Source organism: Arthrobacter sp. G.S.26 (assembly GCF_050847375.1).
In the GTDB taxonomy this organism is placed as follows: Bacteria; Actinomycetota; Actinomycetes; order Actinomycetales; family Micrococcaceae; genus Arthrobacter.
This window is the reverse complement of the sequence record NZ_CP193752.1, coordinates 2,840,130-3,295,882: the sequence shown is the minus strand read 5'-3', so window position 1 is coordinate 3,295,882 and position 455,753 is coordinate 2,840,130. Positions and strand designations below refer to the sequence as shown.

The 455,753-nt window shown below is 65.8% G+C and carries 430 protein-coding genes, 5 tRNA genes, 1 pseudogene and 1 riboswitch (2 of these 437 cut by a window edge); of the genes and pseudogenes, 251 read left to right on the top strand and 185 right to left on the bottom strand.

The window, feature by feature from the left end; translation table 11 throughout:
* Positions 1-641 carry the 3' portion of a carboxylate-amine ligase gene (locus ACRB8A_RS15145; RefSeq protein ID WP_432245021.1) on the top strand. It extends 493 nt beyond the left edge of the window, so 641 of the gene's 1,134 nt are visible here — the last part of the coding sequence; its start codon lies off the left edge, out of view; the stop codon is at positions 639-641.
* A gap of 82 nt (positions 642-723) precedes the next feature.
* Here the strand turns inward: ACRB8A_RS15145 and ACRB8A_RS15140 are convergent, their stop codons facing one another.
* From ACRB8A_RS15140 to ACRB8A_RS15120, 5 genes are all read right to left on the bottom strand, one after another.
* Complete coding sequence (locus tag ACRB8A_RS15140) at positions 724-1,680, bottom strand: hypothetical protein (RefSeq protein WP_432245020.1); 957 nt, start codon at positions 1,678-1,680, stop codon at positions 724-726.
* 175 nt (positions 1,681-1,855) lie between these two features.
* Positions 1,856-4,081 (bottom strand): catalase, encoded by a 2,226-nt coding sequence (locus ACRB8A_RS15135; protein WP_432245019.1) that lies wholly within the window; start codon positions 4,079-4,081, stop codon positions 1,856-1,858.
* 147 nt (positions 4,082-4,228) lie between these two features.
* Positions 4,229-4,642 (bottom strand): DUF1003 domain-containing protein, encoded by a 414-nt coding sequence (locus ACRB8A_RS15130; protein ID WP_285240448.1) that lies wholly within the window; start codon positions 4,640-4,642, stop codon positions 4,229-4,231.
* Between the two features lie 8 nt (positions 4,643-4,650).
* Positions 4,651-6,993, bottom strand: coding sequence for a cation-translocating P-type ATPase (locus ACRB8A_RS15125; RefSeq protein ID WP_432245018.1), 2,343 nt, complete (start codon positions 6,991-6,993; stop codon positions 4,651-4,653).
* Between the two features lie 114 nt (positions 6,994-7,107).
* On the bottom strand, positions 7,108-8,163 hold the full coding sequence (locus ACRB8A_RS15120; RefSeq protein ID WP_432246053.1) for a zinc-dependent alcohol dehydrogenase family protein: 1,056 nt from the start codon (positions 8,161-8,163) through the stop codon (positions 7,108-7,110).
* Positions 8,164-8,410: 247 nt separating this feature from the next.
* Between ACRB8A_RS15120 and ACRB8A_RS15115 the strand changes: the two genes are divergently transcribed.
* The 3 genes from ACRB8A_RS15115 to ACRB8A_RS15105 all read left to right on the top strand — a co-directional run bounded on the left by ACRB8A_RS15115 (position 8,411) and on the right by ACRB8A_RS15105 (position 10,120).
* Positions 8,411-9,043: a hypothetical protein gene (locus ACRB8A_RS15115; protein WP_432245017.1), complete on the top strand. Its 633-nt coding sequence runs from the start codon at positions 8,411-8,413 to the stop codon at positions 9,041-9,043.
* 57 nt (positions 9,044-9,100) lie between these two features.
* Positions 9,101-9,562, top strand: coding sequence for a pyridoxamine 5'-phosphate oxidase family protein (locus tag ACRB8A_RS15110; RefSeq protein ID WP_432245016.1), 462 nt, complete (start codon positions 9,101-9,103; stop codon positions 9,560-9,562).
* A 75-nt stretch (positions 9,563-9,637) separates the two neighbouring features.
* On the top strand, positions 9,638-10,120 hold the full coding sequence (locus tag ACRB8A_RS15105; protein WP_432245015.1) for a pyridoxamine 5'-phosphate oxidase family protein: 483 nt from the start codon (positions 9,638-9,640) through the stop codon (positions 10,118-10,120).
* Between the two features lie 16 nt (positions 10,121-10,136).
* On the opposite strand, the gene ACRB8A_RS15100 is transcribed toward ACRB8A_RS15105, so the two are convergent.
* Entirely contained in the window at positions 10,137-10,601 is a 465-nt protein-coding gene (locus tag ACRB8A_RS15100; RefSeq protein ID WP_432245014.1) for a pyridoxamine 5'-phosphate oxidase family protein, read from the bottom strand.
* A gap of 142 nt (positions 10,602-10,743) precedes the next feature.
* Between ACRB8A_RS15100 and paaA the strand changes: the two genes are divergently transcribed.
* The 7 genes from paaA to galU (ACRB8A_RS15065) are packed head-to-tail and all read left to right on the top strand — an operon-like array spanning position 10,744 to position 16,575.
* Positions 10,744-11,763: a 1,2-phenylacetyl-CoA epoxidase subunit PaaA gene (gene paaA / locus ACRB8A_RS15095; protein ID WP_056596647.1), complete on the top strand. Its 1,020-nt coding sequence runs from the start codon at positions 10,744-10,746 to the stop codon at positions 11,761-11,763.
* Positions 11,760-12,164 carry a 1,2-phenylacetyl-CoA epoxidase subunit PaaB gene (gene paaB / locus ACRB8A_RS15090; RefSeq protein WP_056596652.1) on the top strand — a complete coding sequence of 135 codons (405 nt, stop codon included), beginning with the start codon at positions 11,760-11,762 and terminating at the stop codon, positions 12,162-12,164. The genes paaA and paaB overlap by 4 nt, the downstream gene beginning before the upstream one ends.
* Positions 12,161-13,090 carry a 1,2-phenylacetyl-CoA epoxidase subunit PaaC gene (paaC, locus tag ACRB8A_RS15085; RefSeq protein ID WP_432245013.1) on the top strand — a complete coding sequence of 310 codons (930 nt, stop codon included), beginning with the start codon at positions 12,161-12,163 and terminating at the stop codon, positions 13,088-13,090. Before paaB ends, paaC begins: the two co-directional genes overlap by 4 nt.
* A gap of 11 nt (positions 13,091-13,101) precedes the next feature.
* Positions 13,102-13,602: a 1,2-phenylacetyl-CoA epoxidase subunit PaaD gene (gene paaD, locus ACRB8A_RS15080; protein ID WP_285240489.1), complete on the top strand. Its 501-nt coding sequence runs from the start codon at positions 13,102-13,104 to the stop codon at positions 13,600-13,602.
* Positions 13,603-13,614: 12 nt separating this feature from the next.
* On the top strand, positions 13,615-14,835 hold the full coding sequence (paaE, locus tag ACRB8A_RS15075) for a 1,2-phenylacetyl-CoA epoxidase subunit PaaE (protein ID WP_285240456.1): 1,221 nt from the start codon (positions 13,615-13,617) through the stop codon (positions 14,833-14,835).
* Positions 14,836-14,865: 30 nt separating this feature from the next.
* Positions 14,866-15,675: an enoyl-CoA hydratase/isomerase family protein gene (locus tag ACRB8A_RS15070; protein WP_432245012.1), complete on the top strand. Its 810-nt coding sequence runs from the start codon at positions 14,866-14,868 to the stop codon at positions 15,673-15,675.
* A gap of 9 nt (positions 15,676-15,684) precedes the next feature.
* Positions 15,685-16,575: a UTP--glucose-1-phosphate uridylyltransferase GalU gene (gene galU / locus ACRB8A_RS15065; protein WP_285240458.1), complete on the top strand. Its 891-nt coding sequence runs from the start codon at positions 15,685-15,687 to the stop codon at positions 16,573-16,575.
* 16 nt (positions 16,576-16,591) lie between these two features.
* Here galU (ACRB8A_RS15065) and ACRB8A_RS15060 read toward each other — a convergent pair whose 3' ends face one another.
* The 16 genes from ACRB8A_RS15060 to ACRB8A_RS14985 form a co-directional block, all read right to left on the bottom strand.
* Positions 16,592-17,038: a VanZ family protein gene (locus tag ACRB8A_RS15060; RefSeq protein WP_050683471.1), complete on the bottom strand. Its 447-nt coding sequence runs from the start codon at positions 17,036-17,038 to the stop codon at positions 16,592-16,594.
* Positions 17,039-17,237: 199 nt separating this feature from the next.
* Complete coding sequence (locus tag ACRB8A_RS15055; RefSeq protein ID WP_432245011.1) at positions 17,238-17,846, bottom strand: LPXTG cell wall anchor domain-containing protein; 609 nt, start codon at positions 17,844-17,846, stop codon at positions 17,238-17,240.
* Between the two features lie 180 nt (positions 17,847-18,026).
* Positions 18,027-19,886 (bottom strand): DUF4012 domain-containing protein, encoded by a 1,860-nt coding sequence (locus ACRB8A_RS15050; RefSeq protein WP_432245010.1) that lies wholly within the window; start codon positions 19,884-19,886, stop codon positions 18,027-18,029.
* A 112-nt stretch (positions 19,887-19,998) separates the two neighbouring features.
* Positions 19,999-21,462, bottom strand: a complete 1,464-nt coding sequence (locus ACRB8A_RS15045) for a sugar transferase (protein WP_432246052.1) — start codon at positions 21,460-21,462, stop codon at positions 19,999-20,001.
* 148 nt (positions 21,463-21,610) lie between these two features.
* Positions 21,611-23,047 carry a polysaccharide biosynthesis tyrosine autokinase gene (locus ACRB8A_RS15040; RefSeq protein ID WP_432245009.1) on the bottom strand — a complete coding sequence of 479 codons (1,437 nt, stop codon included), beginning with the start codon at positions 23,045-23,047 and terminating at the stop codon, positions 21,611-21,613.
* A 174-nt stretch (positions 23,048-23,221) separates the two neighbouring features.
* Positions 23,222-24,187 carry a glycosyltransferase gene (locus ACRB8A_RS15035; RefSeq protein WP_432245008.1) on the bottom strand — a complete coding sequence of 322 codons (966 nt, stop codon included), beginning with the start codon at positions 24,185-24,187 and terminating at the stop codon, positions 23,222-23,224.
* A 45-nt stretch (positions 24,188-24,232) separates the two neighbouring features.
* Positions 24,233-25,516, bottom strand: coding sequence for an oligosaccharide flippase family protein (locus ACRB8A_RS15030; RefSeq protein WP_432245007.1), 1,284 nt, complete (start codon positions 25,514-25,516; stop codon positions 24,233-24,235).
* Complete coding sequence (locus ACRB8A_RS15025; protein ID WP_432245006.1) at positions 25,513-25,944, bottom strand: hypothetical protein; 432 nt, start codon at positions 25,942-25,944, stop codon at positions 25,513-25,515. Before ACRB8A_RS15025 ends, ACRB8A_RS15030 begins: the two co-directional genes overlap by 4 nt.
* Positions 25,945-26,144: 200 nt before the next feature.
* A complete protein-coding gene (locus tag ACRB8A_RS15020; RefSeq protein ID WP_432246051.1) occupies positions 26,145-27,587 on the bottom strand; it encodes an O-antigen ligase family protein in 1,443 nt (480 codons plus the stop codon).
* A gap of 83 nt (positions 27,588-27,670) precedes the next feature.
* Complete coding sequence (locus ACRB8A_RS15015; RefSeq protein WP_432246050.1) at positions 27,671-28,711, bottom strand: Coenzyme F420 hydrogenase/dehydrogenase, beta subunit C-terminal domain; 1,041 nt, start codon at positions 28,709-28,711, stop codon at positions 27,671-27,673.
* A 185-nt stretch (positions 28,712-28,896) separates the two neighbouring features.
* The gene (locus tag ACRB8A_RS15010) at positions 28,897-30,000 is read right to left on the bottom strand and encodes a polysaccharide pyruvyl transferase family protein (RefSeq protein WP_432245005.1); all 1,104 of its coding nucleotides are present in this window, start codon (positions 29,998-30,000) and stop codon (positions 28,897-28,899) included.
* 26 nt (positions 30,001-30,026) lie between these two features.
* A complete protein-coding gene (locus ACRB8A_RS15005) occupies positions 30,027-30,914 on the bottom strand; it encodes a glycosyltransferase family 2 protein (RefSeq protein WP_432245004.1) in 888 nt (295 codons plus the stop codon).
* 35 nt (positions 30,915-30,949) lie between these two features.
* Positions 30,950-32,089, bottom strand: a complete 1,140-nt coding sequence (locus ACRB8A_RS15000; protein WP_432245003.1) for an acyltransferase family protein — start codon at positions 32,087-32,089, stop codon at positions 30,950-30,952.
* Entirely contained in the window at positions 32,086-33,330 is a 1,245-nt protein-coding gene (locus tag ACRB8A_RS14995; RefSeq protein ID WP_432245002.1) for a glycosyltransferase family 4 protein, read from the bottom strand. Before ACRB8A_RS14995 ends, ACRB8A_RS15000 begins: the two co-directional genes overlap by 4 nt.
* Positions 33,327-34,670 carry a nucleotide sugar dehydrogenase gene (locus tag ACRB8A_RS14990; protein WP_432245001.1) on the bottom strand — a complete coding sequence of 448 codons (1,344 nt, stop codon included), beginning with the start codon at positions 34,668-34,670 and terminating at the stop codon, positions 33,327-33,329. The genes ACRB8A_RS14995 and ACRB8A_RS14990 overlap by 4 nt, the downstream gene beginning before the upstream one ends.
* A 1,094-nt stretch (positions 34,671-35,764) precedes the next feature.
* Positions 35,765-37,567 (bottom strand): hypothetical protein, encoded by a 1,803-nt coding sequence (locus ACRB8A_RS14985; RefSeq protein ID WP_432245000.1) that lies wholly within the window; start codon positions 37,565-37,567, stop codon positions 35,765-35,767.
* A 1,024-nt stretch (positions 37,568-38,591) separates the two neighbouring features.
* Between ACRB8A_RS14985 and ACRB8A_RS14980 the strand changes: the two genes are divergently transcribed.
* Positions 38,592-38,933 (top strand): DUF6221 family protein, encoded by a 342-nt coding sequence (locus ACRB8A_RS14980; protein WP_432244999.1) that lies wholly within the window; start codon positions 38,592-38,594, stop codon positions 38,931-38,933.
* 302 nt (positions 38,934-39,235) lie between these two features.
* Here ACRB8A_RS14980 and ACRB8A_RS14975 read toward each other — a convergent pair whose 3' ends face one another.
* Positions 39,236-39,700 carry an Lrp/AsnC family transcriptional regulator gene (locus ACRB8A_RS14975; RefSeq protein ID WP_432246049.1) on the bottom strand — a complete coding sequence of 155 codons (465 nt, stop codon included), beginning with the start codon at positions 39,698-39,700 and terminating at the stop codon, positions 39,236-39,238.
* A gap of 161 nt (positions 39,701-39,861) precedes the next feature.
* Between ACRB8A_RS14975 and pdhA the strand changes: the two genes are divergently transcribed.
* From pdhA to ACRB8A_RS14960, 3 genes are read left to right on the top strand one after another with little or no spacing between them, the layout of a single operon-like run.
* Entirely contained in the window at positions 39,862-41,094 is a 1,233-nt protein-coding gene (pdhA, locus tag ACRB8A_RS14970; RefSeq protein WP_432244998.1) for a pyruvate dehydrogenase (acetyl-transferring) E1 component subunit alpha, read from the top strand.
* Positions 41,091-42,203: an alpha-ketoacid dehydrogenase subunit beta gene (locus ACRB8A_RS14965; RefSeq protein ID WP_432244997.1), complete on the top strand. Its 1,113-nt coding sequence runs from the start codon at positions 41,091-41,093 to the stop codon at positions 42,201-42,203. The genes pdhA and ACRB8A_RS14965 overlap by 4 nt, the downstream gene beginning before the upstream one ends.
* Positions 42,204-42,205: 2 nt before the next feature.
* A complete protein-coding gene (locus tag ACRB8A_RS14960; protein WP_432244996.1) occupies positions 42,206-43,681 on the top strand; it encodes a dihydrolipoamide acetyltransferase family protein in 1,476 nt (491 codons plus the stop codon).
* A gap of 297 nt (positions 43,682-43,978) precedes the next feature.
* Here the strand turns inward: ACRB8A_RS14960 and ACRB8A_RS14955 are convergent, their stop codons facing one another.
* Entirely contained in the window at positions 43,979-44,689 is a 711-nt protein-coding gene (locus ACRB8A_RS14955; protein WP_432244995.1) for a hypothetical protein, read from the bottom strand.
* 176 nt (positions 44,690-44,865) lie between these two features.
* Here ACRB8A_RS14955 and ACRB8A_RS14950 point away from each other — a divergent pair, with 176 nt between their 5' ends.
* The 3 genes from ACRB8A_RS14950 to ACRB8A_RS14940 all read left to right on the top strand — a co-directional run bounded on the left by ACRB8A_RS14950 (position 44,866) and on the right by ACRB8A_RS14940 (position 48,573).
* A complete protein-coding gene (locus ACRB8A_RS14950; RefSeq protein WP_432244994.1) occupies positions 44,866-45,681 on the top strand; it encodes an MBL fold metallo-hydrolase in 816 nt (271 codons plus the stop codon).
* 606 nt (positions 45,682-46,287) lie between these two features.
* Positions 46,288-47,484, top strand: a complete 1,197-nt coding sequence (locus ACRB8A_RS14945) for a MinD/ParA family ATP-binding protein (RefSeq protein ID WP_432244993.1) — start codon at positions 46,288-46,290, stop codon at positions 47,482-47,484.
* A 105-nt stretch (positions 47,485-47,589) separates the two neighbouring features.
* Complete coding sequence (locus tag ACRB8A_RS14940) at positions 47,590-48,573, top strand: SGNH hydrolase domain-containing protein (RefSeq protein ID WP_432244992.1); 984 nt, start codon at positions 47,590-47,592, stop codon at positions 48,571-48,573.
* A 24-nt stretch (positions 48,574-48,597) separates the two neighbouring features.
* Here ACRB8A_RS14940 and ACRB8A_RS14935 read toward each other — a convergent pair whose 3' ends face one another.
* The gene (locus ACRB8A_RS14935; protein ID WP_432244991.1) at positions 48,598-48,852 is read right to left on the bottom strand and encodes a hypothetical protein; all 255 of its coding nucleotides are present in this window, start codon (positions 48,850-48,852) and stop codon (positions 48,598-48,600) included.
* A gap of 2,068 nt (positions 48,853-50,920) precedes the next feature.
* Between ACRB8A_RS14935 and ACRB8A_RS14930 the strand changes: the two genes are divergently transcribed.
* The 4 genes from ACRB8A_RS14930 to ACRB8A_RS14915 are packed head-to-tail and all read left to right on the top strand — an operon-like array spanning position 50,921 to position 56,940.
* Positions 50,921-52,942, top strand: a complete 2,022-nt coding sequence (locus tag ACRB8A_RS14930; RefSeq protein WP_432244990.1) for a hypothetical protein — start codon at positions 50,921-50,923, stop codon at positions 52,940-52,942.
* The gene (locus tag ACRB8A_RS14925) at positions 52,932-54,620 is read left to right on the top strand and encodes an ArnT family glycosyltransferase (RefSeq protein WP_432244989.1); all 1,689 of its coding nucleotides are present in this window, start codon (positions 52,932-52,934) and stop codon (positions 54,618-54,620) included. The genes ACRB8A_RS14930 and ACRB8A_RS14925 overlap by 11 nt, the downstream gene beginning before the upstream one ends.
* A complete protein-coding gene (locus ACRB8A_RS14920; RefSeq protein ID WP_432244988.1) occupies positions 54,620-56,602 on the top strand; it encodes a glycosyltransferase family 2 protein in 1,983 nt (660 codons plus the stop codon). Before ACRB8A_RS14925 ends, ACRB8A_RS14920 begins: the two co-directional genes overlap by 1 nt.
* The gene (locus tag ACRB8A_RS14915) at positions 56,599-56,940 is read left to right on the top strand and encodes an Hpt domain-containing protein (protein ID WP_432244987.1); all 342 of its coding nucleotides are present in this window, start codon (positions 56,599-56,601) and stop codon (positions 56,938-56,940) included. The genes ACRB8A_RS14920 and ACRB8A_RS14915 overlap by 4 nt, the downstream gene beginning before the upstream one ends.
* Before the next feature lie 80 nt (positions 56,941-57,020).
* Here the strand turns inward: ACRB8A_RS14915 and ACRB8A_RS14910 are convergent, their stop codons facing one another.
* Positions 57,021-57,758, bottom strand: coding sequence for an ANTAR domain-containing protein (locus ACRB8A_RS14910; RefSeq protein WP_432244986.1), 738 nt, complete (start codon positions 57,756-57,758; stop codon positions 57,021-57,023).
* Between the two features lie 211 nt (positions 57,759-57,969).
* Here ACRB8A_RS14910 and ACRB8A_RS14905 point away from each other — a divergent pair, with 211 nt between their 5' ends.
* From ACRB8A_RS14905 to ACRB8A_RS14895, 3 genes are all read left to right on the top strand, one after another.
* A complete protein-coding gene (locus ACRB8A_RS14905) occupies positions 57,970-59,226 on the top strand; it encodes a glycoside hydrolase family 26 protein (RefSeq protein ID WP_432244985.1) in 1,257 nt (418 codons plus the stop codon).
* Between the two features lie 73 nt (positions 59,227-59,299).
* Positions 59,300-59,704 (top strand): DUF6855 family protein, encoded by a 405-nt coding sequence (locus ACRB8A_RS14900; protein WP_432244984.1) that lies wholly within the window; start codon positions 59,300-59,302, stop codon positions 59,702-59,704.
* A gap of 137 nt (positions 59,705-59,841) precedes the next feature.
* A complete protein-coding gene (locus tag ACRB8A_RS14895) occupies positions 59,842-60,645 on the top strand; it encodes a hypothetical protein (protein WP_285240481.1) in 804 nt (267 codons plus the stop codon).
* 60 nt (positions 60,646-60,705) lie between these two features.
* Here the strand turns inward: ACRB8A_RS14895 and ACRB8A_RS14890 are convergent, their stop codons facing one another.
* The gene (locus ACRB8A_RS14890) at positions 60,706-61,140 is read right to left on the bottom strand and encodes a hypothetical protein (RefSeq protein WP_285240482.1); all 435 of its coding nucleotides are present in this window, start codon (positions 61,138-61,140) and stop codon (positions 60,706-60,708) included.
* Positions 61,141-61,293: 153 nt separating this feature from the next.
* Here ACRB8A_RS14890 and ACRB8A_RS14885 point away from each other — a divergent pair, with 153 nt between their 5' ends.
* Positions 61,294-62,067 (top strand): response regulator transcription factor, encoded by a 774-nt coding sequence (locus ACRB8A_RS14885; RefSeq protein WP_432244983.1) that lies wholly within the window; start codon positions 61,294-61,296, stop codon positions 62,065-62,067.
* Positions 62,068-62,133: 66 nt separating this feature from the next.
* Here ACRB8A_RS14885 and ACRB8A_RS14880 read toward each other — a convergent pair whose 3' ends face one another.
* The 10 genes from ACRB8A_RS14880 to ACRB8A_RS14835 form a co-directional block, all read right to left on the bottom strand.
* Positions 62,134-62,751, bottom strand: a complete 618-nt coding sequence (locus ACRB8A_RS14880; protein WP_432244982.1) for a TasA family protein — start codon at positions 62,749-62,751, stop codon at positions 62,134-62,136.
* A gap of 324 nt (positions 62,752-63,075) precedes the next feature.
* Entirely contained in the window at positions 63,076-63,468 is a 393-nt protein-coding gene (locus ACRB8A_RS14875) for an Hpt domain-containing protein (RefSeq protein WP_285241981.1), read from the bottom strand.
* On the bottom strand, positions 63,465-64,106 hold the full coding sequence (locus tag ACRB8A_RS14870) for a signal peptidase I (protein ID WP_285241980.1): 642 nt from the start codon (positions 64,104-64,106) through the stop codon (positions 63,465-63,467). Before ACRB8A_RS14870 ends, ACRB8A_RS14875 begins: the two co-directional genes overlap by 4 nt.
* A gap of 85 nt (positions 64,107-64,191) precedes the next feature.
* Entirely contained in the window at positions 64,192-64,809 is a 618-nt protein-coding gene (locus tag ACRB8A_RS14865) for a TasA family protein (protein WP_432244982.1), read from the bottom strand.
* Positions 64,810-65,017: 208 nt separating this feature from the next.
* Positions 65,018-66,004, bottom strand: coding sequence for a sensor histidine kinase (locus tag ACRB8A_RS14860; RefSeq protein WP_432244981.1), 987 nt, complete (start codon positions 66,002-66,004; stop codon positions 65,018-65,020).
* Complete coding sequence (locus ACRB8A_RS14855; RefSeq protein ID WP_432244980.1) at positions 65,997-66,674, bottom strand: response regulator transcription factor; 678 nt, start codon at positions 66,672-66,674, stop codon at positions 65,997-65,999. The genes ACRB8A_RS14860 and ACRB8A_RS14855 overlap by 8 nt, the downstream gene beginning before the upstream one ends.
* A 4-nt stretch (positions 66,675-66,678) precedes the next feature.
* Positions 66,679-67,347 carry a DedA family protein gene (locus ACRB8A_RS14850; RefSeq protein ID WP_432244979.1) on the bottom strand — a complete coding sequence of 223 codons (669 nt, stop codon included), beginning with the start codon at positions 67,345-67,347 and terminating at the stop codon, positions 66,679-66,681.
* 11 nt (positions 67,348-67,358) lie between these two features.
* Positions 67,359-68,072, bottom strand: coding sequence for a phosphatase PAP2 family protein (locus ACRB8A_RS14845; RefSeq protein WP_432244978.1), 714 nt, complete (start codon positions 68,070-68,072; stop codon positions 67,359-67,361).
* Positions 68,073-68,257: 185 nt separating this feature from the next.
* Positions 68,258-70,672, bottom strand: coding sequence for an Ig-like domain-containing protein (locus tag ACRB8A_RS14840; protein ID WP_432244977.1), 2,415 nt, complete (start codon positions 70,670-70,672; stop codon positions 68,258-68,260).
* A gap of 96 nt (positions 70,673-70,768) precedes the next feature.
* Positions 70,769-71,395 carry a hypothetical protein gene (locus ACRB8A_RS14835; RefSeq protein ID WP_050683495.1) on the bottom strand — a complete coding sequence of 209 codons (627 nt, stop codon included), beginning with the start codon at positions 71,393-71,395 and terminating at the stop codon, positions 70,769-70,771.
* Between the two features lie 246 nt (positions 71,396-71,641).
* Between ACRB8A_RS14835 and ACRB8A_RS14830 the strand changes: the two genes are divergently transcribed.
* Both ACRB8A_RS14830 and ACRB8A_RS14825 read left to right on the top strand, forming a co-directional pair.
* Positions 71,642-72,028 (top strand): PadR family transcriptional regulator, encoded by a 387-nt coding sequence (locus tag ACRB8A_RS14830; RefSeq protein ID WP_432244976.1) that lies wholly within the window; start codon positions 71,642-71,644, stop codon positions 72,026-72,028.
* On the top strand, positions 72,025-72,741 hold the full coding sequence (locus ACRB8A_RS14825) for a hypothetical protein (RefSeq protein WP_432244975.1): 717 nt from the start codon (positions 72,025-72,027) through the stop codon (positions 72,739-72,741). Before ACRB8A_RS14830 ends, ACRB8A_RS14825 begins: the two co-directional genes overlap by 4 nt.
* Before the next feature lie 29 nt (positions 72,742-72,770).
* Here ACRB8A_RS14825 and aztA read toward each other — a convergent pair whose 3' ends face one another.
* Positions 72,771-73,475, bottom strand: a complete 705-nt coding sequence (aztA, locus tag ACRB8A_RS14820) for a zinc ABC transporter ATP-binding protein AztA (protein ID WP_432244974.1) — start codon at positions 73,473-73,475, stop codon at positions 72,771-72,773.
* Positions 73,476-73,532: 57 nt separating this feature from the next.
* On the opposite strand from aztA, the gene aztB reads away from it, so the two are divergent.
* From aztB to ACRB8A_RS14770, 10 genes are all read left to right on the top strand, one after another.
* A complete protein-coding gene (gene aztB, locus ACRB8A_RS14815; RefSeq protein WP_432244973.1) occupies positions 73,533-74,420 on the top strand; it encodes a zinc ABC transporter permease AztB in 888 nt (295 codons plus the stop codon).
* Positions 74,413-75,618 carry a hypothetical protein gene (locus tag ACRB8A_RS14810; protein WP_432244972.1) on the top strand — a complete coding sequence of 402 codons (1,206 nt, stop codon included), beginning with the start codon at positions 74,413-74,415 and terminating at the stop codon, positions 75,616-75,618. Before aztB ends, ACRB8A_RS14810 begins: the two co-directional genes overlap by 8 nt.
* A gap of 5 nt (positions 75,619-75,623) precedes the next feature.
* Positions 75,624-76,520: a zinc ABC transporter substrate-binding protein AztC gene (gene aztC / locus ACRB8A_RS14805; RefSeq protein ID WP_432246048.1), complete on the top strand. Its 897-nt coding sequence runs from the start codon at positions 75,624-75,626 to the stop codon at positions 76,518-76,520.
* Positions 76,521-76,563: 43 nt separating this feature from the next.
* Positions 76,564-77,796, top strand: coding sequence for a zinc metallochaperone AztD (aztD, locus tag ACRB8A_RS14800; RefSeq protein WP_432244971.1), 1,233 nt, complete (start codon positions 76,564-76,566; stop codon positions 77,794-77,796).
* Between the two features lie 75 nt (positions 77,797-77,871).
* Positions 77,872-78,513 (top strand): hypothetical protein, encoded by a 642-nt coding sequence (locus tag ACRB8A_RS14795; protein WP_432244970.1) that lies wholly within the window; start codon positions 77,872-77,874, stop codon positions 78,511-78,513.
* 128 nt (positions 78,514-78,641) lie between these two features.
* Positions 78,642-79,028, top strand: a complete 387-nt coding sequence (locus tag ACRB8A_RS14790; protein ID WP_432244969.1) for a hypothetical protein — start codon at positions 78,642-78,644, stop codon at positions 79,026-79,028.
* A 196-nt stretch (positions 79,029-79,224) separates the two neighbouring features.
* A complete protein-coding gene (locus tag ACRB8A_RS14785; RefSeq protein ID WP_432244968.1) occupies positions 79,225-80,202 on the top strand; it encodes a patatin-like phospholipase family protein in 978 nt (325 codons plus the stop codon).
* A 135-nt stretch (positions 80,203-80,337) separates the two neighbouring features.
* Positions 80,338-80,679 (top strand): YciI family protein, encoded by a 342-nt coding sequence (locus tag ACRB8A_RS14780; RefSeq protein WP_432244967.1) that lies wholly within the window; start codon positions 80,338-80,340, stop codon positions 80,677-80,679.
* Positions 80,680-81,169: 490 nt separating this feature from the next.
* Positions 81,170-83,215, top strand: a complete 2,046-nt coding sequence (locus ACRB8A_RS14775) for a DEAD/DEAH box helicase (RefSeq protein ID WP_432246047.1) — start codon at positions 81,170-81,172, stop codon at positions 83,213-83,215.
* 100 nt (positions 83,216-83,315) lie between these two features.
* Positions 83,316-83,549, top strand: coding sequence for a hypothetical protein (locus ACRB8A_RS14770; RefSeq protein WP_432244966.1), 234 nt, complete (start codon positions 83,316-83,318; stop codon positions 83,547-83,549).
* A gap of 1 nt (position 83,550) precedes the next feature.
* Here the strand turns inward: ACRB8A_RS14770 and ACRB8A_RS14765 are convergent, their stop codons facing one another.
* Positions 83,551-84,372, bottom strand: coding sequence for a hypothetical protein (locus ACRB8A_RS14765; RefSeq protein WP_432244965.1), 822 nt, complete (start codon positions 84,370-84,372; stop codon positions 83,551-83,553).
* Positions 84,373-84,453: 81 nt separating this feature from the next.
* On the opposite strand from ACRB8A_RS14765, the gene ACRB8A_RS14760 reads away from it, so the two are divergent.
* A complete protein-coding gene (locus ACRB8A_RS14760; protein WP_432244964.1) occupies positions 84,454-84,987 on the top strand; it encodes a GNAT family N-acetyltransferase in 534 nt (177 codons plus the stop codon).
* Here the strand turns inward: ACRB8A_RS14760 and ACRB8A_RS14755 are convergent.
* From ACRB8A_RS14755 to arsB, 3 genes are read right to left on the bottom strand one after another with little or no spacing between them, the layout of a single operon-like run.
* Entirely contained in the window at positions 84,962-86,329 is a 1,368-nt protein-coding gene (locus tag ACRB8A_RS14755; protein ID WP_432244963.1) for an NAD(P)-binding domain-containing protein, read from the bottom strand. The genes ACRB8A_RS14760 and ACRB8A_RS14755 overlap by 26 nt on opposite strands.
* Before the next feature lie 15 nt (positions 86,330-86,344).
* Positions 86,345-86,767, bottom strand: coding sequence for an arsenate reductase ArsC (locus ACRB8A_RS14750; protein WP_432244962.1), 423 nt, complete (start codon positions 86,765-86,767; stop codon positions 86,345-86,347).
* A gap of 27 nt (positions 86,768-86,794) precedes the next feature.
* Positions 86,795-87,892: an ACR3 family arsenite efflux transporter gene (gene arsB, locus ACRB8A_RS14745; RefSeq protein WP_432244961.1), complete on the bottom strand. Its 1,098-nt coding sequence runs from the start codon at positions 87,890-87,892 to the stop codon at positions 86,795-86,797.
* 97 nt (positions 87,893-87,989) lie between these two features.
* Here arsB and ACRB8A_RS14740 point away from each other — a divergent pair, with 97 nt between their 5' ends.
* Positions 87,990-88,340: an ArsR/SmtB family transcription factor gene (locus ACRB8A_RS14740; protein ID WP_432244960.1), complete on the top strand. Its 351-nt coding sequence runs from the start codon at positions 87,990-87,992 to the stop codon at positions 88,338-88,340.
* Between the two features lie 485 nt (positions 88,341-88,825).
* Here ACRB8A_RS14740 and ACRB8A_RS14735 read toward each other — a convergent pair whose 3' ends face one another.
* Positions 88,826-89,143, bottom strand: coding sequence for a hypothetical protein (locus tag ACRB8A_RS14735; protein ID WP_432244959.1), 318 nt, complete (start codon positions 89,141-89,143; stop codon positions 88,826-88,828).
* A 209-nt stretch (positions 89,144-89,352) separates the two neighbouring features.
* Between ACRB8A_RS14735 and ACRB8A_RS14730 the strand changes: the two genes are divergently transcribed.
* Positions 89,353-90,591, top strand: coding sequence for an integrase catalytic domain-containing protein (locus ACRB8A_RS14730; protein WP_285241673.1), 1,239 nt, complete (start codon positions 89,353-89,355; stop codon positions 90,589-90,591).
* A 63-nt stretch (positions 90,592-90,654) separates the two neighbouring features.
* Here the strand turns inward: ACRB8A_RS14730 and ACRB8A_RS14725 are convergent, their stop codons facing one another.
* Entirely contained in the window at positions 90,655-90,996 is a 342-nt protein-coding gene (locus ACRB8A_RS14725; RefSeq protein ID WP_432244958.1) for a hypothetical protein, read from the bottom strand.
* Between the two features lie 199 nt (positions 90,997-91,195).
* Here ACRB8A_RS14725 and ACRB8A_RS14720 point away from each other — a divergent pair, with 199 nt between their 5' ends.
* From ACRB8A_RS14720 to ACRB8A_RS14685, 8 genes are all read left to right on the top strand, one after another.
* Positions 91,196-92,269 (top strand): Ig-like domain-containing protein, encoded by a 1,074-nt coding sequence (locus ACRB8A_RS14720; RefSeq protein ID WP_432244957.1) that lies wholly within the window; start codon positions 91,196-91,198, stop codon positions 92,267-92,269.
* Positions 92,270-92,283: 14 nt separating this feature from the next.
* On the top strand, positions 92,284-93,426 hold the full coding sequence (locus ACRB8A_RS14715) for a serine hydrolase domain-containing protein (protein WP_432244956.1): 1,143 nt from the start codon (positions 92,284-92,286) through the stop codon (positions 93,424-93,426).
* Between the two features lie 80 nt (positions 93,427-93,506).
* Positions 93,507-94,724: an MFS transporter gene (locus tag ACRB8A_RS14710; protein WP_432244955.1), complete on the top strand. Its 1,218-nt coding sequence runs from the start codon at positions 93,507-93,509 to the stop codon at positions 94,722-94,724.
* 54 nt (positions 94,725-94,778) lie between these two features.
* Positions 94,779-95,501 carry an esterase/lipase family protein gene (locus ACRB8A_RS14705; protein WP_432244954.1) on the top strand — a complete coding sequence of 241 codons (723 nt, stop codon included), beginning with the start codon at positions 94,779-94,781 and terminating at the stop codon, positions 95,499-95,501.
* A gap of 184 nt (positions 95,502-95,685) precedes the next feature.
* Positions 95,686-96,234 (top strand): alternate-type signal peptide domain-containing protein, encoded by a 549-nt coding sequence (locus ACRB8A_RS14700; protein WP_432244953.1) that lies wholly within the window; start codon positions 95,686-95,688, stop codon positions 96,232-96,234.
* A 70-nt stretch (positions 96,235-96,304) separates the two neighbouring features.
* Positions 96,305-96,910: a hypothetical protein gene (locus tag ACRB8A_RS14695; protein ID WP_432244952.1), complete on the top strand. Its 606-nt coding sequence runs from the start codon at positions 96,305-96,307 to the stop codon at positions 96,908-96,910.
* Positions 96,900-97,526, top strand: a complete 627-nt coding sequence (locus ACRB8A_RS14690; protein WP_432244951.1) for a signal peptidase I — start codon at positions 96,900-96,902, stop codon at positions 97,524-97,526. The genes ACRB8A_RS14695 and ACRB8A_RS14690 overlap by 11 nt, the downstream gene beginning before the upstream one ends.
* Positions 97,523-98,014, top strand: a complete 492-nt coding sequence (locus ACRB8A_RS14685; protein WP_432244950.1) for a hypothetical protein — start codon at positions 97,523-97,525, stop codon at positions 98,012-98,014. Before ACRB8A_RS14690 ends, ACRB8A_RS14685 begins: the two co-directional genes overlap by 4 nt.
* 560 nt (positions 98,015-98,574) lie before the next feature.
* Here ACRB8A_RS14685 and ACRB8A_RS14680 read toward each other — a convergent pair.
* Positions 98,575-99,486: a phosphatase PAP2 family protein gene (locus ACRB8A_RS14680; protein ID WP_050683523.1), complete on the bottom strand. Its 912-nt coding sequence runs from the start codon at positions 99,484-99,486 to the stop codon at positions 98,575-98,577.
* A gap of 120 nt (positions 99,487-99,606) precedes the next feature.
* Between ACRB8A_RS14680 and ACRB8A_RS14675 the strand changes: the two genes are divergently transcribed.
* The 3 genes from ACRB8A_RS14675 to menD all read left to right on the top strand — a co-directional run bounded on the left by ACRB8A_RS14675 (position 99,607) and on the right by menD (position 104,743).
* On the top strand, positions 99,607-100,650 hold the full coding sequence (locus ACRB8A_RS14675) for an o-succinylbenzoate synthase (protein WP_056596799.1): 1,044 nt from the start codon (positions 99,607-99,609) through the stop codon (positions 100,648-100,650).
* An 86-nt stretch (positions 100,651-100,736) separates the two neighbouring features.
* The gene (locus ACRB8A_RS14670) at positions 100,737-102,806 is read left to right on the top strand and encodes a PhoX family protein (RefSeq protein ID WP_285241681.1); all 2,070 of its coding nucleotides are present in this window, start codon (positions 100,737-100,739) and stop codon (positions 102,804-102,806) included.
* 194 nt (positions 102,807-103,000) lie between these two features.
* Positions 103,001-104,743, top strand: coding sequence for a 2-succinyl-5-enolpyruvyl-6-hydroxy-3-cyclohexene-1-carboxylic-acid synthase (gene menD, locus ACRB8A_RS14665; protein WP_432244949.1), 1,743 nt, complete (start codon positions 103,001-103,003; stop codon positions 104,741-104,743).
* Between the two features lie 98 nt (positions 104,744-104,841).
* On the opposite strand, the gene ACRB8A_RS14660 is transcribed toward menD, so the two are convergent.
* The 4 genes from ACRB8A_RS14660 to ACRB8A_RS14645 all read right to left on the bottom strand — a co-directional run bounded on the left by ACRB8A_RS14660 (position 104,842) and on the right by ACRB8A_RS14645 (position 108,952).
* Entirely contained in the window at positions 104,842-105,645 is an 804-nt protein-coding gene (locus ACRB8A_RS14660; protein ID WP_050683527.1) for an amino acid ABC transporter ATP-binding protein, read from the bottom strand.
* 12 nt (positions 105,646-105,657) lie between these two features.
* The gene (locus ACRB8A_RS14655) at positions 105,658-106,449 is read right to left on the bottom strand and encodes an amino acid ABC transporter permease (protein ID WP_050683528.1); all 792 of its coding nucleotides are present in this window, start codon (positions 106,447-106,449) and stop codon (positions 105,658-105,660) included.
* Positions 106,450-106,557: 108 nt separating this feature from the next.
* Complete coding sequence (locus ACRB8A_RS14650) at positions 106,558-107,358, bottom strand: ABC transporter substrate-binding protein (protein WP_056596807.1); 801 nt, start codon at positions 107,356-107,358, stop codon at positions 106,558-106,560.
* A gap of 199 nt (positions 107,359-107,557) precedes the next feature.
* A complete protein-coding gene (locus ACRB8A_RS14645; RefSeq protein ID WP_050683530.1) occupies positions 107,558-108,952 on the bottom strand; it encodes an isochorismate synthase in 1,395 nt (464 codons plus the stop codon).
* A gap of 101 nt (positions 108,953-109,053) precedes the next feature.
* On the opposite strand from ACRB8A_RS14645, the gene ACRB8A_RS14640 reads away from it, so the two are divergent.
* From ACRB8A_RS14640 to ACRB8A_RS14630, 3 genes are read left to right on the top strand one after another with little or no spacing between them, the layout of a single operon-like run.
* Positions 109,054-109,830, top strand: coding sequence for a demethylmenaquinone methyltransferase (locus tag ACRB8A_RS14640; protein WP_082484014.1), 777 nt, complete (start codon positions 109,054-109,056; stop codon positions 109,828-109,830).
* Between the two features lie 4 nt (positions 109,831-109,834).
* The gene (locus ACRB8A_RS14635; protein WP_432244948.1) at positions 109,835-111,166 is read left to right on the top strand and encodes a geranylgeranyl reductase family protein; all 1,332 of its coding nucleotides are present in this window, start codon (positions 109,835-109,837) and stop codon (positions 111,164-111,166) included.
* Entirely contained in the window at positions 111,163-112,263 is a 1,101-nt protein-coding gene (locus ACRB8A_RS14630; RefSeq protein WP_056596820.1) for a polyprenyl synthetase family protein, read from the top strand. The genes ACRB8A_RS14635 and ACRB8A_RS14630 overlap by 4 nt, the downstream gene beginning before the upstream one ends.
* A gap of 279 nt (positions 112,264-112,542) precedes the next feature.
* Here the strand turns inward: ACRB8A_RS14630 and ACRB8A_RS14625 are convergent, their stop codons facing one another.
* The gene (locus tag ACRB8A_RS14625) at positions 112,543-112,968 is read right to left on the bottom strand and encodes a hypothetical protein (protein ID WP_050683534.1); all 426 of its coding nucleotides are present in this window, start codon (positions 112,966-112,968) and stop codon (positions 112,543-112,545) included.
* Between the two features lie 13 nt (positions 112,969-112,981).
* Positions 112,982-113,650, bottom strand: coding sequence for a trimeric intracellular cation channel family protein (locus ACRB8A_RS14620; RefSeq protein ID WP_050683535.1), 669 nt, complete (start codon positions 113,648-113,650; stop codon positions 112,982-112,984).
* Positions 113,651-113,711: 61 nt separating this feature from the next.
* On the opposite strand from ACRB8A_RS14620, the gene ACRB8A_RS14615 reads away from it, so the two are divergent.
* The 11 genes from ACRB8A_RS14615 (at position 113,712) to ACRB8A_RS14565 (ending at position 125,958) form a co-directional block, all read left to right on the top strand.
* Entirely contained in the window at positions 113,712-114,617 is a 906-nt protein-coding gene (locus ACRB8A_RS14615) for a sirohydrochlorin chelatase (protein WP_432244947.1), read from the top strand.
* A 55-nt stretch (positions 114,618-114,672) separates the two neighbouring features.
* On the top strand, positions 114,673-116,418 hold the full coding sequence (locus tag ACRB8A_RS14610) for a nitrite/sulfite reductase (protein ID WP_056596827.1): 1,746 nt from the start codon (positions 114,673-114,675) through the stop codon (positions 116,416-116,418).
* Positions 116,382-117,140, top strand: coding sequence for a phosphoadenylyl-sulfate reductase (locus ACRB8A_RS14605; protein ID WP_432244946.1), 759 nt, complete (start codon positions 116,382-116,384; stop codon positions 117,138-117,140). Before ACRB8A_RS14610 ends, ACRB8A_RS14605 begins: the two co-directional genes overlap by 37 nt.
* Positions 117,137-118,087, top strand: coding sequence for a sulfate adenylyltransferase subunit CysD (cysD, locus tag ACRB8A_RS14600; RefSeq protein WP_056596828.1), 951 nt, complete (start codon positions 117,137-117,139; stop codon positions 118,085-118,087). Before ACRB8A_RS14605 ends, cysD begins: the two co-directional genes overlap by 4 nt.
* Positions 118,088-119,497 carry a sulfate adenylyltransferase subunit 1 gene (locus tag ACRB8A_RS14595; RefSeq protein WP_050683540.1) on the top strand — a complete coding sequence of 470 codons (1,410 nt, stop codon included), beginning with the start codon at positions 118,088-118,090 and terminating at the stop codon, positions 119,495-119,497.
* A 187-nt stretch (positions 119,498-119,684) separates the two neighbouring features.
* The gene (locus ACRB8A_RS14590) at positions 119,685-120,815 is read left to right on the top strand and encodes an ABC transporter substrate-binding protein (RefSeq protein ID WP_050683838.1); all 1,131 of its coding nucleotides are present in this window, start codon (positions 119,685-119,687) and stop codon (positions 120,813-120,815) included.
* A 27-nt stretch (positions 120,816-120,842) separates the two neighbouring features.
* Entirely contained in the window at positions 120,843-121,568 is a 726-nt protein-coding gene (locus tag ACRB8A_RS14585) for an ABC transporter ATP-binding protein (protein ID WP_050683839.1), read from the top strand.
* Entirely contained in the window at positions 121,558-122,511 is a 954-nt protein-coding gene (locus ACRB8A_RS14580; RefSeq protein ID WP_432244945.1) for an ABC transporter permease, read from the top strand. The genes ACRB8A_RS14585 and ACRB8A_RS14580 overlap by 11 nt, the downstream gene beginning before the upstream one ends.
* 80 nt (positions 122,512-122,591) lie before the next feature.
* Positions 122,592-123,038, top strand: coding sequence for an SRPBCC family protein (locus ACRB8A_RS14575; protein ID WP_050683841.1), 447 nt, complete (start codon positions 122,592-122,594; stop codon positions 123,036-123,038).
* Between the two features lie 91 nt (positions 123,039-123,129).
* Entirely contained in the window at positions 123,130-124,392 is a 1,263-nt protein-coding gene (cobA, locus tag ACRB8A_RS14570) for a uroporphyrinogen-III C-methyltransferase (RefSeq protein WP_050683842.1), read from the top strand.
* Between the two features lie 99 nt (positions 124,393-124,491).
* Positions 124,492-125,958, top strand: a complete 1,467-nt coding sequence (locus tag ACRB8A_RS14565; protein ID WP_056596834.1) for an FAD-dependent oxidoreductase — start codon at positions 124,492-124,494, stop codon at positions 125,956-125,958.
* Between the two features lie 78 nt (positions 125,959-126,036).
* On the opposite strand, the gene ACRB8A_RS14560 is transcribed toward ACRB8A_RS14565, so the two are convergent.
* Genes ACRB8A_RS14560 through ACRB8A_RS14550 form a run of 3 tightly spaced genes read right to left on the bottom strand, consistent with a single transcriptional unit; the run spans position 126,037 to position 127,657 of the window.
* Entirely contained in the window at positions 126,037-126,477 is a 441-nt protein-coding gene (locus tag ACRB8A_RS14560; RefSeq protein ID WP_432244944.1) for an SRPBCC family protein, read from the bottom strand.
* 58 nt (positions 126,478-126,535) lie between these two features.
* On the bottom strand, positions 126,536-127,363 hold the full coding sequence (locus ACRB8A_RS14555; RefSeq protein WP_432244943.1) for a DUF1206 domain-containing protein: 828 nt from the start codon (positions 127,361-127,363) through the stop codon (positions 126,536-126,538).
* Positions 127,364-127,366: 3 nt separating this feature from the next.
* Positions 127,367-127,657, bottom strand: a complete 291-nt coding sequence (locus ACRB8A_RS14550; RefSeq protein WP_432244942.1) for a hypothetical protein — start codon at positions 127,655-127,657, stop codon at positions 127,367-127,369.
* A 149-nt stretch (positions 127,658-127,806) separates the two neighbouring features.
* Between ACRB8A_RS14550 and ACRB8A_RS14545 the strand changes: the two genes are divergently transcribed.
* Positions 127,807-128,343, top strand: coding sequence for a hypothetical protein (locus ACRB8A_RS14545; protein WP_050683847.1), 537 nt, complete (start codon positions 127,807-127,809; stop codon positions 128,341-128,343).
* A 98-nt stretch (positions 128,344-128,441) separates the two neighbouring features.
* Here the strand turns inward: ACRB8A_RS14545 and ACRB8A_RS14540 are convergent, their stop codons facing one another.
* The 3 genes from ACRB8A_RS14540 to ACRB8A_RS14530 all read right to left on the bottom strand — a co-directional run bounded on the left by ACRB8A_RS14540 (position 128,442) and on the right by ACRB8A_RS14530 (position 131,683).
* Positions 128,442-129,608 (bottom strand): AI-2E family transporter, encoded by a 1,167-nt coding sequence (locus ACRB8A_RS14540; protein ID WP_285241690.1) that lies wholly within the window; start codon positions 129,606-129,608, stop codon positions 128,442-128,444.
* Positions 129,609-129,718: 110 nt separating this feature from the next.
* Positions 129,719-130,399: a FadR/GntR family transcriptional regulator gene (locus ACRB8A_RS14535; protein WP_432244941.1), complete on the bottom strand. Its 681-nt coding sequence runs from the start codon at positions 130,397-130,399 to the stop codon at positions 129,719-129,721.
* 3 nt (positions 130,400-130,402) lie between these two features.
* Entirely contained in the window at positions 130,403-131,683 is a 1,281-nt protein-coding gene (locus tag ACRB8A_RS14530) for an MFS transporter (protein WP_432244940.1), read from the bottom strand.
* A gap of 142 nt (positions 131,684-131,825) precedes the next feature.
* Between ACRB8A_RS14530 and ACRB8A_RS14525 the strand changes: the two genes are divergently transcribed.
* Positions 131,826-133,397: a CHAD domain-containing protein gene (locus ACRB8A_RS14525; RefSeq protein ID WP_432244939.1), complete on the top strand. Its 1,572-nt coding sequence runs from the start codon at positions 131,826-131,828 to the stop codon at positions 133,395-133,397.
* Between the two features lie 9 nt (positions 133,398-133,406).
* Here ACRB8A_RS14525 and ACRB8A_RS14520 read toward each other — a convergent pair whose 3' ends face one another.
* From ACRB8A_RS14520 to ACRB8A_RS14490, 7 genes are all read right to left on the bottom strand, one after another.
* The gene (locus ACRB8A_RS14520; protein ID WP_432244938.1) at positions 133,407-134,156 is read right to left on the bottom strand and encodes a 4'-phosphopantetheinyl transferase family protein; all 750 of its coding nucleotides are present in this window, start codon (positions 134,154-134,156) and stop codon (positions 133,407-133,409) included.
* Positions 134,153-134,953: an ABC transporter permease gene (locus ACRB8A_RS14515; protein ID WP_056596847.1), complete on the bottom strand. Its 801-nt coding sequence runs from the start codon at positions 134,951-134,953 to the stop codon at positions 134,153-134,155. The genes ACRB8A_RS14520 and ACRB8A_RS14515 overlap by 4 nt, the downstream gene beginning before the upstream one ends.
* Positions 134,950-135,918, bottom strand: a complete 969-nt coding sequence (locus tag ACRB8A_RS14510) for an ATP-binding cassette domain-containing protein (protein WP_432244937.1) — start codon at positions 135,916-135,918, stop codon at positions 134,950-134,952. Before ACRB8A_RS14510 ends, ACRB8A_RS14515 begins: the two co-directional genes overlap by 4 nt.
* On the bottom strand, positions 135,915-136,127 hold the full coding sequence (locus ACRB8A_RS14505) for an MbtH family protein (protein ID WP_050685238.1): 213 nt from the start codon (positions 136,125-136,127) through the stop codon (positions 135,915-135,917). Before ACRB8A_RS14505 ends, ACRB8A_RS14510 begins: the two co-directional genes overlap by 4 nt.
* A gap of 65 nt (positions 136,128-136,192) precedes the next feature.
* The gene (locus ACRB8A_RS14500) at positions 136,193-146,716 is read right to left on the bottom strand and encodes an amino acid adenylation domain-containing protein (protein WP_432244936.1); all 10,524 of its coding nucleotides are present in this window, start codon (positions 146,714-146,716) and stop codon (positions 136,193-136,195) included.
* Between the two features lie 154 nt (positions 146,717-146,870).
* Entirely contained in the window at positions 146,871-147,158 is a 288-nt protein-coding gene (locus ACRB8A_RS14495) for a hypothetical protein (protein WP_056596850.1), read from the bottom strand.
* An 89-nt stretch (positions 147,159-147,247) separates the two neighbouring features.
* Positions 147,248-148,684 (bottom strand): PucR family transcriptional regulator, encoded by a 1,437-nt coding sequence (locus ACRB8A_RS14490; RefSeq protein ID WP_050685241.1) that lies wholly within the window; start codon positions 148,682-148,684, stop codon positions 147,248-147,250.
* Positions 148,685-148,840: 156 nt separating this feature from the next.
* Here ACRB8A_RS14490 and ACRB8A_RS14485 point away from each other — a divergent pair, with 156 nt between their 5' ends.
* Both ACRB8A_RS14485 and gabT read left to right on the top strand, forming a co-directional pair.
* Complete coding sequence (locus ACRB8A_RS14485; protein ID WP_050685253.1) at positions 148,841-150,271, top strand: aminobutyraldehyde dehydrogenase; 1,431 nt, start codon at positions 148,841-148,843, stop codon at positions 150,269-150,271.
* Between the two features lie 45 nt (positions 150,272-150,316).
* Positions 150,317-151,687 (top strand): 4-aminobutyrate--2-oxoglutarate transaminase, encoded by a 1,371-nt coding sequence (gene gabT / locus ACRB8A_RS14480; RefSeq protein WP_056596855.1) that lies wholly within the window; start codon positions 150,317-150,319, stop codon positions 151,685-151,687.
* Between the two features lie 102 nt (positions 151,688-151,789).
* Here the strand turns inward: gabT and rarD are convergent, their stop codons facing one another.
* Positions 151,790-152,797 (bottom strand): EamA family transporter RarD, encoded by a 1,008-nt coding sequence (gene rarD, locus ACRB8A_RS14475; protein WP_082484016.1) that lies wholly within the window; start codon positions 152,795-152,797, stop codon positions 151,790-151,792.
* 113 nt (positions 152,798-152,910) lie between these two features.
* Here rarD and ACRB8A_RS14470 point away from each other — a divergent pair, with 113 nt between their 5' ends.
* The 7 genes from ACRB8A_RS14470 (at position 152,911) to ACRB8A_RS14440 (ending at position 161,280) form a co-directional block, all read left to right on the top strand.
* Entirely contained in the window at positions 152,911-153,909 is a 999-nt protein-coding gene (locus tag ACRB8A_RS14470; RefSeq protein WP_432244935.1) for a DNA topoisomerase IB, read from the top strand.
* Positions 153,910-153,969: 60 nt separating this feature from the next.
* Positions 153,970-155,397: an FAD-dependent oxidoreductase gene (locus ACRB8A_RS14465; protein WP_056596862.1), complete on the top strand. Its 1,428-nt coding sequence runs from the start codon at positions 153,970-153,972 to the stop codon at positions 155,395-155,397.
* Positions 155,398-155,476: 79 nt separating this feature from the next.
* Positions 155,477-156,832 carry a GAF domain-containing protein gene (locus tag ACRB8A_RS14460; protein WP_432244934.1) on the top strand — a complete coding sequence of 452 codons (1,356 nt, stop codon included), beginning with the start codon at positions 155,477-155,479 and terminating at the stop codon, positions 156,830-156,832.
* A gap of 110 nt (positions 156,833-156,942) precedes the next feature.
* A complete protein-coding gene (exaC, locus tag ACRB8A_RS14455) occupies positions 156,943-158,466 on the top strand; it encodes an acetaldehyde dehydrogenase ExaC (protein ID WP_432244933.1) in 1,524 nt (507 codons plus the stop codon).
* A gap of 4 nt (positions 158,467-158,470) precedes the next feature.
* The gene (locus tag ACRB8A_RS14450; RefSeq protein WP_432244932.1) at positions 158,471-158,878 is read left to right on the top strand and encodes a DUF779 domain-containing protein; all 408 of its coding nucleotides are present in this window, start codon (positions 158,471-158,473) and stop codon (positions 158,876-158,878) included.
* 161 nt (positions 158,879-159,039) lie between these two features.
* The gene (locus ACRB8A_RS14445; RefSeq protein ID WP_432244931.1) at positions 159,040-160,590 is read left to right on the top strand and encodes an amino acid permease; all 1,551 of its coding nucleotides are present in this window, start codon (positions 159,040-159,042) and stop codon (positions 160,588-160,590) included.
* A gap of 69 nt (positions 160,591-160,659) precedes the next feature.
* Positions 160,660-161,280, top strand: coding sequence for a TetR/AcrR family transcriptional regulator (locus tag ACRB8A_RS14440; protein ID WP_432244930.1), 621 nt, complete (start codon positions 160,660-160,662; stop codon positions 161,278-161,280).
* A 12-nt stretch (positions 161,281-161,292) separates the two neighbouring features.
* Here ACRB8A_RS14440 and ACRB8A_RS14435 read toward each other — a convergent pair whose 3' ends face one another.
* The 4 genes from ACRB8A_RS14435 to ACRB8A_RS14420 all read right to left on the bottom strand — a co-directional run bounded on the left by ACRB8A_RS14435 (position 161,293) and on the right by ACRB8A_RS14420 (position 166,243).
* Positions 161,293-161,928, bottom strand: coding sequence for a DUF2461 domain-containing protein (locus ACRB8A_RS14435; protein WP_285241701.1), 636 nt, complete (start codon positions 161,926-161,928; stop codon positions 161,293-161,295).
* A 192-nt stretch (positions 161,929-162,120) separates the two neighbouring features.
* The gene (locus ACRB8A_RS14430) at positions 162,121-163,752 is read right to left on the bottom strand and encodes a hypothetical protein (protein ID WP_432244929.1); all 1,632 of its coding nucleotides are present in this window, start codon (positions 163,750-163,752) and stop codon (positions 162,121-162,123) included.
* 516 nt (positions 163,753-164,268) lie between these two features.
* Positions 164,269-165,750, bottom strand: a complete 1,482-nt coding sequence (locus ACRB8A_RS14425) for a catalase (protein ID WP_432244928.1) — start codon at positions 165,748-165,750, stop codon at positions 164,269-164,271.
* A 7-nt stretch (positions 165,751-165,757) separates the two neighbouring features.
* A complete protein-coding gene (locus ACRB8A_RS14420; RefSeq protein WP_050683652.1) occupies positions 165,758-166,243 on the bottom strand; it encodes a Fur family transcriptional regulator in 486 nt (161 codons plus the stop codon).
* Positions 166,244-166,344: 101 nt separating this feature from the next.
* On the opposite strand from ACRB8A_RS14420, the gene ACRB8A_RS14415 reads away from it, so the two are divergent.
* Positions 166,345-167,616, top strand: a complete 1,272-nt coding sequence (locus tag ACRB8A_RS14415) for an MFS transporter (RefSeq protein ID WP_432244927.1) — start codon at positions 166,345-166,347, stop codon at positions 167,614-167,616.
* Positions 167,617-167,635: 19 nt separating this feature from the next.
* On the top strand, positions 167,636-168,502 hold the full coding sequence (htpX, locus tag ACRB8A_RS14410) for a zinc metalloprotease HtpX (RefSeq protein WP_050683650.1): 867 nt from the start codon (positions 167,636-167,638) through the stop codon (positions 168,500-168,502).
* 27 nt (positions 168,503-168,529) lie between these two features.
* On the opposite strand, the gene efeB is transcribed toward htpX, so the two are convergent.
* From efeB to ACRB8A_RS14390, 4 genes are all read right to left on the bottom strand, one after another.
* Positions 168,530-169,870, bottom strand: coding sequence for an iron uptake transporter deferrochelatase/peroxidase subunit (gene efeB / locus ACRB8A_RS14405; RefSeq protein ID WP_432244926.1), 1,341 nt, complete (start codon positions 169,868-169,870; stop codon positions 168,530-168,532).
* Positions 169,867-171,054, bottom strand: coding sequence for an iron uptake system protein EfeO (gene efeO, locus ACRB8A_RS14400; protein ID WP_432244925.1), 1,188 nt, complete (start codon positions 171,052-171,054; stop codon positions 169,867-169,869). The genes efeB and efeO overlap by 4 nt, the downstream gene beginning before the upstream one ends.
* Positions 171,055-171,086: 32 nt before the next feature.
* Positions 171,087-171,950 carry an iron uptake transporter permease EfeU gene (gene efeU, locus ACRB8A_RS14395; RefSeq protein ID WP_050683647.1) on the bottom strand — a complete coding sequence of 288 codons (864 nt, stop codon included), beginning with the start codon at positions 171,948-171,950 and terminating at the stop codon, positions 171,087-171,089.
* A gap of 528 nt (positions 171,951-172,478) precedes the next feature.
* Entirely contained in the window at positions 172,479-172,703 is a 225-nt protein-coding gene (locus ACRB8A_RS14390; protein WP_432244924.1) for a hypothetical protein, read from the bottom strand.
* A gap of 591 nt (positions 172,704-173,294) precedes the next feature.
* Between ACRB8A_RS14390 and ACRB8A_RS14385 the strand changes: the two genes are divergently transcribed.
* The gene (locus tag ACRB8A_RS14385; protein WP_432244923.1) at positions 173,295-173,651 is read left to right on the top strand and encodes a DUF6953 family protein; all 357 of its coding nucleotides are present in this window, start codon (positions 173,295-173,297) and stop codon (positions 173,649-173,651) included.
* A gap of 56 nt (positions 173,652-173,707) precedes the next feature.
* On the opposite strand, the gene ACRB8A_RS14380 is transcribed toward ACRB8A_RS14385, so the two are convergent.
* The gene (locus ACRB8A_RS14380) at positions 173,708-173,875 is read right to left on the bottom strand and encodes a hypothetical protein (protein WP_432244922.1); all 168 of its coding nucleotides are present in this window, start codon (positions 173,873-173,875) and stop codon (positions 173,708-173,710) included.
* A 315-nt stretch (positions 173,876-174,190) separates the two neighbouring features.
* On the opposite strand from ACRB8A_RS14380, the gene ACRB8A_RS14375 reads away from it, so the two are divergent.
* On the top strand, positions 174,191-174,634 hold the full coding sequence (locus ACRB8A_RS14375; RefSeq protein WP_432244921.1) for a hypothetical protein: 444 nt from the start codon (positions 174,191-174,193) through the stop codon (positions 174,632-174,634).
* A 32-nt stretch (positions 174,635-174,666) separates the two neighbouring features.
* Here ACRB8A_RS14375 and ACRB8A_RS14370 read toward each other — a convergent pair whose 3' ends face one another.
* The 10 genes from ACRB8A_RS14370 to ACRB8A_RS14325 all read right to left on the bottom strand — a co-directional run bounded on the left by ACRB8A_RS14370 (position 174,667) and on the right by ACRB8A_RS14325 (position 180,247).
* Positions 174,667-174,849, bottom strand: a complete 183-nt coding sequence (locus tag ACRB8A_RS14370; RefSeq protein ID WP_432244920.1) for a hypothetical protein — start codon at positions 174,847-174,849, stop codon at positions 174,667-174,669.
* 277 nt (positions 174,850-175,126) lie between these two features.
* Positions 175,127-175,471: a terminase gene (locus tag ACRB8A_RS14365; protein ID WP_432244800.1), complete on the bottom strand. Its 345-nt coding sequence runs from the start codon at positions 175,469-175,471 to the stop codon at positions 175,127-175,129.
* Between the two features lie 193 nt (positions 175,472-175,664).
* Positions 175,665-176,423 carry a hypothetical protein gene (locus ACRB8A_RS14360; RefSeq protein WP_432244919.1) on the bottom strand — a complete coding sequence of 253 codons (759 nt, stop codon included), beginning with the start codon at positions 176,421-176,423 and terminating at the stop codon, positions 175,665-175,667.
* Between the two features lie 22 nt (positions 176,424-176,445).
* Positions 176,446-176,670 carry a hypothetical protein gene (locus ACRB8A_RS14355; protein ID WP_432244918.1) on the bottom strand — a complete coding sequence of 75 codons (225 nt, stop codon included), beginning with the start codon at positions 176,668-176,670 and terminating at the stop codon, positions 176,446-176,448.
* A gap of 67 nt (positions 176,671-176,737) precedes the next feature.
* A complete protein-coding gene (locus ACRB8A_RS14350) occupies positions 176,738-177,496 on the bottom strand; it encodes a hypothetical protein (protein WP_432244917.1) in 759 nt (252 codons plus the stop codon).
* Positions 177,497-177,498: 2 nt separating this feature from the next.
* The gene (locus ACRB8A_RS14345) at positions 177,499-177,990 is read right to left on the bottom strand and encodes a hypothetical protein (RefSeq protein ID WP_432244916.1); all 492 of its coding nucleotides are present in this window, start codon (positions 177,988-177,990) and stop codon (positions 177,499-177,501) included.
* 101 nt (positions 177,991-178,091) lie between these two features.
* Positions 178,092-179,087: a hypothetical protein gene (locus ACRB8A_RS14340; RefSeq protein WP_432244915.1), complete on the bottom strand. Its 996-nt coding sequence runs from the start codon at positions 179,085-179,087 to the stop codon at positions 178,092-178,094.
* A 279-nt stretch (positions 179,088-179,366) separates the two neighbouring features.
* Positions 179,367-179,846 (bottom strand): hypothetical protein, encoded by a 480-nt coding sequence (locus tag ACRB8A_RS14335; protein WP_432244914.1) that lies wholly within the window; start codon positions 179,844-179,846, stop codon positions 179,367-179,369.
* Positions 179,847-179,858: 12 nt separating this feature from the next.
* Positions 179,859-180,017 (bottom strand): DUF6011 domain-containing protein, encoded by a 159-nt coding sequence (locus ACRB8A_RS14330; RefSeq protein WP_432246046.1) that lies wholly within the window; start codon positions 180,015-180,017, stop codon positions 179,859-179,861.
* Between the two features lie 29 nt (positions 180,018-180,046).
* Complete coding sequence (locus tag ACRB8A_RS14325; protein WP_432244913.1) at positions 180,047-180,247, bottom strand: helix-turn-helix transcriptional regulator; 201 nt, start codon at positions 180,245-180,247, stop codon at positions 180,047-180,049.
* A gap of 89 nt (positions 180,248-180,336) precedes the next feature.
* Between ACRB8A_RS14325 and ACRB8A_RS14320 the strand changes: the two genes are divergently transcribed.
* Both ACRB8A_RS14320 and ACRB8A_RS14315 read left to right on the top strand, forming a co-directional pair.
* The gene (locus ACRB8A_RS14320) at positions 180,337-181,032 is read left to right on the top strand and encodes a hypothetical protein (protein ID WP_432244912.1); all 696 of its coding nucleotides are present in this window, start codon (positions 180,337-180,339) and stop codon (positions 181,030-181,032) included.
* An 11-nt stretch (positions 181,033-181,043) separates the two neighbouring features.
* Positions 181,044-182,153 carry a tyrosine-type recombinase/integrase gene (locus ACRB8A_RS14315; RefSeq protein WP_432244911.1) on the top strand — a complete coding sequence of 370 codons (1,110 nt, stop codon included), beginning with the start codon at positions 181,044-181,046 and terminating at the stop codon, positions 182,151-182,153.
* Between the two features lie 19 nt (positions 182,154-182,172).
* On the opposite strand, the gene ACRB8A_RS14310 is transcribed toward ACRB8A_RS14315, so the two are convergent.
* Positions 182,173-182,664 (bottom strand): YajQ family cyclic di-GMP-binding protein, encoded by a 492-nt coding sequence (locus ACRB8A_RS14310; RefSeq protein ID WP_050683646.1) that lies wholly within the window; start codon positions 182,662-182,664, stop codon positions 182,173-182,175.
* A gap of 185 nt (positions 182,665-182,849) precedes the next feature.
* Here ACRB8A_RS14310 and ACRB8A_RS14305 point away from each other — a divergent pair, with 185 nt between their 5' ends.
* Together ACRB8A_RS14305 and ACRB8A_RS14300 are read left to right on the top strand one after the other, a co-directional pair.
* Positions 182,850-183,095 carry a hypothetical protein gene (locus ACRB8A_RS14305; protein WP_050683645.1) on the top strand — a complete coding sequence of 82 codons (246 nt, stop codon included), beginning with the start codon at positions 182,850-182,852 and terminating at the stop codon, positions 183,093-183,095.
* Between the two features lie 197 nt (positions 183,096-183,292).
* Positions 183,293-183,374, top strand: a tRNA-Tyr gene (locus tag ACRB8A_RS14300).
* 168 nt (positions 183,375-183,542) lie between these two features.
* Here the strand turns inward: ACRB8A_RS14300 and ACRB8A_RS14295 are convergent.
* Both ACRB8A_RS14295 and ACRB8A_RS14290 read right to left on the bottom strand, forming a co-directional pair.
* Positions 183,543-184,583, bottom strand: coding sequence for a LysM peptidoglycan-binding domain-containing protein (locus ACRB8A_RS14295; protein WP_432244910.1), 1,041 nt, complete (start codon positions 184,581-184,583; stop codon positions 183,543-183,545).
* 342 nt (positions 184,584-184,925) lie between these two features.
* Entirely contained in the window at positions 184,926-185,660 is a 735-nt protein-coding gene (locus ACRB8A_RS14290) for a potassium channel family protein (protein WP_056596878.1), read from the bottom strand.
* Between the two features lie 68 nt (positions 185,661-185,728).
* On the opposite strand from ACRB8A_RS14290, the gene ACRB8A_RS14285 reads away from it, so the two are divergent.
* Positions 185,729-186,283 (top strand): thioesterase family protein, encoded by a 555-nt coding sequence (locus tag ACRB8A_RS14285; RefSeq protein WP_432244909.1) that lies wholly within the window; start codon positions 185,729-185,731, stop codon positions 186,281-186,283.
* Here the strand turns inward: ACRB8A_RS14285 and ACRB8A_RS14280 are convergent.
* Together ACRB8A_RS14280 and ACRB8A_RS14275 are read right to left on the bottom strand one after the other, a co-directional pair.
* Positions 186,280-187,077 (bottom strand): ABC transporter permease subunit, encoded by a 798-nt coding sequence (locus ACRB8A_RS14280; protein ID WP_050685361.1) that lies wholly within the window; start codon positions 187,075-187,077, stop codon positions 186,280-186,282. The genes ACRB8A_RS14285 and ACRB8A_RS14280 overlap by 4 nt on opposite strands.
* Positions 187,074-188,006: an ABC transporter ATP-binding protein gene (locus tag ACRB8A_RS14275; RefSeq protein WP_432244908.1), complete on the bottom strand. Its 933-nt coding sequence runs from the start codon at positions 188,004-188,006 to the stop codon at positions 187,074-187,076. The genes ACRB8A_RS14280 and ACRB8A_RS14275 overlap by 4 nt, the downstream gene beginning before the upstream one ends.
* Before the next feature lie 159 nt (positions 188,007-188,165).
* Between ACRB8A_RS14275 and ACRB8A_RS14270 the strand changes: the two genes are divergently transcribed.
* Positions 188,166-188,600: a thioredoxin family protein gene (locus ACRB8A_RS14270; protein ID WP_050685359.1), complete on the top strand. Its 435-nt coding sequence runs from the start codon at positions 188,166-188,168 to the stop codon at positions 188,598-188,600.
* A 189-nt stretch (positions 188,601-188,789) separates the two neighbouring features.
* Positions 188,790-189,757: pseudogene (locus ACRB8A_RS14265) on the top strand (IS481 family transposase).
* Here ACRB8A_RS14265 and ACRB8A_RS14260 read toward each other — a convergent pair.
* Positions 189,754-190,032, bottom strand: a complete 279-nt coding sequence (locus tag ACRB8A_RS14260; protein ID WP_050685367.1) for a putative quinol monooxygenase — start codon at positions 190,030-190,032, stop codon at positions 189,754-189,756. The pseudogene ACRB8A_RS14265 and the gene ACRB8A_RS14260 overlap by 4 nt on opposite strands.
* A gap of 112 nt (positions 190,033-190,144) precedes the next feature.
* On the opposite strand from ACRB8A_RS14260, the gene ACRB8A_RS14255 reads away from it, so the two are divergent.
* Complete coding sequence (locus tag ACRB8A_RS14255) at positions 190,145-191,821, top strand: AMP-binding protein (RefSeq protein ID WP_432244907.1); 1,677 nt, start codon at positions 190,145-190,147, stop codon at positions 191,819-191,821.
* A gap of 30 nt (positions 191,822-191,851) precedes the next feature.
* Here the strand turns inward: ACRB8A_RS14255 and ACRB8A_RS14250 are convergent, their stop codons facing one another.
* Together ACRB8A_RS14250 and ACRB8A_RS14245 are read right to left on the bottom strand one after the other, a co-directional pair.
* Entirely contained in the window at positions 191,852-192,835 is a 984-nt protein-coding gene (locus ACRB8A_RS14250; protein WP_432244906.1) for a DNA-3-methyladenine glycosylase family protein, read from the bottom strand.
* A 128-nt stretch (positions 192,836-192,963) separates the two neighbouring features.
* Positions 192,964-193,734, bottom strand: a complete 771-nt coding sequence (locus tag ACRB8A_RS14245) for a helix-turn-helix transcriptional regulator (RefSeq protein WP_285240615.1) — start codon at positions 193,732-193,734, stop codon at positions 192,964-192,966.
* A 176-nt stretch (positions 193,735-193,910) separates the two neighbouring features.
* Here ACRB8A_RS14245 and ACRB8A_RS14240 point away from each other — a divergent pair, with 176 nt between their 5' ends.
* Positions 193,911-194,561, top strand: coding sequence for a hypothetical protein (locus ACRB8A_RS14240; RefSeq protein WP_285240616.1), 651 nt, complete (start codon positions 193,911-193,913; stop codon positions 194,559-194,561).
* A gap of 79 nt (positions 194,562-194,640) precedes the next feature.
* On the opposite strand, the gene ACRB8A_RS14235 is transcribed toward ACRB8A_RS14240, so the two are convergent.
* On the bottom strand, positions 194,641-195,282 hold the full coding sequence (locus ACRB8A_RS14235; RefSeq protein WP_285240617.1) for a CG0192-related protein: 642 nt from the start codon (positions 195,280-195,282) through the stop codon (positions 194,641-194,643).
* A gap of 112 nt (positions 195,283-195,394) precedes the next feature.
* Here ACRB8A_RS14235 and ACRB8A_RS14230 point away from each other — a divergent pair, with 112 nt between their 5' ends.
* The 5 genes from ACRB8A_RS14230 (at position 195,395) to ACRB8A_RS14210 (ending at position 200,300) form a co-directional block, all read left to right on the top strand.
* Entirely contained in the window at positions 195,395-195,802 is a 408-nt protein-coding gene (locus tag ACRB8A_RS14230) for a VOC family protein (RefSeq protein WP_285240618.1), read from the top strand.
* 29 nt (positions 195,803-195,831) lie between these two features.
* The gene (locus ACRB8A_RS14225; RefSeq protein WP_056596894.1) at positions 195,832-197,217 is read left to right on the top strand and encodes a cystathionine beta-synthase; all 1,386 of its coding nucleotides are present in this window, start codon (positions 195,832-195,834) and stop codon (positions 197,215-197,217) included.
* Between the two features lie 22 nt (positions 197,218-197,239).
* Positions 197,240-198,403, top strand: a complete 1,164-nt coding sequence (locus tag ACRB8A_RS14220) for a cystathionine gamma-synthase (RefSeq protein WP_050685351.1) — start codon at positions 197,240-197,242, stop codon at positions 198,401-198,403.
* A gap of 71 nt (positions 198,404-198,474) precedes the next feature.
* Positions 198,475-198,978: a winged helix-turn-helix transcriptional regulator gene (locus ACRB8A_RS14215; RefSeq protein WP_056596897.1), complete on the top strand. Its 504-nt coding sequence runs from the start codon at positions 198,475-198,477 to the stop codon at positions 198,976-198,978.
* On the top strand, positions 198,975-200,300 hold the full coding sequence (locus tag ACRB8A_RS14210; RefSeq protein WP_050685349.1) for an MFS transporter: 1,326 nt from the start codon (positions 198,975-198,977) through the stop codon (positions 200,298-200,300). Before ACRB8A_RS14215 ends, ACRB8A_RS14210 begins: the two co-directional genes overlap by 4 nt.
* A 75-nt stretch (positions 200,301-200,375) precedes the next feature.
* Here the strand turns inward: ACRB8A_RS14210 and ACRB8A_RS14205 are convergent, their stop codons facing one another.
* From ACRB8A_RS14205 to ACRB8A_RS14195, 3 genes are read right to left on the bottom strand one after another with little or no spacing between them, the layout of a single operon-like run.
* Entirely contained in the window at positions 200,376-201,281 is a 906-nt protein-coding gene (locus ACRB8A_RS14205; protein ID WP_056596902.1) for a carbohydrate ABC transporter permease, read from the bottom strand.
* The gene (locus ACRB8A_RS14200; RefSeq protein ID WP_050685347.1) at positions 201,278-202,240 is read right to left on the bottom strand and encodes a carbohydrate ABC transporter permease; all 963 of its coding nucleotides are present in this window, start codon (positions 202,238-202,240) and stop codon (positions 201,278-201,280) included. Before ACRB8A_RS14200 ends, ACRB8A_RS14205 begins: the two co-directional genes overlap by 4 nt.
* On the bottom strand, positions 202,237-203,520 hold the full coding sequence (locus tag ACRB8A_RS14195) for an ABC transporter substrate-binding protein (protein ID WP_235504648.1): 1,284 nt from the start codon (positions 203,518-203,520) through the stop codon (positions 202,237-202,239). The genes ACRB8A_RS14200 and ACRB8A_RS14195 overlap by 4 nt, the downstream gene beginning before the upstream one ends.
* Before the next feature lie 207 nt (positions 203,521-203,727).
* Between ACRB8A_RS14195 and ACRB8A_RS14190 the strand changes: the two genes are divergently transcribed.
* Together ACRB8A_RS14190 and ACRB8A_RS14185 are read left to right on the top strand one after the other, a co-directional pair.
* Entirely contained in the window at positions 203,728-204,339 is a 612-nt protein-coding gene (locus tag ACRB8A_RS14190) for a TetR/AcrR family transcriptional regulator (RefSeq protein ID WP_050685345.1), read from the top strand.
* Between the two features lie 46 nt (positions 204,340-204,385).
* Positions 204,386-205,156 carry an SDR family oxidoreductase gene (locus ACRB8A_RS14185; RefSeq protein WP_056596904.1) on the top strand — a complete coding sequence of 257 codons (771 nt, stop codon included), beginning with the start codon at positions 204,386-204,388 and terminating at the stop codon, positions 205,154-205,156.
* A 60-nt stretch (positions 205,157-205,216) separates the two neighbouring features.
* Here the strand turns inward: ACRB8A_RS14185 and ACRB8A_RS14180 are convergent, their stop codons facing one another.
* The 3 genes from ACRB8A_RS14180 to ACRB8A_RS14170 are packed head-to-tail and all read right to left on the bottom strand — an operon-like array spanning position 205,217 to position 208,514.
* Positions 205,217-206,719, bottom strand: coding sequence for an APC family permease (locus tag ACRB8A_RS14180; RefSeq protein WP_432244905.1), 1,503 nt, complete (start codon positions 206,717-206,719; stop codon positions 205,217-205,219).
* Positions 206,716-207,927, bottom strand: a complete 1,212-nt coding sequence (locus ACRB8A_RS14175) for a glutathionylspermidine synthase family protein (RefSeq protein WP_432244904.1) — start codon at positions 207,925-207,927, stop codon at positions 206,716-206,718. The genes ACRB8A_RS14180 and ACRB8A_RS14175 overlap by 4 nt, the downstream gene beginning before the upstream one ends.
* Before the next feature lie 2 nt (positions 207,928-207,929).
* Positions 207,930-208,514, bottom strand: coding sequence for a hypothetical protein (locus tag ACRB8A_RS14170; protein WP_050685341.1), 585 nt, complete (start codon positions 208,512-208,514; stop codon positions 207,930-207,932).
* A gap of 146 nt (positions 208,515-208,660) precedes the next feature.
* On the opposite strand from ACRB8A_RS14170, the gene ACRB8A_RS14165 reads away from it, so the two are divergent.
* The 8 genes from ACRB8A_RS14165 (at position 208,661) to ACRB8A_RS14130 (ending at position 216,451) form a co-directional block, all read left to right on the top strand.
* Positions 208,661-209,317, top strand: coding sequence for an MOSC domain-containing protein (locus tag ACRB8A_RS14165; RefSeq protein ID WP_050685340.1), 657 nt, complete (start codon positions 208,661-208,663; stop codon positions 209,315-209,317).
* 500 nt (positions 209,318-209,817) lie between these two features.
* Entirely contained in the window at positions 209,818-212,073 is a 2,256-nt protein-coding gene (locus ACRB8A_RS14160; RefSeq protein ID WP_432244903.1) for a DEAD/DEAH box helicase, read from the top strand.
* 353 nt (positions 212,074-212,426) lie between these two features.
* Positions 212,427-212,498, top strand: a tRNA-Thr gene (locus ACRB8A_RS14155).
* Between the two features lie 61 nt (positions 212,499-212,559).
* Positions 212,560-212,633 (top strand) — tRNA-Met (locus ACRB8A_RS14150).
* Positions 212,634-212,755: 122 nt separating this feature from the next.
* A complete protein-coding gene (gene yidC / locus ACRB8A_RS14145; RefSeq protein WP_432244902.1) occupies positions 212,756-213,541 on the top strand; it encodes a membrane protein insertase YidC in 786 nt (261 codons plus the stop codon).
* An 18-nt stretch (positions 213,542-213,559) separates the two neighbouring features.
* On the top strand, positions 213,560-214,117 hold the full coding sequence (locus tag ACRB8A_RS14140) for a dihydrofolate reductase family protein (protein ID WP_285240623.1): 558 nt from the start codon (positions 213,560-213,562) through the stop codon (positions 214,115-214,117).
* 15 nt (positions 214,118-214,132) lie between these two features.
* Positions 214,133-214,789 (top strand): SDR family oxidoreductase, encoded by a 657-nt coding sequence (locus ACRB8A_RS14135; protein WP_050685337.1) that lies wholly within the window; start codon positions 214,133-214,135, stop codon positions 214,787-214,789.
* A gap of 90 nt (positions 214,790-214,879) precedes the next feature.
* Positions 214,880-216,451, top strand: a complete 1,572-nt coding sequence (locus ACRB8A_RS14130; RefSeq protein WP_056596919.1) for a Na+/H+ antiporter — start codon at positions 214,880-214,882, stop codon at positions 216,449-216,451.
* Between the two features lie 28 nt (positions 216,452-216,479).
* Here ACRB8A_RS14130 and ACRB8A_RS14125 read toward each other — a convergent pair whose 3' ends face one another.
* The gene (locus ACRB8A_RS14125) at positions 216,480-217,676 is read right to left on the bottom strand and encodes an ROK family transcriptional regulator (RefSeq protein ID WP_285240624.1); all 1,197 of its coding nucleotides are present in this window, start codon (positions 217,674-217,676) and stop codon (positions 216,480-216,482) included.
* A gap of 218 nt (positions 217,677-217,894) precedes the next feature.
* Between ACRB8A_RS14125 and ACRB8A_RS14120 the strand changes: the two genes are divergently transcribed.
* The 9 genes from ACRB8A_RS14120 to ACRB8A_RS14080 all read left to right on the top strand — a co-directional run bounded on the left by ACRB8A_RS14120 (position 217,895) and on the right by ACRB8A_RS14080 (position 226,132).
* On the top strand, positions 217,895-219,607 hold the full coding sequence (locus ACRB8A_RS14120; protein WP_285240625.1) for a glycoside hydrolase family 13 protein: 1,713 nt from the start codon (positions 217,895-217,897) through the stop codon (positions 219,605-219,607).
* A gap of 31 nt (positions 219,608-219,638) precedes the next feature.
* On the top strand, positions 219,639-220,580 hold the full coding sequence (locus ACRB8A_RS14115; protein WP_056596924.1) for an aldo/keto reductase: 942 nt from the start codon (positions 219,639-219,641) through the stop codon (positions 220,578-220,580).
* 166 nt (positions 220,581-220,746) lie between these two features.
* Positions 220,747-221,610 (top strand): HpcH/HpaI aldolase/citrate lyase family protein, encoded by an 864-nt coding sequence (locus tag ACRB8A_RS14110; protein WP_050685332.1) that lies wholly within the window; start codon positions 220,747-220,749, stop codon positions 221,608-221,610.
* Positions 221,610-222,575 carry a DUF2797 domain-containing protein gene (locus ACRB8A_RS14105; RefSeq protein ID WP_432244901.1) on the top strand — a complete coding sequence of 322 codons (966 nt, stop codon included), beginning with the start codon at positions 221,610-221,612 and terminating at the stop codon, positions 222,573-222,575. The genes ACRB8A_RS14110 and ACRB8A_RS14105 overlap by 1 nt, the downstream gene beginning before the upstream one ends.
* Positions 222,576-222,597: 22 nt before the next feature.
* Positions 222,598-222,822 carry a DUF3188 domain-containing protein gene (locus ACRB8A_RS14100; RefSeq protein ID WP_432244900.1) on the top strand — a complete coding sequence of 75 codons (225 nt, stop codon included), beginning with the start codon at positions 222,598-222,600 and terminating at the stop codon, positions 222,820-222,822.
* A gap of 36 nt (positions 222,823-222,858) precedes the next feature.
* On the top strand, positions 222,859-223,320 hold the full coding sequence (locus ACRB8A_RS14095) for an FAS1-like dehydratase domain-containing protein (protein ID WP_432244899.1): 462 nt from the start codon (positions 222,859-222,861) through the stop codon (positions 223,318-223,320).
* 2 nt (positions 223,321-223,322) lie between these two features.
* Positions 223,323-223,760 carry a MaoC family dehydratase gene (locus tag ACRB8A_RS14090; RefSeq protein WP_050685329.1) on the top strand — a complete coding sequence of 146 codons (438 nt, stop codon included), beginning with the start codon at positions 223,323-223,325 and terminating at the stop codon, positions 223,758-223,760.
* 10 nt (positions 223,761-223,770) lie between these two features.
* Positions 223,771-225,042 carry an MFS transporter gene (locus ACRB8A_RS14085; RefSeq protein WP_056596927.1) on the top strand — a complete coding sequence of 424 codons (1,272 nt, stop codon included), beginning with the start codon at positions 223,771-223,773 and terminating at the stop codon, positions 225,040-225,042.
* Between the two features lie 22 nt (positions 225,043-225,064).
* Positions 225,065-226,132, top strand: a complete 1,068-nt coding sequence (locus tag ACRB8A_RS14080; RefSeq protein WP_432244898.1) for a UDP-N-acetylmuramate dehydrogenase — start codon at positions 225,065-225,067, stop codon at positions 226,130-226,132.
* On the opposite strand, the gene ACRB8A_RS14075 is transcribed toward ACRB8A_RS14080, so the two are convergent.
* Positions 226,113-226,604 carry a hypothetical protein gene (locus ACRB8A_RS14075; RefSeq protein WP_432244897.1) on the bottom strand — a complete coding sequence of 164 codons (492 nt, stop codon included), beginning with the start codon at positions 226,602-226,604 and terminating at the stop codon, positions 226,113-226,115. The genes ACRB8A_RS14080 and ACRB8A_RS14075 overlap by 20 nt on opposite strands.
* 69 nt (positions 226,605-226,673) lie before the next feature.
* Here ACRB8A_RS14075 and ACRB8A_RS14070 point away from each other — a divergent pair, with 69 nt between their 5' ends.
* On the top strand, positions 226,674-227,810 hold the full coding sequence (locus ACRB8A_RS14070; protein WP_432244896.1) for a winged helix DNA-binding domain-containing protein: 1,137 nt from the start codon (positions 226,674-226,676) through the stop codon (positions 227,808-227,810).
* 78 nt (positions 227,811-227,888) lie between these two features.
* On the opposite strand, the gene asd is transcribed toward ACRB8A_RS14070, so the two are convergent.
* The 13 genes from asd to ACRB8A_RS14005 all read right to left on the bottom strand — a co-directional run bounded on the left by asd (position 227,889) and on the right by ACRB8A_RS14005 (position 240,171).
* Positions 227,889-229,019 carry an aspartate-semialdehyde dehydrogenase gene (gene asd, locus ACRB8A_RS14065; protein WP_432244895.1) on the bottom strand — a complete coding sequence of 377 codons (1,131 nt, stop codon included), beginning with the start codon at positions 229,017-229,019 and terminating at the stop codon, positions 227,889-227,891.
* Between the two features lie 122 nt (positions 229,020-229,141).
* The gene (locus tag ACRB8A_RS14060; protein WP_056596942.1) at positions 229,142-229,555 is read right to left on the bottom strand and encodes a hypothetical protein; all 414 of its coding nucleotides are present in this window, start codon (positions 229,553-229,555) and stop codon (positions 229,142-229,144) included.
* Between the two features lies 1 nt (position 229,556).
* A complete protein-coding gene (locus ACRB8A_RS14055) occupies positions 229,557-230,219 on the bottom strand; it encodes a hypothetical protein (RefSeq protein ID WP_050685322.1) in 663 nt (220 codons plus the stop codon).
* 18 nt (positions 230,220-230,237) lie between these two features.
* Positions 230,238-231,197, bottom strand: a complete 960-nt coding sequence (locus ACRB8A_RS14050) for a WXG100 family type VII secretion target (RefSeq protein ID WP_432244894.1) — start codon at positions 231,195-231,197, stop codon at positions 230,238-230,240.
* Positions 231,198-231,322: 125 nt separating this feature from the next.
* Positions 231,323-231,541 (bottom strand): NF038396 family protein, encoded by a 219-nt coding sequence (locus ACRB8A_RS14045; RefSeq protein ID WP_050685320.1) that lies wholly within the window; start codon positions 231,539-231,541, stop codon positions 231,323-231,325.
* Positions 231,542-231,543: 2 nt separating this feature from the next.
* Positions 231,544-232,116, bottom strand: a complete 573-nt coding sequence (locus ACRB8A_RS14040) for a dihydrofolate reductase (protein WP_056596951.1) — start codon at positions 232,114-232,116, stop codon at positions 231,544-231,546.
* Positions 232,113-232,916 carry a thymidylate synthase gene (locus tag ACRB8A_RS14035; protein ID WP_432244893.1) on the bottom strand — a complete coding sequence of 268 codons (804 nt, stop codon included), beginning with the start codon at positions 232,914-232,916 and terminating at the stop codon, positions 232,113-232,115. The genes ACRB8A_RS14040 and ACRB8A_RS14035 overlap by 4 nt, the downstream gene beginning before the upstream one ends.
* A gap of 52 nt (positions 232,917-232,968) precedes the next feature.
* The gene (locus ACRB8A_RS14030) at positions 232,969-233,394 is read right to left on the bottom strand and encodes a GntR family transcriptional regulator (protein WP_285240631.1); all 426 of its coding nucleotides are present in this window, start codon (positions 233,392-233,394) and stop codon (positions 232,969-232,971) included.
* Positions 233,391-235,025: a hypothetical protein gene (locus ACRB8A_RS14025; RefSeq protein ID WP_432244892.1), complete on the bottom strand. Its 1,635-nt coding sequence runs from the start codon at positions 235,023-235,025 to the stop codon at positions 233,391-233,393. The genes ACRB8A_RS14030 and ACRB8A_RS14025 overlap by 4 nt, the downstream gene beginning before the upstream one ends.
* Before the next feature lie 82 nt (positions 235,026-235,107).
* Positions 235,108-236,076 carry an NUDIX hydrolase gene (locus ACRB8A_RS14020; protein WP_050685316.1) on the bottom strand — a complete coding sequence of 323 codons (969 nt, stop codon included), beginning with the start codon at positions 236,074-236,076 and terminating at the stop codon, positions 235,108-235,110.
* 11 nt (positions 236,077-236,087) lie between these two features.
* Positions 236,088-238,337, bottom strand: coding sequence for an RNA degradosome polyphosphate kinase (locus ACRB8A_RS14015; RefSeq protein WP_050685315.1), 2,250 nt, complete (start codon positions 238,335-238,337; stop codon positions 236,088-236,090).
* 130 nt (positions 238,338-238,467) lie between these two features.
* Complete coding sequence (gene mshD, locus ACRB8A_RS14010) at positions 238,468-239,439, bottom strand: mycothiol synthase (protein WP_050685314.1); 972 nt, start codon at positions 239,437-239,439, stop codon at positions 238,468-238,470.
* 33 nt (positions 239,440-239,472) lie between these two features.
* Complete coding sequence (locus ACRB8A_RS14005) at positions 239,473-240,171, bottom strand: winged helix-turn-helix transcriptional regulator (RefSeq protein ID WP_050685313.1); 699 nt, start codon at positions 240,169-240,171, stop codon at positions 239,473-239,475.
* A gap of 343 nt (positions 240,172-240,514) precedes the next feature.
* Here ACRB8A_RS14005 and ACRB8A_RS14000 point away from each other — a divergent pair, with 343 nt between their 5' ends.
* The 6 genes from ACRB8A_RS14000 (at position 240,515) to ACRB8A_RS13975 (ending at position 245,901) form a co-directional block, all read left to right on the top strand.
* Positions 240,515-241,282 carry a hypothetical protein gene (locus ACRB8A_RS14000; protein ID WP_050685312.1) on the top strand — a complete coding sequence of 256 codons (768 nt, stop codon included), beginning with the start codon at positions 240,515-240,517 and terminating at the stop codon, positions 241,280-241,282.
* A gap of 167 nt (positions 241,283-241,449) precedes the next feature.
* Positions 241,450-242,058, top strand: coding sequence for an FABP family protein (locus ACRB8A_RS13995; protein ID WP_432244891.1), 609 nt, complete (start codon positions 241,450-241,452; stop codon positions 242,056-242,058).
* 16 nt (positions 242,059-242,074) lie between these two features.
* The gene (locus tag ACRB8A_RS13990; protein ID WP_050685310.1) at positions 242,075-242,797 is read left to right on the top strand and encodes a flavodoxin family protein; all 723 of its coding nucleotides are present in this window, start codon (positions 242,075-242,077) and stop codon (positions 242,795-242,797) included.
* Positions 242,798-242,819: 22 nt separating this feature from the next.
* Entirely contained in the window at positions 242,820-243,905 is a 1,086-nt protein-coding gene (locus ACRB8A_RS13985; protein ID WP_050685309.1) for a YgfZ/GcvT domain-containing protein, read from the top strand.
* A complete protein-coding gene (locus tag ACRB8A_RS13980; protein ID WP_050685308.1) occupies positions 243,902-244,330 on the top strand; it encodes an ankyrin repeat domain-containing protein in 429 nt (142 codons plus the stop codon). Before ACRB8A_RS13985 ends, ACRB8A_RS13980 begins: the two co-directional genes overlap by 4 nt.
* A gap of 47 nt (positions 244,331-244,377) precedes the next feature.
* A complete protein-coding gene (locus ACRB8A_RS13975) occupies positions 244,378-245,901 on the top strand; it encodes a DHA2 family efflux MFS transporter permease subunit (protein WP_285240635.1) in 1,524 nt (507 codons plus the stop codon).
* Here the strand turns inward: ACRB8A_RS13975 and ACRB8A_RS13970 are convergent.
* From ACRB8A_RS13970 to ACRB8A_RS13930, 9 genes are all read right to left on the bottom strand, one after another.
* Entirely contained in the window at positions 245,863-246,579 is a 717-nt protein-coding gene (locus tag ACRB8A_RS13970; RefSeq protein ID WP_432244890.1) for a GNAT family N-acetyltransferase, read from the bottom strand. The genes ACRB8A_RS13975 and ACRB8A_RS13970 overlap by 39 nt on opposite strands.
* Positions 246,580-246,606: 27 nt before the next feature.
* The gene (locus ACRB8A_RS13965) at positions 246,607-247,632 is read right to left on the bottom strand and encodes an ATP-dependent 6-phosphofructokinase (RefSeq protein WP_050685305.1); all 1,026 of its coding nucleotides are present in this window, start codon (positions 247,630-247,632) and stop codon (positions 246,607-246,609) included.
* A gap of 97 nt (positions 247,633-247,729) precedes the next feature.
* Entirely contained in the window at positions 247,730-248,362 is a 633-nt protein-coding gene (locus ACRB8A_RS13960) for a response regulator (RefSeq protein ID WP_050685304.1), read from the bottom strand.
* Positions 248,359-249,627, bottom strand: a complete 1,269-nt coding sequence (locus ACRB8A_RS13955; RefSeq protein ID WP_432244889.1) for a sensor histidine kinase — start codon at positions 249,625-249,627, stop codon at positions 248,359-248,361. The genes ACRB8A_RS13960 and ACRB8A_RS13955 overlap by 4 nt, the downstream gene beginning before the upstream one ends.
* A 16-nt stretch (positions 249,628-249,643) precedes the next feature.
* Positions 249,644-250,489: an ABC transporter permease gene (locus tag ACRB8A_RS13950; RefSeq protein WP_432244888.1), complete on the bottom strand. Its 846-nt coding sequence runs from the start codon at positions 250,487-250,489 to the stop codon at positions 249,644-249,646.
* Complete coding sequence (locus ACRB8A_RS13945) at positions 250,486-251,397, bottom strand: ABC transporter ATP-binding protein (protein WP_432244887.1); 912 nt, start codon at positions 251,395-251,397, stop codon at positions 250,486-250,488. Before ACRB8A_RS13945 ends, ACRB8A_RS13950 begins: the two co-directional genes overlap by 4 nt.
* Before the next feature lie 124 nt (positions 251,398-251,521).
* The gene (locus tag ACRB8A_RS13940) at positions 251,522-251,779 is read right to left on the bottom strand and encodes a PspC domain-containing protein (protein WP_050684416.1); all 258 of its coding nucleotides are present in this window, start codon (positions 251,777-251,779) and stop codon (positions 251,522-251,524) included.
* Between the two features lie 3 nt (positions 251,780-251,782).
* On the bottom strand, positions 251,783-252,076 hold the full coding sequence (locus tag ACRB8A_RS13935; protein WP_432244886.1) for a hypothetical protein: 294 nt from the start codon (positions 252,074-252,076) through the stop codon (positions 251,783-251,785).
* Between the two features lies 1 nt (position 252,077).
* On the bottom strand, positions 252,078-253,610 hold the full coding sequence (locus tag ACRB8A_RS13930; protein WP_432244885.1) for a PspC domain-containing protein: 1,533 nt from the start codon (positions 253,608-253,610) through the stop codon (positions 252,078-252,080).
* A gap of 124 nt (positions 253,611-253,734) precedes the next feature.
* Here ACRB8A_RS13930 and ACRB8A_RS13925 point away from each other — a divergent pair, with 124 nt between their 5' ends.
* Positions 253,735-255,186: an ATP-binding protein gene (locus ACRB8A_RS13925; RefSeq protein ID WP_432244884.1), complete on the top strand. Its 1,452-nt coding sequence runs from the start codon at positions 253,735-253,737 to the stop codon at positions 255,184-255,186.
* Entirely contained in the window at positions 255,183-255,863 is a 681-nt protein-coding gene (locus tag ACRB8A_RS13920; RefSeq protein WP_050684412.1) for a LuxR C-terminal-related transcriptional regulator, read from the top strand. The genes ACRB8A_RS13925 and ACRB8A_RS13920 overlap by 4 nt, the downstream gene beginning before the upstream one ends.
* An 89-nt stretch (positions 255,864-255,952) precedes the next feature.
* On the opposite strand, the gene ACRB8A_RS13915 is transcribed toward ACRB8A_RS13920, so the two are convergent.
* The gene (locus ACRB8A_RS13915) at positions 255,953-257,170 is read right to left on the bottom strand and encodes a pyridoxal phosphate-dependent aminotransferase (RefSeq protein ID WP_056596972.1); all 1,218 of its coding nucleotides are present in this window, start codon (positions 257,168-257,170) and stop codon (positions 255,953-255,955) included.
* Positions 257,171-257,444: 274 nt separating this feature from the next.
* Here ACRB8A_RS13915 and ACRB8A_RS13910 point away from each other — a divergent pair.
* From ACRB8A_RS13910 to rplL, 9 genes are all read left to right on the top strand, one after another.
* A tRNA-Trp gene (locus tag ACRB8A_RS13910) sits at positions 257,445-257,517 on the top strand.
* 82 nt (positions 257,518-257,599) lie between these two features.
* Positions 257,600-257,884 carry a preprotein translocase subunit SecE gene (gene secE / locus ACRB8A_RS13905; RefSeq protein ID WP_050684410.1) on the top strand — a complete coding sequence of 95 codons (285 nt, stop codon included), beginning with the start codon at positions 257,600-257,602 and terminating at the stop codon, positions 257,882-257,884.
* A 115-nt stretch (positions 257,885-257,999) separates the two neighbouring features.
* Positions 258,000-258,851, top strand: a complete 852-nt coding sequence (gene nusG / locus ACRB8A_RS13900; RefSeq protein ID WP_050684409.1) for a transcription termination/antitermination protein NusG — start codon at positions 258,000-258,002, stop codon at positions 258,849-258,851.
* A 129-nt stretch (positions 258,852-258,980) separates the two neighbouring features.
* A complete protein-coding gene (gene rplK / locus ACRB8A_RS13895) occupies positions 258,981-259,412 on the top strand; it encodes a 50S ribosomal protein L11 (protein ID WP_018773647.1) in 432 nt (143 codons plus the stop codon).
* A gap of 129 nt (positions 259,413-259,541) precedes the next feature.
* Entirely contained in the window at positions 259,542-260,249 is a 708-nt protein-coding gene (gene rplA / locus ACRB8A_RS13890; RefSeq protein WP_050684408.1) for a 50S ribosomal protein L1, read from the top strand.
* 103 nt (positions 260,250-260,352) lie between these two features.
* A complete protein-coding gene (locus ACRB8A_RS13885) occupies positions 260,353-261,504 on the top strand; it encodes an N-acetyltransferase family protein (RefSeq protein WP_432244883.1) in 1,152 nt (383 codons plus the stop codon).
* Between the two features lie 7 nt (positions 261,505-261,511).
* Positions 261,512-262,630 (top strand): GNAT family N-acetyltransferase, encoded by a 1,119-nt coding sequence (locus ACRB8A_RS13880; protein ID WP_056596979.1) that lies wholly within the window; start codon positions 261,512-261,514, stop codon positions 262,628-262,630.
* A gap of 298 nt (positions 262,631-262,928) precedes the next feature.
* The gene (gene rplJ, locus ACRB8A_RS13875; RefSeq protein ID WP_050684405.1) at positions 262,929-263,510 is read left to right on the top strand and encodes a 50S ribosomal protein L10; all 582 of its coding nucleotides are present in this window, start codon (positions 262,929-262,931) and stop codon (positions 263,508-263,510) included.
* Positions 263,511-263,585: 75 nt separating this feature from the next.
* On the top strand, positions 263,586-263,957 hold the full coding sequence (rplL, locus tag ACRB8A_RS13870) for a 50S ribosomal protein L7/L12 (RefSeq protein ID WP_050684404.1): 372 nt from the start codon (positions 263,586-263,588) through the stop codon (positions 263,955-263,957).
* A 113-nt stretch (positions 263,958-264,070) separates the two neighbouring features.
* Here rplL and ACRB8A_RS13865 read toward each other — a convergent pair whose 3' ends face one another.
* Together ACRB8A_RS13865 and ACRB8A_RS13860 are read right to left on the bottom strand one after the other, a co-directional pair.
* Positions 264,071-264,553 (bottom strand): aminoacyl-tRNA deacylase, encoded by a 483-nt coding sequence (locus tag ACRB8A_RS13865; RefSeq protein WP_432244882.1) that lies wholly within the window; start codon positions 264,551-264,553, stop codon positions 264,071-264,073.
* Positions 264,553-265,752, bottom strand: coding sequence for an acetyl-CoA C-acetyltransferase (locus ACRB8A_RS13860; RefSeq protein WP_432244881.1), 1,200 nt, complete (start codon positions 265,750-265,752; stop codon positions 264,553-264,555). Before ACRB8A_RS13860 ends, ACRB8A_RS13865 begins: the two co-directional genes overlap by 1 nt.
* Before the next feature lie 219 nt (positions 265,753-265,971).
* On the opposite strand from ACRB8A_RS13860, the gene ACRB8A_RS13855 reads away from it, so the two are divergent.
* From ACRB8A_RS13855 to ACRB8A_RS13815, 9 genes are all read left to right on the top strand, one after another.
* The gene (locus ACRB8A_RS13855; RefSeq protein WP_432244880.1) at positions 265,972-266,451 is read left to right on the top strand and encodes a hypothetical protein; all 480 of its coding nucleotides are present in this window, start codon (positions 265,972-265,974) and stop codon (positions 266,449-266,451) included.
* 301 nt (positions 266,452-266,752) lie between these two features.
* Positions 266,753-270,262, top strand: a complete 3,510-nt coding sequence (rpoB, locus tag ACRB8A_RS13850; RefSeq protein WP_050684401.1) for a DNA-directed RNA polymerase subunit beta — start codon at positions 266,753-266,755, stop codon at positions 270,260-270,262.
* 105 nt (positions 270,263-270,367) lie between these two features.
* A complete protein-coding gene (locus ACRB8A_RS13845) occupies positions 270,368-274,267 on the top strand; it encodes a DNA-directed RNA polymerase subunit beta' (RefSeq protein WP_050684400.1) in 3,900 nt (1,299 codons plus the stop codon).
* A gap of 339 nt (positions 274,268-274,606) precedes the next feature.
* Entirely contained in the window at positions 274,607-274,981 is a 375-nt protein-coding gene (gene rpsL, locus ACRB8A_RS13840) for a 30S ribosomal protein S12 (RefSeq protein WP_011692814.1), read from the top strand.
* Between the two features lies 1 nt (position 274,982).
* A complete protein-coding gene (rpsG, locus tag ACRB8A_RS13835) occupies positions 274,983-275,453 on the top strand; it encodes a 30S ribosomal protein S7 (RefSeq protein ID WP_026531948.1) in 471 nt (156 codons plus the stop codon).
* Between the two features lie 69 nt (positions 275,454-275,522).
* On the top strand, positions 275,523-277,637 hold the full coding sequence (fusA, locus tag ACRB8A_RS13830) for an elongation factor G (RefSeq protein ID WP_050684399.1): 2,115 nt from the start codon (positions 275,523-275,525) through the stop codon (positions 277,635-277,637).
* 247 nt (positions 277,638-277,884) lie between these two features.
* Positions 277,885-279,075: an elongation factor Tu gene (gene tuf, locus ACRB8A_RS13825; RefSeq protein ID WP_050684398.1), complete on the top strand. Its 1,191-nt coding sequence runs from the start codon at positions 277,885-277,887 to the stop codon at positions 279,073-279,075.
* A gap of 148 nt (positions 279,076-279,223) precedes the next feature.
* Positions 279,224-283,336 (top strand): hypothetical protein, encoded by a 4,113-nt coding sequence (locus ACRB8A_RS13820; RefSeq protein ID WP_432244879.1) that lies wholly within the window; start codon positions 279,224-279,226, stop codon positions 283,334-283,336.
* A gap of 29 nt (positions 283,337-283,365) precedes the next feature.
* The gene (locus ACRB8A_RS13815; RefSeq protein ID WP_268760258.1) at positions 283,366-283,491 is read left to right on the top strand and encodes a hypothetical protein; all 126 of its coding nucleotides are present in this window, start codon (positions 283,366-283,368) and stop codon (positions 283,489-283,491) included.
* Between the two features lie 21 nt (positions 283,492-283,512).
* Here the strand turns inward: ACRB8A_RS13815 and ACRB8A_RS13810 are convergent, their stop codons facing one another.
* Positions 283,513-284,937: a GH1 family beta-glucosidase gene (locus ACRB8A_RS13810; protein WP_050684397.1), complete on the bottom strand. Its 1,425-nt coding sequence runs from the start codon at positions 284,935-284,937 to the stop codon at positions 283,513-283,515.
* A gap of 397 nt (positions 284,938-285,334) precedes the next feature.
* On the opposite strand from ACRB8A_RS13810, the gene rpsJ reads away from it, so the two are divergent.
* From rpsJ to map, 23 genes are all read left to right on the top strand, one after another.
* Positions 285,335-285,643 carry a 30S ribosomal protein S10 gene (gene rpsJ, locus ACRB8A_RS13805; protein WP_003803825.1) on the top strand — a complete coding sequence of 103 codons (309 nt, stop codon included), beginning with the start codon at positions 285,335-285,337 and terminating at the stop codon, positions 285,641-285,643.
* 17 nt (positions 285,644-285,660) lie between these two features.
* The gene (rplC, locus tag ACRB8A_RS13800; protein ID WP_050684396.1) at positions 285,661-286,311 is read left to right on the top strand and encodes a 50S ribosomal protein L3; all 651 of its coding nucleotides are present in this window, start codon (positions 285,661-285,663) and stop codon (positions 286,309-286,311) included.
* A 4-nt stretch (positions 286,312-286,315) separates the two neighbouring features.
* Complete coding sequence (rplD, locus tag ACRB8A_RS13795) at positions 286,316-286,939, top strand: 50S ribosomal protein L4 (RefSeq protein ID WP_285240649.1); 624 nt, start codon at positions 286,316-286,318, stop codon at positions 286,937-286,939.
* Positions 286,936-287,241, top strand: coding sequence for a 50S ribosomal protein L23 (gene rplW / locus ACRB8A_RS13790; protein ID WP_018773664.1), 306 nt, complete (start codon positions 286,936-286,938; stop codon positions 287,239-287,241). Before rplD ends, rplW begins: the two co-directional genes overlap by 4 nt.
* 29 nt (positions 287,242-287,270) lie before the next feature.
* Positions 287,271-288,110 (top strand): 50S ribosomal protein L2, encoded by an 840-nt coding sequence (rplB, locus tag ACRB8A_RS13785; RefSeq protein WP_050684394.1) that lies wholly within the window; start codon positions 287,271-287,273, stop codon positions 288,108-288,110.
* 12 nt (positions 288,111-288,122) lie between these two features.
* A complete protein-coding gene (rpsS, locus tag ACRB8A_RS13780) occupies positions 288,123-288,404 on the top strand; it encodes a 30S ribosomal protein S19 (RefSeq protein ID WP_003803803.1) in 282 nt (93 codons plus the stop codon).
* Positions 288,405-288,442: 38 nt separating this feature from the next.
* Positions 288,443-288,808 carry a 50S ribosomal protein L22 gene (gene rplV, locus ACRB8A_RS13775; protein ID WP_009358304.1) on the top strand — a complete coding sequence of 122 codons (366 nt, stop codon included), beginning with the start codon at positions 288,443-288,445 and terminating at the stop codon, positions 288,806-288,808.
* Entirely contained in the window at positions 288,809-289,639 is an 831-nt protein-coding gene (gene rpsC / locus ACRB8A_RS13770; RefSeq protein ID WP_050684393.1) for a 30S ribosomal protein S3, read from the top strand.
* Positions 289,640-290,056 carry a 50S ribosomal protein L16 gene (gene rplP / locus ACRB8A_RS13765; protein WP_013601829.1) on the top strand — a complete coding sequence of 139 codons (417 nt, stop codon included), beginning with the start codon at positions 289,640-289,642 and terminating at the stop codon, positions 290,054-290,056.
* 2 nt (positions 290,057-290,058) lie between these two features.
* Positions 290,059-290,388 carry a 50S ribosomal protein L29 gene (rpmC, locus tag ACRB8A_RS13760; RefSeq protein ID WP_050684392.1) on the top strand — a complete coding sequence of 110 codons (330 nt, stop codon included), beginning with the start codon at positions 290,059-290,061 and terminating at the stop codon, positions 290,386-290,388.
* On the top strand, positions 290,385-290,690 hold the full coding sequence (gene rpsQ, locus ACRB8A_RS13755) for a 30S ribosomal protein S17 (RefSeq protein ID WP_050684391.1): 306 nt from the start codon (positions 290,385-290,387) through the stop codon (positions 290,688-290,690). The genes rpmC and rpsQ overlap by 4 nt, the downstream gene beginning before the upstream one ends.
* A gap of 437 nt (positions 290,691-291,127) precedes the next feature.
* Positions 291,128-291,496 carry a 50S ribosomal protein L14 gene (rplN, locus tag ACRB8A_RS13750; protein ID WP_024366126.1) on the top strand — a complete coding sequence of 123 codons (369 nt, stop codon included), beginning with the start codon at positions 291,128-291,130 and terminating at the stop codon, positions 291,494-291,496.
* A gap of 3 nt (positions 291,497-291,499) precedes the next feature.
* Positions 291,500-291,862 carry a 50S ribosomal protein L24 gene (gene rplX, locus ACRB8A_RS13745; RefSeq protein ID WP_050684390.1) on the top strand — a complete coding sequence of 121 codons (363 nt, stop codon included), beginning with the start codon at positions 291,500-291,502 and terminating at the stop codon, positions 291,860-291,862.
* Complete coding sequence (rplE, locus tag ACRB8A_RS13740; protein ID WP_050684389.1) at positions 291,862-292,443, top strand: 50S ribosomal protein L5; 582 nt, start codon at positions 291,862-291,864, stop codon at positions 292,441-292,443. The genes rplX and rplE overlap by 1 nt, the downstream gene beginning before the upstream one ends.
* 91 nt (positions 292,444-292,534) lie before the next feature.
* A complete protein-coding gene (gene rpsH, locus ACRB8A_RS13735) occupies positions 292,535-292,933 on the top strand; it encodes a 30S ribosomal protein S8 (RefSeq protein WP_050684388.1) in 399 nt (132 codons plus the stop codon).
* An 18-nt stretch (positions 292,934-292,951) separates the two neighbouring features.
* Entirely contained in the window at positions 292,952-293,488 is a 537-nt protein-coding gene (gene rplF / locus ACRB8A_RS13730) for a 50S ribosomal protein L6 (protein ID WP_050684387.1), read from the top strand.
* Positions 293,489-293,490: 2 nt separating this feature from the next.
* On the top strand, positions 293,491-293,874 hold the full coding sequence (gene rplR / locus ACRB8A_RS13725; protein ID WP_011692796.1) for a 50S ribosomal protein L18: 384 nt from the start codon (positions 293,491-293,493) through the stop codon (positions 293,872-293,874).
* Positions 293,871-294,599, top strand: a complete 729-nt coding sequence (gene rpsE / locus ACRB8A_RS13720) for a 30S ribosomal protein S5 (RefSeq protein WP_050684386.1) — start codon at positions 293,871-293,873, stop codon at positions 294,597-294,599. Before rplR ends, rpsE begins: the two co-directional genes overlap by 4 nt.
* A 3-nt stretch (positions 294,600-294,602) precedes the next feature.
* Positions 294,603-294,809 (top strand): 50S ribosomal protein L30, encoded by a 207-nt coding sequence (gene rpmD, locus ACRB8A_RS13715; RefSeq protein ID WP_050684385.1) that lies wholly within the window; start codon positions 294,603-294,605, stop codon positions 294,807-294,809.
* Entirely contained in the window at positions 294,810-295,298 is a 489-nt protein-coding gene (rplO, locus tag ACRB8A_RS13710; RefSeq protein WP_050684384.1) for a 50S ribosomal protein L15, read from the top strand.
* Positions 295,299-295,516: 218 nt separating this feature from the next.
* On the top strand, positions 295,517-296,827 hold the full coding sequence (gene secY / locus ACRB8A_RS13705; protein WP_050684383.1) for a preprotein translocase subunit SecY: 1,311 nt from the start codon (positions 295,517-295,519) through the stop codon (positions 296,825-296,827).
* 5 nt (positions 296,828-296,832) lie between these two features.
* Positions 296,833-297,402: an adenylate kinase gene (locus tag ACRB8A_RS13700; protein WP_197273515.1), complete on the top strand. Its 570-nt coding sequence runs from the start codon at positions 296,833-296,835 to the stop codon at positions 297,400-297,402.
* Between the two features lie 69 nt (positions 297,403-297,471).
* Complete coding sequence (map, locus tag ACRB8A_RS13695) at positions 297,472-298,299, top strand: type I methionyl aminopeptidase (protein WP_432244878.1); 828 nt, start codon at positions 297,472-297,474, stop codon at positions 298,297-298,299.
* A gap of 55 nt (positions 298,300-298,354) precedes the next feature.
* Here the strand turns inward: map and ACRB8A_RS13690 are convergent, their stop codons facing one another.
* The 5 genes from ACRB8A_RS13690 to ACRB8A_RS13670 form a co-directional block, all read right to left on the bottom strand.
* The gene (locus ACRB8A_RS13690; RefSeq protein ID WP_050684380.1) at positions 298,355-298,576 is read right to left on the bottom strand and encodes a helix-turn-helix domain-containing protein; all 222 of its coding nucleotides are present in this window, start codon (positions 298,574-298,576) and stop codon (positions 298,355-298,357) included.
* Positions 298,576-299,067: a DUF2975 domain-containing protein gene (locus ACRB8A_RS13685; protein WP_432244877.1), complete on the bottom strand. Its 492-nt coding sequence runs from the start codon at positions 299,065-299,067 to the stop codon at positions 298,576-298,578. The genes ACRB8A_RS13690 and ACRB8A_RS13685 overlap by 1 nt, the downstream gene beginning before the upstream one ends.
* A gap of 122 nt (positions 299,068-299,189) precedes the next feature.
* Positions 299,190-300,533 (bottom strand): ABC transporter substrate-binding protein, encoded by a 1,344-nt coding sequence (locus ACRB8A_RS13680; protein ID WP_432246045.1) that lies wholly within the window; start codon positions 300,531-300,533, stop codon positions 299,190-299,192.
* A gap of 133 nt (positions 300,534-300,666) precedes the next feature.
* A complete protein-coding gene (locus ACRB8A_RS13675; protein ID WP_285240652.1) occupies positions 300,667-301,581 on the bottom strand; it encodes a carbohydrate ABC transporter permease in 915 nt (304 codons plus the stop codon).
* On the bottom strand, positions 301,578-302,540 hold the full coding sequence (locus tag ACRB8A_RS13670; RefSeq protein ID WP_050684377.1) for a carbohydrate ABC transporter permease: 963 nt from the start codon (positions 302,538-302,540) through the stop codon (positions 301,578-301,580). Before ACRB8A_RS13670 ends, ACRB8A_RS13675 begins: the two co-directional genes overlap by 4 nt.
* 299 nt (positions 302,541-302,839) lie before the next feature.
* Here ACRB8A_RS13670 and ACRB8A_RS13665 point away from each other — a divergent pair, with 299 nt between their 5' ends.
* The 8 genes from ACRB8A_RS13665 to ACRB8A_RS13630 all read left to right on the top strand — a co-directional run bounded on the left by ACRB8A_RS13665 (position 302,840) and on the right by ACRB8A_RS13630 (position 308,108).
* The gene (locus tag ACRB8A_RS13665; protein ID WP_285240653.1) at positions 302,840-303,769 is read left to right on the top strand and encodes a P1 family peptidase; all 930 of its coding nucleotides are present in this window, start codon (positions 302,840-302,842) and stop codon (positions 303,767-303,769) included.
* A gap of 172 nt (positions 303,770-303,941) precedes the next feature.
* Positions 303,942-304,163 (top strand): translation initiation factor IF-1, encoded by a 222-nt coding sequence (gene infA, locus ACRB8A_RS13660; RefSeq protein WP_009358723.1) that lies wholly within the window; start codon positions 303,942-303,944, stop codon positions 304,161-304,163.
* 69 nt (positions 304,164-304,232) lie between these two features.
* Positions 304,233-304,346, top strand: a complete 114-nt coding sequence (rpmJ, locus tag ACRB8A_RS13655) for a 50S ribosomal protein L36 (protein WP_009358722.1) — start codon at positions 304,233-304,235, stop codon at positions 304,344-304,346.
* Positions 304,347-304,524: 178 nt separating this feature from the next.
* Positions 304,525-304,899 (top strand): 30S ribosomal protein S13, encoded by a 375-nt coding sequence (rpsM, locus tag ACRB8A_RS13650; RefSeq protein WP_050684375.1) that lies wholly within the window; start codon positions 304,525-304,527, stop codon positions 304,897-304,899.
* Positions 304,900-305,000: 101 nt separating this feature from the next.
* Positions 305,001-305,402 (top strand): 30S ribosomal protein S11, encoded by a 402-nt coding sequence (gene rpsK / locus ACRB8A_RS13645; RefSeq protein WP_018769149.1) that lies wholly within the window; start codon positions 305,001-305,003, stop codon positions 305,400-305,402.
* 131 nt (positions 305,403-305,533) lie between these two features.
* A complete protein-coding gene (locus ACRB8A_RS13640) occupies positions 305,534-306,544 on the top strand; it encodes a DNA-directed RNA polymerase subunit alpha (protein ID WP_050684374.1) in 1,011 nt (336 codons plus the stop codon).
* Positions 306,545-306,621: 77 nt separating this feature from the next.
* Positions 306,622-307,185: a 50S ribosomal protein L17 gene (gene rplQ / locus ACRB8A_RS13635; protein ID WP_050684373.1), complete on the top strand. Its 564-nt coding sequence runs from the start codon at positions 306,622-306,624 to the stop codon at positions 307,183-307,185.
* 32 nt (positions 307,186-307,217) lie between these two features.
* On the top strand, positions 307,218-308,108 hold the full coding sequence (locus ACRB8A_RS13630; RefSeq protein WP_432244876.1) for a tRNA pseudouridine synthase A: 891 nt from the start codon (positions 307,218-307,220) through the stop codon (positions 308,106-308,108).
* A gap of 84 nt (positions 308,109-308,192) precedes the next feature.
* On the opposite strand, the gene ACRB8A_RS13625 is transcribed toward ACRB8A_RS13630, so the two are convergent.
* From ACRB8A_RS13625 to ACRB8A_RS13585, 9 genes are all read right to left on the bottom strand, one after another.
* The gene (locus ACRB8A_RS13625) at positions 308,193-309,071 is read right to left on the bottom strand and encodes a type II secretion system F family protein (RefSeq protein ID WP_056596997.1); all 879 of its coding nucleotides are present in this window, start codon (positions 309,069-309,071) and stop codon (positions 308,193-308,195) included.
* A gap of 10 nt (positions 309,072-309,081) precedes the next feature.
* A complete protein-coding gene (locus ACRB8A_RS13620) occupies positions 309,082-310,035 on the bottom strand; it encodes a type II secretion system F family protein (RefSeq protein ID WP_432244875.1) in 954 nt (317 codons plus the stop codon).
* Positions 310,032-311,438: a CpaF family protein gene (locus ACRB8A_RS13615; RefSeq protein ID WP_050684370.1), complete on the bottom strand. Its 1,407-nt coding sequence runs from the start codon at positions 311,436-311,438 to the stop codon at positions 310,032-310,034. The genes ACRB8A_RS13620 and ACRB8A_RS13615 overlap by 4 nt, the downstream gene beginning before the upstream one ends.
* Positions 311,435-312,634 carry an AAA family ATPase gene (locus ACRB8A_RS13610; RefSeq protein ID WP_056597002.1) on the bottom strand — a complete coding sequence of 400 codons (1,200 nt, stop codon included), beginning with the start codon at positions 312,632-312,634 and terminating at the stop codon, positions 311,435-311,437. The genes ACRB8A_RS13615 and ACRB8A_RS13610 overlap by 4 nt, the downstream gene beginning before the upstream one ends.
* Positions 312,631-313,398, bottom strand: coding sequence for a Flp pilus assembly protein CpaB (gene cpaB / locus ACRB8A_RS13605; protein ID WP_432244874.1), 768 nt, complete (start codon positions 313,396-313,398; stop codon positions 312,631-312,633). The genes ACRB8A_RS13610 and cpaB (ACRB8A_RS13605) overlap by 4 nt, the downstream gene beginning before the upstream one ends.
* An 18-nt stretch (positions 313,399-313,416) precedes the next feature.
* Positions 313,417-314,445 carry a pilus assembly protein TadG-related protein gene (locus ACRB8A_RS13600; protein ID WP_432244873.1) on the bottom strand — a complete coding sequence of 343 codons (1,029 nt, stop codon included), beginning with the start codon at positions 314,443-314,445 and terminating at the stop codon, positions 313,417-313,419.
* Positions 314,433-314,825 (bottom strand): TadE/TadG family type IV pilus assembly protein, encoded by a 393-nt coding sequence (locus ACRB8A_RS13595; RefSeq protein ID WP_050684366.1) that lies wholly within the window; start codon positions 314,823-314,825, stop codon positions 314,433-314,435. The genes ACRB8A_RS13600 and ACRB8A_RS13595 overlap by 13 nt, the downstream gene beginning before the upstream one ends.
* 75 nt (positions 314,826-314,900) lie before the next feature.
* Positions 314,901-315,098 (bottom strand): Flp family type IVb pilin, encoded by a 198-nt coding sequence (locus ACRB8A_RS13590; protein WP_050684365.1) that lies wholly within the window; start codon positions 315,096-315,098, stop codon positions 314,901-314,903.
* 278 nt (positions 315,099-315,376) lie between these two features.
* Positions 315,377-316,042: a prepilin peptidase gene (locus ACRB8A_RS13585; RefSeq protein ID WP_432244872.1), complete on the bottom strand. Its 666-nt coding sequence runs from the start codon at positions 316,040-316,042 to the stop codon at positions 315,377-315,379.
* Positions 316,043-316,339: 297 nt separating this feature from the next.
* Between ACRB8A_RS13585 and rplM the strand changes: the two genes are divergently transcribed.
* Entirely contained in the window at positions 316,340-316,783 is a 444-nt protein-coding gene (gene rplM / locus ACRB8A_RS13580) for a 50S ribosomal protein L13 (protein ID WP_050684363.1), read from the top strand.
* Between the two features lie 39 nt (positions 316,784-316,822).
* The gene (gene rpsI / locus ACRB8A_RS13575; RefSeq protein ID WP_050684362.1) at positions 316,823-317,329 is read left to right on the top strand and encodes a 30S ribosomal protein S9; all 507 of its coding nucleotides are present in this window, start codon (positions 316,823-316,825) and stop codon (positions 317,327-317,329) included.
* A 54-nt stretch (positions 317,330-317,383) separates the two neighbouring features.
* Here the strand turns inward: rpsI and ACRB8A_RS13570 are convergent, their stop codons facing one another.
* Together ACRB8A_RS13570 and ACRB8A_RS13565 are read right to left on the bottom strand one after the other, a co-directional pair.
* A complete protein-coding gene (locus ACRB8A_RS13570) occupies positions 317,384-319,237 on the bottom strand; it encodes a glycosyltransferase family 39 protein (RefSeq protein ID WP_432244871.1) in 1,854 nt (617 codons plus the stop codon).
* Between the two features lie 71 nt (positions 319,238-319,308).
* The gene (locus tag ACRB8A_RS13565) at positions 319,309-320,547 is read right to left on the bottom strand and encodes a bifunctional glycosyltransferase family 2/GtrA family protein (RefSeq protein ID WP_050685956.1); all 1,239 of its coding nucleotides are present in this window, start codon (positions 320,545-320,547) and stop codon (positions 319,309-319,311) included.
* A 193-nt stretch (positions 320,548-320,740) separates the two neighbouring features.
* On the opposite strand from ACRB8A_RS13565, the gene glmM reads away from it, so the two are divergent.
* A complete protein-coding gene (gene glmM / locus ACRB8A_RS13560; protein ID WP_050685742.1) occupies positions 320,741-322,102 on the top strand; it encodes a phosphoglucosamine mutase in 1,362 nt (453 codons plus the stop codon).
* Positions 322,103-322,182: 80 nt separating this feature from the next.
* Here the strand turns inward: glmM and mscL are convergent, their stop codons facing one another.
* From mscL to coaA, 3 genes are all read right to left on the bottom strand, one after another.
* Positions 322,183-322,572: a large conductance mechanosensitive channel protein MscL gene (gene mscL, locus ACRB8A_RS13555; protein ID WP_050685743.1), complete on the bottom strand. Its 390-nt coding sequence runs from the start codon at positions 322,570-322,572 to the stop codon at positions 322,183-322,185.
* Between the two features lie 91 nt (positions 322,573-322,663).
* A complete protein-coding gene (locus tag ACRB8A_RS13550) occupies positions 322,664-323,500 on the bottom strand; it encodes a M15 family metallopeptidase (protein WP_432244870.1) in 837 nt (278 codons plus the stop codon).
* A 5-nt stretch (positions 323,501-323,505) separates the two neighbouring features.
* Positions 323,506-324,501, bottom strand: coding sequence for a type I pantothenate kinase (gene coaA, locus ACRB8A_RS13545; protein WP_197273570.1), 996 nt, complete (start codon positions 324,499-324,501; stop codon positions 323,506-323,508).
* A 106-nt stretch (positions 324,502-324,607) separates the two neighbouring features.
* Here coaA and glmS point away from each other — a divergent pair, with 106 nt between their 5' ends.
* The 8 genes from glmS (at position 324,608) to ACRB8A_RS13505 (ending at position 337,240) form a co-directional block, all read left to right on the top strand.
* Positions 324,608-326,500 (top strand): glutamine--fructose-6-phosphate transaminase (isomerizing), encoded by a 1,893-nt coding sequence (glmS, locus tag ACRB8A_RS13540; RefSeq protein ID WP_050685746.1) that lies wholly within the window; start codon positions 324,608-324,610, stop codon positions 326,498-326,500.
* A gap of 5 nt (positions 326,501-326,505) precedes the next feature.
* Positions 326,506-326,853, top strand: coding sequence for a holo-ACP synthase (locus ACRB8A_RS13535; protein ID WP_050685747.1), 348 nt, complete (start codon positions 326,506-326,508; stop codon positions 326,851-326,853).
* A 13-nt stretch (positions 326,854-326,866) separates the two neighbouring features.
* Positions 326,867-328,462: an NAD(P)H-hydrate epimerase gene (locus ACRB8A_RS13530; protein ID WP_432246044.1), complete on the top strand. Its 1,596-nt coding sequence runs from the start codon at positions 326,867-326,869 to the stop codon at positions 328,460-328,462.
* A gap of 64 nt (positions 328,463-328,526) precedes the next feature.
* Positions 328,527-330,782 (top strand): glycogen debranching protein GlgX, encoded by a 2,256-nt coding sequence (glgX, locus tag ACRB8A_RS13525; RefSeq protein ID WP_050685749.1) that lies wholly within the window; start codon positions 328,527-328,529, stop codon positions 330,780-330,782.
* Entirely contained in the window at positions 330,779-333,100 is a 2,322-nt protein-coding gene (treY, locus tag ACRB8A_RS13520) for a malto-oligosyltrehalose synthase (RefSeq protein WP_432244869.1), read from the top strand. Before glgX ends, treY begins: the two co-directional genes overlap by 4 nt.
* A complete protein-coding gene (gene treZ / locus ACRB8A_RS13515) occupies positions 333,097-334,866 on the top strand; it encodes a malto-oligosyltrehalose trehalohydrolase (RefSeq protein WP_432244868.1) in 1,770 nt (589 codons plus the stop codon). The genes treY and treZ overlap by 4 nt, the downstream gene beginning before the upstream one ends.
* A gap of 93 nt (positions 334,867-334,959) precedes the next feature.
* Positions 334,960-336,000, top strand: a complete 1,041-nt coding sequence (gene mgrA, locus ACRB8A_RS13510; RefSeq protein ID WP_432244867.1) for an L-glyceraldehyde 3-phosphate reductase — start codon at positions 334,960-334,962, stop codon at positions 335,998-336,000.
* 154 nt (positions 336,001-336,154) lie between these two features.
* Positions 336,155-337,240: an inositol-3-phosphate synthase gene (locus ACRB8A_RS13505; protein WP_056597015.1), complete on the top strand. Its 1,086-nt coding sequence runs from the start codon at positions 336,155-336,157 to the stop codon at positions 337,238-337,240.
* A gap of 83 nt (positions 337,241-337,323) precedes the next feature.
* Here ACRB8A_RS13505 and ACRB8A_RS13500 read toward each other — a convergent pair whose 3' ends face one another.
* The 4 genes from ACRB8A_RS13500 to ACRB8A_RS13485 all read right to left on the bottom strand — a co-directional run bounded on the left by ACRB8A_RS13500 (position 337,324) and on the right by ACRB8A_RS13485 (position 342,908).
* Entirely contained in the window at positions 337,324-338,241 is a 918-nt protein-coding gene (locus ACRB8A_RS13500; protein WP_432244866.1) for an endonuclease domain-containing protein, read from the bottom strand.
* A gap of 137 nt (positions 338,242-338,378) precedes the next feature.
* Positions 338,379-340,055 (bottom strand): formate--tetrahydrofolate ligase, encoded by a 1,677-nt coding sequence (locus ACRB8A_RS13495; RefSeq protein ID WP_432244865.1) that lies wholly within the window; start codon positions 340,053-340,055, stop codon positions 338,379-338,381.
* Positions 340,056-340,109: 54 nt separating this feature from the next.
* Complete coding sequence (gene mshA / locus ACRB8A_RS13490; RefSeq protein ID WP_050685758.1) at positions 340,110-341,375, bottom strand: D-inositol-3-phosphate glycosyltransferase; 1,266 nt, start codon at positions 341,373-341,375, stop codon at positions 340,110-340,112.
* 75 nt (positions 341,376-341,450) lie between these two features.
* Entirely contained in the window at positions 341,451-342,908 is a 1,458-nt protein-coding gene (locus tag ACRB8A_RS13485) for a 6-phospho-beta-glucosidase (protein ID WP_432244864.1), read from the bottom strand.
* Positions 342,909-342,978: 70 nt separating this feature from the next.
* Between ACRB8A_RS13485 and ACRB8A_RS13480 the strand changes: the two genes are divergently transcribed.
* Genes ACRB8A_RS13480 through tsaD form a run of 6 tightly spaced genes read left to right on the top strand, consistent with a single transcriptional unit; the run spans position 342,979 to position 348,213 of the window.
* Positions 342,979-344,070, top strand: a complete 1,092-nt coding sequence (locus ACRB8A_RS13480) for a PfkB family carbohydrate kinase (RefSeq protein ID WP_056597023.1) — start codon at positions 342,979-342,981, stop codon at positions 344,068-344,070.
* A gap of 56 nt (positions 344,071-344,126) precedes the next feature.
* The gene (alr, locus tag ACRB8A_RS13475) at positions 344,127-345,335 is read left to right on the top strand and encodes an alanine racemase (protein ID WP_050685766.1); all 1,209 of its coding nucleotides are present in this window, start codon (positions 344,127-344,129) and stop codon (positions 345,333-345,335) included.
* Positions 345,332-345,970 (top strand): tRNA (adenosine(37)-N6)-threonylcarbamoyltransferase complex ATPase subunit type 1 TsaE, encoded by a 639-nt coding sequence (gene tsaE, locus ACRB8A_RS13470; protein WP_432244863.1) that lies wholly within the window; start codon positions 345,332-345,334, stop codon positions 345,968-345,970. Before alr ends, tsaE begins: the two co-directional genes overlap by 4 nt.
* Positions 345,951-346,622, top strand: a complete 672-nt coding sequence (gene tsaB / locus ACRB8A_RS13465; RefSeq protein WP_050685770.1) for a tRNA (adenosine(37)-N6)-threonylcarbamoyltransferase complex dimerization subunit type 1 TsaB — start codon at positions 345,951-345,953, stop codon at positions 346,620-346,622. Before tsaE ends, tsaB begins: the two co-directional genes overlap by 20 nt.
* A 44-nt stretch (positions 346,623-346,666) precedes the next feature.
* Positions 346,667-347,125 carry a ribosomal protein S18-alanine N-acetyltransferase gene (gene rimI / locus ACRB8A_RS13460; protein ID WP_432246043.1) on the top strand — a complete coding sequence of 153 codons (459 nt, stop codon included), beginning with the start codon at positions 346,667-346,669 and terminating at the stop codon, positions 347,123-347,125.
* Positions 347,122-348,213: a tRNA (adenosine(37)-N6)-threonylcarbamoyltransferase complex transferase subunit TsaD gene (gene tsaD, locus ACRB8A_RS13455; RefSeq protein ID WP_432244862.1), complete on the top strand. Its 1,092-nt coding sequence runs from the start codon at positions 347,122-347,124 to the stop codon at positions 348,211-348,213. Before rimI ends, tsaD begins: the two co-directional genes overlap by 4 nt.
* 153 nt (positions 348,214-348,366) lie before the next feature.
* Here tsaD and ACRB8A_RS13450 read toward each other — a convergent pair whose 3' ends face one another.
* The gene (locus tag ACRB8A_RS13450; RefSeq protein WP_050685774.1) at positions 348,367-349,518 is read right to left on the bottom strand and encodes a glutamate--cysteine ligase; all 1,152 of its coding nucleotides are present in this window, start codon (positions 349,516-349,518) and stop codon (positions 348,367-348,369) included.
* A 377-nt stretch (positions 349,519-349,895) separates the two neighbouring features.
* Between ACRB8A_RS13450 and ACRB8A_RS13445 the strand changes: the two genes are divergently transcribed.
* Together ACRB8A_RS13445 and ACRB8A_RS13440 are read left to right on the top strand one after the other, a co-directional pair.
* Positions 349,896-351,332 (top strand): glycoside hydrolase family 3 N-terminal domain-containing protein, encoded by a 1,437-nt coding sequence (locus ACRB8A_RS13445; protein WP_432246042.1) that lies wholly within the window; start codon positions 349,896-349,898, stop codon positions 351,330-351,332.
* 35 nt (positions 351,333-351,367) lie between these two features.
* Positions 351,368-352,186 (top strand): shikimate 5-dehydrogenase, encoded by an 819-nt coding sequence (locus tag ACRB8A_RS13440; protein WP_268760262.1) that lies wholly within the window; start codon positions 351,368-351,370, stop codon positions 352,184-352,186.
* Between the two features lie 18 nt (positions 352,187-352,204).
* On the opposite strand, the gene ACRB8A_RS13435 is transcribed toward ACRB8A_RS13440, so the two are convergent.
* Positions 352,205-353,437 carry a THUMP-like domain-containing protein gene (locus ACRB8A_RS13435; protein ID WP_432244861.1) on the bottom strand — a complete coding sequence of 411 codons (1,233 nt, stop codon included), beginning with the start codon at positions 353,435-353,437 and terminating at the stop codon, positions 352,205-352,207.
* Between the two features lie 10 nt (positions 353,438-353,447).
* A complete protein-coding gene (locus ACRB8A_RS13430; RefSeq protein ID WP_432244860.1) occupies positions 353,448-354,284 on the bottom strand; it encodes an AraC family transcriptional regulator in 837 nt (278 codons plus the stop codon).
* A gap of 104 nt (positions 354,285-354,388) precedes the next feature.
* Between ACRB8A_RS13430 and ACRB8A_RS13425 the strand changes: the two genes are divergently transcribed.
* Both ACRB8A_RS13425 and ACRB8A_RS13420 read left to right on the top strand, forming a co-directional pair.
* Positions 354,389-355,210: a phytanoyl-CoA dioxygenase family protein gene (locus ACRB8A_RS13425; RefSeq protein ID WP_432244859.1), complete on the top strand. Its 822-nt coding sequence runs from the start codon at positions 354,389-354,391 to the stop codon at positions 355,208-355,210.
* Between the two features lie 27 nt (positions 355,211-355,237).
* Positions 355,238-355,615, top strand: coding sequence for a glycosyltransferase 87 family protein (locus ACRB8A_RS13420; protein WP_157370894.1), 378 nt, complete (start codon positions 355,238-355,240; stop codon positions 355,613-355,615).
* On the opposite strand, the gene ACRB8A_RS13415 is transcribed toward ACRB8A_RS13420, so the two are convergent.
* Positions 355,540-356,472 carry a DMT family transporter gene (locus tag ACRB8A_RS13415; RefSeq protein ID WP_285240671.1) on the bottom strand — a complete coding sequence of 311 codons (933 nt, stop codon included), beginning with the start codon at positions 356,470-356,472 and terminating at the stop codon, positions 355,540-355,542. The two genes, ACRB8A_RS13420 and ACRB8A_RS13415, sit on opposite strands and share 76 nt — an antisense overlap.
* 224 nt (positions 356,473-356,696) lie before the next feature.
* On the opposite strand from ACRB8A_RS13415, the gene groES reads away from it, so the two are divergent.
* The 6 genes from groES (at position 356,697) to ACRB8A_RS13385 (ending at position 366,645) form a co-directional block, all read left to right on the top strand.
* Positions 356,697-356,990: a co-chaperone GroES gene (groES, locus tag ACRB8A_RS13410; RefSeq protein ID WP_003805290.1), complete on the top strand. Its 294-nt coding sequence runs from the start codon at positions 356,697-356,699 to the stop codon at positions 356,988-356,990.
* A 79-nt stretch (positions 356,991-357,069) separates the two neighbouring features.
* Positions 357,070-358,680 carry a chaperonin GroEL gene (groL, locus tag ACRB8A_RS13405; protein WP_050685790.1) on the top strand — a complete coding sequence of 537 codons (1,611 nt, stop codon included), beginning with the start codon at positions 357,070-357,072 and terminating at the stop codon, positions 358,678-358,680.
* A 101-nt stretch (positions 358,681-358,781) separates the two neighbouring features.
* Positions 358,782-360,830 (top strand): acyltransferase family protein, encoded by a 2,049-nt coding sequence (locus ACRB8A_RS13400; protein WP_432244858.1) that lies wholly within the window; start codon positions 358,782-358,784, stop codon positions 360,828-360,830.
* Positions 360,830-362,911 carry an acyltransferase family protein gene (locus ACRB8A_RS13395; RefSeq protein WP_432244857.1) on the top strand — a complete coding sequence of 694 codons (2,082 nt, stop codon included), beginning with the start codon at positions 360,830-360,832 and terminating at the stop codon, positions 362,909-362,911. Before ACRB8A_RS13400 ends, ACRB8A_RS13395 begins: the two co-directional genes overlap by 1 nt.
* Before the next feature lie 211 nt (positions 362,912-363,122).
* Complete coding sequence (gene guaB / locus ACRB8A_RS13390) at positions 363,123-364,634, top strand: IMP dehydrogenase (RefSeq protein WP_050685796.1); 1,512 nt, start codon at positions 363,123-363,125, stop codon at positions 364,632-364,634.
* Between the two features lie 82 nt (positions 364,635-364,716).
* Entirely contained in the window at positions 364,717-366,645 is a 1,929-nt protein-coding gene (locus ACRB8A_RS13385; RefSeq protein WP_432244856.1) for an ABC transporter ATP-binding protein, read from the top strand.
* On the opposite strand, the gene ACRB8A_RS13380 is transcribed toward ACRB8A_RS13385, so the two are convergent.
* Positions 366,605-367,246, bottom strand: a complete 642-nt coding sequence (locus ACRB8A_RS13380; RefSeq protein WP_050685800.1) for a hypothetical protein — start codon at positions 367,244-367,246, stop codon at positions 366,605-366,607. The two genes, ACRB8A_RS13385 and ACRB8A_RS13380, sit on opposite strands and share 41 nt — an antisense overlap.
* A 95-nt stretch (positions 367,247-367,341) precedes the next feature.
* On the opposite strand from ACRB8A_RS13380, the gene ACRB8A_RS13375 reads away from it, so the two are divergent.
* The 7 genes from ACRB8A_RS13375 to ACRB8A_RS13345 all read left to right on the top strand — a co-directional run bounded on the left by ACRB8A_RS13375 (position 367,342) and on the right by ACRB8A_RS13345 (position 378,408).
* Positions 367,342-368,478, top strand: a complete 1,137-nt coding sequence (locus ACRB8A_RS13375) for a GuaB3 family IMP dehydrogenase-related protein (RefSeq protein ID WP_050685802.1) — start codon at positions 367,342-367,344, stop codon at positions 368,476-368,478.
* A gap of 135 nt (positions 368,479-368,613) precedes the next feature.
* Positions 368,614-370,353, top strand: a complete 1,740-nt coding sequence (locus tag ACRB8A_RS13370; RefSeq protein ID WP_050685804.1) for a glycerol-3-phosphate dehydrogenase/oxidase — start codon at positions 368,614-368,616, stop codon at positions 370,351-370,353.
* Positions 370,354-370,395: 42 nt separating this feature from the next.
* A complete protein-coding gene (locus ACRB8A_RS13365) occupies positions 370,396-370,884 on the top strand; it encodes a PTS sugar transporter subunit IIA (RefSeq protein WP_050685806.1) in 489 nt (162 codons plus the stop codon).
* Positions 370,885-370,964: 80 nt separating this feature from the next.
* Positions 370,965-371,789 carry an SURF1 family protein gene (locus ACRB8A_RS13360; RefSeq protein WP_432244855.1) on the top strand — a complete coding sequence of 275 codons (825 nt, stop codon included), beginning with the start codon at positions 370,965-370,967 and terminating at the stop codon, positions 371,787-371,789.
* The gene (locus ACRB8A_RS13355) at positions 371,786-372,292 is read left to right on the top strand and encodes a DUF3817 domain-containing protein (protein ID WP_285240675.1); all 507 of its coding nucleotides are present in this window, start codon (positions 371,786-371,788) and stop codon (positions 372,290-372,292) included. The genes ACRB8A_RS13360 and ACRB8A_RS13355 overlap by 4 nt, the downstream gene beginning before the upstream one ends.
* Positions 372,293-372,397: 105 nt before the next feature.
* Positions 372,398-373,987: a glutamine-hydrolyzing GMP synthase gene (gene guaA / locus ACRB8A_RS13350; RefSeq protein ID WP_050685962.1), complete on the top strand. Its 1,590-nt coding sequence runs from the start codon at positions 372,398-372,400 to the stop codon at positions 373,985-373,987.
* A gap of 128 nt (positions 373,988-374,115) precedes the next feature.
* A complete protein-coding gene (locus tag ACRB8A_RS13345; RefSeq protein ID WP_432244854.1) occupies positions 374,116-378,408 on the top strand; it encodes an AAA family ATPase in 4,293 nt (1,430 codons plus the stop codon).
* Between the two features lie 27 nt (positions 378,409-378,435).
* On the opposite strand, the gene cpaB (ACRB8A_RS13340) is transcribed toward ACRB8A_RS13345, so the two are convergent.
* From cpaB (ACRB8A_RS13340) to ACRB8A_RS13330, 3 genes are all read right to left on the bottom strand, one after another.
* Positions 378,436-379,173 carry a Flp pilus assembly protein CpaB gene (cpaB, locus tag ACRB8A_RS13340; protein ID WP_082178304.1) on the bottom strand — a complete coding sequence of 246 codons (738 nt, stop codon included), beginning with the start codon at positions 379,171-379,173 and terminating at the stop codon, positions 378,436-378,438.
* A 144-nt stretch (positions 379,174-379,317) separates the two neighbouring features.
* Complete coding sequence (locus ACRB8A_RS13335) at positions 379,318-379,587, bottom strand: FmdB family zinc ribbon protein (RefSeq protein ID WP_432244853.1); 270 nt, start codon at positions 379,585-379,587, stop codon at positions 379,318-379,320.
* 116 nt (positions 379,588-379,703) lie between these two features.
* Positions 379,704-380,324, bottom strand: a complete 621-nt coding sequence (locus ACRB8A_RS13330) for a 5-formyltetrahydrofolate cyclo-ligase (protein ID WP_432244852.1) — start codon at positions 380,322-380,324, stop codon at positions 379,704-379,706.
* Positions 380,325-380,434: 110 nt separating this feature from the next.
* On the opposite strand from ACRB8A_RS13330, the gene galU (ACRB8A_RS13325) reads away from it, so the two are divergent.
* The 6 genes from galU (ACRB8A_RS13325) (at position 380,435) to ACRB8A_RS13300 (ending at position 387,540) form a co-directional block, all read left to right on the top strand.
* Positions 380,435-381,340, top strand: a complete 906-nt coding sequence (gene galU / locus ACRB8A_RS13325) for a UTP--glucose-1-phosphate uridylyltransferase GalU (RefSeq protein WP_050685816.1) — start codon at positions 380,435-380,437, stop codon at positions 381,338-381,340.
* 5 nt (positions 381,341-381,345) lie between these two features.
* Positions 381,346-381,966 carry a GNAT family N-acetyltransferase gene (locus tag ACRB8A_RS13320; protein WP_432244851.1) on the top strand — a complete coding sequence of 207 codons (621 nt, stop codon included), beginning with the start codon at positions 381,346-381,348 and terminating at the stop codon, positions 381,964-381,966.
* An 81-nt stretch (positions 381,967-382,047) separates the two neighbouring features.
* Complete coding sequence (locus tag ACRB8A_RS13315; protein WP_432244850.1) at positions 382,048-382,959, top strand: hypothetical protein; 912 nt, start codon at positions 382,048-382,050, stop codon at positions 382,957-382,959.
* A 121-nt stretch (positions 382,960-383,080) separates the two neighbouring features.
* A tRNA-Ala gene (locus tag ACRB8A_RS13310) sits at positions 383,081-383,153 on the top strand.
* Positions 383,154-383,491: 338 nt separating this feature from the next.
* Positions 383,492-386,218, top strand: a complete 2,727-nt coding sequence (locus ACRB8A_RS13305; protein WP_432244849.1) for a hypothetical protein — start codon at positions 383,492-383,494, stop codon at positions 386,216-386,218.
* A gap of 17 nt (positions 386,219-386,235) precedes the next feature.
* The gene (locus ACRB8A_RS13300; RefSeq protein WP_432244848.1) at positions 386,236-387,540 is read left to right on the top strand and encodes a hypothetical protein; all 1,305 of its coding nucleotides are present in this window, start codon (positions 386,236-386,238) and stop codon (positions 387,538-387,540) included.
* Positions 387,541-387,595: 55 nt separating this feature from the next.
* Here the strand turns inward: ACRB8A_RS13300 and corA are convergent, their stop codons facing one another.
* Both corA and ACRB8A_RS13290 read right to left on the bottom strand, forming a co-directional pair.
* A complete protein-coding gene (corA, locus tag ACRB8A_RS13295; protein ID WP_050685824.1) occupies positions 387,596-388,591 on the bottom strand; it encodes a magnesium/cobalt transporter CorA in 996 nt (331 codons plus the stop codon).
* 120 nt (positions 388,592-388,711) lie between these two features.
* Positions 388,712-389,191, bottom strand: coding sequence for an Lrp/AsnC family transcriptional regulator (locus ACRB8A_RS13290; protein ID WP_235504654.1), 480 nt, complete (start codon positions 389,189-389,191; stop codon positions 388,712-388,714).
* Between the two features lie 166 nt (positions 389,192-389,357).
* On the opposite strand from ACRB8A_RS13290, the gene ACRB8A_RS13285 reads away from it, so the two are divergent.
* Positions 389,358-390,599 (top strand): MFS transporter, encoded by a 1,242-nt coding sequence (locus ACRB8A_RS13285; RefSeq protein ID WP_432244847.1) that lies wholly within the window; start codon positions 389,358-389,360, stop codon positions 390,597-390,599.
* Between the two features lie 8 nt (positions 390,600-390,607).
* Here ACRB8A_RS13285 and ACRB8A_RS13280 read toward each other — a convergent pair whose 3' ends face one another.
* Positions 390,608-391,111 carry an Lrp/AsnC family transcriptional regulator gene (locus ACRB8A_RS13280; protein ID WP_056597055.1) on the bottom strand — a complete coding sequence of 168 codons (504 nt, stop codon included), beginning with the start codon at positions 391,109-391,111 and terminating at the stop codon, positions 390,608-390,610.
* 114 nt (positions 391,112-391,225) lie between these two features.
* On the bottom strand, positions 391,226-392,473 hold the full coding sequence (locus ACRB8A_RS13275) for an MFS transporter (protein WP_432244846.1): 1,248 nt from the start codon (positions 392,471-392,473) through the stop codon (positions 391,226-391,228).
* A gap of 120 nt (positions 392,474-392,593) precedes the next feature.
* Between ACRB8A_RS13275 and ACRB8A_RS13270 the strand changes: the two genes are divergently transcribed.
* Positions 392,594-393,586, top strand: coding sequence for a LysR substrate-binding domain-containing protein (locus tag ACRB8A_RS13270; RefSeq protein ID WP_050685833.1), 993 nt, complete (start codon positions 392,594-392,596; stop codon positions 393,584-393,586).
* Between the two features lie 54 nt (positions 393,587-393,640).
* The gene (locus ACRB8A_RS13265) at positions 393,641-394,591 is read left to right on the top strand and encodes an N-acetylglucosamine kinase (protein WP_432244845.1); all 951 of its coding nucleotides are present in this window, start codon (positions 393,641-393,643) and stop codon (positions 394,589-394,591) included.
* A gap of 9 nt (positions 394,592-394,600) precedes the next feature.
* Here the strand turns inward: ACRB8A_RS13265 and ACRB8A_RS13260 are convergent, their stop codons facing one another.
* Positions 394,601-395,623 (bottom strand): pirin family protein, encoded by a 1,023-nt coding sequence (locus tag ACRB8A_RS13260; RefSeq protein ID WP_432244844.1) that lies wholly within the window; start codon positions 395,621-395,623, stop codon positions 394,601-394,603.
* A 246-nt stretch (positions 395,624-395,869) separates the two neighbouring features.
* On the opposite strand from ACRB8A_RS13260, the gene ACRB8A_RS13255 reads away from it, so the two are divergent.
* The 6 genes from ACRB8A_RS13255 (at position 395,870) to ACRB8A_RS13230 (ending at position 401,710) form a co-directional block, all read left to right on the top strand.
* Complete coding sequence (locus ACRB8A_RS13255; RefSeq protein WP_050685837.1) at positions 395,870-396,970, top strand: ABC transporter ATP-binding protein; 1,101 nt, start codon at positions 395,870-395,872, stop codon at positions 396,968-396,970.
* Complete coding sequence (locus ACRB8A_RS13250; RefSeq protein WP_285240687.1) at positions 396,970-397,740, top strand: ABC transporter permease; 771 nt, start codon at positions 396,970-396,972, stop codon at positions 397,738-397,740. The genes ACRB8A_RS13255 and ACRB8A_RS13250 overlap by 1 nt, the downstream gene beginning before the upstream one ends.
* Positions 397,737-398,483 (top strand): ABC transporter permease, encoded by a 747-nt coding sequence (locus tag ACRB8A_RS13245; RefSeq protein WP_050685840.1) that lies wholly within the window; start codon positions 397,737-397,739, stop codon positions 398,481-398,483. The genes ACRB8A_RS13250 and ACRB8A_RS13245 overlap by 4 nt, the downstream gene beginning before the upstream one ends.
* On the top strand, positions 398,480-399,433 hold the full coding sequence (locus tag ACRB8A_RS13240; RefSeq protein ID WP_050685842.1) for an ABC transporter substrate-binding protein: 954 nt from the start codon (positions 398,480-398,482) through the stop codon (positions 399,431-399,433). Before ACRB8A_RS13245 ends, ACRB8A_RS13240 begins: the two co-directional genes overlap by 4 nt.
* Before the next feature lie 150 nt (positions 399,434-399,583).
* The gene (locus ACRB8A_RS13235; protein ID WP_050685843.1) at positions 399,584-400,804 is read left to right on the top strand and encodes a pyridoxal phosphate-dependent aminotransferase; all 1,221 of its coding nucleotides are present in this window, start codon (positions 399,584-399,586) and stop codon (positions 400,802-400,804) included.
* 51 nt (positions 400,805-400,855) lie between these two features.
* Positions 400,856-401,710: a polyphosphate kinase 2 family protein gene (locus ACRB8A_RS13230; protein WP_056597063.1), complete on the top strand. Its 855-nt coding sequence runs from the start codon at positions 400,856-400,858 to the stop codon at positions 401,708-401,710.
* A gap of 18 nt (positions 401,711-401,728) precedes the next feature.
* Here ACRB8A_RS13230 and ACRB8A_RS13225 read toward each other — a convergent pair whose 3' ends face one another.
* Positions 401,729-401,950, bottom strand: coding sequence for an exodeoxyribonuclease VII small subunit (locus ACRB8A_RS13225; protein WP_050685847.1), 222 nt, complete (start codon positions 401,948-401,950; stop codon positions 401,729-401,731).
* Entirely contained in the window at positions 401,943-403,283 is a 1,341-nt protein-coding gene (gene xseA / locus ACRB8A_RS13220) for an exodeoxyribonuclease VII large subunit (protein WP_432244843.1), read from the bottom strand. The genes ACRB8A_RS13225 and xseA overlap by 8 nt, the downstream gene beginning before the upstream one ends.
* Positions 403,284-403,446: 163 nt before the next feature.
* On the opposite strand from xseA, the gene ACRB8A_RS13215 reads away from it, so the two are divergent.
* Positions 403,447-404,289, top strand: coding sequence for a hypothetical protein (locus ACRB8A_RS13215; protein WP_432244842.1), 843 nt, complete (start codon positions 403,447-403,449; stop codon positions 404,287-404,289).
* A 9-nt stretch (positions 404,290-404,298) separates the two neighbouring features.
* The gene (locus ACRB8A_RS13210) at positions 404,299-405,378 is read left to right on the top strand and encodes a 4-hydroxy-3-methylbut-2-enyl diphosphate reductase (RefSeq protein WP_432244841.1); all 1,080 of its coding nucleotides are present in this window, start codon (positions 404,299-404,301) and stop codon (positions 405,376-405,378) included.
* A gap of 21 nt (positions 405,379-405,399) precedes the next feature.
* Here the strand turns inward: ACRB8A_RS13210 and ACRB8A_RS13205 are convergent, their stop codons facing one another.
* On the bottom strand, positions 405,400-406,620 hold the full coding sequence (locus tag ACRB8A_RS13205) for a DNA recombination protein RmuC (RefSeq protein ID WP_050685855.1): 1,221 nt from the start codon (positions 406,618-406,620) through the stop codon (positions 405,400-405,402).
* A 54-nt stretch (positions 406,621-406,674) separates the two neighbouring features.
* On the opposite strand from ACRB8A_RS13205, the gene ychF reads away from it, so the two are divergent.
* The 5 genes from ychF (at position 406,675) to ACRB8A_RS13180 (ending at position 411,101) form a co-directional block, all read left to right on the top strand.
* A complete protein-coding gene (gene ychF / locus ACRB8A_RS13200; protein WP_050685970.1) occupies positions 406,675-407,760 on the top strand; it encodes a redox-regulated ATPase YchF in 1,086 nt (361 codons plus the stop codon).
* A 237-nt stretch (positions 407,761-407,997) separates the two neighbouring features.
* Positions 407,998-408,309, top strand: coding sequence for a hypothetical protein (locus tag ACRB8A_RS13195; protein WP_432244840.1), 312 nt, complete (start codon positions 407,998-408,000; stop codon positions 408,307-408,309).
* 121 nt (positions 408,310-408,430) lie between these two features.
* Positions 408,431-408,847, top strand: a complete 417-nt coding sequence (locus ACRB8A_RS13190) for a hypothetical protein (RefSeq protein WP_432244839.1) — start codon at positions 408,431-408,433, stop codon at positions 408,845-408,847.
* 726 nt (positions 408,848-409,573) lie between these two features.
* The gene (locus ACRB8A_RS13185; RefSeq protein ID WP_432244838.1) at positions 409,574-410,365 is read left to right on the top strand and encodes a hypothetical protein; all 792 of its coding nucleotides are present in this window, start codon (positions 409,574-409,576) and stop codon (positions 410,363-410,365) included.
* Positions 410,366-410,441: 76 nt separating this feature from the next.
* A complete protein-coding gene (locus tag ACRB8A_RS13180; RefSeq protein ID WP_050685863.1) occupies positions 410,442-411,101 on the top strand; it encodes an SDR family NAD(P)-dependent oxidoreductase in 660 nt (219 codons plus the stop codon).
* A gap of 20 nt (positions 411,102-411,121) precedes the next feature.
* Here ACRB8A_RS13180 and ACRB8A_RS13175 read toward each other — a convergent pair whose 3' ends face one another.
* Positions 411,122-412,159, bottom strand: coding sequence for an LLM class flavin-dependent oxidoreductase (locus ACRB8A_RS13175; RefSeq protein ID WP_050685971.1), 1,038 nt, complete (start codon positions 412,157-412,159; stop codon positions 411,122-411,124).
* Between the two features lie 82 nt (positions 412,160-412,241).
* Between ACRB8A_RS13175 and ACRB8A_RS13170 the strand changes: the two genes are divergently transcribed.
* From ACRB8A_RS13170 to ACRB8A_RS13145, 6 genes are all read left to right on the top strand, one after another.
* Positions 412,242-413,858, top strand: coding sequence for a cryptochrome/photolyase family protein (locus tag ACRB8A_RS13170; protein ID WP_432244837.1), 1,617 nt, complete (start codon positions 412,242-412,244; stop codon positions 413,856-413,858).
* Positions 413,859-413,943: 85 nt separating this feature from the next.
* Positions 413,944-415,704, top strand: a complete 1,761-nt coding sequence (locus ACRB8A_RS13165; protein ID WP_432244836.1) for an ABC transporter family substrate-binding protein — start codon at positions 413,944-413,946, stop codon at positions 415,702-415,704.
* Positions 415,705-416,002: 298 nt separating this feature from the next.
* A complete protein-coding gene (locus tag ACRB8A_RS13160; RefSeq protein WP_056597074.1) occupies positions 416,003-417,640 on the top strand; it encodes a peptide ABC transporter substrate-binding protein in 1,638 nt (545 codons plus the stop codon).
* A 211-nt stretch (positions 417,641-417,851) separates the two neighbouring features.
* Positions 417,852-418,781 carry an ABC transporter permease gene (locus ACRB8A_RS13155; protein ID WP_056597076.1) on the top strand — a complete coding sequence of 310 codons (930 nt, stop codon included), beginning with the start codon at positions 417,852-417,854 and terminating at the stop codon, positions 418,779-418,781.
* Positions 418,771-419,763, top strand: a complete 993-nt coding sequence (locus ACRB8A_RS13150) for an ABC transporter permease (RefSeq protein WP_056597077.1) — start codon at positions 418,771-418,773, stop codon at positions 419,761-419,763. Before ACRB8A_RS13155 ends, ACRB8A_RS13150 begins: the two co-directional genes overlap by 11 nt.
* An 11-nt stretch (positions 419,764-419,774) precedes the next feature.
* Entirely contained in the window at positions 419,775-421,487 is a 1,713-nt protein-coding gene (locus tag ACRB8A_RS13145; protein WP_432244835.1) for an ABC transporter ATP-binding protein, read from the top strand.
* Between the two features lie 86 nt (positions 421,488-421,573).
* Here the strand turns inward: ACRB8A_RS13145 and ACRB8A_RS13140 are convergent, their stop codons facing one another.
* Positions 421,574-422,476: an SGNH/GDSL hydrolase family protein gene (locus ACRB8A_RS13140; RefSeq protein ID WP_056597079.1), complete on the bottom strand. Its 903-nt coding sequence runs from the start codon at positions 422,474-422,476 to the stop codon at positions 421,574-421,576.
* 285 nt (positions 422,477-422,761) lie between these two features.
* On the opposite strand from ACRB8A_RS13140, the gene typA reads away from it, so the two are divergent.
* The gene (gene typA, locus ACRB8A_RS13135) at positions 422,762-424,690 is read left to right on the top strand and encodes a translational GTPase TypA (RefSeq protein WP_056597081.1); all 1,929 of its coding nucleotides are present in this window, start codon (positions 422,762-422,764) and stop codon (positions 424,688-424,690) included.
* Positions 424,691-424,815: 125 nt separating this feature from the next.
* On the opposite strand, the gene ACRB8A_RS13130 is transcribed toward typA, so the two are convergent.
* Positions 424,816-425,055, bottom strand: coding sequence for a hypothetical protein (locus tag ACRB8A_RS13130; RefSeq protein ID WP_050685872.1), 240 nt, complete (start codon positions 425,053-425,055; stop codon positions 424,816-424,818).
* A 150-nt stretch (positions 425,056-425,205) separates the two neighbouring features.
* Here ACRB8A_RS13130 and fdxA point away from each other — a divergent pair, with 150 nt between their 5' ends.
* The 3 genes from fdxA to ACRB8A_RS13115 all read left to right on the top strand — a co-directional run bounded on the left by fdxA (position 425,206) and on the right by ACRB8A_RS13115 (position 428,220).
* A complete protein-coding gene (gene fdxA, locus ACRB8A_RS13125; RefSeq protein WP_050685972.1) occupies positions 425,206-425,532 on the top strand; it encodes a ferredoxin in 327 nt (108 codons plus the stop codon).
* 13 nt (positions 425,533-425,545) lie between these two features.
* Complete coding sequence (gene dapC, locus ACRB8A_RS13120) at positions 425,546-426,688, top strand: succinyldiaminopimelate transaminase (RefSeq protein ID WP_285240700.1); 1,143 nt, start codon at positions 425,546-425,548, stop codon at positions 426,686-426,688.
* A gap of 245 nt (positions 426,689-426,933) precedes the next feature.
* Positions 426,934-428,220, top strand: a complete 1,287-nt coding sequence (locus ACRB8A_RS13115; protein ID WP_050685874.1) for a citrate synthase — start codon at positions 426,934-426,936, stop codon at positions 428,218-428,220.
* Positions 428,221-428,279: 59 nt separating this feature from the next.
* On the opposite strand, the gene galE is transcribed toward ACRB8A_RS13115, so the two are convergent.
* Entirely contained in the window at positions 428,280-429,299 is a 1,020-nt protein-coding gene (galE, locus tag ACRB8A_RS13110; protein ID WP_432244834.1) for a UDP-glucose 4-epimerase GalE, read from the bottom strand.
* 107 nt (positions 429,300-429,406) lie between these two features.
* On the opposite strand from galE, the gene ACRB8A_RS13105 reads away from it, so the two are divergent.
* Together ACRB8A_RS13105 and ACRB8A_RS13100 are read left to right on the top strand one after the other, a co-directional pair.
* Positions 429,407-430,015: a TetR/AcrR family transcriptional regulator gene (locus ACRB8A_RS13105; protein WP_050685878.1), complete on the top strand. Its 609-nt coding sequence runs from the start codon at positions 429,407-429,409 to the stop codon at positions 430,013-430,015.
* A gap of 99 nt (positions 430,016-430,114) precedes the next feature.
* A complete protein-coding gene (locus ACRB8A_RS13100; RefSeq protein ID WP_050685880.1) occupies positions 430,115-430,726 on the top strand; it encodes a hypothetical protein in 612 nt (203 codons plus the stop codon).
* A 19-nt stretch (positions 430,727-430,745) separates the two neighbouring features.
* Here the strand turns inward: ACRB8A_RS13100 and ACRB8A_RS13095 are convergent, their stop codons facing one another.
* Both ACRB8A_RS13095 and dapD read right to left on the bottom strand, forming a co-directional pair.
* Positions 430,746-431,594 (bottom strand): hypothetical protein, encoded by an 849-nt coding sequence (locus ACRB8A_RS13095; RefSeq protein WP_050685882.1) that lies wholly within the window; start codon positions 431,592-431,594, stop codon positions 430,746-430,748.
* Between the two features lie 7 nt (positions 431,595-431,601).
* Positions 431,602-432,630, bottom strand: a complete 1,029-nt coding sequence (dapD, locus tag ACRB8A_RS13090) for a 2,3,4,5-tetrahydropyridine-2,6-dicarboxylate N-succinyltransferase (protein WP_050685884.1) — start codon at positions 432,628-432,630, stop codon at positions 431,602-431,604.
* A 95-nt stretch (positions 432,631-432,725) separates the two neighbouring features.
* Between dapD and dapE the strand changes: the two genes are divergently transcribed.
* Positions 432,726-433,856 carry a succinyl-diaminopimelate desuccinylase gene (gene dapE, locus ACRB8A_RS13085; RefSeq protein ID WP_056597467.1) on the top strand — a complete coding sequence of 377 codons (1,131 nt, stop codon included), beginning with the start codon at positions 432,726-432,728 and terminating at the stop codon, positions 433,854-433,856.
* 56 nt (positions 433,857-433,912) lie between these two features.
* On the opposite strand, the gene ACRB8A_RS13080 is transcribed toward dapE, so the two are convergent.
* The 4 genes from ACRB8A_RS13080 to ACRB8A_RS13065 form a co-directional block, all read right to left on the bottom strand.
* Positions 433,913-434,752, bottom strand: a complete 840-nt coding sequence (locus ACRB8A_RS13080; protein WP_050685885.1) for an amino acid ABC transporter permease — start codon at positions 434,750-434,752, stop codon at positions 433,913-433,915.
* Positions 434,749-435,399 (bottom strand): amino acid ABC transporter permease, encoded by a 651-nt coding sequence (locus ACRB8A_RS13075; RefSeq protein ID WP_050685887.1) that lies wholly within the window; start codon positions 435,397-435,399, stop codon positions 434,749-434,751. The genes ACRB8A_RS13080 and ACRB8A_RS13075 overlap by 4 nt, the downstream gene beginning before the upstream one ends.
* A gap of 85 nt (positions 435,400-435,484) precedes the next feature.
* Positions 435,485-436,372 (bottom strand): glutamate ABC transporter substrate-binding protein, encoded by an 888-nt coding sequence (locus ACRB8A_RS13070; protein ID WP_050685889.1) that lies wholly within the window; start codon positions 436,370-436,372, stop codon positions 435,485-435,487.
* Between the two features lie 67 nt (positions 436,373-436,439).
* Positions 436,440-437,195, bottom strand: a complete 756-nt coding sequence (locus ACRB8A_RS13065; protein ID WP_056597084.1) for an amino acid ABC transporter ATP-binding protein — start codon at positions 437,193-437,195, stop codon at positions 436,440-436,442.
* Between the two features lie 104 nt (positions 437,196-437,299).
* Between ACRB8A_RS13065 and ACRB8A_RS13060 the strand changes: the two genes are divergently transcribed.
* The 4 genes from ACRB8A_RS13060 (at position 437,300) to ACRB8A_RS13045 (ending at position 440,161) form a co-directional block, all read left to right on the top strand.
* Positions 437,300-438,082 (top strand): TIGR00730 family Rossman fold protein, encoded by a 783-nt coding sequence (locus ACRB8A_RS13060; RefSeq protein WP_050685891.1) that lies wholly within the window; start codon positions 437,300-437,302, stop codon positions 438,080-438,082.
* Between the two features lie 30 nt (positions 438,083-438,112).
* Positions 438,113-438,505 carry a DivIVA domain-containing protein gene (locus ACRB8A_RS13055; protein ID WP_056597086.1) on the top strand — a complete coding sequence of 131 codons (393 nt, stop codon included), beginning with the start codon at positions 438,113-438,115 and terminating at the stop codon, positions 438,503-438,505.
* A complete protein-coding gene (locus ACRB8A_RS13050; RefSeq protein WP_432244833.1) occupies positions 438,502-439,761 on the top strand; it encodes a hypothetical protein in 1,260 nt (419 codons plus the stop codon). The genes ACRB8A_RS13055 and ACRB8A_RS13050 overlap by 4 nt, the downstream gene beginning before the upstream one ends.
* Positions 439,762-439,993: 232 nt before the next feature.
* Positions 439,994-440,161, top strand: coding sequence for a DUF3117 domain-containing protein (locus ACRB8A_RS13045; protein ID WP_009357720.1), 168 nt, complete (start codon positions 439,994-439,996; stop codon positions 440,159-440,161).
* A gap of 48 nt (positions 440,162-440,209) precedes the next feature.
* Here ACRB8A_RS13045 and ACRB8A_RS13040 read toward each other — a convergent pair whose 3' ends face one another.
* Positions 440,210-440,842: an O-methyltransferase gene (locus ACRB8A_RS13040; protein WP_285240701.1), complete on the bottom strand. Its 633-nt coding sequence runs from the start codon at positions 440,840-440,842 to the stop codon at positions 440,210-440,212.
* A gap of 228 nt (positions 440,843-441,070) precedes the next feature.
* Between ACRB8A_RS13040 and sigE the strand changes: the two genes are divergently transcribed.
* From sigE to ACRB8A_RS13025, 3 genes are all read left to right on the top strand, one after another.
* Complete coding sequence (gene sigE, locus ACRB8A_RS13035) at positions 441,071-441,685, top strand: RNA polymerase sigma factor SigE (RefSeq protein WP_050685895.1); 615 nt, start codon at positions 441,071-441,073, stop codon at positions 441,683-441,685.
* 7 nt (positions 441,686-441,692) lie between these two features.
* On the top strand, positions 441,693-442,529 hold the full coding sequence (locus tag ACRB8A_RS13030; RefSeq protein WP_285240703.1) for an anti-sigma factor: 837 nt from the start codon (positions 441,693-441,695) through the stop codon (positions 442,527-442,529).
* Positions 442,530-442,598: 69 nt separating this feature from the next.
* Positions 442,599-442,994 (top strand): preprotein translocase subunit TatA, encoded by a 396-nt coding sequence (locus ACRB8A_RS13025; RefSeq protein ID WP_050685897.1) that lies wholly within the window; start codon positions 442,599-442,601, stop codon positions 442,992-442,994.
* A gap of 18 nt (positions 442,995-443,012) precedes the next feature.
* Here ACRB8A_RS13025 and ACRB8A_RS13020 read toward each other — a convergent pair whose 3' ends face one another.
* From ACRB8A_RS13020 to ACRB8A_RS13010, 3 genes are read right to left on the bottom strand one after another with little or no spacing between them, the layout of a single operon-like run.
* The gene (locus tag ACRB8A_RS13020; protein WP_285240704.1) at positions 443,013-444,158 is read right to left on the bottom strand and encodes an Mrp/NBP35 family ATP-binding protein; all 1,146 of its coding nucleotides are present in this window, start codon (positions 444,156-444,158) and stop codon (positions 443,013-443,015) included.
* A gap of 3 nt (positions 444,159-444,161) precedes the next feature.
* A complete protein-coding gene (locus tag ACRB8A_RS13015; RefSeq protein WP_050685901.1) occupies positions 444,162-444,860 on the bottom strand; it encodes a DUF1003 domain-containing protein in 699 nt (232 codons plus the stop codon).
* Entirely contained in the window at positions 444,844-446,127 is a 1,284-nt protein-coding gene (locus tag ACRB8A_RS13010) for a magnesium transporter MgtE N-terminal domain-containing protein (protein ID WP_050685903.1), read from the bottom strand. The genes ACRB8A_RS13015 and ACRB8A_RS13010 overlap by 17 nt, the downstream gene beginning before the upstream one ends.
* A 77-nt stretch (positions 446,128-446,204) precedes the next feature.
* Here ACRB8A_RS13010 and ACRB8A_RS13005 point away from each other — a divergent pair, with 77 nt between their 5' ends.
* Positions 446,205-447,245: a general stress protein gene (locus ACRB8A_RS13005; RefSeq protein ID WP_050685905.1), complete on the top strand. Its 1,041-nt coding sequence runs from the start codon at positions 446,205-446,207 to the stop codon at positions 447,243-447,245.
* A 94-nt stretch (positions 447,246-447,339) separates the two neighbouring features.
* Here ACRB8A_RS13005 and ACRB8A_RS13000 read toward each other — a convergent pair whose 3' ends face one another.
* Positions 447,340-448,920: an aminopeptidase P family protein gene (locus ACRB8A_RS13000; protein WP_432244832.1), complete on the bottom strand. Its 1,581-nt coding sequence runs from the start codon at positions 448,918-448,920 to the stop codon at positions 447,340-447,342.
* A gap of 91 nt (positions 448,921-449,011) precedes the next feature.
* Here ACRB8A_RS13000 and ACRB8A_RS12995 point away from each other — a divergent pair, with 91 nt between their 5' ends.
* Entirely contained in the window at positions 449,012-449,860 is an 849-nt protein-coding gene (locus ACRB8A_RS12995; RefSeq protein ID WP_050685909.1) for a PHP domain-containing protein, read from the top strand.
* Between the two features lie 71 nt (positions 449,861-449,931).
* Here ACRB8A_RS12995 and ACRB8A_RS12990 read toward each other — a convergent pair whose 3' ends face one another.
* From ACRB8A_RS12990 to thiE, 4 genes are all read right to left on the bottom strand, one after another.
* Positions 449,932-450,804 (bottom strand): DNA-methyltransferase, encoded by an 873-nt coding sequence (locus ACRB8A_RS12990; RefSeq protein ID WP_056597097.1) that lies wholly within the window; start codon positions 450,802-450,804, stop codon positions 449,932-449,934.
* Positions 450,805-450,812: 8 nt separating this feature from the next.
* A complete protein-coding gene (locus ACRB8A_RS12985) occupies positions 450,813-452,711 on the bottom strand; it encodes a DEAD/DEAH box helicase (RefSeq protein ID WP_432244831.1) in 1,899 nt (632 codons plus the stop codon).
* Between the two features lie 286 nt (positions 452,712-452,997).
* Complete coding sequence (locus ACRB8A_RS12980) at positions 452,998-454,482, bottom strand: RNB domain-containing ribonuclease (protein ID WP_432244830.1); 1,485 nt, start codon at positions 454,480-454,482, stop codon at positions 452,998-453,000.
* Between the two features lie 48 nt (positions 454,483-454,530).
* Positions 454,531-455,238 (bottom strand): thiamine phosphate synthase, encoded by a 708-nt coding sequence (thiE, locus tag ACRB8A_RS12975; protein ID WP_285240708.1) that lies wholly within the window; start codon positions 455,236-455,238, stop codon positions 454,531-454,533.
* Between the two features lie 27 nt (positions 455,239-455,265).
* Positions 455,266-455,384, top strand: a riboswitch (TPP riboswitch).
* Between thiE and thiO the strand changes: the two genes are divergently transcribed.
* A protein-coding gene (thiO, locus tag ACRB8A_RS12970; RefSeq protein WP_285240709.1) for a glycine oxidase ThiO crosses the window boundary here: on the top strand, positions 455,377-455,753 show its start. It continues 883 nt past the right edge of the window; 377 of the gene's 1,260 nt are visible here — the first part of the coding sequence; its start codon is at positions 455,377-455,379; its stop codon lies off the right edge, out of view. Its footprint overlaps the riboswitch before it by 8 nt.

Below are 455,753 nucleotides of genomic sequence, written 5' to 3'. Positions count from 1 at the left end.
TCGTGGCACTCAGCGCCAACTCGCCTTTCTGGCACGGTGAGGACTCCAGCTACGCCAGTTACCGGTCGCAGGTGATGAGCCGGTGGCCCACCGGCGGACCCCTCGAAATCCTGGGTGCACCCGAGGCATATCACCAGCTGGTCCACGACATGGTGAGCACCGGCGTGGCCATGGACGAAGGCATGATCTATTTTGATGCCCGCATGTCCCGGCACTATCCCACCGTGGAGATCCGGGTAGCGGATGTGTGCTTACTGCCCGAAAACACCGTGCTGCTGGCAGGCATCGCCCGGGCCCTGGTGGATACCGCCGCCCGGGAATGGCGGCAGGACACCCCGCCGATGGCTGTGCCGGCTGCGCTGGTCCGGTTGGCCAACTGGAAGGCCGGCCGGTGGGGACTGCGTGGCGAACTCCTGGATCCCGAGACGTTCCATCCTGCCCCGGCGCTCGCCGTCGTCAATTCCCTGCTGAACCATGTCCGCGGCGCGTTGGCGGACAACGGCGACCTGCGCCGGGTGGAGCAGCTGACCGACGCCTTGCTGGCGGACGGTACGGGGGCGATCCGGCAGCTGGAGGTGTATCACCGGACCGGCGACCTGCGCGCGGTGGTGGCGGACGCGGTGGAGTGCACGGCGCCTTGAGGTTTTCGACGCGCACATTCCCCAGCGACCCGCATAAAACGGGTGCGCCCGGGAATATGCGCGTCGTGGACGGAATTGCGCGTCATGAACCGGCAGAACGCGTCCGACGGCGGGGCCCCCCTGCCGCGGCCAGCTTCCGTTCCAGCGCTCCAGGTCGCCTTAGCTCCGCCCAGTCCCAGCGGACCACGTCGAACCCCAGCGCCCGGATCCGGTTTTCCCGGTTCTTCTCCGCCACAACCACCTGGGACACAGTTTTCCCTCGCAGGTACTCCGGCTTGACGTACTTCGTCTCGCCATCGAATTCACCCACAACCCGGGACCACTTCCAGCAGAAGTCCACGTAACCCACCAGGCCACCGGCGTCTGAGAACCGTTGCTGGAGGATCGGCGCCTCAAACCCGGCCAGATGGATCACTGCCCGGCTCAGCGACTCGCCGACGGATTCCGACAGTGGATCCGCAAAGCCGAGGACAGCCCGGATGCGCCGCGATGCTGCAGCCGAGTAGGTTGCGCCAACAGCGTCTTCCAGCTCAGCCTTGGTCAGGGCAGGCAGCGAATGGGCCGGGTCCGGGCGCAGCACGTGATCCATTGCGGGCACAGCCTCGGCGAACGGGAGGAAGGCCGCCAGGTCCAGCACCGTGCGGAGACGGCTGGTCACCAGGAGGCCCTCCCGCTGGACCACCTGAAGCCCCGCGCCGCCAGCGAAGTGGCGCTGGACCCCGCAACGTGAGCGGCCGCCGTCGTTCTTCATGGTGAGCGCCGCCACCGGGTGCGAGTACCCAACGAAAGGAATTCCCCAAACACTGGCCGCCGAGCGCCGGGCGAACACCGTCGGCGTCTGGAACGTCTCCGCGGCGGCCTGGACCCTGAGCCGGTACTGCTCCCACGGGGCAAGCGTCCGCCAGCGCGGTCCCTCGGTGTAGACGCCATGCCGGAGCCGGACCAGCGCCCCGGCCTTGACACGTTTGGCGAGTTCGTTCGGGGTCAGGTCGTGGGACAGGCGGTCACGGCTGAGCAGAAGCGGCGGAAGATCAGGCATGGACCGACCATGCCGGAAGGCCGGGACGCTCCGATAGGGCCGGCAGCGGCTATGTGGAGAACGGGCGCCGACACGCAGCTTCATTCCCGACACGCAGATTCCCTGTCGCACCCGGTATTTGGGGCGCGGCAGGGAATATGCGCGTCGAGGTCAAGAAGGGCCAGCGGGGGAGTGACTACTTGCCGGCCGCACCCGTCGCCGGGAAGCGGTCCCAGGCCCGGTGGGCGGCCAGCAGGTCAAGGACAGCGGGGATGACAGCATCCGGGCCCTCCCCAACAGCGATCCCGGGCCCGTCCGCACTCACGCCGGCAGCAGCCAGCGCCTCAGTTCCGGAGCCCCAGGCCGCGATCGCCTTGGCATGGCGGAAGGCTTCCGAGAGCAGCAGGGCCACCCGGGGATCGACGGCGACGGCCGGCTCGCCGGCTTTGGCGTCGCGTCCCTGGGTCGCATCAGGGGCGGGTTTCCCGGCACCTGCCACGATGACGGCGTCGAACTCCGTGGACCGGGCCGTCAGGTACGTCCGCTGCACCGGGACGCCGGCGCCGTCGTCGCCCGCCAGAACACCGCCCGTCGGCGCGATGACGAGCGGGACGATCCCTTCGGCGTTCAACGCCTCACGGGCGGCTGAAACCTGCGCGACGTCGCTGGAGGCGTCGGCGAGGATCCCCACCACCCTGCCGGCCACCGGCCATGAGCCGCCAACCTGCGACACGGCTGGGCTCGGCTCCGCATCGGCAACCTGGACCGTGGCTCCCGGAGCGGGCATCCCCAGCCCGGCGGCCACGGCGGCGCAGAGGCCGGCGTCGATGTTGGCCAGGGCCATCAGCTGCCGCTCGCGGATGTTCGCTTCGTAGCATTTGCCGAGCTCAAAGGTGTACGCCTGGATGACGTGGTCCTGCTCCACCGGGGTGAGGCTGCGGAAGAACAACCGGGCCTGGCTGAAATGGTCGTCGAAGGACGCGGGATTGCGCCGTTCCTTGATGCCCGCCGCAATTTCCTCGGGGACATCGACGAACGCCCCCACGTCCTGGCCCGCCAGGAACGGGCAGCCGCCGTCCAGGGAGTTCGGGTGGTACGGGGCTGTTCCGCCATGGACCGCTGTCTGGTGCATCCCGTCGCGGAGCATGTCGTTGACCGGGGCGTGCGGCCGGTTGATCGGGAGCTGGGCGAAGTTGGGCCCGCCCAGCCGGGAGATCTGGGTGTCAAGGTAGGAGAACAGGCGGACCTGAAGCAACGGATCGTTGGTCACGTCGATGCCCGGGACCAGGTGTCCCGGATGGAAGGCCACCTGCTCGGTTTCGGCAAAGTAGTTTGTGGGATTGGCGTTGAGCGTCATGAGCCCGATGGGCTGAACGGGCGCGAGCTCCTCCGGCACAAACTTGGTGGGGTCAAGCAGGTCGATCCCTTCGAACATCTGGTCCTCGGTGTCCGGGAATGTTTGGATCCCGAGCTCCCATTCCGGGTAGGCGCCCGCTTCGATGGCGTCGGCGAGGTCACGGCGGTGGAAATCCGGGTCCATGCCGTTGATGATCTGGGCTTCCTCCCACACCAGCGAGTGGACGCCCTGCTTGGGCTTCCAGTGAAACTTCACCAGGGTGGTCTTGCCTGCCGCGTCGACCAGCCGGAACGTGTGGACGCCGAACCCTTCCATGGTCCGGTAGGAGCGGGGCAGTCCCCGGTCCGACATGTTCCACATCGTGTGGGCCTGCGCCTCGGTGTGCAGGGAGACGAAGTCCCAGAATGTGTCGTGGGCGCTTTGGGCCTGGGGGATTTCCCGGTCGGGGTGAGGCTTGCCGGCGTGGATGATGTCCGGGAACTTGATGCCGTCCTGGATGAAGAACACCGGGATATTGTTGCCTACGAGGTCGTAGGTGCCCTCGTCGGTGTAGAACTTCGTGGAGAATCCGCGGGTGTCCCGGACCGCGTCTGCGGAGCCCCGGGATCCCAGGACGGTGGAAAACCGAACGAACACGGGCGTCTCAACATCCGCTGCCAGGAACCCTGCCCTGGTGATCCTGGCGGCCGTCCCGTAGGAGCGGAAGATGCCGTGCGCGCCCGCGCCCCGGGCATGGACCACGCGTTCCGGGATGCGTTCGTGGTCGAAGTGCGTGATCTTCTCCCGCAGGTGGTGGTCCTGCAGCAGGATGGGGCCGCGCGGCCCGGCTTTGAGTGAATGGTCTGTGTCACCCAGGCGCAGCCCCTGGGCGGTGGTCAGGTACTGGCCGGACTGGGCGCGCGAGGTGGCCGGCGCCCCGGTGGGGCTTCCCGTGGGGGACACGGCCTCCGGCCCTTGCTGGTCAGGCTTGGGCGGCAACGGCTCGCGCGGAGCGGTGGGTTCTTCGACGGCGGGAGGCTCGGTGGACGGAGCGCCCGGAATGACGATGTTGTCTTCAACTGGCACGATACTGTCTCCTCGGAGTTGGCTGCCTTAGCCCGGACATCACCTAAAGCTAAGCTTGCTTAGTATCTTAGGGTGATTGGAACTGCCTGACAACGTCCGCGGTGTCCGGGGCCGCCGGCGCCCCCCGCTGACGTCCGTCCGCATCGGTCAGGAGACTAAGTCCGTTCGTGCCTTTTTGAGCTCCTTCAGGATTTCGAGCTGTTCGCGGTTGATGGTGATCAGGAGTTCGATTTCTTCCTTTGCCCTGGTGTTGGTGTCGAAGTCGTGCTGGGCCATTGCTGCTGCGATGGCGTCCTGCCGCTTGGCCGCGATGAGGAGAATAGCGCCCTGGAGTCCGGCCAACATTGAGAGCAGGAGGTTCAGCAGGATGTACGGATACGGGTCCCAGGCCTTCGAAGCCAGCGCCCAGGTGTTGATGGCGGCCCAGATGAGCATAAAGCCGATGAAACTTCCCACAAAGGGCCAGCTGCCCATTCCGTTCCGCATGATGTCGGCGGCGCGTTGTCCGCTGGTAAGGGAGGCTTTGTGTTTGTCATGCCAGGTGTTCTGCTGATGGCTCATGACTCAGACTAGACCTGCCTGGATGACGGAAGCGGGGGTGTCGTTGAGTGCCGCCGGTGGGCCCGATGCAGAAGCTCGACGGCGGCGCAGCCCAGGAGGGAGATCGAGACGGATACTGTCAAATGTTCCTGCCCCAGAAGGGTGAACTGGAAGAAATCCTGGAGCGGCGGGGCTGTCAGCAAAAGGACAAGGGCGGCGTACATGGCACCGATGATGAGTGCCCGCCAGCGGTTCATGGGCCGCGAGAGAACCACCAGCACCCATAAGGCGATCAGGGTCAGGACAAGGGCGGAACTTGTCCTGGTGGCGGAACCCGTGCCGTGGCCGGCCATCAGTGAATAGGTGTTGATGCCAAGGACGGCCAGGGCAATGATGAGCCCGGCGGGAGCGGCGAAGGACAACGATCGTTTGAGGAATCCTGCCCGGTAGCGGCGCGGGTTCGGCATGAGCGCCAGGAAGAATGCAGGAATGCCGATGGTGATGCCGTCCGTGGCCGAGAGCTGGCGGGGGAGGAACGGAAATCCCCAGAGCAGGGCACCGAACAGGACGGAAAGAACCACCGCGTAGGCGGTCTTCGCCAGGAACAGCATGGAGACCCGCTCGATGTTGGCAATGACCCGCCGGCCTTCCGCAACTACTCCAGGGAGCCTGTCGAACCGACCGTCCAGGAGAACCAGTCTTGAGACCGCTTTGGTAGCGGCCGCTGCTGAGTCCATCGCAATGCCGATATCGGCCTCCTTCAAGGCCAGCGCATCGTTGACACCATCGCCGGTCATTGCCACCACATGCCCCCGCCTCTGCAGGGCACGGACCATGTCTTTCTTCTGCGCCGGAGTGACCCGTCCGAATACAGTGTGGAGCTCCATCACAGCAGCCAACTCTTCCGGATCGGTAGGCAGCTGACGGGCGTCGAAACCGCCACCAGTGTCCAGGCCCACGTCCCGGGCAACCGCTGCGACGGTCCGGGGGTCGTCCCCGGAAATGATCTTCAGCCCGACGCCCTGCTCCCTGAAGTAGGACAGCGTCCGGGCCGCGTCAGGCCGGACTTTTTCACGAAACGTCAGCAGTACCGCAGGAACCGGCGTGGCCGGCAGCGCCGCCTCACCCGTTCTTCCGGCAGCGGTTGTCCCTGCCGAGTGGGCCAGGACCAGCGTCCTGAGGCCGGTTGAGGCGAGGTGGGCCGCCGTCCGGCGGGCACTATCGGCGTCAGCTGTCCCCGGTTCAAGGACGATCTCCGGGGCACCCAGCAGCCACGTTCCCGCCATGGACGAGCCTGCGGTGAAGCTGACGGCACTCCACTTCCGGCTGGACGAAAAAGGAACTGAGGAAATCGGACGGAGTGTGGCGTCGGCCGGGAAGGCCTCGGCAAGGCACCGGGCGGTGGCGTTCGCATTGGGGTCTGTCCCGAACCAGCCAAGGGCCTGTTTCCACCCGTCGGGTGGTTTGGTGCCGGAGTCATGGACGGCGTCGAAAACGATCCTCCCAACAGTGAGCGTTCCCGTTTTGTCCAGGCACAGCATGTCCACGCGGGCGAGGCCTTCCACTGCAGCGAGTTCCTGGATGAGTACCTTCTGGCGCGCCAACCGGACGGCGCCCACGGCGAAAGCGACACTCGTCATAAGAACCAGACCCAACGGAACCATCGCGATAACGCTGGCGACGGCCCCCACTGAAGCGGTTTTCCAGCTTCCGGTTGCGATTGCGTGGTGCCACCCGCCCTGGCCCTGCATCTGGCCGTTGATGACGATGGCCATGATCGGAAGCAGGGCCACGGTGATCCACCGCAGGATCCGGTTGAGCCCATGGCGGATCTCTGACTGGACAAGGGAGAACCGTTTGGCCTCGGCCGTCAGTCGGCTGGCAAAGGACTCCGGCCCCACTTTGGTCACCGATCCCAGGCCGTGACCGGTGACGACGCTGGAGCCGGACAGGACTTCGGCGCCGATGCCCTTTTGTACGGGGTCCGATTCGCCGGTGAGCAGGGACTCATCGACTTCCAGGCCAGCTGAGTCCAGCATCAACGCGTCCGCAGGGATCTGGTCCCCGGCGCGGAGGACCAGAATGTCGTCCATCACAACGTCCTGGACGTCGATGTCTTGAATATCGCCGTCCCGGAGTACCCGTGCCTGCGGCGAGTTGAGAACGGCCAGCCGGTCCAGGGACCTTTTCGCCACGTATTCCTGCACCACGCCTATCAGGGCGTTGCTCACGGCGGCGAATCCGAACAACGCATCCCGCCACTGGCCCAGCAGCAGGAGCAGCAGGAAGCTGCCGGCAACTATTGCATTAAAAAGAGTCAGCACGTTGGCCCTGAAAATGTCCCACAGGCTCCTGCTGGACCGATCGGACATGACGTTGGTCAAACCGGCGCCAACGCGCACGGCGACCTCGTCGGTGGAAAGCCCTACCCTTGGGGGCCCGGGCAACGGACGGAGTGCTGCGTGCTCTCGCGGTGTCATGGCCACTCAGGCGTTGAGGATTACCTTGAGGGCCTTGGTTTCGGCGGCCCGGGAAAAGGAATCGTACGCCTTTTCGATGTCCTTGAGATCGAACGTGTGGCTTACGAACTGGTCCACCCGCAATTTTCCCTGTGCGACGAGTTTGAGCAGCGTTCCGGTTGTATTGGTGTTCACCAGGCCCGTGGTGATGGTGATATTGGAGATCCAGAGTTTATCCAGCGGCAGTTCCACGCCTTGACCGTGCACGCCCACGTTGGCAACGTGGCCGGCCGGCCGGACAATATCCAGGACCATCGCAAAGGTTTGCGGGACGCCAACGGCTTCAATGGCAACATCGACGCCGAGGCCATCCGTGAGGGCGAAAACCTGGTCCCGCCAGTCGGCGTCGGTTGATACCACGCCGTCCGTGGCTCCGAAGGCTGCTGCCAGCTCCACCCGGTTCGGGTCGACGTCGACAGCGATGATCCGTGACGGCCCGTAAAGGCCGGCGGTGGTGATGGCCGCGAGCCCCACAGGACCTGCGCCGACGACGGCCACAACGTCCCCGGGCTTGACGGCTCCGTACTGCACGCCGATTTCGTGGCCAGTGGGGAGGATATCCGACAGCAACGTTCCGGCCTGGGGGCTGACGCCGTCGGGCACTTTGTAAACGGAAGTCTCGGCGTACGGGACGCGCACCAACTCTGCCTGCGTCCCGTCGATGAGGTGTCCGAGGATCCAGCCGATTCCCGGCGCACCTTCCTCGCCCAGGCAGTGGGAAAAGACGCCCTGCTTGCAATAGTCGCAATGCCCGCAGGCGGAAATGCACGAGATGATCACCCGGTCACCGATCATGAGGCTCGTGACGGCGGATCCGGTTTCAGTAATCGTGCCGACCCCTTCATGCCCGAGGATGCGGCCGGGACGGACTGCTGGAACGTCACCTTTGAGGATGTGCAGGTCGGTACCGCAAATGGTTGTCGTCTCGATTCGTACGATGACGTCGGTGGGCTTCTGGATCCTCGGATCCGCCACGTCTTCCCATGCCTTCTGACCCGGACCCTTATAAACAAGTGCTTTCATCATCAGTCTTTCGATCGACCAAGGCGCCCTCGATTGAGGGTTGCGTTCGGCGGCATCGCGGTGTTCAGACCAGCCCAGCGTATAGGTCCTCTTGGCATCACGGTCAGAATTCATCTGACTTGTGCGCACTTTCGCCGCGAATAGGCACACACTGGAATCCGGAGGTCCTTTAGGAGCCGATGCACGTGAAATACCTGTCCGCGCTTTTCCTCGATTCCATTGAGTACAACGTGCCCGAAGCGCTCCCATGACGGGCCCGCTCCGGCGCCGGTGGGTGATTGCCGTAACGGCCGGCGAGGCAGCCGGGTTCATGATCCCGGCCGCCGCAGGCGGTGTGATGGCTGTGGCCGCCACGCCAACGTTCATCGTCTACCCGGTGATGATCGCTGCTGGAGCCTGCGAAGGGGCTTTGCTTGGGGTTGGGCAGTCGATCGGTTTTGGTCCTGCGCTGGTTCGGCGTCCAGCCTGGGTTGCCGTGACAGCGCTGGGCGCCGCCGTGGCGTGGTCCATTGGCATGCTGCCCAGTACCATCGCCGGCTTCGATCCGGGCTCGCCGGCGTCTGTGCCGTGGATGATCGCCGGGGCGCTCCTGCTGCTGGCATCGATTCCTGCCCTGCAGTGGCTCGTCCTGCGCAGAGTGATGCAGCGCGCCTTTTGGTGGGTACCGGCCAATGCCGGTGCCTGGGCAGCGGGCATCCTGTGGACCCTGGCGCCCTCTCCATTCATCGACGAAACAACCTCCTTCCCCGTGCTCCTGGGGGCCTACTTGGTGGCCGGCCTGCTGATGGCCGCCACCGTGGCACTTCTGACCAGCTTCGCTGCCGTGCGTGTGCAAAAATCCGTCCACCAGGCCGGCGTGGCACGAATCCAGCCGGAGTGAAGCAAAACCAAACCATTTGTCCAGCTCCACGCCCGCACCAAACACCGGAGGTATTACATGGCTGCATCACCGAACGACTCCCACCTCAGCTTCGACCAGTGCTGGGAGCTGTTGGCTGCATCAATTGTGGGCAGGCTTGCCCTTGTGGTGGACGGCCATCCGGAGATCTTTCCGGTGAATTTTGTCCTCGAACGCCGAACCATCGTTTTCCGGACAGCCGCCGGGACAAAGCTGTGGGCATCGGCGAAGCAGCAGCCCACGGCCTTTGAAATCGACGGCTACGACCCCCAGGCCGCCGAGGCGTGGAGCGTCGTCGTCAGGGGCACCACGACGTTGATTGAGGACCCGGATGAACTGTCAGCGGTGGATGTCCTGAACCTGGAACCGTGGGAGCCCGGCACAAAACGCCACTACGTCAGGCTCTCGCCCCTGACCCTGACCGGGCGGCGGTTCAGGGTCGCCGCTCCGGACGTATGGAATACCCGGTTGCATGATGAGCGCCGCGCGTCCTTCGAGTAGCTCCTGGTGGAATCGGCAATCGCACCCCGTCCGGCGCTCTGGTGCGGTTGACCGTGCGGGCGTAGGGTCTGCTTCATGACCAACCAGTCCAATGCACCCGAGACGCCGGCGTCCGTGGAAAACCTTGACTCCCAACAATGCTGGGAACTCCTGCGGCAGGTATCGGTTGGACGGCTGGCGGTGTGGGTTGATGACCACCCCGACATCTTTCCGCTCAACTACGCAGTGGACCATGGCAGCGTTGTCTTCCGGACCGGCGGGGGAACCAAACTTGGCGGCGCCTTGGGTGGGACTCCGGTTGCGCTGGAGGCCGACGGCGTCGACGCGGCTTCGGGGATGGCCTGGAGCGTGGTGGTTAAGGGCAAAGCCGCTGCTCTGACAGGAACCGAGGAGATCCTCGATTCAATGTCTCTTTTCCTTTTCCCGTGGCAGGGCGGCCAAAAGGACCATTTCGTCCGGATCACACCGGACGCCATCACCGGCAGGCGCTTTCGGGTCACCCCGCCGCTGACGTGGTGGACCCAGTTCAGCACTGCACCGCAGGCGTCCCCGGAGTAGGCGGGGCGCCACGGCCCTATTCCCAGTCGGCCGAGAAATCCAACGGCGGCCACCACCGAGACCGCGAGTGGACGGGGAACCGCCTGCCGCTGACCTCTGTCGGCGCGATCTGCACAAAATGGTCCTTGAGCCCGGGCGCCCACGGTTGGCGGTCCGGGTCGGCTTCCGCCAGGCTGGTCAGGTCGCCCTCAAACGGTGCTGGTATTCCTTTGACCACAACACTCCAGACCTCGGTGCCGTAGGCGTTGAGGCCGTCTGTTTCCAACGCCACGGCCGCGCCGGTAGCGAGTGCCCGCAGCTTGGTTCCGGGCGCAGTGCGAAAGACCAGCGTCTGGTTGACGGCCAGGTAGTTCACCGGAAAGATTTCGGGGCTGGTGCCGTTGATGACGGCCAGCCGCCCGATGTAGGAGGACTGAAGGTAGTCCCAGCACTCTGCCGGGGAAAGGGTTTCCGTTTGGGGTCCTGGCTGGATAGTGGTCATGACGCCGATCCTAGACCTCGTCCGGCCCATGCCCGCCGCCCCGCCCCCGCGCTTGACGCCCCGCAGCCCCTCCGCATATCCTGAACGAACGGTCGGTAAATAAATCTGCGGCCGTCCAGAAGGACATTGCATAGGAGCAACCATGGCAGCGCAGAACCTGCAGTCAGTGCCCGCAGAGCCCCAGGCGGAAGCAGCCCAGGAACAGGCCCGGCAGCACCAGGCGGACGGCCAGGCCTACTTTGACCGCGTCATGGCGGAGGATTCCCGGATCGAGCCCCGGGACTGGATGCCCCCGGCCTACCGGAAGACGCTGTTGCGCCAGATCTCCCAGCATGCGCACTCGGAAATCATCGGCATGCAGCCCGAAGCCAACTGGATTTCCCGGGCGCCCAGCCTCAAGCGCAAGGCCATCCTGATGGCCAAGGTCCAGGACGAGGCCGGCCACGGGCTGTACCTCTACTCCGCCGCGGAGACGCTCGGCCAGTCGAGGGACCAGATGATGGCGGACCTGATCGCCGGCAAGGCCCGCTACTCAAGCATCTTCAACTACCCGGCCCGGACCTGGGCGGACATGGGCGCCATCGGCTGGCTGGTGGACGGTGCCGCCATCTGCAACCAGGTTCCGCTGTGCCGTGCCTCCTACGGACCGTACGGCCGGGCGATGGTCCGCGTCTGCAAGGAGGAGTCATTCCACCAGCGCCAGGGCTTCGAGATCCTCCTGGAACTCGCCAACGGCACCCCGGAACAAAAGCAGATGGCGCAGGACGCCGTGGACCGCTGGTACGCCCCGGCCCTGATGATGTTTGGCCCGCCGGACGACGATTCGCCAAACTCCAAGCAGTCCATGGCCTGGAACATCAAGCGCTTCAGCAATGACGAGCTCCGCAGCCGGTTTGTGGGAATGATGGTGGAGCAGGTCCGGGTCCTGGGCCTCACGCTCCCCGATGATCAGGTCCGCTTCAACGAGGACACCAAAAAGTGGGAGCACGGCCCCCTGGACTGGAACGAGTTCCAGGAGGTCCTGGCCGGCCGCGGTCCCTGCAACGCCCAGCGCCTGGAACGTCGCCGGGAAGCGCACGACGACGGCGCCTGGGTCCGCGAGGCCGCGGCCGCCTACGCAGCAAAACAGCAGGCCAAAGAGACAAAGGAATTCGCAGCATGACGCCACCACACGGAAACCCCGATGCCCCCGTCAGCGCCGCCAGGGAAGTAGCCGAAGAAGCCGCAAAGGTTCCGGCTGGAACCCCCAGCCCGGAGGCAGCAGCGAAGGAAGCGGGAGTCCGGAACGGCTGGGGCCTCTGGGAGGTCTTTGTCCGCTCCAGCCGCGGCCTGAGCCACGTGCACGCCGGCTCCCTGCACGCGCCGGACGCCGCCATGGCCCTCCGCAACGCCCGGGACCTCTACACGCGCCGCAACGAGGGCGTCTCCATCTGGGTGGTCCCGGCGGACGCCATCGCCGCCAGCGACCCGGACGCCAAGGGATCGTTCTTCGAGTCCCCGCAGGGCAAGGATTACCGGCACGCCACGTATTACACCAAAAGCGAAGGGGTGAAGCACCTGTGACCCCCACCGGAACCAACACGGCACAGGAAACCGGCCACGGCGACATCTCCACCGGTGTGGCCGGCAGCGGCGACAGCAACGCCAGCGCCACCCGCATCACCCCCGGCAACGCCCTCCGCCCCGAGGACATCGCCCTGGAGGTCCGCACCGGCCAGGTCAAGCCCACCGCAGACATCGCCGAGTACGCGCTCCGGCTGGGCGACGACGCCCTGATCCTGTCCCAGCGCCTGGGCCACTGGATTTCACGGGCCCCGGAGCTGGAGGAGGATGTGGCACTGGGCAACATCGCCCTGGACCAGCTGGGCCACGCCCGGTCCTTCCTCACCTACGCGGCCGGCGGGATGGACAACCCGGACGGCACGGCCAGGACCGAGGATGACCTGGCCTACTTCCGCCGCGAACACCAGTTCCGCTCCGCGCAGCTGTTCGAACAGCCCAACGGCGACTTCGCCGTGACCATCGCCCGGCAGTTTATGGTCAGCTACTACCAGTTCGAGCTGTACCGCCGGCTCACCGAATCCAGCGACGCCACCCTGGCCGCCATCGCCGCCAAAGCCGTCAAGGAAGTGGATTACCACCGGGACCACAGCGCCCAGTGGATCCTGCGCCTGGCCGGCGGCACCGAGGAATCCCGCCGCCGGATGATCCACGGGCTGCGCCTGATGTGGCCCTACGTCAACGAACTGTTCCAGGACGATGACCTCACGGAGCGGCTGGCCCAGGCCGGTGCGGCAGTGCTGCCGTCCAGCCTGCGGGAGGACTTTGACCGGCTGGCCGGCGAGCTCCTGGCGGCGGCGGAACTCGAGGTGCCGGAGGTCCCGGCAGCGCCCGGCGGCGGCCGCACCGGCAAGCACTCCGAACACCTGGGCTACCTCCTCGCGGAGATGCAGGTCCTGGCCCGCGAGCATCCCGGAGCCAAGTGGTGACCGCCGTGGCAATGGAACGTACGACGGCGGCCCAACAGGTTTGGGACATCGCCGCCACCGTGTGCGATCCGGAGATCCCCGTCCTCACCATCGCGGACCTGGGGATCCTCCGCGACGTGCAGGTGGCGGGGGAGCGCGTCACGGTCACCATCACGCCCACCTATTCGGGCTGCCCCGCCATGGACGCCATCCGTGACGACCTCCAGGCCGCCTACGCCAAAGAGGGTTACGCGGACGTGCACGTGGACCTGGTGCTCGCCCCGGCCTGGACCACCGACTGGATGACGGACGCCGGAAAGCAGAAGCTGCAGGAGTACGGCATCGCACCGCCTACCGGGCTGGCGGGCGCGGCCCGGCACGCAGGTCCCATCCGGCTGCAGATGGCCGTGAAGTGCCCGCAGTGCGCCAGCCTGCACACCAAGGAACTCACCCGCTTCGGTTCCACGTCCTGCAAGGCGCTCTACGTCTGCCAGGACTGCAGCGAACCGTTCGACTACTTCAAAGTCCTGTAAAGGAAGCACCCCATGACTGTTGTCCGCCAGAGCGCCGCCGAAACGGCGGAGGCCACCGGCCGCCGTCGTCCGTCCTTCCACACCCTCACCGTGGCGGAGGTGCGCCGGCTGACCGACGATGCCATCGAGGTCACCTTCGGGGTGCCCCAGGACCTGGCCGGGAAATTCGACTACCTCCCAGGCCAGTACGTTGCCCTGCGCACCACGCTGCCGGATGCTGACGGCGAACTCCATGAGGTGCGGCGCAGCTACTCCATCTGCGCCGAGCCGCGCAGCTTCGCGGACGGGACCAGTGAGATCCGGGTGGCCGTGAAGCAGGACCTGGGCGGGCTGTTCTCCACGTGGGCCAACGCCGAGCTGAAGGCGGGGGACACCCTGGAGGTGATGAGCCCCATGGGCGCGTTTGTGTCCAAGCACGGCCGGGACGGCTCGGTGGAGCAAAACGTTATGAACTCCATGAACCACCCGGAGGACCTGGCGGGGGAGGCGGGCAGCTTCGTGGCCATCGCGGCGGGGTCCGGCATCACCCCGGTGATTGCCATTGCCCGGACGCTGCTGGCCAACCCGGACACCCGGTTCGACCTGATCTACGCCAACAAGGCCGCCATGGACGTGATGTTCCTGGAGGAACTTGCGGATCTGAAGGACCGGTACCCGCAGCGTCTGGCCATCCACCACGTGCTGTCCCGGGAGCAGCGGATCGCACCGCTGCTGAGCGGCCGGATTGATGCGGAGAAGCTGCAGCAGCTCCTGGGCACCGCCATCCACGCTGACGATGTGGACGAATGGTTCCTGTGCGGGCCGTTTGAGCTGGTGCAGCTGTGCCGGGACACCCTGGCGGAGCGCGGCGTGAAGCCGGAGAACGTCCGGTTCGAGCTGTTCACCTCCGGCAAGCCGGACCGTCCGGAGGGCCAGGCCGGCCGTCCCGTGGTGGTGGACGAGTCCCAGGATACCTACAAGATCACGTTCAAGCTGGACGGCCTGCAGGGGGAGGTGGCCACGCCCACGCATGCCCGCGAGTCCATCCTGAATGCAGCCCTGCGGGTCCGCCCCGATGTGCCGTTCGCGTGCGCCGGGGGAGTATGCGGGACCTGCCGCGCCAAGGTGGTCAGCGGCAGCGTCACCATGGACGAAAATTACGCGCTGGAGCAGGATGAGCTGGACAAGGGCTACGTGCTCACCTGCCAGTCGCACCCCACCAGCAAAGACGTCACGCTGGACTTTGACGTCTAAGCCCCTTCGCCGGAATCCAAGGAGCAAGCCATGATTTCCCTTTCCATCAGCAACAACGTGGCCGAGGTGGTGCTGGACGCGCCGCACAAGCTGAATTCGCTGGATGAGCAGGCCCTCAAGGATTTAACACAGGCGTACGACGACGCCGCTGCCGCCGCCTCCCGCGGGAAGGTCCGGGCCCTGCTCCTTCGGGGAGAGGGCCGGGCCTTCTGCGCGGGCCGCGACATTTCCGGGGTCACGCCGGAGAATGACGACGCCGCCGCTTACTTGGGTGGGTTGGTGGAGCCGCTGCTGCAGAAGATGGCAGCGTTCCCGGCGCCCACCTTCGCTGCCGCGCACGGTGCCTGCCTGGGGGTGGGGCTGGGCCTGCTGCTGGCCACGGACGTGGTGTACGTGGCGGAGAACGCCAAGTTCGGGTCGCCGTTCGCCAAGCTGGGGGCCACGCTGGATTCCGGCGGGCACTGGTACTTCACCGAGCGCCTGGGCATGCACCGCACGCTGGACTTGATTTACACAGCGGAACTGATCAGTGGCGCGGAGGCTGTGGCGCAGGGAATGTTCAGCCGGGCCATGCCGGCCGATGAACTTCTGGGGTCAACGCGGCAGATTGTGGCGCGTGTGGCGGCAGGTGCAACAGAGGCGTTCACGGCCAGCAAGGACCTGGTGGCACACATCCGGGACCAGCGCCTAGGCCTGTGGAAGGCCATGCAGGAGGAGAACGCGGAGCAGGCCCGCCTGTGCTCAACGGACGATTATGCCGAAGGGTTCCGGGCCTTCCAGGAAAAACGGGCACCGCAATTTACCGGCGGCAAATTGCCATCCGCCATGCTTGATTTGTAAGGTTCAGCTATGACTATGGGGAGAGCTATAACCAAAGCCGTCATTCCTGCTGCCGGATTGGGGACTCGCTTCCTGCCCGCCACCAAGGCAATGCCGAAGGAAATGCTGCCGGTTGTTGACCGGCCGGCCATCCAGTACGTGGTGGAGGAGGCCGTGAATTCGGGCCTGACTGACCTGCTGATGATTACGGGACGGAACAAGCGTGCCCTGGAGGACCACTTTGACCGGGAACCCGGCCTGGAAGGTGCCTTGGAGCGGAAGGGTGACACGGACAAGCTTGCTGCCGTGGAGCACGCCTCCAACCTGGGCCCCATCCACTACGTGCGCCAGGGTGAGGCCAAGGGCCTGGGCCATGCGGTGCTGTGCGCCAGCCAGCACGTGGGCAACGAGCCGTTCGCGGTGCTCCTGGGGGATGACCTCATCGATGAGGCCGAGTCCCTGCTGAGCACCATGATGGAGGTCCAGCAGAAGACCGGCGGGTCGGTGATCGCCCTGATCGAGGTTGACCCCTCGCAGATCAGCGCTTACGGCTGCGCCGACATTTCCGTGGTGGCGGGCGAGGACTACGTCCGCGTGAACTCCCTGGTGGAAAAGCCTGCTGTGGGTGAGGCGCCGTCCAACCTGGCCGTGATCGGCCGGTACGTGCTGCACCCGGCCGTGTTCGGTGTCCTGGAGAACACCCCTCCCGGCCGCGGCAACGAGATCCAGCTGACGGACGCGCTGCAGACCCTTGCCGCGGGCGAGGGCAACGGCTCCGGGGTGTACGGGGTGGTCTTCAAGGGCCGCCGGTATGACACCGGCGACAAGCTCAGCTACCTCAAGGCCGTCATCACCCTGGCCTCCGAGCGCGTGGAATTCGGCGAAGACCTCAAAAGCTGGATGAAAGCCTTCGTCAACTAGCTTTAATCAACGCTTTTCACAGGTCCGCTGCCGCAAGGCGGCGGGCCTGTTTTATTTTGATGGCAGCGGTGGCAATGAGCGCGCCTATGACTGCGCCTGACGTGTTTGTCATGAGGTCAATGGGGCTGGCAAAACGGTCCTGGAGAAACAGCAGCTGGCCCAGTTCAATGCAGCAGGAAAGCAACAGCCCCACCAGCCCGCCTTGCCACCAGCGTTTCCGGAAAAAGGCAAGGGCGGCCACAAATCCGAGCGGCACAAAAAGGGCCACGTTGGCGGACATTTCCACAAAACGGTAATTGACCCAGCGGGGGATTCCGTGCCGGTGGAGCCGGCGCAGGAAGTCCTGCAACTCATTGCCCACGGGCGCATCCACCGGCGTGGGCCAGAAGGCCACAAAAGCCAGGGGGACCATCATGGCCAGCAGGACCGCCTGCCAGAGCCGGTGGTTGTCCAGGAGCCTCACCGGGCCGCCTGGAGCCCGCGGAGGCAGGCCAGAGGCAGGCAGGTGTGTGGTGTGCTGCGCCATGGTCTCCCCATAGGTCCAATCAGTACCACAGGCGGAGCAGTCCACCGCAGGGGTTTCGGGGTTAAATGTGGAAAGTGGGCGGCTTTCCGGTTTCCCGGGGCCGCCCACTTTCCGTGGTGCTTGGTGAGGCTGCTAGTTAGGCAGCAACCTCGGACTTGGCCTTGCGGCGGACAACCACAACAGAGGTTGCACCGGCAGCCAGCGCGCCCGCGCCAACCAGGGTCCAGAGGATCAGGCCGGAATCGGCACCGGTGTTGGCCAGGCCGGAGCCCGTGTTGGCCAGCGGAGCGCCGCCGCCGGCGTTGCCGGATGCGTTGCCGCCGGTGTTGGCCAGCGAAGCCGCAACCTTCACCACAACGGGACCAACGGTGATGCCGGAGGTCACGCCACGGGCGGTGATGCTGTAAGTGCCTGCTTCGTTCAGGGCGAGCGGGATGGAGAAGGCGCCCTGGCCGTCGGTGGTGGTGCCGAAGGTCTGCGGTGCCGTGAACACGCTGATCACGGAGGCGACGGACGTGGTACCCGCGCCCTGTGCAGACTCATCCAACGGCGTCACGGTGACAACAACTTCCTCGTTCGGGAACAGGCCCGATCCGGTGAAGATGAACGTCTGGCCCGGTGCCGGCGTACCGGTGGTGACAGCAGCGGCCGGCGGAGTCACCGGGTACTGGGCGGCCATGGCGGGAGCCGAGCCGATGAGTGCAATGGAGCCCGCAAGCGCGATAGTAGCGAGTGTTTTTTTCATGTGTGTCCCCCCGGAGACTTTAAGTTTTGTTGGTACCCGATTAGGAGTTTTCCCCCTCCGCACTAAGACCAGGTGCAGAACTACGGATATTTATCCCACTGCAGACGTTACCAGCAGTCATTCCGTGTGAGCAACGTCAATCCATACGGTTTACATAGTGTTAACGCGATGGTCTTATTTTCAGCCACATACAGACTCAAGATTTGGCAGGATTACGTCTTTGACGGGCTGCACTGTTGGTGTGACAACCAGTGAAGGTTCCGTATGCTGCACGATCTTTCCGAACGTGAAGTCCACTGTTTTGCTTTCACCGGGTGCCAGGCGGATGGCGTATACACCAACAGGCCTGTCGCCATGGAGATATGGAGCGAACCCCACTTGCTTGCTGCCGTCGGTAACTGTCTCCACATTTGCCTGCACGGGGCCGTAAGCTACGAGGTTGGTTTGCACGGATCCTGGGGGCACGCCATATATTCCGTCACCGGTCACATACGACGGAAGGGATGTTGCGGCGTCTAGGGGGGCCGTATTGGTGCTGGTCACTCGGACCGTGGTCTGCTCGTACCCATCCATGGGGCAAGCCTTCACAAGCTGAACGGTGCGCTTTACATAGTAGTCCATCTTGGCACCGGTTCCATCGTTAAAATAGACGCCGAACTGGGCCGGTGCAACACTCACACCGGCTGTAGAGCCGCTTAGTGCGTACTTGGCGATGACCGCCTGTTCCACGGGAAGCCCGGACCACAAAAGAACTCGGCCCTCTTCTGTTCCGCGTGCGAGGCCCTTTAGTAACCCCTTCGAATCGCCCTTACCGTCGGAAAGGGCACCAAAAATTTCTTCTGCGACGCCGGCAAAGTATACGTCTTGAAGTTTAGGTTCCTGGATTTGGGAGTAGACCTTGGATAGCAAAGTCGGAACGACGTTCTTGCCGTCCAGTTCAGTAGGCAAGTTTGCGCCTGCCAGAGCCACTAATGACGGATTGTCGATCTTAACTGGGCCCATCGCGTCAAGGATATAACCAAGAACTATCGGATCTATGGAGATAATTCCATCGACTTTTTGGCCTAGTCTTCTTTCCCACATAGCCTGAGCAGTACTTGCTGCGGTCGGGAAATCGGGAGTCAGATTAACGTCCTGCATGAACTTTCCGATGCGCGTGGAGTAGATCTGCTGCTGTTCACCGTTCACTGGCAACGGTGGACTCATGACGCCGATCTCGCCGGCACTGCTTTGAGTACCGAGGCTCATCCTTCCATTGTCTAATGTAAGGACTGCCAACGCACCAGGAATACCGCCGGAGGCGCGCGTTTCAGCATTGTTTTGAATCATTAGTAAGTAATTCCGCTGCTTCTCGGCACCAAGCATTTCGGGGAGGAGAAAAGCTGCGTCAGCGGAAGCATCCAGCGCGCCAGTTACAGAACGCAGTTGCTCCCGTACCTCCAACAATGGCTCGGCTATTTGCGGTAGAAGGGGACTTGTATCGATGGCCTCGAGCCGTTCCGTCGAAGCCTTGACGGCGTATGCGGCATTGGAAACTTGGGGACCTGCACTTTTTAGCGGACCCAAATCTGCGCCGGTGGCATTGGGGAGAATGGAGTCAAAGTCCAACGTATGAAAAACATTCACGATCGGTTCTAACCCGAGACGGATCACATCGTCCGAGGTGCGCGCCACCTCCGCAGTCGCACTGAGGTTGGGCCCGAGCCACGGAATACTTGAGGCCAGCGTCCACAACGGGTCGGAGGCGGCCGCTCGGGCTGCGGTGGTGCCTTGTCGCATCTTGGCGGCAGTGACTGCCGCCTCGTCGGCCTGGTTGGCGGATAAATTGGCTTTGAGTGTGGGGACCAAGGCTGCTACACCTTGAAGTTCGTCCTTAACTAAAAGTGCTTTCGTGCCTATCCACGCACTACAACCAACGACGGCGACAGCGGCAATACTTAGGCAAACTACTGTTAGATATTTTTTCTTTGGACGTTGATGCGTTCCGGATTGTCCCTTCTTCTTTCTCGGTGAGTTACGGAAATCTGAGTTAGCCGTCATAGAAGACCACCAATAGGGTTAATTGGCAAGCGCAGCGCAGCGTGATCAACTGACGTAGTTTTGAAGTTGCAATTCATGTTGCCTTTCATGGACAAACGGACCGAGGATGCGCTTAGTATGCACCGGTACTTTGAAATACTGCCCTGAAGGTCCTTAGTAAGATAAGGAGATCCCCCGCTAAAGACCAATTTTCGACATAGTAAAGGTCCAGTCGCACGGAATCCTGCCAAGAAAGATTGGATCGTCCGCTTACTTGCCATAGCCCTGTAAGGCCTGGCTTGACCAGAAGTCGACGGCGAACATCGTGTTCATATACTTTGACCTCACTTGGCAGTGGCGGTCTGGGTCCAACCAGACTCATTGAGCCAGCGAAGACATTCAGTAGTTGAGGGAGTTCATCAAGGCTGAATCTTCGCAGAAGGCGACCGGATCGTGTTATGCGAGGGTCATTCTTCATTTTGAAAAGAACGCCATTTCCTTCATTCTTTGTCGAGAGTGCCAACAACCTAGCCTCAGCATCCTCTACCATTGAACGGAACTTTAGCATTCGAAATGGACGTCCTTCAATACCAACTCTTTCCTGCTTGAAAAGGATTGGACCGGGGCTATCCATCCTTACGACAACTGCAAGTAGCAGCATGACTGGAAAAAGTACAGCAATAAGTGCCCCAGAAACGATTAGATCAAACAGCCGTTTTGCAACCTTTTGCCCGCCTTCTAAGGTTGGCGTTGTTACGTGAATAAGCGGCAGGCCTGCTACTTGTTGGGTGTGAATCCGAGGGCCAGCAATGTCCGTCAGGGCGGGTGCCATTATTAGGCTGATATTTCGGGAAGCGAGTTCCCAACCGAGCTGGCGGAGAGTGTGTGGATGTAACTGAACTCCGGCGGATACCGCTACGGCGTCTGCTTCGCACAGGTCGATCGCGTGCAAAATTGACGAAGCATCTCTTTCGTGTCCGAGGATCTTGAGGCCAGATTGGGGCTCGTGGAGGATGTTCTCGGGTGCTCCCGGCGTGTATGCGGCTATGGGGAGATAGCCTGCGTGCTTTGCGCCGGAGAGCGACGCAGCCAGGTGAGCGATGGCACCAGGGCCACCGACCAGCAACAGCCGAGCCATACTTTTACCCTTCTGGCGTTCCACGCTGAGGTGTTGGCGCAACAGCCAGCGCGCCAATAGCAGTCCGCCAAGCCCAACTGGCAATGCAATTCCGACGTAACCGCGTGCGGTTTCAATTCGAAACACATAAGAGAAAATTGCCAGCAGGCCGAACAACCATAGCGATGCAGCCGTAACACGCTTGTATTCGTCCGGGCCGGCGCCAAGTATTCGACTTTGCCGGCTACTCCATGCACCGAGCATCCACCACCAAGCAGCTCCCAAAGCAATGGAGAGCCACATGTAGTTGAGTTCTTGTCCGACTACGACGAATCCTGGTTCAATGCCGAATCGCACGATATATGCTCCAAGGACAGCCCAACAGATCACTAGGGCGTCAACCACCCCCAGGCGTCGGGACGTACGCCCGCGCCAGTCGTCATTCCCTTGCAAAACGCCCCCAAATTCCGTTCGAACCATTTTTATTTTTGCAATCAATCCCTTAGCCGTTGTGACTTCTCCTCAAACATGGCACGGGAGATCTTGGAAAGGAAATGTCGTCAGCCGTCTAGTGCGCCGCTTGAAAACAACAGCTCAATTGCTTTGGCATCGAGACTGCTCCGGGCCACTAGCTCCGAATCTGCGCTGGGAAGTGCGAAACACCACGCTGCACTGCTGAATCGGGAGAAAAAGGAACCGATGCTTTGCTGCCTTCCCCGTTGTAAGCGTTGTAGGTGTACGCGTATGCATCTGGTCCCTTCAACGGCAGCAAATTCATAACGATGCCGAGGACGTCAGCGTCAACCATATCCAGAGCCGCAATTGACTTCTGAAGGTCATTTATTTTGACGCGCGATGAGCCGACGACAAGGACTACTCCTCCGACCTGCTGGGCAAGGACGGCTGCATCCGTGACCGGTAGTAGCGGTGGCGCATCGATTATTACAGCGTCGAAGGTGCTTTCGAGAGACTTAATGAGTTCCTTCATAGGTGCGGAGCCGAGAAGTTCGCTTGGGTTGGGGGGAATTTGACCCGAAGTGAGCACGAAAAGTTCATCCTCGCCCCAGCGTTGAACGAGTTCTTCCAACGGAGCAGCACCGATAAGGGCAGTGGTCAGGCCAGCGTTGCGATCCAATCCTAGATAGTCGTCAACCCGGGGACGGCGTAGGTCAGCGTCTACCAAGACAACTGACTGGCCCGCCTGAGCCAAAGCTATTGCCAGGTTGGTCGCCGTAGTTGTCTTACCTTCCCCAGGGAGTGACGATGTTACGAGGACGGCTTTTGATTCATGGCTGACATGTGCGAACTGCAAGTTCGTACGTATTTGCCGGAAGGATTCTGCGCGGGGACTCTGAGGTAACACCTGAGTGAGGAGCGGTTTTCTAGTGGCGTCATTATCGAAGGAAATGCCGCCAAGAATCGGAGCTTGGGTCATTCGCCTTATGTCGGCCTCGCCGCGGACTCGGGTGTCCAATACTGTACGGAGGACCGTAGCCGCCAGTCCCAGAGATAGCCCTACGATCATTCCCATAGCAATGTTCATCCGGGTATTTGGCGCTGACGGAGCTGGTGGAGCGGTAGCCGGCGTTACTACAGAAAGCTTTACCGGCGAGGGGGTACCTTCTGATGCACCCTCCAGCGTGTTGATTACGTCGACAAGACTGTTTGCAGTTGCCTGCGCTATCGCTGCCGCCTGAACTGGGGACGAGTCGGAGGCCGTGATGGAGATCAATACTGTCTTTAGATCCGCGGACGCCGTGATGCTCTTGCTTAGCTCGGCAGGAGATGCCGCAAGGCCCAAACTATCGATGACGGGCTGGAGCACAATCGGGGTGCCGACAGTTTCTACATAAGACTGGACTCGAGATTGACTAAAATTGTTGCCCTGCTGTAGGTCAGCGGCTGTCCCAGTGCTCTGAATAGCGACGAACAATCGCGTTTGGGCCGAGTAAGTGGGCTTGATGGCCAGGGATGCCGCAGCTGCAACAAAAAGTCCCATAACCGTGCAGGCAACCAGTATCATCCAGTTGCGACGCAGTATGCGAAGGTAGTCGCTTAACTCCAAAGTTGATGCCTTTCTGGGGGCGTGCCGAGATTTGCACGTCGAAGCGGTCTAATTCTATCGTTGGCAGCAACGATGGGCTCATTGTCCTGCGTGCCATCAACGACGTGGGGATTTCGTGCAGTTGATTTCATGCCGACATGGGGCTTGTTGGTAGCCCAGGTGCCGGCTTCGAGATCATGTGGAGATCCACTGTTTAACGAGGAGGATCGCATCGTCTTGCTCTGCAATACGCTTTTCTCGGAGGGCGGCCATGCGATTTGCCAGTGGTGAGCGATTCTCAAAAGCGAAGGAGACCTGTTCAGCAATTGAGCTGGCCTTCCCAGTTGCATAGAGTGCGGCATCCCCAAAATAATCTGTCAGCACCTTGGTTGGCGACGTGACTAGTGGTGAACCTGCTGCTAATGCCTCGTAGCCCGCCGATTGCATCGTGTCCTCCGCTGTAGTGGCGGCAACGACAACACTCGCAGATGCGCGCAGGCCGCTGTACTCTTCTTTCGAAACGTAGCCCGTCAGAATCACATTCCTAGGCGCGGACGTCACCACAGATTTTGGCGCCTTGCCCGTAAGCACCCATGTCAGCTGCGGGGTACGCCTTGCTGCTTCAAGAATCTCATCAATGGGTTCGTCGTAGGCAAACGCGAGCGGGACTAGGACGAAAGAAGTGTCGGGTGCGACAGCCTTCGGAACGACTGAATGGGCTTTATGATCAAACGAGGTCAAGTAGCCGTGACTGACGACAACGGGCACTCCTGCGTCGCGGCACAGTTTAGCCAGACTTTCGTTTGGAACTACCGCGAAGCCACGTCTCTTCAGTACTGCTAGGACTATTGGCGCAGACCACTTCCAGCGCGGATCCCGGAATGTTCCCGTGTGAAGATCGCCAATTAAGGTGGTGCCTCGTCGGGTGTGCAGGTAAGCGCATGCGAGGGACAGAACCGGCGGCTGCATGACGAGCACAGCCTTGGGGCGTGAGGCGAGGACCCTGCGAGTCCGGATCCATTGCCGAAGATATCGGATGGGAAGCAAGCGTGAGTCGCTCCGGATGAAGTGAGGAATGACGCCCAGCGCCCCCGCAAGCTCGGCGCTCCGGCGGTGGTGATCGACCCAACTGATCGAGACGAGCTCTTCTTTAGTGTTCATTATCTATCCTCGAATTTTCTAAAACTGACGACCCGAATATTTGTCTCATTTACCCTTCAATAATTTATGAATAGAGTTATGAAAATCACCTAGCATTGGAATGCATCGCCTTAGGGGAACTCGAAGAGCGGATATAAGAACAAAAAGAAGAAGGAAATAGCTTATTGTCGAAGCCACGGCCGCGCCAGCTGCTCCAAATGCCGGACCGAGGAGAAAGAGTAGGCCAACGCCTACGGCGAGTGAGATTACTTGGGCAACCGACATAATGCCCCCACGCCCTTCTGCCGCCAGGGCCATGGAACACACGTATGCGGTCATCATTCCGGCTGTTCCTACGAGGCTAATAAGAGCAATGGACACTGAGTCCTCAAAGCTCTCACCAAATAGCATGGGTAACCCAAAATAGATTGCTATTGCCAATACCGGGCAGCTGAGAATAGCTAGAGCTGCCGCAGAGCGAACGGCCTCTGTTTGTAGATTCCGTCTGTCGGCCCCCTCCGCCCGCGCCATCGGAGTGAAATACGAAGCACCGAGTGCCTGCCCAAAAGATAGAGGAATTGCTGCGACGGTCACCGCGACGGAGTAGATCCCTGCTTGAAATGATCCAATCAGAGGAAGAACTAAGACTTGGTCTAGTCGGCTTGACGCAGCTTCGGCAATTGAACTCCCCGCAAACCTGATCGCATTCTTGGTGAGGACCAGAAATGGAAAGTATGAACCCGTAATTGATGTCTTCGTCAGGCACATACCGACGATAAACGTCGTAGTGGTCCCGCAAAGACTGGCAATTAGAACCGTGGCTGGAGAAGCTGACTGGAAGATTGCCAAGGCCGCAACTATCAGAACGTAAATTCCTGGTTGCGCAATTTGCATGACCATCACGCCCCTGTATCTTCCTTGCGCAACCAGGACGCTGACATCACAACTCCAGCTCATCATCATCGGACACAGAGCGACACCCACCATGGCGACCCATCGTGTGGACTCGTCGAATTGTGTGAAGAGGGTATGGCCGAGCACTACAGAAATTGCTGCGCTGACGGGTAGCGCCAGCAGGCAAAATAACCTGGCGGATCGAAGTGCGCTTTGCGCATCCGAGGTGGCCGAAAGGCGCCGAACCTCTAACGGAATGCCGAGTGCCAGAAGAATCGGCGCTATATAGAAAAGTGCAATCGCTGCGGCTGTGTCGCCTCTTCCGTCCGGTCCTATGGCCCGAGCAACGATGGGGGCGCTGATGAGTGCAAGCGCAGATGCTCCTAGCCGACCAAAAACCAGGAGCGACGGCGAGTCACGCCGGAGAAACTCTACGAATTTTCGGATCCATTTCACTCTTGATCGATTCTTATGCTTTTCAAAATTTCCGAAGCTGATTCCGGGTCCTTTGACCATGGGTCAAGTTCACGGAGTTGGACCTGCTCATGCTCGGTTAGTCTCGTAGAGATCTGTCGAGCGGGGCTTCCTACCATTACTGCAAAATCCGGGACATCCTTGGTGACTATTGCACCGGCCCCAATCGCCGCGCCGGTTCCAATTCGTGTGCAACCGGGCAGGATCACGGAGTTCGCTCCGATCCAGACGTCGTCGCCGATAATGCAGGATTTTCGTGGCACGTCAAACGCCTTGGGCACGAGCCCCAACTTCGGGTTATACCAGAAGGGGTGCATAGCGAGATCCTGCAAAGGATGAGCGGCGCCGAATCGACGAACATTGGGGCCTATCGAAACGTAGTTCCCGATGATGGTGTGTTTGTCAGCCATGCCTGGAGTAAGGAGCGAACCGTAGGAGTAGTTACCTACTTGGACTCCATGGTGCCGATGCAGTACAGCTCGCAAGGTGAGCGAATAGAGTTGCCCGCCCTCAAGCCGTGTCAAAAGTTTGAGAAAACCGTTCTTGAAAGGTACGTGCGGAGAATACTTCGCAAATATTTTGCCAAGTAGGGTTTGCCGCATTTTCACGATTAGTGGTCACCCTGCCTCGTGGTGTGTGCATGCAACGGCAATCTTTTGTTCCGCCATTCAACATCTACTTCGAGAGTCGGAGAAATCATTTCAGGAGCTCGCGTAGATACACCTGGGGCTGCTGCCGCGCAGATCCCAGCCAGCACACCCAATAAAACCGAGGTTGGCGACCCCAAAGGCATGGGTGCTACAAACGAGCAGGCCAGCAAGCCTACTGCGGCGGCCCCTGTCGCTAGAGACTGGGCGCCTAGATGACGCTGAGCGTGAAAGAGTGGCAGGACTAGTGCGAAAACAAAGATCGCGAGACCTATGATGCCAGTCTTGACTAAAAGCCAAAGATAGAAATTATGAGCGTAGTATTGAAAATCATCGCTGGCCACTATTCTTCCTGTGAAAAGTGGTTTGTATGCGTAGCCAAATCCATGTCCAATTAGAGGTGAATCCCATATCTTGGGTAGTAGATAGAAGTCCTCTTGCTCAAATCTAAACTGAGCCGAACCATCGGTGGCAAGTCCGTCTGTGGTGAGCCCTCCAAGGACACGGCCCTGAAAAGCTTCTATCTGCTGGACTAGCCAACTTCCACCGGATGTCGCGCGCAAGAGGGGTTCGGCGATGACTACTGCTATGGCGGCGGTCAAAATTCCGCTAGCAATTGACAATGCTCTTGTCATCGCCCGCGTTTTTCGGGCTGCTATTATAGCATATATAGCAGCCACGCCAATACCGAGAATGCTGTTTCTTGAGAAACTCACCACAACGATAAATAGGGCCGGGGCGCCGAAGGATATCGTTGACCAAAGGCTGGCCCGCCCGGCGATCGCTAATGCAATGACTGAGCATAAAACTGCTAATGAAGGATAAGTCGCTGCTGAAAGAAGGCGAATGGCCTCATCACCAGTACCCTGCAAGTTAAGTGTCGAGTCTGCTTCGCGCCCGTTGATTGGAAGACCGGTAGTGGAACTGAGAAGTGTGATTCCGGCGGAAAACCATAGGGAAATACGAAATGTAGATAGTACTCTATGAGACAGGTCGGTTCCAGCGATCCTTAATCCTATGGCATACGCAATCGCCATATAGATCGGAAGCCTAACGTCGGCCACTATCTTCAAGGGAGGATTTCCAAAGGAAAGGCCAAGGATTGACCACGCCAAAAAAAGGAATACGAGAAAACATACTTTGATGTTTGCTGACCTAGAGCTCTTATATCGGACAAGAACATAAATTGCTGATACAACGAGGAATGGTTCGTAGGCGCGGAAGCTGAATCCGGCCAATCGAAAAGTCGTCGGAACAACTTCAGGCAATGTTGTAGCGGCAAGTAGGATTGTCAAGTAGACCGCGGCGGTAGGTCTCAGTGACAGGCCAATGACAACCAATGTGCCAAAAATCATGGCGACTGTTGCTGACGGAGAATGAACAACGCCGACTCCACTGGCGATCACCAATATGAATGATAATGCTACGACGACCGCGCTGGTAACACTACGCGAGTGTTTAGCCGGCACGTATTTGGTTAGACTAGACGTCATCGATTAGGTCCCATTCGGCTGACTGTCCTTCGGTATGTCCCCGCAATTGACTTTAGGGAATTAAATGGATCAATCATCCCAAGGCGGAATAAGAAATACCCACGATATTTCGGTACAGATTTTCCGGCCAGTCGGCGCCCGATGAGCCGGCCAAGCAAGGTGTTCTTCCGGGTCACCTGTAAGGGTTGCACCGCAGCGACTTTAGCGAGATCCAAAGGACGTAGCCTCACGACACCCGCGGCTGCAGCCTCCTGTAGTAGTCTCTCACCGCGAACTGTACGAGCTATTACTGCAGATGTGCCTTCAGCGTCGGAAAAGACGGGAAAGCCATTCGCATCGGCGTGCCAGTAGTCGCCGACCGCGATGTCGGCGTGGCCCCCAGTTCCATCAACGCATAACTTGCATCGCCACTGCAGGTTCCGCCCGAGGTGTCCGCCCCAGGATTCGTGATAAGACATCGAACGATTGGTCCCATCGTTAAGTCCAATCCTGAATTCGCCGGGCCAACCGTCTCCCCGGTAGTCCAGCGTGCTCACTTGTTCCACTTCGACGCCCAATTTGCGCACAAGATCTTCGGTGGCAGCTTGGCTGGGTGTGCCTGCACAGAAAAAAGATAAGAGCACGGGCCTGGACTCGTCTGGCACTTCATTCGCGTCGAAGAGTTGCTTTGCAGCAGATGCCTCGCAGGGTTTTCCGACGAATGCGTTCTCAGCCGCATCCGACTGCAGAAGCGGCAGGTTGGATACGGGCGCATAGCGTGAGCCGGCTGACCTGAGCGCTTCCTCGCGCGACATAATTATCACAGGCACGGTTCGGCTGGGTTTCACTTGATCCCGAGCGCTCCCGATGACTCGACCTGTTTGTTTCGTGTCGATCAGCCATCCCGACATCGCCGTCAGCACTCCAGCGCTACTGCCAGATCTGCGGACAACTTCGTCGGTGGCCCAGCCCTCCCACGCTGAGACGAACTTCCCGAAAGTAGGATGGTGGGAAAGCGTCGGATCAGGTCGTTCAGATACAGACAGACCAGGGCACATCCTCCGGAAAATCTTCGTAGTGCCTGGACCATTATCGTGGTCATCACTTTGGTTAAACTTTGGTCGCATGAACCCGGCAGAATCAATTACCATCTGGATGTCCGAGGAAAGCAGCGCACAACCACCGCATCCCGTGCAGTTGCCATTTTGAACGACTTTCCCGACAGCCTGGCGGAGACTTTTGCTCATACTGCTACGGGTGAATCTGCTTTAAGAGCTTCAACAGCAATATCTAAGCGTCCTGCTGCTTGGGTCAGAACTGTCTGTACGTTCGCCTGCCACTGGCAGTCTGTCGTCGTATTGATCAAGTTCATAGTCGTGCTGGCCGGATCGGCTGTTTTCTTGAGGTCCACGGACACGTCCCAGCCAATGTCCGAGAGCAGCGGAGCGAATTTACGTGAATAAGCCCAAGGTATGGCAGGTGTTCCACTTGAAAGGGCGTTCAGGCAGGCGTGCATTCTAGAGCCTATGACAAGCTGAGCGGAGCCTACGTACTCACGGACGTGCGCAAGAGATTCGGGGATCAGCACCTCGTTTGTCAGGGCATCAGCAGCCACGAATTCACGAATCGCTGCCGCATCGTCAACTACGCTGGGACGGTTGACTACATGGGCCAAGAAAGAAACTACGCGTCCATCAGCTTCAAGGAGTGCGACCAGCTTCCGAATGGATGCCCTGTAGCTTTCAAAGCCGACGTGTTCGTTGCCAAACCAGAGTAAGCCGGAAACATTGAGAACAACGTCCCGCGTCGTTTCCGTCTCAACCAAGGGCAATGCGAAGACTACATCCGTCGCTAGTGCATCCACCGGGCGTCCTAGCGATGCGGAATAGGACGCGCTCTCCGTATCGCGAGTAATCACCACTCTTGACTCCCTGAGCATCCGTCGTGCCGCAAGCCGTCCTACTGCCGAGGTGAACGGTCCAATTGTCTGCGGTCCCATAACTATGGGAATCTGCATTCGGCGCGCGACGAAGTGGGTGTAGACCATGAATGAGAGCCGTTTAAGACCGTAGATATCAGCAAAACTATCACCGGCTCCAGTGTGTAGGATGACGTCGTAATTGCGGAGCCGATTCTTGATCGGCCCGTTCCGACGCCCTATGTCACGAAGGATGGACCGGGTTCCGAAGGAGACGCCGGACTCGCCGGGCCCGTAGTCTTGGTAATCAATGATGGTTGAATTGCCCCACGCGCGGCGCGCAAGTTCGGCCATTCCCTGTGCGAGAACGCGCACACCTAAATTGGCCGAATGATTGTCGGCCCAAAGTACCAAGACCCGTTTTGTCACAATATTCCTTAAATCCGTTTGAGCAGTTAAGAGGTGAGTATTGAGGAGTCGAGGGTGGCCGGTTCTCCAGGCTGCGCGAGCCAACGCTTGATCGCCCACAATCTTGCGGAGAATGCCGCACCCCCGGCAACTGGTGACTTAATTGCAGCTTCGGCTAGCAAATCGACGCACATTGCGAGAACACCCAGTTTCCCGTACTTCCGGTTGGCGATCCTCAGCGCGCTATCAGCTTTGGCGCGCATGACAAGCTCGGCAGCAGAACTGCCGCTGACGCCCCCGACGTGGATGACTCGAACGTCTCGCCGAAGCTTCAAGGCGATACCTCGGTTCCTTGCCCTCCTGCTCAAGTCTCGATCTTCGCCATACAAGAAGAAGTCAGTGTCGAATGGGCCTTCAAGTTCGAGGGCAATGCTGCGCTCAAGAACGATGAATGCGCCGCATATTTTCGTGAACGGAACTAAATCAGTCTTTTCGGAGTGCAACAGGAACTGCTTGCAAACCCGGGCCGCCGCGCGGCGGCCGATGGTAAATACCCAGTCTTCGTAAGTCTCGTACTCGATTCTACCGGCCGTATCTACAAGAACCGGTGCTGAGATGGCACGACCACGTACCATTCCAGCGAACATTCGCGTGAACTGAACCAAGTCCGGTTCGATATCTGGATTGATTATGGCAATAAAGTCGGACGAGGCGGCATCGACGCCCATGCGAACACCCCGGGCGAAGCCAACGTTGCCGTGACCCTGAATAACTTCATGTTCGGACAGTTCGTCTGTGCAGCTAGCATCATTGATCACTAATATGGCATCGGTCTCATAGCCGGCAGACTTGCCTGCTTTGACGAGCGTGGCAGCCAATTGAGAAACTTGATACATGTCATTGCGGAATACCACTATCACGGCTGTAAGAGTCATTATCGGCAAACGCTGTCCCGTTTTTGGCATTGAAATTATTGAGTCATTGCTTTTGGAGATGGAAATAGCCTTTTCTTGAGTCGTTCGGCGGGCTTTTCTATTATCCACCAGATTAAGCAGCCGGCGAGTACACCGAGAACGCTGTTCACAGCGACGAGCAGCGGGCCCATGTTATCTGGCAACAAAGTTTCGGTCAGGGTGGTTATCTGAAGATGAACAAGGTAGATGCTGTAACTAGCCAAGCCGATAATCTGTACCAGTCGAAGATTAGCAAGCAAATAGAATGACTTACTGAGTACAGTTACGCGCTGAGGACGCAGCAAGCCATAGAGAATTACCAAAGCCGCTGCCACCGCTTGCATAGAGTATCTAAGTGTTTCTCGAAATACCTCATCCCTGACGACTAGAGATCCGAAGTACAAGGAAAGAGCAATAATTAGTGTTGCATCTCGTCCTAGAGATGATTTAATCTTCACTGAGAGAGTCCCCTTGTCAAGGGGATTGCCAAATTTATAGTAGACAATGGCCGCGAGGATCCCAATAGCAATTGCATCTAATCGCGTGTCAGTTCCGTAATAAATGCGAGCATGAGAAAAATCGACAAAAGATATAAAGATTCGAATTAATAATGGCAGAATGGAACCGAGAATCGCAAGTCCAGTGAGAATCTGTATGTAGTACTTAGATTGAATAGTTGCAATCCAGACTAGTGCAAAACCGATATAGAACTGTTCTTCGATTGATAGGCTCCATACAACGCCAGATCCTGGAAGAAGGCCGGCATCTCCGTTCGTCATGTATATCCAATTGAAGTAAAAAAAAGCTTGGGAGGCAAAGAAATCCCAACGAACTTCCTGGAAGAATGCAAATATGGCGGTCGGTATTGCAACGACGACTAAGAAAGGCGGGAAAATCTTGAGGAGCCTTCTTGTGTAAAAACCCTTTAGGTCAAAACCGCCTGACTTAGCTTTCTCCTTCAACAGCAGAGTCGTGATGATGAAACCTGAAATGGCGAAGAATATCGTGACACCGCTTCCGCCAGGGATGAGGTCCCCAAGACCAGCGTGGGCCAAGACAACCAAAAGCACCGCGAAGGCGCGCATTGCGTCGACATGCGCGAAGCGATGCCCACTAGTCAAGGAGTGAGTCTTTTCCTTCACTGTTGAGTGGCTCATTTGGATGCACTCTTAGATTCGTTCGCCCCCAGCGTGATCCTGTCCTGTGGCCGAGGGAGGCCCGCGACACGCTCGAATACGGCGAGGTATTGCTGTGCTTGGAATTTCCAGTCCAGCACTTTAGTCGCTCGCTCTCGACCAGCGGCTCCGAGCCGACTGCGCAAATCCGCGTCATCCAATATGCGGAGAAGTTCATCGCCATAGGCTTCGGGCGTCGGATTCTCCACGTAGACGGCTGACTCTTGAGCGCTGAAGCGTGTTTCTTTCAAGTTGAAAGCCAGGACTGGCATGCCAAAGGCCATATATTCCATGGTCTTATTCATCGTGCTGACGTTGTTCAGTGGACCCGGAGGGTCAGCGCTTAGACCGACGTCCGCTGTACTCAGGTATTCGAAGAGTTCGCTGTCAGTGACTCGCCCGGGCATATAGACGAAGTCTTCAAGTTTCATCTCTTTGACTTTAGAGCTGAGTCTCTCCCACTCGTCTCCTTTACCTAGCACGGAAAAGGAAACGTCAGTCCTATTTCGCACAGTCGTTACATAATGAATTGTATCGATGACGAGATCGACGCCGTCTTGCGGTCCCATTACACCGTGGAAGTGCGCGAGGTAGGGCCGTCCTCGTTTCAAGTTCTGATTGGGCGGCTGCGGTGTAAGTACGTTGGTGTCCGGACCGGTTCTTACAACTGTGACTTTGTGCGCGGCAACACCGCCGCGCGAGCGAGCTATTTCTGCGTATGACTCATTGGTGACGATTGTCTCGACTGCTGTCGAATAGGTAAGCTTTTCTAGAATACCAAGGGCCCAATGGAAGAATCCGCGCTTTCCGAATCGGGACTCGTACACCTCAGGGTTAAGATCATGCTGATCAAATATAAACTTGACGCCGAAAGGTTTGAGCAATAATCCAATTAAGAAGAATGTGTCAGGTGGGTTGCAGGACTGAATAACGGCCGGTTTTCCATGTTTCTTCCATACTTTGAGGGTGATTAGGAATGTTTGTATCCAGCAGTAGATAAACTCCCAAATGAAACTCCACAAGCCTGAGGTTGCACCTGGTGGCGCATATTTGTGCAGGTGTACGCCTTGATACTCCTCGTAGGCCGGGTCGCCAGCTGCGGCAGGAGTGATCGCGGCTACTCGATAGCCCTTGTCTCGAAGGGATTTGCATTCCAGCCAGACACGACGATCTCCTGGGAGTGGAAGGTTCTGGACCAGTACCAAGACAAGAGGTGAAGTCACCAGGCTGCTCCAATGTAGGAGCTGATCAGTGCCGAAGACGTTTCACGCATCCGCAGTGAATCCTCGACTCGTTTTGGTAGCGATCCTGAAAGGTCAACAACGGGCACGGCGGGGCCGGAAAGTACGGTTTCGCAGACGTCAGCTGCATTCGTACCTAAGAGCACCAAATCCGCGCCAACCAGCGCATCTTCGAGATTTTCCACCAGCATGGACTCAAGGTCGGGAAGAACGGATTGTACGAAGTGCTGATTCGCGCCCATCAATTTTTCCACGTCGATGATCGGGTCGTAGGCGCGGACTTCGATACCCATTTCTACCAACTTGGCCGCAACTTTCACAAAGGGACTCTCACGCATATCGTCAGTAGCCGGCTTAAAAGTGAGGCCAACTTGTGCAACTGTTTTTGCCCCGGATGCTTTTACCATGCCAACGACACGCTGGATGTGTACCTCATTTGAGACCGTAAGGCTGTCGATCATCGGAAGATTCAGACCGCGGCTCTTAGAGTAGTGCTGCAATGCCTTAACATCTTTGGGGAGGCAGGAACCGCCAAAAGCAAACCCCGGGCGCAGGTATCGGTGGGAGATATTAAGTTCTCTGTCCTGCACAAACAATTGCATTACCGCACGGGCATCAACATCCGAGACCGTGCAGGCGCGGGCGATCTCGTTGGCAAAAACCACTTTCACTGCGTGGAATGCATTCGATGCGTACTTGAGTGCTTCGGCTACGCCCGAAGTCACCACCTCGGCCGGCGTTGCGAGGAAGCTCAGAAGCTCAGTGGGTTTCTCGGCCGCTATTGGCGACTCAACACCGATGACAGTGAAGGGCGGATTGTAAAAGTCCGAGATGGCCGTTGACTCCCGCAGAAACTCGGGGCAGAAGGCTACGAAGAAGTCGCGGCCTTCTGTAAGCCCGGAGGATTTTTCAATCCAGGGTATAAAACTAAGAGCCGTCGTGCCTGGCAAAACAGTGCTCCGCAGCATGATGGTGAGAGGAGTGTCTCGATCTCCGAGGTCTCGGCCGATCTCTGCTGCAACCGTTTCGACATACTTCAAATCCAACTCGCCGGTTTCGGCCGACGGGGTGCCCACGCACACAATGGCAACATCAACGTCCTTGACCACAGAAACGTCTGTGCTTGCAGTGATGCGTTTATTGGCGTGTGCGTTAGCCAGAAGTTCCGCGAGACCAGGTTCGACGATTGGTGTCTTTCCGTTATTGATCGCGGCTACTTTGGAGGGGGCAGGATCCACACCAATAACGGTGTTTCCCGCTTCTGCGAGACATGCTGCGGTGACGCAGCCCACGTAACCAAGGCCAAGTACTGCTATTTTCAATTTTCCCCCGTGTTACTGGAATGAGACCAAAATATAGTGCGCGTTAACGCGCGGACGATGCTGAGTCCCCGTGACTGCGACTAGTATACGGTGGCGATCGCCGGCATATGTGCTTGTTACAACCTGCGTCCTGCGCGCTCGACTGCTGACCGCAACGCCTCATCGGACGGAGTGAAGGTAACCCAGGATGCGAAGTTATGTGCTTCACTGACAAGATTCTTCTGGTCTGGTTTCAATGCCCTCCCGTCTAGTAAAGAAAGGCCACGCGCAAGTCACCAAGGGCGCCGGGGCAGTGTCAGGTGCGGTCTTTCCAAATCTTTGTTCAGCGTGATGTCGATATCGCGTCTCTTGTACCGCGTGTGACGCTAATCGAATCATAGAGCTGCTTCGTTTCGTTTAGGTTAACTCAAGCCGTATATCACTCGGTGCCCAAACATGGACGGGTGCCGACGAGAGGTCATCTGTAGGTGGCTCTTTCTGTTCTTTGGAGAAACAGGAATCGCGCTTTGTCAGCTCTAATTGGGGCTTCGAATACGTGTTGCCACTATTATCCAACTTGCGTTCAGGAACTTGATGTGCTCGAACTCCTGCACGAACATCGGTGCCCCGTCGAAGTGCCTAGGGCGTAGCGTAGTTCGTAGTTCTGCTAGGTGCTGGTGCGGAGTGCGCCTGGCGTCGCGCCGCTGGCGACACCCCTGCCGGAGCGGATGCGAGGTACTCTCTCAGTCGGGTTAAAGGATGTCCCCGTGCCGATATCGGAGGCTGCGGAAGGTCCTCGCTGCGAGTAAGGTCCGACCCTCGCTTAGGACGCCATCGTGCTTATCCTCGCTCGTTCCTGAGCCAGGACTCGGTCGTTTCGTTCGCCGCTCTGGGCCAGGCATACGCACCGCTCGGCTGCTTGAGGCTTACCGCACTTCAGCAAAACCTTGGTTCTCTTGACGCTCAGGGGGGATGACGTGAAGTCCTCCCCTCCGATTTCCCGTCGATATGTAGGCGAATCGTCGTGCCGATCATGGCTAAGCGTCTGGGCTTGAGGCCGTTTAACTTCTCTCATATTTGACGAGATTCGGTCAAGCATCGACAATCAAGAATATTTAGATCTTAGTGGCAGTTAGGGCTCCACCATTTGCGACTGTAATTCGGTAGCGTGTACCGTTTGGCGATTTTAGTACGATCCCGCCGGCGGCATCCGTGACCTCAACTCTGCCTGTTGTCAGCACGCCGCCATTGAGATTCAGGGGGGTAGAACCCCCAGGTGGGAGACCGAGCAGTCCCACCATTACGTCCTTAACATCTGTTGTGGCCGTGATCGCGATAGCGCGCTTTCCCAGGAGGCCGAACGTTCCTGGCCTGCTGAAGTTATACCCGGGGACATACGAGGAACCGCGAATCTCCACTTGACCCGTCCCCGAAACAGTAGGTACTGGGTTGGGCGGCGCCGGGATGTAGACGTCCTTAAGGACACCTGTCGAAGACGCTGCTCTAATAACGGATACTGCTGTGGCGGGTGTATTGATGAAGTTTGTTCCGTCAATGAGCGTTCCTTTGGCTTCGGTAGAGATATTTGCCCCATAAGAAGTTGCGCCGGACACGACCCCGCCCCTGAATACCGTGAATTGGGCGCGGTCTTGGATACCGATACGGCAACCGTCCACGTTGGGTTCTAGGACATTGCCCCAACCCTGTGCGTGAGTATCGAGGCCGGCGTCCTTGCCTTCAGTAACAAGGAAGTTCGAGGAGACGTGATTTCGGAAGGGATCGCCAACGCTGTATACGACTGCGGGTCCTGCTCCATTCCCTGTAGTAAATCCGTGGCGGACCCTCCGTGCTGTCCCAGAGATGACGCGAAAGTAACGAGTAGTGCCGCCCAGATTCACGCCGTATCCGAAGTGGCCGTTATCAGGGTCGTTGTTTAGGTCGGCTAGATTGCCGGAAAATGAACCACCGTCGACGTGGGAAGCCAGAAGGCACGGACCACCTAGATTGTGGGCATCGATTCCAGTGATGGTGGGGCCTAGTGAGAGTGTGAAGGTGAACAGCGCAGATTTATAGCCGGTGACCCCGATGGGGCTGGTATGCGTGAACTCCCCGCCGTCTATCGACACTCGCGGGGCGAGTGTCACAGGAACGGCCTGTGGGTTGCTGGGCATGTCACGATATACCACTGTGTCGAGGGTCAGTACATTGCCGGCTTTAGCGGTTATCCGAGCGAGCATGCCGCGGTACGAAATGTTGGCGGCGCCCGGATGCGTGTCGGCGGACTTGAGTACTATGTGAGCGCCGAGGGCAAAGGGAGAGGCCTCAGCCACCGTAATCGTTGGAGAACCGGCTGTGGAGCCCGCGGTAATGGCGACTGGAAGCCCAGCGGTCCCTTGGTGGGCCAGTGCAACTACATCGGCCCCGATGATCAGGCCGGCGCCGGCCCGGAAGACTATGTTCGTAGGTAACGCTGTGGATGGGCAGAGGGACTTTGTGAGCCGGTGCATTTGTGTGATCACAAGAGTCTTGCCTGCAGACGCGGCAAGAGCAGCACGGAGCGGGACTGTGTCATCTGTTTTTCCATCCCCGACTGTCCCGAAGCTTGCCGCAAACACTTCTGCGGCTGACGCTCTGCCGTAGGTTGCTGAAAGGTCGGGAAGGAGAGCGCGAGGGACTCTCGACTTCTCGTCTAGGGTTGCTACGCCCTTTGGTGCCCCCTTTTCCGTCACTGGAACGTATGCAGTTGGTGGGATTGTATCTTCAACCGCGTGGGCGCTGATGGTCGAAATGGCGGATGCTCCGGTGAGCGCAGTCAGTGCTGCCCCAAATCTTAGAATACGTCGACGCTTGAGAGCCGCACTAGGTTGAGATGTTGAGGTACTGACGGCTTCGATTTCGCGATTAATCTCACCATTCATGGTTCAGCTCACTTCGTCGGAAGGTAAGAGGGCCTTGTTGCCGGCCTGGGCAGCTGAGGTATCGCATCGCCAGACGTTGTTGTGTGTTCGCAGGGGAGACATTCGAGCCTTTCAAACGCAGAAAATCGTTGTCTCCAGAAGTTAGCTGCAGAAAATTTGCTAAACCACGGTGGTGGATACGCGCTTCATATGAGCCACGCCACCTAGAACAACTGATCCATACTCAGTTATTTGCGGCTAATATTTTCCGGTGACGCAGAAGAAGTTCTTGACGAGTGATCCCACCGTGGGATTCCACCTTGTTGGGCAGGCGGAAACATGCGAGGGCTGTTCTCGGTCGTTCACAAGGGCATAATGCTGAACGGACAGATTGAACTTGCATATAGTTCCGCGAGCACGATTTGGAGTTTCTGGCAGCGCCCGTCGGCACCGCAAGACTAGATATGGCATAAGAAAATAGACGCACCATAGCGGTCGTCGCGGCCTTATTGCGATAGAAATACGGAAAACCAGCTCAGTCGGAGACGGACACTTTTTACCCTTGCGCGACAGAAGTTCCATCATTCGTCGGCAGCCGCCGGGGTCTCGTTCCCGCCAGCCACGAGATACTGTCCGGCACGTTAAGATTTCACGCAACAGCCCAACGGCCAAGGCTGGATACGTAGCCAGGCGGCAGGCCGAATGGCCGGCGCAGGATTTATCTCATGGCGCGGAATCCGGTTGGAATGCAAGCAACGTAAATACCGCCAATATTCGCAGAAGCATGCACTTATCGGAGCCCGGGAGCGGCGAGCAGAGCCCTACGGCTACTTTTCGATTGATCCACCCAACTCTTAGTGCATCGTATTGATGGTTCTTGTAGGTGTTCTAAGTAGCAGGGGAGGGAGCCGGGAATTCAAATCGAGTACCGACTACTCGTGTGCCGGACGGAGATATCCGATGTACTCATGGGAGCTTGCGGCGTCAGAGTCTTGTGAGAGCGTGACTCTGCCCCAGAGGCGCAAACCACGACGACGGAGGCAGCATGACAATCTCAGAGTTCCTAGAAGCGCGCATCGCTGAGGATGAGGCGAGGGCCAACTTGACCGCTGATACGAGCCCCGCTCAAAGCCCCACAGCGCGATGGGCGGTTGCAAGAGTACTTGCCGAGTGCGTAGCGAAACGAAAAATTCTTGCGCTGCATTCTGCTCTTACCTACTCGGATGAGGACCCAAGATTTCCCATTGAGCCTGCGACCTGTCTCTGCAAGGGCGCCCCGTGTCCAACGTTGACGGCTCTCGCTGCCAGCTACTCCGACCACCCTGCCTTCCTGCGCGAATGGGTCCGCGGTCATGATTTGGCGGCAAAATATGCGGTGGTGCGGTAGGCAGATTCTCTTGGCCAACCTCTGTTGACGGGCACCGTGGTGTCCTTCTGTGCTGCGACCCGATATGACTGATCCACCTGCCCGCCCTCGCCGCTCCGCTGGCGGAACCCATGCAAGTGCCGAGACCCGGTGCGGCAAAGGAATATTCTTGGCGATCGTGGATGCGTCGGCGAAACGGTGCTGGCACCTCTCCCTCACCCGCGTGGAAAGTGAACGCGATGTTCGTCTATCGCGCCCGTTACCCAGTTCGTAAGCTCAGGCCGTTTCTGACGAACCGAATCCCGGTTGCGCAGTATTCGAAGTTACCGGGTATCAACGTCCTCGAACACCAGGAACGTCTGCGTGTCCAGCACCCCCGGCATGGATTGCAGTTGGTCGAAAATCACCCGGCGCAAGTCGATATTGTCCACGGCGCGGACCAGAAGGATCACATCGAAGTCGCCGCCCACGAGGGCTACGTGGTGCACCTCCGGGATGGCTGCCAGCAGGTCCCGGAGTTCCCGCCACGAATCCTGCTTCAACTTCAGCGTCACGTAGGCAGACGACCGCAGCCCGGCTTTGATTGGGTCCACGAGTGCCGTGAACCTGGAGAGCACCCCCTCGGACGTGAGCCGGCCGATCCGCGTGTACGCATGAGCACGGGAAATGTGGACGTTCTCCGCCACTTGGGTCACGGACATCCGGCCGTCCCGGGTCAGTTCCGAAATTATCTTCTGGTCGATCTCATCCAGGGGAACGGGTTCCGTCCCCTCGTCCTTCGCTGCCAATTTGTCCACGCACCCCGTCAGTAACCTGGCTCACAATTGCAATACGTCTTTCATCCTAGGCAGATTCGTGCGGCTTCTCCAGGGTTTCCCAAGATGCTGGATACGAAACCTCCCCAAGGTCAATACTGGGAAGGAATAGTGGCAACAGAAGGACGGAACCGATGACGATCTCCGCGAACTACACGGCACAGGACCAGGACCGGACTGCAGCGGTCGAGGATGCCCTCACAGAGGCAGTTACGAAGTTCGGCATCACCGCCGAGGACTACATGCTTCCGGCACGGCACCAGATCGAGATGGTGGACCCGGACGGCAGGCTCAAGTCCCGGGCGGAACAGGGTGCCGAACCCGGGCATGAGTACCCTGTTCCCGGCGATGACGAACTGTTGGCTGCGTACGAGCATCTCGTCGTCGGACGCCGGGTCAACGACCAGAACTCTGCCCTTGTCCGGCAGGGCCGGATGGCCGTCTACCCGTCCAGCCACGGCCAGGAGGCCTGCCAGGTGGCGGCTGCCCTGTGTCTCTCCAAGAGTGACTGGATGTTCCCGACTTACCGCGACGCCGTCGCCGTGATGACCCGTGGCGTGGATCCCGTTCAGGTGATGACCATCTTCCGGGGTGACTGGCACAGTGGGTACGATCCGCTCCAGCACAACGTGGGCATCCAGTGCACGCCACTGACCACGCAGCTCCTGCACGGGGTGGGCGTGGCGCATGCCGCAAAACTGCGGGGCGAGGACACCGTGGTGCTGGCCATGTGCGGCGACGGCGCCACCAGTGAAGGCGACTTCCATGAGGCGCTTAACTTCGCCGCAGTCTTCCACCTGCCCGTCATTTTCTTTGTCCAGAACAATAAGTACGCCATCTCCGTGCCGCTGGCCCACCAGTCTGTGGCGCCGTCTCTTGCGCACAAGGCCGTTGGCTACGGTATGGCCGGCGAACGCGTGGACGGAAACGATGTGGTTGCACTCCTAGCCGTCCTTGACCGCGCCGTGAAGCTCGCCCGTGAAGGCTCCGGCCCACTGCTGGTGGAAGCCAACACCTATCGGATGCAGGCCCACACCAACGCCGACGACGACACCCGCTACCGCGAAAGCAGCGAGGTTGCCGAGTGGCGGGCCAAGGACCCGGTGAACCGGATGCGCGCTTACCTCACAGACCGCGGCCTGCTGGACGACGACGGCGAGGCCCGGATCCGCGAACACGCGGAGGCTGTTGCCTCGCAACTGCGGGAAGGCCTCAGCGAGGACGTGCCCGTGGACCCGCAGGAACTCTTCCGCCACGTGTTCGCCCGGCAAACCCAGCAGCTGAAGGAGCAGTCGGCTATGCTCGCGGACGAACTCGCCCGGGACGCTGCAGCCCTGAACTCCGCAGACCAGGAGGCAGGCAAGTGAGCCCCACCATAACCACATCATCCGAGGCCAATGGCAACGTCAGCGTCGCAACGGCCCGGGCAGCTGCGTCCGCTGCTGCCTCTGCAGAAGCCGCCGGTCCGCAGCCCGTCACCATGGCCAAGGCCCTCAACACCGCGCTGTCCGATGCCATGCATGCAGAGGCCTCTGTTCTGGTTTTTGGCGAGGACGTGGGAATGCTGGGCGGCGTCTTCCGCATCACGGATGGGCTCACCGCCACGTTCGGCGAGCAGCGGTGCTTCGATACTCCGCTTGCCGAATCAGGCATCGTTGGCATGGCCGTGGGTATGGCGATCAACGGGATGCGCCCGGTGATCGAGATGCAGTTTGACGCGTTTGCCTACCCGGCGTTTGAGCAGATCATCAGCCACGTGGCCAAGATGCACAACCGTACGAAGGGTGCGGTGAAGCTGCCTTTGGTGATCCGCATCCCGTACGGCGGAGGCATCGGGGGAGTGGAGCACCACTGTGACTCCTCCGAGGCGTACTACGCCCACACCGCCGGCTTGAAGGTTTACACCCCGGCCACGGTTGCGGACGGCTACACGATGCTTCGCGAAGCCATCGACTCGGATGACCCCGTCATCTTCATGGAACCCAAGAAGATGTACTGGACCAAGGACACCGTTGACCTGGCCGACCTCCGCTCCCAGCACAAGGCCAACACGGCCGCCGGCACCTCATCGGAGGGGCGTGCCGCCGTCGCCCGCCCAGGCACAGACGCGACATTGATCGCCTACGGCCCCTCGGTCCCAACCGCTCTTGCCGCCGCCGAAGCTGCTGCACTGGAAGGGAGGTCCCTCGAGGTCATCGACGTCCGCTCGATTGTCCCGTTCGACGACGAGACCGTCAGCGCGTCCGTCCGCAAAACCGGCCGTGCCGTGGTGATTGCCGAAGCCCACGGTTTCGCCTCCGTGTCCTCCGAAATTGTGGCGCGGGTCCAGGAACGCTGTTTCCACCACCTGGCCGCGCCCATCCGACGGGTAACCGGATTCGACGTTCCTTACCCCGCTCCGAAGCTGGAGCACTATTACCTGCCCGGCGTGGACCGCATCCTCGACGCCGTTGATGACCTCCAGTGGGAGAACTGACCATGAGCGAAACCAAAGTCTTCCTGCTCCCCGACCTCGGTGAAGGCCTCACCGAAGCCGAACTGGTGAACTGGCTCGTTGCGGTGGGGGATGAGATCCGTGTGGACCAGCCCATCGCCGAGGTGGAGACCGCCAAGTCCATGGTCGAGGTGCCATCGCCTTACGCCGGCACGGTGGCAGTGCTCCACGGGAAGCCGGGGGAGACCCTGGATGTGGGCAAGCCGCTGATTTCCGTGACGCCCATCGGAGTTCCGCAAGTTCCGGCCGTAAAACCGGAAGAAACCGAGTTGGGCGATGCTGCGGTTGAGCCTTCCGGGACAACCGCCGAGGCGGAGGCAGAGGTTTACCGGGAAGAAGAAAAGGCCGGGTCAGGCAACGTCCTGATCGGCTACGGCACTCCCGGCGGCAGCGGAACGGCCCGCCGCACCCGGCCGCGGAAGCTGTCCCTCGTTGAACCCGAGGCCGCCGAGTCTGGTGCCACAGACACTGCGCAGGACGATTCCCGCGCGTTGGCGGAAAAGGCCGTGGATGACTTGCTGCTGCTCCGCAGCCGCGTGCCGGGCAAGCTTGGCGCGGTGATTTCGCCGCTGGTCCGGCGCATGGCGAAAGAACATGGCGTGGACCTCGGCGCCGTGCAGGGGACCGGCGACAGCGGCATCATCATGCGGAAGGATGTTGAAGCGGTCATCACCAAGCCCCCGGTAGCTGTCGAAGCGCCGTCTGAACCGGAGCCCGCGCAACGCCGAGGCGCTTACGCCGACAGCCGGACCGGGCTCGGAATTGTGTCCCGAACGCCGATGCGGGGCGTGCGGAAAGCCGTCGCGGCCAACATGGCGCGCAGCCGGTCCGAGATCCCGGAAGCCACCGTCTGGGTTGATGTGGACGCCACCGCCCTGGTGGAACTCCGCGCCGGATTGAAAAAAGGCGGCGAGCACGCGCCCGGCCTTCTGGCATTCATTGCCCGGTTTGTGGTGGCCGGGTTGAAAAAGTACCCGGAGCTCAACACCCGCATTGAAACAACCGGTGACGGCGCCCAGGAGATCGTTGCCTTTGAGGGAATCAACCTAGGGTTCGCTGCTCAGACGGATCGCGGGCTGGTGGTTCCCTCGGTCCGTGCCGCAGAAAAACTGACGGCCCGCGAGCTGGATACGGAAATCCGGCGGCTCACCGACGTCGCCCGGCAAGGCAAAGCAACACCCTCCGAGCTGGGCAGTGGGACCTTCACGCTCAACAACTACGGCGTGTTCGGCGTGGACGGGTCCGCGGCCATCATCAACCATCCCGAGGTGGCGATCCTTGGCGTGGGCCGCATCATCGACAAGCCATGGGTGGTTGACGGTGAGCTAGCAGTACGTAAAGTGACAGAGCTGACCCTGACCTTTGACCACCGTGTATGCGACGGCGGAACGGCCGGCGGTTTCCTGCGCTTTGTCGCCGACGCCATCGAGAACCCTGGATCAGTGTTGGCAGACATCTGACGCTGTACTGGTGGCCCAGTTGGTTCGGCCATCCGGGCTGCTGGTATCAGCGACGACGGGAGCTGCTCCCCATTAACTCCGGAGGGGCCTCTCCGCGTGCTCAAAGCACTGGACGCTGGCAACCAAGGTGCCGCCGGCGTCGGACTTCTGGTAGCGGGTCACGTGGTTCGTGATCTTCGCGCAAAAGGCGCAGAAGCTCTGATGTTGTTTTGTCCCCATAGGCAGATAGTACCTCCCGGAAAGTTTCCGGACGGTAAACATTTCCGTTCGCATCCAGTACCCGGTCCTCTTGAGCCGTCACCGGATGGTGAGCCTGGCAGATCCCTCCGCGCGCAGGTTGAGAGACGTCAGGATGGCCGCGAGCTGGTATTCACCCGCTGGCAGGCCGGTGAGTTCGGGATTGTTACGGCAGGCAGGTAGTTCAACCCGCTGACCGGGACCAAGCTCCGGAATCGGAGGAGCCATTCCGTGGACAAACGAGCCGTCTCCGATGCGCTGGCCATACAGGTCAAGCACTAGGCCCTGGACGTGGGAATCGTCCTCTTCCACGGGTTCCCGGTGGATGTCGGATTCATTCACCAGGACAACCGTAATGTCAGGAGAGCCGCCGCAGGCCATGGAGAACTCCGGCCTTGACCACCCGAGCCGCAGACCCTGCCGGCGTACCTCCTGGACAGGAAGAGGACGGAAAACAGCCGGCGACGTGATTTGGTTCCCTGTCTCATGCCGGGACAGCTGCACCAGGACCCAGCGGCCCGGTTCCTCGGTGGAGGGAGCGCCGAGGATATTTACTTCTTCAGACCAGTCGGACCTCGACGTGTCCAGGACGCGCCAGCCCTTCAGCGGAAGGTGTTCCCGGCTTCGCGGGGGCAGGCTGCCGGTGGGGAACCAGTCAGCTATTGCGTCCTGCCAGGAGACGCCTGGCTTTTCGAGGAGGGAAGTTGTGACGTCCCAGTTGCCTAGTTGGACGTACTGACTCTGCGACGCTGTAGCCTCTTGTTTCCCCATGCTCCTCATTCTGCCGCAGGGCCGGGGATATGTGTGTCCCGCCACTGGGTCGAGGTTTCCGGCGGCGGCCGCGTTCCGCCGTCGTACCCGCTCCGCCTCCCGGAAACTCCAAGGCTCCATGGTTAGAATCGACGCCAGACGAACGCAACCTGATTTGCCGGAGGTACGGAGTAACAATGTCGGAATGGCTCGAAGTCGGCGCGGACAACTATGTGCTGGTCACCGAAGGATCCCTGCTGAACACCGGACTGATTGTGGGATCCGAGCGGGCCATGGTGATCGACACCGGCTGCGGGCCTCGGCAGGGGCGGGAGATCCTCGACGCGGTGCGGGAGAAAACCCAACTGCCGCTCGTCGTCGTCAACACCCACGCCCATTACGACCATTTCTTCGGCAATTCGGTATTTGCGGCAGAGGGCGTGACCGAATTCTGGGCGCACGAAAACTGCGCCAAGGAGATCGACGAACGCGGGGACCTGCAGCGCCGTTACGTGGGTACCCTGGAACCGGAAATGTCCACTGGCGATGGCGCCAACGTGGAACTCGTGGTGCCCAACGCCATTGTGCGCGACCAGCCGGTGCTGGTGGACCTCGGCGGGACCACGGCCACCCTCTTCTACTTGGGCCGTGGCCACACCGACGGCGACCTCCTGGTCGGCACGTCCACCACCCTCTACGTCGGCGACCTCGTGGAGCAGGGCGCGCACCCGTCCTTCGAGGACGCCTTTCCGGAGGAATGGGCCGATTCCCTCCGCCACATCTCTGCGCTGCGGTTGCGCTACGAATTCCTGATTCCCGGCCACGGCCAGCCCTGCAGCGACCAGTTCGTGAAAACCATGGCCAACACCATGACCACGGCCGTGCGCCAGGCCACCCAGTCCATCCGAGATACCCCGTCCGACGCCACCAAGGCCATCCCCGTGCTGCCTTACGGCCCGGAACAGTCCCGCTGGTTCATCAAACGATTGCAGGAAATCCGCCGCGAGTCCTGAAGGCTGGGGTCCATCCCTTGGTACGGGTGCCCGTGACCTACCCAGCCATTTCCTTGACACGATTTGTCAATCCTCAGGGTGCATGGTTAAGTCGCAACAGAGAAAGCACCCTTACTAGTGGAGATTCACGTGGCTTTATCAGACTACGCCTTGGCCCTGTTCGCTCTGCTCGGGACGCTACTGGTGCCGTTCGTTATCCTTCATCAGATGCTGCGGCTCAAGCGCCGTGCCGTCCGCGTCTCCGCTCCACTCGACTACAGAGGTAACCGCCGTTAGTCATGCCGTACGTTGACATTAATCCGCATAAACGCCGCCCACGCTGGGTGTCGTACACGACCTTGGCCGTCCTGCTTGTCCTTACTGCAGCAGTCGTAGCGGCAGCCCTTTTCCGTCCCTAAAGTTCCTGCCGCCCCAAACCACTTAGACTTACTCACTGAACCAAGTGCTGCAGTAATTCTTGCCGAACGTTTTGGGGGACCAGACATGCCCGATCCGGCGGATCAGAACGCACGCGCCCATGTAGAACATGCAGGGCAGCCGTCGCCGCGCCGTCGCCGAGACCTCCGTCGCGGCGACAGCAAGCCAACGGATGCCCGGACAGGAACCATGCCAGCCGCCACACCGGACCCCGCAAGCCAAGCCAACTCCAAGCCGCAAAGCAGGCGGACCTCATGGGCGGAAGCGGCAGCAGCAGCCGACGCGGCCAAACCGTCCACCACTGTGCCGGCGCCAACCCGCCGACCAGCGTCTGCTGGGTTTGTTGAACCGACCATCACCACTGCAATTACCGGTGAAGCCGGCGAGGCCCTACCCGAAACCCCCTCGTTCCGCCGTGCCCGGCCCACCGTGGCTGAGACCATTGCCGGCAGCCCGATGCCCGACTTCATCAGCTCGCCGGGCCTCTTCGTCAAAGAGCAGAAGCCCCGGCCCGTGGGTGGAGTGCGGGGCGCCATCTATGCGATGACGGGTGGATCCTGGAACCTGGGTCCCGGATCAAAACAGCGCCAGGAAGATGAGCTGGCAAAGCGGATCTCCCGCCAGCTGCAGGGCAGCTACAACACGGCTGTCCTCAGCCTCAAGGGCGGCATTGGCAAAACGTCCACCACAGTTGGGGTCGGGCTGACACTGGCGGAATACCGGGGCGACGCGCCCTGTGCCATCGACGCCAATCCCGATTCCGGCGACCTGGTGGAGCGCGCCCTGGGCGAGGGTCTCTACCAGCAGTCCAGCCCCCGGACCATCTCTGATCTGCTGGAGAACATCGATTCAGTGGATTCGCTGACGTCGTTGGCCCGATATATGCATCACGCTGGCAGGCTACACCTGATTGCCGGGGAACAGGATCCGGAGGTCTCGGACTCCCTTACCGCGGAGGAGTACCTGCGCATCAGGAAACTCATTTCCAATTACTACTCGGTTGCGCTGACCGACTGCGGGACGGGCGTTACCCACAACGCTATGAGCGGCATCCTGCAGTCCGCCGACAACCTAGTGATCGCTGCGGGGTACGCTGTCAGCGGTGCCAAGCGCGCCCGCAGCACCCTCCACTGGTTGGCCAGCCACGGCTACGCGGAACTCGCCAGGAACGCCATTGTGGTCATCACCGATAAGGACGAAGTCTCTTCCCGTGTGGACAAGGACGCCATCGAGGAGCACCTCTCAGGAATCTGCCGCGAACTTATCGCTGTACCGCATGACCGCGGGGTGGCGGATGGTGACCTGGTCACGCTGGACGTTCTGAAGCCCGAAACGAAGCGTGCGTACAAGGAGATTGCAGCGGCGATTGTGGACGGCTACCGATAGATTTCCCGAGTTTTAAGTTGAGCACGAGGGTGCATACCCGGTGTCGTTGGCCCCTGCCGAGCCGGGTATCATGAAGCTAATTTCTGGCTCATTCATGGGAGAACTTTGCGCGCGCTGAAATCACTGGCCTTCTGGAAGTTCGCCGGGCTCGGCATTCTCGCTGTAGCAACTGTGCTGGTGATCATTATGGCCTTGCGTCCGGTGAAGGCGGAGCCTATTAGCCAGGAGCAGGTCGCCCGGATCGAGGCCGCGCAGGAGAAGGTCGCGGAGCGCGTAGCGGCAGAGAAGGCTATGAATGAGCTAATGGCTCGCTGTCTCGGCGCCCCCGCCCGTGACGCGGCGACGGGATGCACCAGCGAGAACATCGGCAATGCCGTTTACCCGCAGGCCCCTGCGAAGGACGCGAAAGCGTACTGCTGGACGAACGCCGGCGATCAGCCCCTCGACTCCTGCGCCTATGGAAGCAAGCTGAAAGGCGCCGTGCGTGTGGCAGTGGTTGGGGATAGCCATGCACGCCATCTAATGCCAGGCTTGGAATCCGTCGCTGACGCCGAAAAATGGGCCATCGATTCATACTTTGGCAACGGCTGCACCTTGACGATAGCGCCCGCCGAGGCCTGTGCAACCGCCGGCGCTGCCCTGCTCCCGGCGCTGACGCAGGGTAAGCCCTATGACATCGTTGTTGTTTCCGTATCGCGCAGGAAGGCTGTCGACACTGGAGCAGTGAGGACAGCCGTCCACCAAGTGCAGAAAACAGGAGCGAAAGTCGTGATCATGGAGGACGTCCCGACCACGACTCCGGAAGCGATCGCATGCTCAACGGCTGCCAACTTCGACGTCAAGGCGACCCGATGCGGCGTCCCCACAGTGGGGATGAAAGCGGATCTTATGGCCGAACTGGGCAGGAACATCGGAGGAGTAGGAATCGGTGTCATTAGCCCTTATTTTTGCGACGCTGACTGGTGCCCGTCTGTCATTGGCAACGCTCACGTCTACGCAGATGAGGGCGCACACATGACCGCGACGTACTCGCGGACGGTCGGACCGTATGTGGCTGCCGCCATCAAGGCAGCCGCGCAGACGAAGTAACCGAGGTGCACGCATCGTTCCCGACTAACGCGTACGCCTCGCTTTCTCGAGCGCCAAGAGTGCGGCGTTCTGTGTCTGGAGTGCGGCCAGCACAGCATCCATCTCAGAATCGCTCAGATTATTCGCGAAGCAGATGTCCGCGACCTGGATGCGGATGTATGCTGTCGTTCGACGGCCTTGCTCAACCGCGCCCAGCTGATCCGTGGTAGCCGCACCGGCTGAGACGTTCAGCTGGGTGCCGTCCTGTTCGGTGCGTGCGTCACCGGTTGTGTTCCTCATGATGAGGACGCGAACTCTCCGGGTGCCAGTGCTTGCACCGGTGGCGTTGCGGGTTCTGTGTAGTGCGAAGCGACCCTTCCAGTCGAGGTCAGCCAAAGCAGGCCGACGTGTGTGGCGTCTGTACCCCCAGATGAACCTGAGGAAATGAGCCCGTGATTTGTAGTGGGTGCATCCGCCATGACCCGGTAGACGACAGCGCGGGAGCGGTACGCGGGGACGGCGATGTTATAGAGGGGGTCATCAACGCCGTCAGACTTCACGGCGCAATTGCCTGCCAGTGCGCGGACAACTGGTCGGTTTCCTGCGGTCGGGTGCCCAAGCGCGTACCTGGGTTCCCGTCCGACCATGAGGAGACTGCCGTGGCGTCAGGTAGAACGAGCTCGTTGGCCTCCCAACGGAGAGCGGACGGCGCCCCGACGCTTGCCCGAACATTTTAGGTCACCAGTTGGATGCGCCGCAGTTGCCACCGCGTCCTTGAGGACGGGGAGGTCCGAGAACTCCACATGAACGACGGTGGCCCCGATCCAGCCAAGGTATATGCGAAGCTGCACACGCGCAGCCTCTACCGCCGAGCGGAACGTTGTCAGCAAAATTTCCCCGGACACCCGCATCGGCATCGGGCTGGCGTTACTCGTAGTCGGCTGCGTCACCTCCCACTCGCTAGATGCCGGGTAGAGCGATTATGCCTTTTTAGTACGGTCCCGCAGCGTCGAGCTGCTGCACTGGCAACACCGGTGCGCCGGAGGTGGACCCGCCCTGTAAACATCAGCCACGACCCCTTGATTCTCGCAGATGCTTTCACGATGTCACCGGCGGAAACAAAAACCCTCCCCGTACTTCACACCCGGGTTATCCCCAAGATCGCGGTCAGTGACGTGTTGCCTGCGATGCCGATTTCGGCGTTATTTCCGTTGCCGCGGTCAGCAGGGGGTAGGTAATTGTCGCACCACCCGATGCCGACGCCCACCCAGCCCCTGCGCTGAGAAATGCAGGGTTGTCGATGCAGCGGCGGGCATCTTTCGAGAACGACGTGAGCGGGCAACGTGACACTGCGATTACCGGCGCAATTGCGTCAGCGTTGGCCTCCCTGATGGCCGACCCGGCTATCAAATAGCGGATGCCGTCGAGGGTTGCTCCGTAGATGGGCCAGCCTGTTGCGGGGTCGAGAAGTGGCGTCCACGTGTCAATGCCAACCACGACAGGGCGGTAGATGCCAGGTCCCCGTTCCACCTGTTGACCTCGTCCACGATGGCTCGCCTGGCGGTTGTGGCGACGGTGGAGCGGGGCGGATCATTTGAACTGCCACGCGGGCACCGATTCACAGGGGAAGGGCCAGCGTAGATTCTCCGTCAGCAACGATATGCGCGACCATCCGGCCAGCACCGATGTCGTTAGTGGGCCAATGATGATGAGGTTGGCGCGTACGCCACGACGTCCGGTGTGAAGCGAGCGAGCAGCTGGTCCCACCGCTGACCGCCAACGCCAGAGTTCGCAGAAGTTTCAGACCCTTGCTCTGCGCACCTGAGAAGCCGTTCATCCAGTGGAACCAGCCGCGGGCACGGAGCGCTCCGCTCCCTAACGGGTCGAGCGTGTCCGGGCTCTGCCCATTCTGTTCCTACAAAGACAACTGTGGGGGCACGAACGCTGACTTCATCGACAGAGCTTCGGGGCCGTACGTAGCCGAAGGTTCCGTACTGCCGTGGCCTTCAAAACCCGGTACCCCCACTGATCTTGACCCAATTCGGCACCCTTCCTCCGCAAAACCCTGAGCTTCGCCCCATAGCTTGACGTCATCACCAATCGGACGGAGCAGGGCATGGACATCACCGAATACGCAATGGCACTGGGCGGCATGCTGGGTTCCCTCGGAGTGATGGCCCTAGTGGCCGTCGGCATAATCCGCGCCAAGTCCCGCCACTGACGGCCCGGACCGCATCAGCGCCAGCGGACCGCGACGCCGCACAAGATAGCGCGTCAACCGGCCAACCCCGGGATGTTGAGCGGATCTTGACGCAACCTTGAGTGCAGCTGCAGCACTACCTTGAAGTTGCCCCGGCAGGCTGGACGGATGCTCTCACATATCCGGGCCGGAGGCCTGACCCTTTCCTGCGCCGCGCTCCTTGTTGCCGGCACTGTCTTCTCCTCCACAGCAGCCAGCGCGGCGCAGCCCGCGCCTGCCCCGGCAACCGGTGGCAGCGCCGCGCAGCAGGCCGCCACCCGGGCCGCCGGAAACCTCGGCTCTGTCTCCTCCTTCCCCGGCCAGGCCGCGCAGCTGCTCACCATCCCGGTTCTCGCCGGCCTGCAGCCCACCCGCGTCACCGGCACCATCGAAGCTCCCAGCCAGACCGCCGGGACCATCCGCGTCACCGCCCGGGGCCGGGTTCTGCTCGAAGCCCCCGCCGCTGCAGCCCTCGCCCTGGACGCACCGCTCACCCCGGCAGACGTCTCCGGAAACGAGGTGGTCCTGGGCCTGGAATATCTGCCCGCCGTCCGTGACGTCTGCACCGCCGCCGGCTCCGGCGCCACCCTCAGCAACGTGGCCCTCGCCACCGCAGGGACCGAAACGCTCCCCACCACGGTGGCCGGCTTCCTGGCCCCGTCCGTTCCCGCCGTGTTCATCCCGGTGCCGGCCGATCCGGCGTCGGACGTCTCCGCCGCGATCCTTTCCGCCTCCGCCGCCATGACCCACCGCTACCCCAACGCCGCCGTCACCGTGCTCCCCGCCGCAGACCTCGCAGCCGCCGCCGCCGACGCGCCCAGCGGATCCCGCATCATCACCATCAGCGCCGGAACCGGTGCCGCCGGAACCACCCTGACCACCGAAGCCGGCCGCCCCGCCCTGGCCATCAGCGGCTCCGGCGAGGAACTCCGCACCGCAGCTCAGGCGCTGGCCAGCCCCCAGGCAGCCCTGGCCGACTCCGGCACCGTCACCGGCATGACCGCGGCCGCACCCGCCGCCGCCGGACCCGAACAGACCCTGGCCGATCTTGGCGCCACCGGCATCCGGCTGGCCGGTTACGGAACGCAGGAAGCCTACCTGGGGATCAGCCAGTCCCAGTTCGGCGGCCCCGTCTCCGCGTGGACCGCGCAGATCCGCGGCACCCACACCGCCATCCCCACCGGCGGCCAGGCCAGCCTTTCCGTGTACTGGAACGACTACCTGCTCAGCTCCCAGACCCTGGACGGCGACACCTTCGACATCACCGCCGCCGTGCCTGCCGGCCAGATCCAGGCCCGCAACGGCCTGCGCCTGCGCCTCACCGCGCTGCCCGCCGGCGGCGACTGCTCCGGCCCCGCCGGCCTGCTCCCCATGGAACTGACCGTGGACACCACGGGCAGCAAACTCACCGGCGAGCGGGGCCACTCCGTCAAGCCCGGCTTCGCCCGCTTCCCCCAGGTGCTGGGCGGCAGCCTTCCCGTAGCGTTCGACGACGGCGCCTCACCTCAGGAGAACACCGTCAACGCCGCTGCACTCACCGCAGCCCTGCAGCGCGACTCCGCCACGCTCCTGGACATCAGCCTCACCGACCCCACCGCGCTCCTCGACTCCAGCAACTCCGGGCTCCTGGTGGGCGCCACCGCCGCAACCGCGGAGAAGGCCGCCGCCCCGCTCCGCCTCGCCGAATTCCGCAGCGTGGCCGCCCGGGACATCGAATTCGGCGTCGGCACCAGCGCCCCCTACGGCGTGCTGGAGGCCTTCGAGCACAACGGCCGCAACCTGCTGCTGCTGGGCGGCTGGGCCCCCGGCGCCGCCCAGTCCGGCACACCCACCGGCACCCTACAGGCCGGCCTGGCATCCTTTGTCCAGCAACAGGACGGCGGCTGGAGCGCCCTCTCCCGGAACCTGCTGGTCACCCAGACCACTGGCGCCCCGGTGCTGCTCGAGACCAACGCCGTCACGCCCCAAGCCGAAGTGACGGACGGGTACCGGCCACTGGCGCTGTGGATTGCCGCCGCCGCGGGCATCCTGGCGCTGACTTTCCTGGGCCGCATCCTGCTCCGCCGCCGGCACCGCCGGCAGGCAGCCGCGTTCGCCGATGCCAAGGCGGCCCAGGCCGTCGAGGCGGCAGAGCCCACCCATGGCAGCTGACCTTCTGGCGGCTGACCGTCAGGCGGAACCTGCCATCGCGGGGGAGCGGGCAGCGCGCCACCTCAGGTGGTGGGCCGCACTCGGCGAACCGGTCCGCGGCCGCCACGTCCCCGGCACCGCCGTCATCGCTGTGACCGCCGCGGCCATTGGCTTCCTGGCCTGCCTGTACACCACCGGCAACGGCAGCAACCTGGACTACTCGGACGGGCAAAGCCACCTCACCATCGCCCGCCGCGTCTTCGACAGCAAATCCCCGGGCTTCGAGCAGCTTGGCACCGTCTGGCTGCCCGTGCCGCACCTGCTGCTGATGCCCTTTGTGGTGAACCTGTGGATGTTCAGCAGCGGCTGGGGTGCCGGCCTGCTGGGCATCCTGGCTCTTGCCGCCACTGCCTCGGGCCTGTACCGAATCGCGGCGCGCCTGGGCTACGGCCGGTCCGGCCGCCTTGCTGCGGTCCTGGTGCTCCTGGCCAACCCGGCCATCCTGTACACCTACACCACCGCCCTGACCGAGCCCGTGCTGCTGATGTGCCTGGTGGCCGGCATGGCCGGGCTGGCGCACTGGGCCACCAGCCGGCGCCGGATGAGCGCCGGCGAACTGGCTGTTTTCGCCGGCATCCCCTCCGGCGCCGCGGTCCTGTCCCGCTACGAAGGCTGGGCCCTGGTCCTCACCGGCACCATTTTTGTCCTGGTGGCGGAAATGCGCCGCTCCGGGCAATGGCGGGAGGCCATCACCATGGCCGCCGGCTACGCCATGGTGCCTGCCGCTGCCGTGCTCTGGTGGCTCTCCTACAACTGGGCCATCTACGGCAGCCCGCTGGAGTTTATGTTTGGCCAGTACTCCGCCTACGCCCAGCAGAAAAACATCACCGACGGCGGCCTGCTGCCCACCAAGGGCAACCTGGGCCTGACCCTGTGGACCTTCCACTGGTCCCTGCTGGAAACGATGGGGATCGCGGTCCTCGCCGCAGCTGCCTGCGGCGCCGTGGTGGTGGTGTTCCGCCGGGGCCTGGCCACCAGCACCCTGCTCATCGCCGTGACCGGAAGTGCCTACGCGTTCGCCCTGGTGAGCCTGTTCCTGGGGCAAACCGCCATCAACAACGACCATTCCCTCCCCAGCACCTGGTGGAACAACCGCTTCGCCCTCACCGCGCTTCCGTTGGTGGCGGTCCTGGTGGCGGCCTTTGTGCATCAGGTGACCCGCCGGCGTCAGACGCGTCCCTGGCTTGCCGGCGCGCTCCTCCTGGCCCTCGCCCTGCAAAACGTGTGGTGGCTGCAGGACCCCACCGGCCGGCTGGCCATCCTGGCGGAAGGGAACATGTCCCACGTGTCCAACACCCACTCGTTCGCCGCCGCCCGCTGGCTGAAGGCGCATTACACCGGTGGCGGGATCCTGATGGATGAGAGCGCCCGCGGCAACGCCGTGCTGCCCACCATGGGCATCCCGCTGCACAACATCTACAACCGGGCCTCCGGGGACCACTTTGCCCCGGCCCTGGCGGACCCTGCCCGCTACGCGGAATGGGTGTTCGTCAATGTGGAAGCCGGCGCGGGGCCGCAGGATTCCGGCTTCACGGACCTGGCCTACGAGGCCATCAGCGCCGACCCCACCTTCAATTCCCGGTACTCCGTGGTGTTTTCCAGCCCCACCCACCGGATCTACGAAAGGTCCACGGACTGATGCCCCGCCACGCAGCACCTTCAGTTGACCGGCCCACCGACCTATCCGGCATGGGCCCCCAGTCCCTGGCACTGGGCCAGACCCTGCTCGAGGCGGGGCTGATCACCACGGCCCAGCTGGACCGCGCGCTCCTCCGTGCCCGCACGGAGGGCGGCCTCCTGGGCCGGCACATCATCCTGGAAACGGGCCTGAACCGGCGGCACGTGTACCAGGTCCTGGCCGAGCAGTGGGACGCGCCGCTGGTGGACCTGGTGGCGCACCCGTCCGACGACGCCCTGCTGGAACAGCTGCACTTCGATGAGGTCTCCGAACCCGGCTGGCTGCCGTGGCACCTGGCGGACGGCGTCCTGACCGTGGCCACCGCCGTCAAACCCACCGAGGACATCCGGCAGGCTGCCCTGCGCATCACCGGCGCGGAGGCCGTGGAGTTCCGGACCACCACGGACTGGGACATCAACCACTCCATCCAGCGGGCCTTCCGCAACCACCTGCTCTACGAATCCGCCGAGCGGCTGGCTGAGGAACAGCCCAACGACTCCGCCCGGACCGCCCTGAACCGCTGGCAGCGCTGGCTCCCGGCGGTGCTGCTGTCAGTTTTCCTGACCGGGCTGGTGCTGGCGCCGCAGCTGACGGCCATTGTGCTGCTCACGGCCGTCAACGTGGTGTTCCTGGTGAGCATCGGCTTCAAAAGCGTAGCCAGCCTCCGCCAGCCGTTCGACTACCTGCACGACCGCGCGGCAGCCAAGGCCCAGGCCCGGGAACTCCTGCAGCGGGGGCTGCCCCCGGCGGAAGCCGAGCGGATAGCCGACGGCGACCTGCCCGTGTACACCATCCTGATCCCGGTGTTCCGCGAGGCCAACATCATCGACAAGCTCCTCACCAACCTGGGGCAGCTGGACTACCCGCGCTCCAAACTGGACGTCCTGGTGCTGCTGGAGGAGGACGACACCGAGACCATCGAGGCCGCGAAACGGTCCCGGCCGCCCGAATACGTCCGGATCCTGGTGGTGCCCCGCGGCGACCCGCAGACCAAGCCGCGGGCCTGCAATTACGGGCTCACCTTCGCTCGGGGCGAGTACGTGGTGATTTACGACGCCGAGGACCGCCCCGACCCGGGGCAGCTGCGGGCCGCGATTGCCGCCTTCCGCCAGGACGCCTTCGAGCGGCGCTACCTGGAAACCTCCAAGAAGCCGCTGATCTGCGTGCAGGCCGCGCTGAACTACTTCAACGCGGACCAGAACGTCCTCACCCGGCTGTTCACCATCGAGTACACCCACTGGTTTGATTCCATGCTGCCCGGCCTTGACCGGTCCGGGATTCCGCTGCCGCTGGGCGGGACATCCAACCACTTCGACACCCGGCTGCTGAAGCTCGTAGGGGCCTGGGACCCGTGGAACGTCACCGAGGACGCCGACCTGGGGCTCCGCGCCGCCGTGGAAGGCTACCGGGTGGGCGTCATCAACTCCACCACCTGGGAGGAAGCCTGCTCCCAGGTTCCGGCCTGGATCAAACAACGCACCCGCTGGATCAAGGGCTACATGATCACCGCCGCCGTCAACACCCGCAACTCCATCCGCTACGTCCGGCGCACCGGGGTGCCCGGCGCCGTTGGCTTCCTGGGCCTGATCCTGGGCACACCCCTGGCTTTCCTGGCCTACCCGCTGGTCCTCGGGTTCACCATCGTCACGTACGTGGGCTACAACTTTGTGGGCCTGGTGCTGCCGCAGTGGCTGCTGTGGGGAGGAGTGGTGTCCATGCTGTTCGGCAACCTGCTGATGATCCTGGTGTCCGGCATCGCCACCTGGCGCCGGCACGGCTGGCGCATCGCCATCTTCGCCCTGCTCAACCCCGCGTACTGGGTGCTGCACGCGGTGGCCGCCTGGCGCGCCGCCTGGCAGATGCTCACCAGCCCGCACAAGTGGGAGAAGACCCCGCACGGGCTTGAAGCCGAGTATCACGACGACGGCCGGTGGGCCGCATGAGCGCCTGCCTGCCGGTCCTGGACCCGGCCTGCCTGCGCGAACTGGGTGAGGAGCTGGGCGACCCCGCCGGGGCTGCGGCCTTCCTGGATGGGTACCGCGAGCTGCTGCCGGTCCGCATGGACAGCATCAGCCACGCCGTCGCGGCGCAGGACTTCGAGGCGGCCATGGACAGGGTTCTGAGCCTGAAAGTCACCTCCACCATGGTGGGTGCCCGGCAGCTGGCCGGCCTGTCCACCGAGCTGGAACACCTGGTGCGGGCGGAGAGCTGGGCCGCGGCCGGCGTGGCCATGCACGGCCTGGCCCTTGCGGTGGCGGCGCTGACCCCGGTGCTGACATAGGGGAAGCCTGCCCTGTTAGTGGTGCCGCGGGCGCAGGAAACGGGCGGTGGGTCAGAGGGGCAAACCGGATCGCTACAGGACTAACGTCCCGGATTGCCCCTCTGGGTGGCGGGGAGGTCCTTGAGGACCCCTTCCGCCACGCTGCGGACGTGCAGGTTGCGATGGCGGGAGGCGCTGGCAAGCTTGCTGAAGGCGTCCGGGTAGGAACACCGCGTCTGGGCCATGATCACCCCGCACGCCACATCGATGGATTTCCGGGCTTCCAGGACTGCCTTGAGGTTGTCCCCGGCAGCCCGGATCCCATGGACTTCGATGGCAAGTTTGAGGCTCTGCGACGCAACGGCGGCGAACCGGTGGGCTTCCGTCACCACTTCCGGGGAGAACTGGAATCCTGCAGGGCCCAGGAGTGTCAGGGCGCAGGATGAGGTTTCGTCCAGCCGGACGGGGACGGCCAGGGATCCGCCGTACGTTCCCACCACCACGGACCCGGCAGAACCAAGCGCGTCCGCCATGGGCCCGCCGTCTTCCAACGCCGCGAGAGTTGCGGCCCGTCGGTTGTTGGCTGAGATCATGGCGGGGCGCCGGTCCCGGTTCAGTGTGGCGGCGCAGTCGATCTCGACGCCGGCCAGTCCGCTGATGGCGTGCGCCGCAGCTTGGGTGAGTTTCCGCAGGGAGTCCTGGACGGTCTCGGTGCCGGTCAGCAGGTCCAGCAGGTACGCGGCATGGGCCGCAGGCATGGTGAGGATCTCCGCCTGGGGTTCGGCATCAGCCACTACCCGCAGGGCCCGCTCTTTGACAATTGCCGGCCGAACTCCCATTTTCCTGCCCCCGATTTCACGATTTTTCAAACCACGGATGCGGCTAAACCCTCCAGCAAAACTTAGCTGCGGGCCCGGAGCCCCCACACGAGTAGTGAGTACTCGAGTTTTCTGCGGGACGCCACGGCAAGTACCCGGGCCACTACCCGGATCCTGCGGCCCGGCCACGTAAAGTGAGGTAAACCCGCAGGTCAGGAAGGTCCACCGTCGTATGTCACCTGATACACCCGACATCTCAACTCCAGGCTCAGCACCGGAGCGCCGCAGCCTGCGCGGCTTTGTCCTTCCGGCTGTCGCGTTTGTGGTGGCCGCAGGGATCGGGACGGCCAGCATTGTCTCCGGGATCAACGCCCGGGACGAGGCCGAAAAGGCTGCCGGGCCCACCCTGCCCGCGTGTGTGGCGCCGGACCGCGCAGGCCTGGTGCCGGCGTCGGGCGCTTTATTCGGGGTGAACCTGGACCTGCACAACAAACCCCTGGCCCAGTACGCCGCGGACCTGGGCCACAAGCCGGCCGTCAGCGTCTCCTTCGCCGGCTTCCCTTACACCGCCCAGGAGAAGACGGACCTGGCCCACGCCGCGGACCAGATCCGCGCGGACGGGCAGATGATGCTGCTGACCCTGGAGCCCATGAACGGCCTGGGCGCCGTCACGGATGAGGCGGTAGCGGCGCTCGCCGATGACCTGGCCGCCTTCAACGCGGACGGTGTGCCGGTTATTGTCCGCTTCGCGCACGAGATGAACGGTTCCTGGTACCCCTGGGCGCAGCAGCCCCTGGCCTACAAGGCGGCGTTCACCAGGATGGCGGACGCCGTCCATAAGGTGGCGCCGGCCTCCGCCATGATGTGGGCGCCCAACTATGCCGGCGGCTACCCGTTTGCCGGCGGCACGTTCGAGGCCAAGCCCGGGACCCCGGAATTCGACGCCCTGGATACGGACGACGACGGCGCCCTCACCATGGCGGACGATTCCTACGCCCCGTATTACCCCGGCGACGCCGCGGTGGACTGGGTGGGCATGTCCCTGTACCACTGGGGCGCCACCTACCCGTGGGGCGAAAACGAACTGCCCGAGCCCAACAAGTTCACGGACCAGCTCAGCGGCTCCTACGTGGGGGCCAACGGCGACGACAGCCTGCTCCCGGACTTCTACGCTGTGTACGGGACGGAGCACGGCAAGCCCGTGGCCATCCCGGAAACTGCTGCCCTGTACGCGCCGGCCGCCGGCGGGGCCGCAGAAATGGACATCAAAAAAGCGTGGTGGGAACAGCTGTTCAACCCCGCCCTGGCCACCGCGTACCCGCAGTTGAAGATGATCAACTGGTTCGAATGGGACAAGACCGAGGTGGAGGTCAACGGCAGGGTGGACTGGACGGTGACCAACACCCCGGCCGTCCGCGAGGCGTTCACCGCAGCGCTCCCGGATTGGCTCAGCTACGGGCCGGCCGGGTCCTGCCGCCCGGCGGACTGAGCCTGGCCTTTTCCCCTACACGGACCGGCACTACGCTGGCGCCATAGCCCGCACTCACTGGAACAGGATCATCATGGCCGACGGAACCAAAACTGACCCCTGGACCCTGGCGACAGCCCCCGGGTCCTCGACGTACACGATGTACCGCGATCCTGACTCCGACCCGCCGGCACTGGTGTGCCAGGTGGGATCCACCACCCTGAAGTACCAGCTCCGGGCCGTGGAGGACCTGCATGCCTGGCTGATCGAGCAGGGCGACTGGGTGCATCTGGGGGCCGCAGACGAAAACAAGCCGGCAGCCGACGGCACCGTGGAGGCCTGGGGCCGCGACCCCGCCAACCCGGTGGGTGGCTGGTACGGGCTCCGCAAGGGCTACCGGGGACGCTTCGGTATGTACCTGCCGCCGCTCCTTGAAGCGCTGGGCCTGGCCGAACTGACGCACGACAAGCGGAACAACAGCGTCCGCGGCGTCGGCTGACGCGGCCCCTCCCGGCTAGCCGCCCCTTCCGGGCAGCGGCTGCCTGAGGTCCGTCTTGAAAAGTTCCCTTACGGCCCCACATGACGGACCGCGGAACCACAAAATAGCCGCAATTTGCTTCTTCTTTCCTGGGATTCATGGGTGAATCGATCATGGAACAGAAAGCTGGCGCTTCCGCGGGTGCTACACCGCCCCCTGGAGTATGGGTTGCTGTCTCAGCTGCATTGGCAGTTGTCGTCTCGATCTTCGCGGGGCTGGGTATCGAGCAGGATCTTTTACGCAGGATGGTCCGCAACGATCCTGACGGCGTCGCCTGGGCGGTAGGGCTTGTCATTGTGGGTGCCGCCCTCCCGGTGATTCTTCTCCTGGTGAAGCTATCCGGCCGCCGGGCCTGGGCAACCACGCTGACAAGCGTGGTCACCGTGTTCTCTGCGCTCCTGGTCGTCGTGGGGATGATCAACGTGCTCCGCACCGGCACGGAGAGTCTTCACTCGCGGGACATGCCCAGCTTGTCCCTGTCGGCTGTGAAATCCCCCTCAGGGGCGGTAACCGTCACCTCGGAGGCAAAAGCGCCGGCTTTGCGAAGCACCGAAAAAATGCTGCTTCGTATCTACGGCATTGGGCCGTCGGCTTCCGAAGACCTGAACGTTGATTCGCTGTGCCGCGACAGTAGGTGGCCAGACATCAGGGGATCCGCGTCCGGTTCCGGTGTCCTGCAATGGGGTGAGTCGGGTCCCGACAAAACAGGAACCGCGTCGGTTCAGGAAAGCCTTGTGGTTAACAGCAACGACTACCGCTTTGTCTGCGCTTATGCAGTTCTTTTCAACGCACCCAACGAACGGCCCTACGCTGCGTGGTCGGTCATTGATTTGAGAAGCCTCCAAGGCTCAACGCCGGCGGCAGCGGCCCCGTCATCCGAGCCAACGGCGCCGGCGCCATAAAGTCACCAACCGTGCTGCCTTGCAGCCGCGGTCTGCGGGTGGAGCCTTGGTCAGCCTTGGTCAGCAGGTGTAGGTGCCGGTGTACGGATCGCCGATCCAGGTTCCCACCATGGCGACAAGGGCATACGTGTAGGTGCCGTTACGGAGGGTAGAGCTTTTGGTCAGGGAAAGGGTGTTTCCCTGGATGTTTTGGGACGAGGAGCTGCCGTCCGGTGCTGTGACGGTGAGCTTATAGCCCGTTGCCCGGGCCACTTTGCCGTAAGCGGTGATATTGATGGTGGAACCGTAGGGCCTGGTGGTGTCGCAGGAATAGGTGCCGGAGATCGTGGCCGGAGCGGGAATGGAGTAGGTTCCGGTGGACAGCGCGGCTGATGCTGTCGAGTTGAAGGCGGCCTGGGCCACGGCGGGGGTGGCGGCCAGGAACAGGGCCACGACGACTGCCGCGAGAAGGCGCCGCAGGCGCAGTGCAGCGCGTGGGGGTCTGCTCGTCTTCATGATGATGATGCCCTTCGTTGTTTTCGTCTAAGTCCATTCTTGTTGCCTGGTTTCAACCTCCGCCGTGCAGGAGTTCAAGGTTTCCTCAATTCGAAGACGCCCGCCGGGGCGGTGCAGCGAAAAACCCGGCGGATTTTCTGGCAGGGTAAGGGCATGGGAAGTGAACTGATAAACCGTAAAGCCGTGGTGGTCGAGGACGACATGGACATCCGGTTGCTACTGGTCCGGACGCTGACCATGCAGGGTTTCGACGTGGTGGCCGCAGCCGACGGCGCCGAAGGCCTGGCCCTGATCCGCGAACACGAGCCGGACCTGGTCACCCTTGACCTGAACCTCCCCGACCTTGACGGGACGGAGGTGTGCCGGCGGCTGCGGGTCTTCTCCGACGCCTACGTGGTGATGATCACCGCCCGCGCCGATGAGATCGACGAGCTTCTGGGGCTGCAGATCGGTGCTGATGACTTTGTCACCAAGCCCTTCAGCCCGCGTTCCCTGGCGGCCCGGATAACGGCGATGTTCCGCAGGCCGCGCCCCAGCAGGATCGGTTCAGATCCCGAGCCGGCCGGCGAACCCCCTGCGGCGGAACCTGCGGATCCGCGTGCAGTCCCGGACGGCGCGGCCGTTCACGGTGTGGTCCGTCTTGATACCGAATCCCGGACAGCACAGGTGGCGGGGACGGAACTGGTGCTGACCCGCACCGAATTCGACCTGCTGGCCGCGTTCCTGGGCGCTCCCCGCCGGGTCTGGACCAAAGAGTCCCTGCTGCGGCTGGTGTGGGGCGACGAGTGGGCCACCGACGAGCACCTGGTGGAAGTCCATATCGGCAACCTCCGCCGGAAGATCCGTGACGGCGGGGCCGCAACGCAGATCATCCGAACAGTGCGCGGTGTGGGCTACGGCCTGGTGCCTGCGTCCGTTTTGTCCTAACGCGGGACGGGCCCAACCCCACCGGACTTGGTTGCCCGGGGGCATCCGCGCCGCTGTGCGGACCTGTTACTTGTTGGTGGCGGTGCGCTGGGTGCCGGTGAAGCTGAAGCCGATGGTGTCGGAGAGGCCCTGGAAGGTGTTGTCCGCGGCGGCGGGGAGGTTCACGGTGACGCGCAGGTTGTCGGCGGCGGCGGAAGTCAGGGAGTTCAGGCCGGCCAAGGCCATGTTCGCGCCGGCGACGGGGCGGGGGGCGAGCACTGAGGTGACGGTGCCGGCGCAGGTGTAGGTCAGGGCGGTGGTGCCGGCCTCGGTCCACGGGACGGAGCAGGCGTCGATGGCCAGCTGGAGGCCGTTGACGGTGTCCGTGTCGAGTTTGGTGGAGGGCGAAGCGACGGTGGTCAGGGTCACGGCGGAGAGGTTCTGGTTGCCGGTGTTGGACAGGGTCACTGCGCGCTGGACGCTGTCGCCGGCGACCAGGCCGGTTGCTGCGACGTTGAGGCGGTTGGCGGCCGTGCCGGTGGCGCCGACGGCGACGTTCACGGTGCCGGAGGCGACGGTTTCGCTGGCGCTGGTGGTGGAGGTGAAGGCGCCGTAGGTGCCCAGGCCGGCGACGGATGCTGCGGCGGCGATCAGGGCGGTGGAGGCGAGGACTTTGCCGGTGGTGGACTTGAGGTTGAGACCCATGATGGTGATCCGTTCGTGGTGGCCGGCCGTGCGGCCTGCAGAGTGTGGGGGCCAGCCCCATCGGCTGACAACAACAACTTTGCCGTCCCAGTTTCAAGGCCAGCACCCATCCCTGAACAAGAAAAGTTCAAGACTCCTTCAAGACCTCAACCCACCATCAACATCCCCGCCAGGACGAGGAAAATCCCGCACAAACCGGCGCTGCCGGGTTACCGCATGGCGGCCGCCACTGCAGTGAAGGCCGGGCCTGCGGTTACTCCGAACGATGCACCCGAACTGGCGCAACTGATCGACACCATCCTCGCTCACGGCTGATAAACAGTCCTAGTCGCCGGCCAGCAGGTGCTCGATCTCGGTGGTGAGGGATTTGGCGTCCGCGGCGAGCCGTTCCGCGGCGTCGCGGGCCGCTTGAAGCGAGCCGTTTTTGAGGTGTTGGTTGATGAGCGTGGCATCGCGGCCAAGTTGTTCCGCGCCGATCATGGCTGCTGAGGAGCTGAGCGAGAGGGCTGCGGTCCGGGCTGCCTGGATGCTGGTGGCGGCGAGGGGTTCCTCTATGGCGCGCACCCGTCCGGGGAGCATGGCCAGGAAGCTGGTGGCGAATTCGGTGGCGCCGGCTTCGGAGGAGAGTTGTTCCACGAGGTCAAAGAAGAGGGATCTGTCCAGCACAACGTCGGCCTTCCGGTCCGGGGATTCGGTTCCGCTGGATTCCCGGTTCATGGGGTGAGGGCCACCGGAGCAGCTGTGGCCGTTGCCTCCGTGACGGGTTCCTGGGGCTTTGACCAGATGCTGGCCAGGAGCATGATGACCAGCAGGGTGGGAGCGCCATAGAGCAGGACCTGGCCAACCACGGGGGAGCGGAGGGCGCGGATCGCGTCGCCGAGGTGCGGGATGACGGCCACGGTGGTGAACGCGTGGTCTTCGGCCAGGGTGGCGGTCCAGGGGTCGGCGCCGTTGTTCGCGTCGCCCTTGGTCTGGATGGTGGTGGTCTCCCCGGACCGGGTGACGTCGGTGATGCGGTGCGTCTCGATCCGCTGGTCCTCAACGGGGATGTGGTAGGTGATGATGTCCCCGGTGTTGAGGTTGGCGACGGCGGTGGGAACGCTGACCACGACGTCCCCCGGATTGATCAGGGGGGACATGGAACCGGTGAGCATGGTGGAGGTCTGGTAACCGAAGACCCGGGGCCCGATGGCGAGGAAGAGGAACGCGGCCACGGCGACAACCATGATGCCCACCATAACGGACCTGGCCAGCAGCTTCGCTGCCCGGACCGGCAACGGCTTTCCGGCCCGGACAGCTGCCTGGGCGGGGGTTGCGGCGCGTCGTCCGGTCTGGGGGAGGGTCTGGGTGCTCATGGTGGCCTCGGGCTCTGGGGTGGGTTGGGGGGTGGTACTGTGCGGCGCGGATGCCCGGGGGCATCCGCGCCGCTGTGCGGACCTGTTACTTGTTGGTGGCGGTGCGCTGGGTGCCGGTGAAGCTGAAGCCGATGGTGTCGGAGAGGCCCTGGAAGGTGTTGTCCGCGGCGGCGGGGAGGTTCACGGTGACGCGCAGGTTGTCGGCGGCGGCGGAAGTCAGGGAGTTCAGGCCGGCCAAGGCCATGTTCGCGCCGGCGACGGGGCGGGGGGCGAGCACTGAGGTGACGGTGCCGGCGCAGGTGTAGGTCAGGGCGGTGGTGCCGGCCTCGGTCCACGGGACGGAGCAGGCGTCGATGGCCAGCTGGAGGCCGTTGACGGTGTCCGTGTCGAGTTTGGTGGAGGGCGAAGCGACGGTGGTCAGGGTCACGGCGGAGAGGTTCTGGTTGCCGGTGTTGGACAGGGTCACTGCGCGCTGGACGCTGTCGCCGGCGACCAGGCCGGTTGCTGCGACGTTGAGGCGGTTGGCGGCCGTGCCGGTGGCGCCGACGGCGACGTTCACGGTGCCGGAGGCGACGGTTTCGCTGGCGCTGGTGGTGGAGGTGAAGGCGCCGTAGGTGCCCAGGCCGGCGACGGATGCTGCGGCGGCGATCAGGGCGGTGGAGGCGAGGACTTTGCCGGTGGTGGACTTGAGGTTGAGACCCATGATGGTGATCCGTTCGTGGTGGCCGGCCGTGCGGCCTGCAGAGTGTGGGGGCCAGCCCCATCGGCTGACAACAACAACTTTGCCGTCCCAGTTTCAAGGCCAGCACCCATCCCTGAACAAGAAAAGTTCAAGACTCCTTCAAGACCTCAACCCACCATCAACATCCCCGCCAGAAAGCGGCCGGGGGGAGCTCGTCACCGGCCGGCGGTCAGCTTGTTGCCAGGGGGAGGTCGATTCTCATGCCGGTGCCCTCCGGACCGGTGTGCAACACTTCGGCGGTACCGCCTGCAGCGGCCGCGATGTCGCGGACCAGGGACAGCCCGATGCCGAAGCTGCGGGGTTCCTGGCCGTCACGCTGGTGCGTGGTTCGCGCGAACCGGTCAAAGATCCGGTCGCGGTCAATGCCGGTGATGCCGGTTCCCGAGTCGGTGACGGTAATGGTTGCCCGGTTGCCCGTAGTGCTGGCAGCGATGGTGATATGTCCCCCGGGTGGTGTGTGGGCGAGTGCGTTTTCGGCCAGGCCCAGGATGGCGCGGTGCAGTCGTTGGGGCGGAATGTTAGCCCGCGGTTGCCCGCTGCCGGAGTACTCCAGGGTGATGCCCCGCTTTGCTGCCAGTGGCCGGATGTTGTCCATCACGTCTTTGGCGACGCCGGCAACGTCGGCAGGGGATCCGTTCGGTTGGTGTGGTGTCCCGGTGGCGGATTCGAGGAGTTCGTTGACGATTAATGTGAGGGAGGCGGTGTCGGCCCGGATCCGGGCCAGTGCCTGGCCGGTGGGTGTGTCCGGTGTGGTGGTGCGTTGGGCGAGCTGGATCCTGGCGTCAAGGATGGCCAGCGGGGTGCGCATTTCGTGGCTGGCGTCCTGGATGAAGCGTCGCTGCAGGGCCAGCGCTTCGCCGAGGGGACGGATGGCACTGCGTGCGCTGAGCCAGCCGATGCCGCCGGCGAGCAGCGTTCCGGCTACGCCGGCGATGATCATGGCTTCGACCAGGTCGTTGGTGTCCAGGTAGGCGTAGACGGCACCGGTTTCGATCGGTTCCGGGTGGCCGGCCTGGTTGAGCAGGTACAGGGTGGCTGCGGCCAGGAGGCAGAGCACCAGGAGGGCGCAGACAGCACTGATCCGCAGGGCAATTTTCAGGGCGGCTTTCCGCAGGACCTGCTGGTCCTGGTCTGTGGGGTCGGTGCTCCTAATCACGGGCTTCGCCGATCTGGTACCCGAGTCCGTGGACCGTCCGGATGATTGATTTGGAGATTTTCCGGCGGAGGTGGTGGACGTAGGTGTCAATCGCGCCTGAGAGTTCACCTTGGCTGTTCGTGGCGATGAGGAGTTCCTCCCGGGTGAAGACCCTGCCCGGTTCGGCGGCCAGGGCCGCCAGCAGCTCGGACTCCGTGGCGGTCAGGGAGGCATTGAAGCCGTGGATGGACCGGATGGACCTCGTGGCACGGTCCAGTTCCCAGTCACCAATCCCGGTGATCCTCGGCGCCCGTGTGTAGCTGCGGGTGAGTGCACGCAGCCGGGCCCCCAACTCCGTGGCGTCGAAGGGTTTGGTCATGTAGTCGTTCGCGCCCGCATCGAGCCCGCGGACCTTCTCATCGATGGCGCCCAGGGCTGTGAGGATCAGGATGGGTGTGGCAACCCCTTGGGAACGCAGCGAGGCGATCAACGCGATACCGTCCATGCCCGGCAGGCCCCTGTCGATGACCATAACGTCCCACGCCCGGACCCGTGCCTGCTGCAGGCCCCCGGGACCGTCGACGGCAAGATGGACCTGGAAATCGGGCCCGAGGAGCTCGGCGATCAAGGGCCCGAGGGCGGGGTCGTCTTCAACCAGAAGAAGCGACGGTTTGAGGTCAGCGGCGGTCACGGGTCTATTCTTGCGCGCTGTCCGCCCCCGACGTGCGGGCGCGCCTGTGTTTGAGGAACTCGATGCCCCACGGCAGCACGGAGACCAGGACCATAACAACGGCGATCACGTCGATGTTGTTTGCCACGAAATCGTAGTGCCCCAGCCAGGAACCAAGCAGGGTCACGGAAACTGCCCAGAGGACCGCTCCGGTGATGTTCCAGAGCAGAAAGGACTTGTAGTGGTAGCGGGCGATGCCGGCGCTCAGGGGCGCGAAGGTCCGGACCACCGGGACAAAACGGGCCAGGACCAGTGCAGGACCGCCGCGGCGCCGGAAGAACTCCTCGGCCTGCGCCAGGTGCGCGGTTTTCAGGATCCGGGCATCATCGGAGAACCAGCGGCGTCCGAACCGGCGGCCCAGGAAGTAGCCCACCTGGTCGCCCGCGATCGCGGCAACACTGACCACCGTGATCAGCACGGGCAGTGTCAGGTTCAGTTGCTGGTGCAGGAGCCCGGCGGTGAAGAGCAGCGAGTCCCCTGGCAGGAACGGAAACAGGACACCGGACTCGATGAAGACCATCAGGGCCACGACGCCGAGGGTTGCCGGCCCCAGCCCCTGCAACAGGCTGGCAGGGTCCAGGATGGGCAGGAGTGATGCCTGGTTCAGCGCCGGTGCGAGGGCAAGGGATTGCATAAGGGCTTCTTTCACTGGGGAGGGGTTGCGGGCCGGGACCGGAGGGCGGCCCCGAGGGCAGGCACGTGCCGGTTCCAGATCCCGGCCATGATGAGGACAGCGGCAACCGTTGCCGGGAATGAGGCAACAACGTCCAACGGGTAATGGGCCCCGATGTAGACCCGGGACCAAGCGACCACCACCGCTGTCAATGCCCCTGCGATCAGGACCGGTTTGGCCCACCGGGTTCCACGGACCAGGAGGAACAAAGCCAAGGTCAGGGCCACGGCCAGCGACGTGTGTCCGCTGGGAAAGCTGTTGGACACCGGTTCCGGTACGAGCGGATCGAACAGAAGCGCGGGATCGGGCCGGATCCTGCCGATGACGACTTTGAACAGCTGGCAGGTCAGCCACCCGCTGGCCACGGTGGCGGCAAACAGGGCAGCGCCCGGCCGGGCGTGCTTGATCAGCAGGAGATACAAGGTGGTGGCAGTGACCATCAGCCCGCCGGAGACCGGCCCGAAAAGCACATTCAGGACCAGGGCCACCCCGGTCAGCATAGGGCTGTGGTTACGGCTGAAATCCTCCACAGCCGCCAGCTCAGCTGTCGTCACCTCCGGGACAAACCGGATCACCAGCCCCGCAGCGATCACCGCTGCCGCGAGCACCAGCCCTATGGACAGGGCGTGTTTGGGCGCAGGGATGGGTTGAACCCGGGCAGGGTGGCGTGTGGACGGCGGAAACATGGGACCCTTCGGCAGGATGTATCGTCCCCTTGATTTTGTGCCGCGGCTTTTAAGAACTCGTTAAGAACCACCTTGTGCGGCGGCCAGGCAGGCTCAAAGGGCATAAAACCAGGCTGGCGGGCGTGGGTATGCCGCATCTTTGGGCAGGCTGTGCAGTTTCTGTGAAGCGAAGGGAAGCCGGACCTTTAGAAGTCGCGGTCCAGCGTTCCCGTCTCCGTGGCGGGCGCCAGGGAAGAGGCGACGCCGGCCGCGTTGGTGACGGCCGCCGTCGGCGTCCACACCATGTTCACCGGGGTGGTGTAGCTGCGCAGGCTGCCGGCGCCGCTTGCCACGGTGCCCACTGTCACGGTGACCACCGTGCGCGGAACCCCGTTGACCGTGACCGTGGCCGCCGTCATGGTGCCGTTCAGGGTGACGGTCTTGCGGTTCTTGACGTAGTTGCCCTTGGTGTTGACGGCCCCCAAGTTCACGGTGCTGCCGGTCCGCTGGATGTCCAGGGTGTCAACAGCGTTGCCCTGGCCCAGCAGGTTGCCGTCCCGCAGCCGGACCGTCACAGGCAGTGCGGCTCCGTTCCAGCCGGGCGTCACGGTGGCCAGGTTGACCTGCTGGCTGTAGCTGAAGCTGATGGTGTCCCCGGCGTCCACCCGGCCCAGCACCCCGCCGTTGGTGGCCTGGATGTCCGCCGCGCGCAGCGGGCTGTTGTCCACCCTGCGGCCGGACACTGTGGCGGAAATGGTTTCCTTGCCGGTGCTTTCAAGCAGGATGGCGCGGACGTCGTAGAGCCCGTCGGCCACGGCGGTGGTGTTCCAGGTGCAGGAGTACGGTGCGGTGCCCACTGTGCAGCGGGTGGTCCAGGTGGTGGTTCCGGCCGGGGCCGTCTGGAGGCGCACGTTGGTGATGCCCGCCGTCGAGTTTGCCGCGGCCTGCAGGGCGACGGTTCCGGTGAGGTACGCTCCCGGATCCTCCATGGAGACCGAGCCCACCGTGTTGTCCACGGTCCGAAGAGAGGTGGCGGAGGTGGTGGCGGTGTTGCCGGCGTCGTCTGTGGCGATGGCCCGGAAGCTGTACTGGCCGTTGGCCAGCTTGGTGGTGTCGAACCGGCATGTGTACGGTGACTCCTCCACGGCGCACATGGTCACCCAGGTGCTGGTGCCTGAGCGGAGGTACTGGACTTGCACCTGGGCGACGCCGGACACCGCGTCTGCCGCCGTCGCCGTGAAGTTGGCGGTACCGCGGATGGTGGCGCCCGGGTCCGTCAGGGCCACCGTGGGGGCCTGGCTGTCCACCAGGATGTCCGGCAGGACCGGGGAGTAGGTGGTGGTGCCGCCGGAGACCGCCACCGCGCGGAGGTCATAGGATTCGTTGCTGTACGTGGCCGTTGCCCAGGTGCAGGGGGCCGGCGCCACCTGGTTCGGGCATAGCGTTTTCCAGTTGGTGGTACCGGCCGCGGCGTACTCCACCCGCACCGTGTATGTGCCCGGGCCTGCGTTGCTGAGGACGGGGCTTAGGTTGACGTTGCCGCGGACCACTTCGCCGGGGTCGGGCAGGGACACCGCAAACGAGTTGGCCACGGAGGTGCTGATGGGTTCCGTGGTGGTGGTGAGGCCGGATTTATCCGTTGCGGTGGCGCGCAGCAGGTAGGCGCCGTCGGGCACGGCAGCGGTGTTCCAGCCGCATGAATACGGTGCGGACACGGCGGTGCACAGGGTCACGTACACACCAGTGGCGGCGGGGGCGTACTGGATCGCCACATTGCGGATGCCGCTCTCGGCGTCCGAGGCTTCGGCGGTCAGCGCCACGGTCCCCTTCACCGTGGGGCCGGGATTGACCAGGACGGCCGACGGCGGCATCCAGTCCAGTGCCGTGCCGAACGAATTCGCGGCGTTGGCCGTCGTGGCCGTGAACGCGGCCGAGGAGAACACGCTGGCGCCCATCACCACCACGGTGACCAGGACGGCGACGATGCCCATGGCGGTGCCGGCTTTCTGCAGCGGCGAGGGTTCGTCGTCGTCCGTTCCGCCGTCGTCATCCCCACCGCCATCGGGTCCGGAGTCGTCGCCCTCGTCATCAGGGCTGCCGCCGTCATCGCCGTCACCGGGGCGGCTGCGGCCGGTAACGCCGAAAACTGCGGCCACCACGGCCACCAGGGTAATGACTGACCACAGGGCCAGGGCGGAAAGGTTGCCGCTGCCCAGCCACAGCCCGGGCAGGCCCACGGCGGGGATAAGCAGGCGTGCCTGGCCCTTAATCTGGTCGCGGACAATGGGGGTGCTGTCCACGGTGGTGTTGGCATCGCCGGCTGTGACAAACGTGCCATCCGTGTTCGCAGCGACGATGCGGTGCAGGCGGGTTTTTGCCACGCCGCCGGGCTCGGCCTCCGCTGGGCTGTGGTACTCCACCACGCCGCCCACGGGCACCGGGTGTTCCGGGTTCAACGCCGCGGCGAGCACCACGTCGCCGGGGGAGATGTGCGGCTCCATGGACCCGCTCTGCACCACGGTGCCGTGCCAGCCGAACAGCGCCGGGAGCACCGCGAACAGGGCAAGGCTCAGCAGCACACCCAGATAAAGCCGCGACGCGATGGATGCGATGAAACGCACCCAGCCGTCAGCGGAGAACAGTCCTGCTCCCCGGGAAAGACCCGGTGCAGACCCGGGCCTTTCCCGGTTCACAGCGCTGTGGTTGCCAGGCCGGAGTTACGGGGTGGTGGGAGCGTTGTCGGACTGGAGTTCCCACACGAGGTCGATGCTCACGCGGGCACCCTGCAGGGCGTTGACCTCGTCCTGGCTCAGGTTGGTGGTGTCGAAGCGCCAGGTGCCGCGGTAGCTCTGGGTCTCGCCGGGTGTGCCGGTGGTGTCCCACGGAGCCCCGCCGGTGGCGAAGTCGCGGTTGACGGTGGCCAGGGTGGAGAGCGGCAGTTCAGGGACCGTGTTGGCCGTGGGCGTGAACCCGGTGCAGTCGTTGAACGATCCACCCGTGCCCTGCTCAAGGTCGAAGAAGATCCGGTTTTCCAGGCCCTTTGAGGTGACCAGGTTCTGGGTGTAGGCCCGGACTTCGCCGGCCACATTGGACTGGGACGTAACAACGATGCACTTCTGGCCCGTCTGGCCCGGGACGATGTTTTCCACGTGGAACGCCGCAGCGCCGAGGTCATCGTCCGTAAGCACCACGTTGCCGGTGCTCCAGGAGTTGCCGGCGTTGCGGGTGGAGGCCGTAAAGGCAGCCTGCGAACCCTGCCAGACCATGCCGCCGGCAATCAGGAGGGCGACGGGAGCGGAAGCGAACATGGCGATTTTGCGTGTGCGTGATGAGGGTGTGTGCATTTCTGAGACCTTGCCTTGACCGATAGGAGAGACGTTTCCTGCTCGGTCGGCCCGCAAAGCACCCCAGGTGTCCGCGGCCCCCAAGCACTGACACGGTCAGGATACGGGAGTCCGCAAACCAAAACCAGACAACGTGACAGATGTGTCATTGGGTTGTCATTTTCTTTAACCGGGCCTTGCGCGCCTTCTTGATGCGGCGGGTTCCATGGGCTTTACAGGCTAACTACTTAGAGTGACAATATAGCTATGGATGTTTCCACTTCACCGCCACAGCCGCCCGACGGCGCCGAGTGGCCCAGCGACTGGCTCCGGGCCACGCTCGGCTTTTTTGCCCTCCGTGCGCTGCAGGCCGGGCCCTCCTACGGTTACGCGATCATCAGTGAACTCGGGCAGCACGGGTTCGGCGTCATCAAGGGCGGCACCCTGTACCCGCTCCTCACCCGTTACGAGACGGCCGGCCTGGTCTCCACCGAGTGGAAGGCAGGCGTCAACGGGCCAGGGCGTAAATACTTCGCCCTGACCCCCCTGGGCCGGACCGAACTGTCCCGCCTCAGCGCGGACTGGCTGCGCTTCACCCACCTGAGCACCCACTACCTCGACCCCGAGCGCCAAACAAAGGAGTCCACCACATGATGCAGGAAACCGCCGATAGAAAATGGTTTGACGACCTCGTCCTGGAGCTGCGTTTGCGCCAGGTGCACGGCAGCGCCATCGGCGACGCGGTGGCAAGTGCACGCGAACTCCTGGGTGACACCGGCCAGCGGGCAGAGGACGCCTTTGGGCCGGCGCGCGACTATGCTGCCGCCCTGGACCTGCCCGCTGCGCCGGCGCACCACTGGGTGCGCACGGCACTCTGGCCCGCGCTCCTGGGCCTGCTGGCTTTCCTTCTCTTCAATCAGGCCATAATGGCCTGGGTCAGGTCCGAAACGATGCTGGTCTCGCCCGCGCAGCTGGCCCTCCTGGCCCTGCCCGTGGTGCTTATCGCATTCCTGCCGCTCTACCTCACGGCGGCCATCCGGCGCATGTGGGTGCTGGCCTGCCTCGCCGCGGTGTGCGCAGCGGCCGGGCTGCTTTCCGCCATCGTGGCGCCGACAGAACAGGCGGACGCGTGGCTGGCCATCGAGCCGCTGCCGTGGGTTGTGGGCACCGCCGTGGTGATGGTGGCCCTGTCGGTCAGGAACACCGTCATCTCCCGCCGTCCCGGTCAGGATGACAACATCGCGGATCCGCTGACCGCTGCCGAGGCAACCGGCGGTGTAGGCGCCAAAGTGGGTGCGGTGATTGCCAACTGGCTGTTCCCGCTCTTCGCCCTGGCCATGCTGGGGCTCGCCCGGACACTCAGCTGAGCCGCTGAGCCAGGCGGCGGTGGAGCCGGCTATGCCGGTGAAACCGCCGCCTGAGGGCTGCCGGGCGCTCCCTGCCGGCCCCGAACCGCGCCCGCGTTCGCCTTGCCAGCCGTCGCCTTGCCGCCCGCCAGCGTAATGACGCGGTGCGCCAGGGCGATGTCGCCGTCGTCGTGGGTTGCCTCCAGTACCGTCACCCCGCGCGCCAACTCCGCAGCAATGGCTTCCCTGATCAGTGTCCTGGCGTGGCTGTCCAGCCCGGCGGTGGGCTCGTCCAGGATCAGGATGCCGGCCTGCTGCGCCAGGCCCTGGGCAATCAAGGCCCGCTGCCGCTGCCCGCCGGACAATTCGGTCAACTGCCGGCCGGCCAGGTCCGAGATCCCCATCCTCGCCAGGGCCTCCGCCACCACGCGCCGGTCCGACGGGCGCAGCGGGAGCCAGCCCCTGCGGTGCGGCCAGCGGCCCATCTCCACGGCTTGCCGGACTGTGCACGGCATCACCTCCGGGGTGTGCGTGTGCTGGATGACAAACACCGGCCGCTGCCCTGCGGGAAGCGTGACGGTCCCGGCTGACGGTTTCAGGATGCCGGCCGCCAGACCCAGGAGGGTGGACTTGCCGGACCCGTTGGTCCCGGTCAGCGCCGTGTGGGAGCCGGGCATGATGGCCAGCGAGATGCTGTCCAGCACCGGCCGGTCAGGGTAGGCGAACCCGGCCCCGTCAAAAATGATCCTGGACAATTGCGCTCCGTTGATGTGTTGCGAATGATTCTCATTATTAATGTATCGTGAACGGCGATGGAATGGTTACTTGATCCCCTGAACGCGTCCTTTTTCCAGCGTGCCCTCCTGGGCGGCGCCCTGGTGTCGGTCTTCTGCGCCGTTGTTGGCACCTGGGTGGTGGTGCGCGGCATGGCCTTCCTGGGCGATGCCATGTCCCACGGACTATTGCCGGGTATCGCCGTTGCCTCGCTGCTGGGCGGCAACCTCATCCTTGGTGCTGCCATCAGCGCCGCGGCCACGGCTGCCGGGGTCTCGGCCATCACCCGGAACCGCCGCGTCTCGCAGGACACCGCCATCGGGCTGCTGTTTGTCGTGATGCTCTCACTCGGCGTGATCATCGTGTCCGCATCCGGCGGTTTCGCCGTGGACCTGACCGGCACGCTCTTCGGGGACGTCCTGGCCGTCCGGACGGAGCACCTGCTGGTGCTGGCCGCCGTCGGCCTCGTTGTCCTCACCACCGCCGCGGTGTTCCACCGGTCCTTTATGGCGGCCGCATTCAATCCGCACAAAGCCGCCAGCCTGGGGCTGCGTCCCCGACTGGCCCACTTTGTGCTGCTGTTCCTGATCACCCTGGCCGTGGCCGCGTCCTTCCAGGTGGTGGGCACCCTCCTGGTGTTCGGCCTGCTGATCGCGCCGCCTGCCGCCGCGCTGGTGTGGGCCCGGTCCGTCCGCGGCGTGATGGTCCTGGGCTCGCTGGTGGGCATTGCCAGCGTGGCGGCCGGCCTCTGGATCTCCTGGTTCGCCGGCACAGCCGCCGGTGCCACCATCGCCCTGACCGCGGCCCTGTCCTACTTCGCCTCGGCTGCAGTCCGGTTCCTGGTCCGCCTGAACCGGCCCGCACCCCGCCCCACCGCACCCTCCACAGAAACGGAACCTTTCTCCAGTGCACCGCACCATGCCTAAGCCCGCGCTCCTCCTCGCCGCCCTGCCCCTGCTGCTTTCAGCCTGCGCCGCTCCCACTGCTGCTGAACCGTCCCAGCCGGCCGCCACACCCCACGGCTACGTGGCCGGCGCCCAGGAAAACCCGGAGCCGCAAACCGGCCTGCTCACTGTCGACAGCGCCACGGGGGAGGCCCGGCTGTTGTCGCTGCTCACTGGGGACACGTCCGACGCCGGCCGGTTCGGCAAAGTGGACGCGCTCCACCAGGACGGCCGCTACGCCCTGGTCACCACGCCGGAGCACGTGGAGGTCTTCGACACCGGCGCCTGGACCGTGGACCACGGCGACCACGCCCACTACTACAGCTCCGAACCACGGACCGTGGGGACCATTGAGGTCCCGGACCCGGGCAGCATCGCCGGGGACGGCAAAGACCTTGCCGTCTTCTCGGACACCGGCGGCTACGCAGCCGTTTTCCGGCACAAGGACCTTGATGCGGGCAGCATCGACGAAGCTTTCCGGATCACCACCTCCGCGCACCGCGGGATGGTGGTTCCGTACGAAGGCCACTTCATTGCCAGCGTGGCGGCTGAGGGTTCAGCCGTGGCTTCCGGCGTGGAAGTGCGCGACGACGCCAATGCCACCGTCCTTGCCCGGCAGGACTGCCAGGATCCCGCTGCCTCCGCCACCACCCGGGTGGGTGTGGTGCTGGCCTGTGCCGACGCCGCCCTGCTGATCACGGAGGAGGACGGCACGTTCGCCGCCGAGCGGATACCGTACCCGGCGGCCAACGCGGGTGTACCGGCAGCCACCTCCCTGGAACACCGGGCGGGGTCCAACGAACTGGCCGGCCCTGCCGGTGACGCCGGCGTCTGGCACCTCGACGTGTCCGCGCGGGCGTGGACGTTGCTGCCCACGCCCGCCCGGACCGTGGCCGCATCCGCCGTGGGCGACACGCGCAGGGTGCTGGCCCTCGGCGTCGACGGCGTCCTGCGCACCCTGGACCCGCGGACTGGTGCAGTGACGGCGGAAGCTCCGCTGCTGGCGCCGCTCACGGGTTCCGAACCTGCGGTCCCCGCCCTTCGGGTTGATGCCTCCCGTGCCTACCTCAGCGATCCCGCCGGCTCCAGGGTCCTGGAACTCGACTACGCCGATGGGCTGCGCGCGGCCCGCACGTTCGACGTCCCCGCCGCGGACCTGGTCCTGGAGACCGGACTGTGAGGCGCCTGGTGGCCGGCACCCTGGCAGCCGCGTTGGCGGTGCTGGCGCTGGCAGGCTGTTCGCCGGCGGCTGCCGCGAAGCCCACCGTGGTGGTGACCACCAACATCCTGGGCGACATCACCCGGAACGTTGTGGGGGACCAGGCGGAGGTGCTGGTGCTGATGGAGGCCAACGCGGACCCGCATTCCTTCGGCATTTCGGCGCAGCAGGCAGCGCGGATCGAAGCCGCGGACCTGATCATCCACAACGGCGGCGGGCTGGAAGAGGGCGTCCTCAACCACGTCGAAGCTGCCGCCGCGGCGGGTGTGCCGACGCTCGCGGCGATGGACGCCGTCGAGCCCCTTGCGTTCAGCCACGGGTCCGGCGCCCAGGACCCGCACTTCTGGACCGACCCCGCCCGCGTCAGCCAGGCCGTGGCGGCCATTGCGGACAGCTTGGAAGGGCACGTGGCCGGGGTGGACGCCGGGGTGATCCAGGCCCAGGCAGACGGCTACACCGCAGAGCTGACGGAGCTGGAAGCAGCCATGGAAGCAGGCTTCGCCGGCATTCCCGCCGCGCACCGCAAGCTCATCACCAACCACCACGTGTTCGGCTACCTGGCCCAGCGTTTCGGGTTCGACGTGATCGGCGCCGTGATCCCCAGCGGCACCACGCTGGCCTCGCCCAGCTCTGCGGACCTGAACGGGCTGACCGGCGCCATCCGCGACGCCGGCGTGGTGGCGATCTTCGCGGACTCCTCGCAGCCCGAGCGGCTGGCGCAGGTCCTGGCCGCCGAAGCCGGGATGGACATCGCCGTGGTCCCGCTGTTCACCGAATCCTTGGGCGCGGACGGCTCCGGCGCCCAGACCTACCTGGACATGATGCGGTCCAACACCCAGCGCATCACCGACGCACTGACCTGATTCTTTATTTTTTGCCATCACCCACCCAGAAAAGGAAGCACCCATGCACCACCGCACTTCACTTGTCCGATCCTCGCCCATCCGGCTGCTCTCGGCGCTCGCCGTCACGGGCCTGCTGCTGACCGGCTGCGGCGGAACCGCCGGCCCGGCCACCGGAACCTCAACTTCGGCGTCTGCCGCCGCGACGGTTCCGGAAGCGGCGCCGCGCATCGTCACCACGTACGACGGCGGCATCCAGGTCCTGGACGGCGCCTCCTTCAAGGTGCTGGGGGACTACCCCCTGGCCGGCTTCAACCGCGTCAACCCGGCAGGGGACGGGCGGCACGTCATCATCTCCACCACGGAGGGCTTCAAGGTGCTGGATACCGGTGTGTGGACCGACGGCTCCACCCACCATGCGCAGGACCCGGCCATGACGGACATCGTGTTCCCCACGTCCAAGCCCGGCCACGTGGTGCGGCATGACGGGAAGACCATCCTGTTCAGCGACGGGACCGGCGAGATCAGCATCTTCAACTCGGCAGACCTGGCCAAGGGCCAGCCTGAGGTTCAGACCCACCAAGCCGAGGAAGCACACCACGGCGTGGCCGTGGAACTGGCCAACGGCGAACTGGTCCTCACCCTGGGCAACGAAGACAGCCGGCCCGGCATTGTGGTGCTGGACAAGGACGGCAAGGAGATTGCCCGGAACGAGGACTGCCCGGGTGTGCACGGCGAAGCCACTGCAGAGGGTGAGGCCGTGGTGATCGGCTGCCAGACCGGCGTCCTGATCTACTCCGCCGGGACCATCACCAAGGTGGCCAGCCCCACGGAGTACGGCCGGATCGGGAACCAGGCCGGGTCCGATGAGTCCGCCGTGACGCTGGGGGACTACAAGAAGGACAAGGACGCCGAGCTGGAACGCCCGGAGCAGATTTCCCTGATCAACACCAAAACCAAGGAGCTTGCTTTGGTAGACCTGGGGACCAGCTACAGCTTCCGGTCGCTGGCCCGCGGACCGCATGGTGAGGCCCTGGTGCTGGGCACGGACGGTTCCCTGCACGTAATCGACCCGGATACGGCCAAGGTCACCAGCAGCATCCCCGTGGTGGGCGCCTGGGAGGAGCCGCTGCAGTGGCAGCAGCCGCGGCCCACAGTGTTCGTCAACGACCACACCGCCTTTGTGACCGACCCCGCCACCAACACCATCCACGCGGTGGACATCGAGGCCGGCACGGTGACCGGAAGCGGCACCCTGGACCAGACCCCGAACGAGCTCACCGGGGTGACGGGCTAGGTTCCGGTCCTCAGCTTGTCCGCAGATCCGGGCCTTGAAGGTTAGGATCTGCGGACAAGGGATCGGGGATCTGGGATGAACTGGGACAATGACGACCCGGCCGTCCGGTGGGCGAAGACGGAGCGGGCCGTCATCGGGGTCACGGACGAAGGCACCGGTCAGGCCGTGTGGAAGTTCTACAGGATTTACCTGCCTGTGGGGGTGGCGGTCCTTCTTGCTGCCGGTTTTGTGGTTGGCTTGTGGATCTACGGGAACGACCCCGACGAGCGGGTGGCCCAGTTGGGCGTTGGCCTCTCCTTCGCGGCTTTGGGCGCGTTGGTGGGTTCCATGGTTTATTCGGCCAAACGGGTCACGCCGCTGGTCCGGCCCAAGCACGCTGGCGGGCTCATCTGGCTGGAGAAACCGGAGCGTAAAGCCTTGATGGACCAGATCGAGGGTAAAAAGCCGACCATCCCCGGGCAAGTACCCATGCTGAGGGGCGCCGCTGCGCTGGTGCGTAAAGGCCTGGCCCCCACCCTGCTGATGTTCCCGGGGTTCATGCTCCTTTACGTGTCCCAGTTGCTGACCACTTTCAGCGATGGATGGACCTGGTTCCAGTGGCTGTGGTGCGCGCTGATTCCTTTTATGGCCGCCTTGTTTGTGGTGACGCTCAGGCAGTTCCGGCGGGCCGGTGATTTCCTGGCACGAACCGGGACAGCGCAGGAGGACAGCCTCTGACTCCATGGGGCCGGGCCCAATTGGCAACCGATCCTCAAGATGGCCCAAAGGTGGCTCAGTGTGTGTCCGATCCATGAGTTACTTGGTCTGTATCCGCTGCGATGCTGCAGCCCCGGATGGATTGGAACATGATGCAACTCTGGCGTGCTGTGAGGAAACTGCCGCAACCGGTGAAGGGCTTGTTTGTCCTCTATATGGTCGTGTTCGCGGTGGCCTTCCTTTCGGTGCCGCTGGCGGCCTTCACCGGCCAGGCGCAATCGGCTGAGGTGGTGCCCTGGACGTTCGGCGCTGTAGGCGTTGCCGCGGTGCTGCTGGGGCTGGCCCTCGTCTTCGACGTGCGCGGATCCGCGCAGGCGTACGCCGGCATGGTCAAGGACTTCAAGCCCATGGGCGTTGACTACTCCAACTCGTTTTTCGCCAGGCCGGCCTACATCCGGGCCTTCGGTGGCCTGTTCGCTGTCATCGGGATCATGTTCATTGTGGCAGCCACGGTTTACGCCGGCCGGAACGGGTAGGCATGGGCGCACTTCAGTGATTGTGCTGCTTTGTGCGAGGTGCTAGTTTCAAAACAATCGTGAACAACCGGCAGGAGGTGGGACCCGTGAACGCAGTACCAGCACCGGGTGCTCCCCTGGAGTCCACGGACGCGCGGTTGTCCTAGCCGCCACCGGGAGCGCCTTCCATTAGGCATTACGCGAAAAGGCGACTCCCATGAACACAACACATTCTCCAATCCTGCATTCCGCCCCGGGAGCTGGCGCGCCGACGGCCGGCAAACGGGCCCTGGTCCTGGGCGGCGGCGGATCAACCGGCAACGCCTGGCTGATCGGCGTCATCGCCGGTCTTCAGGACGCCGGCGTGAACGCAGCGGCGGCCGACCTCATTGTGGGGACCTCGGCCGGATCAACGGCTGCGGCGCAAATCACCGGCGCGGACCCGGCTGACCTGCTGGCCGCCATCCTCGACGCCGGTGCCCCGCCGCCACGGCATGCGGCCGCCGGTCCCGTCGGTGGCGCGCAAGCCGCGGCGCCGGTGCTCACCCAGATGGAACGGACGGCCGCCGTGATCGCCGCTGCGGCGGATGCTGCCGACATGCGCCGCAGGATGGGCGCGTCCGCGCTCGAGGCCGTGCCGGCATCGTCCGCTTCAACGCAAGCGCGATGGCGCGCCACCGTCGCCTCCCGGTTGCCCAGCCTGGAGTGGCCGGAAAGGCGGCTGCTCATCACTGCCGTAGATGCGCGCACCGGGGACCCGGTGGTGTTCGACCGCCACAGCGGGGTTGACCTGGTGGACGCTGTTGCCGCGAGCTGTTCCAGCGGCGCCCCGTACAGCATCGGCGATGGCCGCTACATCGACGGCGGCTACCGGACCAACGCGGACAATGCCGACCTGGCGGCCGGCTACGCGCAAGTACTGGTGCTGTCACCGTTCAGTGGCAGGTCGCGGACGCCGGTGGACTGGGGGCTGCACCTGGCAACGCAAGTGGATCAGCTGCGGGACGGCGGCAGCCGCGTGGAAACGGTGTTCCCGGACAGCGGATCCGCGCACCTTTTCGGGCCCAGTGCCATGGACCTGTCATTGCGCCTGCCCGCTGCCCGGGCCGGATTCAACCAGGGCCGTGCCCTCGCGGGCAGGCTTGCCAGGCCATTTACTTCAGGGCAGGCCTACCCCACGCAGGCCGCTGGGTGAGAAGGACCAGCCCCAAGACAATCGCCCATGATTCCACCGTCAAGATAACAGGCACCGGGATGCCTGGATCCTTGCGTGCCGCGCCGCCGTCGGCGAAGATGAACGCACCCAAGCTGCGAAGAAGGAGCCGACGCGATGGGAAAATACTTGATCTCGTTTCCGAGTGCCGCCATGGTGGTGCCGGAAGAGGACATGCCGGCTGTTGTTGATGCATCCCACGCTGTGGTCCAGGAAGCCAAGGACGCCGGAGTCTGGGTCTTCGGCGGCGGTATTGATGAGGGCATCCCACCAGTAATGGTCGACGGCGATGGGTCGGTGCACGAGGGAACCTACCCGCAGACCAGCCAGCTCGAAGGCGGCTATTCGGTGCTGGATTTGCCTTCCCATGATGCGGCTTTGCAGTGGGCAGCAAAGATCGCTGCGGCGTGCAGGTGCGCGCAGGAAGTGCGTGCTTTCCACTACGACCCCGCAAGCTGAACCCGGCGGCGGTCCCCGGCCGAACGAAGCAAGGCTAAGTTCCCGCCGTCGAAAATGCAGGAAGTCACGCATCAGCGGTGTGGACGGTACGATGGGGGGAGTACCGGCCCCTGCGCCGTTCCGCCCTTCTCGCCCTGGCTTCAGTCCGGTGCATGGCGGTCACGGCTCCCGGGGTTTTCCGGTCCCATCGCGGGGGCAGCACATCCGCTGCCGCCCCGGTCCCTCTGGGACCGATGGGTCCGGGCCGCGTCACCAAGGTCCTGCAAGGGGCCGATGGCATGCGCCTGATAGTCCCGGCCGTCCACGCCGGGTCCGCCCGTCCGCTCATTGCGGTCCAACGGAGGAGAAGTTTTTGGCTCGAGGCCAACGCCAACCCGGCGCCACCCGCAAGGGTGCCGCTACCGGCGGTGCCGCCCGCACCGGCGGCCAGCGCCGCGGCAGTGCGCAGCAGCGCGCACCCCGACGTGTCCGCGATCTTGACAACGAGGGGATGATCCCGGTCCTGGCCCGGGCCGTCCGGGAAGTCGAGTCCGCCGCGCAGAACGGCAAGGTCCGGCCCTCCGGCCGCACCACCTTCCAGGTGGTGGCCTTGCTGGTCCGCGAGGAGCGGGCCCGCATCAAGGCCGACGCCGACAGCACCGAGGCGCAGCGCAACGAGCAGCTTAAACGCCTGGACGGGGTGGCCACCATCCTGGCCAAGACCGCTGCGAGGGACACCTCTTTGCTGATCCTCCTGCCCGAGGACGCACCTGTCTCCGACGCTGCAGCCAGCCTGAAGCGTGACATGCAGCGTGCCGCAGGCGTGGAAATCACCGCCGCGCCGGAACCCGCACCCGAACCGGATGCAGCCCCGCTGGTTCCGGAACGCAGCGTGGTGCCGCAGTCGGTGGTGTCCCGGCAGCTGTCCAACCCCTTCCTGGCCCCCGATTTTTCGGCAGTGGACCACAAACGTCCCACCGGCCGGCTCAGCAGCTGGGAACTCCTGGGCCCACTGTTCAGGTCCTTCGAATACGGCGGCGCCTCCTCCTGCATGGACCTGCCCAACGACTCCCGTATCAGCGCCCCGGCCGGGCTGGAGCTTATGAAGCACCAGGCGCAGCTCGTGGCCGCCGCCAAGGATGGGCACCGGACATTCCTGCTGGCGGACGAGCCCGGCCTGGGTAAGACCGCACAAGCGCTGCTCGCCGCCGAAGCTGCTGACGCATTCCCGCTGCTGGTGGTGGTGCCCAACGTGGTCAAGACCAACTGGGCCCGCGAAGCCGCGCTGTGGGCGCCGCGACGGACCGCCACCGTGGTCAACGGCAACGGCGACACCATCGACGGGTTCGCCGACATTGTGGTGGTCAACTATGAGGTGCTGGACCGTCACGTGGGATGGCTGGGCAGCTTCGGGTTCCGCGGCATGGTGGTGGACGAGGCCCACTTCATCAAGAACAAAACCTCCCAGCGTTCCCAGCATGTCCTGCAGCTTTCCGAGCAGATCCGGGAGCGAACGGTCCGCCCGCTGCTGATGGCCCTGACCGGAACGCCGCTGATCAATGACATCGAGGATTTCCGGGCCATCTGGCAGTTCCTCGGCTGGATTGACGACAAAAAGCCCCTGGCCAGGCTCATGAGCGCGCTGGAGGATAACGGCCTCACCCCTGCCGACTCCGGTTTTTACACCGCGGCACGGGGCAGCGTGGTGGACCTGGGGATCGTCCGACGGCGGAAAGTGGACGTGGCTGCCGACATCCCGGCCCGGCGGATCGCCGACCTCCCGGTCGAGTTGGACGACGAAGCCGGCCGCTCCATCCGCGCAGCCGAACGCGAGCTGGCCCGCCGGTTGGTGCAGCGCTACGACTCGGCGATCGAAAACCGGAAGTCCAATGTGCCGGTGGTGGGAATCGACGAGGAGCTTGTGCGCCGCGTGGCCCGCTGGGAACGGGAAGACACCAAGGCTGCCAGCTCCGAAGAGAACGTCTTTGGGGTCATGCGCCGGATCGGCCAGGCCAAGGCCGGGCTCGCGGCGGACTACGCTGCGCAGCTGGCCCGCAACGTGGGCAAGGTGGTGTTCTTCGCCAAGCACATCGACGTGATGGACGTGGCAGAAGAGACGTTCGCCAAGCGCGGCCTGCGCTATTCCTCCATCCGGGGCGACCAGACCGCCAAGCAGCGCCAGGAAAACATCGACGCGTTCATCAACGATCCGGACGTGGCAGTGGTGGTGTGCTCACTCAGCGCCGCCGGCGTGGGCCTGAACCTGCAGGTTGCCTCCAACGTGGTCCTGGCCGAGCTGTCCTGGACCGACGCGGAGCAGACGCAGGCCATTGACCGCGTGCACCGCATCGGCCAGGAAGAGCCGGTGACCGCCTGGCGCATCATCGCTGCGCAGACCATCGACTCCAAGGTGGCGCAGCTGATCGATTCCAAGGCCGGCCTTGCGGCCCGTGCCCTGGATGGATCGGATGAGGATGTTTCCTCCTCCGAGGACATCCAGCTCGGTGCCCTGATTGCGCTGCTCACCGATGCGCTGGAGGCCCGCGTCGCGGTTTGACCTGCGAAGCCATTCCGGCCGGGCGCCCAGCGGTGCCTGGCCGGGAGTTGGCTGACAAGCAGCTGTGTACCCGATGCCGCATCGGTGGGATGCTGTGTTGATGGATATCCGTGTGTGGTGGCCGCTGCTCGACGCAGAAACCCGCGACTGGCTGATTGAACACAACGGCGAGCCGTTGCCGCCGACAGTGGTTGATGGCATCAAAGCCGCTGCGGGCGGCACCACTGATTCCCACAGCTGGGCCAACGAATCACCACACGGCCTCCAGCTTTCTGACGGGGCTGTTGATTGGATCGAAACTGTGGCTAACGGCGAGGATCCGTCTGCCAGCTGAGTTACTGCGGCAGCACCAGCAGGTAGCCTGCCGGAAGCTCGCTGCTCCAGCGCCGCGGCTCGCGGACCACAAACTGGGCGGCCAACTCATCGGGGGTCAGCAGGCTGTTCGGGGCGGGCGACGGGCCCCACTGTCCACTGCCGTAGGGATACAGCGGGTCCACCACGCGGATGCCGGTCACCGGGAAATCTGCGAACTGTTGCGGATCGCCAACGGATTCGAACCCGCTCATCACCCAGGCGTGCCGGCCGCTCCACATCACCAGTCCCACTGGCCTGCCGGTCCCGGCGATGGCCCGCGCGGCCGTCCGCAGCGTCTCGCCATAGTCAGCGATGCTGACCACGGTGTACGGCCCCATGCCGCTTTCGGTGAGCACCTGGGCCCAGCCGAACGGGTTGGCGCCGTTGTAGGCATTGGTTGACTTTGCCCGGGCCTGCTCCCACAACGCGCTTTGCTGGGCACGGTCGTTCCACGTGCCGCCGCCGGTGTCGTCAATCAGGTTGTGCGCCATCTGGATGCTCGCGGCCACGCACCAATCGAAGGTGTACTGCGGCACAAAGTCGCCTTCCTGGTACAGGTTGAGGGCAAATGGCTGGGGGACCGGCGGCGGGGGAGCCGGCGTTGTGCCTGGCAGCGGCTCCGGGGCGGCCGTAGGCGCGGGGGTAGGGACGACGGCGGTTTCCCCCGCGGCTGCAGCGGCGGCGGATGGTGACGGAGCCTGGGCGGTGCTGGGCGCTGTGGTGCCGGTCGCGGGCGTGCAGGCCGCGAGCAGGGTTGCCAAGGCAAAAAGCCCAGCGAAAAGACGGGAACGGGCGCCGGTCATGATGGCCCCATTCTATAGCGGGCCGGCCGCATCGGGGCGGGTGGAAGCCTTGATGCTCCCGGATCGGGCACCATGGAGACCATGACCGTCGAACTGCGCCCGTGGACCACCGATGACGCACCGGCCCTGGTGACTGCCGTTGCCGGCAGTCCGGAACTGGCGGTCCAGTTGGGCGGCGCCGGTCCCGCCACCGTGGGACAGGCCCGGGACATCATCTTGGCCCAGCTTCCGTTCAACGATTCCCGTCGCAACTGGGCCATCACCGTCCACAACACCGTGGTGGGAAACGTGGGCCTCTCAGCGATCGAACGCCGCCACGGCACCGCCTGGGCATATTACTGGCTGGCCGGTCCGGCCCGCGGTCACGGGTACGCGGCACGGGCGTTGGCCACGATGGCAGGCTGGGCGTTCGACGACGGCCTGTTCCGGCTGGAACTGGGCCACCGCACCAACAACCCGGCGTCCTGCCGGGTGGCTGCCCGCGCCGGGTTCCTCGCCGAGGGTATCGAACGCGGCAAACTGCTGTACGGATCCGAACGATACGACGTGGAAACCCACGCCCGGCTGCGCACCGACCCGGAACCGGATATTAAGCCGATATCGATGGCTTCCTGACCTGCCGGAAGCTCGGCCTGGCCGGTTCCGGCGCGGCGCAGCAGCCCGGTTCGGGCTCCTGCGATCCTGTGGCGACTGCGGGGGGAACGTCGCAGCTGGTGCCGGCGTCTGCGGAGCATACCCCGGTTTCGGGCAGTTCAAGGTGGACGGTGTCCGCCGATTCCTGGTCACCGGCGAGGGCTGCGGCGACGGAGCGGACCTGCTCGTAGCCGGTAGCGAGCAGGAAGGTCGGTGCCCGGCCGTAGGACTTCATCCCGACAATGTAGAAGTCCTTTTCGGGGTGGGCCAGAACCTTCGCGCCGTGTGCTGGGACGGTGCCGCAGGAGTGGAGTTCAGGGTCGATCAGCGGGCCGAGTTCGGTAGGGGCTTCAACAGCGGGGTCCAGGTCCAGGCGCAGTTCGCGCAGGATCTCCAAATCGGGGCGGAAGCCGGTGCAGGGGACGATGACGTCGGCTTCGATGGTGCGACCGTCCACGGCTTCGACCTCCACGTGTGAGTCGAGGTTCTTCAGGGCCGCGATGCCGAATCCAGTGTGCAGTTCGATGATGCCGGCTTCGACGAGGCGGCGGAGGCGGGAGCCGAGTTGGCCACGTGCTGGCAGCCCGTCTGCCTCGCCGCCGCCGTAGACCTTTTCGGCCGACGCGCCACGGACGGCCCAGAGGATGCGGGTGCCGGCTTCGTCTTTTGCGAGGGCGGTAAGGTTGATCAGGGTGTTTGCTGCCGAGTGGCCGGACCCGACGACCACAACGCGGCGGCCGGCGAAGGCCGAGCGGTCGCGGTCAACAACGTCGGGCAGGGGAGATGAGATCCGGTTCCCTGCGGTGGTCTCGCCGATGGCCGGCAGGCCGGAGGTGCCGACAGGGTTGCGGGTGGACCAGGTGCCGGAGGCGTCGATGACGGCAGCCACGGTGTGGTCCCGTGTTTCGCCGCCGTGGTGTTCGACCCGGACAACGAAGGCCGTGGTGTCGCGGTCCCGGACATGGGTTTTGGCCATACCCTGCCGGGTCACCGCGATGACCCGGGCGCCGGTCTGAAGCCGGGAAGCGATCTGCGGGGTGGCGGCAAACGGGATGAGGTAGTTATCGATGAGTTCCCCGCCGTTGGGCAGGGCGGTGAGGCGGGGAGACTCCCAGCCAGTGGCTTTTAGGACCCGGACGGCTGCGTCGTCCAGGTTGAACCGCCAGGGGGAGAACAGGCGGATGTGTCGCCATTGCTCAATGGCTGCGCCCGCCGTACGGCCAGCTTCGAAGATGACCGGTTCGAGTCCCCGTTCGAGCAGATGGGCGGCAGCAGCCAGACCAATGGGTCCGGCGCCGATGACCGCGATGGGAAAGGTCTTCACTGGATCGTGGGTGGTTTACTTGGCGGCCGGGACGAGCGAGGCGATCAGGCCCTCGATGCGGGTCCTGATCTCATCACGGATGGGGCGGACGGCGGCCACGCCCTGACCGGCAGGGTCCTCAAGGACCCAGTCCTCGTAGCGTTTGCCGGGGAAGTAGGGGCATTCGTCCCCGCAGCCCATGGTGATCACAACGTCGGATTCCTTGACGGCCTCGGTGGTGAGGATCTTGGGGATTTCAGCGGACATGTCGATGCCGAGCTCGGCCATGGCTTCCACGGCGGCCGGGTTGACCTTCTCGGCGGGCTGGGAGCCGGCTGAGCGGACTTCGATCTCACCCTTGCCAAGAGTGGTCAGGAACGCGGCGGCCATTTGGGAACGTCCGGCGTTGTGGACACAGACGAACAGGACGAAAGGCTTCTTGATGGGTTCGGTGCTCATGGCGTTCTCCAAGTGACGTCGCGGGGGCTAGAGGGCAGCGGGTTCGGCGGGGAAGAAGCGTTTGCGGGCCCACAGGGCCGCGTAGACGAGGGCGACCAGGACGGGCACCTCGATCAGGGGACCGACAACCCCGGCGAGAGCCTGGCCGGAAGTGACCCCAAAGGTGCCGATGGCCACGGCGATGGCCAGTTCGAAGTTGTTGCCCGCTGCGGTGAATGCCAGGGTTGTGGTCTTGGCGTACCCGAGGTTGAGCACCCGGCCCAGGACCATTCCCGCGCCGAAGACAACCAGGAAGTAGACCAGCAGGGGCACGGCGATGCGGACCACGTCCAGGGGGCGGGACGTGATGGTGCCGCCCTGCAGGGCGAACAGGAGCGTGATGGTGAAGAGCAGCCCGTAGAGTGCCCAGGGTCCGAGCTTGGGCAGGAACCTGTTCTCGTACCAGTCTCTGCCTTTGGCCTTTTCGCCGACGGTGCGGGTCAGGAAGCCGGCCAGCAGCGGGATCCCCAGGAAGATCAGCACCGATGCTGTGATGGCCCAGAAGGAGAAGTCGGCGCTGGTGGTCGGCAGACCCAGCAGCGCCGGGAGCCACTGGAGGTAAAACCAGCCCAGGGCACCAAAGGCGACAACCTGGAAGACAGAGTTGATGAACACCAGAACGGCCGCGGATTCGCGGTCACCGCAGGCCAGGTCGTTCCAGATCATCACCATGGCGATGCAACGGGCCAGGCCCACGATGATGAGTCCCGTGCGGTACTCGGGCAGGTCCGGGATGAAGATCCACGCCAGGGCGAACATAAACGCCGGGGCCAGGAGCCAGTTGATGACCAGGGACGTGATCATCAGCTTCCGGTCAGCCAAAACGCGGTGCGCCTGGTCGTAGCGGACCTTCGCCAGCACCGGATACATCATCACCAGCAGCCCCACGGCGATAGGCAGGGACACCTCGCCGACCTTCACTGCCTCCAACGCCGTATTCAAGCCGGGGACCAAGTTGCCCAGCAGCAAGCCAAGGGCCATCGCGGCGATGATCCACACCGGCAGGAAACGGTCCAGAGCGGACAGTTTGCCAACGACGGCGGCCTCGTCATGGCGGGGTGGCAGTGTATTGGTCCGGATACTCACGGGTCTCCTGTGCAGTTCAGCAATAAATTGATGAAGATCAATACAGGAGTATCACCATCTATATCGATGATTGTCAATCACATGCATAATGGGACACATGAACTCCCTGCAAGCTCTTGAGCCCGCCGTCGACGCCTCATGCTGTGTCCCCTCCGAAAGGCCGGCACTGAACGCTGAAGAAGCGCAGCAGAAAGCTCTCGTCTTCAAGGCCCTGGCCGACCCGAACAGGCTGCGGCTGCTCTCCATTGTCAAAGCAGGCGAGTCAGGTGGGTCCTGCGTCTGCGACCTCACCGAACCGCTCGACCTTGGCCAACCGACCGTTTCCCACCATTTGAAGATCCTGGTCGAGGCCGGTCTGTTGCATCGCGAAAAGCGCGGCACCTGGGCCTATTACTCACTGATCCCAGGGGCGTTGGACGACGTCGCCGGCATACTGGCCACTCTGTGACTGTGGTGAGCGTTCGCTGCATGACGCGGGCTGACTGGCCGGCCGTCCAGCGGATTTAACAGCTGCTAACACCCGGGGCCTCGGCGTCGGCAAGATCCTCCCGCACGCCCTCATCGGCTCCACCGAGAGCACCGGAATTTGGACCATCCAAGCCAGCGTATTCCCCGAAAACCACACCAGCCTCCGTCTGCACGAAACAGCGGGGTTCACAATCGTCGGACGCAGAAGCCGCATCGCACTGATGCCACCCGGCCCACACGCGGGACTATGGCGCGACACAGTACTCATCGAACGCCGCTCCTTGGCGATCTGACCACAGCCGGATTCGGTCATCGGTCCGGGCAAAGAGGGTTTCCATGACCCCGGTGCGGCTACCCGTGTATTCAGGTACGGCCGCACTCGCGGGTGATGGAAGCTTTGAAAAATGAAGGTGGTGTGGATCCCTGGGGCCCGAAGGGCGGGCGCTGGGGGATTCCTTGCCCTGGCTACGCGGCCAGGGCGCCCGGATGGTACTGGTGCATCGGGACCAGGACGCTGATGGTGCAGTCGGACTGCTGCGGATCCACCCGGACGGGCAGATGGTGCTGCTGCGACGATGCCTGCAGCATCTCCAGGGCTTCCCGGTCCACACTTGCGTGGGAAACGTCGAGTTCCAGCTGGAGGTTCTGCTTCAGTGCGTTGGCCCGCTTGGCCACCACGTAGATTGCGTTGACGCTGTGGACGGTGACATGGCCTTTGGCGATCACCTGGGCACGGGCGCGGTCCAGATCCACCCGCACCACAATGTTGAGCTTCGAATTCAAAAAAACGGCCTTCCCCTGCCAAAGCTGCGACGCTGCAGCTTTGTGCTTTGGCCTCCTGCATAAGCCTCTACAAGGTTAGGTGGGAAATGTGATCTGCGCAACACCGCGCATTGACTCATAGGAAAGGTCCGTGGAGCGGGATACGTTGCCTCACCTGAAAAGGTCCGGGAATGCCGTGGTGCGGACATCCTTGAGGGATGGGTTTGACGATGAGCCAGCGCAAGGCGGTCACGTTAGTCAAGGCGCGGGCTTATGTCCGGGCGAACCGTGCCGGGAAGGTGCGGATCCTGGATGAGTTGGTGGAGCTGACGGGCTGGAACCGTGATTATGCGCGGAGGGCGTTGCGGCAGGCGCTGGAACTGCGGCCGGTCCGTGCCCGTCCGCCCCGTGCCCCGGTGTACGGGCCGAAAGTTATCGACGCGCTCGTGGTGTGCTGGGCGGTGCTCAGGGCGCCGGCGGGCAAGCGGCTGGCGCCGATGTTGCCGGTGCTGGTGCCGTTGCTGCGGCGGGACGGGGAGTTGGCCTTGACGGATGAGGATGCGGGGCTGCTGATGCGGATGAGTGCGGCCACGATCGACCGGCGGCTGGTGCCGGAGCGGGCGAAGCTGGTGCTGCGGGGACGGTCCCATACCAAGCCTGGGTCGTTGTTGAAGTCCCAGATCCCGGTCCGGACCTGGGCGGACTGGGATGATGCGGTGCCCGGGTTCGTGGAAATCGATCTGGTCGGCCACGAAGGAGGCGTCGCGTCCGGGGAGTTCTGTTTCACCCTGACAGTTACTGATATCGCCACGGGGTGGACGGTCAACAGGTCGGTGCCGAACAAGGCCCAGAAGTGGGTGCTTATGGCGCTGGAGTACGCGCTGGCCCGGTTTCCGTTCCCGGTCGTGGGGATTGATTCGGATAACGGATCCGAGTTCATCAATGACCATCTGCTCGCTTACTGCCACGCCCACCAGATCACGTTCACCCGGTCCCGGCCGGGGAACAAGAACGACGGGGCCCACGTAGAACAGAAGAACTGGGCCAGAGTCCGTGAACTTGTCGGCTACTACCGGTATGACACGACTGCGGAACTGGAGAAACTCAACGCCATCTGGGAACTGGATGCGCTCTTCACGAACTATCTGCTGCCACAGCAGAAGCTCATCTCAAAGGAACGCCACGGCGCAAGGGTGGTCAAGAAGCACGACGCCGCACTCACCCCGCATCAGCGCGCAGGCAGGGACCCGGGCATCCGTAAACGTCCCGTGATTGCCATGAACGCCCAGTTCAAACGCCTCAAACCCGCAACCTTGTCGCGGCAGATCCTGGCCCTGACCGGTCAGCTCGAGACCCTGACCCAAGCCAAAGCCGCACCCCGGGACTACAAGATCAACACCTGGTTCAACCCCTCACTGAACCGGACCATTTCACATGAGGCAACGACTCACCGTTCCCGGACCTATTGACATGAGGCAACAGGCACCGGATTTCCGGCCAACTTTCCGGGGCTGCCCGGTGCCGGGACCGGATCAGATGGTTTGCGGCAACCGGCCGGTTAAGGCAGCCACGGGAACGGCGGACCAGCGCCCGCTCTCCGGCTCGTAGGCAATCACCGTGGCCGACCCCGCACCCCGCGCCTCGTCGATGGCCAGAAGCAGGGCATCCTCAAGGTGCCGCGCGTATTCCAGCCGCCGGTCCGGGGAACCCGGCAGGTCGCCGTCGTCAATCACCACGTGACCCTTCCCGTCCACGACGACCTTCAAGGAGTAGCCCCGGTCCTCGTGCAGCGAGCCGCGGGTGGACGAGATTTCGGTGACCCGGTCCGCCCGGACCAGTCCGTTTCCCAGCGTACGGATCCACACGTCACCCATGAATTTCCTCCTTCGGCGGTGGGCGCGGAGCAGCGCCCCATATGCCGAACGCTACTCCTCCGGGAGTCTTTTGTGACCCCTCCCGCAGCCCCCTTATGTTCGTCCGCCGGAACAGGTAAAGTTCCCGGCAGGCCGCCCAAAAGGGCCGCCGCCGGGGTTTTGGGGGGCTTCCAGCAACATCCTTGTTGGGGAGTCGGGCATGCACGCTACACAGCAATCCACTACGGCCACTAAAGTACGCCGGCGGCTGGCCGGTTTGGCGGCTGCGCTCGCCGCCCTAATGACCCTGGGACTGATCGTTGCGGCTCCCTCGGGCGCCCTCACGGCCGCTGATTCACGGGCACCGGTGACCATCAACGCCTTCCTGGACGAGCCCAGCTGGGCCTATCTGGACCGGCCCTCGCTGGTGCAGATATCCCTGGTGGTGCCCGCCGGCACGCCCCGGATGCCCACCGGCACGCTCAAAGTCACTGCCCACGAACCGGGAGCCGTCCCATCAGTGGTAACGGTGACGGGAGATGAGGGGAACTTCTACATTTCCATCCAACCCACCCAAATTGGCACCCGGTACTACACCGTTTCCTATTCCGGCGATGCGTTCTTCAAGCCGACTGCCCTGCGCGCCTCCTACGTTGCCCTGACCGGCCCCGAAATCCGCACGGCCCTGCAGTCCGCCACGGCCGGCCCCGTATTGGTCAGCCAGCCGGTCAAACTCACCGCAACCGTGCGGGCTGCCAACTGGACCCGGATGAACGGCACCCCTGACGGTCCCATCATGTTTTACGCCGACGGCGTTGCGGTGGGGGAGGGGATTGCCGTGGCGGGTTCCAGCGGCTGGAGCGCCACCCTGTCCCTGGACTCTCTGGCGGTGGGCCGGCACAGGATCACTGCCAACCTTGAATCGGTGATCCACTACTTCGGGCCCGCGTCCGCCCCCGTCTACATTGAGGTCAAAGCTCCCGCTGCAGGCCTGCCCATCACCGGCAGGCATACCGTCATGCAGGACGGACCGGGTGGCTCCTGGGCACACTCGGCCGTGACGGTGCGCGCAGCCCGGACTGGGGAGCCTGCCCCCGCCGGTTATGTGCAGTTCTACGTGGACGGGAGCGCACCCGGACTGCCCGTGAAGCTGGTTGCCGGTAAGGCGGCCTGCGACTATGTGCCGCTCGGAGCCGGCACCCACCGGATCCGGGCCGTGTACTTGGGTGACACCCGCCACCGCCCGGCCGAGCTGCCCGTCCGCACCGTAACGGTCACGGGGCCGGCGAGCTGAGGCGGGGGCGCTCCATGCGGCCGGAACCCCGGCAGTCCAAGTATCTGCGCATCGTTGCCGCTGCCGTTCTCCTGGTTGGACTGGCGGGTTGCACCGGTGCCCCCGATCCGCCGGACCAGCGGACTCCCACGGCCCCGGCCTTCGTTGGAATCCTGCAGCGATACAGCGCTGACCTTCTCACGACGGGAGCCACCGCCGTCATTATCGACATGAAGTCCCGCGTGGGGCACTGGTCCTCTGCTGCCGGTGTCCAGGACCTTGACACCATGGACCCCGCCCAGCTGACCGATCAGTCACAGGTGGGTGACATCACCACGGCCATGGTGGCGGTGTCTGTGCTGAAGCTGGTGGAAGAGGGAAAGATCCAGCTGGATGATCCCGTCCAGCAGTACCTGCCCGGGCTGGAAGGCATCGTCAAGCCGCCGGGTCCCATCACCATCCGCAGCCTGCTCAGCCACCGGTCCGGAATGCCCGACTACTGGGTGTCGCCCGTTCACATAGGCATGGGTCCGTTCACCCACGAGGAACGGGTGGGTTTTGTCGCCGGCATGCCATGGACCGGCGGGTCCGGGAGCCTGTACAGCTACTCCGCCACCAACTATTCGGTGTTGGCGCTCCTGGTGGAGAAGCTGCGGGGCCGGAGCATTGGTGTTGTCATCCGGGAAGACAGCGTGGCGCCGCTGAACCTGCAGCACACGCTTATGACCGGGGATGCGCCCGGACCCCAGCGGATGCTCCACGGCTATACCCGGACGGCGGCCGGGGACTTGGAAGACAATGCGTTGGCTCCGTTCCACCTGGGCTCGCCGGATACCGGGATGATCTCCACGGTGGGCGACCTCAACACCTACTTCGCAGCGCTGCAGGACGGATCGCTGCTGGCGCCCGGAAGTGTGGCTGAGATGCATCATCCCAAGTACCAGGAGTTTGGCCTTGGCCTGGTCCGGAAGTACGACGCCTGTTCCAAAAACGACTACTTTGGCCACGTCGGAGTTGTCCGCGGCTATGCAGCGCTGGCGCTGATCAGCGCTGACGGGTCACGCCAGCTGGCCATGATCGTGGCCCGGGCCCCGCGGCAGGACCCCGTGGGATTCGATGATCCTGAGTCCCTGGAGATGGCGGAGGCGGCGCTGGCGGCGCTCAATTCGGCCTGCTGACGGGGCCGCGAAGGAGGGCCCAGGACAGGTCGCTGTCGCCCGGTCACGGACGCCGCCCGGGCCGCCATAGGATCATTCTGATGACAGCTCTGGAAAACCCCCAACCGTTCAGCCTGCGCGGCATTGCCGTGGCGGCCTTTGGTCCCACGCTGCTCTACGGAATAGGCACCGGCGCCATCCTTCCCGTGGTGGCCCTCACGGCCCGCGACCTGGGCGCCTCCGTCGCGGTGGCGGCGCTGATCGTCACCGTAATCGGCCTGGGATCATGGTTCTTCAACCTCCCGGCCTCGCTGGTAACCCTCAAATACGGTGAACGCTGGTCCATTGTGGGCGCCTCGGTGGCCTCCGCGCTGGCGCTGGCGGCAGCGGGGCTGACTCCCGTGGTCCAGAACGGGCTGTGGCTGCTGGCAGCGGCGATGGCCGTCGTCGGCATGTCCGGCAGCGTGTTTGGGCTGGCCCGCCAGAAGTACCTTACCGAGGCCGTGCCGGTGGAATTCCGGGCCAGGGCCCTGTCAACGCTTGGCGGCGTGAACCGGATCGGCGTTTTCATTGGCCCTTTCCTGGGCGCCCTCGCCATGCAGTTCGGCGGGATGAGCGCTGCCTACTGGGTGGGCGTGGTGGCGCTGGTGGCCGCAGCGCTGCTGTCCCTCACTATTCCGGACCTCGCCGCCGTGGAAAGCACCAAAGGCGCAGACGCCGGCCCGCAGCCCACACTCCGCAGTGTGGCCGTCTCCCACGCGGGCGTGCTGCTGAGCCTGGGCGTGGGCATCCTGCTGCTGAGCGCCCTCCGCTCCTCCCGGCAGGTGGTGATCCCGCTGTGGGCGGACCACCTGGGCATGGACGCCACATCCGCCTCCCTGATCTACGGGCTGTCCGGGGCCATTGACATGCTGGTGTTTTACCCAGCCGGCAAGCTGATGGACCGGAAAGGCCGGCAATGGGTGGCCATTCCCTCCACCCTGATCATGGGTATTGCCTTGCTCCTGATCCCGCTCACCGGATCATTTGTGGGGCTGCTGCTGGCGGCGCTGCTGATCGGCTTCGGCAACGGCATCAGCTCCGGGCTGGTGATGACCCTGGGCGCTGACTTCTCGCCTGACCGGGGCCGGGGCCAGTTCCTGGGGCTGTGGCGTTTTATGGCGGATGCCGGCAGCACCGGCGGCCCGGTCCTGCTCTCCGGGGTGACGGCGCTGGCTTCCCTGGGCGCGGGGATCTCAGCCACCGGCGTCCTGGGCTTTGCTGCGGCGGCCGTGTTCGCCGTCGTGATTCCCCGGCTGCGGCACCGGCGCAATTACTGACGGTTTGGGCGCGCGTTTGGTGGGTAGCCCGGCCCGCGGCGCTATCCTCGACAGATGAGGACACCGGGCCCCGGCCGCCGTATCAGCCCGCTGCACAAAGCCGCGTGGTGGCTGCAGGACTACGCCTACGCCGCCAGCTGGCAAGTGCGCGGTTTTTTGTCGCGCGTCCAGCCGGGCTCGTTCCATCAGGGACACCGCAACCCCGTGGTCATCATTCCCGGGGTCTACGAAAACTGGCAGTTTATGCTGCCGCTGATCCAAGCCATCCACGACGCCGGCCATCCCGTCCACGTGGTCACTGTCCTGCAGCGCAACCAGCTTGAAGTACCGGAGGCCGCCCGGCTGGTGGCGCAGCACCTCGAGGAGGCAGGACTGCGCGACGCCGCGCTGGTGGCCCACAGCAAGGGCGGGCTGATCGGCAAATACGCCATGCTGTCGCTGGACCCCGAGCACCGCATCCAGCGCATGGTGGCCGTGTGCACACCGTTTTCCGGTTCAAGCTATGCCCGGTACATGCTGCTGCCCAGCCTGCGGATCTTCTCGCCCCGCAACGCCGTGACGCTGCAGCTGGCCCGCGAGGAAGCCATCAACAGCCGGATCACCTCCCTGTACGGGCCGTTCGACCCCCACATTCCAGAAGGCAGCGTGCTTCCCGGCGCCACCAACATCGAGCTGCCGGTGGCCGGGCATTTCCGGATCCTGGGGGATCCCGGGACGGCGCGGATCATCGTTGAACAGCTGGATCTGCCTGCCGGGCCGGCGGCCACCGGGGCATAGCCGGCCCCGCAGGATTGCGGCTTGAATCCTTTCATTCCTTGCTGACCTGCAGCTTTGATCTTTCGCAAATCTTGAGAAACCCTTTCAGCAACCCTGACGGTATCCCCTCCCTGTTCCTGATTTTCCTTGTGCAAAGTAGTCATCAGCAAGACAACAACCACACAAAAACTTTCAAGGGGTCATCATGAAGAACAGCACGCTGATCAAGGGAACCGCAGCCATCGCCGTAGGCGCCGCACTGTTGCTGGGCGGCGGCGGCACCCTGGCCGCTTGGAACGCGGAAGCCACCGCAGCGCCGGGCACCATCGTTGCCGGCGATCTGAACGTGGTCAAGACCGCTGCCGGTGTCTGGAAGGACCGCGCCGGAACCACCATCAACAACATCGGCTCCTACAAGGCGGTTCCCGGTGACAAGCTCACCTTCACGCAGGAAGTTGATGTCACCCTCACCGGCGACAAGATGGCTGCCAGCATCGTGGCCGAGGGCGTGGGCGCTTCCAACGGCTTCAACCCGGCCAGCGTTTCCGTCTCAGCCCCGGCCCTCTCCGTGGGCGGCGTGGCCGTGACCAACAACCTGGGCCCCAACGCCGCCGTCCAGAAGGTCACCGCCACCATCACCTTCGAATTCCTCTCCACCACCACCGGCCGCACCGATGTGACCAAGTCCTACGACTTCGGCAACGTAAAGTTCACCCTGCAGCAGGTTGTTGCAGGCCAGGCCGGCCTGCTCTAGCCAGGCGCGGCGGGCGGACCATCCGCCGCCCGCCACCTGCCCGGACTGAGGATCAGCAACAGGAGGACGCATGCGCATCAGGCGCACACTGCAGGCGGCAGCCCTCATCGCCGCAGCGGTCTTCCTGGGCCTCCTCACCGTCCAGGGCACCTACGCCCTCTGGAACGCCAGCGCACTCACCGCACCGGGCACCGTATCCGCAGCATCCTTCGACGTGGCCATGACCTCCACCCTGGCAGGGCAGGCCACCAGCACCATGACGGTGGCAGATAAACCGGCCAACCTGAACCTGGGCCCGACGGCGGCACTCCAGCCGGGCGACAGCGTCCAGGCCGGTGTGGTGGTCACCAACAACTCCAATGCGTCCGGGGCCTTCAGCACCGCATTCACCGTGGGCCAGCCCATTGTGGCCAATGTTTCCGGTGGGAGCCTGGCCCAGTACCTCACGGTCACGGCAAAAACCACGGCCACGGCCGCGCAGTGCAACGACACCAGCGGCTACGGCACCATCGCACCGGCCGGCCTCACTTCGCCTGTTGTTTCCAAGGGTGGGGCCACCGTTTTTTGCTTCCGTGTCAGCCTCAGCTCCTCAGCCTTGTCATCCGTGAAAGGAAACGCTGTGAACATCACGCTTCCCGTGACCGCCCGCCAGTGCGGGGTGTCCGGTGTCTGCTGACCTGACCGCGGCGACACCCACCGCTGACGAAACCGCCGCTGGCCCGGCCAAAGTGGAAGGTGACGCCAAAAGCGGCGGCGCCTGGGCCGCCGTCGGCCGGATCCTGAGCATGGCCGCCATGCTGGTGGCGATGTTCGCCGCCACCGTACTGATCATTTTGCCCTTCGCTACCGGGTCGCAGACGTACACGGTGCTGACCAAGTCGATGGCACCCAAGTTCCCGCCCGGCACGTTTATGGTGATGAAGCCGGTGGCGTTCGATGCGCTGCAGTACGGCGACGTTGTCACGTTCCAGCTGTATTCCGGCCGGCCCGATGTGGAAACGCACCGGATCGTCGGGTTTGGCGCCACGCAGGAAGGCGAAAAGACGCTCATCACACGGGGCGACAACAACGGGGCCAACGATCCCGAGCCGGTCCGCGCCATCCAGGTGAAGGGCAAGCTGTTCTACGCCGTTCCCTATGTCGGCTTCGCTGCCAACGCCCTGGGCAACGCCGACCGCGACACCTGGACCACTGTGGCAGCTGCCGGCCTGATCGGCTACGGCTCCATCCTGGTGTTCAAGTCTGTCCGGAAGTCCCGCAAGTCCCGGTCCGACGTGGCGGCTGGGTCATGAGCATGAAGCGGCTGCGCAGCCTGCCCGGAGCGGCACTGGCCGTTGGGGCGTTTGTCCTCACAGTGTTGCTGGGGGCGGGCGGCGCTCCGGCGTTGGCGTGGTGGGACCAAAATGGCTCGGTCAGCATGACCGTTACCGCCTCGAATACCTGGCCCGGGCCAACCGTGACGCTCGGCTGCGCCGCGGACGGGAACGGCGATAAGGCCGTCAAGGTGAGCTATACGCTTTCCGGTGCGGCTCAGTCGCTGCAGATCGTTGCGGTGAAGGCCGACGGGACCAATGGCCCCTCCTACCTGGGCCCGGTCACTCCCGGTGCATCCGGCAGTGTCTCGATCAGCGGCGGCGCTGCATTTGTTGCGACAAACCGGGTGGGCAATGTGCTGACACTTCGCGTGATTGCCACCTTCGCGAATCAGCCCCAGGTTACGGCTGACATTGTGCTGACCGTTGAACCGGGCAACAGCAGTGGAAAGATCCACTGCCCTTAGCCCGCTTACCACCGCCTGACTGCTTCACTGTTCCGCCGCCAGCCCGGCGGCAGCAGGCGCCGCTGTGCCCCCACACAGCGGCGCCGGCTGCTGCCGGGCTTGCGGCGTTTTAGGTGCATTGGTGAAACGTTGCTGCCGGGTGTCGCCAGCCAGGCCGCACCTGCAAAGGGCCCGCCTGTCCCAGGGCATAAAAAAAGCCGGCGGGATGCGCCGGCTTGAGCTGTGGTGGGGTCAGTGCGGCACTATGTTGGGAGCCGCCGTCGTGCGTCCTGAATTCCCAAAATTAGAAGTCCCGGCGCCGCCATATGGGGGGCAAAGGCGGCGCCGGGACGCTGGGGTAAGGCTGCAGGACCAGCCTCTGCCAAGCCGATTTTGGTTATCCCGGCGGCCCCCACTTCTGGAGGCCGCCAGGGTCCTGATGGCTGCACCATCTGTATCGGCCTGACAGGTATAACTATCCTCCGGGTGGCTCAAAATGCCTGCCGGAAATGAGTCAAGTTTCCCTCAAGCTTGCTGGCCCGGCCCCGGGTGCCAGGCTTCCGCCACGGGCGGGCAGGGAGCTAACGCGCCGGTACCGGCGCGGTCCGGCGCCGTGCGGCGAAGGCGAACAGGGAGGTCATGGCTACGGTCGCGAGGTAGCCGGCAATAACAATCAGGGCGATGCCGGCCCAGAAATAGTGTGTGGTGCTGACTTGCTGCCACGGACCGGGGGCGATCCGGACCAGCGAGTACACGGCCACCGCCGCCCAGGCCAGCCCGATCAGCACCGGCAGGGTCAACCAGATCCTGGCCGAGCCGAGGTGCCCGCCAAACCCGTCCCACGAATTCCACGAGCCGCGGCGAATGATCAGCCAGCCGGCGGGGATCATAAACGCGCCCACCAGGAGGAACGCGGCCACCACGTCCGCAGGCCGGTGCCACTGGTTGATCAGCGTTGACGCCCCGGACGCGATGGCAAACGTACCGCCCACAAAACCGGCCAGGGGCCGCCATTTGGGGGAGGACATCAGGAACAGCGCCGCTGCGGCGGAAGCGGCCAGGGTGGTGTGCCCCGACGGCAGCGAATTCAGTTCGAGCGTGACCACGCCCTTGTCCGGGCGGACCGGCAGGAATTCCTTCAGGATCTGGGTGGCCGCGTTCGCGCCGATGCAGGCCGCCACCGCAATGCCCGCCTCGGTCCAGCGCCGCCGGATCACCGTGACAAACAGGACCACCACAGCCGAGGCCACCAGGGAGATGGCAGGCAGCAGGTCCAGGAACCGGGTGCTGGCCTGGCCGGCCTGGCCGCTGATGTCCGCGGCTTCCACCAGGGCGGACTCGTCGATGAACTGTCCGGTGGTGGTGCGGACAAAGAAGTAGTAGGTGGCGATCAGGCCGGCGATGCACCCGAGGGTCGCCAGGACGAAGAGCAGGCCCGATCCCGGAGCGGGTCGGGCTGCAGTCCTGGAACGTGCGGGGTGTGAGACGGCCATGGCTTAAGGGTGGCACAGAAATCTGGGAGGCGGCTCTACTGTGCCGGCCAGGGCCGCCGCCGGCTTGGGGCGCCAAGGCTGCAGTCTTGTGGGCCGTTGCCGCGCCGGTACAGTGAACGCATGCCTGCTGACGCCGCCCAGCCGTTATTGCCGCCTCTGGAGGAGCTCCTGGCCGGGGCGAAGGTGGTGAGCCTGCCCATGCGCGTCCGGTTCCGCGGGATCATGGAGCGTGAGACCCTTCTGGTGCAGGGGCCCGCCGGCTGGGGGGAGTTCTGCCCGTTCCCGGAGTACGGCGATGCGGAGGCTTCCCGCTGGCTCGCAGCAACCATTGAGGCCGCCTGGCACGGCTTTCCGGCACCCCTGCGCGGACGGATCCCCGTCAACGCCACGGTGCCGGCCGTTTCCGCTGACCGGGTGCCGGAGGTGCTGGCACGGTTCGGCCGCGTGGACGCGGTAAAGGTCAAGGTGGCTGAGAAAGGCCAGACCCTGGCCGACGACGCCGCGCGCCTGGACGCCGTCCGCGCTGCCCTGCCGGACGCCGCGATCCGGGTGGACGCGAACGGGGGCTGGGACGTGCCTGCCGCGGTGGCGGCACTCACCCGGCTCGCCGCCGTCGGACTTGAATACGCCGAGCAGCCCGTGCCCACCATCGAGGGGCTGGCCGAGGTCCGGACCCGGTTGTCCGCTGCGGGCACCCCGGTCCTGGTGGCCGCCGATGAGAGCGTACGGAAGGAAGAGGACCCGCTGAAGGTGGCCCGGGCCGGCGCCGCCGACCTGATTGTGGTCAAGGTGGCGCCGCTGGGCGGGGTCCGCAGGGCCCTGGACCTGGTGGCGCAGGCCGGACTGCCGGCAGTGGTCAGCTCCGCCCTGGACACCTCGGTGGGCATCCGGGCCGGCCTGGCCCTCGCCGCTGCGCTCCCGGACCTTCCCTACGCCTGCGGGCTGGGGACGGTGTCATTGTTCGAATCCGACATCACCCTTGACCCACTGGTGGCCGACGACGGCGCCATCACCCTCCGCGACGCCACCGCGGACGCCGGGCTGCTGGAGCGGTATGCGGCAGCGCCCCACCGCACCGAATGGTGGCTGGCCCGCCTGCGCCGGGTCCACGCAGTCCTGGCCGGCCAGGACACCGCCCGGCGCCTGCACGCCACGGGCGGTTAACCTCGACTTCACCTGCCCGACGGATGTCCGTAGGAACCGGCTGGCAGGGTGGGCCCGTCCCCATGACGACCTTTTGGAAGGCCCCCATGTCTGAAACGACCGCCCGCAAGTTCCCCCTGCTGCCCATGCTGGGGCACACCAAAGGCAAGCGCAGCGCCGTTACCTGCGCGCTGAAGTGCGACAACGCCTGCGCCAGCGAGGTCTGCAACACGAGCGAGAACGGCTACTTCCGCGACATCGCCTCCGCGACCCTCTCCCGCCGTGCCGCCCTGGGCTTCGGCGCCGCCGGTGCGCTCGCCGTCGTCCTCGGTTCAGCCGTGACCTCTGCGGAATCCGCCAGCGCCGCCGGACTGTCCCCGGCCGCCAAGGAGGGCTTCGCCAAGTCCAAGCTCCAGTTCACGCCCATCGCCGCCGTTGACGCCAGCGTGGATGCCGTGACGGTCCCCGACGGCTTCACCTGGCAGCCGGTGATCAGGTGGGGCGACCCGATCTTCGCCGACGCGCCCGCGTTCGACATCGCCAACCAGACGGCCGCCGCGCAGGAAAAGCAGTTCGGCTACAACAACGACTACACGGACATCCTGGAGATCCCGGGCAGCAAGGGCCGCCGCGCGGTGCTGTTTGCCAACCACGAATACACCAACGAAACCATCATGTTTCCGGCCACCATGCCGGCCGGCCAGGTGCGCGCTGTGGGGGCTGCCGCGCACGGGCTGTCGGTGGTGGAGCTGGAGCGCAAAAACAAAAACAAGCCGTGGAGCTACGTCAAGGGCGCCGGCCTGAACCGCCGCTTCCTGAACAGCACCGCCTACGAACTCACGGGTCCGGTGGCGGGCTCGCCGCTGGTCCGCACCGTCCAGGATCCCGCCGGCCGCACCATCAAAGGCACGCTGGGTAACTGCTCGGGCGGCACCACCCCCTGGGGCACCATCCTTTCCGGCGAGGAGAACTTCAACGGCTACTTCGTGGCGAAGGGCACCTCGGCCGCGGACAAGCGCTACGGCCTGGGCGCCAACCCGACGGTACGCCAGTGGGAGCTCGATGACCCGCGCTGGGATACCCGCAACCCCGGCTACGAAAACGAGGCCAACCGGTTCGGCTGGATCGTGGAGGTTGACCCGTTCGACCCCACCTCCACCCCGAAGAAGCACTCCTCCCTAGGCCGCTTTAAGCACGAGGGCGCCAACGTCATCGTGGCGAAGTCCGGGCACGTGGTGGCTTACTCCGGTGACGACGAGCGCTTCGACTACCTGTACAAGTTCGTCTCCGCCGGGAAGTACATCGAGGGCGACCGCAAGCACAACATGACGCTGCTCTCCGAGGGCAACCTTTACGTGGCCAAGTTCACCGGCAACTCGCCTGCCGCCGAGATCACCGGGGTTGGCAACGTGCCGGCCGACGGTGCCTTCGACGGCATCGGCCAGTGGCTGCCGCTGGTGGTGGACGGTGCGTCCGCGGTGCCGGGCATGTCCGTCGAGGAAGTCCTGGTCTACACGCGCCTGGCCGCCGACAAGGTGGGCCCCACCAAGATGGACCGCTGCGAGGACGTGGAGCCGAGCCTGCTGACCGGCAAGGTCTACGTGGCCTGCACCAACAACTCCAACCGCGGCGTCGGCGCCAACGAGGCCGCCACGGAAATGAACCCGCGCAACCAGAACCGCGACGGGCACATCGTGGAGATCACCGAAACCGGCGACCAGACCTCCACCACGTTCAGCTGGAACCTGCTGATGGTCTGCGGCGATCCCGCGCAGGGCGACGTCACCTACTTCTCCGGCTTCCCGGTGGACAAGGTCTCGCCCATATCCTGCCCGGACAACCTCGCCTTCGACTCCGTGGGCAACCTCTGGATCTCCACCGACGGCGCCCCCTCCGGCATCGGCAAAGCGGACGGGCTGTTCAAAGTCACCGTGGCCGGCAAAGACCGCGGCAAGGTGGAACAGTTCCTCGCGGTCCCGCGGGACGGCGAAACCTGCGGGCCCATCATCCACGACGACGAGCGCACCGTCTTCGTCTCGGTCCAGCACCCGGGGGAGGACGGTTCCTTCGGCGCGCAGGTCTCGTTCTTCCCCGACTACGTTGCAGAGGGTACGACGCCGGCACCCGGCGCGGTGCGGGCGCCCCGTCCCGCAGTGATCCAGGTTTTCCGCGGCTAACCCGGTCCCTGCCCCGGCCCTTGCCCCTGCCCCTGCCCCGCTCCCTCCTCCCGTTGCGCTATCACCTATGGTCGTCATTTGGGGGTTTTGACGACCATAGGTGATAGGGCAACGCGGGGGGAAGGGCATGGCGCGTCTGGTTGGTCGGGCAACGCGGGGGACGGGCGGGCCGTGCCGGGTGGCAGACTGGGTTGGTGACTTCGCACAACGAACCGGCTCCCCACCCCACCCCTGATCCGACCGGCCTGAGCGCCCTCGAGGCGGCGCGCGCCGCCGTCGAAACCCTGCTCGACGGCGGCGTGCGGCACGTGGTGGTGGCGCCCGGCTCCCGGTCCGCGCCCATGGCCTACGCCCTGGCCGAAGCGTCCGCCGCCGGCCTGGTGGACCTGCTGGTGCGCATTGACGAACGGGCCGCAGGGTTCACGGCCCTGGGCCTGGCACTGTCCACCGGCTCACCGGCCGCCGTGCTCACCACGTCCGGGACCGCTGTGGGAAACCTGCTGCCTGCAGTGATGGAAGCCAACCACGCCGCGGTGCCCCTGATCGTCCTGTCCGCGGACCGGCCGGACGAACTGCGCGGCACCGGCGCCAACCAGACCACCATCCAGCCGGACCTGTTCGGGGAGCATGTCCGGTTTGCTGCTGACATTGCGGCGGGCAGCAACCCGAAACGGGCCATCCGGGCCGGCCTCTCCGCGGCCACCGGCGCCTTCCCGGACATCCCGCCCGGGCCCGTCCAGCTCAACCTGGCCTTCCGGGACCCCCTGGTGCCGGCGGCCGGGGACCGGCTGCCTGCCGCGGTGGACCGGAAGCGGTTCCGGATCGGCACGGACCCCTTGGTGATGAACCTTCCGCCCGCCGCAGGCCATCTGCCGGAGCGGCGCACGGTGGTGCTGGCCGGGCACGATGCCGGCCCGGTGGCCGAGGCGTTCGCCCGCGCGCACAACCTGCCGCTGCTCGCCGAACCGTCCTCCAACGCCCGGTTCGGGCCCAACGCCGTGGGACCCTACCGGCTGCTGCTGGAGCACTTCGGAGCCGGATCAGCCATGCCCATCGAGCGCGTTGTGCTGTTTGGCCGGCCCACGCTCTCCCGCCCGGTGGCGGCGCTGCTGGCCCGCGCCGACGTGCCCTCGGCTTTCTACCAGCCCGTTCCGGTGGCCTGGTTCGAACCCGGCCGGCGCACTGAGCTGCCGCTGGACAGCCTGGCGGACCTCGCCGATTTCGCCGGCCGGGGACCCGCCCCGTGGCTGGACAGCTGGCTCCTGGCCGGCTCAGCAGCGCAGCATGCCCTGGACGGCATCCTTGCCGGCGTCCCTGCCGCGACGGGCCCGTCCACGGCGGCGCTGGTCTGGAAGCATGCCCGCGGCCAGCTCCTGCTGGGATCCTCGAACGGGATCCGCGACGCCGACCTGGCCGGCCTGCCCGCACCGGATCCTGCGGCTACCGTCTACGCCAACCGGGGCCTCGCCGGGATCGACGGCACCATCTCCACCGGCACGGGCATCGCCCTGGGCGGCGACCAGGAAACCACCATCCTGCTGGGCGACGTCACGTTCCTGCACGACGCCGGCGGCCTGCTGCTGGGCGCGGGGGAGGAACAGCCGGCGCTGCGGATTGTTGTCCTGAACGACGCCGGCGGGGCCATCTTCGACCTTTTGGAGCACGGGGAAGTGGCGGCCGGCGGAAACTACGGAGACGCCGTCGAGCGCCTCTTCGGTACCCCGCACGCCGTGGACATCTCGGCACTTGCGGCGGCGTACGGCGTCGGCCATTCCCTGGTGAGTACGACGGCGGGACTCGCCGAGGCATTGTCCCGGCCGGTGGCGGGGCGCAGCATTGTGGAGGTGCGCACCGAACGGGCGGGCCTGCGGGCGCTGCATGAGCGGATCAAGGCTGCCGTGGCTGCCGCTGCCGGGGGAGTCCTGGCCGGGCGCTGAGGGCCTTCAGGACGCGCAAATCTAACCCCGACGCGCAAATTCCCTGGCGCCCCCGGAATATATGGGGCGACAGGGAATTTGCGGGTCGAAAAGGCGGCCTACTCCTGGATGTCGATATGCGTGGGATCCAGGACCCGGCGCAGGAACTCCTGGGTGCGCGGCTGTGTGGGAGCGCTGATGACCTGCTCGGCCACGCCTTCCTCCACCACCACGCCGCCGTCCATGAACACCACACGGTCCGCCACTTCGCGGGCAAAGCCCATCTCGTGGGTGACCACCAGCATGGTCATGCCTTCCTTGGCCAGGTTCCGCATGACCGAGAGGACATCGCCCACGGTTTCCGGGTCCAGCGCGGACGTGGGCTCATCAAACAGCATCAGCTCGGGGTCCATGCTCAGCGCCCGGGCGATGGCCACGCGCTGCTGCTGCCCGCCGGACAGCTGATCCGGGAAGCGGTCGGCGAGGTGGCCCAGGCCCACCCGCTCCAGGTTGTGCAGCGAGACCTTGTCCGCCTCCGCCTGCGACCGCTTGAGCACCTTGGTCTGCGCGATCGAGCAGTTGCGCTTGGCGTCCAGGTGCGGGAACAGGTTGAACTGCTGGAACACCATGCCCACTTTGCGGCGCATTTTGTCGATGTCCACATCGGGGTGGGTCGCCTCGAAGCCGCCCACCTGGATGCTGCCCTGGTTGGGCTGCTCCAGAAGGTTGACGCAGCGCAGGAGCGTTGACTTGCCGGAGCCGGAGGGCCCGATCAGGCACACCACCTCTCCCGGTTTCACCTCGAGGCTGATCCCCTTGAGGACCTCGTTGGAGCCGTAGGACTTGCGCAGGTCCTTGATGGCGACCCCTGCTGCGTGGACTTTTGCGGCTCCCCCGCGGGGGCCGTTTACGACGTCGTTCATTGTCTTCCCTGCCTATCGCTTGGTCCGCGCGGAGCGGCTTTCGAACTTCCGGGCCAGGAGGCTCAGCGGGATGGTGATAACGAGGTAGAAGGCGCCGGCCACCAGCAGCGGCGTGAGGCCCGCACCCAGGCTGGAGATGCCGTCACGGCCGAACTTGGTGAGCTCGAACTGCGAGGCGGTCAGGCCCAGGACGTAGATCAGCGAGGAGTCCTTGGTCAGCAGGATGACCTCGTTGGTCAGCGGCGGGAGGACGATCTTGAAGGCCTGCGGAATCACGATGGACACCATGGCCCGCCACTGCGGCATACCCAGCGACCGGGCCGCTTCCAACTGTCCCTTGGGGACGGCCTGCAGACCGGCGCGGAGGGTCTCGGCGATATATGCCGAAGCCACCATACCGAGGGAAATCATCACGATGATGGTCACGTTCCACTGGACGCCGAACGCCAGCGGGACGCCGTAGCCGAAGGCGATGAACACCAGCAGCGCGGGGATGCCCCGGAAAAACTCGATGTAGCCGGTGGCGATCCAGCGGTACAGCGGGAAGCTGGAGAGCTTCATCAGGGCCAGGAGCAGGCCGCCGCTGAGGCCCACCACAAAGCCCAGGAACGTGTAGATCAGGGTGTTTTTCAGGCCAACCAGGAAGATGTCCGGGAACATGGGCCCGATCTTGCCGAAGTTGAAGACGCTGTTGGCCATGGTCTTCCAGTCCGTCGCCAGGATCAGCGCGGCGATAGCCACCACGAATATTCCGGCCTGGACATACAGGCTTACTTTGGCTCGCTGACGTGCGGTCAATGCCATGGGGTGCTCAATTCGTTGTGCGTGGCGAAGGCCCCGGACGGACGTTCATCCGTCCGGGGCCCCATTACCTGTATCTGCTGACCGGGGCCGCGTGGGCTCCGGTGCTCCTTACTTGGCGGTTTCGCCGAACCAGGCGGTCTGGAACTTGGCCAGGCTGCCATCATCGGTGAGGCGCTTGAGCGTGGTGTTAACCTGCTCCAGCATGGCGGTGTTGCCCTTCTTCACGGCAATGCCCAGCTTCTCGCCCGTGGTGTAGTCCTCAACGCGGGTGAACTCGGTGTTGTCCTTGATGGCGTAGCCCAGGACCGACTGGTTGCCCAGTGCCGCGTCGATGGTGCCGGCTTCGAGGGCCTGGACCAGGAGGCCGGAATCCTCGAACTGCTGCGCTTCGATGCCCTTTTCCTGCGCGTACTTGGCGCCGGTGGTGGCCTGCTGCACGCCAACCTTCTTGCCCTTGGCTGAGTCGACGTTCTCTACGCCGGAGCCTTCCTTCGCCACGAGGGTCAGGTCGTCATCCATGTAGGGGTCGGAGAAGTCCATGACGTTTTTGCGGACATCCGTGATGGAGACGGAGGAGATGGACACGTCGCAGCCGGTCAGTGCGGTGCCGGTCTCGATGGCCTCGAAGGAGCTGTCAACAATGTTGAGCTCGGCCTTCAGGTCCTTGGCGAGCTCGGTGGCGATGTCGATATCGAAGCCCACCGTCTTGCCGTCCTTCTGGAATTCGAAGGGCTCGTAAGGCACATCGGAGCAGATGGTCAGCTTGCCGGAGTTGATCAGCGAGATGCCGCCTTCGGAAGCTGCCGGGGTTGAACTGCCGCCGCACGCGGTGAGGGTGAGGGCACCCACGGCGAGGACTGCTGCTGCCTTGGCGGTCAATTTGGCCGTGGCCAGGGACTTGAGCTGCATGTTTCTTACCTTTTGTTGCAGGAGTATGCGGTACTAAATCGGTTCATAGTGTAGCGCCGATTATGAGATGTGCATCACAGGAAACTTAGTTTCACTATTGGATAACTAAAGCACAGTCGAAATCAAGGCCCCAGCCCGCGGGAGTGTCTGACATCCCGGACGTAGGTCCACCCACAGCTCTAAGGGACGGCGGCGTGGGTCAGGAGCTGATGCCCAGGGACTCCAGCATGGGGCGGAACTTGGCCCACGTCTCGGCCAGTTCGGCCTCCGGCTGGGAGCCTTCGACGATGCCGCAGCCGGCATACAGCCTGATGGTGTCCGGGGCTTCGATCACAGCGCCGCGCAGCGCGATGCCCCATTCGCCGTTCCCGGCCGCGTCCAGCCAGCCGACGGGTCCCGCGTAGGGCCCGCGGTCCATGTGTTCGAGCTTGCGGATCAGGGCGCCGGCCACCAGCGTGGGGGTGCCGCAGACCGCAGCGGTGGGATGCAGTGCGTTGATCAGGGCCAGGCAGGTGGGAACGTGCCCCTCCACCTCGGCCAATTCCGCCTTAACGTCTGACGCCAGGTGCCACACATTGGGCAGTTCCAGGATGAACGGCTCGTCGTGGGCGTTCATGGCCTCGGAAAACGGTGCCAGCTGCGTGGTGAGCGACTGGATGGCGATCTCGTGTTCGTGCCGCTGCTTCTCCGAGCCCGCCAGTACCCGCTCGGCAAATTCCAGCGGCGAGCCGGCCATGCCCTCGGCGTCACGCCGGTCCAGGGTTCCGGCCAGGACGCGGGCCTGCGCGGTCCGGCCTTCCACCTGGATCAGCATCTCGGGGGTGGACCCCACCAGCCCGTCCACGCCGTAGGTCCAGCATTCGCGGTACCGGACCGCCAGCTGCTGCAGGATCGCCGCCGCGTTGACACCCTCCGGAATGGTGGCAACAACGTCACGGGCCAGGACCAGCTTTTCCAGTTTCCCGGCGCGGATCTCTTCGACGCCGGCCGTCACGGCTGCCATCCAGTCGTGCTCGCTGAGGGAACCGGATTCGAGTTTAGGCGCGACGGCGGCAGCAGGTTCCGCCGGCAGCGCGGCGCCGGGACGGCCGGCGTCGCCATGGCCGGCAGCAGGGGCAGCGGCAGGGGAGCCGGAGCCGGCGGACTCGGCAGCAGCAGGGGCGTCGGACTCCAGCCACCCCGCAAGCGCGGCGCGGGCGCCCGCTTCGGTGAGTGGGCCGCCGTCGAACGCCATCTGGGTGAGCCAGGCGCGGCCGTCCCGGACGCCCACCACAATCTCCGGCACAATCAGCCGGGAGCGGTGGCTGGAGACCTTGGAGAATGCGAAGGAACCGAACGCCACGGGACCGGTGCCGGGCAGCTCAACGGAGTCCGTGATCTCAGCCTCGAGGACCAGGTGCCGCCACCATATGTCAGCTTCGAGGAAGCGGTCGGGCCCGCTGGCGGTGAAGCGGGTTATCTCGCCAAAACCCACCAGGCCGGCCTCGCGGCGGGTCCAGCAAAGGACGTCGTCCCGGACCAGAAACGAGGGCAGCCCCCCGGGGAAAGTGGTTCCATCCAGGGGGACTGTCAGGGTGCGGAACGTGCTCGTCATGATGAGACAACAGTACTCCCGCGTACCCCGCCCCCGGTCAGTGCCTGAATTGGGCGCCGAAGGTGGTCCGCAGCCTGCTGAACATTTGAGACAATGGACTGGTGAACCGAGCATCCTTGGATAAGCGTCCGGACGAAGTAGCCACGATGTTTGACGACGTCGCACCGAAATACGACGTCGTCAACGATGTCCTGTCCATGGGACAGACGCGCCGCTGGCGCAAGGTTGTGGTGGACGCGATGGAAGTCTCCAAGGGCCATCGGGTCCTGGACCTCGCCGCCGGCACCGGCACCTCCAGCGAGCCATATGCGGATGCGGGCATAGACGTGGTGGCCTGCGACTTCTCCCTGGGCATGCTCAAGGTGGGCAAGCGCCGCCGCCCGGACATCAACTTCATCGCCGGTGACGCCACCAACCTGCCGTTCGCGGACAACACCTTTGACGCGAGCACCATTTCCTTTGGCCTGCGCAACGTCAACGAGCCGCGCAAGGCCCTGGCCGAGATGCTCCGCGTCACCAAGCCCGGCGGACGCCTGGTCATCGCCGAGTTCTCCTCGCCCGTGGTGCCGCTGTGGCGCACCATGTACACCGAATACCTGATGCGCGCGCTGCCCGCCATCGCCGTCAAGGTGGCCTCCAACCCGGACGCCTACGTCTACCTCGCCGAGTCCATCCGGGCCTGGCCGGACCAGGACCACCTGGCCGCGTGGCTGCAGGAAGAGGGCTGGGAAAACGTGACCTACCGCAACCTGACCGGCGGCATCGTGGCCGTCCACCGCGCCTTCAAGCCCGCAGATTCGGCTCCGGACAGCGCGGCCGCCGCCATCGCCGCGCACAAGGGCCCGGTGGCAAAGCTGCGCCGCAACATCGTCCGCTAAGACTGTGAAGGTACTGATAGTCGGCGCAGGCCCGGCCGGATCCACCGCCGCGTACTACCTGGCCAAGGCCGGCCTGGACGTCACGGTCCTGGAAAAGACCAGCTTCCCCCGCGAGAAGGTCTGCGGCGACGGGCTTACCCCCCGCGCCGTCCGTGAAATCCAGAAGCTTGGCCTGCCGCACCCCGAAGGCGAAGGCTGGCGCCGCAACAAGGGCCTGCGCCTGATCGCCGGCGGCCGCACCATCGAACTCCCGTGGCCCGAGGTCTCGGACTTCCCGCAGTACGGCCTGATCCGCACCCGCCTGGGCTTCGACGAGGAGCTGGCCCGGCACGCCCAGGCTGCCGGCGCCGAAATCCTGGAACGGCACAGTGTCACCGAAGCCCTCCGCGACGACAGCGGCCGCGTCACCGGCGCCCGCGCCGCGATCCTGGACGGGAACGGACGCAAGACGGGGCAGACGCGCGACTTCAGTGCCGACGTCGTCCTCGCCGCGGACGGCAACTCCACCCGCACCGCCGTCTCCCTGGGCATGCACAAACGCGACGACCGGCCCCTCGGCGTGGCCGTCCGCACCTACTTCACCAGCCCCCGCACCGACGACGACTGGATGGAAGGCTGGCTGGAACTTCCCGGCCGCGACGGCAAGCTCCTTCCCGGTTACGGCTGGGTGTTCGGCGTGGGCGACGGCACCTCCAACGTGGGCCTGGGCATCCTGAACTCCTCCAAGGACTTCGGCAAGCTGGACTACAAGCAGGTGCTCCGCGAATGGACCGCCGGCATGCCCGCCGAGTGGGGCTTCACGCCCGAGAACCAGGTGGGCGAAATCCGCGGCGCCGCGCTGCCCATGGGCTTCAACCGCACCCCGCACTACTCGCCGGGCCTGCTCCTGCTGGGTGACGCCGGCGGCATGGTTTCCCCGTTCAACGGCGAAGGCATCTCCTACGCCATGGAATCCGCGCGGTTCGCCGCCGAGTTCATCATCGACGCCTCCTCGCGCACCGCCTCCTCCGGTGGAACGTACGACGCCGATGCGCACCTTTCGCGGTACGCGGACTACGTGCGGGACCAGTGGGGATCCCACTTCACCCTGGGCCGGGCCTTCGCCGCGCTGATCGGCAAACCCGCCATCATGAAACTCGCGCTGCGCACCGGCATGCCCATTCCGGTGCTGATGAAGTTCGTGGTGCGCCTGCTGGCCAACCTCACGGATCCGTCAGCCAAGGGCTTCGAGGACCGGGCCATCCGGCTCCTGGAATCGCTGGTTCCCGCCACATCCAACACCCCGTCTGCTTCGAACCAGCGGTATCCGCAACAAAAAGTTAGGGTTAACCCGTGACCAACGCCGCAGACCACAGCTGGACCCATGCCGGACACGGCAGCACCGACGCTGAGCCGTCCCTGAATACCAGCGCCATCGCCACCGGGCTCCAGCTGCCCGCAGGGTTCGCAGCCATCGCCGAAGATGCCGACCTGGGCCCCGCCATCACCACCAACCTGGCCAAGGTGGAGAAGAAGCTGCGCGAGGCAATCGCCAACTCCGACCCCCTGGCCGACGCCACGTCCCGGCATTTGGTGGAAGCCGGCGGCAAGCGCATCCGGCCGCTGCTGACCCTGCTCTGCGCACACCTCGGTGACGCTTCGCTGCCCGCCGTGGTGCAGGCCGCCGTGGTGGTGGAACTGACCCACCTGGCCACGCTGTACCACGACGACGTGATGGACTCCGCCCCGTTCCGCCGCGGTGCTCCCACCGCCCATGAGGTGTGGGGCAACTCCGTGGCCGTCCTGACCGGGGACCTTATTTTCGCCCGTGCCTCCATCCTGGTGTCCGAGCTCGGTTCCCGGGCGCTGGGCATCCAGGCCCGCACGTTTGAGCGGCTGTGCCTCGGCCAGCTGCACGAGACCGTGGGGCCGCGGCCGGACGAGGACCCGGTGGAGCACTACCTGTCAGTCATTGCGGATAAGACCGGTTCGCTGGTTGCCGCTTCCGGGCAGCTGGGTGCCATCTTTGCCGGCGCCGACGAAGCCTATGAATCCCTGCTGGTGGAGTACGGCGAGAAGGTAGGTGTTGCCTTCCAGCTCGCCGACGACGTCATCGACGTCACCGGGGTCAAGGTCAAGTCCGGGAAATCCCCCGGAACCGACCTCCGCGAAGGTGTCCCCACGCTACCCGTCCTGTTCCTCCGGCGCGATGCGGCTGCCGGCGACGAGTCCGCCGTCGAACTCCTGAAGCTCATTGACGGCGACCTGACCTCGGACGAGGCCCTGGCTGCCGCCGTGGCGGGCCTGCGCGGGCACGCCGTGACAGCTGAATCATGGGTGGTGGCACGCCGCTGGGCCGATGAGGCCATCGCCGCGCTGGCGCCGTTGCCCGAAGGTGTGGTCAAGTCCTCGCTGTCCAACTTTGCGCTGGCAGTCGTGGACCGGGCCAGCTGACATTTTGTGTGGAGCCCGGCGCCCCTACGGGTGCCGGGCTCTTTTTGTCTGTTCGTTAGGCGGGGCCTGCGCTAAGGGGCCTGTTAAACGGGACAGCCCCGGTTCGCAGCAAGGGATACGAGCTATCCGTTGCGTAGAACCGAGGCTATCTCTCCGTTCGCATCAGATCCGCCGGAGGCGTTTAGCGGATCCATGAAGAGTCTATGACAGTTTTGTCATATTGCGCAAGAGGCTTGTTATTGGAATTGTCACGAAGAGGTGTGTGCTGAAAGCCCGAGGCTAGGACTCGTCGTCCTCGAAGGCCCACTCGAACATGTCAAAGACGAACTCAGAGAAGGTTCCCTCTTCCGACTTCCACTGCGCGCGGGCATTGTTGCGCCGGTAGACGATCGGATCCGGGACGCCGAGGTCGCCGATCCGGAAGCCCCAGGTGAACTGTTCTTCCTCGTCCTCAAGGAACATCAGGAAGCCTTCGTCATCAACTTCGAGCTCTTCAGGGTCCCAGAAGTAGTGGTAGGCCTCCATGAGGTCCTCGCAGCCGCCGATGGCCAGGTAGAACTCGCGCAGCACCAGGGGAATCTCGAACTGGTGGTCGGCCAGGGCGGTGTCCAGCTCCTCGGCGGTGAGGCCGTCAGCTTCCTGCCATTCATCCTCGAGATACTTCGGAACCAGCGCGCGGAATTTCTCGAGGAACATGTCAGTCATGCTCATATCCTAGCTAATTCCGGGTGCCCGGTTTGCCGCCGCCGGACTGCCGCCGGTGCCGTCCATGGACCGCCATCGGCATGGTCCACGCACGGCGCCAGGCCACAACGCGGAATGCAAAAACCAGGGCGGCGACGCCGAAGGCCGTCAGGCCGTTGAACAACCCGCCCAGCCAGAGCAGGGTGGTCAGGGCGGCGCCGGTGAAAGCCGGGACTGCATAGAGGTCACCGTTGTTGAAAAGCTGGGGCACCTCGTTGGCCGTGACGTCGCGCAACAGACCGCCGCCCACGGCCGTGGTGACACCCAGCAGGATGGCCGAGTACGGGTTCATGCCCAGCGAAAGTGCCTTGAGCGTGCCGGTGATGCAGAACAGTGCCAGCCCGCCGGCATCAAAGAGGACCAGCAGCGAGGTGAAACGCTGGACGCTGGAATACAGCGAGTAGACCAGGAACGTGGCCAGCAGCGGCGGCAGCAGGTACGCCGGATTGGTGAACGCGGCCGGAACCGTGTTGAGGATGATGTCACGGATCACCCCGCCGCCCAGCGACACCAGGGACGCCAGGAGCAGGGAGCCCACTAGATCGAACTGTTTCCGGGCGGCCAGCAGCGACCCGGAGACGGCAAAGAAAAAGACGCCGGCCAGGTCCAGCCAGACCAGGGCGATGTCAAAAGGGAATGTCATTGGAACGTCCCGGTCATTCTCGGAGGGCGGACAAGGCGGCTCCAACGTTACGCTAGCCCGTATGAACAGCCCGATCATGATCGCCTGCGCCCACGGAACGTCCAGCGACATAGGGGGTGCCGAAGTCAACGGCCTCCGCGCCGGAATCTCCGCCCTGCGGCCCGGCCTGGACGTCCGCGAGTCCTACGTGGACGTGCAGGACCCGGACCTGGTGGACGTGATGGCCGGCCTGCCTGAAGGGGAGGCCGCAGTGGTGGTCCCGCTCCTGCTGAGCGTGGGGTATCACACAAAAGTCGATATCGCCCGGGCCGTGGGCAGCCGCGCCAACAGCCTGGCCTCAGCGCCGCTGGGGCCGGACCCGCGGCTGGCGGAGGTCCTGGACCAGCGTTTGCGGGAAGCGGGAATCACCGCGGACGACGCCGTGGTGCTGGCCGCCGCCGGATCTTCCAACCCAGACGCTGCAGTCAGCGTCCAGGAGGTGGCAGCGCACCTGCGGAAACTGCGCGGCAACAGGATTGTGCCGGCGTACGGTGCAGCCGAGAAACCTTCCGTGCCGGACGCCGTGGCCGCGCTCCGGGCCGAATATCCCGGGGGAGAGGGCAAGGGGCGGGTCATCATCGCTTCCTACCTGTTGGCCCACGGGTTCTTCCACGACCAGCTGGCCAAAGCCGGGGCCGACGTGGTGGCCGAGCCGCTGCTGCCCTCCGACGTGCTGGCCCAGGTTGCCTTGGACCGCTACGACCACGCCGTCGCCGGCCACACAGCGCCCCAGGCCGGAGCACCTTCAGACACAGCACCCCAGCCCGAAGCACCCCCGGAAACGGCGCCCCGAGCTGCAGCGCCGGCGGCAGCACCGGCGTCGGCCGCGGCGGAAACCGAGGCAGCGGAGGCACCTGCCGGTCCTGCACAGAAGCGGAGCCTGCCGGGCATCGTGAAGCGTTTCGTGACGAAATATTTCCCTAGGTGACTTAGCGTTTCCCGAACCTTTGTGACGCCATTCGGGCGGGACCTACAGTCGATGCATGACTGATACAGCTCTAGCCGGAGCGTCTGCGGATTCCGCTGGCGCCAAGCGCCCTGCCCGCTCGTCCCGTCCCGCCGCAAAGCCGCACGGGCAGTGGAAAGTGGACGGCAAAACGCCGCTGAACGCCAACGAAACCTGGAAGCAGGAAGACGATGGCCTGAACGTGCGCGAGCGTATCGAGTCCGTCTACTCCAAAGAGGGTTTCGACTCCATCCCCGGCCAGGACCTGCACGGCCGGTTCCGCTGGTGGGGCCTCTACACGCAGCGCAAACCCGGGATCGACGGCGGCAAGACCGCAACGCTCGAGCCGCACGAGCTCGAAGACAAGTATTTTATGCTCCGCGTCAGGATCGATGGCGGTGCGCTGACCACCGAGCAGCTGCGCGTCATCGGGCAGATCTCCGTTGATTTCGCCCGGGACTCGGCCGACCTCACCGACCGGCAGAACATCCAGCTGCACTGGATCCGGGTGGAAGACATCCCCGAGATCTGGACCCGGCTCGAAAGTGTTGGCCTGTCCACCACCGAAGCCTGCGGCGACGTGCCCCGCGTCATCCTGGGCTCGCCCGTGGCCGGCATCGCCAAGGACGAAATCATCGACCCCACGCCGCTTATCGCGGAGCTGGGCGAGCGTTTCATCGGCAACCCGCTGCTGTCCAACCTGCCCCGCAAATACAAAACGGCCATCACCGGGCACCCCAGCCAGGACGTGGTCCACGAGATCAACGACTTCGCACTGGTGGGCGTCAAGCACCCCGAGTTGGGCATCGGCTACGACCTCTGGGCCGGCGGCGCCTTGTCCACCAACCCCATGCTGGGCAAGCGGCTGGGCGCGTTCGTGAAGCCGGAAGAGGCCGCCGAAGTATGGCTCGGCGTCACCAGCATCTTCCGCGACTACGGCTACCGGCGCATGCGCACCAAGGCCCGCCTGAAGTTCCTGATGGCCGACTGGGGCCCGGAGAAGTTCCGCCAGATCCTCGAAGACGAATACCTGGGCTACAAACTGGCGGACGGCCCGGCCGCGCCCAAGCCCACCACCCCCGGCGACCACATCGGTGTGCACGAACAGAAGGATGGCAAGTTCTTTATTGGCGCCACCCCGATGGCCGGCCGGCTGTCAGGTGCCGCGCTGGTCAAGCTCGCGGACACCCTCGAGGCCCGCGGCTCCTACCGCCTGCGCACCACCCCGCACCAGAAGCTTGTGGTGCTGGACGTTGCCAAGGACCAGGTGGAACCGCTGGTTGCCGAGCTCGACGCGCTGGGCCTCTCCGCCCGCCCGTCCGTGTTCCGCCGCGGCACCATTGCCTGCACCGGCATCGAATACTGCAAGCTCGCCATCGTGGAGACCAAGCTGACGGCGGCAACCGCCGTGGCCGAGCTGGAACGCCGCCTGGCGGACCTCGCCGGCTCCGGTGAACTGCCGCAGGCACTCTCTTTGCACATCAACGGCTGCCCCAACTCCTGCGCCCGCATCCAGACCGCGGACATCGGACTCAAGGGCATGATGCTGCCAACGCCCGACGGCGATCCCACCCCCGGCTTCCAGGTCCACCTGGGCGGCGGGCTGGCTTCCAACGAGCGCGAGGAAGCAGGCCTGGGACGCACCGTCCGCGGCCTCAAGGTGTACGTCAACGACCTGCCCGACTACGTTGAGCGCGTTGTCCGCACCTTCGTGGCCCAGCGTGCCGAAGGCCAGACCTTCGCCGAATGGGCCCACGCAGCAGACGAGGAGGCACTCCAGTGAGCACACACGTGGCACCTGCCAAACTCCGCTCCCACGATGAGCTGAAGGCCCTCGCCGAAGCCGGCGCCGCCGAGCTGGGCTGGGACGCCCCCGCCCGGGACGTCATCGCCTGGGTGGAGCGGAACTTCGAACTGCCCGCCGTGGCCGTGGCCTGCTCCATGGCCGACGCCGTCCTGCCGGCCCTCGTGGCCGACCAGCTTCCCGGCGTCGACGTCCTGTTCCTGGAGACCGGCTACCACTTCCCGGAAACCTACGCCACGCGGGACGAGGTGGCCGCGAACCTCCGCGTCAACGTGGTGGACGTGCTGCCCGAGACCACTGTGGAGCAGCAGGACCGGCTGCTGGGCAAGGACCTGTTTGCCCGGGACGCCGCCCAGTGCTGCGCGCTGCGCAAGGTGGGCCCGCTGCGCCGCACCCTGTCCGGCTACGAACTCTGGTTCACCGGAGTCCGCCGCGACGAGGCCCCCACCCGCACCAACACCCCGCTGGTGACCTGGGACGAGGCCAACGGCCTGGTCAAGGTCAACCCGGTGGCCGCCTGGACCTTCGACCAACTGGTCCAGTACTCCGATGACAACCTCCTTCCCGTCAACCCGCTGCTGTCGCAGGGCTACCCGTCCATTGGCTGCCAGCCCTGCACCCGGAAGGTGGCGCCGGGCGACGACCCCCGCGCCGGCCGCTGGGCAGGAACCGACAAGACAGAATGCGGACTTCACACATGAGCACACCCATCACAGCTGACGCCTACGCAGCAGATGCCGCCCCTTTGCAGTCGACCCGGCTGAGCAGCCTGGACACCCTCGAGTCCGAGGCCATCCACATCATCCGTGAAGTGGTGGCAGAGTTCGAGAAGCCCGCGCTGCTGTTCTCCGGCGGCAAGGACTCCGTGGTGATGCTGCATCTGGCCACCAAGGCGTTCTGGCCCGGCAAGGTACCGTTCCCCGTGCTGCACGTGGACACCGGCCACAACTTCCCTGAGGTCCTGGACTTCCGGGACCGCACCGTGGAGCGCCTGGGCCTGAAACTGGTGGTGGGCTCCGTGCAGGAATTCATCGACAGCGGCGAGCTCGCAGAGCGCGCCGACGGCACCCGCAACCCGCTGCAGACGGTCCCGCTGCTGGACGCGATCCAGCGGAACAAGTTCGACGCGGTCTTCGGCGGCGGCCGCCGCGACGAGGACAAGGCCCGCGCCAAGGAACGGATCCTGAGCCTCCGCGACGAATTTGGCCAGTGGGACCCGCGCAACCAGCGCCCCGAACTGTGGAACCTGTACAACGGCCGCCACACCGTGGGCCAGCACGTCCGCGCGTTCCCCATCAGCAACTGGACCGAGCTGGACATCTGGCGGTACATCGAGCGCGAGAACATCGAGCTGCCCGGCCTGTACTACGCCCACGAGCGTGAGGTTTTTGCCCGCGACGGCATGTGGCGTGCGGTGGGCGAGGTCAGCCAGCCGCTGCCCACCGAAAACGTCATCACCAAAACGGTCCGCTACCGCACCGTGGGCGACATGTCCTGCACAGGCGCCGTGGAATCCGACGCCTACACGGTGGCCGACGTGGTGGTGGAGGTTGCAGCCTCCACCCTGACCGAACGTGGCGCCACCCGCGCAGATGACCGCATCTCCGAGGCAGCCATGGAAGACCGCAAGAAGGACGGGTATTTCTAAATGAGCACCGAAACTTCACTCCTGGCCGCCGAGCTGGAGACAGCCCTGCCCACCACTTTGTTCCGGTTCGCCACCGCAGGATCGGTCGACGACGGCAAGTCCACTTTGGTGGGCCGGCTCCTGCACGACTCCAAGGCGATCCTTGCCGACACGCTCGACGCCGTGGCCCGCACCTCCGCGGACCGTGGCTTCGGCGGCGCCGCCGGCGGCATCGACCTGGCACTGCTCACCGACGGCCTGCGCGCCGAACGTGAGCAGGGCATCACCATCGACGTGGCCTACCGCTACTTCGCCACCGACCAGCGCAGCTTCATCCTGGCCGACTGCCCCGGGCACGTCCAGTACACCAAAAACACGGTGACGGGCGCGTCCACGGCGGATGCCGTCGTCGTCCTCATCGACGCCCGCAAGGGTGTGCTGGAGCAGACCCGCCGGCACCTTTCGGTGCTGCAGCTGCTGCGGGTGGCCCACGTGATTGTGGCCGTGAACAAGATTGACCTGGTGGACTTCAGCGAGTCCGTGTTCCGTGACATCGAAGCCGACGTGCAGAAGGTGGGCCGCGAGCTGGGCCTGGGCTCGGACGGGATCACCGACCTGCTGGTGGTTCCCGTGTCGGCCCTGGACGGCGACAACGTGGTGGAACGCTCGGCGCGGACCCCCTGGTACACCGGACCCGCCCTGCTGGAGGTCCTCGAAACCCTGCCGGCTGCCGACGAACTCGAAAGCCACCTGGAAAGCTTCCGCTTCCCGGTCCAGCTGGTGGTCCGGCCGCAGGGTGCGCTGGCTCCCGACGCCGTGGCCGCCGGGCTGGACGTGGAGGCCTACCGTGACTACCGCGCGTACGCCGGGCAGATCACCGAAGGCTCCGTCAAGGTGGGCGACCAGGTCTCCGTGCTCACGCCCGGCCAGGCCCCCCGCACCACCACGGTAGCGGGCATCGACTTTGCCGGCGCTGAACTGACCGAAGCCGCAGCGCCGCAGTCGGTGGCCATCCGCCTGGCGGATGAGTTCGACGTGGCCCGCGGTGACACCATCGCCGCCGCAGGGACCGTCCGCGAAGCTTCCGCCGACCTCTACGCAGCGCTGTGCTGGCTCTCGCCCAAGCCGCTCCGCGAGGGCGCCAAGGTGCTGGTTAAGCACGGTACCCGTACCGTGCAGGCGCTGGTCCGGAACGTCAGCGGCAAGCTGGACCTGGCATCGTTCCAGCTCGAGGCCGCCTCAACGCTGGAGCTCAACGACATTGGCCACGCGCAGCTCCGGCTCGCAGCGCCGCTGCCGCTGGAGAACTACCTGCACCACCGCCGGACCGGCGCGTTCCTGGTGATCGACCCCCTGGATGGCAACACCCTCGCCGCCGGCCTGGTCAAGGACCACCCGGGCGACCATGAGGACGAGCGCTACTCCATCTAAGCCGGCCGAAATCGCCGGAGCGCTGCGAAATCGCCGGAAATTTCCGGCGACCCCGCAGCGCTCCGGCGATTTCGCGTTTCCGGCGGAATGTGACGCCAGATGAACCCCCGTGACCCCCCGTTTCCGCGTCGTTGAACGGGTTTGGGTCACTCCCTATGGTGAAACAATGACTAGTTCCAAGCCCGGGATGACCCGCATCGTGGCAGGCGAAAGCGCTGCACCCCAGCGCAAGCGCGCGCTCGAAGCCGCCCTGGCCATCGGCCTGGTCCTGCTGATCGTGGTGGGGGCCGTGGTGTCGTCCACCGTCTCCCGCAACGCCAGCGCGGAAGCCGCCGAGCCCACACCCGCCGCCGAACTCAAACTCGGCTACTTCGGCAACGTCACGCACGCGCCGGCGCTGGTGGGCATCAAGCAGGGTTTCCTCGCCGAAGCCCTGGGCAACACCACGCTCAGCACCGAAACCTTCAACGCCGGGCCCGCCGCCATCGAGGCGCTGAACGCCGGTGCGATCGACGCCGCGTACATCGGCCCCAACCCCGCCATCAACTCCTTTGTGAAGAGCCAGGGCCAGTCCGTCAAGGTCATCGCCGGGGCAGCAGCGGGCGGCGCGCAGCTGGTGGTCAAACCGGAAATCAAAACCCCTGCCGACCTCAAGGGCAAAACCCTGGCCTCCCCGCAGTTGGGCGGCACGCAGGACGTGGCGCTCCGCGCCTGGCTGGCAGGCAACGGCTACAAAACCAACGTGGACGGCAGCGGCGACGTGGCCATCAACCCCACCGAAAACTCCCAGTCGCTGAAGCTTTTCCAGGACGGAAAGCTCGACGGCGCGTGGTTGCCGGAGCCGTGGGCCTCCCGCCTGGTGCTGACCGCCGGCGCCCAGGTTTTGGTGGATGAGAAGGATCTCTGGGACGGGGCGGAGACCGGCAAGCCCGGCGAATTCCCCACCACCATCCTGATCGTCAACCAGAAGTTCGCCGCCGACCACCCGGACACCGTGTCGGCCCTCCTCCGCGGCCATGCCAGGTCCGTGGACTGGCTCAACACCGCCCCCACCGCCGACAAAGCCGCCGTCATCAACGCAGCCCTGCAGGAATCGGCCGGCGCGGCACTGCCTGAGGACGTCCTGGCCCGGTCCCTGGCCAACATCACCTTCACCCTGGACCCGCTGGCCGGCAGCTACCCCCGGCTGCTGGCGGACGGCGTCACGGCGGGCACCACCAAGCAGGCCGACATCACCGGCCTGTTCGACCTCCGCGCCCTCAACGGCGTCACGGAGTCCGCAGCGAAGATTTCCGCGGCCGGCCTCGGCCAGGACTGACCACACCCCCTACCTAAGGACGGCACCATGCCAGTCGTACTGGAACATCTGGGCAAACGCTTCGGCGACGGCGCCCCGGTGCTGGACGACGTCAACGCCACCATCGGCAAAGGCGAGTTTGTCGCCCTCCTCGGTGCGTCCGGCTGCGGCAAATCCACCCTGCTGAACATCATCGCGGGACTGGAAGCGCCGTCGTCGGGCGCCTTGGAAGTACCCAGCGACGGCGCCGCGTTTATGTTCCAGGACGCCGCCCTGTTCCCCTGGCTGACCGCCCGGGAAAACATCGAGCTGGCGCTGAAGCTGCGCGGCGTGGGCAAATCCGAGCGCCGCATCAAGGCGCAGGAGCTCCTGGAACTGGTCCACCTGGGCACAGCCGGCGACAAGCGCCCGCACGAACTCTCCGGCGGCATGCGGCAGCGTGTGTCGCTGGCGCGTTCGCTCGCCCAGGACCGGCAGCTGCTGCTGATGGACGAGCCGTTCGCCGCCCTGGACGCCATCACGCGCGACCTGCTGCACGACGAGCTGGAGCGGATCTGGAAGGAAACCGGGCGCACCATCGTCTTTGTTACGCACAACGTCCGCGAGGCTGTACGGCTGGGCCAGCGGGTCCTGCTGCTGTCCTCACGCCCCGGCCGGGTGGTCCAGGAATGGGCCGTCACCGAGGAACACCACACCGATGCCGGACTCGCCGGCCAGCTGACCGGGGCCATCACGTCCCGGCTGCGGGAGGAGATCCGCCGCCATGCCAAGTAACCCCACCCCTCTCGCCGAGGTGCACCCGGACGCCCCCGATGAGGGCCACCGCTCCGTCCACGCCGCCCTGACCCGTTCGTCGTCCGGCCGGGAGGACCTGCGCGAGCTCGAAGCCGGCCTCGACTCCCTCCAGTCCGACGCCGACCGGAAGCACCGGATTGAGTGGAGCCGCATCCTGCTGCCCGTCGCCGCCCTGGTGGTGCTGGTGCTGATCTGGCAGTTTTACGTGTCCCTGGGCCTCAAGCGCCGCGACCTGGTGCCCGGCCCGCTGGACGTCCTGGGCCAGATCGGAGTCCTTTGGGGCGAGGGCAAACTGCAGGAGGCCGTGTGGACCTCGCTGCAGCGTGGCCTGGTGGGCTTCCTGATTTCGGTTGCCATCGCCACGCCCATCGGCCTGTTGCTCGCCCAGGTGGCGCCCCTGCGCCGGGCGTTCGGCCCGCTGATTTCCGGTCTGCAGGTGCTGCCGTCCGTGGCCTGGGTGCCGGCCGCGATCATCTGGTTCGGGCTGACCGACGCCACCGTGTACTTCGTGGTGTTTATGGGCGCCATCCCCTCCATCATTAACGGGCTCATCTCCGGCGTGGACCAGATCCCGCCGCAGTACCGCCGGGTGGGAACGGTGCTGGGCGCCTCGCGGCTGCAGATGGCGCTGCAGGTCATCCTGCCCGCCGCGCTGCCGGGTTACCTGGGCGGCCTGAAGCAGGGCTGGGCCTTCTCCTGGCGGTCCTTGATGGCTGCGGAAATCATTGCTGTGGGCGGCACCATTGGTTTCGGACTCGGCTCGTTGCTCGATCAGGGCCGCGTCCTGTCGGACATGACCATCGTGATGTCGGCCATCCTGCTGATCCTGGCCGTGGGCATCCTGATCGAACTGCTGGTGTTCGGGCCCATTGAGAAGCGGCTCCTGCGCAGCCGCGGTCTCCTGGCCGGCAGCACCCGCTAGCCCCCATCCAACCCCTGCAAAGCCCGACGGCCGGACACCAGCCGCCGGGCTTTGCCGTTTAAGCGTGTAAGACTGGCCTGGTGACCGTCAGCTTCGTGTGCCGTACCGAATCCACCCTGCCGCCGGAGCGGCTGTTCGACCTGGCGCGGAGCATCGACCTGCACGTCGAATCGCAGCGCGGCTCAGCGGAGCGGGCCGTGGCCGGGGTGACGTCCGGGCTGATTGGCCTGGGCCAGCAGGTGACCTGGCGGGCATGGCACTTCGGGATCCCGCTCACCATGACCAGCCGTGTCACCCGGCTGGACTTCCCGGAAAGCTTCACAGACGAACAGGTCCGGGGCCCCTTTGCGTCCTTCCGGCACGTCCACGGTTTCGAGGCCACACCCACGGGCAGCGTGATGACCGACTCGGTGGAATTCACCGCACCCCTCGGTGTGCTGGGCCGGCTGGCCGAAAAACTGGTGCTGGCCAGGTACCTGGAGCGGCTCATCGTGCGCCGCGGACGATACCTCGCCGGCCTCTCCTGACCCGCGTCCCTATGTGACGCAGCGTTACCTTAAGTGAACTGGTGTTGCCCGGCCTTTGTAGGCGAATGTGACGCGGCCCTACCGTTGAGCCATGGCAATTCAGGACATTTACCCCACGGCGCTGCGGCTTCTGGGCCGCCCCGTGCTGGTGGTGGGCGGCGGACCCGTCGCTGCCCGGCGTGCCAAGGGGCTGCTGGATGCAGGCGCCCGCGTCACCGTTGTGGCCCCCGCTGCCTGCGCCGCCCTGCAGGAACTGGCCGACGCCGGCCTCCTGGCCTGGGTGCCGCGCCCCTACCTTTCCGCCGACGTGGACGGCGCCTGGTTCGTCCAGACCGCCACGGGCAACGCCGCCGTGGACGCGCAGGTTTCTGCCGACGCCGAAGCGCAGCGCATCTGGTGCGTGAACGCTTCCAACCATGAAACTTCCGCCGCGTGGACCCCAGCCGTCGCCGAGGTGGATGACGTCAAGATCGCCGTCAACGCCGGGGGAGACCCGCGCCGCGCCATGGCAGTCCGTGACGCCGTGGCCACCGCACTGGAAACCGGCGACCTGCCGCTGCGCCGCCGCCGCGCCCACCGGGGTTCCGTGGCGCTGGTTGGCGGCGGTCCCGGAGATGCCGGCCTGATCACCGTCCGTGGCCGCCGGCTGCTGGGCCAGGCCGACGTTGTGGTTGCCGACCGGCTGGGCCCCCGCGGCTTGCTGAAGGAACTGGCACCCGATGTCCGCATCATCGAAGTGGGTAAGACCCCCGGCCACCACCCGGTGCCGCAGGCGGAGATCAACCGGATCCTTGCCGACGAAGCCCTGCAGGGTCACCGCGTGGTCCGGCTCAAAGGCGGGGACCCATATGTGCTGGGCCGCGGCGGCGAAGAAGCCGAGTACTGCCGTCAGCGCGGCGTCGAGGTGGAGGTGGTGTCCGGGGTGACCTCGGCCATCTCCGTCCCCGCCGCAGCAGGCATTCCCGTAACCCACCGCGGCCTGGCCAAAGGCTTCAGCGTGGTCACCGGCCATGAGGAACTTTCGGAAGTCCCCGCCCGCGCCGACCACACCATTGTGCTGCTGATGGGCGTGGCCCAGCTCCGCGAATCCGCGTCCGCCCTCCGCGGAGCAGGCCTGCCGGGGGACACCCCGGTTGGTATTGTTGAAAACGGCTACCTGCCGGACCAGCGCGTCACGATTGGCACCCTCGGTTCCATCGCCGACCAAGCGGAAGCGGCCGGCGTCGCCAATCCAGCAGTGATCGTCATCGGTGACGTGGTGCGCGTGAGCCCCTTCGCCCCGGCGCACTTCCGGACCGCTGACTACAGCACCACCACCCCGAACCGTCCCCGTACCGCCCGAGTCACCACCTAGCCCCCCACCCAACTGACTCGCAGTTGTTGTCGTTTTGAACGCTCAAAACGACAATAACTGCGAGTCAGTTGGGAAGGAACGAACAAAAGGAACACAGCCGTGTCATCAAGCACTTCCGTAGGTTCTGCCGAGCGTCCCCTGCGCGTCGCCGTTGTGGGTTCCGGCCCGGCCGGTGTCTACGCAGCGGACATCCTCACCAAGAGCGAGGCCGTCAAAAGCGGCGAACTGACCGTCAGCATCGACCTGTTCGACCGCTACCCGGCTCCCTATGGCCTGATCCGCTACGGCGTGGCCCCGGACCACCCGCGCATCAAGGGCATCGTCAACGCCCTGCACAAGGTCCTGGACCGCGGCGACATCCGCTTCTTCGGCAACGTGGACTACGGCACCGACATCACCATCGAGGACCTCCGCACGCACTACGACGCGGTCATCTTTGCCACGGGTGCCATCAAGGACGCGGACCTGAACATCCCCGGCATCGAGCTGGACGGCTCCTACGGCGGCGCGGACTTTGTCTCCTGGTACGACGGCCACCCGGACGTGTCCCGCGAATGGCCGCTGGAGGCCACGGAAATCGCCGTGATCGGCAACGGCAACGTGGCCCTGGATGTGGCCCGCGTCCTCTCCAAGCACGCCGATGACCTGCTGGTCTCCGAGATCCCGGAGAACGTCTACGCCGGCCTCAAGGCCTCGCCCGTTACCGACGTGCACGTCTTTGGCCGCCGCGGCCCGGCCCAGGTCAAGTTCACCCCGCTGGAGCTGCGCGAGCTGAGCCACTCCAAGGACGTGGACATCATCCTGTACCCGGAGGACTTTGAGTTCGACGAGGAATCGGACCGCCTGATCCAGAGCAACAACCAGGTCAAAACCATGGTTGGCACGCTCACCAACTGGATCGCCGAGCAGCCGGAGGACCTCTCCGAGCTCACCGCCTCCCGACGCCTGCACCTGCACTTCCTGCACAGCCCGGTGGAAATCGTCGACTCCCCGGAAACCCCGGGCAAGGTGGCCGGCATGCGCTTCGAGCGCACCGAACTGGACGGCACCGGGAACGCCCGCGGCACCGGCGAGTTTGTGGACTACCCGGTCCAGGCCGTGTACCGCGCGATCGGCTACTTCGGTTCGGCCCTGCCGGAGATCGAGTTCGACCACAAGAAGGGCGTGGTGCCGAACGACGGCGGCCGCGTCCTGGACGCCGCAGGCACCCACGTGCCGGGCATCTACGCCACGGGCTGGATCAAGCGCGGACCCGTGGGCCTGATCGGCCACACCAAGGGCGACGCCCTGGAGACCGTCACGTACCTGCTGGAAGACCGCGGGAACCTGCCGGTAGCCGCAGTGCCCGAGGCGGACGCTGTGGTTGAACTCCTGGACACCCGCGGCGTGAAGTTCACGTCCTGGGAAGGCTGGCTGGCCCTGGACGCCCATGAGCTGGCGCTCGGCGCTGCCGCCACCGAAGCCGGCGGCTCGCACGGTGTGGAGGTCAAGCGGGAACGCATCAAGGTGGTGCCCCGCGGGGACATGGTGGCCATCTCCCGCGACGGCGTCGCCGCCCAGGTCTAAGGGTTTTCGGAAAGCATAAGAACGCGGGGCCGCCCGCACCTGTTCAAGTGCCGGTGGCCCCGCGTGGCGTTTAACCCCTCAACGCCCTGCCCCGCCTGCTGCCATCAGCTCCAACCGGCGCAGCGTTTCGCGGTTCCGCACGTCGATGGCGGGGTCCCGCAGGAACTTGGGCACCACGGTGCCGGGCCCCTTGATGGCGTCCTCGGAAATCGTCACCAGGCAGCTGGCGCCCCGGTCTTCCAAGCTGATCACCACCTTGGCCTCACCCATGGGCCAGCCGCGGGCCACCATTTCCAGCGAGCGGCCCGGGGTTACTGCCCTTACCCGGGTGCTGTCGTTGATCACCAGCGGCCACGCGCCCACTGAGTGGTGCAGCTGCGTGCCAGCAAGCGGCCAGTCCGGGTCCACGGCGCGGATCCGGGACGCACCCACCACCCAGCCGGAGTACAGCCAACCGTCAGCGATCACCCGCCACACGTCCTCGGCTGAGGAATTGAAGAGTTGGGACACAGTGGACATGGGACTCCTTCTGCTCTGGTGAAACGCCGTATTCCTTACGTACCCACTCCGGCCCGGCCTACATCCTGCCGAACCGGGCCCGGACCAGCGCGAAGATTCCGTAAGCGATGAAGCCCACCCCGATGGCCACCAGCAGGGCGGGCCCGAAGGGATGGTCCCGGAGGGCCTTGAGGCTGCCGTCCAGCCCTGTGGATTCCTCCGGGCGGTGCTTGGCGGCCGCGATGACAAACAGCAGGCCGGCCAGGTTCAGGGCGATGCCCTTGGCGATGTGTCCCACGACGCCCAGGACATCGATCAGCCCGCCGCGGCGGGTGCCGCGGAACCGGAACAGCTCGGCGCGGAAGCCCTGCCGCAGGCCCTTGACCACAAAGTAGACGCCCACCCCCATGGTGGTGAGCCCCACGGCCACCAGGAGCCACAGGCCCGCGGGATGGGCCATCAGGGCGGCGCTGAAGTCGCGGGTAGTGTCGCCTGAATCGCCGCGCAGGCCCACGGCGAAGCCGGCAAAGCTGAGCCCCACGCTCCCGTACGCCACGGCCAGGAACCCGGACGAGATGAGCTTGCCCAGGCGCTCCCTGCCCGGCAGGCTCCGGGCCCGGACGGTGGCCTCGCTGGCCTGCCACAGCGCGAGTCCGGTGCAGGCGGCCACCCCGGCCCACATCAGGACCGGGCCCCAGGGGTTGGCCACGAGCTGGCTGAGGGCGCCGGTGATGTCCGCGTCGCCGGGCTGCCCGAAAGCCACGGCAATGGCCATCCCGCCCACCATGATGTGCAGCAGCGCCATCACGGCGAAGCCGGCCCGGGCCAGCACGTCGAGCGCCGGGGCGTTGGACGCGTCCTCGACGGCGTCGGCGGCCTGGCCGATTGCGGAATCCCCGTTGGACACCGGTCAGCCGTTCATGGGTCCTTCGGCGTGCAGCTTCTCCGCGCCGGGCCCCTCAACGTGCACGGTGCACCGGACCACAAGTTTCCCGGGTGCGTTGTCCAGCTCCACCAGGGAGTCGTCGCCGGAGAGCACCGTGAACACCTCGGAACCGGGGACCACCGCCACGCCCTTGGCCTTGGCCGTTTGCCTCGCGTTGGCCAGGGCCTCGCCCTGGAGTCCGCCCACGTAGGCGTTGTCGCTGTGGCGGCCGGAGTCGCCGAACGCCCAGCCGAATAAAGTTCCTGTGGTTTCCATGGCGTCGATTTTACGTCCTCGCGGCGCAAATTCCGGTCTTTGGACTTGGTAGTAAGTGTGCTTACTATGAGGGTGCACGTCCTGAAGGAAAATGCCCGGCCTGGCGCCGGCGTAGCTCCCCTCCCCGCTCAACGTTAGGAATGCACACCATGGCAGGAAACCTTATTGCCCGCTCCGTCCACGATCTCACGGCGGCAGCCTGGTTCGGCGGCTCCCTGATGGGCGCCATCGGCCTGAACGGCGCAGCGGCGGAAGCCCGGGACCCGGCGGAACGGACCCGGCTCTCCAGCGCAGGCTGGATGAAGTGGGCGCCGGTCCAGACGGCCGCGTTTGCCACCCACCTGGCCGCCGACGTGGCCATCGCCTGGGAAAACAAGGGCCGGATCGCCAAGCAGGACGGCGTTGCCCGCGACACGGCCATCAAAACGGCAGTCACCGTGCTTGGCGCCGCCGCTACGCTGTACTCCGGACTGCTGGGCAGGAAGGTCCAGCAGCTCGCCGGTGAAGGCGCAGAAGGCGCCACCGAGCCGAAGCCGGGCGCCTCGGATGAGCTGAAGGCCGCGCAGCAGCAGCTCAAGGTGCTGCAGTGGACCATTCCGGCCTTCGCGGCGGCCGTCATAGTCCTCGGCGCAAAGCACGGCGAAATGCAGCGGCCCAAAAACATCCTGGCGGGCCTGCACCGCTGACCGCAGCCTGCAATTCAGCGCAACCAACGCTGACGCACGACGACGGCCCCGCACCTTTTTCCGAAAAGGTGCGGGGCCGTCGTCGTGCGTCAGCAGGGCTACTTGGCCGCGGTACCTGCGGCCCGGCGGTCGGGTGTGTTCCGGTGTGCTGTTCCGTCGTCCGAGGTCCACACCTTGATGATGGACCACGCGACGGCGGTGATGGGGACGGCCAGGACCGCGCCCACGATGCCGGCCAGGAGGGTGCCGGCGGTCAGGGCCAGCAGGATGACCAGTGCGTGCAGCTGGAGGGACTTGCCCATTACCACCGGCTGCAGGAGGTTGCCTTCGAGTTGGTTCACGGCCACCACCACTGCCACCACAATCAGCGCCACCACGGGTCCGTTGGCCACCAGCGCCACGAGGGCTGCGAGGATGCCCGCCATGGTGGCGCCCACGATGGGGATGAACGCACCGATGAAGACCACCATGGCCAGGGGCAGTGCCAGCGGAACCTGCAGGACCAGCAGCGCCGCGCCAATGCCCAAAGTGTCCACCAGGGCCACGATCGCCGTCCCGCGGACATAGCCGCCCAGGACTTCCTGGCTCCTGGTACCCACCCGGCGCAGGCGGCTGGCCCGTTCGCCCTTGAACGGGCTGATCAGGAAGGCCCAGATCCGCTCGCCGTCCTTGAGGAAGAAAAACAGGATCACCACCAGGAGCACGGCGCCGGTCAGGAACTCCGTCACCACGGACAGCCCGGTGATGGCGCCGGACCTGGCCTGGCTGCTGGTGGCGAAGTCCACAATCGCATCCCGGGCCGAGTCGATTTGCGCCGCGTCGATGGGCAGTGGACCGTTGAGGAGGAACTCCTGCAGCTGGTCCACACCCTCGCTTGCCTGCTGGACCAGGTCATCCCACTGGCTCCGGACGGAGAAGTAGATGACGGTGAACACCCCGCCCAGGACGGCCAGGAGGGCAATAAAAGCGATGACGGTGGCGAGGGCATCGTTGATGCCGCGGCGCTTGAGGATGTTGACGAACGGGCTGATCGCGGCCGCCAGGATCAGCGCGATCAGCATCGGGATCACCAGCAGCTTGACCTGCAGGAGCGCAAACACGGCCACCACTGAGACCGCGAGGATCAGCAGGGTCTGTGCGGCCCGGATGCCCACCCGGCCGTAGCCGTCGCCCCATAGCTGCTGCGGGGTTTTGCTGCCGGGCTCGGGGACTGCGGCGTCGTGGGCGGGGCACGTGCCGCGGTGATGGCGGGAGAACAGGGCCATGGAGTGGCTCCTCTGGGGTTAAAGGACACCGCTGGAACGCGGCGGAAGTACGGATCTTGCTCAGCCAGTAAGCCTACTGACCTCCGGGGCTGCGGCGAAACGGGGTCGGCTCAGCCGGCCAGCCACTCCGCGCACGTGTTCAGGTTGCGGTTCACGGTGGCCACGGCGGCGTCCGCGTCTCCGCGTTCAATGGCGGCCAGCAGCACCCCGTGCCCTTCCTGCGGCAGCCCCGCGAACCCCGGCCGCCGCTGCTGGCTCAGGAGGTCCTGGTGGAACACGGTGCCAAAGCTGGCGTAAAGCTCGAACAGCAGCGGGTTGCCGGAGGCCAGCGCCACCCGCTCGTGGAAGCCCCAGTCGGCCAGCGCCCACGCCTCAACGTCACCGGACTGCCAGGCCCGGTCCCGGTCGGCGAGCAAACCGTGCAGGGCTGTGACGTCGTCGGCCGTGGCATTGCGGGCGGCCAGGCGCGCGGCCTGCGTGTCCAGCCCTACCCGGACCTCCAGGATGTGCTGTTCGGTGTGGTCCTGGTACATGCGGCGGGCGGCGCCGGGCATCTCGCTGGTGGCCCGGACGTAGGTGCCGTCGCCGCGGCGCACTTCGAGGATGCCGCTGTGGGCCAGCGCCTTGACCGCTTCCCGGAGGGTGCCGCGGGAAATGCCCAGCCCGGCCATCAGCTCGGGCTCGGCCGGGATGCGGTGGTGCAGCGGCCATTCGCCGGAATGAACCATGGCGCGGAGCTTGTCGGTGGCCTCGGCGGCGAGCGGCCGGCGCGGCGAGGGGGTCAGTGCCATGGCCTACTTCTTCCCGCCGGTGATCAGGTGCCCCACCACAACCTGGACCACGGCCAGGCCCAGGAGGATGGCCAGCGGAAGGCCCCAGCCGCCGGTGGCGCTGTGCAGCAGGCCCATGCCGAACGGTCCGGCTGTGGCCAGCAGGTAGCCCGTGGACTGGGCCAGGGTGGACAGTGCCGTGGTTTCGGAGGTGGTGGAGCCGCTGCGGCTGATCATCACCATCACCAGGGGGAAGATGCCCAGGCCGAAGCCCAGCAGGACCGCCGGGATGAAGGCCAGGTCCACGGGGAGGGCCATCAGCGTCACCAGGCCTGCCACCATGGTGAGGCTGACCAGGTAGAAGGCCGGCCGCAGCATCCGGGGGCGGGAGCCGATGGCGATCAGGATCATGCCTGCCGGGACGGAGACCAGCTGCATCAGCCCGAACATCAGGCCGCTGTCTGAGGCGCTCATGCCTTGGGTGGTGAGCAGGTAGGGGAACCAGCTCAGCAGGGCGTAGGCCAGCAGCGCCTGCAGCGAGAAGATGGCGGTGAGGAGCTGGCCTTTCCGGGTGCGCAGCAGCGGCCACGGCGAAACGCGCACTGAGGCGGCGCGGGTGCTGTTGCGGTGCGCGTGCAGGGCCACGGGGATAAAGCCGAGGAATGCGGCGACGGCGGTAAACCCGATGGCGCCGACGGCGGCGGACGGCGAACCGAGCGCCTGCGCCAGGGGCACCACGGCCACCGCCGTTACGGTGGCGCCGGTGGTCATGGTCACCGTATAAACGGCCGTCATCAGGGAGGTCCGGTCCGCGAAGTGCTCCCGGATGAACGCCGGCATGGCCACGTTGCACACGGCCAGCCCGGACATGCCCAGCACGCTTCCGGCCACCAGCATGCCCGTGGCCGGGATGCCGCGGAGCAGGAGCCCGCCGGCCAGCATGGCCAGGGCCAGCAGGATGGCCTTCTCCACGCCCAGTTTGCCCGTCAACCACGACGTTGCGGCACCCGCCACCGCGAAGCACAGGGTGGGGATGGACGGAATAACGGCAGCCACCAGGGCGCCGTAGCCCAGGACCGCCTGCAGGTCGTGCAGCAGCGCCGACGCACCGGTGATGCCCGCACGGAGGTTCAGGCCGATCAGGACCAGCGCGATCACGCCAAAAACGACGGCGGACACCGGCTTCGGGGCGGGCGTGCCGGCTGCTGAATCTTCGGCTCCTGTCACGGCAAGGGGTGCCGGGGCGGGCGCCAGGGTGGGTTCCAGGGCAGGATCCAGGGCAGGGGGAGGTGATGAGGCGGGCATGCCTCCAGCCTAAAGGTTGGACGTTTGATGTTTGGCGTTCTGTGGCCAAGCTCTCCAACCAGCCCCTGCCAAGGGCCATAGACTGCAAAAGGACCGCCGGCCACGCCCGGCGCACGCGCTGCATCACCACGGAAGGATGGCTGTGAAGGCTTCCCAGGGACTTGAAGTCGAGAAGAAGTACGACGTCGGCGAGGAGGCCGGGGTGCCGGACCTCTCCGGACTTCCCGGGGTGGCGCGGGTGGGGGACCCGCACGAGGCGCTGCTGGAGGCGGTGTACTTCGACACCGCAGACCATGCATTGGCGGCACGGCGGATTACACTCCGCCGCCGGACCGGCGGGGCCGATGCGGGTTGGCACCTGAAACTGCCCCCGGCAATCGCCGACGCGGCAGCGGTTGCCGCTGCGCCCGGTGACGCGCCCCAGGTGCGGCAGGAACTGCACGCCCCGCTGGGCCAGCCGGACGTGGTTCCGGACAGCCTGCTGGCATACCTGCAGGTGCACCTGCGGGGAGCGGAGGTGGCCCCTGTGGCCCGGCTGGCAACCCGCCGGATCACCCATATCCTCTACGCAGCGGACGGCCTGCACCTGGCGGACCTGGCGGACGACAGGGTCACCGCAGGGAAACTCCCCGGGGACGGCGCCGACCAGCAGTGGCGGGAATGGGAATTCGAACTGGTCCATGGAAGTGCTGACCTGTTCGGCCCGGCAGGGGAACTGCTGGCCGCAGCCGGTGCGGCCCCGTCGGGGCACGCCTCCAAGCTGGTCCGCGCCCTGGGTGGGAAAAAGCTGAAGAGCCGCCACCTGGACAGCACCCCGGTCCTGCTGGCCGGCAAGAAAGCCCCGGCTGCCGCCGTCGTGACCGTATACGTGGCAACACAACTGGGACAGCTTGTGGCGCTGGACCCGGCCGTCCGGCTCGAGGAACCAGACGCGGTGCATGACATGCGGACCGCCACCCGGCGGCTGCGCTCGGTGCTGGCGGCCTACCGGAAGCTGTATTCGGCGGTCCAGGTGCGCAGGCTGCAAAGCGAACTCAAGTGGCTTGCCGCTCAACTGGGGGCTCCCCGCGACGCGGAGGTCATGGCCGCCCTGCTGCAGGAGCCGCTGGCCGCGCTGCCGGCAGGCAACGGCGCGGACACGGTCCGGCAGCGGATCAGCCAGCACACCGGGACCAGTTTTGACGCCGGCTACCGCACGCTGCTCGGAGCCCTGGGATCTGCCCGGTACTTCCGGCTCCTGGACGACCTGGAGGCCTTCCGCGACAACCCGCCGGTCCGGACCGGCCCGGTGGCGGCCGGAAAGAAAGTGACGGCGAAGGCGGTGGACAAGTCCGCTGCCAGGCTGCGAAGGGCCCACAAGGCGGCCGCCCACGCGCGCCGCGGAACCGACCACCACCGGGCCCTGCACCAGATCCGCAAGGACGCGAAGCGGCTCCGGCACGTGGCTGAATCGGCCGTTCCGGTGCACGGCAAGCGGGCCGGAAAAGTGGCCCGGGCGGCGCACAGCCAGCAGAAGTTCCTGAGCGCGTTCAACGATGCAGTCCTGGCCCGGGAACTGCTGGCCTCCCTGGTGCAGGCCGCCGACCAGCCGGACACCGCTGCGGCGCTCGCGGCTTTGATCAGTGGCCAGGAGGAGCAGATGGCGGCGTCCGTGGCCGGCTACCGGAAGGCGCGGAAGAAGTCGAAGGACCTGCTGAACCGCGGCGTGATCTAGGGGACGGGGTCAGGCTGCCCGCGCCAGGAGCAGGTCCGCGAGCGGCAGCGTGGCCGCAGGCAGGTCCGACGCTGCGGACACCGCCGCAGCGTAGCCATCCGGGGCTGCGACGGCAGCCGCCGTCAGGCCATGGACCTGCGGGGTGCCGGGGCAGTCGGCGCGGAGCAGGGTGCGCTCCGGCGTTCCGGCGTCGACTGTTACCAGGTGGACGGCCGCGGGCGTCACCGACAGGCCCAGCCCGGCGGCCTTGAGGACCGCTTCCTTAGCCACCCACAACCGCAGCCGTGCCGGAACGTCCTGCGGCGCCAGGCCGAGGCGTTCATCCGTTGAGGCCACGTAGTCGTCAAAACCCTTGAACAGGTTTCCGGGCACCAGCTCGATGTCTGCCCCCACCGGGGTGCCGGCCGGGCCGGCGGCGGCCATCACTGCGCCGTGGCTGCGGGAGAGGCTCAGGCTCAGGCCCGCCACTTCGGGTTTTCCGTGGGCTGTGCTGCCGCAGCCGGCGCAGCTGCGGGTGACCTGAAGGTGCCGGGCAGCCAGCGGCTGCCGGCCCAGCTGCCGCGCCGCCAGGAGCCGGAACAGGGCATGCGAAGCGGCGTAGTCCAGCCGGTCCCCGGCCCGGGTGTACTTCCTGGCTGACTCCGCTTCGGCGGGGGACAGGTACGCGGCCAGGCCACCGGTGGGGGCGCAGGCCAGCTCAAGGTCCCGGGACAGGGCGCTGAGGAAAACAGTGCCCTGTCCCGGCCCGGCAGTGGTCATCGCTTGCTGATCCGCCGGTACTGGGCGATGGCCAGCGGCGCGAACACGGCGATGATGGCCACGCTGCAGAGAATCGAGTACAGCACGGCGTTATCTGCAGGCCAGCCGCCAGGAACGCCGAACCCTGCCGGGGCGGCATTGCCGAACAACTCGCGGGCTGAGGTGGCAACGGCGGTCACGGGGTTCCATTCCGCGATGGTCCGCAGCGGTCCGGGCAGCGTATCCACAGAGACAAACGCGCCGGAAATGAACGTCACAGGGAACAGCCAGACGAGGCCCAGGCTCTGGGCCACCTCCACGCTCCTGGCGGTCAGCGCGATGACGGCACCGATCCAGGACACGGCGAAGGCGAACAGCAGCAGCAGGCCCAGGGCGGCCAGCGCCTGTCCGGGGCCGCCGGTGATGCGCCAGCCGATGGCCAGGCCGCACACCATGGTGGCAGCGACCGATAGCACGCTGGTGGCCAGGTCTGAGGTGGTGCGGCCCAGGATCACGGCAACCCGGGACATGGGCAGCGACCGGAACCGGTCAATGAGCCCCAGCTGCAGGTCCTTGGCCAGGTACACGGCCGTGAAGGACGCGTTAAAGGTCAGGGTCTGGGCCAGGATTCCGCCGATGAGGAAGCTGCGGTACTGGTCCCCGCCCAGGGTTCCGCCAAAGACAAACCCCAGCAGGAGCACAAACATAATGGGCTGGACGAGGCCGGTGACCATGGCGCCGGGGGTGCGCAGGACGTTGAGCAGGTTGCGCCGGGCGATGACGGAGCTGTCGCGGGCGGCGGCGGTGAGGGCGCTCATGCTGCCACCTCCTCTTTCTGCCGGGCCTGGTCCGCGGCGTGGCCGGTGAGCTGCAGGAAAACGTCGTCAAGGGTGGGCCGGCGGAGCGAGGCTTCCTCCACCGGGATGCCAACGGCGTCCAGGTCGGAAAGGATGCGCACCAGCGTCCGGTGGCCCTGCGGGGCGGCAATGGACACGCCCAGGTTTTGCGGGTCGATGTCGGGGCTGACGCCGGAGCCGGTTGCGGCGTCCAGCGCCGCGGCGGCGGCGGCAAGGTCGGAGGCGTGCCGCAGCACAACGCTGATGCGTTCCGTGCCGGCGCTTTGCTTCAGTTCGGTGGCGGTGCCCTCGGCGATGACCCTGCCGTGGTTAATGACGGCGATATTGTCGGCCAACCGGTCGGCTTCTTCGAGGTATTGCGTGGTCAGCAGCACGGTGGTGCCATCCGACACCAGCCGCGAAACAACATCCCAGGTGTCCAGCCGGCCGCGGGGGTCCAGGCCGGTGGTGGGCTCATCGAGCACCACCACCTTGGGCCGCGCCACGATGGCGCCGGCCAGGTCCAGGCGCCGCCGCATGCCGCCGGAGAATGTTCCGGACCGTTTATTGGCGACGTCCGTGAGGCGGAAGCCTTCCAGCAGTTCATGTGCCCGGGCCGACGCGGTGCGGCGGTTCATGCCGTACAGCCGGCCCACCATGTGCAGGTTTTCGAAGGCGGTGAGTTTTTCGTCCACGGCCGCGTACTGGCCGGAGAGTCCAAGGTTGCGGCGGACCAGGGCCGGCGCTGCCAGCACCGAGTGGCCGGCCACCCGGGCGTCACCGCTGTCCGGTGCCAGCAGGGTGGTGAGGATTTTGACGGTGGTGGTCTTGCCGGAGCCGTTGGGTCCCAGCAATCCCAGGACTGTCCCTTCCCCTGCGTGCAGGGACAGTCCGTCCAGGGCCTTAAAACTGCCGAACGACTTGCTGACGTTCTCGATCCGGATCACTGCGAAGCGGCGAGTTCGGCAACTTTGCGCGGCGCCATGTCGGTCCACGTCCGGGCGACGTAGTCCAGGCAGGCCTCGCGGTTGTCGGGGCCGAACATGGTGACCCAGCCCTGCGGCACTGCTGCGAACTCCGGCCAGAGGGAGTGCTGCTGGAAGTCATTGACCAGTACGGAGAACGTTGCGGATTTGTCGTCGAAGGGGTTCGTCATGGTGACCTTTCCTGTCGGTTCTGTCGTCGTAAGGGGCGTCCCGTGTGCAACAGGAGCATCATCTGTTATTCGGCTCCGGCGCCCAGGTGGATGGCCAGCGCCGGCATGATTGTGCTGAGAGCCCGGTCACTTAGGAGCTGGGAGTGCCGGTCCGGGACGGGGATGTCGGTGATGGTTCCGGTGACGTAGGGGGTCCAGGACGTGGCGTCCGGGGTGCCGGCCGGTACCTGTTCGGTGGCACTGAAGAAGAGCAGGTCGCCGGCGAACACCTGCGGGCGTTCGTCCCTGATCAGCCGCGCCAACGCGGGGAAGTTCCCGGCCATGGCTTCTACGGAGTCGGTGGGAACGGTGCCCAGCGGGTTGTGGTTTTCGCGCAGGATTTCCTGGGCCCGGTGGACATCCACCGCCGCCAGGTCCTCGCCGGCCAGGTCATAGCCCTGTGCCTCGAGGTAGCTGGCCCAGAGGCCTGCCCCGCTGCCCGCTTCCGCGTTGGACTCCTGGTTGTCCGGGAAGGCATCCAGGATGGCCAGGAACGCCACCTCATGGCCCAGGTCCTGCAGCCTCGTGGCCAGCCGGTGGGCCAGGTAGCCGCCGAAGGACCAGCCCAGCAGGTGGTACGGGCCTTCCGGCTGCACGGAACGGATCTGCGCGATGTAGTCATCGGCCAGGGCCGTCAGCGTTGCGGCGTCCACCGGGTGCGTGTTGCCAGGTTCCAGGCCAGGCATCTGCAGCCCGATCAGCGGCCGCTCCGGGTCCAGCCGGCCCAGCATGGCGGCGAAGCCCCAGCCGATCCCGGACGCCGGGTGCACGGCAAACAGCGGCGCCTTGCTCCCGGCGGTGCGCAGCGGCAGCAGCTGCCGCAGGCTGTCCGCGGCGCTTTCCGCCCCGCCCTTGGCAGCCTCGGCGAGCAGGCCTTCGACAGTGGGTGCCCGGAACAGGGACTGGACCTGCAGGTCAGTGCCCAGCGCGGCATTGATCTTGGCGATCAGCGGCCTGGCCAGGAATGAGTGCCCGCCCAGTTCGAAGAAGGACTCGTCCACGCCGGCGCGGTCCAGGGACAGCACCTCGGCGAAAATGCCGGCCACCGTCTTTTCCTGCGGCGTCCGCGGGGTGAGTCCCGCAGCCCGGGTGGCGGTGCCGGGATCGGGCAGCGCGGCCGTGTCCACCTTGCCGTGCGGCGTCAGCGGCACCGCCGGGATGACCAGGACTGCTGCCGGGACCATGTAGTCCGGCAGGAGCGCCCGGACATGGCTGCGGGCGGCGTCGGGCAGGCCTGCTGCAGGCCCGCCGTCGGACGGAACCACGTACCCCACCAGGCGCGCCGCGGCCCCGCTGCCAAAGGAGCGGACGACGGCGGCACGCACCCCGGGTGCGCCGCGCAGGGCGTTTTCAACTTCCCCGGTTTCCACGCGGAAGCCGCGGATTTTCAGCTGGCCGTCGTTGCGGCCGGCAAACACGAGGCGGCCGTCGGCGTGCCGGAACACCACGTCGCCGGTGCGGTACATCCGCTCGCCGCCGCCGTGGAAGGGGTCTGCCACAAAGCGCTCCGCGGTGAGGTCCGGCCGGCCGCGGTAGCCGCGGGCCAGCTGGGTCCCGGCGATGTACAGTTCTCCGGCGGCGCCGGGCAGCGTGTGCTGCAGCCTGTCATCCAGGACGTACAGCCGGGTGCCCGGGGTGGGCCGGCCCAGCTCCGGGGTGTCGCTGCCAGCCACCGCAGCCACCACGGTGTCCACCGTGGCCTCGGTGGGGCCGTAGAGGTTCCAGGCCCGCACACCGGGAAGTGCCGCGACGGAGGTCCAGAGGCCGGCGTCGAACGCTTCCCCGCCCAGGGCGAGGCTGAACGCGTCGGCGCCACCGGCATGGCTGGCCAGGAGCCCGGCGAAGTCCGGTTCGGCCAGGAGCTGGCGGAGGTAACCCGGCGTGGATTCCCATGCGCTGATGCCCTGCGCGGCGAAGTAGGCGGCGAGCCCGGCCGGGTCCCGGCGGAGGTCGTCGGAGACCACGTGCAGCTCGTGCCCGGCCACCAGCCAGAGGATCGGATCCCAGGAGGCGTCGAAGCCCACGCCGGTGGTGTGGGCCACCTTGCGCCGGGTGATCCCGGCGAGCAGGGTTTCCCGGTGCGCTGCCAGCAGGGCAGCCAACGCGCCGTGGCTGACTTCCACACCCTTGGGCCGGCCCGTGGACCCGGAGGTGAACATCACGGACGCCAGGTCCCGCGGCGCGGGGGCGTAGGGGACGGCGTCCCCGGCGGCCTCCGTGCCGATGAGCTCCTCAAGCAGGAGTACCCGCGGTTGGGTGGCCAGGCCGGCGATGATGCCGTCCAGCCGGCCAGACACGCCAGCCGTGGTCAGCACCACCGGCGGGGCTGCGTCCTCAAGGATGGCGGCCACGCGGTGGTCCGGGTATTCGGTGTCGATCGGGTTGTAGGCAGCCCCGGCGGCCAGCACCCCGAGGAGGCCCTGGACCGTTCCAGCGGAGCGGGGCAGCAGCACGGACACCGTGCCGCCGCCTGCCCCGGCCGTGGTGAGTCCGGCGGCGATGCGTCCCACGGAAGCCGCCAGGTCCGCAAACGTGGTGGCGGCGCCGTCGGCCACCAGCGCCACGGCGTCCGGGGTAGCGCTGACGGTCGCGGCAAACGCCGACAGGAGATCCGCATCCACGGCGTGATCTGCCGACTGGGAGCGGGACCCTGCGGTGGCTGCCATGAGACGGCCGGCCTCGGGCCCGGCCAGCAGCGGCAGGGCCGAAAGCGGCGTATCGGGAGCTGCCGAGGCGAGGTCAAGCAGGCGCAGGAAACCGTCCACCAGGCGTTGCGCCGTACCCGGCTCGAACATGGCGGCGTTGTAGTCCAGCGTGCCCGCCAGGGTGCCGTCGTCGCCGGGCCGGAAGGTGAAGGAGAGGTCGAACTTGGCCTCGCCGGACCCGGTTTCGGGCTCGGCGCTCACCGTAACGCCGGGCAGCTGGGGGACTGCCGGTGCGTCGCTGTCCACCGTGAGCATGGTCTGGAAGAGCGGATGCCGGCCCAGCTCACGCTCCGGCGCCACGGCTTCGACGAGCCGTTCGAACGGCACGTCGTCATTCTCGAACGCGTCCAGGATGCCGGCCCGGGACCGGCCCAGCAGCGTGCGCAGGTCCGGATCGCCGCCGGCGCTGACGCGCAGGGGCAGGGTGTTCACAAAGAAACCCACCAGCGGGGCAAGCAGCGGATCCGGACGGCCCGCGGTGGGGGAGCCAATCACCAGGTCATCGCCCGCGCCGGCCCGGTACAGGAACGCGGCAAGGCCGGCGTGAAGTGCCATAAACAGGCTGGCGTTCGACGACGACGCCAGGCTGTTCAGCGCCTTAACGCTTGCGGAATCCACCTGGAAGCCCAGCTGGCCGCCGGGTTGGCGCGGCTCGCGGGGCCGGCGGTGGTCAGCCGGGAGCATCAGTTCGGCGGGGATGCCGGCCAGTGCCTGCTGCCAGTGCGTCACCTTGGCCTCGAGCGCCGGGCCGGCCAGCTGCCGGCGCTGCCAGGTGCTGAAGTCGGCATACTGCAGCGGCAGCGGGTGCTGCTGTGCTGCGGTGTAGGCCAGGGACAGGTCCTGGGCCAACGGCGCCAGGGAGGCGCCGTCGCTGGCGATGTGATGCATCACCAGGTGCAGCACCCACTGGTCCTGTCCGCCGTCGGCCGGGAGCCGGATCAGCCGGGCGCGCAGCGGGATGTCGGACCGGACGTCGAAGCCTTGGCCGGCGTCGAGCCGCAGCAGGTCCTGGACGTCAGCCTGGGAACCGGCGGTGCTGACGGCCAGGGCCATGGCGGTGCCGGACGAAGCGGTTGTGCCGGTTGAACCCGGATCGCCTGGTCCTGGATCGCCTGAACCAGCGGCATCAGGTGCGGGCAGGATCAGCTGTTCCGGGACGCCGGACGTTTCCGGGTACACGGTCCGGAGGATTTCGTGCCGCCGGAACAGGGCGGCCACGGCCTGGGCCATTGCCCGCTCGTCCAGGTTGCCGGCCAGGCGGACGGCCAGGGAAATGTTGTAATCCGCGGCGCCGGGATCCAGCTGGTTCAGGAACCACATCCGGGACTGGGCGTAGGAGAGCTCCAGGCGGTCCGGACGGGCCGAATCCGGGCCGGCCAGCCACTCGGCCAGGGGCTCGGGCAGGGCCAGGGGCAGGTCGGCAGGGCCGGCGGGAGTTGTCCCCGTGGCACTGAGCGGCGCGTCCGGGCCGGCCCCGGAGTCCCCGGCGGGCGGCAGCACCGCTGCCAGCAGTGCGGCGGGCGTGGGCGCATCGAACAGGGTGCGCAGCGGCACATCGCGGCCGAACGCCTCCCTGATCTTGCCCATCATGGCGATGGCCAGCAGCGAATGGCCGCCCAGGGTGAAGAAATCATCGTCCATGGACACGGTGTCCACTGCCAGGACGGCGCCGAAGATCCCGGCCATGGTGTGCTCATCGGCGGTCTGCGGTGCGGTGCCGTGGCCGGCCCCGGCTGCCACCGGTGCGGGGAGCGCCCTGCGGTCCAGCTTGCCGTGCGGGGTCAGCGGAATCCCGGGAATGGCCATGATGATGGCCGGCACCATGTACTCCGGCAGCCGCTCCGCCGCCACCGCGCGGACGTCCTCCGGGCTGGCCGTGCCGGTGTAGTAGGCCACAACGCGCTGGGCCGGATCGCCGTCGGGAAGGGCCACGGCCCGGTCCACGCCGGGAGCCAGGGCCAGGGCCGCTTCGATCTCGCCCAGTTCGATCCGGAAGCCCCGGACCTTCACCTGCTCGTCATTGCGGGCAATGAACTCCAAGGACCCGTCGGCGCGCCGGCGCACCAGGTCGCCGGTGCGGTACATCCGGCTGCCGTCCAGGGCAAAGGGGTTGGCCACAAAACGGGAAGCGGTCTCGCCTGGGCGCCCGTCATAACCCTGCGCCATTCCCGCTCCCGCCAGGTACAGTTCGCCCGGAATCCCGGCGGGCACCAGGGCCAGGTGCTGGTCCAGGACCAGGGTGTCGGTGCCTGCGACGCCGCGGCCGATGCCGGGTACCGCGCCATCGATCCTGGCCGTCACGGAATCAACCGTGAACTCCGTGGGGCCGTAGAAGTTGTAGGCCTCCACTTCCGGGGTGGCGGCCAGCTTAGCCCACAGGTCGGCGGATACCGCTTCGCCACCCAGGACCAGCAGCAGCGGCAAGTCCGCCGGGGCGCCGGTGGATGCTGCCGGCGTGGCCAGGCCCAGCTGCAGGAGCTGGGTGGCGTAGGACGGCGTGGTTTCCAGGACCCCGATGCGGTGCTCCCGGCAGTAACCCACCAGTGCTTCGGCATCGGAGCGCACGGCGTCCGCCACCAGGTGCAGTTCCGCGCCCGCAACCAGCCACAGCATGGGGTCCCAGGCAGCGTCGAAACCCAGGCCGGCGATGTGGGCCACCGCAACGGTGGCGGACCCTGCGGCAGCAAACCGCGGTGCGAACAGGGTGCGGTGGTGGTGCGAGTAGAGGTTGGCCAGCGCGCCATGGGACACGGCAACGCCTTTGGGCCGGCCGGTGGAGCCGGACGTGTACAGCACGTAGGCCAGGTCATCGGCGGCGGGCCGGCATGCGGCAAGGTCGGCGGCCGGAACGTCCGCGCCGCGGGCCAGCAAAGCCTCCACGGTGACGGTCCGGAGCCCGGTGGCGCGGCTGCTTGCGGGACCGGCAACGCCGGGCGTGCCGATCACCAAGGCCGGGGCGCCGTCGTCGAGAATCATGCCGATCCGCTCCGCGGGGTAGGTGAGGTCCACGGGAATGTAGACGCCACCCGCTGCCAGGACAGCCAGCGCTGCCGTCACCACGTCGGCGTTCCGGGGCAGGGCGACGGCTACCCTGTCGCCGGGCTCCACACCGAGGGCAATCAGCCCCCGGGCTGCCGCGTCGACGCGCTGCCGCAGCTGGTCGAAGCTGAGACCGTGGCCGCGGCCGGCTGCGTCCACCACCGCGGGGGAGGCCGGGATCCGGGCGGCGGTGGCGAGGAAGGCGTCCACCACGGTGCCCTCGGGACCGTCGTTGTGGTTGCCGAGGCTGTGGCCCAGCACCCGGGCGTGCTGCTCGGGCGTCTGGATGCGGAGGCGGTCCAGGGTGATGGCGGGGTCCGCCGCGAACTGTTCCACCACGGCCAGGTACCCCGCCGCGAGCTGCTCCGCGGTGCCTGGCGTGAAGAGCCCCGGGTTGAAGGCCAGGCTGCCGGTGATCCCGCCGGTGCCCTCCGCCAGGTCCAGGAGCAGGTCGAACTTGGCGCCGCCGGGCTCCTGTCCGTGGTCGGCGCTGGCATCGAGTCCGTCCATGGCGAGCTCTGCGGGGACGGTGTTCTGCAGGGTCAGCATCACCTGTAAGAGCGGATGCCGGTGCTGGGAGCGGGCCGGGTTCAGTTCCTCCACCACCCGCTCGAAGGGTGCGTCCTGGTTGGCGTATGCGTGCAGGTTGGTGTACCTGACGCTCTCCACCAGCTCGCCGGCGGTGGGGTTGCCGGACGTGTTGGTGCGCAGCACCAGGGTGTTGACGAAGAACCCCACCAGACTGTCCAGTTGGGTGTCCGTTCGGCCGGCCACGGGTGTGCCCAGGGGAATGTCATCGCCGGCGCCGGACTTGGTGAGCAGCGCGGCCAGCGCCGCCTGCAGCACCATAAAGAGGCTGGCGCTGTGGTTCCGGGCCAGCGCGTTGAGCCGCTCCGCCGTTTCGGGGCTGATGGTCAGCGGGACGGACGACGCCGGTCCGCCGGCCGGGTGCGCGGCCTCGTCGCGGGTGCCGCGGGCGTAGTCGAACGGCAGCAACAGCTCTTCGGGGGCGCCGCGGAGTTCGCGGGTCCAGAAGTCGAGCTGCCGGGAGATGGGGCTTTCGGGATCCGCTTCGCTGCCCAGTTCGGCGCGCTGCCACAGGGTGTAGTCGGCGTACTGCACGGGCAGCGGCGCCAGCCCGGCCTCCCCGCCGGAGACGAGGCTGTTGTAGGCGGCGGACAGGTCCCGGGCCAGCGGCGCCAGGGACCAGCCATCGGCGGCAATATGGTGCAGGGTGATGGCCAGGACATGGTGGTCCGGGGCCAGCTGGAAAAGGACGGCGCGCAGCGGCAGGTCGCGGCCCAGGTCGAACCCGCGGCCCGTTTCCGCTGCCAGCGCTGACGGCAGGTTCTGTTCGGTGCACTCCACGGCCAGCAGGGCCGGCCGGCCCTCCTCCGGGGACAGCACCCGCTGCGCCGGTTCGCCATCCACCAGCGGGAAGAGGGTCCGCAGGGTCTCGTGGCGGACGGCCAGCTGGCCGATGGCCTCCGCCAGCGCCGCCACGTCCAGTTTGCCCGGCAGGTTCAGGACCACGGGGATGTTGTAGGCACCGGATTCGGGAGCGAACCGGTTCAGGAACCACAGCCGGCGCTGGGCGAAGGACAGCGGCAGGACCTCGGGGCGTTCCGCCCTGACCAGCGGCCGCGCGGTGGCGGTGCCCAGTTCCAGGGTTTCCGCGAGCTCGGCCACGGTGGTCTTTTCAAACACCGTGCGCAGCGCCGGGGCCGTTCCGGTGCGGTCCCGCAGCAGGGCCACCAGGCGGGTGGCCAGCAGGGAGTGCCCGCCGAGGTCGAAGAAATCGTCCTCAAGCCCAACGTCGGAAAGCCCCAGGACCTCCTTGAAGGCGTCGGCGACGATCCGTTCCCGTTCGTTTCGCGGGGCGGAGGCGGCGCGTTCCTGGTCCGGGACGGGCAGGGCGCGGGTGTCCAGCTTGCCGTTGGGCGTCAGCGGCAGCACAGGGATCTGGGTGATGGTGGCGGGCACCATGTAGTCGGGCAGGTGGCGCCGGGCCAGCCGGCGGAGTTCGGCGGTGTCCAGCGCGGTTAGGGCAACACCTGCGGGGGTCACATAGCCCAGGAGCTGGTCATACCCCGCCCGGTTCCGGCCCACTGTGACGGCCGCGTGTTCCACGCCGTCCAAGGCGCGCAGCACCTGCTCGATTTCGGCCAGTTCGATCCGGAAGCCCCGGATTTTGACCTGCGCGTCCAGGCGGCCCCGGAACTCCAGCGTCCCGTCCCCCTGCCGGCGCACAATGTCCCCGGTCCGGTACATCCGCGACCCGTCCACCGCGAAGGGGTCCGCCACGAAGCGCTCGGCGCTCAGGCCCGGCTGGTCGAGGTAGCCCCGGGCCAGGTTGATGCCGGCGACGTAGAGCTCACCCACGGCGTTGTCCGGGACCGGGTTGAGGCCGGAGTCCAGGATGTAGTGCCGGGTGTTGGCCACGGAGCCGCCCAGGGTGGGTTCGGTGCCCGGTTCCATCACCGCGGTCAGGGAATCCACGGTGGTTTCGGTGGGGCCGTAGAAGTTGTAGGCCACCACGCCGTCCCGGCCGGCGAGGTCGTTCCAGAGCGGGGCGTCCACGGCTTCGCCGCCCAGGGCCACCACTGACGGGTGCCGGTCCTGGTCGAACAGGCCGCCGGCCACCAGCACCTTGGCGAAGGAAGGGGTGGTTTCGATCGAGTCGATGCCGGTCCCTGACAGGTAGGCGCTGAGGGCCTCCGGGTCCCGGCGGGTCAGGTTGTCCACCAGGTGCAGTTCGTGCCCGCCGATAAGCCACAGGATGGGGTCCCAGGACGCATCGAAGGACAGCCCGGCCGTGTGGGCCACCCGCAGTTTCCGGTCCAGCCGGGCCTCGGCGGGGCGGAAAATGGTGTCCCGGTGGGAGGTGTACAGGTTGAGCAGCGGCAGGTGTTCCACGCCGACGCCCTTGGGCCGGCCGGTGGAGCCGGAGGTGAAGATGACGTAAGCGAGGTCCTGCTGGCCTGCGGTGGGCAGCGGAGCGGCCGGGTCCTTGCCGGCCAGGCACGCCGCCATCAAGGCAGCGTCCAGCACGGTGACGGGGACGTCCGTCGCCAGTTCGTCGTGGCCAGGCCCGGAGTCGGAGCCTGCGGCGGTGAACGCGGTGGACGTCAGGAGCCGGATGGGGGCGGCGTCCTCGATCATGCCTTCCACGCGGCCGGCGGGGTAGTCGGGGTCCAGCGGAAGGTAGGCGGCTCCGCTTTTGAGCACAGCCAACAGGGCGATGGGGAGCAGCAGGCTCCGGTCCAGGCGGACGGCCACCGTTGTGCCCGGTCCGGCGCCGTGGTTTGCCAGGTAGCGGGCCAGCTGGTTGGAACGGGCCTCCAGTTCGGCGAAGGTGAGGGTGCCGTCCCCGGCAACCACCGCTGTCCGGTCGGGGCCGGCGGCGGCGTTGAGCTGGAATTCCTCCACGATGGTGTGGCCGGGCAGGGCCTGGTCCCCGGCATCGCCGGCCGCCAGCAGGTCCAGCTCCTCGGCCTGCGTGGTGACCGTCAGGTCCGCCAGGGTGGCGCCGGGCTGCGTGGCAACGCGTTCCAGGAGGCGGACAAACCGGTCCACGTGCTGAACCAGGGCGGCCTGGCCGTAGAGGGCTGCGTTGGCTTCGAACTGCACTGTTGGGCTGCCGGCGCCCAGGCCGTGGACCACAATCGAGAGGTCGTCGACGGGGCCGGTGGACAGAATGTTTACGGTGCCCTGCGCCGGACCGAAAGCGATGCCGTCCAGCACGGGCAGGATGTTCACGGACGGACCCAGGTAACCGCCCTGGGTGGGGAGGTCCTCGTAGCGGAAGCGCTGATGGACCAGGGCATTGCGGAGGTTGCGGCCCACGGCGGCTGCCGTCTCCTGGACGGTGGCTCCCGGGTCCACCGCCAGCCGGACCGGAACAATATTGGAGAGCATGGAAGGAGTGGACTTGGCCAGGTTGCCGCGGCGCGCCGTCACCGGCAGGGCAACGGAGACCTCACGCTCGCCGGTGATCCTGTGCAGGTACAGCGACGCGGCGGTCAGGACCAGGGCAGGTGCGGTGGCGGCGGCGGACTCCAGGGCAGCGGCGGCGGGTGCGGGCAGCACCCGGGCGGCGCGCACCAGCGATCCCGCGGCGGCATCCGGCCGGCCGGCGAGGCCGGTGGCGGGCGCGGCGTCGGCCAGTTCGGCGTCCCAGAAGGCTTTGTCTGCGGTGGCTGCTGCGGAGCCGGCATACCCGGCCTCAGCGGCCAGGAGGTCCTTGAGCGGGGCGAAAGCGGGGACTGCGCCGGAACCCGGCGATCCGGCGTCGTCCGCCAGCAGGTCGTTGTAGAGGCCGGCGACGCGGCGCAGGACCAGCACGGCGGAGTAGCCGTCGAGCAGGAGGTGGTGCACCCGCTGGTAGAAGAAGTGGCGGTCCGGCGCCAGCCGGATGAGCTCGGTGTGCAGGAGCTGGTCCGTGGCGGCGTCCCGGGGCAGGCCCAGGTCGGCGTCCATCAGGGCACGGGCCTGCGCTTCCGGGTCCGGCGCGGCGGCCAGGTCGGTGACCTCCATGGTGGCGGCACCGGGGCGGGGGTACTGGAACGGCCCGTCGGTGTCCTCGGCGAAGCCCAGGTTCAGGGCGTCCGTGCCGGCCACGGCCCGTTCCAGCGCGCTGGCCAGGACGGCCTCATCCAGGGGACCGGTGATTTCGATGAACTGCCCGATCTGGAACATCGGGTTCTCCGGTGCCAGTTTCTGCGCGTACCAGATGCCGCGCTGGGCGGGCGTCAGGTCCAGCCGGGTGGCGTCGGGGACAGCGGGGTTCAGGGAATCGTGGGACATGGTCCTTCTCTGGTTGAGGGGCGCCAGGCCCGGAGGCCTCGGGGCACTGCAAAAGGGCCGCAGGCCATGGCAAAAGGGCCCGGGCCTGCGGCGGCAGCCCGGGAACGTTGTTCCGGCGCCGGCTCAAAGCCGGCGCCGCGGAATCAGCCGGGTGTTACTGGAACTGGCCGAACTGGAACGGGCCCACGTTGCCAATGCCCACTAGGGGGCCATCCACTACGGGGCCCTCCACCAGCGGACCGTTGATCAGGCCGCCGTTGAGGAACCCGCCGCTGAAGAGGCCGCTGAGGATAGTGGCGTCCTTGGCTGCGGCCACCTGCCCAACCTTTGTCCCGGCGTCGGACGTGGCTGCCTGGGCCGGAAGCGAGGTGGCGGCGAAGGCCGTCAGGGCCAGCAGGGAGGCGGCGGCGGTGCGGGTCAGGGTCTTGGCAGTCTTGTTCACAGTCATCTCCAGTCAGGTAGCAAATGTTTCCACACACCCGAAGGTGTCATAGGAGCATTCGGACCTGCTGGAATTCCGGATGGGAATTCCTACTTCCCCTGCCGTGCCGAGAGCCGCGCCACAGCCAACGCCAGCCAGAGCTGGACCCTGTCGGTGGTGACGGCGGGGTCGTACCCCGTCAGCTCAGTGATCTGTGCCAGCCGGTACCTGACGGTGTTGCGGTGCAGCGTGAGTTCCTCGGCCACGGCCGCCACGGAGCCGTTGTTGTTCAGGTAGCTTTCCAGCGTGGCCATCAGCTCCGCGCCGTGCGCCGCATCGAAGGTCCGCAGCGGATTCAAGGACTCGTGCGCCATGTCGGCGAGGGGCACGTCTTCGCTGGCCAGCAGCAGCGAGGTCAGGCTGAGGCGCTCCGGTTCGTTGACCGGCAGGCCGTGGCTGGCAGCGTCCCGGGCCTCGAAGTAGCTCCACCGCAGGCCGTTGGGTTTGGTGTAGGCGCCGCCGATGCCGATGGTGGCGTGGATGCCGGCCTCCGCGAGGTGGTCGCTGAGCTGGCGGGCCAGCGCCGGCGCCGTACCGCCGTCGTCATTGATCACCAGGACAAGGTCCTTGCCCACGACGGCGGCCACGGCGTTTTCGAGGCCGCGCGGCACCGAGGTGCTCCCCAGGGCCTTGTTATGGGCGGCGGAAACGGCCAGGAGCACCACGTTCTTCCGGGTGCTGTTCACGCCCACCCCGGCCAGCCGGCGCTGCGCCTCGCTGGTTTCCAGCGCCCCGTGGATCACGTCCTCCAGCACCTGCCCGCACAGGGCACGTTGGGCCTGCCGCTGCTTGACCATGTTGTTCAACTCCACGCTGATCAGGTTCTGGGCGTAGCCAATGATCCCGGAGTCCTCAAAAGGCTGCCGGACCCAGAGCGTGCAGGCGTCCCGGCGGCCGGTGGGGATGGGGTAGGAGGACCACGTATCGGCGGCGGGGGATTCGCTGGTGCTGTTGTACAGCTGGGCCGTGAACTGGCTCAACGCGATGTCCGTCCGCAGCATGCTGCCCAGGTGCTTGAGGAGCTCCGCCAGGCCGCCGCCGGTCAGCAGCGCCCGGGCGAGGACCTGGTGCCCAGCGATGAGCCGCTCCAGCTTGGCGTAGTGGTCAGCGGACTGGGCGTCCGCCACGAGTTTGCCGATCGCGATGAACGGGGTCTCGTACGGGACCTCCACCACGGGCAGGCCCCAGCGGTTGGCTTCCGCCAGCAGCGCCGGCGGCACTGCGTCATGCGTCAGGCCCACACCGAAGCCGATCCCCACAGCCCCGGCCCGCTGGACCTGGCGGACAAACCGGCGCTGCTCCGGAGCGGACCGGAGGCGCAGCCCGGTGGTCAGCACCAGCTCGCCGCCGTTGATGAAGCGCTGCGGATCCTCAAGTTCCGTCACGGCCACCCAGTTGATGTCCTGGTTCCAGGTGGTTTCGGCGACTCCCACGTTGGACAGCTTCAGGGAGCCCACACCAAGGAGGGCAGCAAGGGAAATGGCCATGCCACAAGGATAAACGGACGCTGGGCAACCGCACTAACCCCAGCGGCTAAAGGTGTGCAGGTGGCTATTCACGGCGGCAGGGTGCTGGCATAGGCTCAAGGCAGTTCCATCCATCCGCCCTGGCGCCGATGGCCCCTATGAAAGAGGTTGCACACCGTGGTCCAGACCTTGCAGAACTTCATCAACGGACAGTTCGTCACCCCGGCCGGCACCGACCTGCTGGACATCGTGAACCCCACCAACGGTGAGGTGGTGGCCCACTCGCCCGTCTCCGTGGCAGCAGACGTTGATGCAGCCATGGCGGCCGCCAAGGACGCGTTCCGCACGTGGAAGCACGTCACCCCCGGGCAGCGGCAGCTGATGCTGCTCAAGCTCGCGGACGCCGTTGAGGCGAACAGTGCTGAACTGGTCGAGGCCCAGCACCGCAACACCGGCCAGGTGCGTTCGCTGATCGCTTCGGAGGAAGTAGCCGCCGGCGCCGACCAGCTCCGCTTCTTCGCCGGCGCCGCCCGCATCCTGGAAGGCAAGTCCGCCGGCGAATACTTCGAGGGCCACACCTCCTACGTCCGCCGCGAACCCATCGGTGTGGTGGCGCAGGTGGCCCCCTGGAACTACCCGTTCCTGATGGCCATCTGGAAGATCGGCCCCGCGCTCGCCGCCGGCAACACCGTGGTCCTCAAACCCTCGGACACCACCCCCGAATCCACCCTGGTGCTGGCCCGGCTCGCAGGGGAGATCCTGCCCGCCGGTGTCCTGAACGTCGTCCTGGGCACCGGCGAGACCGGTTCGCTGATGGTGGAGCACAAGGTCCCCGGCCTGGTGTCCATCACCGGTTCGGTCCGGGCCGGCATCGCTGTGGCTTCCGGCGCCGCGAAGGGCCTCAAGCGCGCCCACCTGGAGCTGGGCGGCAAGGCACCCGCCATCGTGTTCAAGGACGCAGACCTCAAAAAGAGCGCAGCGGCCATCGCGGAGTTCGCCTTCTTCAACGCCGGCCAGGACTGCACGGCCATCACCCGGGTGCTGGTCCAGGACGAGGTGCACGACGACGTTGTGGCCGCCATGGTGGAGCACACCAAAACGCTGCACACCGGTTCGCAGGACGACGAAGAGAACTACTTCGGGCCGCTGAACAACGTCAACCACTTCAAGCAGGTCACCTCCGTGGTGGAAAACCTGCCCGCAAACTGCCGGATCGAAACCGGCGGCCACCGCGCAGGCGACAAGGGCTTCTTCTTCGAACCCACCATCATCACGGGCGCCAGGCAGACGGACGATGTGGTCCAGCAGGAAACGTTCGGCCCGGTCATCACCGTGCAGCGGTTCAGCACCGAAGCCGAAGCCGTGGAGCTGGCCAACGACGTGGACTACGCCCTGGCCTCCAGCATCTGGACCACCGACCACGGCACGGCCATGCGCCTGAGCCGCGACCTGGACTTCGGTGCAGTCTGGATCAACACCCACATCCTCCTCACCGCCGAAATGCCGCACGGCGGCTTCAAGCAGTCCGGTTACGGCAAGGACCTCTCCATGTACGGCGTGGAGGACTACACCCGCATCAAGCACGTGATGAGCGCGCTGGACTCCTGACCCCCATCCTCGCTCTGCAACCCCGGTTTCCCTGAAAGGCCTGACATGACCACCACAGCACCCGACATCACCTACCGCCTGGAGCAGAAGCGCCGCGTCCAGGCCGACTTCCCGGGCCCCAAGTCCGTGGCACTGACCGAACGCCGCAAGGCTGTGGTAGCTGCCGGCGTCGCCTCCAGCGTCCCCGTCTTTGTTGCCGACGCCGACGGCGGCATCATCCACGACGTCGACGGCAACTCCTTCATCGACCTCGGCTCAGGCATCGCGGTGACCAGCGTGGGCGCCTCCGATCCCGCCGTCGTGGGCGCCGTGAAGGAAGCCGTGGAGCACTTCACCCACACCTGCTTTATGGTCACCCCGTACGAAAGCTACGTGGCGGTTGCCGAACAGCTGAACCGGCTCACCCCGGGTGACCACGAAAAGCGCACCGTGCTCTTCAACTCCGGTGCCGAAGCCGTGGAAAACGCCGTCAAGGTGGCCCGCCTGGCCACCGGACGCGACGCCGTTGTGGCCTTCGACCACGCCTACCACGGCCGCACAAACCTGACCATGGCGCTGACCGCCAAGGCCATGCCGTACAAAACCAACTTCGGCCCGTTCGCGCCCGAGGTCTACCGCATGCCCATGAGCTACCCGTACCGCGAGGAAAACCCCTCGATCACGGGCGCCGAGGCCGCCAAGCGCGCCATCACCATGATCGAAAAGCAGATCGGCGGGGACCAGGTCGCCGCGATCATCATCGAGCCCATCCAGGGCGAGGGCGGCTTTATTGTCCCTGCCGAAGGCTTCCTGCCGGCCCTGGCCGACTGGGCCAAGGAAAAAGGCATCGTCTTCATCGCTGACGAGGTCCAGTCGGGCTTCTGCCGCACTGGTGAATGGTTCGCCGTCAACCACGAAGGCGTCATCCCGGACATCCTGACCATGGCCAAGGGCATCGCCGGCGGCATGCCGCTGTCCGCCATTACCGGCCGGGCAGACCTGCTCGACGCCGTCCACCCCGGCGGCCTCGGCGGCACCTACGGCGGCAACCCGGTGGCCTGCGCCGCCGCGCTGGCGTCCATCGGCTCCATGGAGCAGTACGACCTCGCCGGCCGTGCCCGCCACATCGAGGACGTGGCCACCACCCGGCTCCGCGCGCTGCAGTCAGAGCTCTCCGCCGCCGGGACCGGCGTGATCGGCGATGTCCGCGGCCGCGGCGCCATGCTGGCCATCGAGCTGGTCCAGGCCGGTTCCAAGGAGCCCAACACCGACCTGACCAAGGCCGTCGCCGCAGCCTGCCTCAAGGAGGGCGTCATCATCCTCACCTGCGGCACCTACGGCAACGTGATCCGCCTGCTCCCGCCGCTGGTCATCTCTGACGAGCTCCTGAACGACGGCCTGGACGTCCTGGCCGCCGCCATCAAGGCGCACGCCTAGGAACCTCACCCTGCACAAAGGCGGGCCAGTTTCGGCTGGCCCGCCTTTGGCGTCTCCGCGGGCGCTCCAGTAGCCGCGGGCGCTCCCGGTCCGCCGCTCCGGTCAGGCTGCTGCGGCGCGCAGGGCCCGTTTCCGGTCCACGGCGTGCCGCCGTGCGGTGGCCAGCATGTCGACGGTGAGCAGCAGCAGTGCCAGCCACACAACGCCGAAGCCGATCCACCGCTCCGCCGGCATGGCCTCCCGGAACACCAGCAGGGCAACAATGAACTGCAGGATCGGGGCCAGGTACTGCAGCAGGCCGATGGTGGTCATGGGAAGGCGGCGGGCCGAGGCGCCGAAAAACAGCAGCGGAATAGCTGTGATGATTCCCGATGCTGCCAGGATCCAGAAGTGCGCCGGCCCGTTGGTGGCCAGGGTGGCCGTGCCGTTGACTGCCAGGACGATCATGGTGATCCCGGCCAGCGGCGCCAGCACGGCGGTCTCCACGCTCAGGCTGGTCAGGGCGTCAACCCTGGCACCCACCCGTTTTTTCACAAAGCCGTAGAAGCCGAAGCTGAACGCCAGGGTGAGTGCGATCCACGGTAGCTTTCCGTAGGAATAGGTCAGGACGCCGACCGCCACAAACCCGGTTCCGACGGCGGCCCACTGCAGCGGGCGCAGCCGTTCCTTCAGGACGATCACGCCCAGCAGCACGGAGACCAGGGGGTTGATGAAGTAGCCCAGGGCTGCCTCCACGGCCTGGCCCGAGGTCACGCCGTAGGTATAGGTGAGCCAGTTGATGGCGATCAGCAGGGCAGCCAGCGCCAACGGAGCAAAGACCTTCCGGTCCCGCACCGCCGCGGCGATGGCCGGCCAGGAGCGGGTGACCGTGAGCAGGAGAGCGCAGAAAAGCAGCGACCACACAATCCGGTTGGCCACGATCTCAACCGCGCCGGCGGGCACCAGGACAATGAAGTAGAGCGGCAGCAGCCCCCACAGCCCGTATGCGCCGATCCCGAACAGGACCCCCGCCGTCGTCTCTTTATCCACGGCTTTGGGCCCGGCTCCCTGGACGGGAGGCGCGGTGGCCGGGTTGAGGCTGGCAGGGGCGGTTTGTTCGGGTGAGGGCACGCAACCATAACAGCAGGCTTCCGGCAGGTATTCCACGCGTGCCGGGCGGCAATCCCGGCATTGGTCAGTAGGCTTGCTTTTATGACATCAGCGGAACTGCCGGCCACCGCCCCATGAGGCTCCGGCGCAGCAACGCCTCAGGGCGTGGATACCGGCGCATCCCTGCCGGAAAAGGGTTCAGCTACCGGGACCTGGACGGCTCCACCGTGCCGGCCGGAGACGTCCGGGACCGCCTGGACAGCATCGGGATCCCGCCGGCGTGGACGGACGTGTGGATTGCCCCGTTCGAAAATGGCCACATCCAGGCCACCGGGGTGGACGCCGTGGGGCGGCGGCAGTACATCTACCATCCGGAATGGCGGCAACGGAAGGACCGGCTGAAGTTCGTCAGGTCCCTGCAGCTGGCCGAATCCCTGCCATCGGCCCGGCGGATGGTCACCGTGGACCTGCGCAGCGAAGGCTTCTCCCGCGAACGGGTGCTGGCCGGGGCGTTCCGGATGCTGGACAGCGGATCACTGCGGGTGGGCTCCGAACGGTACACCAACGAAAACGGCAGCCGCGGGCTGGCCACCCTGCTGTGCGCGCACGCCCAGGTCCGCCAGGACAGGATCCTGCTGGCGTTTCCCGCCAAGAGCGGCAAGGACTGGGAATCGGAAATCCGCGACGCCGACCTCGCCGCCCTGGTGCGCCAGCTCAAGAAGCGCGGCGGCAAGGCCCGGCTGCTCGCCTACAAGGAGGGCAGGAACTGGCGCCCGGTCACCAGCTCCGACATCAACGCCTACGTCAAGGAACGCACCGGCTCCGACTTCACCGCCAAGGATTTCCGCACCCTGCGCGGCACCATTGCTGCCGCCGGCAGCCTGGCCCGGACCGGTCCGCGGCCCACCGTTGCCAAAAGGAAGCGGGCCGTCAGCGCCGCCATGCAGGCTGCCGCCGAGGTGCTGGGCAACACCCCGTCCATCGCCCGGAAAAGCTACGTGGACCCGCGCGTGCTGGACCACTACAACAATGGCGAGACCATCGACCCCAAACGGCCGGACTCCGCCGAGTCCGAACTGCGGGCGCTGCTTTACCGGGAAGGCGCGGTGGTTCCGCTGGCCAAAAACGGCTAAGGCCTAGAATTGGGAACTGTGCGCCGGTGCGGCGCACCCGCATCGTCAGAAGGGCCCCCGGTGACCAACCACAGCGCCTCCGCCGCCACCCGTCCCCTCCGCGTCGCCATCGTGGGGGCTGGGCCCGCGGGTGTGTACGCCGCCGATATCCTCACCAAATCCAGCGGCGTCAAGGACGGCGACTTCGAGGTCAGCATCGACCTCTTCGAGGCCTATCCCGCACCCTACGGCCTGATCCGCTACGGCGTGGCCCCTGACCATCCCCGGATCAAGGGGATCGTCAACGCATTGCACAAGGTCCTGGACCGCGGCGACATCCGCTTCCTGGGGAACGTGGCCTACGGCAGGGACCTCACCCTGCACGACTTCCGGGCCTTCTACGACGCCGTGATCTTCTCCACCGGCGCCATCCGGGACGCCGACCTGGACATTCCCGGCATCGGCATGGCCGGCTCCTACGGCGGCGCGGACTTCGTATCCTGGTATGACGGCCACCCGGACGTCCCCCGGGAGTGGCCGCTGGAGGCCCGGGAAATCGCCGTGATCGGCAACGGCAACGTGGCCCTTGACGTGGCGCGCATGCTGGTCAAGCACCCGGAGGAACTGCTCAGCACCGAAATCCCGGACAACGTCTACCAGGGCCTGAAATCCTCACCTGTCACCGATGTGCACGTCTTTGGCCGGCGCGGCCCCGCCCAGGTCAAGTTCACGCCGCTGGAGCTGCGCGAGCTCAGCCACATGAACGACGTGGACATTGTGCTGTACCCGGAGGACTTCGAGTTCGACGAGGCCTCCGATGAGGCCATCCGCAGCAACAACCAGATCAAAACCATGGTGAACACGCTGACCAACTGGCTTGTCGAAGAGCACGCCGAAGCCGAGGAACCCTCCTCCCGCCGGCTGCACCTGCACTTCCTGCACAGCCCGGTGGAAATCCAGGACGGCGGCACAGGCTCGGTCTCGGGGATCAAGTTCGAGCGGATGCAGCTGGACGGCACCGGCAACGCCAAAGGCACGGGGGAGTTCGTTGAATACCCGGTCCAGGCCGTCTACCGGGCCATCGGTTACCACGGCTCGCCGCTGGCGGAACTGGAATACGACGCCAAGCGCGGTGTCATTCCCAATGAGGGCGGCCGGGTCCTCGACGCTGCCGGGGCCGCTGTCCCCGGTATCTACGCCACAGGCTGGATCAAGCGCGGACCGGTGGGCCTGATCGGCCACACCAAGGGCGACGCCCTGGAAACCATCGGCTTCCTGCTGGAGGACAGGCTCACGCTGCCGCCGGCGCAGAACCCCGACCCGCAGGCCATCATCGACCTCCTTGAGGAGCGCGGCGTCGAATACACCACGTGGGAGGGCTGGAACCGGCTCGACGCCCACGAAGCCGCCCTGGGCGCCGCCTGGACCGCGGACGGGTCCAGCGGGGTGGCCCGCGAACGGATCAAGGTGGTTCCCCGGGAGGACATGGTCCGGATTTCCCGCGACTGAGGATCCCGCCCGGGGACTTCCGGGCGGGGTTAGAATGGCCGGGCCGGCAGCCTGATGCCGCCCATCACCTGGGAGTTCAATGCCGAACGTGAGCCAGCCGCCGGGTGCGGCCACCACCCAGCGTGCCGCCATGGCCGGCCACGAGTTCCTGGACCACGGAATGCCCGGCGGAACACCTGAGATCCCGGGCCTGCGCCGGCTGATCCGGGAGTCCTGGCAACGGTCCGCGCGCCTGCAGGCCAACCCGGATAACCCCGCCGCCCCGCTGGCCCTGGACCGGGACGAGCTGGAGGACTACCGGCGCCGCCACCCGCTAGCCGCGATCATGCCTGTGATCAACCGGCTCCTGGTCCAGCCCAGCCACGACAGCGGCCTGCTGGTGGCCGTGGGTGACGAGGTGGGCCGGCTGCTGTGGGTGGACGGCGACCCGGACCTGCAGCGCCGGGCCGAAGGCATGATGTTTGTCCCCGGCGCGGACTGGTCCGAAGCCACCGTGGGCACCAGCGCCCCCGGAACCGCGCTGGCCCTGGGCCGGGGCATCCAGATCGCCGGGGCCGAGCACTACCAGCGCGCGGTGCACTCCTGGAGCTGCACGGCCGTGCCGTTCCACGACCCCGACTCCGGCGCCGTCCTGGGCGTTGTGGACATCACCGGCAAAGCCTCCGCCGTGGCGCCGCACACCCTTTCCCTGGTGGAGGCCACGGTGGCCGCGGCGCAGGCCCAGCTGCGGGTGGAACGGCTCCAGCTCGCCGCGTCCCTTGCCGGCAGGCCCGCCAGGCGGCGGTCCGCGGCGCCGCCGCCGGCAGTCCGGGAAGGCAGCCTCTACCGGAACAGCCTCCAACTGCTGGGCCGGGACCAGGCGCTGCTGAGCCTGCAGGGCCGGACCGTTGCGTTGTCCGCCCGTCACAGCGAGATCCTGGCCCTGCTCAGCACCCACCCGGACGGGCTCAACGCGGAGGAGCTCAGCGGGTTGCTGTACCCGGGGGACGGCTCCACCATCACCTTGCGCGCCGAGATGGTCCGGCTCCGCAAGATCCTGCAGCAGCTTCATCCGGACGCCGTCCCCACCTCCCGGCCGTACCGGCTGCCCGTTGACGTGGTCCCCGATTCGGGGCAGGTCCTCAGCTGCCTGCAGCGGGGGGCCCACCGGATGGCCCTGAAAATCTACGGTGGGGCGGTGCTGCCGCACTCCGAGGCGCCGGGAATCATCACCTTGCGGGGCAGGGTCTCGGCCCTGCTCCGCGACGCGATCCTCACCGACGGCAGCGCCGAGTCACTGCTCCGGTACGCCGAACTTCCCGAGGCAAGGAACGACGTCGGCGTCCGGCGCGCCGCGCTCCGCCTCCTCCCTGCCCGCTCACCCAAGCGGGCGGCAGTTGTGGACGAACTGGAACGGATCGACGACGAACTCCGGGCATCCCCGGCAACCCCCTGACATTCCTCCTCCGGGTTGCAACCTTGCTGCAACCTGCACCCTCCTAGGCTGGCTGCAACGGCGGGCGCCCGCACCAGGCCGCCGCCTCATGCACAGCAAAGGAGCTCGCAATGACTGTTTACGCACAGCCCGGCACCGACGGATCGAAGGTCACCTTCAAGGACCGCTACGAGAACTGGATCGGCGGCGAGTGGGTGGCCCCCGTCAAAGGCCAGTACTTCGAAAACATCACCCCCGTAACGGGCAAGCCCTTCTGCGAAGTGGCCCGGGGAACCGCCGAAGACATCGAACTGGCACTGGACGCGGCCCACAAGGTGGCGCCGTCCTGGGGCAAGACCTCCGTGGCCGAGCGCGCCGCCATCCTGAACAAGATCGCCGACCGCATCGACGAAAACCTGGAAATACTCGCCGTCGCCGAGTCCTGGGACAACGGCAAACCCGTCCGCGAGACCCTCAACGCCGACATGCCCCTCGCCGCGGACCACTTCCGCTACTTCGCCTCCGCCGTGCGCGCCCAGGAAGGCAGGCTGTCGCAGCTGGACGAAGACACCACTGCCTACCACTTCCACGAGCCCCTGGGCGTGGTGGGCCAGATCATCCCGTGGAACTTCCCCATCCTTATGGCCGTCTGGAAGCTCGCGCCGGCCCTCGCTGCCGGCAACGCGGTGGTCCTGAAACCGGCCGAACAGACGCCCACTTCCATCCTGGTGCTGATGGAGCTGATCGGTGATCTGCTCCCGGCCGGGGTCATCAATGTGGTCAACGGATTCGGTGTTGAGGCTGGCAAACCGCTCGCCTCCAGCTCCCGGATCCGGAAGATCGCCTTCACCGGCGAAACCACCACCGGGCGCCTGATCAGCCAGTACGCCAGCCAGAACCTCATTCCGGTCACCCTTGAACTGGGCGGCAAGAGCCCCAACATCTTCTTCAACGACGTGGCCCAGGAAAACGACGCGTTCTACGACAAGGCCCAGGAGGGCTTCGCCCTGTTCGCGTTCAACCAGGGCGAGGTGTGCACCTGCCCGTCCCGCGCCCTGGTCCAGGACGGGATCTACGATTCCTTTATGGCCGACGCCATCGCCCGGGTGGGCAAGATGGTGCAGGGCAACCCGCTGGACACCGACACCCAGGTGGGCGCACAGGCATCCAACGACCAGCTCGAAAAGATCCTCTCCTACCTGGACATCGGCAGGCAGGAAGGCGCCAAGGTCCTCATCGGCGGTGCCCGGGCAGAACTGTCCGGCGACCTGGCCGGCGGCTACTACGTCCAGCCCACGGTGTTCGAAGGCCACAACCGGATGCGGATCTTCCAGGAGGAAATCTTCGGCCCGGTGGTATCGGTCACCCGGTTCAGCGACTACAACGACGCCATGGGCCTCGCCAACGACACCCTGTACGGCCTGGGCGCCGGCGTTTGGTCCCGGAACGGCAACGTCGCCTACCGTGCCGGCCGGGAAATCCAGGCGGGCCGTGTGTGGGTCAACAACTACCACGCCTACCCGGCCGGTGCCGCGTTCGGCGGCTACAAGTCCTCGGGCATCGGCCGTGAGAACCACGCGATGATGCTGGACCACTACCAGCAGACCAAGAACCTCCTGGTCAGCTACGACGAGAACAAGCTCGGCTTCTTCTAAGCCGATGACTGCAGAACCGATCAACGCCGCCGTGACGCTGCCCGGGGAAGACTTTTCCCGGGTGGCGCTCACGCCCGCTGCGGTGGAACTGCTGGCCAAGCTGTGGGAGCAGCACGGCCCGCTGATGTTCCACCAGTCCGGCGGGTGCTGCGACGGGTCTTCACCCATGTGCTACCCGGCCGGCGAATTCATCACCGGCGACTCCGACGTGTTGCTGGGCCGCTTCGACGTCTTCGGCGGCACCGACCCCCAGCCCCTTGAGTTCTGGATGTCGCGGGAGCAGTTCAATTACTGGAGCCACACCCATCTCACCGTCGATGTGGTGCAGGGCCGCGGGAGCGGGTTCTCGGTTGAGGCACCGGAAGGCAAACGCTTCCTCATCAGGTCAACGCTGATGGATTGGCCCGCCTGAAAAGGCGTACCGATCGGCGTTGGCACCGGGCCGGTGCCCGGCCGTGTGCTGCGGCCGGGCACCTCATCCGTCTCAAAATTTGAGACGAATATAGCCGTCCAGTGGATGGACACTATCGTTGATAGGTCTGTTTCCAGCCAAAACCAGGATTGTGATCCCCAATGAACCTTCGCCGGACAAAATCCATTGAGCAGTCGATTGCCGACGCCGATGAACCCGGGCGCAAGCTCAAACGCTCACTGAGTACCTGGGACCTGATGATCATGGGCGTCGCCGTTGCCGTGGGGGCCGGAATCTTCTCCGTGGGCGCCAAGGCTGCCGCCAACTTCTCAGGCCCCGCTGTGACGCTGTCCTTCGCCATCGCCGCCATTACCTGTGCGCTGGCCATCATGTGCTACGCCGAATTCGCCACCGCGATCCCCGTGGCCGGCTCCGCGTATGTTTTCACGTACGCCACCATGGGCGAGCTGCTCGCCTGGATCATCGGCTGGAACCTGATCCTGGAACTCTTCACAGCGGCCGCGGTGATCGCCAAGTACTGGGGCATTTACCTCAGCAACGTGTTCGCGCTGATGGGTGCCGACGTTCCGCCGGCCATCTCCCTGGGTGGCGTTGACCTCTACTGGGGCGCCTTCCTGATCGTTGCCATCTTCACCGTGCTCCTGGTGCTGGGCACCAAGCTGTCCGCCCGTGTGGGCAACGTCTTTACCCTGATCAAGATCGCCGTGGTCCTGTTTGTGATCGTGGTGGGCTTCACCTACGTGAAGTTTGAAAACTACGCCCCGTTCATTCCTGCGGCCGAGCCCACCGCCGGCACCGGCGCTGCCGACGTCCTTAAGCAGTCGTTCTTCGGGTTCCTCACCGGGGCGGCCCCCGCGCAGTACGGCACGCTGGGCGTCTTCGCCGGTGCTGCGCTCGTGTTCTTCGCCTTCATCGGCTTCGACGTGGTGGCAACCTCAGCCGAGGAAGTGAAGAACCCGCAGAAGACTCTCCCGCGCGGCATCTTCGGTGGCCTTGCCCTCGTGACCATCCTTTACATCCTGGTTTCCCTGGCGCTGACCGGGATGGTGTCCTATACACAGCTGGCAGAGGCGGAGAACCCCACCCTGACCACCGCCTTCGAAGCGGTGGGGGACACCACCGCTGCCAAGGTCATTGCGTTCGGTTCCCTGGTGGGCCTGACCACGGTGATCATGGTGCTGCTGATGGGCCTGTCCCGCGTGGTCCTGGCCATGAGCCGCGACGGCCTGCTGCCGCGCTCCCTGTCCAAAACCAGCGACAAACGCTCCACCCCGGTGCGCCTCCAGATCATCTGTGGCGCCGCAGTTGCCGTGGTGGCCGGTTTGACCAACGTGGACCTGCTCGAGGAAATGATCAACATCGGCACCCTCTCCGCCTTTGTGGTGGTGAGCTTGGGCATCCTGGTGCTGCGCCGGAAGCGCCCGGACCTCAAGCCCGCCTTCCGGGTACCCTTCGGGAAGGTCCTGCCGGTGGTCTCCGCAATCCTGTGCCTCTACCTGATGACCAACCTGGCCGTGGAAACCTGGATCTTCTTTGTGATCTGGCTCCTGATCGGGCTGGCCATCTACTTCGCGTACGGGCAGCGGCACTCACGCCTCAACGAGCGCTTCAGCACGGCCAGCACGGCGGTGAACGGGACTGCCGCCCCGGAGTCCCAGCCCGACGACCGTGACGAGTACACCCGCGCCTGACCATCCGTATCTGCCCGCCCGGGTCCTCCCGGGCGGGCAGAGCCATGCCCGGCTCCTAGGATTGATCCCATGGCACGCCTGACCCGCCCCGAACGTAAAGCCGAGCTCCTGGGCGCCATCCTGGACTACCTGATGGATAAAACCCTTGCCGAGGTCACCTTCCGCAGCCTCGCGGAAGGCCTCGGTGTGAGCTCCTACGTGCTGGTGTACCACTTCGGCAGCCGCGAGCAACTGATCACCGACATTGTGGTGTCCATCGAATCCCGCCTGGACAGGATGCGGAACACCGACGTACGGGACATCGACAGGGACGCCTGGCGGGACTTCCTGCTCGAATCCTGGCAGTGGACCATGGCCCAGCGGAACCGGCACCTGACCCGCCTGGAATTCGAAGCCACCGCCCAGGACATCGTTGCCGCCGAACCCCGCGGCACATCCCAACAGCACTTCCGGCTGCTGCACCACAAAACCCGGGACTGGCTGCAGGTTCAGGGCATCGCCGAAGAGTTTGCGGACACCGACGCTCGGCTCTTCACTGCAACCTTTTACGGCCTGCAGTTCGACTTTGTGGTGATGAATGAGCCGGAAGCCGCCACCAACGCCTTCCGGCTTATGCTGGCGGTCTTCTTCACCAACCTGGACACCCGTCTCCTGGCAGCAGCGCAGCCGGTCCCGGAAACCCCCGCCTAGCCCTACTTCCAGTCAGGGCGCAGCATGCCGGCCCATCCACTCAACCAGCGGACGCAATGCATCCCACAGTTGCGCGGTTTCCTGTGCCGCTGCGGGCGTAGCAAGCCAGTCCGGCCGGCCAAGGTCCTTGCCGGCTGCCAGGGTCCTGTACCGGAGGAGATCCGCCCGCGGGTGGTTCGAGGGAAAACCGCGCGGCACGTTCCGTAGCGTTTCGCCCTCCACATCGAAACCTGTCGCTTCCAGTGCTTCGACGATGCGCCGGAGCGCCTCACCGGTCCCGGCCGCATCCACCGAGTTCCGGTACCTGGCAAGCTGCGCCGGCGAAACGGTGTGGCAGCCAGCCCCCACTGCCAGGCCGTCCGCTCCGATGTGCAGGTAATACCCGAGGCCTTCCTGCACCGCGGCGAAGGCGCCCTGCGCCGTTTTGTAGGGCGGGCCGTTCTGGAAAAACCGCATGTCCCGCTGGGGGCGGAACACCTTTCCCGGGCCGAACCGCGGTTCGAGCCCGGCCAGGAGCGCCAGCAGCGGTTCCCGCACCAGCGACCGGTAGCGGGGGCTGTTCTCCAGCCACCACTCCCGGTTGTTGTTTTCCTGGAGCTCCGCGTAGAACCCGAAAGCACCTGAGGGAATGCCCTGGAACGTTGTCATACGCCGATCCTAGGCAGGCCCGGGAAAAGCCGATACGGAGCACTGAGCCTATGTGGATAACGCGGGCCGGGACTCATACAGGGGAAGCGAATTCCAGCTGGACTGCTCCCCAGGAGCCGGCCGGAGAAATCCGGTTCCGCCTCGTGGGGAGCAGCGCCAGGAAGCCAGGGGCTCTGCCGCGAAGGACTCCCGTTAAAGGACGGCGGGGGTTGCGGCGGAGGTTTTCGCGGTGGTGTTGTAGCCGGTTTTGGTTCCGGTGACGGTTACGGTGAGGGTTTTGCCGGTATCGGTTGCGACGGGTTTGTAGGTGGCCGCGGTGGCGCCGGTGATGCTCACGCCGTTGGCTTTCCACTGGTACGCCAGCGTCACTGGTGCGGGTCCCCAGGTGCCCGGAACTGCGGTCAGCGTGGAACCGACCCGGGCGGTGCCGGTGATGGTCGGAACCGGTGCCGCCAGGGTGCCTTTCGCGACCACGGCTGTGGCTGCGGAGGTCCTGGATACTGCGGGGTACCCGGCCTTGTTTCCGGTGACCTTCACAGTGATGGTCTTGCCGTAGTCGGCGCCAACCGGCGTGTAGGTTTTCCCTACCGCGCCGGTGATGGCGGTCCCGGAACGGAACCACTGATAGCTCATCGCATCCGGTGTAGGTGACCAGGTTCCTGGGACTGCCGTCAGGGCCCGGCCCACCTGTGGGGTCCCGCTGATGGAGGGTACCGGAGTTGAGGACCAGATCCATCCCGCATTTAGGGTGTACGTCTTGCCCCAGCTTGCGTTGCCGCTGTAGCCGTAGATTTTGATGTAGGCCCGGCCCACCGGAAGGTTTATCTGTTGGCTGGCGAGCCAGGTGCCGTCGGCGTTGTTGCCGGTGAGGTCGAAGTTGTAGAGGGTGGTGCCGTTGGCGTTGAGGATGCTGAGTGTGTAGGCGGATCCGGCTCCGAGTCCGGTGGGGAATTTGAAGTTCAGCCCTGCCCTGCCTGCTTTGGGCAGGTCGACGGCGTAGTAGTCGGTGTCGGAGGAGTTTGCGCTGAGGGTTGACCCGGAGATTGTGGTTGCCAACGGAACCACGGTGGCGGTGGAGGTGCTGGTGTTGGGTTCAAGTTCAACGGTTCCGGCGGCCAGTGTGGTGTTCAGGGTGTAGGTTTTCCCCCAGCTTGCGTTGCCGCTGTAGCCGTAGATTTTGATGTAGGCCCGGCCTGCGGGCAGGAACGTGCCTTGGCTGGCGAGCCAGGTGCCGTCGGCGTTGTTGCCGGTGAGGTCGAAGTTGTAGAGGGTGGTGCCGTTGGCGTTGAGGATGCTGAGTGTGTAGGCGGATCCGGCTCCGAGTCCGGTGGGGAATTTGAAGTTCAGCCCTGCCCTGCCTGCTTTGGGCAGGTCGACGGCGTAGTAGTCGGTGTCGGAGGAGTTTGCGCTGAGGGTTGACCCGGAGATTGTGGTTGCCAACGGAACCACGGTGGCGGTGGAGGTGCTGGTGTTGGGTTCAAGTTCAACGGTCCCGGCGGCCAGTGTGGTGTTCAGGGTGTAGGTTTTCCCCCAGCTTGCGTTGCCGCTGTAGCCGTAGATTTTGATGTAGGCCCGGCCTGCGGGCAGGAACGTGCCTTGGCTGGCGAGCCAGGTGCCGTCGGCGTTGTTGCCGGTGAGGTCGAAGTTGTAGAGGGTGGTGCCGTTGGCGTTGAGGATGCTGAGTGTGTAGGCGGATCCGGCTCCGAGTCCGGTGGGGAATTTGAAGTTCAGCCCTGCCCTGCCTGCTTTGGGCAGGTCGGCGGCGTAGTAGTCGGTGTCGGAGGAGTTTGCGCTGAGGGTTGACCCGGAGATTGTGGTTGCCAAGGGAACCACCGTGGCAGTCGACATGCTGCTGTTGGGCTCAGTCTCCGTCGTCGCAGCCAGAGCCGGTGCAGGCACAAGAAGTGAGAAAAGCACCACAATGAGTGCTGTGAACGCTATGCGGGCCGGACTGAAAACGCGGTCCAAAGCGATGCCCCTATTTGATGCCAATTTATCCCCTGGAATTGTGTGTACACCATATGCAGTCGCCAAAGTATATGGAGCGCTTCCCCGCAGGAAAACGAAGTTCCCGAACTGTCATGAATGCTTTGTCTTAATGACGTTGATAGTCACGTCAAAACAAAGTCCGTCATGAATATTCGCCCGCAATATCGAGCGGGAACGGACCAGCCGGAATCAGTCGAGGAATTCCTTTGGGATCTCACCCTCCCGCCAGGCATTAAACGCAGCGAACCCCGTCCCTGAAGGGACGGGGTTCGCTGTGAAGAACCGGATCACTGCCGTGCTGAAGTAAATTCAGCGGGCAGGTGCCGGTCCAACGCACCTGGTGGTGGTGGGTTAGACCTTGTTGGCTGCTTCGGCGTCGGATTCGACCTGGCCGGCGCCGAGGTTGGCGCGGAGTTTGGCGCCGAGTTCGGTGTCGACGTTGGTCCAGTACTGGATGGCGCGTTCCTTGATGCCGGGGGTTTTCACGCCGCTGACTGCTCCGGTGATGGTTTCGAGGAGGCGTGCCTTGGCGCCGTCGTCGTAGACCTCGCGGTAGAGCGCGCCGGCCTGGACGAAGTCGCTGTCCTCGGTGTGGAGGGTGTGCGCGGCGAGGGTCAGTTCGCCGTCGTTCTCCCAGCCACCTGCGGGGGAGGCGGGCTCAACTGCTGCCGGGCCACCCACGGAGTTGGGGGCGTAGACCGGGACGGTCGGGGCGTTGAAGTGGTACCGGCCTGCCCCGTCCTGGCTGTAGTTGTTGACCTGGTTTTTGGGCAGGTTCACCGGGATCTGGGCGTGGTTGGTGCCTACCCGGTAGCGGTGCGCGTCGGCGTAGGAGAAGATGCGGGCCTGGAGCATCTTGTCCGGGGACGCGGCGATGCCGGGCACGAAGTTCGAGGGCGCGAAGGTGGCCTGTTCGATCTGCGCGAAGTAGTTCTCCGGGTTTTTGTTCAGCTCCATGGTGCCGACGTGGATCAGCGGGTAATCGCCGTGCGGCCAGACCTTCGTGAGGTCGAACGGGTTGAACCGGTAGGTTTTGGCGTCCTCGTAGGGCATGACCTGGACGTGCAGTTCCCAGGACGGGAAGTTCCCGGCGCCGATGTTTTCCTGCAGGTCGCGGATGTAGAAGTCCGCGTCGGAACCGGCGAGCTGTTCGGCCTGGTCCCCGGACATGGACTGCACGCCCTGGTTGGACTTGAAGTGGTACTTGACCCAGAACCGTTCGCCTTCGGCGTTGATCCACTGGTAGGTGTGTGAGCCGTAGCCCTGCATTTCGCGCCAGGAGGCGGGCAGGCCGCGGTCGCCCATGAGCCAGGTGACCTGGTGGGCGGACTCGGGGGACAGGGTCCAGAAGTCCCACTGCATGTCCGCGTCACGCAGGTGCGTGCCCGGCAGGCGCTTCTGGGAGTGGATGAAGTCGGGGAACTTGATCCCGTCGCGGATGAAGAAGACCGGGGTGTTGTTGCCCACGAGGTCGTAGTTGCCCTCGGAGGTGTAGAACTTCACGGCGAACCCGCGCGGGTCCCGCCAGGTGTCCGGGGAGCCGCTCTCGCCGGCGACCGAGGAGAACCGGATCAGCATCTCGGTCTCAACACCGGGCTGCAGGAACGCGGCCTTGGTGTACTTGGAGATATCCGAGGTGGTCTTGAACGTACCGAACGCGCCGCCGCCCTTGGCATGCACTACACGCTCCGGCACGCGCTCACGGTTGAACTGGGCCAGCTTCTCGATCAGGTAGTGATCGGTCAGGATGATGGCACCATCGGCACCAACTGACTGGGAATGCGCGTCGGACGTAACCGGTGCACCTGACTGGGTGGTCGAAATGGCAGTCATTGTTCTCCTATTTCTTTATTTCTGGTGAGGGACGTTCAGAAGGAAGTTGTTGGGACTGCTGGCAGTCCTGGCAGATGCCTTGGTACATCACATCGGCGATCTGGATGGTCATCGGCTTGGCGCCGTCGTTCCAGTGCGGGGTGAGGCAGGGGGCATGTCCGACGGCGCAATCGACGTCCTCCACGCGGCCGCAGCTGATGCAGATGGCATGGTGGTGGTTGTCGCCAACGCGGGTTTCGTACAGCGCCGGGGAGTGGGGCGGCTCGAACCGACGGAGCATGTGCAGGTCCGTCAAGTCGCCCAGCACCACATAAACGGACTGTGCCGTCAGTTCAGGCAGCTCGGCACGCGCAGCCGCGAGGATGCTTTCGGCCGGCGAGTGGGGATGGTTCTCCACGGCTGACAGCACCGCAAGGCGCTGTTTGGTCACGCGGCGGCCATGCGCGCGCAGGGACGCTGCCCATGCGTTGTGGCCATCCAGGTGCTCCGTCATGGCTCCATTGAACCACTTATTATGAACATCTCACAATAAGGCTCCACTTACCTTGCACCCCGCCGGGTTGAGGGGGCGGGAAGCCCCATTAGGGTTGCAAGGTGGGGAAAATACTGGCAGACATCACTCCGTTGCGGGAAAGCCCTGCCTTCCGTCGGCTGTGGCTGGGGTCAGCCGTGTCCGCTGTCGGCAGCCAGCTCACACTCGTCGCCGTCAGCCTGGAGGTCTACCGGCTGACCCAGGACAGCTTCTACGTCGGCCTGCTGGGGATTTTTGCCCTCGTGCCCCTGGTGGTGGGCGGGCTGCTGGGCGGTTCCATCGCTGACTCCCACGACCGCCGCAGGGTTGCCCTGCTGGCCAGCTCCGTCCTGTGGCTGACCACGGGACTGATCGCCCTGCAGTCCTGGTTCCAGCTGGGCAACGTGTGGGTCCTCTACCTGCTGGTGGCGTTGCAGAGCGGCGCCCAGGCCATCAACCAGCCCGCCCGCAGCGCCATTATTCCCATGCTGATCCGCAAGGAACTCCTCCCCGCCGCCAACGCCCTGAGCATGATGTCGTTCGGCCTGGCCATGACCGCCGGGCCGCTGCTGGCGGGCGTGCTGGTGGCCTGGGTGGGGTTTGGCTGGACGTACACCATCGACTTTGCGTCCTTCGCGTTTGTGGTGTGGGCCGTGTACCGGCTCCCGCCCATGCGCCCCGCCGGTGGCAGTGGGAAAGCGGGCCTCCGGTCCGTCGTTGAGGGCTTCAGGTTCCTGAGCACCCGCCCCAACCTGCGCATGACCTTTGTGATCGACCTGGTTGCCATGATCCTGGCCCAGCCCCGAGCCCTTCTGCCGGCAATCGGCGCCATCATGATCGGCGGCGGCGAATCCACCGTGGGCATCCTGCTGGCGGCCACCGCCGTCGGAGCGTTCCTGGCCGGGCTGTTCTCCGGCCCGCTGGGTGGCGTCCGCAGGCAGGGCAGCGCCGTGGTCTTTTCGATCATGGGCTGGGGCGCCTCCATCGCCGCGTTCGGGCTGGTGGTGCTGCTGGCCGGCCCCTCCCCGGACGGCGGCGTGACATTGTGGCTGGTGCCCGCCGTGCTGTGCTGCATCCTGGCAGGCATCACCGACTCCGTCAGCAGCGTTTTCCGCAACACCATCCTCCAGGCCGCCACCCCGGACCACCTGCGCGGCCGGCTGCAGGGCGTGTTCATCGTGGTGGTGGCGGGCGGACCCAGGGTGGGCGACCTCCTGGCCGGTGGCGGCACTAAGCTTTTGAGTGAGGGCTGGGTCCTGCTGCTGGGCGGCGTGCTGTGCATCGCGGGAGCCTGGCTGGCGTCCGCACTGCAGCCGGGGTTCCGGAAGTACGACTCCCACCACCCGGTCCCGTAGGCCACGAAGGGAAGCGACCATGCACAAACACCATAACGGGATGAAAACGGCGGCTCTTTTTGGTGTGCTCTGGGCCGTACTCCTGGTGCTCGGCGCGCTGATCGGCGCAGGAACCCGCAGCACGGCGCCCATCTGGATCATGGCGCTGGTCGGGGTGGCCACCACCGCCTACGGTTACTGGAACTCGGACAAGATCGCCATCCGCTCCATGCAGGCTTTCCCGGTCACGGAGTCCCAGGCGCCACAACTGCACCAGATTGTCCGGGAGCTGTCCACCCGCGCCAACCAGCCCATGCCGCGCATCTACGTCTCGCCCACCATGAATCCCAATGCCTTCGCCACCGGCCGCAACCCGAAAAACGCCGCCGTGTGCTGCACCGAGGGGATCCTGCAGCTGCTGGATGCCCGCGAGCTCCGCGGTGTGCTGGGCCACGAACTGATGCACGTGTACAACCGGGACATCCTGACCTCCTCCGTGGCAGCTGCCGTGGCCGGTGTAATCACCTCCGTGGGCCAGATGCTGCTGTTTTTCGGCGGCGACCGGCGCAACTCCAACCCGCTGGCCATGATCGCCATGGCCCTGCTGGCCCCGTTTGCGGCCTCCCTGATCCAGATGGCCATCTCCCGGACCAGGGAGTACGACGCCGACGAGGACGGTTCGGAGCTGACGGGAGATCCGCTGGCCCTAGCCTCAGCCCTGCGCAAGATCGAGCAGGGCGTCACCATGGTTCCGCTGCCGCCGGACCAGAACCTGGTCAACGCCTCGCACCTGATGATCGCCAACCCGTTCCGCGGCGGGGCCATGAACAAGCTGTTCGCCACGCATCCGCCCATGCGCGACCGGATTGCCCGGCTGGAACGGATGGCCGGCCGGCCCCTGCAGTAACCCTTCCGGGCGGGTGCAGCCGGGTGGTTAGCTGAACAGGCCGGAGCCCAGGTAGCCGCCCGGCTGGACCCCGCCGGGAACAGCGAACAGGCCCGAGCCGGTGTGCTCCAGGTACTCCACGGCCAGGGTGTCTGTTTTGGCCATGGCCATCTGCATGGGGACGTAGTGGGTGCGGGGGTCGTTGACAAAAGCGATGAAGAACAGCCCGGCGTCCAGGTGGCCCAGCCCGTCGGAACCGTCCGTGTAGTTGTAGCCCCGGCGCAGCATCCTGACCCCGCCGTTTTGTGCCGGATGGGCAATGCGCACATGGGCGTCCAAAGGAATCAGCGGCTTGTCCGCACGCCCCGTCAGGGCAAAGTCCGGGTCGGTGAACTCCCCGCCGCCGGACAGCGGCGCCCCGGTGCCCTTGGTGCGGCCGATCAGGCCTTCCTGCTCGCCCAGGGACGTCCGGTCCCAGATTTCGATGTGCATCCGGATCCGCCGGGCCACCAGGTAGCTGCCGCCGGCCAGCCACGCATCCTGCGGCCGGGTGGAGTCCGCCCACACGTGCTCGTCCAGCAGCTGTGCGTCCTCGACCTTGAGGTTGTTGGTGCCGTCCTTGAAACCAAACAGGTTCCGGGGCGTTTGCTGGGCCCGTGACGTGGAGGATGTCCGGCCGAAGCCCAGCTGCGACCAGCGGACACGGGCCCTGCCGAACCCGATCCGGGCCAGGTTGCGGATGGCATGGACCGCCACCTGCGGGTCGTCCGCGCAGGCCTGGACCACCAGGTCACCGCCGCTGCGGGCCGGGTCCAGGTCGTCGCCGGGGAAATGGGGCAGGTCGATCAGGGCCTCCGGCCGCCGGCCGTCCAGGCCAAAGCGGGCCACGCCGTCCTTTTCGAAGAGGCTGGCGCCGAACCCGAAGGTCAGGGTCAGCCGGCCTGCGTTGAGGTCCAGCGCCTCGCCGGTGTCCTCGGGCGGGGCGCCGTAGGGTCCGTCGACGGCGCCGGTGGCGCCGGCCGGCAGGCCCTTGGTGAGGGCCTCAGCCGCTTCGGTCCAGTCCTTCAGCAGCGCGATGAGGTCTTCGCGCTTGGTGGTGGTCACGTCGAAGGCCGCCATGTGCAGCCGGTCCTGGGCCGCGGTGGTGATGCCGGCCTGGTGGTCGCCGTGGAACGGCACCACTGAATCGTCCGCGGGCGCGGGGGTGGTGTCAGCGGCCATGGCTGCCACGGTGTCGTGCCCGAAGAAGCCGGCGGCCAGACCTGCTGCTGCGCCGCCCACGCCTGCCAGGCTCAGGAGGTTCCGCCGGCTCAGGCGCGAGGCGGGCAGTTCAGCAGGGGCTGAGTCAGGCCCGGTGGGCGGGTGCCCGCCCATGGGGCAGCCGCTCACAGGACCACGGCCGCGGTGAGTTTGGACAGCGGCTCGCCCAGGGCATCCACCAGCCCGGCGAGGCGCTGGATCTGGTCTTCGCTGAGCTGGTCGTAGTAGGTGAAGCCGTCGCCCTGGGCGTGCGTGGCCAGCTCGGCCTGGAGCGCGGCGAACTGTTCGTCGAGGCTTCCGGCGAGGGCAGCGTCTTTTTGGAGCAACGCGGGCTTGAGGTTCTCGAAGGCGATCCGGGCGCCGTCCACGTTGGCCTGGAAGTCCCAGAGGTCGGTGTGGGACCAGATTTCCTCTTCGCCGGTGACCTTGCCGGTGGCCACCTCGTCCAGCAGTTCCTTGGCGCCGTTGCCCAGTTTGTCGGCAGTGAACTCCAGGGTCCGGGTACGTTCCAGCAGGTCCTTGGTGTCAGCCACCATGCGGTCGGCGATGGTGGTCCGCTCGGCGGCGGTCAAGGCGGTGTACTCCGCCGGCGGGTACAGGTCCTTCTCCGCGCGGTGCCAGCCGGTCCACTCCTGGCCGGGCTCAAGGTCCGCCTCGCGGGCGTCCAGCTGTGGGTCCAGGTCGCCGAAGGATTCTGCGACCGGTTCGATGCGTTCCCAGTGCAGCCGCGTGGCGGCGTACAGCGAGCGGGCCTTGTCCGCGTCCCCGGCGGCGAAGGCAGCCGCGAATTCCTCCGTGCCGGCCAGGAGCTGCTCGGTCTGGTCCTTGACGTACGCGGAGTACTGCGCCGTGGCGGTGTCCAGGAGCTGCTGGAAGTCCGTATCCGCTGTGGGTTCGTTGCCGGACTGAGTCACTTCCAGGCCTGCCCGGATCCCGTCGCCCTGCATGCCCGGCTTGCAGGCGGTGGTGTAGGACCCTGCCGGTGCGGTGACCACCAGGTTGCGGGTCAGTCCCGGACCGATGTTCTCCACTTCGCCCAGGATGCGGAGCCCGTCGGACGCCAGCAGGTAGAACTCGGTGACCTGGTCGCCGTCGTTCTTTACGGCGAAGTTCAGGTTTCCGCTGGGCACGCTGCCAACCGAGACCCTGCACTCTGTGCTGGAGCTGACCACCTGGATCACGCCGGAGGCGTCGTCCGCGGCTTTGGTGTTATCGGTGCAGCCGGCCAGCAGCAGCGGGACAGTTACGGCTGCGGCCAGCAGGCCCAGGGGAGTGGAGCGGCGTGCGGATTTAGGCAGGGGGAAGCCGGACATGGTGTTCCTGTTCGTGAAAGGGCAGTGGGGGTTCAGAAAGCCGTGGTGGCTGGGGTGGGGATGGTGCGGGGCGCCGCGGGCGCCGCGGGCGCTGCCGGTCTGCGGTTGACGCGCAGGTAGAGGACCAGCACCGGCACCACGTAGAGCAGCCAGGCGGCAGCTTCCAGCCAGGTGGTGGCAGGGGAAAAGTTCAGGGTGCCCTTCAGGAGGGTGCCGTACCAGGACGACGGCGGGATGGCGCCGCTGACATCGAAAGCCAGCGAGTTCAGCCCCGGCAGGATCCCGGCCTCCTGGAGGTCGTGGATGCCGTAGGCCAGGACGCCGCCGGCGATAACGACCAGGGTGGCGCCGGTCCAGGTGAAGAACCTGGCGAGATTGACTTTGAGGACCCCGCGGTGGAGGAGGTAGCCCAGGACCGCTGCGGTGGCCAGGCCCAGCAACGCGCCAACAAGGGGCTGCGTGGTTTGGCCGGTGGCCTGTGCTGCGGCCCAGAGGAACAGCGCGGTTTCGAGGCCTTCCCGGCCCACTGCCACCGCGGCCACAACCACCAAACCCCAGCCTGCACCGCCGCTGAATTTGTCGACTTTGGACTTCAGGTCGGTGCCCAGGGTGCGGGCAGTGCGCGCCATCCAGAAAATCATCCAGGTCACCAGGCCGACGGCGACAATCGACAAGGAACCGCCGATCGCCTCCTGCGCCTCAAAGGTCAGCCCGCGCGGGCCAAACGTCAGGAGGGCGCCAAACCCGATGGAGACGGCCACTGCCGCGGCGACGCCGGCCCAGAGGCGGGGGATGAGGTGCCGGCGGTCAGTTTTGACCAGGTACGCCATCAGGAGGACCACCACCAGGGTGGCTTCGAGGCCCTCGCGCAGGCCGATCAGATAGTTGGCTGTCATGGATTTCTTTCGCTTAGGGCGCTGTATGTTAGGCAGGCCTAAGGAAGAGGGTACCGCGGGCAGGCAATTACGCAAACCAAATATGCGCTAATGCGTGCAGGTTACGCCATGACGGCCCGGGGGTCCCGGGGCCGTCATGGGCGCAGAATCAGCTGCGGAAGTTCACAAACTGACAACCCCCTGTTGGGCGGTGATGGGTTGTGCTGGCATCCGCTAGATTCCGGGCTTGCCAGCGTTGCGGGGCACGGACGGCTACTGCCCGTTTGCGGACCTGTTGCGGACTTTTCGCGGACTAAACGGTTTTACCGGAAGGGGTCTCGTTGCTTTTCTTCGGTAGTGAGAGCGTTACGCTCACGGACCCAGGCGACGAGTCGTTCTACATCGTCTTGGTGAAGCATGATGCTGTTGCGGCTGAGGCGGGTACAGATCCCGGATTCCCGGACGTACCTGCGAAGTTCTGTGGGTTTCATCCCGAGTTCCGGGGCTACCTGCTCCGGGGTTCGGAAGACCGGGACGGTACTGTGGCCGTCAGCCATTGCGGCGCCGCTCTGGGGCCTCTACGGGCAGCCTCTCAAGCCACTCTGACATGTCCTTGTGAGTAATGATGCCCTTGGTGTTGGCATAGCGCGCCAGGAGGTATCCATCGGCTACCTGCTGCTTCAGCGTCCGCACGCTGTAGCCGCACTGGGCCGCGGCTTCCTCGAAGGTGTACGCGAGTTTCTGACTTGTTCCTGCAAGGGACTGATCATTCATGCCGGCGAGTCTAGGCCGGAACTGAACTGTGAACTGGAATTGCAACAAATCCGGTGAGGAAATTGCCATATGGGAAAGCCGGACTCCATATGGGGTATTCGACTGATCCTGAATTTTTTACCTGCTATCGTGCCGAGATGAGCAAGTACTTTTTGGGGGAGAGATAACAGTGGTCACTTACAAGCTGGCCGTCGAATTTCACATCGACTTGGATCCAATAACGTTGAGGGAAGCGGCCTTGGGAGTGCCCACAGTCCCGTCAGAGGGGAGGCCCGGCCTACCTCCGGAGATCATCATGCAACTCAGTGATGACCCTCGCATGGCCCTTGGACTGGTCTTGTCCAGGTCGCTTAGTGACCATATCGAATCGGCTTTGCCCGGATCGACGGCCGAGGTCACCGGGCTTGTAGCGGAGGCCGTGTGATGTCTCAGCAGTAGCGGGGGCGTGGACCTCATACCCAAGGGGTCACCACTAGTGACCCCTTCATTTGGCATGGCGGCGGCCCATTCTAAATGCGACCGTAGCCGGCTAATGGTATCGGTAGCACTGATGTCACCGATCCAGTGCTTTGGACAAGTTAGGATGCACAAATGACTGAGACATCGGGGACAGCAACTGTTGATGCTGCCGCAATTGCTAGGTGGCTTATACGGCAGATTGAAGATGCCGCTCCGGGCCACGCTCACCAGGGGCAGCTTGTCGCCAAGATCCGGAAAGAGTTCGGTGCGGAGTGGTCGTACAGAAATCCCAACGGTAACTGGGCTATTAGCAAGGAAGTGCTGAAAGAGTTCGCCGAGATGAAGTATCCCACCTTGCAATGGCACAGGGGATCTCAGTCCTGGCAGGTGGTCAGTGCTGACCAACTGGAGCGCATTCTTGCCAGGCAAGAGCAGAGCCGCACTCGTCAGAGGGCGCGGGCTGAGGCGAAGGCGGCGCGGCTCCAATAACGACGAAAAGGCCCCGGACCAGTTCAACGTCATGTCCGAGGCCTTTTCCTACGAAATCAGTCGAAGGGCTGGTCGTCTTTCAAGCGCAGGGCATTTAGCTCCTGACCGATGGCCATGAGGGCCTTGATTTCAACGATTTTGAGCTTCTGGTCAACGGTGAGGCTGTCTGCAGAGCCTCGCTGAATCTCTCCAAGCCCGTCTAGAGCCTCGTACCAAAGATTCATGATTACCCCCTGCTGTGGATGGATTGATGCACCTCAGCCTAACTGTCGTCCCGACCCGCGGGCGGGACGTGCCCGGCAAACTTCCAGCAACGAGAGATACCCTCACGCCATGGCTAATAAAACTCGCTTCGATAATATCTACTGCCCCGCATGCAAGAAGACCACTCTGCACAAGATTGAATATTCGGAGATCGTGCAAGCAGACGGGACCAAAGTGTCTTTTGACACGAGTACTGTCTGTCAGGCGCACTGAAACAGAGCCCCGGACCTCTTGTGAGGTCCGGGGTCGTCGGTGGGCCGCCCTATACTGTCCGGGTGGCCAAGACCCAGGACAAGAACTTTCAGTACAAAGCAGTATCTGCCGGCATCGCCCTCGGGTTGTGCATGATAGGCCGCTACCATGTGCCGAGCGCCAAGCTGCCCCTCGAATTTGCCTTCCAGCACGCTTGGCAACAGTGGAAGCACAAGGAACGTTTTCCTGCGGTCGGTAAGCTGTTCGCCCTCGGTGTGCCCACCGTGGATCCTTACATCGCTCTCGTAAGCGCCGATGAGCGCGTGAGGACGCCTTACGTGCCCTTTTACTGGGACGACGGAGAGCAGGGCGGCTACCAGGTTTACGGGAGGGAAGGTTCAGACTGGGATCCGGATCTGCCTGAAGACCTTCAGCTAGTAGCCGGCGGACTCGCGTCGGATCCAACCATTCCCGCCGCTGCTTGGGAGTCACTGGCACGGGACCTACTTGCAGAGCTTGACGCCTGAAAGTAGGTCCCGGCCGCACTTCCTCCTACCGGCTACTCGGTCAGTTTGCCCTTGCGCGGACCTACCGGGGCAATAGCGGCAAATGCCCGAGCGAGACTTTCGAGTCCCTCAACGCCGCGCCCGTTGGCGCTAGGAGCCGCCTTAGCGATTGCTTCCAGGAGTGCCGCCTTGGCATTAGTGGTCAGGTCTTCGATGGTCTTTGCTTCATCGGCCATAGTGGCTCCTTCGATAGTTACGGTCAGGGGCCTTTCCCCCGAGCCTAGATTAGGTGACGCACTTCGCTCCAAGGCTGGTCTGGGATGAGTTCGGCATGGCTCTGCAGGTCATTCGCGCCGCCCGGCATGTTCGTTGTGGCCCATGCCCTGCGAGCTTTGTCCCAGGCCTCCCAGCGCTGATAGTCGGATGTACCGGGCCATGCTGCGGGGTCGAAGTCATCAAGCCAGGGTGGACCGTCTCGGCCGTCCGCCGCCCGCGCTTCCCGCGGCCGGCGCCTCACTGAACCGCCGACAAGCCGCGGACACCTGAGCGCCGCTGTGGCGTCCGGGCAGCCTCCTGCTCTTCCTCCAATGGAATCCGTAGGGACGCCACAAGCTTGGCCAGCGTCACGCGCTGCTGACGCGCCTCCACAAGCGCAGGGTGAGCCCTGACGCCCTGCGGCGATACATTGGTCACGCCCTCATCCCTAACAATGGCCTGCAGCGCGTCCAAAGCGTCCACAGTCCGGGCAGCCTCCAGCAGGATGCTCAGCTCATGCTCGCCCAATTCGAAGTCATCAGTGACGGAACGCCACAGTTTCCTGCCTCCAGCCTTCAGCCCCGATGGGGTTTTATGCTCCATTTCAGTCCTTTCAACGTGGGACATTAGGGCCGGATTGCACTGATTCCAAGGGATCCGGCCCTACAGGTCGATTTATTCAGCTCCCCGGGGAGAGAAATCGCCTACACCCAGAGGGGCTACAGCGGGGTGCTTGGGGGGTCCTCCCCCTGGGGGTTAGCCGGACGATTGTGGCCGGCTAACCCCTTGGTTTGTCCTAGCCGCGGAAGGCCTTGAGCAGTGCCGCGCCATTCTTGCTGTGATGGGCTTCCCGCAGCGAATCGAAGGCAGCTTGTTCGTTGCGGATCATGGCTTGGAAGCGTTCGCTGACATGTTCGGGGCTGTCGGCCAGGGTCAGTGGCTCGCCCATGTGAACCGCTTCCCAGATAGTGGGGTTCAACCGTAGTTGGTCCCACATCTCGGCGTTGGGGTTCATGAAGGCGAATGGCTTTCCTCGTTCGACGCCGTAGCTGGCCTTCCCGAGCGCGAGCCAGAGGTCTGCCCACGCTTTGAGGATCGCTTCAAGCTTCCTGATTCCGTGGATAACGTTTCCGGCGGCGAGCGAAGCTTCCCGGCTGCTACTTCGAGGATCGATGGCGGCGGGGTCGTCTACCTGCTTGATCGGTGCGGCATCTTCCACGAGCTGTTCTGCAGTCTCTTTGAATGCCTTTTGCAGACGCCCGAGGATGAGATCTTTGTTGGAATTGAGCTCTGCGGCGCGGCGTGCAAGTTCAATCTGCACGTGTCCCTGCTCCAGTGTTCCGAGTGATTGGACGTAGTGCTTGGAAGCGATGGCAATAACAGCGGGGTCTTGATAGGGATCATCGTGCTTGCTCGCGATCACAGCCTCGATAAGTTCTTCGGCGCTGACCTTGGTCGGCCTGGGAAACGGCCGGGTCGGGGTGAGTTCTGGCGGCGTGACGCCGGCTGCTTTGAGTGAGGCGATGACAAGGTTGGTGAGTTGTGCATTAATCATGGTTCTGTCCTTCGTGATTCGGTTAGTTGTGGGTGGCGGCGCGGTGGGCGGCTATCGCGTCGGCTATCTCGTTAGCCAGGCGGAGCGCGTCGGCAAGGGGTAGGACGCTTTGGATCTGACGGGCCTTGAAGACAACTACGGCCGCGGTGTGCTCGCCGTTGTCCGTGGTCATGAGCGCGGGTTTTGCATTGATGGTGACGCCCTGCTTGATGTTGATTCCGTAGTGTTCGGCTTTGGACGTGAACATCAGTGGTTCTCCTTGGATGGGATGTTGGGGCGCGGCGCGGGTGGGCGGGGATCTTGGTGACTGCGGCTCATGCGGTGCTCCTGGAGACGTTGCCGCTGCTGTCGATGTGGAGGTTGGCTGGTTGGGTCGTAGTTGGCAGGCCGGTTATCTGGAGGCCTCCCTGTACCGTCACAGCGCCAACCAATTTGATGGCCGCGGCCTGAATACCCGCGAGGGCGTTGCGAACGTAGACGAAGGCGTTACCAGCCGGGCCAGTGAGCTGCGGGCCGTCCGTGGTGCCTGACAGGTAGCCGCCGTTTGTGAACTGGACACTGCCGCCCAACAGGCCGGGGTCCACGGTCATGCCGCCGGCCTTGATTTTTCCGTTGCCGGTCACGTTCAGGTCGCCGGCCAGGGTTGAGGTTCCCTTGATGTTGAGTGGACCGTTTACGGTGAGGTCTCCTGTGGCGGTGGTGTTGCCGTCCAGAGTGGTTGGGCCGTTGACGTCGAGTTTTCCGTTGGTGGTCAGGTCGCCGTTGACAGTGGTATTTCCGCCTACCGTCGTGGGACCGTTTAGCTTGGTCGTTCCAGTGACGGTGAGGGGGCCGCTGACGCCGATGATGCCGGTCAGGTTCACTGTCCCGTCAGCGTTCAAGATGCCGGTAATGGTGGCGGATCCGGTGACGTTTAGCCCACCGTTTTCGATGGTGATCATGCCGCCGGAGTGGACGCTGAGCCCGCCGCGGCCGATAGCCATGTGGTTCTGATTCGTTGCGAACTCCAACGCCCGAAGACGCCGGAGAATATCGGGGAACTCGGACTCCGTGAGGTTGTGTATCTGACCCATGCTTAGGCTCCTTCCAAGGCCGTCATGGCCGTAATCCTGCTGAACGGGCTCAGGCTGAGGTAGACGGCGCGGATCAGGGCCACGGCATCTTTTTCGCGGAGTGTGTAAACGAATCCGACACCTTCAGGCGCCTTCATGTGAGGTGTCAGTATGTAGACCGATTCATCTGCGGGGTTCGCGCCGGCTGCGATCATCACGGCTACGTTCGGGCCGAATCCCACTGCGTAACGTTCCTTCGACAGACGAAGGTCTTGGATGGGGTCTGAGTTCTCGGTCATTTTTTGCTCGCTTCCGTGTGGATGGCCTGTGGGTGTTGTCTCGTATGCGGCTTTGAAGACTTTGATGGTGGCCTCGGCCAGGAGTGCCCGGTTCATCCATGCGCGCGAGTCTTGGTGGGCTTCCTGGGCCTTGTCGCGGAATTTGTCGCACAGTTCGATGTACTGGGCTTTGGAGAGCTTCATAGCTGCCACTGAGGGCTGCTGTTGGGTTGTCAATGAGTGCCGCCTTGTCGTGAGTGTGTCCGACCGTGCCCCGACCGTGTCCGGGGAACGGTGAGTGTGTGTGCCCCCGTTCCGTTCTTTAGACGGGGGCACACTCACACTGCTTTCAGGGCAGTGAGTGTGTCCCCAGCCGAGTAGGGGTGGATTAGGTGATGAAGGTGAGCGTTCCTGGATCCCTGCTCGACCCTGATATGTCCCAGGTGAACCAGTTCCTTGATCGCCTTCTCGATGGTTTCCCGCTTGCCCCTGACGCAGGCGTTGATGCTTCGAAATGAGAGAGCCTTTCCTGATTCTTGGAGAGCTTTGGAAATCTGTTCCATGAGCTCCGTTGGCTGCCAGTTATCCGTACTTCCTTCGGCCGAGCCCCGGGGCGCTTCGAGGCGATAGAGGATCTTGTCCGGCACTGTGGAATCGAACACTGCGACTGCGATTTCCTGGGTCCGGTCTGACTTCCGCCAATTGCCTGCGTTGGGCCTGACCTGTCCCGGGCGATCCTTACCGACGCGCAGGGCGATACGTCCGATCATTCCGACGCCGCCGGGCTCCACCACCTCAAGGCCATAGGCTGCGCCCGTAAGGTACGAGAGCTTGGCTTGTGCCCCGATGGCGAACCGTCCGCGGCCTTCCTCGCTCTTGGTGACGTGATCGATGAGGAAAACGCAGGCCCCGGTGTGGTCGGCTATCCGCCTGGGGATTTCCCGCCCCCACCGGGTTACTTCGTCGTTGTCGATACTCTTGACGCCGAATATCGCGAACGCTTCCGTGACGCCGTCGATGATGGCGAGCCCGTAAGTGCGCTGCAGCAGGCCGTGGAAGGCGATGCGTTCCTGCTCCGTGCCGGCCGGGTGCAACTGTGGCCGGACGTAGTGGAAGTAATCCTTTATCTGCTCCGGGCGGGCCCCGAGCATCATCATCCTGTTGATGACTGCGCCCTGGTCTGATTCGCAGTCGATGTACAGGACATCGATGCCTTCGTTGACGCACCTTGCCGACTCGGCCTGCGCAACCATTGATTTCATTGATTCCGATTCGCCGTTGAGTGCGTGCACGAGTGCGGGGTACCCGAGGCAGACGCCGTCCTCGCGCTCCATGTACGTCGGCTGTGGAGCCCTGTGGGTTCCGTCCAAAACGCTGGTCAGATCAATGGGCGCCCAAGTTGCACGGTCCCGGCTTACTGCGGGTTCCGGTTCGCCGCCGGCGGCCCTTTCCTTCCAATACGCTTCGGGTGGTTGTGCGTAGTCCTCAGTCACTTGCTGCCTCCAGTTCGCGCAGGTAGGCCGGATCATGGACTGAGAGGTACGCCCAGATTTCGGAATGCTGATATTGGGCCACGCTTATGAATTGCCCGCCCCAACATGGGCACCGTTTAGTCATGCGGGGGCTTGCGTGCCTTCCAGTGCGGCTGTCGCACTCGCATGGCTGTCTCTCATGTGGGCTATGTACGAGCCCATGGAGATTAGTCCGTAGGCATATTCGCTGACTTCTTCCGCCGTCATGGGGTCGTCGTCCTTGGTCCAGAACGCCACGGAAAAGTCCCCCGTGTGAGCCGTGTACTCCGCGATGATGGTCCACCGGGTGGACTCGATGCGCTTGCCCTCGTAAAGGTCGTCGTGCCCATCGAGTGGGGTGAATCCGTGTGGGACCAATGCGGGCCGGGCAGGCACCTGGGTAGTGGGTGGCGCGGCGGGTTCTTCTGTCCTCAGAATGAAGTCGTTATGTTCTTCGTTCCACCAGTTCTCCCCGAGCGCATCTCCGAGAAGGTCCATGACCTCGGGCAGATCCATGTCGAGTTTTCCGGCAACGTCTTCGAGTTCTCGTACCGTCGTGGGAGGGGTGATAGTGTGCTGCATGGAAGCTCCTACTTAGTGGTTGGTGTTTTCCTGGACCGTGACGATCTCGCCAAAGACTCCGTCGCGGTCTTTCTTTTTCTGCTGACCTCTGCATTTTGGGCCGATCCCTGTTGCCAAGGACTCTTTGCTGAACATCGGTGCCCCGCATATCCGGCACCGGGCAACCAGCATGAGTTCTGCGCTCACTGGCACCGGCGCCGTCATTTGATGGCTTCGGCTTCAAAAGCAGCATTGACCCAGTCGATAACGTCTTGCTCGCGCCACAAGAGACGCCCGGCCAGCCGGGCGGCCTGAGGCCCAGTTTTCTGATGCCGCATCCACCTAACTTGCGCTGGCGATTTGCGAAGCATCTCGGCGACCTCATCTAGGGTCAGCAACCTCATGGCTTTGACGGATGTCATTGTTTCTCCTCTTCGTGATGCGTTATTTAACGTCGCACAAGGAGCCTAACTGATTGGTGAGGTGTTTGCAAGTGTCGTGCGGTGTATCGATGGATGATACTGTGGGCGGCATGCCTCGACACGATATTCAGCTCCCCGAACCATGGCTTCACGTCGAATTTGTTGGTAACGATGAGTTTGAAAATTTGGAGCGCCTCGCGGGAGCCAAGATCGAGGACAAGGAACTGGACAACGACGCCGATAGGCACCGGGATGAACATGGGTCCCGACCGAAGTCGCGCCGGGCGTGGCTATATAGCGGCGCGAAGTGGGCCAGAATTCGAAACACCACGAGCGGGCGGGAAGTCCTTCTGAGACTGCAAACCCTTGGGGAGAACGAGCCCATGAACGTCAGTGCGGTGATCATGCCGTTTACGGCACGCAGCATTGAACTCAGTGGTGCCGACCTGCGGTCGCTCCCGCTCGCCGCGATTGCAGGGGCGTATACCTTCAGTGAGCAATCCGGTTCCGCGAATCTGCGCACTTTTCTCGAGGTGTCAGGTGAGGCATCTGACGGAGTAAACCCCTTGGTTGCGCTGCCGCCGGCTTCCAAGAGTGATCACTTCTCAGCGTTGGTGGCGCGACAATATCAGTACCTCATGAGAGAGGATCCACAGGCTTATGTCGCAGGGGCAATGAGTGAGATCAACGGAAAGCCTCTGGCTACCGTCCAGCGGTGGATAACGCAGGCACGCAAGGCAGGATTTCTACCACCGGTTAGGACCGGCAGGCGACTAAAAGGCTAGGGGGCTACACCGTGGCAAGTATTCAGAAGAGGCCTGACGGCCGCTGGCGGGCCCGTTACCGGGATGGCGTAGGCAAGGAGCACGCTAGGCACTTCGCCCGGAAGATCGACGCGCAGCAGTGGATCAACGAGGTAACGGCTTCGGTCGTAACTGGCAGGTACGTGGATCCCAAGGCTGGGAAAATCACGTTCGCTCAGTGGTTCGAGCAATGGGCAGCTGTCCAGGTTTGGGCAACTGGAACGAAACTCAAAGCCGAACAGGCTCTAGCGGCTGCTACGTTCAAGGAGTTTCAGATTCGGGCAATTCTGCCGTCTCACATTCAGGCGTGGGTGAAGGGGTTGTCTGCCCGGTTGGCGCCGGCCACCGTGAAGGTTTACTACAACCTGGTTAGTTCTGCCTTCCGCGCCGCCGTCACCGACAAGGTGATCGCAGAGAACCCTTGTGCGGGTGCGAAGCTGCCCCGGGAAAGGCGCCGCGAGGCCGCTATGACCGTACCTGCGCCCGAACAGGTCAAATCCGCTCTGCAGGTCGCCCCGGAATGGTTCGCTCCTTACATCGCCGTCTGCGCCTTTGCTGGGCTGCGCCTCGGTGAGGCGGCCGGCCTGCAATTGGCAGACGTGGACTTCCTTCGCCGCACGATCAATGTCTCCAGACAGATCCAGGGCAACACGAAAGCCGCGGCCGAAGTCGTCCCGCCGAAGCATGGCTCGGAGAGGGTTGTTTACGTCGCTGAAGAGCTCGTGCAAATCCTTGCCCGTCATGTCGAAACTGTAGGCGTCTTCGGCAAAGAGCAATGGCTGTTCGGCACTGGTGGAACGTACTTCAACCGCAACTCTGCCGCTGATCGTTGGCGCCAGGTCCGTGAAGCAGCCGACATTGGCGAATTCACGTTGCACGACCTCCGGCACTTTTTCGTGTCAGGGCTCATTGCTGACGGGTGCGATGTGGTGACCGTCCAGCGGGCGGTTGGTCACGCAACACCCTCGATCACGTTGAACACCTACAGCCACCTGTGGCCGACCGCCGAAGACAAAACGAGGACCGCAGGATCAAGGCTGATCGCTACGGTCCTCGCGGATTCTGCGGACTCTGTGCGGACTAAGGAAGCAACTTCCCTGTAATCACACGGCCAGATCGGGCCTAGCTGCGGAAGTTCACAAACTGCAGGTCGGCCTCGTCGAAGTCCTTCAGCAACGCCATAACGGCCTGGAGGTCGTCGCGGGATTTGGAGGAAACGCGGAGCTCGTCGCCCTGGATCTGGGACTTGACGCCCTTGGGGCCTTCGTCGCGGATCTTTTTGTTGATTTTTTTGGCCAGGTCCTGCTCGATGCCTTCCTTGATGGAGGCTTCCAGACGGAATTCCTTTCCGGAGGGGAATGGCTCTCCGGTGTCCAGGGACTTCAGTGAGATGCCGCGGCGGATGAGCTTGGACTGCAGGACATCCAGGACTGCCAGGACGCGTTCCTCGGAGTTGGCCTTCATCAGGATCTTCTCACCGCTGAAATCCACCTCCGCGCCGACGCCCTTGAAGTCGTAGCGCTGCACCAGTTCCTTCTGCGCCTGGTTCAGCGCGTTGGCCACTTCCTGCTTGTCCACTTTGCTTACGACGTCGAACGTTGACTCGCCTGCCATGACTCTCCTTTTGATGGTTGTCACCCTGCGCACAGGGCACGGAACTCTGCCAGCAAGCCTAGTACGGATGGTCCTGCCGAGGGGGGGTGGGCTTTTCACAGTTCCCTCACAGCGGACGCAGGGCGGGAACGAAGCCGGCGCGGACAGAGTTGGACTCATTGGGAAGTTTGCTCGAAGGGAACACCATGCACCGCAAGGCCGTCGCCTATGTCACCCGCACCACTTCGGCTGCCGTAGGCGCAGCCGCAACCTCAGTGGCTGCCGCCGCTATTGCCGCGTCCGTCATTTTCACCCCGGTGGCGGATGCCTCCGCCCGCATGAGCGGTGTGAGCGATGACCTGCTGCGGGCCGTCCAGTTGAACCAGATCACCGAGGAACAGGCCGTCAAGTTCGAGGCCCGGCTCGCCGGCCGGATCCTGGGCGGAGCCTGACCCGCGCTACCCTGGGTCGCCGGGCGGTGGATCGCTTGCCGTTTTTCCCGCCGTTCCGCGGGTTTTCTGCCCGCGCCGCGCCCGATTCGATTCTTCGGCGGAAGTTCTGTAAAGTTGTCTTGCCCGCGGTTACTGGGAGCGGAACGGTTCACGCCGGTCCACAAGCTGCAGCCGGGGGTGATCTTCTTTTGAAGTTCGGCAGATTACCCGAGCGGCCAAAGGGGGCTGACTGTAAATCAGCTGGCAACGCCTACGGGGGTTCGAATCCCTCATCTGCCACATTTTGAAGAAAAACACCCCGGTCTTCGGACCGGGGTGTTTTTCTTTGCCCTGATTACCATGGGCTTTTTCCTGCAGATATGGCCAAGGACCGGACGGGACAGGTCCTGGCCTTGTCCGCAGATCCCACCCAGGCCGGGTCCGGATCCGCGGACAAGCTGGGATGCTTCAGTTCAGCGCAATCAGCAGCATCTGGCTGGTTCCCGGGATGCAGGTCTGCAGGATGGCCCGGGGGAAGCCGCCGAAGACGTTGACCACATCGTTGGTGGTGCCTGGATTCGGTACCTGCCCGCGCCCGGTCACCGTGTACGTGCCGTAGCCGGGAATGCTCACGGTTTCTCCTACGCCGATGCCGGAGAACCGGCCCCAGCCGCCGCAGAAGTCATGTTCGGTGATGAACAGCGAGTAGCCGTCATTCGGGGTGAAGTGGATGGGGCCGATGCAGGCATCCACCATTGACTGCCCGCCGGCGCCGGCCACGTAGATGGTCCGCACAGCGGGAGCGGGTGCGGGTGCCGGAGCCGGGGCGGCCGCGGGTGCAGGGGCGGAAACGGCGGCGGTGAATTGCGCCGCTGGGGGAGCGCCCGGGGCCTGGATAACCACCGGAGCCTCCGGGACCGGCAAGGCGGGGCCGGTGAGGAGCAGTGTCTGGCCTGGAACGATGAGGCTGTAGGCGGCAAGGCCGTTGGCCGCGAGCATGGCATTCATGTCCACGCCGTGGCCGGCGGCAATCGCACCGACCGTGTCGCCGGGCCGGACGGTGTACAGGTTGGGGTCGCCCGCAGGAGCGGGTGCCGCCTCCGCTGGTGCCGGTTCCGCAGCCACTGGTTCAACCGGCGCAGCTTCCGCAGCCACTGGTTCAACCGGCGCCGGAATTTCGGCCGCCGGCGCGTCAGCGGCGGGAACGTCGACTGCGGGTCCCGCCGGGTCCGTCCCCGGACCCGGGCCGGTGTCGTTCGTCCCGGTACCGGCCGCCGCATCAGCGGCCGGCACGTCGGAAACGGGAGCCGCCGCCGTCGTGCGTTCCGGGAACCACGTGGGGGCGTTGAGGGCCCCAACGCCCACCACCGCCACCACGGCGGCGGTGGCGACGCCGGCCCATAATTTCCGGTGACCGGCAGGTTTACGGGAAATCAGGTCGGTCCGGGGTTCGTCGGTGACGAAGCTCCGGCTTTCGGCGTCGGGGACGGCGGGGTTTGGCTGGTTCATGTGGTGTGTCCATCCGGGTCCAGTCCTGCACGGCACCGCGGACGCGGGGCAGCCAAAACGGAGAATCATGTGATGCGCCGCCGGGCGCCGGCGCACGCCGGATACCAGATGGTGCGGGATGGAGCATCCGCAACCCAGAAAAATACGGAGGCCCTGCAGGGAGGCGGGACCGCGGGGAGCCAACCCGGGGGACCCGCCAGCGCGTCAATCGGTCCTAGGAATCCCGAGTCTAGGAACCGGGCGCGGGGGCCAGCACCAGTAGGAATTACCCGACTTTCGGCGGGGACTACTGGTGTTGGCTACTCAGGCGGCGGCGTTCCACTACCTGACCTGCGGACTTTGCTACGGCGTGGGGTCATCCCGCAGGCCGGCAATTTCGCGGCGGAGCAGGGCGATCTGGGCCGTCAGGTCGGCAACCTCGGCCCGCAGCGGCTCCTCAACGGCGTTGGCGGCGGTTTCCGCGGTGTCCTCCACACGCTGCACCAGCCAGGACGCGATCGATGCGGTGACCACGCCCAGCACGGCGATGCCGCTCATCATCAGCGCGGCGGCCACCATCCTGCCGATGGGGGTGACCGGGTACAGGTCGCCGTAGCCCACCGTGGTGATGGTGGTGATGGCCCACCACAGCGCGTCGCCAAACGTCACGATCTTGGCGTCCGGCGCGGACTGCTCAACGTCCAGCACGGCGAGCGAGCCCACAAAAACCAGCAGGGCGGCGGAGCCTGCCACATACGTGACCACCCGGCCGCGGAGGGTTTCACCCACGGTCCGGTGCAGGACGGACAGCAGCGTCACCAGGCGGAGCAGGCGCAGGGGGCGGAAGAACGGCAGCGCCACAATGATCAGCTCGTGCAGGTTGCGGAAGAACCAGCGGCGGCGGTCCGGCGCGAGCCGGAGGTTGGCGGCGTAGTCCAGGGCGAAGACGACCCAGGTGGCCCACATAAGGGCCTCGAGCCAGGCGGCGCCACTGCCTTCGACGCGCCCGATCACCTGCCATGCGTACGCTGCCAGGAACACCAGGGCCGTCGCCATCAGCGGCCACTCCGCCAGGTCCCGGTAGCGTTGTTGCGTCATGCAGGAATCCTACGCGGCGCTGCGCGCAACAACGGGCACGCGATGTTACCGGCGGGTAGCATTGTGGCATGCACCTGCTTCTGAGGACCCTGCTCCTGCTGCTCCGTTCCACCCGACGGCCGCCGCTCACCGTGTGGGACGCCGCCTCGCTGAACCTCCGGGTCCTGCCCACGGACATCGACATTGCGCTGCACGTCAACAACGGCATGTACCTGTCGCTGATGGACCTGGGCCGGTTCGACCTGATGGTCCGCAGCCGGGTGTGGAAGCGGATGCGCCGCCGCGGCTGGGGCCCGGTGGTGGCCAGCGAAACCATCACCTTCCGCCGCTCCCTGCAGCTGTGGCAGCGGTACAGCATCGAAACCCGCATCATCGGACTGGACGCCAAGGCCATCTACTTCGAACAGCGGATGGTGGCCGACGGCGAAATTTACGCCAGTGCCTACATCGCCACCCGGCTGGTCACCAGGGGCGGCCCCGTCAGCCAGGAAGAGATCCTGAAGGAATTCGGCGAACCTCCCGCAGACCTGGTCCTCCCCGAATGGATTCCCGCATGGCGGGCCGCCAGCGCACTGCCAGGGGCCCGCACCCCGGCCCCGCACGCCTGGGCAGGCCGGGACTAAGCGCCCACGTCGCGGCGGTCCAGCGCGACGGCGGCCAGTGCCACCAGGGCAGCGGAAAGGCCCCACAGCAGGCCGGCAGCACCCCAGTCCGCGCCGTTGGTGACCGGCGAGTTCCCGTAGGCCCAGTGGTACGGGCTCAGGGTCAGCAGCCACTCCACGTCCGGTGACTGACGGCCCACGGCATTAAAGACATAGCCCAGCACCCCCACGGCGGCACCTGCGGCCAGGCCGTAGGTCCGGCGCCCCGACACGGCGCCCGCGCACAGGGCTGCCGTCCCGCTCAGCAACGCCAGCCCGGCGAACAGGACCGCCGCCCCGGCCACGTTGCCGGCGTCGATCCCCAGCTGGGCCGGCCCGTTCAGCCCCAGCACCAGCAGCAGGACCAGGACGGCCAGCAGCACGACGCGCAGCAGCAGCGCCAGGGCCCGTTCCAGGACCACCTGGATCCGCCGGACGCCGTGGGCCAGGGTGAGTTCCAGCTGGCCGGACTCCTCATCCCCGCCCACGGCCGCCGCGCCCCAGCCCACGGACGCGATGGTCATCAGGAGGAAACCGAGCAGGCCGAACAAGGTGGCCTGCGTATACCCGGGACCGGTGGCAATCTGGTCGTAGTTGAGGGCCTTTGTCATTTCGGCGGGAAGCGCGTTGATCATGTCCTGCATCTGGGCGCTGCCGCCGATGGAGGGGTACAGCGGCAGGTACAGCAGCGCCGCCCCCGTCAGGCCTGCCGCCCAGGCCAGGGTGGAACGCCATGAATCGAAGAAGGCGCGGCGGAACAGGGGGAGCGTTGTCACCGCGGCTCCTCCTGTCCGCCTTCGTAGAGTTTCAGCACGGCTTCCTCCAGGTCCGGTTCCCCGATCACCAGGTCCGTCAGCTGAAGCTGCCCCAGCGTCCGGACCAGCGGCTGGATGGCACCCTCCAGGACGGCGGCGAGCGTCACCCCGCCGTCCGACTCCAGCACCTGCACCTGCCCGACCCCGGGCACTCCCGCCAGCAGCGCCACGGCGTCGTCCGCTGTAAGGCCCGACGCCGTGCTGGCGGTGAGCCGGATCCGTCGGATTGCCCCCGCCTGGAGGCCGCCCACGGATTCCACCGCGATGATGCGCCCGTCCCGCAGGATGCCCACGGTGTCCGCCGTCTGCTGGATTTCGCTGAGCACATGGGAGCTGAGGAAGATGGTCTGGCCGCGGTGCCGGGCCTCCCGGACCATGCCGTGGAACTCCTGCTGCACCAGCGGGTCCAGGCCGCTGGTGGGCTCGTCGAGGATCAGCAGCTCCGGCTGGTGCATAAAAGCCTGCACCAGGCCGAGCTTCTGCTTGTTGCCCTTGGAGAGCTTGCGGGTGTGCCGGTCGAGGTCAAGGCCCAGGCGTTCCGCGAGCGCATCGATCCGGCCCGGCGGGACCGGCCCGCTGATGGCCTGGTAATGCGCCAGCAGTTTCCGGCCCGTGACCCGGCCCTCCAGGAACAGTTCACCGGGCAGGTAGCCGACGCGGCGCCGGAGCCCAGGACCGCCCGTCCTCGGGTCCACCCCCAGTACCCGGACTTGGCCGCTGCTGGGCCGGATGATATCGAGCAGGCAGCGCATGGTGGTGGTTTTGCCCGCGCCGTTGGGCCCGATCACGCCGAAAACTGACCCGGCAGCCACCGAGAAGTCCACACCGTGCAGGACCTCCCGGCGGCCGAAACTCTTGGTCAGGGACTGCGCCGAAACTGCCACGGACATGGGCCCTCCTGGGTGCGCTCAACTGCGCTGCTGACCCCAAGGGTAGGCGCCGGAAGTGCTTGTGTATACGGTGGTGGGCACGTTATTCCCGATCACGCGGGGAGCGAACAACAGGGGGCCCGCCGCGACGCGCACGCCCATCGCGCGTACCGTAGTTCCATGGCTACCCTTGACATCACCGGAGAACAGTTCGCATCCACCATTGAGGGCAACGACATTGTCCTGGTCGATTTCTGGGCCGAATGGTGCGGCCCGTGCAAGCAGTTCGGCCCCACGTACTCGTCCGTCTCGGAGAAGCACCCGGATGTCCTCTTCACCAAGGTGGATACCGAGGCTGAGCAGCAGCTCGCCGCCGAGGCCGGCATCTCCTCCATCCCCACCCTGATGGCGTTCCGCGAAAAGGTGCTGGTCTTCTCCCAGCCCGGTGCCCTGAACGCCCAGCAGCTGGAACAGGTGGTGGACGCGGTGAAGGCCCTGGACATGGACGAGGTGCACGCCCACGTGGCGCGCTCGCAGGCCGAGGCCGAGGCCGGCAACCAGGCCGGCACCACCCAGTCGGGCCCCCAGGACGGATCGCAGATCCCGGGCGCCTAAGCCGCCAGCATTGACAAAGCCTCCCCCTCCACCGGAATCCGGTGGGTGGGGGAGGCTTTTTTGCTGACTGTGGGCTGGCTAGATGTATTGACCACGGACGTTAGGAACATCGGCGTGGTGTGATGACAAAAAGAAGACCTCCGAGTGGAGTGGGGCTTGTCTAGAGTCCAGTTCACAAGGAGGTCTTCAATGTCCCATGCTAACGCGATCCTCACGCCCAGGGGCAGGCTCCGGCTGGCCCGGTGCGTCGTGGATGAGGGGTGGCCGTTGCGCCGGGCGGCTGAGCGGTTCCAGGTCTCGGTCACGACCGCGTCGCGGTGGGCGGTCGCTACCGGGAACACGGCGAGGCGGGTATGCACGATGCCTCAAGCAGGCCCCGGACCTCTCCATGGAGGACCTGTCCGCGGCGGGAGCGGCGGATCATCGCGATCCGGGTGAACCGGCGGTGGGGCCCGGCGCGGATCGGCTATTTATTGGGGATCCACCCGTCCACTGTCCACCGGGTCCTCTCCCGGTACGGGCTGGCTAGGCTGTCCTGGTTGGACTGTTCCACGGGCAGGGTAATCCGCCGCTACGAGCACGATAGCCCCGGGGACCTGATCCACGTCGACATCAAGAAACTCGGGCGCATTCCGGACGGCGGCGGTCACCGGAGCCTGGCCAGAGCCGCCGGCTGGCGAAACAAGAGCGGCACCGCGCCGAACCGGCGGCCGGGCTACGCGTTCTTGCACAACGCCGTTGATGACCACTCCCGGCTGGCCTACACCGAGATCCTGACCGATGAGAAGAAAGAAACCGCAGCCGGGTTCTGGGAACGCGCCAACGCCTACTTCCAATCCTGCGGAATCACCGTCAAACGGGTGTTGACCGACAACGGCTCCTGCTACCGTTCCTACGCCTTCAAAGACGCCCTGGGACCGGACATCAAGCACAAGCGAACCCGCCCGTACAGGCCCCAGACCAACGGCAAAGTCGAGCGTTACAACCGCACCATGCTCGATGAATGGGCCTACGCAAAACGCTACGCATCAGAGAGCGCCCGTGTTGCCGCTTTCACCGACTGGCTCCACCACTACAATCATCACCGAGGCCACACCTCACTCAAAGGTCAGCCACCAGCCAGCCGCGTCACTAACCTCTCAGGTCAATACAGCTAGATGCGTTCCACCTTGGCGGGTTCGGCCAGTAATGCGCTGAGGGACTCATTGAGGTCCTGGACCGCAATGCCCTTGGAGTGCTTCGCCAGGTCCTCCTCGGAAGCCCACTGCTCCGTCAGGACCAGCTTCTCCTCCGTGGCTTCGGTGAGTTCGTACCGGATGCAGCCCGGTTCGGTCACCACCTCGTCAATGGCGATTTCCAGGGCCAGCTTCACGCGGAAGAACTCGCCCTCGTTGGGGATGAACGTTGCCTGCAGGTCGATCGGTGCACTCATGCTGCCCACATTACCGGCCGCGGCAGCTGGCCGTGTTCTGTTGCGCCGCGTAGCGCCTTGCGAAACGGGCCGGATGCTTTCAAAGCCGCAGGCCTGTTGGTAGCGTGCCATCATGCGCGCTTATACAGCCGGGGACACTGACGTTCCGCTGCTTGAGGAAACCATCGGCCAGCAGTTCGAGGGCGTGGTGGCCAGGTTTCCCTATCACGACGCGCTGATTGAGGCCGCGCCGGTGCCGGGCGCGGACGCCCGCCGCTGGAGCTACGCCAAAATGAATGACGACGTCGACCGGCTGGCGCGTGCGCTCCTCGCCCTGGGCATCGCCAGAGGGGACCGGGTGGGGATCTGGAGCCCCAACTGTGCCGAGTGGACGCTGCTGCAGTATGCCACCGCCAAAGCCGGGGCCATCCTGGTGAACGTCAACCCCGCGTACCGCAGCCACGAACTGGAGTTTGCGGTCCGGCAGAATGGGATGCGGCTGCTGGTGACCGCACCCTCGGACCGGACCAGCGACTTTGTGGCCATGGCCCGGCAGGCGCTGGCCGGCTGCCCGGACCTTGAGCAGCTGGTTTTCCTGCCCGCCCCCGGCGGCGACGGACCTGATTCGGTGGCCCCGCTCAGCGACGCGGAACTGACCTACGCCGAACTGCTCAAGCGCGCGGACGCCGTCGGGCATTCCGCCTTGAAAGCCAGAATGGCGGAGCTGGACCCGCACGATCCCATCAACCTGCAATACACCTCAGGTACCACGGGCTTCCCCAAAGGGGCCACGCTCACGCACCACAACATCCTCAACAACGGCTACGCCATCGGGGAGTTGCTGGGCTACACCGAGCACGACAGGGTGGTGATCCCGGTGCCGTTCTACCACTGCTTCGGCATGGTGATAGGCAACTTGAACGCGCTCAGCCACGGTGCTGCCACGATCATTCCCGGCCGCGGATTCTCACCGGCGGCGGCGCTCGAGGCAGTGCAGGACTTCGGCGGGACGTCCCTGTACGGGGTCCCCACCATGTTCATCGCCGAACTGGCCCTGCCCGACTTCGCCTCCTACGACCTGTCCACCCTGCGCACCGGGGTCATGGCAGGGTCAGTGTGCCCCATCGAGGTGATGAACCGGGTGATCACCGACATGAACATGGTGGACGTGGCCATTTGCTACGGCATGACTGAAACGTCGCCGGTGTCCACCATGACGCGGCACGGCGACACGCTGCAGCACCGCACCGAAACCGTGGGCCGGACCATGCCGCACCTGGAGAACCGCATCACCGACCCCGTCACCGGGGCAGACCTGGACCGCGGCGGGATCGGCGAGCTGTGCACGCGAGGCTACTCCGTGATGTCCGGGTACTGGGGCCTGCCCAGGGAAACCGCCGAAGCCATCGACGCCGACGGCTGGATGCACACCGGCGACCTGGCCCGGATGGATGCCGAGGGGTACGTGGCCATCGAGGGCCGGATCAAGGACATGGTGATCCGGGGCGGCGAGAACGTGTATCCCCGCGAAATCGAGGATTTCCTTTTCACCCATCCCTCGGTGCAGGACGTCCAGGTGATCGGCGTCCCGGACCCGCGCTACGGCGAAGAGCTGATGGCGTGCATCATCCTCAAGCCCGGCGCCGCGCCCCTCGACGAAGCCGGGGTGACCGAATTTTGCCGCGGCCACCTGGCCCACTACAAGATCCCTCGGTACGTCGATGTCCGGGACAGTTTCCCCATGACAGTCTCCGGGAAGGTCCGCAAGGTCCAGATGCGGGAGGAGGCGGCCTCCCGGCTGGGCCTGTAGCTACGCCAGGTGCCGGCTGATGGACCGGTATCAGTGCTCCCGGTGGTCCTGGATGGTCATCCGCGGACCGAACGTGGGCTTCCGGTAGCCGGTGCTCTTGATCATCCGGACCACCCGTTGCCGGTGCCCCCGCCACGGTTCGAGCAGCCGGATCATGCCGTCGTCGTCCGTCCGGTGGCCGGTGAAGGCCGCGCCCACGTAGGCGGCCAGGTGATAGTCGCCCACCGCGATGGAGTCAGGGCAGCCGTGTGTCCGCTGCACCACTTCCGCGGCGGTCCACACCCCGATCCCGGGGATGGTCTGCATCTTCAGGCCGGCCTCCGCTGCGGGCAGCGCGGCGAGGCGCTCCAGCGCGGCGGCCGACCGCAGCGCCCGCATCACGGTGGCGGACCGCTGCGGGCCCACTCCCGCCCGGTGCCATTCCCAGCTCGGGACCTGCAGCCACTGCGCGGCGGTGGGTGCCACGGTCAGTCCCGGGGGCGTGGCTGCGCCGGCCTGCGGGGCGGGTGAGCCGAAGCGGTGCATCAGGTAGCGGTAGGCGCGCCGGGCCTCAATGACAGTGACTTTCTGCTCCAGGATGATGGGCACCAGTTGGTCCACCATCCGCCCGCTGGCAGGCAGCCGGAGGGACAGGTTGCGGCGCCGCGCCTCCCGGACCATGTCCGGCAGCGTCGCGGAAAAGCCGGGCTCGTCAAAACCGGACCAGTCGTCGTCCACGCCCAGCAGCCGCGGAACCGTGGCCAGGGCAGCTGCCGCCCCCGGACCCCAGGCCTGGACGTCCACCAGGGGTTCCGTCGCGGTGCCACCGGCCGGGCTGAACCGGAGCGTCGCAGGGCCTTCCGTGGTGGTGAAGGCGTTCCAGATGTCGTTGCCCTGGCTGCTGAAGGAGGGGTCGCTGGCACCCCTGAGCAGCGGTCCGAGCGTCCGGGCAAGGCTGTACGGGCCGCCCGGATACCAGTGCAGGGCTGCGTCCGCCGCGGCCGCGAGCCGGGGGGAAGCCTCTGCGATGGTCATGTCTTCCATGGTCCCACGCCCCGCCGACACCGCCCTGCGCCCCCTCCCAACTAGGTCGCAGTTGTTGTCGTTTTGAGGGCTCATAACGACAACAACTGCGACCTAGTTGGGCCGGGAGGGGCGGCGGGTCAGTGCTTCGGCGGGTCCTGCGGCACTGGGGGTTGGATGGCCGCCGGGGGCATGAGCCGCGTGCGCGGCCGCAAGGCACCCCGGAGGAGGGCCGTCGTGATGAGGCTGGCCCGGTTGCGGACGTTCCAGGTGCGCATCGCGCGGCCCAGATGCCACTTGACCGCGTGCGGGCTGTACGCGGTGGCCTGGGCGATTTCCTCGTTCGAGCGGCCCTGCGCAGCCAGCAGCACCATGTCGAGGTCGGCGTCGTCCAGATGTCCCGGCACCGCGACGAGGTCCGGGACGTGCACTTCAGTGTCCGCACCGGCAGGAACGCCGGCTGCCGGCTCCGACGATCCTGCGGTGGACGCGGCGGTGGACGCGGCACGGGACGGTGCGCTGGACCAGGCGTGGGCCCAGCAGGCGCCCAGTTCCGTGGCCACCACTGACGCCCGCCCCAGGATCGACGCCAGCTCGGCGCTGGTGAGCCGCGAATGATGCGGTTGCAGGAACGCGGCAAACACCCGTAGGGCAGGAATTCCGCCATGAAGGACAGTGTGCAGCGGCACGCGGCCGGCCAGGATTCCCTCCGCCGAGGTCCGCACTGCCGCCACGCTGCGCGGGGCGAGCGGCTCCCCGGTGTCCAGGCAGTGGAGCACATCAGGCAGGATCACGGGGACGATCTCCCGGTAGCGTTCCGCCAGCCATTGTCCGCTCGGGGATGGCTCAAAATTCTGCGGGTGCAGGAGTGAGGATTCCAGTTCACTGCAGTGTTCGACCAGGAAGCCCATCGCTGCGTTGCCTGCCTTCAGTTAGTCCGTCCCCCGGCACGAGTCTAGGGCGGGGCCGGGATGTTAGCCATCCGGCTAACCCTTCACCGCAGCCGTTGCCGGACCAACCCGAGGCGGGGAAGAGTGGTGGCAGTGCCAGAGGGTACGCAGGAATGACTAATGGGGAGTTGAAGAGCATGTCCAATCGAATGAAGAAGATCGGCTCACGAACCGGAATCATCACCGCAGCGGCGCTGCTGGGCGTCGGGTTCCTCGGACCCGTTTCGCCGGCCCAGGCCGAGGATCGGCCGCCGACCATTGAGGAGCTGCAGGGCGACTGCGACGGAACTGCCTACCTCCCGGACGGTCACACCACGGGCAACACCATGGCCCTGGACGGTTGCACGTTCGAAGAGGAAAGCAGCAACACCTTCCTTGACTGGAAGGCCGTGGGCGAGACTGTCACCAACTGCACCTCCGACAGGGGAGTGATTGACCAGGCTCTCACAGGCAGCGAATCGTGGTCATCAGGCGGTTCGATCGGCGGCACCGCCAGCGCGGTCAAGAGCTTCTTCACCGGCGGGCTGTCCGGCGAATACAACTGGAGCCATACCGTCACCGAATCAAACGCCTCCACCATCCACATCGAGCCGGGCCGCAAGGCCACGCTGACCGCTGGTGCCGAGATCCACGAGAAGAAGGGCCGGATCCGGGTCAACTACTCATCCCAGCTGGCCGGGCACTACATCTGGTACATCAACGATGTCACCATCAGCACCCCCACCGGCTACACCGAAAGGGGCCAGGACAACAAGGACTGCAGCGAAACCCTGCTCAACGGGCGCTGAGCACCCAAAAAGCCCCTGCGGCGGACCAGGACGGTCCGCCGGCAGGGGCTTTTGTGCCGGGCCTGGCCGGTGCAAAACGTCAGCTGGGGCCGGTGAGTGACGCGGTGGCCAGCAACGCGGCAGCGGGACCGCCGGCCCAGGCGCCGGTGAGGGCTGCGCCGAGATGCGTGCCGTCGTCGTCCGCCAGGGACCGGACCACGGCGATGCTGAGGCCACCCGAGCGGATGGTGGTCACCCCGCCAACGGTATGCGCGGTGACGGACTGGACGGCCGGGACGGCTGTCCCCAGGGTTCCGGTGCTGGTGAGCGTGATGGTGGCCGGCAGCGGGATCCGTTCTTCGCCGCGGTGCTCCACCTGGTTGGCCTGCGGGTCCCCGGCCAGCACGGCGCCGGCAAGGGCTGCCGCATAGAGGGGATCCCCGGTGGCGTCGTACACCCAGCGCGTACCCAGCACCGAGTGCAGAGTGGTGCCCAGCAGGAAATCTTCCGCACCTGCCAGCGGTTCGTTCCGGTACGCCAGCGGCACCTGGTACGTGTGCGCACCGGAGCGGATCAGCAGCGTCTCCATCCCCACCTGCCCGGCAGGATCGTCAAAGCGGAAGGATGCCACCCGCTCCAGTGCCAGCGGCTCCGTGCCGGTGAACCAGTCCTGCTGCGGCAGCCACGCCGCCATCATGTCCAGCTTGGACGGGGTAATGGTCGCTTCGTAAATGATTGACATGGGCCAAGCCTAAAGGCGTCGCCTGCCCCTTATCCTGGCGCCGTGCCGGGACTAGACTCCTTGCTGTGGCGCGGAACCGCCGCGCTGGACACACGGAGGGCCAGGTCAGGCGATGGGCGCAGTGGTGCATTTCGAAATTCCGGCGGACGACGGCGAGCGCGCCAGGGCGTTCTACGAACAGGCGCTCGGCTGGAGGATCGATCCGGTTCCCGGGATGGACTACAGCGCAATGGTCACCACGCCCATGGACGAAAAAACGGGCCAGCCCACCGTCCCCGGTGCCATCAACGGCGGCATGATGACCCGGGCCCAGGACCTCCAGCACCCCGTCATCACCGTGGACGTCCCGGACATCGACGCCACCCTCCACAGCGTGGAAGCCGCGGGCGGCTCCGTGGTGCGGGTCAAGGAAACCATCCCCGGAATGGGTGCCTTCGCGTACTTCCGCGACACGGAGGGTAACGTCATGGGCCTCTGGGAGAACCTGCCGGCGGAAGAGTCCGGGCCCGCGGACGGATAGGGCCGTCACAAAGCGGTAGTTTGGTGGTTATGAAGTATGCCCAGTCCATCCTGGACCTCATCGGCAACACGCCGCTTATCAAACTCAACCACGTCACGGGTGACACCAAGGCCACCGTCCTGGTCAAACTCGAGTACCTGAACCCCGGCGGCTCCATCAAGGACCGCATCGCCGCCCAGATGATCGAGGACGCCGAGCGGGACGGCAAACTCCAGCCTGGGGCCACCATCGTGGAACCCACGTCCGGCAACACCGGGGTGGGACTGGCGCTGGTAGCCCAGCAAAAGGGCTACAAGTGCGTTTTTGTAGTCCCGGACAAGGTGGGCGAGGACAAGCGCGCCGTGCTGCGCGCCTACGGGGCCGAGGTGGTGGTCACGCCCACCGCCGTGCCGCCCGACAGCCCGCAAAGCTACTACGGCGTCTCGGACCGGATCGTGCGCGAGACCCCCGGCGCCTACAAGCCGGACCAGTTCTCCAACCCCGCAGCCCCGGAGAGCCACTACCGCACCACCGGGCCCGAAATCTGGAACGATACGGACGGCCGCGTCACCCACTGCGTGATCGGCGCCGGCACCGGCGGTACCATCACGGGCACCGGCCGGTACCTCAAGGAAGTCTCGGCGGACCGGGCAGCGGCCGACGGCGGCCGGGTCAGGATAATCGGCGCGGACCCGGAAGGTTCGGTCTACTCGGGCGGTACCGGACGGCCGTATTTCGTCGAAGGCGTGGGGGAGGACATGTGGCCCGGAAACTATGACAAGTCCATCCCGGACCAGGTGATCGCCGTCAGCGATGCCGACTCGTTCGACATGACCCGCCGGCTGGCCCGGGAGGAAGGCCTGCTGGTGGGCGGCTCCTCGGGCATGGCTGTGGTGGCCGCGCTGAAAGCCGCGAAGGACCTGCCCGAGTCTGCCGTCGTCGTCGTGATCCTGCCCGACTCCGGCCGCGGCTACCTGGCGAAAATCTTCAACGACCAGTGGATGCGCTCCTACGGCTTCCTCTCCGGCGGCGAGGAAACCTCCGTGGGCGAGGTCATCAAAACCAAAAACGGCGAACTGCCTGACCTGGTGCACATCCATCCCAACGAATCCGTCCGCGATGTCATCAACATCATGAACGAGTTCGGCGTCAGCCACATCCCCGTCCTGTCGCAGGAACCGCCGGTGGTGATGGGCGAGGTCCTCGGTGCCGTGGACGAACGGACCCTTACCGCCAAGCTGTTCCGCGGCGAGGCGAAGCTCGCGGACAAGATCTCCCAGCACATGGGCCCCAAACTGCCGGTGATCGGGTCCCTGGAAACCATCTCCGCGGCCAGGGAGATGCTCTCCGACGTGGATACGGTCATGGTCACGTTTGTGGGCGCGCCGGTGGGCATCCTCACCCGGCACGACCTCCTGGCCTATCTCAGCAACTGACCTGCACCCGAAAAGGAGCAACATGTCCCTCCCGGAAAACCAAGGCTTCAACACCCGCGCCGTGCACGCCGGCCAGGCTTTCGAGCCGCGCACCGGCGCCGTGGTCCCGCCCCTGCACTTCAGCTCGACCTATGCGCAGGACGGCATCGGCGGCCTCCGCGCCGGCTACGAATACGGCCGCGGCGGCAACCCCACCCGCGACGCCCTCCAGGAACAGCTCGCTGCCCTGGAACGCGGCACGCACGCGTACAGCTTCAGCTCAGGGCTCGCCGCAGAGGACTCCCTGATCCGTGCCCTCACCCGCCCTGGCGACCATATTGTGCTCGGAAACGACGCCTACGGGGGCACCTACCGGCTCATCAGCCGGGTGTTGGGCGACTGGGGAATCGGAAACACCCCGGTGGACATGGCCAACCTGGACGCCGTCCGGCAGGCCGTCGAAGCCAACAACACCCGGCTCCTCTGGGTGGAGACGCCGTCGAACCCCATGATGAAGATCACGGACATCGCCGCGCTCGCAGAGATCGCCCATGCCGCGGGGATCCTGCTGGTGGTGGACAACACGTTCGCGTCCCCCTACCTGCAGACCCCGCTGGACCTGGGGGCTGACGTGGTGGTCCACTCCACCACCAAGTACATCGGCGGCCACTCGGACGTGGTGGGCGGTGCGCTGGTGGTGAAGGATGCGGAGCTGGCGGAAAAGATCGGTTTTGTGCAGTTTGCCGTGGGCGCGGTGTCCGGACCCATGGATGCCTTCCTCACCACGCGCGGGCTCAAAACCCTGGGCGTCAGGATGGACCGGCACAGCGACAACGGCCAGGCCGTGGCCGAGTGGCTGCTGGGCCGGCCCGAGGTGGAGGCGGTCCTGTACCCGGGCCTGCCGGACCACCCAGGGCACGAGCTGGCCCGGAAACAGATGCGGAAGTTCGGCGGCATGGTTTCGGTGCAGTTCAAGGGCGGCGAGGCGGCGGCGCGGAAAGTGGCCGAGTCCACGTCCGTCTTCACCCTCGCCGAGTCCCTGGGTGGCATCGAGTCGCTGATGAACTACCCGTCCGAAATGACGCACGCCTCCGTGAAGGGGACCGAACTTGCCGTCCCGGTCAACCTCCTGCGGCTTTCCTGCGGCATCGAGGACGCCGAGGACCTGATCGCGGACCTGGAACGGGCCTTCGCCACCCTGCGCTGACAACGGGGCCCGCCCGGACCGTCTTGTGATCGACTCTGGCTTTCTTCAAGAAAGTCAGCTACGGTGCCGTCATGGTACTTCGATCCGACCTTTCCGGGCGGGCCTGCAGCATGGCCCGGGGCCTGGACATCCTGGGTGATCCCTGGAGCGTTTTGGTCCTGCGTGAGGTGTTTTTTGGCAACGGCCGCTTCGGCGCCATCAAGGCCAAGGTCCAGGTGGCAGACTCGGTGCTCACCCGGCGTCTGACAGGCCTCGTGGCTGCCGGGCTGCTGGCCAGGCAGGAGTATTCCGACGGCGGCCGCACCAGGACAGAGTACGTCCTCACGCCCATGGGCGAGGACGCCCTCCCGGTGCTGAACGCCGTCGCGATCTGGTCGGAGAAGCACCTTCCGGCGCCGGCTGCCGACGCGCACATGTACGTGGTCCATTCCGGTTGCGGGCAGCGCACCGTATCGGCAGACACCTGCACCGCGTGCGGGGAACCGCTCACGGCCGCCACCACCAGCTGGCACAGCCTGTCCCGGTCCGCTCAGCCCACCGGGCTGGCCACTGCGGCCTCCGGTGCACCCGCGTGAGCACGCCGCCGAAAGACAGGTCCCAACCCGGCGCCGCCGTGGGCAGGCGACAGCTCCATCCGGCCTGGATTGTGGCCGCCGTCGCGTTCCTGGCGCTGGTGGGGGCCGCAGGGTTCCGCGCCGCGCCCGGCGTGCTGATGGTTCCCCTGCAGCAGGAGTTCGGCTGGTCCCTGACCGTCCTGTCCGCAGCGGTCAGCATCAACCTCGTCCTGTTCGGGCTCACGGCCCCTTTTGCCGCTGCGCTGATGGAACGCTTTGGCATCCGGGGCGTCACGGCTACGGCCCTGGTGCTGATCGGCCTCGGCAGTGCCCTGACAGTGTTCGTCAACCAGTCCTGGCAGATCCTGCTGACCTGGGGCGTCCTGATCGGGTTGGGGACCGGCTCCATGGCGCTGGTGTTTGCGGCCACCATCGCCAACACGTGGTTCGTCAAAAGCCGGGGCCTGGTGATTGGCATCCTCACGGCCGGCAGCGCCGCGGGCCAGCTGGTGTTCCTGCCGTTCATTGCCATGCTGGCGCAGGATCCCGGCTGGCGGCAGGCCTCCCTGCTGATTGCCGCCGGAGCCCTGGCCGTGGTGCCCCTGGTGCTGAAGTTCCTGAAGAACTCCCCGGCGGACGCGGGGGTGCTGCCTTACGGCCAGGACCCGGCCGCCGTACAGGAGCCGGCGCCGCAGGACGGGCCACGGGTCAACGCCGCAGTCCGGGCACTGCAGGCACTGCGCCGGGCCAGCAGGGTCCGGACATTCTGGGCGCTGGTGGCTGGCTTCGCCATTTGCGGTGCCACCACCAACGGCCTGATCGGCACCCACTTCATCCCCTCAGCCCATGACCACGGCATGCCGGAAACCACCGCGGCGGGCCTGCTCGCCGTCGTCGGCATCTTTGACATTGTGGGGACCATCGCGTCCGGCTGGCTGACCGACCGGTTCAACCCGCGGGTCCTGCTGGCCGTCTATTACCAGTTCCGCGGAATTGGCCTGCTGGTGCTGCCGCTGCTCCTGAACGCGGAAATCCAGCCCAGCATGATCGTGTTTGTGGTGATCTACGGGCTGGACTGGGTGGCCACCGTGCCGCCCACGGCCGCCATCTGCCGCGAGACGTTCGGCGCGGACGGCAGTGTGGTGTTTGGCTGGGTCTTCGCGGCGCACCAGCTGGGTGCCGCGGCTGCGGCGCTCGGTGCCGGGGCCATCCGCGAAGCCACCGGGCAGTACACCTACGCGTGGCTGGGGGCGGCAGCGATGTGCACGGTGGCTGCGGTCATCAGCGCCACCATCAGGAAGCCTGCGCCCAGCCGGGAGCCCGAGCCCGCCCCCACCCCCTAGTTGCGCTATCACTTATGGTCCCTAAACCGGGGGTTTAGGGACCATAAGTGATAGCGCAACGGGAGGGGAGGGGGGTTACTTGACCGAGCCTTCCGTCAGCCCGCCGCGCCAGAACCGCTGCAGGACCACCATGGCGATGCCCAGCGGGATGATGGACAGCAGGACGCCGCCGGTGGTGAGTTCGTAGAACTCGGGCAGCCTGTCAACCTGGCTGAGCCAGTTGTTCAGTCCCAGGGTGATGGGATAGAGGCCGGAATCGGAGAGCATCACCAGGGGCAGGAAGTAGTTGTTCCAGATGCCCACCAGCTGGAACAGGAACACGGTGACCAGCGCCGGGGTCAGCACCCGCAGGCCGATGGTGTGGAAGATCCGCAGCTCACTGGCCCCGTCCAGCCGGGCGGCTTCGATGAGGGACGTGTCCACAGTGGCTTGGGAGTAGATCCGGCACAGGAACAGCCCGAATGGCGAGACCAGGGAGGGCAGCAGCACGCTCCAGTAGGTATTGGCGATCCCCATCTGGCTGAACAGCAGGAACAACGGCAGTGCGGTGGCCGTTCCCGGGACGAGGACGCCGCCCAGGATGGTGCCGAACACCAGGTTCCGGCCGCGGAATTCGTACTTGGCCAGGGCGTACCCGCCGGCGGCAGCGAAGTAGGTGGCTGCCAGGGCGCCGACGCCGGCATACAGTACCGAGTTCAGGAACCACTGGAGGAAGATGCCGTTGTCGTAGGCCAGGACGCGGGAGATGTTTTCCCACAGGGAGAACGTGGGGGCGAACCAGAAGCCGTTGGTGCCGAACAGATCCTCGGTGGATTTGGTGGCGGCAACCACCACCCAGTACACCGGGACCAGGAAGTAGAGGGCCACCACCACCAGCAGGGAGGTGACGATGATGGTGGAGGATCGCCGCTTGCCGGCGGAACGGTCCGGTGAACTGGCTGGCGCGGTCAGCTTGCGCGGGCGGGTGGCGGTGGTGGTCATGATGACTTCCTGTTCGAGAATTTGAGGAAGGCGAAGGAGAGCGTAAAGGCGGCAATGGCAATCAGGACGGCCTGGGCTGCGGCGACGTTGTAGTCGTTGTAAGCGAAGGCAGTGGTGTAGGCGCTCAGGTTGGGCGTGTACTGGCTGTCAATGGCCGGTGCCACGGTCTTGAGCACCTGGGCTTCGGCGAAGAGCTGCAGGGTGCCGATGATGGAAAACACGGTGGTCAGGACCAGGGCCGGCCGGATCAGGGGCAGCTGGATGCTCAGCGCCACCCGGAGCGTGGAGGCTCCGTCCACTTTGGCGGCTTCGTAGAGTTCCACGGGGATGGACTTGAGCTGGGCCACGATGATCAGCATGTTGTAGCCCGTGTAGCTCCAGATCACGATGTTGGCGATGGACCACAGTACGGTGTCAGGGCCCAGGAAATCCGGTGTGAGCCCAAAGGTTCCGGCAAGGTCCACCAGCGGGCTCAGGCCCGGCACGTAGAGGAAGGACCACAGGATGGTGGCGATCACGCCTGGGACGCCGTACGGGAGGAAGTAGGCCGCCCGGAAGAATCCGGGCCATTTGGCGGAAGCGGATTCCAGCATGAGTGCCAGCACGGTGCAGAGGACAATCATCACCGGGACCTGCACCACGCCGAAGAGCAGCATGCGCCCGATCGAGGCGACGAAGCTTCCATCGGCCAGGGCCTGGGCGTAGTTGCCGAACCCGGCGAAGCTGGTGGTCACACCGGCCTCGCCGAAGAGTCCGCCGCGGGTCACCTTGGTGAAGCTGGACCCTATTGCCACAACGATGGGCAGCAGGAAGGTAAGGATGAACAGGGCGAGGAACGGTGCCAGGAGGAGCCAGGGTGCCCGCGCTGCTGCGCCATTCCGGCGGCCGCGGCTGGGCACGGGCGAGGGGGTGGCTGCCGGGGATGCCCGGCGCTTCTCGGTCTGCGGCGTCGCGGTCATGACGCCTCCTTTCGGATGCTGAGGCCCTTGTTCCGGAAAACGGTCATGATCTGCTGTTCAGCGCTCACCACGGAATCCACCAGGCTGATGCCTGAGGGTTTCCTGCGGAACCCGTCGCTGAGGATGTTGAAGGACTGTTCGGTGACCGGCCACCAGGACCAGTCCTGGTTTTGCCGGGTAGCGGCGGGGAGGAAGACTTCCTCGTTGTAGCGCTGGCCGCTGAAGAACGGCGACGGTTCAAGCCGCGGGCTGCCGATGAAGCCGGGGGAGGGGGACCAGCCGATGCCGCTGTTCTTGATCTCGGCGTCGATGCCTTCCTTGGAGGAGGTCATCCAGACGGCGAATTCCAGTGCCTCCCGGGGGTGCTTGCTGTTGGCGAAGACCGCCGCGGTGGAGCCACCCAGGAAGGTGGAGCCGAACCCTGTGGTGCCCCACGTGGGCATGGGCGCCACCCGCCATTTGCCTTCGCCGCCGCTGACGCCCTGGACCAGGGCATCACCCCAACTGCCGGAGGTGGCCGCAGCGATGGTGCCTTTGGACGCCGCAGCGAACCAGCCGGGAGTGAAGGCGCCGAATCCGGTTTCCACGAGGTCATCCGTGATGGCTTTGTCGAAGAAGCGGGCAGTGTTGAGGGTGGCGTCGTCCGTCATGTTGATGACCCAGCCGTCCTCCTCCGCCCGGAGCCACCTCGCGCCGGCCTGGGTGGCGAACGCGGTGAACACTGACGCGTCGCCCAGCGGGAAGGTTTCCAGGTAGGCGCCGCGGCTGCGCAGTTCACGCGCGACGGCGGCCCACTCGTCCCAGGTGGTGGGCGGCGTGGCACCCACGGTTTCCAGGACGGCCGGCTGGTAAAACGTGGCCATCGGACCGGAGTCCTGCGGGATGCCGAAAACGCCGCCCGCGTAGCTGACCTGGCCCCAGAGGGTGGGGTCGTAGCGGGGAGCGAATTCCTGAGCGCCGTACCGGGAGATGTCCACCAAGCCGTTGACCAGCATAAATTCCGGCAGGGAGCGCAGCTCAACCTGCCCCAGGTCCGGTCCGCCGCCGGCTGCGAGCGCTGAGTACAGCTTCTGGTAGCCGCCCACGTTGCCGCCGGGGATCCATTCCACCTTGACCTGGACGCGGGGGTTGGCGGCATTCCAGATGTCCACAACGTTCTGGATGTCCTTCAACCAGGCCCAGTAGGTCAGGGTGATGGTTTCCCCGGCAGCGGCGGGAATCACCGGCTGGGTGTTCACGGATGCGGTACCCGGTGTTGCGCAGCCAGTGAGGAACGCCATGGTGGCGGTCCCCAGGCCAGCTCCCAGGAGTTGTCGTCGCGATAGTTGTTGCGCCATCTGCCTTCACCTCGTTGTGTCCGAAAAAGGGCCCTCGAGTGTGAAGTGCAGCACCCCCGGTGGCAAGTGGAAGACACGCTAGCACAAATTCGAGTAGCCGCTCGAATTTCGCGGGGCACCTTTTGCTGCGCGCCTGTACACTCGCTTTTTATGAGCACAAAGACGGGCAGCGACCCTGCCCGGCGCGGCCCTTACGCGAAATCCACCCAACGGCGGGAGGCCATCCTCGCCGCCGCCCACTCGGTGTTCGCTGCCCGGGGCTACCGCGGTGGGACCCTGCAGGACGTCGCGGACCGGGCAGGGATGAGCCAGACCAGCCTGCTGCACTACTTTCCGTCAAAGAGCAGCCTGCTGATGGCGGTGCTCACCTGGCGTGACTTCATCAGCGGGGACGGGACGCCGGTAGCCGGCCTCGAGGAGACCATCGTGGATGCGGTGCTCCGGCAGGTCCGGTTCAACGAAGGAGTGCCCGGCGTCCTGGAGCTCTACACGGTCCTGTGCGCGGAGTCACTGACGGACGCCAACCCGGGCCGGCAGTTTTTTGTGGACCGGTTCGAGCGGCTCCGCAGCAGCTATGCCCGCCAGTTCAACGGACTCGCCGCGGACGGGCGCCTCCGTCCGGGGGTGGACCCGGAGGTTGCGGCAGCGTCCCTGATTGCCCTGTGGGACGGAATCCAGACCCAATGGCTGCTGGCCCCGGGCAGCGTAGATATGTCCGAGTGCCTCAGCGGGTACCTCCGGCTGGTGATGCTGCCGGACTGACGGCCGGGCACCGAACGGCCACGCGCGGTCCTACTAGGCTGGAACCATGGACTCTCCCGCAGAAGGCGCCCTCCGCAAGACTGCCCTGGTCACCGGCGCGGGAAGGCTGGCAGGCATCGGCGCCGGCATCGCCCGGCAGCTCGCGGCTGACGGCTGGGACCTGGTGCTGTCCTACTGGCAGGCCTACGACGCCCGGATGCCGTGGGGCAGCGAACCGGAGGATGTGGTCCGGCTGACGGCGGAGCTGGAGGCCATCGGAGCGCAGGTCCACCTGCTGCCCGTGGACCTGGAGGATCCGGCCGGTCCGGGACAGCTGATGGCAGCGGCCGTGCAGGCTGCCGGGCCGCTGCAGGGGATGGTGCTCAGCCACACCGAATCGGTGGACTCCGGAATCCTGGACACCACTGTCGAGTCCTTCGACCGGCATTTCGCCGTCAACACCCGCGCCAGCTGGCAGCTCATCGCGGCGTTCGCCCGGCAGGCACCGGACGACGGCGGCGCCATCGTTGCCCTGACCAGCGACCACACAGCGTTCAACCTCCCCTACGGGGCATCCAAGGGCGCCCTGGACCGGATCGTCATCGCCGCCGCCCGCGAACTCGGTGCGCAGGGCATCTCAGCGAATGTCCTCAATCCCGGCCCCGTGGATACCGGCTGGATGGACGACACGGTGCGGGACGCCGTCGTGCGTCACCAGCCCACCGGCAGGCTGGGCACCCCGGCGGACGTCGCCGGGACCGTGGCGTTCCTGCTGTCGCCGGCGGGCCGGTGGGTGTCGGGCCAGCTGATCAAGTCCGACGGCGGCTTCTCGGCGTAGCCACCCAACTGGCTCGCAGTTGTTGTCGTTTTGAGCCCCCAAAACGACAACAACTGCGAGTTACTTGGGGTGGGCGGACCCCGTGAAGTACCCCCGCGTCGACGGCAGGAACCGGCACACCGCGGCCAGCACCACACCCAGGGCCAGCAGCACCACGCCGCTGATGAAGGCGCCGCCGACGCCGAAGATGCTGGTGTCGCCATACGCGGGGTCCCACATCTGCACCGCCGAGATGAAGAACGCGGCGGTCAGGACCAGTGCGCCCAGCAGCGGCAGGATGCCGCGGAACCACAGGTTCCGGGCCGAATCGCGCAGGGTGCCGCGGAAGTACCAGAAGCAGGCGAAGCCGGTGAGCGCGTAGTAGAAGGCGATGAACAGGCTGATGGCGCTGATGGAATCGGCCAGCAGGTTCTCGCTCAGGAAGCTCATGGCCACGTAGTACACCGCCGCCGCGCCGCCCATCACCTGGGTGGAGAACCCGGGCGTCTGGTTCTTCGAATGAACCTCGCCGAATTTCGCCGGCAGCGCCCCGTGCACCCCCATGGACAGGGTGCCGCGGGCAGTGGGCAGGATGGTGGTCTGCGTGGAGGACAGCACCGACGCCAGCACGGCCACCACCATCAGCCAGCCCCACGGCCCCAGCACCACGTCCTTCATGGCCAGGAAAACATCCGCCTGGTTGGCTTCGTTGCCCAGCCCGATGCCGTCCGGGCCCACCGTGGCGTACATCATCACCAGCAGCGCCACGGAGACGTAAATGGCCACCAGTACGACGGCGGAAATCACCGCGCCGCGGCCCGGTGTGGTGGCGGGGTTCTCCGTTTCCTCGTTCACGGCCAGGCAGGTATCCCACCCCCAGTAGATGAACAGGGCCAGCAGGGCGCCATGCACCACGGCCCCCGGATCGGCAAAGGCGCCGGCCGGGTTGAACCACTCGAAGTCGAACGCCTGGCCCTCCGGCGGACCGGCCGTGATGCGGATGACGATGGCCAGGGCGAAGATGCCCAGCGCGATGTACTGGACGTAGGTCAGGACCCGCTGGACGTGTTCGCCCAGCCGGATGCCGCGGTAATTCACCAGGGTCATCAGGACGATGAACAGCAGGCCGGTGCCCGTGACCACCACTTTGTTGCCCGCCAGGGAGCCGTCGCCGATCAGCAGCCACAGGTACTGCCCGGCCACCTGGGCCAGGTTGGCCAGGACCACAATCCCGGCGAGCGCCACACCCCAGCCGCCCAGCCAGCCTGCCCACGGCCCGAAGGCACGCTGGGACCAGGTGAAGGTGGTGCCGCAGTCCGGCATGGCGCTGTTCAGTTCCCGGAACGCGAAGGCGATGAACAGGACGGGGATGAACCCCAGCAGCAGGATCAGCGGCGTGTAGTTGCCGTTGATGGCCACGATGAGGCCCAGGGTTGCGGCCAGGGAGTAGACCGGGGCCGTGGACGCCAGCCCCAGCATGACGGAGTCGCCCAGGTCCAGGATGCCTGCCCGGAGGCCCTTGGCGGGGACGCCGGCGCCGGGCGCACCGCCCGGGCCTCCCGCCGTTGTGGTTTCCGTGCTCATAGTGCGATCCCTGCCTTGCTGGTGTTGGCCTGGGCCGAAAGCGGCGCGGGCGCGTCGATGGTGTTGGGCACAAAGCGGCAGAAGTAGTCGGTGATGGGGCCGTCCGATTCGCGGATGCCGCAGCCCACCGATTCGCCGTCCACCACCCACAGGCCCAGGACCGGGTGGTTGCCGTCAAAATCCGGGAGCTGGTGGTACTGCTGGTAGCACCAGCCCTCACGGCCGTAATCGCCGGGCTGGTCCAGGCTGATGCCGTTGGCCTGGATCCGGATGTTGTCCCCTTCGCGGCCGTGCAGCGGCTTGGCCACCCACTCCTTCAGCGGGCCGGGCCCGTCCAGGTAGGCCGGGAGCAGGTTGGGGTGGTCCGGGTAGAGATGCCAGAGGGCGGCCAGCAGGGCCTTGTTGGAGAGCAGCATCTTCCACGCGGGTTCCACCCAGCGCGGGTTGTGCGAGCGTTCCAGCAGACGGTGCCCGAACGGCTCCTTCATCATGAGCTCCCAGGGGTACAGCTTGAACATGGTGCTGATCATGAAGTTGTCCATGTCCACGAACCGGTTCAGGTTGGGGTCCCAGCCGATGTCCGACATGTTGATGCCGATGGTGGTCCACCCGGCCTGGCTGGCCACGTCCCGCATGTACGCGGCGGTCATCCAGTCCTCACCGGATTCCTCCACCTCGGAATGGGCAATGTGCAGGGTGCTCATGCCCGTGCGGTACTGCACCTTTTTCCACTGCCGGATGAGGGCCTCGTGGATGCCGTTCCACTGGTCCTTGGCAGGGAACACGTCCTGCAGCCAGAACCACTGCGCCACGGATGCCTCGATCAGGCCCGTGGGAGTGTCGGCGTTGTACTCGAGCATCTTGGCCGGTCCGCCGTGGCCGTCATAGATGAAGTCGAAACGGCCGTAGACGTCCACGTCCGCGGCCAGCAGCGACTCGCCGGCAAGCTCGAGGGCCTGTTGGCCGATGCCGATCCCGCCCATGGCACCAGTGGCCAGGTACTTGGCGGCTTCCAGGCACATCCGGTGCATTTCTTCGGCAGTGTTTTCGAGGGTTTCCACCTCGTCCGCGGTGAACTCGTAGTACGCGGACTCGTTCCAGTATTCGATCTTCCGCCCGTCGTCCATGGTGGTGGTGGAGAAAACCAGGCCCTGCTCCTCGATCTTCTCTTTCCAGCCGGGTCGGGGCACGGAGGCAATCCGCCGCACGTTCAGCCGCCCACTTTGGTGCCGCCGCTTTTGGCGGAGGTGCCGAATCCGCCCCGGTCAACGGTCCCGCCGCTGGACTTGTAGCCCGTGGCGGCCTTGGCGCCGCTGGGAACGGTGCGCGTGTAGTTGGGGGCGGTGGACCGGTTCTGGCCCACCGACGGGACGGTGGCCCCCCGGGAGTAGAAGTACCAGGCGTAGATCCCGCCGCTGCGGCCGGCGGAACTGTCGCAGCTCCTGTCCTCCACGCGCTCGCCGGTTTCGTCGTTGAAGCAGACCTGCGCGTATTCGGGATCGTCCTGGTTGCTGGCCACCACGGCGGTGATGGTGCCGGCCAGCAGCGCGGTCACGCCCAGGCCCACCACCACGGTGCGCCGCTGGGAACGTTTTTTGCGGGCGGCGCCCTCCTTGGCTTCCTTCTCCCGGTCCTGCGCGAACGGGTCCACCGTGGCCACGGGTTCGTTCAGCAGGTCGGGGCGAAGCTCAGGCTTGGGGACCTGCCACGGCGGTGGCTTGGGCGAGCTGCCCTTGCCGGCCTGGGCGTCGCCGCCACCAGCCTGGCCGGGTTCCGGATCTTTGTTCGGGTCCAATGGTCCCCCTCTGTAGTCCACGCGAAACGGGCACAGCGCTGCACCCCCAATAGCAATCCTGAAATCAGCGTAGTCCCTGGGGGTTCAGGCGGCGAGCAGGAAACAGGGGAGAACTGCCCATAGTTGCCGGGACCTACACTGGAGCCATGGAAACCCCGTCCCTCCTTGCCGTGTGCCGAGTCCATCAGCTCCTGCCCGACGCTTCAAGTGTGGGCGTGACTGCCATCGACAAGCGGGCGGCGGACGGCCCGGTCAAGGTCCACCGGCTGGGCCTGCAGGGCGACATCCAGGCCAACCGGGTCCACCACGGCGGCCCGGACCAGGCCCTTTACGCCTACTCCCAGGCGGACGCTGACTTCTGGGCAGACGAGCTGCAGCGGGACATGCCGCCCGGAGTTTTCGGCGAGAACCTGCGGGTGGCGGGCCTGGACGCCACCGGAGCCGTGATCGGCGAACGCTGGAAGATCGGCCTGGATGTTGAGGTGGAGGTTACCTCCCCCCGCACGCCCTGCGCCACGTTCCAGCGGCGCCTGGGCGAGGCCCGGCTCGTCAAGCGGTTCACCGAGGCGGGCCGGGTGGGCGCGTACCTCCGGGTGCTTCGCACCGGCACCATCCAGGCGGGGGACCACATCCACCGCACTTTCATCCCCACCCACGGCATCACGGTGGGCCAGTGGTTCAGCGCGCCGGACGCCGAGGCCATGGAGGCCTTGAAGGATGCAGACGCCGACGGCGAGATCCGGCTCCAGCAGCCCGAGTTCAGGAAGAAGTTCGAGGCGCTGCAGCGGCAGCTTTCGTCCTGACTCCGCCCCCTCCACTGCGCGAGATGGCACTTAGCGGCAATGTCCGCGCCGGACATTGCCGCGAAGTGCCATCTCGCGCAGTGAGGCGGGGCGGCGGACTGCACCGGGACCCTGCCGCAGCCGTGTGGCCAAGCTCACCGGCGCCGTCGTGCCCGCTGATTAACATACCTGCGGGTCCGTCCCGTACACTTGAAATATCCCCCACTCCGGAAATCCCTTATTCCTGCCCAATTTTTGAGGCAGGACTGGCAAGTGTTGGGGCCCGCGCAAGCGATGCGGGCATTTTCATAGGGAGAGCCGGCTAAAGAAAACGCTGTACAGACTGCTGGGATAGCAGCCAAGAGATGCAGCGGGAAGTCCTGCCACGGGATTGCGAAAGCGCCGGACTTCCAGTGACCGGCCGGTCAACGTTTGCCCGGCCGCATCGTGTCACACGCACTGCGGCTCCGCTCACCTCGGGTTGTGCCGCCTGGCCCCCTATGGATGAGGAACACTTCCCTATGCCCGAAAATCACAACGAACACGTCGACGCCGCTGCCACCTTCATCGAAGCCGGCGACGCCCCCGCGTTGAACACCCCCGCCGCCGAAGAAGCACCGGCCGCTGAAGAAGCGCCGGCCGCTGAAGAAGCACCCGCCGCTGAAGAAGCACCCGCCGCCGAAGAGGCTCCGGCTGCACAGGCACCCGTCGAAGAAGCGCCGGCTGCTGAAGAAGCGCCGGCCGCTCAGGCTCCCGTCGCCGAAGAGGCCCCCGCCGCCGCCCCGGAAGCCGGCGACGACGAGGACGGCATCAAGTTCGCCGACCTCGGCATCGACGGCCGCGTCCTGGCCGCCCTGCAGGATGTTGGCTACGAGAAGCCCTCACCCATCCAGGCCGCCACCATCCCGCTGCTGCTCGAGGGCCGCGACGTTGTGGGCCTGGCGCAGACCGGTACCGGCAAGACTGCAGCATTCGCAGTGCCGGCCCTGTCCCGCCTTGCTGAACTGCACGACCTGAACGGCCCGTCCCGCAAGACCCAGGCCCTGGTCCTGGCACCCACCCGCGAGCTCGCGCTCCAGGTTGCCGAAGCCTTCACCTCCTACGCCAAGCACATCGACGACTTCACCGTCCTCCCCGTGTACGGCGGCTCGGCCTACGGCCCGCAGCTTGCCGGCCTCCGCCGCGGCGCCCAGGTTGTTGTCGGTACCCCCGGCCGCGTGATCGACCACATCTCCAAGGGTTCCCTGGACCTGTCCGAACTCCAGTACCTGGTGCTGGATGAAGCCGACGAAATGCTCCGCATGGGCTTCGCCGAGGACGTTGAGCAGATCTTCCAGCAGACCCCCTCGGACCGCCAGGTGGCTCTGTTCTCCGCCACCATGCCGAGCCAGATCCGCCGGATGTCCAAGCAGTACCTGAACAACCCGGCCGAGATCTCGGTGAAGTCCAAGACCACCACCGGCGCCAACACCCGCCAGCGGTACCTGCAGGTCATGGGCCCGCACAAGCTCGATGCCCTGACCCGCATCCTCGAGGTTGAAGAGTTCGACGGCGTCATCGCCTTCGTCCGCACCAAGATGGCCACCGAGGACCTCGCCGACAAGCTGAAGGCGCGGGGCTTCCAGGCCGCCGCCATCAACGGTGACATCCCGCAGCAGCAGCGCGAGCGCACCGTTGACGCACTCAAGGAAGGCCGCATCGACATCCTCGTGGCCACCGACGTCGCCGCCCGTGGCCTCGACGTGGAGCGCATCAGCCACGTGGTCAACTACGACATCCCGCACGACACCGAGTCCTACGTGCACCGCATCGGCCGCACGGGCCGTGCAGGCCGCTCCGGCGACGCCATCCTGTTCATGACCCCGCGCGAGAAGTACCTGCTGCGGTCCATTGAAAAGGCCACCCGCCAGCCGGTGGAGCAGATGCACCTGCCCACCGCCGAGACGGTCAACACCCTGCGCCTGGGCAAGTTCGCCGAAAAGATCACCGAAACCCTGGCGTCGCAGGACGTCTCGGCCTTCCGCGACCTGATCTCCTCCTACGAGGAAGAGCACAACGTGCCGGCAGCGGAGATCGCCGCTGCACTGGCCGTTATGGCACAGGGCGGCCAGCCGCTCCTGGTCAAGGAACTGCCCGCAGCTCCCGAGTTCCAGAAGCGAGAACGCGCCAAGGACGGCTTCGGCTCCCGCGGCCCCACCCGCACCCTCACCGAGGGCAACGCCACCTACCGGATCGCCGTGGGACGCCGCCAGCGCGTTATGCCCGGTTCGATCGTTGGCGCCATTGCCAACGAAGGCGGCATCTCCTCCGCACAGATCGGCGGCATCGACATCCGCTCGGACCACTCCCTCGTGGAGCTCCCCGCGGACCTCAGCGCCGACCAGCTGAAGGCACTGTCGCGCACCCGGATCGGCGGCGAGCTGATCCACCTCGAACTGGACAACGGACGTAAGCCGTCCGGCGGCGGCGAGCGAGGCGCGTACCAGGGCAACCGTGGCGGCGACCGCGGCGGTTACTCCGGCGGCGGCAGCGGCGGCGGAAACTTCAAGGGCAACGGCGGGTTCAAAAAGGACTTCCGCAAGAACGACGGCGAGCGCTCCTCCGCTGACCGTGGCGGCCGCACCTACAGCGAGCGTTCCGAGCGGTCCTTCGGTTCCGAGTCCGGCGCCAGCCGCGGCCAGGCCAGCGACTCCCGCTTCGGCGGCCACGGCGACGGTTCACGCAAGCCGCGTGGCGAGGGCGGCCAGCGCGATTTCAACCGCAAGGGCAAGTGGTAAACGCCAGCTAGTCTGACGCTGCCAGGATGGGCCGGCTTTCGAGCCGGCCCATCCTTTTGCGTTAAACCAGGTCTTCAAGCGGCCGACGGCGCCCTGCCGCGCGGGTGCCGGGGCACGGGCACCCGGCGGCTCGGTGTGTGGCTCGCCACATCCCGCGGCCGGATCGCCGCCGTCGGACGTCTTTTGACGGCGCGGCACGTCGGTGCGGGGCGCCACCAGCGGTCCCGAACGCCTGTATTGGCGCGGAAAGCGGGCCCAAGGCAGGCCGCCGGCGCGACTGTTGCGGACCCGGGGGACGGGTCCCGATGCCGATTTGTTGGGAGCTGAAACTTCCGGTAGAGTATTTCTTCGTTGCCCCCCTAGCTCAGTGGTAGAGCGCGTTCTTGGTAAGAACGAGGTCACCGGATCGATTCCGGTGGGGGGCTCTGAATGAGGGCCTGTGTCAAGGCGGTTTTGACCGGCTTGGCGCAGGTTTTTCTCATTCGTGGCGGTGTAGCTCAGTTGGTTAGAGCGCACGACTCATAATCGTGAGGTCGGGAGATCGAGCCTCCCCACCGCTACAGGACAAGACCCCCGGATCCGTCAAGGATGCCGGGGGTTTTTGCTGTCCGGCCGGAGCCGCAGCCGTGACAAGCGCCCGGATCCGCAGTAGCTTGGCAGCAACCGGCGGCGGGGGGACTGGGTGGACTTTGCTGATGCGGTGCTGGCGCCGTTCAGGTGGCTTGTATCCGGCGCGTTGCTGCTTTTTCACGACGGCCTGGCCGCCGTGGGGCTGCCGGCAGAAAGCGGCTGGACGTGGACCCTGGCCATCATCGGTGTGGTGCTGGCGCTCCGGGCGGTTCTGCTTCCCTTGTTCCTGGCCCAGGTCCGGGCGCAGGAGGGGATGCGAGAACTGCAGCCACGGCTGAAAGCCCTCCAGGACGGCTATGCTGGCCGCACGGATCCGGCCTCCCGGCAGGCGCTGGCAAAGGAGCAGATGGCGCTCTACAAGGAGCACAGCACCAATCCGTTTGCGGCGTGCCTGCCGTTGCTGCTCCAGGCGCCCTTCTTCCTGGCAGCATTCCAGGTGCTGTCCGGGATCCCCGTTGCAGCACGCAGCGGGGCAGGACTCGCAGCGCTGGACGCCGCGCGAGTGGTCCAGTTCGATGCCGCCGCCATTTTCGGTGCTCCGCTGTCCGCGTCCCTCCTTCATGGTGGCGGTGCGGCAGGCGCCGTTGCCCTGCTTGCTGTGGGCATGATCGTGGTGATGGCCGCCTGCCAGGTGTTGGCCCAGCGTGCTGTCCTCTCCAGGGCGTTGCCTGGCAGTGCCCTGGATCCGGCCGGGCGGCTGCAACGGCGCCTGCTGTTTGTCCTGCCTCTGGTGTTCGCCGTGGGCGGGGTGTACTTCCCTCTCGGAGTGCTGGTGTACTGGACGGCTTCGAACGCCTGGACCCTGGCCCAGCAGCTGGTGATGGCCCGCAGGGCCTGAGGCGGGCACAATGGGCGCATGGGCCAGCTGATCTACTCCACCATCGCCTCCCTGGACGGCTACACCGCGGACCGGCAGGGCAAGTTCGACTGGGGCGCCCCGGACGCCGAGGTTCACTCCTTCATCAACGACCTTGAGCGGGAGGTGGGGACCTACCTCTTTGGCCGCCGCATGTACGCGGTCATGTCGGTCTGGGAGGACATGGGCGGCCCGGCGGATGCACCCCAGATCCAGGACTACGCCCGGATCTGGCAGGCGGCGGACAAAACCGTGTACTCGGCCACGCTGGACGCCGTGACCACCGCCCGGACCCACCTGGAGCGGGAGTTCCGCCCGGACGACATCCGCAGGCTCAAGGACGCCACGGAGGGGACCATCGGCATCGGCGGGCCCACCCTTGCCGGTGCGGCGCTCTCAGCCGGGCTGGTGGACGAATGCCGGTTCTTCATTGTTCCGGTGGCCGTGGGCGGCGGGCTGCCGTTCCTGCCCGCAGGCCTGGCGGCCTGGTTTGAGCTGCTGGAACAGCGGCGGTTCGCCAGCGGCGTACTTTATCTGCGCTACGCTGTCCGTCCCTGAGGGCAGAATGGGTCAATGACCCGAATCGCAATCATCGGCGGCCACGGCAAAGTGGCCCTCCACCTGTCCACCCTCCTGGCGGCCGAAGGCCACACCGTCACCTCATTCATCCGCAACCCCGACCATGGCGCCGACGTCGAGGCGACGGGCGCAACGCCGTCGGTCCTTGACGTTGAAAACTCGACGACGGCGGACCTCGCCGCCGCGTTCCAGGGCCTTGACGCCGTGGTCTGGTCCGCCGGGGCCGGCGGGGGCAGCCCGGAACGGACCTATGCGGTGGACCGTGATGCCGCCATCCGGTCCATGGACGCGGCGGCGGAGGCCGGCGTCGACCGCTACGTCATGGTGTCCTACCTGGGCGCCGGCAAGGACCACGGCGTCCCCGAAAGCAACAGCTTCTTCGCTTACGCCGAGGCCAAGGCGGACGCTGACGAATACCTGCGCGGCACGGAGCTGGCCTGGACCATCCTGGGCCCCGGCACCCTGACTGAAGGCCCCGGCACCGGCCGGATCGAGGTGGATCCGGATCCCGAGGGCGGCGGCGACACGTCCCGCACCAACGTGGCCATCGTCGCGGCCGCCGTACTGGACCTGCCCGCAACGGCCAAGCGGACCATCAGCTTCCGTGACGGCTCACTGCCCGTGTCCTCGGCGCTGGAGTCGGTGGACTAACCACCGGCGCCCCGGCCCGGCGGATAGGGTGGACGGGGCGGCCGGAGGTTCCACCGCCTGCAGGCAGCCCCGGCTGCAGGAAGTGGGCACATGGGCCAGTTGGCACTTATCATCGGACTTCTGCTGGCCACGGTGCTCGCTGTGGGACTGGGCGACAGGCTGCGACTTCCCTACCCGGTCCTGATGCTCCTGCTCGCCGTGGGGCTGACGTTCATCCCGGGGTTCCCGGACCTGGACATCGCGCCGGAACTGATCCTGCCGATCTTTTTGCCGCCCCTGCTGTTCGCCACCGCCCAGCGAAGTTCGTGGGCCGTTTTCCGGGTCCGCTGGCGGACACTCATCATGATGGCGGTGGCCCTGGTGGTCATCAGCACCGCCGTGGTGGCCGGCGCCGCGTGGCTGATGATCCCGGGCATCGGCATCCCCGCCGCGATCGCCCTGGGCGCCATGGTGGCCCCGCCCGACCCGGTCGCCGTTGAATCCGTGGCCGGCCGGGTCCACATGCCACGCCGGCTCATCACCGTCCTGCAGAGTGAAGGCCTCTTCAACGATGCCGCCGCCATCGTCATCTTCCAGGCCGCCGTGGCTGCTGCCGTGGGCGGCACCCGGATATCGCCCGACGTCGTCCTGCAGTTTGTGATCGGTGCGGCACTTGCGGTGGTGGTGGGCGTCGCCATGGGCTGGCTGATTGCCCTGGTCACCAGGCTGGTGACCTCCATGGTGGCCCGCACCGCCGTCACCCTGGTGGTGCCGTTTGCCGCCTACATCCTCGCGGAGGAGGTGCACGCCTCGGGTGTGATCGCCGTGGTGGTCACGGCCCTGGAGATGCAGCGGCATTCCCGGCCGCAGGACGCCGCTGAGCGGGTCACCCGGACCGCGTTCTGGGACGTGGTGGAACTGCTGGTCACGGGCCTGGCGTTCGGGCTGGTGGGGCTGGAGATCCGGCAGGTCATCCACGCCGAGGGGTCCGCCATCTACGGGATGCTGGGGGTGGCCGCCGTGGTCTGCGTCCTGGTGTTTGCTGCCCGTTTCCTGTGGCTGGCCATCCTGGCCATGGGGGCCCGGAAACGGCAGAACCTGCTGCAACCCACTTCGGCCAAGGAAGTCCTGATCCTCACCTGGTGCGGCATGCGTGGCCTGGCCACCCTGGCACTCGCCCTGGCCCTGCCGCTGACCCTGGCGGACGGGACGCCGTTCCCGGCCCGGGACCACCTGCTGGTGATTGCCTGCGCCGTGCTGCTGGCCACCCTGGTCCTGCCCGGGCTGACGCTGCCGTGGCTGATGCGGGTGCTGAACGCCTCCCAGGACGGATCCGAGGAGCGGGACGCCGCCCGGGTGCTGGCCAAGCGGGCCCAGACGGCCGCCGTCGCTGCCCTGAAGCAGCACGACCTGATGAAGGACCTGCCGCCGGAGAAGGTGGCACTGGTCCGGGAACGGATGAAGCGGCTGCACGCCGAACTGCTGGACGGCAGTTTGCGCAACGAGCCGCTGGCGGACAAACGCGAACGTGGGCGGGAGCTGGCCATCGCCGTGCAGACCATCGCCCTGGACGCGGCCCGGCAGGAAGTGGTGCTGGCCCGGAACGAGCCGGACATGGATCCGGAAGTGGCGGACAGGGTGCTGCGGCAGCTGGACCTGCGCACCATGATCATGCCCGAATAGGACTTGATCGAATGAGGCCCGGGCGGGCTCAGGCTCCGATGTTTGCCGCCAGCTCCAGGTCCAGGGAGTTGGACTCCACATGGTCCAGGGCGCAGCGCACAGCACCCACGGTGACGATCGCGTCGCCCAGCGGCGAGACGGCCACCCGCGGGGGAGTGGCGGTGAATTCCGCCAGCCGCTCCGTGATGGGGGCCAGGAGTACACCGGCCGAGCCGGCCACGGCACCGCCGATGACCACCAGCTCGGGGTTCAGGAATGTGCCCACGGCGCCTACCACCCGGGCCATCCGGTCTGCGATCCGGTCCAGGATTAGTACCGCCACGGCGTCCCCCGCCGCAGCGGCGGCGAAAACCTGCTCCGCGCCGGCATGCCGGCGCAGGCTGGTGCTGGCGCCGGCGGCCAATTCCGCCGCTGCCCAGTCCCTGGCGAGGGCGGCGATGCCGAACGTGTCGCCCACGCCTTCCACCATGTCCAGGAACGCCAGCTCGCCGGCGCCGCCGGACAGGCCGTGCAACAGCCGCCCGCCGTCCACAATGCCGGCGCCCAGCCGCTCGCTGCCCAGGATGACCACCACGTCCTCCACGCCCATGGCTGCCCCGCGCCACCGGTCGCCGAGTGCCGCGAGGTTGGCGTCATTTTCCAGCAGGACCTTCCAGCCGTGCCGGTCGCGCAGGGCGTCGCGGAGCCCGACGTCGAACAATCCCCAGAACCGCTGGCTGAGCAACACCTCACCGTGGCGGTCCACGGGGGCGGCGATGCCGGCGCACACGGCCAAGACCGAGTCCGGGGTGGCGCCCACGGACTCGAGAACCCGCAGGGCGGTGCTGTCAATGACGGCGATGCGTTCCCCGGCGGAGATTTCCGCCCCGGCAAAGGCCGAGGTGGCACGGCCCAGGACGTTACCGCGGAGATCGGCCACCACCACGGTGGCTTTGGAGATACCTACGTCCATGCCCAGCACGCAGCCGGCTTGTTCATCCAGCTCGAAGCGGCGGGCAGGCCGGCCTTTGCGGTAGTCCCCGTGGGCGCGCTGGTTCTCGAGTTCCCGGAGCCAGCCGCGCTGGACCAGCTCGTCGCACACGGAGATGGCCGTGGCCCGGGTCAGGCCGGTGGCGGCCATGATCTCGGTGACGGTCACGGCGGCCGAGGCGCGCATATAACCGAGGACTGCTCCGGAGCTGACGCGCCGCAGCAGCTGGGGCGTCGCCGCTGTGCTGTCCATCATCGTCTTGACCTTCCGATTGCCTGCCCGCCATAATACTTGAACAACTAAATTTAGAATCAAAATAAATCGTTGGCCGCGGGATGGTGCTGACTCTGGCCAGGGCCCGGCCCGCGTCCTTAAGCCGTTTCCCGATGGTTTACAGCCCGCCCGCGGATAGGTACTGTCCGAAGAGACGGCAAAGCCACCACATAACCCCCACTTAAGAAAAGGAACCTCCCTTGCCCACCACCGCCACGCTGGCAACCCTGACCGACTCCGATCGCCTGACTGACGCGAACTGGTGGCGCCAGGCGTCCGTGTACCAGATCTATCCGCGCAGCTTTTCGGATTCGAACGGTGACGGGCTGGGGGACATCAAAGGCATCACGGCCAAGGTTCCCTACCTCAAGGAACTGGGCATCGACGCCGTCTGGCTGAGCCCGTTCTATCCCTCCGCCCTCGCTGACGGCGGCTACGATGTGGACGATTACCGCGATGTGGATCCGAAGCTGGGCACCCTGGCGGACTTCGCCGAAATGTCCGCTGCCCTGCACGGCGCCGGCATCAAGCTGATCGCAGACATCGTCCCCAACCACTCGTCCAACCGGCACGTATGGTTCCAGGAGGCGCTTGCCGCTCCCAAGGGTTCAGCCGCCCGCGACCGCTACATCTTCCGCGACGGGTTGGGCGAAAACGGCGACCTCCCGCCGTCGGACTGGGACTCCGTCTTCGGTGGCCCCGCCTGGGAACGCATCACGGAACCGGACGGCACCCCGGGCCAGTGGTACATGCACATCTTCGCCAAGGAGCAGCCCGACCTGAACTGGTCCAACCGCGAAATCCGGGACGACTTCCTGAAGACCCTCCGGTTCTGGTCTGACCGTGGCGTGGACGGCTTCCGCGTGGACGTGGCGCATGCCCTCACCAAGGACCTGACCGAACCGTTGATCGCCAAGGCGGACCTCTCCGAGGCAAACTCGGGCACGGACGGGTTCCCGGATGGCTCGCACCCGTTCTGGGACCGCGACGAAGTCCATGAGATCTACGCCGAATGGCGTGCGGTGTTCAACGAGTACAACCCGCCGCGCACCGCTGTGGCCGAGGCCTGGGTGCACGCCACCCGCAGGGCCCGCTACGCCAGCCCGGAAGGACTGGGTCAGGCCTTCAACTTCGACCTCCTGCAGGCCGACTTCGACGCCGACGAATACCAGGCGATCATCACGCGGAACCTGGCCGAGGCCGAGGCCACCGGCGCATCCTCCACCTGGGTCTTCTCCAACCACGACGTGGTCCGCCACGCCACCCGCTACGGCCTGCCGCAGGTCTCCAAGGGCAAAGACCACGCCAAGGGCCAGGACGGCAAGGGCTGGCTCCTGGCCGGCGGACCGGAAGCAGACCTGGACATGGCCCTCGGTGAGCGCCGGGCCCGTGCCGCGACCCTGCTGATGCTCGCGCTTCCCGGTTCCGCCTACCTGTACCAGGGGGAGGAACTCGGGCTGCAGGAAGTGGCAGGCATTCCGGACGCCGAGCGCCAGGACCCCACGTTCTTCCGCAACAAGGGTGTGGAGATTGGTCGCGACGGCTGCCGCGTCCCGCTGCCGTGGAAGGTGGAGGGGACCTCCTTCGGCTTCGGTGACGGCGGCGCCCACCTGCCGCAGCCGGACTGGTTCAGCTCCTACGCCGTGGAGGCCCAGGACGGCACCCCCGGCTCCACGCTGGAGCTCTACCGGACCGCCCTGAAGCTCCGCCGCGAACTCCAGGGTGCCGAGGAACTCACCTGGCACAAAACCGGCAACCAGGAGGTGCTGCACTTCAGCCGTCCCGGCGGCTGGCAGTCGGTCACCAACTTCGGGGATACCGCCGTCGACCTTCCCGCCGGTACCGTGCTGGTGGCCAGCGGCCCGCTCGAGGACGGCAAGCTGCCCGCCAACACCACCGCCTGGCTGCGCTGATGCCTGCTGTGCGCCGGCGGCGGGGAGCCTGATGCAGGAACTGATCTACGGCTGCATGGGTCTGGGCGGCAGCTGGTCCGATGACCCGTACGGCCCGGAGCAGGTAGCGGAGGCCTCCGCTGCCGTCCAGGCCGCGCTGGCTGCTGGCATCACGCTGTTCGACCATGCCGACATTTACCGCAACGGCAAGTCCGAGCAGGTGTTCGGCGAGGTCCTGGCCGCCACGCCGGGCCTGCGGGACCGGATCCGGCTGCAGACCAAGTGCGGCATCAGGCTGAACGAACGCGGCCTGGAAACGCACTACGACCTGAGCCGGGACGCCATCCTGGAACGGGTCAACGGCAGCCTGGCCCGGCTGCAGACGGACTACGTCGACGTCCTGCTGCTGCACCGCCCGGATCCGCTGGCGGACCCCGCGGAGGTGGCGGCCGCCGTCGGGCAGTTGATGGCAGAAGGGAAAGTCCGGCACCTGGGGGTGTCCAACATGTCCGGGGCGCAGATCGGTGCGCTGCAGGACCGGCTGGACACCCCGGTGGTGGCCAACCAGCTGGAGCTGAGCCTGCTGGCGCGGGGTTGGCTGGAAAGCCAGGTGCTGGTCAACCATCCGGAGGACCTGGCCTACAGCTTCCCGCGCGGCACGCTGGAATACTGTGCCGCCCACGGCGTGACCCTGCAGGCCTACGGTGCCCTGGCGCGTGGGCTGTACACGGGTGCCGCACCCGCGGATGCCAGCCCGGCGGACCTGGCCACGGCAGCACTCGTGGCGGACCTTGCCGCGGAACTGGACACCACGGGGGAGTCCGTCCTGCTGGGCTGGCTGATGAAGCACCCGGCCGGGATCGCACCCGTGATCGGCACGGTGAACCCGGCCCGGATCCAGGCCTGCGCCGACGCGGCCCGGGTGGCGGCTGCCATGACCCGGGCGCAGTGGTACGGCCTGTGGGTCACTGCGCGGGGCAGCAACATCCCCTGACCCTCCCCAACTGACTCGCACTTGTTGTCGTTTTGACCGCCCATAACGACAACAACTGCGAGTCAGTTGGGTGGCGCGCCGGTCACATTCGGTTTTGTTCGTATTGGTCGGTCCGCGGGCCCATAATGCTTCGCGCAGGGCGCCCCCCGCCAGATACGGTAGAGGCATGACGTCTACCATTTCCACCGAAACCGTAAGGTCCGAACGGAATATCCCCGCTGAAATCGCCCGCTCCTGGCTGCTTGTCAACGCCATGAAGACCGAGCTCTTCGACCAGTCCGCGGTGTCGCGGGCCGACTCGATCATCCTGGATATTGAAGATGCCGTTGACCCTTCGCAGAAGGACCAGGCGCGCGGCCATGTGATCGACTGGCTCACCGGGGGCGGCAAAGCCTGGGTCCGCATCAACGATGCCACCAGCCCGTTCTGGGCCGATGACCTCGCCGGCCTCCGCGGCACCCCCGGACTGCTGGGCGTTATGCTCGCCAAGACCGAATCTGCGGACCAGGTCACCGAAAGCTTCCACCGCATGGACGGCAAGACCCCGGTGATCCCGCTGGTGGAATCCGCCATCGGCATCGAGGAAGCCAACAACATCGCCAAGGCCCAGGGCGCCTTCCGCCTGGCCTTCGGCTCCGGCGACTTCCGCCGCGACACCGGCATGGCAGCCACTGCCGAAGCCATGGCCTACCCCCGCGCCAAACTCGTTGTGGCCAGCCGCGTGGGCAACCTGCCGGGCCCCATCGACGGTCCCACCGTGGGCACCAACCACCCCATCCTGCGCGAGCAGACCGGGATCACCGTGATGATGGGCATGACCGGCAAGCTCTGCCTGGCCATCGACCAGACCCCCGTCATCAACGAAGTCATCAGCCCCACCCCGTCGGACGTCGCCTGGGCCACCGACTTCATGAACGACTTCGAGGCCAACGGCCGCGTCATCCGTGACGGCTCCGACCTGCCCCGCCTGGGCCGCGCCGAAAAGATCATGAAGCTCGCCGTGGCCTTCGGGGTGCAGCCGGCGCTGTAATGCCCTCCACCGCACCTTCCCAAGACCCCGTGGCCCCGTACCTGGTCCACGGGGTCTTTTGGGATGGGCCGCCGGCAACCGGAACAGCGGCCGACGGCGGCACCCCGGTCCTGCGCCTGCAGTCACCGGAGGGGGACTTCCGCAACGTGGGGCTGGCTCCGGGGAGCAGGCTCGGTTTCCGGGTCGCGGCTCCGGGCCTGTTCTGCCTGGGCCACCAGGTGGTCCACTCCGCCGGATCACGCACGCACGTCCGTTGCGCCAAGGCCAGCCCGGCCACCAAGGGCAAACAGTGCGGGCACTGCTTTATGCTGGACGACTCCCGGCTGATCCACGACTTCCACCGCGGCGGCCGGGTCCCGCCCGGGCTGCGGAGCTACCTCATGCAGGAGCACTGGCTGTACGTGGCCACCTTCGCCGGCGGCGCCACCAAAGTGGGCACCGCCTCCGGCCCGCGGAAGTGGAACCGGTTGGCGGAGCAGGGCGCCGTCGCAGCCCGCTACGTAGCCCACACGGCCGATGGCCGGGCCGTCCGCGTCCTGGAGGACCAGGTCACCGCGGACCTGGCCCTCACCCAGCAGATCCGGTCCGCAGCCAAAACCGAAGCGCTGCTCCAGCCGCTGGCCGCGCCGGAGATCGACGCCATCAACGCCCGCCGCGCCGGTGAGGTGCGGACCCTGCTGGCGCGCGCCGCCGTCGAGCCCTACACCCCTGTGGCGGAGCAGTGGATCCGGCCGGCGCAGGCCGCGCCCCTCTGCGCCGCGACGCCCCGGCACGCCTATCCGCACCCCCTGGACGGCGGCGGGCACGGCTTCCGGTTGGCCGGGCTGAGCGGGACCAACGCCCTGGCGCACCTGGCGGGTTCGGACGCCGCTTTTGTGGTGAACCTTGGCAGGCTCGCGGCCCGGACCGTGGTCCTGGGCAGCTTTGCCTCCGAGGTCCCGGCCATCCAGGAACAGCTGTTCTGACAAGGCCCGGTAAACTGGGACGGTGCTGAACGAATTCTGGGCCACGGCGCCCACCTCCTACAAAGTCATGGTCTTCAGCGCGATGGGACTCATCGCCGTCGGCATCGGCCTGAACCTGGTGGGCAACATCAGCGGCAACCAGGGCCTGGCCACCGCGTCCCTGCCGGTGATCGGCCTGGGCCTGGTCCTGCACATCGTGGCCATGGTGGTGCGCGGCCAGTCGATCCGCCGGAACCTGCGCCGCTAACGGTCCTGCCCCCGGGCTGGCGATAGGCTGGAGTCCATGACTATCAATCCGGACCTGCAGGGCCGCAGCTACCCTGCCGCCGAGGTGTACGACGTTGGCCGCGAGAAGATCCGCGAGTTCGCCCGCGCCGTCAAAGCCACCCACCCCGCCCACTTCGACGTTGACGCCGCCACCGCCCTGGGCCACCCGGACCTGGTGGCACCGCCCACGTTCGCCATCATCATCGCCCAGCGTGCCGACGCCCAGCTCATCGAGGACCCGGAAGCCGGCATCGACTTCACGCGCGTGGTCCACGCCGACCAGCGCTTCACGCACCACCGGCCCATCTTCGCCGGTGACCGGCTGGTGGCGGAACTGCACGTGGACGGCGTCCGGGCCATGGGCGGCGGCGCCATGCTGACCACCCGCTCCGAAATCTTCGCCGTGGACGCAGCCGGCGGCCGCGAACAGGTCACCACCACAACATCCTCCATCCTGGTCCGCGGAGAGGGACAGTAACCATGAGCCCCACCTTCAGCGAACTCAGCGCCGGCCAGGAAATCGGCAGCCGCACCCTTGAGGTCAGCCGCACCGACCTGGTCAAATACGCGGGCGCGTCCGGCGACTTCAACCCCATCCACTGGAACGAAGCCTTCGCCACCGGCGTGGAACTGCCCGGCGTGATCGCGCACGGCATGTTCACCATGGGCGCCGTGGTGCAGCTGGTCACCGACTGGGCCGGCGACCCCGCCGCCGTGATGGACTTCCAGACCCGCTTCACCAAGCCCGTGGTGGTCACCGACACCACCGGCACGGCCGACGCCGGCGCCACCATCGAGGTCACCGGCACCATCGGAAAGCTCGACGCCGAGGCCCGCACCGCGCGCGTGGACCTCACCGTCACCGCCGCCGGACAGAAAGTCCTGATGAAGGCCCAGGCCGTCGTCCGGGTTTCCTGAGCCGACGGCTTTGACCACCGCAGCCACCACCACCCAGGTCAGCTCCTGGCGCAACGCCGTTGTTGTGGCGTACGGCGCCAGCGGCCTGGCCTTCGCGTCCTGGGTGTCCCGGCTCCCCGCCATCCGCGACGGCCTGGACCTGACACCCGGCAACATCGGCCTGCTCCTGCTCTGCATGACCCTGGGCTCGTTTGTGTCAGTCTCTGCATCGGGACTGATTGTGCTGAGGCTGGGATCCAAACGCACCATCCGGACAGGCAGCATCATGGTGGGCTGCGGCCTGCTGCTGGCCGGCTTCGGGACCTCCGTGCTGGCCAGCCCCGTGGCTACAGCCGCCGGCCTGGCAGTGATCGGGTTGGGAACAGCCAGCTGGAACACCGCCTCGAACGTGGAGGGGGCCGCCGTCGAACGTGCCCTCGGACGGCACATCATGCCCCGGCTGCACGGTGCGTTCAGCCTGGGCACCGTGGCGGGCGCCGGGTTGGGCGCGTGGGCGGCCGCAATCTCCGTTCCCGTGTTCTGGCACCTGGCCGCAGCCGGCGCGGTGGTGGCCGTTTCGGTGGCGACGGCGGCGTCCTGGTTCCGTGCCGACATTACCCCCGTAGCGGGGGAGCGGACCTATTCGGCGGACAGCTTCGGCGATCCCGCCACAGGGCCCATCCCGGTGCTCGCCCCGGCCGGCCAGCCGGAGCCGGTGGACGCACCGCTGGACAGCAAACGGCAGATCGCCCAGGCCTGGCGGGACCGGCGGACCCTGCTGCTCGGCGTGATGGTGCTGGGGCTGGCGCTGGCCGAAGGTGCCGCCGGCGACTGGGTGGCACTGGCCCTCGCGGACGGCCACCACCAGTCAGACGCGGCCGGTGCAGCCGGGTACGGCCTGTTCGTCACCTTCATGACCATTGGCCGGTTCGCCGGGACGCTGGTCCTTGACCGGTACGGCCGGGTGCCGGTGATGCGCTGGTGCGCCGCGATGGCGGTTCTCGGCCTGGGCCTGTTCGTTTTCGCCCCGGTCCCGTGGGTGGCGTACGTGGCCTTGGCCATCTGGGGCCTCGGTGCGTCGCTGGGCTTCCCGGTGGGAATGTCCGCCGCTGCCGACGACCCCGCCAAGGCCGCCGCCAGGGTCTCCGTGGTGTCCACGATCGGTTACGGGGCTTTCCTGTGCGGCCCGCCGCTGCTTGGCCTGCTGGCCGAACATGTGGGCATCCTGCATTCCCTGCTCGCCGTGATGGTGATGCTGGTGGTCAGCTTTGTGCTCTCACCCGTGGCCCGGAAGGCCGCCTGACTTTCCCTAGTATTGTGGATGGGTGACTCCCACCCTGCTTTCCCAGCTCACCACGGCCGCTGTCGGCGGCCCGGCCGGCACCTTCATTGAAGCCCGCACCGAGGCGGAGATCATCGACGCCGTCCGCACCGCAGATGCCGCCGGCGTCCCGCTGCTGATCATCAGCGGCGGCTCCAACCTCCTCGTGTCCGACGACGGGTTCCCCGGAACCGTCCTCCGGATCGCGTCGGAGGGGTTTACCGTCAACGCCGAGGACTCCTGCGGCGGCGTGGCAGTGGTGGTGCAGGCGGGCCACAACTGGGACGCCCTGGTCCGGCACGCGGTGCTGCACGCCTGGTCCGGGATCGAGGCGCTGGCCGGGATTCCAGGCTCAACGGGCGCGACGCCGGTCCAGAACGTGGGTGCCTACGGCTCGGACGTGTCCCAGACCATCGCCGCCGTGCGCACCTGGGACCGGCAGCGCAACGCCGTGCAGACCTTCACCAGCTCCGAACTCAAGTTCGGTTACCGGGACTCCATCCTCAAGCAGACCACCGTTAACGGCTCGCCCCGCTACGTGGTGCTGACAGTGGAGTTCCAGCTGCCCCTGGGCCGGATGAGCGCCCCCATCCGGTACGCGGAACTGGCCGGTGCGCTGGGTGTGGAACCGGGCAAGCGCGCCTACGCCAACGACGTCCGCCGTGAGGTCCTGCGGCTGCGCGCGTCCAAGGGCATGGTCCTGGACCCGGCCGACCCCGACACCTCCTCCACGGGTTCCTTCTTCACCAACCCCATCGTGTCTGCGGACCTCGCAGCGGCACTGCCGGCCGATGCTCCCCGGTACCCTGCGGGCGAGGGCGGGCTGGTCAAGCTCTCCGCTGCCTGGCTGATCGACCAGGCAGGCTTCGGCAAGGGCTTCGGCCTGGACCCGTCAGGTGTCTCCGGCGGGCGGGCGTCGCTGTCCACCAAGCACACGCTGGCCATCACCAACCGCGGCGCAGCCAGCGCCGCGGACATGGTGGCCGTGGCACGCGAGGTGCGGGCCGGCGTCGAACGCCGTTTTGGTATTGCCCTGCACCCCGAGCCGCTGCTTATCGGCCTGGAACTCTAGCTCCGGCACGCAGTGGTTCCGGCTGGTCCTGCCGGGCGGCGGCCGAGGCGCCGATGATGGCCGTGGCCCAGCCGGCCAGGGCCAGGTAGACGCCCATAAACATCCACACCAGGACGCCGGGGGCCAGGGGATTCACTGTCCCGGCAGCGATGCAGGTGCCCAGGCCGGCCACGGCAACGGCCAGCGAGAGGATCCACAGGAACCTGCCCGTCCGCGGATGCCCCCGCCAGTTGCGGTGGATCCGGACGTTGCAGCGGCTGGCGCTGATGCCGGGGAAAAGCACCGAGTAGCCGCCGCCAAGGCTCAGGGCCATGGAGGGGAGCAGCGCCAGCGGTTCGGACCTGCCGCTGTCCACAAATGCGGTCAGCGAAAGCAGCCCCAGCGCCGTCCCCGCCAGGACGGCCAGCGTCCCGCCCGCCATCCACAGCCGGGTCCGGCGCGCAAGCAAAAGCCACAAACTCCCCAAAGTCATACGTCCAGCCTAACGGTCCGGGTGACGTGCCCCTCGCCGCGTGGTCCGGCGCACCCCTAGGATGGGGCCATGGCAGCAGCGGCGGGGTACCGGCTGGACGGCAGGAAAATGGGCAGGCTGCGGCTCGCCGCCCAGGGCCTGGCCGGTGCGCCCGGCCCGGTGCCCGGCGCGGGCGGGACCGGTTTTGCCTCGGTCCCGGACGCGGTCCGCTGGATGACGGCCATGCAGGCGCAGGACCTGCCGGCGGCCATGTGGGCCGTGGGGGTCCGGGTACCCGGCGCAGGACTGAATGATGTGCGGGCAGCGCTCAACGCCGGCACCGTGGTCCGGTCCTGGCCCATGCGCGGCACCCTGCACCTGGTGCCGCCCGAGGACCTGGGCTGGATGCTGGAGCTCACCGCCGACAAACTGACGCGCAGCATCGCAGCCCGGTTCCGGGAGCTGGACATCACCTGGCCGGATATTGAAAAGTCCCGCGACGCTGCCCTGGCGCGGATCAGCGCGGGTGGGCCGGTCAGCCGCACGGACCTGTTCAAGGAGTTCGAGGCCGCAGGGCAGCCCACGCAGGGCCAGCGGGGGATCCACCTCCTGGGGACGCTGTGCCGGCACGGCTGGCTGGTCCAGGGCCCGCTGGCCGAAAACCAGCAGCTGCTGGTGGCCTTTGACGACTGGATCCCGGTCTCGCGCCGGCTCTCCCGGCCGGAGGCCGTGGCGGAGTTCCTGCTCCGGTACCTGCGCAGCCACGGGCCTGCAACGGTCCGCGACTTTGCCTGGTGGACGCAGATCCCGCTGACGGAAGTCCGGGCAGCGCTGGCAGGAATCCGGAGCCAACTGGTTCCGCTGGAGTTCGGCGGGACGGAGTATTGGCTGTCGCCGGAAACTGCGTCACTGTTGGACAGCGGCATCCCGGGCGGGCGTTCCCTGCTGCTGCTGCCGGGTTTTGACGAGTTCCTGCTGGGGTACCAGGACCGCAGCCTGGTCCTCCCCCCGGAGTACGCGGACCGGATCGTGCCCGGCGGCAACGGGGTGTTCAAAAAGACAGTGGTGGCCGGGGGAGAGGTGATCGGTACGTGGGCGCTGGCAGGTACTGGGCCGGGTGCCGCCGTCGTTCCTGAACTTTTTGACCCCGCCAGGTCCCTCGGTCCGGCAGCGAAGGCGGCCTTGGTGAAGGCTGCCAATCGCTACCGGGACTTCCTGGCAGGCTGACCACTACAGGCGGCTCAAACCCGTTTGAGCGGCCCTGCCCAAGGCCGTCCACACGGGACAGGGCCGCAGAAACCGGGGCTACAGGTTGCCGGTGGCGATGTTGAGCATGCGGCGCAGCGGCTCGGCGGCGCCCCAGAGGAGCTGGTCGCCCACGGTGAAGGCGCTGATGTACTGCGGCCCCATCTCCATCTTGCGGATCCGGCCCACCGGGATGTCCAGGGTGCCGGACGCGGCCACCGGAGTCAGGTCCGCCATGGACGCCTCCTTGGTGTTGGGCACCACCTTGGCCCACTCGTTGTCGGCGGCCAGGAGCGACTCGATCTCAGCTACTGACAGGTCCTCGCGGAGCTTCAGGGTCAGCGCCTGGGAGTGGGAACGCATGGCGCCGATCCGGATGCAGAGGCCGTCCATGATGATCCGGTTTTCCTCGGCGGTACCCAGGATCTTGTTGGTCTCCACCCCGGCCTTCCACTCTTCCTTGGACTGCCCGTTACCCAGATCGGCGTCGATCCAGGGGATCAGGGAGCCCGCCAGCGGCACGCCGAACTGGGTGGCGTCGATGTCGGTGCGCTGGTGCGCCAGGACCTTGCGGTCGATCTCGAGGATCGCCGATGCCGGATCGTCCAGTTCGGTGCTGACCTCGGCGTTGAGCGTGCCGAACTGGCTGAGCAGTTCGCGCATGTGCCGCGCACCGCCGCCGGACGCCGCCTGGTAGGTCATGGACGTGCCCCATTCCACCAGGCCGTTTTTGAACAGCCCGCCCAGGCCCATCAGCATGCAGGACACGGTGCAGTTGCCGCCGATGAAGTCGCGGGTGCCGTTGACCAGGCCCTTGTCGATCACATCGCGGTTGATTGGGTCCAGGACGATGATCGAATCATCGTTCATCCGGAGCGTGGAGGCGGCATCGATCCAGAGGCCGTCCCAGCCGCGGCCGCGCAGCTCGCTGTGGACCCGCTTGGTGTAGTCCCCGCCCTGGGCGGTCACGATAATGGGCAGCTTGGCCAGCGTGTCGACGTCGAACGCGTCCTCAAGCGTGCCGGCACCATCCGCAAAGGACGGGGCGGCACCGCCTGCGTTCGACGTGGAGAAAAACACCGGGTTGATGTTGGCGAAGTCGCCCTCGTCCTGCATGCGCTGCATGAGGACGGAGCCCACCATGCCGCGCCATCCGACCAGGCCGACAGAAGGGGTAGCTGCTGTAGTCATTCGTCCAGTTTAGACTTCACGGCCGGGAGTCGGCAGTCGGTTACGTCACTGCCGGGGTTTCGTGAAACGCGGACGACGGCGGCACCCGGCGGGGTGCGCCCGGGACCTGGCAGCGGCGCGGTTCAGTCGAACTGCCTGGCACTCGGCTCGGGGACCCCGCGTTCGGTGCGGAGGCGCTTCGCTTTGGCCGCAATCCCGGCCAGCCGGCCCGCGTAGGCCACACCACCCAGGCCTGCCGCGGTGAGAACCAGGGCGCCCCACATCGGGTCGCCGCCGCGGGTGGCGGGACCGGTCACCAACAGGATGGAAAAGGCTGCCACCGCAGCGAAGAAGACGGTCATCACCAGCAGGCCACCGGCTGAGCGCACTGTGGGGTGGGAACTGGCGGTCACCACGCCGAGCTCGTCCCGGGCATAGCTGTGCAGCCGGCCTCCGGTGGTGCGCATCAGGACCCGGTTTTCGCCGTGTGCCACTGCCTGCTCATGGTCCGCCCGGACCTGCTGGTCGGCGGCGGTCGGGCTGTTGCTGTTGTCCATCTCAGTCCTGCCGGATCGAACGGATGCGGTCAAGGACCTGGGTGTCTGTGAGTCCGGGCTCTTCGCGGATGGCTTCCGCCGGGCCGTCCAGCACGCCGTAGCCCACTGTCCAGCCGGTCCCGGTGCGCTTGATCAGCAACTGGTTGGCGGCGGGATCCTCGAGCAGCCGCACCGTGGCCCCGCCCGAGGGGTTGTCCTCAAGGTGTTTGCGGATGATAAAGAAGGTGGCCTCGGCCGGGGTGATGTCCGGCCGCTGGGCCATGGCGAACCAGCTGAGGTAGGCCCTGGGCTGCAGCAACATCCGGTAGTCGGCGGACTCGATGGCCAGGACGTTGTCCACGGCATCGGCGGTCAGGAGATTGACCTGCACCCTTTTGGTGGCTGCCGTCAGCACAGCGGCCAGGGCAGCCACCGGGCCTTCCACGGAAAGCCCGCCGCCGGCCTCCACCCTGGCAGCGCCGCGGGCCACCAGGGATGAAGCCCCGGCGGAGAGCAGCGAGCTGTCCGCCAGCTCTGCTTCGAGCCGGAGGGCGCGGGCCGAGTCCGTAGCGGCCGGGCCGCGGCGGAGGTTCAACAGCACAAGCAGCTCGGCGAACCCAAAGCCCGCTGCGTCCGGGAACACCTGGTCCGCGGTGGGCGGGACGGTGGTTGTCGATTCAGTCACTGGTGTTTCTCCTCAGGCCTAGAAACCAAAAAAGTCGCCGACGGCGCCGACGCCGTCGCTGACGGCATCGCCCACAGCTTCCGCACCGTCGGCGATCTTGCCGCCCACGTAGTTCACGGAGTCGTGGATGACGGGGACGTTGTCATAGAGCGCCAGGGCACCGCTGGCCACCATACACGCTGTGCCGGCGGGCGGCGGAAGGAAGGAACCGGCACCCAGCAGGGCCTTCGTGGTGGAGTACGCGGCGTCGCCGTACTCACCGTCCTGGAAGGAATTGAACGCGTCGAGGCCATCGAGGCCCACACCCACTACGCCGAGTCCCTTGCTGAACCCGTCCAGGTACTTGAACGCTTTGGTGTCCTCGGCCAGGCCCAGGACGTCCTGGAACTTCCCTTCGAAAAGGCTGTTGGACATGTTGAAGAATTTGCTGAACTCGTTCGAGTTCTGGAAGGCGCGCCAAGCGGCCGGGTCCAGGTAGTCGCCGATCCGGGACTTGTGCAGCATGGCGGCCATGTCGAACACTCCGGCACGCAGGTTGGGGAAGGCCTTCGCCAGGTTGTAGATGTCCCAGCCGTTGCGGAAGGGCGAATCCGGATCGGCCAGCCAGTCCGGCCCGGACGGGTTGCCGGGGTTGCCGGGATCGGAGCCCCCAGGTGCGGAGCCGCCAGGTCCGGAGCCGCCGGGTCCGCCCCCAGGTCCGGAGCCGCCGGGGCCGCCCACCGAACTGGCCTGTTCCTGCTGGTCGGCATTGGACAGCAGCACCTTGGACACCCGCTGCAGCTGTCGGGCGGTCTTCTGCAGGAGGTTCTTGTGGCCGCCGTTCCATTCGGAGCGGAACCGGGCAGCGTCCTGGCCCTTCCACGCGGGATTGTTGTTGATCTGGCTGGTCAGCTGGGTGGACTGCTGCAGCAACATGTCGGCGGACGTGCTGAACTGCTTCGCGAGCGTCCGCAGCTGCGCCACATCCGCGCCCCACATGTTTCCTGCCACCGGCCAACCCCCATTTTCGTTTCACTGCAACCGCCCCGGACGGTTCCGGCCCAGCCTAGGCGGAGCAGGCCTGCGGACGCGATGGGGCGGACTCCCCATCCAACAAGCTGTGGCTAGCCGCGGTCCGATTCCGCCAGCACTGCAGCCTTGCGCGCCCGGATGGTGTAGAAAGCGCCAAACGCAAACACCTGGGTCACCACCACCAGGATGATGGCTCCCGCGATCTTGTTGCCGCCCAGGATCATGGTCAGGCCCACAATGGCGGACAACAGCGCCAGCAGGGGGAGCAGCATGTAGCCCAGGACAAAGAGGGTTTCGGGTTTTTTCAGCATGTTCAGCCTTCAGTTCTTGACCACTTGGTGAAGCGGTACCGGGTGCCGTTGACGGCGGTCAGCCAGCCGTCCGGAGGGACTGAGGCGGCCGCCTCCCAACTGGTGCCAAGCTCGGGAGCGAAAGTATCGCCGTCGGTGGTTACATCGATGGTGGTGACCACCGCGACGTTGGCCAGGGCAGTGGCCTGCCGGAAAATCTCGCCGCCGCCCAGGATCCAGACCGTTGCACCGCCGTCGACGAACTGCGACTCCAGCAGCGCATCATCGAGTGAGGGGACCACCACGGCGCCGGCCGCCTCGGGCGTATCGGCCCAGGCCGGCTGCCGGGTGATCACGATGTTGGTCCGGCCGGGCAGGGGCCGGTACTTGTCCGGGAAGGAGAGCCAGGTTTTGCGGCCCATGATCACGGGGTGCCCCACGGTGAGGCGGTTGAAGTGCTTGAGGTCCTCGGGCAGGTGCCAGGGCATGTCCCCGTCCTTACCGATCACTCCGTCCGGCGTTTGCGCCCAGACCAGGCCCACGCCCGTGACGGAGCCGGCCAGCTGGGCCGTAAAGTCCTGCGGATCGGCGCTCATACGGCGATCGGGGCCTTGATGGTGGGGTGGTGCCGGTAGCCCACAAGCTCGAAGTCAGCCAGGGTGTAGTCGAAGATCGAGGCGGGCTTCCGGGTGATCCGCAGCTGCGGGTACTCGTACGGCTCCCGCTCCAGCTGTTTGAGGACCTGGTCCATATGGTTCTCGTAGATGTGCACATCACCGCCGGTCCAGACGAACTCGCCGGGTTCCAGGCCAACCTGCTGCGCCACCATGCAGGTGAGCAGGGCGTAGGAGGCGATGTTGAAGGGGACGCCCAGGAACATGTCGGCCGAGCGCTGGTACAGCTGGCAGGAGAGCTTCCCGTCCGCTACGTAGAACTGGAAAAACGCGTGGCACGGCGGCAGTGCCATGTCGCTGAGCTCGGCCACGTTCCAGGCGGAGACGATGTGCCGGCGCGAGTCCGGGTTGGCCTTCAGGTTGTCCACGAGCTCGGCGATCTGGTCGATGTGGCCGCCGTCCGGAGTGGGCCAGCTGCGCCACTGCACACCGTAGACGGGGCCCAGGTCGCCGTCCGCATCCGCCCATTCATTCCAGATGGTGACGCCCTGGTCCTGCATCCACTGCACGTTGGTTTCGCCGCGGAGGAACCACAGGAGCTCCACCGCCACGGACTTGAAGTGGACCCGCTTGGTGGTGATCAGCGGGAAGCTGGTGGAGAGGTCAAACCGCAGCTGGCGGCCGAAAACACTGGTGGTTCCGGTCCCGGTCCGGTCCGATTTGTGCGTGCCGGAGGCCATCACATCGCGCAGGAGGTCTTCATATGGGGTAGGAATGCTCACGCCATCAAGTCTACTGGGCAATCCCGGCCGCACCGGAGAGCCGACGCGTGCCTCAGGCCTTCCGGAGCCGGCCACGGAGCAGGTCCAGCAGCACCTCATCGGCCAGCCCCGCGCTCCGGCCCAGTTCGATGTAACGGTCGACGGCGGCCAGCACCTCCGCGGGCGCCCGGCCACCCGCCGGCGTTGCGGGAGCCAGGGCGGGGTCGGCCGCACCGTGTGTTGGCAGCAACTGCGCCCTTCCGGTGACTACGGTGCCGCCGCGCCGGCGCGATTCCACGATGCCGGCGGCGTCGAGTTCCTTGTACGCCCGGGCCACCGTGCCGGCGGCGATCCCCAGGTCGGCGGCCAGGCTGCGCACAGTGGGCAGCCTGCTGCCGGCTGCCAGCTCGCCCATGGCCACCAGCGAGCTGATCTGGGAGCGGATCTGTTCGTAGGGCGGCGTGGCGGAGCCCAGGTCCACGGTGATCCCGGCGCTCATGCCACCGGGGCAGGGCTGCGCCGGCCCGCCTTGTGGCCCGCCAGGGCGCGGACAGGGACCACAGCGATGACCACTCCTGCCGTTGCCAGCAGCACTCCTGCCAGGGGTGCGGCCTGCCAGGCTCCCGCCCCAGGGCCGGGATCCAGCGGCCCTCCCGGGAGGAGCGAAGGCGCTGCAGTGGCGAGCAGCGTGCCGGCCTGCACGGCGAAGAACGCCGCGAGCGTCCTGACCACCCGGTGCACGGTGATGGCGCGGAGCGCGGCGTCCAGGCCCTCGACTGGACCCGGGATGCCGCGGCGCCGCCGTACCAGCACCAGCGGCAGCGCGGAGAACGCCAGGATGCAGGCGCTGGCGACGGCGGCTGCCGGCCAGGACGCGGATACCCCCAGTTGGGACTGCCTGCCGGCCACCACGGCGATGACCGCCACCAGGGCCGCGGCTGCGGTGGCGGCGGTGGACAGGATGGCGGGCGATGCAGGCTGCGGCGGCCACTGGGCAGGCAGCCCTGCGGCGCTGTGGTTCCGGGCCAGCAGCGTTTCGCCGCCGGCCACCACCGCGAGGATGGCTCCGGCCGCCACGGCCACAAAGACCGCCGGCTGCGTCCCTGCGCCGGGAACCAGCACCGCAAAAACCAGGGGGGCCAAGGCGGCCAGTGCCATGGCGGGTCCCAGGGACACCACCAGCCGGGTGGCCGGCTGGGAGGTATCCGGTGTGGCTCCCTGCCCCCGCCCGGCCGGCCCCCGCCGGGCCGGCCGCAGCACGGCCGAAAGCTTTGGCGGCGCCCACCACCACATGGCCAGCAGCACCACAAGGTTAAGCAGGCCGGCAACGTTGGTCCACGACCCGATGCCCAGCGCCGGCTCCGGCCGGGCGGCATGGTTGCCCGCGATGGCGGCCAGCCCGGACGCAATAGTCGCCGCCGTCCTCAGGAGCCGGTTCATGGCAATCGTCCGGAGCGTGTTGTTGTCCGCCGGGGACAGGGCTTCCACCTGCCGGCGCCTGCTGATCAGCACCAGGACCAGCCAGGTCCCGGCCACCAGCAGCGCCAGCGCCGACCCCAGCATGGCCGCCAGCTCGATACCGGGAATCCTGCCGTCCCCGCCAGCGGTCACAAAGCCGGCAGCTCCGTCCGGCCGGACCTCGTATTGCAGGGGAGCGTAGCCCGGCAGGGTGGCGAGCCAGCCGATCTGGATGGCGGACACAGCAACGATGGCCAGGGCCGTCCATGCCAGCGGACGGGGAAGGAAATCGCGGACCTGGCGCACGCCCAGGGTGGCCTGCCGCCGCGGCAGCCGGGGGCCCGGGTAACTGTACTGGCCCAGGGCATGGACGGCCAGGACACCCAGCACGGGCCAGGCCAGCAAGGGAAGGATGGCTCCGGGGGTGGACAGCGCGGCTTCGCCGCCGCGGGGCACGATGCCCGCCTGGCCGGCAGGCTGCAGGGAGCTGGCCAGCCAGCCAATGACACCCACCCATAAGGCATGCTGCGTCACTGAAACAGGTGACGTGCCGCCACCCGGAAGCCTGACCACCCAGCGCAGCACCATGTAGATGCCCGCGGCCAGCAGGACCGGCCCCAGGAAAATTCCGGGCGGCACGTTGTCCACTGAAAAAATCAGCTGTTCATCCACCGGCACTTCGTCCCCCAACGTCGTGAATCAATGTACTAAGTATTTGATACACAACTTGGGTTGGTCAACCGGCCGGGCCCGATCAGTCGTCGAACGGCTTGAACTGCTCCACTGCAACAATGCGGTTCCTGCCGCCGGGCGCTACGTGGCACACCACCACCTCGCCGGGTGTCAGGAACGGCTCGGCATCCGGCAGCAGCCTGCCCAGCGGCGCGGACATATGCCGGGCCAGTTGCGCGAAAACCGTGGGCAGCGCCGGCCGGTGGGTGCAGACCGCCACCGCGCGGTTCTTGCCCAGAAGGCCGTCAATGACGGCGGCCGTCTTTCGCGGGCTGCGGTGGTGCCGGTGCTCGGTGAGGGCTTCGGCGATCTTGACCTTGGCCCCGCTGGCCTTGGCGTACGGCGCCACGGTGGCCACGCACCGCAGCCACGGGCTGGTCACCACGCGGTTGGGCTGCCAGGCCTGCAGCAGCCGGCCCACCGCCTGCGCCTGCCGGACCCCGGTCGCGGCCAGCGGACGGTCACCCTCGGCCCGGGTCCAGGAGGACCGCGGTTTGGCTTTGGCATGGCGGACCACCACCAGCGGCCAGGTGTTCAGTTGGCCGCGGCTGTGCGCCTCGCGGAGGTAGTCGAGGGGCACGACGTCGGATGGGTTGGTCAGCAGGGCGGCCGCCTTTTCGGGGGTGCACCACATCACGCTGTCGACTTCCTTGCCGTCCGGCACGAGTTTGGCGCCGTTGACCTTGACCGCCCAGTAGTACACCACCTTCAGGCCGGAGGCCACGTGGTAGTGGATCGGCGGCAACGGGATGCCCAACGGCGCGGACAGCCCGATTTCCTCCTGAACCTCGCGGACGGCGCATTCGGGGACGGTTTCGCCGTCGTCCAGCTTTCCCTTGGGCCATGACCAGTCGTCGTAGCGGGGCCGGTGGATCAGGAGGACTTCCAGCTGATCGCGCGTGATACGCCACGGCAGGGCGCCGGCCGCCGTGACGGCGATCGGTTCCCCCGGATGGTCCGTCTGGTCGGCTGTGAGTGCATCGCTTGGCAACTCAGGGGCCCTTACCGCCGGCTCAGGGTGCGCTGCCGGGGCCGGGAGGCCAGCAGCCAGGACTGGACGTCCTCCAGCGGCTTGTCGTCCGGGTCCAGGTGGTGGCGGGTCCACACGCCCTGGTTGTCCAGGTGCCAGCTCGCGGTCTCCGGTGCCATGTAGCGCCGCAGCAGGTCCAGGACGTAGGCCACGTCGTCGGGACTGGCCAGCTGGACCAGGGCTTCGACCCGGCGGTCCAGGTTGCGGTGCATCATGTCGGCCGAGCCGATGTACACCACGGGGTCCCCGCCGTTGGCGAAGGCAAACACGCGGGAGTGCTCCAGGAACCGGCCCAGGATGGAGCGGACGGTGATGTTCTCGCTGAGGCCTTCGACGCCGGGGCGCAGCGAACAGATGCCGCGGACCACCACGTCCACCTTCACCCCGGCCTGTGAGGCGCGGTAGAGCGAGTCGATGATGGCTTCGTCCACCATCGAGTTGACCTTGATCTGCACGCGGGCCGGCACGCCGGCCCGGGCATTGCGGATTTCGGTTTCGATCCGGTCGATCAGTCCTGAGCGGACCGAGCGCGGCGCCACCAGCAGGCGCTTGAACGTGGACTTCGGGGCGTAGCCGGAGAGCTGGTTGAAGAGTTTGGACAAGTCCTCACCCACCTGCTCATTGGCGGTGAGCAGGCCCAGGTCCTCGTAGTACCGGGCGGTGCGGGGGTGGTAGTTGCCGGTGCCGATGTGGCAGTACCGGCGCAGGCCGTCCACTTCCTGGCGGACCACCAGGGACAGTTTGCAGTGGGTCTTCAGGCCCACGATGCCGTACACCACGTGCACGCCGGCCTGCTCCAGCTTGCGGGCCCAGGAGATGTTGGCCTGCTCATCGAACCGGGCCTTGATCTCCACAAGCGCCAGGACCTGCTTGCCGGCCTCCGCAGCGTCGATCAGGGCATCGACAATCGGGGAGTCACCCGAGGTGCGGTACAGGGTCTGCTTGATGGCCTGGACCTTGGGGTCTGCGGCGGCCTGCTCCAGGAATGCCTGGACCGACGTGGAAAACGAATCGTACGGGTGGTGCAGCAGGATGTCGCGGCGGCGCATGGCGGCAAAGACGTTGGCTGCCTTGGACGTCTCGGACTCGTTGAGGTAACGCGAAGTGTGCGGGACGTGCTTGGGGTAATGCAGGTCCGCCCGGTCGATCCCGGCCATCACGGACAGGCCGCGCAGGTCCAGGGGAGCGGGGACCGAGTACACCTCGGACTCCTCCACGCCCAGCTCTCGGATCAGCAGCGCCCGGATGTTGGGGTTGATGTCGTTGGCCACTTCGAGGCGGACGGGCGGGCCGAACCGGCGCCGCAGCAGTTCCTTTTCCAGCGCCTGGAGGAGGTTTTCGGCGTCGTCCTCCTCCACCTCCAGGTCCTCGTTGCGGGTGACCCGGAACGTGTGGTGCTCCAGGACCTCCATGCCGGGGAACAGCTTGTCCAGGTGAACGGCGATGACTTCCTCGAGGGCGATGAATCTGGCCACCCGGCCCGCCACTGCACCGGCCCGGGGGCCGTCGATGGAGATCAGGCGCGGCAGCTGGTCCGGCACCTTGAGGCGGGCGAAGAGTTCCTTATCGCTGACCGGGTTACGGACCACCACGGCAAGGTTCAGCGACAGGCCCGAAATGTACGGGAACGGGTGCGCCGGGTCCACCGCGAGCGGCGTGAGGATGGGGAACACCTTTTCGGCGAACATGATGCTCAGCTGGTGCTGGGCGGCGTCGTCGAGTTCCTCCCAGTGCATCAGGTGGATGTGCTCATAGGCCAGGGCCGGGCGGATCTGCTCGGCGAAAACCTGCGCGTGGCGCTGCTGCAGCCGGTGCGCCTCCTCGCTGATGCGCTCCAGGACGTCCATGGGGCTCAGCCCGGCGGGGGAGGGCAGTGCCAGGCCTGCGGCGATGCGGCGTTTCAGGCCGGCCACGCGGACCATAAAGAACTCGTCCAGGTTGGAGGCGAAGATGGACAGGAAGCTGACGCGTTCCAGCAGGTGCAGGGTGGGATCCTCGGCGAGTTCCAGGACCCGTGAATTGAAGCTGAGCCAGCTCAGCTCGCGGTCCAGGAAACGGTCCGGCCGGATGTCACCTTCAGGCTGCGGGTTCGGCGCAAACTCGGGAATGTCGATCCGGTCCTGTGTGGCCCGGGACGCCGGAACCTCGGACGAGCCGAAGCGTGCGCGGACAGGGACTGCAACGTTTTTCGACGTCGCTGTTCCGGACGGTTCCGGGGTCATGGTTTCTCCTTCTACCTGGCGCAAAAAAGCTGCCTTGCGGCCTGCGCAGTTCTCCATCAACCTTACAAGCATTCACTTCCCGGACCGGCCCGGATTTCGCCCCTGCCGGGGCATGTGTCAGACGTTTGGATTAACTTTTGGCCAACGGACCGTACATCACGTCCATATCCCAACGGGTGAACCCCAGGGAACGGTACAGCGACACCGCCGGGGCGTTTCCCGCGTCGGTGTAAAGCATCACGGCGTGCAGTCCACGCTCCTGCAGGTGCCGGATGCCGGCCACCGTCAGGGCCTTGCCCAGGCCCATGCCCTGCGCTGCCGGGGTCACGCCCACCACATACACCTCACCGATGGCGGGGTGCTGCCCATGCCGGGGGTGCACCTTGGTCCAGTGGTAGCCCAGAAGCAGGCCGTCCGCATCCTCGGCCAGCAGGAAACCGGCCGGGTCGAACCATTCCTCAGCCATCCGGGCGTCGAGATCGGCCCGCGTCAGGTTGCCCTGCTCCGGGTGGTGGGCAAACGCGGCTTTGTTGGCGGCCAGCCAGGCGTCCTCGTCCCGGCCCGGTTCGAAGGCGCGGATGGCCACACCTTCCGGCAATGCAGTACCGGGCAGGTCGGCGTCCGCCGTGGCCAGACGCATCTTCCACAGTTCACGCACCGGGCCGAAGCCGTAGCGGGCCGCGAGTTCGGCGGCGGCCTCATGGTTTCCGTGGGACCAGGCCTTCAACCGGTCCAGTCCGCGGTTTTCCTGCAGTGCGCCCACCAGCCGGTCCGCCACGCCCTGGTTGCGGTAGGCGGGGTGTACAGCGATCTCCAGGACCGATTCGCCGTCCGTTTCGGCCACCACCACGGCGAATCCGGCCAGGTCCTGGCCGGTGGCAGGATCGGAGTCCTCGTCCGGGGCGTACAGGGCCAGGGTCAGCAGGGAGTGCGCGGCCGAATCCCCGGCCCGCAGGAACACCCACGTCTGTTCGGAGATGGACGGGTTGCCGTCGGATTCCTCCGCCGCGGCCAGGAGGCTGCGGCAATCGTCAAGGAGTTGCCGGTCAACCCCGCCTCGGACAAGGTGGACCGGCCATTTCTCGGGGTGCGCAGGAGTCATGATGCAAGGCTATACGCCGAACCCGGCCAAGGCTCAGGCTTCGGTGAGCTCGTCTTCCTGCTGCCGCACCAGGGTGAGCCGGTACCCCACGTTGCGGACAGTGCTGATGAGGTTCTCATGGTCCGCGCCGAGCTTGGCGCGGAGCCGCCGGACGTGGACGTCCACAGTCCGGGTGCCGCCGTAGTAGTCGTAGCCCCAGACTTCGGTGAGCAGCTGCTGGCGGGTGAAAACCCGGCCAGGGTGCTGGGCCAGGTATTTGAGGAGCTCAAATTCCTTGAACGTCAGGTTCAGCGGGGCGCCGTTGACGCGGGCGGTGTAGCTGGCCTCGTCGATCACCACGCCGGCGGCGCGGATCTCGCTGGGTGCGTCGTCCTTCTCCGGGACCGCCCGGGCCACGGAAAGCCGGATGCGTGCTTCCACTTCGGCCGGGCCGGCGGATTCGAGCACAATGTCGTCCACGGCCCAGGCGGAGGAAACGGCAGCCATGCCGCCCTCGGTCAGGATCAGGACCAGGGGTGCGCTGAGCCCGGTGGCCTTCAGGAGCTGGGTCAGGGAGCGGGCGCCCACCAGGTCCTTGCGGGCATCCAGCAGCACAATGTCGCAGGGGTCCGTTTCCAGCAGGGCTGTGGGCTCGGCGGGCAGGATGTGGACCCGGTGGTTCAGCAGCTCCAGGGCAGGCAGGATGTCCACCGAAGAACCGGTGCTGTTCGTCAATAACAGGATGTGCGACATTGTTCCTCCAAGGGGCCGTCCGCGCATCGTTGGGCGACTGAGCCGGGTTTTCACCGGCCGGTACTGGCTTCCCGCAGCGGATTCGGGCCGGTCAAGTACGGGCCGGCCGGCCACCTCAGCGGGGAGCTTAGCTGATTCTTGAGTATACCCGGCAGGACCTCCGCAGCTACGGATCCGGAGCCGTGGGGGTCCCGTTTTGCGACATAACCAGTTCATATAAGGCAGGATTGGCTGGAGGGCGGACTCCGTCCTGCCACGACGGGGCGCACCGCCCCGGACAACCGACGCCAGGATGGGATTGCAGCGCAGTGAGTGCAGAAACCAAGCACAGGCCCGGGTCCCCATGACGGCGGACCTGCAGGCCCCCGTGCGTTCCCTGGGCTCCTGGAGCATCGGCGTGGTGGGCCTCGCCGGGCTCGCGGCCATCATCGCCGGCGTCTATTCCTCCCGCGAGGCACTGGTGGTGGTCGCCGTCCTCATTGCGGCCGCCGTCGGCATCGGCTGGCCGCATTTCCTCCGGATCCCGGCCAAAAAGACACTTGCCGCCGTGATCGGGCTGTCCGGTGCCGGGGCCGCCCTCGCCGCCGCCGCGACGCCGGCCCCTGGGTTCCTGGACTGGACCCCGGCGTTCATCGCGGTGGGGATGATGGCCGTGTTCCTGGTGCAGCTGATCCGGGGGACGGGGCAGGCGCAACGCCTCGAATCCACCCTTGGCTGCTGCGTCGGTGTCCTGTTGTCCTGCCTCGGCGCGGGCTGGATTGCCGGCGCCAGGTTCAACGGTGTCCGGGAGATGCTGCTGGTCGCCGCGGCCAGCGCCGCCGTCGCCCTCCTCACGGGCCTGATCCGCTGGCCGGACAGCATCGTTGCGCCCCTGGGTGTGGTGCTGGCCGGACTGGCGGGCCCGCTGGCAGGGCTGGTCATCTCGGACATCGCCGTCCTGCCGGCCGCCATCTTCGGCGTGGTGGTGGGTGCCGTCCTGGCCAGTTTCCGGCGCCTGGTGACACTTCGCGGCGCTCCATTGAACTTTGCCGCCGCCCTGGGGATGGGTCTCGCGCCGGTCTCCGCCGTCGGCTCCCTCGCCTACTTCATAGACAAACTCCTCATCTACTGACGCGTTAGGATTGCACCATGTCCATTCTTGCCTTTGAAATCTTCTTCCTTGTCCTGCTCGGCATCGCGAGCCTGTCCATGGCCTGGTTCGCCGGTTTTGTGGTCTACCGCCTCTTCAAAGGCCAGAAGTAGACCCGTCCCGAACCAGCTGTCTCCCGAGGTATTGCTGTGCCTATTGAAATTCCCACAGACCTGACCCCCGAACTCGTTCCCCTCTCCTGGCTCATCGGTGAGTGGGAAGGCCGCGGCCGGTTGGGCAACGGCGACGAGGAATCCGAGCATTTCCTGCAGCGGGTTTCGTTCACCCACAACGGGTTGCCCTACCTGCAGTACCGCGCCGAAAGCTGGTTGACTGACGACGACGGCACGCAGCTTCGGCCGCTCACCGTTGAGACCGGTTTCTGGGCGCTGGAGCGCAAGCAGCTGGACGCCGACGGCGGCCCGGGGCTGATTCCCGCTGACATCGTCCCGGCCCTGAAGAGCGCCGACGAAGTCGAAGCCCTTCGCAATAGTGAGGGCGGATTCGACATTTCGGTGTCGATTTCGCACCCCGGCGGCATCTCCGAGCTGTACTACGGCCAGATCAAGGGTCCGCAGATCCAGCTCAGCACCGACATGGTGATGCGCGGCAGCCATTCGAAGGACTACAGTGCTGCTACCCGCATCTTCGGCCTGGTGGACGGCAACCTCCTGTGGCGCTGGGACGTCGCATCCGGAGGAGTTGCCGGCAAAGGACTCGAAGCCCACGCGTCGGCGTTCCTGACGAAAGTATCCTGACGCAAGGAGCAGCACAGTGGAACAGACCGGCAGTGCGGGCGGCTTTAACGGGCTGAAGGCAGTGTTCTTCAACGGCACGCTGAAGAAGTCACCCCAGACCAGCAACACTGACGGACTGATTGAGATCAGCCGCCGGATCATGGAAAAGCAGGGTGTGGGCACCACCGTGATCAGGACGGTTGACCACAACATCGCCAGCGGCGTGTACCCCGACATGACCGAGCACGGCTGGGCCACCGACGAATGGCCGGACCTGTACCCGCTGGTCCAGGACGCGGACATCGTGGTGGTGGCAGGGCCCATCTGGCTGGGCGACAACTCCTCCGAGACCCGCAAGCTCATCGAGCGGCTGTACGCGCATTCCGGCCAACTCAACAGCAAGGGCCAGTGGGCGTTCTACCCCAAAGTGGGCGGCTGCCTGATCACCGGCAACGAAGACGGCATCAAACACTGCGCCATGAACGTCCTGTACAGCCTGCAGCACGTCGGCTTCAGCATTCCGCCGCAGGCCGACGCCGGCTGGATCGGCGCCGTGGGCCCCGGCCCCAGCTACCTCGATCCGGGCTCGGGCGGACCGGAGACCGACTTCACCAACCGCAACGCCACCTTCATGACCTGGAACCTGCTGCACCTGGCCAAGCTCCTCAAGGACGCCGGCGGGTATCCCGCCTACGGCAACCTCCCGGAGGAATGGCAGGCCGGCACCCGGTTCGATTTCGAAAATCCGGAATACCGCTAGCCTCCAAGGACTTCTACTTCATATGACTACACCCAGCCCTCTGCTGTCGCGCCCCGGCGCCGTCGAAGCGACCGGTCCGGACGCCGGCGTCGCATCCCACTACGGCGAGCCGCTGCGGGAACAACGGGCACTGGCCGCCGGCACCGCCGTTGTGGACCTTTCGCACCGCGGCGTGGTCACCGTCAGCGGGCCGGACCGGCTGAGCTGGCTGAACACCCTTTCCTCCCAGCAGGTCACCGCCCTCGCGCCGGGGGAGTCCACCGAACTGCTGCTGCTCAGCGTCCAGGGCCGGATCGAATTCGACGCCAGGGTCATTGACGACGGCGGGACCACCTGGCTGATTGTCGAAGCGGCGGAGGCTGCACCGCTGGCGGAATTCCTGAACAGGATGAAGTTCATGCTCCGCGTTGAGGTGTTGGACGCCTCCGCCGACTGGGCCGTGGTGGGCACCGTCAAGGCCGTACCCGGCTGGGCGGACCTGCTGGCCTGGCAGGATCCCTGGCCCCACGTCGGCGCCGGCGGCTACTCGTACGCTGTGGTCCCCGCCGAGGGGCACCCCGGCCTGGACCGGCCCTGGTTCGAGTACCTGGTGCCTGCAACCCGGCTGGAAGCTATCGTGGCGGACCGCCCCCTGGCAGGCGTCCTTGCTGCGGAGGCCCTGCGTGTGGCCGCCTGGCGACCCCGGATCGGCGCGGAAACCGACGACAAAACCATTCCCCACGAACTGGACCTCCTCCGCACCGCCGTGCACCTGGCCAAAGGCTGCTACAAAGGCCAGGAAACCGTTGCGCGGGTCCACAACCTGGGGCACCCCCCGCGCCGCCTGGTGTTCCTCCAGCTGGACGGTTCCCAGCACACCATGCCGGCTGCCGGCAGCCCCGTGCTGCTGGGCGAACGGAAGGTAGGCGCCGTCACTACGGTGGCCCAGCATTACGAGATGGGCCCCGTGGCCCTGGCGGTCATAAAGCGTTCCGTGGCGCCGGATGAAATACTGACGGTCCTGGATGGCGATGAGCCGTACCCTGCCGTCCAGGAAGCCATCGTTGCCCCGGATGCCGGCCAGGTTGTGGGGCGCCAGACCGGATTCCTCAGGGGGCCCCGACCATGACCGATCCTTCCAGCACCACACCCGAGCCTGCTGCAGGCCAGGCCCAGGCTCCCGACCAGGACGCCGTGGAGCTCGCGCACACCCTGTTCCAGGCCGCCCGGGAGGGCAACACGGAACTGCTCCGCGCGTTCCTGTCCGCCGGTGCCCCGGTGGCCCTGACCAATGCAGCCGGTGACTCGCTGCTGATGCTGGCGGCGTACCATGGACAGGTGGACGCGGTCCGGCTCATCCTTGAGCATGGCGCCTCCGCCGACGCAGCCAACGACCGCGGCCAGACGCCGCTGGCCGGAGCTGCCTTCAAGGGCTACACCGACGTGGCCCGCGCGCTGCTTGAAGCAGGCGCGGACCCTGACGCCGGCCAGCCCTCCGCCCGGGCCGCCGCGCAAATGTTTGCCCGCACGGAGATCCTGGATCTCCTGGGCTAGGTCTCCCGGATCCGCCGGGCAATCTGCAATCTCTTAAGGATGACCGAGTGGAAATCGTAGCCAAGCCGTGGCCGGCATTGTGGTCCCTGGTGATCGGGTTCTTTATGATCCTCATCGACACCACCATTGTTTCCGTAGCCAACCCGCGGATCATGGAGGGCCTGAACGCCGACATCAACTCCGTGATCTGGGTGACCAGCGCCTATCTCCTGGCGTATGCGGTTCCCCTGCTGATCACGGGCCGGCTGGGTGACCGGTTCGGGCCCAAGAAGCTCTACCTCACTGGCCTGGTGGTGTTTACCCTCGCCTCGCTGTGGTGCGGGCTCTCCGGCAACGTCGAAACACTCATCATGGCCCGCATCCTGCAGGGCCTGGGCGCCGCGCTGATGACGCCGCAGACCATGGCGGTCATCACCCGCATCTTCCCGCCGGGCGGCCGCGGCCCTGCCATGGCCGTGTGGGGTGCCACCGCGGGCATCGCCACCCTGGTGGGCCCCATCCTGGGCGGTGTCCTGGTGGACGGCCTGGGCTGGGAATGGATCTTCTTCATCAACGTCCCCGTCGGGATCGTGGGCTTCATCCTGGCCCTGCGGAATGTCCCGTCGCTCAAGACCCACCCGCACCGGTTCGATATCCCCGGCGTGGTGCTCAGCGCCGTCGGCCTCTTCCTGCTCGTTTTTGGCATCCAGGAGGGTGAGACCTACAACTGGGGCACTATCACCGGGCCCATCAGCGTCTGGGGGCTGATCATTGCCGGCATCCTGGTGCTGGTGGCCTTTGTGGTCTGGCAGCGCTTCAACAAGGGCGAGCCGCTGCTGCCGCTGGAGCTGTTCCGGGACCGGAACTTCTCGCTGGCCAACATCGGCATCACCACCGTGGGCTTCACCGTCACGGCGTTCAGCCTGCCGCTGATCTTCTACTACCAGCTGGTCCGGGGCCTGACGCCCACCCAGTCGGCGCTCATGATGGTGCCCATGGCCCTGATTTCCGGCGGCCTGGCCCCGGTGGTGGGCAAGCTCGTGGACCGGGTCAACCCCAAGTACATTACGGCCACCGGCCTGGCCCTGATGGCCGTGGCGCTGCTGTGGAACTCCGCCCTGATGCAGCCGGACACCCCCATCCTGATGTTCCTGCTGCCCAGTGCCGTCCTGGGCTTCGCCAACGCCGGGATCTGGGCGCCGCTGAGCACCACCGCCACCCGCAACCTGCCGCCCCGTCAGGCCGGAGCCGGTTCAGGGGTCTACAACACCACCCGCCAGATCGGTGCGGTCCTGGGCAGCGCGGCCATCGCCGTGCTCATCCAGTCCCGCCTCGCTGCCGAACTGCCCGGCGGCGGTTCCGGTGCGGCAGCCGGCGGCGGGCTGGGCATGACCGGGAGCCTTCCGGATGCCCTGCAGGGCGGATTCTCGACGGCGATGGGCCAGTCGATGCTGCTGCCTGCCGCCGTCATCGTGGTGGGGGCAGTCGTGGCCTTGTTCTTTGCCAAGCCCCAGCCGGTTCAGGGGTGGGGCGGCGCCGAGGCGGCACCCGGCTCAGCCAAGGTGGACGCTGGTCTGGATTCCGCCGGCTGACAGTCCCAGATGACGGGCCAGCGCCAGCGCTCCTGTGTTGCTGACGTCCGCCCGCCACTGGATGGTCAGTCCCGCAGCCAGTGCCTCGTGCGCCGCGATGGAGGCCGCCACGGTGCCCAGCCCCTGCCGGCGCCACTCCGGGTCCACCAGGACGCCGAGGTGCGCCAGCAGGCCGTCCCGCTCCGTGTACGCGCCGCAGGCCAGCGGCAGCCGCCGGCCGTCCACCTCATGGATGATGGTGTAGCGGTTCTCGAGATCTGACAGGCCCACCTCGTTGACGTCGTCCGGCGGGCACCTGCTTTCCAGCTCGATCGCCTCGGGGCTGCCGTGCGAGACGGTCATTTCCCCGGCAACCTGCTTCAGCGGCAGGTCGTCCGCGAAGAACAGCGCGGCCGCTCCGAGCCCGTGCCCGCCGTGGGACCGGGTCAGGGTCAACAGTGTCACGTGCTGGGCCAGGTCGGCGTCCGGGACGGCGGCGGCGGCGTCGATCAGCCACTGCGGACCCACCAGCGCCGAACTTCCGAACAGCCGGACGAACTCCACGGTCCGGGCCGATTCGTCGGCCCGGACCACACGGTCCCCGGTTGCCAGGGCGTCGCCGAAGGCGTGGTCGTCAAGGCCCAGCCGGCGGGCCCAGGCGAGCTGGATGATGGCGGCGGAACCGGCGTCGAGAGTCATGGTCCCAGCCTAGGGCGGCGCGCGGGCTCAGCCGAACAGGACCGCTGCCTCGTCGTAGCGCTTCTGCGGGACGGTCTTGAGCTGCCCCAGCGCCTCTTCGAAGCCCACGTGCTCGATGTCCGTGCCCTTGAGTGCCACCATGGTGCCCCAGTAGCCCTCCACCACGGAGTCGATCGCGGCCATACCCAGCCGGGTGGCGAGGACCCGGTCGAACGCGGACGGTACGCCGCCGCGCTGGATGTGGCCCAGGATGGTGGCGCGGGTTTCGATGCCGGTCCGGGCCTCCAGCTCGGGGGCCAGCTGGTCGGCGATGCCGCCAAGGCGGGGCCGGCCGAAGGTGTCCAGGCCGCGCTCCGAGTGCGGGGACTCCATGTGGTCCGGCACGAAGCCTTCAGCCACCACCACCAAGGGTGCGCGGCCGCGGGCGTGGGCCTCCTGGACCCATTCGGTGATCTGCTCGATGCTGGTTTTCTGCTCCGGGATGAGGATGGCATGCGCGCCGGCGGCCATGCCGGCGTGCAGCGCGATCCAGCCCACGTGCCGGCCCATGACTTCGGCGATCATGCAGCGGTGGTGGGACTCGCCGGTGGTGCGGAGCCTGTCGATGGCTTCGGTGGCGATCTGCACGGCGGTGTCGAACCCGAAGGTGTAGTCGGTGGCGTCGAGGTCGTTGTCCACGGTTTTGGGGACGCCGACGATCTTGAGCCCGGCGTCCGTCAGGCGCTTGGCTGCCGCGAGGGTGCCCTCACCGCCGATCGCGATGATGGCGTCGATGCCCAGCCGGTCCATGTGGGCTTTGATGACCTCGGGGCCGCCGCCGTTTTCGAACGGGTTGGTGCGGGAGGTGCCCAGGATGGTGCCGCCCTGCTTGGCGATGCCACGGACCATGGTGCGGGGGATGTCGATGATGTCACCCTCCACCACACCGCGCCAGCCGTCGAGGAATCCGACGAATTCGTGGCCGTGGATGGCGATGCCCTTAAGGACGGCGCCGCGGATGACAGCATTCAGCCCGGGGCAGTCGCCACCGCTGGTGAGGATTCCTATTTTCATGTTTCGGCTCAAATCCTGGAGAGAGGGTTTACAGGCAGAGCGCCACGCTGAGCTCACATAGATTGTAGTGGGCTGTGTGGGGTACGACACAAACCGGTCACAATAGGCCCCGCTCCAGGGCGACCACCACGGCACGGGTCCGGTCGTCCACATCGAGCTTGTTGAAGACGCGCAGGAGGTGCGTTTTGACGGTCGCTTCGGCGATATGGAGCCGGGCGGCGACGTCCGGGTTGCTCAGTCCCTGCGAGACGCAGCGGAGCACTTCCACCTCGCGGGCGGTCAGTTGCGGCCTCCCGGGTTCCCGCAGGCGGGACACCAGGCGTGCCGCCACCGGCGGGGCGAGGACCGTCTCTCCGCGGGCTGCGGCAAACACCGCGTCGATGATGACGCCGCCGGGGGAGTCCTTCAGGAGGTAGCCCACCGCCCCGGACTCCACGGCACGCACTATGTCCGCGTCGCCGTCGTACGTGGTCAGGATCAGGACCTTGGTCAGCGGATGCCGGTCGCGGATCAGTGCCGTGGCCCCGGCCCCGTCCAGGACGGGCATCCGCAGGTCCATCAGCACCACGTCCGGGGCGTGGGTGGCCACGGCTGCCACCGCTTCCTGCCCGTCGGCGGCCTCGGCCAGCACCTCGATGCCCGCTGCGGTCCCCAGGAGTGCCGCGAGGCCGCCTCGGACCACCGGGTGGTCGTCCGCCAGGACCACGCGGACGGTTGCCGTTGGACTCATGGTGATGCCTCCTTGCCGGCATCCACTGCGATGGTATCCACTGCAGGCGCGGCGACGGGCACCACCGCTGTCAGGATGGTTCCGCCGGCGTCGGAGGCCAGCTCCAGCCGGCCGTTGATCTCGGCCAGCCGGGCGGCCATGGAGGTCAGGCCGAACCCCGTGTGGGGACCCTGCGGGTCGAAACCATGACCGTCGTCGCTGACCACCAGCCGCAGCCCGGCGCCGCCGGCCGGGCCGGTCACGCGGACGGCCAGGCGCGCCTGCGACGCGCCGGAGTGGCGCCTGACGTTGTTCAATGCCTCTTGCGCCGTCCGCAGCAGCGCCACCTGCTCCGAGGAGGTCAGCGGCGGCAGCACGGCGGGAATGTCCACCTCCAGCCGGATCCCGTCCAGGTGGAGGGTGTGGGGAAGCCGGGCCAAAGCAGCCAGCAGGTCCCCGCCCGTGACATCCGTGGGCACCCCGGACGCCACCAGGGACCGGGCCTCGGCGAGGTTTTCCCGGGCCGTCCGGGCGATGGCCGCCAGTGTTCCCGCCAGCGCGGGGGCGCCTGCCTGGTCCTGCCGGCGAAGCTGCGCCTGGCCGGCTTCGGACAGCATGGCAATCGAGGTGAAGCCCTGGGCCAGGGTGTCGTGGATTTCCCGGGCCATCCGTTCGCGTTCGGCCAGGGCGCCCTGGGCCTGCTGGGCGGCGTTGAGGTCGCTCCTGGTGGCCTCGAGCTCGGCCAGGAGCTCGGCCCGCTGCTCACTTTGTTCGATCACGCGGGAGATCCACAGCCCGATCATGCAGCTTGCCACCAGCGAGAGCACCAGCTGCGCGGAAATTTCATAAACCACCGTGCCGCCGACGCCCCACCTGCTGAACTGGCCCGCGGCAACCCCCACGCACAGGACCACCGTGGCCGCGATGCCCTGGCGCTGGGAGGCGGTGAACATCCACACCTGGGGGAAGGCCACAAACAGCAGGGCGCCTGCTCCGTTGTGCACAAACGACAAGAACACCACCACCAGCACCAGGACCACCACATAGATGCCGGACCTGCCGGTGCGAAGGTCAACCGGCCTGGTCAGGAACGGATACGCCGCGGCCAGCACCCCCATGGCCCCCACCATCCACGGAGTGCCGGGGGTGACGGGCTGGCCGAAGACGGCCAGGTACATCAGGCTTGCCAGCGCCGCATAGAACCCGAGATGCCACCAGAGCATCGAGGTGCTCCACACGGAGCGGGCAGGCAGCAGCCGCTCGGTCCGGCCGCCGTAATTGTTCATTGATGCACCCTACCGGTCATTTCTGTGGCGGCCACTTGAAGGCGAGCCGGGCCAGGACGGCTCCGGCCACCACCCACACAGCCAGGACCACAAAGGCTGTGCCCACACCGTAGCTGCCGCCCGGTTCCGCCGCCGCGAACTGCGGGGGAAGGAACACGGACCGGAAGGCGCCGGCGGTCCACCGCAGGGGGAAGAAGTTCGTCACCGACTGGAGCCAGTCCGGCAGTTGGGAGAACGGGAAGTAGACCCCGGAGGTGAAGGAGAGCAGCAGTACCGGCAGGACAGCCAGGGTGGAGGCGCTCTGCGCCGACTTGGGCAGGGCGGTAAAGGCGATGGCCACCGTGGCCCATGCAGCGGTGGACAGCACCATCAGCCCTGCCACCAGGGCCCACTGTCCGGGTTCGTCCGGCATTGGGACGTTGAAGAGGAAGCGGGCTGCCAGCAGCAGCAGCGCTGTCTGGGCCACGATGAGGTACAGCGTCTGCCCGGTCTTGCCCAGGAAGTAGGATGCGGCGGGAAGCGGGGTGCCGGCCAGGCGTTTGACGGTGCCGTTGAAGCGTTCCGTGGCCACGTAGCTGCTCAGGTTCTGGAAGCCGCTGAGGATGGTGCTCAGGGCCAGCATGCCGGGCAGGTAGTAGTGGGCGGGGGTGATGCCGCCCTGCCCGGAGGGGCCGGCGCCGAACACCGGCTCATCACCAAAAACCGTGCCGAACAGCGACAGCATCAGGATGGGGAAAAAGAGCACCAGGACCAGTGAAAGCACATCCCGGTTAAATAGCTTGATCTCCAGTGCGGCGCGGTGGAGCCCCAGCCGGAGGACCGAGGGTTTCCATGGTGTGGCGGGGGAACTGAGGGCAGTCATGGCCGTGCTCCTGTCAGTGCCGGCTCCTGCCGGTTGGAATCGATGAGCTGCAGGTAGATGTCCTCGAGGCTGGGGCGCACCACAGCGAGGTCCAGCGGTTCCCGCCTGCCGCCGTCGGAAATGTCCCGGACCAGTGCCGCAGGACTTGCTGTCGTTTCCTCGTGGTGTCCCGCGGCGTCACGCCAGCGGACGCGGGGGATCCGGAGCTCCGGACCGCCGATATCGGCGGGGGTGCCCTCGGCGATGAGCCTGCCCTGGTTGATGACCCCGATGCGGTCGGCGAGTTGCTCGGCCTCATCCAGGTAGTGCGTGGTGAGCACAATGGTGGTGCCGCCCTCGCCCAGGGACCGGATGAGCTCCCAGAATTGGCGCCGGGCGGCCGGGTCGAATCCGGTGGTGGGCTCGTCGAGGAACAGTACTTCAGGGTTCCCGATGATGCCCAGGGCCACATCCAGGCGGCGGCGCTGGCCACCTGAAAGGGTGGAGATGCGAACGGATTCCTTGCCGTCGAGCCCTACTGCTGCTATCACCTCAGCCACCGGCCGTGGCGCGGGAAAGCACCGGGCCAGCGAGCCCAGCGCTTCGGAGACCCGGAGCTCACCGGAATCGGTGGCTTCCTGCAGGACAATCCCGATCCGGGCCCGGAAGGCCGGCGCCGCCTTCCAGGGCGGGGTGCCCAGGACGCGGATGTCGCCGCTGTCGGCGCGGCGGTGGCCTTCGAGGATCTCGATGGTGGTGGACTTCCCGGCGCCGTTGGGGCCCAGCAGGGCGTAGGTTTCGCCGGCGCCGATGGCGAGGTCCAGGCCATCAACGGCCGCCAGCGTGCCGCCCTTGGGGAGCCGGTAGGTTTTTCGGAGGTCCCGGACGGTGATGGCGTCAGCGGCGGATCCGGGTGCTGGTGTTCTCATGCTTCCAGCGTGGCACCGGACGGGGGCCCACCACCACGTCCGGCCGGTTGAACTTCCCGTCAACCGGTCGATGGACCCCCGCCGAACGGCGGAGGTCCATCGGATGCTGCAGAAATGCGGGAACTCAGTACCGGTTTCCGGCCCTGCGGATCAGAAAGCCCTGCAGGGCGATGGAGTTGTTCTGGTCCGGCAGGACGGCCCACGCCAACAGGTAAAGGACCACGGCGGGGCCGGGGAGGAGGCAGAAGATGAGGAATCCGATGCGGACGTAGGCCACGTCCACGTTCAGTTTCGCTGCGATGCCGCCCAGGACCCCGCCAAGCCAGCGTTGTGGTCCGCGCCGAAGGCCTGTGCTTTTGACGATGCTGAAGAACTTTTCCATGGCTCAAGACTTCCCTGTTGCGGGCCGGTTGTCACGTTTCCTGGCAGACAGGACGCCGCCCACCACCAGCGCCACCCCGGCGCCGATCATCAGCCCGATCAGGACATAGGTGCCGTTCAGGTTCACCCAGCCCAGCTGGGCCACCGCGATCAAGGCTGCGAGGGCCAGGACGATCAGTCCCCAGACCACGGTTCCCACCCTTGCCGGTGCCGGGCCCACGGGGCCCTGGTCCGCCGTCGTTGTGCTGCCTGCTGTGGTCCGGTCCAGGGGGTCCGGTGCCTGGTTGCTGGTGCTCATGTCAGTTGCCTTCCTCGATGGTGACGTTGCTGAACGTTCCGTCGATCTCTACCACCAGGCTGCTGCCCGGCTTGTCGGTGTTGTAGCTGGTTTCCCGGCTGGTGGTGCCGCTGCGCTCGCCGGCGAATCCGTTGAGGTTTCCCATGGTCATGTCCGCTTCAATCCGGACCGGGACGTTCTCCGGGATCACCACGGTCACGTTGGAGGCGGTGATGTCCAGGGGGATTACGACGTCGGAGCCCAGGGGTGCGCTGATGGCCAGGTCCGTGAGGTCAACAGTGCCGCGGCCTGCGGTGACGTCGAAGCCGTTGCGGGCGTCCTGCAGGGTGGTGGGGCTCCAGGACACTTCCGAGAAACGGACGCGGTCGCCGTTGCCCACCACGTTGGACACGCCGCCGGCGATCAGGGCCACCACGGCGAAGAGGCTGAGGATCCCTGCGGTCCTGCCGCGGGCGCCGCAGACCAGGATGCCCAGGCCCAGGACAGCTGCCGCGCTGGCCCACACGATGGCGTTGGCGGCGCTGCCCAGGTCGATGATGTTGCCGGCGTCCAGGGCTTTCAGGCCGCCACCCACCAGCAGTGCCGTGCCGGCCGTGATGGCGATGGCGGGGGCACCGGGGCCGGCAGGCCGGGGTTTCTGCGGCCGGGCTGGGCCCTGGGGCGGGCGGCCGGTGCCGCCGTAGTTGCCGTAGCCGCCGTTGCCGTAGCCAGCGGTGCTGCCGCTGCTGCCGCCTGCGGTGCCGTAACCGGAAGTGGTTCCGCTGCCGGCCGTCCCGTAGGCGGGGAAGGCTGCCGACGCCGGGGCGCCGGGGGCGCCGGGCACCGGGCCGCTGCCGGTGGTGGTCCTTGCCGCGTATGGCGCCGTGTAAGCGGCCGCCTGGTAGCCCCCGCCGTAGGGGCTGGCGTAGGGTCCGGCCTGCACCCGGTCCGGCCGGGCGCCCTTGTTGCGCTGGGCCAGGTAGTAGACCAGGTAGATTGCGCCGCCCACCCAGAACACGGTCCACAGGAAGCCGCCGAAGCCGTTGTGGCTCCAGCCCCAGAAGCCGCCGCCCAGCCCGGTCAGGCCAAGGATGGTGGCGATCAGTGAACCGGTCATGCCGCTGGACCAGTGGCCGGCTCCGGCTTCCTGGACGTGGATGCGGCCGTCGGGTTCGGGCAGGAACGCCCAGGCCAGCCCGTAGGCCAGGACCCCGATGCCGGCAAACAGGGTGAGGACGATAAAAACGCCGCGGATGATCAGCGGGTCGACGCCCAGTCGCTGGGCGATGCCGTCGCAGACGCCGCCAATCCAGCGGTTGCTGCCGCGCTGGATCCCGTGGCCGCGGATCCAGTCGAAGAAATCCGGGGCCGCACCCGTGGGGCTGGGGCCGGCTGCTGCCCCTGCGGGCCCGGACAGGGGCGGCGCGTCGGCGGCGGGTGTGTAGGCCGGCAGCGGCTCGGTGGGCCGGTGGCTGCCTGGCTGGGGGAGCGGCTCTGTGGGCTGGCTGCCGTCCGGGCGTTGCGGGTCGTCTGGGGTGGGGGTCTGCGAGTTCATGCTTCAATCCTTCCGTGCGGGCCTCCGGCGCTCTACTGGGGGATACCCTGAACGGCCCCTGAGTGACCCCCGGTTCGCGCCCGGTTCCGGGCCGGGGAACCCTGATCCGTGCTTGGATTGACCCATGACAACCATCCCTGTCCGGCCGCCCCTGGCCCGCAACAGCGACCGCGTCATTGCCGGCGTGTGCTCGGGCCTGGCCGTCCACCTGGGCTGGCCCGTACGGAACGTCAGGATTGCCATGGCGCTCTCCACCCTTGCCGGTGGTGCCGGCCTGGCCTTCTATGCGTGGCTGTGGATCATGGTTCCCACCGCCGATGAAGCGGCGCGCCGCAATGCCCGCCGGCCGGCGTCGCCCATTGCTCCCGCCGTCAGTCTCCCCACTGCGGCGGGGAGCGGAAGCCGCGCCGACGCCGGTCCGCCACGCCAGGCCCCCCACGGGTTCGGCGCCCCCGGCTCCTGGGCCCCCGGCACCTGGGCGCCCGGCACTTGGACAGCCGGCCTGGCGACCGGGCCGGCCGCCGGCAACATTCCTCCCGGGGCCGCACCTGGCGTGGCGGGCCTGCCTGCCGGGCAGCCCTGGTTCCGGGTCCGCAGCATGCGCTACGGCAAGGAGATCCTGCTGGGCAGCGGGCTGCTGCTGGTGGCCGGCATCATGATCGCACGGCTGCTGGGTGTGAACGTGCCCCTCGGCACGCTGATCCCCGCAGCCGCTGTCCTGGGTGGCGCCGCCATCGCCTGGATGCAGCTCGACGAGACCAGGCGTGCAGGCCTGGTGGACAAAACCAAGGCGGACCAGGCCGGCGGCTGGGCCCGCCTGGCGGCAGGGCTGGCGCTGGTGGTGGCCGGAGTGCTGGTGATGGTGTCCGGGTCCGGCTCCTGGGAGCAGACCTGGCTGGCGCTGCTGGCCTCCGTGGCCGTCCTGGGCGGGGTGGTGCTGGTCCTGCTGCCGTGGGCGCTGAAGTTCTGGCGCGACCTCGAAACGGAGCGCGCCGGCCGGATCCGGGAAACGGAGCGGGCCGAAATCGCCGCCCACCTGCATGACTCCGTCCTGCAGACCCTCGCCCTCATCCAGCGCAGGGCCGGCAACGAGCACGACGTCCTCCGCCTTGCCCGGGCCCAGGAACGCGAGCTCCGGGGCTGGCTCTTCCAGGACCCGGGCCGCGGCACCGGCCAGCTCTCGGACCGGGTCAAAGCGGTGGCCGCTGAGGTGGAGGACTTACTGGGCAATGCCGTGGAAGTCGTCAGCGTGGGCGATGCCGCCATGACCGAGGCCCGCGAAGCGCTGGTCCAGGCCGCACGCGAGGCCATGCTCAACGCCTCCCGCCACGGTGGCGGTGCCGTGTCGGTCTACCTGGAAGTCACCGACGGCCACGCGGATATCTTTGTGAAGGACCGCGGGCCGGGCTTCGACCTGCCGGACGTGCCGGAAGACCGGATGGGCGTGCGGGAATCCATTATCGGCCGGATGCGCCGGCACGGCGGCACAGCAGAAATTCTCAGCTCCGGCGAGGGAACAGAGGTCCGGCTCCGGCTGCCCTCCACCGGCCCGGACACCACGGAAGGAACAGCATGAACACGCTCCCAGAAGCCGCCGGACCGCCGTCCCGGTCGGTCCGTGTGGTCATCGTCGATGACCACACCATCTTCCGGTCAGGCCTGAAGGCGGACCTGGACGCCAGCATCCAGGTGGTGGGGGAAGCCGCCACCGTGGAGCAGGCCATCGCCGTCATCGCCACCGAGCGTCCGGACGTGGTGCTCCTTGACGTGCACCTGCCCGGCGGACTGGGCGGCGGTGGGCGGGAAGTGATTGCCGGCTCCGTGCCGCTGCTGGCCGGCACCAAATTCCTGGCGCTAAGTGTCTCGGACGCGGCGGAGGACGTGGTGGCCGTGATCAGGGCGGGCGCCCGCGGCTACATCACCAAAACCATCTCGGGCGCCGAAATCACGGACGCCGTGTACCGGGTGGCCGGCGGCGACGCCGTGTTCTCGCCGCGGCTGGCCGGCTTTGTCCTCGACGCCTTTGGCACGGCCCCTGCAGACATCGCCGACGACGAGCTCGACAAGCTCTCCGCCCGTGAGCTGGAGGTCATGCGGCTGATCGCCCGCGGGTACAGCTATAAGGAGGTGGCCAAGGAGCTCTTCATCAGCATCAAGACCGTGGAAACGCACGTCTCAGCGGTGCTGCGGAAACTCCAGCTCTCCAGCCGGCACGAGCTGACCAAGTGGGCAGCGGAGCGCCGCCTCCTCTAACCCCTCCCACCCCGTTGCGCTATCACTTATGGTCCCCAAAACGGTGTTTTAGGGACCATAAGTGATAGCGCAACGGGGTGTTTTGGACCTTACTGGGCTTTGCCGAGGAAGTCCTGCAGCCGCTGCACGCCGGTGGCAAGGTCCTCGTCGCCCAGGGCGTAGGAGAGGCGCAGATAGCCGGACGGGCCAAACGCCTCACCGGGAACCACCGCAACCTCCACCTCATCCAGGATCAACGCCGCCAGCTCGGCGGAGGTCGACGGCGTCGAGGTACCCGCCGCCGTCGGGAACGACTTGCCCAGCAGGCCGCGGACGTCCGCGTACACGTAGAAGGCACCCTTCGGCGTCGGGCATTCCACGCCCTCGATGGCGTTCAGGCCGGCCACGATGGCCTTCCGGCGCCGGTCGAAGGCCACCTTCATCTCATCGACTGCGGTCAGCGGACCGGAAACGGCGGCGAGGGCGGCGATCTGCATGATGTTTGAAACGTTGGAGGTGGCGTGCGACTGCAGGTTGGTGGCGGCCTTGATGACATCCGCCGGCCCGATCATCCAGCCCACGCGCCAGCCGGTCATGGCGTAGGTTTTGGCCACGCCGTTGAGGATAACCACCTTGTCGCCCAGTTCGGGGGCAGCGGTGGCGATCGAGGTGAAGGGCACGCCGTCGTAGGTCAGGTGCTCGTAGATTTCGTCCGTAACTACCCAGAGGCCCTTGGCCGCAGCCCACTTGCCGATCTCCGCCACCTGTTCCGGCGAGTAGACCGAACCGGTGGGGTTGGACGGGGAGACAAACAGCAGGACCTTGGTGCGGTCCGTGACAGCAGCCTCCAGCTGTTCCACGGTCACCAGGTAGTCCTGCTCGGGGCCGGCGAAGACCTCAACGGGGACACCGCCGGCCAAGCGGATGGCCTCCGGGTACGTGGTCCAGAACGGGGTGGGCACAATGACCTCGTCGCCCGGATCCAGCAGGGTGGCGAAGGTGTTGTAGACGGCCTGCTTGCCGCCGTTGGTGACCAGGACCTGGGCGGCGTCCACTGCATAGCCGGAATCCCGCAGGGTCTTCTCCGCGATGGCCTTCTTGAGCTCCGGCAGTCCGCCGGCGGGGGAGTAGCGGTGGTACTTGGGCTGTCCGGCGGCCTCAATGGCGGCCTGCACAATGTATTCCGGGGTGGGGAAATCCGGTTCGCCCGCACCAAAGCCAATAACCGGCCGGCCAGCCGCCTTAAGCGCCTTCGCCTTGGCATCAACGGCAAGGGTGGCGGATTCGGCAATTGCGGATATGCGCTTGGAAACGCGGGCGGCAGACATGGCAGGTCCGTTCTTCGCAGGCAGCCAAAAGGCTGGAATGGGGGAATTCGACGTTTCTACTCTATGCTGTTCACCGGACCCTCCGGGTTGCCGGATTTGAATTGTGACTGGTCTCCAGTCCGGGACAAGTTCATGCAGCGCGGGGGCCCGGAACGGGCTGGTTCGACGTACGCGAAGTTGTTGCGTAGACTGGTTCACCGGTGTTGAAACACGGATGATGGCGTGCGCCCAGTGCAAACTGGGGAATCGTTATCAGCCGCGGATTATCACCCATAGGGTAGTGGCGCAATTGGTAGCGCAGCGGTCTCCAAAACCGCAGGTTGCAGGTTCGAGTCCTGTCTGCCCTGCGCAAGCTGCCCCGGACCAACATCCGGGGCAAGCGCAGCAACCATGGTTCTGATCAGGGCCGGGTAATCCACCATTGCAAAGATGAGCGAGGACCAGGTGACCGAAACAGCTGCCAGCAGCTCCAAGGGACGCCCGGCTAAGAAGGCTGCCAAGGCAAGCATCTTCGCCCGCATTGCATTGTTCGTCCGCCAGATGATTGGCGAACTGAAGAAGGTCGTGGCACCAACCCGCAAGGAACTGATCAACTACACGCTCGTGGTGCTGGTATTCGTGGCCATCATGATGGTCATCGTCAGCCTGCTGGACATCGGATTTGGTTCCGCTGTCGGCTGGGTCTTCGGCGGTACCGGCTCCGGGGACAGCTAACGCTGCACGCTCCGCAGGCAGGCTGATCGCTCCGGGTGACCGGAGGGAAAACAGCGGCATGCGGAATTGAGCCATTTAAATAGGCATGTTAGGCAATGAGGAAGCAGGAGACCAAGTGTCTGAGCAGGAGCTCGAGGTAACCGAGACTGAACGCGAAGAGTCCGCGGACGTCACGGCAGGAGCCGGTGAAGAGTCTGAGGTTGAATCCTCCGCGCCCGAATCCGCTGACGCTGACGCCGACTTCGACGCTGCAGAGGCCGACGACGACTCCGAGGCAAATGCCGACGTAGAGTTCAGCGCGGCAGACCACGGGACAGAAGCCGGCGACGAGTCCGAAGAGGCCGTCGCTGTTGCCGTTCCCGAGGTCGATCCGGCGGATGAGTTCAAGTCGAAGCTGCGCCGCCAGGAGGGTGACTGGTACGTCATCCACTCCTACGCCGGCTACGAAAACCGCGTCAAGGCCAACCTTGAGACCCGCATCCAGACCCTGGACATGGAAGAGTACATCTTCGAAATCCAGGTGCCGATGGAAGAAGTGGTCGAGATCAAGAACGCCCAGCGTAAGGTCATCAACCGCGTCCGCATCCCCGGCTATGTGCTGGTCCGCATGGACCTGACGGATGCCTCCTGGGGCGCCGTCCGCCACACCCCCGGCGTCACCGGCTTCGTGGGCAACGCCCACAACCCGGTCCCGCTGCGTTTGGACGAAGTCTTCTCCATGCTCGCCCCGGTCTTCGAAGAAGAGCAGGCAGAGAAGGGCAAGCCGGTCAACAAGCAGCACCAGGCTCCCGTGGACATCGACTTCGAAGTTGGCGAGTCCGTCATCGTCAAGGAAGGTCCCTTCGAGACCCTCCCCGCCACGATCTCCGAAATCAAGATCGAATCGCAGACCCTCGTGGTGCTGGTTTCCATCTTCGAACGCGAAACGCCGGTCACCCTGGCGTTCAACCAGGTCACCAAGATCTGAGCACCCACAAATTTCGTTCCCACCCTGCCGGCTTAGCAGGACGGGAACGGCCGGCCGCCTCGCCATGGCGGCCACAGACCTGAGGCACGCTCCTGTGTCACAGGAAGTTATTGAGAGAAGGACCCTACATTGGCTCCCAAGAAGAAGGTCACCGGCCTCATCAAGCTGCAGATCCAGGCAGGTGCCGCTAACCCGGCCCCGCCGATCGGTCCTGCGCTTGGCCAGCACGGTGTCAACATCATGGAATTCTGCAAGGCGTACAACGCTGCGACGGAAGCCCAGCGCGGAAACGTCATCCCCGTGGAAATCACAGTCTACGAGGACCGCTCCTTCACGTTCATCACCAAGACCCCGCCGGCTGCAGAGCTCATCAAAAAGGCTGCAGGCGTCGCTAAGGGTTCAGCTACCCCGCACACCGTCAAGGTTGCCAAGCTGACCCAGGCGCAGGTCAACGAGATCGCCACCACCAAGATGGAAGACCTCAACGCCACCAGCCTCGAAGGCGCAGCGAAGATCATCGCCGGCACCGCCCGCTCCATGGGTATCACCGTCGAAGGCTAACAGCCTTCACCCGCCGGGTAACCGGCACCACTGAAACATCAAGAATGTTGGGATTCCATGCCGGATTCCCAACTGTGGCAGGGCCCAGCGCGGTCCGCAGACCACAACTGCACAAGGAGAATAAGCAGCATGGCAAAGCGCAGCAAAGCATATGAGGCAGCAGCCGCCAAGATCGACGCGGAGAAGTTCTACGCGCCGTTCGAGGCAGTAACGATTGCCAAGGACACCAACCCGTCCAAGTTCGACGCCACCGTTGAGGTTGCTTTCCGCCTCGGCGTTGACCCGCGCAAGGCTGACCAGATGGTCCGCGGCACGGTCAACCTGCCGCACGGCACCGGCAAGGTCTCCCGCGTCCTCGTCTTCGCAACGGGCGACAAGGCTGAGGCAGCAATCGCTGCCGGCGCCGACTTCGTTGGTTCCGATGACCTGATCGAAAAGATCGCAGCCGGCTGGACCGACTTCGATGCAGCCGTTGCCACCCCTGACCTCATGGGCAAGGTTGGCCGTCTGGGTAAGGTCCTGGGTCCCCGTAACCTGATGCCGAACCCGAAGACCGGCACCGTTACGGCCGACGTCACCAAGGCTGTCAACGACATCAAGGGCGGCAAGATCGACTTCCGCGTCGACAAGCACTCGAACCTGCACTTCATCATCGGCAAGGTGTCCTTCGACGCCCTCAAGCTGGCCGAGAACTACGCAGCCGCACTGGAAGAGGTGCTTCGCCTGAAGCCGTCCGCTTCCAAGGGCCGCTACATCCAGAAGGCAACTGTTGCCACCACGTTCGGCCCCGGCATCGCCGTGGACCCCAACGTGACCAAGGTACTGACCGAGGCCTAATTCCCTCGGCTGCCGGATCCGTCCGGCACCAATGAACCGCCCGGCGCCTGCGCCGGGCGGTTTTTTGCTTAACTTGTCAGCGCCTCCTGCCTAAGCTGGGGGAATGGCCGCGCCGGAGCACCACAACAGCCCACCCGTCCCAGCCGGCTTGGCCATCACCGCCGTCCGGGTTCCGCCGCCGGGCAGCCTTGCCGGGCACGCCGCTGTCGGAGGTTCCGCAACCGGACCTGACGACGATTTCCGGACCTGCCATGCCTTGCGGGAAAAGCAGGAACTGGCGCTCTGGGGAAACCTGGACCGTTGCCCCACGCTTGCCGAGGCGGCGGAGTTCTGGCGCGGCAACGCCTACGAGGATCGTTTTCTTTTTCTGGCACGGCTGGGCCACGAAACGGCAGGGCTGTGTTCGGTCACGCTGCCCCTGCGCGAGAACACCGCAACGGCGGGAGTGGACGTGCTGGTGGCGCCCGCATACCGCAGGCGGGGACTTGGCAGGGTCCTGCTCCGGCATGTGGAGGACCTGGCCCGCAGCCGGGGCCGGACGTCCCTGGACGGCTACTTTGAGGTGCCCATCGGGCACGTCGCCACCGGTGCCACGGTCCCGGCCAAGTCCGGAGCCGGCGCGCTGCCGTTGGCCGAGCCCGGCACGGCGTTCGCGCTGGCCTCGGGCTACGACCTGGAACAGGTGGAGTGCAGCAGCAGCCTGGCACTCCCTGTCCCCGGCGACGTCCTGGACCAGCTGGCGGCGCGGGCCACAGGTACGTCCGGGGACTACACCCTGGTGTGGTGGGACAGCTCCTGCCCGGCGGACCTGGTGGACAAATTCGCAGAACTGAAGGCGCACATGAGTGTGGACGTCCCCACCGCAGGGCTGGACTGGGGCCTGGAGGACTGGGACGCCGCCCGGGTGCGGTCCGGTGAAGAGCAGCTGGCCCGGTCGGGTACGGAGGCGGTGGTGGTGGCGGCCCAGCACCGCGGCACGGGTGATTTGGTGGGCTACACCGTCCTTGAATGGCGTCCCGGCGTTCCGGCGTCCATCCTGCAGAACGACACCCTGGTGGTGGCCGCGCACCGTGGCCACAACCTGGGGCTGCTGCTGAAGCTGGCCAACGTGCGGCGGGCGCAGGAGCGTTGGCCCGCGGCGCGCTCGGTCCTGACATGGAACGCCAGCGAAAACCAGCATATGCTGGCGATAAATGGCGCGCTTGGATTCAAGCCTGCAGGCTATGAAGGCGAGTGGCAGAAACGGCTGGGGTGATGCGCCAATGGCACACGACGTGAAGATCGAACAGCTGTGGATTCCCGATTCACTGGACGCACCTGACGCGGCGGACTTCCTTGCTGCCGTTGAGGTGGGCCGCAAGGTGCGGATGCAGACGTGGGGCAGCGACGACCTCGCCTACGGGCCGCTGGAGAAGCTGCTGGAGTTCGAGGACCCGTATGAGCGGCAGCTGATCCTGGTGGCCAAGGTGGACGGCAAAATCGTCGGGACCGTGGACATCGCCCTGCCGCTCACGGACAACCTTGACCTGGCGGAGTTCACGCTGGACATCCTGCCGGAATTCCAGCGCCAGGGGGTGGGCCGGCGGCTGCTGTTGGCCGCGGAGCAACTGGCACGCGGTGAGGGCCGCAGCATGATCCTGGTGGACACAAACCATCCCGGCGCCTCGCTGCACGAGTTTGAGCAGGCCCAGCTGGTTCCCGGCTCGGGCCAGGGGTTTGTGCCGCTGGACAGCCGCGAGGTCGAATTCGCCCAGAAGACCGGCTACACCCTCCAGCACATCGAGCAGTTCAGTTCCTGCGCGCTGCCGCTGGACACAAAACTCGTCGCGGACCTGCAGGCCGAGGCGGACGCCGCCAACAACGGCCGGTACCGGCTGCACCACTGGACGGACCGTTGCCCTGACCGCTGGCTGGAGGCCGTGGCCACCCTCGAAAACCAGGCGGGCGCCGACGTCGACCCTGCCCTGGAAGCGCCTGTCGAGCAGGACATGGTGTTCGACGGCGGCATCCTCCGTGAAGCCGAAGGGGTCGCCATCGCGCAGGGCCGGCGGACGGTGGTCACCGCCGTCGAGGACCTCGCCACCGGGGCCCTGGTGGGCCTGACCACCATCACGGTACTGGCCCACCGGGCTGACGTGGTGTTCCAGGACGACACCCTGGTGCTGCAGGAACACCGTGGCAACAAACTCGGCCTGCTGATCAAGGTGGCCAACATGGAGCGCCTCACGGAACAGTTTCCCGACGCCAGGGTCATTTACACCTGGAACGCCCCGGAGAACCGCTACCTCCTGACGGTGAACCAGCAGCTGGGCTTCCGCACCGCGGGGGTCACCGGGATCTGGCAGAAGGAACTCCCGAAGACGCATACCAGCACCAGCTGATCCGGCCGATTTGGTGGACGGGTCAAGCGTCCCGTAAGCTGGGAGGACCAAAGACCGTCGGTTGTTGGAAATCCACTCTCCCGGGCATCGCTCACTTCTGCAGTTGTGTGCGGGGGATCCAAGTAGGTTTCCGGACGAAGGCCCCTCACGCAGGGCGGCCGGCGCAGGTGAACGAAGCAAAAGTTCCGCGGATTGATCCGCGTTGAGCCAAGCCCCGTGCATCTGCGCGGGGCGTTTTTTTGTTTCAGCGATCCTGAGGGGACCGTCAAATACCGGCACTATCCCCGGAAGGAGGGTTATGGCAACGCCTACAAAGGTTTCAGCAGTAGCTGAGATCACTAACGATTTCAAGGAATCGAACGCCGCTGTCCTGACCGAATACCGTGGGCTCACCGTTGCACAGCTCAAGCAGCTGCGTGTTTCTCTCGGCCAGGACACCAAGTTCGCGGTCGTCAAGAACACCCTGACCGCCATTGCAGCCAAGGAAGCAGGCGTCGCAGCATTCGACGGCCAGCTCGCCGGCCCCACTGCAATCGCGTTCATCAAGGGTGACGCAGTTGCCGCTGCCAAGAGCCTGACGGATTTTGCCAAGACCAACAAGCAGCTCGTTATCAAGACGGGTTACTTCGAGGGCAAGGCACTGAACGCCACCGAGGTCGCCGCACTGGCTGCCCTCGAATCCCGTGAGCTGCAGCTCGCAAAGGTTGCAGGCATCCTCAAGGCTCCTGCCGCTGCTGCTGCCCGCATCATCGATGCGCTGCGCCTCAAGCTTGAAGAAGAGAACGGTGCACCGGCAGCTGCCGAGGCCCCTGCCGCTGAAGAAGCCCCCGCCGCTGAAGCTGAAGCCCCGGCTGAAGCTCCCGCAGCCGAAGAGAACTGATTCTCTTCACCCCACCAGACTCCGGTGGTTCGGGCCCAGCGCCCGGTAACCACCACAACAGGAAGGACGCCTCCCATGGCGAAGCTCACCAACGAAGAGCTCATTGAAGCTTTCAAGGAACTGACCATCATCGAGCTCTCCGAGTTCGTCAAGCTCTTCGAAGAGACCTTCGAAGTAACCGCTGCCGCTGTTGCCGTTGCCGGCCCCGCTGCTGCTGCTGAAGAAGCCGAAGAGAAGACCGACTTCGATGTCGTCCTCGAATCCGCTGGCGAAAAGAAGATCGCAGTGATCAAGGAAGTACGTGCCATCACTTCCCTGGGTCTGAAGGAAGCCAAGGACCTGGTCGACAGCGCTCCCAAGGCCGTCCTCGAAGGCGCCACCAAGGAAGCTGCCGAGAAGGCAAAGGAGCAGCTCGAGGCTGCCGGCGCAACCGTTACCCTCAAGTAACAGCGTCTTTTCCCGGAAAACCCCGTCCACTGTTGTGGGCGGGGTTTTCTGTTTAACCCAACTGACTGGCAGTTGTTGTCGTTATGGGGCTCCAAAACGACAACAACTGCGACCTAGTTGGGATCGGAGATGTCCGCCACCACCGCGCGCAGGGCTGCCGTGAGCGCGTCGGCGTCCACGAATGCGCTGTAGCCGTGTGCCCCGGCGCCCATGGAGATCCGTTTTCCCGTGATGGCGGCGTCGGCGTACACAGGCCACGGATGCGTGCTGCCCAGCGGGGTGATGGTGCCGCGCTCGTAGCCGGTGGCGTCCAGGGCCACCTCTGCCGGTGGCAGGGACAACTTGTTGACGCCCACCAGTGCCCTGAGCTTGGGCCAGGAGATCTGCCGGTCGCCGGGGATCAGGGCGAACAGGAATGTGCCGTCCTTGCGCTTGACCACCAGCGATTTAACGATGTCCGCCGGGCTGATGCCCAGCAGTGACGCTGCCTCGGCCAGGCTGCCGGCGGCGGCCCGGGCCACCACGTCCACTTGGAGGCCCACTTCCGCCGCGCCGGCCAGGAACCTTTCCCGGCCCGGCGCCGGTCCGGTCCCCATCAGTCGCGGTACAGCAGGAGCGCTTCGCCCTGCCCGCCGCCGCCGCACAGTGATACGGCTGCCTTGCCAGTACCCCGCCGCCGGAGTTCGTGGGCAGCGTGAACGGCAAGCCGGGCCCCGGAGGCCCCGATCGGGTGTCCCAAGGCAATCGCTCCGCCGTGGATGTTGCACCGGTCCAGCGGATAGTCCAGGTCCTTCAGGGACTGGACCGCCACGGACCCGAAGGCCTCGTTGATCTCGATGAAGTCAAGGTCGGCGGTGGTCCAACCGGCCCGCTGCAGCGCATCGAGGATGGCGTTTGACGGTTGGGAATGCAGCGAGTTGTCCGGCCCGGCCACCTGCCCGGGCTTGCCCACCACTGCCAGGTAGGCCAGGCCGTGGGCTTCCGCGTACCCCCTGCTGGACAGGACCAGCGCTGCCGCCCCATCGGACAGCGGCGAGGAGTTTCCGGCCGTGATGGTGCCGTCGGTGGCGAACGCAGCCCGCAGTCCCGCCAGGGACTCCACCGTGGTGGCGGGCCGGATGCCCTCATCGGCGTTGACCTGCAACGGGTCGCCTTTTCGCTGCTTGACGCTCAACGGCACCAGTTCGTCGTCGAAAATGCCGTTCTTTGCGGCAAGCGCGGCCCGCTGATGCGATTGCGCCGCCACGTTGTCCTGGGACTGCCGGTCAATGCCCAGGTCCAGGTTCCGCGTTTCCGTGGACAGGCCCATCGACTGGCCGTCAAAGGCGTCGGTCAGCCCGTCATGCGCTGCCGCGTCCAGGGCCGCGATGTTGCCGTAGGTCCAGCCCTGCCGGGACCCGGGGAGCAGGTGCGGCGCCCGGGTCATGGACTCCTGGCCGCCGGCAACCACCACGGTGGCATCGCCGGCCCGGATCAGCCGGGCGGCATCGATGACCGCAGTCAGGCCGGACAGGCACACCTTGTTGATAGTGACGGCCGGAACATTCCAGCCGATGCCTGCGCCAACACTGCTTTGCCGGGCCGGATTCTGGCCGGCCCCGGCCTGCAGCACCTGGCCCATGATGACGGCGTCCACGTCTGCCGCGTCCACGCCACCGGCGTCCAGCGCGGCCCTGATGGCACGGGCGCCCAGGTCCACGGCGGTGAAGCCCGCCAGCTGGCCGTTGATCCGGCCCTGCGGGGTCCGCACTGCTGCGAGGATGACAACGTCAGTGTTGTCCTGGGAATCGCCCATGGTTATCTCTTCCGATCGGATCCGGTGTAAGCCACCAAGGCTATCGTGACCCCTGTCACGCTGCTATTCAAACACCCGCACGCAAGGCACCGTCCGGAGCGGCAGGGGAGAGGTCCCCATGCCTGGGACGTGCACGACGCCGGGAGCTTGCGTAGGGTTGAACGCGGGAACTTGCGGCGGGTCACCAAAGCCCGCACCATTCGGAACAAAGGTGCAGACGTGAAAAAGATCCTCTCCCTGGCGGCCATCGCCGCGCTGGCAGGCCTTACCGCGTGCTCCGTGCAGGCGCCCGAGCCCGCGCCGGCGGCCTCCGGATCCGCGCAGGGCCAGGACTCCGCCGGCAGCACCCCCGGCAACACCGCACCGGGACCCGCGTCATCGGCGCCGGCAGCGCCGGCCGCCGGCGGGGCCAAGGAGGCCTGCGGGCTGTTCAACTCGCTCTACGCGGAGTACGCCGCGGTCCCGGCGGACGACGCCAACGGCTTCGAGGAGATCTACCTGAAAGCCCAGGACGCCCAGGCCGGTGCCGCCGGCGACCTCGAAGGGCTCTTCGCAGCGCTTGCCCTGCTCTCCATCGACCGTTCAGGCAAGGCGGAGACCGGCGGCCAGGCGGACCAGGAATCCAAGGACGCCGTCCGCGACGCGGTATTCGCCAATTCCGGCACCTGCACGGCGGAAGGCGTGACGCTCCGGCTGTGAAGCCAGGGGAGCGGTGCCGGTCAAAATCCGGTGCTTGCAATCCGGCCGGATGTGGGGTAGACAGGTAGGCTGTTTTGCCGTATCGTAGATATTTGCGTCTTCCCTGTTTACCTTCAGCCTTCATATAGCGGTGGGCTTTGCCTGGCAGCTGACATTCAACGTGCCGTCGACAACGTCACGAAATGCCCAGCCCCGGCCCCGGGTCATATAGCGGAACCGGATGGTAGCACTGTGGATTCTATCTGCAGATGCACAGCGGGGGAGATCTGAAAACGCCTGAAGGTCTGTGGAAGGATCCCTCTTGGTCGCCTCGAGCACCTCTAATAACGAAACCGCTAACACCGCCGACAGCACTGATGGTGCCACTCGCCGGCTCTCATTCGCAAAGATTCACGAACCCCTTGATGTTCCGAATCTGCTTGCCCTGCAGACGGACAGCTTTGACTGGCTGGTCGGCAACGAGCGCTGGCAGGCACGCGTGGCAAAGGCTGTCGAAGAAAACGACCTCAGCGTCGCCACCACGTCCGGCCTGTCGGACATCTTCGAAGAAATCTCCCCGATCGAGGACTTCCAGGGCACCATGTCCCTGAGCTTCTCCGATCCGGAGTTCGCTGATCCCAAGTACACGATGGCCGAATGCAAGGACCGGGACGCCACGTACTCGGCTCCGCTGTACGTCAAGGCCGAGTTCATGAACAACAACACGGGCGAAATCAAGCAGCAGACCGTGTTCATGGGCGACTTCCCGCTGATGACCGAGAAGGGCACCTTCGTCGTCAACGGCACCGAGCGTGTTGTGGTCTCCCAGCTGGTCCGTTCCCCGGGCGCCTACTTCGAGCGTGCCGCTGACAAGACCAGCGACAAGGACATCTTCACCGCCAAGATCATCCCGTCCCGCGGTGCATGGTTCGAGCTGGAGATCGACAAGCGCGACCAGGTCGGCGTCCGCCTCGACCGGAAGCGCAAGCAGTCCGTCACGGTGCTGCTGAAGGCCCTCGGCTGGACTGAAGGCCAGATCCTTGAGGAATTCGGGCAGTACGACTCCATGCGGGCAACCCTGGAGAAGGACGCCACCGAAACCCGCGAAGACGCGTTGCTGGACATCTACCGGAAGCTGCGACCGGGCGAGCCGCCCACAGTCGAGGCTGCCCAGTCCCTGCTGGACAACCTGTACTTCAACTCCAAGCGCTACGATCTGGCCAAGGTTGGCCGCTACAAGATCAACCGCAAGCTTGGGATCGACCGCTCCCTTGGTGACAAGGAAGCTTCGGTCCTGCACGTTGAAGACATCGTCGCCATGATCAAGTTCCTCGTTGCGCTGCATGCCGGCGAGAAAACCCTCACGGGCAAGCGCGATGGCCAGGACCACGACCTCCGCGTCGAGATCGATGACATCGACCACTTCGGCAACCGCCGCATCCGCGCCGTCGGCGAGCTCATCGAGAACCAGGTCCGCACCGGCCTGTCCCGCATGGAGCGCGTTGTCCGCGAGCGTATGACCACGCAGGACGTCGAAGCCATCACGCCGCAGACGCTGATCAACATCCGCCCGGTTGTTGCAGCCATCAAGGAGTTCTTCGGAACGTCCCAGCTGTCGCAGTTCATGGACCAGAACAACCCGCTCTCCGGCCTGACCCACAAGCGCCGCCTGTCGGCGCTGGGCCCCGGCGGTCTGTCCCGTGACCGTGCCGGCATGGAAGTCCGTGACGTGCACCCGTCCCACTACGGCCGCATGTGCCCCATCGAAACCCCTGAAGGCCCGAACATTGGCCTGATCGGTTCGCTGGCTTCCTACGGCCGGATCAACCCGTTCGGTTTCATCGAGACCCCGTACCGCCTGGTCAAGGATGGCGTTGTTTCCGACGACGTCCAGTACCTGACGGCTGACGACGAGGCAGAGGTCCTGATCGCACAGGCCAACGCCCCGCTCGATGCAAACAAGAAGTTCTCCGAGGACACTGTCCTGGTCCGCGCCCGTGGTGGTGGAGGCGAGCCTGTCCTCGTTCCCGCCGGCGAGGTCGAGTTCATGGACGTTTCCCCGCGCCAGATGGTGTCCGTGGCAACGGCCCTGATTCCGTTCCTCGAGCATGACGATGCCAACCGTGCACTCATGGGTGCCAACATGCAGCGCCAGGCTGTGCCGCTGGTCCGTTCCGAGGCCCCGTTTGTGGGTACCGGCATGGAGCGCGCCGCCGCAGTCGACGCCGGTGACGTCACCATCGCCAAGAAGGCCGGTGTGGTCACCGAGGTTTCCGCCGAGCTCGTCATCATGCTTAACGACGACGGCACGGAAACCAACTACCGCATCAACAAGTTCGCACGCTCCAACCAGGGCAACTGCTACAACAACCGCGTCCTGGTAAGCGAAGGCCAGCGCCTCGAGGTCGGCGGCATCATCGCCGACGGTCCGGCAACGGACCAGGGCGAACTTGCCCTCGGTAAGAACCTGCTCGTGGCATTTATGTCATGGGAAGGCCACAACTTCGAGGACGCCATCATCCTCTCGCAGCGCATTGTTGCCGAGGACGTTCTTTCCTCCATCCACATCGAGGAGCACGAGATTGACGCCCGCGACACCAAGCTTGGTGCCGAGGAAATCACCCGTGACATCCCCAACGTGTCCGAGGAAGTCCTGGCAGGCCTGGACGAGCGCGGCATCATCCACATCGGTGCCGAGGTTGAAGCCGGCGACATCCTGGTAGGCAAGGTCACCCCCAAGGGCGAGACCGAGCTGACCCCGGAAGAGCGCCTGCTCCGTGCCATCTTCGGTGAGAAGTCCCGCGAAGTGCGCGACACCTCCCTGAAGGTTCCCCACGGCGAGTCCGGCACCGTCATCGGTGTCCGCGTCTTCGACCGCGACAACGACGATGAGCTGCCCCCGGGCGTCAACCAGCTGGTCCGCGTCTACGTCGCTGCCAAGCGCAAGATCACCGACGGCGACAAGCTCGCCGGCCGCCACGGCAACAAGGGCGTTATCTCCAAGATCCTCCCGATCGAGGACATGCCCTTCCTGGCCGACGGCACCCCCGTTGATATCGTCCTGAACCCGCTGGGTGTTCCGGGCCGCATGAACGTGGGCCAGGTCCTGGAAACCCACCTCGGTTGGGTTGCCAAGACCGGTTGGAAGATCGAAGGCGAGCCCGAGTGGGTCAAGCAGCTGCCCAACCTGCCGCGCGAGAGTGGTTCCACCACTGTCGCCACGCCGGTGTTCGACGGCGCCCGTGAAGAAGAAATCACCGGCCTGCTCGACTCCACCAACGTGACCCGCGACGGTGAGCGCCTGATTGACTCCTCCGGCAAGACCCGGCTCTTCGACGGCCGCTCCGGCGAACCGTTCCCGGACCCGATCTCCGTGGGCTACATGTACATCCTGAAGCTCCACCACCTGGTGGACGACAAGATCCACGCCCGCTCCACCGGCCCGTACTCCATGATCACGCAGCAGCCGCTGGGTGGTAAGGCACAGTTCGGTGGCCAGCGCTTCGGTGAGATGGAAGTCTGGGCCCTCGAGGCCTACGGCGCCGCTTACACGCTTCAGGAACTCCTGACCATCAAGTCCGATGACATCCATGGCCGCGTCAAGGTCTACGAAGCCATCGTCAAGGGCGAGAACATCCCGGAGCCGGGCGTTCCCGAGTCCTTCAAGGTCCTGATCAAGGAAATGCAGTCGCTGTGCCTGAACGTGGAAGTTCTTTCCACCGACGGAACCACGATTGAAATGCGTGATTCTGATGACGCAGTCTTCACGGCTGCGGAAGAACTGGGCATCGACCTGTCCCGTGCAGAGCCCAGTTCCGTAGAAGAGGTTTAGCAGGGGAGGTACGACGGCGGGTGCGAACCCGCCGTCGTACCCCTCCTCCCTCTTCGCGTAGCCCAAGACTTCAGAATTCAGAGAACAAGAGAGAACAGGGACCATATGTCCAGCGAATCCTCCTTCGGCCTCATGCAGATCGGCCTCGCCACCGCGGAAGACATCCGCGGTTGGTCATACGGCGAGGTTAAGAAGCCGGAAACCATCAACTACCGCACGCTCAAGCCTGAGAAGGACGGACTCTTCTGCGAGAAGATCTTCGGCCCGTCCCGGGACTGGGAGTGCTACTGCGGCAAGTACAAGCGCGTCCGCTTCAAGGGCATCATCTGCGAGCGGTGTGGCGTTGAAGTCACCCGCGCGAAGGTCCGCCGCGAGCGTATGGGCCACATTGAGCTCGCCGCGCCCGTCACGCACATCTGGTACTTCAAGGGTGTTCCGTCACGCCTTGGCTACCTCCTTGACCTGGCACCGAAGGACCTCGAAAAGGTCATCTACTTCGCCGCCTACATGATCACCAGCGTCGACGAGGCTGCCCGCCACGAGGAACTGCCCAACCTGCAGGTTGAGCACGACATCGAGAAGAAGCAGCTCATCGACAACCGCGACTCCGACATCGCGGCGATCGCCCGCGACCTCGAAGGCGAAATCGCCCGCCTTGAGGGCGAAGGCGCCAAGGCTGCCGACAAAAAGAAGGCCCGCGACTCCGCCGACCGCCAGATGGCGAACGTGCGTAAGCGTGCCGACGCCGACATCGAACGCCTCGAGCAGGTCTGGGACCGGTTCAAGAACCTCAAGGTCGCTGACCTCGAAGGTGACGAAGGCCTGTACCGCGAGCTGCGCGACCGCTACGGCATGTACTTCGAAGGCTCCATGGGTGCCGAAGCCATCAAGAAGCGCCTTGAGAACTTCGACATGCAGGCCGAGTCGGACCTGCTGCGCGACATCATTGCCAACGGCAAGGGCCAGCGCAAGACCCGTGCCCTCAAGCGCCTGAAGGTGGTCAACGCGTTCCTGACCACCAACAACAGCCCGCTTGGCATGGTCCTGGACGCCGTCCCGGTGATCCCGCCGGAACTGCGCCCCATGGTCCAGCTGGACGGTGGCCGCTTCGCGACCTCCGACCTCAACGACCTCTACCGGCGTGTGATCAACCGCAACAACCGCCTCAAGCGCCTGCTCGACCTGGGTGCTCCGGAGATCATCGTCAACAACGAGAAGCGCATGCTTCAGGAAGCTGTTGACAGCCTCTTCGACAACGGCCGCCGCGGCCGTCCCGTCACGGGTCCGGGCAACCGTCCGCTGAAGTCCCTGAGCGACATGCTCAAGGGCAAGCAGGGCCGGTTCCGCCAGAACCTCCTCGGCAAGCGTGTTGACTACTCCGGCCGTTCGGTCATCGTGGTGGGCCCGCAGCTGAAGCTGCACCAGTGTGGCCTGCCCAAGCAGATGGCACTGGAGCTCTTCAAGCCGTTCGTGATGAAGCGCCTGGTTGACCTCAACCACGCCCAGAACATCAAGTCGGCCAAGCGGATGGTGGAGCGTTACCGCCCGCAGGTCTGGGACGTCCTGGAAGAGATCATCACTGAACACCCGGTGCTGCTCAACCGTGCACCCACCCTGCACCGCCTCGGCATCCAGGCGTTCGAGCCCCAGCTTGTTGAAGGTAAGGCAATCCAGCTGCACCCGCTGGTTTGTGGCGCCTTCAACGCCGACTTCGACGGCGACCAGATGGCAGTGCACCTGCCGCTGAGCCCCGAGGCGCAGGCTGAGGCCCGCATCCTGATGCTGTCCTCCAACAACATCCTCAAGCCCTCCGACGGCCGTCCCGTGACCCTGCCTTCGCAGGACATGATCATCGGTCTGTACCACCTGACCACCAAGCGTGTCGGTTCAGCCGGCGAAGGCCGGATCTTCGGTTCCGTGGCGGAAGCCATCATGGCTTACGACCTGCGTGACCTGCACCTGAACTCCAAGGTCAAGATCCGCCTCGAAGGCTTTGTGCCCTACGCAGGCTGGGAAGCTCCCGAAGGCTGGGAGCCGGGTCAGACCGCACTGGTGGAAACCTCACTGGGACAGGTCATCTTCAACGAGACCCTGCCCGAGGACTACCCGTGGGTTGAGGATGTTGCGGACAAAGGCGAACTGTCCCGGATCGTCAACGACCTCGCCGAGCGCTACCCCAAGGTCGTCACCGCGGCAACGCTGGACAACCTGAAGGATGCCGGTTTCTACTGGGCAACCCGCTCGGGCGTCACCGTGGCCATCTCCGACATTGAGGTGCCCAAGGACAAGCCGAAGATCCTTGCCGGCTACGAGGAGCGCGCCGCCAAGATCCAGGGCCAGTACGACAAGGGCCTGATCGACGACGACGAGCGCCGCCAGGAACTGATCGAAATCTGGAACAAGGCCACCAACGAAATCGCCCAGGCGATGCGTGACAGCCTGTCCCCGATGAACACGATCAACCGCATGGTGTCCTCCGGTGCACGTGGTAACTGGATGCAGGTCCGTCAGATCGCGGGTATCCGTGGCCTGGTGGCCAACCCTAAGGGTGAGATCATCCCGCGTCCCATCAAGTCCTCCTACCGTGAGGGCCTGTCGGTGCTGGAATACTTCATCGCCACCCACGGTGCACGTAAGGGCCTGGCTGACACCGCGCTGCGTACCGCCAACTCGGGTTACCTGACCCGGCGCCTGGTGGACGTCTCGCAGGACGTCATCGTCCGCGAAGAGGACTGCGGCACCGAGCGCGGCCTGGTCACGGCAATCGCCGTCGCCGACGCCAACGGTGAACTGGTCCTCGACGAGAACGTTGAGAACAGCGCCTACGCCCGGACCCTGGCCGTCGACGTCGTCGATGACAAGGGCACCGTCCTGGCAGCTGCCGGCACCGACTGCGGCGACGTTGTTATTGCCGAGCTCTTCGCAGCCGGCATCACCGAGGTCAAGGTCCGCTCCGTACTCACCTGTGAGTCCAGCGTCGGCACCTGCGCCCTGTGCTACGGCCGCTCGCTGGCCACGGGCAAGACCGTGGACATCGGCGAGGCCGTGGGCATCATCGCCGCACAGTCCATCGGTGAGCCCGGCACGCAGCTGACCATGCGTACGTTCCACACCGGTGGTGCTGTCTCCGCCGGTGGTGGCGACGACATCACCCAGGGCCTGCCCCGTATCCAGGAGCTGTTCGAAGCCCGCACTCCGAAGGGTGTCGCACCGATTGCAGAAGCAGCCGGCCGCATCACCATCGAAGAGTCCGAGCGCCAGATGCGCCTGGTCATCACGCCCGACGACGGAACCGAAGACATCGCTTACCCGGTGCTTCGCCGTTCACGGCTCCTGATCGAAGACGGCGACCACGTCACGGTTGGCCAGAAGCTGATCAACGGACCGGTTGACCCCAAGCAGGTCCTGCGCATCATGGGTCCGCGTGCCGCGCAGAAGTTCCTTGTGGACGAAGTGCAGGGCGTTTACCTCAGCCAGGGCATTGGCATCCACGACAAGCACGTGGAAGTCATTGTCCGGCAGATGCTGCGGCGCGTCACGGTCATCGAGTCCGGCGAATCGGATCTGCTGCCCGGCGAGCTCGCCGAGCGCAGCCGCTTCGAAGACGCCAACCGCCGTGTTGTGTCCGAGGGCAAGACACCGGCTTCCGGCCGTCCTGAGCTCATGGGCATCACCAAGGCCTCCCTGGCCACCGAGTCCTGGCTGTCCGCAGCTTCCTTCCAGGAAACCACCCGCGTCCTGACGCAGGCGGCCATGGAAGGAAAGAGCGACCCGCTGCTCGGCCTCAAGGAGAACGTCATCATCGGTAAGCTGATCCCGGCCGGCACGGGTCTCCCGCGCTACACCGAGGTCACCGTGGAGCCCACTGAAGAAGCAAAGGCCAACCTGTTCACCGGCCCCAGCGCATTCAGTGACTTCTCGTACGACACCCTGGGCGGCGACGGAGCTCCTGAGTTCCACGCCATCCCGCTGGATGACTACGACCTGGGCAGCGACTTCCGCTGACCACTGGTCCCTGAGTAGAAAGACCCCGTCCCCACACCGTGGGGGCGGGGTCTTCCCCGTATACACCGGATTAAGGCCCCAGGTCCATACGTGTTAGACTTTTCGTAATTGTTCTGTGTGGCAGTGGATGAAGGCCGCCGCAGCATCATTTTGGTTTTGTTCTCATGATGCTGGGTGGAGCTTGTTTCCGGGTTGCGGGCTAAGTGCGCAACGAATGCCACGCTTTTGCACGCCTACGCAAGTTTTCATGGGCGCAGCTGCAGGAACAACGCCAAAACCCCGACTTCCAGGCTGGCGCCTGGTCCCGGGGTAGAGATCAAACCAACGGAGAACACGAGAGTGCCTACGATTAACCAGCTGGTCCGCAAGGGCCGCACGCCGAAGGTCAAAAAGACCAAGGCCCCCGCGCTGAACGGCAGCCCGATGCGCCGCGGTGTCTGCACCCGCGTTTACACCACCACCCCGAAGAAGCCGAACTCGGCTCTCCGTAAGGTTGCACGTGTGCGCCTCAACGGTGGCGTGGAAGTAACCGCCTACATCCCCGGTGTTGGCCACAACCTGCAGGAGCACTCCATTGTGCTCGTTCGCGGTGGTCGCGTTAAGGACCTCCCCGGTGTCCGCTACAAGATCGTCCGTGGCGCCCTCGATACCCAGGGTGTGAAGAACCGTAAGCAGGCACGCAGCCGTTACGGCGCAAAGATGGAGAAGAAGTAATATGCCTCGCAAGGGTCCGGCCCCCAAGCGGCCGCTCGTACTAGATCCCGTTTACGGCTCCCCGCTGGTTACCCAGCTCATCAACAAGGTGCTCGTTGACGGCAAGAAGTCCACGGCAGAGCGCATCGTCTACGGTGCACTCGAAGGCGCACGCGCCAAGTCCGGTGGCGACCCCGTAGCAGCCCTCAAGAAGGCCATGGACAACGTCAAGCCTTCACTCGAGGTCCGCTCACGCCGCGTCGGTGGCGCAACGTACCAGGTTCCGGTTGAGGTCAAGCCGGGCCGCTCCACCGCACTCGCCCTGCGTTGGCTGGTTGGCTACTCCAAGGCCCGCCGCGAAAAGACGATGACCGAGCGCCTCCAGAACGAAATCCTGGATGCCTCGAACGGTCTCGGTGCCGCTGTGAAGCGCCGCGAAGATACCCACAAGATGGCCGAGTCCAACAAGGCCTTCGCCCACTACCGCTGGTAATACTTCCCGATCGCCGCCGGCTCAACCGAGCCGGCGGCGAACGTGCAGTCCATCCGAAAGGGAGACACCGTGGCACAGGACGTGCTTACCGACCTTAGTAAGGTCCGCAACATCGGCATCATGGCCCACATTGATGCCGGCAAGACCACCACCACCGAGCGCATCCTGTTTTACACGGGTGTGAACCACAAGATCGGCGAAACGCACGACGGCGCTTCGACGACTGACTGGATGGAACAGGAAAAGGAACGCGGCATCACCATCACGTCTGCCGCCGTGACCTGCTTCTGGGAAAACAACCAGATCAACATCATCGACACCCCCGGCCACGTTGACTTCACCGTTGAGGTTGAGCGCTCCCTGCGCGTCCTCGACGGCGCCGTTGCCGTCTTCGATGGCAAGGAAGGCGTGGAGCCGCAGTCCGAGACTGTTTGGCGCCAGGCCGACAAGTACAACGTCCCGCGTATCTGCTTCGTCAACAAGATGGACAAGCTGGGCGCTGACTTCTACTTCACCGTGGACACGATTGTTAACCGCCTCGGCGCCAAGCCGCTGGTTATGCAGCTGCCCATCGGTGCGGAGAACGACTTCATCGGCGTTGTTGACCTGCTCTACATGCGTGCCCTCGTATGGCCCGGCGACTCCAAGGGTGACGTCACCATGGGTGCCAAGTACGAGATCCAGGAGATCCCGGCTGACCTCCAGGCGAAGGCTGAAGAGTACCGCGCAGCACTCGTTGAAGCTGTTGCCGAGTCCTCCGAAGAACTCATGGAGAAGTACCTCGAAGGCGAAGAGATCTCGATTGACGAGCTCAAGGCCGGCATCCGCAAGATGACCATCAACTCCGAGCTGTACCCCGTGTTCTGTGGCTCCGCCTTCAAGAACCGTGGCGTCCAGCCGATGCTCGATGCTGTCATCGACTACCTGCCGAACCCGCTCGACGTCCCGCCGATGATCGGTCACGATCCCCGCGACGAAGAGAAGGAACTGACCCGCAAGCCGTCTTCCGAAGAGCCGTTCTCGGCCCTGGCGTTCAAGATTGCCGCGCACCCGTTCTTCGGCCAGCTCACCTTCGTCCGCGTGTACTCCGGTCACGTGGAAGCAGGCGCCCAGGTGGTCAACTCCACCAAGGGCAAGAAGGAGCGCATCGGCAAGCTGTTCCAGATGCACGCCAACAAGGAAATGCCCGTTGATGGCGCTACCGCCGGCCACATCTACGCAGCGATCGGCTTGAAGGACACCACCACGGGTGACACCCTGTGTGATTCCGCCAACCAGATCGTCCTCGAGTCCATGAGCTTCCCGGAGCCCGTGATCTCGGTTGCCATCGAGCCCAACACCAAGGGTGACCAGGAGAAGCTCTCCACGGCCATCCAGAAGCTCTCCGCCGAGGACCCCACCTTCCAGGTGTCCCTCAACGAAGACACGGGCCAGACCATCATCGCCGGCATGGGCGAGCTCCACCTGGACATCCTGGTGGACCGCATGCGCCGCGAATTCAAGGTCGAGGCAAACGTTGGCAAGCCGCAGGTTGCCTACCGCGAAACCATCAAGAATGTTGTTGCGCGTCACGACTACACGCACAAGAAGCAGACCGGTGGTTCGGGCCAGTTCGCAAAGATCCAGATCGCCATCGGGCCCCTGGATACTTCCGAAGGCGAGCTGTACGAGTTCGAGAACAAGGTGACCGGTGGACGTATTCCTCGCGAATACATTCCGTCCGTCGACGCCGGCATCCAGGATGCGCTGAACGACGGCGTCCTGGCCGGTTACCCGGTTGTTGGCATCAAGGCAACGCTGATTGACGGCGCTTACCACGATGTTGACTCCTCGGAAATGGCGTTCAAGATCGCCGGCCGGATGGCTTTCAAGGAAGCCGCCCGCAAGGCGAACCCTGTCCTGCTCGAACCGCTGATGGATGTCGAGGTCCGCACCCCTGAGGAATACATGGGTGAAGTTATCGGTGACCTCAACTCCCGCCGTGGCCAGATGCAGTCCATGGAAGATGCACAGGGTGTCAAGGTCATCCGTGCGCACGTCCCGCTGTCCGGCATGTTCGGCTACATCGGTGACCTGCGTTCAAAGACCCAGGGCCGCGCTGTGTACTCCATGACGTTCCACAGCTACGCCGAGGTCCCGAAGGCATTCGCCGACGAGATCATCCAGAAGAACCGCGGCGAATAGTCCTCCGGGACAAGACGCAGCAAACAAACTCGGATGTGCTTCCGCCAGCGGAAAGTACAGCCGGTGCAGGTGGCCGGAAGGTCCCGGCCGCTCCGGCCATCTGCACGAACAGGCTCTAGGGACTAGTATTAGTTCCTGAATCTGCAATTTCACCAATCCAAAGCCCCCCAAGTAGACTTACCTGAGTTTCTGCCGCGATCAGCGCGGTTGAAGGGTAAGTCATTTGAAAACGTTCTAGGAGGAACCTGTGGCAAAGGCAAAGTTCGAGCGGACTAAGCCGCACGTTAACATCGGCACCATTGGTCACGTTGACCACGGTAAGACGACGTTGACGGCCGCCATTTCCAAGGTGCTGTACGACAAGTACCCGACTCTCAACGAGCAGCGCGACTTCGCGTCGATTGACTCTGCTCCCGAAGAGCGTCAGCGCGGCATTACCATCAACATCTCCCACGTTGAATACCAGACCGAGAAGCGCCACTACGCACACGTAGACGCTCCGGGTCACGCTGACTACATCAAGAACATGATCACCGGTGCTGCACAGATGGACGGTGCAATCCTCGTGGTTGCCGCCACTGACGGCCCGATGGCTCAGACCCGCGAGCACGTCCTGCTCGCCCGCCAGGTTGGCGTTCCCTACCTGCTGGTTGCTCTGAACAAGTCGGACATGGTTGACGACGAAGAACTGCTGGACCTCGTTGAAATGGAAGTTCGTGAGCTGCTTTCCGCTCAGGGCTTCGATGGCGACGACGCTCCCGTTGTTCGCGTTTCCGGCCTGAAGGCACTCGAAGGCGACCCCGTTTGGGTCAAGTCCGTCGAGGACCTCATGGAAGCCGTTGACGAGTCCGTTCCGGACCCCGTACGTGACCGTGACAAGCCGTTCCTCATGCCTATCGAGGACGTCTTCACCATCACCGGCCGTGGCACCGTTGTTACGGGCCGCGCCGAGCGTGGCACCCTCGCCATCAACTCCGAGGTCGAGATCGTCGGCATCCGTCCGGTCCAGAAGACCACGGTTACCGGTATCGAGATGTTCCACAAGCAGCTCGACGAAGCATGGGCCGGCGAGAACTGTGGCCTCCTGCTCCGCGGTCTGAAGCGCGACGATGTCGAGCGTGGCCAGGTTGTCGTCAAGCCGGGTTCCATCACCCCGCACACCGACTTCGAAGCCAACGTCTACATCCTCTCCAAGGACGAAGGCGGGCGTCACAACCCGTTCTACTCCAACTACCGCCCGCAGTTCTACTTCCGCACCACGGACGTAACCGGCGTTATCACCCTGCCCGAGGGCACGGAAATGGTTATGCCCGGCGATAACACTGAGATGACCGTTGCGCTCATCCAGCCCATCGCCATGGAAGAGGGCCTCGGCTTCGCTATCCGCGAAGGCGGCCGCACCGTTGGTTCAGGACGCGTTACCAAGATCAACAAGTAGTCTTTGCTGATTACTGGCCGGAAGGGCTTATGGCCCGGATGACCGCTGGGAAACCCCGCTGCTGTGCAGCGGGGTTTTCCTTTGCTACTATTTATCCAGTCATTGGATAAATAGTGGCGCCACAACGCTGCCCGGAAAGGCCATGGACATGACGGACGAATCCTACGAGGCCGGATACCGGGCCGGACACCTGCAGGGCTGGCTCGATGCCATGGCCAGGGTGGCCGCGGAACCACCGGCGCCAGCATCGTCAACAGCCCGGCCGACGCCGGTGGCCCCGCGTGCTGAGCCACTGGGACCGCCTGCCGTCCCTACTCCGCCGCTGGCACCTGTGCAGGAAGTGTTTGGGGCGGCGCAGAAACCGTGGGCGCCCACCCGGCAGCCCCTGCTGCAACCGGCACTGTTGCAGCCGGCCCGGCAGCAGCTGGCCGAACCCGCCCACGCCACACCCGCGCAGCCGCTTGCCGTTCCGCCGTCGGTCCCTATGCATGGAACTGCCGTGCCCGTAGAAACCGAAGCCAAGCGCCAGGCGCGGCGGGCCCGCCGCGACCGGCAGAACATCAACATCACGCTTTACGTGGCCAGCCTGCTCCTGGTGGCTGCGGCTGCCCTCTTTATTGGTACCGGCCTGCCGCCCATGCTCCGGTTCGCCGGAGTCTGCGCCGTGGCCGCAGCCTTCTACGTCGCGGGATTTGTCCTGCATGCCAAAGTGGCACGGCTCAAACCTGCGGCGGTCGCCTTTACCGGCACGGGGCTGGCGCTGGTGCCGGTGACCGGGCTGGCGATGTACAACTTCGCCTGGAGCGACGGCCCGGCGGCCTGGCTCGTCACCTCCCTGGTGGGAACGGCCGCCTACGTTGCGGCGTCGGTGCGGCTGGAGAGCAGGGTTCTGGCCTACCTTTCGCTGACGTTCCTGATCTCGACGGCCTGGTCCGGCACCGCTGTGCTCGGCGCAGCCCTGGTCTGGTACTTCGTGGTCCTCATCGCGGTGTCCATTGGCTTTACCGTGCTCTCCCTGGGCAGGCCCGGCTGGCTCCCGCCGCTGTATGTGCAGCCCCTGGCCGTCCTGCATCCGGTGCTGGTTCCGGCCGTGGCACTGGTTGTCACCTGCATCCCGGGCCTGATCTCCGCGTCCGAATACGCGTGGGTCATCGGACTGTGCGGCGTGTACTTCGCCGGCATTGCAGCCGTCCGCAGCAGCACGCAACGGGTCCTGCACTACTTCGCCGCTCGGGCAGCCCTGACAGCGGGGTTGTCCGTGGGCGTCGCGGTGCTGACCGGGCACGGCCGTGACGGTCTGCTGGCGGCGGTTGTCCTTCTGGCGGCCCAGTCCATCGCGGTGGCGTACGGCATGCCGGTCCTCGCGAAGTGGTTCCCCTCCGCCCCTGTGACGGACGAAGACCGACAGGCCCAGCCACAGATCCAGGCCCAACCGCAGGTTCCGCCCCGGGTCCGGGGCAGGTGGCGCTTTGATGCACTGGGAACCTTTGCCGTCCAGGCACTGGCCACAGGCATCTTTGCCGCGGCCGTGGAGTTTTCCCGGCAGGGCCAGGGCGGCGTCCCGCTTTGGGTCCCGGTGCTTATCCTCCTCGCCACCAGCATGGTACTCGCCGCCAGGCTGGGCGGCAGGGCCGAATATGCCCCCTATGCCGCCCTGCTGCTGGCAGGACTGGCCGCGCCCGTTATGGGGGCGTGGCCGCTGGCCTTGATGCTGCTCCTGGCCGGCGCCGGCTGGCTGGCCAGGATGCGCCCGGGAATCGCGACGCCGGCAACTGTCCCGTTGCTGCTGTTCAACGCCAGGTTGGCACTCACCGCCGCCGCACCCGCTGTTGCAGCCGCCGTCACGGATGGCAGCGCGCAACGGCCTGCCATCCTGGCGGCACTCCTCGTTGCCGTGGTCCTCCAGCAGCTGCTGTCGATATGGGTGATGGTCCGGAGCCGGCCCGCGCTGGCCCCGGAGGCAACGTTGATGGGCTTTGTACTCGCCGGACTTGCCTGCAGTGTTGTGCTGGCCTGGACGGAGCCGGCGCCGCTGGCCACCGCGGGCCTGTTCCTGCAGCTGGCGGCAGCGCTGGCCGTGGGCCTGGTCCTGCTGCCGCGGAACCCATCGGCCGGCCGGTGGAGCGCAAGCGTGGGGGAGGTGCTGCCCCCGGCGGCAGCCGCCGTGCTGGTTCTGACCGCCTTCAGTGAACTCCCCGACGCCGTGGCCAACGCTGCGTTGCTCCTGCTGACCGCCTACTTCCTGGTCGCCGCACGCCGGCTGCCGGGACGTGGGCACCGCTGGACCTATTGGTGGCTGGCGCGTGCCGCCGGTACCGTCCTGGTCCTGACGGGCCTGGCCCAGTATGCGCCCGGCGCGGTCCAGCCGGCCGTTGTCCTGGTCCTCGTCCTGGCGGCGCAGCTGGTGTTCCCGCTGGGTGCCGCCATCCTCGGCCGGGCGCCCCGTGGCGTCCTTGCAGACACTGGAGCGGTGGTGTTCCTGCAGTTGGCAGCCAGTGCCATGCTGGCGCCGGCGCTGTCCACTGGAACCTGGCACAACACGGCGGTCCTTGCCGCCGCTGCGCTGTCTGCTGCCGCCGCCGGGTACGTGCTCCGCGAGCGCCGGGCCGCCGTCGTTATTGCCCCTGCCGCGGTTGTGGCCCTTGCCGTGCTTTCCGCCGGGAATCCCGCCTACGCGGAAATCCTCCTCGCCGTCTTTGGCGTGTTCGCTGCGGCCATGGTGGTGGCAGCGCCCCAGCCTGTCCGCAAGGGCTGGTACTTTGTTGCCGCCAGGGTGTCCGCTGCGGCGCTGGCCGTGGTGTTCAGTTACGACGCCGGCGCCTCGCCCACCGCAGTCTCCCTCACGTTCGCGGGGGTCCTGGCAGCCCAGCACGGGGTGCGCTGGGCGATGCGGCACCGCCTGGCGGCCGTTCCGTTCCAGCAGGCCGCGGTGTGGATCACCCTGGCCGGGCAGGCCATCCTGCCCGTGGTTTTCGCGCTGCGGAACGTTTCCGGTCCCGGGGCGGCCGACGCCGGACGGTGGGTTGTGCTCCTGGAACTGGCACTGCTGCTGGTTTCCGCGGTGGTGGCCAGCCGGCTGTTCGCGGCCCGCGGCGCACTCTACTTCGGGATCTTCGCGCTGCTGGTCCTGGCCCTTTCGCTGGGACCGGTTGTCCGCCTGACGCCGCCGCTCCTGACGTATACGGGCACGCTGCTGGTCCTGATGGGCCTGGCGGTTGCGGCGTGCGCCGCAGGGGTGTGGCGGCGCGGGCGCCCGCAGGAGTCCGCGGCCGATCGCTGGCTTTGGGTTGCAGCTGCCGGCGCCTTCGCGGTGACAGCCCTGTCCGTGTCGCCCCTGGCCATGGACTGGGCGCCCGGCGCCGCTGTGCTGGTGGTCGCGGCAACCTGTTTCACTGTCTCCCACGTGGAGCGGATCCCAGTCCTGTATCCGGTGGCTGCGGCAGCGGTGCTGGCCGGAGCCGGCCTGCTGTCGCTGGCCGTTTTCCCGCCCCCGGTTGGCGTGTGGGGAAGCTACTGGCCGTGGCTTGCCGGAACGGGCCTGGCCGCTGTGGGCCTTTACGGGGCCCGCTGGCTCCCGGGTGTGCTTTCGGCGCTGGACCCGGTCCGCCGTTGGTCCCTCGTGGGCGGCGCCCTGGTGGGCCTCGCCGGCGTTGCGGCCCAGGGGCTGCGTGCCGACGCGACATCCTGGACCGGCGCAGCTGTCCTGGCGGCAGGCGTCGGCATCACTGTGGTGGAGGTGCCGGCCAGATGGCGGCGGGCCACGGCGGAGCTGGGCGCGGTGGCAGTGCTGGCAGGCATCCAGCGGGCCTCGATCTTCAGCCTTGACACCCGCAGCTTCGCCGGGCTGCCCGACCTTTTCTGGGTGGTGCAGTGGTACGTGCTGTTGGGCGCCGCGGTGGCGGTGCTGCGGTACCTGGCGGGGCAGGCCGCCGTGGGCCGGACTGTTTTGTCAGTGGCGGCCGGGCTGCTGACATTGAGCGGGCTGGGCATAGTCTTCGGCGGCAACGGCGGCCAGCAGCTTTGGGTGCTGGTGCTCCTGGCAGGGCTGCTGCTGGCCGGGCTGGCTTTTGGTGAACGGCTGTTCGTGTGGTGGGGTGCCGCCGGGGTTGCCGCGTGCGTCCTGTGGGCCATGCGCCAGTACACGTTCGCGCTGCTGGCGCTGATCGCCGTCGGACTCATTGCCTTCGCTGTATGGCGCCTGAACCGCAGCACCGGCGCCGGGCCTGAAGCAGGGGACGGAGCTTCGGGCAACGCCCCCTGATACTGTTGCAGCATCGAAGGGAGTTCATCATGGGATGGCTTATTTTCCTCATTGTCGCCGTTGCCGTAGTGGCAGGCGTGTTTTGGGCCAAAAAGCATTTCCGCCAGGAAATCGACCGGGCAAAGCGGATCAACCGGGCCAACAAAAACCAGTAACTGCCCCGCTGGAAGGCCGATTCAGGCCTGCCGGGCCCGCGCCAGGGCCTGGTACCAGTAGAACGACTGTTTGGGCGTCCGTTCCTGGGTGTCGAAGTCCACGTGGACCAGGCCGAAACGCTGCGAATAACCGGCAGCCCATTCGAAGTTGTCCATCAGCGTCCAGACGTAGTAGCCGCGGAGGTCCACACCCTCCGCGGATCCGCCCGGGGCCACGGCCGCCAGCGCCGCGCCCAGGTGATCGGCCAGATAGCGGACCCGCTCGGTATCCTGCAGTGTGCCGGTCACGTTGGCGGGCTCCGGGAAGCTGGCACCGCCCTCCGTGATGAACACCGGGGGGAGCGAGGCGCCGTAGCGGTCACGGAAGTCCCGCAGCAGGATGCCCAGGTGCTGTGGCGCCACCGGCCAGCCAAAGCCGGTGCTCTTGTATTCGGGGTAGCCCACATCGTGGAAGGGCATCCTGGCCACCGCTTCCGGCAGGTCCGGCGGCCCGGCGGGCCCCCGCCCCAGGGCCACCCTGACCGGGAAATAGTAGTTCAGGCCGTAGAAGTCCAAGGGCTGATGGATGGTGCGCAGGTCGGCGTCGGAGACCCTGCCGAGGGACCGCAGCCACGGCCTGGCGTAGAACGGCAGGCGGGGATAGCGGCCCAACAGCACCGGGTCGGCGTACATCCTGTTCATCAGCAGGTCATACATGTGGGCCACCAACCGGTCGCCGGGCTTGCCGCTGGCGGGCCGCACGGGAGCGTGGAGGTTGGTGATCCCTACACCACCTGCGACGCCGGCGGCGCGGAGGGCCTGCACCCCCAGCCCGTGGGCCAGGAGCTGATGGTGGATGGCGGGCAGCGCATCAAAGAGGAGTGCCCGGCCCGGAGCATGGACGCCCAGGGCGTATCCGTTAAGCGTCACTGACAACGGTTCGTTCAGGGTGACCCATTGCGCCACGCGGTCGCCGAACCGGGCGGCGGCCGCCGCGGCATAATCGGCGAAACGGCCGGCGGTGTCTCGGTTGAGCCAGCCGCCGCTGTGCTCAAGCGGCAGGGGAGTGTCCCAGTGGTAGAGGGTGGCCATGGGCGAGATACCTGCCGCGAGGAGGCTGTCGATCAGGCGGTCGTAGAAATCCAGGCCTTCAGCGTTGAAGCCGCCGCGGCCATCAGGCTGGATCCGGGGCCAGGACAGCGAAAACCGGTACGAGTCCACGCCGAGGTCCTGGAGCAGGGCAACGTCCTGGGGAAGGCGGTTGTAGTGGTCGCAGGCCACTGCCGGGGAATCGCCCGCAACGATGGCGCCGGGCTTCTCCGCGAACGCATCCCAGCCGGACGGGCCACGGCCGTCAGCACTCAGGGAGCCCTCGATCTGGAACGCCGCCGCCGCCACTCCCAACGTGAACGACGGCGGGATGCGGCCTGCGAGCTCCGTCGCCGATTCCGTGCTTTCGAGCGTCATGGACCAATCATCCACACGGACCCAGTGCAGGGCAATGGGCCGCGCAGGGGGCCGGTAAGGCCCGATTCGCATCTGGCGCCCGTTTCCGGCATACTAGATGAGTTGTTCAAGCGCTTCTTCGTGTCCCGATCCGGATAATGCCGGGTGCCAGGGTCCAGGTGGAAGCCCAAACATAACCCACCCCCATGGAATTGCGGATTTGTATGCGTCCAAAGCGCGACACGCCCGACCGCGGGGGTCGGTTACGCCGGCAAGGTGAGGAACCCGGATTCGTCCGGATTCAGTTTGTGCGGCGGGTGGTGGTTACGACTTTGAATGCTTCGGCAGCCACACAACGGGTAAGTGAACAGAGCAGCCCCAATCAGGGGAAGCACAGACTGAAAGAGAGTCAGGCGACATGGCGGGACAAAAAATCCGCATCCGGCTGAAGTCATACGACCACGAGGTCATTGACGTTTCAGCACGGAAGATCGTTGAGACGGTCACGCGCGCAGGCGCAACGGTTGTTGGCCCCGTGCCGCTTCCGACGGAGAAGAACGTGTACTGCGTTATCCGCTCTCCGCACAAGTACAAAGACAGCCGCGAGCACTTTGAAATGCGCACGCACAAGCGTCTTATCGACATCATCGATCCCACGCCCAAGGCTGTCGACTCGCTTATGCGCCTCGACCTGCCGGCCGACGTGAACATCGAAATCAAGCTGTAGGGAGGTGCTGAGAGACTATGACCGCAACCCGTAACGTAAAGGGCCTGCTGGGCACGAAGCTCGGCATGACCCAGGTCTGGGACGAGAACAACAAGCTCATCCCCGTCACTGTGGTCCAGGCAGACTCAAACGTCATCACCCAGCTGCGCAACGCAGAAGTTGATGGCTACGTCGCCGTTCAGATCGGCTACGGCCAGATCGATCCCCGCAAGGTCACCAAGCCGCTGGCTGGTCACTTTGAAAAGGCAGGCGTCACGCCTCGCCGCCACGTCGTCGAACTCCGTACCGCAGATGCTGCTGAGTACGCGCTTGGCCAGGAGCTCTCAGTAGAGGTCTTCGAAGCCGGACAGAAGATCGACGTCATCGGCACCACCAAGGGTAAGGGCTTCGCCGGTGTTATGAAGCGTCACGGCTTCCACGGCGTTGGAGCTTCCCACGGTGCCCACAAGAACCACCGTAAGCCCGGTTCAATCGGTGGCGCATCCACCCCGAGCCGCGTCTTCAAGGGCATGAAAATGGCCGGCCGCATGGGCGCCGTGCGTCACACCACTCTGAACCTCACGGTTCACGGTGTTGACGCCGAGAAGTCGCTGCTCCTGATCAAGGGCGCCGTTCCCGGCGCCCGCGGCCAGGTCGTCTTCGTACGCACCGCCGTGAAGGGAGCCTAGTTCAATGGCTAACACTGTCCAGGTTGACCTGCCTGCAGAGATCTTCGACGTACAGACCAACGTGCCGCTGCTGCACCAGGTCGTCGTCGCACAGCTCGCTGCTGCTCGCCAGGGTACCCACAAGACCAAGACCCGCGCTGAAGTTTCCGGTGCAGGACGCAAGCCGTTCAAGCAGAAGGGCACCGGCCGCGCCCGTCAGGGTTCAATCCGTGCTCCGCACATGACCGGCGGTGGCGTTGTCCACGGTCCCACACCGCGTGACTACAGCCAGCGCACCCCCAAGAAGATGATTGCTGCTGCACTGCGCGGCGCACTCTCCGACCGGGCACGCAACAGCCGTATCCACGTTGTCGCTGAACTGGTTGAAGGCACCAAGCCTTCCGCCAAGTCCGCTTTGGCAGCACTGCGCGGCGTTTCCGAGCGCAAAAACCTGCTGGTTGTCATCGAGCGCGCCAACGACGTTGCTGCACTTTCCGTGCGCAACCTCGAAGGTGTTCACGTTCTGTACGCAGACCAGCTGAACACCTACGACGTTCTCGTCTCCGATGACGTTGTCTTCACCAAGGCTGCTTACGACGCATTCGTTGCCGGCAAGGCAGTGGCAAAGAACGAGGAGGATGCCAAGTGAGTGCAGCCACCATCAAGGATCCCCGCGACGTAGTGCTTGCACCCGTCGTGTCGGAAAAGAGCTACGGCCTGATCGATGAGGGAAAGTACACCTTCCTGGTGGACCCCCGCTCGAACAAGACCGAGATCAAGCTGGCCGTGGAGAAAATCTTCTCCGTCAAGGTCGAATCGATCAACACCATCAACCGTGCCGGTAAGCGCAAGCGCACCAAATTCGGATGGGGTACCCGCAAGAACACCAAGCGTGCAATTGTGAGCCTCAAAGAAGGCACTATCGACATCTTCGGCGGTCCGCTTTCGTAGCGGAGACCACTTTAACGAGGAAATAAATTATGGGAATCCGTAAATACAAGCCGACTACTCCGGGCCGTCGTGGCTCGAGCGTAGCGGACTTCACCGAAATCACGCGGTCAACGCCGGAAAAGTCGTTGGTACGTCCCCTCCCGAAAAAGGGCGGCCGTAACAACACCGGTAAGATCACCACCCGTCACAAGGGTGGTGGCCACAAGCGCCAGTACCGTCTGATCGACTTCCGTCGCCACGACAAGGACGGCGTCAACGCCCGCGTTGCCGAAATCGAGTACGATCCGAACCGCACGGCTCGCATCGCCCTCCTGCACTACGTTGATGGCACCAAGCGTTACATCATCGCCCCCAACAAGCTCTCCCAGGGTGACGTTGTTGAGGCAGGTGCCGGTGCTGACATCAAGCCCGGTAACAACCTGCCCCTCCTCAACATCCCGGTGGGTACCGTAATCCACGCAGTTGAACTGCGTCCGGGTGGCGGCGCCAAGATGGGCCGCTCCGCCGGCGCATCGATCCAGCTTGTTGCAAAGGAAGGCCGTTTCGCCCAGCTGCGTCTGCCTTCCGGCGAAATCCGCAACGTTGACGTGCGCTGCCGCGCAACCGTCGGCGAGGTCGGCAACGCCGAGCAGTCGAACATCAACTGGGGCAAGGCCGGCCGCATGCGCTGGAAGGGCGTCCGCCCGACCGTCCGTGGTGTCGCCATGAACCCGGTTGACCACCCGCACGGTGGTGGCGAGGGCAAGACGTCCGGTGGACGTAACCCCGTCAACCCGAACGGTAAGCGTGAAGGCCGCACCCGCCGCCCCAACAAAGAGAGCGACAAGCTTATTGTTCGTCGCCGTCGTACTGGCAAGAACAAGCGATAGGAGCCTGGACACATGCCACGCAGCCTGAAAAAAGGTCCTTTCGTTGACCAGCACCTCTTTGTGAAGGTAGCCAGGGAAAACGAAAAGGGCACCAAGAACGTCATCAAGACCTGGTCCCGCCGTTCGATGATCATCCCCGACATGCTCGGGCACACGATCGCCGTACACGACGGACGCAAGCACATCCCCGTGTTTGTCACTGAGTCGATGGTCGGGCACAAGCTCGGCGAATTCGCTCCCACGCGGACATTCCGCGGCCATGTCAAGGACGACCGTAAGGGCAAGCGCCGCTAGGCGCCTGCACTTACGTCAAAGACGAGAGAAGGAAAGCAATGGAAGCCAAGGCAATTGCGCGCCACATCCGCGTAACGCCTATGAAGGCCCGGCGCGTCGTCAACCTTGTTCGTGGTTTGCAAGCGAATGAGGCTCTGGCAATTCTGAAGTTTGCCCCCCAGGCAGCTTCGGAGCCGGTATTCAAGGTAGTACAGTCGGCAATCTCCAACGCCCGGGTCCTCGCGGACCGCGACGGCGTTGCGTTTGACGAAGGCGACCTCATCATCAGCGAGGCGTTTGTTGATGAAGGCCCGACCATGAAGCGGTTCCAGCCGCGTGCCCAGGGTCGTGCATTTCAGATCAAGAAGCGCACCAGCCACATCACCGTGGTTGTCGCTACCCCTGAGAAAGAGGAGGCTCGCTAAGTGGGACAGAAAGTAAACCCGCATGGGTTCCGACTCGGCATCACCACCGATCACGTATCGCACTGGTTCGCTGACAGCACCAAGGCCGGCCAGCGGTACAAGGACTTCGTTCGCGAAGACATCCGCATCCGCCAGCTGATGTCCACGGGCATGGAGCGCGCCGGTATCGCCAAGGTTGAGATCGAGCGCACCCGTGACCGTGTCCGCGTGGATATCCACACGGCACGTCCCGGCATCGTCATCGGCCGCCGTGGAGCAGAAGCAGACCGCATCCGCGGCGAGCTCGAGAAGCTCACCGGCAAGCAGGTACAGCTGAACATCCTCGAGGTCAAGAACCCCGAGATGGAAGCCCAGCTTGTTGCCCAGGGTGTTGCAGAGCAGCTGACCTCACGTGTGGCTTTCCGCCGCGCGATGAAGAAGGCCATGCAGTCCGCACAGCGTGCCGGTGCCAAGGGCATCCGGATCGCCTGCTCGGGCCGCCTGGGTGGCGCTGAAATGTCCCGCTCGGAGTTCTACCGCGAGGGCCGTGTGCCCCTGCACACCCTCCGCGCGAACATCGACTATGGCTTCTACGAAGCCAAGACCACCTTCGGCCGCATCGGCGTGAAGGTCTGGATCTACAAGGGCGACGTCACCGCCAAGGAACTGGCCCAGCAGGCCGCTTCCGCACCGTCCCGCGGCCGCTCCGGCGACCGTCCGGGCCGTCCCGGTGGCGCTGACCGTGGTGACCGCCGCCGTCGTAACGACCGTCCGGCCGCCGACGCAGCTCCTGCTGCAGAGGCACCGGCAGTTGAGGCTGCACCCGCTGCAGTAGAAGGAGGACAGGCTTAAATGCTTATCCCACGTCGAGTCAAGCACCGTAAGCAGCACCACCCGGGTCGTTCCGGCGCTGCTACGGGCGGCACCAAGGTCTCCTTCGGTGAGTACGGCATCCAGGCACTGAGCCCGGCATACGTCACCAACCGTCAGATCGAGTCTGCACGTATCGCGATGACCCGCCACATCAAGCGTGGCGGCAAGGTCTGGATCAACATCTACCCGGACCGTCCCCTCACCAAGAAGCCCGCCGAAACCCGCATGGGTTCCGGTAAGGGTTCACCGGAATGGTGGGTCGCAAACGTCAAGCCGGGCCGGGTTCTCTTTGAGATCTCCGGCGTCGAAGAATCGGTAGCACGCGAGGCCCTGCGCCTGGCAATCCACAAGCTCCCGTTGAAGGCACGCATTCTGCGTCGCGAAGGTGGTGAATAGAAATGTCAGTAGGATCCAAGGAACTGGCTCCCGCACAGCTGGACGGTTTCGACAACGAGCGTCTCGTCGAGGAACTCCGTAAGGCCAAGGAAGAGCTGTTCAACCTGCGTTTCCAGTCCGCCACCGGACAGCTCGAGAGCCACGGCCGCCTGCGCGCGGTAAAGAAGGACATCGCCCGCATCTACACCGTTCTCCGTGAGCGCGAGCTGGGCATCCGTGCCGAGGTTGCCGCACCGGTTGTGGAAGCCAAGGAAGAGAAGAAGTCCAAGAAGGCTGCAACCAAGAAGGCCGAGCCGGCTGAAACGGTTGAGACCGAGGAGGATGCCAAGTGAGTGAAAAGGACGAGAACGTGACCGAAACTGCTACTGCAGCCACGGCTGAGCAGCGCGGTCAGCGTAAGACGCGTCGCGGCTACGTGGTCTCTGACAAGATGGAAAAGACCATCGTTGTTCAGGTTGAAGACCGCGTGAAGCACGCTCTGTACGGCAAGGTCATCCGCCGTACCTCGAAGGTCAAGGCCCACGACGAAGAGAACACCGCCGGCATCGGCGACCTCGTAGTCATCGCCGAGACCCGCCCGCTGTCCGCCACGAAGAACTGGCGGCTCGTGGAGATCCTCGAGAAGGCCAAGTAGCTTCTGCTGCTTCGCTGGAAGCCCCCGCACCCTCCTGGTTGCGGGGGCTTTCCCGTTAACCCGCCGTACGCCCTGGCGGCCACGCACGAAGGGTGCGCCGGGCGACCTGGCCGGCTGCCGCCGTCGTCCATCCGTGTTGCCGGGGCAGCGCGGCAGGTGATATGGGGATCTGCGCGAAACGTGCTAAGATTTTGAGTTTGTATGGCGCTTTCTCGCGCCTTCATCAAACCTCGTAAACAAGCGTGCCACGGCATAGTGCCCCCTGACGCCCGGATCCGGTCCGGAACGGATGGGAGCAACTGCTTCAGGCACGGGCGTTTAGGCCTGGTCTGGCAAAATCCAGGCAGGTCAAGAGACACCCCGATCAACCGTTCCGCAAGGCTCATTCCGTAGGAAGATTTTCGGTCTGAGAACCGGCGCGACGCAAGGAGTAAATAGTGATTCAGCAGGAGTCGCGACTCAAGGTCGCCGACAACACGGGTGCTAAGGAAATCCTTACCATTCGCGTTCTCGGTGGATCTGGCCGTCGCTACGCAGGCATTGGCGACGTCATCGTCGCTACCGTCAAGGACGCAATTCCGGGCGGCAACGTAAAGAAGGGCGATGTTGTCAAGGCAGTCATCGTCCGTACCAAGAAGGAACGCCGCCGTGCGGATGGTTCCTACATCAAGTTTGACGAGAACGCAGCTGTGATCCTGAAGGCTGACGGTGACCCCCGCGGTACCCGTATCTTCGGACCGGTTGGTCGTGAACTTCGCGACAAGAAGTTCATGAAGATCGTTTCTCTGGCTCCGGAGGTGCTCTAGTCCATGGCTGCAAAGATCAAGAAGGGTGACCTGGTTCAGGTCATCACTGGCGCCAAGGCAGAGCGTGGCGGCGACCGCGGCAAGCAGGGCAAAGTCCTGCGCGTGTTCACCGACACCAACCGCGTGCTGGTTGAAGGCGTCAACCGCGTAACCAAGCACACCAAGGTCGGTCAGTCGCAGCGCGGCACCAAGACCGGTGGCATCGAGGTTGTTGAAGCCCCGATCCACATCTCCAACGTGGCTCTGGTTGACCCGTCCACCAAGAAGCCCACCCGCGTCGGCTTCCGCATCGACACCGTTGAACGTGACGGCAAGCAGCGCGAAGTACGCATCCGCGTGGCCAAGAGCTCAGGGAAGGACATCTAATGACTGAGACTCTCGAGACTCCGGCAACGAAGATCGTTCCTCGTCTGAAGACCAAGTACGCCGATTCCATCAAGAGCACGCTCGTTGAGGAATTCAAGTACGAAAACGTCAACCAGGTTCCCCGCCTGGTGAAGGTCGTTGTGAACATGGGTGTTGGAGATGCCGCCAAGGACTCCAAGCTGATCGACGGCGCTGTCCGCGATCTGACCCTGATCACCGGCCAGAAGCCGCAGGTAACCAAGGCCCGCAAGTCGATCGCACAGTTCAAGCTGCGCGAAGGCATGCCCATCGGTGCACACGCTACCCTGCGTGGCGACCGCATGTGGGAATTCCTGGACCGCCTGGTCACCCTCGCACTGCCCCGTATCCGCGACTTCCGCGGCCTGAGCGGCAAGCAGTTCGACGGAAACGGTAACTACACCTTCGGTCTGACCGAACAGGTTATGTTCCACGAAATCGACCAGGACTCCATCGACCGCGTCCGCGGTATGGACATCACGGTTGTTACCACTGCCAAGACCGATGACGAAGGCCGCGCGCTGCTTAAGGCGCTTGGTTTCCCGTTCAAGGCCGAAGACTAATCTAACTACGTAAAAGGTCCGGCGGCACGGCCCCTGAATTCGTTCAGGGCAGCGCCGCGGAAACCGTTATGAGGAAGGGCACGAGCCCACCATGACAATGACAGATCCTGTCGCAGACATGCTCACGCGTCTGCGCAATGCAAACTCGGCATACCACGATTCCGTGACCATGCCGTACAGCAAGCTCAAGGCACGCGTTGCCGACATCCTGAAGGCAGAAGGCTTCATCGCCGGCTGGAAGGAAGAGGAAGCTGAGGTCGGCAAAAAGCTGACCATCGATCTGAAATTCGGTCCGAACCGCGAGCGTTCAATCGCTGGCGTCCGCCGTATTTCCAAGCCGGGCCTGCGTGTTTACGCAAAGTCCACCAACCTGCCGCACGTGCTGGGTGGCCTGGGTGTCGCAATCCTGTCCACCTCTTCCGGCCTCCTGACTGACAAGCAGGCCGGCAAGAAGGGCGTGGGCGGCGAAGTCCTCGCGTACGTCTGGTAACGGGAAAGGAAGAGAATAATGTCACGTATTGGACGTCTCCCCATCACCGTTCCTGCCGGCGTTGAGGTCAAGGTTGACGGCTCTGTCGTCAGCGTCAAGGGCACCAAAGGCGAGCTGAACCACACTGTGGCCAGCCCGATCGAGGTCACCCTGGATGCAGACACCCTGACCGTCGCCCGCCCGAACGACGAGCGCGCCTCCCGTTCACTCCACGGCCTCACACGCACCCTGATCTCCAACATGATCGAGGGCGTTACGAAGGGCTACGAGAAGAAGCTTGAAATCGTCGGTACCGGTTACCGCGTTCAGGCCAAGGGATCCGACCTTGAGTTCGCTCTTGGTTACAGCCACCCGGTCAGCGTTGCTGCCCCGGCCGGCATCACCTTTGCAGTAGAGACCCCGACCAAGCTCTCTGTTTCAGGTATCAACAAGCAGCAGGTCGGCGAGGTTGCTGCCAATATTCGCAAGCTGCGGAAGCCGGACCCCTATAAGGGCAAGGGCATCCGTTACGCCGGCGAAGTCATCCGCCGCAAGGTCGGAAAGGCTGGTAAGTAACCATGGCCATCGCAATTAACAAGAAGCGTACGAACAAGAGCAAGTCTGCTTCGCGCAGCCGCCGCCAGCTTCGTATCCGTAAGCGCATCTCCGGTACGGCTGTACGTCCTCGTCTGGTCGTCAACCGTTCCGCACGCCACGTATTCGTCCAGGTTGTCGATGACACCAAGGGCCTGACCGTAGCGAGCGCCTCCACTCTGGAAGCCGACCTCCGTGCATTCGACGGTGACAAGACTGCCAAGGCCAAGCGCGTTGGCGAGCTCGTTGCCGAGCGTGCGAAGGCTGCCGGTATCGAAGCTGTTGTCTTCGACCGCGGTGGTAACAAGTACCACGGCCGGATCGCCGCTGTCGCTGACGGCGCACGTGAAGGTGGGCTGTCACTGTGACGGAAGCAAACAAGGAAAAGGACACTGTGTCTGCAGATCAGAAGGCAACTGCTGCCGTAGCTGCTCCGGCCACTGACGCGACCGCTCCCGCAGCTGCCGACGACCGCCGTGGTGGCGCCCGTCGCGGCGAGCGTGGCGACCGCGGCCAGGGCCGTGGCGACCGTGGTGGCCGTGGTGGCCGCGACGGCGGCCGCGAAGCTGAGAAGAGCCAGTTCGTAGAGCGCGTTGTTACCATCAACCGCGTTTCCAAGGTGGTCAAGGGTGGTCGTCGCTTCAGCTTCACCGCACTGGTCGTCGTTGGTGACGGTAACGGCATGGTCGGCGTTGGCTACGGCAAGGCTAAGGAAGTTCCTGCCGCTATCGCAAAGGGCGTCGAAGAGGCCAAGAAGTCCTTCTTCCGCGTTCCCCGCGTTGGCAACACCATCCCGCACCGCGTTCAGGGTGAAGCCGCTGCCGGCGTCGTAATGCTGCGTCCGGCTTCCGCCGGTACCGGTGTTATCGCCGGTGGTCCGGTCCGTGCAGTACTGGAGTGCGTGGGCATCCACGACATCCTCTCCAAGTCGCTCGGTTCCTCAAACGCCATCAACATCGTTCACGCGACCGTTGATGCCCTGAAGCGCCTCGAAGAGCCGGCAGCAGTGGCAGCACGCCGCGGCCTGCCGCTGGACGAGGTTGCTCCGGCTGCGCTGGTGAAGGCCCTCCTGAACTCAAAGGCTGGTGTCTAAGTTATGGCTAAGAACCTGGTCCCCTCCGACTCCAAGTTGGAGATCACTCAGATCAAGTCCGCCATTGGCGGCAAGCAGAACCAGCGCGACACCCTGCGGTCACTCGGCCTGAAGCGGATCGGACAGACTGTTGTCCGCACCGCCGATGCCGTCACCGTCGGAATGCTGAACACGGTTCCGCACCTGGTAAAGGTAGAGGAGGCGAAGTAAATGGCAGACAAGACTGCTGAAAAGGCACAGGGCACCGCTGAGAAGCAGAACGCCCTGAAGGTTCACCACCTGCGTCCCGCCCCGGGTGCCAAGACCGCCAAGACCCGTGTTGGTCGTGGTGAAGGCTCCAAGGGTAAGACCGCTGGTCGCGGTACCAAGGGTACAAAGGCCCGCTACCAGATCAAGGCTGGCTTTGCCGGCGGCCAGCTGCCGCTGCACATGCGCCTGCCGAAGCTGCGCGGTTTCAAGAACCCGTTCCGCGTTGAGTTCCAGGTTGTAAACCTGGACAAGCTCAACGAACTGTTCCCCGAAGGTGGCACTGTCACCGTGGAGAACCTGGTTGAAAAGGGCGCCGTTCGCAAGAACCAGCCCGTCAAGGTGCTGGGCACCGGCGACATCACCGTCAAGGTTGACGTCACCGTCCACGCATTCTCGGCCAGCGCTGCTGAAAAGATCGCTGCAGCAGGCGGATCCACCACCGCCCTCTAAGGCGCGGCGGGCGGAAGCCTTCTGTTGAACTCCCGGTATCCGGGGCCCCAGGCCCTGGCTACCGGGAGTTTTTCACATCCACCGGGCGATATTCCGCCACCGCCGGGCGCAGCCGGGCCCGCCCGGATTGTTCGCATCGCGCAATCAACCGTTAGACTCGGTTGTTGGGATTTATAGATCCCCATCACACCACTCTCTTTGACACCACAGGAGGACGCTTGCTTAGCGCATTTGGCCGGGCCTTTCGCACGCCTGATCTGCGACGCAAGTTGTTGTTCACGCTGGGAATCATCACCATCTTCCGCTTGGGTGCGTACATTCCCTCGCCCGGTGTGAGCTACCAGAATGTCCAGCAATGCTTGCAGAACGGTCAGACCGCAGGCGGGCTCTACCAGCTCGTCAACCTGTTCAGCGGCGGTGCGTTGCTCCAGGTGTCCATCTTCGCTCTGGGCATCATGCCGTACATCACGGCCAGCATCATCGTCCAGCTGCTCCGGGTGGTTATTCCCCGGTTCCAGCAGCTGTACGAGGAGGGCGCGTCGGGCCAGTCCAAACTGACCCAGTACACGCGCTACCTCACCATCGCCCTCGGTTTGCTGAACGCCACCACGCTGATTTCGCTGGCGCGTTCCGGCCAGCTGCTTCCCGGCTGTAACCTCCCGATCATCCCCGACGACAGCATCATCACCACGATCCTGCTGATCATCACCCTGACGGCCGGCACCGGCCTGATCATGTGGATGGGCGAGCTGGTCACCGAGAAGGGCGTGGGCAACGGCATGTCGCTGCTCATCTTCACGTCCATTGCGGCGACCTTCCCGTCCTCGCTCGGCGCCATCTGGACCTCGCAGGGCCCCGGAACGTTCTTTATCGTCCTGGCCGTGGGCCTGCTCACCGTGGCACTGGTGGTGTTCGTTGAACAGTCCCAGCGCCGCGTCCCCGTGCAGTACGCCAAGCGGATGATCGGCCGCCGCACCGTCGGCGGCACCAGCACGTACATCCCCATCAAGGTCAACATGGCCGGAGTTATCCCGGTCATCTTTGCCTCCTCGATGCTGTACCTGCCCGGCCTGATCTCCCAGTTCAACCAGCCCAAGGCCGGCGAGCCGATCCAGCCGTGGGTTGAGTGGATCAACAACAACCTCACCCGAGGCGACCACCCGATCTACATGGTGCTGTACTTCGCCATGATTGTGTTCTTCACCTACTTCTACGTCGCGATCACCTTCAACCCTGAAGAGGTCTCGGACAACATGAAGAAGTACGGCGGCTTTATCCCCGGCATCCGTGCCGGCAAACCTACCGCTGATTACCTGCAGTACGTCCTCTCCCGGATCACGCTCCCCGGTGCCATGTACCTCGGCTTCGTTGCGCTGATCCCGTTGGTTGCCCTGGTGCTGATCAACGCGAACCAGAACTTCCCGTTCGGTGGCACCTCGATCCTGATCATGGTGGGTGTTGGCCTGGAGACCGTCAAGCAGATTGATGCGCAGCTACAACAACGTCACTACGAAGGGCTTTTGCGATGACGAGAATGCTGATTATTGGACCTCCCGGGTCCGGCAAGGGAACGCAGGCAGAGCGGATTTCGGAACGCCTCGGCGTTGTTGCAATCTCCACCGGCGACATCTTCCGTGCCAACGTCAAGGGCGAAACGCCGCTGGGCCTCGAAGCCAAGCAGTACATGGACAACGGTGACTTTGTCCCGGACAGCGTCACCAACAAGATGGTCCGCGACCGGCTCAGCGAGTCCGACGTCGTCAACGGCTTCCTCCTGGACGGCTACCCCCGCACGACGGCCCAGGTTGACTACCTCGACGAAATCCTCGCCACCGGCGACGAGAAGCTTGACGTTGTTCTCCAGCTGACCGCCGACGACGAGGAACTGGTCCACCGGCTTTTGGGCCGGGCCAAGGAAACAGGCCGGAGCGATGACAACGAAGCCGTCATCCGGCACCGCCTGGACCTCTACCACGAGCAGACCGAAGCTGTGGTGGCCAAGTATGCCGAGCGCGGCATCCTCACCCAGGTGGACGGCATCGGCGCCATCGATGAAGTCACCGACCGCGTGATGCAGGCCATCAAGGCGGCACAGGCAGCCTGATTCAGGCGAACGTTTTGCGAGGCTCCTCCCGGTCCAGGGAGGAGCCTTCGCCATTTGAAAGGACACACCATGGCCTTCGGCCAGCCCCGCATTGAATACAAAAACAACGCCCAGATGCGCACCATGCATGAGGCCGGACTGGTCCTCAGCCGCGCGCTTGACGCCGCAGTGGCCGCCGCGGTGCCGGGAGTCACCACCAAGCACTTGGACGACGTGTTCGCGGCCGTCCTCAACGAGGCGGGCGCCAAGTCCAACTTCCTCGGCTATCACGGCTTCCCGGCCACCATCTGCACCTCCGTGAATGAGGAAGTGGTCCACGGCATTCCCGGCAGCCGCGTCCTGGCCAACGGCGACATCATCTCGATCGACGGCGGGGCAATCGTCAACGGCTGGCACTCCGACTCGGCCCGGACCGTTATTGTGGGTGACGCGGATCCCGAGGACCAGCGGCTCTCCGACGTGACCCAGGCCGCCATGTGGCGGGGGATCGCGGCCCTTGCCTCAGGCACCCACGTGGGTGATATCGGCGCGGCGATCGACGACTACGTTTCCGGTGTCAGCGGTAAGCCGCTCGGCATCCTCGAGGACTACGTGGGCCACGGCATCGGCTCCGAGATGCATATGGCCCCGGACGTGCTCAACTACCGCACCAGCCACCGCGGACCCAAGATCCGCGCGGGCCTCTGCCTGGCCATCGAGCCCATGTTGGTCCGCGGCAGCATCGACACGGCCGTGCTGGCGGACGACTGGACAGTGGTGACCACTGACGGCAAGCGCTCCTGCCAGTGGGAACACTCTGTGGCAGTTCACGAAAAAGGCATCTGGGTGCTCTCAGCGCCCGACGGCGGCGCGGAGCACCTGGTGCCCCTCGGCGTCACGCCCGTACCGATCCCGTAGCGCCCCCTCCCAACTGACTCGCACTTGTTGTCGTTTTGAGCGCTGAAAACGACAACTACTGCGAGTCAGTTGGGTCCGGCTCCCAGCGCAGGAGGTCGCCCGGCTGGCAGTCCAGCACCCCGCACAGGGCTTCTAGGGTGGTGAACCGGACAGCCTTGGCCCGGCCGTTCTTCAACACGGCCAGGTTGGCCGGGGTGATCCCGATCTTTTCGGCCAGCAGCCCCACCGGCATCTTCCGCTTGGCCAGCATTACGTCGATGTCCACGATGATGGGCATCAGATGACCTCGTCCAGTTCCGAACGCAGGGTGGTGGCTTCCGCGTCCCGGGCCACGGCCTGGGCCAGGAGCGTGCGCAGGACCAGGACAATTAATGCCACGCCGGCCACCAGCAACGCGGCGCCGCACACCAGCAGGACCACACCGGGGGCGATGTCGCCGGGTGCCAGCAGGACAGCCACGCCAAACACCAGCAGGGATGCCGCGGTCATGGCGCCGAAGATGATGTCCACGTAGCGGAAAGCCGCCAGCGAGAAGACGGTGCCGCGCCGGACCATGGTCAGCAGCCGCCAGACGCAGACCGCAGTGATTTCGACGCACAGGATTCCCAGCACCACGATAACCAGCGCCGCGACCCGGGGCCCTGCTGGTGCGCCCGCCTCTTCCAGGTCCACGGCCAGCAGCGGCACCATACGCACCTGGACAAACAGCGAGCCTGCGAGGACCAGAGCCAGCACAATGCGGAGGGCGAAGATGGACAGTTTTCCCACGGACAGCTCCTAGTATCGAACAACAATGGCAATCTATCGTTAATCAATAGATTGAACAAGCTGTCCACAGCACAAAAGGCCAGGTGCAGCTTTGGCAGTCGCACCTGGCCTTCAGCGGAAGGTTATGCCTTCAGCTTGGGCTTCACATCGGTGTTGTACAGGCCCTCAAGGGTAGCCTTCAGCTCGGTCATGGTGGTTTTGACGTCCGCTTCCTGGGTGAGGATCTTCGCCGCCGCCTTGGCCATCTCCTGGTCCGCGCCGGGCAGGAACGCCCGGGCGTTGTCCTGGACGCGGGTCACAGCCAGCTGGTCCATTGCGGTCTTGATCTGCGGGGTCTTGGCCAGCACGGCGGTCATGTCGGCCGACTTCCTGGTGGGCATGTAGCCCGTGGCGGCCGAGAACGCAGCGGTGTTTTCCGGCTCGGTGACGAACTGCAGGAACATGGCTGCGGCCAGCTGCTCCTCAGGGGTGACTCCGCTGGGGATGCCCAGGCCCGCGCCGCCGGTGGGGCACACCTCGGTCTTGGCCTTGGAACCGCCGGGAAGGAAACCAACGCCCACGTTGAAGGTGGCGGACTTGAGGATGCCGATCAGCGAGCCCGTGGAGGACACCGTAGCCGAGGCCAGGCCGGCAGCGAAGTCATCAGCCGATTCCTTCGAAGACACCCCGGCCCAGGCGTCCTTGTACACAGAGTCCTGGGCTGCCTGGAGTGCCGCCACCGACTCGGCCGAATCGCAGGTGACCTCCCAGTCCCTGGACCATGAGCCACCTTCGCCCCAGAGGTTGTTCTGCAGGGTCCAGCCCGCGTAGCCGGCCAGGGCCGGGTGCATAAACGCGTACTGGGCCCCGGTGGTTGCCTTCAGCTTCGGTGCCCATTCGGCGAATTCCTGCCAGGTGGCGGGCGCCCTGTCCGGCAGCCCGGCAGCAGCGAAGTGGTCCTTGTTGTAGTAGAACAGCGGAGTGGAACGGCCGTAGGGCAAGGCCCACTGCTGGCCGTCGTACTTGTAGTCGTCCACCAGGGAGGTGCGGAAGTCGTCCAGCTTGACGTCCAGCTGGCTGATGAGGGAGTCCAACGGGATGATGTTCCCGTTGAGGTAGTAGCGGAACCACCAGACGTCAGACAACACCACCAGCGCGGGCAAACCGGACTTCGCGGCCTGCGCCGTCTGGAACTTCTGGGCGATTTCCTCATAGTTGGCGCCGGCTGTGACCAGGTTGACCTTGATCCCGCGATTTTTGGCCTCGAAGCGCGCGATCATGTCCTTTTCCACGTCCTGGGACTTGCCCGGGTGGTTGGACCAGAAATCGATGGACGCGGCGGGGGTGACGCCGTCAAAATTCAGGGCCGTCTCGCTGGGACCCGTGCCGGCAGCGGTGGAGGGGCCACCGCAGGCGCTGAGCGCGGCGGCGCCGGCCCCCATTCCGGCCAGGGAAAGGAAGAGCCTGCGGTCCAGTGCCAGCTTCAGTGGTTTCGGTGCCATGGGTGGTGCCTTTCGTTTGTGCCGGGGCAGGCTGCGGCGCAGCCCGGAGGTCCGGCTGGATGCGGTGGGAGGAGAGTTTTTGGTTGGAAGGAACGGCCGACGGCGGGTGGCCGGGGGATCAGCCCGTGACGCTGCCCTGGGTCAGGCCGGCCACGATGTAGCGCTGCAGCATGGCGAAAACCACCAGGATGGGCAGGATCACCAGGACGGCACCGGCCATCATGATGCCCCAGCCGGCGCCGTTGCCTTCGGAGTTCTGGAGCAGGGTCAGGCCTACGGGTAGCGTCATGCTTTCGGGCTTGTCGGTGATGATCAGCGGCCAGATGTATTCGTTCCACTCGCTGACCACGGTCACCAGGGCCACGGTGGCGATGGAGGGCAGGGATACCGGGGCCGCCACCTGCCAGAGCCGGCGCCAGTGCCCGGCGCCGTCAATCTCCGCGGCCTCCATGATGGAAGCCGGCAGGGTGAGGAAGTGCTGGCGCAGCAGGAACGTGCCGAACGCTGTTCCCAGGCCGGGGAGGATGATGCCCCACAGGGTGTTTTTGCCGCCCATCCCGGCGATCAGGATGTAGTTGGGCAGGATGGACACCTGTGCCGGGACCATCAGCGCCACCAGGATGAGCACAAAGATCAGCTTCTTGCCCGGGAAGCGGACAAAGACCAACGCGTAGGCGGTGAGGATGGCCAGCAGCACCTTGATGCCGGAGCCCACCACCGTCACCACGGTGCTGTTGAGGAAAAACTGGCCGAACGGCACGGTGGTGGTGGCGATCCGGTAGTTTTCCGGGTCCAGGCTTTTCGGCAGCACCTGGAGGTCAAGGGTGACGATCTCGCCCGGCTGCTTGAACGAGCTCAACACCATCCAGAGCAGCGGCAGGAACACCACCAGTACGGCCACCACCAGCGGAACGTAGCCGGCCAGGAGGGTCTGGACCAGATTGGTCCGGCTGAAGGGGCGCACCCGCGGTGCGGGGCCGTCGTCGTCCACGCTGTCGGCGCGGGGGACTGCGGGGGCGGTGGGCGCGCTCATGAGTAGTGGACTTTCCGCTCGACGAACCGCAGCTGCAGCACCGTGATGACCAAAAGGATGGCAAAGAGCACCACGGAGATGGCGGCGGAGTAGCCCGCGCGGTTGTAGGCGCCGAAGGCCTGCAGGTAGGCCTCGTAGATCAGGGTGCTGGTGCCGGAACCCAGCGGGGTCATGATCCGGATCAGGTCAAAGGCCTGCAGCGAGCTGAGCATGGTGGTGATCAGCAGGAAGAACGTAGTGGGGGAGAGCAGCGGCACGGAGATGCTGAGGAAACGGCGGAAGCTTCCCGCCCCGTCCAGGGCAGCGGCCTCCATTACATCTTTAGGCAGCGACTGCAGTCCGGCCAGGAACACCACGGCGCAGTAGCCCAGGTTCTTCCAGACGTACACGATGATCACCATGACCAGCGACAGTTCCGGATTGTTGATCCACTGCGGGCTCTGCTGGCCCAGTCCGCGGAGGAGCCAGGACAGTACGCCGTACCCGGGGTCGAAGATGAACAGCCACACGAGTCCTACGCCAACGCCGGAAAGTACGTAGGGGGCGAACACGGCGGCGCGGGCGAACGTGGTGCCGCGGACCCTGCTGTTCAGGGCCACGGCCACCAGCAGCCCAAGGACCATGGAGCCGCCCACGGTGGTCACGGTGAAGATGGCGGTGGTGCCCAGGACCTTGGGGGCGTCCGCGCTGGTGAAGAACCTGACGTAGTTTTCGAGTCCGACGACGGTGGCCGAGGCGGAGCCCAGCGTCCAGTTCAGCGTGGAGTAGTAGATGTTGTTCAGCAGCGGGAGGTAGGTGAACGTCCCGATCAGCACCAGGTTGGGCAGGGCGAGCGCCAGGAAGACAATGAAGTCCCGGCGGGACCTGGCGGACCAGCGCGGCCGGGCTGCAGGTGGGGTCGGGGCGGGCGGCGGTGCCGGTTGCATGGCAGGCCTGGCCCCGGAAAGGGAAGTGGTCATGGGTCTCTTACGAAGAAGGCCCTGGTCAGGGCGCTGCGGAGGGGGAGCTGACTCTCACTCCACCACACCGGTCAGTGGCCAAAGCGACGGTTTCCGGCTTCCCGGGAATTGTTGGCCAACCCTTTCCTGGCTGTTTACGGACCGTTGAAGTCCGGGTGGCGCAAAGTTCGTTTCCGCCGCCGGGGGTGGTCACCTTTCCCCGCCTTCGGGACCCAACTGACTCGCAGTTGTTGTCGTTTTGGGGCCCCAAAACGACAACAACTGCGACCTAGTTGGGGGAGGGGGAGGAGAATGGTGGGATGGGAGCGATCACTGATGTGCCCGGTATCCGGGTGGGGCAGGTCCAGCAAGTCGGCGGCGGCTGGCTGTCCGGGGTGACAGTGGTCCTGCCCCCGCCGGGCACTGTGGGCTCCGTGGACGTCCAGGGCGGCGGCCCGGCCACCCATGAAACGGATGCCCTGGATCCCACCACCCTCGTTTCCACCGTGGACGCCGTGGTCCTGACCGGCGGCAGCGCGTACGGACTTGCCTCGGCGGCAGGGGCGCAGCGCTGGTGTGAGGAGAACGGCCGCGGGTTCGCCGTTCCGGGCGGCGTGGTCCCCATCGTGCCGGCCGCGGCCATCTTCGACCTGGGCCGGGGCGGCGACTTTTCCGCCCGGCCCACCCCGGACATGGGATACGCTGCAGCTGCCGCAGCCGGGCGCCAGGTTGAAGGGCACGACGTCGGCCGCGGGAACGTGGGGGCAGGTACCGGGGCCGTGATTGGCAGGACCTACAAGGGCGGTGTCGGCACCGCCTCTGCCACCCTTCCCGGCGGTGTGGTGGTGGGCGCGCTCGCTGTGGTCAATGCCCTGGGCCTGCCGTTTGAACCTGCCCGGCAAGCGGCGGCGCCGGCAGACGGCCCACCGCTTAACACCACGCTGGTGATAGTAGCCACCAACGCTGTCCTTGACCCTGCGGAGTGCAAACGGACGGCAGCGGCCGCCCATGCCGGGCTGGCGCGGGCCTTGAACCCGTCCCACACGCTGGCGGACGGGGACGCGGTCTTCTGCCTGGCCACCGGCGCCGTGGCCCTGGACCGGAGCACCGGAACGGCCCGGCAGATCAGCCTGGTGACGCTGCAAAGCGCGGCAGCCGACGTCGTGCGTGCCGCCATCCTGGACGGCATCGCCTGCGCCGAACCGGTGCGCACGCCCGCCGGGGATTATGGTGCATTCGGCACCACGTAGGTTAGTATGGCCGATTTAACTTTTACCGGCGAACAGGGTAGTGTTGCTTGTTGGTTGTCTGGACTGCCGCGCCCTTTTGGGCTCAGGAGAAGATGATCGATCCAACAAAAACGTTCGTGGTCTTTCCCGGTGCAATCCGGCAGGGCTGCGGCAACAACAGTTAGCGGAGGGTATGGCCAAGAAGGACGGGGTCATTGAGATCGAAGGCGTTGTGACCGAGGCGCTGCCTAACGCGATGTTTCGCGTTGAGCTCACCAACAAGCACATCGTTCTGGCACACATCTCTGGAAAGATGCGCCAGCACTACATCCGGATCCTCCCCGAGGACCGCGTAGTGGTGGAGCTGAGCCCGTACGACCTCACACGTGGTCGTATCGTCTACCGCTACAAGTAAATTGCTGGGCAGTTGCGGCATCCGCTGCCGCTGCTCCAGTTGACCAACTGTTACACGCAAAGGAACGCCATGAAGGTCAAGCCGAGCGTCAAGCAGATCTGCGAAAAGTGCAAAGTGATCCGCCGTAATGGCCGGGTCATGGTGATCTGCGAGAACCCGCGCCACAAGCAGCGCCAGGGCTAATTTCCTTCCCTGAAGGAAAACCCTGGGTTGCTAACCCACGCAAGTAAATAAAAGGCAGCACAAGCTGAACTGGGACGTATTGAGCCCGGACAGCTAACCCCCGGTCGGAGGCTGGGGCCGCACGGAACGTGCGGGTGTACTGCCTAGGACCTCCGGTTTATCAAGGAGTACTGCCACTATGGCTCGTCTCGCTGGCGTAGACATTCCCCGCGAAAAGCGGCTGGAAATTGCGCTTACTTACATCTACGGCGTGGGCAAGACCCGTGCACACGAAACCCTGGCTGCCACTGGCATCAGCTCTGACGTCCGCGTTAAGGACCTCACGGATGCCCAGCTGGTTGAGCTGCGTGACTACATTGAAGGCAACTACAAGGTTGAGGGTGACCTTCGCCGCGAAGTAGCAGCAGATATCCGCCGCAAGGTTGAAATCGGCAGCTACGAAGGCCTGCGCCACCGCAAGGGCCTGCCCGTACGCGGACAGCGTACGAAGACCAACGCACGTACCCGCAAGGGCCCGAAGCGTACCGTCGCCGGCAAGAAGAAGGCTCGCTAAACCGCACCTGCCTCCTGAGGCCACTTCGGTGAGCCCGGGAACCCGGCAAGTGTGGGTCCAAGCGCCAGCTTTCCCCCAATAAACTTTCTGTAGGAGAAAAAATGCCCCCGAAGACTCGTGGCGCGGTTCGCAAGCCGCGTAAGAAGGACAAGAAGAATATCGCGCTTGGCCAGGCGCACATCAAGAGCACGTTCAACAACACCATCGTTTCCATCACGGATCCGAACGGTGCTGTCATCTCCTGGGCTTCCTCAGGTGAGGTTGGCTTCAAGGGTTCGCGTAAGTCCACCCCGTTCGCTGCCCAGATGGCTGCCGAAGCCGCTGCAAAGCGTGCGCAGGAGCACGGCATGCGCAAGGTCGACGTTTTCGTCAAGGGCCCGGGCTCCGGCCGCGAAACCGCAATCCGCTCGCTGCAGGCCGCTGGCCTGGAGGTTGGCTCCATCCAGGACGTCACCCCCGCAGCGCACAACGGTTGCCGCCCGCCGAAGCGCCGCCGCGTCTAAGCCTTTCGACGTTGCATAAGCTTGCCCGGACCACTGATGGTCCGGGCAGGCCCAGCGCGTTAAGTCTTCAGACCGCATTTCCACCACCTGTGTTGCGTCATATAGCGGATGCTCGCCGAAAGGAAACCTAAGTGCTCATTGCACAGCGCCCCACCCTCTCCGAAGAGGTAGTCTCCGAAAACCGTTCGCGTTTCATCATTGAACCGCTGGAACCGGGCTTCGGCTACACCCTCGGAAACTCCCTCCGCCGTACCCTGCTTTCCTCCATCCCCGGCGCTGCTGTCACCAGCATCCGGATCGATGGCGTGCTGCACGAGTTCACCACGGTTCCGGGTGTCAAGGAAGATGTCACCGAGATCATCCTGAACATCAAGAGCCTCTCGGTTTCCTCCGAGCACGATGAGCCGGTTGTTGCCTACCTGCGCAAGCAGGGCCCCGGAGTCGTCACCGCCGCGGACATTGCTCCGCCGGCCGGCGTCGAATTCCACAACCCGGATCTGCACATTGCCACGCTGAACTCGAAGGGCAAGTTCGAACTCGAACTGACCATCGAGCGCGGCCGCGGCTACGTTTCGGCAGCTCAGAACAAGTCCGGCGATGCAGAGATCGGCCGTATCCCGGTCGACTCCATCTACTCGCCGGTCCTGAAGGTCACCTTCCGCGTGGAAGCAACCCGTGTTGAGCAGCGCACCGACTTCGACAAGCTCATTGTCGACGTCGAGACCAAGCAGGCCATCGCCCCGCGCGATGCGGTTGCTTCCGCAGGCACCACCCTGGTGGAACTGTTCGGTCTGGCCCGCGAGCTGAACACCGCAGCTGAAGGTATCGAGATTGGCCCGTCGCCCACAGACGCTGCACTTGCAGCTGACATGGCACTGCCGATCGAGGATCTGGACCTCACCGTCCGTTCCTACAACTGCCTCAAGCGTGAGGGCATCCACAGCGTGGGTGAACTCGTTGCACGCTCCGAGGCCGACCTGATGGACATCCGCAACTTTGGTGCGAAGTCCATTGACGAGGTCAAGGCAAAGCTGGTTGAACTGGGCCTGTCCCTCAAGGACTCGCCTCCCGGTTTTGACCTCGCAGCACGCGCCGCAGCAATTGAAGAGGACGACGCCGCTTTCGGCGACGACGAACTCTAACAAACAGATCTTGGCCGGCTGGCTGGATGCACCACGGTGTGCGCAGCCCACTGGCTTCCATATGAGGAGAAACTATTATGCCTACCCCCGCTAAGGGTCCGCGCCTCGGAGGCGGAGCGGCTCACGAGCGTCTTATGCTCGCGAACCTGTCCGCCGCACTGTTCGAGCACAAGCGGATCACCACCACGGTGACCAAGGCCAAGCGCCTGAAGCCCTACGCAGAGCGTCTGGTGACCTTCGCCAAGCGTGGCGACCTGGCTTCACGCCGCCGCGTACTCGGCCTGATCAGCAACAAGGGCATTGTCCACGAGCTGTTCACCGACATCGCCCAGGCAGTGGAGAACCGCGACGGCGGCTACACCCGCATCACCAAGATCGGCAACCGCAAGGGCGACAACGCTCCCATGGCTGTCATCGAACTGGTTCTCGAGCCGGTTTCCGCCAAGCAGGCTGTTGTCGCCGAAGCCACCCAGGCTGCCGCCAAGGCCGCCCCGGTTGCTGAGGAAGCACCCGCCGAAGAGGCTCCCGTTGCAGAAGAGGCTTCGGCCACCGAAGCTCCCGCCGCTGACGAAGCTGCTGCTGACGAGGCTCCGGCCGCCGACGCCGAGGCTCCGGCCGCCGAGGAGAAGGACGCGAAGTAATTCGCTGACTTCCTTCGCATAGACTTGAGTCTATGAACGACCAAAAACCCGCGGCCCCCGTTTTGGGGGGCGGCGGGTTTTTGCGTATCCGGCTTGATCTTTCGTACGACGGCGGCCCCTTCAGCGGGTGGGCCCTCCAGCCGGGACGGCGGACCGTCCAGGGGGTCCTGGAAGAGTCGCTCGCGCTGTTGCTCCGGCGCCCGGTCCGGGTCACGGTGGCGGGCCGCACGGATGCCGGTGTGCACGCCCGCGGGCAGGTGGTCCACCTTGACCTTCGCGAAGAGGAATGGCGCGGACTGCCGCGCGGGCACGAACTGGATCCCGCCGTCGCGCTCCTTCGCAGGATCCGCGGTGCGCTGAGCCGGATCCTGGGTGACTTGTCCGGCGCCGTCGAAGTGCATTCGGTGGATCCGGCGCTGCCCGGGTTCGACGCCCGGTTCTCGGCGCTCTGGCGCCGCTACACCTACCGGATCGCGGACGGGCAGGCACTCTGGGATCCGCTGGGCCGGTCCTACACTCTCTGGCACCGGAACCCGCTGGATGTTTCGGCGCTGAACCAGGGAGCATCCCGGCTCCTGGGGCTGCAGGATTTCCGGTCCTACTGCAAGCCGCGGGAAGGCGCCACGACCGTCCGCGAGCTGCAACGGTTTGAATTTTCCCGGGGCGGGGACGGGGTCCTGGTTGCAACAGTCCAGGCGGACGCGTTTTGCCACAACATGGTGCGGGCCCTGATTGGCTCAGCACTCTATGTGGGGGAGGGCCAACACCAGCCGGGATGGCTTTACGAGCGGCTGATGGAGCGGAAGCGGGACGCCAAGTCGGTGCTGGCCGCACCACACCCCCTGGTCCTCGCCGAAGTCGCCTATCCGTCAGGCCCTGAGCTGCTGGCGCGGGCGGAACTGACGCGGGCACGGCGGGAGTAGTTCTTCACCACCGGCAGGCAAACTCCATAAAGGACCCCCTCGGTTCTGGGTTCCGAGGGGGTCCGGTCTATGGATGGTGAAGGCTCAGCTGAACGCTTCGATGATGTTGATGACCGCAGGACCCAGGATGACGATGAAGATCACCGGGAAGATGAACAGCAGCAGCGGAAAAAGCACCAGGACCGGAAGCTTCATGGCTTTGTACTCAGCGCGCTGCCGGCGCTTGACGCGCATTTCATGCGCCTGGGACTTCAGGACCTTGGCGATGGCGATGCCGTAGGTGTCGGCCTGCACGATGGCCCGGACAAAAGACCGAAGGTCCTGCACGCTGCTGCGGTCGGCCATTGCCAGATACGATTCGCGCCGGCTGCGGCCCACCTGCATGTCCTGCAGGGTCCGGATGAGTTCCACGGCAAGGGGCCCTTTGCCATTCTGGCCTGCCTTGGCCATGGCCGACTCGAAACCGAGCCCGGCCTCAACTGAAATGAGCATCTGGTCCAGGGTGTTGGGCAGCTCGAGTTGGATCTTCTTCTGCCGCTCCGCACCCCGGCTGTGGACCAGCAGATCCGGGACGAAGTAGGCAAGGGCGGTAACGAAAACAGCAAGCAGGAGCAGCTGCGGCGTGGCGCCACGGCTGAGCAGCAGCATCATCAGGACGGCCGCGATGAGCGCCAGTGCCGGTTTTGCGACGAGGAGCCGGGACAACGGCATGGACGCCGGCCTGCCGGCCAGGGCCAGGAGCCTGTCCAGCTTTCCGATGTAGCCTTTGGGCGTTAGCCGTTGCGCCATCCGCTCCAGGTTCATGTTCTGGGCTTTCGGCCCGGAGGCGCCGGCACTGAGACCGCGGGCAAGGTTGCCCTGGATCACTGTGTGGGACTTCCTGTCGACAGCGACGACCGACCACAGCAGGATGGATGCGGGCACCATGGTTACGGCGATGATGCCCCAGACAATTGGCTGCATAACAAATCCCCTAGAATTTCAGATCGCTGATTTTATGGACCCAGAAACCGCCGATTGCCATCATGACGGTGGCAATTCCCAGCAGCATCCAGCCGACCGGGTGGCCGAAGAGGTTGCCCATATATTTGGGGTTGACCAGGCTGAGGAAGACCAGCAGGAGAATCGGCAGGGCCATCAGGATGATGGCCGACAGTTTGCCTTCAGCGCTCAGCGCCTTGACGGTGCCTTTGATTTGGGCCCGCTCGCTGATGGTTTCGCCCACCTGGTCAAAGACCTCGGCGAGGTCGCCACCCACCTCGCGGTTGATCTCGATGGCCTCGGCCATCCACCGGAAGTCATCGCTTTTCATCCGGACCGCCACATCACCCAGGGATTCCTGCAGGTCCCGGCCAAGCCGGGTCTCATTCACTACGCGGGAGAACTCCGTAGCAGTGGGTTCGTTGGCTTCCTGGGCCACCGCATCGATGGCCCGGAGCACGCTGTGGCCAGCCCGCAGCCCACCGGAGATCATGGTCAGGGTGTCCGTGAGCTGTTCGCCGAACCGGCTCCTGCGACGCGAGACCAGCACCGACAGGTAGACCCTTGCCAGGACGGGGACCAGGATGGCGAACAGGAGGGCCATGCCGGCCCCCTGCAGGATGAACCCCACCACGGCACTGACCAGGGTTCCCGCCGCCGCAAGCACCAGGAAGTCGGCCCGTGGCAGCGTCAATCCTGCCTGGACCAGCAACGAGGTGGACTGCGATGTTGCCGGCGCCCGGCGGGAAAGGCTCGTCTCCACGAACTTCACCGTGGCTTCGGTGATCCGGGTCAGCACGCCCTGGTCCGGGTTGCCGAACGGACGTCGCCGCTCCATCGGTACGGAGCCGCCCGCCGGTTTGAAAACAACCACCAGTGCGATGAGCACCGCAGCGGTAATGGCAACTATTCCGAAGACGAATACCAGTTGGCCGGGCACGGTCATCGCCTCCCCATCTGCATGGGCCGGGGCGCGAAGATCTCGGGGTTGATATTAATCCCCAGCTCCGCGAAATGATCGGCAAACCGGGGCCGGATACCGGTGGAGACGGGCTGGCCGAGGAACCTGCCGAGGCTGTCCACGCCGGCGGAGTAGTCGAAGACAAAGGCGTCCTGCAGTGTGACCACTTCCCCTTCCATGCCCTGGACTTCGGTGATGTGCGTGACCCGGCGGGTGCCGTCCCGGAGCCTCGAAAGGTGGACGATGAGGTTGACGGCGGAAGAAACCTGCTCGCGGATTGCCCGCAGGGGCAAGTCCATGCCCGCCATCAGCACCAGGGTTTCCAAGCGGGCCACGGCGTCCCTGGGGGAGTTGGCGTGAACGGTGGAGATGGAGCCGTCGTGGCCGGTGTTCATCGCCTGGAGCATGTCCAGGGACTCGCCGCCGCGTACCTCACCCACCACGATCCGGTCCGGCCGCATGCGGAGGGAGTTCCTGACCAGCTCGCGGATGGTCACGGCGCCCTTCCCCTCAATATTGGCCGGCCGGCTCTCCAGCCGGACAACGTGGCTCTGCTGGAGTTGCAGCTCCACGGCGTCCTCGATGGTGACGATGCGTTCCTCCGGGGGAATGAAGGAGGAGAGCACGTTCAGCAGGGTGGTTTTCCCTGTACCCGTACCGCCGGAGACGATGATGTTCAGTTTCGCCCGGACGCAGGCATCCAACAGTTCAGCCATCTGGGGGGTGAGGGTGCCGAAACTGATCAGGTCCGGCACGGTCAGGGGCACCTTGCTGAACTTCCTGATGGTCAGCGACGAGCCGTTGACCGCCAGGGGCGGGATGATGGCGTTGACGCGGGAACCATCTTCGAGCCGGGCGTCAACCAGCGGGGAAGATTCGTCGATCCTCCGCCCTACTTTGGCCACGATTCGTTCGATCACTTTGCGAAGGTGCTCTTCGCTGCTGAACCGGCCATCCGTTTGAAGCAGTTTGCCGTTCCGTTCCACATAGATCTGGTCCGGCCGGTTGACCATGATCTCCGTGATGGAGGGATCGTCCAGGTACCTTTGCAGCGGACCGTACCCCAGCACATCATCACCCACGTCGCGGATCAGCCGTCGACGCTCCTCCGGCGTCAGGGGAACCTGCTCTTCATCGATGACGGTGCTGAGCTCGTCGCGGGCGATCTGCCGCAGATCCTCGTCGCTCAGGGTGGTGTCCGTGAGCCTCGCCCCCAGCCGCTCAAAGAGGGCCTTCCCGGCGCGTTGCTTGATGGCCGCCAGGGCGTCCACCGGCGCGGATCCGGTGTCCGGGCTGTCCACAAAAGGAACAACATGTTCACCTGCTCCGCTGGGAGTGGGCATGGCGGGGCCGCCGCGTGCTGCCTGCAACCGTTCTGCGAGACTCATGAGATCACCATCCGTCGATGTACTTTCTTCTGTGGTGCAGCTGAATGCTTGGGGTCGAACCGTTCCACAAGCTTGGCCAGGGCTTTTGCAGCTCCGTCGCGGGAATTCTCCTGCAGGATGGGGATGCCCTTGTTTGTTGTGAAGGGGACCGCCCTGGACCGCGGAATTACGGTATCCACGGGGACGCCGATGGTGGCTTCCACGTCCTGGACCGTCAGCCCGCTGCGCCGGTCCGCGAAGTTGAGCACAACGTGCCGGCCCTGGGGCAGGAGCTGAAGCTCGCGGAGGATGGCGAAGCTTGTGTGCAGGCCGCGGATGCTGGGAACATCCATGCCGCAGACCCACACCGCATCCGTTGCCTGTTCCAGTGCCGCCAGGACGTGTTCCCCCAGGCCGGGGGTGGTGTCCACAACGACATACTGGAATTCGGCAGCCATCTGGCTCAACAAGTGGCTGACAGCCTGGCCGCTGATGTGGTCGGCTTCGCTGGGGGTGTTCGGTGCGCAGAGGGCATAGATGCCGCTGGGGTGCACGGTGAGGAAAGCCTTCAGGACCATCGAGTCCTGGTAGGCAGCCGCGCCTACTGCCTCCCGCAGGGTGTGCTCGGGTTCCAGCAGCAGGCCGCTGGCCACGTCGCCAAACTGCACGTCGAGATCAACGATCACCACACCCATGGGTGCGATCCTGCCGAGGCCGATGGCCAGGTTGGTTGCGACGGTGGTTTTGCCTACGCCCCCTTTGGGCGACATAACGGTGATGACGCGTCCGGGCTCCCGCTCCGGTCCGGCCGCGGAAACCAAACCCCGCCGGCGGCCGGCCGACGCCAGGCACGCCCGCTCCAGGAGGATCCTCAGCTGGTCCACATCGGCGCTGGGGCTGATGATGTCCCGGATACCGGCCCGCATGGCCAGGATGACCTGGTCAGGGGCGGTGTCTTCAACCAGGACCAGGCTGACTTCCGGGAACTGGAGGTCGAAGACGGTGGCGAGCTTGAGGGAGTCGCTCTCCGGCAGGCCCGGTCCCAACACCAGGACTTCCGGTGGTTCGCCGGTGAGGCGGTCAAAGAGTTCCTGGGGTCCACCCAGGATTACCGAGGGTGGGAGCACCTGGACTGAACCGTGCAGGGCGCCTTTGACGGCGAGTTGGACCTTGCGCTGGAAGTCCTGGGCGGCGGTGACGACCACAAAGCGGCTCATCGGGATGCCTTGCCCACTGTGACCGGACCGGTTGCCGTGTCTTTCGAATCGGCCGATTCCTTGGAAAGCCAGATCTTGCCGAACTCGGCAGCGAAGACGATTTCGGCAGCATCCGCATCGTTCCGGGCCAGCGTGACGTAGACCGATCCCGAGGGCAATGCCGGCCCGTCCGTGGCGGCGCCTGAGCCGGCTTCCGCCGGCGCCTGCTGGACGCTGGTGACCAGGACCTGCTGGAATGCCAGCCGGGTAAACTCCTTGAAGCCCTTGATGTCGGCGTTGACCGGTGCATCGGCGCCGGCCGCTTCATCCAGTTTGTAGGAGACGTAGATACCCACGGTATCGCCGGCCTTCAGCTGGCCGCCCATCACGCGCTGGGGTTCCAGCAGGACCGAGACTTCCTCGAGGCCCTTCGGGACAGCTACCGTCCCGGGAGCAGCGAGTGAGTTGGGGTCAACGAGCCTGGCCCCCAGCAGCTGCTCACCGGGCTGGAGATCCACGGTGGTGACCTTGTTTGCGTATTCAGAGAGATCCCGGACGGCGTCTGCGGAAACGGCAGCACCTGGCAGGGACGTGGACTTGGTGGATTTGGCCAGCTCAGCCACCGGCGTCCCGGCCGGAACGGCATTTTGCAGCACGAGTACTTGAACGGGATCCAGGCCTTGCTGTGCGCGGTTGTCGGCTGCCTGTGCGTAATTAAACATCAGTACAGATCCGACAACTGCCAACAGCAACGCTGCCAGGCCCCCCAGCAGCCTTGTTTTCACGGTGTTCTCCTTTGTTCCTTATTTGGTGAGTTCCACGACATTGCCGCCGTAGATGGTGGGACCGCCGACCTCAAAGGATTCGTCCAAGGCCACATAGCGGATGAATTTGCCGACAATGCCCAAGTCGCTGTTTTTCCAGCCCCCGGCATCCTTGAAGGCCTGCGCTGCCGCGGGCATGTAGCTGAAGGGGTCCTGATTGGCCAGGTCCCAGCCCATAAGGTCAATGGCGGCAAAAGCCTTGAGGTGGAACTCGCCGTTGGAGCCGGTTCCCCTGGTGTCATCGAAAACCGGGAACAGGGCAACGACCTTCCCGCCAGCCTGCAACTTGGTCTTCCAACCCTGAAGCGTGGCGGCACAGTCCGCTTCGGGACTGTTGCCGGTGTTGCTGAACACCCACGGGGATGCCAGGTCCACTTTGACCTTGCACGTGCTTGAAGTCTTCAGCCAGCCAAAGCCGCCGGGAATCTCGAGGCCTGATCCGGTGTCGTGGCAGGTATCCTTCTTCCCCGCACCGGTTCCGTGGGACAGCAGGAACTGCGTGGTTCCATCAGCAGTGATGGACGAATCCACCTCGCAGGACGAGAAGGCGATGGGCATGGCAGCCGTGCCGGCCTGCGCCCCGCCCCACCGGGCCTGGGCTTCGGCGTTGATACTGGCGGTGTTGGTGCCGAAGATACGGGCGAAGAAGGTGGAGAAGTGCACCCCCGAGGACTCCTCGGCGTTGGTGATAACCGTCACCTTGCCTGCAGCCTTGTCCACAATGGTTGACTGCACGTTAGTGAGATTGTCCTTGGCGTTTGCCTTCGCGAGCACACTCGAAAGGCTTGACCCGCTGGCGCAGGTGGGCAGGGTGGAGTTCTTGGCGCAGGTCTGCGCCACCGCAAGCGAAGCGGCATCGGCGCCGTTCTGGACAACGGACTTCTCGGCATACATGCCACCCACGTCCACGGCGATGGCAGCGAAGCCCAACATCATCACCATGGTCAAGGCCACCGCGATGGCTGTGGCCCCGCGTTCATTTTCCGGATCTTTGGTCAGCCGCCGCATAGCATGGTGCCCTTCCCCGTCATGACGATCGGTCCCGTGAAGCCATCGATGAAACCTGTCGCCGTGGTGAGCGTATAAGTGGTGGTGGCCGTGACCTGCTGTCCGCTGGAACACGTGGAACCACCTCCCGTGACACTGAAGGTGGTGGAGACTGATGCCGGTGCCAGCCGGCCGGCTGCGTTGCCGGCGGCCGTAGCGGCGCCGGCCGCGTTGTTGCTGATCGCCATGGACCGTGCGCCCTCACGGGCTGCCTGGTTGAGTGACAGCTGGGCATTGAAGGCCAGGGAAAATTCGATGATGCCGATCAGGATGAGAAGCAGCAGCGGCAGGACAAGCGCAAATTCCACTGCCGCCGCGCCACGCTCGTCTTTACTGTTCATGTCCTGATTCCTTGCTCGATAGTGCTATGGCGGCCCCCAGGTGACTGGGGGCCGCCGGGGCGTGGGGTGTGATCCCTAGACGAGCTTGGGTGCGATGGTGGAGTTGAACAGCGTCTGCAGGTTGGTGCCGACGAGCGTGATGCCAACGATGGCTGCGATGACGATCAGGGCGACCATCAGGCCGTACTCAACGGCCGTTGCGCCCTTTTCGGAAGCGAAGCGATCCTTGATGCCGGCGATGAAAGCAGTCATTGAGACCATGAGAGAAGTCATTGTATTGTCCTTTGATTCGGTGAAATGGATTGTTTGTATTTCAACGAATTTCCAGCTGCCCCCATATTTCCTAGCGGCTGGATTTCGCTAAGACGAGATTGCCATTTCCGCTACCGCAGCAACAACGCGTAGTGGTACCCGACTTTTTACGCAGGCACGGAAAAAGGCCTACCCGGATGGGGTGGTGGGTACTCAGTAGGGTGTGGACAGTTAGGCAGTACTGGGTGCCGGAAAGCGGCAGGTGGCAGGGCCGGCCGGCTGAGCTGCGGCCGCTGCGGTCAGCGCAAAAGCAGTGCCACGGCGGCCAGCGCGCCCAGCATTGACGGGCCGTGGGCCACTTCTTTGGTGGTATTCCGGGGCTTCGTGCTGATGACCACCAGGGTCACCATGCCGTTCACCACAAACCCGAACAGCCCGCCATAAAGCAACTGGCTCCAGCCTAAGTACCCCAGGTACAGGCCCACCGGCGCGGCAAGCTTGACGTCGCCCATTCCTATTGCGCCGGGCGAAATAAGGGCCAGAATAAGGTAGCCGGCGAACAAAATACCTGCGCCCAGCAGCGCATTCAGGACATTGCCAGCTTGCTTGTCAAATAATGCGGCCACTAATAGCAGTAATAGGCCGCCGGAAAACAGTAAAAGCACAAGGGGATTAGGCAGGAGATGCCGGCTGATGTCGATCCGCGCCAGCTGCGTACCCAAAATGGCCAGGAAAAGGAACGCCGGCAGTGCCGCGGTATCACCCAGCCGCGCCGCGAAGGCGGCGCATATGACGGCGGTAAGGACCGCCGTCGTAATCCGCACTGACGTCCGCGGCAGGGGGCCGAGCCGGGGCATAAAACGGAAGATCAGCACCCCGGCCGCCGGGGAGGCGGCCAGGCCGGCCAGAAAGGCGGCCAGGATCAGCAGCCAGGCGCCCGCGCCATCATTTCCCCACACAGCCACCGCAACCCCCTGTATTGGCCCTGCCGGACGTGCTGTTTTAGGCGCCCCGCCACCCCATTTTGACCCCGAACCCCCTAACGCGCTAATCTTGGTAGTCGTTGTGCGTGTCCTATTCCGATGGTGCGTGCCCGAGTGGGAATCCGGTTGCAGGATGACTACCCAACGGGCGCATTCGGAGCCCCAGGATCACTGGTTACATAGAGTCCTCACCTCTGTTCCGGTAGCGCATAGATAGTAGGTGTCCACCCCTGAGTGGAGCCTAAAAAAGAACGCCAGAACAAGAACGAGGCAAACACCGTGCGTACGTACACCCCGAAGCCCGGCGATATCAACCGCCAGTGGCACGTCATTGACGCCACAGACGTTGTCCTTGGTCGTCTTGCCAGCCAGACCGCAATCCTGCTGCGCGGCAAGCACAAGGCCACTTTCGCATCCCACATGGACATGGGCGATTTCGTCATCATCATCAACGCTGAGAAGGTTGCCCTGACCGGCGCCAAGCTGGAGCAGAAGCGCGCATACCGCCACTCCGGCTACCCGGGCGGCCTGACCTCCGTCAACTACGCGGAGCTGCTGGAATCCAACCCGGTCCGCGCCGTTGAGAAGGCCATCCGTGGCATGCTCCCCAAGAACTCCCTCGCTGCCCAGCAGCTGGGCAAGCTGAAGGTGTACCGCGGTGCTGAGCACCCCCACGCCGCCCAGCAGCCCAAGACTTTCGAAATCACCCAGGTCGCCCAGTAGTCCTGGCCACCAAACAACTTACTTAATACAAGGAGAACCGTGGCTCAGAACGAAGAGACCACCGAAGCCGTTGAGGCTGAGGAAACCCTGACCAGCTACACCTCTGAGAGCTCTGCAGCAGACGCTGCAGCTCCCAAGAAGGAGCGTCCGGCCCTGACTGTTGCCGGTGCAGCAGTTGGCCGCCGCAAGGAAGCCGTTGCACGCGTCCGCGTTGTGCCCGGCTCCGGCAAGTGGACCATCAATGGCCGCGCGCTGGACAACTACTTCCCGAACAAGCTGCACCAGCAGGACGTCAACGAGCCCTTCAAGATCCTTGATCTCGAAGGCGCCTACGACGTTATCGCCCGCATCCACGGCGGCGGCATCTCCGGCCAGGCCGGTGCACTGCGTCTCGGCATCGCCCGTTCACTGAACGAGATCGACGTCGAGAACAACCGCGCCACCCTGAAGAAGGCCGGTTACCTGTCCCGCGACGCCCGCGTGATCGAGCGTAAGAAGGCCGGTCTCAAGAAGGCCCGTAAGGCACAGCAGTACTCCAAGCGCTAAACCGCTTGTCCGGACAGCCCGTCCCGCCATTGGCGGGGCGGGCTGTTCCGCGTTTCAGGGCTGGTGCAGGAGGTACAGTTCGGCGCCGTCGCCGTCCCGGGCGGGAAAGGTGGCACGGACCCATGCCACGATCCGGGCCGACTCGCCTTTGCCTTCCAGCGTCAGCGGCGGCAGGTCCTGGACCACCAGGGAACCCACCTTGCCGTCTGCCACAAGGGCCTGGAACTGTTCCAGCGTGGGATATGGGTCTGTGCCGTCGAAACCGCCCAGCGGAAGGACGGCGCGACCCAGTCCCAGCTGGTAGTTTGCTGCCGTTTCAGACCCGACGACCGCAGCCACCCAGGTTACCGACGGGGGGATGCTGCGCAGGGAGCTTTCCAGCCCCGCGGACGGTGAGCTGCCCAGGACCAGGGCCACGTGACCGGGCGCCAGGATGGATTCGAGCTGTTGCTTGTCCGGATGGTCGGTCCTGACGCCCCAGATGGCCGGCCCTGCCGTCACTGCGGCCCCTGTATGCGGACTGAGGGCCGTGTTGACGGACCAGACGGCGGGGCCCAGGACAACGCAGGCCAGGAGCAGCGGCATCGAGGCCCGCCGTAGGGCAGGGGGAGCCCCGGGGACCATCCGCAGGGCGATGGCCACGGCCCACCCGATCAGGAGCAACTGGGCGCCGGCAGGAAATTCGGACGGCGACCGGCCTGCCGTGAGGAAGGCCATGCTGGCCAAAGACAGCAGCGTCACGGCGAAGATGATCCTGGTAAGCCGACCCTTTGATCGAAGAAAATAGGCCAATGCCACGGCGGCCAGCACACACAACGGGGGCACGGCTGTCAGGGAATAGTACGGGTGGACCATGCCGGACATAAATGCGAGCACCGTTGCCGAGGTGGCAAACCAGACGGCCGCCAGGAGCAGCAGGCTTCGCGCCCCACGGCTGCCGTACCGTTTGGCCAGCCACAGGGCAGCAATCAAAAGTCCGACGGCGGCCAACGGCAGGAACCAGCCGAACTGCCCTGAGAACTGGGGTTGCAGGAACCGTTGATAGCCACTGTCCCACTCCTCCAGTTGGGCACCGGACGGGGTTGTCCGAGCCAAATCCTCGCCGGTGAGGCGCTGCAAACCGTTGTAGCCCAGCGCAAGTTCCAGGGTGCTGTTGGTTCTGGACCCGCCGATGAATGGCCTGCTTGTAGGGTCGGCTGTCTGAACGGCCACCAGCCAGGAGCCGGCCACCACTGATGCCGCGGCTGCTGCGTACCCCAGGTGCAGGAAACGCCGCCGCCAGGGGATCCGAGCGAAGGCCAGATACGTCACCGCGAGTGCCGGGAGGATGAGGCTGATCTGGAGCTGCTTGGTGAGGAATCCAGCACCCACCAGGGCTCCGGCGAGGATCATCAGCGATGGCCGTTGCCTGTCGATGGCCGTGGCCACAGCCAGCGCTGCGGCCACCATGATCAGGATCAGCAAGGCGTCAGGGTTGTTGTACCGGAACATCACGGTACTTACCGGCGTCACGGCCATAAACGTTGCCGCGAGGAGGGCTGTGGAGGCGCCGAGGTAGCGGCGGACCAGCACATACAGCAAATAGACGGTCAGGACCCCCATGGCGGCCTGGGGCAGGAGGATGCTCCAGCTGTTGAGGCCGAACAGGCGGACCGACAGGGCCATCACCCAGATGCTCATGGGAGGTTTGTCCACGGTGATGGCATTGGCAGGGTCCGAGGAGCCGTAAAAGAAGGCCGTCCAGTCCTGCGCGCCGGACATCACGGCCGCGGAGTAGTAGGAGTTCGCCCAGCCGTTCCGGTCCAGGCCCCAGCAGTACAGAACCGCCGTGGCGGCCAGCAGCCCCAGCAGGGCGCCGCGTTCCCAGCGTCCATGTGCCAGCGCAGCCTGGCCGAATACCCGGGCCATGATGCGGGGCTGGATGAGATGTGCGGGGCGGGTTCCGCGGCGGGTACGCGGCGCAGTCCCGGCCGACGCCGTCACCCGAGACCTCCGGCAGCCGTCCCCAGCGCGAGACGCCGGGGCGCCCTGTCGGCCCGCCGCGCCCGGAACACCCACAGCCGCAGGAGCAGGAACCGTACCAGCGTGGCCACCACATTGGCTGCCGTCAGGGTGAGGAGCTCCAGGTTGGGCGCGGCATCCGCGTTCACCAGGTGGAGCGTCAGCAGGGAGGAGGCTGTTATGGCCCAAGCCAGGAGGAACACCATAAGCCCTTGGATCTGGTGGACGAACAGCCGGCCGGGCCCCGTGATGCCGAACGTGAACCGGCGGTTGGCGGCCGTGTTTCCCACGGCGGTGAGGAGCAGGGCGAGGAAGTTGGCTTCCTGGGCGCCGAAGGGGCCCTGCAGCATCAGGTACAGCAGGGCGAAAGCCAAGGTGGACACCGCTCCCACCAGGCCGAAGCGCAGGACCTGGCCAAAAAAACTGGGCCGGTGCAGCGGTGCCGCCGGCCGGCGGCCCAGTTCGGCATAGATGGCCTGGACAGGAACCACACCGCGCAGCAGGGAGCCCGCGACCCGTGCCATACCGCGCAGGTCAGCCAGCGCCGTTTGGCGGATATCCACGCGGCTGTCCGGATCATCGACCCAGTCGACGGGGATTTCGTGGATGCGCAGCCCGGAACGTTCGGCAATGATCAGCAGCTCGGTGTCAAAAAACCAGCCGTTGTCCTCCACGTGGGGCAGCAGCCGCCGGGCCACCTCGGCGCGGATGGCCTTGAAGCCGCACTGCGCGTCCGAAAAGCGGACCTGCAGGGTCCGCCGCAGCAGGAGGTTGTAGGACCGGGAAATGAACTCCCGCTTGGGACCCCGGCTGACCCGGGAGTTCTGCCCCAGCCTGGTCCCGATCGAGATGTCCGAGTGTCCGGAGAGGAGGGGTGCCACCAACGGCGGCAGCGCGGCCAGGTCCGTGGACAGGTCCACGTCCAAGTAGGCCAACACCTTTGCCTCCGAGGCGCTCCAGGCGTCCCTGAGGGCGAGGCCACGGCCCTTGACCTCCAGCCGGCGGTAGGCCACGTTGGGCAGCTGTTCGCTGAGCCGGGCCGCGATGGCCGGTGTGCGGTCAGTGCTGGCATTGTCCGCGATGGTGATCTGCCACGTCGTGGACAACTCAGTTGTCAGGTATTCGAAGAGTCGCGTGATGCTGTTCTCGAGTACCGCCTCTTCGTTGAAGACCGGTACAACAATTTCGAGCGCCAAGCCCCCATAGCTAGGTGTCATGAATGGAGCGTAGAAGGCCCGGATCGGCACTGGCGAGGCTTTCCCGCAAAGACAGGTACCGTCAACGGGGAAGCAGGTAGTGCGGCGTGGCCGACAGGAAACGGGTGAGTAGCCGGGCCCGGAAATCAGGTAGGAAAAGGCGCCGGGCACGGCCCGCGACGGTACCCGCGCGGCCATCCTCTAGACTTGACCGGTGTCTAGATTATTTGGAACTGATGGTGTCCGGGGGCTGGCCAACGGACTGCTGACTGCTGAGCTGGCGATGCAGCTGGCCCAGGCGGCCGCCGTCGTACTCGGCCATGACCGCAACACCAACGGAACCAGGCCCCGCGCCGTGGTGGCCCGCGATCCCCGCGCCAGCGGCGAATTCATCGCAGCTGCGGTGGAAGCCGGCCTGTCCAGCTCCGGGGTGGACGTCTACGACGCCGGTGTCCTGCCCACTCCTGCGGCCGCCTATCTGGTGGCGGACCTGGATGCCGACTTTGGCGTGATGATCTCGGCGTCCCACAACCCCGCCCCGGACAACGGCATTAAATTCTTCGCCCGCGGCGGCCAGAAACTCCCGGACGAGGTGGAGGACGCCATCGAGGCCCGGATGCTGCAGGACGCCGTCCGGCCGGTGGGTGCGGACGTTGGCCGGATCCAGCGCTTCTCCGATGCGGAGGACCGCTACATCGTCCACCTGCTGGGCACCCTCCCGCACCGCCTGGACGGCGTCAAGGTTGTCCTGGACTGCGCCCACGGTGCGGCCAGCGGCTGCTCGCCCCAGCTCTTCAAGGACGCGGGGGCCGACGTGATTGTCATCGGTGCCGATCCCGACGGCCACAACATCAACGACGGCGTGGGCTCAACCCATCTGGGCCCGCTCAAAGCGGCCGTCCTGGCGCACGGCGCCGACCTTGGCATTGCCCACGACGGCGACGCGGACCGCTGCCTGGCTGTGGACCACGAGGGCACCGAAGTGGACGGCGACCAGATCATGGCCATCCTTGCGGTAGCGTTGAAAACTGCGGGCAAGCTCAAGGACAACGTCCTGGTGGCTACGGTGATGAGCAACCTGGGCCTCAAAATCGCCCTCCGTGACGCCGGCATCAGCATCCGGGAAACCGCAGTGGGGGACCGCTACGTCCTGGAAGGCATGCGTGAAGGCGGCTTCAACCTGGGCGGTGAACAGTCCGGCCATGTCATCTTCGCTGACCACGCCACCACCGGCGACGGCCTGCTGACGGGCCTGCAGCTCGCCGCGCAGGTTGCCTTGACGGGCCGGCCGCTCAAGCAGCTGGCCACGGTGATGACCAAGCTGCCCCAGGTCCTGATCAACGTCCGTGGTGTTGACCGCACCCGCGTGGGTGACAGTGAGGTGCTGCACCGCGCCGTGCTGGCCGCGGAGGCCACCCTTGGCGAGACCGGCCGCGTCCTGCTCCGGCCATCCGGCACGGAGCCGGTGGTCCGCGTGATGGTGGAGGCCGGCGATGAAGAAACCGCGCAGTCCATTGCAGCGCACCTCGCCGACGTGGTCCGGGCCGAACTGGCGCTCGAGCTTGTGACCGACTGACGGAAAATCCAAAAAACTGCGGCCCGCTTCCAACCGGAAGCGGGCCGCAGCCTTTGGCGGCCGGAGCCGTTGCGGAAATGTCAGGCGCGGCGCTCCTGCAGGGCGTCGCGGATTTCGGTGAGCAGGGCGATCTGCGGGTCCTCGGCAGATTCTTCCTTCACATCGGGGTCGATGCCGAGCCGGCGGTTGCGGCGTTCAATCATCAGGTTCATGGGCAGGATCACCACGAAGTAGATGGCCGCGGCGATGAGCACAAAGGAAATAATGCTGGAGATGACGGATCCGTACATGAATCCCTCCCACTGCATGTCCTCGATGCCCTTTGCACTGAAGAGCCGGCCGATCAGGGGAGTCAGCAGGCCTTCCACGATGGATGTCACAACGGCCCCAAAAGCGGCGCCCATGACGACTGCGACGGCAAGGTCAACGACATTGCCCTTCATGATGAAGTTCTTGAATCCTGTCAGCATAGGAACCAAGCTAGTGCAGGATTGTTAACCTTGGAAGAATGCCGGGTAATTTCCTTGGGCGTGTCCGGAACCGGAAGGATGCCCGGGTCGTTCAGGGGTAGCCCGGCGCGGCTTCCAGGCCGAAGTATTCCTCCACCGTGCTGATCCCGCGGGCCGCCATCTCCGTGGCAGCCTCCACCCCGATGTACCGCAGGTGCCACGGCTCGTAGTAGTAGCCCGTCACCGGGTGGAACCTCAGCGGGTACCGGACCACAAAACCGAAGCGGTGGCCGTTCGCCTTGGCCCATACCGCTGCCGGCTGGTCAGCGAAGCATGGCTGGAAGGCGCAGCCCCCGCCGCCGTCGGCGATGTCGAAGGACCAGCCCGTCTGGTGTTCCGAGTAGCCGGGCCTGGCGCTCGCGGTATCCGCGTCCGCCTGGCCGCGGCTGGCAACATAACCGTTGTACGTGGCCACCTGGGTGGCGTAGGAACGGTAGCCGCTGGCCAGGATCATGGCCACGCCGTCCTGGGCAGCGGCGGCAAACATGGCCTCGGCTGCAGCTGCCGTGGTGCTGTTCAGCAGGGCAGCGTCACCTGCTGCGGACGTGGCGACGGCGGGCCGCACCAGGTCGGCCGGGGCATAGTCCGCCGGCGCCAACGGACGGTATTTGTTGACCACCAGCCAGGGGCTGGCGGGGTCCGTCAGGGAGAACTTCCGGGCAGGGGAGGGGACAGGCTCAGGTTCGGGGACGGCTGGGGAAGCCGTCGTGGCGGCAGGCGGGGACGGCGGCGCGGAAGCCGTCGGGGAAGCGGACGACGGCGGCGCCCCGGCAGGTGCCTCCGGTGTGCAGGCCGCCAGGACAGTGAGCCCGGCCCCCAGCGCCAGGAAGCGGCCGAAAGCGCGGCGGCTGCCGGCCATTGCAGGCAGGCATTCCTGGTTGTGGCACACCTGGGTTAAACCTTGCGGAGCAACATGCGGCGGATGGAGTGGTCCGCTTCCTTGGTAAGCACCAGCTGGGCCCTGCCGCGGGTGGGCAGGACATTTTCTTCCAGGTTGGGCTCGTTGATTCGCTTCCAGATGCTGCGGGCCGTGCTCTCCGCCTCGGAATCGGAGAGGGTGGCGTAGCGGTGGAAGTAGGACTCCGGCTGGGCGAAAGCAGTGGTCCGCAGCTTGCGGAACCGGTCCACGTACCACTCCTCGATAAAGGAGGTCTTGGCATCCACATAGATGGAGAAATCGAAGAAGTCACTCAGCGCGAGCCCCTGCCGGCCGTCATGCCGGGGCCGGGCCGGCGCCAGCACGTTCAGGCCTTCCACAATCAGCACATCCGGCCGGCGGACCACCACTTCCCGGTCCGGGACGATGTCGTAGGTGACGTGCGAGTACCAGGGAGCGCGGACTTCCTCGGCCCCGCCCTTGATCTCGCTGACGAACCGCAGCAGGGCCCGCCTGTCGTAGGACTCCGGGAACCCTTTCCGGTCCAGCAGCTGGCGGCGCTTCAGCTCCGCCAGGGGATACAGGAAACCGTCGGTGGTGATGAGCTCCACGTTCGGGGTGCCCGGCCAGCGCCGCAGCATTTCCCGGAGCACGCGGGCGATGGTGGATTTCCCCACGGCCACCGAACCGGCCACGCCGATCACAAACGGCGTGCGCTGGGTCTGCTCGCCCAGGAACGTGGTGGTGGCCGAATGCAGCTGGCCCGCGGCTTCGACGTAGAGGTGCAGGAGCCGGGACAGGGGAAGGTAGACCTCGCGTATTTCCCGCATGTCCAGGGGATCGCCGAGGCCGCGCAGCCGGAGGATGTCCTCCTCATTGAGGGGCTGCTCCATCTGGGCTGCGAGCCTGGACCAGGTCTGCCGGTCCAGTTCCACGAACGGGGAGGCACCCTCTCCGTTCGCCTCATTGCGTTGCAAAGTCACTTTAGAGATTCTGCCCCGCCCCCGGCACATAGCGAAATGGGCCCGCCGCCGCGCGCGCCGGGAGGCGCAACATTCCCGCAGCCGGGCACACTGCCCAGGTTTAGAACTTCCGGTCCCTGCCGATAGGCTTGACCCTATGTGTGGAATTGTGGGATATGTGGGCCGTTCAAACGACGGCGTCAATGCCGGCTACAGCGCCCTGGACGTTGTCCTGGAAGGCTTGCGCCGCCTGGAGTACCGGGGCTATGACTCGGCCGGTATTGCGGTGGTGTCCGAGGGCGCCATCGAGTCCCGGAAGAAGTCCGGGAAGCTGAGCAACCTGATCCATGAGCTGGAAGAACATCCGTTGCCTGCAACGGCCACGGGCATCGGCCACACCCGCTGGGCCACCCATGGCGGCCCCACTGACCGCAACGCGCACCCGCACCTGGCCGACGGCGGACGCCTGGCAGTGATCCACAACGGCATCATCGAGAACTTCGCCGAGCTCAAGCTGGAACTGCAGAACAAGGGCATCAGCTTCGTTTCCGAGACGGACACCGAGGTGGCCGCCGCGCTCCTGGCCGACATCTTCCGGAACACCCTGGGCGGCGAAACGGCGAACGGCGGCCTGGCCAAGGCCATGCAGCTCGCCTGCCAGCGCCTGGAGGGCGCCTTCACCCTGCTTGCGGTCCACGCCGACCAGCCTGACATGGTGGTTGCTGCCCGCCGCAACTCGCCCCTGGTGGTTGGCCTGGGCGACGGCGAGAACTTCCTGGGCTCGGACGTGTCCGGTTTCATCGACTACACCCGCCGGGCCGTGGAACTGGGCCAGGACCAGATCGTCACCATCACCGCCGATTCCGTGGAGATCACCGACTTCTTCGGCAACCCCGCCGAAGGCAAGGAATACCACGTTGACTGGGACCCGGCCTCTGCCAAGAAGGACGGCTTCAGCTCCTTTATGGAGAAGGAAATCCACGACCAGCCGGACGCCATCAGGCAGACCCTGCTGGGCCGCTCGGACCTGAACGGGAACCTGACCCTCGACGAGCTGCGGATCGACCCGGAACTGCTCAAGCAGGTCAACAAGATCATCGTCCTGGCCTGCGGCACCGCAGCCTACGCCGGGACCGTCGCCAAGTACGCGATTGAAAACTGGTGCCGGATCCCCACGGAAGTCGAGCTTGCCCACGAGTTCCGTTACCGCGACCCGATCCTGGATTCCAATACCCTGGTGGTCTCCATCAGCCAGTCCGGCGAGACCATGGACACCCTGATGGCCGTCCGCTACGCCCGGGAACAGGGCGCCAAGACCATCTCCATCTGCAACACCAACGGCTCCACCATCCCGCGTGAATCCGATGCAGTGCTGTACACCCACGCCGGCCCCGAAATTGCGGTGGCGTCCACTAAGGCGTTCCTGGCCCAGATCACGGCCGCCTACCTGCTGGGCCTGTACCTGGCCCAGCTGCGCGGGAACATTTTCTCCGGGCAGATCAAGGACGTCCTGGCGGACCTGAACAAGATCCCGGCGAAGATCCAGACCATCCTCGATGGCGCCGGGCCGCTCCGAGAACTGGCCCGCAGCATGGCCAACGAGCAGTCGGTGCTTTTCCTGGGCCGGCACGTGGGCTACCCCGTGGCCCTGGAAGGTGCGCTGAAGCTCAAGGAAATCGCGTACATCCACGCCGAAGGCTTCGCCGCCGGTGAGCTCAAGCACGGGCCCATTGCGCTGATCGACGAAGGCAAGCCCGTCTTTGTGGTGGTCCCGTCCCCCCGCGGCCGTGATTCCCTGCACGCCAAGGTGGTCTCCAACATCCAGGAGGTCCGCGCCCGCGGCGCCCGCACCCTGGTCATCGCCGAGGAAGGCGACGAAGCCGTAAAGGCCTATGCCGAACACGTCTTCTACGTCCCCGAGACGCCCACGCTGCTGATGCCCCTCCTGACCACCGTGCCGCTGCAGATCTTTGCCGCGGAACTTGCCGCCGCCAAGGGCTATGACGTGGACCAGCCGCGCAACCTGGCCAAGAGCGTCACCGTAGAATAAGCCGCATGATTGTTGGCATTGGCGTAGACGTTGTAGACATCGAGCGGTTTGGCCGCCAGCTTGAGCGGACCCCCGGCCTCCGGGACCGGTTGTTTGTTCCTGCCGAGCGGGAACTGAACACCCGGTCCCTGGCCGCGCGCTTTGCGGCCAAGGAAGCCGTGGCCAAGGTCCTGGGCGCCCCCGCCGGCATGAACTGGCAGGACTGCTGGATCGGACTGGACCGCAATGGCCCCACCGTCCAGGTCAAAGGCACCGTGCTCGCCGTGGCCGAGGCAAAGGGCGTCAAGCGCTGGCACCTCTCCATCAGCCATGACGGCGGGATCGCCACGGCCACCGTCATCGCAGAAGGCTGACCTGCCCGGACCCATGATCAGCGCCTACACCGGAACGCAGGTCCGCGCAGCCGAGCAACCGCTCCTCGCTGCCGGGCAGGGTGATGCCCTGATGCAGCGCGCCGCGTTTGGCCTCGCCGCCGCTGTGGTTGGCGGGCTCCGGTCCCGCGGCCGCCGCCTGGCCGGCACCAGCGTGGTGGTATTTGCCGGTAAGGGAAACAACGGCGGTGACGGCCTGTACGCCGCCGCCTTCCTGGCCGCACGTGGAATGCGCACGACGGCGGTCCTCACCGCAGGCGCTGCCCACCCCGCAGCCCTCGCTGCCTTTGAACGTGCCGGCGGCCGCGTCCGCGGGCTGACCGAAGCCACCCTTAAGGGTCTGGCCGAGGAAGCGGCCAACGCCGGCGTCGTCATTGACGCGATCCTGGGCACCGGCGCACGCGGCGGGCTGCGCGGACCTGCCGCCGACCTGGTCCGGGCCGTCGACGACGCACGCGCGGACCTTCCAGGCCGGGGCCTTGCCGTGGCCTGCGACCTGCCCAGCGGCGTGGACGCCGATACCGGTGTAGTGACCGGACCGGTACTCTCCGCCGACCTGACGATAACGTTCGGAGCCGCCAAGGCAGGGCTGCTGGCAGATCCCGGCGCCGACCACTCCGGCCGGGTCGAGGTGGTTCCCCTGGGCATTGAAGCGCACCTTCCGGCCGCCCCGGTGCGCCGGCTGGAAGCCGCCGACCTGGCCGCCCTCCTGCCGGATCCTGCCCGCCGCGCGCAGAAGTACTCCCGGGGTGTCCTGGGGGTGGTGGCTGGTTCCGCAGACTATCCGGGCGCCGCTGTCCTGGCCTGCCGCGGCGCGCTGGCGGCCGGCGCCGGCATGGTGCGCTACCTGGGCCCACCCGAGGCCACCCGCCTGGTGCAGCAGGCCTGCCCCGAAGTGGTCTGCAGCGACGGCCCGGTGGCCGATACCCACGTCCAGGCCTGGCTGGTGGGCCCCGGCATGGGCCCCGGCGACCAGCGCCAGCTCCAGCGGGCGCACGACGCCGCAGCTTCCGGGCTGCCCACCGTGGCGGACGCCGGAGCCCTGCCGGCCCTGCCCGCTGCCCTCGGCCCCCAGGTGGTCCTGACCCCGCACGCCGGCGAACTCGCCGCCCTGCTGGCGAGGCTGGGCCAACCCGCGGACCGTGCCGGAGTGGAGGCCGGAACCCTGGCCGCTGTCCGCGGGGCCGCCGCGTTGACGGGCGCCACTGTCCTCCTGAAAGGTGCCACCACTCTGGTGGCGGACCCCGGCGGAACCGTGTTCAGCCAGGCCGACGGCGTCCCGTGGCTTGCCACCGCCGGCAGCGGCGACGTCCTGGCCGGCATCATCGGCGCGCTGCTCGCCCAGGCGCGGACCGGCGTCGGGCGCTTCGAAAAACTGGACATTCCCGAACCGGCGCGCTGGGCTGCGGTGGCCGCACTCGGTGCCGCCCTGCACGGCAACGCCGGCAGGTCGGCGTCGGACGCCTGTGCCGGCGGGCCCATCACCGCCGGCGGCATCGCCGATGCCCTACCCCATACCTGGGGTAAAGTAAGCACGCTTAGTAACCCTGGGGCCCATTCACGTAATAGTCACTGCCTGCCGCTACGGTAGGCATAAGTTCGCACCTGCAGCCGGGGCGCTTCACTCCCGGCTGCGGCAATCAATGAGGAGCATCATGGAAGTCTGGCCTGGAACCGCTTATCCGCTCGGAGCTACCTTCGACGGTACCGGCACCAACTTTGCCCTGTTCAGCGAGCAGGCGGAGCGGGTCGAACTCTGCCTCCTGGCTGATGACCTGACCGAGACCCGCGTCGAGCTGACTGAAGTGGACGGGTACGTGTGGCACTGCTACCTGCCCCACATCCAGCCCGGCCAGAAGTATGGCTACCGGGTCCACGGACCCTACGATCCGGCCAGCGGCAACCGCTTTAACGCCAACAAGCTGCTCCTGGACCCCTACGCGAAGGCCGTTGAAGGCCAGATCGACTGGGACCCGGCCCTGTTCTCCTATGAGTTCGGCGATCCCGACTCCACAAACGACGCCGACTCGGCTCCCCACACGATGCACGGTGTGGTCATCAACCCGTTCTTCGAGTGGGACGGCGACCGCCAGCTCCGGATTCCGTACCACCAGTCCGTCATCTACGAGGCGCACGTCAAGGGGCTCACCCAGCTGCACCCCGAGATCCCCGAGGAGCAGCGCGGCACCTACGCCGGCGTTGCCCATCCCGCCGTGATCGAGCACCTGAAGAAGCTCGGCGCCACCGCGATCGAACTGATGCCGGTCCACCAGTTCGTCAATGACGGCACCCTGGTGGAAAAGGGCCTGAACAACTACTGGGGCTACAACACCATTGGGTTCTTCGCCCCGCAAAACACCTACAGCTCCGCAGGTGACGTGGGAAACCAGGTCCAGGAATTCAAGGCAATGGTCCGCGACCTGCACCGGGCCGGCATTGAAGTCATCCTGGACGTGGTCTACAACCATACCGCCGAGGGCAACCACCTGGGCCCCACCCTGTCCTTCAAGGGCATCGACAACCAGGCCTACTACCGCCTGGTTGACGGCGACCAGAAGCACTACATGGACTACACCGGCACCGGCAACTCCCTGAACGTCCGGCATCCGCACTCCCTGCAGCTGCTGATGGACTCCCTCCGGTACTGGGTCACGGAAATGCACGTCGACGGGTTCCGCTTCGACCTCGCCTCCACCCTGGCCCGTGAGTTCTACGACGTCGACAAGCTTTCCACCTTCTTCGAACTCATCCAGCAGGACCCGATCGTCTCGCAGGTCAAGCTGATCGCCGAGCCGTGGGACGTTGGCCCCGGCGGTTACCAGGTGGGCAACTTCCCGCCCCAGTGGACTGAATGGAACGGCAAATACCGCGACACAGTCCGTGATTTCTGGCGCGGCGAGCACGCAACACTGGGTGAATTCGCTTCCCGCCTGACCGGTTCCGCGGACCTCTACGAAAGCTCCGCCCGCCGCCCGGTGGCCTCCATCAACTTCGTCACGGCCCACGACGGCTTCACCATGCGCGACCTCGTGTCCTACAACGAGAAGCACAACGACGCCAACGGTGAAGGCAACAACGACGGCGAGTCGCACAACCGGTCCTGGAACTGCGGCGAAGAGGGCGACACGGACGACGAAAAAGTCCTGACGCTCCGCGCGCGCCAGCAGCGGAACTTCCTGGCTACCCTCCTGCTCTCGCAGGGTGTCCCCATGGTGCTCCACGGCGACGAACTCGGCCGCACGCAGCAGGGCAACAACAACACCTACTGCCAGGACTCCGAGCTGAGCTGGATCCACTGGGATGCCATGGACCAGCCGCTGGTCGAATTCACCTCCTTCGTGAACAAACTCCGGCGCGACCACCCCACCTTCCGGCGCAGCCGCTTCTTCGACGGCCGGCCCGTCCGGCGTGGCGAAGGCGAGAAGCTGCCCGACATCGTCTGGCTGCGGACCGACGGCACCGAAATGCTGCCCGAGGACTGGGGCAACGGGTTTGGCCGCACCATCGGCGTCTTCTACAACGGCGACGGCATCCAGGAGAAGGACTTCCGCGGCCGCCGCATCACCGACGACAGCTTCCTCATGACCTTCAACGCCCACGATGACAGTGTGGACTTCCTCCTTCCGTCAGAGGAGTACGCCCAGTACTGGGAAGTCATGATCGATACCGCAGCCCAGGCAGACGCGTACGAACCGCTCAAGGCCGGCGCCACGATCACGCTGGATGCCAAATCCATGGTGGTCCTGCGGGCCTACTCCGGCCCCGAAGCTGAGGTGGATCTGTCCGCCGCCGCGTCCCTGGCCTCCATGGCCGATCATGAAGAAGCCCAGGTGGAAATGGTGGAGGCGCAGACGCAGGCCGCCGAAGCCAGCGAAGCAAGGGCAAGTGAAGCGAAGGCGGACGAAAAGTGAAGGTCCCCGCTTCCACCTACCGGTTGCAGATCCGGCGCAGCTTCACGCTCTTCGACGCTGCCGCCACCGTCCCGTACCTGAAGGACCTGGGGGCGGACTGGATCTACCTTTCACCGATCCTGACGGCGGAACAGGGCTCGGACCACGGCTATGACGTGACCGACCCTTCCGCCGTCGACCCCGAACGCGGCGGCCCGGAAGGGCTCCTGGCCCTCTCGGCAGCCGCCCGCGAGCACGGCATGGGTGTCCTGGTGGACATTGTGCCGAACCATGTGGGCGTAGCCACGCCCGCGCAGAACCCCTGGTGGTGGTCCCTGCTGAAGGAAGGCAAGGACTCGCCGTACGCGGACGCGTTCGACGTCGACTGGGACCTCGCCGGGGGCAAGGTGCGCCTGCCCATGCTGGGCTCGGACGATGACCTGGCCAAGCTGGAAATCGTGGACGGCGAGCTGCGGTACTACGACCACCGGTTCCCGCTGGCCGCCGGCACGTATTCGGCCGGGGACTCCGCGCAGGACGTCCACAACCGCCAGCACTACCAGCTGGTGGGCTGGCGGCGGGCCGACGCCGAGCTGAACTACCGGCGCTTCTTCGCTGTCACCACCCTGGCGGGCATCCGTGTGGAAACGCCCCGCGTTTTTGAAGAAGCCCATGCCGAGGTGGGCCGCTGGTTCACCGAGGGCCTGGTGGACGGGCTCCGCGTGGACCACCCGGACGGCCTGGCCGATCCGGGCGGCTACCTGCGCTGGCTCAAGGACCTCACCGGCGGCGCGTACATCCTGGTGGAGAAAATCCTCGAACCAGGGGAAGTCCTGCCCGGCGAATTCGCCTGCGAAGGGACCACCGGGTACGACGCCCTGGCTGACGTGGACCGGCTCTTTGTTGACCCGGCCGGCCAGCCCGGACTTGATGACCTGGACGCATCCCTGCGCGGCGGCAGCCCCGCGGACTACGCCGGGATGATCCGCGGCACCAAGCGCATGATCGCGGACGGCATCCTGCGCTCCGAGGTGCTCCGGCTGGCCCGGTTGGTGCCGGAGTCCGCAGGGTTGTCCGTGGCAGCGGCCGCAGACGCCCTCGCCGAAATCATCGCCGCGTTCCCGGTCTACCGGACGTACCTGCCCACAGGCGCCGAGGTGCTCAAGGAAGCAGCCGGCGCCGCAGCGGGCCACCGGCCGGAGCTGGCAGCCACCGTGGACACGCTCCTGCCCCTGCTGCTGGATCCGGAGCACGCCCTGGCTGTCCGGTTCCAGCAGACCTCCGGCATGGTCATGGCCAAAGGCGTGGAGGACACCGCCTTCTACCGGTACACCCGGCTGGGCACACTCACCGAGGTGGGTGCCGAACCCACCGAGTTCGCACTGGACCCGGCGGAGTTCCACCACCGGATGCAGCGGCGCCACCAGGACATGCCGCTGTCCATGACCACGCTCTCCACCCATGACACCAAGCGCAGCGAGGATGCCAGGGCCAGGATCTCGGTCATCGCCGAACTCCCCGCTGAATGGGCCGGAACCCTTGCCACCCTCCGCAGGCTTGCCCCCATCCCGGACGGCCCGTTCGAGAACCTGCTGTGGCAGGCAATTGTGGGCGCCTGGCCCGCCAGCCGGGAACGGCTCCAGGGCTACGCGGAGAAGGCGGCCCGCGAGGCCGGCAACTCCACCACCTGGACCGAACCCAACGAAGCCTTCGAGGCGGCCGTCACGGCAGCAGTGGATGCCGTGTTCGACAACACCGAAGTGGCGGCAGCCCTCACGGCGTTTGTGGACACCATCGATGCGCACGCAGCGTCCAACTCGCTCTCCGCCAAGCTGGTCCAGCTGGCCATGCCGGGTGTGCCGGATGTCTACCAGGGCAGCGAATTCTGGGAACGGTCCCTGACCGATCCGGACAACCGCCGCCCCGTGGACTTCGGGGAACGCCGCGACGAACTGGCGCGCATCGACGCCGGGACCTTGCCCGCCGCGGGCACGGAGGCCAGCAAGCTCCTGGTCACCTCGCGGGCACTGCGGCTGCGGCGGGACCGGCCCGAGCTTTTTGCCGGCTACAGCCCGGTGCAGGCCGCCGGTGCGGCGGCCGGCCACCTCGTGGCCTTCTCCCGTGGTGCGGATGCGGACGGCGCACTCGCCCTGGCCACCAGGCTCCCTGCGGGACTGGCGGCCGGCGGCGGCTGGCGCGATACCGCCGTCGAGCTTTCCGTGCCGATGCGGGACGAACTCACCGGTGCCGGGTATGGGCCCGGCAGCGTCCCGGTGGCCGAACTGCTGGGCACCTATCCGGTGGCCCTGCTGGTACCAGCGAATGGAGCAACCCGATGACCTTGGTACACAACGGCACTGCCCGTTTTGACGTCTGGGCGCCGGACGCAGCCACCGTGGTGCTGGTGGCTGACGGCCGGGAATACCCGATGGAAAAGGTCCACTCCGCTCCCGGCACTGAAGGCTGGTGGTCCGCCCCGGACGCGCCAGCCAGTGGCGAAGTCGATTACGGGTACCTGCTCGACGGCGACACCACCCCGGTGCCGGATCCCCGGTCCCGGCGGGTTCCTGACGGCGTCCACGGCCTCTCCCGGACGTTCGATCCTGCCGCGCACCACTGGCAGGACGGCAACTGGCAGGGCAAGGACCTGCAGGGGTCGGTGATCTACGAACTGCACGTGGGCACCTTCACGCCCGAAGGAACCCTGGACGCCGCGGCCGCCAAACTGGACTACCTCGCGGACCTCGGCGTCGGGTTTGTGGAACTGCTTCCCGTCAACGGCTTCAACGGCACGCACAACTGGGGCTACGACGGCGTCCAGTGGTACGCGGTCCACGAAGGTTACGGCGGGCCGGCGGCCTACCAGCGGTTTGTCGACGCCGCGCACGCTGCGGGCCTGGGCGTTATCCAGGACGTCGTCTACAACCACCTTGGCCCCAGTGGCAACTACCTGCCCAAATTCGGTCCGTACCTGAAGCAGGGTGACGCCAACACCTGGGGCGACTCCGTCAACCTGGACGGTGCGGGCTCGGATGTTGTCCGGGAGTACATCCTGGACAACGCCGCGCTCTGGCTGCGGGACTACCACGTTGATGGGCTCCGGCTTGATGCCGTGCACGCCCTGCGGGACGAGCGTGCTGTGCACATCCTGGAGGAGCTCGGTGCCCTGGGCGACGCTGTCGCCGCTGAGACCGGCCTGGCCAAGACCCTCATCGCCGAATCCGACCTGAACAATCCGCGGTTGATGTACCCACGGGATGTCAACGGCTACGGCCTGGCGGGGCAGTGGAGCGACGACTTCCACCATGCCGTGCACGTCAGTGTCAGCGGAGAAACCACGGGCTACTACGGGGACTTCGCCTCGCTGGCCGTCCTGGCCAAGGTACTCAAGGATGGCTTCCTGCACGACGGCAGCTACTCCAGCTTCCGCGGCCGCCACCACGGCCGGCCCATCGACGCCTCGTTGGTGCACCCGGCGGCGCTGGTGGTCTGCAACCAGAACCACGACCAGATCGGCAACCGGGCCACGGGGGACAGGCTCTCCCAGTCACTCTCCCATGGCCAGTTGGCCCTCGCCGCGGTGCTCACGCTGACCTCGCCGTTCACACCCATGCTGTTTATGGGTGAGGAGTTCGCCGCCAGCACGCCTTGGCAGTTCTTCACCTCGCATCCCGAACCCGAACTGGGCAAGGCCACCGCCGAGGGTCGGATCAAGGAATTTGAACGGATGGGCTGGGATCCCGCGGTGGTTCCCGATCCGCAGGATCCGGAGTCCTTCCACCGGTCCAAGCTCAACTGGGATGAAGCCGGCACTGGCGATCACGCCCGGCTGCTGGACCTGTACCGGTCCCTGGCTGCGGTGCGCCGGGACCACCCGGAACTGGCCGGGCTCGGTTTTGCGGAGACCACGGTGGAGTTTGACGACGCCGCCGGCTGGCTGCGCTTCCGGCGCGGCAGCGTTGAGGTGCTGCTGAATTTTGCGGATGCCGAAGCCCGGCTGGAGGAAGTCGCCGGCTCGGTCCTGCTCGCCACGGACGCCGGCACGGAACTGGCTGCCGGCACCCTGGTCCTGCAGCCGTGGAGTGCAGCCATCGTCAAGGCCTGACGTTTGGTTACGCCCCGGGCTGCGCTGTCAGCCTGGGGCGTAACTTCGTCCCTCCCTGCGTGTTGTGCGGGTCACAACTGGCAGGATGGAAGTATGACTTATTCTGCAGCGGAGAACCGCTACGAATCCATGCCCTACCGCCGGGTCGGCCGCAGCGGCCTGAAGCTGCCCGCCATTTCCCTGGGCCTGTGGCACAACTTCGGCGACGACAAGCGCTTCGACGAACAGCGCGCCATCCTGCGCCGCGCCTTCGACCTGGGTGTCAACCACTTTGACCTGGCCAACAACTACGGCCCGCCGGACGGCACCGCGGAGACCAACTTCGGCCGGCACCTGCAGGACGACTTCAAGCCGTACCGCGACGAACTCGTGATCTCCACGAAGGCCGGCTACTACATGTGGCCCGGCCCCTACGGCGAGTGGGGATCGCGCAAGTACCTGCTTTCCAGCCTGGACCAGTCCCTGCAGCGCATGGGCCTGGACTACGTGGACATCTTCTACAGCCACCGGCCGGACCCGGAAACGCCCATGGAAGAGACCATGGGCGCCCTGGACTACGCCGTGCGCTCCGGCAAGGCCCTGTACGCGGGCATCTCCTCCTACACGCCCGAGCAGACCCTCGAAGCGGCCCGGATCCTCAAGGACCTCGGCACGCCGCTGCTCATCCACCAGCCCAGCTACTCGATGCTGAACCGCTGGACCGAAAACGGCACCCCCAACCTGTATGAGGCGCTGGATCAGGTGGGCGCCGGGTCCATCGCCTTCTCGCCGCTGGCGCAGGGGATGCTCACGGACCGCTACCTCAACGGCATCCCTGCCGACTCCCGCGCGGCCAAGGCCCGGTTCCTGTCCGAGGACGCCATCACGGACGAGAAGCTGGACCGGATCCGCGGGCTGAACGGCATCGCTGCCGGCCGGGACCAGACGCTGGCACAGATGGCCATCGCCTGGCTCCTCCGCGACCAGCCCAAGGGCACCCCGGTGACGTCAGCGCTGGTGGGTGCCTCCAGCGTGCGCCAGCTTGAGGACACCCTGGGCGCCCTCAACAACCTCGGCTTCACCGAAGCGGAACTGACCGCGATCGATGAATTCGCCGTCGATTCGGACATCAGCCTCTGGAAGCAGAACGCCTGAGCCTTTTGTTGCGGGGCGGTGCCGGGGAACAATCCCCGGCACCGTCCTGTTGGGTATCATGAAAAGGCGCCGTTTGGCGCCATGCCTGCCGGCCGCCGTCGTACGTATTCTGCAGCGGAAGCCAGCGGGCTGACGTATGTCATAAAGGAGTTCCGTGTCTTCACATCCGATCCGTGTTGCAATCGTCGGCGTTGGCAACTGCGCCGCCTCGCTGGTCCAGGGCGTCCAGTACTACAAGGACGCCGATCCTGCGGCCACCATTCCCGGCCTGATGCACGTTGAGTTTGGCCAGTACCACGTGGGCGACGTTGAGTTCGTTGCCGCGTTTGATGTTGATGGCAAGAAGGTCGGCGTTGACCTTGCGGATGCCATCCTGGCCAGCGAAAACAACACCATCAAGATCGCCGACGTCCCGCCCACAGGCGTCACGGTCCAGCGCGGCCACACCCTGGACGGCCTGGGCAAGTACTACCTCGAGACCATTGAACAGTCCACGGAAGAGCCCGTGGACGTGGTTCAGGCACTCAAGGACGCCAAGGTCGACGTGATGGTCTGCTACCTGCCCGTGGGATCCCAGGCCGCCGCCGAGTTCTATGCCCAGGCCGCCATCGATGCGGGCGTGGGGTTCGTCAACGCCCTGCCCGTCTTCATCGCCGGCACCAAGGAATGGGCGGACAAGTTCACCGCCGCCGGCGTGCCGATCGTGGGCGACGACATCAAGAGCCAGATCGGTGCCACCATCACGCACCGCGTCATGGCCAAGCTGTTCGAGGACCGCGGCGTCACCCTTGACCGCACCTACCAGCTGAACGTGGGCGGCAACATGGACTTCAAGAACATGCTGGAGCGTGACCGCCTGGAGTCCAAAAAGATCTCCAAAACCCAGGCCGTGACGTCCAACGTTCAGGCCGAACTCGCCGCCAAGGACGTCCACATCGGCCCGTCGGACTACGTCCAGTGGCTCGATGACCGCAAATGGGCGTTTGTCCGGCTCGAGGGCCGCAACTTCGGCGACGCCCCCGTATCGCTGGAGTACAAGCTGGAGGTCTGGGATTCGCCCAACTCCGCCGGCGTGATCATCGACGCCATCCGCGCGGCGAAGATCGGCCTGGACCGTGGTGTGGGCGGGCCGCTGCTCTCCGCATCGAGCTACTTCATGAAGTCGCCGCCGGAGCAGTTCAACGACGACCTCGCCCGCGAGAAGGTCGAAGCCTTCATCCGCGGCGACCTGGAGCGCTAAGCCCTCCCACCCTCCCGTTGCCCTATCACCTATGGTCGCCAAACGCCTTGTTTGGGGACCATAGGTGATAGGGCAACGTGCGTTCAGGCCTGGCGCAGTGCCGCCCGGATCTGGCCAACGGCGCCGCGGAAGTCCCGGGCAAGGTCGTCGGCGTTGAACTTGAAGTACCGCCAGCCGGCAGCATGGAAGGCTGCATCCCGCCGGTTGTCGCGGGACTGCTGTTCGCGGCTGAGGTGATGGCCGCCGTCGTACTGGATCGCGATGCGGCGGGCCCGGTACCCGAGGTCGGCGGCCGGCGAGTAGGGATCAGCCGGATCGATCCGGACCTGAAGGCCGGGCTCGGGGAGCCCTGCGTCTGTCAGGGCCAGGCGCAGGAACGTCTCAGGGGCGGAGTCTGAACCGCAACGGACAAGTTCGACGGCGGCACGCGCCTTGACGATGCCCTTGAGCTTTGGGTGCCGGGAAGCGACCAGCCGCAGCTCCTGGACGCTGGACCAGGCTTCCGTCCGCAGCTCGAGGCCGGGGCGGGGCGGGCGCACCAGCTGGTCGCCGACCGCCACCAGATGCTCCAACGGCAAACGCCTGGCCAGGTCCAGCCAGGTGCGCGCCGGGGTGGACAGGTGGATGCCCTCCCAGCACATGGTCTCGTCAGGGAAAGCAAGAACGGTGTGGCCCACCACCCCGGAGCGTCGGGCTGGCGGCAAGGCCTTGGGCTTACTCAGGTGCAGTTCGCGGCTGTCCTGGAGCCACGGCGGCAACCACAGGCCCAGCAGCGCGGCAGCCGTCAGATGGGATATCCAGGCACCGGGCGTGGCCGCGGAGAGTGCCCGTGCCACCCCCGGAAGGTCGAACTCCCAATCCGAGCGCTGGTAGAGCAGGCGCCCGGTGGATGTCAGGTCCGCTGCACGCAGCCGGCCCCGGGTCAGGCCCGCCGCCCGCGCCTCGTGGACGGTGAAAGGCGCGGCGGAGAGTCCTTTTGGGAGGGGCGAGGGCTGGTGCATGGCACCATTGTGGCGCGGAGCCAGGGTGGTCCGCTGAAGTTATCCACAGCCCCCGTTGCGCTATCAGTTGTGGTCCCTAAAGCCCCCTTTTGGGGACCCTAAGTGATAGCGCAACGGGGAGGGGAGGGCCGACGGTTTTAGGCGAGCCCCACCGGGTTTCCGGCGTCGTCCACGTCCATCCGCAGCGCTGCCGGCTCCGGCGGGAGGCCCGGCATGGTCATCACCGCGCCGGTCAGGGCCACGATGAAACCCGCGCCGGTCTTGGGCAGCAGGTCGCGCACGTGGATGGTGAAGCCCTTGGGGGCACCCAGCCGGGTGGCGTCGTCGGTAAATGAATACTGGGTCTTGGCCATGCAGACCGGCAGGTTGCCCCACCCGTTCCGCTCGATGTCGGCGAGCCGCTTCAGGGCCGGCACCGAGAAGTCCACGCCGTCCGCCCCGTAGATCTCCTGCGCGATGGTCCGGATCTTCTCCTCCACAGGCATGTCCAGGGGGTACAGGTGCCGGAAGCTGGTGGGTTCCGTCAGGGCCTGTGCCACCAGGGCCGCCAGTTCATCGCCCCCGGCGCCGCCGCCGCCGTGTCCCCAAACGTCCGCGACGGCGGCCGGAACGCCTTCAGCGGCGCACCAGGCCAGGAGCCAGTCCAGTTCCTCCTGCGTGTCCGAGGAGAACCGGTTGATGGCGACCACCGGCGGGACGCCGAATTTTTCCACGTTCCGCACGTGCCGGCGGAGGTTGGCCACGCCGGCTTCCAGCGCCGCCAGGTCAGGGCGGGTCAGCTGGTCCCTGGCTACGCCGCCCTGCATCTTCAGGGCCCGGACCGTCGCCACAACCACCACCGCGGACGGCGCAACCCCGCCTGTGCGGGCCTTGATGTCCATGTATTTCTCGGCCCCCAGGTCGGCGCCGAACCCCGCCTCGGTAACCACAATGTCCGCCAGCCGCCGGGCCGTCTGGGTGGCGATCAGGGAATTGCAGCCATGCGCGATGTTGGCAAACGGGCCGCCGTGGACCAGCGCGGGCGTGCCGGCGATGGTCTGCACCAGGTTGGGCCGGATCGCGTCCTTGAGGAGCAGTGTCAGGACGCCCTGCACCTTAAGGTCGGCCACCGTGACGGGCCTGCGCGCGTAGGTGTAGCCGAACGTGATGCGGCCCAGGCGGTCCCGGAGGTCGGCCAGGTCCGTGGCCAGGCAGAACACGGCCATGACCTCGGAAGCCACGGTAATGTCGAAACCGTCCTGCCGCGGGACGCCCTGGGTGGGTCCACCCAGCCCGATGACCACCTCCCGCAACGCCCTGTCATTCATGTCCAGGACGCGCTTGAACGTCATCCGCCGCGGGTCGATGTCCAGTTCGTTGCCCTGGTAGATGTGGTTGTCCACCAGGGCCATCAGGGCATTGTTGGCGCTGGTCAAAGCGTGGAAGTCACCGGTGAAATGCAGGTTGATCTCGTCCATGGGCAGCACCTGCGAATAGCCGCCGCCCGTTGCCCCGCCCTTCATGCCCAGGATGGGCCCGAGCGACGGTTCCCGCAACGCAATCATCACCTTGTGCCCGGCCCGGGCCAGCGAGTCCGCCAGCCCCACCGTGGTGGTGGACTTGCCCTCGCCGGCAGGGGTGGGGGACATGGCCGACACCAGGACCACCTTCCCCGCAGGCCCGGGTGCGTCCAGCAGCGCCGGGTCGATCTTGGCCTTGTATCGTCCGTAGGGCTCCAGCGCCGCGGCGTTGATTCCAGCGGCTTCGGCAATCTCGGTGATGGGCCGGATGGCGGCGGCACGGGCTATCTGCAGATCAGTCGGGAAATCAGACACCGTTGTCCTTTCCTTGGGTTGGCGCCACCGCAGTGGCGTTGACGACGGCGGCCGTCAGGAAGCTGGGATGGCGCGGACCAGGCGGGGCGCGGCTGAGTCGTCGGCAGCGGCGTGGTAACTGTCCAGGGTGACCGCCGCCGTGCGCTGCCAGCCGGAACTCTGCGCGCGGATGGCGGCGGCCCGGCCCATGTCAGCCCGGGTGGCCGGATCGTCGTAGAGCGCTTCGAGCGCATCGGCCCAGTCAGCGGCATGATGCCCGTCCACCAGCAGGCCGGTCCGGCCGTGGAAGATGGCACGCGAGAGGCCGCCCACCCGGGTGGCCACCACGGGAGTGCCGCAGGCCTGGGCCTCCAGCGCCACCAGCCCGAAGGATTCGCTGAAGGACGGCATGGCCACCACGTCAGCCGCCCGGAACCAGCCCGCCAGCTCCGGTGCCTTGACCGGCGGAAGCTGCGTGACGACGTCGTCCATTCCTGCCTCGGCAACCAGCCGCCGGAGGTTGAATTCCTTGTTTCCGCTCAGTGAGCCGAGGATGGTGAGCCGGAGGTCGATGTCCGGCCGGCGCTGGCGCAGCAGCGCGGCGGACTTCACCAGGACCTGGGGGCCTTTGAGGCGCTGGATGCGGCCGGCGAAAACCAGGTGGAACGTGTCCGGGCTGATGCCCCGTTCGGCGCGCGATCGGGTGCGGAACGCCGGCGTGAACGTGTTGAGGTCAACGCCCGGGGGAGCGACGTCGATCCGCTCGAAGCTGGCGCCGTAATGGGAGACGAGCTCGCCGGCCTCGGCGCTGGTGTTGGCGATCAGCCTGGCCGCGCCGTCCACAATGCGCTGCTCGCCCACTTCGCGCCGCCGCGGTTCGGGCTGTTCACCGGATTCCAGGAGCAGGTTTTTGACCTTGGCCATGGTGTGCATGGTGTGGACCAAGGGCACGTCCCATTGCCGGGACAGTTCCAGGCCGGCCAGTCCGGAGACCCAGTAGTGCGAGTGGATCACGTCGTAGCGCCCGTGCGGCTGGCGGCGGCGGATCTGCTCGATCTCCGCCACCATGGCGTTCACCAGGCCCGGAAGTTCCTCTTTCGGAACCTTCCGCGGCGGCCCGGCCATCACGTTGTGGACGCAGACGCCGGGATCCGGATGTTCAACGGCCGGCTGGTTGGCGGCGGTGGCGCGGGTGAAGATCTCCACCTCGATCCCGGCTTCGGCCAGGGCTTCGGCCAGTTCGCGGACGTACACGTTCATTCCGCCGGCGTCGCCGGAGCCTGGCTGTTCCATCGGCGAGGTGTGGAGGGAGAGCAAAGCAACCCTGCGGATCAGTGCCACGGGATCTCCTTCCGGCCGCCGGCGCAAGTGCCGGGCGAGGCTGCAGTGCGCATTCGGTAAAACACTACTCCCAACTTAACGCCCGCTGCCCCGCCACATCTTCCCGAGGTCGGGGAAGGCCTGCTCGTACCCGGTCAGGAGCCTGGCCGCGAGGTCGGCGGAGGCCACCAGCGGATGATGCGCGAACGCGGCGAGGGCGGCTTCCCGGTCCCCGTGCGTCGCGGCCCGGACCGTGAACCGCTCCACGTCCTTGACCTCCCGGAGCAGCTTCAGGCGTGGTTCCGGTGGCGCCGCCTGGGGCAGCGGCACCGCACCTTGGGCGCTGACCGTGCAGGGGAGTTCGACGACGGCGTCCGCGGGCAAACCGGGAATGGCGGCTTCCGCGGGGGCCGGGTCAGCGGGGGCGGGGGTGGCCGGGTGGCCCAGCTGGTCGGGTTGGCCCACCCGGGACCGGGCTGTGCCGGACACGGGCGGCACCGTGTTGACCGTGTTCAGGATCAGCTGGGTGTCGCCACCGCCGGTCAGAGCGCGCATGGCGGCCAGCGCCACTTGCTCGTAGCCGCCACCGGCCAGGCCTTCTTCGTCCCGGCGCTCGCCGTCCGACCGGGCCTCAGCCAGGTAGCCTTCCTCCCGGGCGAGACGGGCAGCCTCCCAGAGGCGGAACGCATCCGGCCCGGCGACAGCCAGTTGCGGGTACAGGTCCTGCTGCTGCCGGTGGATGTCCTCGCCCCGGGTCCGCGCCCTTGCGACGATGGCCAGGCGGGCGGCGTCGTGCCGGTAGTAGTAGTACAGGTACTCGTTGGGAATGGCACCCAGGCCGGCCAGGAACGCCTGCGGGAACAGCCGGCCTTCCTCGAAGCTTTGCAATGCTTCCCGGTCCTCGAGCAGGGTCGGGAGAACATCCGTTCCGCCGGGTGCCAGCCGGTACAGCCAGCCCAGATGGTTCAGCCCGTGGTAGCCCACCCCGGCCAGGCTTCCAGCCGCCAGTGGTGTACCCGCAGCCCGTGCCGCCCGCAGCACCAGGCCGCCGGCCGAGTCGCAGATCCCGATGACCTTGTGGCCCAGCACCGGGCGCAGGGCTTCCGTGACCATGCCGGCCGGGTTGGTGAAGTTGATCAGCCACGCGGCCGGGCAGCGCTGCTTCATCAGCGCCGCCAGCTCCAGCATCCGCGGGATGGTGCGCAGGGCGTACGAGATGCCGCCGGCGCCTGTGGTTTCCTGACCCAGCAGGCCCAGGCCTGCCGCCACCTTCTCGTCAAGGACCCGGCCGCTGGTCCCGCCCGGGCGGATGGCCGCGAAGACCATGTCCACACCATCCAGTGCCTCGGGCAGGCTGGTGCTGCAGCGGACGGCCAGCCGGGCACCCGGTCCGGGCGGCATGCCGGCCAGCACTGCGGCGACGGCGTCGAGGCGGTGCGGATCGACGTCGTACAACACCAGACTCGAGACCAGGCCGCCGTAGCCGCCGGACGTCAAGGCCCGGTAGATGAGGGGGACGCGGAAACCCCCGCCGCCCACAATGAGTAGCCGCATGGGTCCGAGTCTAGGCCTGCCGCCCGCGCGCCCCTATCGGTGGGAAGCGGCGTGGCGTATCGTGCCGGACATGGACGCGATCCCGGCACGCCTTTTCGACCCCCTGGGCGCCGTCCGCGCGCGGACCGGACCGGGGTTCGACCTGCTGCTCGCCGGCACAGTTTTCCAGGACATCATTTTCACCGGACTGCCCAGCGAACCCGAAGCGGGCACCGAAATCTGGAGCGAAGGGATGGGCAGCTGCCCGGGCGGCGTGGCCAACCAGGCCATCGCAGCGGCCCGGCTGGGGCTCCGGACCGGGCTGGCGGCAGCGTTCGGCGACGACGGCTACGGCGACTTCAACTGGAAGATCCTCGCGGACCAGGAACAGGTGGACCTCAGCTTGTCCAGGCGGGTAAAGGGCTGGCACTCGCCGGTGACGGTATCCCTCTGCGTGCAGAAGGACCGTTCCCTGGTGACCCACGGGCATCCGGCACCGGTGACTTCCTCGGAGCTGATCGGGGACCCGCCGCCGGCGCTCGCGGGCATCGCCGAGGTGGGCGTTGAGGTGGAACCGTGGGCCGTGGCCGCGCACCAGGCAGGCGTGAAGCTGTTCGGTGACACCGGCTGGGACCCCAGCGGTGAATGGGCGCCAATCCGGCTGGAGAACCTGAAGTACTTCCACGGGTTCCTGCCCAACCAGCGCGAGGCCATGGCCCTGACCGGGAAGGACAACCCATGGTCCGCCCTCTATGCGCTGGCCGACCGGGTGCCCGTCGCCGTTGTGACCCTCGGCCAGCAGGGAGCCATGGCGGTGGACTCCGAAACGGGGGAGGAGGAGTGGGTGCCCTCGCTGCCCGTCAAGGCACTGGACCCCACCGGCGCCGGCGACTGCTTCGATGCTGCGTTTATTGTGGGCAGCCTGGCGGGGTGGCCGTTGGGCAACCGGCTCCGGTTCGCCAACCTGTGCGCAGCCCTGTCGGTGCAGGAAGTGGGCGGCTCGCTGGCCGCGCCGGGCTGGGGCGACATTGCCGACTGGTGGAAACGCGCCAACGCCCGGCCGGAACGGCAGACCAGCCAGTGGCTGCGGCGCTTCGGTTTCCTGTCCGAGATCATCCAGGACGTCCCGCCCACGGCCCAGCGCCGGGCCTCAGCCACCATTGCGCACCTCTCGGACGCCTGAACCCGCGGCAGGGCGGCGATTATCCGGCCGGTAGCGCCAGCACTAGAATCACTAGGGTGACTTACCCCGCAGCACCCGGCCCCACCAGCACTGACCCCGGACAGGATCCCCGCAACGAGAGGTCAGCCGTCATTGACCTGGCCGCCGTCCGGCACAACGTCCGCCGGCTTGCCGCGGCAGCCTCGCCGGCCAAAGTGATGGCCGTGGTCAAAGCCGATGCCTACGGCCATGGCGCCGTCCCCGTGGCCCGGGCCGCACTCGAGGCCGGCGCCGCCTGGTTGGGGGTTGCCCATATCTCCGAGGCACTGTCCCTCCGCGCGGCGGGTATCGACGCCCCGCTCCTGGCCTGGCTGCACACCACGGAAAGCAACTTCGGTGCGGCCGTTGCCGCCGGCGTCGACATCGGCTGCTCGGGCTGGGAACTGGACCGCATCGTCGCTGCCGCCCGCGAGCAGGAACGCCCCGCCCGGATCCACCTGAAAGTGGACACCGGCCTGGGCCGGAACGGCGCCACCACCGGCACCTGGGACACGCTGGTGGGCGAAGCCATGGAATACCAGGACCAGGGCCTGCTCCGCGTGGTGGGCATCTTTTCGCACCTCGCCGTGGCGGACGAGCCGGACCGGCCAGAGACGGACCAGCAGCTGGCCCTGTTCAAGGAAGTACTGGCCGTGGCGGAGGACGCCGGGGTGGATCCCGAGGTGCGCCACCTGGCCAACACCCCCGCCACGCTGTCCCGGCCCGACACCCATTTCGACCTGGTCCGGGTGGGCCTGGGCATCTACGGCCTGTCCCCGTTCGAGGACCTCACTGCCGCGGAACTCGGCCTGCGCCCGGCCATGACGCTGCGCACCGTGGTGTCGCAGTGCAAGCAGGTTCCGGCCGGGCAGGGCGTGTCCTACGGCCTGAACTACCGCACTGCCGCCGACACAACGCTGGGCCTCATCCCGCTCGGCTATGCCGATGGTGTGCCGCGCGTGGCAACGGGCGGCCCGGTCCGGATTGCCGGCACCACCTACCCCGTGGTGGGGCGGATCGCCATGGACCAGATGGTCATCGACCTGGGTGGGGCCTCCGGGGCGGAGGCCGGCCTGTCCGGAGCCGAGGCGGTCCTGTTCGGCGACGGGGCCGACGGCGGTCCCACAGCTGACGACTGGGCCCGCGCCGCCGGGACCATCAACTACGAGATTGTCACCAGGATCAGCCCGCGCGTCCCGCGCCGTTTTATTAATGAGCCCGATGATGGTGCGGAGGGCGCCGCGTGAGCGGGTCCGGCCAGCCCGCCTGGGAGCTCACGGTCCAGGCGACGACGGCGGAGCTGACCCATGCGCTCGCGGCCAGGCTGGCGGTGGTCCTCGACGCCGGGGACCTGCTGGTGCTCTCCGGCGAGCTGGGTGCCGGCAAAACCACGTTCACGCAGGGCCTGGCCGAGGGTCTGGGGGTCCGGGCCGGCGTCATTTCGCCCACCTTTGTGCTGGTCCGCATCCATCCCAACCTCGCCGACGGTCCCCGGCCCGGCGGACCGGACCTGGTCCACGTGGATGCTTACCGGCTCGGGTCGGCCGCGGAGATTGATGATATCGACCTGGAGAACACGCTGGATTCCGCCGTCACTGTAGTGGAGTGGGGCCGTGACCGGGTGGAGCACCTGAGCAACAGCCGGCTCGAGATCGACCTGCACCGGGCCATCGGCCTGGCCGGCGCTGCCACCGCTGGAGCGGCCGCCGGTTTACCGGCCCAGGAGACCCCAACGGAGCAGGGCGCCGGCTTCCTGGACTTTGATACCGACGAAACAGACGAACCCCGCACCATTGTGCTGCGGGGGTACGGTCCGCGCTGGCCAGCTGCCCCGGACCTTGCCCTTCCCGAAGGAGATCCGCATGCTGATCCTCGCCATTGACACCTCCGCCGTGGCCAGCGCCGCCCTGGTGTCGGATGACGCGCTCGAGGGCATGGTGGCCGGTTTCGCCACCGAGGACACCCGCAGCCACGCCGAAGTGCTGGCCCCGGGCATCCAGGACATGCTGGCCACTGCCGGTGTTGCGGGAACGGACATCGATGCCCTGGTGGTGGGTGTGGGCCCCGGGCCGTTCACGGGCCTGCGCTCCGGCATCGCCACGGCCCGCACCCTGGCCTACGTCTGGGGCAAGCCGCTGCACGGACTCATGAGCCTGGACGCGGTGGCCCTGGAAGTGGCGGAGTCCACCGCAGCCGTTCCGGAATTCCTGGTGGCCACCGACGCCCGGCGTAAAGAGGTGTACTGGGCCCGGTACACCCTGGCACCCGGGCAGCTGCCCGAACTGGTGGACGGTCCGCACGTCGGTTTCGCTGCTGACCTTCCAGACCTGCCGGCCTTTGGCGCAGGCGCCGGGCTGTACGCCGATGTGCTCCGCGCTGACCCGGCCTTCGTCCGGGAGCAGCCCGATGCCCTGTACCTGGGCCAGTTTGCGCTGGCCCGGCTCGCGTCCGGCGGAACCCTGCCCGACTCCACCCCCCTGTACCTGCGCGAATCCGACGCACAGGTACCCGGACCCCGCAAGCGTGCCCTGTGACCGCCGACGGACCCGCCCGCCTCGAGGGCATCACCCTCCGGCCCATGACCCTTGACGACGTCGCCGCCGTCAACGCGCTGGAGCAGCGGCTTTTCCCGGTGGACGCCTGGCCGCTGCACATGTTCCTTTCCGAACTGTCCCAGCCGGATACCCGGCACTACCTGGTGGCGGAGGACGCTGCCGGGATCGTGGGCTACGCCGGCCTGATGTGCATCGAGCCCATCGCGGACGTCCAGACCATCGCCGTCGTGCCCGAACAGGAAGGCCGCGGCATCGGCAGTACCCTCCTGACCCTCCTGATCGACGAAGCCCGGGCGCGGCGGGCAGCCGACGTGCTCCTGGAGGTCAGGGCGGACAATCCCCGGGCGCAGGCACTGTACGTCCGTTTCGGCTTCGAACAGATCCATATCCGACAGCGCTATTACCGCGACGGCGTCGACGCCCTCATCATGAGGCTGCAGCTCGACGGCGGCAGCGGAACCACGGAAGCAGGCCAGCAATGAACCGGACACAGCCACTGGTGCTGGGGATCGAATCCTCCTGCGACGAAACGGGGGTTGGCATCGTGCGGGGAACCACCCTGCTGACCAACACCGTCTCCTCGTCCATGGACGAGCACGTCCGGTTCGGCGGTGTTATTCCTGAAATTGCGTCCCGGGCGCACCTGGACGCCTTCATTCCCACCCTGGACGCGGCATTGTCCGACGCCGGTGTGCGGCTGGACGAGGTGGATGCCATCGCCGTCACCGCCGGGCCTGGGCTGGCAGGTGCCCTGATGGTGGGCGTGTGCGCCGCGAAGGCCCTGGCCGTCGCCACCGGCAAGCCCCTCTACGCGATCAACCACCTGGTGGCGCACGTGGGGGTGGGGCTCCTGGCGCCGGACGGGGACGGGCGCGCCCCGGAGCTGCCGGCCAACCTTGGCGCGCTGCTGGTTTCCGGCGGGCATACCGAAATCCTGAAGATCAACAGCATCACCGATGACGTGGTCCTCCTGGGCTCCACCATCGACGACGCCGCCGGGGAAGCCTACGACAAAGTGGCCCGCATCCTGGGGCTGGGCTACCCCGGCGGGCCGGCCATCGACGCCGTGGCCCGCACCGGCAACCGTGCCGCCATCAGGTTTCCCCGGGGCCTGAGCCAGCCTAAATACATGGGAACCGCCGAAGAGCCCGGCAAGCACCGCTACGACTGGTCCTTCAGCGGGCTTAAGACAGCAGTGGCCCGCTGCGTGGAGCAGTTCGAGGCTCGCGGCGAGGAGGTGCCGGTGGCGGACATCGCCGCAGCCTTCCAGGAGGCGGTGGTGGACGTGGTGTCCGCCAAGGCGGTCCTGGCCTGCCGGGAGCACGGGATCAAGGACGTGCTGCTGGGCGGCGGCGTCGCTGCCAACTCCCGGCTTCGCGAACTGACGGGCCAGCGCTGCACGTCCGCCGGGATCCGGCTGCACGTGCCGCCGCTGGGGCTGTGCACCGACAACGGGGCCATGGTGGCTGCCCTGGGAGCGCAGCTGGTGATGGCCGGCAAGGAGCCCAGCGGGATCGCCTTCGCCCCGGACTCCTCCCTCCCGGTCACAGCGGTCTCACTCCCGGCCTGACCCCCCCCTAAAACCCCCCGTTGCGCTATCACTTATGGTCCCCAAACCACCGGTTTGGGGACCATAAGTGATAGCGCAACGGGGACGGGGACAGGGGGAAAGCGGGGACGGGGGAAACAGGGGGAAAGCGGGGACGGGGCGGAGGTCGGGCTGTTAGGCCGTGGGGCCGTTCCGCATCTGCTTGACCAGGTCCAGCACCACGGCCTGGAGGTTCCCGCTGTTTTCTGCGGCGACCCGGCGCTGCCGCTGGTAGCCGGCGCCGCGGTTGATGATCTTTTCCACGTCGGCCAGTTCATCGGCGCAGCCCAGCTTGGCGGCCACCGGCTCCAACCGGTTCAGGGTCTCCAGCAGGTGGTCCGTGACCAGCTGCTCCTTGCCGGCGGCGTCCAGGATGATGATCGCCTCCATCCCGTACCGGGCCGCCCGCCATTTGTTCTCCTGGATGTGCCACGGCGGCATGGTGGGGATGGTGCCGCCGCTGTCCAGGGTGGTGGAGAACTCGTCCACCAGGCACTGGGTGAGGGCAGCGATGGCGCCCACTTCCTCGAGTGTGGCCAGGCCGTCGCAGATCCGCATCTCGATGGTGCCCAGGTTGGGGACCGGCCGGATGTCCCAGCGGATCTCGGACAGGGTGTCGATCACCCCGGTGGTGAACATGTCCTGCACATAGGACTCGTAGTCGGCCCAGGAGGAGAACTGGAACGGCAGGCCGGCGGTGGGAAGCTGCTGGAACATCAACGCCCGGTGCGAGGCATACCCGGTGTCCTCGCCGCCCCAGAAGGGGCTGGACGCGGACAACGCCTGGAAATGCGGGAAGTAGTTGACCAGGCCATCAAGCACCGGCAGCGCTTTTTCCCGGCGGTCCAGGCCCACGTGGACGTGGACACCGTAGATGACCATCTGCCGGCCCCACCACTGGGTCCTGTCGATCAGCTTCGCGTACCTGGCCTTGTCCGTGACAGGCTGCAGCTGGGGCGGGCTGAACGGGTGGCTGCCGGCGCAGAACAGCTCCACACCCATGGGGTCCGTGATTTCGCGCACAGCAGCGAGGGACCGGCTGAGGTCCTCCTTGGCTTCGGCAGCGGTTTCACAGATGCCGGTGACCAGCTCCACGGTGTTCAGCAGCAGTTCCTGCTTGATGTGTGGGTGTTCATCGTCTTCGTTGAGCTCCGGGTGGCGCGCGGCCACGCCACGGAGCACCTGGTTGGCCACGGAGGCCAGCTCGCCCGTTTCACCGTCCACCAGGGCCAGTTCCCATTCCACACCAAGGGTTGATTGCCTCGATTGTGCGAAGTCGATCTGCACGCGTTTCCTTACTGTCCGGTTTGCCGCTGGCTCGCGCCGCTGACAGGCAATGGCTGGCAGGCGAACGGGTGGTCCAAGTCTAGTGCAGGGGTAGCATCGTACTGATGGTTATGTTCCAGCGCCTGCCTCAACGACTTTCCAAAACCCTCCCCTTCCTCGCGGCGGCAGCGGCCCTTGCCCTCACCTCGTGCACCGCCACGCCGCCGCCTGCGACGCCGTCGGAATCCCCGTCCGGTTCCACAGCTGCGGCCGCCCCGTCGCCAAGTACGACGCCGGTCCCCACCACCGCGCCCCCGGCACCTGATCCCGGTTCCCGGGCCTTGGGGTGGGGCCCCGAGCAGCGCGACCAGGACGCCGCCGCGGCAGCGGTGGCCGCCATGGACACCGGCCAGAAGGCCGGCCAGGTGCTGCTGCCGTTCTTTAAGGGCACCGACGCTGCCGCGCACGCCGCCGTTATTGAACGGCTGCACCTCTCCGGGGCCATCATCATGGGCGACAACGTGCCCAAGGGGCCGCAGGGGCAGGTTGATCCCGCCGCGATGACCGCCGCCAACCAACAGCTCGCCACCGCGACCAGGGCGGACGGGGATCCATGGCCGGGCCTGATCGGTGTGGACCAGGAAGGCGGAGTGGTGGCGCGGCTGGGCCTGCCCCTGACTGAATGGCCGGCGCCGATGAGCTTCGGGGCCGCCGGCAGCGAACCGCTGGCCCGCGAAGCCGGCGGCGGGCTGGCCGCTGAACTGGCACCGCTCGGGTTCACCGTTGACTTCGCGCCGGACACCGACGTGACCATCGGGCCCAAGGACCCCACCATCGGTGCCCGGTCCATGTCCTCGGATCCGGACGCTGCCGCTGCCCTGGGGGCCGCGTTCTCCCACGGCATGCTGGGCGCGGGGATCCTGCCCGTTGCCAAGCATTTCCCGGGCCACGGCTCCGTGACAGCCGATTCGCACCTCAGCCTGCCCGTGCAGCCCGCCACCGTTGAGGAACTCCGCGGCCGGGACTGGAAACCGTTCCAGGCGGCCGTAGCCGGCGGCGCGCCGATGATCATGACCGGGCACATTGCGGTTCCAGCGCTGGAACCCGGCGTTCCGGCGTCGCTCTCCGCCCCCACGTACCAGGCGCTGCGCGGCCTGGGCTTCAATGGCGTGGCCGTCACGGACGCCCTGAACATGGAAGCGGTGAACAAGCAGTACCCGTCCGGCGCCGCTGCCGTTAAGGCCCTGGCCGCAGGCGCCGACCTGCTGCTGATGCCGGCCGACGTGGATCAGGCCCATGCCGCCATTGTCCGGGCCGTCGCATCCGGCGAGCTCTCCGCGGAGCGGCTGGACGAGGCTGCAACGCGGGTGGCCACCATGATGACGTGGCGCGGCCGGACCGGAGCCCCGCAAGGCGCTGCGCCCGGCAGCGGTGCGGCACTCTCCGCCAAGGTCTCGGCGGCCGCGGTGACGGTCCTGTCCGGGCCCTGCACAGGGCCGCTGGTGCCGGGTGGCGTCCAGGTGACCGGCGGCGGTCCCGGCGACCGGGAACGTTTTGCGGCCGCCGCCGCCCGCGCCGGGCTCGCCGTGGGCTCCGGGCCGGTGGTGAACCTGATCGGCTATGGCGGCCGCCCGGCCGGTGGGGACATTGCCGTGGCCCTGGACGCACCCTGGCCGCTGCAGGAATCCGCCGCACCCGTGAAACTGGCCGTCTACGGCCGATCCGACGGCGCTTTCGACGCGCTGGCAGCAGTGCTGGCCGGAAAGGCGGCCGCGCCCGGGAAGCTCCCGGCCGCCGTCGGCAGCTTCCCGCTCGGAACGGGCTGCGCGCCCTGACCCCGGGAACGTGCGCGAAGGCGTTTTAATGAAGGGTGCCCATTCTGAATAAAGACATGACCCTCTGCATCTCGCTCTCCGCACGGCCCAGCAACAACGGGACGCGCTTCCACAACCACCTGTACGGGCAGTTGGGGCTGAACTGGATCTACAAGGCGTTTGCCCCCACCAACCTGGAGCAGGCCATCGCCGGCGTACGCGGGCTGGGCATCCGGGGCTGCGCGGTGTCCATGCCGTTCAAGGAGGACGTGATGGCGCTGGTGGACGAGATGGACGATTCCGCCACGGCGATCGAATCCGTCAACACGATCGTGAACACGGATGGCCATCTCAAGGCCTACAACACCGACTACACCGCCATTGAGCAGCTGCTGGCCAGCAACGCCGTCCCCACGGACTGGTCTGTCCTGGTCCAGGGCGCCGGCGGCATGGCCAAAGCCACGGTGGCAGCCCTCCGGGACGCCGGCTTCACGGACGTTACGGTCATCGCCCGGAATGAAGCCACGGGCCGGGCGCTCGCCGGCCAGTACGGTTTCGCCTGGCGGCCGGAGCTCGACGCCGGTTCAGCGGACCTGATCATCAACGTCACGCCGCTGGGCATGGCAGGCGGCCCGGACGCGGACGCGCTGGCGTTCCCCGCCACGGCCATTGACGCCGCCCGGATGGTGTTCGACGTGGTGGCGCTGCCAGCCGAGACACCATTGATCAAGGCGGCACGTGCGGCCGGGAAACCTGTGATTACGGGGGCCGAGGTGGCCACCATCCAGGCGCTGGAACAATTTGTGCTCTACACCGGAACCCGGCCCACCGCTGAGCAGGTCCGGGCCGCTGAAGACTTCATGAGGGCGCAATAGTCCCTGCTGTGCTGGAGCTCAGACCGGCTCCACCACTACCGCCACCCGGTCCTCGCCGATGCGCGTCAGGACCAGGGTGGCGGTCTTCCCGCCGCCCTTTTTGGCGGAATGCGACTTGCCGGCGGGCAGCAGCTGTTTGCGGAGTTCCTCGGGCGTCACGGCGGTGCCGCGCTTCTTGATGTCCAGCACGGTGATGCGTTCCTGCTTCACCCACGCTTTAAGCGCCTTGACGTTGTACGGCATCACCTGCCGGACTTTGTACGCCCGGGCGAAGGGCGTGTCCACCAGTGTGGGTGCGCAGATGTAAGCGATGTGCTCGTCCACCAGGTGCCCGCCCAGCTGAAGGGCGACGTCGGCCACCAGGCCTGCGCGGATCACCGCACCATCCGGTTCGTACAGGTAGCCCTCGACTGGGCCCACCGCAGGTACCGGACCCGCACCAAAGTCCTGGCCGCTGGTCAATTCCGCTGCACCGTGCGGGCTGAGCACCAGGGCGGCACGCCGGATGTCCGGGCGCCGGACCGCGTTGAACCAGAGCGCCACCTCGGTGACGTCGCCGCCCACCGACACCCACTGTGCCTCGCAGCCGGCAGGTACCGACTCGTGCGGCATGCCCGGCCCCATCTTCACCCCCACCGCGCGGCCGGAGGCAGCCAGGGCTTCGACGAAAGACAGCGGCGGGGAGAAGGCTTCGGGATCCCAGATGCGTTTGGTGCCCGAGGTGGAGGTGACCCGGCGTGCGGGATCCAGCCAGACGCCGTCGACCCCGTCCAGCGGAACGGACGTGGCGTCGGCGTGGACCACCGTGGCGTTGGGGAAGGGGATGAGGTTCACGGTGGCGCAGGCCGCAGTGGTCTCGTCCATTTCCACTGCCGTGACGTTGATGTCCATGGAGGCAAGCGCCAGCGAATCCGCGGCCAGGCCGCAGCCCAGGTCCGCCACATGGCTGATGCCGGCAGCCGCAAACCGCTGGGCGTGGCGGGCGGCAACACTCAGGCGGGTGGCCTGCTCAAGTCCCGCCTGGGTGAACAGCATCCGGGACGCGAACTCCCCGAACTTGGCTTCGGCCTTGGTGCGCAGCCGGGACTGGGTGAGGACCGCAGAGACGAGGGCGGGGGAGTGGCCGGCCTTTCGGAGGGCGGCGTTAAGCGCAAAGGACTCCTCGTCCCGGTAGGGGCCCAGGGACGCAAGGAGCTCCCAGCCTTCGGCGGTGAGCAAGGGCGCGATCTGGTCCTGGGGTGCTGGGGGCATGCGTTCCAGCCTAGTTGAAATCCTGCGGCGGTCCCGAGGGGGCGCCGCTGCCCGGCCCCTGAATCCGGCCGGCGCGGAAGGCCGAAGGGGACAGCCCGGACCACGCCTTGAACCGCCGGGAAAAGTACAGCGGGTCGGCGTAGCCCACGGCCGCCGCCACGTCCGCCACGGCCATCGAGGTCAGGGCCAGCAGGTCCGCGGCTGTGGAGTGCCTGACCCGGGCTACGTAGGCCTGCGGGCTCAGCCCCACAGCGGCGATGAACAACCGGTGCAGCTGCGCCGGCGAGTAGGTGGCCACGGCACACAATTCGCTGAGCGGAAGCGGACGGTTCAGGTTCTCGGCGATCCAGCCGAAAAGGGCCTCCAGCCTCGGTTCCCCGGCGGACCGTTTCGCCTGCGGCGCGCACCGGTCGAGGAGGGTGCCAAGGAGCCCCAGGAGTTCGCCGCTGAGGGCCCGGGACTCCTGCGGTGCCGGGCTCTGCTGGGCGTGGGTAAGGACCGCCATGAACTTCCGGTACATGCCCTGGTCGTCGGTCAGGGCCAGTGGCACGCCCGCTGCAGTGAACTCCTCGTGGACCGCCGCGGCCGCGGAACCGGCAAAGTGCACCCACAGCCAGTGCCAGTCGCCTGTTCGCGGCGCCGCATAGGAATGCGGGACCGACGGCGGGAACATCAGGACCCTGCCGCGCCCTGCGGTGAAGGGTTCCCCGGCCAGGTCGCCGTGGATGGTGCCCTCGATGACCCAGACCAGCAGGTAGTCCCCGGGATCCACGCGACGGACCGGCGGCATGGGGATGTTGCGGAAGGAACCGGAGGCGCGCCAGTGCAGCAGATCAGGAAAGGCCATAACTCAAGGATAAGAAAATCCATTCAGATGAGAGGCCTTGCCATGCCGGACCGCAGCGTGGGATTCGATGATGGAAGCCCACCCAATTGCAGAGGATGAGAAGAATGCACGTAGAAACACCCGCCTACCGGCTGACGCAGGACCAGGTCAACGCCTATCACCACACCGGATTTACGGTGGCCAGGGGACTGTTCAGCGCCGCCGAAGCGGCGGACTGCGCCAAGCACTTCGACGCGCTCGCAGAAACCGGCGAGCCCATCGAGGGGCATTGGGCGCCGCAGCCCGGCACGGATCCGCTGGCCCGCTACCCGAGGATGTTCCACCCGCACCTGTTTGACGCAGGCAGCAAACAACGGCTCCTCGATCCACGGGTGAAGTTGGTGCTCACCCAGCTGATGGCGGACGAGCCGATCGCCGTGCAGTCCATGTACTACTTCAAGCCGCCGGGTGCCCGCGGGCAGGCCTTTCACCAGGACAACTACTTCCTGAAGATCAAACCCCAGTCCTGCCTGGCGGCGTGGCTGGCCATCGACCCCTCCACGCCGGAGAACGGCGGACTGCAGCTGTGCCCCGGAACGCAGGACATGGAGGTGGTCTGCCCCGATTCGTCGGACCCAGCGGAAAGCTTCACCAAGGAGCGTGTGCAGCCGCCGGAGGGCCACGAGCCGGTCAAGCTTTCCCTGGCGCCCGGGGACGTGCTGCTGTTCAACGGCAGCGTGGTCCACGGCTCGGATGCCAACCGGACCAGCAGCCAGTGGCGCCGTTCCTTCATCTCCCACTACATGCCGGCCTCGGCCACCCACGTGGGCCGCTGGTACGCCCCGGCCATGATGGATTTTGACGGACGCCCCGTGGCCCGCGCCAGCAACGAGGACGGCGGCCCCTGCGGCTCGCTGCCCGGAGACCCGGAATCCGGCCTCCACTGATGAACCCATGCCGATAGTGTTGACGGCATGGCGGAAAATACAGAGGTCCCGGGGCCCGGAGCGAACCGGCCTGCGGCGGGACGTGTTGGATTTGCCCGCCCCGCCCTGATTGCCGCGGCGGTGGTGGCAGTAGTCTGCATCGCGCTGCTGGTCATCATCTTTTTCCTCGACACCTTCAACGCCACCGTGTACTCGGTGGGCGGCAACAACATCTCCGATGACACGCAGGAAGCCCGGGACATCCGGGGCCTCTATGCCGGCGCCCGGGCCGTCGGCATCATCCTGCTGGTGGTGTCCCTGCTGACCGCCGCGGCCGCCGGGTTCCTGCTCTACCGCCGGCGGAACCAGGGCAACCCGGAGGCCGACGCCGGCGAGGACGTGGGATTCGACGGGCTGACCGGCTGAGGGGCCCGGCCGGCGCCGGTCAGGAGGACGCCGGAGATCACCAGGACGCCGCCCAGGACCTGCGGGACCGTAATGGGCTGGCCCAGCAGCACCGTGATCACCGCTGTGAAGACCGCGATCAGGTTGAGGTAGTTTCCGGCGTTGGCCGCTGACGTCCGCTTCAGCGCCAGGTTCCACAGCAGGTAGGACCCCAGCGACGGGAACACGGCGATGTACGCCAGCGACCAGTTGCCCGATGCCGTGGCCGGGAGTCCGGCGCCGGCAGCCAGCGCCACCGGGGCGAGGACCAGCGCAGCCATTGCCACCTGCACCGCTGTGGCCGTGATGGCCGGCAGGGACAGCCGCCGGGCGATGATCGTATACAGGGCCCAGACGGTGATGGCCGCGACGATCAGGAGTTCACCCGCGCCGAGCGAGAAGGTCAGCAGCCGTTCCACATCTCCGCCTGAGAGGACCAGCAGCACCCCGGCCAGGCCCAGCCCGATGCCTGCCCACCCCAGCGGACGTGGCCGCTCCCGCAGCAGCACCACCGAGAGCACCACGATCAGCGCGGGGTTGGCGGCTGTCACCAGGGAAGCGTTGAGGGCTGAGGTGTGCTGCAGTGCGCTGTACAGCAGCAGCGTGTAGCCGCTCATGCCCAGCACGCTCAGGAGCAGCAGCACCCGCCAGTGGCGCAGCACTGCCCTCCAGTCGGGCCGCTCGACGGCCTGCGCCAGGACCAGGAGCGGCACGGCGGCCAGGGCCCAGCGCCAAAACGTCAGCTGGAGCGGTTCCATGGTTTTCACGGCGGCCTGGCCCACCACGAAGTTGCCCGCCCAGAAGAGGTTCGCAAGAATCAGGTAGATGGCTGCCCGCACCGCTCAAATGTACAGCCACGCTGTCCGCCCATGACGAAATGCTGGCACTCACCTTGACCGAGTGCTAACCCTTACATAGAGTCTCTATTAGCACTCTCCCTAGGAGGGTGCTAACACATGAAGAGCTGCCAGCCAGGCTGCTGCCGGCACCGCGACGACGGTTTGCCAGCCAGGCGGGAGAGCTTTCCAGTCCACAAATTTGCTGACGTAAAGGAGAGGTCCGAGTGTCGGTCTCTATTAAGCCTCTTGAGGATCGTATTGTTGTCCGCCCGCTCGAAGCCGAGCAGACCACGGCTTCCGGCCTGGTCATCCCGGACTCCGCGCAGGAAAAGCCGCAGGAAGGCGAAGTTGTTGCAGTCGGCCCCGGCCGCTTCGAAGATGGCAACCGCGTTCCCGTTGACGTAGCCGTTGGCGACGTCGTTATCTACTCCAAGTACGGTGGAACCGAAGTCAAGACCGGCGGCACCGAGTACCTCGTGCTGTCCGCCCGCGACGTCCTGGCGATCGTCGTAAAGTAACCCTCCCGGATCCCCGCGCTGCTGGTCATGCTCTTAGCTGGTCAGCCGCGCGGGGTTTCTGTCTTGAAAGGACAAAACCATGGCAAAGCAGCTTGCGTTTAACGACGCTGCCCGCCGGTCGCTCGAAGCCGGCATCGACAAGCTCGCCAACACGGTCAAGGTGACGCTCGGCCCCCGCGGCCGCAACGTCGTCCTGGACAAGAAGTGGGGTGCTCCGACCATCACCAACGACGGCGTGACCATCGCCCGTGAAGTCGAACTGGATGACCCGTACGAAAACCTTGGCGCGCAGCTGGCCAAGGAAGTCGCCACCAAGACCAACGACGTTGCCGGCGACGGCACCACCACGGCTACGGTCCTGGCCCAGGCACTGGTCAAGGAAGGCCTGCGCAACGTTGCCGCCGGCGCCGCTCCCGGCCAGATCAAGCGCGGCATCGAGGTTTCCGTTGAAGCCGTCGCCGCCCGCCTGCTCGAGAACGCCCGCCCGGTTGAAGGCACCCAGGTTGCCAACGTTGCAGCCATCTCGGCCCAGAGCGATGAGATCGGCGAACTGCTCGCCGAAGCATTCGGCAAGGTCGGCAAGGATGGTGTGATCACCATCGAGGAGTCCTCCACCACGCAGACCGAACTGGTCCTCACCGAAGGCATGCAGTTCGACAAGGGCTACCTGTCCCCGTACTTCGTCACCGACGCGGAACGCCAGGAAGCTGTCCTCGAAGACGCCCTGATCCTGATCAACCAGGGCAAGATCTCCTCGGTGCAGGACTTCCTGCCGCTGCTGGAAAAGGCGCTGCAGAGCTCCAAGCCGCTCTTCATCATTGCTGAGGACGTTGACGGCGAAGCCCTCTCCACCCTGATCGTCAACCGCATCCGCGGCACCCTGAACGTGGTTGCCGTCAAGGCTCCGGGCTTCGGCGACCGCCGCAAGGCCATGCTCCAGGACATCGCCACCCTCACCGGTGCGCAGGTTGTTTCCCCGGAGCTGGGCCTGAGCCTGGACACGGTTGGCCTTGAGGTGCTGGGCACTGCCCGCCGCATCACGGTCACCAAGGACAACACCACCATCGTTGACGGCGCCGGTTCGGCAGAAGACGTAGCAGCCCGGGTTGCCCAGCTGCGCGCCGAGCTGACCCGCACCGACTCCGACTGGGACAAGGAAAAGCTCCAGGAACGCCTGGCCAAGCTGGCCGGCGGCATCGGCGTGATCAAGGTCGGCGCAGCCACCGAGGTTGAGCTGAAGGAAAAGAAGCACCGCATCGAAGATGCTGTGTCGTCCACCCGCGCCGCCCTCGAAGAAGGCATCGTGGCCGGCGGCGGTTCCGCGCTGATCCACGCGTTGAAGGCCCTGGACGAGGATTCCGCTGTCCTGGCCCTCGAAGGTGACGCAGCAGCAGCTGTTGGCATCGTCCGCCGCGCACTGGTCCAGCCGCTGCGCTGGATCGCCCAGAACGCCGGGTTCGACGGTTACGTTGTCACGGCCAAGGTTGCCGAGCTCGAAACCAACAACGGTTTCAACGCCAAGTCCGGCGAGTACGAGGACCTGATCGGCGCCGGTGTCATCGACCCGGTCAAGGTCACCCGTGCGGCCCTCCGCAACGCTGCCTCCATCGCAGCGCTGGTCCTCACCACCGAAACCCTCGTGGTGGAGAAGCCCGCTGATGAAGACGAGCACGCGGGTCACAGCCACTAGGCTGAATCCGCTTTCCGAAGGCCGGTCCGGCGTCTGCCGGGCCGGCCTTCGGCGTCTCTCCGGTAGAATTGATGCTTTGCCTACCGCTGGAGGATCGTCCCGTGTCGTTTGCGAGAACCGCGTCGCCCCCCGGTGTGGACCCCAAAAAGCCTGCCGGCAAGCGGAAATCCACGTTCCGCGCCGAGATCCAGGGCCTGCGTTCGCTCGCTGTCCTGATGGTGGTGACGTACCACGTCTGGTTTGGCCGCGTCTCCGGCGGCGTTGACGTTTTCCTGCTGATTTCCGCGTTCCTGATGACCCTCCAGTTCACCGGCCGCTACGACCGCCGCGAACCGGTGGCTCTTTTCAAACACTGGCTGCACCTGTTCCGCCGCCTGCTTCCCGCGGCGGTCACGGTGATCGTTGCCACCCTCGCGGCCGCGGCCCTGCTGCTGCCCCGGACCCGCTGGCTGGACCTGATTGACCACGGCTGGGCTGCGATGTTCTACTTCGAGAACTGGCTCCTGCAGAAGCAGGCCGTGGACTACTACGCCGCTGATCACAGCGGGGCCGGTCCGCTGCAGCACTTCTGGTCCCTCTCCATCCAGGGGCAGGTTTTTATCCTGTGGCCGCTCATCTTCGTGCTGGCAGCCTTTGCCGCCCGGCGGTACCGGTTGTCCTACCGGCCGCTGCTGGCCTACGTGTTCTTCGGCATTTTCCTGGTCTCCCTGATCTACTCGATCGTCTTCACGGCCACCAACCAGGGCCAGGCCTATTTCGACACCGGCGCGCGCCTGTGGGAGTTCGCGCTGGGAACACTGGTGGCCCTGATCCTCCCCGGGCTGAGGCTGCGGACCGCGCACCGCATTGTGATGGGCTGGGTGGGCATTGCTGCCATGCTGGCCTGCGGCATACTCCTTGACGTCGAGGGCGCTTTCCCCGGTGTCGCCGCCCTGTGGCCCACGGTGGCTGCCGCCCTGGTGATCGCCGCGGGCAGGACCGGCAGCCCGTTCGGCGTGGACAGATTCCTCGCCTCGAAACCCCTGGTGCGGCTGGGCGACAACTCCTACGCCCTGTACCTGTGGCACTGGCCCGTCCTGGTCATCTCCTTGGCCTGGACCGGCAAGGAACACGCCGGCTGGTTGGCCGGCACCATCATCATCCTCACCTCGCTGGGCCTGGCCTACCTCACCACACGCTTCATCGAGAAGCCCTGGCGTGAATGGCGGTGGCCCGAGGTCAACAAGCGCCGGGCTGTCCTGGCGGTCCTGCTCGCCGTGGCGGTGGCCGCGGCCCCGCTGGGCCTGTGGCGGCAGCAGATCGTCCAGTCCAACTCCATCACTTCCATCGGATTGGACGACCCCCGTTATCCGGGTGCCCGCGCCCTCAGCCCCGGCTTCCAGTTCACGCCTGACCCTGCAGCTGAGCCGGTCCCCAAAGTAGAGGCCATCGCCGAAGAGTGGCCGGAATTTCCGGAACCCTGCATCGGGGCCGGTGAAAACGCCAGCATCTGCACCAACGGTGTTGAGGGGGCGGCCAAGCACATTGTCATCCTCGGCAGTTCCCACGCCTATGTCATGAACACGCCGGTGCTGATGATGGCCGAGAGATACAACTGGCGTGTCACCTCCATCACCAAGGGGTTCTGCCCCCTCACCGACGAGCCGGGTCCCGAAATTACCGCGGAGTGCCTTGACTTCAACAAGGAGGCCATGGAACAGGTCCTCGACATAAAACCCGACCTGGTGCTCACCATCAGCACGAGGACCTCTGCCGATCCCGGCACACCTGAAGTGCTGGAGGATTCCTGGCTCGCGCAGGCGCGCAAGCTCAACGACGCCGGCATTGAGGTGGTTGGTGTCCGCGAGACGCCCCGGATGCCCCACGTGCCAAACTGCCTGGCCGCGCACCCGGATGACCCGGCGGCCTGCAACGGCAGCGTCCTGGATACGTTCGGGCCCGTTGCGGCCACTGACGGCGTTGATACCCAGCTTCCCGACACCCGGTTCCTCGACCTCACCCGCTACTTCTGCGTGGCGGACGTCTGCCCGGCCATCATCGGCAACGTCATTGTGTACAAGGACGAAAACCATGTCACCCGCTCGTACCTCATGACCCTGGCGCCCTACTTCGAAAAGGATTTCCTCGCCTTGACCGGATGGAAACCCTGATGGCGGCCGCAACGGCAGGCGCCGCCACCGGGCTGTCAGCCGCCCCTGCTGCCGCCAAAAAGCTGCGGCCGGGATACCGGCCCGAAGTCCAGGGCCTGCGGGCCCTGGCTGTCCTGATGGTGGTGGCCTACCACGTGTGGTTGGGGCGGGTTTCGGGCGGGGTGGACGTGTTCCTGCTCATCTCCGCCTTCCTGCTCACGCTCTCGTTTGTCCGCAAGGCAGAATCGGGCCGGCCGTTCGGACTCCTGACGCACTGGCTGCACCTGTTCAAGCGGCTGCTGCCCGCCGCCGTCGTGGTTATCCTGGGGGTCCTCGCGGGCACCTGGCTGATCCTGCCGCAAAGCCGCTGGCCGGAGATCCTGGACCAGGCCTGGGCCTCGCTGCTGTACCGCCAGAACTGGCTGCTGGCGGACACCGCCGTGGACTACTACGCCCAGGACCATGCCGGGGCCAGCCCGCTGCAGCATTTCTGGTCCCTGTCGATCCAGGGCCAGGTGTTTGTTCTCTGGCCCCTGGTCTTCGCCGGGACCGCCGCCCTGCTGGCTGTGCTGCGCCGGACCCCGGCCGGCGCGCGGTTCAGCTACCGCGGGCTGCTTGCCCTGGTGTTTGGGGCAGTCTTTGTGGTCTCGCTGGCCTACTCGGTGGAGCAAACCGCCACCAACCAGGCCTACGCCTACTTCGATACCCGCGCCAGGCTGTGGGAATTCGCGCTCGGTTCCCTGCTGGCGCTGGCCCTGCCTTACCTCAAGCCGGGCCGCCGGCTGCGCGTGGCGCTGGGCTGGGCCGGCCTCACGGCCATGGTTTCCTGCGGCCTGCTGCTCACCGTGGACCGGTCCTTTCCCGGCTTTGTGGCGCTGTGGCCCACCCTGGCGGCCGCGGCCGTCATGGTGGCAGGCCAAAGCGGCAGCCGGTTCGGTGTTGACCGGCTCCTCAGCAGCAAGGCTGCCGTTGCGCTGGGGGACAACTCCTACGCGCTCTACCTGTGGCATTGGCCGGTCCTGGTGCTGGCGCTTGCCGCCACGGGCGTGGAAGCCCCCAACCTGATGCAGGGCCTCGCGATCGTGGGCGCCGCCATCGTCCTGGCCTTCCTCACCACCAGGTTTGTCGAAAAGCCCCTGCGCGACTGGCATTGGCCCAAGCTCCGCGCCTGGCGCACCGCCGTCGTGATTGTCGCCTGCGGTGCCCTGCTGGCCGGACCCGTCGCCGTGTGGCAAACCAGCCTTACGGCTGAGGAAAGCGCGACGGCGGCGCAACCCCGGGAGCTGACACCCGGCGCTGCCGCCCTCCGCCCCGGTCAGGAGGACGTCCCCGCGCCCCCGGCCCGGCTGATCCCCGGCCCGTCCGCCCTGGACAACGACTGGGCGGGCATCCAGACCCCCTGCAGCGGATTAAACGCCACCGCCGACCCCATCCTGGAGGGGTGCCGGCAGGAAGCGCCGGACGTCCCGGCCACCAAGCGGATTGTGGTGCTGGGCGACTCCCACGCCCAGCAGTACCTTGCAGCCCTGGCGCCCGTGGCGGCAGCCCGCGGCTGGGAACTGGTCACCCTCCTGATGCCGGCCTGCCGGTTCGGGGCCGAATCCGAAACCCGCAACGCCGAATGCAACGCCTACAACCGGGCCAGCGCCGCCTACGTCCTGGAACACCAGCCGGACGCGGTGTTCACGGTTGCCTCCCTGACCCATGAGGAGGCCCCCTTCGAAACCGAGGTGCCGGGCTACCTGGACGGAATCCGGCCTTTCGCGGACGCCGGCATCGAGATCCTGGGCATCCGGGACAACCCCCGGTTCACCATCAATATGCCCGAATGCGTCCAGCGCCACGGCGCGGACGCGCCTGAATGCAACCCCTCGCTCGCCGAATCCCTGGTGGAACCGTCGCCGTTGGAGGCCTACCGCGGGCAGGTGGCGGGCCTGCACCTGATGGATCTCAGCGATTTCATCTGCGCCCGGGGCGTCTGCCCGGCCGTGGTGGGCAACGTCTATGTCTACAAGGACGACAACCACCTGACCCGCACCTACGTGGAAAGCATGGTTCCCATGTTCGAACAGCGCCTGCTGGCGGCGACCGGCTGGACGTAACCGGCGCCGGGCGTGCGGTTGCTCACATTGCGCGCCCGGAATAGGGGGATCAGCGCAGAGGTTCTAATATTTACTCAATACTTTCTGCCTCCCGGCGGCCGTCCTTCCCGGCCGTCCCGGCGGAATTCCTGCACAGGCCAGTTCCGTAATGACGGGCTGGTCATCGGCTGCAACCCCTACCCGCCAAGCAACCAAGGTAAGAGGCGCACTCATGACCGAGCCCGAACACAATCCCTTCGCCCTCATCGGTTTGACCTACGACGACGTGCTGCTCCTGCCGGGCCACACGGACGTCATCCCGTCCGAGGCGGACACCTCCTCACGGATCTCCAAACGGATCACGGTGCAGACCCCGTTGCTCTCCGCAGCCATGGACACCGTCACCGAATCCCGGATGGCCATCGCCATGGCCCGCCAAGGCGGCCTGGGCGTGGTGCACCGCAACCTGTCCATCCAGGACCAGGCTGACCAGGTGGACCGGGTCAAGCGCAGCGAGTCGGGAATGATCACCAACCCGCTGACCATCGGCCCTGAGGCCACACTGGCGGAACTGGACGAGATCTGCTCCCAGTACCGTGTTTCCGGGCTGCCCGTGGTTGATGAGGGCATGCGGCTGCTCGGCATCGTCACCAACCGCGACACCCGGTTTGTGCCGGAAGCCGACTTTCCGCTGCGGCTGGTCAGCGACGTCATGACCAAGATGCCGCTAATCACCGGCCACGTGGGGATCAGCCGCGAGGAGGCCTCGCACAAGCTGGCCACCAACAAGATCGAAAAGCTGCCCCTGGTGGATGAGCAGGGCCGGCTCAAGGGCCTGATCACCACCAAGGACTTCACCAAGGCGGAGCAGTACCCGCTGGCCACCAAGGATGATGAAGGCCGCCTCCGGGTCGGTGCCGCCATCGGCTTCTTCGGCGACGGCTGGGAGCGGGCCATGACGCTGGTTGACGCCGGCGTGGACGCCTTGTTTGTGGACACCGCCAACGGCCACTCGCAGGGTGTGCTGGACATGATCCGCCGGCTCAAGTCCGATCCCGTGGCCGCGCACGTGGACATCATCGGCGGCCAGGCGGCCACCCGTGAGGGCGCGCAGGCACTCATCGACGCCGGCGCCGACGGCATCAAAGTGGGCGTGGGCCCCGGGTCCATCTGCACCACCCGCGTGGTGGCCGGTGTGGGTGTCCCGCAGATCACCGCCATCCACGAGTCCGCGAAGGCGGCCATCCCGGCCGGCGTGCCGCTGATCGCCGACGGCGGCCTGCAGTACTCCGGCGACATCGGCAAGGCCCTGGTGGCCGGTGCCGATACCGTGATGCTGGGCTCCCTGCTGGCTGGCTGCGACGAGTCCCCGGGCGAGCTGATCTTCGTCAACGGCAAACAGTTCAAGTCCTACCGCGGCATGGGCTCCCTGGGCGCCATGCAGTCCCGTGGAAAGAACACGTCCTACTCCAAGGACCGCTACTTCCAGGCCGACGTCTCCGGCGATGACAAGCTCATCCCCGAGGGCATCGAAGGCCGGGTGGCCTACCGCGGCCCGCTGGCGTCCGTGGCGTACCAGCTGGTGGGCGGCCTCCGCCAGACCATGTTCTACACCGGCGCCCCCACCATCCCCGAGCTCAAGATCCGGGGCAAGTTCGTCCGGATCACCGCGGCCGGTCTGAAGGAATCGCACCCGCACGACATCCAGATGACCGTCGAGGCGCCCAACTACGGTTCACGCTGACGTTCAAAAAACCATCCACACAGGCCACGGGGAGCAATCCCTGTGGCCTGTGTGTTTCCGTGCCGGGAACTAGGCTGTAGGCATGCCCGCATCACGCCACCCGGAGGAACTGAGTCCCAGGAAGGACCCGCAGCGGCGGCTGGCGCTGGGCCCTTACGCCCGGGCCGTTGCGCAGGTCCTGCGGGTCAGCTTCCGGGCCTCGCCCGGGGCAGTGATCATGAAGGTGCTAGGCTCCGTGATCTCCGCCGTGCTGCCCCTGGTCACCACTTACTACGCGGCGCTGACCACCACCGCCCTGGCGGCCGCGTATGCCGGCGACGCCGCCGCCGGCCAGCTGGCTATTGTGTACGTGGTCATCACCGCGGCCCTTGGCCTGTTCTGGGGCGCGTTCAACAGCGTTGACCGCTACATCCAGCAGCTGATGAGCTTCAAAGTGGGCGCCATTGTGGGCGACCAGATGTACGAACGCTTCCTGGCCCTGGAGTTCTGGCGCTACGATGACAAGGAAACGGTGGACCTGTACGACAGGGCCAAGCGGTTCTCCGATTCCTACGCCCGCGTCCTGGACCGGATTGCCGCCATTTTCACGCAGCTGGTCTCCGTGCTCCTGGCCATCGGTGCGCTGCTGCTGGTCAGCTGGTGGATCGCCGTGATTGTCCTGGTGGCCATCGTGCCCAGCGTGTACCTGCAGTTCAAGCTCTCCCGCGAACAGATTGCCCACTGGAACACACAGGTCGATTCCCGCCGCCAGCGCCGCATGATCGAAACGAACCTGCTGCGCCCCCAGCACATCGCCGAGATGCGCCTCTACGGGATCGTGACGTACCTGATGGACTTCCGCTCGCGCCTGCGTGACGCGGACGAACGCCGCCGCCTGGACTTCCAGCGACGCTACATACCCAAGCAGCTGGCAGCTGACGCCCTCCAGTACGGGGCCGAGGTGGTTTCCCTGATCTGGGTGGTGGGGCAGATCATCGCCCGCGCGCAGCCCGTGGGCCAGTTCCTGTACGTCCAGCAGATCGTCAGCAGGGCGCTGTCCACGGCCAACAACCTGGTGTCATCCCTCAGTTCCATCGACGAGGACCTGGCCAACCTCAAGGACTACGAGCTGTTTATGGCCCTGCCGGCGCACTCGGAGTACGCCCCGCCGCTGCTGGGAGCCCCGTCCGTGGTGGAGCTTAAGGACATCCGTTTTACGTATACCGGAAGTGACACCGAAGTGATCCGGGGGATCAGCCTGACCATCCGCGAAGGCCAGCACATCGCGATCGTGGGGGAGAACGGCGCCGGAAAATCGACGCTGATCCGGATCCTGGCGGGCCTGTACCGGCCCGATTCAGGGCAGGTGATGCTCGACGGCGTTGACCTCGCCGCCGTCGACGTCACCTCCTGGCACCGGCACCTGGCCGTGCTCAGCCAGGAATTCCTGAAGTACGAGTTCGCCACCGCGGCGGAAAACATCTGGTTCGGCGACGTGGGGGAGCCCCGCGACGACGCCCGGATCAGGACGTCCGCTGCGGAAGCCGAGGCGCTGGACTTCATCGAAAAGCTGCCCAACGGGCTCAACAACCACGTCAGCAACTGGATGGAGGATCCCCGCGGCCGGAAGGGGAGCGGGCTCTCCGGCGGGCAATGGCAGCGCCTGGCGATGGCCCGGAACTTCTACCGCCGCGCCGCTTTTATGATCATGGACGAGCCCACCTCGGCGATCGACGCCCTGGCAGAGCACCGGATCTTCACCCGGCTGTTCGCGGAGCGCGCCAGCACCATCATCGCCATCAGCCACCGCCTGGCCACCATCGAGAAGGCGGACATTGTGTACATGCTGGAGGACGGGCAGGTGGTGGAGCAGGGCACCCACAAGGAACTTGTGGCCCGCCGCGGCAGGTACTTCCGGATGTTCGAATCGCAGCTTGGCGACCAGCCAGACCTGCCCGACCTGCCGGACCTGCCCGACCTGCCGGCGGACCCTACCGGCGTGCGCCCGGGCGTGGACGCCGGCGGGGCGTAGCGTCCTGCACCGTGGTGCGGACCCGGGCCAGGCTCGGCTGCGGCGGGACACTGCTGAACCCAAACGTCACAGCCGGCCGGACAGCGGCCAGGGACCCGGCGTCGGCCCCGTCCCAGGCCACGGCAGCGGAGTCGATGCGGTGCAGGTCGCTCACCCCGTAGTACTCCCAGCGGCCGCTGCCGGCCGAACCGGACGTCCGCGACCCACGGCTCACCAGGCCCGCCAGCGGACTGACCGCACGCAGCCAGGACGGGTGCACCGCCAGCCGCCGGGGCAGCGCCCGCAACCCGGACCCCAGGAAGGTCCTGCCGCCCACGCCCGCGCGGACAGCCAGCGGACCGGCGTCGACCGTCAGGATCCCGTCAGCCAGGCGGGCTGAAACGTCCACCACGGTGACCTCGTCGAAACTGTAGGTGGCGGCGATGAACTCCGCGATGGGTGCGGCGGGAGCCAGGAGCAGCCGGTGGCCGGACGGTTCCTGGACCATAACGTCGGCAAACGCACCGAAGGGCGAGTCCTGCCAGATCCCCACCACCGCACGCAGGCCGGAGGTGGTGCCGATTCCGGCGATGTGCCCGTCAAAAATCCAGCGGCTTCCCATCCATCCACTGTAGCCACCCCTCCGGGCCGCCCCGGATTCCGCCCCGGCCCCGCGCTGGTCCGTGATCAGGGGGGCGGCTGGGATAACCTAGAGCAGTGACTTACGAGATCGAGATCGGCCGTGGCAAGCGTGGGCGTCGTGCCTACTCCCTGGATGACATTGCAATCGTCCCCAACCGTCGCACACGCGACCCCAAGGACGTCTCTGTCTCCTGGCAGATCGATGCATACCAGTTCAGCATGCCGGTCATCGCCGCGCCCATGGATTCCGCCATGTCGCCGCAGACGGCCATCGCGCTGGGCCGCCTGGGCGGGCTCGGTGTCCTGGACCTCGAAGGCCTTTGGACCCGATACGAGGACCCGCAGCCGGTCCTGGACGAGATCGGCGCACTGCAGGATGAAACCAACAGCCCTGCAGTGACCTGCAGGATGCAGGATCTTTACCGGGCACCCATCCAGCCGGAATTGATTACTTCCCGCCTCGCCGAAATGCGTGACGCCGGCGTGACCGTGGCCGGGTCCCTGACCCCGCAGCGCACCCAGGAGCACTACAAAACGGTCCTGGCCGCCGGCGTCGACATCTTTGTCATCCGCGGCACCACCGTCTCCGCCGAACACGTGTCCAAGGACCACGAGCCGCTGAACCTCAAGCAGTTCATCTACGAACTCGATGTTCCCGTGATTGTGGGCGGCGCCGCAGGCTACACGCCTGCGCTGCACCTCATGCGGACCGGCGCGGCCGGCGTGCTGGTGGGCTTCGGCGGCGGCGCAACCACCACCACCCGCCGGGCCCTGGGCATCCACGCGCCCATGGCGTCGGCGATTTCCGACGTCGCAGCCGCCCGCCGCGACTACATGGACGAGTCCGGCGGCCGCTACGTGCACGTGATTGCCGACGGCGGCATGGGCGCCTCAGGTGACATCGTCAAGGCCATCGCCATGGGCGCCGACGCCGTGATGCTGGGCAGCGCGCTGGCACGCGCCGAGGAAGCGCCGGGCAAGGGCTGGCACTGGGGCCAGGAGGCCCACCACCTGGAACTGCCCCGCGGCGACCGGGCCAACGTGGGCACCGTGGGCCCCCTGGAGGAAGTCCTCTTCGGCCCGGGCCACCACACCAACGGAACGTCCAACCTCATCGGCGCCCTGCGCCGTTCGATGGCTACCACCGGCTACTCGGACCTGAAGGAATTCCAGCGCGTCGACGTCGTCGTCTCCCCGTACGCGGGTAACTGACGCGCCAGGCCGGTTCGGGGCCGCGCCTGCCCTGACCGGCCTGTGCTGACCGGCCTGCCGTCCACCGGCCTGCCCAAGTCTGCCGCGAGCAAGTAGTGTGGCTTTAGACGGCACATGAGGCACTGGAGGCGTTCAATGAAGAGTAGTCCGGCAAACGGCGGGGCGCTCGGCCCCGAAGCCAGGGAAGCATCCATCCAGCGGCTGCGGGCAACCACCGAACCCGGCCGGGAACTCGACATCCTGATCGTGGGCGGCGGAATCGTGGGCACAGGGGCCGCCCTTGACGCCGTCACCCGCGGCCTGAGCGTGGGAATCGTTGAAGCCAACGACTGGGCCGCCGGCACTTCCTCGCGGTCATCGAAGCTCATCCACGGCGGCCTGCGCTACCTCGAGATGCTCGACTTCGCCCTCGTCAAGGAAGCGCTCCAGGAACGCGGGCTGCTGCTTTCAACCCTCGCACCGCACCTGGCCCGGCCCGTGCCTTTCCTGTACCCCCTCACCAAACCTTTCTTCGAACGGCCTTACGTCGGCGCGGGCATCGCCCTCTACGACGCGATGTCCATTTCCAGCGGCCACAACCGCGGCGTGCCGTTCCACAAACACCTCAGCCGGCGCGGCACCCTGCGCGCAGCCCCCAGCCTGAAGGACGACGCCTTTGTCGGTTCCATCAGGTACTACGACGGACAGGTGGACGACGCGAAGTACTGCGCCAACCTCATCCGCACGGCTGCCCATTACGGCGCCCACGCCGTCAACCGGATGGCAGTGGTGGACTTTGTCCGCGAGGGCGAACGGGTGGTGGGCGCCAAGGTGGTCAACCACGAGGACGGCTCGCAGTTCAAGATCCGCGCCAAGCAGGTCATCAACGCCACCGGTGTGTGGACGGACGAAACCCAGGCCATGGTCACTGACCGTGGCCAGCTCAAGGTCCGGGCCTCCAAGGGCATCCACCTGGTGGTGCCCCGCGACCGGTTCCAATCCACGGTGGGCCTGATCCTGCGGACGGAGAAGTCCGTGCTGTTCGTCATCCCCTGGGGCCGGCACTGGATCATCGGCACCACGGACACGGACTGGAACCTCGACAAGGCCCACCCGGCGGCGTCCAGCAAGGACATCGACTACATCCTGGAACACGTCAACAAGGTCCTGAAGCGGCCGCTGACCCGGGAAGACGTGGAAGGCGTGTACGCCGGGCTCCGGCCCCTCCTCGCCGGCGAGAACGACTCCACCGCCAAGCTTTCCCGCGAACACGTCGTGGCGCACCCGGTCCCGGGCCTGGTGGTGGTGGCCGGCGGTAAATGGACCACCTACCGGGTGATGGCCAAGGATGCCGTGGACGAAGCCACGCGCACCATGGACGAGCGCGTGCCCCCAAGCTGCACTGAGACGATTCCGCTGCTGGGCGCCAGTGGCTTCAAGGCCGCGTGGAACCGCCGCAACCGGACTGCTGAGGAATCCGGGGTGCACGTGGCCCGGATCGAACACCTGCTCAACCGGTACGGCGCCATGATCCCGGAGGTCCTGGCCATCATCGCCGCGAACCCCGACCTGGCCGAACCGCTGCCCGGCGCGGACGACTACCTGCAGGCCGAGGCCGTGTACGCCGCCACCCACGAAGGCGCCCGCCACGTCAATGACGTCCTGACCCGGCGCACCCGGATCTCCATCGAGGCGTGGGACCGCGGTGTGTCTGCCGTGCCCGTTGTCGCTAAACTGATGGGTGACGTCCTCGGCTGGAGCGACGCTCAGCGCGAAAATGAAGTCCGGAACTACATTGCCCGCGTGGAAGCGGAACGCCTCAGCCAGCAACAGCCGGACGACGAATCCGCAGACGCCGCCCGGCTGGGCGTGGAGGACATCGTGCCCTTGCGCTGAGGGGCGTCCCTGCCCTGCACCGCTGACCGAAAGGGATACGCCTTGGCGGAACCACTTGACCCGTACGATGCTGAACTCACCACCCCGGACATGGTGATCCTCGAACTGGCGGCCACAGACAAGACCGACGCCGCCAACCAGTTGGCCGAACGGCTCCACGCGGCCGGCCGCATCACCGACCTCGCCGGCTTCCTCACGCACGTCAACGCCCGGGAACACCAACTGGCCACGGGACTCCCGGGCGGCATCGGGCTGCCGCATGCGCGGAGCGAATTTGTCTCCCGCACCTCCATCGCCGTGGGCATCACCAAGTACGGCCACGCCCTGGACTTCGGGGCTGCCGACGGGCCCGCAACCGTGATCCTGCTCATTGCGACGCCGGCCAGCTCCTTCTCCGACCACCTGGAAGTCCTGGCAACCCTTGCCAGGTCATTGTCCAAGGAGTCCTTCCGCGATTCCCTGCGCCGTGCCTACGACGCCGAGGTCATCGCGGAGTTGATCAATTCCAGCCTGGTGTTCTTCGACCACTGAGCAGGCCCCCGGCGCCGCCTCCGACAGGTGGGATTGCCGGCGTTTAGTTGTTCTACAGCGCTACGAAGTACGGTTAAGACGTGTGGAAAACAGCCCTTAAGCCCCGGTGGATCGCAGGATTCGTGTTTGCGATCGCCGTTTCCGGGGTGTTTGTGCTGCTCAGCCAGTGGCAGTTCGGCAGGTCCACCCAGCCTGAGATGCCGGTCAACCCCGCCACCGAGCAGGTGCAGGCCCTCACGGGCATCCTGGAACCGGGGGATTTCTTCCACGGTAGCGACGCCGACCAGATGGTCTCGGCGACGGGCAGCTACGACCCTGCCAAGCAGGTCCTGGTTCCCAACCGGCTGCACGACGGCACCTCCGGCTACTGGGTGGTTTCCGCGTTCGCAGTAGCGGGTGCGCCCACCCTGGACGGCGTGGCCGCCACCCCCAAAACCTGGATTCCCGTGGCGCGCGGCTGGGTGGCCGAGCCCGGTGACGCGGCAGCACCGCCGTCGGGCGCCATTGAACTGACCGGCCGCCTGCTGCCGTCCGAGGCGCCGCTCCCGGAAACCTTCCCGCAGCCCGGCCAGGCCACCGCCGTATCGGTCGCGGAACTGATCAACTACTGGGACGTCAGCAGCTACCCGGGTTTCATTTCCGCCACTGCCGAACTGGCCGCCGGCACCGACGTCAGTGCCGCCGCCGTGCCGGGGGACCTGCGTCCGCTGGACATCGGCCCGCAGCCGCCGGCGCAACAGGTCAACTGGCTGAACCTGTTCTACTCCCTGGAGTGGGTGGTCTTCGCCGGGTTTGCCCTCTTCATTTGGTGGCGGCTGGTCAAGGACGACTACCGGCGGGACCTTGAAGAGCTTGACGACGAACCGACTTCCCCTGAACCGATCCAGCAAAAGGTAAAGCCATGATTGATCCGAAACCGGCCACCCCGGCCCAGGCCACCGCAGGCAAGCCCGCCGGCCGGAAACGCCGCTTCGGCGGCACCGAAGCCCAGATCCGGTCCGCGCTGAAGTTCTACAAGGTCCTCGCCTACCTCACCGGCGGCATGCTGCTGCTGCTGTGCGCCGAGCTGATCGCCCGCTACGGATTCGGTGCGTACCTGTTCGCCGGTGGCACCAACGCCGTCACCGGCCAGCCTTTCGGGTTCGGCTTCGCCGCGGCCGAGCCCCCGGCGGTGCTGGACGGCGTCAACCTGTCGATCGCGGTGCTGATTGTGCATGGCTGGATGTACGTGGTGTATCTGATGTCCAACTTCCGGCTCTGGACGCTTATGCGCTGGCCCTTCCTGAAAATGATCGTCCTTGCCCTTGGCGGGGTGGTTCCGTTCCTGTCCTTCTTTGTGGAGAAAAAGGTGCACGCCGAGGTGGAAGCCGAATTGGCGGCACACCCGCAGGCACCCCAGCGCTACTGACCCGCGCTGCCGGGATGACGCTGCCAAGTGGGTGGCAGCGTCTGCTCCGTCACAGCCGGGCCCCTCAAGGTGCGCCGGCGCAAGGGCGCCAAGTACGCTAGTACGGTGACTACTCCCACTGCATCCCAGACTTCCCAGAAGCCGGTGCTGGTTGTTGACTACGGTGCCCAGTACGCGCAGCTGATTGCCCGCCGCGTCCGGGAAGCGAATGTGTATTCGGAAGTGGTTCCGCATACCTACTCCACCGAGCAACTCCTGGCCAAAAACCCGGCGGCCATCATCCTGTCCGGCGGCCCGTCGAGCGTCTACGCCGACGGTGCACCCAGCGTCGGCGCCGACCTCTTCGAAGCCGGCGTGCCCGTCTTCGGCATCTGCTACGGCTTCCAGGCCATGGCCAACGCCCTGGGCGGCAAGGTGGACAAGACCGGCCTGCGGGAATACGGCTCCACCGAGACCACCGTCCTGGGCGAGGCCCGCTCGGTCCTCGACGGGATGCCGCAGCACCAGAACACCTGGATGAGCCACGGCGACTCCGTGCACGAGGCCCCTCCGGGCTTCGAGGTCCTGGCCACCACGGCGGGCGCCGAAGTGGCAGCCTTCGCCAACGAGGAAAAGTGCCTTTACGGCGTGCAGTGGCACCCCGAGGTCAAGCACTCCGCCTACGGACAGCAGGTCCTGGAGAACTTCCTGTTCAAGGGCGCCAAGCTCGAACCCAACTGGACTACCGGCAACATCCTCGAAGAGCAGGTGGACCGCATCCGCCAGCAGGTAGGCGATGCCCGGGTCATCTGCGGCCTCTCCGGCGGCGTTGACTCCGCCGTGGCCGCCGCCCTGGTGCAGCGCGCCGTGGGCGACCAGCTGACGTGCGTGTTCGTGGACCACGGACTGCTGCGCGAAGGCGAAGCCGAACAGGTCGAACGCGACTTCGTGGCCGCCACCGGCGTGAAGCTGTACATCGCCAACGAGCAGGAACGCTTCCTGTCCGCCCTGGCAGGTGTCAGCGATCCCGAAACCAAACGCAAAATCATCGGCCGCGAATTCATCCGCGCCTTCGAAGAAGCGGAACTGGCCATCATCGCCGAAGCCGCCGCGCACGGCGAGAAGATCAAGTTCCTCGTCCAGGGCACTTTGTACCCTGACGTCGTCGAATCCGGCGGCGGCGAAGGTGCCGCCAACATCAAGAGCCACCACAACGTGGGCGGCCTGCCGGAGGACCTTCAGTTCGAACTCGTCGAGCCCCTGCGGGCGCTGTTCAAGGACGAGGTCCGAGCTGTCGGCGCCCAGCTGGGCCTGCCGCAGGAGATCGTGGGACGCCAGCCGTTCCCCGGACCCGGCCTCGGGATCCGGATCGTTGGCGACGTCACCAAGGAACGCCTGGACCTGCTGCGCAAGGCAGACGCGATTGCCCGCGCCGAGCTCACCGCCGCCGGCCTGGACAACGAGGTGTGGCAGATGCCCGTGGTGCTGCTCGCTGACGTCCGCAGCGTTGGCGTGATGGGGGACGGCCGCACCTACGGCCACCCGATCGTGCTCCGGCCCGTTTCCTCCGAGGACGCCATGACGGCCGACTGGTCGCGGTTGCCGTATGACCTGCTGGCCAGGATCTCCAACCGCATCACCAACGAAGTTGATGGTGTGAACCGTGTGGTTCTTGATGTGACCAGCAAGCCGCCGGGAACCATCGAGTGGGAATAGCAGGCTAAACGGCCGGCCTCCGAATGGAGGCCGGCCGTTCCTGCTTTCCCGGCAAAATCATTGCAAAATCGGGCCTGTACGTGTTGCGGTCTCCTAACTCCGGCGTCGAAGCGGCTACTCTCGAACGTATGCCGGTATGGTCCAGGTCCCCACGTGTTAATGCAGAAAAGAAGGCAGAAGTGTCAGTTGGTCAAGGCCACCAGGAAGGCTCGGAAGAGCTGCGCAAATGGCTGTCCGGGCTTAAACCCGTCACGGGTGCCGACACCATGCTGCGGTTCACCAAAACACCCGAAGGCTCCATTGACCTGACGCATGCACACCCGTCGGGGCTGGCCCAGCTGATGGCCGGCCGCAAGACCCGGCTGTCCACGCTCATCCGGGACCGGCAGCAGTACGTGGTGGCGGCGAGGGCTTCCCGGAACATCCGGTCCAAGATCTTTGAGCTGGCCAACGACCGCGGCATCGACGCCGGGTACCTGTCCGCCGGGACCGTGGTGTGGACGTCCGCCGTAGGTGGCAAACCCCAGCGGGTCTCCGCCCCGGTCATGCTCACGGCCATCTCCCTGACGGTCCGTCCGGGGGAGGACGACTTCGAACTTCAGTTGACCGAGCAGGCACACATCAACCCCGCCCTGGTACGGCACCTGAAGAACGTCCACGGCATCGTCTTTGACGTCAACGCAGTCACCCGGCTTGCCTACAGCACCGCCCGGTTCGATCCGCAGCCGGTCCTGGACCGGCTGTCCACCCTGATCGCACCCATCCACGGTGCCGAGGCCCAGCACAACCTGCTGGTTTCCACCTTCGCCGACCTTTCCGGCAACCTCGATGACCCGTGGATCAACGAATCGAACCCCCTCGTTGCAGCCCTGGCCGCGGCGTCCGGCGGGGATCGGGTGGACGTCGCAGCGCCCGATCCTTCCCGCTTCAGCCCCCTGGACGAGCGGGACCCCCAGGACGAACTGCTGCTCCTGGACGCGGACACGGACCAGCAGTATGTCCTGGACGCGGCCCGCGCCGGCGATTCCCTGGTGGTCAGCAGCCCGCCGGGAACCGGCCAGACACAGACAGCCATCAACACCATCGGCGCGCTGGTGGACGCCGGGAAGACAGTCCTGGTGGTGGGTGACCGCCGGGCCAGCCTCAGCGAGGCAGCCAGCCGGCTGGAGGATCTTGGCCTCGAATCCATCCTCTTCCAGCTCTCCGGAAACGTCACCGCCCAACAGCTCAAGGCCCAACTGGTCCGCGCCATCATGCGCAACGAAAAGTCGCTGGAACCGCAGTTGGGAAACCTGCACACCACGCTGGCCGAACACCGCCACGCCTTGATGGACCACGTGGCGTCCCTGCACAACGTGCGCGACCGCTGGGGCTGCTCGCCCTACCAGGCAATGCAGTCCCTGGCCGAGCTGACCTCCATCCACCCGGCGCCCGCCACCACTGTCCGGCTCAAGCGCAGCGTCCTGGACAGCATCCGCGACCGCGAGGAGCTGGCCGGCCGGCTGCGCCGGGCTGCTGAGCTGGGCAGCTTCAGCAAGGCATCCACCACCAGCCCGTGGCACGGTGCGAAACTGCTGAACCGCAAGGAAACCGAGGAAGCCCAGGACCTGGTCCGTGCTGTGGCAAAGAGCCTGCCGGTCCTGCGGGAGCGGATGAACGCCGTCGCGGAACACGCCGAAATCCGGCTCGGGGAAACGTTCACGGAATGGGGCGAGCAGCTCGAGCTGCTCGTGGCCGTGCGCGGCAGCCTGGACAAGTTCACGCCGGACATCTTCGACCGTCCGGTCACTGACCTGATTTCCGCTACGGCGTCCTCGTCCTGGCGGCGTGAACGCGGCGTTGATATGGCCGCCATGCAGCGCTCCCGCCTCCGCCGCGTGGCCAAGGAGTACGTCCGGCCCGGTGTCCACATCTCCGACCTCCACACCTCCCTGGGCCTGGTCCAGGAGCAACGCGCCCTGTGGGCCGGCTATGCCACCACCCAGCGGCACCCGGCAGTGCCGTCCGGCCTGGCCGAACTGAACGTGATGTACCGCGACCTTGACCGGCAGCTGACCCGGCTCGGGTTGGCGCTGCGTCACACCGCATCCGGCGGTGCCCTGCATGGTGTCCGCTACGGGGACCTGATGGAACGCCTTGAGCGGCTGGTGGCCGACACCGACACCCTGAAGACCCTGCCGGAGCGCACACTCCTGGTGGAGAACATGCGCGAGCACGGCCTCGGTGAACTCCTGGACGACCTCGCTGCCCGGGAAGTACCGGCCGGCTCCGTGGCCGCGGAACTTGAGCTGGCCTGGTGGCAGTCGGCCCTCGAAGCAATGATCAGCGGCGACGACTACCTGGCCATGTCAGACGGCGATGCCCTGCGTACGCTGGAAGCGGAATACCGGCTGGCCGATAACGCCCACGTGGCCAGCGGCGCTGCCCGGCTTCGCTGGGACCTGGCCGAAAACTGGCGAACCGCCATCGCAGAGAAGCCCCGCCAGGCTGATCTCCTTCGCAGCCTCCTTAAGGACGGCCGCGTCTCCCTGCCTGCGCTCACCGCACAGGCACCGGACCTGATCGGGAGGCTGGTGCCCGTTTGGTCCGTCAGCCCGTACCTGATGACAGGCCTGCTGCCCGCCGAACAGCGCTTTGACGCCGTGGTCATCCTCGACGCCGAGGCCACGTCCCTGCAGGCCGTGCTGCCGTCGATCGCCCGCGCCCGCCAGGTGATTGCCTTCGGCGACGCCAGGATCGCCAGCCCGCGGACCTTCACCGTGGGGGTCGAACGCCTGGCCCCGGGTGAGACCGCCCACCAGCGGGTGGAGAGCGCCTACAGCGCGCTGGCAGCTGTCCTGCCGGTATGGTCCCTGAACTTCGTTTACCGTGCAGTGGACGAGGACCTGGTCCTCCAGCTGAGCAAGAACTTCTACGATTCCGGCCTCCGCCGGCTGCCGGAGGGCCAGTCCGCAACCGGACTGGACCGCGCGTTGCTGGTGGAATACCTGCCGGACGGCACGGGGCTGCCCAGCGCCGACCACGAAGGCGTCGAATCCGTAGTGGCAGAGGTCAGCCGCGTGGTGGACCTGGTGTTTGAACACGCCCGCCTGCGTCCCCGCGTCTCCCTGGCCGTCGTCACAGCCAGCCTCCGGCACGCCGCCCGGATCGGCGAATCCATCAGGCTGCAGCTGCCCAACCACCCCGGCCTTGCCGGGTTCTTCGGCGCCGGCCCTGAATCCTTCCGGGTGGTCGACCTGGAACGCGCGCAGGGCCTGGTCCGTGACCATGTCATCTTCTCGCCAGGTTATGGCCGCACCCCGCATGGCCGGGCACTGCACAACTTCGGGCCGCTCTCTGCCGATGGTGGCCGGGAGAAGTTCGCCCTGGCCATGACCCGAGCCCGGCAGTCCATGCACGTGCTGACCTGCTTCCGGCCCGAGGACCTGGACCACACCCGCCTTACGCATGGGGCAGTGGACCTTTATTCGCTGCTGGACCGGGAGATTTCCGGCAACACGGATCTTGGCACGCCCGCCTCCCGGGCCGCGGCCAGCGAGCAGGCCCTCGGTGCAGACCCGCTGGTTGCTGACCTCGGTGACCGCCTGCGGGCCCGCGGCGCCAGGGTGTGGCACCAGTACGACGGCGCCATCGATGTGGTGGCCGCCGCTGATCCGCTGAGCACCATGGGCCAGGACGATTCCGCCCTGAACCGGCCGGTGGCGATTGAATCCGACGGCACTGGGCAGTACCGCAGCATGAGCGTCCGTGAACGGAGCCGGCTGCGGCCGGAGCTGCTGGAGCGCCTGGGCTGGCGGTACATGCCGCTGTGGACCATTGAAGTCTTCACAGACCCGTCCGCCTGCGCGGACAGGATCGCAGGATACCTGGGACTTGAGCGGATGGTCCTGCCCGCCCGGACAGATCATGCCACGGGCTTCCTGGACGATGACGTGGACCAGGCACTGAACGGAATCGGCGCGGCAGGGCAGGCTGCCAGGCGGTCCGCCGCGGCCAGCCAGGAACGGGCCGCTGCTGCGGTTGCCGTGAATGAGCCGGCTGATGCTGCCCAGGGACCGGCCGCAGGCCCTGCAGCGGCTCCCGCCGCCGAAGCTGCGGACCTGCCGGACACCCGGAACCCCGGCGCCGACGGCGCTGAACCGGACACAGACGACCTACGGGCCACCGGCCCGGGCAACGAGGAGGCGGGCACCATGGCCGCGAACGAAACGACAAATGCCGCCGCAGGAGAGCAGCCTGCCGGCAGCAGCACTGACCCGTCCACGGCCGCTGAACCGGCGGACACTCCGGCCAACGGCACTGCAGGGACCGCCGGCATCCTCCCCACCAAGGCGGCGGAGGACGATCCCAAGGGCTGGGGCGACCGCGAGGACGACCACGATGCGTGGCTCAAGGAACAGAAGCCGCCGCACTGGAGCTGATGGCAGCGGGCTGACGGCCGGCCCGCCCTAAGGCGGGCCAACAAGGACAAAAAACAGCCGGCCCCGCGTGGACGCCCCGGCCAGGCGCTCGGCTTGGCTGCTGTCGGCAGCAACCACCAGCAGGCCCTCGGTCTCAGCCGTGCCAAGCCACTGGCCGTCCTGGGCGCCCTTGCCGGAGGTCCACAGGACCGGGACTCCCTTGGCAAGGACTTCTGAGGGTGCCAGGGGTTCGAAGCCGTCCGAGGGCGTGAGCACCACGTTCACCAGTTGGCCCGGCGCCACCAGCTGGATCGAGGACGGATCGGCCATCCGGAGCGGCACGGCCGCCGAACCGGGAGTTGTCCCGGCCAGGAGGCCCGGACCCACCAGCAGCGTGTCCGCCAGCGGTTGGCCCTTGCGCACTGGGGCTGCCAGTTGCATGCCCGCCACCTGGCCGGGGTCCTGCAGGAAACCGGAAGCGAGCAGGCCGGGAGGCACCCGCAGCTCAGCGAGGTCCGACGCCTGCAGCGCCGTCCCCGCCGGAAGGTCACGTGCCGCAGCCAGGACCCCGGCCAACGCGGGCGGGGCGGGAGTGAGCTGGTGGACAGTGATGGCCGCGGCGGCGCACAGGAGCAGGGCAACGGCCAGCCTACGGTTGCGTCCCAGCCAGGCACCAAAACGCCGGGTGGCTTTTGACCCGTTGCTCCAGCCGCCGCGGCCTGAACTGCCGTGGACACGTTGTCCAGGAATGTTGCCGCGACGCTGGCGGTAGGGGGAAGCGGGCATGCTTCACCGTAGGCGCGACGAAACCCCGCATGACACAGGGGCAGCTGCTATGTGGACAAAGCCGGGTCAAGCACAGGTGCGCACCGGCACAAAGCCGGGACCGCCGTCGTACCCCCTGCTCAGGCGGGTGGACCCGGCGGGGTGCTAGCTGGCTTTGGCGGCCGCAGCCGGGGCGGCTGCAGGTGCGGCAGCAGCAGCGGGGGCCGAAGGCGCAGGCGAGACGGTGCTTCCCTTGGCGTCACGGGAATCCGTGCGGTAGAACCCGGAGCCCTTGAAGACCACACCAACGCTGTTGAACTTCTTGCGCAGGTTTCCCCCGCACTCGGGGCACGTGGTCAGGGTGCTGTCGGTGAACGACTGCACGATGTCGAAGACGTGGCCGCAGTCCTTGCAGGCATAGGCATAGGTTGGCACTGGTGCTCCTCCTCTTGGGCAAAGGGAAGGTCCCGTGCTGCCGATTGGTGTTCCATTAGCAGTCGCAGGGCCTGAGTGCCAATTCTAGCATTCCAGCCGACGGCCTCCGTGCTGGGTCAATCCTGGCGGGAGAGGCGCTGGAAGCCGGACGGGGTCAGGACTGCGGGGACCGGCCTGTCGAAGGATTCTGCAGGAATGCTTCCGGCGGGGAGGATCTCGTCGTCGAAAACCACTGCTGTGCGGGGGATGTGGCGGTCTGCTGCCGCCAGGTGGCACTGGAACACGTCGTAATATCCGCCGCCCTGGCCCAGGCGGTTCCCGTCGCGGTCCACAGCGGTGGCCGGCAGGAACAGCAGGGCAGCCTGCCCTGCAACCGTTGTCGGGTGCCTTGGGCCTGTGGGCTCCAGCAGGGGAGCAAACTTGCTTCGTTCGAACTGCACCCCCGGCCGCCAGTCCACCCAGCTCAGCTCGCGTTCGGCTTCGCACACGGGGAGCAGCACGCGGTGGCCAGCTGCATGGAGGGCCTGGATCAAGGGCAAGGTGGGCGGCTCCGTCCCCACGCTGAGATAGGCGCAAACGGTTTCCCGACGGCCGCCGAGGACGGCGTCGGCCCAGTCCAGGCCGTGCAGGGCGAGGCCGGCTCCGGCAGCTGCGAGTGCCTCGGCGCTGCGGGTGGAGCGCCGTCGCCGGTGCTCAGTCCGGAGGTTCTCCTTCGCCGTGGCGTTTTCATCGCTCATGGTGACATCCTTGGAAGCCGGTGTCGGCGGGCCGGGCCGCGATGTTTCCGCGGTGCAGGCAACGCCTGTGCTGATTACTGAATGGTTGACGCTGAGGTTAGATTAGTCCCGTGACTACCAGTAACCCCAGAGTGCGCAAAGCCGTTATCCCCGCCGCCGGGCTGGGGACCAGGTTCCTTCCCGCCACGAAGGCCATGCCCAAGGAAATGCTTCCTGTGGTGGACAAGCCTGCCATCCAGTATGTGGTGGAGGAAGCCGTACACGTGGGGCTGCACGACATCCTTATGATTACGGGGCGCAACAAGCGCGCCCTGGAAGACCACTTTGACCGCGTGCCGGCCCTGGAATCAACCCTGGCCGAAAAAGGGGATACCCGGAAACTCGCCTCGATCCAGGCGGCCAGCAACCTGGGGGACATCCACTACGTCCGCCAGGGTGACCCCAACGGGCTGGGCCACGCCGTCCTGCGCGCCAGGCAGCACGTGGGCAACGAACCTTTCGCCGTGCTCCTGGGCGATGACCTCATCGATGCCCGCGACGAACTCCTTGCCACCATGATTGACGTCCAGGCCAAAACCGGCGGGTCCGTCGTCGCACTCATTGAAGTTGAACCGTCGCAGATCAGTGCCTATGGCTGCGCCGACATCGAGGCGGTTGCAGGAGAGGACTACGTCCGCGTCAACCGGCTTGTGGAGAAGCCCAGCGTGGAGGAAGCGCCGTCAAACCTGGCCGTCATTGGCCGCTACGTGCTGCACCCCGCTGTGTTCGGCGTCCTGGAAAAGACGGGACCGGGCCGTGGCGGTGAAATCCAGCTGACGGATGCGCTGCAGGAACTGGCCACAGTTGAAGGCGAGGGACACGGTGTTTACGGCGTGGTGTTCCGCGGCCGCCGCTATGACACCGGCGACAAGCTGAGCTACCTGAAAGCCTGCATCCAGCTCGCCATTGACAGTGAAGACCTTGGCTCCGGCCTGCGCGACTGGCTGCCGGGCTTCACTGCCGGGCTGTCCAAGTAGCACCCATGCGGCTGGGCCCCATCTGGCCGGTAACGCTGGAGTGCGACGACCTGGTCCTTCGTCCCATCCGGTACCGGGACAAGAAGGAATGGACTGCCGTCAGGGGGCGCAACAGCGAATGGCTGGCCCCGTGGGAGGCGTCCAACCCCGCACCCGGTGGGGGGTTGCCTGACTACCGCCAGATGGTGCGGTCCCTGAACTCGCAGGCGGCGGCGGCAACGGCTTTGCCGTTTGTGATCGCTGAGCGCAGCGTGCCCGGCGGCCCCGCGGCCATCGTGGGCCAGTTGACGGTGTCTTCGATTGTGTGGGGTTCAGCCATGATGGCCACGTTGGGGTACTGGGTTGACCAGGACCGGGCGGGGCGGGGGATCGCACCGACAGCGGTGGCGCTGGCCACCGACCATTGCTTCCGCACCCTGGGGCTGCACCGGATGGAGATCAATATCCGGCCCGAAAACGGACCCAGCCTGCGGGTGGTGGAGAAGCTGGGATTCCGTGACGAAGGCTACCGGCCCCGCTACCTCCACATCAACGGTGAATGGGCTGATCACCGCACGTTTGCGCTTACATCAGAAGAGGTCCCTGAGGGGTTGCTGCACCGGTGGCTGACGACCCGTACGTCATAAATCCAGTGATTTGCCAGCCGGACCACGACACACCGCGGCCAATGCGGCGGCAGCCGCCGTGATGCTCATACGGTTTTGAGTGTGGACTTCCCCCTTAGCAGCTCAGTGATCCTTGTGGTTGCCGTTGTGCTCTGGATTGTATGGGTTGCCCCTTATGTCCTTCGGAACCGGCGCAGCCAGTTCCTGCCCGCCGGCGAGATGCCGGTGGACACCCCCCACGAGGAGCTGCCTGACCCCACTGCGGGCCTGGCTCTGAACGTTGCCGCCCGGCAGGAGAAAGCAATGGATACCAGGAAGAGCGCCGGCCCCGGAGCAGGCGCGCCGCCCACCGGCCAGTTCCGGATCCGCTACGGCCGCACAGCTTTGGCGCTGGGTGGCCTGCTGGCGCTGCTGACCGCTTTTGTCTCCGGCGTTCTGCTGCCTTTCGGAGTTGGGTCGCCGGCCTTGCCCCTGTCCTGCCTTGCCTTGACCGTCCTGGCCGCGGTGGTCCTGCGCCGGTTGGCGCTTCGGGACCGGGCTGCCAGGGTTGAGGCCGCCTTCCGCGACGCCATGGGCCCGGCTCCGCATCGCGCTGAACCTGCCAGCCGCCCCGCCACGCCCGACGCCGGCCCGGCGCCCCGGGAGGACCCCCCTTTTGACGCGGAAGCCGACAGCGGGGCCACCAAGCCGCTGACGGCTGCGGAACTCCGCGAAGCTGCCCTCGCCGTCGCTGTAGCCGCCGGAGATGCCAGCGCCATCATCGCCCCTGCAGGGCCAGCCAACACCCCGTGGGAGCCCGTGGAGGTTCCCAAGCCCGTCTACGTCGAGGCTGCCAAGGCGGAACGCCCGGCTCCCGCACCGCTGGAACTTCCCGAAGCGCCCAAGGCAGCCGGCAAGCCGTCCCTCCGCCAGGGTGCGGAAGCCCAGGCGTCCGCCGCTGACGCCGCGCAGCCGGCGAAGGCACAGGGCGCCCTGGGCAATCTCGACGACGTCCTGCAGCGCCGCCGCGCCTAGCAGTTCCGCGGTGCGCCGGGATTCCCGTGGCCGACCGGTGCGCCGGTTTGGCATTCGGCCGGGAAAATTTATAGCCTAGGGTCACCGGTTCCGCAGCGGCAGTTGGATTGCGGCAACATCCGGGGCTATAGCTCAGTTGGTAGAGCGCTTCGTTCGCATCGAAGAGGTCAGGAGTTCGAATCTCCTTAGCTCCACAATCAAGGCCCTCTGACCTGCGGAAACGTTGGGTTGGGGGCCTTTCCTTTTGCCCATGGTGATCCGATGCCGGGGCAATCCCGCTCGGGCATCCCGCCCTTGGTACAAAAGATACCGGGAACGCCCAGCAGCTCTGGCCCGCGTGGCCATCCCTGGATTGTACGTTCCCCCTGCCACTCCCATTTGGGCGTTTACAATCCAATACCGGCGTGCCACGATATGGATGTTGTGCGCTTCGCGGGTCAGTCATCCTTCGCAGAATGTGACAGGGAACAGATCAGTACAATCACCTCCTCCGAGGCATCTCCGGTACTCGGCCCCTCGCGAGGAATTCCTCATGTTTGATCTGTTCAAAGACCTTGATACCTACAAAGGGATCCCGCCGTATGCCAGCGAACATTACGGTGTCTATCAACCTCTGCTGGGCTGGGAATCACGGCTGACCAAAAAATGGATTCAGCGCGGTGGAATCATCGTCGATCCGCATATCAAGAAGATCCTTGATGCCCGGTTCAAACCCGGTCCGGAACTCGTGCAGAATGATCATCCCTTGGAATTTCTGGCGTTTCCCCTTCAGCCTGGCTCCGGAATATCGCCCTATTCCGTTATCTTGACCAAGACACTCAACAGCGAGCTACTGGTTGTCCTGAGGGATGCCGTCCAGGGTTTTGTGGAACAGCATGAAGGCCGTCTGCCGCAGGGTGCAGAATGGAATGCGCTGATAGAAATTAACAATTTCATGGACCCCGAGGCAGGGCCGCTGCGGAGGGTTAACGATATCCATCGTTCCCGCCTGAACCAACAGATGATGGCCCAGGCCCAAGGGGGCCAGATCGCCGGCGAGGTGCTTGCGGCCACTAAGCAAGCACACCTGGCCCTCATGCAGTACGAGTCCCAGATCGCCGTCTTCCTCCTTGCCCAGGCCGAGGCCCAGCAGGGGGCAGATCCCAACGAGCTCGCCAAGCTCTTTTCTGTCACTACCGCCGCGCCGGCCACTGACATCCTCCGACCGACGGACCCTTTGGCGAGCATAGACCCCCGCGCTTCCGGCGGGACGCTCTCGCCTGTGGGGTTTGTGCACTTGTTCCGCCAATACTTTTTCGATTTGGGAACCTTTCTGGGCGAAAGTGTCGAACATGTTTGGCTTGCACCGGGAACAACAATCGAGCTCATCGAGGTGAGCACCCGAAAGTCTGTCGTGGAGCATCAGGAGGAAAGTGCGTCAGAGTCCACCACCACTTCTGAAGAGAGCAGCGCGGTTAAGGATGAACTCAGTGACGCGGTGAAAGCCGAGAACAGCAGCAGTACCAAGCTTGGTGTCTCGACCACGAACACTGTGAATTTCGGCGTGTACCAGGGTACTGCTTCGGCAAATTACGGCGTGGAGAGCAGCCGGAAAGAGGCCCGCGAGGCAACTCACAAGCAAAACCGGGAGCAGTCGGAAAAGCTTTCTTCACAGATCAAGCGGAGCTTCAAGTCCATCTTCAAGACCGTGACAGAGTCGACGGATGTGCGCAGCCGACGGTACCTGCTGCAAAATACGTCGAACAAGCTGGTCAACTACGAGCTGCGGCGCAAAATGCGCCGCGTTGGCGTCCAGCTTCAGGACATGGGAAACCAGCTGTGCTGGCAGGTGTTCATCGACGATGCCGGAGTGTCCTTGGGACTGTCTGAACTGGTGCATTTTGCTGAATCCCCGGACTTGGCGAACCTCAAGGACCCCGAGTTTGGCCCGCCCCCGGCCAACATTGCCAAGAAAATCACGGTGCCGATTCCTTTCACCCCCATCCTGAACTACAGCAACTGGCATGCAAACTACGAGTTCGCGTATCTGGAGAGGGGCAACACGCCATATAAGGACAAGTTCCTTGGCACCGTAAAGGGCGACGATGATGACGATGACAGCCAGGTCATCATGGGGCCCTTCACGTTCAAGATTGACCCTCCGCAAAGTGACTATGTCCTGACCGACGACATCAGGATCATTGGGCCGCAAGGCAACAAACAGGCCGTGGTGAGGACGAAGACCAAAAACGCGGATGGCTCGTTCACCCTGGTGCTGCAGTTCATCAACTTCAACAAGGAAAATGTCCTCAACCTCGACGTGGAGCTGGTGTTCGCCCCACAGGCTGCCGCACTCACCGAATACGAGGCAAACAAGAAGAAGATCCAGGAAAAGTACGACGTCGAGAGGCAGCGTCTGCTGAAAAAGAGTTTCCTGGAGAGCGTCAGGCAACGCATCAAGGACGCAAGCAGCATCAGGTCCAGGCCCTCATGGGACCTGAGAGAAGAAGAACGCACGGTTATCTACCGTGAACTGCTCCAGCGCCTGATGCTCGACTCCTGGGACATAGCCTCCAAGAATCAGAAGGATACGGACAATCTTCGCCTCAGCCACGTCCGCTCGGAGGTCATCCGGGCCATCTTCGACGTGGACGGAATGCTCTACTTTGTAGCACCTGAATGGTGGATGCCGCGGCGGCACCGAAGCCAGCTCAATTTGCAGGTGCAGGTGGGAGACCCCTCAATCGAACTGACCGATAACGACGTCGTTAAATGGGATGACGTCGAAAAACGCCCGGACAATTACCGAATTACCGAAGACTCCGCTCCCGCACGGTTCGGCAGTTCACTCGGGTGGCTGCTCCAGTTGGACGGTGACAACCTCCGCAACGCTTTCCTTAATGCGCCCTGGGTGAAGGCTGTCATCCCGATCCGGCCCGGGAGGGAGGGGGCCGCGCTCAATTGGCTTAGAAGCATCGAGGGCCACGAGAACGACGGGTGGAACACGCCCTATATCGGCACGGCTGAAGAGGATGCCGAGTTCAGCGGCAAGACCGTCGGTGAAGTACTGGAGATCATTGCCGGGCGAATGGAAAAGGAGAACGGCAAGATCGTCAACGTACTCGAAGCAGACAAGGTCTTTGAAAAGGGGTTCGACCCGCTGGCATCGGGCTTCGACGCAGGGTTGCCCGCCAACAAGGTCTTCAGCCAGTGGATATCGATTCTTCCCACGGACCAAATCGTGGCCTCCGAGTATGAGCCAAAAGACCTCACCCTTTAGCCCTGGGGGAAACAGCTATGGAACTGAGGGACATCACCCGGGAAACCTCATTGCTGAAGTCCTACAAATCAACATACGTCGACAACCAGAATCACGAACTCCTCAGGATCTACCGGGACAAAGGCCGCCAGTTTCCGGTACTGACCGAGCGGGTCTTCACACAATCAGGAGCCTCGCCGGAGGAGTTGATCGACTACAAGCTCCAGCGCAACATGGATGATGCCGATGCCGGACGGATTTTCGTCCTCGAGCGCACCGACAACCCGACCGATCAGCTGAAGACGAGGCTTTTCTTCGTCTGGCTCTCCCCAGCACTGGTCGGGCAGTTCAAGGTTGGCACCTCCAGCGCCCCCAAGGTGAAAGCGAGCGTTGTTTTTCATCCGCGGGCGGGCCTGGAAAAGTACCCGACGTACTGGAGAGGAGGACTGGAGCCGCTCCAGGTACCCAACTTCCTTGAGCTCGGAATAAGGTACCTGTGCAAGGAAAAGAATGTCGTGGCCCAGCATTTCTGCTCAACCCCCAAGACCCGCCAGCCCGGCGTCCCGCGCACCGACAGCCTCAAGAGTTCCCTGGCCGTGATGGTCGTGGTGCCAGTCTCCAGCGCCAATGCTTTCGCCAGCCTGGGCGACCCCCGGGAATTCGAAGATGCGCTCCGGCACATCGCCAAACGATGCTTTGAGGCCGTCACCACGCAGTTGATCCCGGCGGCTGCGGTCACGCTCGAGCGGGTGGCCGTCTCCGGATACAGCCGGAGCGGGGCAGTCCTCCGCACCCTCCTGGACAATGCCCGGGCGAACGAGCCGTTCATGCGGAACGTCGTGAAGGAGTTTTATGCCTTCGACGTGATGCTTAACGAGAACAATCCCCAGGGCATTGTGATCAAAACGAAAAAACAGGGGTACGACGAGTTCTGGTCAAGACTCAAGACCTGGCAGGGGGAGGACTCCGACAAGATGATCCGGCTCTACAGCTCAGAGCCTGCAACGGTTGGAGCGATCTATGGCGAACTGCAAACCCGGCTCAAGAACTACGGCGGGGGATATCAAAGCGCCGTCGGTTTCAGCTCCTTCAACGGCAAGGCGCGGCGGAATGGTTCCGGAAAATACGCCGGACTCAGCGACGGCTACGAGATCTACTCCACCGACAACTCACGATCCCTCGCCGTTATGCCCTCAGGAAACGCCCTTGTCTACCTCTCCAGCGAGAACCTCGTTAATCCAGAAGGCTTTGCCCCTGGCGGTACCTACGAGCCCGGGCTGGAGGGGCACAGCTGGTTCGTGTCGCGGCTTCTGTCGCATGCCCTGTTCCACAGCGGCTTCTAGCGGTGCCCGTCCGCGACTCCTGGATAATCGCCGAAGACACCGGCACAACCAGTGCCTAAAGCCAGCCCTTCTTTTTGAAGATTCCATACATTGCACCCGCGATGGCCACCATCAGCGCAAGCGCCAGCGGGTAGCCAAGGTCCCAGTGAAGTTCCGGCATCGTGTCGAAGTTCATCCCGTAGATTCCGGCCACAAACGACGGTGCAAACAGGATGGCAGCCCACGAGGAGATCTTTTTGACCTGCTCGTTCTGCTCCGCGCTGGCCTCGTTCTGCCGGTTCGCGGTCAGCGTGCCGTCCAGGGTCAGGGCGTTCTGCAGGAGGTCCCGGAAGGAATCGGCCCGGGAAATGACCCGCTCCACATGGTCCTCCACATCGCGCAGGCTGTGCTGGAGTTCGGTTTCCACACCGTACTTCGCAAACCCCCGCTTGAGCTGGAACATCATGTCCGGCAGCGGGTGGATGGCCCGCTGGAACTGGATCACTTCGCGGGCCAGCTCGTAGATACGCCGCGACACGGTTGAGTCGCCGCTGAAGAGCTGGTCCTCAATCTCGTCGATGTCGTTTTCCAGGCCAGCCACCACCGGGGCATAGTCATCCACCACGCGGTCCAGCAGGGCGTACAGCACAGCTTCGGGCCCGTGCTTGAGGAGGTCAGGCCGCGCCTCAAGCCGTTGCCGGACCCTGGCCACGCCTGCCATCTCCGCATGCCGGACCGTCACCACAAAGTTCTTGCCGGTGAAGATGTGCAGTTCACCGAATTCAACGGTTTCGGTTTCATCCACGTACCGGGCGGGCCGGAGCACCGTGAACAGGTTGTCGTCGTAGCGTTCCAGCTTGGGCCGCTGATGTGCGGACACGGCATCCTCGACGGCGAGCCCGTGCAGGCCGAACTCCGCTGCAACGGCGGACATTTCCTCCCGCGTAGGCCGGTACAGGCCGATCCAGGCCATCCCGCCGTAATGGGCCAAGGTCTCAAACGTCTGCTCCAGGCTTTCCGGCTCCGCATGCCTGACACCGTCAACGTAGACGGCGTTGTCGATGATGGTCACGGGCGGGTGGTCCTGACCCCTGGAAGCCGGCAACGCGAGGGGTGATAAAAAAGGCAGTCCATGTCCGAAGCCTAACCGTCCTGCCGCCGTCGGACGCCCCTGACACTGCCGCAACGGCCGTCAGCCACCGGCCGCCTTGGACAGGCCGCTGATCAGGGGCTCGGTCCGGTAGGGGATATGCGTGTGCAGGGCCAGGACGGTTTCCGTCCGGATCACGCCCCTGATCCGGAGCACCTGCCGCAGCGCGGCCTGCAGGTTGTGCGTATCGGTGGCGACCACTCGGCACCACACATCGCCCCGGCCCGAAATCTCGTGCACTTCGAGGACCTGGGCGATGGTCCGGAGGCCGGCCACCACACCATCCAGTTCCCGGTGCGAAACTTCGATGGTCACGAAGGCAACGACGTCGTAGCCCACCGCCTCCAGGTCCACTTCCCGCCCGCTGTGGCTCAGGACGCCCGAGCGGATCAGCCGCTTGACCCGGGTCTGCGCGGTGTTGCGTGCCACCCCCAGGGAGTCGCCGAGTTCGCCGACCTGGATCCGGGGATCGCGGATCAGCGCCAGGAGGATTTTGAGATCAGTAGGGTCCAGATTGTTCAAGTGGTCACTTTCCATCATCTTGGCTGGCCAATATTGACTGTTTTGCGCAATTCTGCCACGAATATCCGTTCAATAGGGCAGTAATGCCACAATGTAGGGCTATCGGATATCCACCCCGCGCGGCCTCCCACAAGGACCAGTCCCGCGGTTGAACCAAGGCGGCACCATGACGGTCTTCAGTGAACTTCGCATGCGCCCTGCCCCGGCCGCTGCGGCCAGGGGCTGGGACGCTTCCACCACAGCACGCCTGGCCATGGCCGGCGCGGTCATTTTTGTGCTCCTGGTGGGTGCCAACCTTGCCACCCCCCTGTATCCGCTGTTGCAGGCTGAGCTGGGGCTGTCCACCCTGGACGTCACGGCCGCGTTTGCCAGCTACGTCCTGGCCCTGGTGGCAACCCTGATGCTGGCCGGCCATTGGTCCGACCACATTGGCCGCCGCGCCGCGCTGATCCTCGCCGTCCTGGCAGGACTCGCCGGCGGCTGGGTCTTTGCGCAGGCCGGCACCCTTGCTGCGCTGTGCGCAGGACGGGCCCTGCAGGGAATGGCCGTGGCCCTGGCCACGGGCGCCAGCTCGGCCGCACTGCGCGAACTGCTGCCCTCCCGCCCCGAATGGGCCTCCCGCTTCACCCTGCTCGCCTCCGCAGGGGGAGTGGCGGCGGGGCCCGTCATTGGCGGCCTGCTCTCGCTGCTGCCGGACCCAACCGCCATGCCGTATTACGTTCATTCCGCGGTGCTCGCCGCGCTGCTGGTGCCGCTGTTCCTCCTGCAGGCCCGCCCCGCCATCAGCCAGCCGCCGGTCTCCCGGCCGTTGCAGGTCCTGGCGCCACGACGGCCTTCCGTGTCCCGCGAGGCGCGCGGGGCCTTCTGGCTGGCATCCGGCGTCGGATTTCTCAGCTTCGCCGTCTTCGGGTTCTGCCTGTCCCTGGCCCCGGGATACTTTGCGCAGGTCCTGGGCACGGATTCCCGGCCGTTGATCGGTGTCCTCGCAGGGCTCACCCTCGGCGCCTCGGCGCTCAGCCAGCTGCTCGCCATCCGTGGCCGGTTTGTCGTCCCCGCAGGTCTGGCGATCCTGGGGACAGCCATCCTGTTGCTGGGCGCGGCCGGAGCCTGGCACAACCCGCTGCTGCTGGTGGCGGCTTCCCTGGCTGCCGGCGTGGGCCAGGGCGTGGCGTTCCGCACGGTCTTCAACGACGTGGCGTCCCGGGTTGAACCGGCCCGGCACGCCCAGATTGTCAGCACCGTGTACGTGATCACCTACCTGGGCAGCGCCGTCCCGGTCCTGGGACTTGGCTGGGCCACCGGCGTTTTCGGGCTCGCGGCGTCCGTCAGTACCTTCGTGGCCGTGTGCGGCACGGCGGCACTGCTCCTGGCGGCCCTGACGCTCCGGCAGGTCCTGCGGCGGAGCTAAGCCCGCCGCTACGCAGGCAGGGGCCCGTGGTTACCCTGGATGTGCTCAAACACCAGGGTGGTCTCGGTGTGGCCCACCACCGGATCCGTGGCCAGGTTGTCCAGCACCCAGTCCCGGAGGTCTTCGGTGGTGGCCACGGCAATGTGCAGCAGGTAGTCCACCGACCCTGACGTGTGGAACGTGGACAGCACGGCCGGCAGGTGCGGTACCCGCGCGGTGAAGCGGTCGATCTGGTCCCGGTCGTGGGCCCGCAGCCGCACGGCCACCAGCGCCTGCACGGACCGGCCGATCGCGGACAGGCTCAACTTCGCCTCGTAGCCCTGGACAATGCCCCGCTCGGAGAGCGCCCGGGTCCGCATCAGCGCTGTGGACGGGGCGATGCCCACCAGTTCCGCCAGTTGCTTGTTGGAGATCCGGGCGTCTGCCACCAGCGCGGCCAAGAGCCGCTCATCGATGGCGTCGAGGGGCTCCTGGTGCTGGACCGGCCTGGCATTCCTGGGGTTCGTACTCACTGCAGTTCCTTCCAACGTCCTGCATTCATCCTAGACCGCTGATTTGTCGCCAACAGGTGCCGCAGCCGGTGCGCCGCCGAACATCTGCAACGAAAGGCCGGGATGCGGCGCGGGTTAATTCGTTGCGACCAGTGGCTCGCGGGGATGGACGACGACGACAGTCGCCGCGGTGAGGACCGCAAGGGCCATCACGGCCCCCGCGAGGGCGGACCAGCCGAAGGACTGGAACAGCAGGCCCCCGGCCCACCCCAGCACGCTGGACCCGAGGTAGTACGCCAGGTTGTACAGTGACGCCGCCTGGGCCCTTCCTGTGCTGGCGATGGCTCCGGTCCAGCCGGCGCCGATGCTGTGCGCGGCAAAAAAGCCGCCGGTGAACACCACCAGTCCGGCCAGGATCACGGGCAGGGACGGGGTGAGGGTCAGGGCCAGGCCAGCCACGGCAAGGGCCAGGCCCGCCAGCAGGATGGTCCGGCGGCCAAACCGCAACGTCAGGCCTGCGGCCCAGCGGGACGTGAACGTCCCGGACAGGTAGGCCAGGAAGATCAGGCTGATAACGGTGGCCGGCAAGCCGAACGGTGCCCCGGAGAGCCGGAACCCCAGATAGTTGTAGACAGCCACGAAGCCGCCCATCATCAGGAAGGCCTGCACGTAGAGTGCCAGGAGCCGGATGTTCCGCAGATGCCTGGCCAGTGTCGCCACGGCGCCGCGAAGCCCTGACGCCTGCGCGGCCACGAAGCCTTGCGCCCTGGGGACCAGGAGCAGGAAGGCGACGGCGGCCAGCGTGGCCAGGATCGAAACTGAGAGGGCCGCCGCGCGCCAGCCCCACAGTTCCCCGGCGGGTCCGGCCACCAGCCTGCCGGCCAACCCGCCCAGCGTGGTGCCGGCAACGTAGCTGCCCGCTGCGACGGCAGCATGCGCCCGGGTGACTTCCTCGTTGAGGTAGGCGATGGCAATGGCCGGGATGCCCCCCAGTGCCATGCCCTCCAGGAGCCGCAGGCCAAGGAGCATGCCGAAGCTGCTGGCCAGCGGCACCAGCAGGCCCAGGACCGTGGCGATGGAGATGCCCCAGGTCATGGCCTTCACCCGGCCGATCCGGTCGGCCAGGAACGACCATGGGATCACCGTAACGGCCAGGCCCACGGTGGCCAGGGAGATCGTGAGGGCGGCCTCCGCGGCAGTGATCTTCAGGTCGGCTGCCAGCAGCGGCAGGACGGCCTGGGTGGAGTACAGCTGGGCGAAGGTGGCCACGCCGGCGAAGGAGAGGCCGGCGAGGATCCGCGTGTATGCCGCCGAACCTTTCGGGTGGCCATTCCACCGGAGCGGTTCCGGCTCGCTGCCGGGGAAGGGGTCGGGGCTGGACATTCCGTAAGCGTAGCCCCGGCCGTTATATCGCTCCAATGCATGCTTTGTGTCAAAATAATCGCAAATACGGATGAATTATCCGGGGCGCCCGGGTCCCGGCAGGAAAGGCCCGGCAGCAACGTGGAACCCGAACTCAAGCACCTGGTCCAGCTCCTCCCACTGTTGCCGGTCCTGGCGGAACTGGGACGGACGGGGCACATCACGGCCACGGCCGAGATCCTCGGCGTCCCGCAGTCCACGGTGAGCCGGGCCGTGGCCCGGGCCAGTGCCGTGGTTGGCGCTGAGCTGGTGGTCCGGGACGGCAGGGGAGTGCGCCTGACCCCCGCAGCGCAGACCCTGTTGCCGTACATCGACCAGGCGCTGTCCGGCTTCCAGGCGGGACTTGACCTGGTGCGCACCGAATCCGACGTGGCCCGCGGAAAAATCGCCGTCTCCTTCCAGCACACCTTCGGCGAAGCTGCCCTGCCACTGCTGATCAGTGCCTTCCGAAGCAGCCATCCCGCCGCAGTCTTCACCCTCAGCCAGGGGGCCCGCAGTGCCTGCCTGGAGGAACTGGCCGCCGGCCAGTCGGACCTGGCCCTGACGGCCCCGGTGGCACCTGCCGGCATGAACCTGGACTCCATCCCCCTGTACCGCGAGCCGCTCCGTTTGGTGGTCCACCACAGCCACCGGCTGGCCGGCCGGCGCAGTGCCGGCGTTGCCGAGGTCCGCACCGACCCGTTTGTTGCACTCGGGCCCGGTTATGGCCTGCGTTCGCTCACCGACGCCCTGTTCAAGGAGGCAGGGTGCCGGCCCCGGATCGCTTTCGAAAGCCAGGATTCCCATACCGTCCGGGGCCTGGTGGCGGCAGGGCTGGGGGTCAGTATCCTGCCGCCCGGTGGCGACGCCCCGGGCCGGGAACTGAGGGCAGCAACAGGAAACCTGGGCTGGGTTGAAGTGCCGCTGACGTCCCGGCTCGCATTCCGGGAGGTGGGTGTGAGCTGGCGTCGCGGGAAGCCTGGGTCCGAGCCCGTCTCCGTGCGGCTCTTCCGGGAGATGGTGCTCAGCCGGGGGCAGGAACTGCTGGCCGGGCTGGCCGGCGGTTACGCATTACCGGAGCCGCCGGGAACATGACGCCGCCGCCGCCAGCCGCATGCCCGGCAGTCCTGCTGCCAGTAACCTTGTGGCGTGACTTACACCGAAAAAACCCCCGTCCCGCCAGCTGCCCCCACCGAAAGCCACACCCCCGGTGCCCTGAACGGCATCATCATCGGGCTGGACATCGGCGGCACCAAGACCCACGGCATCCGGTTCGAAGACGGCGTCCCGGTGGCTGACGAATCCGCGGGCAGCTCCAACGTGCAGAATGTCAGCCGGGAAGACGCGGCCCGGAACCTCGCTGAACTCTTCGCGAAAATCGGCGGCGGCCCGGTAGCAACGGTGTACGCAGGCTCCGGCGGGATCGACACCGAAGACGACGCCGCGGCGCTCGCCGCCCTGATCGCGCCGCACGTGCCGGGGGCCCGGGTCACGGTGGTCCACGACTCGCGGCTGCTGCTTGCCGCCGGCCACGCCAGCACCGGTGTGGCGGTCATTGCCGGGACCGGCTCGGCTGCCTGGGGCAGGAACGCCGACGGCGGCGAGGCCCGGGCCGGCGGCTGGGGTTACCTTTTGGGCGATGAAGGCAGCGGGTACTGGCTGGGCCGCGAGGCCGTCAGGTACAGCCTGACGCAGATGAACAAGGGACTTGCCCCGGATTCCCTCACCACAGCCCTCCTCGCCGGCTGCGGCGTGGCGGACCCCAACCGCCTGATTGCCCTGTTCCACGACCCGGCCACCGGCCGCCGGTTCTGGGCCCAGCAGGCACGCCACGTTGTCGCCGCCGCAGCCACAGGCCATGCCCCCAGCCAGGCCCTGCTGGAACAGGCCGGAGCGGACCTGGCCGCACTGGCGCTGCAGGTACTCCGCCAGCTCGGGCTTGAAGGGCCCGTCATCCTCGGCGGCGGGCTGGGCATGAATGTGCCGGCCCTGCAGGAGGCATTCCGCGGCCATTTAGCGGCTGCGGGCGTCACCGAGGTTCGCGTCCTGGACCAGGAACCCGTGTTCGGGGTACTGGACCTGGTGGCCGGGCCAGCCTGACGGGGAACTTCAGCCCTGGATGGAACGGCGCCGGGGCGTCAGGCGGACGCCGGGCAGCGGCGGCGCCGGAATCCGTCCGGACTCGGCCCCCGCGTCCGGACCATGGCCGGGGACCAGCCCGTACCGGGCCGCTGCATTCTCGGAATCCGTCAGCGCCGCCTGGGCTTCCCACTCGTCGCGGGCCTGCTCCACTTCGTCGTGGGTGCGGCCCACAAAGTTCCACCACATCAGCAGTTCCTCGCCGAAAGGTTCGCCGCCGATCAGGAGGAACCGGGTGCCGGGAAGTGCCGTGAGGTGCAGGTCGGAACGGCCGGCGCCCAGGTAGCCCAGCGGTCCCGGCGGGATGTCCTGCCCGTCCACCGTCAGGCCGCCGTCGAGCACCAGGATGCCGTGCTCGAATCCCGGATCCAGGGGCAGGACTGATGCCCCCTCGCAGACCACGTCGGCGCCCACGATCGGCGAAAACATCGTTGCGGGCGAGGCCACGCCGGCCAGCTCGCCCACGAACACGGTTGCGGTGTAGCCGGGTGCCAAGGCCTGCGGCAGGTTGCGGTGCTGTTCGAAAGCCGGGGCGCGGTGCCGCTCGGCGTCCGGCAGCGCCACCCAGAGCTGAAGCCCCCGCTGCAGCGGCAACTCCCCACCGCCGTCGGGAACGACGGCGAACTCCGAGTGGGATACCCCGTGGCCTGCCGTCATGATGTTCAATTCCCCGGGCCGGACCACCACGTCGCTGCCCACGCTGTCCCGGTGCCGGATGGTCCCGGCCAGCGGCCAGGTCACGGTCTGCAGGCCGATATGGGGGTGGGGGAGCACGGACATCGCCGTCCGATCCGGCCCGAAACTGTCCAGGAAGCACCAGGCGCCAATGGTGGGCAGTCCCCGCTGCGGCAGCGTCCGGCGGACGTTCATGGCCCGCACCCCGCCCAGCGGAACTTCCCGCTCGGGCCACAGCTGCAGGCAGGGCCCCGGGCCCTCCCCGCTGGGTGCCGGCGGACAGACTTCCTGCTGCGGGGATACTTCCAGATTCGTCACCCTCCCACTTTAGGCCGCGCCGGCCGGGCGGCCCAGCGGCCCCTTGGGCGGCCCGGAATTCCTGGCCTCCGGTCCACCCATCCGGCAGGATTCAGGTTCCGAATGGTTACAGAAGGATTCCTTTTGCCCCAATCCGATCCTTGGCGGGTGTTCACGGCCAAGGATTGGGTTACCGTAACTATCAGTGTGCTGATGACCATGTCCCGGCACCACGGATGCCGTCAACAGAACAGGTAAGTCCGCACCATGGACCAGGCAATGATCGAGTTCAAGAGCGTCACCAAGCAGTACCAGGGCGGGCAGGCGGCCGTGGCGGGACTGACCATGGCAGTAGCCAAGGGGTCCATCACCGTTTTTGTCGGTCCGTCCGGCTGCGGCAAAACAACGTCCCTGCGCATGATCAACCGGATGGTGGAACCCACGTCCGGTGTCATCACCGTTGATGGCAGGGATGTGACGTCCGTGCCCGCTGCCGAACTCCGCCGCTCCATGGGCTACGTGATGCAGTCCGCGGGGCTGCTGCCGCACCGTTCGGTGCTGGACAACATCGCCACCGTGCCGCGCCTTAACGGGGTATCCAAGGCCGCCGCGCGGAAACGCGCCGAGGAACTGCTGGACGTGGTGGGCCTGGCCCGGCCCCTGGCCAAGCGGTACCCTTCACAGCTTTCCGGCGGCCAGCAGCAGCGCGTTGGCGTGGCGCGTGCGCTGGCCGCAGACCCGCCGGTGCTGCTGATGGATGAGCCCTTCAGCGCCGTGGATCCTGTGGTCCGTGACGAACTCCAGCAGGAACTGCTGCGGCTGCAGAAGGACCTGGCTAAAACCATTGTGTTTGTCACCCACGACATTGACGAAGCCACCATCCTGGGCGACCAGGTCGCGGTGTTTGCGGTAGGCGGAAAACTCGCCCAGTACGCCACCCCGGAAGAGATCCTGCGGGCCCCCGCCAACGATTTTGTTGCCTCGTTTGTTGGCCGGGACCGTGGCTTCCGCCACCTTGGCTTCACCCCGTCCGACGGCGTCAGCATCCACCCGGTGCCCACCATCATCCGCGAAGGGGACAGCCACCGGTCGGACCCGGCCGCCACCGGAGGCTGGCAACTCGTAGTGGACTCGGGAATGCGTCCGTTGGGCTGGGCCATTCCCGGCACGGACACCGCACTTATTCCGGGCGGTTCACTGTTCCGCCCGGGCGACAGCCTCCGCCGTGCACTTGATGCCGCGCTTTCGTCCCCGTCGGGCCTGGGCGTCGCCGTGGACCAGGAAGGCCAGGTCCAGGGTGTGGTCCGGGGCGGCGAAGTCCTGGCCCTCATCGAGGAAGCACGCCAGCTGCGGCAGGCTGCGCTCTGATGGAATGGTTCCTGGCCAACAGCGGCATGGTGCTGGAACGGGCCGGCCAGCACCTGGTCCTGGCCCTCATCCCCATGCTTGCGGGGCTGGTCATCGCGATCCCGCTGGCCCAGCTGGCGCGGCAGAACCGGGCCCTCCGCTCGGTGGTCCTCACCGCATCGTCCCTGCTCTACACGGTGCCGTCCCTGGCGCTCTTCATCATCCTGCCCACAATCCTGGGCACCCGGATCCTTGATCCGCTCAACGTTGTGGTGGCGCTGACGGTCTACGCGGTGGCGCTGCTGGTCCGCGCTGCCCTGGACGCCTTCGACTCCGTGGACGACGGCGTCAGCCAGGCTGCCGTGGCCATGGGCTACAAGCCGTTGGCCCGTTTCCTCCAGGTGGACCTGCCGCTGTCCCTTCCTGTGATGTTCGCCGGCCTTCGCGTGGTTTCGGTCAGCAACATTTCGCTGGTCAGCGTGGCGGCCCTCCTGGGCATCGGAAACCTTGGCATGCTCTTCACGTCCGGACTGCAACGGGACTTCATCACGGAAATCGTGGTGGGCATCGTGGCCATCCTTATCCTTGCCCTGTTGATGGATGCCCTCCTGGTGGTGCTGGAACGAGTTATGACGCCGTGGGTGCGGGCCGGCAACCAGCGCGGCGGACAGGAACCTGCCCCGGAACACAACACCTCGAACGACTCCGACGGCGGGATCCCGGCTGCGGCCGGAACAGCCGGGGCCGCCCGGCGGCTGGCGCAGCCGAAGACCGGAGGGGGGAACGCATGAGCAACGTCTTTGCCGACACATTCGCCTGGCTCACCGACCCGCTGCACTGGACCGGCAGCGCAGGCATCCCCACCCGGCTGGTGGAACACCTCCAGTACACGGGGCTGGTCATGCTGATCGCCACCGCGATCGCCGTCCCCATCGGCCTGTACGTTGGCCACACCGGCCGCGGCAGGGTGGCGGTGGTGGCCATCGCCGGTGCATTGCGCGCGCTGCCCACGCTGGGACTGCTGACCCTCTTTGTCCTCCTGGCCGGCATCGGCCTGATGCCGCCGGTCTGGGCCCTGGTCATCCTCACCGTGCCCCCGCTCCTGGCCGGCACCTACGCAGGGATCTCCAGCGTTGACCGGAATGTTGTGGACGCGGCACGCGCCATGGGGATGACGGAGCTCCAGGTGCTGTTCCGCGCCGAACTCCCCAACGCCCTCACCGTTATGTTCGGTGGCTTCCGGACCGGCGTCCTCCAGGTCATCGCCACAGTGTCCGTGGTTGCCTACATCAACCTCGGCGGCCTCGGCCGGTACCTTTTCGACGGCCTTGTCCTCAGCGACTTCCCGCAGATGCTGGGCGGTTCGCTCCTGATCGCGGTGCTGGCCATCGCCGTCGACCTTGTCCTGTCCCTGATCCAGAGGCTGTTCCTGACCCCAGGCGCCTCAAAGCAGTCCCCCCACAGCCAGCCGGCTGCGGTCGATCTCACAGAACCCGCCCCCGCGGAGCCTGTGGTACTAGGAGGAAAATCATGAATGAAAGCCGTTCACGCCTCGGCAGGCGGGCGTTCAGCGGCCTGGCCGCCGGCGTCGGCCTGGCCATGGCACTGTCAGCCTGTGGCTCGTCCGATCCGCTCAGCAACGCACCGGCCACCGGTGGTTCCTCGGACGGGAACACTGCCCTGGTGGTCGGTTCCGCCGACTTCCCGGAAAGCCAGATCATCGCCGAGCTGTACGCCGGTGCCCTGACGGCCGCAGGCATCACCGCCACCACGAAGCCAAACATCGGCTCCCGCGAGGTTTACTTCAAAGCGGTCCAGGACGGCTCGGTGGACATCGTTCCGGACTACACCGGCAACCTGCTCCTGCACGTGGACAAAGCAGCCGCGGAGGTTTCCGCGGAAGACATCCTCGGGGCGCTCCCGGACAAGCTCCCGGATGGCCTGGCAGTCGGGGACGCCTCCAAGGCTGAGGACAAGGACGCGCTGGTGGTCACGAAAGCCACGGCCGAGAAGTACCAGCTCAAGTCCATCGAGGACCTGGCCAAGGTGTGCAGCGAAATTGTGGTGGGTGCCCCCGCCACGTTCGCGGAGCGCGCCTACGGCCTGCCCGGCCTGAAGAAGAACTACAACTGCGAGCCCAAGAAGCTGGAACCGTTCAGCGACGGCGGCGGACCCGTGACGTTGAAGGCACTGCTGGATGACCAGGTCCAGGTTGCCGACATCTACACCACCACGCCGTCCATTGCCGATAACGACCTGGTGGTCCTGGAGGACCCGAAGGACAACTTCATCGCCCAGCAGGTCATCCCGCTCTTCAACGAAGCCAAGATGACCGACAAGGCAAAAGAAGCCCTGAAATCCGTCTCCAGTGTCCTCACCACCGAGGACCTGATCAACCTCAACCGTGCAGTCAGCGGCAGCCAGAAGCAGGCAGCCAAGGACGCGGCCGAGGGCTGGCTGAAGGACAAGGGCATCCTCAAGTAAGGATGCAGCGGCCGGGTGCCGGGGGAGTTGATCCCCGCCCTGGCAGGCCTGAACGCACGACGGCGGCTGCCGGACCTGGTCCGGCAGCCGCCGCTTTTGTGTGGGCGAGGTCTCAACGGGAAAACATCCTGCCTGTGGCATATTTGAGGAATGGCAGAATTCAGGCAGTCCACCAAGCTTCACAACGTGCTCTACGACATCCGTGGACCCATTCTTCAGGCCGCCCAGCAAATGGAAGCGGAGGGTCACCGGATCCTCAAACTGAACATTGGAAACCCGGCACCCTTCGGGTTCGAAGCGCCGGACGCCATCCTGGTGGACATGATCCGCCACCTTCCCCACGCGCAGGGCTACAGCGATTCACGGGGCATCTTTTCCGCCCGCACCGCCGTGTCGCAGTATTACCAGACCCGCGGCATCCAGAACATCCACGTGGACGATATCTACCTGGGCAACGGCGTCAGCGAACTCATCACCATGTCCCTGATGGCGCTGCTGGACGATGCTGACGAAGTCCTGATCCCCACCCCGGACTACCCGCTGTGGACCGCTTCCGTTGCGCTGGCCGGCGGCAAACCCGTCCACTACCTGTGCGATGAGGACTCGGGCTGGCAGCCGGACCTTGAGGACCTGGAAGCCAAGATCACCCCGCGGACCAAGGGCATTGTGGTGATCAACCCAAACAATCCCACCGGCGCCGTCTATCCCGAAGAGACGCTGAAAAAGATCGTGGCGCTGGCGGAAAAGCATGGCCTGGTGCTCTTTGCCGATGAGATCTACGAGAAGATCCTGTATGAGGATGCCGTCCACGTAAACATGGCCAAGCTCACCGGCGACGATGTCCTGTGCCTGACCTTCAGCGGACTGTCCAAGGCGTACCGGGTTTGCGGCTACCGGGCCGGCTGGATGGCCATCTCCGGGCCGAAGAAGGACGCCGCCGATTATCTCGAAGGCATCAGCCTGCTCGCCAACATGCGGCTCTGTGCCAATGTTCCGGCCCAGCACGCCATCCAGACGGCGCTGGGCGGTTACCAGAGCATCAACGACCTCATCCTGCCCGGCGGCCGGCTTTTGGAGCAGCGGAACAAGGCGTACGACATGCTCAACGCCATTCCCGGCGTGAGCACGCAGCAGGCCCGCGGGGCCCTGTACCTGTTCCCCCGGCTGGACCCGGAGGCGTTCCACATCCGGGACGACGAGAAGTTTGTCCTTGACCTGCTGCGGGAGGAGAAAATCCTGGTGTCCCACGGGCGGGCGTTCAACTGGGTGCGCCCCGACCACTTCCGCATGGTCACGCTGCCCAACGTCAAGGACATCGAGGAAGCGATCGGCCGGATGGGGGACTTCCTCAGCAGGTACAAGGGGAACTAGCCTGAGTTCACGGGCTGTTCAGGCCCGTGAACTTCGCCGGAAGGATTCGCCATGACCACTGTGGTCGGCTTCGAACAGGACCCCGCCCAGACCCTGCGGGCGGGGAAAAAATTCTCGCTGGCGGAGGTGGATCCTGACTCCACTCCCGGGTATCCGGGCAACAAGGAAAGCGGCAAGGCGCTGCTGGCCGGCCAGGACGACGATCTGGGCGAACTGCAGGAAAAGCTGTTCGCCGAGTCCCGTTTCGGCGGTGGCCGGCGCGTCCTGTTGATCCTGCAGGCCATGGACACCGCCGGCAAGGGCGGAATTGTCAGCCACGTCATGGCAGCCATGAATCCGCAGGGGGTCCAGTTCAAGGCCTTCAAAGCCCCCACCGAGGAAGAGAAACAGTACGACTTCCTGTGGCGGATCGAAAAGGAGGTTCCCGCGGCCGGCATGGTGGGGGTCTTTGACCGGTCCCACTACGAGGACGTCCTGATCCACCGGGTCCACGGCTGGGCAGCCCCGGAGGAGATCAAGCGGCGGTACGCGGCCATCAACGAATTCGAGTCCCGGCTGGCGGACGCCGGCACCAAAGTGGTCAAGGTGATGCTGCACATCAGTGCTGACGAGCAGAAGAAACGGCTGCTGGCGCGGTTGGACACACCCGAGAAGCACTGGAAATACAGCCGCGGCGACCTGGACGAGCGGGCCTTCTGGCCGGACTACATGGCCGCCTACCAGGCCGCCATCGACGCGACCAGCACGCCCGGCGCACCCTGGCACGTGGTCCCGGCCAACAAAAAATGGTACGCCCGGATCGCCGTGCAGCACCTGCTGCTCGGTGCCCTGACCGGACTTAACCTCGAATGGCCCAAGGCAGAGTTCGATGTGGCGGCCGAGCGGAAACTGGTGGCCAGGTCCTGACCGGCTAAGGGGATGGCCTTAGAGCGGCTGGTCCCGGGCCGCTGCCAGCCGCTTCCGGGCGCCCTCGAGCCATTCCTCGCACCGCTGTGCCAACGCTTCGCCGCGTTCCCAGAGACCCAGGGATTCCTCAAGGCTGGCGCCGCCGGCCTCCAGCCGTGACACCACGGCCACCAGCTGCTCGCGGGCTTCCTCGTAACTCAGCCCGCTGACGTCGGCCCCTGCCATTTGCTGCTCACTCATGTGCTGCTCCTGCTTCCACGTTGTCCTCTTCTGTTTCGACGGTGCCACCGCTGCCGGTGGAGGTGGCGCCAAACCGGCCTTCCGCCACCCGGATGGACAGCGGGGCCCCAGCCGGCGCCTCCGCCGGGTGGCGCACCACTGCGTGTCCGGCGGCCGTACCCGGGACGGCGCCGGCCCTGGCAAGTTCGACGACGGCATAGCCACGGTCCAGGGTCTTCTGCGGCGACAGCGCACGCACCTGGGCCTTGAGGTGCTGGAGTTGGTCTGCGGCGCGGACCACGGAGGAGTTGACGGCGGCCGCTGACCGCCGCAGCAACCGTTCCAACTCTTCCTCCCGGACTGTCACCAGGCCTTCCGGCGCCGCGAGGACAGGCCTGGACCGCAACGCGGTGAGCCGGTCCGTCTCCCGGTCCACCAGCCGGTCCATGCAGCGCCGCAGTTGCTCGCGGGCCTGGCGGACTCCCGCGAGTTCCTCGGAAACATCCGGCACGATGCGCTTGGCGGCGTCCGTGGGGGTGGAAGCCCGGAGGTCTGCCACGTCATCAAGGAGCGGCCGGTCGGCTTCGTGGCCAATGGCGCTGACCACCGGCGTGAGCGCCGCAGCGACGGCCCGTACCAGTTCCTCACTGTTAAACGGCAGCAGGTCCTCCAAGGCACCACCGCCGCGGGCAATCACGATCACATCCACGTCGGGGCGTTCATCGAGTTCACGCAGCGCCCGGATCACTTGCGAAACGGCCGTATTGCCCTGCACCGCCACCTCGCGGATCTCGAATTCGACGGCAGGCCACCTGAGGGCCGCGTTGCGCAGGACGTCTTTCTTGGCATCGGAATCCCGCCCGGTGATCAGGCCGATCCTGTGGGGCAGCAGTGGAAGGGGCTTCTTGCGCGAATCCGCAAACAGGCCCTCAGCGGAGAGGGCCTGGCGAAGCCGCTCGATCCGGGCCAGGAGATCACCCAGGCCCACCGGCCGGATGTCGCGGACCAGCATGTTCAGCCGTCCGGTCTTGATCCAGAACTCCGGCTTCAGGAGGGCCACCACCCGGGAGCCCCGCTCAAGCGGCAGGTCCTGGCGTTCCAGCACCTTGGTCCACACCGACGCCGGCAGGGACACTTCCGCGTTGACGTCCCGCAGCGTCAGGTAGGCGTTGGTGCCGCGCCTGTTCAGCTCGATGACCTGTCCCTCAACCCAGGCGGACGGGGTCCGGTCAATGTGGGCTTTCAGCTTCTGCGACAACAGCTGGAGCGGCCAGGGATTATCAGGGCTGGTTTCCGCGGCCGTGGCAGGCAGGGTGGTAGGCGCGTTGTCCGGCAGGGCTGCCTGCTCAGACATGCGGCTGTCCGTAGGGGGCTGGAACGGGGGACATGGGGTCCTTCATCTCTTGTGCGGCGGTCAACCAACCTTATCCATAACCTCTATCACCGGGGTCTGACAGCGGCCGGTCAGGATCGTTGCCTAGGATGGTTTGACCGCTGTCGACCCTGAAGGACCTGTTGTGCGCACTTTTGTTTCCGCCGTTGCCACGCTGCTGGCCGTGCTGCTGGCTGCCGTGGCCGTCCCGGCCATCTGGCTGGAACGCACCATCGTCCAGGAGGAAGGCTTTGTTGGTTTGGCGGCTCCCCTGGGAACCAACGCCGAATTCCAGCAGCGGCTGGCCGCCGCCGCCGTCGGAACCATCGATACCAGCGCCGTCCCGGGCATTGTGTCCGAACTGGTGAAGCCGGTCCTTGCGGATGCGGCCACGTCGCTGACGTCCCTTCCCGGCTACCCGGCGGCGTGGGAGGAAACCCTGCGCAAAAGCCACCGGCTGAGCTTTGCCGTCTCCGGTCCGGATGCCGGCACCCCGTCAACGCTGACGCTCGATGTGGCGCCGCTGGTGTCCCTTGCCACCGGCGAGGTGTCCCGCGCCATCGGCATCCCGCTGGCGCCACCCGCCGAGACGCTTATCAGCGTGGGCCAGCCGCAGCAGAAGGAACTGACTGAACGGCTGGCTACCTTTGCACCGGTTGCATACCTTTTGGCGATTGGCTCGGCAGTTGCGCTGCTGCTGGCTCTGGTGGCAGCGCGGCGTAAATGGACAGTGCTGGCCGCTGCGGGGGTGGGTGCCTTGCTGCTCGCGGGATTGTGGGCCGTCGGGACCGGGGCTGGATCAGCCATGGCGCTCGGCACGGACACCGGCAACGACCTGGGAAACCTGTTCCGGGACGAATTCGTTCCGGCCGCAGCCGCAAGCTTCCAAAGCTGGGCCGGGGTTACCGCCGTCGTCGGGGGAGTGCTCCTGCTGGCAGGGGTTGTGGCGGGGGTCTCCTCGAGGCGGCGGGCACAGCCAAACCGGTAGCATGGGGAAATGACCTCCACCGCTGTTTCCCTTTCGATGCCAACCATTCCGCGTAGGCGCCGCTCGCCCGAGGAAGTAGCAGCCGCAGCCCCCGTTTCCGGGGCGAAGAGGGTGCTGCTGGCAGCCCCGCGCGGCTACTGCGCCGGCGTGGACCGCGCGGTGATTGCAGTGGAGAAGGCGCTGGAGCATTACGGCCCGCCCGTTTATGTCCGCAAACAGATTGTGCACAATGTCCACGTGGTGAGCTCCCTTGAGGAGAAGGGTGCCATCTTCGTTGACGAAACGGACGAGGTCCCCGAAGGTGCGCTGGTGATCTTCTCAGCCCACGGTGTCTCGCCGGCCGTAGTGGAATCCGCCGAGCAACGCGGTTTGCGCACCATCGACGCCACCTGCCCGCTGGTGACCAAGGTGCACAAAGAAGCCGTCAGGTTCGCCAGAGACGATTTTGACATCCTGCTGATCGGCCACGACGGCCACGAGGAAGTCGAAGGTACGGCCGGGGAAGCACCGGACCACATCCAGATCATTAACGGCCCGCACGAAGTGGACCAGGTAACCGTCAGGGATCCCGAAAAGGTCATCTGGCTCTCCCAGACCACATTGAGCGTGGACGAAACCATGGAAACCGTCCGGCTGCTCAAGGCCCGCTTCCCCACGCTGCAGGATCCGCCCAGCGACGACATCTGCTACGCCACCACCAACCGACAGGTGGCGATCAAAAAGATCTCGCCGCAGGCAGAGCTGGTCATTGTGGTGGGATCCGCCAACTCCTCGAACTCGGTCCGGCTGGTGGAGGTGGCCCTCGAGTACGGCGCCAAGGCCTCCTACCGGGTGGACTTTGCCAACGAAGTCGACGAAGCCTGGTTTGAGGGTGTTGCCACCGTAGGCGTGACCTCAGGGGCGTCGGTCCCGGAAGTCCTGGTCCAGGACGTGCTGCGCCTGCTGGCCGACTATGGCTACGGCAGCGTTGAAGAAGTGGTCACCGCTGAGGAAGACCTGCTGTTCTCGCTGCCCAAGGAACTCCGGGCCACCCTCAAGCAGGCCGGCGACGTGACCCGCGCCCTGGGCGGGCGCAAGGCACGCGACTGACCTCGCCTGCGCTGCCCTGGCTTACGCCGCTTCTTCGTCGCGTTGCAGTTCCGGCGCCGCCACTGCCCGGGGTGTTACCTCGATGGCGGGCGGTGCCGCCAGCCCGGCGGCGTCCAGCGAGTTGAGTTTGCGTGCAGTGGGCAGGACCCGGGCCTCGAGGGTCCCCACCATCGAGTTGTAACGGTCCACTGAGGACTTCAGCGAGGCGCCCAGCTTGGTGACGTTCTCACCGAGCGTCCCCATCCGGTCGTACAGCTGGCTGGCCAGCTCAAACAGCTCGCGGGCACTGTCCGTGAGGACGTCCTGGCGCCACGTGAACGCGACGGATTTCAGGACCGCAAGCAGCGTGCTGGGGGAAGCCAGCACCACGTTGCGGGACAGCGCATGGTCCAGGAGCTCCGGGTCCGCGTTCAGGGCGGCGGCAAGAATCGATTCGGCGGGCAGGAAGCAGATCACCAGTTCCGGTGAATTGCCGGGAATATCCCAGTACTTTTTGTTGCCCAGCGCATCCACGTGCGCCCGGAGCGCTTTGGCGTGCGCCACAAGCAGGGACTGCTGGTTGCGGCGTTCCATGGCGGACGGAAGGCCGGCGGGACGGGTGTCCGCAGTGCCGAGCTCCTGGGCTTCCAGGTAGGAGGACAGCGGCACCTTGGCGTCCACCACAAGCTGCTTCTGGCCGGGCAGCTGGACCACCAGGTCCGGGCGGACGCCGGACTCGCCGCCGGTGCTGTGGAGCTGCTCCACAAAATCAACGTGGCGGAGCATGCCGGAGGCTTCCACCACGCGGCGCAGCTGCACCTCGCCCCATTGGCCGCGTGCACTGTTGGACCGCAATGCCGATTCGAGGGCGTGCGTGGACCGGATCAGCTGTTCATCCGAGAGCCGCGCCTCCTGCAGCTGCTGGGCCAGCTGGCCGTACTGTTCCACCCGGTCCCGCTCCAGCAGCGCCACCTGCTGCTGGACAGCGGTGAGCTTCTCCGCCACCGGCGCCAGGGCGCGGAGCACACTGCCGTCCTGCGACCTGGCCTCGCCGAGCTCCCGGTTCTGTGCCGCCAAAAGCCGCCGCTCGGCGTCGGCCGCTGCGAACCTGGCGCTCACCTCCGAAAGCCGGGACGAGACGGCATCGAAGTCCTCCTCCAGCCCACGGGACTTCTTCCGAAGCGCCAAAAAGACGGCGGCGGCGCCAGCGAAGACGCCCAGCAGCAACGTGAACAAGGCCAGAATCAGGGCAAATGCATCCATGTCTTTACTGTTGCATGGGGCTCCGACAATTTGCGGCAGGTAGAATCTATGCTCGTGGCTCTAACTATTGGCATCGTCGGACTGCCCAACGTCGGCAAATCAACTCTCTTCAACGCGCTCACCCGCAACCAGGTCCTGGCGGCGAACTACCCGTTCGCCACCATCGAACCCAATGTCGGCGTCGTGAACCTGCCTGATCCGCGGCTGCAGAAGCTCGCTGAGATCTTCGGCTCCCAGCGGCTGCTCCCGGCGCCGGTGTCCTTCGTTGACATCGCCGGCATTGTGAAGGGTGCGTCCGAGGGCGAAGGCCTGGGTAACAAGTTCCTGGCCAACATCCGCGAGGCGGAGGCCATCGCCCAGGTGGTCCGCGTGTTCGATGACCCTGACGTCATCCACGTTGACGGCAAGGTGGATCCGCGCTCGGACATGGAAACCATCAACACCGAGCTGATCCTGGCCGACCTCCAGACCATCGAAAACGCCATCCCGCGGATCGAAAAAGAAGTCAAAATCAAAAAGCGGGAAGCCGCTGAGCTCGCTGCCATCAAGGCGGCGCAGGTAGTGCTGGAACGCGGCGACACCGTGTTCTCCTCCATCAAGAGCGACAAGCTGGAGATGGAGCACCTCAGGGAGCTCGGCCTGCTGACGGCCAAGCCCTTCATTTACGTCTTTAACTCTGACGAAGGCATCCTGGGCAGCCCGGAGAAGCAGGACGAACTGCGCGCTATGGTGGCCCCCGCGGACGCCATCTTCCTCGATGCCAAGCTGGAATCCGACCTCGTGGAACTGGACGAGGAGGAAGCCCGCGAAATGCTGGAGATGAACGGCCAGGACGAATCCGGCCTGGACCAGCTGGCCCGCGTCGGCTTCCACACCCTGGGCCTGCAGACCTACCTCACGGCAGGACCGAAGGAATCACGTGCCTGGACCATCCACCAGGGCGACACCGCCCCGCAGGCTGCCGGCGTGATCCACTCCGACTTCCAGCGCGGCTTCATCAAGGCCGAAGTGGTCTCCTTTGACGACCTCGTGGCCGCCGGTTCCATGGCCGAAGCGAAGTCCCGCGGCAAGGTCAGGATTGAAGGCAAGGAATACATCATGGCCGACGGCGACGTGGTGGAGTTCCGCTTCAACGTCTGATCCCAAAGAATTTTGAGACGGCCCCGCATGCTTCCGCATGTGGGGCCGTCTCTGTTGGTGCTGGGCTACCTGCAGCACGTGACCTAGGATCTCCTTCGAGATCGGGATGCGCACTGACCCCTACCTGAACGGTGCCGAACAAACCGGCATCGGGCACAGCTGGGGCCTGGCGAACGTCACCAGCTCCGAGGTCGCCGGAGCCCGGTACGACAAAGTGATCTCCCTCGCCGGGCCGGCATGCTCCCGGACTGGAAACCACAGCCAAATACGGAATATTCGAATCTTTTTTACTATGATCTGCTCGTCCATGGGCAGGGAGTTACCAACCTCATCACGAATAAAGGGATGGTGTGGGATGGCAACAACCCGATTTATCGCGATGAGTTCGAACAGCACTCCTACCGAGGACCTGAGGACGACAAAATGGACGGCGCGATTGACACCGTCGAAGAAGGGAACATCCTCATGAACAACCACAGCCTCATCGCCTCCAACAGCCAGGACAACATGAAAGCGCTTGAAGACATGCTTGGAATTGTGACTAGATGAGGGCGCGGAGCGGTGCCATGACGTTATTGCTGGTGGGTCTGATAGGGCTTGCGGTTGTGGCGGAAACACGAGTTCGACCGAGCCAACTGTGCCAATTGCTGCTCAAACACAGGAGGAACCGATGAAAGCTGAACTGACCTGGCAGGAAGCTAAAGCCCACACACAAGCCATGCAATTAGAGATCGCCGCACTGATCCCAAAAGATGCTGTTATCTTGATTGATCAGAAGAAGAAGGGCGTGCTTCTGTCCTGCAACAAGACCCAACACAACTGGAACGCTTCAACGACGCTCACGGTCGCCGAAGGAACCGAATTAGAGCCCATCGTGGGAGCCATCGAAGCCCATTACCGGGCGAACGGCGCCAAAGTATCTGTCGATAGGAATGTAGATGAAAACTATAGAATCCAAATCGACCCGCCTGCTCCAGGGGAGATTTACATCGTCTCCGAAGGATTGTCCCCAAACGAAATCCGTATCGCATCAGGATCTGCGTGCTTCACCTTGCCCGAGGGCGTCTACCCAGGTGGGGATTTTTAGATCCTCATGAACAACCACAATCTCATCGCCTCCAAAGCGAGGACAACAAGCAAGTACTCAAAGACATGCTTGGCATTGTGGGGCGCGACGCGGTGCAGAGTGGACCGCGCCCTGAAAGCTAGGGACTATACCCACGAAGACATCGCGGCCGTCACCGGCTACAGCTTCCAACGCATCGGCCAAAGCCATAAAAACAACCAGCTGACGCGAGCATGACGAGTCGAGCTGACGGGGCTGCAGGCCGCCCGAGAAAGCGCCGGTTGCAGCGTAGGAAGGTGTTGGAGCGGCGGGTACCTATCGTGTTCGCGGTCATCGTTCTGCTGGTGCTGGGAGTGGGACTGGCCCACAACTACCTGGTTGACCGGCCCAGGGTCGCTGCGGAGGTCACAGCCAAGGTGGAGTCCAGGGACGGAGAGGTTCTTTTTATCGCTCATGCTCCGCGGCGACCGAGAGAGCCCGGTTATGTCGTCGTCGTGTTCGATGGCCAAGAGAGTCGCTGCTCGTTGGACCTTTTGATGCAAAACCCGCCCGTGTTTCAGTGTGATCCCGCCGTGAACGTCAAATGATGGAATGCAGGCGATAACGGAGCTGCGGTACATGTAAAAAGAAAGCCCTGAACCGTCCAGGGGTTGATGCCGCTATCTTCTGTGAGAAAGATAGTGATTATGCCCAAGCAGTTCCGGCCCGAAGTCCGTGACCGTGCAGTGCGCAAAGGATGGCAGCACCGTGGTGATCAAGGGAATCGATGGGAGTGCCCATGAAAAGTATCCGACTGCGGGAGGGGTCATGCTGCTGTCGAAGCTGTCAGGGTCCTTGGACGACATTGGCGAACATCGCTCCGCTGCATGGTTCCGCCAGATAGGGGATGGATTGCAGAAAGGGCTGCATCGGAAGCAAGAATTTGAGGCCTGCCGTAGCATCCTTGGGCCCAAGTTATCCACAGTTGGAAAATACCAACGAACGAAGGTGGGCTTTGGGGCTCAGGATCGTTGTATGGGAATCAGATACTACGCATATGCGTTCGACAGCAATCAGACGGAGAAGGCGCTCGCCGACCCGTTCACGGTGATTGGAGTGGATCCGCTCGCAGACGCGTGGGGTCTGCAACCTGGCTTTCAGCGGGGCGTCACAGATTTCAGGCAATTCCTGCCCGAGCGGGACTTCCTGAACCTCGACAAAGCCTGGCCCCACCTGCAGCGGCTCACTGCTCCACGCTTTTCCGGCGCTACGGCCAGGGCGGCCTACCGGATGTTTGAAGGGCAGGTGACCTACGGTGACGGTGGCCTCTCATGGCGGGCATGGGTGCGGGTACTCCCGCCCCACGACGTCGCATTGATCGCCCGGGACCTGGCGACGGTCAACGAACGCCACATGGAAGCACTCCTGATGGGGACCTACCCGCCCGGTGAGGAGTTGGAATCTGAGGTGGCCTACGCGACCGCGTACCTGAACAAAGCGAAAGACTTTGTCCGTGCTGCGGCCTCAGACGGGCGCGGATTCGCCTACACGATCCGGTGACGCCGCCGTTCGACGGAGCCTAAGTGCAGTTCCGGCTTATCGTCCTTTCCCGCCGCGCGTGACCTAGGCTCAAGCAATGACGGATCTTGAGGGTGCGGTTGTTTTGGTGGTTGGAGCCACTGGCGGGCTCGGTTCGAGGATAGCCGCCGGGCTGGAAGGTGGCGGGGCCGTCGTTGCCAGGTCATCGAGGACCGGCGGGGATGATCTGCGGGTACCTGGCACGATCCGGAGGGTGCTCGACGCCACGCTCGCCGAGCACGGACGCCTGGATGGGCTGGTCATCGCGTCGGGGGTGGTTGCCTTTGGCGCCGCATCGGAGATTTCCGCGGCAACGGTGGACGAACTCTTCGCGGTGAACGTGACCAGTGCGATCCAGCTCATTGCCTCGAGCCAGCCGCACCTTGCGGATTCGGCGCGTGCGGGCCGGGAGCCTTTTGTTCTAACCCTGAGTGGCGTGGTTGCTGAGTCACCTGTAGCCGGCCTGGCCGCATATTCCGCGTCGAAGGCGGCTCTCGGCGCCTTCGTTGTCGCGGCGGCGCGCGAGTATCGCCGGGCAGGCATCCGGATCGTGGATGCCAGGCCAGGCCACACCGGCACAGCCCTGTCCGAACACCCGATCGCCGGGTCGGCGCCAGGGTTTGGAGCGGCACTGGATCCGGACTTCGTGGCAGGACGGATCATCACAGCTATCGTCGACGGCGAGAAGGATCTGCCCAGCGCCGCGTTCTATTCCTAGCGGGGAGGTGAACCCGGCGGTCAGTGCGCCGCCGGGTGCCATCCCAGCGCCGGGCCCAGGCCGGTGGCGATGTCCGTGAGGATCTGTACGTAGTCCTCATGGTCGAAGCTGAACGGCAGGGCGAACGCCACCTCGTCAACTTCCTGGTAACCCGCGTGCGCCTGCAGCTGCTCCGCAATCTCGCTGCTGGTCCCGATGAGGTCCGGCGCGAACATCATCCGTTTCGGCCCCTGTGGCACGGCGGTGCGGGGCGTCCGCTCGTCGACGTACCGCTGGTACTTGGCACGCTGGCCGGGGGAAGCGGAGTCGGTAGGGATGACCACCAGACCCTGTGAGACGCGCGCAGGCGCGTGCTGACGGGCTCCCGCCGCTGCGCGGAAGGCCCTGATCTGGGACTGCTGGATCCGGGCAAAGTCCGGGGCCTCGCCCTCACCGGGAAAAATGACGCTGCTGGAGAGCAGGTTGAACCCGTTTTCCCCGGCCCACACGGCAGACTTCCGGCTGGCAGCGCCGTACCAGAGCCGGCCCCGCAGTCCCTTGGAGTGCGGTTCAACGCGGTTGGAGAACTCCTCCACCACGCCCTGCTTGCCGCTGAACTCCCTGACGGGTTCGCCGGCAATCATCCGTCCCAGCCGGTCCACGCGGGTGTAACCGAAATCCTCCACGTCCGCGGAATCAGGGTACAGCTCCTGCCTCACGGTGTCCCACTGCATCGGTTCCCCAACACTGACGCCCGGATTGATGCGGCCGCCGGACAGCAGGTCCACCGTGGCCAGGTCCTCAGCCAGTCGCAGCGGGTTCTCCCACCCCAAAGGCGTCACCGCGGTACCAAGTTCAATCCGGGAGGTGCGCTGGCTGGCAGCGGCCATGACAGCGATGGGGGAGGAGATCCCGTATTGGAGGTGCCGGTGGCGCAGCCAGGCACTGTCGAACCCCAGCCGCTCACCCAGTTCGATGACCTGCAGCGTGCTCTCGTGCCCGGCGGCCGGATCCGCAGGATCAAACAGGCCAATGGTCAGGAAACCCAGCTTGCGCAGCGGGCGTGGGGAGTCGGGCACGGTGTCCTCCGGGAAGTTCTGCAGTGGGCTGATCCCCACAGTATTCGCTCCGGATGGAGGCATTTCGCATTATCGTTACGTCATGACATCCGGCCGCCACGTCCGCCTCGTCCTGCCCCATCAGCTTTTTGACCAGCACCTCGACGAGGCCGACGGGACAGTGTTTGTGCTGATCGAGCACGACCTGCTCTTCCGCCAGTACTCGTTCCATTCGCACAAACTGGTCCTGCACCGTGCTTCCATGGCCCGGTTCGCCCGCAGGCTGCGGGATCATGGGCATGACGTGGCTGTTTTGGAGAGCTCCGCCAACCGCTCGTCGCGGGCGCAGCTCGCGGAATTCATCCGGCACCGCCATCCGGCGAAGGTGACCTGGTTCGATGTTGTGGACGACTGGCTGGAAAAGGACCTGGTGGCGGGCCTCGGGGACGCCGGCTACCGGATGCGTGCCGACGACGTCCTGGAGACGCCCAACTTCCTTACGGACCGCAGCCGGATCGATTCCTGGTTCGCCGATAACCCGGCCCGCATGCACGACTTCTACGTCTGGCAGCGCCGCCGGCTGGACGTCCTGGTCCAGAACGGGGATCCTGTGGGCGGGAAGTGGTCGTTCGATGCCGAGAACCGGAAGAAGCTTCCGCGCGGCTATGTGCCGCCCACAGTAGGCCTCTTCGCCCGCCATTCCGACCCGCAGCAACAGGGAACCTTTGACTTCGAAAGCCTGACGGCTGACCCTGGCGAGGCAAAAGGCGACCAGCCCGGGGAGCCTTCGCCCGACGTCGTACGGGCGATTGAATGGGTTGCGAAGGAATTCCCGGCGGCCCCGGGCGACCCGCACCTGTTCGCCTGGCCCACCAGCGCCGACGAAGCCCGCCGGCACCTCCAGGAGTTCATCACTGAACGGCTGGCGGACTTCGGGCCGTACGAGGATGCGATTTCCCGCGAGCATCCGTTCATCAACCACGCTCTGCTGACCCCGGCGCTCAACATCGGGCTGCTCGACCCCCGGGAAGTTGTCCAGGCGGTCCTGGACGGCGCGGACCAATCCACCCCGCTGGCGTCCCTCGAGGGCTTTATCCGGCAGGTGATCGGGTGGCGGGAATACATGCGCGCCACGTACCGCACGCGCGGCCGCCAGATGCGGAGCGCCAACGGGCTCAACCACAGGAACGGGCTGGGGGAGGGGTGGTGGGATGGAACCACGGGCCTGGCGCCTGTGGACCTGGTCATCTCCCGTGTACTGGCCACCGGATACGCCCACCACATTGAACGGCTGATGGTACTGGGCAACGCGATGTCCTTGCTGCGGATACACCCCGACGACGCCTACGAGTGGTTCATGGAACTGTTCATCGACGCCTATGACTGGGTCATGGTGCCCAACGTTTACGCCATGAGCCAGTTCGCTGCAGGTGCCGACATCACCACCAAACCCTATGTGTCCGGCAGCAACTACCTGAAGAAAATGTCGGACCTGCCCGCCGGTGACTGGATGCCGGACTGGGACGGCCTGTACTGGGCCTTCGTCGAGGACCACCGGCCCGTCTTCGAACGGAACCACCGCGCCAAGATGGTGGTGTCCCTGCTCGACGGCATGGAGGATGGGAAGCGGCGGGAGCACCGCCGTCGTGCGGATGCCCTGCTGAAGAGTCCCGACGGCGCGGCGACGCGGTTGCTGAGCCCGCCGCAGCACCGGCCATGACCAGGCAGACGGCTTATCCTGTTTAGAGGGCGTGACGTGCTGATGGCAGGTCCCCCTTCCCGGGAGGACAACACAAGGAGGCTCCATGCCTGTCAGGCATCTGATGCGGCTCATCGCCGCGGCATTGGCAGCCGTCCTGGTTCTGTCCGGTTGCCAGGGCGGCGGCAGCGCACCGGTAGTGGTGGGGGAAACCAAAACCGGCGGCATTGCCACCGTGGCGGAGGTAAACGCCTTCACCTCGTTCAACCCCTTCAGCGCTGACGGCAACACCGACATCAATTCCAAGATCGGCGCCGTCACGCACTCCGGCTTCCATTTCCTGGACCAAACGGCCCGGGTGGTGCGGAATGACAAATTCGGCGGCTACGAAAAGATCTCCGACCAGCCGCTCAAGGTCCGCTACACGGTCAACGAAGGCGTCAAATGGTCCGACGGCGAGGCCATCGACGCCGGGGACCTTCTCCTTGCGTGGGCGGCCGGGTCAGGATACTTCGACGACGAGGATCCGGCCCTCGGCACCGGCACCACGTATTTCGATTCGGCCGCGGACACCGGCGGCCTCGCGGGCACGGTTCTCCCCGAGCTCGGCGATGACGGCCGGTCCATCACGCTGGAGTACACCCAGCCTTACGCTGACTGGGAGGTGGCGTTCGACATCGGCCTGCCGGCGCATGTGGTCGCGGCCAAGGGCGGCCTCAGCGACGAGGACGCCTTGGTCAAACTCCTCGAGGAATCACCGCGCGGAAACCCGGAAAAGCCGGCAGTCAACGCCGACCTGAAAAAGGTCGCGGATTTCTGGAACTCCGGGTTCAATACTTCGGCCATCCCCGATGACCCCTCGCTCTACCTCTCCAGCGGCCCCTTCATCGTCCAGGACATCGTGCCGGACGTCTCCATGAAAATGGTGCGGAACCGGGACTACGTCTGGGGCCAGGAACCGCGGCTCGACGAGATCAACGTCCGGTTCACCGCGAGTTTCCCCGCCGCTGTCGACGCCCTCCGGAACGGCCAGGCGGACATCATCGCGCCGCAGCCCTCCGCCGGGAATGAGGCCATTTTCGCCGGCCTGACCTCGCAAGGGGTCACGGTGGAACGGTACAGCCAGTCCGGCTATGACCACCTCGACCTGAACTTCACCGGGCCGTTTGCCGCCCGGGAAGTCCGCGAAGCGTTCCTGAAGACAGTTCCCCGGGAAGCCATCGTTGAGGCCGTGGTGGGGGACCTGCTTCCGGATGCCAAACCACTGGATTCCCACGTGTTCCTTCCCGGGCAGCCGAAATACGGCGACACCGTCAAGAACAACGGTTCGGAAGCCTATGCGGACGTGGACATCGAGGGCGCCAAAAAGCTGTTGGCCGGCAAAACGCCCACCATCCGCATTCTGTTCAACCGCGACAACCCCAACCGGGCGGAGTCATTTGGGTTGATCCGTGACTCCGCGAAGCTTGCCGGCTTCACCGTGGTGGACGCCGGCGAAGGAAACGCCGACTGGACCAGGTCCCTGGGCAGCAGCAACCACGACGCCACGCTCCTCGGGTGGATCGGAACCGGCGCCGGAGTCAGCCGCGTGCCGCAGATTTTCCGGACCGGGGCGGGGAGCAACTTCAACGGGTTCTCCGATGACGCTGCGGATAAAGCCATGGCGGAGCTCTCCGGCACCACGGACCTGGGCAAACAGGATGATCTGCTGGTCGCCGTGGACAAACGGCTGTGGGAGAACGCCTACGGCCTCCCGCTGTACCAGACCGTCGGGGCCACCGCCGTGGGGCCACGGATCACGGGTGTGAAATCCAGCGCCGGGCCGCTGGGCGTCTGGTGGAATGTCTGGGAATGGCGGCTGGCGTAGCCGCGTTCTGATCGGCTGCCGCACATTGTGGCGTCGGCAGACTTCGGCTGGGAGCGGTTCCACCTTCGATTTCACAGCTGCCACTACCCGCGAGTAGCATGTGACTTGCACAACTTCCGTTTACCGACTAGCGCGGCGAACGGCGCCGGTTACGGTTTGGCAACGGAGTACCAGTATTTGGACTTCAAGCGGTTAGGCTACTCGTATATGTAGGCCCCGTCACAGCGGACAGCTGTGCCCGGCCTGCGGGGAAACACAAGATTCCCCTCGTTATCTCCCACAACTCATAGGAGGCGGAATGCGTTTCACGCGCACTTCCAAAGCACTGGGCATGGCGGCAATCGCCGCGCTTGCCCTTACCGGTTGCGGCGCCGGAGGCGGCAGCAATGACGGTGCCAGCGGTGGTGACACGAACCGTGTGATCATCGTGGACGGTTCTGAACCCCAGCGGCCGCTCATGCCGGCAGACACCAACGAAGTTGGTGGCGGCAAGATCATCGATATGGTTTTCGCCGGCCTCGTCAGCTATGACCCGAGCGGCAAGCCGGTCAACGAGATGGCAGAGTCCATCGAGGCGCCGGACGGCCAGAACTACACCATCAAGATCAAGTCCGGCGAAAAATTCACCAACGGCGAGGCCATCACGGCCAAGACCTTCGTGGATGCCTGGAACTTCGGTGCGGCCGCCAAGAACGCCCAGCTGAGCAGCTCCTTCTTTGAGTCCATCAAGGGCTACGACGAAGTCAACGCAGAAGGTTCAACGGCTGACACCATGTCCGGCCTGAAGGTCGTTGACGATACGACGTTTACCGTTGAACTCGGCCAGCCTGAGTCCGACTGGCCGCTCCGCCTCGGCTACAGCGCGTTTGCTCCGGTCCCCGCGGGCGCACTCGCTGACCCCAAGGGATTCGGTGAAACCCCTGTTGGCAATGGCCCGTACAAGCTGGCCGACGGCGGCTGGCAGCACAACGTGCAGATCCAGCTCGTTCCGAACCCGGACTACGACGGTCCGCGCAAGCCCAAAAACGGCGGCGTTACGTTCAAGATTTTCCAGAACGATGACACTGCCTACCAGGACCTCCTGAGCAACAGCCTCGACGTACTCCAGACGATCCCCACCAGCGCGCTGGCCAACTTCGAGTCCGACCTGGGCGACCGTACGATCAACAAGCCGTACGCCGGCAACCAGACCATCGCCATCCCGGAATACCTTCCCGAGTGGAGCGGCGAGGCGGGCAAGCTCCGCCGCCAGGCCATCTCCATGGCGATCAACCGTGATGAGATCACCAAGGTCATCTTCAACGGTGCCCGCCAGCCCGCCAAGGACTTCACGGCCCCCGTGCTGGACGGCTACAGCGACAGCATCCCCGGCCACGAAAACCTCGAATTCAACGAGACCAAGGCCAAGGACCTGTGGAAGCAAGCCGATGCCATCCAGAAGTGGGACGCGAACAGCACTTTCTCCATCGCCTACAACGCCGACAAGGGCGGACACCAGGCCTGGGTTGAAGCTGTTGTGAACCAGATCAAGAACACCCTTGGCATCAAGGCTGAAGGTAAGCCGTACCCCACCTTCAAGGAAGCCCGCAACGATGCAACCGCAGGCACCCTGACCGGTTCAATCCGTGCGGGATGGCAGGCAGACTACCCGTCGCTGTACAACTTCCTCGGACCGATCTACAAGACCGGTGCAGGTTCCAATGACGCCCGCTACGCCAACCCGGCGTTTGATGAAGCGATCTCAAAGGGCCTCGGAGCCTCCTCTGTGAGCGAAGGCAACCAAGCGATGAACAAGGCGCAGGAGACCCTGCTGACGGATCTCCCCGCCATCCCGCTGTGGTACCAGGTTTCCCAGGGCGGCTGGAGTGACAACGTCACCAATGTCGACTACGGCTGGAACGGCGTACCGCTGTACTACCAGATCACCGGCAAGTAACTGAATAGGACGACGGCGGGGGGCTCCCTTCAGGGGTACCTCCGCCGTCGTTTTGTTGCCCTCAATCCTTCGCCCGGACTCCGGGAGTATTATCGCGGTTGGCGGTCGGTGCTATTCCGGCGCTACCTGCTCCTGACTGTAAAGGTTCTTTGATGAACAGCTCCACCACACACCTGGAGAAGCTGAACGCTTCAAGGGGTGGCATCCTCTGATGACCACATATATCCTCAAGCGCTTCCTCCAGGTGATCCCCGTTTTCCTCGGCGCCACGCTGCTGGTGTATTTCCTGGTTTTCAGCCTCCCCGGCGATCCCATCGCCGCACTGTTCGGCGACAGGCCCGTCAACGAGGCAGTCGCCGCCCAGCTCCGCAAGCAGTACAACCTTGACCAGCCGTTCTGGATCCAGTACCTGCTCTACCTCAAGAGCATTTTTACCTTCGACCTCGGCCTGGACTTTTCTGGCCGGCCTATCGCTGCCGTCCTGGGTGAAGTGTTCCCCGTGACCGCCCGCCTGGCCGTCATGGCCCTCATCTTTGAGGGCTTCTTCGGCATTCTCTTCGGCCTGATTGCAGGCCTGCGCAAGGGAAAAATCTTCGACGCCACCGTTTTGGTAGCCTCGCTGATCGTCATTGGCATCCCGATCTTCGTTCTCGGCTTCGTGCTGCAGTTTTTCATCGGCGTCCAACTGGGCTGGGCCAAACCAACCGTGAGCGCCGGCGCGTCAGTGCAGGACCTCATTCTTCCGGCCATCGTGCTGGGGCTGGGTTCGTTCGCCTACGTTCTGCGGCTCACCCGAACCAGCGTGCTTGAAAACATGAACGCGGACTATGTACGGACCGCCACGGCCAAAGGTCTGTCCCGCTCCCGCGTGGTCCGGGTCCACATCCTGCGCAACTCGCTCATCCCCGTGATCACGTTCCTTGGTGCTGACCTTGGGGCGCTGATGGGCGGCGCAATCGTTACCGAGGGCATCTTCAATATCCCAGGTGTGGGGCAGCGGCTATACCGGGCCGTGCTGTCCGGTGAAGGTCCCACAGTCGTGTCCATTGTGACTGTTCTGGTCCTCATCTACGTTGTATCCAACCTGCTGGTAGACCTTCTGTACGCCTGGCTTGACCCAAGGATCCGCTATGACTCCTGATAACAATCCCAACCGTCCCGGCGAAACGCCAGGAACCACCCGCAGCCTGGAGCATTTCGTCGCGGAAGTCGCCGAAACACCGCTCCAGGCTGTGGATCAGGTCAAAGAGGAATCAGCCCCGCTCAGCCTGTGGGGCGAGGCCTGGAAAAACCTCCGCAAGCAACCGCTGTTCCTGATCTCGGCGTTCCTGATCCTGGTCGTGGCCTTGGTGTCGCTCTTCCCGGGATTGTTTTCTCCCATCAACCCCGCCACCGAAGCATGCCAGCTGTCCAGTTCCAACGGGCCTGCCACGGCGGGGCATCCCCTGGGTTTCACCAAGCAGGGCTGTGACGTTTACGCGCGCATGATCTTCGGTGCCCAGGCGTCCGTAACGGTGGGCCTGTTCACCACCCTGGGAGTCCTGCTGATCGGCGGCATTGTCGGCTCGATTGCCGGCTACTATGGCGGCTGGATTGACGCCGTCCTGGCCAGGATCAACGACATCTTCTTCGCATTGCCGCTGATCCTTGGTGCCATCGTCCTGATCCAGGTTCCCTACTTCCGGGCGAACAGGAATCCGTGGACCCTGGTAGTCATCCTCGTTGTTTTCGGCTGGCCCCAGATTGCCCGCATCACCCGTGGCGCGGTCATTGAAGTGCGCAATGCAGACTTTGTCACGGCCGCCCGTTCGCTGGGCGTCTCGAAGTTCAGCGCACTTGTCCGCCACGTGTTGCCCAACTCGCTGGCACCCATCATTGTGGTTGCGACCATCTCGCTGGGAACCTTCATCGTGGCGGAAGCGACCCTGTCGTTCCTCGGCATTGGGCTGCCGCCCAGCGTGATGTCCTGGGGCAACGACATCCAGGCCGCCCAGTCCTCGCTGCGGTCCAATCCGCTGCCCCTGCTGTACCCCGCCATTGCGCTGTCCATTACCGTGCTGAGCTTCATCATGCTGGGCGATGCCCTGCGTGACGCTCTCGATCCCAAGGCGCGGAAGCGTTGAGAGGGGATGCTGTGAACGAGTCCATCGACATACGTGAAACAGGAAGCCGTACCGGGCGCCCGCTCCTGGAGATCAAGGATCTGGCTATTACGTTTGCTACAAGCAATGGCGACGTCAACGCGGTCCGGAATGCCCACCTGACCATCATGCCCGGCGAGACGGTGGCTATCGTAGGTGAATCAGGCTCCGGAAAGTCCACCACTGCACTGGCTGCAATCGGGCTTCTGCCCGGAAACGGAAGGGTCTCCGCCGGACAGATCTTCTTTGACGGCGAAGACATTGCCCATGCCAGCGAGAAGCGCATGATTGAGCTTCGGGGCAACAGCATCGGTATGGTGCCGCAGGACCCGATGTCCAACCTGAACCCGGTCTGGAAGATCGGTTACCAGGTTAAGGAGACGCTCAAGGCCAACGGGCTGCCCAGCGGTCCCGAGGACGTTGCAAAGGTCCTCACGGAGGCCGGGCTGCCCGACGCGGCCCGGCGTGCCAAGCAGTACCCGCATGAGTTCTCCGGAGGCATGCGCCAACGGGCGCTGATTGCCATCGGCCTGTCGTGCCAGCCGCGCCTGCTGATCGCCGATGAGCCCACATCCGCATTGGACGTGACGGTCCAGCGGCAGATCCTTGACCATCTGGACAAGATGACATCCGAACTGGGTACCGCGGTCCTGCTGATTACCCACGACCTCGGGCTCGCAGCTGAACGCGCTGACAAGGTAGTGGTCATGTACCGCGGGCAGGTTGTGGAGGCAGGGCCGTCGCTTGAGCTCCTGCGCAACCCGCAGCACCCCTACACAAAGCGGCTGGTCAATTCCGCTCCTTCGCTCGCCTCACGACGTATCCAGGTGGCGAAGGACCGGGGGCTCGAGTCCAGCGATTTGCTCACCAGCGACGACGTCGTGGTTGAAAAGTCCAAGCCGGCTGAGGTTCTCCAGATCGAAAACCTCAGCAAAGTGTTCAAGCTGCGCTCGGGGTTCGCCCGGTCAACCGACTTCACCGCGGTGGACGATGTTTCGTTCTCCATCAAACGGGGAACCACAACGGCGATCGTGGGGGAGTCGGGGTCCGGCAAGTCCACGGTGGCGCAGATGGTCCTGAACCTCCTCAAACCCACATCCGGCAGGATTGTTTTTGATGGTGTGGACACGTCGACGCTGAACACCAAGGATATTTTCAAATTCCGCCGGCGTGTGCAGCCCATCTTCCAGGATCCCTACGGATCCCTGGACCCGATGTACAGCATCTTCCGCACCATCGAGGAACCGCTGCGCGTCCATAAGATCGGCGATGCCGCAAGCCGGGAAAAGAAGGTCCGGGAGCTCCTGGATCAGGTGTCGCTGCCGCAGTCCACCATGAAGCGCTACCCGAACGAGCTGTCGGGTGGGCAGCGCCAGCGTGTTGCCATTGCACGTGCACTGGCGCTCGACCCCGAGGTGATCATTTGCGACGAAGCCGTCTCGGCCCTGGACGTCCTGGTCCAGGCGCAGGTCCTGAACCTCCTGGCGGAACTGCAGTCCCGTCTCGGCCTGACCTATCTCTTCATTACCCACGACCTTGCTGTGGTCCGCCAGATCGCGGATCACGTCTGCGTTATGGAGAAGGGAAAACTGGTGGAGACCGGAACGACGGACGACGTCTTCGATTCGCCGCAGAGGGACTACACCAAGGCCCTTCTCAACGCGATCCCCGGGGCTACCCTGATGCTTCCGCCTGAGGTCGCATAGTCGTACCGTTCCACAAAACAGGAGCCGAAGTCCGCAAGGACTTCGGCTCCTGTCTTTTCATCAGCAGGACGTAAAGGGTCCGGTCCTCAATCCTGGTTGGATCCCACCGGAGCCAGGCTGCCCTGGGCCATCAGCCGGTCGGGGTCGACAGTGGTTTTCCGTTCCAGGTTGAGCTCCCGCAGCTTGCCGTCCAGGACCTTACCCAGGGTCTTCCGGCCAGCCGGATTCATGTGCACGGCGTCGGCAAGGTCCTTGGTGGCGCCGTATTTGGTCAGCCAGTCGCCGGCTGAGATAAACGGCAGGCCATGCGCGGCTGCCACTGATCCCAGCAGGGTGTCCACTTCGGTGCGGCGGCCGCCACCGTTCGCCGCGCCCTTGGCCAGGGTGCCGATAAGCACAATCCGGGTGCCCAGGTAGCGGGTCTTCAGTTCGGCGATGAGGCGGTCCGCGTTCGCGGAGATCTGGCTGTTGCTGGCCCCGGTGCCGGCGTCGTTGCCACCACCCTGGATGACGATCATTGCCGGCGTGCCCGAAGGCAGCAGCCAGTTGCCGTTCAGCAGCGCGTCGATGTAGTTTCCAACGCCACCATTGGCGGCGACGTAGCCCGTGCCGCCGAGTCCGCAAAAGTAGACGCTATAGCCGGCCGAGGCGAGGCCCAGGCGGGGCCAGCCGTCCTGCGGGGCGGACTGGGAGTCGCCAATCAGCAGCACGGTTTTGCTGATGTCCGGAACCACCACTTCAAGCCGGCCGTTGGCAGGGTTCCTTACCTGGGTACCCGCGGGCAGCGCCTTGGTGTTCGCTCCGGCGGCCTGCGGCTGGGAGGCGCCGGCAGGTTGCGGCGATGGCGCGGGTGCCTGGGTTGCCGAAGGTGCGGCAGCGGGCGGCGGAACATTGGGGGCACCGCAACCGGCGATCAGGACCATGCCGGAGAGCGCCAAAGTGACGGCTGCGGAAGCGCGTCCGCGGGTCCGGGATAAAACAGTTCGCATCGGGTGTCTCCGGGCTCGCATTAGGTGTCAGAGCAATCATGTGGCATGGAGCGCGGTTTCGCCAGCCATGGTGACCCAAAGTTCCGGTGTGGCGTGCCATGGGTTGTCGGCCGCCGGGCCGGGGGCTTCCGGCTGGCCGGGCGGGCGCCGTCCGTTTTTAGGCCAATAAATGCCGCAGGGGGTAAACTTGTGGTAGGCGCCCTGTGCTAAGGGCCGGATCCTTCGTGCGTTCCAGTTGGAAATGTCGCGATACAACAGCTGACCCACTGAATCGAGTCATTACGCATGTCTGAAACCACCACCAACACCGCGCTGAACACTGCTTCCCGCAGTGACCTGCGCAACGTCGCGATCGTGGCCCACGTTGACCACGGCAAGACCACTCTGGTCGACGCCATGCTCAAGCAGACCAACTCCTTTGCCGAGCACAACCACCTCGAAGACCGCGTGATGGACTCCGGTGACCTGGAACGCGAAAAAGGCATCACCATCCTGGCCAAGAACACCACGGTGGCCTACAACGGACCGTCCTCCAACGGTGAGACCATCACCATCAACGTCATCGACACCCCCGGCCACGCCGACTTCGGCGGCGAGGTGGAGCGCGGCCTGTCCATGGTGGACGGCGTGGTACTCCTCGTTGACGCATCCGAGGGCCCGCTGCCCCAGACCCGCTTCGTGCTGCGCAAGGCCCTGGCCGCGCACCTGCCGGTCATCCTCCTCGTCAACAAAACGGACCGCCCCGACTCCCGCATCGACGAAGTTGTCCACGAGTCCATGGACCTCCTGCTGGGCCTGGCCTCCGACCTCGCCGACGAAGTTCCGGACCTGGACCTGGACAAGATCCTTGAAGTTCCGGTTGTCTACGCAGCCGCTAAGGTAGGCCGTGCCTCCCTGGTGCAGCCGGCGGACGGCTCCGCTCCGGACAATGAGGACCTTGAGCCGCTGTTCAAGACCATCATCGAGCACATCCCCGCGCCGACGTACAACCCGAACGGCGTACTCCAGGCACACGTCACCAACCTGGACGCCTCACCGTTCCTGGGCCGTCTTGCACTGCTTCGCATCTACAACGGCACCCTGCGCAAGGGGCAGACCGTCGCCTGGGCCCGCGCCAACGGCGAGCTCAAGAACGTCAAGATCACCGAACTGCTGGCCACCAAGGCACTGGACCGCGTTCCGGCCGATTCTGCGGGACCGGGCGAAATCGTTGCTGTCGCCGGCATCGAGGAAATCACCATTGGTGAGACCCTCACCGACGTCGACAACCCGCAGCCGTTGCCGCTGATCACGGTTGACCCGCCGGCAATCTCCATGACCATCGGTATCAACACATCCCCGATCGCCGGTAAGGTCAAGGGCCACAAGGTCACCGCACGCCAGGTCAAGGATCGTCTTGACAAGGAACTGATCGGTAACGTTTCTTTGAACGTTCTCCCCACCGAGCGTCCCGACGCTTGGGAAGTTCAGGGCCGTGGCGAATTGGCTCTGTCCATCTTGGTTGAGCAGATGCGCCGTGAAGGCTTCGAGCTGACCGTGGGCAAGCCGCAGGTTGTCACCAAGACCATCGACGGCAAGATCCACGAGCCGATGGAACACATGACCATCGACGTGCCGGAAGAGTACCTCGGCGCCGTAACCCAGCTCATGGCCTCCCGCAAGGGCCGCATGACCAACATGGCCAACCACGGTACCGGCTGGTGCCGCATGGAGTTCATCGTTCCGGCCCGTGGCTTGATCGGTTTCCGCACGCGCTTTTTGACCGACACCCGCGGTGCCGGTATCGCTTCCTCGCTGGCCGAGGGCTACGAGCCGTGGGCCGGCCCCATCGAGTACCGCACCAACGGTTCGATCGTGGCTGACCGCTCAGGTGTTGTCACCCCGTTCGCGATAATCAAGCTCCAGGAACGTATGAGCTTCTTCGTTCAGCCCACCTCCGAGGTTTACGAGGGCATGATCGTTGGCGAGAACTCCCGCGCTGATGACATGGACGTAAACATCACTCGTGAGAAGCAGCTCACCAACATGCGTGCAGCTTCCTCGGACACCTTCGAGAACATGACGCCGCCGAAGGTTTTGACCCTCGAAGAGTCCCTTGAGTTCGCCCGCGAAGACGAGTGTGTCGAAGTGACGCCCGAGTCCATCCGCATCCGTAAGGTGATCTTGGACGCCAGCGACCGCTCCAAGGCCAACCGCGCCCGCGCCAAGGTCTAACAAACCCGCAGCACCAACGAATGCCACCGGCGCCATGCCGGTGGCATTCGTCGTTTCGGGACGCATGCGCGCACCGAACCCGCCGGCCAGGCCGCAGGAACCGTCCGTGCGTAGTGAACCCGGCGTCAGCTGCGCGGGCGGCGCCGCGGCGGTGCCGGGGGAACGGACTTTGCCGCCACCACGGCGCCCAGGGGGATCACGACGGCGGCCTGCCGGGTCTGGACGGTGACGGAACCGGCGTCGCACGCCACCAGGTCGCCCAAGGCGTCCGTGAAGCCTTCAGGGATGCGGTAGCGGACCACAACCCGCGTTCCGGTCTTGGCAGCGGCAAGGAATCCGGCAGGGGTCGGGGCAGGCAGGCTCACCTGAACATACTAAACGGCTTCACACAAGCGCCCCGGCTAGGTTCGCGGTAACGGGCAGGGGGATAATAGGCTACAGAGTCAGGGTCCGGCCAGAGTTGCCGGATGCAAGAGCCGGCGGGACGCCGGAACCAACGTGGAGAGGCCAGGGACGTGACGTACGTAATCGCGCAGCCGTGTGTAGATGTCAAGGACAAGGCATGTATTGAGGAGTGCCCCGTCGACTGCATTTACGAGGGTGAGCGTTCGCTGTACATCCATCCGGACGAATGCGTGGACTGCGGTGCCTGCGAGCCCGTTTGCCCCGTTGAGGCCATCTACTACGAGGATGACACCCCGGATGAGTGGGCCGACTACTACAAGGCCAACGTCGAGTTCTTCGACGACCTTGGTTCCCCGGGCGGTGCCGCGAAGGTTGGCAACACCGGCAAGGACCACCCCATGATCGCTGCGCTGCCGCCGCAGAACCAAGACCACTGACCCCGGCGCACCCGTGAGCCCTGCAGTGAACACCTTTGGCCTTGCCCTGCCCGACTACCCGTGGGAGGCCATGGCGCCGTACCTGGCCAAGGCCTCGGAACACCCCGGCGGAGCCGTCAACCTCTCCATCGGCACCCCCGTGGATCCCACCCCGGCGCTGGTGCAGGACGCGCTGTCAGCTGCCGCCAACGCCCCGGGGTATCCCACCGTGCACGGCACGTTGGCTCTCCGCGAGGCCATCGCAGGGTGGTTCGAACGCCGCCGCGGCGTAGCGGGACTTGATCCCCGCGACGTGATGCCCACGGTGGGCTCGAAGGAACTGGTGGCGTGGCTGCCGCTGCTGTTGGGCCTGAAGCCCGGTGACGTCGTCGTCCGTCCCAAGGTTGCCTACCCGACCTACGATATTGGCGCCACCCTGGCCGGCGTCACCTCAGTTGCTACGGACAACCTGGATGAGCTGGACGCCGCCACCCGGGCCCGTGTGCGCCTCATCTGGGTCAACTCACCCGGCAACCCCACCGGCAGTGTCCGGGACGCGGAATCGCTGCGCTTACTGGTGGCCCAGGCCCGTGAAATCGGGGCCGTGGTGGCTTCGGACGAATGCTATGCGGAACTTGGCTGGGGGGAATGGGACGTCCAGCGCGGCGGCAACCCTGTGCCCAGCATCCTGGACCCCCGCGTTTCCGGTGGCTCCCATGACGGCCTGCTGGCCGTCTACTCCCTGAGCAAGCAGTCCAACCTGGCCGGCTACCGCGCCGCGTTTGTTGCAGGTGATCCGGCGCTGATGGCCAACCTGGTCAACAGCCGCAAGCACGCAGGCATGATCGTGCCGTACCCGGTCCAGGAAGCCATGCGGGTGGCGGTGGGCGATGACGCGCACGTTGAAGCGCAAAAAGACCTGTACCGCGGCCGCCGCGAACGGCTGGTTCCGGCCCTGCGCGGATTCGGGTTGGACATCAGGAATTCCGATGCCGGCCTGTACCTTTGGTCGACAGCGGGGGAGGACACCTGGACCACGGTGGCACGACTTGCCGGGCTTGGCATTGTGGTGGGGCCGGGCGTTTTCTACGGCGAAGCCGGCAACGGTTTTGTCCGGGTGGCGCTGACGGGAACCGACGAACGGATCGACGCCGCAGTATCCCGCCTGACCGCGTAGCCGGCAACGGGGCTGTAACAATAGAGTGACTCGCGCCACATAGCGGCCGTTTCGGGGCCTCCTGGGCTGTCTCGGATTAGTGACACCCGCCAAGGAGCGGTATTTTTTAAGTGACTATCAATGGTGGCTTTCTACAAGAAGGCAGCCCGGGTGTTGGAACCTGTCTACTCAGGATCAGTGCGCGGCTCACCTGATGTTGGATCAAGCTTTCGACAGAGGCCCAGAAGCCTCATGAAGGGGACTCCATGACTGAGACCAACAACGCCGCCACCTTGCACCACGCCGGTGGCGAGCTGAAGCTCCCGCGCATCCAGGTTGTTGAAGGGAACGAAGGATACGACGTTTCCAAGCTGCTGAAGCAGACGGGCGCAGTCACCTTTGACCCCGGCTTCATGAACACCGCAGCAACCACTTCCGCCATCACGTACATCGACGGCGATGCCGGCATCCTGCGCTACCGCGGATACCCGATCGAGCAGCTGGCGCAGCACTCCAGCTTCCTCGAAGTGTCCTACCTGCTGATCTACGGGAACCTGCCCACCCCCACCGAGCTCGAAGAGTTCGACCAGAAGATCCGCCACCACACGCTGCTGCACGAGGAGCTGAAGGGCTTCTTCAGCGGCTTCCCGCGGGACGCGCACCCGATGCCCGTGCTGTCCTCAGCGGTGTCGGCGCTGTCCACGTTCTACCAGGACTCGCTGGACCCCAAAAACGCCGAGCAGGTGGAGGTCTCCACCATCCGCCTGATGGCAAAGCTTCCGGTCATCGCCGCGTACGCACACAAAAAGTCCATCGGCCAGCCCATGCTGTACCCGGACAACTCCCACAACCTCGTGGAGAACTTCCTCCGGCTGAGCTTCGGCCTGCCGGCCGAGCAGTACGAGATGGACCCGGTCATCGTCAAGGCCCTGGACCTGCTCCTGATCCTGCACGCGGACCACGAACAGAACTGCTCCACGTCCACCGTGCGCCTGGTGGGTTCCTCGGACGCCAACCTCTTCGCTTCCGTCTCGGCAGGCATCCACGCTCTGTCCGGCCCCGCCCACGGCGGTGCCAACGAGGCCGTCCTGAAAATGCTCCGCCAGATCCAGGCCGACGGCACCAAGCCCGAGGACTACATGGAGAAGGTCAAGAACAAAGAAGACGGCGTCCGGCTCATGGGCTTCGGCCACCGGGTGTACAAGAACTACGACCCCCGCGCCAAGATCGTCAAAAACACCGCACACGAGATCCTCTCCAAGCTCGGCGGCAACGACGAGATGCTGGAGATCGCGCTCCGCCTGGAGGAGAAGGCGCTCAACGATGACTACTTCATCCAGCGCAAGCTCTACCCCAACGTGGACTTCTACACCGGCCTGATCTACAAGGCCATGGGCTTCCCGGAGAAGATGTTCACGGTGCTCTTCGCCATCGGCCGCCTGCCGGGTTGGATTGCCCAGTGGCGCGAGATGACACAGGACCCGCAAACAAAGATCGGCCGCCCCCGCCAGCTGTACATCGGCGAACCGGCCCGGGACTACCCCGCACGCTAGTCCCCATACTTACGACGACGGCCGCCCACCTCCTGGAGGTGGGCGGCCGGCGGCGTTAATCAGCTTTGCGGGGCATAGCCCTGCGGATTGTTCTTCTGCCAGCGCCAGTGGTCCTCGCACATCTGGTCCACTGTCTTGGTGGTGGCCCAGCTCAGGTCGGCGAGGGCTGAGGAGGCATCCGCCCAGAATGCCGGCAGGTCCCCGGCGCGGCGGCCCGTGACCTCGTAGGGGATCGGCCGGCCCACGGCCTTCTCGAAGGAGCGCAGGACCTCCAGGACGGAGGACCCCTTGCCGGAACCGAGGTTCCACCGGAACACGCCCGTGCGGTCCGCCACGTGGTCCAGGGCAGCGACGTGTCCGCCGGCAAGGTCAACCACGTGGATGTAGTCGCGCTGGCACGTGCCATCCGGGGTGTCGTAGTCCCCGCCGAAGACCATAAGCTTTTCCCGCCGGCCCACGGCCACCTGGGCGATGAACGGTACCAGGTTGTTGGGGATGCCCTGCGGGTCCTCGCCGATGCGGCCTGACGGGTGGGCGCCCACCGGGTTGAAGTAGCGCAGCAGGGCAATGTGCCAGCGGCTGTCGGCAGCGCCGAGGTCGGAGAGGATGTCCTCGATCTGTTCCTTGGTGCGGCCGTACGGGTTGTTGGCCCCGATCTCCATCTTTTCGACATAGGGCGTGGGGTTGTGCTCGCCGTACACGGTGGCTGAGGAGCTGAACACGATGGTGCGCACGTTATGGCGGTCCATGACCCGCAGGAGGTTCAGAGTGCCCACCAGGTTGTTGTAGTAGTACTGCAGCGGCTCCCGGACCGACTCACCCACGGCCTTCAGCCCGGCGAAGTGGATGACGGCGTCAATGCCGCTGCCGGCGAAGACCTGCTCTACGGCGGCCTCGTCCACCAGGTCAACATGGTGGAACGCGGCCTTCTTGCCGCTCAGCTCAGCGACCCGGCGCAGCGACTCCTCGCTGGAGTTCACCAGGTTGTCGATGACAACCACCTCGTGGCCCGCCTCCTGCAGCGAAAGGACAGTGTGCGAGCCGATGTAACCGGTGCCCCCGGTAACCAGAATTTTCATGACTCAACGCTATCCCACCCTGGCCGCCGTCCACCGCCGCGTTCCGGATGCCGGTCACGCCCGGCGGGTCCCCGGATTATTGGGCACATGTGTGCTAAATAAAGGGGGTGCCAAAAATTGTAGATGCCGATGCCCGCCGCCTTGACGTTGTGGAGGCGGTCCTTCGGATCATCGCCGTGGACGGCCTGGAACGGGCATCCCTCCGGGAAGTAGCGGATGAGGCGGGCCTGGCGGTCGGATCGGTCCGGCACTACTTTGCCGGCAGTGAGGAACTGCTCGAGTATTCCTTCGGTACCGTGGTGGACCGGGTGGTGGGCCGCCTGGCAGCTGCGCTGCCGGACCTGCTCCGGGAACCCGCCGGAACCCCCGGCCAGCGCTCGGCGGTCTTAACCCTGCTGGGCGGACTCCTGGCCCTGGACGAGGAACGCGCCGTGGATCTCTGCGCGTGGATTGCCTTCCGTAACGCTGCCAGGATCCGGCCCTTCCTCGCTCCGATGGCAGGGCGCAGCCACCGGGAAGTGGCAGCAGTGGTGGGGCAGGTGGTGGCCACGCTGCTGCCGGCGGACTGCCCCGACGAACTCCTCGTAGTGGAGGCGGAGCGGCTGCTGGCAACCCTGGACGGGCTGTGCCTGCACGCACTGCTGCAACCCGAGTGGATGACCGCGGCAATGTGCGCCGACGTGCTGGAACGCCACCTCGACGGGCTGCAGGCGTGAACGGCACTTCCGCCGGAAGCACGCGGGAATAGACTGTAGCCAGGGGACGCCGGGCTGGCGCACCAGGCCCGGCACGGGCACGCCAGGGAAGGACTTTGAATGCATCACGCAAGCGGGTCAGGGTGGCAGATCAGCACGGATACGTCCGGGCCGATGATCATCGCGCTGTATGTCCGGGACACCGCCGGGCTCGATGGCGCAGGCTCCCCGGCGCTGTCCCATGCGGCACCGAAGATCCGGCGGGCTGACCACACACACCTCACCGCCGAGGTAGGCGGCATCAGCGCCCTCAAGACCGAATGGGAAGCCTGGTGGGAGCAGCTCCTGAAGGCCCACCCGCACCCCTCGCCGGAGTTGTCGCCGCCCGAATTCGAAGCGTTCGGCAATTCCCCTGCCCTGCAGCGCGTGCTCCAGGCGCACTTCGGTGCGGCCCTGACCTGGGCCCGGGAGCGCCGGAGCGAATATGCCGAGCTTGAGGCCGAGCGTGCCGCCAGCGGATCGGACCAACTGATCGCCGACCTGGTGGACGACAGGCTGATGGAGGTGGGTCGCGACGCCCGGGACTTTTCGCTGACCATCATCGAGCTTCCTCTCAATGAGCAGCGGGCCTGGTACCTGGAGCCGGACAAAATCATCATGAGCCACGGGCTGATGGGCCAGCCGGAACTGTTCCGGAGCTACGTGCAGCCTGTCGTGGAGATGTTGGTCTGACCCAGCGTGATAAGCCGGCTCAGTCCGCCGGGGCCACCGTGATGCGGACTTCGCCGTCGGTTCCGGGGGAGTCCGCCCACCCGGCCTGGTTCTCCCGCGTCCAGCTTCGGCCGGCCACGTCCACCCGGACCACGGCCATACCCTTGGCATTGGCCACCGCCCACTGCGCCACTGACCATGCCTGGCTTCCGCCGGCGGGTACCGTCACGGTCAGGCCGTCGACGGCGGCGCCCAGCGGCCCGTAGGCACGCTCCAGTTCGGCGGCCAGTTCCGCAGGATCCCCGGCCTCATCAACGGAGCGAAGGGTGCACTGCACGGCTTCGGGTGTCTGGCCGGTCAGCCCTGACGCGAAGGACCGGCCCATGTCCTCGTGCTGGGCGTAGGCGGTGGGAAAGGCCGAGCGCTGGACCCGCTGGGCGGCGTCGGTGATTTCCAGGGTCTCGTAGCCGGGGATCTTCACCAGCGCGTCGTAAAACGCGTTGGCCGCGTAGTACGGGTCCATGACCTGCGCCTCGGTGCCCCAGCCCTGGGAGGGCCGCTGCTGGAACAACCCCCGGGAGTCGGGGCCGGCCTGGTCGCCGTGGTCGATGTTGCGCAGTTTTGATTCCTGCATGGCCGTGGCAAGGGCGATGCTGGCGGCACGGGCCGGCAGCCCGCGGCGGACGGCGACGGCGGTGATCAGGGACGCGTGCAGCGCCTGGTCCGGCGCGAGTTCGGCAGTCCTCCCACCGGCCTCGGCCGTACAGCGTTCCGAAACGAGGGTTTCGGAACGCTGTACAAAGAAGACGGCGGCGTAGATTCCGCCGGCCACAAGCGCCACAGCCAGCAGGAGTACTGCGAGGCGGCGCAGGCCGCGTCTTCGTGCCACCGGGGAATCAGTTGGCGTGCAGGGCGGTGTTCAGTTCCACTGTCTGTCCCTTGCGGGCCAGGACCTCCACGGCGCCGCTGGTGGAGTTCCGGCGGAACAGCAGGTTCGGCACGCCGGAGAGCTCGGCGGCCTTAACCACCTTGGTGGTGTCTTCGCCGTCGGCGTCCTTGGGTCCCACCACGCGGACGCGGGTACCGGCGGTGACGTAGAGGCCTGCTTCAACCACGGAGTCGTCGCCGATGCTGATGCCCACGCCGGAGTTGGCCCCAAGCAACACCCGCTCGCCGATGGTGATCCGTTCCTTGCCGCCGCCGGACAGCATGCCCATGATGGACGCGCCACCGCCCACGTCGCTGCCGTTGCCGGTGACCACACCGGCCGAGATCCGGCCTTCCACCATCGAGGTGCCCAGGGTGCCGGCGTTGAAGTTGACGAAGCCTTCGTGCATCACCGTGGTGCCTTCGGCCAGGTGCGCGCCCAGGCGGACCCGGTCGGCGTCGGCAATCCGCACACCGGTGGGGACCACATAGTCAACCATGCGTGGGAACTTGTCCACCCCGTAAACGGTGACAGCGCCGCGCTTGCGGAGCCGGGCGCGGGTGAGTTCAAAGCCGTCCACGGCGGCGGGGCCGAAGTTGGTCCACACCACGTTGGGCAGTTTGCCGAAGATGCCGTCCAGGTTGATGCTGTTGGGCTGCACCAGGCGGTGTGAAAGGAGGTGGAGCCGGAGGTAGGCATCGACGGTGTCGGCCGGCGCTGCGTCCAGGTCGATCTGGACGAACACCACCTTCTGCTCGGTGCCGCGGTCGGCGTCGTCGCCGCTTTCGGCGATCAGGGTCAGGGCTTCGTCGGCATTCTCGACGGCGCGGAGGTTCTCCGCAGCGACGCCCAGGGCGGGGGCGGGGAACCAGGCGTCCAGTACGGTGGCGGATCCGTTGGCCGTGGCGATGGTGGCCACGCCGAAGCCGTATGCGGAACGCTCTCCGGCGGCGGTGGTCGAGGTTTCGGGCACAGCGGAAGCGGCAGTCTCAGTCATGCCTTCCAGTCTAACGAGGGCAGGCACCGGCTTCGAACTAGACTGGCTTCGTGACTGCCCTAACCTCCCCCGAGCCCCCTCCCGCCGCCGCAAGCCTGGAAACGGATGCCGTCCAGGCGCCCGCACGGCTTGATCTCAGGCAGGATGTGGCGCAGCTGACCGCCGCCATCATGGACATCGACAGTGTCTCCGGCAACGAAAAGGAGCTCGCCGACGCCGTGGAGCAGGCGTTGCTGGCCATTCCGCAGCTCAGCGTTGTCCGCGACGGGGACGCCCTGATCGCCCGGACGGAGCTGGGCCGATCCGAACGGGTCATCCTGGCCGGCCACCTGGACACTGTGCCCCTGCCGCTGGTGGCTGGTTCCAAAGGCACCGTGCCCTCCACCTGGGAATCCGGCGTGCCCGGCGAAGGGGTGCTGTACGGCCGGGGTGCCACGGACATGAAGGGCGGGGTTGCGGTCCAGCTGGCACTCGCCGCAGGCATGTTCGACGGCGGTGCGGAGCCTGCGCGCGACGTCACCTTTGTGTTTTACGACCATGAGGAAGTGGAAGCGGTCAAAAGCGGCCTGGGCCGGCTGGTCCGGAACCACGGCGACCTTCTGGATGGCGATTTCGCCATCCTTCTCGAGCCCACCAACGGCACAGTCGAGGGTGGGTGCAACGGCACCAGCCGGTTCGAGGCCACCACAGTGGGAGAGTCCGCCCACTCGGCGCGGGCCTGGATGGGCAGCAATGCCATCCACGCCGCGGCTCCCATTTTGGCGCGGCTCGCGGACTATGCGCCCCGGACGGTCAACGTGGACGGCCTGGACTACCGCGAGAGCTTGAACGCCGTGAAGATCCACGGCGGAACCGCCGGCAACGTGATCCCGGACAAATGCGTGGTGGAAATCAACTACCGCTTTGCCCCGGACAAGGACCCGGACCAGGCGGAGGCCCACGTGCGTGAGCTGCTTGCCGGTTTCGATGTGGTGCGGACCGACGCGGCGGCGGGAGCGAGGCCCGGACTGAACCACCCGGCCGCCGCCTCCTTTGTGGCCGCTGTGGGAGCCGAACCCAAGCCCAAATACGGGTGGACCGACGTCGCCCGTTTCAGCGAACTGGGGATCCCGGCAGTGAACTTCGGCCCCGGAGACCCGCTGCTGGCCCACAAGGACAATGAGCACGTGGACGCGGAGGCCATCCGCACCTGCCTCAAGGCGCTGCAGGACTGGCTGGCGGGCTAGGCGCACTGCAAAGAAATGGCCCGGATCGTTCGATCCGGGCCATTTCTCTTCGCTGGTTAGGGAGCAGCTGCCTCGACAGCCACCGGGTCAGCCTTGGCTGTGCCGCCGGCGGCTTTCTTGGAACCGCGCCGTTCGATCCACACGGCGAGCCGCGAGATGGCGATGTTGATGGCGATGTACATTGCCGCGGCCACGAAGAACACGGGGAACAGGAAGGCCGGTCCCAGGACGTCCGCCATGAGCTGGACTGCCCGCAGCAATTCGCCGTAGGCCACGATGTAGCCAAGCGAGGTGTCCTTCAGGAGGACCACCAGCTGCGCCACCAGGGACGGCATCATCCGGCGGACAGCCTGCGGAAGTTCGATCAGCATGCGTGATTTGAAGCTGGTCAGGCCGATGGCCAGGCCCGCTTCGCGTTGGCCCTTGGGGAGGGACTGGATGCCTGCCCGGATGATTTCCGCGAAGACTGCGGCGTTGTAGACCACCAAGCCGGCAACGACCGCAATAAATTGCGATGTGCCGAAGCCCAGGAGGATAAACAGCATCATCAGGACCACGGGCATGCCGCGAAGGAACTCAAGGACAACGCGGGTGGGAATCCGGATGGCCTTGAGGTCGGAGATCCGGAGCAGGCACAGCAGCAGGCCTAACGGGAAGGCAATGACGGCGGCCAGCCCCGCGGCCGACAGTGTTGCACCCAACCCGTTGCCCAGCAGGCGCCACACGTCCGCCCGGGTGAAGATCTGCCAGCGCCGGCCCTCAAAGATGCCCTGCTGGCCCAAAGTGAAGATGATCCAGGCCAGCAGCCCGAGGATTGCCAGGCCGCCCACCACGGAGCCGATCAGGGATATCCGGCGGGCCTTGGGGCCGGGAACGTCGTAAAGTACCGAGCTCATCGGGCAATCGCCACCTTTCGCTCCACCGTGCTGGCAAGGATGCCCAGCGGGACGGTGAGAAGGAGATAGAAGAACGCTGTGCCCAGCAGGACCGTGATGACCTGGTCACCGTTGGCGTTGGCCAGCTGCCGGCCGTAACCGAACAGTTCCAGGACGAAGAATGCGCCGGCCACGGAGGAGTTCTTCACCAGGGCGATCAGGATGTTGATCAACGGCGGGATCACCGTCCGCAGTGCCTGCGGGAGGATGATGAGGTTCAGGACCTGGCCGAAGTTCATGCCGATACTGCGGGCCGCTTCGGCCTGGCCTACCGGCACGCTGTTGACACCGGAGCGGACAGCTTCAGCGATGAACGCCGCGGTGTAGGAGCTGAGGGCAATGATGGCCGCCACCTCAAACTGGGCGAACTGGACGCCCAGGCGGGGAAGCACGATTGCGGCAAAGAAGAAGGCAATGGTCAGCGGAGTGTTGCGGAGGATCTCCACGTAGACAGTGCTGAAGCCACGGAGGGCAGCCACGGGCGAGACCCTGGCAGCTGCCAAGAGGGTTCCCAGTACCAGCGCGATCACCCCGGAGACGGCTGACAGGAAAAGGGTGCGGAGAAAGCCCTCCCAGTACAGGGGCAGACTTTCAATGATGACGTCCATATGATCCTTCGGCTCAAGAAGCGGAGGGTGGGGGAGCAATGCAGTGCCGGGCCGCCGAAGCGCGCCCCGGCACTGCCGTTGAGCCTTAGTAGCGGTTGATCTCAGGCAGTTCGGGCGCGGTCTTGATGACCGAACCGGCGGTGGCCTCCCAAGCCTTCTTGTAGGATCCGTCCTTGCCGAATTCCTCGAGCTGGTCGTTGATCCAGCCACGGAACTCAGTGTCATCCTTCTTCAGGCCGATGCCGTAGGGCTCCTTGGTGAAGGTCTCGTCAGAGGCCAGCTTGAAAGCGTCCGGCTCCTTGTCCACAAAACCGGCCAGGATCACGTTGTCCGTGGTGATCGCTTCAACCTGCTTGTTGCGCAGCGGCTCGAGGCACGCGGAGTACGTGGCTGCCGGAACGAGTTCAGCGCCGTACTTGTCCACGATCGTGGCGGCGGGGGTGGAACCGGTGACGGAGCAGACTTTTTTGCCCTTGACGTCTTCGGGGGTCTTGATGGAGTCGTTGTCCTTGTTGACCATCAGGGCCTGGCCGGCTTCGTAGTACGGTCCGGCGAAGCTGACAACCTGCTTGCGCTTGTCGTTGATCGTGTACGTGGCGATCACCAGGTCAACCTTGCCCTGCTCGATGAAGGGCTCGCGGTTGGCGGAGACGGTCTCGGACCATTCGATTTTGTCAGCAGCGATGCCCAGCTTGGCGGCAATCAGCTTGCCCATTTCCACGTCGAAGCCAACCGGCTTGCCGTCGAGGCCCACCTGGCCGAAGAGCGGCTGGTCGAACTTGGTACCGATCTTGATGCTGCCGGCCGAGGCGAGCTTCTCCATGGTGGTGCCGGCGGCGAACGTGGGCTTTTCGGCCACGGTGGGGTCACTGCCGGCGGTGCTGCCGCCGTCGCCGCAAGCGGACAGGGAGAGTGCAAGGGCAGCGGTAGCTGCCACGAGGAGTGACTTCCGCCGGGTCATAAATGCCTTCATGACATTCCTTTCATTGAAGGCCGTGGGTTACGGCCTGGATGCGAACTTGAGAGTTGAGGTTCGTAAATCAGTGCGTGAGGAGCTTGGACAGGAAGTCCTTGGCCCGGTCACTCTTGGGGTTGGTGAAGAACTCTTCCGGAGTGGCGTCCTCGACGATCTGGCCGTCCGCCATAAAGACCACACGGTCGGCGGCCTTGCGGGCGAAGCCCATCTCGTGCGTGACCACGATCATGGTCATGCCTTCCTTGGCGAGCTGGACCATCACGTCCAGGACCTCGTTGATCATTTCCGGGTCCAGGGCTGACGTGGGCTCGTCGAACAGCATGACCTTCGGCTTCATTGCCAAAGCCCGTGCAATTGCGACGCGCTGCTGCTGGCCGCCGGAGAGCTGGGCGGGAAGCTTGGGCGCCTGATGGCCCACGCCCACCCGCTCCAGCAGCGCCATGGCGTCCTTGTCCGCGGTGGTCTTGGCCACGCCCTTGACCTTGATGGGTCCCAGGGTGACGTTTTCCAGGATGGTTTTGTGTGCAAACAGGTTGAACGACTGGAAGACCATTCCGACGTCGGCCCGGAGCTGCGCGAGTTCCTTGCCTTCTGAGGGGAGGACTTTCCCGTCGATGGAAATGGTGCCGTCCTCGATGGTTTCCAGGCGGTTGATGGCGCGGCAAAGAGTGGACTTACCGGAACCGGAGGGCCCGATGACCACAACAACCTCGCCCTTGCGGACGTTGAGGTTGATGTCCTTGAGAACGTGCAGCTGGCCGTAATGCTTATTGACGGCCGTCAGGGAGACGAGCGAATCGCCGGGCACTTGAGTAGTCATAAAAAAGAATCTAGCGAACAACCGGGCCTTATGATGCGAATCACGCCAAGTTCGCGCCGATCGTGATTCAAGAGATACCTCCCGCCTGAGGTTAGCCTTGGGATATGAGCATCAACGCAGATCCGGCCAAGAATTCCCAGCCGCGCCGTAAAGGCCCCCTTGAACTTCGCCGTGAACAGGCACACGTGGATATGTCCGACCAGCACCTGCTGGATACCACCGGCGCCGGCCAGTTTGTGCATACCGATCCGTGGCGCGTGCTGCGGATCCAAAGTGAGTTTGTTGAAGGCTTCGGCGCCCTGGCGGGCATTGGCAAAGCCGTCAGCGTTTTCGGCTCGGCCCGGACCAAGCCCGGCACCCCGTATTACGAGATGGGAGTGGAAGTGGGCCGGAAACTGGCCGAAGCCGGCGTGGCCGTCATCACCGGCGGTGGGCCCGGCTCCATGGAAGCCGCCAACCGGGGTGCCGTGGAGGGCAAAGGCCTCTCCGTGGGCCTCGGCATCGAACTGCCGTTTGAGCAGGGCCTGAACCAGTGGGTCGACCTGGGGATCAACTTCCGCTACTTCTTTGCCCGCAAAACCATGTTTGTGAAATACGCGCAGGGCTTTATTGTGCTTCCCGGCGGGCTGGGCACCCTTGATGAACTTTTTGAGGCAATGGTGCTGGTCCAAACCCGAAAGGTGACCTCGTTCCCCATCGTGCTGCTCGGCGTTGACTTCTGGTCCCCTATGGTCGACTGGATCCGGGGCACCCTGGTGGCCGAAGGCATGGTGTCCGAAAAGGACCTGGACCTGATCCAGGTGGTGGATGATCCTGCTGAAGCCGTGGACCATGTGCTTCACATGGCCGTCTCTCCGGCCACAAACGGCGAGCAGCGCCCGGAGTAGCGCAGCCCTCTGGTCTGGCACGATGGAACGGTGAGCTTTTTCCTGGTTTTTGTTGCGATCGCGCTTGTTGGTGCTGTCCTGTGGGTCAGCGTGGGCCGGCGTGCCCGGAAGGTGGCGGCACGGCCGGTTCCTGACCTGCTTGAGGGCGGCTTCGAACAGCCTGCCGCGAACCTTCCGCCGGTGCTGCTCCCGGCCCGGGCACGTCCGGAGGACGTGGACCGGGTGCGGTTTTCGCTGGGGCTCCGCGGCTACCGGATGGATCAGGTGGACCAGGTCCTGGACGAGCTGCGGGACCAATTGGCTGCCAGGGAACGTGAGGTGACCGCGCTCCGGACCCGGGTGCTCGCCTTGGAGTCGGCGGCCGACGGCGGGTCCCCGGCTCCGGAATCCGCCGCACCAGCCGCGGAATCCGGCAGCCAGTGAGCACCGCAGTGCGCCGCCCCGGCTTCACCGCCTCGGCGCAGTCCATCGCCGCCAGGACCGGATCGGCGGTGCGCAACTGGCCCTGGTGGGTCCAGGCCTCGGCCATCTACCTCGCCGCCCGCCTGGTCAGTGCAGGCATCTTTATGGCCGCAGCCCTGCATCAGGGCGTCAACCCGTGGTTCCCGCCCAAACCCAACTACTGGAACTTCATCAACATCTGGGACGCCCGCTGGTACGGCCAGGTGATCGCCAACGGCTACCCGGCGGTGCTGCCCACCGACGCTGCAGGCAATGTCCAGGAAAACACGTGGGCGTTTTATCCGCTTTTCCCGGCGCTGTCCGGTGGCCTCAGCACGCTCACGGGACTGAGCCCCGCGGCCGCCCTCACCGTTGTGGCCATGCTGTCCGGGTGGGGGGCGGCCCTGGCCGTGTACCTGCTGTTCCGGCAGAAGGCGGCGCACGCGCCGGCGTTGTGGGGCGTGGCCTTCTTCGCCGCTTTCCCGGTGTCGGCGGTCCTGCAGGTCCCCTACGCCGAACCACTGAACCTGTTGCTCCTCGCCGTCGCCCTGCTGCTGGTGATCCGGCGCCGCTACTTCCTGGCCATGCCGGTGGTGGTGCTGCTGTGCCTGTCCCGGCCCGTGGGTGTCCCGTTCGCTGCCATGGTGGGACTGCTCTTGGTGTACCGGTTCATGGAACACTTGCGCAGCCAGCGGGACGGAACCGCAACCCCGGCTGCGCACTCCCGGGGTGACCTCGCCGCCCTTACCGGACTGACCGCCGTCGCCGGCCTTTCCGCGCTGGCATGGCCTGCAGCCGCGTGGGTGGCCACCGGCGACATCCAGGCGTATACCCGTACCGAAACGGTGTGGCGCGGCCACGACCTGGTGCCTTTCAAGCCTTGGTTCGACACCGGCGTCGACCTTTTCGGTCCTGTCCTGGGCCTGCTGGCTCCATTTGTTTTTGTGGCCCTTTTCGGTGCGATGCTGTTCCTGCCGCCCGTGGTGCGGCTCGGCGTCGAAATCCGGCTCTGGTGTGCCTGCTACATGGGCTACCTGGTGATGTTCCTGCACCCGCAGACCAGCACGTTCCGGATGCTGCTGCCCCTGTTCCCGCTGGCGCTCGGCGCGGTGCTGCTGTCCCGCTCCCGGGCGTACCGCGGGACCGTGGTGGTGATGTTCCTGCTGCTGCAGATGGTGTGGATCGTGTGGCTGTGGGCCTGGGCCCAACTGCCCGGCGGCGGGGATTATCCGCCGTAGCCGCCAAGCGCCACCCGGTGTGCCTGCTGCGAATACCCGGTGGACGAAAATGTCCATCGATTAGCTACAGCCGGGTAATTCCGCGATAATAGTAAGTAAGCAAGGACAAAAGCATTCAGAATACGCGCAGCCTTGGCGGGGGACTGACTCCCCGGCATCGCAGCATGCTCGACATGCGGACACAGCCCGACCGGGTTGATCAGTCCTGGGACAAAATGGAGGGGAATTCCTCATGGCGGCTATGAAACCACGCACCGGCGACGGCCCAATGGAAGTCACCAAGGAGGGCCGCAGCCTTATCATGCGCGTCCCGCTCGAAGGCGGCGGGCGACTCGTGGTGGAACTGAACGCTGCAGAAGCGGCCAACCTGAAGGAATGCCTGGTGGGCGTTACCGAATAGCAGTTCCAGCGGACAGGGTCCGCAGCCCTGTGGGCTGCGGGCCCTGTCCTATTTCTTGACTGCCACCAGGAGGCCGTCGCCGGTGGGCAGCATTGCCGAGGCCAGCCTGTCGTCGTCGCGGATGGAGCGGCCCACCTGGCGGAGCACCACCGTGTTGGCGTCCCTGCCGGCCGGGTTGGACACCCGGTCCTTGTCCAGGGCGTCGTTGATGATCAGCAGGCCGGAGCGCTTCAGGAGGCGGATGCCCTGCTCAACGTAGCCGGGGAGTCCCGGCTTGTCGGCGTCGATGAAGACGAGGTCGTACGCGCCGTCCGTGAGGCGCGGCAGGACGTCGCCGGCGCGGCCGGAGATGGTCCTGGTCCTGTTGGCCGGGCTGCCGGCCTCGGCGAACGCCTCCCGTGCCGCCCTGAGGTGCTCAACGTCGACGTCGATGGTGGTCAGGACTGCCTGCTTGCCGAGGCCCCGGAGCAGGCAGACGCCGGAGACGCCAGCGCCGGTTCCGATCTCGACGGCGGTCTGGGCCTTGGAAACGGCGGCCAGCACGGTCAGGACAGCACCGACGCCCGGTCCGATAGGCGCTACACCCAGTTCAAAAGAGCGTTCCCGGGCGCGCAGCATGACCTCATCCTCAGCGGGCAGATCTTCTGCATAGGACCAGCTGCTGGATTTGTCGGCGCTCATGGATTTCGCTTTCTGGGCGGGGCGGGAAATGTCTTTTACAGCCTACTGTGTCCGGCCGAAACGGCGGTGCCGGCAGGCATTGCGCCCAAGGCTGAAGTTACGACGCAATCAGGAAATTCCCAGCCAAGTTTGAAAGGATGAATATCCGCTCATCCAAAAGGTGATCGGCGCCGAATCAGAGATGTCAACAGTATCCGGGCGTTTGTAATTCCACGAGGGGAGTGGACGATGTCATCACCAGTTGTGGCACCTGTCCCTGCAGTACACCAGCCTGAGGTCGAATGGGTCCGGCCCACCTGGGAGGAAGTGGTTACCAACCACTCCGCCAAGGTATACCGGCTCGCTTACCGCCTGACCGGCAACAAGTTCGATGCCGAAGACCTCACCCAGGAGGTGTTTGTGCGCGTCTTCCGGTCCCTTGAAAACTTCAAGCCCGGGACCCTGGACGGCTGGCTGCACCGCATCACCACCAACCTGTTCCTCGACCAGGCCCGGCGCAAGACCAGGATCCGGTTCGACGCCCTGTCGGACGACGCCGAGTCCCGCCTTCCCGGCCGTGAGCCCGGACCCGAGCAAAGCTTCGAGTTCAACAACCTTGACCTCGACGTGCAGGCTGCCCTTGAGGACCTGCCGCCGGACTTCCGCGCAGCCGTGGTGCTGTGCGATCTCGAAGGGTTGTCCTACGACGAAGTGGCCGCAGCGCTGGACGTCAAGCTGGGCACCGTGCGTTCCAGGATCCACCGCGGCCGCACCATGCTCCGGGAAAAGCTGGCCCACCGGGACCCGCGCCCGCAGCAGGCCCGCCGGAAGCTGTCCCTGCCGCGCATCGCCGGCATCCTCTGATCGGCGCATGAGGCCCCCCAATCCCTTTGCCGGCCGGCACCAGCGGACGAACAGCCACCTGCAGGAATGCAGCGACTGTGCCGGCGCTGTGCGCAGGGAACGCCAATACCTCGAACGGCTGCGCGATGCGCCTGTTCCGCAGGCCAGCGAGGACCTGACAGCCCGCCTGCTGGCCCGGACCCACGAGTTCGCTGCCCGGCAACCGGCAGCACAGCCTGAGCCGCCCCGCAGGTTTGCACGTGCCGTGGCATTGACCGCAGGCGGAACCGTGGCGGCCGCCGGGGTCCTTGCCGTGGGCGCCCTGGCCGTCTCCGGTTCGCCGCTGCCTGATTCCACTTCCCCGGCCGCGCTGTCCCATGTTTCGGCCCGGACGCCCGCGGACGGCCGTGCCCTCACGGCCGGCCAGCTTGCCCTGCTCCGGGACGAGGGCTGGGCATGCCCGGAACTGGCCGGCCTGGGATTCCGCCTCGAATCGGCCCGGGCCCTGGTGATCGACGGGCAGCCTGCCGTGGAGATCCGGCTTTCGGACGGCATCCATTACGCCACCGTGACGGAGCAGCATTCGTCCGCCGCCGCGCTGCGCACCGCGGCGGACGGCGTGGAGGTCCGCAGCGCCTCGCCCTGGTCCGTGACCTACCGGACCGAGGGCCGGACGTTCACCTACGAATCGGACCTTCCCGCCGAGCAGGCCGATGACGCCGTGCCCATCCTGGAACGCGTCAGCGCGCAGGCCGGCGCGGGTGTCGCGGCGGAAGCGCCGGCGTCGGGTACTGTGGCGGGAGAGTCCCTGGCCCACCGGCTGCAGCGCGGACTGAACAGGATTGTGACCCTTTTGACCCAGTAAAGCGGGCGGTTGCTGCCCCCGCCGGGCGGGAATCGCCGCTGGCAGCCCGGAAAGGGTAATCTTCCTAACGTGTTTGGAATCAACGGCCCGGAGTTTTTCCTCCTGCTGATCATTGGCATCCTGGTGATCGGTCCACAGCGGCTGCCTGAATATACCCAGAAGCTTGCCAACCTGGTGAAGGAAGTCCGGCGCATGGCCTCCGGCGCCCGCGAGCAGATCAAGGAAGAAGTCGGCATCGACATCGACGAGGTCGATTGGAAGAAGTACGACCCGCGCCAGTACGACCCTCGCCGCATCATCAAGGAAGCCCTGATGGACGACGACTCCAAGCCCGTCAGCGCGGGTGCGCCGGCCGCCGTCGCCGCCGTGGCAGGGGCCGCAGCCGCTGCACCTCAGCGGCCCGAACGCGTGGTGCCGCGCCTCCCGGCCGGCGAAGCCGCACCGTTCGACACCGAAGCAACCTAGGCCCCGCAGGCGGGGCCGTCAGCGCGGCTGCAGCCCGAGCTTCAACCCGGCCAGCCCGCGCGGCTTGGCCGCCAGTGAGCCGGCGATGCCGGAGAGCGCCGCAGCAGCAGGCGTGCCGGGTTGGCCGATGACGATGGGAACACCCGTATCCCCGCCCTCGCGGAGCTGGATGTCCAGCGGGATCTGGCCCAGGAGCGGCACCGTGGTTCCCACGGCGGCACTCAGCCGCTGGGTGAGGACCGCCCCGCCGCCGCTTCCGAACAATTCCATCCTGCCGCCGTCGGGCATCTCCAGGTAGGACATGTTCTCGATGACCCCGGCGACTTTCTGGCCGGTCTGGGTGGCGATGGCGCCTGCGCGCTCGGCGACGTCCGCCGCTGCCGCCTGCGGGGTGGTGACCACCAGGATCTCCGCTGTGGGCAGCAGCTGGGCCACGGAGATGGCGATGTCCCCGGTACCCGGCGGCAGGTCCAGGAAAAGGACATCCAGGTCACCAAAGTAGACGTCCGTCAGGAACTGTTCCAGGGCACGGTGCAGCATGGGTCCGCGCCAGGCCACCGGCTGGTTGCCCGTCACGAACATGCCGATGGAGATGACCTTCACGCCGTACGCGACGGGCGGCAGGATCATGTCATCCACCCGCGTGGGCGTTTGGGTGATGCCCATCAGGCCGGGCACCGAGAAGCCGTACACGTCCGCGTCCACGATGCCTACCCGGAGCCCCTGCGCCGCCAGGGAGCAGGCAAGGTTGACCGTGACAGAGGATTTACCCACGCCACCCTTCCCGCTGGCCACGGCGAAGACCTTGGTCAGCGAGTCCGGCTCGTTGAACGGGATACCGCGTTGGCCGCCGGCGCCGCGGAGTTTGTCCTTGAGGGCGTCGCGCTGGGCCTGGTCCATCACGTTCAGGGTGACGGTGACACCGGTGACACCGGGGACGGCCAGCAGGGCGCGTTCGGAGTCCTTGGTGATGGTGTCGCGGAGCGGGCAGCCCGCAATGGTCAGCAGGACCGCCAGGTCAACGTGCCCTTCTGCGGAGACGATGACGGACTCCACCATGCCAAGCTCGGTGATGGGGCGGCGGAGCTCCGGATCCATGACGCCGGCCAGGGCCTGCTGGACGGCCTCCGACAGCGGGCCGCCCGGGGAATGTTCGGTGTCCATGCGTCAGCGGTCCTGGGAGGAGTGGTTGGGTTTGACGCGGGGGATCTGCTGGGTCTTCGGGTTGCGTTGCCGGTCCCGCTTCTCCTTGAGCTTTTCCTTGACCTTGTCCCGCGGTGTTTCGTGATGACCCGGCCCGGTGGTGTCGTGGGTGCGCAGTTCCTCCTGCGCCTCCAGCATGTCCTCAAGCAGGGAGCGCAGCTCCGCCCGGACGTAGTCACGGGTGGCCACCTCGCGCAGCGCGATCCGCAGGGAGGCCAGCTCCCGGGTCAGGTACTCGGTGTCCGAGAGGTTGCGCTCGGCACGCTGGCGGTCCTGTTGCAGCGAGACACGGTCGCGGTCGTCCTGGCGGTTCTGGGCCAGGAGCAGCAGCGGGGCAGCGTAGGAGGCCTGCAGCGAGAGCATGAGCGTGAGGAGCGTGAAGCCGAGTTCCTTGGAGTCGAACTGCCAGTCCACCGGAGCGAAGGAGTTCCACACCAGCCAGAAGATACAGAAGACGGTCATGTAGACCAGGAACTGGGGCGTCCCCATGAATCGGGCAAAGCCTTCGGTGGCGTGGCCGAATGCATCCGGGTCCGGCGAGAATTTAGGCAGGATCCGTTGCCTGCCGCTCAACGGGGTGTCGAGGCTTCCCTTGCCTGCAGCCTTGCCGTTGCCGCGCTGGTTGGGGTTCTTCGGAGCACTGCTGTCAGCCAATGCGGCCACCGAGCTTCCTTATCGGGGCTTCGCCATCATGGGCGCGCCAGTCGTCCGGCAACAGATGATCCAAAACGTCATCAACAGTCACCGCCCCCACAAGCCGGCCGGCGTCATTGACCACGGGGAGGGAATTGAGGTTGTACGTGGCCAGGGTGCGGGCCACTTCGCTGATGTGGGCCTGGTCGGAGAGCGGCTCCAGGTTTTTGTCCACGAGGTTGCCCAGGGGCTCAAACGGCGGGAACCGCAGCAACTGCTGGATGTGGACCACGCCCAGGAAACGCCCGGTGGGTGTCTCCAGCGGCGGCCGGGCAATAAAGATCGACGACGCCAGTGCGGGGGAGAGCTCTTCGCGCCGGACATGGGCAAGCGCTTCCGCCACGGTGGCTTCAGGCGGGAGGATCACGGGAACCGGCGTCATCAGGCCGCCCGCGGTGTCCTCGTCGTATTCGAGGAGCCGACGGACATCTTCGGCGCCTTCGGGTTCCATGAGCTGCAGCAGTTCCTCGGCCTGGGCCGAGGGGAGCTCGCCAAGGAGGTCCGCGGCGTCGTCCGGATCCATCTCTTCCAACACATCGGCGGCACGCTGGACGTCCAGGGCGGAGAGGATCTCCACTTGGTCGTCCTCCGGCATTTCCTGCAGGACGTCGGCCAGGCGCTCGTCCTGCAGTTCGCTGGCCACCTCGAAGCGGCGCTTGTCGCTCATCTCCTGAAGGGCCTCGGCGAAGTCAGCCGGTTTCAGGTCTTCGTGGTTGGCCACGAACTGCGTGGCGGCCTGGGGCTCGGTGTGGGCGCCTTGCAGCGCGTCCGCCCAGTCGATGATCAGGGTCTCGTTCCGACGCAGCCGGCTCAAGGGGGACAGGGAATGGCCGCGGCGCACAAAGAGCTTGCTGACGAACCAGTCCCTGGACCGGTGCTGGTCCATGGCGATGTCCTCGATGGTGGCATCACCGCTGCCGTCCCGGAGGGTGACCCGGCGGTCGAACATCTCGGCGACCACCAGAGTCTCGGCCCCGCGCTGTTCAAACCGGCGGAGATTGACCAGTCCGGTGCAGATGACCTGGGTCTGGTCAATGGAGGTAATCCGCGTCATGGGCACAAAAACGCGTTTTTTGCCGGGGACCTCCACCACGATGCCCACCACGTGCGGTGCACCCTGGGTTCCCCGGGAAAGCACCACAACATCGCGCAGCCGCCCCAGCCGGTCTCCCAGCGGGTCGAAGACGTCGAGTCCCAGAAGGCGCGCTACAAAGACGCGGGTAGGTGTTGTGCTCACCCGTACAGGCTACCGAGTCTGCTCTCTTTTAGCTGAATTTACAGGCAGCACACATGCTGATGGGCAAGAATGGGGGTATGGCAAACATTTTTGGCGCTCCCAAGGCAGGTGGCCAGAACGGCCTGGACCAGTCCCGGGCCGTCCCCACCGGCGACACCGTTGGCTCCTACACCTCGTACCTGGATGCGCAGAAGGCAGTGGACTACCTCGCCGACCAGCAGTTCCCGGTCCAGATGGTGTCCATTGTGGGCAATGAGCTGAAGATGGTGGAACGTGTCACCGGGCGCCTCAGCTACCCCAGGGTGGCACTGTCCGGAGCCTTGAGCGGCATGTGGTTCGGCCTGTTTGTCGGGGTGATGCTGTCCTTCTTCGCCCCGTCCCCCGGGTACTTCTCCATCCTCACGTCAGTGCTGATGGGCGCCGCCTTCTTTATGCTGTTCGGCATCGTCACGTATGCAGCCCAGCGCGGCAAGCGGGACTTCACCTCCACCAGCCAGGTGGTTGCCACCAACTATGACGTTATTGTGGCACCCGAAGCGTCGCACGAGGCCCGCCGGCTCCTGCAGCAGCTGCCCATGACCCGCTCGGACGCCGCCGCTGGCCAGGGTGCGTACTCGCAGCGCGATTACCAGCAGCCATACCAGCAGAACCACCAGCCGGGGCAACCGCACCAACCTTACCAGCCGGGCCAGCCGCAGCAGGGCCAGCAGGGCCAACCGAACCAGCCGCAGCAGGGCCAGCCCAGCCAGCCTTACCAGCCGGGCCAGGGCCCGGCGCGCCCTTCCGGTTGGACTGATCCGTACGGGCAGCAGCCCGCTGCGGCTCCCGTCCAGCCGAACGGCAACCAGGTGCCCGCCGGCCAGCCCCAGGATGGCAGCGGGCAAAATGCCGGCAATGCCCAGCAGCAGCCTGCCGTACCCCGCGCCACCACCTACCCGGACCTGCCGGACGGCCGCCCGCAGTATGGCGTCCGCGTGCAACAGCCAACAGGACCGGAGAACGGCCAGCCGGCGCAGCAGCAGGATGCCCACCAGCCCGCCGCGCAGCAGCAGGACGGCCAGCAGCCGGATGCGCAGCAAACCCCCGGCGACCAGCGCCAGGGTGATTCCCGGCAGTAGCCGGACCAGAACAAACAAAGAAGCTCCCGGATCCGTGATCCGGGAGCTTCTTTGTGTTTGCCCGGAGGCACCCGCAGGGGGCCGGGCGCCGGACTTAGTTGCCGGCGTCGGCCTCGCGGTAGATGCCTGCCATCCAGTCTTCGACGTCCTCGGCCTTGCGGGGCAGGGCAGCGCTGAGGTTCACCGGACCGTCCGCTGTCATCAGGATGTCGTCCTCGATCCGGACGCCGATGCCGCGGTATTCGGCGGGAATGGCCAGGTCCTCGTTCTTGAAGTAGAGGCCCGGTTCAATGGTGAAGACCATGCCCTCCGTGAGGATGCCGTCCAAGTAGAGTTCCCGTTTGGCCTGTGCGCAGTCGTGGACGTCCAGGCCCAGGTGGTGGCTGGTGCCGTGCGGCATCCAGCGGCGGTGCTGCTGGCCTTCGGGGCTGATGGCTTCCTCGACGGAAACGGGCAGCAGGCCCCAGCTGGCCAGGCGTTCGGCCAGGACGGTGGTGGCGGCGGTGTGGATTTCCCGGAACCGGGTTCCGGGCCGGGCAGCAGCGAAGCCGGCGTCGGCGGCGTCGAGGACTGCTTCGTAGACCTTGCGCTGGATCTCCGTGAACGTGCCGTTGGCGGGGAGGGTGCGGGTGATGTCAGCGGTGTAGAGGGAGTCGGCCTCGACGCCGGCGTCCAGCAGCAGGAGTTCGCCGGCGGAGACCGTGCCGGTGTTGCGGGTCCAGTGCAGCACTGTGGCGTTGTTGCCGGCAGCGGCAATCGTGTCGTAGCCCAGCTCGTTGCCCACTTCGCGGGCGCGGGCGAAGAAGGCGCCTTCCACCACACGCTCGCCGCGGGCGTGGGTCAGTGCGCGGGGCAGCGACTTGACCACTTCCTCGAACCCTTCAACGGTGGCTGCCACGGCCACCTCCATCTGTTCGATCTCCCAGGCGTCCTTGATCAGGCGCTCCTCGGACAGGGCCTCGCTGAGCTTTTCGTCCAGGGCGTCGAGGGCACCCATATCCAGGTTGTCCGGATCCTTGGCCGTGTTGTACCGGGCCGTGTCCACCAGGGCGTCAATGTTCTCGTCCACCTTGCGGACCAGGCGGATGGAGGTGCCGCCGATCTCCGGCGCTCCTACGTTTTTGGTGATGGCGCTTTCGAGCCCGTCAAGGTGGGCTGTTGCCAGGCCCAGGCGGGCCTCGAATTCCGCGAGGGTGGGGCGGGCGCCGATCCAGAACTCACCGGAGCGCGAGTCGGCGTAGAACTGTTCCGTGTCCCGCCCGGCCAGGGGACGGAAGTAGAGCGTCGCGCGGTGCGTGCCGCCGTCGTCGCCCGTTCCTTCGGCAACCGGGTCCAGGATCAGGACGGCGTCCGGCTCGTGGTCCAGGCCCAGGCCGGTGAGGTGGGCGAACCCGGAATGCGGGCGGAACCGGTAATCGCAGTCATTCGAGCGGACCTTCGGCGGCCCGGCAGGGATGACCAGGCGCTCGCCCGGGAACCGCGCGGAGACGGTTTTGCGCCGGGTTGCGGCGAAACCGGCCACGGCGTCGCGGCCGGGCAGATCCTGGCTGGCGGGCGCCCAGTTGCTGGCCATAAAGGCCTTGAAGGCGTCCGAAACGGGGCGCTGCGAGCGGTTGTTGACGCGCTCGTCCAGGGGCTGGGAAGCAGAATTTTGGGTGTTATCGGCATCGTTCACGGGACCATCGTCTCACCAGCGTCCCGGCGACGCGAACAGGCGCCGGCCCCGGCGCGGGCCGGCTGGGCGGCCGGTCTACTAGGCTGGAGCGGTGAGGATCGACATGCACGCCCACTCCAATGTCTCCGACGGCACCGAAACGCCCGCCGACGTGATGGCATCCGCTGCCCGCGCCGGCTTGGATGTGGTGGCCTTGACGGACCACGATTCCACGTCCGGCTGGGCCGAGGCAGCCGCCGCCGTTGCCGGGTGCGGCGTGGCCCTGGTCCCCGGCATGGAGGTTTCCTGCCGGACGGACCGTGGGGTGAGCGTCCACCTGCTGAGCTACCTGCACGACCCGTTGCACCCTGGCCTGCTTGAGGAGATCACCAAGGCCAAGGAGTCACGGTTGACCCGGGCCGAACGGATGGTCACGCTGTTGGCCGAGGATTATCCGTTGACGTGGGACGACGTCATCCATCATGTGGCTCCGGGGGCCACACTGGGGCGCCCGCACATCGCTGACGCACTGGTGGCCGCCGGCGTTGTGGCGGACCGGTCGGAGGCGTTCGCGTCCATCCTGACTTCCCGTTCCCGCTACTTCATGCCCCATTACGCACCGGACCCGGCCACTGCTGTGGCACTGGTCCGTGCTGCAGGCGGTGTCCCGGTCTTCGCCCACCCGGTGGCGTCCGGCCGCGGCCGGATTGTGGGGGAGCAGACGTACCGGGACATGATCGACGCCGGCCTGGCGGGCGTGGAGATCGACCACCGGGACAATCCTGAAGAGGGACGCGAATTCCTCCGTGGCCTCGCTGCCCGGCACGACCTTTTGGTCACCGGATCCTCGGACTACCACGGCACCGGCAAGCCCAACCTGCTGGGTGAGAACGTGACGAGCCCCGAGGTCCTGGCCCGGATCGAGTCGCAGGCCACGGGGACCGCCGTCGTGCGCCCCTGACCCGCCCGGCCTTTCCCAACTGACTCGCAGTTGTTGTCGTTTTGGGCGCTCAAAACGACAACAAGTGCGAGCTAGTTGGGTGGGTGGGACGTGAAGGTGGCGTGCGCACCCAACCGCTTGGCCATCACGTCGATGGCCGGCTGGTTCTGGTCCACGCAGACAAACTTCCGCCCCAGCTTTGCCGCCACAGCGCCGAGCGTCCCTGACCCGGCAAAGAAGTCCAGGCACCAGTCCCCGGGCCTGCTGGAGGCTGCCACCACACGGCGGATCAACCCCTCGGGCTTCTGCGTGGGGTAGCCGGTCTTTTCCTTACCGGTGGGTGAGACGATCGTGTGCCACCACACGTCCGTGGGCAGCTTGCCCAGTTCACGTTTGGCGGGAGTGACCAGCCCGGGCGCCATGTACGGCTCCCGGTCCACCTCGGCGCTGTCGAAGTGGTACTTGGCAGGGTTTTTGACGTACACGAGGATGTTGTCGTGCTTGGTGGGCCAGCGGTTTTTGGCGCGGGCGCCGTAATCGTAGGCCCAGATGATTTCGTTCAGGAAGCACTCCCGACCGAAAATCGAATCGAGCATCACCTTGGCGTAGTGCACCTCGCGGTAGTCAAGGTGCAGGTACAGGGTGCCGTCGTCGGCCAGCAGGCGCCAGGCCTCGAGCAGCCGCGGTTCCAGGAACGACCAGTAGTCGCTGAACGCGTCGTCGTAGCTGTGCAGGGCGCCCTTGATCGTGTCGTAGGAGCGGCCCTTGAACCCAACGCGGTCGCCGGTGCCGTCCAGCGACGCCACCATTTTGGTTTCCTGGCGCCGCTGCGCCCGGCCCGTGTTGAACGGCGGATCCACATAGATCAGCGTGAAGGCGCCGGCCGGCAGCGACGGGAGGTACACGGAATTTTCCGCGTGCACCACCAGGCTGCCGCCGTCCGGCGCCCAAAGCGTGTTCGTCATGGAGGGTTTTAGCCCTCGGCGCTGCCGGACTGGGCAGCGTCACCCACAACTTCACCGTTGCGGCGGCGGGTCCGGGTCCGGTTGCGGCGGGCACGCGAGGGCTGGTCGGCGCCGTCGGCAGCAGGTTCGCCTGCCGCTTCGGACGGACGACGGCGGCCTCCGCCTTCGTGGCCTGCCGTGCCGGCGCTGCGGGCACCTTCGCCGTTGCTGTCCTGGCTGCCGGAACGGGCGGGGCGGCCCCTGCGGGTGCGGTCGCGGTCGCGGCCGTCGCCGGCCTGATCGGCCGAGGTGGCGCGGTCAGCCTGGCCCGTGGCCTGGCCGCCCGCCTCGACGGGTGCTTCGGCGGTGCGGCCGGCGTTCGCGGACCGTCCGCCGGACCTGCTGGAGTCACCGGAGCGGCTGGAGTCGCTGGAGCGACCTGAATCGTTGGAGCGTCCACCGGACCGGCCTGAATCGCTGGAGCGTCCGCCGGAGCGGCCGGAGTCGCTGGAACGTCCGCCTTCGCGGCGGCCGCCGGCGTTCTTCTTGCCGGTCTCGCCCAGGTCTTCGAGGACCTCGGCATCCACACCGGCCAGAGTGCGCTTGTCGCGGGGCAGCCGGCCCTTGGTGCCTTCGGGGATGTCCAGGTCCTCGTACAGGTGCGGGGAGGAGGAGTAGGTTTCGATCGGTTCGGGAACGCTCAGGCCCAGTGCCTTGTTGATCAGGCCCCAGCGGGGCATGTCGTCCCAGTCCACAAATGTCACGGCGGTGCCCTTGTTGCCGGCGCGGCCGGTGCGGCCCACACGGTGCAGGTAGATCTTTTCGTCCTCGACGCACTGGTAGTTGATCACGTGCGTGACATCGTCAACATCGATGCCGCGGGCAGCGACATCGGTGGCCACCAGGACGTCCACCTTGTTATTGCGGAACGCACGGAGCGCCTGTTCACGGGCGCCCTGGCCCAGGTCGCCGTGGATGGCTGCAGCGGCAAAGCCGCGGTCCACAAGTTCCTCGGAAACCTTGGCGGCGGTGCGCTTCGTTTTGGTGAAGATGATGGTCCGGCCGCGGCCACGGGACTGCAGGATGCGGGCCACCACCTCGATCTTGTCCATGGCGTGGGCGCGGTAGATGAGCTGGCGGATGTCGCGCTTGGTCAGGCCCTCATCATCCGGGTCAGCGGCCCGGATGTGGGTGGGCTGGGTCATGTAGCGGCGGGCCATGGCGATGACCGGGCCGGGCATGGTGGCGGAGAACAGCAGCGTCTGGCGGACGGCGGGGGTGCCGGCGATGAGGGTTTCAACGTCCGGCAGGAAGCCGAGGTCCAGCATCTCGTCAGCCTCGTCCAGGATCACGATGCGGACGTTCTTCAGGCTCAGGTGCTTCTGCTTGTAAAGGTCGATCAGGCGGCCGGGGGTGCCCACCACAATCTCGACACCCTTCTGCAGCGCATCCACCTGGGGCTCGTAGGCACGGCCGCCGTAGATGGTGGCGATGCGCGCGTTGCGTTTGCGGGAAGCGGTCTCGAGGTCGCTGGCCACCTGCACGGCGAGCTCGCGCGTGGGCACGATCACCAGGGCCTGCGGGGCGCCGGGGACGGGCAGCTTGTCGAAGCCTGCATCATCGCGGCCCACCACACGCTGGAGCGCGGGAATACCGAAGCCCAGGGTTTTGCCGGTGCCGGTCTTGGCCTGGCCGATGATGTCGTGGCCGGACAGTGCCACCGGCAGGGTCATGGCCTGGATGGGGAAGGGGTGGGTGATCCCGGCGTCGGCCAGGGACTCCACGATGTCGGCGCGGACGTTGTAGTCGGCGAACGACTTTTCTTCGATTTCGTGCGGCTTTTCGTCCGAAATAATGGTTTCTTCGGGCTCGATGGTCTCGGTGCCGGACTCATCGGTCAGAAGCTGGTGCGTGTGCAATTCACTCACAGGGAGTTTCCTTATTCATTTGGGCGAGGGCGCTGCCTGCTCAACGGGCCGGCCTGGGCCGTTCCGGAGCACGCTCGAAGCGCGCAAGCAATTCCAGTGGAAGCCGATCGCGGGCTATCTAAATGCTGGCACTGGTGACCAGCGGGTCAATCTCAAGATCGCGTAGGGGCGGGCTTGTTGGTTTCAAATCAAGGAAATCAACGACCGGGCATCCGTTTCTACTTTTCCAGTCTAACGGCACGGGCCCGGGAACCCGGCTTTGGTGCCCCGCGGCGAACCGTCGGGCTCAGGCCACCAGCTCAAAGTGGACTTTACGGGCGGCGATATCCGAGGAGACCAGCCGGACCCGGACCTTGGTGCCGGACTTCAGCTCTCCGGCGCAGCGGGCGGTCACTGCGGGCTCGGCGATCTGGATGGTGCCTGATCCGCCGTTCCCGTTCTTCCCATTGCCGGCGCCGTTTCCATTGCCGTTGTCCTTGGCCGGCTTCGAACCGGCAATCACTACCGCGTCGAATTCCTGCCCCACATGGTTGACCAGCAGTGCAGCCTCCACGGTGTCCAGGGCCATGCGTTCCATCCGGGATGCCAGCTGGTCGGAGCCGGCCATGACCTCGGGGAGGGAAGGCAGCGCCTCCCGCGCCCAGCCGGGGACGTCCCGGCCGTTGCTCAGGGCCTCGCAGATCACCAGCACAAAACGGTCCACCAGGCGGCGCAGGGGAGCAGTGGTGTGGGCGTACGCGGCGCCGATGGCGGACTGGACAACGTTCTCCGGCACGGTCCCGTCAAAGGCTGTATATGCAGCACCACGGAACAGCATGCCCGCCGAATGCAGGATGGCCAGTTGGCGGGGTTCGGCCGCGTCCAGGGTGCGCAGGTACTCGCCGTAACTGGCGGCCCCGTCCCATGGTTTCCCGAGGGCCTCGGTCTGCAGCCGGAAGTGGTGCAGCGACCGCTCGTCGGGGGCCGGCATGGTGCGCAGGATTCCCACCTTTCCGGCCAGCATCAGCTGCGCCGCGGCCATCCCGGTCATCAGCGAGATCTGCGCGTTCCAGTCCTCCACGGGCAGTTGCGGTGCGGCGGCAATCCGGTAGCCGCCGTCGGGCAGCTGGACAATCTCCTGCTCGGGCATGTTCAGGCTGGCGCCGCCGCGGAGCCGCTCCAGCTCCACCCGTTTTAGCCCCACTTCCTTGAGCAGCTCCAGCACCGGGCCCGCTGTGCCGGCATCCAGGTCCGCCTGCGCGCCCCTATAGCTGAGTTTCTCCCGGCTGCGGACCCGTGCACGCCGTACGGTCACGGACGTGACCCCTGCGCGGGCGTCCAGCCGGAAGTCCCAGACAAACGCCGGGCACTCCTGGTCCGGCAGCAGGCTGCCGACCGCTTCACTGATCACCTCGGGGTGCAGCGGGATCCGCCCGTTGGGGGCGTAAAATGTCTGGCCGCGGCGCCAGGTCTCGGCGTCCAGGGGCCCGCCGGGGGCGACGAAAGCGGGCACATCGGCGATGGCATACAGCACGTGGTACCCGTCGCCGTCGCGCTCCATAAAGACCGCCTGGTCCAGGTCAGTGGAGGACGCCGGGTCAATGGTGACGAATTCAATGCCGGTCAGGTCCTCGCCCGGCAGCTGCAGGGCCGCCACGGCGGCCTCGGCATCGTGGACGGCATCAGCCGGATATTTGCCGGGCAGCTCCAGCTCGACCCGAAGCTCACTGAGGGCGGCTTCGAGCGCGTTGTTGTGGTCGTGGACCTGGGGTGCAAGCCGGTGATGTGGCACGTTGCCCAGCGTAGCCCGGTTTTTTCCGAACGGGCAGGGACGCTGCCGCTACGCGTCTGCGGATTCCAACGCGCTGCGCAGGGAAGCCGCGGCTGCTGCGGGATTCGGGGCATCGGTGATGGCGCGGACCACCACCACCCGGCGGGCCCCAGCGGCCACCAGCTCACCGATGTTGCCGTCATCCACGCCGCCGATCGCGAACCAGGGAACGTCGTCGCCGGCTGCGGCCGCGGCGTAGCGCACCAAGTCGAGTCCGACGGCGGCCCGGCCGGGTTTGGTGGGCGTGGCCCAGACGGGCCCCACGCAGAAGTAGTCCAGCGCCGCAGGTCCCGCGGCTGCCGTGAGGGCCGCGTCCACCTGGTCCGGGGTGTGGCTGGACAAGCCGATGGCGGCGTTGCCGTTGAGCAGGGTGCGGGCGGCGGGCAGCGGCAGGTCCTTCTGGCCGATGTGGAAAACCGGGGCGCCGGACAGCACTGCGACGTCGGCCCTGTCGTTGACAGCCCAGAGCCGGCCATGCCGGACTGCGGCTTCCTTCAGCACGGCCAGGAGCTCCAGCTCTTCGGCCGCCTCGATGCTTTTGTCGCGAAGCTGGATGATGTCCACCCCACCGGCAAACGCCGCGTCGACGAACCGGGCAAAGTCGCCGCGGTCCTTCCGGGCATCGGTGCACAGGTACAGCCGTGCTGCGTGGAGCGCGGCCGCGCCGGGAGCGGTGGCCAGGGGATCAGCGGCGGCAGGGGAGTGGGTCACATTCATGGCTGCCAGCCTAGTTCCTCTAGACTGGCCGGGTACTGCGGGAGCCCGCGGCAGCTGTCACAAAGCGCCGGGCTGAGAGGGCGTCAGAGCCGACCGCTTGACCTGATCCGGGTAATGCCGGCGTAGGGAAGGAGACACATGGGCGCCCTGCCTGCTACCCCCGATGACCGCCCGCACGGAGCGTTGGAAGCCGACGTTGCAGTGATTGGCGGCGGCGTGGTTGGCCACAGCATCGCCTGGGAGGCGTACCGCTCCGGCCGGTCCGTGCTCCTGATCGATGACGCGCCGGGCGCCGGTGCCAGCTGGGCCGCCGCCGGAATGCTGGCGCCGGTGAGCGAGCTGCATTACCAGGAAGAGGACCTCCTGGAGCTGATGCTTGCGGCCGCCGCCCTCTGGCCCGGTTTCGCCGCGGATCTCGCCGTCACCGGCGGGGACCCCGGATACCTCACGACGCCGACCCTAGCCGTGGGCGCCGACGCCGCCGACCGCCGGGCGTTGATGGACCTGCGCGCTGT

Excerpts from the sequence above, each read along its gene's own strand:
- ACRB8A_RS13935 (WP_432244886.1), bottom strand. The coding sequence starts at position 252,076 with ATGAGCACCAGCAACCAGGCACCGGACCCCCTGGACCGGACCACAGCA.
- ACRB8A_RS14770 (WP_432244966.1), top strand. The coding sequence starts at position 83,316 with ATGGATATCCGTGTGTGGTGGCCGCTGCTCGACGCAGAAACCCGCGAC.
- ACRB8A_RS13345 (WP_432244854.1), top strand. The coding sequence starts at position 374,116 with ATGCCGGTATGGTCCAGGTCCCCACGTGTTAATGCAGAAAAGAAGGCA.
- ACRB8A_RS14215 (WP_056596897.1), top strand. The coding sequence starts at position 198,475 with ATGGTACTTCGATCCGACCTTTCCGGGCGGGCCTGCAGCATGGCCCGG.
- ACRB8A_RS14505 (WP_050685238.1), bottom strand. The coding sequence starts at position 136,127 with ATGACGAACCCCTTCGACGACAAATCCGCAACGTTCTCCGTACTGGTC.
- ACRB8A_RS13385 (WP_432244856.1), top strand. The coding sequence starts at position 364,717 with ATGCCCGCATCACGCCACCCGGAGGAACTGAGTCCCAGGAAGGACCCG.
- rpsH (WP_050684388.1), top strand. The coding sequence starts at position 292,535 with ATGACAATGACAGATCCTGTCGCAGACATGCTCACGCGTCTGCGCAAT.
- ACRB8A_RS14580 (WP_432244945.1), top strand. The coding sequence starts at position 121,558 with ATGCCAAGTAACCCCACCCCTCTCGCCGAGGTGCACCCGGACGCCCCC.
- galU (WP_285240458.1), top strand. The coding sequence starts at position 15,685 with ATGACTATGGGGAGAGCTATAACCAAAGCCGTCATTCCTGCTGCCGGA.
- ACRB8A_RS14320 (WP_432244912.1), top strand. The coding sequence starts at position 180,337 with ATGGATGATACTGTGGGCGGCATGCCTCGACACGATATTCAGCTCCCC.
- ACRB8A_RS14615 (WP_432244947.1), top strand. The coding sequence starts at position 113,712 with ATGAACAGCCCGATCATGATCGCCTGCGCCCACGGAACGTCCAGCGAC.
- ACRB8A_RS13165 (WP_432244836.1), top strand. The coding sequence starts at position 413,944 with ATGCCTGTCAGGCATCTGATGCGGCTCATCGCCGCGGCATTGGCAGCC.
- ACRB8A_RS13630 (WP_432244876.1), top strand. The coding sequence starts at position 307,218 with ATGAACGACCAAAAACCCGCGGCCCCCGTTTTGGGGGGCGGCGGGTTT.
- ACRB8A_RS13100 (WP_050685880.1), top strand. The coding sequence starts at position 430,115 with ATGCATCACGCAAGCGGGTCAGGGTGGCAGATCAGCACGGATACGTCC.
- ACRB8A_RS14830 (WP_432244976.1), top strand. The coding sequence starts at position 71,642 with ATGGATGTTTCCACTTCACCGCCACAGCCGCCCGACGGCGCCGAGTGG.
- ACRB8A_RS14680 (WP_050683523.1), bottom strand. The coding sequence starts at position 99,486 with ATGGCCGTCTCACACCCCGCACGTTCCAGGACTGCAGCCCGACCCGCT.
- rpsJ (WP_003803825.1), top strand. The coding sequence starts at position 285,335 with ATGGCGGGACAAAAAATCCGCATCCGGCTGAAGTCATACGACCACGAG.
- ACRB8A_RS14075 (WP_432244897.1), bottom strand. The coding sequence starts at position 226,604 with ATGACTTTGGGGAGTTTGTGGCTTTTGCTTGCGCGCCGGACCCGGCTG.
- ACRB8A_RS14530 (WP_432244940.1), bottom strand. The coding sequence starts at position 131,683 with ATGCCCGCCTCATCACCTCCCCCTGCCCTGGATCCTGCCCTGGAACCC.
- ACRB8A_RS13815 (WP_268760258.1), top strand. The coding sequence starts at position 283,366 with ATGGGATGGCTTATTTTCCTCATTGTCGCCGTTGCCGTAGTGGCAGGC.
- ACRB8A_RS14500 (WP_432244936.1), bottom strand. The coding sequence starts at position 146,716 with ATGTCCCACGATTCCCTGAACCCCGCTGTCCCCGACGCCACCCGGCTG.
- ACRB8A_RS14060 (WP_056596942.1), bottom strand. The coding sequence starts at position 229,555 with ATGGACAACAGCAACAGCCCGACCGCCGCCGACCAGCAGGTCCGGGCG.
- aztD (WP_432244971.1), top strand. The coding sequence starts at position 76,564 with ATGCACCACCGCACTTCACTTGTCCGATCCTCGCCCATCCGGCTGCTC.
- ACRB8A_RS14130 (WP_056596919.1), top strand. The coding sequence starts at position 214,880 with ATGGGCCAGTTGGCACTTATCATCGGACTTCTGCTGGCCACGGTGCTC.
- ACRB8A_RS14425 (WP_432244928.1), bottom strand. The coding sequence starts at position 165,750 with ATGACTGCCATTTCGACCACCCAGTCAGGTGCACCGGTTACGTCCGAC.
- ACRB8A_RS14160 (WP_432244903.1), top strand. The coding sequence starts at position 209,818 with ATGCCCGAAAATCACAACGAACACGTCGACGCCGCTGCCACCTTCATC.
- ACRB8A_RS14205 (WP_056596902.1), bottom strand. The coding sequence starts at position 201,281 with ATGACCACCACCGCCACCCGCCCGCGCAAGCTGACCGCGCCAGCCAGT.
- ACRB8A_RS14980 (WP_432244999.1), top strand. The coding sequence starts at position 38,592 with ATGACAATCTCAGAGTTCCTAGAAGCGCGCATCGCTGAGGATGAGGCG.
- ACRB8A_RS14440 (WP_432244930.1), top strand. The coding sequence starts at position 160,660 with ATGGCACGCCTGACCCGCCCCGAACGTAAAGCCGAGCTCCTGGGCGCC.
- gabT (WP_056596855.1), top strand. The coding sequence starts at position 150,317 with ATGACCACCACAGCACCCGACATCACCTACCGCCTGGAGCAGAAGCGC.
- ACRB8A_RS15005 (WP_432245004.1), bottom strand. The coding sequence starts at position 30,914 with ATGACTCTTACAGCCGTGATAGTGGTATTCCGCAATGACATGTATCAA.
- ACRB8A_RS13275 (WP_432244846.1), bottom strand. The coding sequence starts at position 392,473 with ATGTCCAGCCCCGACCCCTTCCCCGGCAGCGAGCCGGAACCGCTCCGG.
- typA (WP_056597081.1), top strand. The coding sequence starts at position 422,762 with ATGTCTGAAACCACCACCAACACCGCGCTGAACACTGCTTCCCGCAGT.
- rpsK (WP_018769149.1), top strand. The coding sequence starts at position 305,001 with ATGCCCCCGAAGACTCGTGGCGCGGTTCGCAAGCCGCGTAAGAAGGAC.
- ACRB8A_RS14875 (WP_285241981.1), bottom strand. The coding sequence starts at position 63,468 with ATGAACCGGGAATCCAGCGGAACCGAATCCCCGGACCGGAAGGCCGAC.
- ACRB8A_RS13960 (WP_050685304.1), bottom strand. The coding sequence starts at position 248,362 with ATGAGTCCAACGGCAACCGTCCGCGTGGTCCTGGCGGACGACCACCCG.
- ACRB8A_RS14625 (WP_050683534.1), bottom strand. The coding sequence starts at position 112,968 with ATGACTGACATGTTCCTCGAGAAATTCCGCGCGCTGGTTCCGAAGTAT.
- ACRB8A_RS15115 (WP_432245017.1), top strand. The coding sequence starts at position 8,411 with ATGACGGGCCCGCTCCGGCGCCGGTGGGTGATTGCCGTAACGGCCGGC.
- ACRB8A_RS14760 (WP_432244964.1), top strand. The coding sequence starts at position 84,454 with ATGACCGTCGAACTGCGCCCGTGGACCACCGATGACGCACCGGCCCTG.
- ACRB8A_RS13940 (WP_050684416.1), bottom strand. The coding sequence starts at position 251,779 with ATGGAAAAGTTCTTCAGCATCGTCAAAAGCACAGGCCTTCGGCGCGGA.
- ACRB8A_RS14835 (WP_050683495.1), bottom strand. The coding sequence starts at position 71,395 with ATGCACACACCCTCATCACGCACACGCAAAATCGCCATGTTCGCTTCC.
- rplD (WP_285240649.1), top strand. The coding sequence starts at position 286,316 with ATGGCTAACACTGTCCAGGTTGACCTGCCTGCAGAGATCTTCGACGTA.
- ACRB8A_RS14780 (WP_432244967.1), top strand. The coding sequence starts at position 80,338 with ATGGGAAAATACTTGATCTCGTTTCCGAGTGCCGCCATGGTGGTGCCG.
- ACRB8A_RS14110 (WP_050685332.1), top strand. The coding sequence starts at position 220,747 with ATGACGTCTACCATTTCCACCGAAACCGTAAGGTCCGAACGGAATATC.
- ACRB8A_RS14945 (WP_432244993.1), top strand. The coding sequence starts at position 46,288 with ATGCCAGCCGCCACACCGGACCCCGCAAGCCAAGCCAACTCCAAGCCG.
- ACRB8A_RS14190 (WP_050685345.1), top strand. The coding sequence starts at position 203,728 with ATGAGCACAAAGACGGGCAGCGACCCTGCCCGGCGCGGCCCTTACGCG.
- ACRB8A_RS13970 (WP_432244890.1), bottom strand. The coding sequence starts at position 246,579 with ATGACTCTCGACGCCGGTTCCGCCGCCATCATCCAGCTCGCCTGGGCC.
- ACRB8A_RS15105 (WP_432245015.1), top strand. The coding sequence starts at position 9,638 with ATGACCAACCAGTCCAATGCACCCGAGACGCCGGCGTCCGTGGAAAAC.
- ACRB8A_RS14135 (WP_050685337.1), top strand. The coding sequence starts at position 214,133 with ATGACCCGAATCGCAATCATCGGCGGCCACGGCAAAGTGGCCCTCCAC.
- ACRB8A_RS13590 (WP_050684365.1), bottom strand. The coding sequence starts at position 315,098 with ATGACTTCTCTCATGGTCTCAATGACTGCTTTCATCGCCGGCATCAAG.
- ACRB8A_RS14030 (WP_285240631.1), bottom strand. The coding sequence starts at position 233,394 with ATGAGCGCCGGGATCACCGTGGACCTGGGCTCCGCCACGCCGCCCTAC.
- ACRB8A_RS14250 (WP_432244906.1), bottom strand. The coding sequence starts at position 192,835 with ATGACCATCGCAGAGGCTTCCCCCCGGCTCGCGGCCGCGGCGGACGCA.
- ACRB8A_RS12990 (WP_056597097.1), bottom strand. The coding sequence starts at position 450,804 with ATGACGAACACGCTTTGGGCGCCGGACGGCGGCAGCCTGGTGGTGCAC.
- ACRB8A_RS13570 (WP_432244871.1), bottom strand. The coding sequence starts at position 319,237 with ATGGCCCGGGTATTCGGCCAGGCTGCGCTGGCACATGGACGCTGGGAA.
- ACRB8A_RS13205 (WP_050685855.1), bottom strand. The coding sequence starts at position 406,620 with ATGGATGCATTTGCCCTGATTCTGGCCTTGTTCACGTTGCTGCTGGGC.
- ACRB8A_RS14650 (WP_056596807.1), bottom strand. The coding sequence starts at position 107,358 with ATGCAGCTCAAGTCCCTGGCCACGGCCAAATTGACCGCCAAGGCAGCA.
- ACRB8A_RS14695 (WP_432244952.1), top strand. The coding sequence starts at position 96,305 with ATGCGCATCAGGCGCACACTGCAGGCGGCAGCCCTCATCGCCGCAGCG.
- glgX (WP_050685749.1), top strand. The coding sequence starts at position 328,527 with ATGGAAGTCTGGCCTGGAACCGCTTATCCGCTCGGAGCTACCTTCGAC.
- ACRB8A_RS14660 (WP_050683527.1), bottom strand. The coding sequence starts at position 105,645 with ATGAACGACGTCGTAAACGGCCCCCGCGGGGGAGCCGCAAAAGTCCAC.
- ACRB8A_RS13615 (WP_050684370.1), bottom strand. The coding sequence starts at position 311,438 with ATGAGTCTCGCAGAACGGTTGCAGGCAGCACGCGGCGGCCCCGCCATG.
- coaA (WP_197273570.1), bottom strand. The coding sequence starts at position 324,501 with ATGTGCCGGGGGCGGGGCAGAATCTCTAAAGTGACTTTGCAACGCAAT.
- ACRB8A_RS14105 (WP_432244901.1), top strand. The coding sequence starts at position 221,610 with ATGCCCTCCACCGCACCTTCCCAAGACCCCGTGGCCCCGTACCTGGTC.
- ACRB8A_RS14535 (WP_432244941.1), bottom strand. The coding sequence starts at position 130,399 with ATGGCACTGACCCCCTCGCCGCGCCGGCCGCTCGCCGCCGAGGCCACC.
- ACRB8A_RS14560 (WP_432244944.1), bottom strand. The coding sequence starts at position 126,477 with ATGTCCACTGTGTCCCAACTCTTCAATTCCTCAGCCGAGGACGTGTGG.
- ACRB8A_RS13885 (WP_432244883.1), top strand. The coding sequence starts at position 260,353 with ATGGCCGCGCCGGAGCACCACAACAGCCCACCCGTCCCAGCCGGCTTG.
- ACRB8A_RS14750 (WP_432244962.1), bottom strand. The coding sequence starts at position 86,767 with ATGAGCACCGAACCCATCAAGAAGCCTTTCGTCCTGTTCGTCTGTGTC.
- ACRB8A_RS14730 (WP_285241673.1), top strand. The coding sequence starts at position 89,353 with ATGAGCCAGCGCAAGGCGGTCACGTTAGTCAAGGCGCGGGCTTATGTC.
- ACRB8A_RS13665 (WP_285240653.1), top strand. The coding sequence starts at position 302,840 with ATGGGAGCGATCACTGATGTGCCCGGTATCCGGGTGGGGCAGGTCCAG.
- ACRB8A_RS14720 (WP_432244957.1), top strand. The coding sequence starts at position 91,196 with ATGCACGCTACACAGCAATCCACTACGGCCACTAAAGTACGCCGGCGG.
- ACRB8A_RS14610 (WP_056596827.1), top strand. The coding sequence starts at position 114,673 with ATGACTGATACAGCTCTAGCCGGAGCGTCTGCGGATTCCGCTGGCGCC.
- ACRB8A_RS13070 (WP_050685889.1), bottom strand. The coding sequence starts at position 436,372 with ATGAAGGCATTTATGACCCGGCGGAAGTCACTCCTCGTGGCAGCTACC.
- ACRB8A_RS14000 (WP_050685312.1), top strand. The coding sequence starts at position 240,515 with ATGACGGCGGACCTGCAGGCCCCCGTGCGTTCCCTGGGCTCCTGGAGC.
- ACRB8A_RS14245 (WP_285240615.1), bottom strand. The coding sequence starts at position 193,734 with ATGGGCTTCCTGGTCGAACACTGCAGTGAACTGGAATCCTCACTCCTG.
- ACRB8A_RS14305 (WP_050683645.1), top strand. The coding sequence starts at position 182,850 with ATGCACCGCAAGGCCGTCGCCTATGTCACCCGCACCACTTCGGCTGCC.
- ACRB8A_RS14340 (WP_432244915.1), bottom strand. The coding sequence starts at position 179,087 with ATGGAGCGCGAGGACGGCGTCTGCCTCGGGTACCCCGCACTCGTGCAC.
- ACRB8A_RS14140 (WP_285240623.1), top strand. The coding sequence starts at position 213,560 with ATGGGCCAGCTGATCTACTCCACCATCGCCTCCCTGGACGGCTACACC.
- rpsM (WP_050684375.1), top strand. The coding sequence starts at position 304,525 with ATGGCTCGTCTCGCTGGCGTAGACATTCCCCGCGAAAAGCGGCTGGAA.
- map (WP_432244878.1), top strand. The coding sequence starts at position 297,472 with ATGGCCTTCGGCCAGCCCCGCATTGAATACAAAAACAACGCCCAGATG.
- ACRB8A_RS13950 (WP_432244888.1), bottom strand. The coding sequence starts at position 250,489 with ATGACTGCCCTCAGTTCCCCCGCCACACCATGGAAACCCTCGGTCCTC.
- ACRB8A_RS15140 (WP_432245020.1), bottom strand. The coding sequence starts at position 1,680 with ATGCCTGATCTTCCGCCGCTTCTGCTCAGCCGTGACCGCCTGTCCCAC.
- infA (WP_009358723.1), top strand. The coding sequence starts at position 303,942 with ATGGCCAAGAAGGACGGGGTCATTGAGATCGAAGGCGTTGTGACCGAG.
- ACRB8A_RS13230 (WP_056597063.1), top strand. The coding sequence starts at position 400,856 with ATGACCACTGTGGTCGGCTTCGAACAGGACCCCGCCCAGACCCTGCGG.
- ACRB8A_RS13330 (WP_432244852.1), bottom strand. The coding sequence starts at position 380,324 with ATGAGCGATGAAAACGCCACGGCGAAGGAGAACCTCCGGACTGAGCAC.
- ACRB8A_RS15045 (WP_432246052.1), bottom strand. The coding sequence starts at position 21,462 with ATGGTTCGAACGGAATTTGGGGGCGTTTTGCAAGGGAATGACGACTGG.
- cysD (WP_056596828.1), top strand. The coding sequence starts at position 117,137 with ATGAGCACACCCATCACAGCTGACGCCTACGCAGCAGATGCCGCCCCT.
- rplO (WP_050684384.1), top strand. The coding sequence starts at position 294,810 with ATGGCAGACAAGACTGCTGAAAAGGCACAGGGCACCGCTGAGAAGCAG.
- paaE (WP_285240456.1), top strand. The coding sequence starts at position 13,615 with ATGACTGTTGTCCGCCAGAGCGCCGCCGAAACGGCGGAGGCCACCGGC.
- secE (WP_050684410.1), top strand. The coding sequence starts at position 257,600 with ATGAGCGAGGACCAGGTGACCGAAACAGCTGCCAGCAGCTCCAAGGGA.
- ACRB8A_RS13690 (WP_050684380.1), bottom strand. The coding sequence starts at position 298,576 with ATGCCCATCATCGTGGACATCGACGTAATGCTGGCCAAGCGGAAGATG.
- ACRB8A_RS14185 (WP_056596904.1), top strand. The coding sequence starts at position 204,386 with ATGGACTCTCCCGCAGAAGGCGCCCTCCGCAAGACTGCCCTGGTCACC.
- ACRB8A_RS14240 (WP_285240616.1), top strand. The coding sequence starts at position 193,911 with ATGTCCAATCGAATGAAGAAGATCGGCTCACGAACCGGAATCATCACC.
- rplR (WP_011692796.1), top strand. The coding sequence starts at position 293,491 with ATGGCCATCGCAATTAACAAGAAGCGTACGAACAAGAGCAAGTCTGCT.
- ACRB8A_RS14920 (WP_432244988.1), top strand. The coding sequence starts at position 54,620 with ATGCCCCGCCACGCAGCACCTTCAGTTGACCGGCCCACCGACCTATCC.
- ACRB8A_RS13955 (WP_432244889.1), bottom strand. The coding sequence starts at position 249,627 with ATGAACAATTACGGCGGCCGGACCGAGCGGCTGCTGCCTGCCCGCTCC.
- ACRB8A_RS14015 (WP_050685315.1), bottom strand. The coding sequence starts at position 238,337 with ATGACCCCGGAACCGTCCGGAACAGCGACGTCGAAAAACGTTGCAGTC.
- ACRB8A_RS14470 (WP_432244935.1), top strand. The coding sequence starts at position 152,911 with ATGAGGCTCCGGCGCAGCAACGCCTCAGGGCGTGGATACCGGCGCATC.
- ACRB8A_RS13225 (WP_050685847.1), bottom strand. The coding sequence starts at position 401,950 with ATGAGTGAGCAGCAAATGGCAGGGGCCGACGTCAGCGGGCTGAGTTAC.
- thiE (WP_285240708.1), bottom strand. The coding sequence starts at position 455,238 with ATGAATGTGACCCACTCCCCTGCCGCCGCTGATCCCCTGGCCACCGCT.
- ACRB8A_RS14385 (WP_432244923.1), top strand. The coding sequence starts at position 173,295 with ATGACTGAGACATCGGGGACAGCAACTGTTGATGCTGCCGCAATTGCT.
- ACRB8A_RS13180 (WP_050685863.1), top strand. The coding sequence starts at position 410,442 with ATGACGGATCTTGAGGGTGCGGTTGTTTTGGTGGTTGGAGCCACTGGC.
- ACRB8A_RS14725 (WP_432244958.1), bottom strand. The coding sequence starts at position 90,996 with ATGGGTGACGTGTGGATCCGTACGCTGGGAAACGGACTGGTCCGGGCG.
- ACRB8A_RS13240 (WP_050685842.1), top strand. The coding sequence starts at position 398,480 with ATGAATGAAAGCCGTTCACGCCTCGGCAGGCGGGCGTTCAGCGGCCTG.
- ACRB8A_RS14220 (WP_050685351.1), top strand. The coding sequence starts at position 197,240 with ATGTCCCTCCCGGAAAACCAAGGCTTCAACACCCGCGCCGTGCACGCC.
- htpX (WP_050683650.1), top strand. The coding sequence starts at position 167,636 with ATGCACAAACACCATAACGGGATGAAAACGGCGGCTCTTTTTGGTGTG.
- ACRB8A_RS14865 (WP_432244982.1), bottom strand. The coding sequence starts at position 64,809 with ATGGGTCTCAACCTCAAGTCCACCACCGGCAAAGTCCTCGCCTCCACC.
- pdhA (WP_432244998.1), top strand. The coding sequence starts at position 39,862 with ATGACGATCTCCGCGAACTACACGGCACAGGACCAGGACCGGACTGCA.
- ACRB8A_RS13020 (WP_285240704.1), bottom strand. The coding sequence starts at position 444,158 with ATGGACACCGAACATTCCCCGGGCGGCCCGCTGTCGGAGGCCGTCCAG.
- ACRB8A_RS15130 (WP_285240448.1), bottom strand. The coding sequence starts at position 4,642 with ATGAGCCATCAGCAGAACACCTGGCATGACAAACACAAAGCCTCCCTT.
- ACRB8A_RS14005 (WP_050685313.1), bottom strand. The coding sequence starts at position 240,171 with ATGTCGCACATCCTGTTATTGACGAACAGCACCGGTTCTTCGGTGGAC.
- ACRB8A_RS14165 (WP_050685340.1), top strand. The coding sequence starts at position 208,661 with ATGGAAACCCCGTCCCTCCTTGCCGTGTGCCGAGTCCATCAGCTCCTG.
- rplQ (WP_050684373.1), top strand. The coding sequence starts at position 306,622 with ATGCCTACCCCCGCTAAGGGTCCGCGCCTCGGAGGCGGAGCGGCTCAC.
- ACRB8A_RS14785 (WP_432244968.1), top strand. The coding sequence starts at position 79,225 with ATGAACACAACACATTCTCCAATCCTGCATTCCGCCCCGGGAGCTGGC.
- ACRB8A_RS14960 (WP_432244996.1), top strand. The coding sequence starts at position 42,206 with ATGAGCGAAACCAAAGTCTTCCTGCTCCCCGACCTCGGTGAAGGCCTC.
- asd (WP_432244895.1), bottom strand. The coding sequence starts at position 229,019 with ATGACTACAGCAGCTACCCCTTCTGTCGGCCTGGTCGGATGGCGCGGC.
- ACRB8A_RS14115 (WP_056596924.1), top strand. The coding sequence starts at position 219,639 with ATGCAGGAACTGATCTACGGCTGCATGGGTCTGGGCGGCAGCTGGTCC.
- ACRB8A_RS15000 (WP_432245003.1), bottom strand. The coding sequence starts at position 32,089 with ATGAGCCACTCAACAGTGAAGGAAAAGACTCACTCCTTGACTAGTGGG.
- ACRB8A_RS14435 (WP_285241701.1), bottom strand. The coding sequence starts at position 161,928 with ATGACAACGTTCCAGGGCATTCCCTCAGGTGCTTTCGGGTTCTACGCG.
- ACRB8A_RS14795 (WP_432244970.1), top strand. The coding sequence starts at position 77,872 with ATGAACTGGGACAATGACGACCCGGCCGTCCGGTGGGCGAAGACGGAG.
- ACRB8A_RS14870 (WP_285241980.1), bottom strand. The coding sequence starts at position 64,106 with ATGAGCACCCAGACCCTCCCCCAGACCGGACGACGCGCCGCAACCCCC.
- ACRB8A_RS15070 (WP_432245012.1), top strand. The coding sequence starts at position 14,866 with ATGATTTCCCTTTCCATCAGCAACAACGTGGCCGAGGTGGTGCTGGAC.
- dapD (WP_050685884.1), bottom strand. The coding sequence starts at position 432,630 with ATGACTGAGACTGCCGCTTCCGCTGTGCCCGAAACCTCGACCACCGCC.
- efeU (WP_050683647.1), bottom strand. The coding sequence starts at position 171,950 with ATGACAGCCAACTATCTGATCGGCCTGCGCGAGGGCCTCGAAGCCACC.
- ACRB8A_RS13595 (WP_050684366.1), bottom strand. The coding sequence starts at position 314,825 with ATGAACAGTAAAGACGAGCGTGGCGCGGCGGCAGTGGAATTTGCGCTT.
- ACRB8A_RS14380 (WP_432244922.1), bottom strand. The coding sequence starts at position 173,875 with ATGAATCTTTGGTACGAGGCTCTAGACGGGCTTGGAGAGATTCAGCGA.
- ACRB8A_RS14070 (WP_432244896.1), top strand. The coding sequence starts at position 226,674 with ATGGCAGCAGCGGCGGGGTACCGGCTGGACGGCAGGAAAATGGGCAGG.
- aztB (WP_432244973.1), top strand. The coding sequence starts at position 73,533 with ATGGAATGGTTACTTGATCCCCTGAACGCGTCCTTTTTCCAGCGTGCC.
- ACRB8A_RS13155 (WP_056597076.1), top strand. The coding sequence starts at position 417,852 with ATGACCACATATATCCTCAAGCGCTTCCTCCAGGTGATCCCCGTTTTC.
- ACRB8A_RS13395 (WP_432244857.1), top strand. The coding sequence starts at position 360,830 with ATGGCGGCCGCAACGGCAGGCGCCGCCACCGGGCTGTCAGCCGCCCCT.
- ACRB8A_RS14620 (WP_050683535.1), bottom strand. The coding sequence starts at position 113,650 with ATGACATTCCCTTTTGACATCGCCCTGGTCTGGCTGGACCTGGCCGGC.
- ACRB8A_RS14540 (WP_285241690.1), bottom strand. The coding sequence starts at position 129,608 with ATGGCCCTGTTCTCCCGCCATCACCGCGGCACGTGCCCCGCCCACGAC.
- ACRB8A_RS14260 (WP_050685367.1), bottom strand. The coding sequence starts at position 190,032 with ATGAGTGCACCGATCGACCTGCAGGCAACGTTCATCCCCAACGAGGGC.
- efeO (WP_432244925.1), bottom strand. The coding sequence starts at position 171,054 with ATGTCCGGCTTCCCCCTGCCTAAATCCGCACGCCGCTCCACTCCCCTG.
- rplL (WP_050684404.1), top strand. The coding sequence starts at position 263,586 with ATGGCGAAGCTCACCAACGAAGAGCTCATTGAAGCTTTCAAGGAACTG.
- rplX (WP_050684390.1), top strand. The coding sequence starts at position 291,500 with ATGGCTGCAAAGATCAAGAAGGGTGACCTGGTTCAGGTCATCACTGGC.
- ACRB8A_RS14905 (WP_432244985.1), top strand. The coding sequence starts at position 57,970 with ATGTCACCTGATACACCCGACATCTCAACTCCAGGCTCAGCACCGGAG.
- ACRB8A_RS14335 (WP_432244914.1), bottom strand. The coding sequence starts at position 179,846 with ATGCAGCACACTATCACCCCTCCCACGACGGTACGAGAACTCGAAGAC.
- ACRB8A_RS15015 (WP_432246050.1), bottom strand. The coding sequence starts at position 28,711 with ATGTGCCCTGGTCTGTCTGTATCTGAACGACCTGATCCGACGCTTTCC.
- ACRB8A_RS13965 (WP_050685305.1), bottom strand. The coding sequence starts at position 247,632 with ATGAAAATAGGAATCCTCACCAGCGGTGGCGACTGCCCCGGGCTGAAT.
- rplC (WP_050684396.1), top strand. The coding sequence starts at position 285,661 with ATGACCGCAACCCGTAACGTAAAGGGCCTGCTGGGCACGAAGCTCGGC.
- ACRB8A_RS14740 (WP_432244960.1), top strand. The coding sequence starts at position 87,990 with ATGAACTCCCTGCAAGCTCTTGAGCCCGCCGTCGACGCCTCATGCTGT.
- ACRB8A_RS13305 (WP_432244849.1), top strand. The coding sequence starts at position 383,492 with ATGTTTGATCTGTTCAAAGACCTTGATACCTACAAAGGGATCCCGCCG.
- ACRB8A_RS14460 (WP_432244934.1), top strand. The coding sequence starts at position 155,477 with ATGCCGAACGTGAGCCAGCCGCCGGGTGCGGCCACCACCCAGCGTGCC.
- ACRB8A_RS14195 (WP_235504648.1), bottom strand. The coding sequence starts at position 203,520 with ATGGCGTTCCTCACTGGCTGCGCAACACCGGGTACCGCATCCGTGAAC.
- ACRB8A_RS13065 (WP_056597084.1), bottom strand. The coding sequence starts at position 437,195 with ATGACTACTCAAGTGCCCGGCGATTCGCTCGTCTCCCTGACGGCCGTC.
- ACRB8A_RS14285 (WP_432244909.1), top strand. The coding sequence starts at position 185,729 with ATGCACCTGCTTCTGAGGACCCTGCTCCTGCTGCTCCGTTCCACCCGA.
- ACRB8A_RS14685 (WP_432244950.1), top strand. The coding sequence starts at position 97,523 with ATGAGCATGAAGCGGCTGCGCAGCCTGCCCGGAGCGGCACTGGCCGTT.
- ACRB8A_RS14790 (WP_432244969.1), top strand. The coding sequence starts at position 78,642 with ATGATGCAACTCTGGCGTGCTGTGAGGAAACTGCCGCAACCGGTGAAG.
- ACRB8A_RS13625 (WP_056596997.1), bottom strand. The coding sequence starts at position 309,071 with ATGCAGCCAATTGTCTGGGGCATCATCGCCGTAACCATGGTGCCCGCA.
- ACRB8A_RS13500 (WP_432244866.1), bottom strand. The coding sequence starts at position 338,241 with ATGCACCAGCCCTCGCCCCTCCCAAAAGGACTCTCCGCCGCGCCTTTC.
- ACRB8A_RS14545 (WP_050683847.1), top strand. The coding sequence starts at position 127,807 with ATGGCAGGAAACCTTATTGCCCGCTCCGTCCACGATCTCACGGCGGCA.
- tsaD (WP_432244862.1), top strand. The coding sequence starts at position 347,122 with ATGAACCGGACACAGCCACTGGTGCTGGGGATCGAATCCTCCTGCGAC.
- ACRB8A_RS13530 (WP_432246044.1), top strand. The coding sequence starts at position 326,867 with ATGATCAGCGCCTACACCGGAACGCAGGTCCGCGCAGCCGAGCAACCG.
- ACRB8A_RS14350 (WP_432244917.1), bottom strand. The coding sequence starts at position 177,496 with ATGGGTCAGATACACAACCTCACGGAGTCCGAGTTCCCCGATATTCTC.
- ACRB8A_RS14450 (WP_432244932.1), top strand. The coding sequence starts at position 158,471 with ATGACTGCAGAACCGATCAACGCCGCCGTGACGCTGCCCGGGGAAGAC.
- ACRB8A_RS14775 (WP_432246047.1), top strand. The coding sequence starts at position 81,170 with ATGATCCCGGTCCTGGCCCGGGCCGTCCGGGAAGTCGAGTCCGCCGCG.
- ACRB8A_RS13150 (WP_056597077.1), top strand. The coding sequence starts at position 418,771 with ATGACTCCTGATAACAATCCCAACCGTCCCGGCGAAACGCCAGGAACC.
- ACRB8A_RS14295 (WP_432244910.1), bottom strand. The coding sequence starts at position 184,583 with ATGAACCAGCCAAACCCCGCCGTCCCCGACGCCGAAAGCCGGAGCTTC.
- ACRB8A_RS14270 (WP_050685359.1), top strand. The coding sequence starts at position 188,166 with ATGGCTACCCTTGACATCACCGGAGAACAGTTCGCATCCACCATTGAG.
- ACRB8A_RS14360 (WP_432244919.1), bottom strand. The coding sequence starts at position 176,423 with ATGATTAATGCACAACTCACCAACCTTGTCATCGCCTCACTCAAAGCA.
- ACRB8A_RS13300 (WP_432244848.1), top strand. The coding sequence starts at position 386,236 with ATGGAACTGAGGGACATCACCCGGGAAACCTCATTGCTGAAGTCCTAC.
- ACRB8A_RS13675 (WP_285240652.1), bottom strand. The coding sequence starts at position 301,581 with ATGAGCGCGCCCACCGCCCCCGCAGTCCCCCGCGCCGACAGCGTGGAC.
- ACRB8A_RS14935 (WP_432244991.1), bottom strand. The coding sequence starts at position 48,852 with ATGAGGAACACAACCGGTGACGCACGCACCGAACAGGACGGCACCCAG.
- ACRB8A_RS13810 (WP_050684397.1), bottom strand. The coding sequence starts at position 284,937 with ATGACGCTCGAAAGCACGGAATCGGCGACGGAGCTCGCAGGCCGCATC.
- ACRB8A_RS13485 (WP_432244864.1), bottom strand. The coding sequence starts at position 342,908 with ATGCGGCTACTCATTGTGGGCGGCGGGGGTTTCCGCGTCCCCCTCATC.
- ACRB8A_RS14655 (WP_050683528.1), bottom strand. The coding sequence starts at position 106,449 with ATGGCATTGACCGCACGTCAGCGAGCCAAAGTAAGCCTGTATGTCCAG.
- ACRB8A_RS14890 (WP_285240482.1), bottom strand. The coding sequence starts at position 61,140 with ATGAAGACGAGCAGACCCCCACGCGCTGCACTGCGCCTGCGGCGCCTT.
- ACRB8A_RS14235 (WP_285240617.1), bottom strand. The coding sequence starts at position 195,282 with ATGTCAATCATTTACGAAGCGACCATTACCCCGTCCAAGCTGGACATG.
- rplA (WP_050684408.1), top strand. The coding sequence starts at position 259,542 with ATGGCAAAGCGCAGCAAAGCATATGAGGCAGCAGCCGCCAAGATCGAC.
- rplV (WP_009358304.1), top strand. The coding sequence starts at position 288,443 with ATGGAAGCCAAGGCAATTGCGCGCCACATCCGCGTAACGCCTATGAAG.
- ACRB8A_RS14230 (WP_285240618.1), top strand. The coding sequence starts at position 195,395 with ATGGGCGCAGTGGTGCATTTCGAAATTCCGGCGGACGACGGCGAGCGC.
- rplB (WP_050684394.1), top strand. The coding sequence starts at position 287,271 with ATGGGAATCCGTAAATACAAGCCGACTACTCCGGGCCGTCGTGGCTCG.
- ACRB8A_RS14370 (WP_432244920.1), bottom strand. The coding sequence starts at position 174,849 with ATGGCCGATGAAGCAAAGACCATCGAAGACCTGACCACTAATGCCAAG.
- rplJ (WP_050684405.1), top strand. The coding sequence starts at position 262,929 with ATGGCAACGCCTACAAAGGTTTCAGCAGTAGCTGAGATCACTAACGAT.
- ACRB8A_RS13115 (WP_050685874.1), top strand. The coding sequence starts at position 426,934 with ATGACTGAGACCAACAACGCCGCCACCTTGCACCACGCCGGTGGCGAG.
- ACRB8A_RS15120 (WP_432246053.1), bottom strand. The coding sequence starts at position 8,163 with ATGAAAGCACTTGTTTATAAGGGTCCGGGTCAGAAGGCATGGGAAGAC.
- ACRB8A_RS13435 (WP_432244861.1), bottom strand. The coding sequence starts at position 353,437 with ATGCCCCCAGCACCCCAGGACCAGATCGCGCCCTTGCTCACCGCCGAA.
- ACRB8A_RS13845 (WP_050684400.1), top strand. The coding sequence starts at position 270,368 with ATGTCCAGCGAATCCTCCTTCGGCCTCATGCAGATCGGCCTCGCCACC.
- ACRB8A_RS15125 (WP_432245018.1), bottom strand. The coding sequence starts at position 6,993 with ATGTCCGATCGGTCCAGCAGGAGCCTGTGGGACATTTTCAGGGCCAAC.
- ACRB8A_RS14520 (WP_432244938.1), bottom strand. The coding sequence starts at position 134,156 with ATGACCACTGCCGGGCCGGGACAGGGCACTGTTTTCCTCAGCGCCCTG.
- ACRB8A_RS14930 (WP_432244990.1), top strand. The coding sequence starts at position 50,921 with ATGCTCTCACATATCCGGGCCGGAGGCCTGACCCTTTCCTGCGCCGCG.
- ACRB8A_RS13245 (WP_050685840.1), top strand. The coding sequence starts at position 397,737 with ATGAGCAACGTCTTTGCCGACACATTCGCCTGGCTCACCGACCCGCTG.
- ACRB8A_RS14700 (WP_432244953.1), top strand. The coding sequence starts at position 95,686 with ATGAAGAACAGCACGCTGATCAAGGGAACCGCAGCCATCGCCGTAGGC.
- ACRB8A_RS13925 (WP_432244884.1), top strand. The coding sequence starts at position 253,735 with ATGACAACCATCCCTGTCCGGCCGCCCCTGGCCCGCAACAGCGACCGC.
- rplE (WP_050684389.1), top strand. The coding sequence starts at position 291,862 with ATGACTGAGACTCTCGAGACTCCGGCAACGAAGATCGTTCCTCGTCTG.
- ACRB8A_RS14310 (WP_050683646.1), bottom strand. The coding sequence starts at position 182,664 with ATGGCAGGCGAGTCAACGTTCGACGTCGTAAGCAAAGTGGACAAGCAG.
- ACRB8A_RS14290 (WP_056596878.1), bottom strand. The coding sequence starts at position 185,660 with ATGACGCAACAACGCTACCGGGACCTGGCGGAGTGGCCGCTGATGGCG.
- ACRB8A_RS14390 (WP_432244924.1), bottom strand. The coding sequence starts at position 172,703 with ATGAATGATCAGTCCCTTGCAGGAACAAGTCAGAAACTCGCGTACACC.
- rpmJ (WP_009358722.1), top strand. The coding sequence starts at position 304,233 with ATGAAGGTCAAGCCGAGCGTCAAGCAGATCTGCGAAAAGTGCAAAGTG.
- ACRB8A_RS14550 (WP_432244942.1), bottom strand. The coding sequence starts at position 127,657 with ATGGAAACCACAGGAACTTTATTCGGCTGGGCGTTCGGCGACTCCGGC.
- ACRB8A_RS14675 (WP_056596799.1), top strand. The coding sequence starts at position 99,607 with ATGCCTGCTGACGCCGCCCAGCCGTTATTGCCGCCTCTGGAGGAGCTC.
- ACRB8A_RS14585 (WP_050683839.1), top strand. The coding sequence starts at position 120,843 with ATGCCAGTCGTACTGGAACATCTGGGCAAACGCTTCGGCGACGGCGCC.
- ACRB8A_RS15025 (WP_432245006.1), bottom strand. The coding sequence starts at position 25,944 with ATGGCTGACAAACACACCATCATCGGGAACTACGTTTCGATAGGCCCC.
- rpmD (WP_050684385.1), top strand. The coding sequence starts at position 294,603 with ATGGCTAAGAACCTGGTCCCCTCCGACTCCAAGTTGGAGATCACTCAG.
- ACRB8A_RS14180 (WP_432244905.1), bottom strand. The coding sequence starts at position 206,719 with ATGAGCACGGAAACCACAACGGCGGGAGGCCCGGGCGGTGCGCCCGGC.
- ACRB8A_RS13920 (WP_050684412.1), top strand. The coding sequence starts at position 255,183 with ATGAACACGCTCCCAGAAGCCGCCGGACCGCCGTCCCGGTCGGTCCGT.
- ACRB8A_RS13930 (WP_432244885.1), bottom strand. The coding sequence starts at position 253,610 with ATGAACTCGCAGACCCCCACCCCAGACGACCCGCAACGCCCGGACGGC.
- ACRB8A_RS13985 (WP_050685309.1), top strand. The coding sequence starts at position 242,820 with ATGACTACACCCAGCCCTCTGCTGTCGCGCCCCGGCGCCGTCGAAGCG.
- ACRB8A_RS13380 (WP_050685800.1), bottom strand. The coding sequence starts at position 367,246 with ATGGGAAGCCGCTGGATTTTTGACGGGCACATCGCCGGAATCGGCACC.
- ACRB8A_RS14950 (WP_432244994.1), top strand. The coding sequence starts at position 44,866 with ATGTCGGAATGGCTCGAAGTCGGCGCGGACAACTATGTGCTGGTCACC.
- ACRB8A_RS13820 (WP_432244879.1), top strand. The coding sequence starts at position 279,224 with ATGACGGACGAATCCTACGAGGCCGGATACCGGGCCGGACACCTGCAG.
- ACRB8A_RS15035 (WP_432245008.1), bottom strand. The coding sequence starts at position 24,187 with ATGAACACTAAAGAAGAGCTCGTCTCGATCAGTTGGGTCGATCACCAC.
- cobA (WP_050683842.1), top strand. The coding sequence starts at position 123,130 with ATGGCAATTCAGGACATTTACCCCACGGCGCTGCGGCTTCTGGGCCGC.
- ACRB8A_RS14985 (WP_432245000.1), bottom strand. The coding sequence starts at position 37,567 with ATGAATGGTGAGATTAATCGCGAAATCGAAGCCGTCAGTACCTCAACA.
- ACRB8A_RS13140 (WP_056597079.1), bottom strand. The coding sequence starts at position 422,476 with ATGCGAACTGTTTTATCCCGGACCCGCGGACGCGCTTCCGCAGCCGTC.
- ACRB8A_RS14710 (WP_432244955.1), top strand. The coding sequence starts at position 93,507 with ATGACAGCTCTGGAAAACCCCCAACCGTTCAGCCTGCGCGGCATTGCC.
- sigE (WP_050685895.1), top strand. The coding sequence starts at position 441,071 with ATGTCATCACCAGTTGTGGCACCTGTCCCTGCAGTACACCAGCCTGAG.
- glmS (WP_050685746.1), top strand. The coding sequence starts at position 324,608 with ATGTGTGGAATTGTGGGATATGTGGGCCGTTCAAACGACGGCGTCAAT.
- ACRB8A_RS13030 (WP_285240703.1), top strand. The coding sequence starts at position 441,693 with ATGAGGCCCCCCAATCCCTTTGCCGGCCGGCACCAGCGGACGAACAGC.
- ACRB8A_RS14900 (WP_432244984.1), top strand. The coding sequence starts at position 59,300 with ATGGCCGACGGAACCAAAACTGACCCCTGGACCCTGGCGACAGCCCCC.
- ACRB8A_RS13430 (WP_432244860.1), bottom strand. The coding sequence starts at position 354,284 with ATGGCCTTTCCTGATCTGCTGCACTGGCGCGCCTCCGGTTCCTTCCGC.
- ACRB8A_RS13160 (WP_056597074.1), top strand. The coding sequence starts at position 416,003 with ATGCGTTTCACGCGCACTTCCAAAGCACTGGGCATGGCGGCAATCGCC.
- ACRB8A_RS14255 (WP_432244907.1), top strand. The coding sequence starts at position 190,145 with ATGCGCGCTTATACAGCCGGGGACACTGACGTTCCGCTGCTTGAGGAA.
- ACRB8A_RS13195 (WP_432244840.1), top strand. The coding sequence starts at position 407,998 with ATGCTCCCGGACTGGAAACCACAGCCAAATACGGAATATTCGAATCTT.
- rpmC (WP_050684392.1), top strand. The coding sequence starts at position 290,059 with ATGTCAGTAGGATCCAAGGAACTGGCTCCCGCACAGCTGGACGGTTTC.
- groL (WP_050685790.1), top strand. The coding sequence starts at position 357,070 with ATGGCAAAGCAGCTTGCGTTTAACGACGCTGCCCGCCGGTCGCTCGAA.
- ACRB8A_RS13235 (WP_050685843.1), top strand. The coding sequence starts at position 399,584 with ATGGCAGAATTCAGGCAGTCCACCAAGCTTCACAACGTGCTCTACGAC.
- guaB (WP_050685796.1), top strand. The coding sequence starts at position 363,123 with ATGACCGAGCCCGAACACAATCCCTTCGCCCTCATCGGTTTGACCTAC.
- ACRB8A_RS14445 (WP_432244931.1), top strand. The coding sequence starts at position 159,040 with ATGAACCTTCGCCGGACAAAATCCATTGAGCAGTCGATTGCCGACGCC.
- ACRB8A_RS14090 (WP_050685329.1), top strand. The coding sequence starts at position 223,323 with ATGAGCCCCACCTTCAGCGAACTCAGCGCCGGCCAGGAAATCGGCAGC.
- ACRB8A_RS14330 (WP_432246046.1), bottom strand. The coding sequence starts at position 180,017 with ATGCTGGTTGCCCGGTGCCGGATATGCGGGGCACCGATGTTCAGCAAA.
- xseA (WP_432244843.1), bottom strand. The coding sequence starts at position 403,283 with ATGTCTGAGCAGGCAGCCCTGCCGGACAACGCGCCTACCACCCTGCCT.
- ACRB8A_RS14355 (WP_432244918.1), bottom strand. The coding sequence starts at position 176,670 with ATGTTCACGTCCAAAGCCGAACACTACGGAATCAACATCAAGCAGGGC.
- ACRB8A_RS13535 (WP_050685747.1), top strand. The coding sequence starts at position 326,506 with ATGATTGTTGGCATTGGCGTAGACGTTGTAGACATCGAGCGGTTTGGC.
- ACRB8A_RS13040 (WP_285240701.1), bottom strand. The coding sequence starts at position 440,842 with ATGAGCGCCGACAAATCCAGCAGCTGGTCCTATGCAGAAGATCTGCCC.
- ACRB8A_RS13445 (WP_432246042.1), top strand. The coding sequence starts at position 349,896 with ATGGACACCGGCCAGAAGGCCGGCCAGGTGCTGCTGCCGTTCTTTAAG.
- ACRB8A_RS14825 (WP_432244975.1), top strand. The coding sequence starts at position 72,025 with ATGATGCAGGAAACCGCCGATAGAAAATGGTTTGACGACCTCGTCCTG.
- ACRB8A_RS13980 (WP_050685308.1), top strand. The coding sequence starts at position 243,902 with ATGACCGATCCTTCCAGCACCACACCCGAGCCTGCTGCAGGCCAGGCC.
- ACRB8A_RS14845 (WP_432244978.1), bottom strand. The coding sequence starts at position 68,072 with ATGTTTCCGCCGTCCACACGCCACCCTGCCCGGGTTCAACCCATCCCT.
- ACRB8A_RS14050 (WP_432244894.1), bottom strand. The coding sequence starts at position 231,197 with ATGTGGGGCGCGGATGTGGCGCAGCTGCGGACGCTCGCGAAGCAGTTC.
- rplP (WP_013601829.1), top strand. The coding sequence starts at position 289,640 with ATGCTTATCCCACGTCGAGTCAAGCACCGTAAGCAGCACCACCCGGGT.
- galE (WP_432244834.1), bottom strand. The coding sequence starts at position 429,299 with ATGAAAATTCTGGTTACCGGGGGCACCGGTTACATCGGCTCGCACACT.
- ACRB8A_RS14225 (WP_056596894.1), top strand. The coding sequence starts at position 195,832 with ATGAAGTATGCCCAGTCCATCCTGGACCTCATCGGCAACACGCCGCTT.
- ACRB8A_RS14645 (WP_050683530.1), bottom strand. The coding sequence starts at position 108,952 with ATGACGAGCACGTTCCGCACCCTGACAGTCCCCCTGGATGGAACCACT.
- ACRB8A_RS14325 (WP_432244913.1), bottom strand. The coding sequence starts at position 180,247 with ATGACATCCGTCAAAGCCATGAGGTTGCTGACCCTAGATGAGGTCGCC.
- ACRB8A_RS13190 (WP_432244839.1), top strand. The coding sequence starts at position 408,431 with ATGAAAGCTGAACTGACCTGGCAGGAAGCTAAAGCCCACACACAAGCC.
- rimI (WP_432246043.1), top strand. The coding sequence starts at position 346,667 with ATGACCCTTGACGACGTCGCCGCCGTCAACGCGCTGGAGCAGCGGCTT.
- ACRB8A_RS14880 (WP_432244982.1), bottom strand. The coding sequence starts at position 62,751 with ATGGGTCTCAACCTCAAGTCCACCACCGGCAAAGTCCTCGCCTCCACC.
- ACRB8A_RS14850 (WP_432244979.1), bottom strand. The coding sequence starts at position 67,347 with ATGCAATCCCTTGCCCTCGCACCGGCGCTGAACCAGGCATCACTCCTG.
- ACRB8A_RS14590 (WP_050683838.1), top strand. The coding sequence starts at position 119,685 with ATGACCCGCATCGTGGCAGGCGAAAGCGCTGCACCCCAGCGCAAGCGC.
- ACRB8A_RS13600 (WP_432244873.1), bottom strand. The coding sequence starts at position 314,445 with ATGCGGCGGCTGACCAAAGATCCGGAAAATGAACGCGGGGCCACAGCC.
- ACRB8A_RS13915 (WP_056596972.1), bottom strand. The coding sequence starts at position 257,170 with ATGTCTGCCGCCCGCGTTTCCAAGCGCATATCCGCAATTGCCGAATCC.
- ACRB8A_RS14925 (WP_432244989.1), top strand. The coding sequence starts at position 52,932 with ATGGCAGCTGACCTTCTGGCGGCTGACCGTCAGGCGGAACCTGCCATC.
- ACRB8A_RS13210 (WP_432244841.1), top strand. The coding sequence starts at position 404,299 with ATGACCTCCACCGCTGTTTCCCTTTCGATGCCAACCATTCCGCGTAGG.
- ACRB8A_RS14810 (WP_432244972.1), top strand. The coding sequence starts at position 74,413 with ATGCCTAAGCCCGCGCTCCTCCTCGCCGCCCTGCCCCTGCTGCTTTCA.
- ACRB8A_RS14515 (WP_056596847.1), bottom strand. The coding sequence starts at position 134,953 with ATGAGCGCCCTCACCGCCGCCGCCCGCGACAGCTCCGTCATCGCCCGG.
- ACRB8A_RS13610 (WP_056597002.1), bottom strand. The coding sequence starts at position 312,634 with ATGAGCCGCTTTGTGGTCGTCACCGCCGCCCAGGACTTCCAGCGCAAG.
- ACRB8A_RS14365 (WP_432244800.1), bottom strand. The coding sequence starts at position 175,471 with ATGGAGCATAAAACCCCATCGGGGCTGAAGGCTGGAGGCAGGAAACTG.
- ACRB8A_RS13865 (WP_432244882.1), bottom strand. The coding sequence starts at position 264,553 with ATGGGGACCGGACCGGCGCCGGGCCGGGAAAGGTTCCTGGCCGGCGCG.
- paaA (WP_056596647.1), top strand. The coding sequence starts at position 10,744 with ATGGCAGCGCAGAACCTGCAGTCAGTGCCCGCAGAGCCCCAGGCGGAA.
- ACRB8A_RS14200 (WP_050685347.1), bottom strand. The coding sequence starts at position 202,240 with ATGACCGCGACGCCGCAGACCGAGAAGCGCCGGGCATCCCCGGCAGCC.
- paaD (WP_285240489.1), top strand. The coding sequence starts at position 13,102 with ATGGAACGTACGACGGCGGCCCAACAGGTTTGGGACATCGCCGCCACC.
- ACRB8A_RS13480 (WP_056597023.1), top strand. The coding sequence starts at position 342,979 with ATGGACGCGATCCCGGCACGCCTTTTCGACCCCCTGGGCGCCGTCCGC.
- ACRB8A_RS13700 (WP_197273515.1), top strand. The coding sequence starts at position 296,833 with ATGCTGATTATTGGACCTCCCGGGTCCGGCAAGGGAACGCAGGCAGAG.
- ACRB8A_RS13285 (WP_432244847.1), top strand. The coding sequence starts at position 389,358 with ATGACGGTCTTCAGTGAACTTCGCATGCGCCCTGCCCCGGCCGCTGCG.
- ACRB8A_RS14765 (WP_432244965.1), bottom strand. The coding sequence starts at position 84,372 with ATGACCGGCGCCCGTTCCCGTCTTTTCGCTGGGCTTTTTGCCTTGGCA.
- rplF (WP_050684387.1), top strand. The coding sequence starts at position 292,952 with ATGTCACGTATTGGACGTCTCCCCATCACCGTTCCTGCCGGCGTTGAG.
- ACRB8A_RS14095 (WP_432244899.1), top strand. The coding sequence starts at position 222,859 with ATGACTATCAATCCGGACCTGCAGGGCCGCAGCTACCCTGCCGCCGAG.
- ACRB8A_RS13080 (WP_050685885.1), bottom strand. The coding sequence starts at position 434,752 with ATGAGCTCGGTACTTTACGACGTTCCCGGCCCCAAGGCCCGCCGGATA.
- ACRB8A_RS14670 (WP_285241681.1), top strand. The coding sequence starts at position 100,737 with ATGTCTGAAACGACCGCCCGCAAGTTCCCCCTGCTGCCCATGCTGGGG.
- ACRB8A_RS13620 (WP_432244875.1), bottom strand. The coding sequence starts at position 310,035 with ATGACCGTGCCCGGCCAACTGGTATTCGTCTTCGGAATAGTTGCCATT.
- ACRB8A_RS13250 (WP_285240687.1), top strand. The coding sequence starts at position 396,970 with ATGGAATGGTTCCTGGCCAACAGCGGCATGGTGCTGGAACGGGCCGGC.
- ACRB8A_RS13420 (WP_157370894.1), top strand. The coding sequence starts at position 355,238 with ATGGCGGAAAATACAGAGGTCCCGGGGCCCGGAGCGAACCGGCCTGCG.
- rpsG (WP_026531948.1), top strand. The coding sequence starts at position 274,983 with ATGCCTCGCAAGGGTCCGGCCCCCAAGCGGCCGCTCGTACTAGATCCC.
- rpsS (WP_003803803.1), top strand. The coding sequence starts at position 288,123 with ATGCCACGCAGCCTGAAAAAAGGTCCTTTCGTTGACCAGCACCTCTTT.
- ACRB8A_RS14605 (WP_432244946.1), top strand. The coding sequence starts at position 116,382 with ATGGGCCCACGCAGCAGACGAGGAGGCACTCCAGTGAGCACACACGTG.
- ACRB8A_RS15110 (WP_432245016.1), top strand. The coding sequence starts at position 9,101 with ATGGCTGCATCACCGAACGACTCCCACCTCAGCTTCGACCAGTGCTGG.
- ACRB8A_RS15055 (WP_432245011.1), bottom strand. The coding sequence starts at position 17,846 with ATGAAAAAAACACTCGCTACTATCGCGCTTGCGGGCTCCATTGCACTC.
- ACRB8A_RS14895 (WP_285240481.1), top strand. The coding sequence starts at position 59,842 with ATGGGTGAATCGATCATGGAACAGAAAGCTGGCGCTTCCGCGGGTGCT.
- ACRB8A_RS15100 (WP_432245014.1), bottom strand. The coding sequence starts at position 10,601 with ATGACCACTATCCAGCCAGGACCCCAAACGGAAACCCTTTCCCCGGCA.
- tsaB (WP_050685770.1), top strand. The coding sequence starts at position 345,951 with ATGCTGATCCTCGCCATTGACACCTCCGCCGTGGCCAGCGCCGCCCTG.
- ACRB8A_RS13945 (WP_432244887.1), bottom strand. The coding sequence starts at position 251,397 with ATGAGAACACCAGCACCCGGATCCGCCGCTGACGCCATCACCGTCCGG.
- ACRB8A_RS13670 (WP_050684377.1), bottom strand. The coding sequence starts at position 302,540 with ATGACCACTTCCCTTTCCGGGGCCAGGCCTGCCATGCAACCGGCACCG.
- paaB (WP_056596652.1), top strand. The coding sequence starts at position 11,760 with ATGACGCCACCACACGGAAACCCCGATGCCCCCGTCAGCGCCGCCAGG.
- mshD (WP_050685314.1), bottom strand. The coding sequence starts at position 239,439 with ATGACTCCTGCGCACCCCGAGAAATGGCCGGTCCACCTTGTCCGAGGC.
- treZ (WP_432244868.1), top strand. The coding sequence starts at position 333,097 with ATGACCTTGGTACACAACGGCACTGCCCGTTTTGACGTCTGGGCGCCG.
- ACRB8A_RS13255 (WP_050685837.1), top strand. The coding sequence starts at position 395,870 with ATGGACCAGGCAATGATCGAGTTCAAGAGCGTCACCAAGCAGTACCAG.
- ACRB8A_RS13005 (WP_050685905.1), top strand. The coding sequence starts at position 446,205 with ATGGCAAACATTTTTGGCGCTCCCAAGGCAGGTGGCCAGAACGGCCTG.
- exaC (WP_432244933.1), top strand. The coding sequence starts at position 156,943 with ATGACTGTTTACGCACAGCCCGGCACCGACGGATCGAAGGTCACCTTC.
- ACRB8A_RS13075 (WP_050685887.1), bottom strand. The coding sequence starts at position 435,399 with ATGGACGTCATCATTGAAAGTCTGCCCCTGTACTGGGAGGGCTTTCTC.
- ACRB8A_RS13565 (WP_050685956.1), bottom strand. The coding sequence starts at position 320,547 with ATGACACCTAGCTATGGGGGCTTGGCGCTCGAAATTGTTGTACCGGTC.
- mscL (WP_050685743.1), bottom strand. The coding sequence starts at position 322,572 with ATGCTGACAGGATTCAAGAACTTCATCATGAAGGGCAATGTCGTTGAC.
- ACRB8A_RS13355 (WP_285240675.1), top strand. The coding sequence starts at position 371,786 with ATGATTGATCCGAAACCGGCCACCCCGGCCCAGGCCACCGCAGGCAAG.
- ACRB8A_RS14040 (WP_056596951.1), bottom strand. The coding sequence starts at position 232,116 with ATGAGCGCCGATCCGCAGGACTTTACGGCCCAGCTGGCCGGCTCCGTC.
- ACRB8A_RS15050 (WP_432245010.1), bottom strand. The coding sequence starts at position 19,886 with ATGACGGCTAACTCAGATTTCCGTAACTCACCGAGAAAGAAGAAGGGA.
- ACRB8A_RS14885 (WP_432244983.1), top strand. The coding sequence starts at position 61,294 with ATGGGAAGTGAACTGATAAACCGTAAAGCCGTGGTGGTCGAGGACGAC.
- ACRB8A_RS14595 (WP_050683540.1), top strand. The coding sequence starts at position 118,088 with ATGAGCACCGAAACTTCACTCCTGGCCGCCGAGCTGGAGACAGCCCTG.
- ACRB8A_RS14125 (WP_285240624.1), bottom strand. The coding sequence starts at position 217,676 with ATGATGGACAGCACAGCGGCGACGCCCCAGCTGCTGCGGCGCGTCAGC.
- ACRB8A_RS14915 (WP_432244987.1), top strand. The coding sequence starts at position 56,599 with ATGAGCGCCTGCCTGCCGGTCCTGGACCCGGCCTGCCTGCGCGAACTG.
- ACRB8A_RS13060 (WP_050685891.1), top strand. The coding sequence starts at position 437,300 with ATGAGCATCAACGCAGATCCGGCCAAGAATTCCCAGCCGCGCCGTAAA.
- ACRB8A_RS14275 (WP_432244908.1), bottom strand. The coding sequence starts at position 188,006 with ATGTCCGTGGCAGTTTCGGCGCAGTCCCTGACCAAGAGTTTCGGCCGC.
- ACRB8A_RS13320 (WP_432244851.1), top strand. The coding sequence starts at position 381,346 with ATGCGGCTGGGCCCCATCTGGCCGGTAACGCTGGAGTGCGACGACCTG.
- ACRB8A_RS13425 (WP_432244859.1), top strand. The coding sequence starts at position 354,389 with ATGCACGTAGAAACACCCGCCTACCGGCTGACGCAGGACCAGGTCAAC.
- ACRB8A_RS13370 (WP_050685804.1), top strand. The coding sequence starts at position 368,614 with ATGAAGAGTAGTCCGGCAAACGGCGGGGCGCTCGGCCCCGAAGCCAGG.
- ACRB8A_RS13045 (WP_009357720.1), top strand. The coding sequence starts at position 439,994 with ATGGCGGCTATGAAACCACGCACCGGCGACGGCCCAATGGAAGTCACC.
- mgrA (WP_432244867.1), top strand. The coding sequence starts at position 334,960 with ATGACTTATTCTGCAGCGGAGAACCGCTACGAATCCATGCCCTACCGC.
- ACRB8A_RS14490 (WP_050685241.1), bottom strand. The coding sequence starts at position 148,684 with ATGGCCATTTCCCTTGCTGCCCTCCTTGGTGTGGGCTCCCTGAAGCTG.
- ACRB8A_RS13170 (WP_432244837.1), top strand. The coding sequence starts at position 412,242 with ATGACATCCGGCCGCCACGTCCGCCTCGTCCTGCCCCATCAGCTTTTT.
- ACRB8A_RS14910 (WP_432244986.1), bottom strand. The coding sequence starts at position 57,758 with ATGGGAGTTCGGCCGGCAATTGTCAAAGAGCGGGCCCTGCGGGTAGTG.
- cpaB (WP_082178304.1), bottom strand. The coding sequence starts at position 379,173 with ATGCCCGCTTCCCCCTACCGCCAGCGTCGCGGCAACATTCCTGGACAA.
- ACRB8A_RS14420 (WP_050683652.1), bottom strand. The coding sequence starts at position 166,243 with ATGACGGAGCACCTGGATGGCCACAACGCATGGGCAGCGTCCCTGCGC.
- ACRB8A_RS14705 (WP_432244954.1), top strand. The coding sequence starts at position 94,779 with ATGAGGACACCGGGCCCCGGCCGCCGTATCAGCCCGCTGCACAAAGCC.
- ACRB8A_RS14955 (WP_432244995.1), bottom strand. The coding sequence starts at position 44,689 with ATGGGGAAACAAGAGGCTACAGCGTCGCAGAGTCAGTACGTCCAACTA.
- ACRB8A_RS13880 (WP_056596979.1), top strand. The coding sequence starts at position 261,512 with ATGGCACACGACGTGAAGATCGAACAGCTGTGGATTCCCGATTCACTG.
- ACRB8A_RS14045 (WP_050685320.1), bottom strand. The coding sequence starts at position 231,541 with ATGCTGAAAAAACCCGAAACCCTCTTTGTCCTGGGCTACATGCTGCTC.
- ACRB8A_RS13860 (WP_432244881.1), bottom strand. The coding sequence starts at position 265,752 with ATGGGCGATTCCCAGGACAACACTGACGTTGTCATCCTCGCAGCAGTG.
- ACRB8A_RS14715 (WP_432244956.1), top strand. The coding sequence starts at position 92,284 with ATGCGGCCGGAACCCCGGCAGTCCAAGTATCTGCGCATCGTTGCCGCT.